This window comes from Thermosynechococcus sp. HN-54, assembly GCF_023650955.1.
In the GTDB taxonomy this organism is placed as follows: domain Bacteria; phylum Cyanobacteriota; class Cyanobacteriia; order Thermosynechococcales; family Thermosynechococcaceae; genus Thermosynechococcus.
Map to the genome: position 1 here is coordinate 2,291,578 of NZ_CP098039.1, position 414,386 is coordinate 2,705,963.

Here is a 414,386-nt window from a genome sequence, read left to right on the forward strand (position 1 = left end):
TCATGACTTTGGCTCATTGCTGGCGATTGGTCTATTTGCCATGATCCTGTTTCAAGTGGTGGTGAATATTGGCATGACCATTGGTTTGCTCCCCGTGACAGGAATGCCGTTACCGCTGGTGAGTTATGGCCGCTCAGCCATGCTGGCGACCTATCTTGGCTTAGGTATGGTCCTCTCCGTGGCGAATCATCGCCCGCGATCGCGCTACTAACTAGGTGCTAGCGTCCTAGCTTGTTAGGAATTCCCTCACAGCCACCGGGAATTGTTTCACGGGAACGGCTGCCACTCCAAGCACAGCAATAGTAGCGCTGTTCTTCAGAAAGATTTTTCACATTTGTAAAGTTGACATCCTCAACCACCGCACCCGTCTGCGCCCCAGTGCGAAAGTTGGGGGGATTGAGGCGATCGCGGGGACTGGCCTGCTCGGCGGTGCCATAAAAGAAGCGAACACGACTGAGATCGGCATTGGTGAAATCTGCCCCTTGCAAAATCGCACCAGCCAGATTGGCTCGTGTCAAATTACAGTTGCGAAAGAGCGTTCCTGTGAGATTGGCCTCACTCAACTCGGTCCAGCGTAAGTCGGTACCACTGAGATCAGCACCGGCTAGCATACTGCCAAGGTTAATCACGCGCACGCCATACTCAACATCTTCCTCATAGCCACCTAGCCCATCAAAAATCGCCCGTCCCAGCCGGCGATCGCGCTTTAGCGGCGATAGTAACTTTGCTCCTGACAAAAAGCGAATGATTTTGGCCTTGCCTTCGGCATCCAGTCCCCCCAAGATGGCGGCAGTGCGTCCCTCCGCGATCGCGCGCTCCGGCGGCCAATCCTCCAATAACCCCTCATCGTCAAGGATGAGATCGGCAATCCCTTGGAAATAACTGTCAATGGTTTGCTGTTGGGTAATGCGGTTTTGTTGAGTGGTCAAGTCCCGTGAGATGACGTACTGCCGCCAAGCCACATAGGCTGCCAACAGCGCCACCAAAATTTGCCCCAAGGCACCGAAGCCCTCAGCCAGTGCCCCCACCGCATCCCAGTTCGTGCCTTGAAACCGTGACCGAATCCAGTCCATAGCCCCGGTCATGGCAATGAGCGCCACCACCGTCAAACTCAGGCCCAGTGAGGCCAAAATGAACTGCCGTTGCTGTTCCGTTAGATCTTCCGTAAACCAGTGGTAGGTCGAAGTCCAGACCAAGGGAAAACTCAGTCCCCCCAGCACTAGAGCAGCCACCACACCCACCGCATCCCAATCCAGCCCCCAAGCCACCAAGACAGTGACCATGGCGATCGGCATCAACACCGAACGTAGGGACTGCCAACCCGTGCGCCAACGATTACGAGCTGCTAACACTTTACTGAGACGCAGAGCAGCCGCCGTTTGGTTTTCACGGAGGGTCATTTTGTCTTCGCCCATCAGGATTTGGCCTTAAAGGAGTTAAACCAATCATACAGACCTTTTCCCAAGGGGAGAACACACTTAAAACTCTGAAAGTCAGCATTAGGGAGGGATAGCCTGTCAATGGTTTAGAAAAGGTCTGGCCTCAGAATCTTTCTTTGTTGCATCGCGTCCCCCTTTCTCTCCTTAGAGAAGCCTGTACAATAATTCATAAAGTTTTCAGAAAACATTTTGGGAGGTTATGGGTATGGATTGGCGTGTCCTGATTGTCCTGTTACCTGTCCTACTGGCTGCGGGCTGGGCAGCTCGCAATATTCTGCCCTATGCAGTGAAGCAGGTTCAAAAGCTCCTGCAAAAAGCAAAAGCAGCCTAGGACTTGGATCTTAGATATTTGTTGGGCAAGTTCTCCCCAAGAGATCAGCAGGAGTCTTTCCACTGGTTTTACTTTGGGGAGACTTTACTTATAATGGGGGATATATTGTTAATTTTTGTAAATTAGTTTTCAGGTTACTGCCATGCCCTCCCTCGAACAGCTTGCCCATCAACTGGAAAGTCCCAATTCCCGCGATCGCCTGCTGGCGCTAGCGGCGCTACGGGATGTCCCCTCTGCGGATGCCGTACCCCTGATTAAAAAAGTCCTTTGGGACGAAAATCTACAGATTCGCTCAATGGCTGTGTTTGCCCTTGGTGTCAAATCCACACCGGAGTGTTTTGAAATTCTGGTGCAGTTGCTTGAGAGTGAACCTGATTATGGTATTCGTGCCGATGCTGCAGGCGCCTTGGGCTATCTCGAAGATGGGCGTGCCTTTGAACCTCTGGTGCGCGCCTTTTATGAAGACACCGATTGGTTAGTGCGCTTTAGTGCGGCTGTAGCGCTGGGGAATCTCAAGGATCCCCGCGCGGTGGATGTGTTGCGATCGGCGCTGAAAAGTCAGGAAGTCGTGATGCTCCAAGGGGCGATCGCCGCTCTGGGGGAAATTGGCGATCCCAGTGTTGTCGAAGATATTTTGCCCTTTGTGACTGCAGAGGATTGGTTGGTGCGGCAACGGCTCGCTGAAGCTCTAGGCAACCTGCCTAGCCCGAAAACCCAAGCCGCTCTGGAATACCTCGCCAAAGATGAGCATCCCCATGTGGCGACGGCAGCCCAGATTTCTTTGCAACGCTTGCAAGAACGACTTTTCTCTGAAGTTCAGGGCACTGGCAATTGAGATCAAACTTTTTTGCCCACTGCGGTTTCTGCCACAACTCTCTAAACTGGAAAGAAAGGCGCGGCATCCGCAGTAACCTAATCTCTATGTCTATCCGAATTAAATTTCTTCCCTACCTCGTGGCAGTGCTGATCGGGGTAATTGGTGCGATTATTCTTTCGCAACTGCACTTTACGCTCTGGTGGGAGCCAGACCTGCTGACCCAACCGCCACCCATTGTCGAAGTAGAACCAGAAACAGCTCCTGTTCAGCCGTTACCCACTCCCCAAGCGCCAGCCAACCCGCAGCCGAATGGGCTACGCATCAGTAATCAAACGGCCTTTCCAGTGCGCGTGGTGTTGCTCGCTGCCCGCGATCGCGCCCATCCTGATCAAGGCGCAGTTCACTGGGATTTTGCTCCTATGGAAGGCAATATTAAGGGATTACTATTAACGCTGCCCGAAGGTAAGCTCACCCTCCAGTCGGGGGATATTGTCTTGGCTTTTACCCTCGATGGTTCCAAACGCTATTGGGGACCCTATGTCATTGGTGAAAATAGCGAACTTCAGCGCGATCGCCAAACGCAGGAATGGCAGTTGATCCTGCGTCCCTAGGAGCCCTCTGAAGAAAGACCCGAACGGATAGTTTCCACCAGTTCCTCGCTGTGCCAAGGCTTGTACAAACAGCGATGCAAATTGGCCGCCTCATCCGCTTGGCCAGTGAGCATGACTTTCAACCCCTTGGGAAACCGCTGATGCACTTGAACCAGAAACTCATCCCCTCGTACCCGTGGCATCAGCCAATCGGAGACAATGACGATGATTTCGGTGCTGTCCTGCTGAAATTCATCAATAATTTCTAGCGCTTCCTCGGCACTTTCTGCGGTTTCATAGAGGTAGCGATCGCCAAAAGCCGTTCGCAGCTGGGTTCGCAGGCTCTCAAGGATGACTCGTTCATCATCCACACATAAGATGACTGGCTTAGACATGGGGGGCATCATCTATCGGTAAACCAACCCGAAACTGCGTGCAACCGGGGCGGGAGGTTACCTCGATCTTGCCTTGATGCTTGTCAATCATTTGGCGGACAATATCGAGTCCGAGACCGTTGCCTTCACCCGCAGGCTTGGTGGTAAAAAATGGCTCAAAAATGCGGGGCAACACCGCCGCTGGAATCCCGCAGCCACTATCAATAATCTCTACCCAGAGATGAGACTGTGCTTGACGTACCACAATTTCCAAGCGCCCGCGCTCTTCCATTGCTTGCAAGGCATTGTGAATCAAAGTTTGGCCATACCTGCGTAGTTCATCGGCATAGCAAGGAATCGGCGGCACTGGCTCATAGCGTCGCACCACCTCAACCCCATGCTTGAGCTTGTTGTGATAAAGGGTCAACACTGTTTCTATCCCATTCACTACTTGGGCTGAGACCTTCTCGCTATTTTGATTCATGCGGGCATAGGTTTTGAGGGCAAACACCACCTTGGCCGCTCGCTCAATCGCCGTCGTAATGGTGTGGGTACTGCGATCCAACAATGCCAATTGATGGGCAAGTTCGACAACCTGTTGGCCTTGGGGCGTCTGCAACAGGGTCAAGAGTTCGGGTGCAGGGCTGAGCACCCCTAGATCAATCAACGTTTCTGCCCAACCATCGGTATTGCTGATTCCTTGGGCGTCTAACTGTGCCATGATCTGGCGCTTGTACTGCCGCCGTTCCCGACTGGAGAGGGCAAGGGATTCACTGCGACTCTGACCACACAGAGCAGCAAATTGCTCAAAGACAGGATCAGAGAGTTGGCGAACCACTGTGGGTAGGAGCGGCAGCGATCGCTCAGTGCAGAGATTAATCGTCTCAATGGAAGAGCGAATGGCTCCTAAAGGGGTATTGATTTCATGAGCAACCCCGGCCACCAGTTGTCCCAAGGCCGCCATTTTCTCCGCATGAATCAGTTCCTGTTGGGCTTTTTGCAGTTGATGGAGAGTGGCCTCTAACTCTTGATTTTTTTGCTGTAGGTCCTGTTCTGCGGCTTGCAGGCGGGCTAGGGCAATGTGTTGAGCCGTGACATCTTGGACAAACCCTTCAAAATAGAGCATTTGGCCATTGGTATCCCGCACCACGCGGCAGGTTTCCGAAATCCAGCAGCGACTGCCATCGCGGCGGTAGATCTCCGATTCAAAGTTGGTCAGTGTATCCTGCTGCGCCATCAGGTCAATAAATCGCTGCCGCTGCTCGGGGTCAACATACAGCCGCGCATGGGCATTGGGCTGTGCCGCCAGCAAATCAGCAACGGAGTCATAGCCGTAAATGTGGGCAAGGGCAGGATTGGCACACAGATAGTTTCCCGCGAGATCCGTTTGGAAAATTCCCACAACTGCGTTTTCAAAGATGCTCTGAAAGTTCAAGTCACCACCATTGGTCAAGGGGGTCGTGGAGCCCATGGATTGCCCTCACATTCATCTCACTACCACCCTACCGTCCTTTTCTAAAATCAGGGATACCTCAGATATGAGCCTCTCCTCTAATTGCTTGGACACTTTTGAGGGTGCGCCCTCCCTGTGAAAAGGACGATCAACAGTTGCGGGAATTTTCACAACACCCCTGCTAGTGGCTGGTTTTCACCATGGATTTCGCCGTAGCGTGATGATTGTCTTGGGAAGTGGGGCGGGGTTGAATCACCCCATAGCCCCCATGATTGCGTTCATAGACGACGTTAATTTCTCCCGTATCGCGGTTGCGAAAGACATAGAAGTCGTGATCCACCATTTCCAAGTGCTCAAGGGCTTCTTGGATACTCATGGGGGGCATGGCAAAGTATTTCATGCGCACCACTTGTTCGGGCAGTTGCGGTGTGCGATCGCCCAGCAAATCCGTCACCACTGCGGGTTCCACTACACTATTAGTGTCTTTAGCGCGGGACTTGTCTTGGCGTTTTTCTTTGAGTTTGCGGAGTTTGCGGGCAATTTTGTCAGCAACGAGATCAATACTGGCGTAGAGATTTTCACTGCTTTCTTCGGCGCGAATCACTGAGCCATTAACAAATAGGGTCACTTCAGCGGTTTGTTTAGGGGCTGTACTACGGTTACGAGCCACGGAAAGATGCACATCAACTTCGTTAATCACATTCTGGAAATGACTGGTGGCTCGCTCAATTTTTTGGTTCACATAGCTGCGAATGCCATCCGTAATATCAATGTTTTTACCGTGAATCACTAGCCTCATAGGGTTGCCTCCCCTGAGCAAAAAACAGATAAATCTAAGGCTGATCTACTTCCACCCTAACATCTTCGTATCGGGGATTACAGGGCATCCTGAGGCTCTTCACCTTTATTCGTGTTCTGTGATAATTCTTATCCTCTAGACCTTGACAATCTGGCACCCCCTATGAAAACTACCCTCGGTTGGCATTGTGCCTTGGGGATCATCCCCTATCGCGACGCTTGGCGCTGGCAACAGCAGCTTGTGGCTGAGCGCTGTCAGAATCCCGCCGCTCTCGATGTCCTCCTTACCCTTGAGCATCCCCCCATCTATACCCTTGGCCAAGGGGCAACCACAGCTCACCTTCACTTTGATCCCGTGGCTACGGGCATTGAGGTATTGCGCATTGAGCGGGGAGGCGATGTCACCTACCACTGCCCCGGCCAATTGGTGGCCTACCCAATTTTGAATTTACGCCGCCACCGCTGCGATTTGCATTGGTATCTCCACCAGTTGGAGGAAGTCATGATTCAAACCCTAGGGCACTATGGCATTAAAGGGGAACGCGTTGCTGGCCTCACCGGTGTTTGGGTGGAGGGGTACAAGGTGGCGGCGATCGGGATCAAGGTGACCCGCTGGATTACCTTCCACGGCATTGCCCTCAATGTGGTGAACGATTTGAAGGGCTTTGGTCGCATTGTCCCCTGTGGCATTGGCGATCGCCCCGTCGGGAACCTGCGGCAGTTTTGTGCCGACATTACCTTAGAGGAGGTGCGCCAGCGGTTTGTGACTGCCTTCGGCCATGTTTTTGCCCTCGAATTTGCCCCCAAAGCTCTTGCGGATCTCCTGATCCCCGTCTCTACTTGACAAAATTTAATCTTTATTTCAGGAATCGGCTGTTATGAATTGGCAACTTTCGGGGCACAATTTAAGTCTAAGTAGATTAGGATACAGGCCAACTCCCTCTCACCTGCTAGGCTAACGCTATACAAACCTCAGCTTTATCAGTGCGAGTCGTCATCTTCATCTCGATAAATCTTTTATCTACATTCTTCCTTGCCAAATACTGTTTAGAATCTGTGCTGCTATGATGAACTCCGCTTCCAAAACTCCATCCCCTACACCCACTGTTAGCACCGATATGGTGCGCACATACCTACAGGAAATTGGGCGCGTGCCGCTGCTGACCCATGAACAGGAAATTATTCTGGGTAAACAGGTGCAGCAAATGATGGCACTGCGGGAAAAACGCGAGGCTCTCACCAAAGAACTGGGACGTGAACCCACCTTTGAAGAATGGGCGGCTGCCTCTAATCTCACGCCAACGGAATTGCGCAATATCCTTAAGCGCGGCGAACGAGCCAAGCAAAAAATGATTGAAGCCAACCTACGGCTGGTGGTTTCAGTGGCCAAGAAGTATCAAAAACGCAACCTAGAATTGCTGGACTTAGTGCAAGAGGGCACCCTTGGCCTCGAACGCGGTGTGGAGAAGTTTGATCCCACGCGAGGTTACAAGTTCTCTACCTATGCCTACTGGTGGATTCGTCAGGCAATTACGCGGGCGATCGCCCAACAGGCGCGCACGATTCGGCTGCCCATCCACATTACCGAGAAGCTGAACAAGATCAAACGCACTCAACGGGAACTGGCGCAAAAACTGGGACGGAGTGCCACCCCTGCTGAGGTGGCAGCAGCCCTAGAACTCGAACCGGAGCAAATCCGTGAATACCTGACCCTTGCGCGCCAACCCGTTTCCCTTGATCTGCGCGTCGGGGACAATCAGGACACTGAACTCGGTGAACTGCTCGAGGATGACAGTCTTTCGCCAGAGCAATTTACCACGGTGGAGGCTCTACGGGACGATGTCAACCTGTGGCTGGCGGAACTCACCCCGCAACAACGGCAAGTACTCACCCTGCGCTATGGGTTGGGGAATGGTCAGGAACTGTCCCTTGCCAAGGTGGGTGAGCAACTCAACCTGAGTCGGGAGCGAGTACGGCAACTGGAGCGGCAAGCCCTCGATCACCTGCGGCGGCGGCGCCAGCAAATGTATGAATACTTGGCCAGCTAAGGCGTGGATTGAGGCACTTGACCTGCAACCCCATCCAGAGGGGGGCTATTTCCGCGAGGTCTATCGCTCAGCAGGGAGCATTCCCGCAGCTGTTTTGCCTTCAGGCTTTCAGGGGGACGATCGCCCCTACTGCACAAGTATCTACTTTTTGCTCCCCGCCACGGCCTGTTCGCGGCTGCACCGTATTACCAGTGATGAACTGTGGCACTTTTATACGGGTAGTTGCCTGACCATTCACGTGATTTTACCCACAGGAGAGTATCAGCCCCTGCGCTTGGGGATCAATATCGCAGAGGGGGAGCAATTACAACAGGTGGTACCGGCGGGGGCCTGGTTTGGGGCAACAGTGGATGCGCCGGACAGTTTTAGTCTGGTGGGTTGTACCGTGGCACCGGGGTTTGACTTTCGCGATTTTGAATTGGGCGATCGCCAGCAGTTGCAGCAGCAGTTTCCCCAACACTGCACTTTGATTGAACGTCTAACCCCCTAAACACTAAAAAGCGTTTGTAAACGGCGGCGAATCCAATGCAGGGGGGGCAGGCTCTTCGTTTCTTGGGAATCGACTAGGCCCAGTTCTTGAAGCACCTGTTGTCGCGCTGCCAGTTCGTGGGCAATTTCCTCCGCCAATTGGGGCTGGGCTTGCAGTAGTCGCTGTACCGCTGAGCGATGTACCACAAATAGAACTGTTTCTTCCAAGGCTCGCACCGTCGCCGATCGCGGCATGCCCGTTAGCACTGAAATTTCGCCAAAGAAATCCCCCTCATAGAGCGTGGCTAAAATTTGATCCAACTGCTCAGAGCGCACTTCCACGGATCCCTCAAGGACAATGTAAAAGGCATCTCCCGGATCCCCTTCACAACAGATAATTTCCCCCACACCGTAAAACTGGCGATTGCCTAGCTCAATGAGCATTTGCAACTGGGCATTGGAACAGCGGGAAAAACAACTGATATTGCGCAGCATGTCAGCAAGGGAGGGTTCAGCTTTGGTTACTTCTCCAGTAGCCGGCTCAGCAACCGTGGAGGTTTCGGGTGCCCTTGCCACTGAACGCTGGTAATACTGCACCAAAGAGCGCAGTTCCCCCAAATCTCGCAACCGCAAATCCAACTGGGGAAAGGGAACTTCAATGTGCCGCTGCCGTAACTCCTGCTCAATGAGAAAATTGAGGGCACTTTTAATGGGTTCAGAATCCTGGGGACGGTTAATCCACACCAGCAGTTCAAAGAGGTAGGCATTTTCACCAAAGCTGCGAAACCAAACACTGGGGGGTGGGGTCAGTAAGACACGAGGATCTTGGCGGGCAGCGCTCAGGAGCGCTTCGGTCACAAGGACGGTATCACTGCCATAGGCGACATTCACAGGGATATGGATACGGCTATCGGGGCTACCGTAACTCCAGTTAACGACGTTCTTTTCAATAAAGCGGTTGTTGGGGACAATCACGTATTGGCTATCATTGGTGCGGATAATCGTGGCGCGAATGGAGATTTTCTCAACGGTGCCCAGCAGGCCATCCACTTCAATAAAATCCCCGACTTTGATCGGATGTTCCAGCAAAATCGCTAAACCGCTAATAAAGTTACTGGCGAGGGCTTGTAAACCAAAACCAAAACCAATCCCCAAAACCCCCGCCAATACAGTGAGGGAACTGAGATCAATGCCTGCGGTTTGCAGAACAATAATAAAGCCAATAAAGCTCAGGCTATAGCTAACCACGCGGGTGATGGTTTCTTGGCTGCCGCGATCCACCCGCAACTGCATGAGAATTCGGTTTTTGAGCCACTCGCTGACCCAGCGGGAGGTAAAAATCACTGCGAGGGAGAGAAAGAGAATTAAAAAGAGAAAGTTTAGGGTGATTTGCGTTCGCCCTAACTCCATGAAGGGGGTGTTAAACACGACGCCGACCCGCTGCAGGAGAAACTGAATCGTCCTGTCAATGCGTTCGTGCCAAGGCGCTAAACTCTCTACGGATTGCAGCACCCAAGATAAAACCAATGACCAAAGTAGGATTCGCAACGCTAGGCGCAATAGAGCCGTCCCTAAGGAAATCCAAGGTTGGGAGGGGTGGCTGACTTTCTGATCAAGCCGCTGTTGCAGTTGATCAATGCCCTTTTGCAGTAGCCAGTCAGTGACAATCGCGATCGCCACAATGGCAACAATTTGAGCGGCTTCAATCAAGGCGATTCGTAAGCGTTGTGTCCGCGCCAGTTGAGCAATGAGAATACTTGAGGGGGCTGCTGCTAGAAATAGGCTCAGATACTTCATCATGGTGCCAAAGATTGTGCGCGAGCGGCTTTAATGACTGCCACCACGTCGGTATGTTTCCCATCCAGCGCCCACACCAGAGCGGTCCAAGAATTTTGATCCTTGGCGTTTAGATCAGCACCTGCGGCAATGAGTTGCTTAACCGTAGCCGTTTGTCCCTTGGCCGCTGCCGCCATCAAAGGGGTGAGACCAAAGGCTGTTTGGGCATTGACATTGGCTCCTGCTGTAAGAAGTGTCTCAACAATTGCTGTGTGCCCGCCCCCTGCGGCGGCCATCAAGGGCGTCCAACCCTCACTATCCCCTTGGTTGACATCTACGCCCGCGGCAATCAGTGCATTGACAATCTCGGTGTGACCCAGTTCAGCGGCTAGGGCTAGTGCCTCTGCTGTGATCTCGATACCGTTGGCGATCGCCTCCTGGACAGCGGTTAGGTCTCCTTGCTCAATGGCGGTTTCAATTGCTGTCATCCCCTGCGTCATTGCCTGTGGCCTGCCTCTAATAACTCTAATAAAGAAAAGATAATCTATCTGAGTTAAAATGAGGTCTGCATTGAGTTCAGGATCGCATGCCATGGATATTATCACGCTCGGTTGGGTGGGTGTTCTCAGTGTCTTTACGCTCTCGATCGCCTTTGTGGTCTGGGGTCGCCACGGCATGTAGCGACGTAGGGCTGAGGGTATGACCGTTTCACTAGCCGATCTGTTGGTTCTTGTTGCTTTATTGCTGCTCATTCTCGTGACGGGCGGCATTGGTTATCTCACCTTTGCGGAGTGGCGCGATCGCCGGCGTCTGCAAGCGGAGCAAAAAGAACAACGACGGGGGCGCAAACGTTAATGGTGGCTCCTTTACGGCTTTTGGGCGATCGCCTCCTCAGTGCCCTACAATCAGTACTTCCCCTAGACAGCTATCCCCAGCTGCTGCTACTGCCGGCCAGCCAAGCCAAGTTTGGCGACTATCAATCTAATGTTTGCCTTAGCCTCGCCAAGCAGGTGGGCAAAGCCCCCCGTGAACTAGCCCAAGCGGTGGTGGCACATCTTAACGTTGAAGATATCTGTCAGCCCGTTGAAATCGCCGGTTCCGGCTTCCTTAATTTTCGTCTCAAGCCAGACTTTTTGGCACGCACCCTGCAAGCGGCTTTAGGGAGCGATCGCTTGGGCATTGCCCCTGTATCAAAGCCGCGCCGAGTGGTGGTTGATTTTTCCAGCCCCAACATTGCCAAGGAAATGCACGTCGGTCACCTGCGCTCCACCATTATTGGTGACTGCATTGCCCGCATTCTTGAATTTCAAGGACACGATGTGCTGCGGCTCAACCATGTGGGGGACTGGGGCACACAATTTGGCATGCTGATTGCCTACCTTGATGAGGTTTATCCTGACGCCCTGACTACGGCCAATGCCCTTGATTTGGGGGACTTAGTCAGCTTTTATAAAAAAGCCAAGCAGCGTTTTGACAGCGATCCTGAGTTCCAGCAAAAAGCGCGGCAGCAGGTGGTGGCGCTTCAGCAGGGGGAAGAACGGAGTCGCCGCGCGTGGCAGCTTCTATGTGAGCAATCGCGCCGCGAGTTTCAAAAGATCTACGATTTGCTGGATATTCAGCTCACGGAGCGAGGAGAGTCCTTCTACAATCCCTTTTTGCCGGCGGTGATTGAGGACTTAGCAGCTCTCGGCCTACTGGTGGAAGATCAAGGTGCCAAGGTGGTCTTTTTAGAGGGTTTCACCAATAAAGAGGGTCAACCCCAACCCTTGATTATTCAGAAGTCCGATGGGGGCTACAACTACGCAACCACGGATTTAGCCGCCCTGCGCTATCGCATTGACAAAGACCAAGCAGATTGGATTATCTATGTTACCGATGTTGGCCAGTCCACCCACTTTGCCCAAGTGTTTCAAGTGGCGCAGCGCGCAGGTTGGGTGCCTCCCCATGTCACGTTGACCCATGTCCCCTTTGGTTTGGTGCTGGGGGAAGATGGCAAACGCTTGAAAACGCGGTCTGGGGAAACGATTCGCCTCATGGATTTGCTGACGGAGGCGATCGCCCGCAGTCGAGCGGATTTAGAGCAACGCCTTGCCGCCGAAGGTCGCAGGGAATCTCCTGAATTCATTGACACGGTGGCGCGAGCGATCGGTATTGGTGCTGTCAAGTACGCGGATCTCAGCCAAAACCGCAACAGTAACTATGTCTTTAGCTATGACAAGATGCTCTCCTTGCAGGGCAACACTGCCCCCTACCTGCTCTATGCCTATGTGCGCGTCCAAGGACTGACGCGGCGCGGCGACATTGATTGGCGTACCCTCTCACCAGACACCCCCTTACACCTAGAGGATGAAACTGAGCAGAAGCTGGCCAAGCATCTTGTGCAACTGGAGGAAACCCTTGACCTTGTCAGTACCGAGCTACTGCCCAACCGCCTCTGCCAATACCTATTTGAACTGAGTCAGCTTTTTAACCAGTTCTACGATCGCTGCCCGATCCTCGCCGCCCCTGAGCCAACAAAACAATCCCGCTTGATCCTCGCCTATCTCACTGCCCAGACCCTTAAACTGGGACTCTCCCTACTGGGGATTCGAGTGTTGGATCGGATTTAGAGTGCCTAGCTATACTGGGGCGCAAGGCTGCTTCTGATTTTCCGAGTGTGGGAAGCCTGTGCTCTAAGCTTTTGCTGGCGGTCATCTTCCTGCTGATATGGCCGCATCTCTATCTCATGCAGTTTTATTTTCGGCTATTTCGCCGAGAATTACCCAATAGCCTAGAACTGGGCGGTTTGTTCATCATGTTCGTCATAGCAGGGGGAACGGGTATCGGTTTGCTAGTGGGTATAGCCATTGGGTTTGGTCTATTACCATGGCTTTGGCCTGAGTTGGGTCAACTATGGCAAGGGTTAACCGTGGTCGCTATCTATTTTGTCAATTCGCTCATCTGGTTTGAATTCGGCTATTGCTGGGGTCAGCGGGAAGCAAAGCGTTAATTCTCTTCTCTAGTGGCGTTCAGAGTGTTGAGCGTGTTCTATTGATGTGAAAAGGGCTGTAAGATACATTGGTTGTTTGTGCGGTTGCGGCAGCGCAATGATTAAAAATGATATTTGGATTCGGGCGATGGCTGCCCAAGGCATGATTCAGCCCTTTGAACCCACACTGGTGCGGCGAGTGGCCGAGCAGCCTGTGATTAGCTTTGGTCTTTCTTCCTACGGTTACGATATTCGCCTCAGCCCCAAGGAGTTTCGCATCTTTCGCCATGTGCCGGGAACAGTGGTCGATCCCAAAAACTTTAATCCTGCGAATCTGGAATCTGCGCCCCTCCATGAGGATGCCAATGGCGCCTTTTTTATTTTGCCCGCCCATTCCTACGGCCTTGGGGTGGCGCTAGAACGGCTACAGGTCCCCGAAAATGTGACGGTTTTGTGTATCGGCAAGAGTTCCTATGCCCGTGCGGGGATTATTGCCAACCTGACACCGGCAGAAGCGGGCTGGCGAGGCCATCTGACCTTAGAATTCTCGAATTCATCTAGTGCAGACTGCCGCATCTATGCCAATGAAGGAGTAGTGCAATTGCTCTTTTTTGAGGGTGAACCCTGCGATGTCAGTTATGAAAGGCGGCGAGGCAAATACCAAGATCAGCCGGAGGCGGTGACATTGGCGCGGGTTTGATGGAGTTGCTGCAACAGTCGCTGGGGACCATAGGCTCCCCATTGATAGCCCTGCTGAAGATAGGGATCAAGGCGGCGGCGAATCTGTTGGTAGCCCCAGAAGATCACTCCCCCCTGTAGGACAACATTGGTATTTACTCCCCAGAGTTCACTGCCGAAGGTCAGACCTTGCCAACTGGAGAGATAAATCGCCGCATACCATAGCAAGACAAACTGACTCAAGCTCCCAAAGGCAGGTAGGGGAAACGGCACGGCATAGGCTTGGCAGGCTTTGCGGATATAGGCGAGGGTACTGATCATCGCCAGCACGACATCGAAAAAGCCCCCCGGCAGCAGCAGGCTACCCATCATCTGTGCGGTTAACCAAAACCATGCCGACGTGTCTTGAGTGCCAAGCGCTGCCCCTAGGCTCTGTTCAACTTGACTGGCTTGGTGAAGAATTCGCAGGGCACGGGCACGGGGAGCCTCCTGTTGTAGCCACTGCTGAAGAAGCTGTCGCAGTTCGGGAATGCCTTGCCCCGTTGTGCTGCTCACAGCAATACCTTCAGCCATTGGCGGGTAGAGATCCGCCTTGGTGAGAATGAGCTTGTGGGGAATTCCAAGGCTGTTCAGGCGATCGCGCGCTCGGCATTCAACAGGTGTGAGGCTGTCTTGGGTCACAAAAAGGACGAGATCGGCTGTCTCCACTGCGGCCCACGTCATGGCTTCCCGTTCACTCCCCGCGACTTCATCAAGACCAGAGGTGTCCGTCAGATCAACAATTTGATCCTGACAGTGCCAGCGAACCGTTCGCGGCCATTGAGTCGTGCCATGAATGGCGCCCACGGGAAAAATCGCTTCGCCGTAGAGGGCATTCAAAAGGGCAGACTTGCCCCGACTGACTTGACCGAGGACAACGATGTGCCATGCGCTCTGGTGCAGGCGATCGCGCAAGTTATAAAGGGTCTGCCATTGAGCACTGAGTTGAGGATGGTGCGCCTGATGCCACGCGAGGAGTTCCTCTAGACATTTAGCTGTTATGTCTAGGATGGGTAGGCTACTCACGGCGAAACAGCGACCAATTGGAGGCCACCACCAAACCAACCGCAGCAATTAAGACGACCGGTAAGGGAATCACCCACTGCCGCAGGTGCAATACGGCTTCGCTGAGCAAGAACAAAATAATAAAGCTGGCGATCGCAATCCCCATAGGCTAGCGACGGCGGGTGGGTTCTTCTAAAAAGGAGGCCTTTTGACCATTGGGCAAGGTGGCATCACGGACTGTCCGTACTCGCGCTAGGAGATCGCGCCCCCCTAGAATCGCCTCCACCAACTGTGCCCCCACGAGAATGGCTCGATCTAAACGGGTCATGAGTAGGCTTGCTCCAGTGAGGTTGGCATTGGTGAGATTGGCTTTCGTTAAATCAGCGTTATTGAGGACAGCACCACTGAGGTTAGCGCGGCTGAGGTTGGCTCCGCGCAAGTTGGCAGCATTGAGGTTGGCTCCCCGCAGATCGGCTCCCTGAAGATGCCGCCCCCGTAACCGAGCATAGCTGAGATCGCAGTTGGGGCAATTGCCCGTGCGCCGCAGCTGTTCCAAATGGGCTGGATTGGCGGCCCAAGCAGGGGTACTGACTAGGAGCAGGCAAAGGGCAGGCGCAACCTTGACAATCATCGCACTCTCTCAACGGTGTCTATACTGGACATCCTAACCTACGCCGGTTGTACCAGATTTTCAAGGCCATCCACCACCTTAGCGGAGAGAATCTTATCCCCTTGGCGCAGTTGTCGCAGGGTTTCTTCTCCCTCTACGACATAGCCAAAGACGGCATAGCGACCATCCAAGAGGTTCAGTCCTGCGGGGGTCAATTCAGGTTCAAAGAGCAAAAAGAAAAATTGTGATGAGCCACCATTGGGATCATCGTTGGGACGCGCCAAGGCGACAGTACCATAGGCGGAAAAGGGGAGCACAGGATGTTCTAAGTAACGCCCTGCATCCTCAAGGGTGATGCCATAGAGAGGATACTTGTCGCCCTCCACCAGAATTTCAAGGGGAATGGCACGGTATTGGTTGGTTTTTGGGTCAATGAAGCCCACCTCTGGCCCCGGTGGATCCCCTGCTTGCAGCACATAGGATTCCTCAGCACGAGTAAAGGGCAGGCCATCGTAGAAGTGGCGTTGGATTAAGTCCACAAAGTTGCCAGCGGTCAGGGGGGCACTGTAGCCATCGACAACAATCGTGAGATTCCCCTTGGTGGTTTCCATTTCCACGGTGGCACGACCCAGCAATCGCGGCAGATGCTCGTAGCCCTTGGGAGGCGTATAGCTAAAGTTTTGTACCATCATGGCCTCCAAGTCCCCCACTTTATCGAGGGCGGCGGCTTTAGCGGGCAAGAGTTGGCTGCGATCTTTGGCTTTGGCGGCTTCCTGTAGCCTGTCGAGGGAGGTCTCTAACTCTGTCAACAGGGTTTTGGCTGCCTCCTGTTTCTCGGCAGGGAGACTTTTGAGCAGTTCATCGGCGCGATCGCGAACTATTACTTTGGCTTTACTAACGTTGCTGGCAATTTTTGACCACTGTTTGCCGCGCACCCAAAAAGAGATTTGTTCTAGATCCCTTTGCAGTTCTCGTACGGTTGGATTGTCAATCGGTAAGGCCCAACGGAGCAGCGCTTTGGGATCAGTAATGGCATTCCCTTGGGGCAAAGCAGCAATTAACGGATGTTCAACAGGCAGCGCGATCGCCAGCGGCGGCAGCAGGAATGTCCCCAACCAGAGGAGCAGTATCACCAGAAGAGCAAGCCAGCGTTTGCGTCGTTTCACCGTTTCTTCCCATGACTTCGTCTCCCCTCAGTGTATCGGACGGGGCGATCGCCCTCCAAGGGGGAGGTTTTCATTTTTCTTTCATTTTCTTGGGCATCCTGTGTTAGGCTGAGAATTATGAAAGGATTATGAAATATAATGCGCGGTTTGAGTTGGTTACTGGTGGGAATTCTCTTGGTGGGTGGGTGTGCAGCCCCTGCGCCACAACAACCTGAGGAAACTCGCCAAACCCGAACCAATCAAAATGAACGCCCCTTAGTGCTGACCACGTTTACAGTCCTTGCCGATATGGCACAACAGGTGGCGGGCGATCGCCTGCGGGTGGAATCCCTGATTAAACCGGGAGCTGAAGTCCACGGCTACGAATTTACCCCCAGTGACTTGGTGCGGGGGCAGGAAGCCGCTCTCATTTTAGAAAATGGCCTTGGCCTCGAACGTTGGGGCGATCGCTTCTACAACAGCCTACCAAATGTGCCCCGTGTCACACTCACAGAGGGGATTACCCCTATTCCCATTCAAGAGGATGCCTATCAAGGCAAACCCAATCCCCATGCGTGGATGTCACCCCAAAATGCCTTAGTATACGTTGAGAACATTCGCAAGGCGCTAACAGAACTTGATCCCGCTGGCGCAGACCTCTATGCCGCCAACGCCGAAGCCTACAAAGCCCAAATTCGCGCCCTTGATCAAGAGCTACGTCAAGCCCTAGCAGCTCTCCCTGCCAACAAACGCTACATCGTCACCTGTGAAGGTGCCTTCTCCTACCTTGCGCGGGATTATGACCTTGAGGAAGTGTATCTCTGGCCGGTGAATGCCGATCAGGAGGGGACGCCCCAACAAATGACACGGGTGATTGACATTGTGCGGCGTCAACAAATCCCCGCTGTGTTCTGTGAAAGTACGGTCAATGCTGGTCCCCAAAAACAGGTGGCACGGGAGTCTGGGGCCACATTTGCCGGCATTTTTTATGTGGATTCCCTATCGCCCCCTGACGGCAATGCACCGACATACCTTGACTTGCTGCGGTACAACATCAACACCCTGATTCGCGGTCTTATTGGGAGGACACCACCATGATTTCTAGCCCTGCCGTTGATTTACAAGATGTGACGGTCGCCTATCACCGTCACCTTGCTCTCCATGGAGCAACGTTGCAATTGCCCGCAGGCACCATCTGTGGGGTAGTGGGCATGAATGGGGCTGGCAAGTCAACCCTTTTCAAGGCGATCATGGGGTTTGTTAAACCCATTCGAGGTCAGGTGCGCATCCATGGCTTACCCCTCCGGCACGTGCAACGGCAGTCCCTTGTGGCCTATGTCCCCCAGAGCGAAGATGTGGACTGGCAGTTCCCTCTACGGGTCTGGGATGTCGTGATGATGGGGCGCTATGGCAAAATGAACTGGCTGCGCCAACCGAGAGCGGTCGATCGCCAGCGGGTACGGGAAAGTCTAGAGCAGGTGGAACTATGGCCCTTGCGGTACCGCCAAATTGGTGAACTCTCAGGAGGCCAAAAGAAACGCATGTTCCTTGCCCGCGCCTTTGCCCAAGAAGCACAGGTGTTGCTCTTGGATGAACCCTTTGCGGGTGTGGATGTGAAAACGGAGAAACTGATTATTGATCTCCTCATGGCAGAGCGGGAGAAGGGGCACACGATTCTCATCTCCACCCACGATCTCTCCTCAATTACCACCTTTTGTGATCAGGTGGTGCTGGTGAACCGCAGTATCTTGGCCTATGGCCGCACCAGTGAGGTGTTTACCCCAGAAAATCTGGCGCGAGCCTTCGAGGGATCCCTGAGGATCCCCCGGCGCTGTGACTAGCTGCGACGAATCGGCGTGCCACAGGGATAGGTGGCTACAGACGCTTCAGTGGGCAGGTCTTTCACCTTTTGCTGAAGTTGTGCTTGTAGGTAGAGCTGCTGGAGGCGTTCGACCATTTCGCCGCGGCGATCGTAGAGGCGTTTGAGAGGACGGGGTTGACAGCGACTCAGGCAGTAGGCAGTGAGGATGGGGAGGGCGATCGTGCTATCGGTGTAGCAGACCACCGTATCCCGCAACCCTTGGGGATCCACCTTGCCCCAACTGACGGCTTCACTGGGCACAGCGCCCGAGAGGCCACCTGTATCCGGACGCGCATCGGTAATCTGAATAAAGTAATCGTGTCCCCGTTCCTCTAGCCCCAAGACCTCATGGATTTGCGGCTGGGTTTGCAGCAGGAAGTTTTTCGGACTACCACCGCCAATAATTAACGCTGCACTCTTGCCCTTGCCCTCAGCCGCTTCACGGGCAAAGTAAGCAATGGCTGCGGTTTCATTGACATCAATGGCAGGGTCAATGACCAGTTTCGAGCCTTCGAGGGCGATCGCCGCCACATTCATACCAATGGAGCTATCACCGGGAGAGGAGGTGTAAATAGGCACACCACACTCATAGGCTGTGGCCAGCAAGCAGGAATGGGTTTGTCCCCGCTGCACTTCCAGTTCCCGCACATAGCGCCCTAAGTGGTAGTGAAACTCCGCTGTACCCATACGGCGCTGGAAAATTTCACTACGCAGCACTTGCCGCAAAAAGGCATCGGTTTCAAGGAGGACATCGTAGTCAAAGATAATGTCATAAATGCGGATTTTGCTTTCCTTGCGCAGTTGCACATCATCCACAAAAGGATGCGCCGCATAGAGATCCATGCCGAGGGCATAGTGAATGTCGTGGTAGAGATTAGCCCCAGTACTGATGATGTAATCAATAAACCCAGCGCGCACCAAAGGCGCAAGGGCAGAGATCCCCAAACCCGTCGGCGTCATGGCGCCTGAGAGGCTCAGACCAACCGTCACTTCTGGCTGAAACACCCGTTGGCTCAACAGTTGGCAAATTTCCCGCAAGCGTGCTGAGTTATAGGCAGTGAAGTATTTATCAATGAGTTCTGTCAAACTGATATTTTCGGGAATGGGAGCAGGGGTAATGGGGGTAGCAAATGCAGACATCGGTCGTTCCTCGCAAGCTAATTCCACAGCAGGCGCAGCCGCTCAGGCGGGAACTACCCCAACCACAGCATTGCTTAACCCGCTGAGGGGTTTTCATGGTTTCTAATAGCTAAAAACTTGAAGTGCCGTAACAGTGCTCAACGTGATCAACACTTCTGATCGACCCAGTTCACAACGGTGTGAACCTCCAGTTGCAGGCCGATCAGCTCATACTCGGTCCTTCGCAATGATCCACGACTGAGAGTGCAGGGATGGCTGCTCGCCGTTGGCGCAACCCCATTTCGAGATACCAAGGTGTGATGTTGGGATAGCCCATCAACGTCAATTGTTTCACTGTTGACAAGTCCCATACCCTTACATTACGAGATCACTATAACACTTCATTACCCAATTTGCCGTGCACATCGCCTATTATGCTTTTGCTGCTTGTTTCACCGTCTTCCTCATTCTCTACGTTTTGCGAGGAATCGCTTGGCTGACAATGCTACCGGGCGGCATTTTCTTGGCCCTTGCCATGGCCAGTTGGTTGACGGGACTGTGGTCAATTCTTGCCTTCTTAAGGCAGCGCTATTAAAGGCTGGATGAGCCACAATTAGGCCACAACCAGTTGGGGGGACTCTGGGTACAACGGTTGCAGTTGCAGGGGTACAGGCCTTGGTGAGGTCGGCAATAGCTCTGTGCGAAACTGGGGTGCGTTGCCCTGCCAAAACTCGGCCATAAAGGCAGTGGCGTTGTTGGTGACGACATTCACCACCGGATGCAGGCCGAAAAACATCCCACCAAAGGTGACAGCCAAGTTGGGTAGGGCAATTAAGGCCACATTTTGATAGGTTCGCTCTAGGGCATCGCGGGCAATGGCAATGCCACGGCCAAGGGCAGACCAATCCCCATCCAACAGGATCACCACTTTGGCATTGGGAGCAAAGGTGGGGGGCTGCCAGCGAATCGGCAAGCACGTGGATTCAGGACAGGAGCACGTTTCACCAAAACTCAGCCATCCGCCCCGTCGACCGTTGCTCCTGAGGTAGGTCTGAAGATCGGCGAGGCGATCGCTCGTGAGATCGGTGGTGCCCTCAAGGGGCATGCCGTGATCCTGCAGAAGATAGGTATGAATGCCAAGCTGTCGCAATTGGTGAATTAGCAGTTGTGCCTCTTGGGGCTGGGGGAGACCCTGCCGCGCATCAATCACCAAGCAGTCCAGTTGCGCCAGTTGTTCTAGAGTACCTGCTGTGGGTAAATAGACCCCCTGTTGCACGGCAAATACCTGTGCTGAAAGCATCACCGTCCGTAGGGACAGTTGCACACCACTACCAAAGTCAAATTGCAACGGGGCGATCGCCGGCCCGTAGGCACCCGTAGCCAGCCAGAGGGCACCACTGAGGGCAAGGGTTGGCAGCACGGCATGGCGGGCAAATTCCCCCTGTTGGTGGGCAAGGGCACTGTCATAGACCGGTTCAGTGTGTAGCAGATCCGTAATCAGACCAAGGCGTGTTTGCCAACCGGTGCGCACCACCCGCAGCTGGAGTTGTCCCGTGAGAATTTGACAGCCGGCATAGAGAGCCTCGCCGGGACGACACACCCACACCTGTCGGGAAGCTTCAAAATGAGCAGGCTCAACTTCCGCTAACCCGGCAACAACGCAGCCATCCGCTGGCACAACATCCCCCGGTCGTAGCCACAGGAGATCACCGGCTTGCAACTCCTGACTTTCGATCATCAGCGACTGCCCTTGACGTTCCACTGTGAGCTGTTCATAGTGAGCCATCAAAACACTGGGATATAGATGCAACTGTTGTCGTCGCTGGCGATCGCGCAGATCTGCCCGTGCCCCGACTAACGTGGTCTTCAATGCAGGCGCCAACAACTGACCATTGGCCGTGTGCACAGCCATCCAGAGGCTATCGAGCAAATCCACATTGGGGGGATGCCCCTGACTGATTTGATGCCCTACCCGTTGAAACCACGGCCAAGCACTGGCCAAGACTGTTGCCCCGACAACCACCAAGGGCAATTCCAAGGGCACACTCAGCAGTGAAACCCCCAAGGCCACCAAGGGCAGTCCCAAGCGTTCCCAATCGGTTTCAAGGCGAGCATCAGCCTCCACTTGTGCTTCGTAGTCTTCGAGGGCAATCGCATCCGCAGGAGCCGCACTGGCAGGAAGGGGCTGGGGCATGGCCACCATGGCCTGCTGAAAACAGTGATTCAAGCGTTCATAGACCGCTGCTTCATCAAGCGAATGGGGTTGATACTCCACCACCACGGTTGCCGCTTGGGGATTGAGCCGTACCCGCTCGACAATGGCCAAAGATTCTAGCAACTGCACCAATAACTCTCCGTAGGCGGGGTCCCGCTGCACACGCGGCACGCGAAAGCGCACTCGCCCTGTTGTGGCATGAACAATTTGCTGTTCCATGACGACTTGACAAATTAAAGTCATGACGACTACGCTTTAGAAAGCAACGTTATGTAGAGGACTCCACCATGCTACCCAACCGTGAAGGGCAACGTGTTCCCGAAGTCACCTTTCGCACCCGTGAAGGCGATCAATGGGTCAATGTGACCACCAATGATTTGTTCAATGGCAAAACTATTGTCGTGTTTGCTTTGCCGGGTGCTTTCACCCCTACCTGTTCCTCGACCCATCTCCCCGGCTACAACGAATTGGCACCTCTGTTACGCGAATGTGGCGTGGATGACATCCTCTGCATTTCCGTGAATGATGCCTTTGTCATGAATGAGTGGGGTAAAACCCAGCAGGCGGAGAAGGTGCGCCTCATTCCCGATGGTAATGGTGAATTTACCGCCGGCATGGGCATGCTTGTCGATAAGGAAGACCTTGGTTTTGGCAAGCGCTCTTGGCGCTATTCAATGCTGGTGAAGGATGGGATCATCGAAAAAATGTTCATTGAACCCGAAGAACCCGGCGACCCCTTCAAGGTCTCGGATGCGGAAACGATGCTCTGCTACCTCAACCCCCGCTACAAGCGGCAATGTGTGTCGCTCTTTACGAAGCGGGGCTGCCCCTACTGTGCCAAGGCAAAAACCCTGCTGGCGGAAAAGGGCATTCACTACGATGAGATTGTTGTCGGTGAGGGGGCTAGCCTGCGATCGCTCCAAGCGGTTACCGGGGCAACGACAGTTCCCCAAGTCTTTATTGACGGCAAATACATTGGCGGTTCCGAGGCACTGGCGGAATACTTGGCCACCCATTGTTAAGTATCTTCGCTAAAGCAGCGGCAGGCAAGAATTTCACCCAAAAATGGAGTAATGAACTGCCTGCATCCCCGCCATCTATGACAAAGCCACACTTTTGGACACGCTTTTTCCTGTGCCTGTTGTTCGCTTTTTTACTGGTAGGGGGGCAGGCACGGGTGCCCTCAATGGCTCAAACTGCTGCAACGCCACCACCGCCCCCTGAGATTCAGGAATACCCAGTCACCCTCGATGGCGAAGTTTTGTTTGAGGTGCGCCAAGGCATTGGCTCCTTTACCCCTGAGGAGCGGGCAGCAGCAATTCAACATCGTATCCTACAAGTGGCAGAGGATGAAGACATTCCCGTTGAGAGCATCACCATTAAACGTGTTGGCGATCGCGAGAATGTCAGTGTTGTGCAGGGGAACCGCCCGCTCGTCACCATTACAAGAGCGGATGTGGGCGATCGCTTGGAAAGTCAAGAAGAAGTCGCCGTTGAACTGACCCAGCGCATTCGCGCAGCAATCAGCCGTTATCGTCAAGATCGCGTGCCCCAAACTCTTCTCAAAAATACCATCTTGGCGATTTTAACAACTGTTCTCACCCTGATTCTCTGTTCTGTTATTCTTCGCATCTCCGCCAAGGTTTTTCCCCCTGTGAGTCGCTGGGGTGGGGAGCGGATTCCCCCTTTACGCCTGCAAAATTTTGAGATTATTTCTCAGGAAACAGTGGAGCATTGGCTATTGCGGATATTCCAGTTTACCCGCCTGATACTGCTGCTGTTTGTTCTCTATCTGTACCTAACGTTTGTTTTCAATCTCTTTCCTTGGACACGCACCTTTGGCAAGAATTTCCTCAACCACTTCTTGGGTTCCCTTGAATTTATTCTCACGAGTATTGGCAACTATCTTCCCAATTTGGTGGCGATCGCCCTCATTAGCGCTATCACCTACTACATCCTAAAGGGGATGCGGGCTATTTTTAGCGCCATTGAAAGTGAGCGCCTGCTGATTCCCGGCTTTTATACCGACTGGGCAAAACCGACCTACAACCTACTGCAAATTCTAATTATTGCTTTAGCGGCAGTCGTGGTTTTTCCCTACTTACCCGGCTTTGATTCACCGGCCTTTCGGGGCATTTCTGTGTTTTTGGGGATTCTCTTTTCCTTGGGTTCCACCTCGGCGATCGCCAACGTCGTCGGTGGTGTCATTCTCATTTATACTCGTTCCTTTCAACAGGGGGATCTCATTCAAATTGGTGATGTTCAGGGAATCGTTGTTCAAAAAACCTTACTGGTCACCCGCATCTGTCGTCCCAACAACCAAATCGTCACTATTCCCAACTCCTCACTCCTCAACAGCAATGTCACCAACCTGTCCGTTGCTATCCGCGAACTAGACCGCCCCTTAATTTTGCAAACCACGATTACCCTTGGCTATGATGTACCCTGGCGGGAGGTCTATGCCGCCATGATTGAAGCGGGTCGCCGCACTGAGGGGGTTTTAGCGGAACCGTCTCCTTTTGTTTGGCAAACCGCACTGAACGATTTTCATATTAGCTATCAACTGAATGTCTATACCCGTGATTGGCCTCGCGTCCCTTGCATTATGTCGGAACTTCACGAAAACTTGCAGGATGCTTGTAACGAAGCAGGGATCGAAATCATGTCACCCAGTTACTTGGCCCTGCGGGATGGTAACACTAGTACCATTCCCAACAATTACCTAGGGGATGACTATTTCCCGCCGGGATTCCGCATTATCTTACCCAAATAGCACTAGGCTGGCATCAGCAAGATCAGACTCGCTCCGCAGGTTCTTCGAGTGCAAGGGCTTATTGACTGGAGGCTTGCTAGGCTAGAGGCAGGCAATGTTTGAAGGAGTGGCTGATGAGTCTTCTGGGCAATCTCATTTGGCTAATTTTTGGTGGCTTCCTGACGGGCATTGGCTATATGATTGGTGGCTTGACCCTCTGCCTCACGATCATTGGCATTCCTTTTGGGATTAAAGCCATAGAACTTGGCTGGAGCGCTCTATTTCCTTTTGGCAAGCAGATTGTTGAGGCGCCCAATGCCAACAGTACCTTAACAATGATCTTTAATATTCTGTGGCTATTGGTTGTGGGTTGGGGCATTGCCCTCAATCATTTAATTTGGGGAGTGATCTTAGCGGTTACAATTATCGGCCTGCCCTTTGCCCAACAGCACTTCAAGCTAATGATTTTGGCACTCCTGCCCTTTGGCCGCGCGCTGAAGTGATTTTCAATGATTGGGGGCCAAGACGCCCCCTCAGTCCGTTCCTCTCAATTCCTACTTGAGGATGCCAAAGTAGTAGGCAGCAACCAAGAAGTTAATGGCCAACAGCAGTACAGCCCAAAAGGTACGGAAAGCGTAGGTGGGTTTTGCAGATTTTGTTGCCATAGTTGACATCCTCTTGATGGGAAACGGCAACCCTATTATACGCCACCGAGAGAGTCTCCTGTATGCTTGAGGTGACGTGATATACTTCAAATGAATTCTAGCTAAAACTGCCTAGGGTCTGGAGAATCAAAAAATAATCCAAAGCCCAAGGTCGGCCTCAAGGTTGCTAGAGTATATTCTTAAGGCTGCTAATTCGTTATAAGGGTTCTGATTTATGTCCAGTGCATTGTCCGTCACGGATGCCACCTTTGAAGAAGAAGTATTAAATAGCGATATTCCTGTATTGGTGGACTTTTGGGCGCCTTGGTGTGGACCCTGCCGCATGGTAGCGCCCGTTGTTGACGAAATTGCCAATGAGTATCAGGGTAGAGTCAAGGTCGTCAAGGTGAACACCGATGAAAACTCTAAGGTAGCGACCGACTACGGCATTCGCAGCATCCCGACGCTGATGATCTTCAAGGGAGGACAAAAGGTCGATATTTTGGTCGGTGCCGTACCCAAAACCAAAATTGAAGCAACCCTTGCGCAGTTTCTCTAGGTTAGATACGCCCTTACGGCTATGGTTCCTGTTGAGCCAGCGATCGTCGTTCATGTCAATGGCACTCCTCACACCTTGAGGCGATCGCTCTCAATTCCAGAACTTTGTGACCTGCTCAATATTCACCCCCGCCTTGTTGCCATTGAATACAATGGTGAGATTTTGCATCGGCAGTTTTGGGAAACCACCTATGTGCAGGCGGGCGATCGCTTGGAAATTGTCACGATTGTTGGTGGCGGCTGATGCGCGGGTGGCAATGGCCTCTGATTGCGCTACTGGTGTGTCTGTGCACCCTTAGCCTCGGAAGCTGTGCTGGCTTAATTACTCCGCGGGCAAACCAGTTAGTTACCGCCATCACCTCAGACCCGAAAACGTTTAACTATGCCCTAAGTCAAGAATCGCCCAATGTTTTTGGCTACCTCTACACCGGCTTGATTCAAGAAAATGGCCTGACTGGTGAACTGGAGCCTGCCCTTGCTGAATTTTGGGACATCAAGCCAGACACTTTAGAGATTGTCTTTCAACTCAAACCCAATCTAAAGTGGTCGGACGGGGTTCCCCTCACCAGTGAGGATGTCGTCTTCACCTACAACGAGATCTATTTCAATCCGGAAATTCCCACGAGTAGCCGCGATATTCTCCGCATTGGCCAGAAGGGGTTGCTACCTGAAGTGACAGCCCAAGGCGATCGCCAAGTGACGTTTAAGCTGCCTGAACCCTTTGCCCCGTTTCTACGCAATACTGGATTGCCGATTTTGCCTGCCCATCTGTTGCGGGAAGCGGTACGAGAACGGGATAGCCAAGGGCGGTTGAAGTTCCTGTCTATGTGGGGAACGGATACGGATCCGCGGCAGATTGTGGGGAATGGTCCCTTTGTCATGGATCGCTATGTGAATAGCCAGCGGTTGATCTTTCGGCGTAATCCTTTTTACTGGCGATCGCCCCTGCCCCATCTTGAACGGTTTATTTGGCAAATTGTTGAATCCACCGACACCGCCATGCTGCAATTTCGCTCCGGCGGTCTGGATTTATTTGCCGTTACCCCTGAGATGTTTTCCCTCCTAAAGCGGGAAGAAAAGCGGGGTCAGTTTCGCATCTACAACAGCGGGCCAAGTCCCAACACCCTTTTTCTGTGTTTTAATCTGAATCGCGGGCGGCGCAATGGAAAGCCCCTCGTGGATCCCGTGAAATCGGAGTGGTTTAACGATGTCCGCTTCCGGCAGGCGGTGGCCTATGCCCTCGATCGCCAGCGGATGATTAACAACATTTACCAAGGCCTAGGGGCACCCCAGCATTCCACCATTCCCGTCCAAAGTCTTTTTTACTTCTCGCCGGAGGAGGGACTGCCCACCTACAGTTACGACGTTGCCAAAGCTAAGGAATTATTGAAAGAAGCGGGCTTTCGCTACGATGACCAAGGGCGACTCTTTGATGCGCAGGGAAACCGCGTTCGCTTTTCCTTGGTGACCAACGCTGGCAACAAAATCCGCGAGGCCATTGCCACCCAAATTCAGCAGGACTTGGGGGCGATCGGCATGCAGGTAGATCTGCAATTTTTGGCCTTTAGTACACTGGTGGATCGCCTGTCCAATTCCCTAGAGTGGGAAGCCCATATCCTTGGTTTTACGGGCGGTGGCAATGAACCCAATAGTGGTGCCAATATCTGGCGGGTGGATGGCCTTTTGCATACGTTCAATCAGCAACCGGCACCCAATCAACCGCCCATTACAGGTCGGGTCGTGGCTGACTGGGAACAACGCATTAGCGATCTCTATGTGCAGGGGGCACAGGAACTCAATCTGGAACGGCGCAAGCAAATCTATGCTGAAGCGCAGCGACTGGCTCAGGAATATCTCCCTTTTATCTACTTGGTGAATCCCCTCTCCCTCACGGCTTTTCGCAATCATGTGGTCGGTGCCAATCCCACGGCGCTGGGGGGTGCCCTGTGGAATCTGGATGAACTGAAGGTGGCAATGGCAGCAATGGATTAGGTCTCTTCGGGTTTCGTCTCTAAGGGTGCTTCAGTGGGATTTTCTGCGGCCAACTGTACCTTAGCCCGCTGCCAGAGGGCTTCGAGTTCCTCTAGCGTGTAAGTTTCAAGGGGGCGATCAATGGCCGCCTCAATGCATTCGAGGCGTTGGATAAAGCGTTGGTAGGTTTGTTGCAGCGCATTCACGGGATCCAGTTGGCACCAGCGGGCTAGGTTAATCACACTAAAGAGCAGATCCCCTAATTCGGCAGTCTGCTGTTCGGCATTCCCTTGGAGCAGTGCCTCCTGAAATTCCGCCAGTTCCTCGTAAAATTTCTCCCAAGCCCCGCTAATGGTTGGCCAATCCAAACCGGCACGGCTTGCCCGCTCGCCAATTTTCATCCCCGCCATTAGGGGCGGAAGGGTGCGAGCATAGCGTTGCAGTTTTTGACTCAGGGGGATGGGTTCCTCGGTACCCTTTTCAGTGGCCTTGATCTGCTCCCATTGGTCGCGCACCTCTTGAGCGGTTGTCAGGGCTACTTCGCCAAAGACATGGGGATGGCGGCGGATCAATTTGTCAGTAATCCCTTGAATGACTTGGGCAAGGGTAAATTGGTTGGCTTCTTGGGCCAGTTGACTCTGGAGCACAACTTGCAGCAACAGGTCTCCCAATTCTTCGGCGATCGCCCCCGTATCGCCCTCTTGCAAGGCATGCACCACTTCATAGGCCTCCTCAAGGACATAGGGAATCAGGCTGGTTGGCGTTTGCTGCAAATCCCAAGGGCAGCCCCGCTCTGGATGGCGCAATTCACGGACGACATCAATCAAGCGTTGAAATTGGGTCAAGGCCTCTGGTAGGGGGGGCGGAACATAAAGTTGTAAAGGACAGTTGGCCTCAGTTAGCTCTGCCAATTCCCCAAGGGTGAGGGGAAGACTGTGGTGTTGGGCATCAATCAGCGTTAACAGCGTATCTAAAGGCCAATGGCGGCGGAAATGTTGAGCCAAGCGGTGGGCGATCGCCAGCGTCGGAATCTCAGTAATCAAGCCGCCCTGAGGCAATTCAGTCGCCTCTGCCAAGACAGTTGCAGCCGACAAAACAGTGAGGGGCATGGCCATAGGAGACATCACTGGACGCTGAATCACTATTGCTTGCCTATCATCGCCAATTTTCTAACGTTAATGCTAGGGGTCTCCTCGATGTTGGCCATCCACCCCCTGATTGAGCTTTTTCTGCCTGACCTTGCAGTAGTCAACAGTGGGAGTGTGTCACACTAAATGTAACAAAACATTTCTTAGGTTGATCATGGCAGATTTTCTGTTGCGAGCGACTGCTGCGGCTGAAGGCATCCGTGCCGTGGGTGTCATTACCACTCAACTCACCGATGAAGCCCGCAAACGCCACCAACTCTCCTATGTGGCGACGGCTGCTTTGGGACGAACCATGGCTGCTGGCTTAATTCTTGCCTCCAGTTTCAAACAGCCCCAAGCACGGGTGAATGTGCGCATTCAGGGCAACGGTCCTTTAGGCACCATTTTTGCCGATGCGGGAGCCGATGGCACAGTTCGTGGCTATGTGCAGTACCCCCGTGTCGAACTGCCCCCCAATGCCAAGGGCAAGCTGGATGTGGGTGCAGCGGTGGGTCATCAGGGGTATCTCTATGTCATTCACGATCTTGGCTATGGTTATCCCTATTCCAGTACCGTAGAGTTGATCTCGGGGGAAATTGCCGAAGATATTACCTACTATCTCGCCACCTCAGAGCAAACCCCCTCCGCCCTGATGTTGGGTGTGTTTGTCGAAGAGGCGGGGGTAACCGCCGCGGGTGGGTTAATGTTACAGGTGCTGCCCAAGGCGGCCAATGATGAACACCTGATCGCCACCCTTGAAGAACGGGTTGCCAATCTTAAGGGCTTTACACCGCTGCTACAGGCGGGGCGGACACTGCCGGATATCTTTCAGGAACTCCTTGGGGATATGGATTTGCAAATCTTGCCCCAACGGCAAATGGTGCGCTTCCACTGTGGCTGTTCCCATGAACGGATGCTAGCGGCACTCAAGCTCCTAGGAGAAGCAGAATTAAAGGATATTCTAGCCACAGAGGCGAAGGCAGAAGCCACCTGTCAGTTCTGTAATGCTGTCTATTGGGCCGATCAGCCGATGTTAGAGCAATTGATTGCGGAGTTGGCCACTGCCTCAGTCTAGCCGTTGCATCTGAGGAGTCTGCGTCATGTCCAGTGTGGTTGCTAGTGCCCAGCCCCCGTTGCATTTTCTACCTCAGCGGTTTAGCTACCCCGTCTGGTGGATCGTGGCGCGACTCCTGCCCCTCTACATCCGCTATGGTTTGGGTCTGAAGCATGTCGCAGGGATCAATGTTGAAACCCTTGCCCGTTATTATGAACAGTTTCAACAGGGGCAGGTACGGCTGCTGATTGCTTTTCGGCATCCCTGCACGGATGATCCCTTGGTGATGGGCTACTTAATGTGGCATCTATTGCCGCAGACGGCACGGCGACTGGGTATTCGGCTGCAACCACCAACAAATGGGTATTTTCTCTACGATCGCGGGATTCCCCTCTGGGCAGGGGAGCAAATTGGTTGGCTTTTCTCACGCCTAGGGGGGATTTCAATTATGCGCGGCAAGCTCGATAGCCAAGCCCTGCGATCGGCACGGGAGCTACTCTTGGAGGGACGATTTCCCCTCGCCGCTGCCCCAGAGGGAGCAACCAATGAACACAACGAACTAGTGGCACCTTTAGAGCCGGGCGTGGCACAACTGGGATTTTGGTGCCTAGAAGACTTGGCCAAGGCGGGGCGATCGCTCCCTGTGGTCATTCTCCCCGTTGGCATTCAGTACACCCTCAGTCAGCCCTCTTGGGAACGCATGGCAATACTGATGGCACAACTAGAGAACCGCCTTGGCTGCCCCACAAATTCTCAGAGTACCCAACCAGAAGACCTCTACCGCCGCCTGCTAAATTTAGCGATGCACCTGCTGGATCGCTTAGAAACCTTTTATGCGACGTCCTATCGCCAAGATTTTCCCGAACTGCCCCCCTTTGACTCTCCCAATGCCGAATTGGCAGCACGAATTCAGCGACTCCTCAATAGTGCCCTTGTGGTGGCAGAGTCTTATTTTGGTCTCAAGCCCAGTGAAGACTTTGTGAGTCGGTGTCGGCGGATTGAGCAGGCCGCATGGGAGCGCATGTTTCGGGGGGATTTAGACCAGCTTTCGTCCGTCGAGCGCTGCTTAGCGAATTGGCTGGCCGAAGAAGCCAATGTCCGATTGCGCCATATGCGTCTCGCGGAGCGATTTACCTCGATTACAGGTAGCTATATCCGTGAAAAATTCACGATTAATCGCTTTGCTGATGTGGCACTGATTCTCTGGCGAACGTTTGATTGGCTAGAGGGAAAAAGCCCAAACGTGAATCGCTTGGTAGGACTGCGCCAAGTGCGAGTTAGTGTCGGTGAACCACTGAATTTAGACACCTATTGGCCTCTGTATCGTCGCGATCGCCAAGGGGCACGGCAGGCCGTCAAGGAAGTCACTGATCAGATTCGCCAACAATTTGAAGCGCTAATTGTACCTACGGATGCTTATTGAAGGTCTAAGCGAAACACAGGAGCGATCGCCCCTCCTGAAGCTGCTGAAGTGCCCTCAACAGATCACGGGTCAGCTGCGGAGCAGCCTGTTTGGGGCGGCTCAAATCGTAATGGTGTGTACTCAAGGGGGCGCCAATGACGACCTTGACATCACTCCGCCAGCGGGGGTAGGGCTGAGCATACTCCAGTAAAATCGGCACAATTTTAATCGCTTCTTCACAGCGCTGGGCAGCCTGAAGAGCTAAGCGAGCTAGGCCCGGCTTTAGAGGATGAATCTGGCGATCGCGAAAGATATTCCCCTCCGGAAAGACCACTAAGGCTTGTCCTTGGCGCAGGAGTTCCACACCCGTGCGCAGTGCACTCACAGATGGTGCCTTGGTATTCACAGGAAAGCCACCACAGCGACCAATGATCCAGCCCTGTACCCCCAGCATCTCATCATGGGAGACCATATAATAGAGGTCGCGCCCACTCACCCGCCGCCCTGTGACATAGGGAATAATCAGGGCATCCCAACGGGAACGATGGGTCGGTGCCAAGATCACTGGTCCCGTTTTAGGGAGATGATCCTGCCCTGTAACTTCAAGGGTGCGAAAATAGCCGCGGAGAACCCCATCTCCTGCCAAGCGGTACATCAATGGAGTCAGCAGCGGGGAAATCTGCGGCAGTGGCGATTGGATGGACTTCAACATCAGTTACGAGGAGTAAACTTCCCACCGACTAAAGTCGGGGGCTTTCAGTCGCCCTAGGCAATTTGGCAAGCCAAACCGCCTGAACTTCTAGCAAGCGTTACGCACTTGCCCAATGAGGAAATGACGAGCGCGCCATTCAAATCAGCGTCACCTTGCCATCCACAATGACCACAAGCAAACTCTTTGCCCTTTCGATAGGACTGCAAAGGTTCGGGATGAATCTGCAGGCAGCGATGACAAGTTTGGCTAGTATACGCTGGATTGACGGCAACCCACCTCACCCCCTCTCGCAGACATTTGTACTCAATCAACTGCCGTAACTGATAGAACGACCAGCAATTTGAGCGTCTGCGTTCGGTTTTACTTCGCGGTTGTTGATTCAAGCGCTCGCGAATTCCCGTCAAGTCCTCAATCGCGATCACCGCATTGAGCGCTTTTGCTTCACGGACAATCGCGGCACTGATGGAATGGTTGAGCCATTCTTGAAAGCGTCGTTCTTGACCCGCCAGCCGTTTCAAGAGTTTTCGGCAAGCTCGCCTTGAACTTCTTGTGCCCTGCGAGGCTCGTTTTTGAATTGACGCTCTCACTCGATGAAATCGGTCTCGAAGTTCGTTTAACGGATTCCCATCCCAACCTCTCCCTGTACTGGTTTTAGCAATCTCTCGTCGCCCCAAGTCCACACCAATGACAGTGGTCCGTTCAGAAGGTTGAGGAACCTCTTCGGTTATTTGAATGTGGATATAGTAGAAGCCATCCCGATGTTTGCACAACTGAGCAGCGGTTGGCCTTCGCCCTCTCAATTTCTCCCTTTGGTATTCACCAATATCGAGTTGGAGGGTCTCTCGACGACCCAAAAGGGTCAGGCGAACCAACTCGTCTTTTTCCCGAAAGGCAAAGATGCGGGCGTCAAAATCAGCCGAAGTTGAGTTAAACGCTTTGACAACTTTACCTTTCAGTTTGGCGGTCTGGCGGTTGGCTCCTACTCTGGCACAAACCCGAACAGCTTGATTAGCGCTCAACCCAAACCGAGAACGCAGTTCACGATAAACCATGTTTTGAATGGTTATCTTATTCGTTACCGTCGGTTGAACGGTTTTGTTGGTAAAGTTGCACGCATCGGCAAACGCCTTCAAGAATCTCTCGATTTCGAGGGACTGTTCCGGAGTCGGTCGAAGCTTGCAAACGACTGTTAGGGTTTGTTCCATAGATAAAATGGTATCAACTCTAGCACCGACTAAAGTCGTCTCTGTCTTTCCTCCCCGTACTAAAGTAACGGGGCTTCCAGACATAAATTCGGTGAACACGGGCTAGCACACCAAAACTAGCTTAGGGCGATCGCTCCACTCTTGCTAGGGATGGCGAACCAGTTCGCAAATTGGCAAATTGAGTCCCAGTGAGTTATTGGCTTAGTTATTGGCAATGCTGAGAATCCAAGTGCCCACATAGCGCATCAGGGGAATATCCCCAGGGGAACCAATGCGCGCATTGAAATAGTACATGCCGCCATTATTGGGGTTGCGGACATTGTTGAGAACGACTTGCACCGGGGTTCCCGCCGGAATCACCTCAGCGGGCACAATGTCAATGACGCGGTTATCGCGATCAAGGGAGACCTCGGCTAGCTCAATTTTTTTGCCGGGATCGCGGCGAAATTGGAAGAAGCTATTACCACGATTCCCCCCTACTCGCACTTCAATGCCTTTAGGATCAATGATGCCGTTGTAGTAGTCGGGGTAGGTGATGTTGATGCGATTGATGGCCACCTTCTGCTGACCAAGGCGCAGCCAATAGCGATCGCCCATAAACCCCGGCGTACCGTTCTCCAAGTGATACTGCAACTGCTGTCGGCCACTGGGGCCTTCCCCCCACGTAAACGTAAACCCCTGATTGGCTTGGGCACGGACAAGGGCAGGACTCATGAGGCCAAGACCACACCCCAAGAGAACCAGAACCGGTAGGAAACGCTTCACCATAAATAACCCTACTGACGACACACCACAGACACCTGACTTTTTGACGGGGAGGATTCGCTCAACGTTCCCCTACGGATCAGTCTGCTTAGTATCCTAGCGGCAAAGACTCACCATTGCGAAGAAAAACTAAACTTTATTGAGAGATTTTCCCTTAGTTGCTGGTTTGCTGCACCAACTGAGCAAAGAAGCCACCCCGACTAGTGACACTGGAGGGAGCATCCTTATCGGCCATTTGCACCGCCACAATTTCTGAGGTGAGGACAGTTAACTTCTTGCCCACTTGGCGATCGCAGGTGAGTTCAAGGACAGCCGGCGTGCCACTGGCCATGGCCTGCTGAATTTGCTGATAGACTGCGGTTGCTGCTGCGCTTTCTTTGCGCTCAATGCTGACGGGCATGGGGACATGACGCAGAATTAAATCAATCGTGTACATTGTGTTCTTTACGCATCAGGAGGGGTAAGTATCTCTAATGTAAAACGCTGTAGCGAGAAAATCACCGATGAGTCAGCGTGCTTGTCCACTGCTGGTGGAGCGATCGCAACAGCAGCACATCCACATAGGTTGTCCAGCCCACCTCACCGCGAATCACTTGAAAGGGGTAGTCCGGTTCCCCTAGACAATCCAGCACAAGAGCCGCATCGCGAAAATCGTGATCCTTGGTGTAGTCGGTAATTGTAATAATCGTCGTCAAGCCACTGGCAGTGGCCGCCTGAATGCCGTTGGCGGAATCCTCAAAGGCAAGGCACTCCTGCGGCGAGAGGCGCATTTTTTCAAGGGTATAGAAGTAAATGTCAGGCGCCGGTTTTTTGGCTGGCACCACATCCCCAGCGGCAATGATCTCAAACCAACTGACGCCATCAGCAGCAAGGGCATTTTCCAAAAGGGCAGTCACGTTGGCAGGCGTCGTCGTGGTGGCGATCGCTAGACGTAACCCCGCTGCACGGGCTTCAGTGAGGAGCCGCTTAACGCCTGGTCGCAGGGGAATTGCACCTTCCGCCAATAGTTCCGTATAGTAGCGGGTCTTCGCTTTGTGGAGATCGGCAATCAAGGCATCCAGGTTTTGGGGACGCGGCCAATCCGGACGAAAGCGATCAAGGTAATACTTCATGCGCTCTTTACCCCCCGCCACCGCCAGCAGCTGACCATAGAGGGGAACGTCCCACTCCCAATCTAGACCCGCCGCAGCAAAGGCCTTGTTGAAAGCAACGCGATGGCCATCCCGCTCGGTGTCCGCTAAGGTGCCATCCACATCAAAAATCAGGGCTTTAAGGTGAGCCATAGAATTTTAACTAAACCCCTTTTGGGGGAAGACTTAATTGAATGACTGTAATTTTACCAGTCGTGCTCGCACTGCCTGATCATTGCCCACTGGTTCCCGGAATTGCCATGTTTCCTCAGGGCCAAGGCCATAGACCTGTACCGAGACTGCCCCAACTCGCTGCCCGCCCTTATCAAAGAGTTCAAAATCCGCTTGGATCAGGCGAAAGTGGTCTTCACTGTAATTTTTCAGAACACCCACAATAAACGGTGTGCCCCCCTCAATGTGCCACTTAAAGTCCGTCATCGCGACCCCTTTTTGAGCAAGGGTACCCTCGATCAACTGCTGCATTCGTTGCTGTTGCTGCCACTGACCGAGATGATAGCTAAAGATCACAAGTAAACTGACAACCCCGGCAGCGATCGCCACCACCCACGGAGCCGAGGAGGCATAAACTGGAGCCGCCAGCGCTGGATTGGGGGGACGCAGATCAATCACCTCTTCCCAGTCGGGCTTGGGGGAGCCTTGAATGCGACCGATAATTTTAATGCGGGCAATATCGTCAAGGTGAAACTGTCCCAAGCGAGACTTGAGCAGATCGACTAGGGCAGAATAATGGGCAACGGTGCCGGGGGGCTTGTTCAAAACAATGTTTAATTGGTTGCGAAACTGATTGACTTGAACCACAACGGCATGTTCTGAAAGCACGTCCTGAAGTATTTCACGAATTTGTTCAACTTGTAGTAGCCCCATGCCCGCAACCCCTACCTTGTGGTAACAGAATGACCGTTGGGCAACCTTTGCCGACCAATGACAAACTAACCGTTCTATGTGCCAGTGTACACAAAGTCCCAGTCTTACAAATCTGGGAATTCACGGTATTTTACAGCTGCGGCGGGGGAGCCGACAGCGATCGCAATGGCCACAACGCAACCCCCTTGCCTCAGTAGCAAAACCAAAGGCTTGGAGAAGAAACTGCCAGCGGCAGCCGCGGTGATAGAGAAACTCTTGCATCAACTGTTCTTGCGTATTTTGGGGTGGGGGTGGCACCTGTGCCAAGGGTTGACGGCAATAGTGAAAGGGGTCTTGCCAGCGGAGTCTCCCCTGTTGATGCAGTAGTGCCAGCGTCAGTTCCACCTCAGGAAAGTGTTGCCGCAGTTCCTGAAGATTACCCTTGAGAGGCAGACGCGCCTGAAGTGCCATCGCCCGCGCGTAAATTTCCTTACTTTGGCGTTGAAAAAATTGCCAACGCTGTTGATCTTCGCGATCCAAGCCCCAGCGATCGCTCACCAAGGCCAGTGCCTGTGCCGGTTGACCATCTCGCCCCGCACGGCCCACCTCTTGGAGATATTCACTGAGTTGCAGCGGCGGCTGATAGTGGCAGATCCAGCGCACATTGGCTTTATTGACTCCCATGCCAAAGGCATTGGTGCAGACCACAAAGGGAATGTGTCCCTCTAACCAAGCGGCTTCAATCGAACGTCGCTGTGCTGCCGGTAGTCCACCATGGTAAGCAGTGGTGCAGTATCCTTGCTGGCTTAGCCACATAGCGAGGCTCTCACAGTCGCGGCGGGTGCGGGCATAGATGAGTCCCGAGGCTCCCTGCTGCTCGTTGAGAAATTGCTGGAGACAATGGCGGCGATACCCCCGACTCCAGACAGAACGCACCGCTAAGTGGAGATTGGCACGATAGGGGCTGTGAATCACCTGCACGGGCTGCTTTAACCCCAAGACCTCAATGAGCGTGCGCTGGGTACGGGGATCGGCGGTGGCAGTAAAGGCAGCGATCGCTAGGGGTGGGTGCTGAGGTTTACATTGGCGAAGGGTCGGTCGCACTGTTCCCAAGCGCCGATACACCGGTCGAAAGCGATCGCCCCATTGAACGAGGCAGTGGGCTTCATCCACAATCAAGCCATTGAGGTGCACCTGCGCTGAACAGAGGCGCTGCCAAAGAGGGCTAGAAAATAGCGACTCCGGCGAAAGATACAGCAAACGGTAGTCTCTTAGGTGCGAGAGAATCTGGCGGCGTTGGCTGCTGGGCAGTTCACTATGATAGGCTGCGGCCGCAAGACCCCGTTGCCGCAATTCAGTGATCTGATTTTCCATGAGGGCAAGCAGCGGCGAGATCACCAGCGTCAATCCCCCCTGAAGCAGCGCTGGCAATTGAAAACAGAGACTTTTGCCCGCTCCTGTAGGAAGAACAATTAAGGCATCCTGTCGTTGTAACAAGGCCGCCATGACCTCTGCTTGGGGCGATCGCAGCTCAGAATAGCCCCAGTAGTCTTGTAGGGCAGCCTGAATTCGCTCTAACTGGGCATCCGACATTTTAAGGGGATTGGATTGCGGAAAAACTCAATGCTGCAAAAAGCGGCACAGTCGTCTGCAGGGGGCTAAGGGAGTCAATTTAGAATTAATTTTAAGCAAGACCTGTAAGGATGCCTAAGCCCCTTTCGGCCTATCACTGTTGCCGAAGTGTAAAACACCTATGGAGATCAACCTATGGGCATGAAATTTGCGCCACTGGTAGGCGTGGTAATGTTGGCAGCGGTGGTCGCTCCAGCAACTGCCCAAAGTCGCCGCCAACCCATCAATCCCCAGCAATTTCCCATTAGCCAACCCACCCTACCCCAAGCCATAGATCGCATTGATGGTACCCAAGGGTACTGGCAGGATGACTCGATTGCAGGCGATGCTGCGTTTATGTTTGGAGCCCCCACCTATCGCGACAATGACATCATCAATCGAGCACGGCGGGTCAACTACGTTTCTACGGATGCATGGTACCAGCAAAGCAATACCCCCCCCATTCGCACCCGTGATCTCGACAGCCCCTTCTGCACCTCAATGTACGGCACCCCCTTCCCTTGCAATTTGATGGTCGAGTCCCCCCTGCCTCCGCCCCAACAGCCCTTCTTTGCCCCCCCACCACCGCCAGCGGTCATGCCGGCTCCCCCCGTGCGTGCTCTCTATTAGATTCAGCGGCAAAGTTAACCCGTGGGGGCACTGCCCCCTTTTTTGGTTTTTAAGGGGCGATCGCTAATACTCCCTTTTAGCTCAGGGGCTATGGCATCTGCCATGCAGTTCTATTAGAATAAATTTCAGTGATTAAACAATCGTTAATAAGTGTTTTATTTTTCTTAAAAGTGTTCCCGTTGAACAACCACCTAACTTTTGTTTTTCTTATCACGAGCGATCGCAAGACTGATCACTAGATTGATTTCTATTTCCTTGCTTAGGGTATGATTAGGTCTTTCTGACTTGAATGATGCCAAACTCCCCCCTATAAAATGTATAAAATCCAGCTGCTATTCAAGCTGCTATCAACTGTTGTCCTATTACACAACTGAGCTATAGGTTCTTCCTAATGATGCTTCCCCATCAAGAACGCCTCTCAATTTTTATCGATGGGAATAACATGTTCTATGCCCAGCAAAAAAATGGCTGGTTTTTCGATCCCCGTCGTGTTCTCGAATTCTTTACCCGCGATCCCAACATTGTATTAGTCAACGCTTTTTGGTACACCGGCCTCAAGGACACGCAAGATCAGCGTTCATTTCGCGATGCCCTCATTAACTTGGGCTACACGGTGCGCACAAAACTCTTAAAAGAGTACTACGATGAAACCCTTGGCAAGTATTACCAAAAAGCCAATTTAGACATTGAAATTGTGATTGATATGTTCAATACGGTTGGTCAGTACGATCGCGTGGTTCTTTTTAGTGGCGATGGCGATTTTGAGCGGGCAATCGAGTTGCTGCGTTCCAAAAATACCCACATCACGGTTGTTTCCACTGAAGGCATGATTGCCCGTGAACTGCGCAATGCCACCGATCGCTACATTGACTTAAATGAAATTCGCCCCTTTATTGAAAAAATTGACCCGCAAAATGCCAACTAAAAAGCGCACCCAGCGATCGCCAGATGCGCAGCGAATCAGGTGTGTTCTGCTCTTCCTAGAACAGGCCGAGGGTCAGTGACTTATCCAAGGGGAAAGCAGCACCAATCCCTAGCCACAGCGTCACCAAGGTACCAAAGAGGAAGACCGTCATGGCCACTGGACGACGGAAGGGATTTTGGAACTTGTTGACACTTTCGATGAAAGGAATCAGCATCAAGCCCAAGGGAATCGAAGCATTCATGAGGACGCCCAGCAGCTTGTTGGGCACCACGCGGAAAATTTGGAATGTCGGGTAGAGGTACCACTCTGGCAAAATTTCCAAGGGCGTGGCAAAGGGATCCGCGGGTTCACCAACCATCGCCGGATCCATGACCGCTAGGCCGACCACAAGGGCGATCGTGCCCATAATCACCACAGGGAAGATATAGAGCAGGTCATTGGGCCAAGCGGGTTCGCCATAGTAGTTGTGGCCCATGCCTTTTTTCAGTTTTGCCCGCAGTGCCGGATTCGTTAAATCAGGCTTTTTCAAAACTTTTGCCATAAATCAATCGTTCTCCTAGAGGGTCAGCAAGGGGGAGATTACTTGGAGCATAACAAGGGGAACCGCCATGCATGGCAGTCTTTGTTACATTTCTTGATGCAGGGCTTACAGGGGACCGGAAATACCCTGTTTGCGAATCATCAGGAAATGCATCAGCATAAAGACGGCGATCGACCACGGCAGCACAAAGGTGTGCAAGCTGTAGAAGCGCGTAAGCGTGGCTTGACCGACACTTTCACCACCGCGCATGAGTTCCACCAGTTGGTCACCCACCACTGGGATAGCAGCGGGAATACCGGACACGATCTTGACTGCCCAATAGCCCACTTGATCCCAAGGGAGGGAGTAACCCGTCACCCCAAAGCTGACGGTAATCACCGCCAAAACCACACCCGTTACCCACGTCAGTTCACGGGGTTTCTTGAAGCCACCGGTGAGGTAAACCCGAAAGACGTGCAAAATCATCATCAGCACCATCATGCTGGCCGACCACTTGTGAATGGAGCGGATCAGCCAGCCAAAGTTGACCTCATTCATGATGTACTGCACAGAGGCAAAGGCTTCCGCCACCGTCGGTTTGTAGTAAAACGTCATGGCAAAGCCCGTGGCAAATTGAATCAAAAAACAGGTGAGGGTAATGCCACCAAGACAGTAAAAAATGTTTACGTGGGGCGGCACATACTTGCTGGTGATGTCATCAGCGATCGCCTGAATTTCGAGGCGTTCCTCAAACCAGTCGTAAACTTTGTTCATAACAGTGATTAGTCCTGCGAAACCGCTGCTTTACTTTGAAAAATGTAACATATGCCCTCTCAGACTTTCCATATTCAGTTACAGGCTTCTCAGGTTGATTGGCGCTACCGAGCGTCCGATAATAAAGTCTCAACAGCTTCAGGATGCCTTGGGGCTGTGTCCTCTGCTATCTTCACTCACAACGACCACTTGGGAGGCTTTTAGATGAATCTGTTGAAGAAACTCTTTGGTGCGATCTTTGGCCTATTTGGGGCGATCGCCAAACTTTTTGGATTTGGCAAAAAGAGCGAATTTTACATTGAACTAGAGGAAAGCAAGGCTGCCCCTGCTGCACCGCCAGCCCCTACTAAAGCGGCAGAACCTGCCCCCACCCCTGAACCTGCTCCTGCTCCTCAACCCGTTGCCGCAGCACCCACCCCCATTACCACAGCTTCGGCAGAACCCACACCTACCCCTGTCACCCCCAGTGTTCCCTACACCCGTTTTGCTCGTCGTCGTCCGGGTGCCAATATGGCGGCATTCTTAAATATGGCGCGGCAAGTTCGTCCTTCTACCTAGGTATGTAGAAGTCAACCATTCCTTATCTCAAAGGGGCGACTGATGTCGAAGGGTGCATTGGTGTGCCCTTTTTTCATGCTGCAACTGGTGCTGCAACTGGCACGCTCGTTTATTGCAAGATGCCCCTAGGTGCAGTAGGATGCTGGCAAATTGTGAGGGTGTACAGCTATGGGTCAACAGCCGTCAAGCGGATGGGCAGCCGCAAAAATCTGCGCAGGGTTACTCCTCCTCTTGACCATTGGAGCCTGCGAGGCCGACACAACCACCTCAACGGGCGAAGGACTGCGCATTGGCTCACTATTGCCCTCCACCGGTGACTTGGCCTCGGTGGGAACCCCCATTGCTGAGGTGGTACCGCTGCTGGTGGAAACCGTCAATGCCTGTGGTGGCGTCAATGGGCAGCCCGTGACGCTCATTGCTGCCGATGATCAATCCAATCCCGCCTCCGGCGCCGAAGCCATGACCAAATTAGTCGAGATTGACCGGGTCGCAGGGGTGGTTGGTTCCTTTGGCAGTAGTGTCTCCAATGCCGCCGCCGATATTGCCACGCGGGGTCGGGTCATGCTGATTTCCCCCGGCAGTACCAGTACCCTCCTCACCGAACGCGCCAAGAAAGGAGACTTTAACGGCTACTGGGCACGCACCGCTCCCCCCGATAACTACCAAGCCCAAGCCCTTGCCCAACTGGCCAAAGAACAGGGGTATCAACGAGTCGCCACTGTGGTGATCAACAATGATTATGGCCGCAGCTTTGAGCAGGAATTTACCCGCGCCTTCAAAGCTCTAGGGGGAACTGTGATCAACGAAGATCGCCCCACCCGTTATGATGAACGGGCAACCACCTTTACCACAGAAGCCGCTGCCGCCTTTGGCGGAAACCCTGATGCAGTCGTCGCTATTTTGTATCCTGAAACGGGCAGCTTGCTCCTAAAATCAGCTTTCGAGCAAGGCTTAACCAAAGATGTCGCTATCTTGCTCACAGACGGTGTCAAATCGGATAGTTTCCCTGAGCAAGTGGGACGTACCCCCGATGGCAAATACATTATTGCCGGTGCCAAGGGGACGGTTCCCGGTGCTGATGGTCAAGCCCTGAGTCGCCTGCGAGAACTGTGGCGTACCAAAAAAGGAAGCGATCTTCCCGCCTTCGGTGCTCAAGCTTGGGATGCGGCGGCTCTTCTGGTTCTCGCTGCCCAAGCCGCAGGCGAAAATACCGGTGAAGGGATTCGCAGCAAAGTGCGAGAAGTGGCCAACCCTCCGGGCGAGGCAGTGGATGATGTGTGCGCCGCCCTAGCTCTATTGCGGGAAGGCAAAGAAATTAACTACCAAGGTGCCAGTGGCAATGTGGACATTGATGAAAATGGCGATGTTGTCGGGGTCTATGACATTTGGCAGGTCACCGATGACGGTAAATTAAAGGTTATTGGTCAAGTGAATCCCCAAAAACCTTAGGCATGGCAAGCACATTTTCCTTTGATATTGTGAGTGACTTTGACTGGCAGGAGCTGGTCAATGCAGTGGATCAAACGGAGCGCGAGATCAAAGCCCGCTATGACCTCAAGGATACCCAGACCACCCTTGAGTTAACCAAAGAGGGACTGACGATTCACACGGATAGTGAATTTACATTGAATTCAGTGCAAACGATTTTGCAGCAGAAAGTGGCAAAGCGGCAGTTGTCGCTGAAAATTTTTGACTATGGCCCTGTGGAGACGGCGGCAGGTCAACGGGTGAAACAACTGATCAAGTTGCGCCGTGGGATTAATTCTGAATTGGCCAAGGAGATTAGCAAACTGATCCGCAATGAATTTAAGAAGGTGCAGGCCTCGATCCAAGGGGATGTGGTGCGGGTCAGTGCCAAGTCCAAGGATGATTTACAAGCGGTGATCCAACGCCTGAAAACGGAGGATTACCCCGTGCCGTTACAATTTACGAATTACCGCTAGGGGTTTGAGGATCATGTTGGGGTCGGTTTCGCTGGGGACACTGGGGTTAATTGTGGGGTCATTGCTGACGGTGGTAGGGGTAGCGGCCTATGCCACAGGAAATGCCACGTTGAATCTTGCTGGTTTTTTTTACGGTGTGCCCCTGCTGTTGGGAGGACTTGCTCTTAAGGCGGCGGAACTCAAGCCAGTGCCCTATCGGGAAGCGCCAACTCCAGAGGTAATTGCTGCCCGTGCCCAAGCGACGCCAACCCAAACGCAAATCCGTAAGGATGTCACCCGCTATCGCTATGGCCAAGAAGCACATCTGGACAGTACATTGACGAGTCTGGGACTCAGCCCTTCAGATGCAGAGCGTCCTGTTTTGGTGGCGATCGCCGAAACCTTAACGGAGGGTGCTTACACATTAGTTTTGGAATTTGACTCTCCTGCAGTACCCCTAGAGGTATGGCAGTCTAAGCAAGCGAAAATGCAGCGGTTTTTTGGGCCAAATATCAATGTTGCCATTATCGATCGGGGAGATAACCGCATTGCTGTGGCGCTGATTCGTGAAACAGTGGCCAACCCTGTTCCAATTCACTAGGATTGTTACTAAACAGGCGTTCTTCTGAATTCCGGTGTTACCATAACATCATTATTGCGGCACTCTAAGCAAAGAGTAAGACTTCCTACGAACAGTCTTCTCCTGAAAACGCATCTTTGGAATTAGTAATTACGGCTATGGGTAAAGTCATTGGCATTGACCTTGGAACCACCAATAGTTGTGTGGCAGTCTTAGAGGGGGGGAATCCCGTCGTAATTCCCAGTGCAGAGGGCGGGCGCACCACCCCCAGTATTGTCGCCTTTGGCAAATCGGGCGAACGGTTGGTGGGTCAACTAGCCAAGCGGCAAGCCGTCACTAATGCTGAAAACACCGTTTTTAGTATCAAGCGGTTTATTGGTCGCCGCTGGGAGGAAACGGATCAAGAACGTGCCCGGGTGCCCTATACCTGTGTGCCGGGTCGCGATGGCATGGTGGATGTGCAAATTCGCGATCGCACCTATACCCCCCAAGAAATTTCCGCCATGATCCTGCAAAAGCTGAAGCAGGATGCGGAAGCCTATCTGGGGGAACCCGTGACCCAAGCTGTAATTACCGTGCCTGCTTATTTTAGTGATGCGCAGCGCCAAGCCACTAAAGATGCGGGGGCGATCGCTGGCCTTGAGGTAATGCGCATTATCAACGAGCCAACGGCCGCCTCCTTGGCCTACGGCATTGACAAGCAGGATCAAGATCAAACCATTTTGGTTTTTGACCTTGGCGGCGGCACCTTTGATGTCTCGATTCTGCAACTGGGGGATGGCGTCTTTGAGGTGCGCTCCACGGCCGGTAACAATCACCTTGGCGGCGATAACTTTGACGAGTGTATCCTCGATTGGTTGCTGGCCTCCTTCAAGGAACAGGAGGGAATTGATCTCTCGAAAGACAAAATGGCCCTGCAACGCCTGCGGGAGGCCGCCGAAAAAGCCAAAGTTGAGCTATCGGGAACCCTGAGCACCTCAATTAACTTGCCCTTCATTACGGCTGATGAAACCGGTCCGAAGCACCTTGAGATCGAACTCACCCGCAGTAAGTTTGAGGAACTCTGCGCCCACTTGGTTCAGGCCACCCTCGAACCCATGCAGCAGGCGATCGCCGATGCGGGTCTGACCGTTCAGGATATTGACCGCGTCTTACTCGTCGGTGGTTCCACCCGTATTCCTGCGATTCAGGAGTTAGTGAAGCAATTCTGTGGTAGAAATCCCGATCGCTCCGTTAATCCTGATGAAGCAGTTGCCGTAGGGGCGGCCATTCAAGGGGGAATTCTTGGCAAGGAAACGACGGTCAAAGATCTTCTCCTCCTCGATGTCACTCCCCTTTCGCTGGGTTTGGAAACCCTTGGGGGTGTATTTACCAAAATCATTGAACGCAACACTACCCTCCCTACCAGTAAAACGCAGACCTTTTCCACGGCTACCGATGGTCAAACGGTCGTGGAAATTGCTGTCTATCAAGGGGAGCGTCCAATGGCAAAAGATAATAAACAACTGGCCTGCTTTGAGCTTACCGGCATTGCCCCTGCCCCTCGTGGTGTACCGCAAATTGATGTCACGTTTGATATTGATGCCAACGGTATCCTGAGTGTGTCTGCCGTCGATCGCGCCACCGGTCGCCAACAAAGTGTGCGCATTACCAATCGCGGTGGCCTCAGCAGCATGGAAATCGAGCGCATGCGCCAAGAAGCAACGATTTATGCCCAAGCCGACCAAATCAAGAAAGAGATTGCCGAATTGCGCAACCAAGCTGATGCCCTGCTGTACAGCTATGAATCAACGATCAAAAACCATGGCATTACCTTGACCCCGGATCTGCGAGCACGGATTGAGCCAGTGGTTCAGAGTATGCAGGCAGCAATGGTGGATGACAACATTACCCCCGATGAAATTCGCAAGCGAATGGAAGCCCTGCAGCAAGCCTTGGTCACCTTGGGATCTGTGGTGTATCAACAGACCGCAGGCGGTTCAATGATGACCTCAACCCCGACAATGGGGGGGGCTACGATTAGTTCCCAAGCCACTCAAGTTTTAGATAGTGATGCCACAATGATCAGCGATAATGAAGAAACAGTTGTTTCAGATTATGAAGCGGTTGATTAATTTAGGTAACGGTGGCTATGGCTCGTGATTTCTATGAGATCTTGGGTGTCTCACGCTCTGCGGATGCTGAAGAATTAAAACGAGCCTATCGGCGCTTGGCTCGCAAGTATCACCCCGATGTCAACAAAGAACCGGGCGCTGAAGAAAAGTTCAAGGAAATCAACCGCGCCTACGAGGTGCTCTCGGATCCCCAAGCGCGAGCCAACTACGATCGCTTTGGTGAAACCGGGGTCAGTGGTGTCGGCGCTGCTGGCTTCAGTGACTTTGGCATTGGTGACATGGGTGGCTTCGCCGATATTTTTGAAACCTTCTTTGGGGGTGGATTTGGTGGATTTACCACCAGTGGGCGGCGACAGCAGGGGCCAACCCGCGGTGAAGATCTGCGCTATGACCTCAAACTGGAATTTCGCGAAGCCGTTTTTGGGGGCGAGAAGGAAATTCGTGTTAATCATTTGGAAACTTGCAAGACCTGTCAAGGGAGTGGGGCAAAGCCCGGTACGCGGCCAGTGACCTGTAGTACTTGCGGGGGAATGGGTCAAGTGCGGCGATCGGCACGGACCCCCTTCGGCAGTTTTACGCAATTGACCACTTGTCCGACCTGTGGTGGCGCTGGGGTGGTGATTGAGGATCGCTGCGAGTCCTGCGGCGGTCAGGGCCATGTCCAAGTGAGCAAAAAGTTGAAAATTACGATTCCTGCTGGAGTTGATAATGGCACGCGGCTACGGGTCTCTGGTGAAGGGGATGCCGGTCTACGGGGAGGCCCACCCGGGGATCTCTACGTTTATCTTTTTGTTGAACCAGATCCGGAGTTTCAGCGCGAAGGTAACAATATCCTGTCGCGGATTAAAATTAGCTACCTGCAAGCGATTCTCGGCTGTCGGATTGCGGTGAATACGGTGGATGGGGAAGCCGAACTGAAGATTCCCGCCGGGACTCAACCCGGCACTGTGTTGGTTTTAGAGGGTCGAGGTGTCCCTCGGGTGGGCAATCCTGTGGCGCGGGGCGATCACCTCATTACCGTTGATGTGGAAATTCCCACCCATATCAGTCATGAGGAGCGAGAACTCTTGGAGAAATTGGCGAAAATTCGCGGCGAGCGCATGGGCAAAGGCGGATTAGAAGGCTTCCTCGGCAGCTTATTTGGTGGCTAGGGAGCGTTGCCTAGAATAGAGAAAAACGTTGGGGGCTGGCTGCCATGCTGACTGAGGTCTTGACCGCACTGGAGCAAGGAAATTTCCAACAGGCGGAACAATTGCTCGCAGCCTTGTCTCCTGAGGATCCCCGTGTGCTGTTGTGCCGAGGTCAACTCTATCTCAAGAAAGAGCGACTAGAGGAGGCTGAGGCAGACTTTCGCCAATTACTGCGGCTGAACTGTGGCCCCAAGCTGACGCAAATGGCTCGGTGTGGCCTCGAAAAAATCGAGCAAATTCGCCAACAGCAGCGGCAACAGGCCATTTTAGAAACCCATGCCGTGGTGGGAGTCGAGCAGCAGGGCGTTCTGATCCTTGAAGGGGTGGCTGCTGTTGAGCAGCGGACGATCCTTGCTCGTCTTTTGGCCACCATGTTTAAGATTGACCCCTACACGGCGCGACTGTTGATTCCGTCGCGGGGCTGGCGGTTGATCCGCACGGGCAACTTTGCGGAACTCACGGTCTATTGCCAAGAGCTGAAACGACAGGGCTTTGCCCTCTTTTGTGTTCCGTTTGAAGCGCTGACAGCAATACCGGTCTTGCAGGTACGTTATTTTGCGGCCTTAGACCCACAGCCTCGTGTGGTCTGTACCAGTTCCCTATCGCCGGAGCCAGTGGAGCTGACATTTGCGTGGTCGCAGGTGAGCCAGCGGGTGGAAGGATTACTGCCCATTTTTGAGCAGGTGTTTGATCGCGATCGCCAAGGTAAGGTGACTCGCAAAGAACAAATTCAGGATCATGCTCAATGCTGTGATCTCCACCTCTTTGAGGAAAATCAAATTCTACGTTTTTATCGCGGGGGCTACCAGTTTCACCAAGGCATTCCCTTGAACCAAGTGGCAACAGTTATCTCTAGTGATTTGGATTTGGATCAAAACACCTCATGGGTGAAGTGGCGGCAGTTGTCGAGCCTCTGGCAGCAGCACTGTGGCGATCGCCCCGTATGGCAAGACTTCACCAGCTTTGCAGAAACCGCCTTGGACTTTACAGAACTCCTGAGTAAAATTCCCCCCCACATTAACCTCTTTCGCCGTGAGGACAGTCCTTGGGATGCCGCCTTCATGCTCTACAGCAGTTTGGCCTTTCACCGTGCCCGCAGTGGCAGCAACCGCTAAGCTAGAAACAGAAGTCTGCTCGTGCGAGTATCTGTGCTGCACCGACTCCAACAAGCAATTAAAAATGATCTCATCGCTGGTCTGCTGGTGGTGATCCCGCTGGCAACAACGATTTGGCTATCGATTTCTGTTTCTAGTTGGGTGTTGGATCTCCTCACCCGTATTCCCAAGCAAGTGAATCCCTTCAAAACATGGCACCCCCTGCTGGTGGATCTGCTCAATGTGGCAGTGGGCATTGCTGTGCCCTTAACAGGGATCTTGCTCATTGGCTTGATGGCACGCAATATCTTTGGCCAGTGGCTCTTGAACACAGGTGAGAGCATTCTCAAGCGCATTCCCTTGGCAGGCACCATTTATAAAGTGCTGCAACAACTCCTAGAGACGATTCTGCGGGACTCGCGCGATCGCTTTCGGCGGGTGGTGCTCGTAGAATATCCGCGTCCGGGTCTGTGGGCCGTGGCCTTTGTCACTGGCACAATTAATGGTTCATTGCAAACGGTCTTTTCCGAGCCGATGTTAAGTCTATTTATCCCCTCATCCCCTAACCCCACCACCGGTTGGTATGTGATTGCCAGTGAGCGGGATGTGCGAGATCTGGATATTTCGATCGAGGATGCCTTTAAGCTGATTATTTCCGGGGGGATTGTGACACCGGGATCGGCTCCGACCTCGACCCTGTCCCCCGCCCCTGCTTCGTTGCGTTAAGAACTTGTTTTTGAGGATTTACCCATGATTACTGCTCGTCGTGTTGCCCGTGAATTGGCGTTGCTGAGTGCCGCTCAGGTGTTACGCCAACCGAAACTGCTCGATGAAAGTGACTGCCGCAGCTTGATCCTGACAGCCGTACGTACGCTGGCGAGTGATGTGCGCGATACCCTCGAACAGGCCGGCACTGAACTTAGTGAAAGTCAGCGACTGCTCCACCACAGTGAGTTTCAGTTGCCCCACCTCGAAAAGGCACAGATGGTGCTTCAAGATGCCCTCAAGCGGGCGGAAAAGGGCTTGAACAAAATAGGCGCTGCTCTCGATTTACCCGAAATTCTCTACTTTGCCCATCAAGAGGAAGTTCAAACCTACGCGATCGCCCTACTGCGCTGTTTGCAGCGACACCAAACGGAGATTCAAGAACTGGTGAATCGCTCAATGGTGGATTGGCAACTGGAGCGACTGACGCACTTAGATCGCGCCATTATTGAAATTGCCGTCGCAGAGATGCGCTATCTTGACGTGGCGAAGCAAGTGGCGATCAACGAGGCCATTGAACTGGCCAAACGCTACAGCGATCAGGGCAGCCACCGCTTTATCAATGGCGTGCTGCGGCGGATCAGTGAAGCCCTTGACACGGCTCAGGCGGCCACTGGTAACTGAAACGACTGCCATAGTTGCTGCCGCCCCAATTCCACATCCTCAGGCCGACATTGCCAGTGGGGATGGGCACTCATCACCAAACTTTCGAGGGTTTCGCGATCAAAGAGATGCCAAACGGGAGCACCGTCAACATGGTGGGCGATCGCCAGCAGATTTTCAGCCACACAGTGAATTTCTAAACAGGTGGCTGCCCGCTGAATTTGCAACTGCTGCCCCGGTAGGAGCGATCGCACGGACTCCATGATCTCCCGCAGTTCCGAGATGCTCTGGACACAGACCCCCGGAACGGCCACCCGTTGTCGGGAATCCCCATTGACTTGCAGCCAATAATGACGGCTGGGATCAATTCCCAAGAGCCAAGGATCAACATCATCTAAGCGATAACGGGGAGCCAAAGAGAGTCCGTGCATCATCTATCCATTTCCTAAATCAGAGCATTGATATCTGGCGATCGCTAGGGATCACTCTCGTATATGTAGTGTGATAAGTCTCCTTTATTTGATCAATCAAAGTTAATAATGCTTAATCTTTTGCCCATAATTGTTAACAAAGCTCCGTTTGCCCACCGGTGAGAGCACGTTTTTGTTACAGCAGCTACGGTTATCCGAGGGGAATTGGTTAAAATGAAGTTAAGAATAGGTTAACCCCTGAGGGAAAAGGATAGGTAAGCAATGAATAAATACGAATTTTTACATCCCCACAGCCGTTACTACGGTGAGTTTACACCCGAAAACTTTTTATTTGATGCCAACTTGCAGGAGTTTGCCACCCGAGTGAGCTACATTTCTGGCCTCGAAAACAGTGGCAAGCTCTCCCCTCAGGAAGCCTATGAGCAAATTAAAAACCTTTGGAAAGAGCTGAAAGCGAGCAAAAAAGCGTTGCTAGATACGGCACCCCCTAGCTAGGCTTGGAGCCGATGGAGCGTCTCTCGAATCAGTTCGGTCGGCACCTGATCAAAAATTTCCACATGGCCAATGGCAGTGGGGAGAATAAACCGCACCTTTTGCGCCTGAACCTTCTTGTCATGCTGAAGGAGTGCCAGCAGTCCCTCGACATCAAAGTGAGCCGGGATCGTTGTCGGTAGTTTTGCTTTGAGAATCAGTGCCCGTTGGGCGGCGGCTTCCGCTGACCAATACCCCAAGGCCACCGCCAGTTCGCCAGCGGCAATCATACCAATGGCCACCGCCTCGCCGTGATTCAAAAGACGATAGTTGCCCATACTTTCCAAGGCATGGCCAATGGTGTGCCCGTAATTCAAAATGGCGCGCAGACCCGCTTCCCGCTCATCCTTGCTCACCACATCCACCTTCGCTTGGCAGGAACGCTGCAGGATTTGGAGCAACTGCTCAGCAGGCAAAGCAGCCATGCGATCCAAGCGCGGCAACTGACTCAACAAATCGAATAGCTTAGCATCCCAAATCACGCCGTACTTAATTACCTCTGCCATGCCAGCCCGGAATTCTCTGGGGGGCAGGGTTGCCAAAACATCGGGATCAATGACCACAAGACGGGGTTGATGAAAGGCACCAATGAGATTTTTGCCTTGGGGATGGTTCACCCCTGTTTTCCCGCCAATCGCTGCATCCACCATTGCCAAGAGACTCGTGGGAATCTGCACCACCGCAATGCCCCGCAACCAAGTAGCCGCTGCAAAGCCAGTCATGTCCCCAATCACACCACCTCCTAGGGCAAAGAGGGTGGAACCCCGCTCTAAACGCTGAGTCAGGGCAGCATCATAAATCTTTTCAACAGTTCTGAGGGTTTTGTAGCGTTCCCCTGCTGGGAGAATACAGGGGGTGACCTGCCAGCCCGCTTGCGTTAATGCCTCTTGCACATCCGTGCCGTAGTGCCGCCAAATTTGTGGATTGGAAACGATGAGGGCAGGGGCTTTCGGTGTCAAGGGCGTATGTTCGGCCAAAAGTGCGGGCAACTGTCGCCGTGTGTTGGCACCAATGGCAATTCGGTAGGAGTGTTCACCAAGGGGAACGGGAATCAGCGTCGTCATTGTCGGATTTGCTGAGGACATCTACATTTAAGTATTTTCAGTCATCACTGCCGGGGCGGGGAAAGGCTGGCTTCGCTTGCCAAGGGGCAAAAAACGGCAAAAGCAGCAGGGCTGGTAATGCAGCGCCAATCGTAAAGAGAAAAAAGAGCGGCCACCCCATGATCTCTGCCGCTTTGCCCGCAGGGGCTGCTAGTATATCCCGACTAAAGGCAAACAGACTGGAGAGCAGCGCATACTGCGTTGCACTAAACTGGGGGTTGCAGAGGCTCATTAAGAGAGCCGTCAGAGCAGCGATCGCCAGCCCCGCACAGAAGTTATCAATACTGATCGCGGCCACCATCACCGTTGGATTGGTACCGGCATTGGCCAAAACAAAGTAGGAGATATTGCTGGAGGCTTGCAATCCCCCCATGATCCACAGAGCACGGTGAATACCGATTTGACTGATGGCTGCCCCGCCGGCAAGGGCACCAACAATGGTGGCAATCAACCCCACACCCCCTTGCACCGCGCCAATTTGGGTTTGGCTAAAGCCCTGCTGCAACAGAAAAGGGGTCATCATGTTCCCTGTGAGGGCATCCCCCAAGCGGTAGAGGCAGATAAAGAGCAGAATAATCAGCCCCGTTCCCCAGCCGTAGCGCTGGAAAAAGTCAAGGAAGGGGCGAATCACTGCTTGCGCCAATGAAGGAGGAGCCGGGGGATGGACTTCGGGTTCCGGTGCCCAAAGGGTAGTGACCATGCCCACTAGCATCAGCAGCGCCATTAGGACGTAAACCACGGGCCAGGGCAGTTGATCCGCAAGGATTAGGGCTAGGGAACCCGTGACCAAGAGCGCAATGCGATAGCCAAGGACGTAAATACCCGCACCCGCCCCCATTTCAAGGGGTTCTAGGACATCGGCACGGTAGGCATCCACGGCAATATCTTGGCTGGCGCTCAAGAAGGCAATGGCGAAGGCATTCACCGCCAACAGCCGCAGGCTCGTACTGGGATCCTGTACCGCCATGAGGGCGATCGCCCCCAAGAGGAGCACCTGAATCAGCAGTAACCAGCCCCGCCGCCGTCCCAAAAAGGGAATCGTATAGCGATCTAGCAAGGGGGACCAGAGAAATTTCAGTGAGTAGGGCAACCCCACTAGGCTAAAGAGGCCAATGGCGGTCAAGTCAATGCCCTCAACAGTCATCCATGCTTGCAGTGTTCGGCTGGTGAGAAACAGGGGCAACCCTGACGAGAACCCCAACAAGAGCAGTGCCGCCATTTTGCGACTTTGAAAAACCCGTAGGGCTGCGCCGATTCCTGCCATTCATTTTGTTCCACTGCTTGAGACTTGCCCTAGTGTAGAGCAAAAGGGGCAGGAACCTAAAGACTACTGGCTTGACTGATGCGGCTGGGGCGAAAAGCAGGCCGACACGTGTCCAAGGAAACAGGAACGGGTTCAACGTGCCAGATGTCTTTGCAGTACTCGGCAATCGTGCGATCGCTGGAGAATTTGCCCATGCGTGCCACATTAAGAATTGACATTTGTGTCCAGTGGGTCTTGTCGCGGAAGGCTTGGGCGGCCCGTTGCTGACAGTCCACATAGGATTGGTAGTCCGCTAGGAGCATGTATTGATCCTCGTTGAGTAGGGAACTGACAATCGGTTCAAATAGCCTCGGCTCACGCGGATTGAAGTAGTCGGAAATCAGGCTGTCAATCACCTTCTTGAGCATTGGGTTGCTGTTGTAGTACTCACGGGGATTGTAGCCCTCCGCTTTCAAGCTCATCACTTCCTGAGCCGTCAGACCAAAGAGGAAGAAGTTTTCTGGCCCCACCTCTTGGCGAATTTCCACATTTGCCCCATCGAGGGTGCCAATCGTCAGCGCCCCATTGAGGGCAAACTTCATATTCCCGGTTCCGGAGGCCTCCTTACCAGCAGTGGAAATTTGCTCCGACAGATCCGCAGCAGGGTAAACCATTTCCCCAAGGGAGACGGAATAATTACTCAGGAACACTACTTTGAGGCGGCCATTGACATCACTGTCGTGGTTGACCATGTCCCCTACAGAATTGATCAGTTTGATAATCATCTTGGCCATGAAGTAGCCAGGAGCCGCCTTGCCGCCAAAAATAAACGTGCGCGGCTGAATGTCAATGTTGGGATTGGCCTTGATGTGTTCGTAGAGCGTAATGATGTGGAGCACCGCCAAGTGCTGCCGCTTGTACTCGTGGATGCGCTTAATTTGGATATCAAAGAGGGAATAGGGATCCACTTCAATTTGGTTGTTGCGCCAGATGTACTCCGCTAGGCGCTCTTTATTCGCCTGTTTAATTTGCTGCCACTTGGCCTGAAAGGCGGGATCCGTGGCGTAGGGTTCTAGACCCCGCAGGTCTTCAAGGTGGGTAATCCAGCGATCGCTCTTCAGCGTTTCGGTAATCAGACTGGCCAAGCGGGGATTACTCATCAATAGCCAACGGCGGGGGGTAATGCCATTGGTTTTGTTCTGGAACTTGTTGGGGTACATCTCGTAGAAGTCCCGCATCAGCTCCTGCTTGATCAGTTCTGTGTGCAGTTCGGCTACCCCGTTTACCGTATGGCTGCCGACACAGGCCAAATGCGCCATGCGCACCTGCTTGGGATGACCTTCCTCAATGAGGGACATCCGTGCCAACCGTGCTGTATTACCGGGGTAGCGCAGGCGAATCTCATTCAGGAAGCGGTAGTTAATCTCGTAAATGATTTCCAAGTGGCGCGGTAGCAGTTGACCAAAGAGATCCACCGACCAGCGTTCGAGGGCTTCCGCCAGCAGCGTGTGGTTGGTATAGGCAAAGGTGCGCTGCGTAATGTCCCACGCTTTTTCCCATGTCAATTGATACTCATCCACCAGTAGGCGCATCAGTTCAGCCACACCAATAGCGGGGTGGGTATCGTTGAGCTGAATGGCCACTTTATCGGGGAAAGCATCAAAGCTGGTGTGCCGCCGCAAGTAGAGACGAATAATGTCCTGCAACGAACAGGAGACAAAGAAATACTGTTGCTGCAGCCGCAATTCTTTGCCTTGGGGGGTGTTGTCGTTGGGGTAGAGAACTTTCGAGATATTCTCACTAAAGGTTTTTTCCGAAACCGCTTGGGTGTAGTCACCAGCGTTGAACACTTGGAGGTTAAAGTCCTGAGCGGCACGCGCACTCCAGAGGCGCAGGGTGTTCACCGTATTTTTGCCATAGCCAGGGATTGGCGTGTCGTAGGGCGTGCCAAAAACGGTAGTGCTAGGAACCCACCGCACTCGGTAGTGCCCTTGGGCATCGGTGTAGGCTTCAGTATGACCGCCAAACTTAACTTCAACGTTGTAATCGGGACGGGCAATCTCCCAAGGGTTACCAAAGCGCAACCAGTTGTCGGGCACTTCGTGCTGCCAGCCATTGGTAATGATTTGCTCGAAAATACCAAACTCGTAGCGAATGCCGTAGCCGACAGCAGGAATTTCAAGAGTCGCGAGAGAGTCGAGGAAACAAGCTGCCAAGCGTCCCAAACCGCCATTGCCTAGCCCCGGCTCGGGTTCACGATCCATGAGTTCATTGAGGTCAAGGCCAAAGTCAGCCATGGCCTGTTTGGTTTGCTCGTAGAGGCCGACGTTCATCAGGTTGTTCAGGAGCAGACGACCAATGAGAAACTCTGCCGACAGGTAATAGACCACCTTGGCATCCTGCTCAAAATAGGTTTGGGCGGTTTTAATCCGCCGATGCAGCAGGCGATCGCGCACCGTGTAGGCCAGCGCCATGAAGTAATCGTAGGGCGTAGCAAACATGGCATCCTTGCCCTGGATGTAGTGCAAGTTATCAACAAAAGCGCGCTTCAGGGTTTGCACTGTCATCCCTGTGCGATCGCTCTCGATATACAAATCGCAGTGTTCATCGTTGGTAGGGGTCGTGGAGGGAGAAACTGAATTAACAGCGTGACCGTTAGGAGTGGCGGAGTTATTCATGCAAACTGTGGCTCTGAAGGAATCGGAAATAACTTAACTTAAGGCTAATACAGATCTAGGAAATGTACATTAGATTACCGCTCTGGGAATTTTAATAATTCATTTACCTGTCTTTACATTTTTTTTAATCTTCTCAAAGAGTCCCTAGATGGCCAACGGAATTCCTAGTCAAACCAGCCAATTTCAGCATCGCCTAGGTGGGAGGCATTGGGATTGGGCGTGGGAATCTCATTGACCAAGGGCTTAAATCCTACGTCCTCAAAACGGTAGGGCTGAGGTGCTGTGAGTTGGCGAATCACAGCTTTGGCCTCTTCAAATTCGGCGTGTAGTTCTTGCTGGCGAGTCTGAAGTTCCTGAAAGTCTGTTTCAAGAGCTTGGGCGCGATCGCGCCACATTTGCACGTCCTGTTGCAGTTGTTCTATTTGAATGCGTTGGGCGTTTTTCTCAGCTTCTACTGCGGCTAATGTTGCTTTGAGGGTCGCCAATTCTTGCTCAAGTTCTGCCTTGGTGGGCTGATGGCGACTCCGCTTGCTGGGGGCTTGACGCTGTTTGGCTGCCTCTTGCCGCAGTAAATCACTGAGATTTTGGTGTTCCATCAATTCACTCAATCATTGACCCAAATTACAGCTCTCTTTGAGATCCAGTGAGCACACTAGACAAGCTGACAAATTGGCTTTACCGCAGGAGCAGAACCTATGGCTGCACTCACCTTCTCTAGAACCACCTGAATGTTCACTGTCAGTATTGATCTTTGCATAAAATTCCCCCTGATCCGCTATAATCGCTTGGAATTCTTTTGGCTGTGAGAGTGAAATATGCTAACCTCGACCGTGACGCCGCTGACAACAGAACAGGCACACCTAAGAATTCAGGGGGGCTATCGGTTATCGGGTGAGGTGAGGATTAGCGGAGCCAAGAATTCCGCACTGGTACTAATGGCAGGGGCACTCTTGGCAGCAGACACGACAGTTCTTCATGCCGTTCCAGATTTAGCAGATATTCGCCGTCTTGCAGAGATTCTACAGGCCTTGGGAGTAAAGGTACAACGCCTCGGCATTGAGACAATTGCCATTGATGCCACAGACTTGAATACCAATGACCCCCCCTACAGTTTGGTCAGTCAACTGCGGGCGAGTTTCTTTGCCATTGGCCCTCTGGTGGCACGGTTGGGAATTGCTCGCGTCCCCTTGCCGGGGGGGTGCGCCATTGGTGCTCGCCCAGTGGAACTGCATGTGCGTGGTCTGCAAGCGATGGGTGCCGAAGTCACGATTGATCACGGTGTGGTTACCGCCAGTGCCCCCAAACTGAAGGGAACGCGGATCTATTTGGACTATCCTAGTGTCGGCGCCACCGAAACCCTGATGATGGCCGCCACCCTTGCTGAGGGGGAAACCACGATCGAAAATGCCGCCCAAGAACCCGAAGTGGTGGATTTAGCCAACTTCTGTATCGCAATGGGGGCAAAAATCTATGGCGCAGGTACCAACTCGATCACCATTGTCGGGGTCGATCGTCTCCACGGCACTGAATACGAAATTATCCCCGATCGCATCGAAGCGGGCACATTTCTCTTGGGCGCTGCTGTCACTCGCTCAGCCATTACCCTCGCACCCGTGATTCCCAGCCACCTGACTCCAGTTATCGCCAAACTTGCAGAAATGGGAGCAACGGTTGAATTTCCCGATCCCACCCGTGTCCGCTTTACCCCTGCCCAGCGCTATCGTGCCACCGACATTGAAACACTCCCCTACCCTGGCTTTCCCACGGATATGCAGGCCTTGATGATGACGTTGCTGGCCATCAGTGAGGGGAATAGTTTAGTTAGCGAAACGGTGTTTGAAAATCGCTTTGGCCATGTGGCTGAACTGAATCGCATGGGTGCCGATATTCGCGTCAAAGGGAATCACGCCGCCATCCGAGGGGTGCCTCATCTTTCCGGTGCACCCGTAACAGGTACGGATTTACGTGCCACAGCGGCTTTAGTTGTTGCTGGACTGGCTGCCCACGGCGAAACCCACGTCTATGGCTTGCAGCACTTAGATCGGGGCTACTGGCAAATTGAAGCCAAGCTGCGGGGTTTGGGCGCACAGTTAGAGCGCTATATTCCGAATGCAGCCCCCTCTCCAGTTTTTTAGTCCGGCCTTGGGGGCAACTGCAATCTCGGTTCCTATGCCCCCTGTCCATTGCGCCATCACATTCGCCAGCACTTCAGCTACGGTGGGTGTCCAATGCTCCCATGCACTGAGGGGGAGAGCTAAGGCGCCCCAATAGGCACCAAAAAGACAGCTTAAGAGAAGACCAGCGCTGGGTTGCTGCTTGATAACAATTTCATGGGCTAATTCTAAGTCCCAAGGGGCGATCGCGAGGGCATAGCGGACAATGTCCTCTCTGGTGGAGGGTAGCGGTAAAGGCTCAGGTGCCCAAGCCGCCTCTAGGTATTCATGTAGGAGGGTCTGGATCTCTTGCAACTCTGCTGGTACTGAGATCAGGGGTTGATCCCATGCCGCGAGCAACTGTGGCAGCTGGCTCCACCAATCTCCTTGGCTGTGGGTCAACCATTGGTGCGGCAGTGTCTGGGCGAGATTGAGATCTTCTTTGGCTATGCCCCATAGGAGTCCAAGGAGGGCACCACGAAACTGCTCATAGACGCCTCCTCTGACCATTGCGGCTACTGCTTTTGACCCACAACAGCATAGAAAGGATCAGTAAATCCTAGCCAAGACCAGCGACGGGGCAGATGGGTTTCGATCACCTTGAGGGAGGGAATGCTGTGGATATAGGTTTGCACTAGCTGCACGCGATCGCCCTCTGTACCCTCACGCCACGCCTGAATCGCTTTTTCAAAAAACATGCGATTTGAGAAGCTGACAATGACAACCCCTTGAGGCTTGAGGATACGGGCAATTTCTGTAAAGGTTGCCTCAGGATACTGGAGGTACTGCACCGACACCGCCATCAGTACGGCATCAAAACTGGCGTCCTCTAAGGGCAAGGCCAACTCTTCATTGAGGTTCTGGACAAAGTAGCGATCCAGCCGCGGGTTGTGAGCCAACTCCGCCGCATTCATGCCATGGCCGACCACTTCCTGAAAGGATAGTTCCGGCGGCAGATGCGACACCCAACTACTCATTAAGTCCAAGACCCGCATCTGCGGCTGCAGGTATTGGCGGTAGAGATCCGTGAGGCGCGCCAGAAAGAAATCATCCACATGGGTGACAAAGCGCGGTGCCGCGTAGAAAAGAGCATCACTGCGGCTATCCAATTTCGTGCGCTGTTGGGGATTGAGAATCATGGGGCTAACTGCTGAGCAATCTCCTTTTGAAGATAACGAACAACTTCAGTTAAGGGGAGGGTGGATTTGGCACCGCTTGCCCGAATCACGAGTTCCACTTCACCGTTGGCGATCGCGCGCCCAGTCACTAGTCGATAGGGAATGCCAATCAAATCCGCATCTTTGAATTTCACCCCTGCCCGCTCATCGCGATCGTCGAGGAGTACCTCAATCCCTGCCGCCTGAAACTGCTTGTACAGGTCATTGGCCACCTGCATTTGCTGCTGATCCTCGATGTTGGGCACGACAATGATTACTTGATAAGGGGCGATCGCCAGCGGCCAAATGATGCCATGTTGATCGTGGTGCTGCTCTACTGCTGCCTGAGCCAAGCGGGAAACGCCAATACCATAGCAGCCCATCACCAACGGTACCTCCGCGCCCTGTTCATTGGTGTAGGTGGCCTTCATCGCCTCAGAGTACTTTGTCCCCAACTGGAAAATATGGCCAATTTCAATGCCCCTTGCTGTTTCTAAGTGCTGCGTTGGATCATGGCAGGCGCGATCACCCGCTTGGGCTTTGCGAACATCGGCCACAATGGCCGGTAATGGACAGGATTTGCCCCAATTGACACCCACCCGATGCTGTTGATCGCGATTGGCTCCTGTAATAAACTGCTTCAACTCAGTGACGGTGTGATCGGCAATGCGAATCCAGTGGGGAATGATCTGAGGATCGGCTTTAATAACCCGATCTTCTATGTCAGGGCCAATGTAACCAAAGGGAATCGGTGTTGCTGCCCACTCTTGGGCTGTATTGGCCTCCACTATTCGCAGATCCAACAATTTGGTTGCCCCATAGTTGGGAGCTAGGGAGGTCAAGGTGTTGTGTAGCTTAACGGTATTGACCTCTTGATCACCCCGAATACTCACCAACACCAATCCAACCCGCCCATTATCGAAGACAGCTCGATAGAGGACATTTTTAACAATCTGGGTGGGATGGCACTGCAAATACTCAACAAGGGCATCAATCGTCGCTGTATTCGGGGTATCCAGCGTTGCCGTCTTTTTGTAGGTGGTCGGTACAGGGTCAGGGGGCAAGGAAACCGCCTTTTCCACATTGGCAGCGTATTGGCCATCAGCGGTATAGAGTACTTCATCTTCACCAGCAGCCGCCAAGACCATAAATTCGTGGGATCCGGATCCGCCAATGGCACCGGAATCCGCCTCCACGGCTCGAAAGGTCAAACCACAGCGCTGCAGAATGCGGTTGTAGGTATCGTACATCACCTGATAGGTTTCTTTGAGGCTCGCCACATCCGCGTGAAACGAGTAGCCGTCCTTCATGATGAATTCGCGTCCGCGCATCAGGCCAAATCGGGGACGAATCTCATCGCGGAATTTTGTTTGAATTTGGTACAGGTGAACCGGCAGCTGACGATAGGAGCGAATCAAGTCCTTGGCGAGGGTGGTGATCACCTCTTCATGGGTGGGGCCTAGTCCCAACTGCCGCTCAGCACGATCGGTGAGGGAAAACATGATCCCTTCGGCTTTGGTGTAGGTATCCCAGCGTCCTGACTCTTGCCACAGTTCAGCGGGTTGCAGTTGCGGCAGCAAACACTCCAAGGCACCACTGCGATTCATTTCCTCACGGACAATGGCGCTTACTTTTTGCAACACTCGCCACATCAAGGGCAGATAGCTATAAATGCCACTGGCAATCCGCCGAATGTACCCCGCCCGCAGGAGCAATTTGTGGCTAGGAATTTCTGCTTCCGCTGGATCATCGCGAAGCGTGACAAAGAGCATTTGCGATAGGCGCATGGCTGGGCTACTGATACTGCACAGAGCCTCTATTTTACGATGGCAGGCGATCGCTAGGGGGTAGCGGTTGGTTCGGGTTCCGCTGGTGGCGGTTGAACCGGTGTCGGCGTAGGGGCAGCCGTGGCTTCAGGGATTGGTGAAGGACTGGCAGGGGCAGCCGTGGTTTCAGGGGTAGGCGTGGGAGATGCCTCAGGGGTTGGCGAGGGCGTCACTGCTTCTGGCGTGGGTGTTGCTGGGGGAGCGGATTCTGGCTTGATTACTGGTTCAGAGGGACTTTCCGAGGGACTAGGGGGGCTTTCCCACCAAGTGGGAGTTGGCGCTGCCTGTTGACGTTGGCGCACCGCTAGTTCGTAATCCCACTGCCAAATTTTGTTTAGGGCTTCACGGTAGAGGGCGCGATCAGGCCCAATTTGCTCAGCCGTGCGAATGGCCTCCTCCAACTTGCCTTCCCGTGCTAGGCGAATCGCCCGATCCAGAATAGGACGATCCTCAATTGCCTCCAGTTTTTCCTGCCACTCATTGCGGTAGTTGGCCACCACTGGAGCGAGCACTGCATTGTCAGGAAAGTGTTTGAGCACCCCTAGGGCGGCTTGATACTGCTTCCGTTCTGCAAGGGCGATCGCTGCATGGAGCAGGGGCTGCTCATCAATCGTGCCGAGATCCCGTTGCCAAAGGGCAATCAAACCTTGAGCTTGACCCCGTTTCGGCTGACCAAGGGGTACCTGCTGGGCTTGAGCAATGGCCAAGGCATACCCCCAGCGCAAACGGGAGTTGGCGAGCCATGTGGCCCACTGAAGATGCTGCTGGTTGCGCAACTGCTGCTGCCATGTCTTGAGGTAGGCTTGAGCCGATTCATAGAAGGGATCCGTGGTGGGAATCTGCTGCACGCGGGCGATCGCCTCCCAGTAGCCCAAAACCGTTCCCTTAGCCGCAAGGGCTTTGGCCTGCCCCAAGATCACAATCGGGCGATCATGGTAGGAGACATCGAGGGCTGGGGCAATTTTTTCAATCAGTGCCAAGGCACCCTCGCGATCGCCGGCCGCTAGGCGTTCTTCAGCGTACACAAACACTTCGGGAATCCAACGACGAATATCCGCCTGAGCTTGGGAATAGACAACCGCCTCTGGGGGAATTTTCAGAGCCAGCATGACCGCCTCCGCCAGTTCATTGGCCGTTAACCACGCCGCCAAATCCCGTGCCTGTACCAGTTGTACCCACGCATCCTGTTCTTGGGAGATGCGCACCGAGAGCTTTTGTGCCTGTTCGCGCCAGTAGTCGGTGCCCAACTGATTCATCAATTTCACTTGTAGTAATGCCAATCCCCAATCTTGCTGGCGCAGCGCCGCCTCAGCCGTGGCCAACAAGTTTCCACCTTCTCCCACATTCGTTGCCGTCAGTAGCTCTTGGGCTTGGGAGTAGCTCGCTGCGGTGGTGGGGATTTTTTTGAGGAGCAGCGTTGCCAGTTCGATATTGCCTTGGCTCAACTGTTGGCGGGCAATCACGAGTAGGGCGGCTGACCATTCATCCATGCGCCGCTTAGCTTGGGGAAAAAGGGGGTGATCTTCTGGCCACTGACTGACGGTTTCAATGGCTTGAGCGAGAGAGGGTAAGTTGCCGTGGAGGGCTGCTTGATCGGCACAGTAGAGGCGATCGCCATCACTCATGACGAGGCCGGGGTGACGACAATCGGGCAAGGGGGGTAAAACCAATAGCCAAGCACTGGCGGTCATCAGGGTTGCCCCAGAGATTAAAAAAGGGAGCAGCCAAGGCCAGCCCTCGTAGGCCATGAGTCGTTGGCGATAGGCTTGCCAGCGGGAGGGAATAGATTCAGTAGCTGTTGTCATCACGGGGGCGATCGCTAGCTCCGCTGACTTAGGAACCCGCCGGAACCACCGTTGCCAAACCTCTAGTGCTTTCATTTCCTGCTGCGGCTCCTCACCCACTGCCTGAAGCTTCCCTAGGATGCTAGGGAGGTCGTTAGAACTTGTTATAGCAAATCAACTTGGCAATTCCCTCCTGAAGTTGCCGTTTCCCACGGCAGGATTATAATTTAAGGATACGAATCGCAATAATCCTTAACATTTCTCCTGATTTTGCAACGCCTGTGACCGCACTCTGGCAACGCTTGATTTTAATCTCCCCCTTTTTCTTTTGGGGAACTGCCATGGTGGCCATGAAGGAGGTCATGCCCCATACCTCACCGCTGTGGGTTGCCGGCGTGCGCCTAGTGCCCGCAGGGCTGCTTGTTTTAGCGGTGGCGATCGCCCTCGGTAAACCCCAACCCAATAGCTTGCGGGCGTGGGGATGGATTAGTCTGTTTGCCCTTGTGGATGGCCTTTTATTTCAGGGGTTTCTTGCCACCGGCTTATCCAAAACCGGGGCAGGTCTGGGGTCAGTGATGATTGATTCGCAACCCCTTGCGGTGGCATTGCTGTCGCGCTGGCTGTATCAAGAGCGGGTTGGCGGCTGGGGCTGGCTGGGGCTATTCCTTGGGTTACTGGGCATTAGCGGCATCGGTCTAGGAGATGATCTCATCACCCTGCTCCATCAACCCACCGCATGGCAAGGCATTCCTTGGGGACAGTGGTGGCAGCGAGGCGAACTGTGGATGCTGTTGGCAGCCCTTTCGATGGCGGTGGGGACAATTCTCATGCGTCCCTTGGCACGCTATGCGGATCCCGTTGTGGCTACAGGCTGGCACATGGTCTTGGGTGGGTTGCCGCTATTGCTCTTGCCGAGCCTGAATACGCCTGCGCCTTGGGCAGACCTACACTGGTCAGATGTCCTCAACCTTGGCTATGCCACTCTCTTTGGCAGTGCTCTGTCCTACGGTGTCTTTTTCTATTTCGCTGCTCAGGGGAATCTCACCAGTCTTAGTGCCCTGACATTTCTCACCCCTGTCTTTGCCCTTACCTTTGGTCATTGGATCTTGGGGGAAACGCTGAGTCAAGTTCAGTTGGTGGGGGTGGGTCTGACGCTCATGAGCATTTACATCATCAATCAGCGCCAAGTCCTAGGACGTTGGTGGCAACAACTTCCCTTGCCCACACGCTTGCGTGAATCGGCAACCTCGGTCAGCGTTAAAGTAGTCGATCAAAAGTAGTCGATCAACCTCAGTCAAATAGGTCAGTTTCCTGCCCAGCGTCCCCACACCCCAGCGAGTCTATGAATGATCCCTTTCACCTGATCCAGTTATCAGATCTCCATTTATTTGCCACCGATGAAGGCAGACTCCTTGGCTTGCCCACAGCACAATCCTTAGCAGCGGTTCTAGCAGCCATCCGCAATCGTTTTCCTGCTGACGCCTTGCTACTCACAGGAGACTTAGCCCAAGAACCCGTCGCTGCTACCTACGAACGGTTGGCCACCGCCTTTGGGGACTTTACCTGCCCCGTATATTGGATTCCCGGCAACCATGATGAGCCAAGGGTAATGCTGCCGGCGCTTGAGCATCCGCCGTTGAGGGGCGATCGCCAGATACCACTTGGCGCTTGGCAGGGCATTTTGCTGAATTCTCAAGTTGATGGCAAAGTCCATGGTGAATTCAGCACCGAGACCCTCAATTGGCTGGATGAACAGTTAGGGGCTGCGAGCGATCGCCCCACCTTAATTGCACTACATCATCCCCCCTTTGAAACGGGCGCCCCATGGCTCGACAGTAGCCGGCTGCAAAACCCTGAACAATTCTTTGCTGTATTGGATCGCCACCCTCAAGTCAAACTCGTCCTCTTTGGCCATATCCATCAGGAATTTGCCACGGAGCGGCAAGGGGTGACGTATTTGGGCTGCCCCTCCACCTGTATCCAGTTTTTGCCCCTTGCCCCTGAATTTTCCCTTGAACCCATTGGCCCTGGATTTCGTCAGCTGTGGTTGCATCCCGATGGCACATTTAGAACCCAGATTGAGCGCGTAGAGATACCGCTAACACTGGACTTCAGTGCCAAAGGCTACTAAAACCTAGGCGATAGCTGCATTTGTAGGCTATACCTAATTAGAAGTTTGCGTAGGTAGGAGTGGTAGGTCATGAACCTGAGTCGGAACACTGAGGAGCTGAAAACGGTTCCCGAAATGACCGGCGGTCGAGTCCCCTATACCCCCCGCAACCATCGCCGCATTCTCTGCATTTTTCCCCGCTACAGTCGCTCCTTTGGTACGTTTCACCACGCCTACCCCCTCATGGGCACTGTCCGGGCGTTTATGCCCCCCCAAGGGATTCTTCTCGTGGCTGCCTACCTACCGCAATCTTGGGACGTGCACTTTATTGATGAAAATGTCCAGCCGGCAACCGAGGAGGACTACGCTTGGGCGGATATTGTGATCACCAGTGGCATGCACATTCAGCGGCCACAAATTTTAGAAATTAACGAAATTGCCCATCGTCACGGTAAACTCACTGCCCTTGGCGGACCTTCTGTATCGAGTTGTCCAGAATATTACCCTGATGTGGATATTCTCCACCTAGGAGAATTGGGGGATGCCACCGACAAGATGATTGCCTACTTTGATGAATATGGCAGCCAGCGTCCACCCCAGCAACTCATCTTTGAAACCACTGCCCGCTTGCCCCTGAGTGAATTTCCGGTGCCCGCCTATCAGCATGTGCGCATGGAAAACTATTTCCTCGGCAGTGTTCAATTTTCCAGTGGTTGTCCCTTTCGCTGTGAGTTTTGCGATATTCCTGAACTCTATGGCCGCAATCCCCGCCTGAAAACGCCGCAGCAGATTCTCAAGGAATTGGACACCATGCTAGCCTCAGGCAATCCGGGGGCGGTCTACTTTGTGGATGACAACTTCATTGGCAATCGTCGCGCCGTCATGGAACTGCTGCCCCACCTCATTGACTGGCAAAAAGCCAATGGCTACCCGCTGCAATTTGCCTGTGAAGCCACACTGAACATTGCCCAAAGCCCAAAACTTTTGGAAATGATGCGGGAAGCCTATTTCTGCACGATTTTCTGTGGCATTGAAACCCCAGAACCCGAAGCCCTCCATGCCATTCACAAGGATCAAAACCTAAGTATGCCGATTTTAGAGGCCGTGCAAACCCTCAATAGTTACGGCATGGAAGTGGTCTCTGGCATCATTATTGGTTTTGATACGGATACCCCAGAAACGGGCGATCGCATCCTTGAGTTTATTCGCGCCTCCCACATCCCCACCTTGACGATTAACCTGCTGCACGCCCTACCCCGTACACCTCTCTGGCGCCGCCTTGAAGCAGAAGGTCGCCTCAACCATGATGAAAATCGCGAGTCCAATGTCGAGTTCCTCATGCCCTACGAAGAGGTAGTGGAAATGTGGCGCCGCACCATCACAACCGCCTATGAACCGGAGTTTCTCTACGAGCGGTTTGCCTATCAAATGGAACACACCTATCCCAACCGCATTGCGGTGCCCAATAGCCCAGCTCGCCTCAGCCGCGAAAATATCCTGCGGGGACTGCGGATCATGAAAAATCTGCTCTGGCACGTGGGGCTTTGGGGCAGCTACCGCAAGACCTTCTGGAAACTAGCATGGCCCGCCTTGAAAAAAGGCCAAATTGAACAGGTGATCCACGTGGGTGTGGTCGGGCATCATCTGATTAACTTTGCCCAAGAATGTGCACGAGGGGATGAAGCGGCCTCCTTCTATGCCCAACGCCTGCGGCAAAAAAACACAACGGCCACCTCGCCCAAATCTGCCATCAAGTTACCAGTGAAACTGCGCTAACGCTCCTCACGGCATTCACCCTCCCTAGGGTGGGGTGATTTATTTACTTTACAGTCATATAATAGAATTACTAAGTTAAGTTATCTTGATCTGTGTCTCTAGTGTGCGATACCCCCTATGGTTGACCTCCCCTCCCCTGACTTGCTCACCCACGTTGCCGAGTATTTCAAAGTGCTGTCGGAACCGAGTCGCCTGCAAGTGCTCTGTGCCTTAAAACAGGGACGACGCAATGTCTCGGAGATTATTCAAGAGACGGGGTTGGGGCAGGCCAATGTCTCAAAGCACTTGAAAACTCTTGCTCAGGCTGGTCTGGTGCGGCGACAACCCCAAGGGGTTACCGTCTATTATGAAATTGCTGACCCGACGATCTTTCCGCTGTGTGATCTGGTGTGCCAGCGGCTGAGGCAGCGCATTGAGGAGCAATCCCAAGTCGTTAAGGAATTGGTGAATAATTTCTCCTAGGCGCCATGCCCCAATATGCGAGAATAGTTGCGTAGGTTTTGATGAGTATGCCCTCTGCGGCTTAGCACTAGCATTCAGCAATGACGAAATATGTTTTTGTGACTGGCGGTGTGGTCTCCAGTATTGGGAAAGGAATTGTCGCCGCTAGTCTGGGGCGCCTATTGAAATCGCGGCAGTATTCCGTGTCGATTCTCAAGCTGGATCCCTACATCAATGTGGATCCGGGCACGATGAGTCCCTTCCAGCACGGGGAAGTGTTTGTGACCGATGATGGTGCCGAAACGGATTTGGACTTGGGGCACTACGAACGCTTTACGGATACACCCATGTCCCGCCTCAATAGCGTCACGACGGGCTCCATTTACCAAGCCGTGATTAACAAAGAGCGCCGCGGCGACTATATGGGGGGAACAGTGCAGGTCATCCCCCACATTACGAATGAGATTAAAGAACGCATTCTGCGGGTGGCGAAGGACAAAAACCCCGATGTGGTGATTATTGAAATTGGGGGAACCGTTGGCGATATTGAGTCGCTGCCCTTTCTAGAGGCAATCCGCCAGTTTCGCACGGAGGTGGGGCGGCACCATGTGCTGTTTATGCACGTGACCTTGGTGCCTTGGATACCCTCAGCGGGGGAAATGAAAACCAAACCCACCCAGCACTCAGTGAAGGAATTGCGCTCCATTGGCATTCAACCGGATATTCTCATTTGCCGTTGCGATCGCCCCCTTGTCCCTGGCATCAAGGAAAAGCTCTCCCAATTTTGTGATGTGCCTGTGGAATGCGTCATTCCCTCTCCGGATGCCAAAAGTATCTATGAAGTGCCCCTGCTGCTTGAGCGCGAAGGCCTTGCCACTCAGGTCTTGAGTCTCTTGAACCTTGAACAGCGGCAGCCAGATCTCAGTCAATGGCAAGCCCTCGTGGAGCGGCTGTATCGCTCCCATACGCCCTTGGAGGTGGCCATTGTTGGCAAATATGTCCGCCTTAGCGATGCCTATCTTTCAGTGGTGGAAGCCCTGCGGCACTCAGCGATCGCCCTTGATCAAGAACTGCGTATCCGCTGGGTCAACTCGGAGGAAGTGGTTGAAAACGGGGTGGAAAATGCCCTCAGCAATGTGGCGGCCATCGTTGTGCCGGGAGGTTTTGGCATTCGCGGGGTCGAAGGGAAAATTGCCGCCATTCAATATGCCCGTGAGCAGGGGATTCCCTTTTTGGGGCTGTGCTTGGGAATGCAGTGCGCGGTGATTGAGTGGGCACGCCATATTGCGGGTTTAGAAAATGCCAACAGTGCTGAATTTGATGCCAATACCCCCCATCCCGTCATTCACCTGTTGCCCGAACAGCAGGACATTGTGGATTTGGGGGGAACCATGCGCTTGGGGTTGTATGCCTGCCGCTTAGCCCCCAATTCCCTAGCAGAAAAGCTCTACGGCGAAACGGTTATCTACGAGCGGCACCGCCACCGCTATGAATTTAACAATGCCTATCGCAGCCTCTTTTTGGAGACCGGCTACCAAATCACAGGCACGTCGCCCGATGGCCGTCTAGTGGAAATTATCGAGTATCCAGCGCATCCCTTCTTTATCGCAGTGCAGTTTCACCCGGAGTTCCGCTCCCGTCCCAATGCTCCCCATCCCCTCTTTTATGGATTGCTGGCGGCGGCAGCTAGGGGTTCCAACCGCGAGAATCCGCAGTTAGTCCCCAGTCTCTAGGCACTGAGCATCGTTCAGCGGTTCCACACGGATGGTGCTGGCATCGGTTGCCCGGATAGCGACATCAGTTAAGGTTCCCACGCGCACTGCCAATGTTTGACTCATGGGAGCACGCCCCATCAGGGTGACGGTTTGGCCAACGGTAAACCCCACTGCTGCAAGGCGCCGTTTCCAAGCGGCTGTCCCCTCAATGGCACTGATGCGTGCCGGCGTACCAAGGGGCAGTTCAGACAGCAACACAGGATGTCTCATGAAACAGAGGCAGCAGGAGTTCCTAAGCGTCGCATGTCCTGAAGGGCTTCCTTGGCAGAGGGATAGCGATCGCTAAAGTTAAATTTCACCATTTTATTCAGCACTGCCGCTAGAGCCTCACTGACTGTAACACACTGTTGCCAATCCACTTCACCCGTGCGCGGATCTCGTGGTAGATCACGAGGTTTAATGCCCGTCAAGGCTTGCAGCACAATCATGCCCACCGCGTAAATATCGCTGCTGAGGGTGGGCTGTCCAGAGAGTTGTTCGGGGGGAGCGTAGCCCATTGTGCCAATAACCACGGTGCTGCCTTGGGTTTTCTCCACTTCTTGGGGTTGAATTTGTTTCACCGCTCCAAAGTCAATCAGCACCAGCTTGCGATCGCTAGCACGGCGAATAATATTATCGGGCTTAATATCGCGGTGAATGACATAGTGACTGTGGACAAAACTCAGCACCTCCAAGATTTCCCGTAGGAGTTGAATGGCCTCAGCTTCCGTGTGTTTGCGTTTCAGTTCCTCACTTAGGGAAGCACCCTCAATAAACTCCTGTACGAGGTAGAATTCCTGATTTTCCTCAACGTAGGCGAGCAAGAGGGGAATTTGATCGTGGCGTCCTAGCTTCTCAAGAATTTCTGCCTCAGTATTAAACAGCCGCCGCGCCACCTGCATAAAGCGCTCGTCGGTGCGTCCCGGTCGCAAATGCTTGACCACACAGAGGGGATTTCCGGGTCGTTGGGTATCCTGAGCCAGATAGGTGCGACCAAAGCCCCCCGACCCCAATACTTTTTGGATTTTGTAGCGACCGCTGAGGAGAGAGCGGGGTTTGCCTGTAATTTCTGTGGGTTGCTGGAGCGCGGCATTGAGGGCTGCCGTGTCTTCGGCCATCAGCGATCGCAACAGCGCAAGGGCTTTTTCCTGCTCCTGCACTTTTTCTTTGAAGGATTTTTGCTCCTGCTGGGCTTGATAACTCACATAGCCAACCATGCCCACACTGCTGAGCACCAGAGCGATCGCCGGCGGCACCACTGGAATCCAGCCACTCCCCATCACAAAAATGCCAAACCCACCGCCAAAGAGGACAATGAGTCCCCCACCTACGGCTACACCCAACCACAGCGGTTGCCGCAACCACCAGCCAAGGACACTCCCCACCCCCGCCCACAGCAGGATCCACCCCAGCACCAGCGGCAGCGGCCAGTACCAAATGGGGTCTTCTCCGTCTAGCGCCGCACTCAAAAATTGACTCACCATTTGCCCATGGACAACCACCCCCGGCATTTGCTGGGTCACCGCATCACTGCCACTATAGGGAGTGAGAAAAATATCCTTGATACTCGGGGCAGACACACCAATCAAAACCACGCGATCGCGAATGAGGTCTTCGCTCACCCGCCCGGTCAGTACATCCGTCAGGGAAACCGTTGGTCCCACCGCTGTCCGCGAGCGGTACTTGAGCAGGGTTTGCATGCCGCGATCGTCGACCCCCACATAGCCACCGGCATCACTGGTGAGCAGGGGAAAATGGACATCATTGAGGGTCAAACCATTGTCATCCAGTTTGATGGTGTGTGTTGGATCCTGATCGAGGTAGCGCAGTGCCAGCATCAGGGCAAATGAAAAGGGCGTTGTACACCGCTGTGCCTTGGGATTGCTGATCACAAACAGATTGCGGCGAATAACGCCATCATTATCGAGGGGAATATCGGCAAAGCCCACCCGTTCCGGCACCTGTGCTGTGGCAATACTCGGTGGCGGTGGCACTTCCGGTTGCTCGGCGGTTTCACCCGTTGATTTGCACACCGGGATAATACGGGGATTGATGCGAATCATGTTTTGCAGCGCCTCGTGGCCAGGAGGATGGGGCAAATCGCGGAAAATATCAAGGCCAATGGCACGAGGGCTAGCCGCATTGAGACGGGTGAGTAGATCGGCCACCGTGGCATCCGGCAGCGGCCACGTTTTTTGCGCTTGAATATCCTGCTCAGTGATCAGCACGGTCAGGATGCGTGGATCAGGATCGCGGGCGGGTTGCGATCGCACATAAAAATCATAAAGACCGAGTTCTGATGGCTGTAGCAGTCCCAGTTGGCGAACGCCAATTACCACAGCAGCCACTCCCAGCGTGGTTGCAACTATAGGCATCGGCAGCCACTTTGGCCAGACGTAGGGCACGATTTCAACTCCTCGGGCAAGGGGGCAGCAGCGCTCTTAGCGCATCGCTAGACCGATTTTAGCGAAGGCAAATCCGCCTTGTTCCCAGCTATTGCGGCTCCGTAACAATGCGTGGGTTTATCCTAGGGCTGGACGATGAACGACTGGGCAGGCGTCTGGCGAACAGCGAATCCAACGGTGTGGCTTCAGGGGTTGGCAGGGGCTGGCATAGTGCAATAATGTAATAAATTGCAACAAAATTCAGCGATCGTGAGGAGGAAACCCAACCCTTACAATGAGGTTTAGATGTGCTGTTTTAGTTCACTGGCACACCAAACTCAACTTTCTTTTGCGGGGATAGATATCAATTTGGGCATGATTCCTGATAAGTTCAGAAAAACGCCTCTTAGTGGCACGCCTACGGCCTCAATGCCTATGTCCGAACTGCCCTTTTCCCTTGATCAATTGCGCATCCTAAAGGCGATCGCCCTCGAAGGAAGCTTTAAGCGAGCCGCTGACAGCCTCTACGTCTCCCAACCCGCAGTCAGTTTACAGGTGCAAAACCTTGAGCGCCAACTGGATGTTCCCCTCTTTGATCGCGGGGGACGCCGCGCCCAACTCACCGAAGCCGGACAACTCCTACTGGCCTACGGCGATCAAATTCTCTCCCTCTGTCATGAAGCCTGCCGTGCCATCGAAGACCTGCAAAAATTGCAGGGAGGGACATTGATCATTGGGGCAAGCCAAACCACCGGCACCTACCTGATGCCTCGCATGATTGGTCTGTTTCGCAGCAAATATCCCGAAGTTGCTGTTCAACTTCATGTGCATTCCACCCGCCGCACCTGCTGGAGCTTGGTCAACGGCCAAATTGATCTGGCGATTATTGGTGGTGAAGTCCCCTCAGAACTCAGCGAGCAAATTACCGTCACCCCCTATGCCGAGGATGAACTGGCACTAGTATTGCCGGTGGATCATCCCCTAGCGGCCGCGGAAACCCTCACCAAAGAGGATCTGTACAAACTGAGTTTTATTGCCCTAGATGCCCAATCCACCATTCGCAAGGTCATTGATCAGGTGCTCCAGCGAGCCAACATTGACCCCCGCCGCCTCAAGGTGGAGATGGAGTTGAATTCCATTGAGGCGATTAAAAACGCCGTGCAGTCAGGCTTGGGAGCTGCCTTTGTCTCCATTTCTGCCATTGATAAGGAGTTACAACTGGGTAGCCTGCGGCGGATGCCGATCGAAAATGTCGTGGTGAAGCGCACCCTGTCGCTGATTACCAATCCCAACCGTTACCGATCGCGAGCGGCGGAGGTCTTTTGCCGTGAAATTCTCACCCAATTTGCCACCTTTAACATTGATACCGAACTGACAACGGCCAAAGCTCCCGTCTCCGATAGCGAAAAACCCCTTAAGGAACTGCTGACGATCGCCCCCATTGAGGAAAACAGCACTAATGTCAGTAATTCTTAGGACGGTGCAGTGGCAGCCAACGGGCAGAATGGTTGCGCTCAAAGGAGTTTATTATTTCAAAAGATCGGAGTATGATAATAGATCGCGCTGTTCATAACTGATGACCATGGCCCTGCAACACGACGTCAAACAAGAAATCATCAACACCTACCAGATCCACGGTACCGATACTGGCTCTGCGGATGTCCAAGTTGCCATCCTCACAGAGCGAATCAAGCAGCTTTCCGAGCATCTCAAGGCAAATAAAAAAGATCATGCCTCTCGCCGAGGGCTGCTGAAAATTATTGGCCGTCGCAAGCGGCTATTGGCCTATATCCATCGCCACGATGCCCAACGCTATCGCCAACTCATTGAACGTCTAGGAATTCGGGGTTAAAGACAATGGCAAAACGGTCGGATCTGCCTTTTGAGCCTAAAAAGAAAAAAGGAGCAACCAAGTCTGCCAAAGCTCTTGCCGCCGCAGCCGTCCGTTCTAATACCTCAAAATCCCCAGCCAAGCCAGCCAAAAGTACAGGCATTCCAGAAATTGTCAGCCAACGGATGGTTACCCGGATGGCCATCTTCTGCGGTACCCCCACTCTTTTGGGATTGATGACGTTTCCCCTCAGCTATTTCATTGTCCATGAGGGCTGGTTTAAGTTGCCCAATGTGGCCGTTGTCATCGCTAGTCTCGGTCTCTTTGGCCTTGGTGCGCTGGGTCTGAGCTATGGGATTCTTTCTGCCTCCTGGGATGAGCACGAGCAGGGAAGTTGGCTCGGTTGGCGAGAATTCCGTACCAATTTTGGTCGCGTTGTCGAGAGTTGGCAAGTCTATCAAGCCCAGCGATCGCAAAACGCCGAATAAGCGTGATCGTTGACTCGCGCATGCTCCTCTAATCAAGAAGATGTAAAGAATTCTTTACGGATTCTTATCATTCCCCGTGGCTTATTTACCATAGATTCATATAGTTACACCCTTTCGGTAACAACTGAGCACGGTTAGCAACACCTCAAAAGGGCTTCATGGCAACATCAAGTGCTCTAGGCATGACCAACGGAAAAGAGTGCTAAAGTCGCTTAAACCCTGTTCCCTTAGGACAACTCCTATGACAGCAACGGAAATGTTCCCAGTTGAGGCTCACATAAATGTGGGAAATCTGCCCATTGGCCTACAGTCCGCTAGCTTTCTGCAAAATTTGCTAGGATTAGTGGCAGAAACCCTTGAAGATGTTGTCGGGCTAGATGATGCCTCTGGGTTTATCGCCCTCGTGGGGCAGCAAATGGGCAATCAAATCAACGCTCTCTACACTCAAGCCCTTGGCGATCGCCCCCTTGATGCCAAGACGGTTGCTCAAATTCTTATTGACCTCAAAAATCGCATTGAAGGGGGATTTTTCCTGATTGAGCAGGATGAGGAACGCATTATTTTAGGGAATCAGCGTTGCCCCCTAGGCAGTGGTGTCGTTGGTCACCCCTCCCTGTGCATGATGACCTCGAATGTGTTTGGCGTGATTGTGGCGCACCATTTGGGCTATGCCAAGGTCTGTATTGAAGAGGCGATCGCTAATGGGGATCAAGGGTGCCGCGTGGTGATCTATACCCAACCTACTGCCGCTGCCTCAGCCGCCAAGGGGCGAGAATACTATCGCATTGAGCCAGTCTAAGCCAGTCAAGTACTTCATTCCAGCGGGGTCAAGATGAGCGACTTTACACTCGATATTGGCGCATGGATTGATCTGTTGCCAGAGCCAACGCTGGTCATGAATGCCCAGGGCAACATTGTGGCCATTAACCGAAGTGGCCGTGAATTTTTTGGTGGCAGTGTGCTCGATCGCAACCTCAGGGAACTTGTGGCCACTCCCCCAGAGAAACTGAATAAATGGCTGCCCCTCTGGCAACAGGCGACGCAAATGGTGCCCGGCACTCTCCGAGGCCAGCAAGGCCAAAAAATTGAAGTGGAAGCCGTGGGTATCCACCGTTGCCAGCCCCCCTTGATTCTGCTGCGCCTCTTTCGCCAACCTCGGTTTCTAAGGCAGTTTATCGTCCAACGGGAACAGTTTCAGCAGTTGCAACAGCAGATGGCGCGGCAAACAGCTTTGATTGTGGAGCTACAGCAGCGGCAAAAACAACTAGAGGCGGAAAATCGCCACCTACAGGGGGTCTCACAGCAAGACAGCCTGACCAAACTAGCGAATCGGCGTGCCTTTGAGGCCTGTCTGCGGTCGGCTTGGCGAGAATCGGCCATCACCCATACCCCCTTTGCCATTGCCCTGCTGGATATTGATCACTTCAAGCGCTACAACGACACCTATGGCCATCTGGCGGGCGATCGCGCCCTGCAACGGGTTGCCCATGCCATTAAGTCCCAAGTGCGGGAAGCAGATCTAGTGGCTCGCTATGGCGGTGAAGAGTTTATTCTCTTGCTGCGCCAGACTCACCATGATGTTGCTATTTGCGTTTTAGAGCGGATTTTTAACTACATTCGCAGCCTTGAGATTCCCCATGCTAGTTCCCCAGTGCAACCCTACCTCACCGTCAGTGCCGGCATTTGCATTGTGACCGCAACCCTTAGAGACTGTCCAATGGCGGAACTGGTGGCCACTGCGGATGCAGCTTTGTATGAGGCCAAACGCTCAGGGCGCGATCGCTATGTGTTGCAAACCTATGCTTGGATAAGTGAGCCAGTGTATTCCAGCCAAGAAATTCAGCCCTACCCCTAGGGAAATCCCCCTTTTGCTATCCCTGCTAGATATAATGTGGGTGGCCAAAGCACGGCAATCCCGTAGCCAAAACGTGACAGTTGATCGCGGTTGGGACGTTGTGTTGCAGAATGTAAAGCTGAGTTAATTTTTGGAGATTGTGTAGCCCATGTACAATGCGACCAGTTCTGGCAGTCGGATGTTTCGCTATGAAGTGGTGGGACTGCGACAAAATGCTGAAACCAATAAAACCGACTACGCCATCCGCAACAGTGGCAGTCAATTCTTCAACGTTCCCTATGACCGCATGAGTCAGTTTATGCAGCAGATTGCCCGTTGGGGGGGCAAAATTGTTAGCATTCAATCCCTCGATGGTGCGGCTGCGCCCTTGGCTGCCACCACGGAACCCGCATCCAATAATGGTGCTGTCCCTGTTAAAGAAAAGAAAGTTGATATTCCCGTCAATATCTATCGTCCTAACAATCCGTGCATTGGTAAGGTGATCTCCAACCAAGAGCTAGTGCGTGAAGGGGGCGAGGGAACCGTCAAGCATATCATCTTTGACATTGCTGGTACCGAGTTGCGCTATCTCGAAGGCCAAAGTATTGGCATTATCCCTGCGGGTACTGACGCCAATGGCAAGCCCCACAAGCTGCGCCTGTACTCCATTGCTTCGACTCGCCATGGCGACTTTCAAGATGACAAAACCGTCTCCCTGTGTGTGCGCCGTCTAGAGTACAAAGACAAAGAAACTGGCGAAACCATCTATGGGGTCTGTTCTTCTTACCTGAACCAACTGCAACCCGGCGACGAAGTGAAAATCACCGGGCCTGTGGGTAAGGAAATGCTTCTGCCCGATGACCCCGAAGCAACGATCATTATGTTGGCGACGGGCACTGGCATTGCTCCTTTCCGTGCCTTTTTGTGGCGCATGTTCAAAGAAAATAATCCGGATTATCAATTCAAAGGTCTGACATGGCTCTTCTTTGGTGTTGCCTATACCGCGAATATCCTCTACAAGGATGAGTTAGAGGAACTTCAGGCGAAGCATCCGGATCAGTTCCGCCTCACCTATGCCATCAGCCGTGAGCAGAAAACCCCCGACGGGGGCAAAATGTACATCCAAGGCCGCATTGCTGAGCATGCGGATGAAATCTGGCAACTCCTCCAGAAGAAAAACACCCATGTCTATATGTGTGGCCTCAAGGGGATGGAGCCAGGCATTGATGAAGCGATGGCCGCTGCTGCTGCCAAAAATGGTGCCGATTGGCAAGAGTTCCTCAAGGGCACACTCAAAAAAGAAGGCCGTTGGCACGTGGAAACCTACTAGGAGATCATTTGGGGGCGATCGCCCCCTTTTTTCCTCAATGCCAATTGACCTTTGGATCTGTCAGGATAGAAGTAAGTCGCTTGATGGAATTGTTACTGAGAGATAAATGTTTTGTTTGGCGTACGGTCGCTAAAATGTAACCTATTTAACGCCAAGTCGTGAGCATTCTCGTATTCTTCTAATGGTGAGTACCCAGCGATCGCCTATGATTTATCCTCGCTTTCTGCGCAGAGCTTACCGCAAAGAACCCATCTCCGCCTTCCTCCTGCTGATGGGAGGGGTGGATTCGACCATTGGCGGCTTAGGTGGCTACAATGGATTGCTCTTGTTGGGTTTAGGTCTGATGGGGAGTGCCCTACTGTACCGCCTGCTCCAGCGATCGCCCGAACGTTCTCTCCCTGAGAAAGTTCCCCAATATGCGTTGCCGCCGCAATCGTCCCAACCCTTGCCCATGTTGACGATGAGCAAAAAGCAGCCCCCCCTGCGCTAAGCCAAAGCAGAGATCATCGTCTGAAATTTCCAGAGGATTTCCTGCCATTCCCGTTCAGGATGGGAGCCTTTAACAATCCCTGCGCCAGCAAAGAGATGGGCATGGTTGCCCTGAAGGTGGGCAGAGCGAATACCAACAATGAATTCTCCTTCACCGCTGGGTGTGATCCAGCCAAGGGGCGCGGCATAGCCCTTGCGATCGAAGGGTTCCAGTTGCCGAAGCCAGTGTTGTGCCCGTGAAGCAGGATACCCCGCCACTGCTGGCGTAGGATGTAAGGCCGCCACCACTTGGAGAATATGAATTGGTTGAGGCAGCGGTGCCTGAATCAGCGTTTGCAGATGTTGGATATGACTTAGCTCAAGGATGCGCGGTTTGGCAGGCACCTCACAGGTCATGCCCAACTGTTGGAGGGTTTGGCAGAGAAATTCAACAATGACCTGATGCTCGTAGCGTTCCTTGGGGCTGTGGTAAAGGCCATTGCGCAGGCTTTGATCCTCCTGTTGGGTTTGCCCCCGGGGACGGGAACCCGCCAAGGCATCGGCACAGAGGACGCCATTGGCAATCTTGACCAAGCGTTCGGGACTGGCTCCCAAAAAGACCTGCTGCCGCTCTTGGCCAACACTGAAGAGGTAGCAATTGGCGTACTGCTGGCGTAGGTTTTGCAACGTTCCCAACCAGTTAAACCCCTGAGGCTGCTTTAGGGTGAGGGCGGCGGCCAAAACCAATTTTTCGAGGTCTCCCTCCTCTAGGAGCTTGAGCGCACGCTTGACACTGGTAATAAATTGGTCATATTGCTCAGGCAGGGGGGGTAGGGCGATCGCCAGCGGCGGTGGACAGGGGGACGGATCAGCGAGAATGTGTGCCAGTGCCCGCTGCACTAGTTGCCAGTCTTGCCAAAGGCGATGGGGTGTACTGGTCTCTAAGGGACAACTGAGGGTGAGCCAAACATGATCCAGACGCTGAATCACCTGCCAGCGGGGTAAGACCCCCCGGTTAGAGCCTGTGTGATCCCAAAAACTAAATTGACAGAATATACGCGGTTCGGCTGGAGCGATCGCCCACACTCGGCTGAGGGTTTGTTCACTAAAATGCTGGAGTTCCACAAACCGTTGATGTCCCTGAACACTGCTGGTCGCCACTGCACCACAGGCAGCAACGATCTCCCCCGCTTGCTCAAGGTAAAAATGCTCACTTTCGCCACTGACCTGCATCAGGCCAGCCAACAGCATTAGGGGATCAACTGTTGGTAAGGAGATGCCTAAACTGAAGAACTGACAATTGGCCTGCTGTGCTGCCTGAATTCCAGCGCTGACCTGAGTATAAAACTCGGACTCAGAGGACAAATCAAAAGTAAGGGGCAGCGAAACCGGCATAACCAAACAAGGTCAAGATTGCCCTTACATTTTCCCCTTGGCAGGGAACCTTTGGCAAAAAGACTGGAACTTCCCGATGTCCCTGATTATGCTGAGGAGTAGGATGACTGTCTATTTCTGAGGCAAGCATGGCTAAGGTTGTGAAAACAGATGCGGAATGGCAAGCTCAACTTACCCCTGAGCAGTACTATGTCACCCGCAAGAAGGGAACGGAGCGCGCCTTCACGGGCTGCTACTGGAATAACAAAAAGCCCGGACTCTATCGCTGTGTCTGCTGTGGCACGCCGCTCTTTCGCTCCGAGACAAAGTATGACTCTGGCAGTGGCTGGCCGAGTTTTTGGCAACCCCTTGACCCCAAAAATATCCGCATGGAGCGGGATCTTTCCCATGGCATGGTGCGCACGGAGGTTCTCTGTGATGTCTGTGATGCCCACCTAGGCCATGTCTTTGAGGATGGCCCGCCACCCACAGGACTACGTTACTGCATTAACTCAGCGGCACTGGAATTTATCCCTGAATCTGCCGCCTCTTCATGACCCCCGTGATTGAACAACTGCAAAGTCTCAACCGCATTTTGGTAGAACTGGCGCGGCGGCAGCCGTTCCACGGGGCAAACTTTGAGGAGATTTTGCAGGACATTCTCTGTACGAGTGCCCGCAGTCTCAATGTGGCACGGGTAAGTCTTTGGTTTTATTCGGGCGATCGCCAGCACATTGAATGTGTGCACTTGTTTCAACACTCGCCGCAAGAGTTTACGGCAGGGATGAGGCTGACGGCCAGCGACTATCCTCGCTATTTTGCGGCTTTGCAAGAGGAGCGGACGATTACCGCCCATGACGCTTGGGTTGATCCACGTACCCAAGAGTTTCGCCAAAGTTACCTCGAACCTCTTGGCATTACCTCACTGCTGGATGTACCCATTTGGGTCGAAGGGGTGATGATTGGCATCCTCTGCTACGAGCACGTGGGGCCGCCTCGCCAGTGGACCATTGCCGAAGAGCAGTTTGCTGCTTCCCTAGCGGATCTGGTGTCCCTTGCGGTGGAGAGTCGCGATCGCCACCGCGCCCTCAAAGCTCTAGAGGAAAGCGAAGACCGCTTAGCCACCTTCTTTCAAGCCACCTCTGAGGCAGTGATTATCCATGAGCAAGGGCAAATTCTCGATGTGAATGCCGCCGCCGAACGCCTCTTTGGCTACACTGCTTCAGAGCTAGTGGGTCAGTCGGTGTTGTTGCTGACACATCCAGAGTCGCGATCGCTGATTTTAGAGCGGATTGAGCAGCCCCTTGATGTCCCCTTTGAAGCCCTTGCCCGCACCAAAAGGGGTGAAACACTGATTGTCGAAGTCCAAGGAAAATCGATTCTTTATCGGGGGCGCTGGGCGCGGGTGTTGGGAGTTCGCGATATTACGCAGCGCAAAGCAGCAGAACAAAATGCCCAATTGGCTGCTCAACGCCAGCAGTTGTTAGCGGAGATTGCCCTGCGAATCCGTCAAACACTTGAACTGCCAGACATCCTCAGTACGACAGTCGTAGAAGTCCGCCGCTACCTTCTTAGCGATCGCGTGTTTATTGTCTCGTTTGAACCTAGGACAGAGGAAATTCAAATCGTCGCCGCCGATATGGCTCCGCAGTGGCACACTAACCTAGAGGCTCTGCTGCACAATGTGCATTATCGTTCACGATTGCTCACCACCCCAGCCACCCTCTCCTGTGATCAGTCTGAAATTGCTGATCCCCAACTGCAAGAGGTGTACGAAGCTTACCACATTCAATCTTGCCTATTGATTCCTATCCAACATCAGCCTGACGGCAAATGCTTTTTATTGGGAGTCCACCAATGTGACAGGAAACGGGAGTGGCAACCCTACGAGCGAGCCTTTTTGGAGCAGTTGGCCATTCAGGTGGCGATCGCCCTCCAGCAAGCGGCGCTATACCAACAACTGGCTGCCTTAAATGCCAATTTGGAACACCAAGTAGCAGAGCGCACCGAGCAGTTGCAGCAAAAAATGCGGGAACTGGAGGAATTAAACCACCTCAAGGATGTCTTTTTGCACGCCGTCTCCCACGATCTGCGCACCCCCGTCTTGGGGACGCTGATGGTCATTAACCATCTCTTGCAAACCCACAGCAGTGAGACAATTCCTGTCCCTCGCAGTACACTCACCTGCATTCAACAGAGTCAGCAGCGTCAACTGCATTTGATTGAAACACTCCTGCACATCCACGTTGATCAGCAGTCTCTACCGTCGTTGGCGATCGCCCCCACTGCCTTAGCTGCCCTTGTGAATGAAACTTTGACGGATCTGCAACCGCTGCTCCAGAAAAATAAGGCCACCGTGAAACTCGACATCCCCCCCACCTTGCCCCTTGTGCCTGTTGATCCCATGCAACTGCGGCGAGTCTATGAGAATTTGATCACCAACGCCCTAAAACACAATCGCCCCGGCCTGAGGATCACCCTCACAGCGGAGGCTCAGGGGGACATGGTTTACTGCACCGTTCAGGATAATGGGGTCGGTATCCGCTCTGACCAGCGATCGCGCCTCTTTGATCTGTATTACCGTGGCAGTGAAAGTCACCATCGCACCGGTATTGGTTTAGGGCTATACCTATGTCGGCAAATTATTACGGCCCATGGTGGTGAGATCGGCATTGAAGACAACCACCCACGGGGGGCGATCTTTTGGTTTCGCATTCCCATAGCCAGACCAACATAGGGCATCGTTACCCTTGACAAACCCAAGGCAAAAGCGAGACACTTAAGGCCAACTTCATCTTTTTCTCTCAGTTTCCTGTAAAATGGCCAGTTGAACCCTCCTGTTTTAACTCAACTCTCGTGGACGTTTGTGCATAGGTTCCCTTTTAGCCACGAAACTAGGATTGTTAAGACATGAAACATATCATCTGGCTTTTATCCCTCTGACCTGTCGCGGTGACTCAGCTACGGCATGTCAGAAAATTCCTACAACTCATACATTTATTAGGAGCAATAGTGAGTCGTTATGTTGGGCAAACTCCGTGACCTCATGGGTCTAACCCCAGAGACTGACATCTACGATGAGGAATACCCTCAAGGAACGGCACGAACACTAACCACGGAATCTGACGTGGAACCGCTGCCCGCATCGCGGCCAACCCTCAGCCATGAGTTTGACACCAATTCACAGCCCTCAGTTACTCCTAGCTCAGTACCTCCAGGATCCTCTCCTTCTAATGTGATTGGCATGCCCAATGCCGGCCGTTGGTGGGGTGCGGTGGCGGAAGTGCTGGTGATGCAACCCCGCAGTTTTAGTGAAATGCCTGAGGTGATCAAAGCCCTCAAGGAACGCAAGTCAGTGGTGCTGAATCTCACCTTGATGGAGCCAGAGCAAGCCCAACGCTCAGTGGATTTTGTTGCCGGTGCCACCTTCACCATTGATGGTCACCAAGAACGCATTGGTGAGAGCATTTTTCTATTTACCCCTAGCTGTGTGCAAGTGAGTACGCAAGTGGGTGGAGTTCGTCCAGCTACCACACCGGTTGCCCCACCGCCCGCTTGGGGGATGGATGCCCAGAAACAGCGTAGTGCCTAGGGTGCCGACCTTTGGGATCATTGGCTGTGGCCGTATGGCGGAAGCCATGCTTGCGCGCTTGCTGGCGGATGGTCTCTTGCCAGAGCAGGTGTGGGTTTCGGCGCGATCGCCCCAGCGGCAGCAGTATCTAGCCCACACCTACGGCGTGAGGGTAACGACCAACCTAGAGGTGGCCACAGCCGAAACGCTGCTACTGGCGGTCAAGCCCCAAGTCTTTGCTGATATTGAGTCAGAGCTGGCGGATTCTCCAGTCGCTCAGGGCACGGGGATTGCCCTCTCAATTATGGCAGGGATCAATAGTGGGCGGCTGCGGCGGCTGTTTCCCCAGCGGTTGATCTTCCGAGCGATGCCAAATACACCGGCACAGGTAGGGGCAGGCATGATTGCCCTCGCTAGCGATAGCGCGGCCACTGAACCAGAGATTACAAAAATTAAGAATTTGCTAGGTGTGCTAGGCCAAGTGGTGGCCGTCAGTGAAGGGCAAATGGACGCGGTCACAGCGCTTTCTGGCTCAGGGCCTGCCTTTGTTGCCCTGATTGTGGAGGCTCTGTGCGATGCGGGGGTGGCGGTGGGCTTGTCGCGATCGCTGACACAGGAACTCGTTTATGGCACAATAGCAGGCACAGTACAATTACTTAATGAGCGCGGTATGCATCCAGCGCAACTCAAGGATGCCGTCACCAGTCCTGCGGGGACAACCATTGCGGGTCTTGAAGTACTGGAAGCTGCCGGTGTGCGTGGAACCCTCCTGCAAACGATAAAAGCGGCCTACGAGCGTGCTCAAGCCCTCAACTAAGTGCCTATGCCCAACCCTCCGACAACTGCCGACCCCCCCGCCATCGAAGGCTTAGATGTAAAGGTGGTCTTCATTTACTACTTTGCCTGTGTCACCGCCATCACTGCCTTGAGTTTGAGCCAAATTTGCCATTGGAGTCTGTTGTCTCCCCTGCCCTATCGTTGGGGGTTAGTTATAGGCGGGGTAGTGGGGGCGATCGCCGCCTATTTGAATCACACGAAAGTTCTTGCTGTCGCACTCCCTCAGGTTCCCCAATTACAGGCATGGCTCAAGGAGAATGCCTATCAAGCTGTTGAGACCAATGCTAATTTAACGATTTACCGATCGCCCCAAAGCTGGCGACGCGGCGCCATTATTCTAGAAACCTTGGGCGATCGCCGGCGGGTGTATAGCCGCGCGGTCACCATTCGGCAACTACAACGGGACTTGGCTGAGGGTGGACTGTGACTGACTTTGGACGTGTGATTACCGCCATGATTACGCCATTTACAGCCGATGGCGCGATCGCCTACGAGGTAGCGGCGGATTTAGCACAGTACCTTGTGGCCAATGGCTCCGATGGCATTGTGGTTTGTGGCACCACCGGCGAATCGCCCACCCTAACTTGGGAAGAAGAATTCCAACTCTTTCAAACCGTACAGCAGGCTGTTGCAGGCAAAGCCAAGGTGATTGCCGGTACGGGTTCCAACTCCACCCGTGAAGCCATTCATGCCACTGCCAAAGCCGCAGAATTGGGACTCGATGGTGCCCTTTTGGTTGTCCCCTACTACAACAAACCCCCTCAAGAAGGACTCTACGCCCATTTTCAGGCGATCGCCAAGGCCGTTCCTGACTTTCCGCTGATGCTTTACAATATCCCCGGCCGCACGGGGCAAAACCTGCTCCCTGAAACCGTCATCCGTCTTGCTGAATACCCCAACATTATTGCCATCAAAGAGGCCAGCGGCAGCCTTGATCAAGCCAGTGACCTACGTGCTGCCCTACCGCCGACCTTTCGCATTTACTCCGGCGATGATTCCCTAACGTTGCCATTACTGGCCGTTGGTGGTTATGGTGTAGTCAGTGTGGCCAGTCACCTTGTTGGCTCGCGCATTCAAGAGATGATCCAAGCCTTTGTCCAAGGAGAGACGGCCACAGCCACTGCTATTCATTGTCAACTGCTGCCACTGTTCAAGGTTTTATTTGTGACGACGAATCCGATTCCAATTAAAGCTGCCCTCCGTCTCCAAGGTTGGGCGGTGGGTGAACCCCGACTGCCCCTCACGTCTGCGAGTGACGCTGTGATTAGCCAATTGAAGCCTGTTTTAGATCACCTTGGCCTACTGAAGTCTTAAGACAACGCTGGGCATTTCCCAAGCTGCACTTTGTTTTGCTCGTTTCATCGTAAGGAGACCTATGAGTCAATCCGCTGCAACTGCTGCCCTAAAAATTATTCCCCTCGGTGGGCTGCACGAAATTGGCAAGAACACCTGCGTTTTTGAATTTCAAGATGAAATTATTTTGCTGGATGCGGGGCTGGCCTTTCCCACCGATGGCATGCATGGGGTCAATATCGTCCTGCCCGATATGACGTACCTGCGGCAAAACCGCGAGAAAATCAAGGGGATGATTGTCACCCACGGCCACGAGGATCACATTGGTGGCATTGCCTTTCATCTCAAGCAGTTTGATATTCCCGTCATCTATGGCCCTCGCCTTGCTATGGCGTTGCTCCAAGGCAAACTTGAAGAGGCCGGTGTTGCCGATCGCACGGAAATCCGCACGGTGCAGCCTCGGGAGATGGTGCGCTTGGGCAAAAACTTCCTTGTGGAGTATATTCGCAATACCCACTCCATTGCCGATAGCTTCTCAGTGGCGATTCATACCCCCATTGGCGTGATTATCCACACGGGGGATTTCAAGTTTGACTTTACACCCGTGGATGGTGAGTGCTTTGACATTCAGCGGCTAGCGGAACATGGTGAAAAGGGCGTTCTTTGCCTGATTAGCGATTCCACCAACTCGGAAGTGCTTGGCTACACCCCCTCAGAGCGATCGGTCTTCCCCAACTTAGATCGGGCTTTTAGCCAAGCGGAGGGGCGAATTATCTTTACCACGTTTGCCTCCTCAGTCCATCGTCTGAGCATGGCCTTGGAACTGGCTCAAAAATACGGCCGCGTCGTCTCCGTCTTGGGTCGCTCGATGCTCAATGTCATTGCCCATGCACGGCAGTTGGGCTACATTCGCTGCCCCGATGATCTCTTTGTGCCGCTGCACATGATGCACAAGTACCCGGATCATCAGGTGATGTACCTAACCACTGGCTCCCAAGGAGAACCCCTGTCTGCCCTGACGCGGATTGCCAAGGGAGAACACAACAAAATTAAAATCCGCCTAGGGGATACTGTCATCCTCTCTGCCCACCCCATTCCGGGGAACACGATTGCGGTGGTGAACATGATTGATCGCCTGATGATGCAGGGAGCAAAAGTCATCTATGGCCGCGAACAGGGCATCCACGTCTCTGGCCATGCCTGCCAAGAGGATCAAAAACTGATGCTGGCGTTGACGAAGCCCAAGTTCTTTTTACCCGTGCATGGCGAGCACCGCATGTTGGTAAAACACGCCCAAACAGCGCAGAGCATGGGCATTCCCCCTGAGAATATGGTGATTATTGACAATGGCGATGTTGTAGAACTCACCCGTGACTCGATTCGTGTTGTAGATAAGGTGCCTGCTGGCATTGAGCTACTGGATCGCGGGGGTATTGTCAAGGCCCATGTGCTGCAAGAGCGGCAACAACTGGCTGAGGAAGGGATTATCACCGTGGCAGTGGCGGTGGGCAGTGATGGGACACTCAAAGCGACTCCTGAAGTTCACCTGCGAGGTGTGGTCACCGCTATTGAGGCACAGGCCTGGCAGGCTTGGGTGCATGCCACCGTTGAAACGGCCTTGAGCGATCGCTGGAGTGAATATGCCCGCAATGGCGATATAGATTGGCCAGGGGTCAAAGCTCACCTTGAGCGCGAACTGGTACGACTGGTGCGCCGTGAACTTCAGGGCAATGCGTCCGTGCTATTGCTCCTGCAACCGATTGACGTTACCCCCACTGCTACGACAGGTATTCGGCGACGCCGTAGCACTGCTTCTGTAGTTGGCTAGCCTCAAGCTTCTTGGGCAGGAGATTATGCCTATTTTATAGGGGATTCCTGCCCATTTATTTTTGCTGCCGCTGACTTTGTGCTAGGCAATAGCCCTTCAACTCGATGAAAGCTTGAATTCGAGTTAAGGTGTTTCATCAGTAAGAGCGATTACAGCCTGAGTGACTCGCTTTTCAAAGTCGTTGTCCATTGTCTCCAAAAGGAATTTGCAAACAAGCTTACAAATGTCGATTTTTCGACATGACAATTCCGAAGAATGGGCTGCAATTTTGCCATGGGCAAAGACATGGCGTATATTTTTGGCAATATAAGTTACATTGATTTGTTGACCCTTTTGCAACCATCTAACTGCTGTCGCAGCTCTGAAGTTTTGATTAGGATAGCAGATAGTCAATTAGCTTGTTCTTAGGGTTGATTTCTCTGATCTTGCTGATGACTTGCTGCTGCTCGATCCTATCCAGTAATAAGTCAATTTGTGATTCATGACTTGCTTTCAATCCAAACGCTGCGCAATAGACTTCAAAAGCTGTGTAGGCAAAAAATACCCGGCTAAGGGATGAATAGATTTGTGTGGTCTCTTGCCCGTAGCTATCACCGAGATTTAATCCTTGAAAACTCTTAGCAAGGCGAAAGCGTGAGTGCCACTTAGCTAAATGTTGGTCATCTCCCACTAAGTTTCTGTAGTTTCCTCTGGAGATACGATTCGCTTTAATAAATGCTGCCCATGCGCGGGGAGAGGTTTGATGAGTTGAATTCTGTAGCTCTTGGGGCAGGGTGGTTAGGTAAGGCTAGAAATGTTGATTTTTGCGTATTTTGTCAGCTAGTTACAGCCAATTACTCTCAGGAAAACCTCAAAGCGCCTCTTTGATTGAAGACAATCGCACTTTTCCTTGGGGGGTACGGGGAATTTGGGGCACAGAAATCCATTGCTTAGGGCATTTGTAGGCGCTGCACTGCTGTTTGAGCCATCGGCTGAGTTCCTCAGGGGAGGAGTCTCCCACATAGAGGGCAACGACTTGTTCGCCCCAAAGGGGGTGGAGGGCACCGTAAACATAGATGTCTTGAACAAGGCCACTGTTCAGTAGTAAGGCTTCGAGTTCTTCGGGGTAGATATTCTCGCCGCCACTGATGATTTTGCGGCTGCTGCGTCCCAAAATGTAGAGGCGATCGCCCCGCCATTGAGCGCGATCGTCCGTTTGGAATATCGTTTCATGGAATAACTGAGGGTAATAGCCAAGGGCAAGGGAGGCCGCTTGGATCTGAATCTCGCCCGTAGCGGTTAAATCCATCTGGGCATGGGGTAAGACTTGACCACAGGAGCGATCGCCCGCCAAAAATTCACCGCGCCGTTGGGCACAGATCATGCCTGCGGTTTCTGTCATGCCATAACTCAAACACAGGGGGAGCTTCTCGGCTGCTGCTTGCTCTAACAGTTGCGACCAAGTGGGGCCACCGCCAACAAAAATGCCCCTTAAATCGGCTAGCCACGGTAGGGGGTCTGTGAGCACCTGTTGCAGTTGCCGCGGCACCAGCGATAACCACAGATCTACACTGGCAGGAGGTGCTGTTTGCCGTAAGTCCCGTAGATGGGTACCGAGATAGAGTTGTCCACCTGTCCAGAGCGATCGCACCACGGGCATCAGGCCACTGACATGGTACAAGGGCAAAATACTGAGACAGTGAATCGCCCCTTGTTGTAAATGGCTTTGCAGCCCCATTACTGCCGCCTGAAGGGTCGCCACTGTGTGAATCGCCCAACGCAACCGCCCTTGAGTGCCGCCAGTGGGAATCAGAATCCAGCCCTGGGGCAATGGTTCTCCAGAGCCTTGGGGGTCGAGGGGGGGCACCGTTCCCCAAGCCATAAAATTCTGGGGTAGGATTGCTGCCACCTGCTGCCACTCTTGGGACTGCCATTGGGGATTGGCCAGCAATAGGGGCGTCCCTGTGGAGAGCGCTGCGAGAAAACCACTGAGAAAGGAGAGGGGATCGGGTTCTGCCAATACGAGGAGAGTGGGCTGCTGCTGTTGGAGTTGCTCTTGATAGTTGGCTAATTGCTGGAGGAGTCTAGCGGTAGCAGTGTACCATTGTCCGTTGCGGGGATACCACAGCCAGTGGGGGACAACGCTTGTAAGGTTTTGTAACAAATTTGTCCTGCGCCTCCCTAAACCAATAGGTAAAATCAAAGGATAAAGGAGTGCGTTTAGGAGAGAGCAGCCTGACTATTCAACAGATGCAACGGGTGGCCGCAATTACTGACCCTAGCCTTAAACTAGCATGGACCGCAGCCTATGCCGCCGACGATCGCAAGGGCGTGGATATCTGCCTTTTGGATGTAAGTGGCGTGTCCTACTTAACCGATTACTTTGTGATCATTACGGGACTCTCAAAAACCCAAGTGCGCGCCATTTACCAAGGAATTGAGGAGGCGGCTCTCGAACATTGCCAACGCCAACCCCAACATATTGAAGGCCAAGCGGAATGTTCGTGGGTGCTGATGGACTACGGCGATGTCATTGTCCACGTGCAGTTGCCCAAGGAACGTCAATACTATAACCTTGAGGCCTTTTGGGGGCACGCCCAGCGCATTGCTTTTGAGTCACTGGTGACCACCTAGTCCATGGGACTCTCTGGGTGGCAGTGGATTCTTTTTGTCCTACCCCTAGGGGCGATCGCCACCTTTATCCTCACCGCCGCCTCAATCCAAATTCATAATTGGGGACTGAGTTGGGTCTGGGCAGTAGTCGTGGTGATTCTGCTGCTGTGGCGGTGGGGAGTTGCCCATTGGCTCAAGGGTCAGCCGACAGAGATTGACCCCCGTCCCTTTGATCTGCCGAGGAGCAGTGATTCAGAAACGGATCAACGCGCCCTCAAGATTCTCCAACACACCCTTGAGCAGAGCCGCCAAGACCCACCCCCTTGGGAAAATTGGCCGCTCTTTTGGCAGCGGGCACAAACCCTCGTCAGTGAGATTGCCAAGGTCTATTATCCCAATGCCCAACGTCCACTGTTGCAAATCTATGTGCCCCAAGCCTATCGCCTGCTGCGGGACACGATTGATGATGTGGATCGCTGGCTCGAAACCCTCAACCCGATTTTGTCGCGGGTGACCGTGGGGCAGGCAGTGCGCGCCTATGAACTCTCGCGGCAGGTGGCTCCCGTTGCCCGCTGGGGCTTTACCGCTTGGAACTGGGCACAGTGGCTCCTCAATCCCAGTGTGGCGATCGCCAAAACGTTTACTCAAGAGCAGCAGCAGAAGGCGAATCAAGCCCTGATTGCTAACTTGGGATTGACGCTGCGGGAGCAGGTGCTCAAGGCCTTGGGACTGCGGGCGATCGCCCTCTATAGCGGTAGCCTCACCCAACTGGAATTGCCCACTCCCACCTCGCACACAGATACAGGGACATTACAGGACATTTTAGAGCAGAGTCTGCCCCTTGCCCGTGCCGAAACGGAGCCAGTTAACGTTGTTCTGGTGGGTCGCACTGGCGCAGGCAAAAGCAGCCTGATCAATAGTTTATTTGCAGCACCCACCACCGCGGTTTCCCCTCTGCCCAACACCAACGACATCCAGCACTACCGTTGGCAAGAGGATTTAACGCTCTGGGATACCCCCGGCTACGAGGATATTCGCGGTGCTGATATTCAAGCTCGCCTGCGGGAATTACTGCCGCGCATGGATCTGGTGCTGTTGCTCACTCCTGCCCTCGATCCGGCCCTTGCCCCCGACCTTACCGCTCTGGAACTGATTCGCCAACAGGTGAGGGACTTGCCGATTGTGGTTGCGGTGACCCAAGTGGATCGCCTACGCCCCCTGCGGGAATGGCAGCCCCCCTATGATTGGCAACGGGGCACCCGTCCCAAAGAAGTGAGTATTCGCGAGGCCGTGGCCTATCGTCAAGAACAGTTGGCGGTCTATACGCCCCATCTTCTGCCCATTGTCAATGCCACGGAAGGACGAGCCGCTTGGGGACTCGATGCCCTGAGTGAAACCCTTGTGAAGTTCATTGCCCCCGCCAAGCAGATCCGCATGGCTCGCTGGTTGAGCGATCGCCAGACCCGGCTCCAAACTGCTGCCCGGCTCATTGACACCTATTGCCACCGCATCACCACCAGTCAGGGTATTACCGATTTGCTCAAGCGACCAGTACTCCAGTTTCTTTCGACAATGCTCACGGGGTCTCCCGCCGCCGCATGGCTCCTCGCTGAACAACTGCCCCTAGAACACCTGCCGGTGATTCTTTGTAAATTGCAACTGGCCTATGAACTCTACACGCTGTTGCAAAATGCCAGCGATCGCATAGAGGTACCAACGCGCCCCTTTGATCTGAAAACCTTGGCACCCTTGCTGCTACAACGTCGTAGCCCTTTAGATCAAGATACTTGGGCAACGGGACACACCCTCGTAGAGTTTTGGACACAGCCTGAGCCACCTCTGACGCTGATGGCGCGCTATGAGGACTATTGGCAGCGGTTTGGTATGGTTCCAGCAAAATAGACGAAGATAAAGAAAGGATAAAAACAGTTCATTTCCTCACCTGCCATGACCCCCGCCAACATTGAGCCTGAATTCCTGTGGCACGCTCTCAGTGCTGATGAAGTCATTGACCGCCTTGGTAGCGATCGCCAACAAGGGCTGAGCCTTACCGACGTCCAACGGCGACAGGCAACGTATGGTCGCAATGAACTGATTGACAATGGCCGCCGACCCCGCTGGCAAATTTTCATCGATCAGTTTCGCAATGTGATGCTGATCATGCTGCTGGTGGTGGCCTTTGTCTCAGGTACGTTGGACATCCTTGAGGCAATTGGCGAGAATTCAGTTCCTTTTCCCAAGGACGCCATTGCCATCCTGCTGGTGGTGATTCTGAATGCCATTTTAGGCTACGTTCAAGAAGCCCGTGCGGAAGAAGCCCTCGCTGCCCTAAAAAGCATGGCGGCGCCCAAGGTGCGCGTCCTGCGCGAGGGGAAAGTCATGGAAATTGATTCCCCGGAACTGGTGGTTGGCGACATTTTCTTTTTAGAAGCAGGGGTCAAAGTGGCAGCCGATGGTCGCCTTCTAGAAGCGGTCAATCTGCAAATCCGCGAAGCGGCACTCACGGGTGAAGCCGAAGCGGCCAGTAAAAATGCCGAGAAAATTTTGCCAAATGATACAGAAGTAGGCGATCGCGTCAATCTGGTGTTTGCGGGGACAGAGGTCAACCAAGGCCGAGGCGTGGCGGTGGTGACAGCAATCGGCATGGATACGGAACTCGGAAAAATAGCTGTTGCTCTCCAAGGGGTTGAGCAAGAACCCACTCCTCTGCAAAAACGGATGACCGAACTGGGAAATCACCTAGTCGCGATTGCCTTAGTGCTTGTGGGCATTGTGGTCATTGCCGGTGGTCTTTATGATCCTTCCCTGTTGGGGCATCTGATTGAAGTTGCTCTCAGTATGGCCGTAGCAGTGGTGCCCGAAGGCTTGCCCGCCGTGATTACCGTCACCCTTGCATTGGGAACGCAACGGATGGTGAAACGCCATGCCCTGATTCGTCGGCTGCCGGCAGTGGAGACCCTTGGGAGTGTTACGACCATTTGCTCGGATAAAACAGGTACCCTCACCCAAAACAAAATGGTGGTGCAGGCAGTGGCTACCACCTCCTATCAGGCCAAGGTGAGCGGCACTGGCTATGAACCGAGGGGGGAATTTTACGACGCGAATACCAATGACCCCTCAGCCCTGTACGAACGGCAACTGCTCCTTTTGGCAGGCGCGCTGTGCAATGATGCCCTTCTCAAACAACACGCAGCAGAGTGGGTGATTCTGGGGGATCCAACAGAAGGCTCCCTCTTGCCCTTGGCCGCTAAAGGCGGGATTGACCTCAAAGCATTGCAGGAAAAGGCTGAGCGGGTGGCGGAGTTTCCCTTTGATGCCGATCGCAAGCGGATGAGTACGTTCTACCGCAGCGAGTCCATTCCTGACATTCCACTACGGGAACCCTACTGGATGGTGACCAAGGGATCACCGGAACTGACCTTGGAATGCTGTCAATGGCGCCAAGTGGGGCAGGAGATTCAACCCCTGACGCTGGAGGATCGCCAAGCGATTCTGGCTGCAAACGATCGCTTTGCCGCTCAGGGTCTGCGGGTCTTGGGCATTGCCCATCGCTACTGGTCAGAGCTGCCACCAGCCGAGAGTGTGGATACTAGTGAGCGGGAGTTAATCTGGTTGGGGCTAGTGGGCATTCTTGATCCACCCCGCCCGGAGGTGCTGGAGGCCGTCGCCACTTGTCGCACTGCGGGGATTCGCCCGATTATGATTACGGGAGATCATCAACTGACTGCACAGGCGATCGCCAGTCAAATTGGCATTTGTCAGTGGGGCGATCGCGCCCTTACAGGTCAAGACATCGAAAAACTAAGCCGCGAAGAATTGGATGCAGCGACGCTAACCGTGAATGTCTATGCACGGGTGTCCCCAGAGCACAAACTGCGGATTGTGAAATCCTTGCAACGCCACGGTGAAATTGTGGCCATGACCGGTGATGGCGTCAATGATGCCCCGGCCCTCAAACAAGCAGATATTGGCGTGGCCATGGGAATCACAGGCACCGATGTCACCAAAGAAGCCAGCGATATGGTGCTTTTGGATGATAACTTTGCCACCATCGTTGCTGCCACCGAGGAAGGGCGCGTCATTTATAGCAACATTCGTCGCTTTATTAAATACATTCTTGGCTCCAATATCGGTGAAGTGATTACGATCGCCTGTTCACCCTTGCTGGGACTAGGAGGCGTGCCCCTGACTCCGCTACAAATCCTGTGGATGAACCTAGTCACTGACGGCTTACCAGCCCTAGCACTTGCTGTGGAACCCGGCGACCCAGATGTGATGAAGCGCCCGCCGATTCAACCCAATGAAAGCATTTTTGGCCGCGGCCTCGGTTCCTATATGATCCGTGTGGGCTTGATCTTGGCCATGACTGGCATTGCCCTGATGGTATGGGCCTATGGCTACACCGCCGAGCACTTAGAGGAGGGTCTCGATCCGCGCCGTTGGACAACGATGGTCTTTACAACCCTCTGCTTAGCGCAAATGGGTCATGCCCTTGCCGCCCGCTCCAGTAGTCGGCTGACCATTGAAATGAATCTCAGCTCCAACCTCTATGTTTGGGGATCGGTCATCCTAACAACAATCTTGCAACTGCTTCTAATTTATGCGGCACCCCTGCGGCGGTTCTTTGGCACCTATTTGCTTTCTAGTACTGAGCTAGCGGTGTGCATCGGCTTTAGCACGCTGGTATTTGTGTGGGTGGAGTTAGAGAAACTGGTGTTGCGGCTATTCAACAAAGGCCAAGAACTGAAGTTATTGGAGTAATTTTCTTTTTTCTTGAAGCGACTGAGGTACGGTTGGTTCCATGCGTATCTTATTCGTGGAAGATGATCCAGAGCAATTAGAGCCACTGAGTGTTGCCCTTTCTCACGTGGGGCATCTGGTGGATGCGGTTCAGGAGGGAGAAACAGCCCAATGGCTGATGCAGGAAAAAACCTATGACCTGCTGATCTTGGACTGGATGTTACCGCAAGTCAGTGGCCTCGAACTCTGTACCCAGTACCGCCAACTGGGAAAGAGCACGCCAATTTTGCTGCTCACCGCCAAGGATACCACTGCCGACAAAGTAATGGGGCTAGATGCCGGTGCCGATGATTATTTGATCAAGCCAGTCGATGTGATGGAACTGTTGGCACGGGTGCGTGCCCTTGGCCGGCGATCGCCCCAATGGCTAGGCGATCAATTACATCTGCAAAATTTAGTCTTAGATTTGCCCTCAATGACACTCCAACGGGGCGATCGCGCGATCGTGCTCTCCACACGGGAATACCAGTTTTTGGAGTTTTTTCTGCGCCATCCGGGGCAAGTGATTAGTCGCGAACAACTGGAACTGAACCTTTGGGAGTGGGACAACCAACCAGAAAGTAACGCCGTCAGTACCCAAATTCGCCGCTTGCGCCTGCGCCTAGGGGAGCTGGGGTGTGCTGACTGGCTAGAGACCATCTACGGCATGGGCTACCGCCTACAAGCCAGTTCCTAAAGCGATGCTGAAGGGATTATGTCTAAAGGTTCAAGCATGGCAGCGACTGCCCCCCACCCAGCGGGGCATTGTCATCATTGCCCTACCTGTGTGCTGTCTCTTGAGTACTGTGGGGGTGTTGATTTGGCTCAGTGCTAGCATTGCGGACTACGAAGGCTGGGTGCGCCATACGCAACGGGTGCAGCTTGAGGGACGGGAGCTATTGAATCACCTCATTGATGCTGAAACAGGTGTGCGCGGCTATCATCTCACGCAACAGGTGGGCTTTCTTGAGCCTTACTACACTGCCGCCGCCCAATTGCCCTTAACCCTTGAGAATTTAGAGGTACTGATCAGCGATAACCCACACCAGTTAGATCACTTTCGGCACCTCAAATCCTTAGTAGAAGAGACCTTTCACTTGTTAGCACAGCAACTGGAGGACGCCCCCAACCTTTCTCTGGCAGAGACGGAGCAACGACTCTACTTTTATCGGCAATTGGAGCAAGCAAAACAGGCAATGGATCGTTCCCGTGCTGCCATTAACGCCTTCATGAGCGAAGAAGATCGCCTTTTGGCCGATCGCCAACAACATTTAGAGGCGCTGCGGCAGATCAATACCGTTGTGCTCCTATTGGCCGTGGTGGTGGGGTTGGGCAGTAGTGGCTTAGCGATTCATTGGTTTCGCCAACTCTATCAGGAAGTGGATCTGCGAGGACAGCGTCTTGAGGCCGCCTGCGATCGCTTGGCTCGATTTACCGCCAATGCTTCCCACGAACTGCGAGCACCCATTGCAGCGATTCTCAGCCATGCCCAAGTGGGACTCCTGCTGGCTCGACAAGCCCCTGAGCAATCCTTACCCCGGCTAGAAAAAGTGGCCGCACTGGCGAGGGCCATGGGACAACTGGTGAATGATTTGCTCTTTCTGGCTCGCTATGAGGGGGTGTCTCCCCCAGACTTTGCCACATCCTTTGATTTAGTGCCCTTTCTCGAGCAAGTCGCCCAAGAATGGCAGGAAACAAGCACAGCCAGTCATCCCTTTCATCTCGAAGTGCCATCGGTTCCTCTACTCATTCAGGGCGATCGCGAGATGCTCAAGCAAGTAGTGCTCAATTTGCTCACCAATGCCGATCGCTATACGCCCAAGGGAGGCACGATTACTCTTCAGTTAGAATCGCAGGGAAGCTCAGCAGTGATTCACGTCAGCGATACAGGCATGGGAATTAGTGAGGCGGCTCTGCCCCATATTTTTGATTATTTCTATCGTGACGAGCGGGTGCGGCAACAGGGCATTAGCGGTTCAGGGCTAGGACTAGCGATTGTGCGCCAAATCGTCCATCTCCACCGGGGCAGCATCACAGTTCACAGCCAAGAGAATCAAGGTTCTACCTTTACCGTCAGATTGCCCCTTGCTCCTTAGGATCGGCTGTCACTTTTACGTCACTTTCACTTGATATTCTCAACCTATATCTGGCACAGACCACTGCTCCAAGCGCCAGATCTGCTTACTCAAGTTGAATTGGAGGATAGGATATGACTCTACGATGGCAACCTCTTTTGGCAACCACTGTTGCAGCGATTCTCCTACCGCTGGCGATCGTGCCAGCGGCAATGGCCCGTCCCGGCTCTCCTTCACCTAGCTCTGTGGAACAGGAGGCGCGGAGTACGTTTCGAGACCTCGCCAAGGCGCAATATGAGGGGATGCGGGCAAAGTCCATGAGTGGGGTAGATGCCAGTCTCTTGAGCTTGGGCGATCGCCTACTGGCCTCAGCCCAGCAACTTCAGCAAAGCGGCAACTATTTCCAAGCGAAGGAAACTGCCAAAGCCGCCACCCGTATTTATGAAGCCGCTCGCAACCTCGGTGAGGCTCGCATGGGTCAAGCGGATCTCTCCCGCAGTTACTTTGATGCGCCTTTTGAAGTGAGTCGTGAGTTGACCCGCACTGAAGCAGAAATGGCCTACTTTCGTGGGGGCAACCCCACCGTGCGCGATCTGTTTAGCCGTGCTCAGCAGTTAGCCCAACCTGCCAGCTTGACAGCACCGGCACCCACCACCGCCAATGTTGCCAACTTAGCCACCAATCGAGCGGCAGTACAACTCTTGAAGGCGAGTCGCCACCTGATGCGAGCGGAGCGCGGCTTCTAAAAGCCCATTACCTTGGCCACAGTTTGCTCAGTGGGTTCGATGTGGCGGTGGAAGCGATCGCTCTCCTGCTTGAGCGCCGTTTCTGGATCCTTGAGACCATTGCCCGTCAGCACACAAACCACCGTGGCACCACTGGGCACCTGATCGGCCAATCTCAAGAGGCCCGCCACAGAAGCCGCACTAGCCGGTTCGCAGAAGATACCTTCCTCAGAGGCCAGCAGACAGTAGGCGTTGAGAATTTCCTCATCGGTAACGGCATTAAAGGCACCTTGGCTGGCTTCTTTGACGGCGATCGCCCGTTGCCAGTTGGCAGGATTGCCAATACGAATGGCCGTCGCAATCGTTTCCGGATGCGTGACAACCTCACCCTTGACAAGGGGAGCAGAACCCGCTGCTTGAAAGCCCATCATGCGTGGTAGGCGATCGCAACGATTTTGCTCACGATACTGGCAAAAGCCCATCCAATAGGCAGTAATGTTTCCCGCATTACCCATGGGGATACACAGCCAATCGGGGGCATTACCCAAGCTATCCACCACCTCAAAGGCGGCTGTTTTCTGTCCTTCCAACCGATAGGGATTGACGGAATTGACCAGCGTCACGGGGTAGGTTTCCGCCATTAGGCGCACAATCTCTAGGGCTTTATCAAAGTTGCCCTCAATGGCAATGACTTCGGCGCCGTAGAGGAGGGCTTGGGCGAGTTTCCCTTGGGCAACATAACCTTCGGGCACCAAGACATAGGCGCGCAGTCCAGCTCGTCGGGCATAGGCGGCAGCAGCGGCTGAGGTATTGCCTGTGCTGGCACAGATCACGGCTTCGGCTCCCGCTTCCTTCGCCTTGGAAATGGCCATCGTCATGCCGCGATCTTTGAAGCTCCCCGTCGGGTTGAGGCCATCGTACTTGACATAAACCGAGACATTGCGGCCAATCCGTGCAGCAATTTGAGGCACGGGAATCAGTGGTGTATTGCCTTCATAGAGCGTGACCACCGGAGTGCGATCGCTCACGGGCAAAAAGTCGCCGTAGGCGTGAATCAGGCCATGCCAAGCAGGACGGATGGGGGGAGCAGAGAGTGTTACAGGCACAGGTACGCAGTCAAGAAATATGAATAAATTTGAGGCTGAGGATAGAGTGCAGCCACACAGTACGATAATTTTAGCGATCAGGGGTTGCACTTGCCAATTGCCGCCCTAGGAGAGAGCTACACAATGCGCTTAATTTTGATCCGCCACGGTGAGGCTGTGGGTAATGCCTCAGGTGTCATGTTAGGACGGCAAGATGTGCCCCTCACAGAACGGGGACGGCAACAAGCCCTTGCCCTGCGAGAAAAACTCCCGCCGCCGAATGCCATTTACACAAGTCCACTGCAACGCTGCCACGATACGGCTACGCTCATCAATCCCTGTCCCGACTTAAAGATTCAAGAGCTAGCGGAGTTGATTGAAATTGATCAGGGGATTTTCACAGGACTGACATGGGCGCAGGCACAGGCGCAACATCCCGAGCTTTGTGAAGAGCTAGAAGAAAGTGACTACCTGATTCCAGTCCCCGAAGCAGAGTCAATGGCCATGGCTTGGCAGCGGGCAAAACAGGCTTGGAAACAACTCCGACGCCACAGCGATGAGGACTGCGTTTGGTGTATTAGTCATGGCGGCTTTTTGCAGTGCCTGATTAGCGTTGTTCTGGGGAGCGATCGCCTGTGGGGGATGGAAATTCCGCCGGCTGCTTGGTTTGACTTCTCAGTACGAGTGGATTTGGATGGCCGCTTTGAAGCAGAAAATATCCGCTGGTGGCGCATCAATGTCTTCAATCAGAACCTCTAGGCTGAAAACGCCACTGTCCGTTTGCAAACCAACCCGACCTTTGGGAGGGAAGTCATCGTGGTCACCGCGATCGCTCAGGCAATCATCAGCTTCCGAGATTTATCCTTCTTTAGTCACTTTAGGCAAATGAAAAGATACGTTGCTGGTTCCATTGATGCAAAAGTGGACAAATAAAGGCATTCATCTGATGAATGAGTTGGGCAAAGCCAAACTGTAACGATGGAATCGGAAAGACCCCTAACCAGCGCTTCAGCCCATTGAAGCAAATCAGGGGTTGGATAATCAGTCGCAGGTTGTTTAATAAGTTCTTCCACCTCCGTTGGTTATTCCACCTAAGATGCTGCGCAAACTGCTGCTGGGTGAGCGGACACGACTCGTTGAAATTGCTCAGCAAATAAACTGGCCATCAGAAACGCCCTCATGACTAACTCCCACCATTGCTCGATTTGCCCATAACGGGTCATGCGAAAGTCCGCCAAGGCATCTTTGGCTTACTTGAGGCCATACTCAATCCATGTTCTAAAGCCATAAGGGTTGCCACGCTCTGGCAGTTTGACCGCAGGAGCACACACCTTCACAAAGACGGTGGTGAGTAACCAGTACTGTTGGCCACGGCGCTGGCCATAAATGACTTCTGCCCTGTAACGCACTTCGGTGGTGCCATTGCTAAAAGTGTGCTGAAACGGTTGCCACGGGGTTTGGGACACTGGTTGGTTTTGAGGTAGCCACAGGCCATGGTTACTGCGGATAGCCAAGATGTAGGGCAGGTGTAACGCCTCCAAGACCGACACAAAGTTCCCTTGACTTTCGCCATATAAGCTATCAGCGAGCACCAATCCAAAAACAAAGCCTAGCTCTTGGAGTTCACGAATCATCCTTGCCCGCTTTCATCCGTTCTCTCGGTTTATACACCTCAAAGCTTCAGGGAAGAATCATCCCCGCAACTCATCCATAGGCTGTGACTGCCACGATCCCATTTTCTTTTGTGCCCACATTGCCGATGTACTGACGCTTAACGTAAAGGGATATCGTCTTGAAAAGATGTGCTTTGCCCAAAAAGGGCAGCAAGTGGATAAGACCACGATTATCTACAACCGCCATGTCACCCTAACGGGGATTCCCCTTGAGGCCTATGACTATGGGGTAAACGGCAAGCCTGCCCCTGAGTGGGTGATGAATCGCTATCAAGTCACTGTGGACAAAGACAGTCAAATTCGCAATGACCCCAACGACTGGTCAAATGGCCCGCGCTACATCATTGATTTGCTGAAGTGAGTGGTGCGGCTGAGCGTCGAAACGGCTCAGATTGTCAAACGGCTTCCAAAGTTCAAGCTCCTCAGCAAAAAGGCAACTGCCCCCTAATTAGCCCCTAGGCAAACACTGCCGTGCGATTGTCATACACCAGAATCCGATTTTGCAAATGCAGCCGCACCGCCCGTGCCAAGACCACCCGTTCTAAATCTTTGCCCTTACGAATCAAATCCGCCACTGTATCCCGATGGCTCACGTGCACAACTGCCTGCTCAATAATCGGCCCTTCGTCTAAATCCGCTGTGGCATAGTGAGCCGTAGCACCAATGATTTTCACCCCCCGCTCATAGGCACGGTGGTAGGGATTGGCACCCGCAAAGGCAGGCAAAAAGGAATGGTGAATGTTGATCACTTGGGGAAAGGCCTCAATAAATTCAGGACTAAGCACCTGCATATACTTGGCCAGTATCACCAGATCAATGTTGTAGTCCTTGAGCAGTTGCAGTTGCTTGGCTTCAGCAAGGGGCTTGGTCTCTGGCGTCACAGGGATATAGTGAAAGTCAATGCCAAACTGTTCAGCAATCGGGCGTAAATGCTCATGGTTACTGATGATCAGGGGAATTTCCGCAAAGAGATCTCCCGCCCGCTGCCGCAGCAGCAAATCCCACAGGCAATGATCTTGGCGGCTCACCCAAATGGCCAAGCGATAGGGAATATCTGATGCCCGCAGTTGCCAGCGCACCCCCTCCCAACTGGCAAAGACTTTTTCCTGATGCGCATAGTTAATAAATGTGGCGGCAATCTGATTGCGAGGAATCTCAAAGCCATCCAGTTCCCACTCTAGGCGAGAGAGAAAAATGCCCGCGACGGCATCGGTGTGGTGGTCGGCATGGACAATGTTTCCGTTGTAGCGATAGACAAACTGCGCCAACTTAGCCACTAACCCCCGCTGATCGGGACAGGAAATGCAGAGGGTCATGGTGAGCATGGGCATAGGCACAAAGCAACGCAGAGCAACCTGTATTCTACTACTGCGGATGGCTAGCGGCGCGATTGAACACCTTGGCAAGGTACTGCCCTGTGTAGGATTGGGGCATCAGTGCCACCGCTTCAGGAGTACCGACAGCAACCACTTCTCCCCCGCGATCGCCCCCCTCTGGTCCAAGGTCAATAATCCAATCGGCACAGCGAATCACATCCAAATTGTGCTCAATCACCAGAATCGAGTTGCCTTTGTCCACGAGGCGCTGCAATACATCGAGGAGTTTATGCACATCGTAAAAGGACAGACCCGTGGTGGGTTCATCAATCAGATAGAGGGTTTTGCCCGTGGCACGCCGCGACAGTTCAGCCGCCAATTTGAGGCGTTGGGCTTCGCCCCCAGAGAGGGTGGGGGCAGTTTGCCCCAGTTTCAGATAGCCCAAGCCCACATCTACCAACGTTTGCAGCTTGCTCACCGCCTTGGGGATATTTTCAAAAAAGGCCAGTGCCGTCTCGGCGGTCATATCCAAAACATCGGCGATCGAGCAGCCCTTGTACTTTACTTGCAGCGTATCGCGGTTGTAGCGTGCCCCCTTGCAGACCTCACACTGCACATAGACATCGGGCAAAAAGTTCATCTCAATCACATTCACCCCTTGGCCACCGCAGGCTTCACAGCGTCCGCCCTTGATATTGAAGGAAAACTGCCCTGGCTTATAGCCCCGTGCCTTGGCCTCAACGGTTTGGCTAAAGACCTCACGGATGACATCAAAAACGCCAATGTAGGTGGCAGGGTTCGAGCGGGGCGTCCGGCCAATGGGGGACTGGTCAATGACAATTACTTTGTCAATGGCGTCTAAGCCTTCGATCTGACCGAGTTCCTTGGGCAGTGGTACATTGTGACCGAGATGGTGCTGCAGGGCAGGATAGAGGACTTCGTGCATGAGGGTTGACTTGCCTGACCCCGATACCCCCGTTAGACACACCAGCTTGCCAAGGGGAATTTCTACGGTGATGTCCTTGAGGTTGTTGCGAGACACCTTTTTGAGAATCAGGGATTGGCCATTTCCCGGCCGGCGATCGCTGGGGGTTTCAATGCGCTTGCGCCCCGACAAATAAGCCCCCGTTAGCGAGTCGGGATGGTTGAGGATCGCCTCTAGGCTGCCTTGAGCCACAATCTGGCCGCCGTGGATTCCCGCTCCTGGGCCAATATCGACAATGTGATCGGCAGCGCGGATCGTGTCTTCATCGTGCTCCACCACAATTAGGGTGTTCCCCAAGTCCCGCAGGTGAAACAGCGTTTGCAGCAGGCGATCGTTATCCCGTTGATGCAGGCCAATACTGGGTTCATCGAGGACATAGAGCACCCCCGTTAGACCAGAGCCAATTTGAGTCGCCAAGCGAATGCGTTGGGCTTCGCCTCCAGAAAGAGTTGCCGCACTGCGATCCAGCGTCAGGTAATCTAGCCCCACATCCATGAGAAACTGTAACCGTGCTGTCACTTCCCGCAAGGCCAGTTCGGCAATCTGCTGTTGGCGGGAACTCAGTTGCAGGGATTGAATCCGTGCCAAACACTCACGAATCGAGACACTGGTGAGATCCGTAAGGCGGTATTGCCCCAAGCGCACAGCCAAAGCAGCCGGTTTAAGGCGTTGCCCCTGACAGGCAGGGCAGGTTTGATTGACTTGGTACTCTTCCAGTTTTTGTTTGTAGGCATCGGAGGTGGCCTCGCGGTACTGCCGCTCGAGAATTGGAATCACTCCTTGAAATTGGCGGTAGTAATCCCGTTTGCGGTAGCGAGAATCAGCGGGGATAAGAATTGGTGTGTCGGTGCCGTAGAGAATTACCTCCCGCTGCAACTCCGTTAGGCGGTACCACGGTGTATTGATGTCAAAGCCAAAGGCCTCAGCAATGCCACAGAGGAGAGCCAAGTAGTAGTCGTGCTCTTTCTCCGCCCAGGGCGCGATCGCCAGATAGACGGGTAGTTCAGGATTGGGGACAATCAACTCTGGGCTAAATTTGCGCAAATAGCCCAAGCCATGACACTCTGGACAGGCACCATAGGGGGAGTTAAAGGAAAAAAGCCGAGGAGATAGCTCATCCATTACCGCCCCATGCTCAGGACAAGCAAAGTTCTCCGAAAACAGCAGGGGTTGCTCCAATTCCCCAGACTCACGGGGTACCACACTGACCATTACTGTGCCCTTGGCATGGTGCAACGCAGTTCGCAGTGAATCGGCTAAGCGTTCTTCAATGCCGGCTTTGAGCACAAGGCGATCCACAACAATTTCAATCGTGTGGACATGGTTTTTATCTAGTTCGATAGCATCACTGAGTTCCCGTACCTCGCCATTAATACGAACCCGCACAAAACCTTCACTGGCGAGACTTGACAGCAGTTTCTTATGCGTCCCCTTTTTCCCCTTGACAATGGGAGCAAGGACTTGAAAGCGCGTCTGAGGCGGCAACTGCATCACCTGATCCACCATTTCATCAATGGTTTGGGGGCGAATCGAGCGATCGCAGTGAGGGCAATGGGGTTCACCGGCTCGGCCATAGAGCAGCCGCAGATAGTCATAGATTTCTGTGACCGTGCCTACCGTTGAACGGGGATTGTGGGAGGTGGACTTCTGATCAATGGAAATCGCTGGACTCAGCCCCTCAATGGCATCCACATCGGGCTTATCCAACTGACCAAGGAATTGCCGCGCATAGGCACTCAGGGACTCCACATAGCGGCGTTGGCCTTCAGCAAAAATTGTGTCAAAGGCAAGCGAGGATTTGCCTGAACCGGAGACCCCCGTCATCACAATCAGGCGATCGCGGGGCAGATCGAGGTCAATGTTTTTCAGATTATGCTGCCGTGCACCCCGAACCCGAATTTCACCCGTAGGCACTGGATCGCCCATGCTGCAAACTGCGAATGTTAAAAAACGTTACGTTGAGGGCTATTATAGCAACGCTGCCAGACCCGTTTGGCGCCACGCAATAAAAAAGCGGGGTGTGGTTTCCCCGCTCTGAGTGTGACTTAGGTTACTTGTGGTGAACCCAGTGAGTTTGAGGGATTCACCGATGAGTTGGGCTTAGTAGTCGAAGTCACCGCCCATGCCGCCACCGCTGCCCGCAGGATTATTTTCCTTTGGTTCGGGCTTGTCAACGATGATGCACTCGGTGGTCAGCACCATACCGGCAATAGAGGCCGCATTTTGCAGAGCCGAGCGAGTGACTTTGGCAGGGTCAACGATACCCGCATCGAACATGTTGACATATTCATCTTTGGCGGCATCATAACCCACATCGAAGGGTTTTTCTTTGACCCGTTCGACAATGATAGAACCATTTTGACCCGCGTTCTCAGCAATGCGACGCAGGGGTGCGCTGAGGGCACGCTCGACAATGTTGGCACCAATCAGTTCTTCACCCGTCAGGTGCTCAGCGGCCCAATTGCTCAGCTGGGGAGCCAAGTGCACCAAGGTGGTTCCACCACCGGGCACAATGCCTTCTTCGACGGCGGCTTTGGTGGCGTTGATCGCATCTTCCAGACGGAGTTTGCGATCTTTCATTTCGGTTTCGGTGGCAGCACCGACTTTAATTACCGCCACACCACCCGCCAGTTTGGCCAACCGCTCTTGCAGTTTTTCTTTGTCGTAGCTGGAGTCAGTTTCTTCGATTTGACGACGGATTTGCTCGCAGCGAGCTTTGACGGCTTTTTCATTGCCTTCCGCCACAATCGTGGTGTGATCTTTGGTGATCGTGATGCGGCGGGCTTTACCGAGCATATCCAGCTTGGTGTTTTCCAGCTTCAGACCGGCATCTTCGGTAATCACTTGACCGCCTGTGAGGACAGCAATATCTTCGAGCATCGCTTTGCGGCGATCGCCAAAGCCGGGAGCCTTCACCGCAGCCACATTCAAGACACCGCGCAGACGGTTGACCACAAGGGTCGCCAGCGCTTCTTTCTCGATGTCCTCAGCAATGATCACCAAGGGCTTACCGGCGCGAGCCACTTGTTCGAGGATCGGCACCAGATCTTGCACCAAGGTAATTTTCTTGTCGGTGATCAGTACGAAGGGTTCATCGAGCACGGCTTCCATGCGCTCGGTGTCGGTGGCAAAGTAGGGGGAGATGTAGCCCTTGTCAAAGCGCATCCCCTCGGTGACCTCCAGTTCGGTGGTCATGGATTTGCCTTCTTCGAGGGAGATCACGCCTTCTTTGCCCACTTTGTCCATGGCGTCGGCAATCATCCGACCCACTTCTTCATCGTTACCTGCAGAGATCGCCGCCACTTGGGCAATGGCTTTGGAATCTTCCACTGGACGGGCGTGTTCAGCAATTTTTTCAACGAGGAAGTGAGTGGCTTTGTCAATCCCGCGTTTCAGGGCAATGGGGTTAGCACCCGCAGCAACGTTGCGCAGCCCCTCTTTCACCATGGCATGGGCGAGAACCGTTGCCGTAGTCGTACCGTCACCGGCAGCATCATTGGTTTTCGAGGCGGCTTGGCGGATGAGAGCCACACCGGTATTTTCAATGTGATCTTCGAGTTCGATTTCTTTAGCAATGGTGACACCGTCATTGACAATTTGCGGCGCCCCAAATTTTTTCTCCAGAACTACGTTCCGCCCTTTAGGACCAAGGGTCACGGCCACAGATTCAGCCAAGATGTCCATCCCTTTTTCGAGGGCACGACGAGCATTTTCGTTGTAGATAATGCGCTTCGCCATATGTGTTTCCTACCTCAATCGTTCAACAGTGATGAAAAATCGCACAGAGATGAAGGAGTGTCAGCGACTTAGCCAACAATGGCCAAGATGTCTTTTTCTGAGAGGAGAACGTAGTCTTCACCCGCCAGTTTCACTTCGGTACCGGCATATTTGGAGTACAGCACTTTGTCCCCCACTTTCACATCCATGGGCTGACGCTTGCCGTCTTCAGTGAGTTTGCCGGGACCGACGGCGGTCACTTCGCCCACTTGGGGTTTTTCACGGGCGTTGTCGGGCAGGAGGATGCCCCCTGCGGTACGTTCTTCACTTTCGCTGACTTTGACAAAAATGCGATCGCCCAAAGGCTTCACAGTTGAAACGCTTAGAGATATGGCTGCCATAGCGTACTGTTCTCCCAATTGTAAGAGTATGGATTGATAGCACTCACTGCACGGCTCATCGCGCAGTTTCTGAGGGGCAAGAGCATCACTTGCAATTGTTTAGCACTCTCACCCTTCGAGTGCTAATGTAGCGACAGACAGTTAGCGATCGCAACTCGTGTTGCAGTACGGTTTTCCGAACGGAACAGTTAGTTTTTTAACCCTGTGGTGGCAATCCCGCGAATCAATTGCCGTTGCCCAAACACAAACACCACCATCACCGGTACAGTGGCAATCACCGCCGCCGCCATCATCAACGGCCAATCATTGGTGAACTGCTCCTGAAAGTTGGCCAAGGACAGCTGCACCGTGATCAGTTCTGGCTTAGTGGTAAAGACCAAGGGCTTAAAGAGATCATTCCACTCCCCAATGAAGGTGAAGATAAAGAGCGTGACCAAGGCCGGTCGGCTCAGGGGCAAGAGAATATGCCAGAGCACTTGCCAGCGATTTGCCCCATCCAAGAGAGCTGCCTCCTCAAGCGCAACAGGCAATGTGAGAAAAAACTGCCGCATCAAAAAGACGCCAAAGCCATTGGCCGCCGTCGGCAAGATCAAGGCGCCATAGGTATTGATCAGATGACCCGCCTTCAGAATCAAGAACACCGGGATCACTAGGAGTTGAAACGGGATCACCAGCGTCGCCAGCATCAGCAGCAAAATTGTCTGCTGCCCCGGAAAGGAAAGCCGCGCCAACGCATAACCTGCCAAGGCGGAGGTCACCAACTGGAGCGCCGTCACCGCTAAGGCCACAACAGTTGAGTTCGCAAAAGCCAAGATAAAGTTTCCCTGCTGCCACGCTGCTTGGTAGCTTTGCCATGTCCAACCTTGGGGCGGCAGCAATTGAGTCGGTAAGGTTCCCGGTGGCCAGCCGGAGGTGCAGAGCACCACCAGGAGGGGGCTAAGAACCAGCAACGCCCCCAGTGTCAATAGGAGCGTTAAGCCTACCCTAGGAGCGACCACTGCCGGACATCCGCTTTAGGAGATCCACAAATCCTTTGACTTCCTCACGGAAGAGGAAGCCCGCATAGGCCTCCATACCATGCTCGCCAATATCCAATCCCTCGATTTCCTCTTCTGGCGAAACGCGGATGCCAATGGTGGCATTGAGGAGTAGCCACACTGCGGTACTAAAGGCAACGGTAAACCCGCCCACCGCCATCACCCCCACTAATTGGTGCCCCAACTGGGTAAAGTCACCACTCCAGAGCAATCCCTTGAGAGGCCCTGCCCCAGCTTCGTAAAAGCGCCCCGGTCCATCGGCAAAAAGACCCACAGCCAAAGTCCCCCAGATGCCATTGACCAAGTGTACGGAAATGGCACCCACTGGATCATCAATTTTCAGGCGGTCAATTGTCACCACCGAAAAGACAATAATGATCCCGGCAATAATGCCGATTAACGTCGCACTCTCAATGGTGACAAAGGCACAGGGGGCTGTGATGGCCACTAGTCCCGCCAGAATCCCGTTGATGATCATCGAAAGGTCGGGCTTACCAAAGTAAAGCGTGGAAACCACTGTTGCGGTGACGCCCCCAAAAGCTGCCGCCATATTCGTGGTCACAACAATGTGGGCGATCGCCCCCGGATCTGCGGCCATCGTTGACCCCGGATTAAAGCCAAACCAACCCAGCCAGAGGATCAGACAACCCAAGGTGGCAATGGCAAAATTGTGCCCCGGAATCGCCATCACTGAGCCATCCGGTAAAAAACGTCCCAGCCGCGGTCCCAAGAGGGCTGCTCCTATCAACGCTGCCCATCCACCTACGGAGTGCACGACTGTCGAACCGGCAAAATCCCACATGCCCAACTTTTGCAGCCAACCGCCACCCCAGATCCAGTGGCCAGTGATTGGATAGGCGATGCCCACCAAGAGCAAACTGAAAATAAAGAAGGCATAGAACTTGATCCGCTCCGCCACAGCACCAGAAACAATGGTTGCGGATGTTCCGGCAAACACCAGTTGGAAAAAGAACTTGGCATAGAGAGGAACAGCTGCCCAACTCAGGGAGTCATACACGCCTTGATAGGCGTCACCTGTTGCCGGGCTATTATCAGCCCCTAGTAAAAAAAAGCCACTGCCGCCAACAATGCCGTTGCCATCGCCAAACATGAGAGCAAAACCAATTGCCCAGAAGGAAATCGTAGAGAGGGCAAAAACAATCAAGTTCTTTGAAAGCAGATTCACCGCATTCTTGGCACGACAAAATCCAGTCTCCAACATGCCAAAGCCGGCATTCATGAAAAACACCAACACGCCGGCAAAAATCACCCAGAGCGTATTGAGTGCCACCTGCACCTTTTCGGGAACTTCTGGGGAGGCGGCGGTGTCTTGCCCCAATGCTGCCGTCGCACTCAGCAAGCCAATCATCAGCGCAAAGGTGAATAGCGTACGGCGAGTGGGCAGGTAGAGAATTCGAGTCAGAGGATGCTGAAGACGAAGCCCCCGTCGCAAGACAGAACGCAGTTTCATAGGTGCAGATGTCCAATCCACAAAGAAAACAGTTGAAACTTGCGAAACCCTCGCCAAGATTTCCAAGAAAGTCTTAGGGCTGGGTTCCAAAGTCTGGCACAAATACGATCATCATCTCTGAAGCAGTCACTAGCTAAATGTATTCCACAATACAAAAATCTTGGGTCTCCGCCTCAATTCTGCATAGGAGCCAAGCTGTGCCAGTTAGAGAAGTTGCTATTGTCCACCCTTGTGGAGTGTCCAGTATGACTCATCCGCATCACTCCAATCCTGCTGTTGTCCACCGCCGGGTGACCTATTCTTTGCTGGTTGGATTGGGACTTGTCATTTTAGAAGTGGCACCGGTTACTGCTCAAATTGCCGTCTATGAAGGGCGGCGGGTCACTGGGGACGTCACCATGACACTTCCCGACGGCAGCACCTACAAAGGGGAATTGCTGAATGGTCGCTTTAATGGCCAAGGGATTCTCACAATGGCCAACGGCAACCGCTACGAAGGGGAATTTCGCAATGGCCGCTACTACGGTCAGGGGGTGCTCACCTATGCTGATGGCGGACGCTACGAAGGGGGCTTTGTGGATGGCATCTTCAATGGCAAGGGCACTCTCCAACTGGCCAACGGTCAACGCTACGAGGGCACGTTTCTCAATGGTCAATACCATGGGGAGGGGGTGCTCACCTTTCCCGACGGTACCCGCTATGAGGGGCAGTTTCTGGCGGGCAAGTATCATGGAACAGGAACACTCTCCTTTGGGGATGGCACGAGCTATGCTGGACAGTTTCGCAATGGCTTATTTGAAGGACAGGGGGTCTTTACGCTGCCGGATGGCTCCCGCATTGTGGCCACATGGCGCAATGGTCGTCGCGAACCCCGCTAATCCGCTTCAATCAGGCTGTGAGTGATCCGCTGACGGCGGCGCTAAGTCCCTATGCCCGCTTTGGGGTGCGCCTTGGGCTTGAACCCATTCAAGCGCTGCTGAGTGTTTTGGGATCTCCCCAGTTACAGGTGCCCTTGATCCACGTTGCGGGGACCAATGGCAAAGGCTCGGTGTGTGCCTACTTGGATAGTGTTTTGCGGGCGGCGGGCTATCGAACGGGGCGTTATACGTCGCCCCATCTGTTGAGTTGGTGTGAGCGCATCTGTGTGCAGGGCGAACCCATTGCTCCTGAAACGTTCTTGGCGCTGATCCAGAAAATTGAGTCGGTCTTGCCACAGCTTGCCTATCCTCCCAGTCAGTTTGAGGTGGTGACGGCGGCAGCATGGCTGTATTTTGCCCAGCAGCAGGTGGAGGTGGCGGTAATCGAAGTGGGCTTAGGCGGACGCTTGGATGCCACGAATGTGTGTCAGCCCCCTTTGGTGAGTGTGATTACCTCTATTGGTTGGGATCATTGGCAGCGGTTGGGCAATACCTTGGGGGCGATCGCGGGCGAAAAAGCGGGTATTCTCAAGCCGGGAGTGCCAGCCGTCATTGGCCCTGTTCCCGCGGAGGCAAAGGGAGTGATTGCCCAGCGTCTAGAAGCCTTGGCGTGCCCAGCGATCTGGCCAGAACCGGCACAGTGGTCTGCTGATCGGTCTGGGTGGGCGACTTGGGGTGGCATCGAGTACCCCTTGCCTTTGGCGGGAGAGATGCAGTTAACCAATTCAGCGATCGCGATCGCCACGCTACAACAGTTACAATCTCAAGGCTGGCAGATTTCCCGAGAAGCGATTCAACAGGGAATGGCACAAACCCGCTGGCCGGGACGACTGCAATGGTTACAGTGGCAAGGGCGCAAACTGCTCATTGATGGTGCCCACAATGCTCCTGCGGCCGCCTACCTACGGCAATACGTGGATCAACTGGGCTGGACAGAGGTGACTTGGGTAGTGGGGATGCTAGCCAATAAGGATCATGAAGGGATTCTCAAACATCTCCTGCGAGGGGGCGATCGCCTGTGGTTGGTGCCTGTACCGGATCACGCTAGCGCTGACTTAGAGGAATTGAAGGCACTTGCCTACACCTGTTGCCCTGAGTTAGGGGAATGCCGCTTTTTTAAGGATGTGACTGAGGCACTCGATAGGGCGGGCGATCGCTGTGTGGTCTGTGGCTCCCTTTACTTAATTGCTCGCGTTTTGGGGGCGATTGCAAGTAAAGATTCGCAAGCAACTAGACTGTAGAAAACTGGAGGTGCTCAGTGAGACAAGTCATCATCTATATGAACTACTCGGATAGCGAATTCCGCTAGGTTGGTTAAGGACAACCTTACAAAGAACTCATAATTTATGTGGGACACTCGCTTTCAAGGAGACACTTATTTCTACGGCACGGAGCCAAACGACTTCCTCAAAGCCCATGCCCATGACTTTGTACCCCAAGGGCAAATTCTCTCCCTCGCTGAAGGAGAAGGCCGCAATGCCGTCTATCTTGCTCAACAGGGCTATGTCGTCACGGCTGTGGATGCCTCCCAAGTGGGACTGGCCAAAGCCCAGCGCCTTGCTCAAGAACGGGGAGTTACCATTACTACCCATCACTGCAATCTGCGGGATTTTGACCTTGGTGAAAATGCTTGGGATGGGATTATTGCTATTTTTTGCCATCTGCCGCCAGAGCTGCGCACATTAGTCAACCAGCGCATTGTCAAAGCCCTCAAGCCCCAAGGCCTCTATCTGAGCGAAACCTACAGCAAGAAACAACTAGGGATGGGCACAGGGGGACCCCCCACCCTAGAACTGCTGCACGATTTAGAGGAAATGAAGAGAGAACTGACGGGTCTAGAGTGGCTCCACGCTATTGAAATCCAGCGGGACATCCATGAGGGTCAAGGCCATCGTGGGCGAGGCTGGGTGATCCAACTGATTGGCCGCCAGTTCCCATCTTTCACCTAATTGCAGCTGCAAGCGGAACGGTAAAATCAAGGTAATGTTGTCCTATTGCTATGCCGCCGCGACGCACCCGTAGCCAAGTCATTATTCTCGATGCCCTTAGAGCCAGTGGCCGATCGCTCTCGGCACAAGAGCTTTTTTTAGAACTGCGGCAACGGCAAACGCCCCTAGGTCTGGCAACAGTTTATCGCACCCTAGATCATCTACGCATCAATGGTGAGGTGCAAGCCCGCCCCTTGCCGAGCGGCGAACTGGTCTATAGCTTGGTGCAGCAAGATCAGCACTATCTCACCTGTTTGCAGTGTGGCACGTCAGTGACCATTGATCACTGTCCAGTACAGCATTTAGAAACTGAGCTACGGCAGTCCCATCACTTTGAGATTTTCTACCATACCCTTGAGTTTTTTGGCCTCTGTGCTAAGTGCCAAGTGATGGCGCAGCGCTGAAGCGGTATTCTGGATTAGGCGCATCTTCGGAAAGTGGTGTGATTGAATTTGCCAACTGTGCCTGGACACGGGCGATCGCCCAAGGCTGGGAGAATCCCTACCGCGTTCGCTATGCCAGCAATTTAGATGATGGCCCTTGGCATGGCATGCCTCTTGGCGGCTTTGGGGCGGGTTGCATTGGCCGTTCGTCTGCTGGGGATTTTAATCTCTGGCATATTGACGGGGGAGAGCACATTTTTCGTACCCTACCGGCCTGTCAATTTAGTCTCTTTGAGCAGGGAGCGCAGACCCAAGCCTACGCCCTAGGGAGTGCACCCAAGGATGGCAGCCTCAGCAGTTGGCAATGGTATCCTGCCGGCAAAGGAACCTATGCAGCTCGCTATCCGCGCAGCTGGTTTGTTTATGAGGGGGTCTTTAGTGCCCAGATGACCTGCGAACAGTTTTCCCCGATTCTGCCCCACAATTACCAAGAAACCAGTTATCCTGTGGCGGTGTTTCTATGGACGTTCCGCAATCCCACGGATCAGTCCCTCACCCTAAGCTTGATGTTCTCGTGGCAAAATACCGTCGGTTGGTTTCGCAACAGCACACCCTCCTCGGCCATTGAAATCCGTGACGATGGTAGCCCTGTCTATACCTACACTCCCCCTTGGCGTCAAAGTGAAGGCAATTTTAATGAACTGATTCAAACGGAGTCCTATCAAGGTTGGCGACTGCGCCGTACGCCCCACCCGAACCCACCCCAAGAAGGCGATGGTGAATGGGCAGCACTGATCCCCGCCGGCCTCGGTGAATTCTTTGGTTGCAGCCGTTGGCATCCAGAGGGAGATGGTGCAGAGCTGTGGCAGCAGTTTGCTGTGGAGGGTTCCCTACCGGTCGTCAATGATCCAACCCCAGCGGCAGCGGGAGAACAGGTGGCCGCCGCCTTTGCTGTGCGCTTTTCCTTAGCACCTAGGGAAACAAAACAAATTCCCGTGGTCTTGGCGTGGGACTTCCCGGTGACTGAGTTTGGCAAGGGTGTGATCGATTACCGCCGCTACACGGATTTTTGCGATCGCAGTGGCACAAATGCTATCCCCCTTGCCGCCCGTGGCCTAGACCATTACCAAGAATGGCAACAGCAAATTCGCACTTGGCAAGAGCCAATCCTCACCCACCCCGACTGGCCCGACTGGTTCAAGATGGCACTGTGCAATGAGCTTTATGTCCTCAGTAGTGGTGGAACCCTTTGGAGTACCGCGAGCGATCGCGCCCCTGTGGGACAGTTTGCTGTTCTAGAATGCCTTGACTACCGCTGGTATGAAAGCCTCGATGTGCGGCTCTATGGCTCCTTTGCCCTGCTGCAACTGTGGCCAGAACTGGAAAAATCTGTCATGCGTGCCTTTGCGCGGGCTATTCCCACCGCTGATCCCACGTTGAGAATTATTGGCTACTTTTATCGCGGTGACCCCGAAACCGCCTACAAAGCACCTCGGAAGCTGGCCAATGCCGTGCCCCACGATCTTGGTGCGCCCAATGAGCACCCTTGGGAAAAGACCAACTACACGGCCTACCAAGACTGTAATCTCTGGAAAGACTTGGCCTCGGACTTTGTGCTCTTGGTCTATCGCGACTTTTTGTTCACTGGGGGCACGGATCTCGATTTTGCGCGCGAGTGCTGGCCGGCGGTGGTGGCAGCCTTGGACTACTTGAAACAATTTGATCGCGATGGCGATGGCCTGCCAGAAAATGGCGGTGCCCCAGATCAAACCTACGATGACTGGAAACTCCAAGGGGTGAGTGCCTACTGTGGTGGCTTGTGGTTGGCAGCCCTAGAGGCAGCGATCGCCCTCGGTACCCGCCTCCAACAACCGCAGGTGACCACCTACCGTCAGTGGCTCCAGCAAGCTCGCCCCCGCTACCATCAACTGCTGTGGAATGGCGAGTACTACCGTCTTGATACGGGCAGTGGTTCTGACGTGATCATGGCGGATCAGCTCTGTGGCCAGTTCTACGCCCAGTTGTTAGGGCTGGGGGATATTGTGCCTCCTGACTGTTGCGATCGCGCCCTACGGAAGATCTACGACATCTGTTTCCTCGAATTTCACAACGGCCAGTTGGGTGCCGCCAACGGTTTATTGCCCAACGGTCAGCCAGAAAATCCCCATGCCACCCATCCCCTCGAAGTATGGATTGGAATTAACTTTGGCTTGGCCGCCTTTTTGTGGCTGCGGGGAATGAAGCGGGAGGCTTGGCACTTAGCCGAAGTTGTTGTCCGCCAAATCTACGAAAATGGTCTGCAATTTCGTACGCCGGAGGCCATTACGGCCAAGGGTACCTTTCGTGCCTGCATGTATTTGCGACCCATGGCCATCTGGGCACTGGCGCTTGTGAGTCGGGGATCACGATTAAACTAAAATTTTTGTAACTTACTTTACATTGCCGTAATTTGTTCAGCCGCCACAATGGTGAGCAATGGGTTGCCCGTCTATGATAGAGGGTAGCTTGTCAACAGCTAAACTTTTAGATCTCACCTATGAATAACCTCAGCCAACGTTACCTACGTCTGTGCCAAGCCTATAGCCAACTGGCAGAACGCTATACCAAACTCGATATTGACCACATGACGCTGCGGGAAAAGCTCGTCCCCTTTCTGATGGCGTTCAAATATTACAAGCAGATGAGTGAGCAACTCGTTGCTGAAAAAGAAGCGCTGCAGCGAGAACTCAATGACCTGCGCGATCGCTACCAATTGCTCGTGAGTCAAAATGGCGGTGCCCCTGTCAATGAGGAACTCCTCAATGCCCTTGCGGAAGCAGAGGAGCAAATGGGACTGATCGAAGAAACCCTCAAGGAACAGGAGACTGACCCGGATCCCAACCTGCTTCCCATTGAAAAGCAATTGCTGGAAGAATATACAAAGGGGAGTGGTGATTTTCAGGCGCTGCTTCCCCAATCGTTGAGTCACTCCGGGATTACTGCCTAGATGCTCTGGCCAGCCAGTGAAGAATTTGCTGCCCTCTGTCGTACACAATTAGAACTTGTTGTCAACAACTTGGGTGCCTCTTCACTGGCGGTCTATCTTAGTGAAACCCTCAATGACTCCCCCTCATGGTCTCCCGTTGCTGTCTATCCAGAGGCGGCACCCCCCCTGAGCTTACCGCTTCCCCCGACACTACCACCGCCAACACAAGCAGCAGAGACGCCTTTAAGCCATTACCCTCAACAGGTCGTCTCGTCCTTGGCCAATCAACTGATCCTGCCCCTAATGTACCAAAATTGGGTGCTGGGGGTACTGGTGGCACAGCGGCAACACCGTCCTTGGTTGGCAGCAGAGCAGGCGCAGTTGCAACAGGTGGCACAAACGCTGGCGATCGCCTGCGTCCTTGATCAACGGCAACAGTGGCTCAGCCATGCCTCCTCTGCCCAGACCCTAGAGCAACAGCAGCAACGCTTTGATGATCTGCTCCACCAACTGCGCAATCCCGTGGCCGCCATTCGCACCTTTGTCAAGCTCTTGCTCAAACGGTTGGAACCTGATCACCAGGGGCGCCCCCTCGCGGAGGGTATTGCCAAGGAAACAGAACGGCTCATGGCATTGTTGGAGGACTATCGCCAACAGCGCAATGATATTCCCGCCCTCACGGGCAGCCAGCCCCTATCCCTTGTGGGTAAACCCCTCGATCTAGCTGAAACCCTCTCCCCCTTGATCACCGCCGCCAAAGCTCGTGCGGAAATGGAGGACAAAACCTTTGTGGTCGAAATGTCACCTCAACTCCCCCCGATCTGGCTAGAGGAACGGATGCTTCAGGAAGTGGTGGGGAATCTGTTAGACAATGCCTTCAAGTACACCCCCAAAGGCGGCACAATTGGTTTACGCTTGACCCTCATGCCCGCAGTCTTAGAATTAACCGTTTGGGATACCGGCTGTGGCATTCCTCTGGACGTGCAGTCACGGCTCTTTGAACGGGGCTACCGCGGGATTCAAGCCGACAGTGGGATTGAGGGCAGTGGTCTAGGCTTGGCGATCGCTCAGGATCTGCTGCGTCCCTATGGGTTGAGTTTACAGGTCACCAGTCCCTATGCGGGCGATCGCGGTACGGCTTTTACCTTGGCGATTCCCTTACCAATGAAGGTGGAACGATGAGTGCTCTGAAACAGCGTCTTACCAAGATCATCAGTCAGGGGCATCAATTCCTTGTCCTAGTCTTTGCCCTACCCCTATTGATCTCGGCCACAACGGGAATCGCCCATCGTCTTGGGCGCAGTTGGTTTGGGCTATCTAAAGACTTTGGGCGGGCGATGATGACCCTCCATGAAGGCCGCTATCTGGGGGAATGGGGCGTACCCCTATACGTTTTAGTCCTTGGTCTGGGATTGCTGGGCATTATTGCCACGGGTCTGGGTCTATTGTGGGGGCGATCGCTCCCTGCGAAGTGGTCGGCACGGCGGGTGCATCATCTCTTGGCGGCTATTGCCGCGTTGCCCTTGCTGGTAAGCGCCACCACAGGAATTGCCTATCGCCTTGGGCGCAATTGGTTTGGCCTCTCCAAGGAACAAGCGGCAATTTTTCTGCGCCTACATCAGGGAACCTATTGGGGGGAGGCGGGGCGTCCCTTTTATGTTCTCCTGGTGGGGCTGAGTGTGCTGACACTGCTAGCTACTGGGCTTTCAATGCTGACAATCCTGCGACAGTTGCCTCTCTGGCGTCCTAGGGTGACCCCGGAGACCTAGCTGCGAAATGTTACAAACTATGAGCAAGCGTTGCCAAAGGTAAGCGCCTATGGAGTAATAAATACAGCACTTGATCGCGACTGTTATCCCATAAAAGGAGTTGTTCATGGCGCTGACCGATACCCAAGTTTATGTTGCCCTTGTGATTGCTCTACTGCCTGCGGTGTTGGCATTTCGGCTCTCGACGGAGTTGTACAAGTAGTCACAGCTGTTTTTCCCAACTGGCTGCATAACTTCATTTCTCCAAACTAAAATTTATCAGGCGGTTCCCGATGTTGTTCCTAAGAGAGGGGAGCTGCTTTTTTCTTTTTATACTGATAGACACATCACCGCTCACAGTTTAGCCATGGTTCATCCTGCTCGAAAAATTCCTGCGATCGCGTGGGAAGCCAGTGCCAAAATTGCAGTGAATCTATTGCTGCTCGCCTTTGCCCTTGGGGCGATCGCCAAGCTAGTGCCCTATCAACTCAGTCAACTGCAAAAGCTCCATGCCCTTGAGGCGGAAGTAACCAAGCTAGAGGAGCGGGTCAAGGCATTGCAACGGGAACAGGAGCGCGATCGCCAACCCCAAGCACGGCAGCGTATTGCCCAAGAGGAAGCCAATTTAATTGCCGCCAATCAACGGCGGATCATCTGGGTACAACCTCAAAACCCGAAGCAAGAACCGGACTAAGCCCCGCCTAAAACAAGGCAAAGACTAAACCACAGACACCACAGAGGGCGGCACTCAGGGAAGCATAGGTCATTTTCCGTTTTTGCCGCTTGTACTCTTGGCTAAGCTGATCTTCAACACTCAGGGAAATAATAAATTTTTGTCCTCGGTTTTGTGGCTTTTGCAGGCGGAGAACACCCCCCTGATCCGAGACCATGCCCACCACCGAAACAGGTTGCCCCAAGGGCAGCACCCACTCCTGATAGCGATAACCCAGCGTCGTCGTGCTACCAAAGCGCCAATTCAATGACAGAAACCCCAAGGAGAAGGCAAAGGAATGGGGTTTATCCGCTGGTCGCAGTTCGTCTAAGACCTGCATTGCTTCAATCTCAGCACCGAGGGGGTTCACCTCAATTTCCCCCTGATGATCTTGCAGAACAAATAGGGTTGATTGCTCATGGCGGCCAATGACTTCCGACTGGCATTCTCGACGATTGCGGCGATCTCTCCCATCTTTTTCATACTCGCGGCTGATAATCGTTTTGTAATAGACACAGGGAATGCGCTTCACTTCCGAGAGCAAGGGTTGAGATGTGGTGACTTGGCCAACCACCTGCACGTACTCGCGCCAACTGCCGCTACCGATTTCCTGAGCCACCTGTTGCTGGCATTGCTGTAACTCACGAATAGAGCTAGGGTTGGCCACCTTCATTCCCTTTAACTTCAGCCGATAATAGCCCTCAAGGGCAAAGAGAAAGGCCGAACTCGTTAAGCAAAGGTGAGCAAAAAGCCCCATAGCTGCCGTTAAATCCCTCTGTGCTGATTTTAGTCATTTGCGCTGACAGAGGTTAACTCTTTTAACTCATTGATATTAGGCCAATAGTGAGGCCAAAGAGACCATCAACAACGAGTGTACTCAAGACAGCGCCCATAAATCCCCACACGGGCAAAACAGCAGTATAGCCACGACGAATCTGGGATTGAAAGAGGGGAAGTAGGCCAATGAGCAGTAAGCTGAGGCTGAGGAGCACTCCCCATAGTTGGCCACCAAAGGTCTGGGCTTGGGCGATCGCCTGACCTAGTATTTCCTGAACGGAGATCACATCCCCTTCGAGGTACATGATGGCGCGCCAATGGGGAATCACATCAATGAGGTAAAAGTAGGCATCAGTGATGGCAGTGCCCAGAAAGGATCCCCAAAAAAAGAACACCCCCACCAGTTGCTGCCGCTGTCGTAGGTGCCATACCATCAGGGGGATTGGCAGTGCCTCAACAGGCAAATGCCACAGGGGTTCCCAGCGCAACCACCCCCAGTACAGAGAGCCAGCTCCCCAGCACCAGCTAAATCCGTAGAGCATCTCGCCCCAATAACGGTAGCGGGGTTGGCGTTGGAGGTAAAGACTGAGACCCAGCAGCAGCGGCATCAGAGCCAAACTCAGCCAAGGCTGTGTCCGCACGAGGGGCGCCTCAATAAAGACGGGAACCGACACCAAGAAGGCAGCAAAGCCAAAGAGAAACCAAGCCAGCCGTGAGCCAAGGCGCAGCGCAGGAAAAACCGAGGGGGACGTAAGAGCAGTCAAAGGAATATCGAAGATTGTTAACTTTTATTTCTTTCCTTTAAGGTATCACAGGCTGGAACGTCGTGGTTGGGGCGATCGCCGCGGGGTTTTAGAACGCGCCTTGCGCCGCAGCGTTTCCGATAGATCGATAAAGGCATCCCGCTGCAAGATCGGGTAGGTGCCAATCCAAAGGCGATGGCGGGGCAGGAAGACTTCAGAAATCAGTTCAATCTCTGCAAGATCAGGACGACGGGAGAGAACCAGCATTTCCGCTACATCACCGGGGCGAATCCCGCGGTGTTGGCGCAACAACTTGGCCCGTACTCTGGTTTCAAAGCCGGTTTTATCACCAATCTCTAGATTCAAACACCGTTCACGGTTTTCAATAATCACCAATTGCCCTTTGTCGTCAACGGTTTCCTCTTTGCCAATTAACTCTTCCGTAACATAGACATCCAAGACGCGCCCGCGCCAAAAGCCCCCATAGGGAAACCGCCGGTGGCGACGATTGCGCAATGTAGCCAAGACAGCCGGTGCCCAGAGCCAATAGAGACCGGCAATGAGTCCCAAGACAAGCTGTGTGCTATCCCCCAGAAAATTCAAACCAAAGGCGACAATCGCCACCGCCACCACGGAGAAAGTGAGGCGTCGCAGAAAGTCCTGAAGTTTGCCCCAGACGTAGCGATACTGGGAACCCGTGGCCACCAGCGGCACCAATTGACGGACTTTTTCTTGGGTGAGGGGAATCAGCACAACCAGCTAGGGCGTAGGCGTTGTCTCCAGTGTATTCGCAGCGGGACGGGGCGGCTGGCGATCGCGCCACCACGCAAGGAGGGTACTGGCAATGAAAATACTGGAGTAAGCTCCCGTCGTGAAACCAATGATCAACGCTAGGGCAAAGTAGCGCAACGTATCACCGCCAAAGATGAAGATCGTAATCAGGGGCAGTAGGGTCGTTAAGGTGGTATTAATCGAGCGACCAAGGGTTTGCACCACCGCCTGATCTACCACCTCTTTAATGCCGAGATTTGGGTTAAGCTTCAGGGTTTCCCGCACGCGATCGTAGATGACCACCGTATCGTTCACCGAAAAGCCAATGATGGTGAGCAGCGCGACAATGAAGAGGCTATCAATTTCCACCCCTGCCCCTAGCCCCAAAATGGCAAACACTCCCGTGGTCACCAACACATCGTGAACCAGCGCCACTAAAGCAAAACAGGCATAGTCAAACTGAAAACGCAGGGTTAGGTAAATCGTAATGCCAATAAACGACACCAAGAGCGCCAGCAGCCCCGATCGCAGGATTTCTTCGCCAAGGGTAGGGCCTACAGTCTCAATTTGGGTTTTCTGGGGGTCAAAGTCCCCTATTTTTTGGCTAAGGGCAGCACTGAGGCGCGTGCGCTGATCAACATCGAGGGGCACTGTCCGAATGCTCACCCCATACTGATCCACAATTTGCAGGCTACTGTTGCCCAATCCCTCTTGGTTGAGGACTTGACGCACCGCATCAATATCAATGGGCTGGGAACAATTGGCGGTGGCGCTACAGGCTAGTTCAAATTGCAATCGCGTGCCACCAATAAAATCCAAGCCCAACCGCAGGGGACTGCCAAGGGATATCCAAGAGAGGGCCATGGCCACCAAGCCACTGAGAATAACGACAAGGGACAACCCCCACCAGAGCGATCGCTGGCGATTGACACTAAAGCTCATCGGAAGCTCTCCAGTTTGGGACAGAACCAGTTGGGCTTACGCAGACTGGGAATGCTAATGGCGTAGAACAGGAACGTGCGACTACAGGTGAGAGCCGTAAACATACTAATGCCAATACCGATGGCCAAGGTCACGGCAAAACCGCGCACAAACCCTGTTCCCAAGGCAAAGAGAGCAGCACAGGCAATCAAGGTGGTAACATTGCTATCGAGAATACTGGCAAAGGCGCGATCAAACCCTGCCTCAACGGCACGGTACAGCGTTTTCCCCGCCCGCAACTCCTCACGGGTGCGCTCAAAAATCAGCACGTTGGCATCTACGGCCATACCAATACTGAGAATAAAACCGGCAATCCCTGGTAGGGTTAGGGTGACGCCGAAAAGCAGAAACGCGGCGTAGGTCAAAATGGCGTAGAGAATCAGGGCAATGTCGGCAATCAGTCCCGGCAGGCGGTAGTAGGCCACCATAAAGATCAGCACTAACACCAAGCCCGCTAAACCGGCATAGAGGCTATCGCGAATGCTATCTTGACCCAGCGAAGCGCCCACAGTGCGGTTTTCCACCACCTCGAGGGGAACGGGCAGTGCCCCCCCTTGCAACTGAATTGCTAAATCATTAGCCGTTTGGGCAGTAAAGCCACCGGAAATCTCTGCACTTCCTCCGACAATCCCCGTTTCTGCATATTCCACCGCCACCGTTGGCGCACTAATCAGGCGATCGTCAAGAAAAATCCCCAGACTTCGACCTGTACCCGCAATTTCCTTCGTGAGCTTGGCAAATAACTCCGCCCCTTCACTGTCAAAGCGGACAATCACACTCCAGTTGGGGGAGCCGGGAGCCACGGGACTGGCAAAGGCTTCCCTGAGCATCGCTCCCGTTAAATCTGAGGGCGTAAAGAGGCTAGCGATCGCCTGCTGGCTTTTTTCAAGGGATTTACGATTTTTTTCTAGCTTCGCCGCAATCTCCTTGAGAGCTTCGGGATTGTTGGCATTTTCGGCCTGCTGCGCCAAGAGTTGGGCTTGCTCCAAGAGCAATTGCGACTGAAGTTGCCGCTCAATTTGCAGTTGAGCTTCTGTGCCCGGTTTCTGCGCAGCAAAGAGCAGTTGCGCTGTCCCCTTGAGGATTCGCTCCGCCTGCTGCGGATCCGTCACCCCCGGCAATTGCACCAAGAGCTTATCATCTCCTGCGGTTTGCACCACGGCTTCGGCAACACCCAAGCCATCAATCCGCCGTTGCACCACCCCTTGAACTGCCGTCAACACTTGGGGGGTAATTTGCGACACCTTGTCCGTTGTTTGCACCTGCAACGTCAGTTGGGCGCCCCCCCGCAGATCTAAGCCCAGTCGAGCCGGTGTGCGCACAATCACCCACGTGGCGGCCATCAGCAACACCAAAATAGCAATTAGCCAGCCGCGATATTTCCCCATGGTTAGACCTGTCCCTGCACCAGCTTCTGCACAGCCGCTACAATTTGGGGCGGTTGCACAATTGTGAGATTCTCTAGCGTGCCGTTGTAGGGCGTCGGGATGTCTTGGGAGGAAAGGCGGATCACTGGCGCATCCAGTTCGTCAAAGTAGCGTTCCATAATCAAGGCTGAGAGTTCAGCGCCAATTCCCCCCGTCTTCATGCACTCTTCGACAATCACCACCCGATGGGTTTTGCGAATCGAAGCACCAATGGTTTCAAAGTCCAAGGGCTTGAGGGAGATGAGGTCAATCACTTCGGGGTCGTAGCCCTCTTTTTCAAGGGTTTTGACCGCTTGCAGCACATGGTGGCGCATCCGCGAGTAGGTTAAAATCGTTACGTCTTCACCAGTGCGGACAATTTCGGCTTTATTCAGGGGCAGCAGGTATTCCTCCTCCGGGATATCCTCCTTGAGGTTGTAGAGGAGCACATGCTCAAAGAACATCACTGGATTCGGGTCACGGATGGCAGACTTGAGCAAGCCTTTGGCATTGTAGGGTGTTGAGCAGGCAACAATTTTTAAGCCCGGCACCGCTTGAAAGTAGGCTTCGAGCCGTTGGGAGTGCTCTGCCCCCAGTTGACGCCCCACACCACCAGGACCACGAATGACAATCGGAATTTTGAAGTTGCCGCCAGAGGTGTAGCGCAGCATGCCCGCATTGTTGGCAATTTGATTGAAGGCCAAGAGCAAAAAGCCCATATTCATGCCCTCGACAATGGGACGCAAGCCCGTCATCGCTGCGCCAATGGCCATGCCGGTAAAGCTGTTTTCGGCAATGGGGGTATCTAATAGGCGCAATTCACCGTACTTTTTGTAGAGGTCTTTGGTGACTTTATAGGAGCCGCCATAATGTCCCACGTCTTCCCCCAGCACAAATACCGTGGGGTCACGCTCCATCTCTTCATCAATGGCAGCACGAAGGGCATTAAACATTAAGGTTTCGGCCATGGTTGCGCGGCATACATTTCATTAAGGACTATTTCCTAGGGTAGTTGAAACTGCACCGCTTGCGATCATGCTTATCAGACTCATCATTAAACGCAATCTATTCTCAATTCTCCCTAAAACCTATTGACTATAGGCTAGAGATCAAGGACAAATTTACCTTCTACTATTTTCGGAGTATCCAACATGACCACCTTGGCGCGATCGCTACCCGCTGATACCCGCAGCTTTCAAGTGATTCAAACCCACTTGCAGCAGGATCAGGTCATTATTCTGCCGATGGCCACGGTCTATAGCTTTGTCGCCAATGGCACGAGTCCAAAGGCGATTGCGCGTCTGCGCCGTCTCAAGCACTTTAGTACAGAACAGCCCTTAGCCATTCTCACTTGGGGCGATCGCGCGGCTGAAGTGGCAGACCTCTCCCAAGAGGCAAAAACAATGCTGGCTCACTTCCCCTACCCCGTCACTATGATTGTCAAGGGCAAGCCCCACCTAGACCCACAAATTATGCAGGGTTTTGATTGTGTCTATCTAGCTTGTCCCGATCGCTTTATCTACGATCTCGTGGCTGCCTTGCCCTTCTTTTTGGTGGCAGCAACGGTGAAAGTGGGGACGGAACTCATTGTCAGTTTTGAGGATGCCCAAAAATACTATGGTGAGCAGGTGCCGTTAATTGTGGATGGGGGGCGCTGTTCCTATGGACGGCGGGGAACCCTCGTGGACTTCACCCTTGAATATCCAACGATTATGAACTTTGGCCCTGTCTCTGTGGATGATTTGCGACCGATATTGCCGAACATTATTTTGCCGTCACATTTAATGAAATAGATATAATATATTGAGCATTTTCACGTTAGGGGAGAGTCACTATTTCTCAGCATTGCCAGTCCCTACTGATTACGGGGGTGGATACTGGTGTGGGCAAGACAATGATCACACGGGCACTGTGGTTCTATGCCCATCAATATCGTCCCCAACAACGGTGGGGCATTCTCAAGCCGATGCAAAGTGGGACTGCGGTCGAAATCGGAGACGGGGACTACTACTGTCAAACGCTGCCCCTCGACCAAACGGCCAGTGAAGTCTGTCCTCTGAGTTTTGCGGCACCCCTAGCGCCTCCGATCGCTGCCGAATTGGAAAATCGCACGATTGATTTAGCCCCTGTGTGGCAGACCTATCAGCAGCTTCAACAGCGATTTGATTACCTTTTGGTCGAAGGGATTGGGGGTCTAGGGTCGCCCATTACTTGGGAGTGGACGGTGGCGGATTTGGCAGCCGCTTGGAAGTTGCCCCTTGTCTTGGTGGCAACGGTGCGCTTGGGGGCGATCGCCCAAATTGTTGCCAATGTTGCCCTTGCACGGCAGTATCAGCTGGACATTCGCGGTCTGATTCTCAACTGTGTCACCCCCTGTAGCGACACGGAGATTGAACAGTGGACACCTCCAGAATTTCTCAGCCGCTTCACCCAAGTGCCGGTGCTGGGAGTACTGCCTTGGGGTCAATACACCAATGCGCAGTTAGCCACCCTGGTTGCTGAATGGCCTCTAGAACTGCTGTTTAGAAAAGGGCGGTAGAGACGGCTTCCTTGAGAAATCAAATTGAGACTGATCAGGGAGCATAATTGATTTAGATTTAACTGACGTAATTCATTGCTGCAACTGACCTATGCTAAAGCTCTATGGCGGTGCCAAATCCCGCGCCAGTATTGTCCGTTGGTATTTAGAGGAATTGGGAATTCCCTATGAATTTGTGCTGATGGATCTACAGGCTGGGGAACAACATCAGCCTGAATTTCTCAAACTCAACCCTATGGGTAAGGTGCCTGTGATTGTTGATGGGGACGTTGTCCTGTGGGAATCAGGGGCGATTCTGCTCTATTTGGCGCAAGTGCATGATGAATTACCGAAGGACGCGGCTGCTGCTGCCCAAGTCTATCAGTGGGTGCTGTTTGCCAACTCTACCCTGACACAGGCGATGTTTCCCCCCGAAACGCGCGATCGCCAGCTGCCACGCCTTCTCAAGGGCATTGAGACAGCCCTCATGGGGCAACCCTACATCCTTGGCAATGACTTTTCGGTGGCTGATGTTGCCCTCGGATCAGTACTCGCCTATCTCCAGATGCTCTTTCAGGTGGACTTAAGTCCCTATCCTGCTGTGGCAGATTATGTGGCACGCCTCCAGCAACGACCTGCATTCCAGAAGGGTTTAATGGGAGTTGGCGCATGAATGTGATCTTTCGCGAAGTCGATCCCTTTGATTTGTGGATTTGGGTGGAATTTGCCGCACCACCCTCTTCTATTGAGCAACAGTACCTTGAGGAAGTCTTTAACTCGTGGTTTTTCTTGGGGAAACTGGGGGGCTTTAATGCCGAAAACCTTCAAGTCCAAGAAACTGGCTTAGATCTCAGTCACTTGGAGTACGATCACGCCCAAGCCGACAGTTCTATGATGGCGGTGATGCACAATATGGGCGAGTTTGAATACAACGACTGCTGGGCACGCTGCTGGTTTGATCTTGGCACCAGTGATGCTTTGGCCTTGGATGTTCTCATTAATGCCCTCAATCAGTTTAGTGAGGACTATGTGCCCTTAAAAACGCTCGTGATTGGCGGTGACAACCCCGAATGGCCGATCGCCACCAGTGAACAGCGGGAAATGATTGAACAATCGGCGTGGAACTAAGTGCGCGGCGTCTTGCCCTTGATGCCCTAGAACGGGTGGCCAAAGGTGCCTATGCCGATGTGGCGCTCCATCAGGTCTTGCAGCAGCGATCTCTCAAGGAGGGCGATCGCGCCCTCGTGACTGAACTGGTCTATGGGACTATCCGCCAACAGCGCACCTTAGATACCCTGATTCAGGGGTTTTGTCAGCAACTGCCGCCCTTGAAAGTACAGTTAGTGCTGCGTTTAGGTCTTTACCAACTGCGCTATCTGGATCGCATCCCTCCCCATGCCGCCGTGGACACCAGTGTTGAACTCGTCAAAGAGACTGGCTTAGGTGGCTTTGCCAAACTAGTCAATGGGGTGTTGCGCCGTTACACCCGCTCCACGACCGATCCGCTTGAGGCTCTCATTGCTCACCTACCCTTGGTCTCCCAGCTGGGATGCCGCTATAGCTTTCCCGATGAACTAATGGCATCTTGGTTGGAGCGTTTGGACATCAAGGAATGCATTGCCCTCTGTGAGTGGTTCAATCAGCCCCCCCGCCTCGATCTCCGCCTCAATCCGCTGCGGACAACCGCTAGCCAGCTGATTGCCGACTTTGAGGCAGCCGGTTATACTCTGCAACCGATTCCCGACTTGCCCCAAGGACTCCTCCTCCCCCACTGTGGCCAACCCATGCAGGAACTCCCCGGCTATCGCGCAGGTTACTGGTCGGTTCAGGATCGGGCGGCGCAATGGGTGAGTCATCTGTTGGCTCCCCAACCGGGTGAGGTTGTCATTGATGCCTGTGCGGCACCGGGGGGCAAAACCACTCATATTGCTGAGCTGATGGCAGATCAAGGCCGTGTCATTGCCTGCGATCGCACCCCCAGTCGCCTGCGGAAATTAGAGCAAAATCGCGATCGCCTCGGCCTTAAGAGCATTGAAATTCACCCCCTTGATAGTGCCACCGCCCAAGATTTTGCAGCAACTGGCGATCGCGTGCTTTTAGATGTACCCTGCTCTGGAACGGGAACGCTGCACCGCCATGCCGACGCCCGTTGGCAACCCCTACAGACACGGTTGGCCGAACTCTTGCCCCTGCAAGCTCAACTCTTGGCCAATGTTTGCCAGTGGGTGAAACCCCACGGTTTACTTGTCTATGCCACCTGTAGCCTAGAACCTGCCGAAAATGAAGCCCAGATTCAACACTTTCTGGCTCACCATCCGCAGTGGCACATTGAACCGCCGCCCCCAGACTTTCCCCTCAAAGCAACTGCGGAAGGCTGGATCACCGTTTGGCCACAACGGGAGGATATGGATGGCTTTTTTATGGTGCGGTTGCGACGCGGTAGCTAAGTCCTAAGGCCACTACGATTAAAATACCAACCCCCATTAGGCCAGCGATCGGGTTGCCATTGATGCCCGTCAGCCACTCTGGCGCTGTTCCTGTATAGCTGATTAACTTGCCCACATTCACACCAAAATAGGCCCAGACCAAGCCACCGTGGAGTCCCATGGGAAAGCCCAATCGCCCGCCAAAGACCCACTTGCCCAACCCCAAAATCCAACCCAGCAGTGCCAAACCAAAAAACTGCGGCCATGTGGCCAAAATCACTTCCAAGGGATGCAGATAGTGCAGCGCCGCAAAAATCAGCCCATTGAGCACTAGGGCAAACCATGGTTGGTACTCTAGCTCTAGCTCCTGCAATAGCCAGCCGCGAAACAGCAATTCCTCAGCAAAGCCCACCGCCACACCGGTTAGGACGCCATCCAACAGCAGCAGACCAAAGCGATCGGGTAGTCCCTGCCACGTTACCCAGCCAAGGAGAGCCTCGATGGCAAACAAGAGGGCAACCAAAAATACCCCCCCTAGCCATCCCAGCAAGGCATCGCGACCAAATTTCCAGCCGCCCTTCAGTCCGTAAAACACGAGGGGCGATCGCTGCTGGTGTACCCGCCGTCCCCAGACTCGCAGCAAGAGAATAAAGATGAGATATAACAGCCCCATATTGACAAAGCTGGCAGCTCCCCCCTTCCCCCAGAGAAAATAGATACTCAAGCCAAAGGGGAGCCACAGCAGTACCAGCGTCAGGGCAAAACTAAAGATGCGAAGCCAAAAGGGGCGGCGGATCATCTGCCGCCACACCTGGGACAAAAACGGCTTATTCAGTGGGTTCAATGGTACTTGTCAGTCCTGCCATTTTCAGGCCTTCACAGTAAAACTCGGCGTGCTCAAGGGCACAGGTAATCACCAAGGCCACCCCCGTTAGGTGCGCCTCCATCATAATATCCACGGCTTGGGGCTGGGTGAGGCTCGGCACAGTCTTCAGCAATACCTCCACCACATACTCCATGGAGTTGACATTGTCATTGTGAAGGAGCACCCGATAGCGGGGAGCCAACTTGCGAACGGTTGCTGGTTTTTCAATGGTTTGCACTGACATTGTTGGCCATGCCTCCATTCAGCGTAAGTCATTTAGCAAAAGCAAATCAGTCATTCGGCAAATTATGCTTAAGATTTTAGCAAACAGCTCAAAGTTGACCACCCCAATCGCTTATTCGGGACGCAACAGTGGAAAAGCAATCACATCGCGAATACTAGGCGAATCGGTTAGTAACATGACCAAGCGATCAATGCCAATGCCTAAGCCGCCGGTCGGTGGCATTCCGTATTCGAGGGCTGTGAGAAAATCTTCATCGACACTATGGGCTTCCAAATCCCCAGCCGCTTTGCGCCGTGCCTGTTCTTCCAAACGCTGCCGTTGATCCAGCGGATCCGTTAACTCCGAAAAACTATTGGCATGTTCGCGACCAACAATAAATAATTCAAATCGCTCCACCAGTCCGGGTTGGCTGCGGTGGGGCTTAGCCAAGGGCGAAATTTCCACAGGGTAGTCGAGCACAAATGTGGGTTGAATCAATGTGGGTTCAACGGTTTGCTCAAAGACTTCGTTGAGCACGCGGCCAATCGTATCACAGGTGTCTAAGTCTTTTACCCCTGCTTTTTGGGCTGCTTTCTTCGCCGCTGCTAGATCGCTCAATTGGCGAAAATCAATCCCAGTGGCTTGCAACACTGCATCGTGCATGGTCACCCGTCGCCACGGGGGCGTCAGATCAATCGTTTCCCCCTGGTAGGTGATCTTGAGCGTGCCCAACACCTCCATTGCCGCTGTGGTGATGATTGCCTCCGTCAGCGTCATCATATCGTTGTAGTCGGCGTAGGCCTGATAGACCTCAATGGAGGTAAATTCAGGGTTGTGCTTGGTTGAGATGCCCTCATTACGAAAGATGCGCCCCAGTTCATAGACCTTCTCAAAACCACCGACAATCAGGCGCTTCAGGTGCAGTTCTGTGGCAATGCGCAAGTAAAGCTGCATTTCCAAGGTGTTGTGGTAGGTGATGAAAGGACGCGCCTCCGCCCCCCCAGCTTCCGCCTGCAACACCGGCGTTTCAATTTCAATAAAGCCCTGCTCATTGAGGTAGCGACGAATGGCGGCAGTAATCAGCGCCCGTTTGCGGAAGGTATCGCGGACTTGGGGGTTGACGATGAGATCCACGTAGCGCTGGCGATAACGTTTTTCCACATCGGTGAGGCCATGCCATTTATCCGGCAGGGGCAGCAATGATTTCGTCAGCAGGCTGTAGGTTTCGACCACGACGGAGAGTTCACCCTTTTCCGTGCGTTTGAGGGTGCCCACAGCGCCAAGGATATCGCCGACATCGGTGAGGTGCTTCAAATCGGCAAAGGCAGCTTCTCCCATCGCTTGGGTAATGGTTTGCTTATCGAGGTAAAGCTGAATCGTGCCACTCTCATCTTGAAGCATAAAAAAGGCGAGCTTGCCAAAGACGCGCCGCGCCATAATGCGACCAGCAACACTCACGCGATCGCCCACCGCTTCGCCCGCAGCTAAGTGGGCATATTTCTCTTGCAAAACAGCAGCCGTATGCGTCCGTTCCCAGCGATAGGCATAGGGAGTCATGCCCCGCTCTTGCAGGGTTTTGGCTTTCTCAATGCGTGTTGCCCGAATCTCAGCGCCCGTCGCCCCCACGTCGGCCATATTCGCAAAACATCTCCACGATTAGCAAACGTTAACCTTCTCATTGTACGCTCTGGAATCGGTACCAACGCTGCTAAAGGGGAATCGAGTACAGTGGATGCTAGTGCAACTGACAACGTAGAACAAACGGCTATGACCCCTGCGAAGTCCCCTCGCCGTAAAGTCTCTAACCCCATTGACCTCCAGAATCCCCAGTACTACTTCAACCGCTCCCTCAGCTGGCTGGAATTCAATAAGCGGGTTCTTCACGAGGCCTACGACCCCCGCACACCGCTACTAGAGCGGCTCAAATTTATGGCCATTTTTAGTTCCAACTTGGATGAGTTCTTTATGGTGCGGGTGGCGGGTTTGAAGCAGCAAGTCGAAAGTGGCATTGTCCAAGGCGGGGCTGACGGGATGCCCCCTGCAGAGCAATTGCAAGCTGTACGCCAATATCTGCTGCCGATTGTTACTGAGCAACACCGCTATTTCGAGCAGGAACTGCGTGCTCTTTTGGCCAAGGAAGCCATTTTTCTCACCCGCTTTAATGAACTGGCGCCCGAACAGCAGGCTTACTTGAATGACTACTTCCAGGCCCAGGTTTTCCCTGTCCTCACCCCCCTAGCGGTGGATCCAGCGCACCCGTTTCCCTACATTTCCAGCCTCAGCTTGAATCTAGCGGTTCTGATTCGAGACCCAGAATCTGGCCAAGAGCGATTGGCACGGGTTAAAGTCCCGAATCGCTTTCCGCGGTTTGTTGCCCTGCCTCAGCATTTGCACTCGCCCCAAGGCGCCCATTGGGTTGGGGTTCCCCTTGAAGAAATTATTGCCCACAACCTTGGTGCCCTCTTTCCGGGCATGGAGATTCAAGCCTACTTTGCCTTTCGCATTACCCGTAGTGCCGACCTCGAACTAGAAACGGACAAGGCGGATGATTTACTGATTGCGATTGAACAGGAAATTCGCAAGCGTCGCTTTGGCTCGGTGGTGCGTCTAGAGGTGCAGCGCGGTCTGCCACCACTGTTGAGGCAAACTCTCATGGAGGAGATGGATCTCGAGGAAATTGATGTCTATGAACTCGATGGTCTGTTGTGCCTCAATGATCTTTTCGCTTTTATGAGCTTGCCCTTGCCCCACTTGAAGGATCCAGAATGGCACCCCCAAGTGCCACCCCGTTTCCAGCGGGTGGAGGAGCGGGAGTCAATGTTTGACACCACCAGTGAAATCACAACTCTCGGCACCGACTACTGGGAAGCCGTGGCTAATGAACTATTTAGCCTGATTCGTGAGGGGGATGTTCTTGTGCACCACCCCTACCATTCCTTTGCAGCAACGGTGCAGCGATTTATTACCTTGGCTGCCCACGATCCACAGGTGCTAGCGATTAAGATGACGCTTTATCGCACCTCAGGAGACTCGCCGATTGTCAGTGCCCTAATCAAGGCGGCAGAAAATGGCAAACAAGTGGCGGTCTTGGTGGAATTGAAGGCGCGCTTTGACGAAGAGAATAATATCCTCTGGGCACGGAAGCTAGAAAAAGTGGGTGTGCATGTGGTCTATGGCGTCCCCGGCTTGAAAACCCACACCAAAACAGTTCTGGTGGTGCGCCAAGAGGCGGGGCAAATTCGCCGTTATGTCCACATTGGTACGGGCAATTACAATCCCAAAACAGCGGGACTCTACGAGGACTTGGGGCTGTTTTCTTGCCGTGAGGAATTGGGCGCAGATCTCTCAGAATTGTTTAACGTCCTCACGGGCTATTCCCGCCAACGGGATTATCGCAAGCTCCTCGTTGCACCGGTTACCATGCGCGATCGCACCCTGCAACTGATTTACCGTGAGATTGAACACGCCCGCAATGGTCACCCCGGCCGAATTATTGCCAAGATGAATGCAATCACAGATACGCAGGTGATTCGTGCCCTCTATGAAGCCTCTCAAGCTGGTGTGGAAATTGATCTCATTATTCGTGGCATGTGCTGTCTGCGACCAGGGGTACCGGGGGTGAGCGATCGCATTCGCGTGATCAGTATCATTGGTCGCTTCTTGGAGCACTCACGGATTTTCTATTTTGGCAACAATGGGGAGCCAGAGTATTACATTGGCAGTGCGGACTGGCGATCGCGAAACTTGGATCGCCGTGTTGAAGCCATTACCCCCATTCAAGATCCAACCATTCAAACGGAACTCAAAGCACTGCTGGAAATTATGTTGGCCGACAATCGCCAAGCGTGGGAGCTGCAACCCGATGGCACCTACCGTCAACGGCAGCCAGCGCCAGACGAGCCAGAGCGCGGTACCCATAGTGTCCTCATGGCACGCACCCTTAAGGAAATACAAGGTGGTTGCTAGGTTGCTCCCTGATACCCTTGCGCCATCGCTCGGAATTCCGGACTGATGTGCAGCAGTTCTTGATAGTTGCCCACAGCCGCCACTTGGCCATTGGCCATGAGGTACAGGCGATCGCACTCCATAACCGTGCTGAGACGGTGAGCAATCATGATAATCGTTTTCTCCCCACTCAGGGCTTGGATTGCATCCATGACCCCTGCTTCCGTTTGGTTGTCGAGAGCCGCTGTGGCTTCATCCATAATCAGCACGGAGGGGTTGTGATAAAGGGCACGGGCAATACCAATTCGCTGCCGCTGTCCTCCCGAAAGGCGCACCCCCCGTTCGCCAACAACAGTATCCAAGCCATCAGGCAAGCTACGCACAAAGGTGGCTAGCTGAGCCGCTTCTACCGCCGCCCACACAGCCGTTTCATCAATGGCCTCATCCGCCAAGCCAAAGGCAATGTTGCGCCGCAGCGTGTCATCGGAAAGATAAATGGTTTGGGGAATATAGCCAATCTGTCGTTGCCACTGGGGCAGGTTCTGATAAATACTCTCACCATCCACACGAATATCCCCTTGGCTAGGTTCTAGGAGTCCCAGAATCAAATCGACAATCGTCGTTTTCCCTGCTCCTGAGGATCCGACAAAGCCAACCATTTCCCCCTGTTTGATGGTTAGGGAAACGCCTTGGAGCGCTGGCCTTGCTGCATTCGGATAGGTGTAGTGAACATCAATCAGTTCGAGGCGATCGCGAAAGGGCTTGATAGCGACAGGTTCTGCCTTGTGAATTTCTAGAGAACGCGCCTCCAAAATGTCATCGTAAATAATATCCACAGAAGCCGAGTAAAAAATGACACTATTCAAACTCACCATCAGTCGAGTCGCTGAGGGTAGCAAACGAAAGGCAGCAGCAGCAAACAAAGAGATCAGGGGTAAGACTTGAGTCATTGACCCCCGCTGAATCAAGGTCAGAATGATAATCAGAATAATGGCTATGACTGCAAGGGTTTCAAAATAGGATCGAGGAAGTTGGTTAATAAAATTCAAGAAAAAATTAGCTCTACGATCCTCAATCAAATTTTGCTCATAGACATCAAGAAAAACCTGCTCACGACCGAGTACCTTGACTTCCTTAATACCACCCAGTCCCTGATTAATACTTTGCACCACCTTTTGGGCATAATGAACCCGCTGAGCACCCACTTGTTTTAGCTTCTCACGAAAAAACCTAAAAAATAAAAAGGAGAGAACCCCTAACACTGTAATAACAATAATTGAAACAAAAGGATTACTAAGAATAATGACTGTAAAAATGGCAAAGACAATCATTGATTCTGAAATAATAATCAGTAATGGTAATAAATAGTTATTAAAGATATTTGTAGTTTCACCATTAGCGTTTTGAATCAGCTTTGCCGTATTATTTTGCAGATGAAAGGTATAGGGCTTAAATAAATAACTGCGTAAAAGCATGACTGAAAATTTTCGCTGCTTTTCGTTCAAAAACTTCAACTGAAGATAGTTGCTCCCTGCAATAAACAGGTTCTTGCAGATAAACAGGACAGCAAAGCTAATACTGAGAATGAGCAGCCATTGATACTCTTCTTGTGGGGTTAAGGGGACTGCACTGTGACGCCAAAACAGAAGATCATTGAGGCGACTGGGTTTTTCAATAATGGCAATAAAAGGCAGCACTAAGCCGACCCCCAAGGCTTCCCAAATACTGCCAATGAGCATCAAGACACCAATTCCTGCCAGTTGCCAGCGATCGCCTGCATCCAACAGCCGCCAAATTTTACCAAGGGAGCGCAGTGCAGGGTGCTTTAACATTCTGCTCAACGATGTAACAACGCCTTAATCTTAGGCCACTTATGCCCAAGTCGTGCTTCCTAGGTCTGGGGGAATATCTTGCCAGCGGCCTTGACCAACCGCGCGAATAGCCTCCCGCAAATCCACTGCCTTGGTGTAGAGCGCCTTGCCGACGATCGCCCCCGATAGGCCATGAGGCGTTAGGGCAAAAAGGCTCAGAATATCCGTCAGAGAACTCACGCCACCCGATGCAATGACCGGGCGATCAGTTGCTGCCAATAACTGCCGCAGGGCTGGAATATTCGGGCCTTGGAGGGTGCCATCCCGCTGAATATCGGTGTAAACAAACCCCGCCACCCCCATTGCTGCCATTTTTTGGGCGAGATCTGTTGCCAAGATGGTTGAGGTTTCTAGCCAACCCCGTGTGGCCACATAGCCATCGCGAGCATCCAGCCCTACCCAAATGCGTCCAGGGTATGCTGCAGCCAAACTGGCCACTAGCTCTGGATCTTCAAGAGCCACGGTACCCAAAATGGCGCGATTGACGCCTTGGAGGAAAAGATCAGCAACCGCTTGGCGCGATCGCAAGCCGCCTCCCACCTGTACAGGAATTTCAAGGGAGGCGACAATCTTGGCAATCAGATCATAATTTCGCGGTTCTCCCGTCTTGGCCGCATCGAGGTCAACCACATGTAAGCGGGGAGCACCCAACCGTTGCCAGTAGAGGGCGACTTTTACAGGATCATCATGAAAAACCTTGACCTTACCATAGTCCCCTTGCACTAGGCGCACACATTTGCCGTCAAGTAAATCAATGGCGGGGATAACATCCATTGGCATCAGAAATCCTTATTGAAAAATTGAAAATTTAAGGGTAACTCCCATCCTAGCAGTCACAAAGGGTTATGCGCATGAGAGGATTAGTAAAGAAGGCTGGGGATGAGTGAACCTGTAACCCGTTCGGAGTTGAGCCAAGTGTTGGATGCTATCCAAATGGAGACGCTACCCTTGGAAGCCCGCTTATTTTTGCGGGTAAACAGCTTCATGTTCGTGTGGACACCAAATCGAAACTGAATGTCTACCTACTGTTTACCCACAAAGGGTACCCAAACATACCCGAAAATACCTATCTCATCGTCGCATTTGAGACTATTAAGGGCATCTCAGAATCCCTAAATGCCCGAAATTGCGTAGTTTTGGGGGTTTTAGAGGAAGCGGACGATGGGATTCGAACCCACGGCGTTCAGCTTGGGAAGCTGACATTCTACCACTGAATTACGTCCGCAGTATTGCAACTTATGATTCTAGCATGAACTCTGCGGTTGGCGACGGTGTTCGACCGTAATTACCGTATGCACATTCCCACGGGGGGCAAAGTCCCCTTTGATTTTCATATACAGCGGATCGCAGGCAGCCACGAGATCATCAAGGACTTGATTCACCGCTTCTTCATGGGAAATGTAGCGATCGCGATAACTGTTGATATAAAGCTTAATGGCTTTCAGTTCCACGACCTTCTCATGGGGAATATAGCTGACATAGAGTGTGGCAAAGTCAGGATAGCCTGAAAATGGACACTTGCAGGTAAACTCTGGCAGTGTGATATCAATCGTGTATTCGCGACCGGGACGCGGATTGGGAAATGTGATCAGTTGACCTTCCTGAATGGCGCGTTCACCGTATTTCATTTCTGATGTTTGCATGCCTATTGATCTCAGCGTTAAGAACTGCCCAAAACCATTCTTTTATAAACTTTATCAAGATTTAGACGGCGGTGGCCTCCATCCCAGTGTGCTAGCGTCAGAATAGGGGAGAGAGGTTATGGAGGCGAGATGGCCATGAAACGTTATCAGCCCAATGGCACCCCTCTCTCAGAGGCCGATAAAGCTGAATTGGCGCAACTCAAGCGACTCTTAGAGCGGGCGATCGCTGACGGCATACTGACGGCAGATGAAATGGCACAGATCAAACAACAAATTCGCGCCGATGGCAAAGTCACCTACGAAGAGCTAGAGCTTTACCGCCAGTTGGTCGAGGAGAAAATCTACCAAGGGCTGCTGGTGCGGGAAATCTCCTAGAGGACTAGACTTTGTAGGGAACATCCGTGGCCTGAAATGAGTGCGCTGGATCCAGTCCCATCAGGATCACAGTGTCAATGACATGGATAATACCGTTCTCCGCTTCAATATCAGCGGCAAGGACAGTGGCGTTTTTGACTTCCAAGGGATGATCGCCATGAATCGGAATGGTGGAACCCTCGAGGGACGTGACGATCCCCATCTTTTTCAGATCTGCGGCTTTGTAGGCGCCGGCAACGACGTGATACTTGAGAATCCGCGCCAATTGGGGAGGATTTTGCACCAAGGAGGTAATGGTGCCGTCGGGCAGCTTGGCAAAGGCCTCATCATTGGGAGCAAACACCGTAAAAGGCCCCGGCGACTGCAACGCTTCCACTAGATTCGCGACCTTCACGGCAGTCACCAATGTGGAAAAGCCGGGAGTATTCACTGCAATATCAACGATGGTTGCCATAAAAGCGCGCCCCAAAACTGCGATGAGAATGCACAACGATGGTTTGCGATCGCCCCATTCAGCAAAGCGAGGGGGATTGTAACAAACGCTAGAATTAGCATACTGAACCCGTGTGCAAGACGCTAGCGATCAGTGGCGTCACCCAAATAGGGAAATTTAATTATGGCAATCGCGTCCGTTAATCCCACAACCGCTGAGGTTCTAAAAACCTTTTCGCCCTTGGAACCTGAAGAAGTAGAAAGAGCTGTTGCCCAAGCCACGACGACCTTTGAGACCTATCGCCTCACCTCCTTTGATCAGCGCGCCCAGTGGCTAGAAAACACAGCAAATCTCCTGCAACAGCAGCGGGATACGCTTGCTCGCTTGATGACCCTTGAGATGGGGAAACCAATTACCGAGGCGCGGGCTGAAATTGACAAGTGCGCGTGGGTTTGTCGCTACTATGCCGAGCAGGGGGCGGCTTTCCTGCGGCCTGAACTCATTCCTACAGAGGTTAGCTACAGCGCCATTCACTATCAGCCCCTTGGGATTATTTTGGCAGTGATGCCGTGGAATTTTCCCTTTTGGCAGGTGTTTCGTTTTGCGGCACCGGCATTGATGGCGGGGAATGTGGCCTTGCTCAAGCATGCTTCTAATGTGCCGCAGTGTGCCCTCGCGATCGCCCGGCTCTTGAGTGAAGCGGGCTTTCCTGCGGGGGTCTTTCAAACCCTGCTCATCCCCGGCAGCGCCGTTGCTGATCTGGTGGCGGATCCGCGGATTAAAGCTGCCACCCTCACTGGCAGCGAAGCGGCGGGCAAAAGTTTAGCTCAAGCAGCGGGTCAGCACCTCAAGAAAACGGTTCTGGAACTGGGGGGAAGTGATCCCTTTATTGTCATGCCCAGTGCCAATCTCCCTCAGGCGATCGCCACCGCTGTCCAAGCCCGCATGATTAACAATGGCCAATCCTGCATTGCTGCCAAACGATTTATTATTCATGAGGCTGTTTATGATACGTTTGCCGAGGGCATGAAAGCCGCCTTTGAGAGGTGGGTCATTGGCGATCCCCTAGACCCCACCACCCAACTGGGACCCCTTGCCACTGCCGCCATCCGTGATGAACTCCAGGCCCAAGTTGAACTCGCCCTTGCCCATGGCGCCAAGGCAGTTTACCGCCGCTCTCTCGATCTACCGAGTCATTGTCAGCAGGGATATTTCTTTGCACCAACAATTTTGGCAGAGGTGACTCCAGATAACCCCGTGTTTACCCAAGAGCTATTTGGCCCTGTGGCAATGCTCTTTCGGGTATCGTCCCTGACTGCGGCAATTGAGCTAGCCAATGCCACCCCCTTCGGTTTGGGTGCCAGTGCTTGGACTCAAGAGAGCGATGAAGCAGAGAGGCTTGTGCGGGATCTCGAAGCGGGTGCCGTCTTTATTAATGCCATGGTCAAGTCGGATCCCCGTTTGCCCTTTGGCGGGATTAAGACATCGGGCTATGGTCGCGAACTGGGACGGGCAGGACTCTTGGAGTTTGTTAATATCAAAACAGTTTGTCGCCATGACTAACTAACAGCATAAAATTTCCATTCGCGATCGCCCCTGAGTTCTAAGACATAGGTGTGGTACTGGATGAGGCTCTCGCGGTGACCCACGCTGATGTAGTTGCGGGTGGTGCGCTGAATATGCTCATAGACCCGTTTTTCGTTGGCCAAGTCGAGGGCACTGGTGGCTTCGTCCAAAATAGCGTAGGGACGGTGATTCAGCAGCAGGCGGGCGATCGCCAGTCGTTGTTGTTCCCCAAGCGACAGCACATCATCCCACGCCAATTCCACATCCAGACCGCCCACCCGATCTGGCAAGTGCGCCAAGTTTACCTCTCCAAGGGCGCGTAAAAGGACATCATCGGGGGTCTGGCGATCGCCACTGGGATAAAGCAGTTGGGTGCGCAGGGTACCCAGCACCATGTAGGGACGCTGGGGTAAAAAAAGCACCTCATCCACCGGCGGACGAATAATACGGCCACTGCCCGTTTGCCAGAGTCCGGCGATCGCCCGCAGTAGCGAACTTTTACCGACCCCACTGGGTCCCATGATCACGACACTTTCCCCTGCCTCAAGGGCAAATGTCACATCCGCCACGAGCCGCCGTGCCAAATTCGGCGTATCCACGGTCACATGCTCTAGGGCAATGTAGGGCTGCTCCACCAATTCAATCTGCGATTGGGGTGGTACGGGGGGAGTTGTCAGCGCCTCATCAAACTCCGCCAAACGCTCGATCCCAGCAATAAACCCCGTGAGGTTCGTAAACTGGTTCACAATGATTGAGAGCGCCCCCAGCACCTGAGAGAAGGCAAAACTGGCTTGGCTAATGGCGCCAAAGTCAATGTCACCGGCAAAGTAGCGGGGAGCAACCACCGCCGCCGGCACGATGATGACAAAGTAGTTATAGGCCGTCGTGAAAAAATCAAGATTGCGCTGCCAACCAATCAAGAGGTTAAAGTTCCGCAGTACCTCCAGAAAGCGCTGCCGCACCTGCACCGATTCTTGGCCTTCACCGCGATAAAAGGCGATGGACTCAGCGTTATCCCGCACATGAACCAAGCCATAACGAAAATCGGCTTCGCGCCGCAGTTGGTTAAAGTTCAGCCAAATCAGGCGTTGCCCAATCAAAACGGTCACAATCGTACCAACAATGGCATACCCCACCAAGGTCAGCGTTAGGGTTTGCGAGATACTCCAAAGAATGCCGCTAAAGGCAATCAGATCAATAATTTCGCCAAGAATAATCAGCAAAAACTGGAGCGAGGTTTGGGTAAAGGAGCGGACATCCTCGGTGATCCGTTGGTCAGGGTTATCAATCTCCCCTTGGTTTTCGATGGTGTAGTAGGCTCGATTCTGGAAATAGCGATCCAAAAAATGACGGGTGAGCCAATCCCGCCAGCGCAACCCTAGATATTCGCGCACATAGCGATAAATGACGACAATCGGTGTCCCCACCACAAAAACGCCAGCATAGACCCAGAGGAAGCGCCAGTAGGTTTCAGCATTTTTCTCCGCCAGTGCCGTCTGGAAGAAGCGCCCGACAAAGCTAATGATCACGTTGAGTCCACTCACGGAGAGGGAAAGCATCAGCAGTAACCCCAAGAGTGCCCACGCTTGCCACCGTGGGAGCAGGGCTGGGCGGAGCAGCGCAAAGACGCCCAAGGGAACAATTACTGTCCCCAGCAGGATACTGCGGCTAAGGGGCTGTGCCCACAGGGAGCGAATCATCGCCATGAGACCGCCGGCAATTTGTCCCATCAGCTCGGGCGCAAGGGCATTGAGGCCAAAGGTAATAGCTGCCGTGAGGCCAAAGAGGACGCCAAACATGAGAGCAATGACCAGAAAAAGCAGCAGGATAAAGATGACACTGCTGCCTCGGCGATCGCGGGGAAAGAAATAGGGCTGGGCAATCCGCAGAAACTGCCCCCAAACACGGGCATCAAAGCGATGGGTCGGCTGCGACATTGGCTTGTTCCTCGACAGAGGCAAGGGGCTACAAGCCTACTATTGTAGTGGGGGTGGCTAGGGAGGAGCACGGATGCGTCAGCAAAAAACAGCACCCACCACATCTCATATCTCGCCATGGCTTTACTGGGGACTCTGGCCAATTCACCGTCTCTTTTTGCCCCTCTACTTTTCGCGGCTGACGATTGTGGGTCGCGAGCACTTACCCAAAGAGGGTCGGTTTGTCCTTGCTCCCAAGCACTGTAGCCGTTGGGACCCTGTCATTTTGCCCTTGGTGTGGCCCTATCCCCTTCGCTTCATGACCAATGCCATTGAGTTTAGCGGGGTGCAGGGCTGGTTGATTCGCCGCTTGGGTGCCTTTGCGGTCAACCTCAATCGGCCCCAGCCCAGTAGTTTGCGCCATGTGCTGGAGATTCTCAATGCCGGTCAGCCGTTGGTGATCTTTCCTGAAGGCGGGATTGTCCCAGATCAAGTGGTCCGTCCCCTCAAGCCCGGTCTTGCTCGTCTTGTCTTGCAGGCCGATCGCCCCCTGCCGATTTTTCCCGTTGGTATTGCCTACGATCCGCAGCCGCAGTTTCGTGCCCGTGTCGCACTTTGGATTGGATCGCCCCTGTGGACACCCGCCGAGCGCGAGGGCAACCTCAAACAACAGGCACAAGAATTAACGCAGCAGCTTGAAGCAGCGTTGTACGCAGCCGTGCTTGAGGCTCGCAAATGTGCGCGATCGCAAGGCTAATTTTTTGTTAACAATCGCACAATTGGCCTAGACAAAGGAAATTTTGTAGAATAAAAGCAAGATTCAGAGCGTCAACACAGGCCTCAATCTCTATAGTTTCTGAGGTTTGAGTGAGCGATCGCCCACGGCCATTAACACTCAGAACTTGTCTTAAACACTCTTAAAGAAGTTAGGAAACCTTTAGTATTGGCGTCATAATCCTAAGAGTTAATTAAGAGAGGGTGCAAACCCTTCTTTTCCTGACTATGCTGAGATTACACTGGCTTGAAAAACATTCGGCACAGTAGGGAAGGCTGTAGGGGAAGTTCAAAGAGGTAGATAAGACCGCTCAATGCTTAGGGGGAACGCAAAAGCTGTTAAGAATGCTACACCCATGAGAAAAATATCAACACTGCGTAACCAGAGGGGAAGTCTTTGCAAAGAGGAATTGAAAGAGGAGCAAATTGTGAGGGAGGTTCTTGAGACCTCGTAAGGTTGCCTGTTGCAGGATGAAAGCTCTCTGTTGTCACCGAGGTTCCAATGATGGTTTCCACACTCCCTGAAAAACAACCCGAAAAACAAAAGGTGACAGGTTATATTCATTCCGTTGAAACCTGTGGCACGGTAGATGGCCCCGGTATTCGCTATGTCATTTTTACCCAAGGGTGTCCACTACGCTGTCTGTACTGCCACAATCCCGACTGCCGCGAACCCCATCAGGGCAAACTCGTAACCGTGGATGAACTGATTGCCGATATTCAGCACTACCAATCCTATCTGCGCCAAGGGGGCGTGACAGTGAGCGGTGGTGAACCCCTGATGCAGCCGGAGTTTGTCCGCGAAATTTTTGAGCGTTGCCACGAGTTGGGATTGCACACTGCCCTAGATACCTCAGGTTATGTGGTTTTGGAGGCTGCTAAGCCGGTGGTGGCGGCAACTGATTTAGTCTTGCTGGACATTAAATCCTTCCTACCGGAAACCTATCGGCGGGTTACCAGTGTCACAATTACCCCCACTTTGGAGTTGGCCAAGTACCTTGATCAGATCCATAAGCCCACATGGATCCGCTTCGTCTTGGTACCGGGGCTGACGGATGATCCCGACAATATTCGCGGGTTGGCGCAATTTGTGGCTGGCCTCAGCAATGTTGAGAAGGTAGAGGTGTTGCCTTTTCACAAGATGGGGGAATACAAATGGCAGCAGTTAGGACTGCCCTATGAACTCTTTGATACCCCAGCGGCGAGTCCAGAGGATGTCCAGCGGGCGATCGCCCTGTTCCGTGAATATGATCTCAACGTTCAATAACCCATTGATTTGAGCCAGTTTAGAAAATCCTATTTCTGAAGGAGTCGTCCATGAGTGCCTCAACCTTAACCAGTTACCCACCCGTTCAAAGCATTGCTGATCTTGAAGCACTGATTGAGCGCGTCCAACGGGCACAGACCCAGTACGCCCAATTTACCCAAGAGCAGGTGGATCACATTTTCCACCAAGCAGCCATGGCGGCCAACCAAGCGCGGATTCCCCTTGCCAAACAAGCCGTGGCAGAAACAGGAATGGGGGTCGTGGAAGATAAAGTCATTAAAAATCACTTTGCCTCGGAATACATCTATAACAAGTACAAAAATGAAAAAACCTGCGGGGTCATTGAGGATGATCCCATTTTCGGTATCCAAAAAATTGCTGAACCCGTGGGGGTCATTGCCGGTGTTGTGCCGGTTACTAACCCCACCTCAACCACGATCTTTAAGGCACTGATTGCCCTGAAAACCCGCAATGGCATTATCTTCTCACCCCACCCCCGTGCGAAGGGGTGTACGGTTGCGGCAGCCAAGGTGGTGTTGGATGCAGCGGTTGCTGCCGGGGCGCCGCCGGATATTATTGGCTGGATTGATGAACCCACCATTGAACTCTCCCAAGCCCTGATGCAGCACCCCCAAATTAAATTGATTTTGGCTACGGGGGGGCCGGGGATGGTAAAAGCGGCCTATTCCTCTGGCCATCCGGCGATCGGGGTCGGGGCGGGCAATACACCGGTGCTCATTGATGCCACAGCCGATATTCCCACAGCGGTGAGTTCGATTCTCCTCAGTAAATCCTTTGACAATGGCATGATCTGTGCCTCGGAGCAGGCGGTGATTGTCGTTGATGAGATCTATGACGCGGTTAAGGCGGAGTTCCAACGGCGGGGTGCTTACCTTCTCTCCCCTGAGGAACGGCAACGGGTAGCACAACTGCTGCTCAAGGAAGGTCGCCTGAATCCAGCGATTGTCGGTCAATCGGCAGCCACCATTGCCCAGATGGCGAATATCCAAGTGCCGCCAGAAACGCGGGTACTCATTGGTGAAGTCAGTGAAGTGGGGCCGCAGGAGCCATTTTCCTACGAGAAACTCTGTCCCGTCTTGGCCTTGTATCGGGCACCCCAGTTCCACAAAGGGGTGGAAATTGCGGCACAGTTAGTGAATTTTGGCGGCATGGGGCATACCTCTGTGCTCTACACTGATCCCCGCAATCAAGATGACATTGCCTATTTCAAATACCGCATGCAAACGGCACGGGTTCTGATTAATACGCCTTCTTCCCAAGGGGCGATCGGGGACCTGTACAACTTCAAGTTGGATCCGTCGCTGACCTTGGGTTGTGGTACGTGGGGCGGCAACGTCACGTCGGAAAATGTTGGTCCCCATCACTTGTTGAACATTAAAACGGTGAGCGATCGCCGGGAAAATATGCTCTGGTTCCGCGTGCCGCCGAAAATTTACTTCAAACCCGGCTGTTTGCCTATTGCGTTGCGAGAACTAGAAGGGAAAAAACGTGCCTTTTTGGTTACTGATAAGCCCCTCTTTGACTTGGGGATCACTGACCCGATTGTGCACACCCTCGAAGAACTGGGCATCAAGCACGACATTTTCCATGAGGTAGAGCCAGATCCGACCCTGAGTACGGTGAATCGCGGCCTAGAACTGCTGCGGGAATATCAGCCCGATGTGATTATTGCCGTGGGGGGTGGCTCACCCATGGATGCAGCGAAGGTGATGTGGCTGTTGTACGAGCATCCAGAGGTGGAGTTTGACGGCCTCGCCATGCGCTTCATGGATATCCGCAAGCGGGTGTACCAACTGCCCCCCTTGGGTCAAAAAGCCATCATGGTGGCGATTCCCACGACCTCGGGGACGGGTTCAGAAGTAACGCCCTTTGCGGTGGTTACCGACGATCGCGTGGGGATTAAATACCCCTTAGCAGACTATGCCCTGACGCCTACGATGGCAATTGTCGATCCCGACTTGGTGCTGCACATGCCCAAGAAACTCACAGCCTATGGCGGCATTGATGCCCTCACCCACGCCTTGGAATCCTATGTGTCGGTGCTCTCGACGGAATTTACTGAGGGGCTGGCATTAGAGGCCATCAAACTGCTGTTTACGTACCTACCCCGCGCCTATCGTTTGGGGGCGGCTGACCCAGAGGCTCGCGAAAAGGTTCACTATGCCGCCACGATCGCCGGCATGGCCTTTGCCAATGCGTTCTTGGGGGTCTGCCACTCAATGGCGCACAAACTTGGCTCCACCTTCCATTTGCCCCACGGCTTGGCAAATGCGCTGATGATTTCCCATGTGATTCGCTACAATGCCACCGATGCCCCCCTGAAACAGGCCATCTTTCCGCAGTACAAGTATCCCCGGGCCAAGGAGCGCTATGCTCAAATTGCCGACTTTCTTGAATTGGGCGGTAGCACCCCAGAGGAAAAAGTGGAGCGCCTGATTGCGGCCATTGAGGACTTGAAGGCGCAGTTAGAAATTCCGGCCACGATCAAGGAAGCCCTCAACAGTGAGGATCAGGCTTTCTATGAACAGGTGGAGAGCATGGCCGAATTGGCCTTTGACGATCAGTGCACGGGTGCAAATCCCCGCTATCCGCTGATCCAAGACCTCAAGGAGTTGTATATTCTCGCCTATATGGGTTGTCGGCGGGATGCGGCAGCCTACCATCCGGCAGAAGCAACTTCTGAATGACGTGGCGGTATATTCCCCCCTTTGCGGCGCCGGGAAAGGTGCAAATGGCGGTGGATCGGTGGCTGTGGCAGTGGAGCGATCGCCCCTGTCTGCGGTTTTACACTTGGTCACCGCCGGCGATTTCCCTTGGCTACAGTCAACGGCACATTCCTGAGCATTGGCACCACCTCCACTGGCAGGGAGAAGCGGTTGAACTGGTGCAGCGACCCACAGGGGGACGAGCTGTTTTGCACCAAGGGGATCTCACGTACAGCTTGGTCGTGTGGGGGTTGGGGCAACGGCGGCGGCAGGTCTATGCCGATTTGTGTCAATTCCTGAGGGTGGGGTTTGCGCGCTTGGGGTGGCCACTTCAATTTGGACAAGAACCCTATCCTTCCCACGCTCCCCTCAATTGCTTTGCACGGGCAACAGGGGCCGATTTGGTTTTACCGACCGGTGAGAAAGTCATTGGCAGTGCCCAAGCGTGGCGGGGCGATCGCGTCCTGCAACATGGTTCGATTGTCCTTCACCCCGACCCCGATCTATGGCAGCAGGTATTTGGCAGTGTTCCCCATCGGCAGTCCCTTCCGCCCTTAGAGGTGGTGCAAACGGCTCTCTTGGACGCCTTTGAGGCGCAGTGGCAGGTAAGGCTGACCCCAGAACCCTTGAGCGATCGCGAGTGGCAAGAAATTAAGGTAGAAATTCACAGCGTGTCAAACTGAGCCTGTGGCTTCCCCGTCTAGGCTATGATTGGCTTGTGGTCTTGAGTATTCCCATGGCACGCTGGCTGACGGCACTTGTTTTAGCCCTTACGCTTCTCATTAGCGGTTGCGCCCCCACCCCGCTCTCCCCCTATGAGCAGGTGCAACAGGAAAGCACCCAGCGCAATGCCCCAGCGGCAGTGAGTCGTGAAGCCACCCAAGGAAGTGAATTTAATCGCTTCTTTCCTCCCGAAGAAAATGGCTTTGAGCGTATCTATGTCCAAGAGAAAAAGGGCTTTGCTGAGGCCAAGCTGAAAAAAGATGGCAAAGAACTGGCGATGCTGGCCATTTCCGATACAATTAGCACCCCTGAGGCCGCCGCCAAGTTTCAAAACAGTCCGATGCAGATTGCCGGCTATCCAGCAGTAGAGGTGGGAACCACACAAACGGCCATTCTGGTGGCCAACCGCTATCAGGTGAAGGTACTCTCCCGTGATCCCAGTTTTACCGCCAGCGATCGCCGCGAATGGATTGAAAAATTTGATCTTGCTGGTTTAGCCCAACTTGCCCCCTAAGGAGACCACCGTGAGCGAAGCTATCTATAAAATCGTTGACCAACTCCCCACTGGGGGCATCACCGTTATGGCCCTCAAGTCCTTGGATTTCATCATTCCCGGCCAGTGGCAAAATATCGTTGGTTTTGATAACACGATCCGCCATGTGACGGGGGAAACGGATCCTAACCTGATTCGCCAAATTGGCGATCGCGCCGTGCGGCTCTTTAACGACAAATCCCAAGGCTATCAGCGGGCACTGTGGCTCTATCAAACCGTCGATAACACTGATGCCCTCCTAGGCGCTGCCGCCCTTGCCAATAAAGTGGGCGAGAAGATTTCCTTCCTCGGCTTCCTTGACAAAATTACGCCCAAGCCTGAGCGGGCGCAATCGATTGACCTCAGTATTAAGCTGATTGTGGAAATTCTCGCCTTTTGTCAAATCAATGGCATTCCCGGTGACAGCCTCGGCGACTTTTTGCGTGCCCTTGCCGACTACAGTGGGGAATCGCTGATGCGGATGGCCGCCCTCATCTGCTTTGATGGCTTGATTCCCCTAGGGCCTGATTTTCTCCTGAAATGCTTGGCAACACTGCAAAGCTTGCAACCCAATGACTTGCAGGAAAACCCCACCTTCAAAGCGATTGGCAGTGTCGTGCCGGGCGGCAATCCCAGCGGTCAATTGGGCTTTATTATTCAGAGCTTTAATGCCGTGCAGGGGTGGATGAATCAATTTGTCAGCAGCCACGAGTTAACCCCCCAAAAAGTCATTAATAGCCTGCAAAACTTTATTGAACTCTCCAAGGACAACCTCGACTACTTGGGTGCCTTTTTGGACATGAGTACTAACTACTACTACCATACAGGCGTCCAGACCCTTGCCCGTCGCCTAATTGAGCGAGCCGTGGCTGAGATTTAGTTCGTTGCGTTTCCTAACCGACAGACGAGGGTTCCTAAATCCACAAACAACTCCTGACTGCGGGGAATCGTCACAGTAAAGGTGCACACCTCCCGTTGAAGTCAGAAACCTTCAGGACATCTCCAGCATGCGTCGGATCGGTTTGAGGGCCGCAAGGCGCACGTCCTCTGGTAGTTCAATCTGGGGCTGGCGATCGCGCATACACAAATAGAGCTTTTCTAGCGTGTTCAAGCGCATAAAGGGGCACTCATTGCAATTGCAGGTTTGATCCTGAGGGGGCGCCGGGATAAAGGTTTTCTGGGGGTTGCGCCGTTGCATCTGGTGGAGAATCCCCGGCTCAGTCACGACAATAAATGTATCGTGGTCTTGGGTTTGGCTGTAGTTGAGCAAGGCCGTCGTTGAACCAATGAAATCGGCATGGCGGAGCACCGCCTCTTCGCATTCGGGGTGGGCAATCACCTGCGCTGTTGGGTAGGCGGCTTTGAGTTCGAGAATGCGCCGCTCTGAGAAGGTTTCATGAACAATGCAACTGCCCTGCCACAGCACCATTTGCCGTCCAGTTTGTGCCATCACGTAGCGGCCAAGGTTGCGATCGGGCGCAAAAATCAAAGGTTGATCCGTAGGAAGCTGCTGGACAATTTTCACCGCATTGGAACTGGTGCAAATAATGTCACTCAGGGCTTTGATTTCGGCAGTGCAGTTGATGTAGGAAATCACCAGATGATCGGGATACTGCGCCTTGAAGGCAGCAAAGGCATCGGCGGGGCAACTGTCGGCCAAGGAACAGCCCGCTGCCAAATCCGGCAGGAGTACCAGCTTATCGGGGTTGAGAATCTTGGCCGTTTCTGCCATGAAATGCACCCCGGCAAAGACAATGACATCGGCATCGGTACTGGCGGCCTGCCGCGACAGCCCAAGGGAATCGCCAATGTAATCGGCGACATCTTGAATCGCCGGGTCTTGGTAGTAGTGGGCCAAAATGATTGCATTCAGTTCCCCCTTCAGGTCTTGGATAGCGGCAACCAGATCAAGGGGGAGGGGTGGTTGGGGGGGAGCAAGGGTGGCAAACACAGCGGATCTTTATTCCTTATTAATCAATTGGCTCAGGTGTCTCTCTATTATAGTAACTTTTACCAAAATTTGTATCACTGGCAACGACTTGTTGGACAAGGGCACGGGCACCATAGCTGACACCGGCAGTGCCTTCACCGGGATGTACGGAATCTCCCACTAACCACAGGTGGGGAATCGGGGTGCGAGTGGCCAAGCCAAAGGGGCCAAAGGTACTCAGACGTTGACCAATGCCACCGACAATGCCATCCATGCGCGCCGTATAGCGCCAGAAGGTGCGGGGGGTTGCCGCTTCACAGTGGACAATGTGCTCTGGCCGCAGATCAAAGAAGCGACCAAGGCGTTCGAGAGCCGTTTGGGTGTATTGCGCCTTCGTGGCCGCATAGTCTAAGTCGGGCTGATGCCAAAAATTCGCTTCAGTAAAGCTCGAAGCAATCAGGGTGCGATAACCGGTCGGGGCACGGCCATCCTGCGGCTGACTGACGGAGACAAAGAGGGAGTTATTTTCGCCAATCGGGCCTTCAGGGTCGTAGAGAAATTGCAAGTGGGGCGGACAACCTTTGGGAATGGCGGCCTCTTTAACGCCAAGGTAAATGACAAAGGCACCGGCGGCGGGGGGCAGCGTTTTTAGGCGGCGGGCATAGCCTGCGGGAATGGCATCGCCAAGGAGGTGGGGCAGGTTTTGGGCAGGGACATTGGCCACAATGTGATCTGCTTCGACCCGCTGACGGGTTTTGGTTTTTAAGTTTTCCACCTGGACGGCGACGGCACGCCCCTGCTCCACCTCAATGTGACGCACCAGATGCCGGGTGTAGATTTGGCCGCCATCCCGCCGCAAGGCAGTGGCTAGCCGCTCACTGAGAACCTGCATACTGCCGTGGAGATGGTAGAGGCCGTGGGGGTCTTGGGAAAGACACAGAGCAGTGGCGGCATAGAGCAGGGCGGTTTCACTGGCATCCACTTGGGAGTAAAGCTTGAGTTGCAGATCCAGAAACTGCCGCAGCCGGCGATCGCCCCCGACACCACAGAGAGTCATCCAATCGGTCACCGTCATCAGGCTAAAGGGCACTGTGACAAGGGTATCGGGACGCAGGGCTTGCACCAGTTGCCACAGATCAAAGCCATTGCGAGGGGGCAAAATTGGCTGCCGCTGTTGGAAGCGCCAACTAATGGCAAAGAGGTGTTCAAGGCCTTGCCAAAATCGCTCACTGCCGGGAAAGTGGTCTTGACGTTCCTGTTGCCAGCGATCGCGATCGCGCCAAACGTTAATGGGCGTTGTTTCCTGGGGCAGATAGACAGCACAGGCGGGATCACAGGGCGTAGCTGCGGGTAGGGGAATATCCAATTCAGCAAAAATCTGGGCATGAATCCCCCCCGGCTCCAAACCCGCCACTTGAGTAGCACCGACATCAAAGGTAAACCCCCGCCGCTGAAATGTGGAGGCACAGCCTCCCAATTGGGCTGCCTGCTCAAAAAGCTGAACGCGATAGCCCCGCCGCGCCAACAACGCCGCTGTTGTCAAACCCCCAATGCCGCCGCCAATGACGACAACCTGCTTTGCCATTTGTATAGTTATGTAAATTACCTGTATCTAGCACTGTAGCCACGTTGAGCCAGTGCTGACAAGGAAAACGGCAATCAACTAGCGCCGCCGCAATTGAAGCTGCTCATAGACCTGCCGCAAAGACACCCCATGATAGGCAAGGGCAACTAGCGTATGGTAAAACAAGTCCGCCACCTCACCGGCGATCGCCTCTGGATCATCGTCTTTGCAGGCCATGACAACTTCTACAGTTTCTTCCCCCAGCTTCTTGAGAATTTTGTTATCGCCCGCAGCAAAGAGACTACAGGTATAGGACTGGGCTTGGGGCACATCGCGACGCTGGCAAACCACTTCATACACCTGCGAGAGGGTATCGGCGGGCGGCGGTTCAATCCATTCCCCCTTGGCACCGTGGCGGTGAAAACAACTGCGCTCCCCTGTGTGACAGGCACTGTGCCCCACCTGTTCGACCGTCAGCAACAGAGCATCACTATCGCAGTCGTAGCGGATACTTTTTACCCACTGCACATGGCCAGAGGTTTCACCCTTGGGCCAGAGTTCTTGGCGCGAACGACTCCAAAACCACGTACGACCTGTTTCAAGCGTTTTTTGTAGCGATTCCCGATTCATCCACGCCAGCATCAACACAGTGCCGTCCAAATAGTCTTGGACAATCGCTGGCACTAAACCCCGTTCATCGTAGCGAATCTCATCGATGGGCAGGCTAAGGGCAGTGGCAGGCATGAATCGTTCGCAGTTCTCAGAAGGGTGACCCGGAGATCACGCCTATCACAAGCATCCCGTATTGCTGCTTCCTTCCGGACCTGACAAGGTTTAGGCGTTGCGATCGCATGATTCCGAGCCAAATTGTATCTTAGCACACGCCATCGAGGTGCATAAATCGCCCTATTAGGAATCTTTATCCCTAGTTTCTTAAAGAAAGTTTATATTAAAGAGGTAACAGCGTAAGATTTGGTAATGCCTATGACCCTTGCTGCACTAATGGTGACGCAGGCGGAGATCCTCCGAGGTCTCTTTCGGACGTTGACGGCAACCAGTTGTCCCTATCGCTATAACTTTCACCTGCATACGATTTGCTCGGATGGCCAGCTAACACCGCAGCAAGTGGCACAACAGGCAATGATCCATGGCCTCAAGGGCTTTGCCATTACCGATCACCATGCGCTAGAGGGTTATTTTCAGGCTCGGACGTACATAGAAGCCTATCCGGGAACGGATCGCCCTGAAGTGTACACCGGCATTGAAATTACCGCCCAACTGCTCGATACCGAAGTCCACATCCTTGGCTATGGCTTCGACCCCCACGCGCCGATCCTGCATCTTTATGCAATGGGCACTGCCCCCCAAGGCGAATTGGCACAGGCGGAACGGGTGATTGCGGCGCTCCATGAGGCAGGAGGCTTGGCAATTTTGGCGCATCCAGCACGCTATCGACTACCTGCTGAACAACTGATTCCAGCGGCGGTGGCACGGGGCATTGATGGGGTAGAAACCTACTACTGTTACGGCAACCCCGATCCGTGGGAACCCACGCCAGAAACTACGGCTTTGGTGCATGCTTTGGCCGCAGAGCATCAACTTCTGGAGACCTGTGGAACCGATACCCATGGCCAAAGTATTCTCGTGCGGCGATGACGGGGACTGAAATTCTGATCACCCTAGGGGCGATCGCCATCAGTTGGTTTGTGCTCCGCTGGCTGATCACTGTCCTCAAGGTCACTCTCGGTACGGGGATTAAAATTGCGCTGATTGTTTTCCTATTGCAAATCTTTTTTGGTATTGGTCCCCATCGCCTCTGGGAGCAAGCGCAGCTTCTATGGTCACAAGTGGCGAGTTATTGGCCGACGCCTTCTTTGCCATCCTCGCAATAGGGAAACATGCAGGTTTCTGCGCGTGTTGAGCTTTGGCGGGCGTCTTTTGTCAGATCGGCCAGAATCCAGTACACTGACTGGCATCAAGCCCCTTTTGCGCCAAGGTCATGACTCAAGCAGCGTGGTTAGAACTGGTCAAATCAGTGAGTGAGCAGGGCGTCCAGTTACCCACCAGCGGACTGAAAATTGGCCGTGCCCCCGATAACGATATTGTTCTCAACGATGTCTCCGTTTCCCGCCACCATGCTTACTTTGGCTGGCAAGAGGGACGAGTCCATTTGACTGATCTTGGCAGTAAGTCCGGCACCCATCTCAACGGCCAACCCATCGTGCCCAATACCCCCATTCCCCTCGAAGATGGCGACTTGATTACGCTGGGCAACTCTGCTGTGCGCTTTCGCCTCATCTGGCAGTACCACGACTATCAACCTCGTGCCACCGAGGTCAGCAAAGATACTGAAGTCCCCGTGATTGAAGTGCGCACAAAAACATGGCGACAGTGTTGGGGGCTACAGGAGCAAACGACGCTTTTGGGAACCCATCCCGCCTGTGATGTGGTGGTGGATACGCCTGAACTACTGCCCTGCCACTTGAAATTACGCTTTGTGGATCAGCATCTGCAAGTGGTGGATCTCAGTGATCCGCATTCAACAATGAATGTGCATTTGGGAGTGGGCGAGAGTTATGCGCTGACGGAATTTGTCACCCTCACCTATGTGGGGCAGGAGTTGCCTGATCGCATTGATACCCAGCGCCATGCCGTTGCCTTTAGCCCAGCAACGGAGTTGCGTTTGACCAGCACAGCAACCGTGTTGGCAATTCCTGAATCAGAGCCAACCTCCACCGTCCCTGTGAAAACCATTTCACTGGTGGGTTACAGCACATTCACCATTGGCCGCGATCCAAGTAATGATTTGGTTATTGAGCACCCAACGGTCTCGCGCCACCATGCCAAAATTGAGCGCCGCAACGCTGATTTGATTCTCAGCGATTTGGGATCGAGCAATGGTACGTTTGTCAATGGTCGGGAGGTAGAAGAACCGACATTGCTGCGGGTGGGGGACAGCATTCGCATTGGCAGCGATCGCCTTGTCCTGAATGTAGATGAAACACTGACCCAGTACGCTGAATCGGGTCATATGCGCCTTGATGCCATCAACCTCAGTAAGGTGGTGGGCAAGGGAACGCAAATTCTCCACGATATTTCCCTGTCGATCATGCCCAAGGAGTTTGTGGCCATCTTGGGGCCTAGTGGTAGCGGTAAGTCAACCCTCCTCGATGCCCTAAATGGATTGCGGCCGGCAACAACGGGCACCGTATTGGTGAATGGCACAAATTTTTACCGCAACTATCAAGCTTTTCAGGCGCAATTGGGCTATGTGCCTCAGAAAAATATCATCCACGAGGAGCTGACGATCGCCCAAGCCTTGGAATACGCGGCAAAACTACGGATGCCCCCCGATACAACCCCAGCGGAACGCCAACAGCGGGTGACAGACGTGTTAACAGAATTGGGACTGAACCATCGTCGCGATGTGCCCATTGCCCGTCTCAGTGGCGGCCAGCAGCGGCGGGTGTGTATTGGGGCAGAATTGCTCACGCAACCCAGTCTTTTCTTCCTTGATGAGGCTACCTCTGGCCTAGATCCGGGCACCGAAGCCGACCTGATGTTTTTGCTGCGGCAGTTGGCGGATCAGGGGCGAACGATTCTGATCATTACCCACGCTACCCAAAATATCCGTGAGTGTGATCTGGTGATCTACCTAGCGGAGGGCGGCCGCCTAGCCTACTTTGGGCCTCCTGATCAACTGTTGCCCTATTTCCGTGCTACCTTTGGCGATCGCTTTAGTGGCATCAAGCTAGAGGATTTCTCTGGCATTTACCGCGCCCTCGACAAGGAGAAGAATCCCAATGCCCCCACCTCAGAAGAGCTAGAGCAAGCCTACCGGCGATCGCGCCTCTATCAGGAATATGTCGTGGGACGACAGCAAGTGCTGGCTCACATGCCCGATGAAAGTCAACGGCGCACCAAGGGCAAATCCCGTCGCAGCAGCGAACCCAAATCCAAAATCTCCCCTTGGCAACAATTTCTCATTCTCACCCGCCGCAACCTGACCATTCTCAGCCAAGATCGCACTCACCTGCTGCTGACACTCTTAATTGCGCCTCTGCTCGGTAGTCTAAGTTTTGTCTCTTGGCAGCGGGATCTCTTTAATCCGGAAACAGGGAGTGCCGGTCAAGCGCTGACGATGATCTTTGTCACCAGTCTGATTGCTGTGATGATTGGTGCGATGACAACGATGCGCGAGTTGGTCAAGGAGGTGGAAGTTTATCGGCGGGAGCGGATGATTGGCCTGCGGCTGTTGCCCTACATTGGCTCGAAGGTGGCGATCGCCCTCGGTCTTGCCCTTTACCAAGCGGCCACCTACCTTGCGGTAACAAAGCTGGCGGTGGATTTACCGGGGGATTGGGGTGTCACTTTTGCCATGTACATCACCCTTGCCCTAGCCATCTTTGGCGGTATGGCGATGGGACTGTTGGTGTCTGCCTTTGCCCCTAGTCAGAACATTGTGCCCCTACTCGTGCTGATGTTTTTAGTGCCACAAATCATTTTTAGTGGGGGTATTCAGCCCGTCTCTACCTTTGGGTTGCCGGGGCAGATTATCAATCATCTGACGGTGATTAAGTGGCCCTTTGAGGCGATGGTCAAGCTCACAGGCATGGGGGAGGACATTGCCAATGATCCCTGTTGGCGCGAACCAGAGGAAGAACGGGAAAAAATGACCGAGGAGATGCAGCGGGATTTTTGTCTTTGCTATGGTCCCGGTCTATTTAAGACCTGCAACTTCCCCGGTATCCGCGCCAAGTATGTCCCCGAAGTGGATGAACCCGCCCTGCCGCGACCAGCGTCTCCCGGCGATCCCCCCAATGATCCAGCAGCGCTCCAAGACTATCTGCAACGGCTGCAAGCCTATCAGGCGGCCATGGATGAGTGGGAACTCAAATATTCTGAGTGGAACCGCCAACGCAGTCGTGCCATCAATGAAGCCCAAGGGATTATTAGCCGCTTCCAGCGAGACCAAGGCTACATGTTTACCGTAGATGTGCAACGCCATTGGCGCCATCAAGGAATTCTCATTCTGGCGATGTTAGTGGCTCTACCCTTCTGCCAAAAACGCCGCGACTTTAGCCGTTGAGACTCTACCATTTTCAGGGGTGAGGTATTAGCCCGAATTCTTTAATAATGGAAAAGCTGTCCTCTTCACGCTTCTATGTCTGCCCCCAATCTCTTGCTCATTGATGGCCATTCCTTGGCTTTTCGTGCCTACTACGCCTTTAGTAAGGGGCGGGAGGGGGGGTTGCGCACCTCCACAGGGATTCCCACCAGTGTGTGTTTTGGTTTTCTTAAGACGCTACTGGAGATTTTGGATCAGCAGCAGGCGGATCATGTGGCGATCGCCTTTGACTTGGGGGAACCGACATTTCGCCACACAGCCGATGAAAACTACAAGGCGGGGCGAGCAGAAACGCCAGAGGACTTTATTGCCGATATTGCCAATTTGCAGGCATTGTTGCGGGCTTTGCGTCTGCCCTTGTTGAGTCAGCCGGGCTATGAAGCGGATGATGTGATTGGCACGGTGGTGTATCGCTTACGACCCCAGGGATGGCAGGTGTCCATTGTCAGTGGCGATCGCGACCTCTTTCAATTGATTGATCGCGAGGGTCAGGTACAGGTTTTGTATCTAGGGCATACCCTTGGCCAACGCAAGCAGGGTCTAGAGGCCTTTGATGCCCTCAAGGTAAAGGAAAAAATGGGGGTTTGGCCAGAGCAAATTGTGGACTATAAAGCCCTCTGTGGTGATGCCAGCGATCGCATTCCCGGTATTAAGGGTATTGGCCCGAAAACAGCGGTGCAGTTACTCAATCAATACCCCACCCTTGAGGACATATACGCCCATATCCACGAGATTACGCCCCCAAGCCTGAGAACGAAGCTGATCAATGGGGAGGCCGATGCCCGCCATTCCCGCACACTGGCTCAAATTGTCCTCGATGTCCCCTTGGAACTCCCCCTCGAGGAACTGCATCTGAGTCCCTTTGATTGGCCAACGCTGGATCACCTCTTGGATCACTTGGAGTTTCGTGCCCTGCGGATGCACCTTCAGGACTGGCACCTCCGCTTGGGGGGGACGCTGCCCGATTTAGAGACCGATCCCGATGACACGTGGTTTTTTGCGCCGACGGATACCCCCGCCCCCTTGAATGTGCAACTCATTGAAACGCCAGAGCAACTGCAATGGCTGATTGCCCAGTTAGAAACCTGTACAGATGTGAGCCATCCCGTGGCTTGGGACACGGAAACCACGGCCTTGAACCCCCGTGATGCGGCTCTAGTGGGGTTGGGTTGTTGTTGGGGGTCGGCTGCGGATCAGGTGGCCTATTTACCCTTGGGACACAAAGAGGGTGAAAACCTTCCCTTGCAAGAGACTCTCACCGCTTTACGACCGATTTTAGAGAGCGATCGCTACCCCAAAGTCTTGCAAAATGCCAAATTTGACCGCTTGGTGCTGCGGTTTCAGGGGATTCAATTACAGGGCGTGGTGTTTGACACGATGCTGGCAAGCTATGTGATTAATCCCGAAGCCAGTCACAACCTCAAGGATTTGTGCCAGCGCTATCTGCCCCTCCAAGCCCAAACCTACCGCAGTCTTGTCGGCAAAGACCAAACCCTGGCAGATCTCCCCCCTGCGATGGTGGCGCAGTACTGTGGCCTTGATGTCTATACCACCTATCTTCTCAAGGAAAAATTAGACGCCGACTTGACCCCACGGCTGCGGCAACTGCTCCTAGAGGTGGAACTGCCCCTTGAACCCATTCTGGCGGAAATGGAAGCCACTGGCATTCGCATTGACAGCAACTATTTACAACAGCTCTCCCAAGCCCTTGAGCAGGAACTAGAGGAATTGCAACACCAAGCTTGGGAGATGGTGGGACAGCCTTTTAACTTGGCCTCCCCCAAGCAACTTAGTGAACTCCTCTTTGGCACGTTGGGACTAGATGCCAAAAAGACTCGCAAAACCAAGCTCGGCTATTCTACCGATGCGGCAACCCTCGAAAAGTTGCGGGATGATCATCCGGTGATTGAGGTGATTGAAAAGCATCGTACCCTTGCCAAACTCAAATCCACCTATGTTGACGTATTGCCAACCCTTGTACGCCCAGACACAGGCCGCGTGCATACGGAATTTAACCAAGCGGTGACCGCCACGGGTCGTCTCTCCTCCTCCAACCCCAATCTGCAAAATATCCCCATTCGCACCGAGTTTAGTCGGCAAATTCGCCGGGCTTTTATGCCAGAGCCGGGTTGGTTGCTGGTGGCAGCCGATTATTCCCAAATTGAGCTGCGCATCCTTGCTCACCTCAGTCAAGAAACTGCCCTGCTAGAGGCCTACCAAAAAGGGGAGGATGTCCATCGCCTCACGGCTCAGTTTCTCTTAGAAAAAACGGACATTAGTGCCAGTGAACGCCGCTTGGGCAAAATTATTAACTTTGGCGTCATTTACGGCATGGGGGCGCAGCGGTTTGCCCGCGAGGCCGGAGTGAGTGTGGCCGATGCTAAGGTGTTTATTCAGCGGTTTTACGATCGCTACCCACGGGTCTTTGACTATCTGCGGCAAATGGAACGGCTTGCCCTCAGCCAAGGCTATGTGGAAACCCTTTTGGGGCGGCGGCGCTATTTTCAATTTGAAAGTTCTGAACTGCACGCCCTGCGGGGCAAGCCCTTGGAAGCCCTAGCCGATGTCGATCCCAGTAAACTAAAGATGAGCAACCATGAGCGCGGGCTATTGCGGGCGGCAGCCAATGCCCCGATTCAAGGTTCCAGTGCCGATATTATTAAGTGCGCCATGGTGAAGCTCGCCCCCTTGCTCTCCCCTGAAGAAGCCCGCCTCCTGCTCCAAGTCCACGATGAATTGGTGTTCGAGATGCCCCCTGCCGCTTGGGAACGACTGCAAACAACAATTCCTGAAGTCATGAGTACGGCAGTTCCCCTGAGTGTGCCCCTTGCGGTGGACATTTACGCGGCGGCTAACTGGCTGGAGGCCAACTAAGGTTGTTGATGCGGCAACGGAGCCACGGGCAAGTTTATTTCTGGCAAATTCTCCTCTGCCTCGTTTGGGGGACGATCGCCCTCTGCTGGCCTGCCGATGCCCAAACGATTCGCCCCTACATTGAGCGTGCCATGGATCAAATTAGTGAGTTTTATCTTGACAATGGAATGCACTTCATTGTCATGGAGCAACACCAAGCGCCCATTATCTCCTTTCTCACCTATGTAGATGTGGGGGGTGTGGATGAACTCGAAGGACAAACCGGTGTAGCCCACTATCTAGAACATTTGGCCTTTAAGGGCACTCGCCGCATCGGCACAACGGATTATGCTGCCGAAAAAGAAAAGCTAGTCCGATTGGACGCCCTCTTTGAGCAACTGCAAGCCACCACCGATGAGCGGCAACGGCAGGCGCTTTTAACGAAATTTGCCGCTGTGCAGCAGGCGGCCGATCGCTACGTCATTCGCAATCAATATGGCCAAATTGTCCAACAGTCCGGAGGCGTGGGTCTCAATGCAACCACATCCGCCGATGCCACCCGTTACTTCTACAGTTTTCCCGCCAACAAATTGGAACTGTGGATGTCCCTAGAGTCGGAACGCTTTTTGGAGCCCGTCTTTCGCGACTTTTACCAAGAAAAGGAAGTCATTCTTGAGGAGCGGCGGCTACGCACTGAAAATTCCCCCACGGGGCAACTCTTTGAGGCCTTTTTGGCCACGAGCTTTCGCCAGCATCCCTACCGCCGACCCGTCATTGGCTACCGTGAGGATATTCAAAACCTACGCCGTGCCGATGTGGAACGCTTCTTTCGCCAGTATTACACCCCCGACAAAATGACAGTGGTGATTGTGGGAGATCTTGATCCCCAAAGGGTCAAAACCTTAGCCAAGGTTTATTTTGGTCGCTATCCCAACAGTGCCGCCAAGACCCCAACGATTCCCCCCGAACCGCTGCAAACGGAGCCTCGGCAAATTACCCTTGAATTGGCTAGCCAACCCCTTTACATTGAAGCTTATCCCTGCCCAGCTTTGCGGGACCCAGCGTACCTCACCTATGAAATGTTGGCACGCATTCTCAGTGGCGGCCGCACCTCCCGTCTCTATCGTTCCCTTGTCCTTGAGCAAAAGTTAGCCCTGAATGTCCAAGCCTACGTGGGATTTCCCGGCAATAAATATCCCAACCGCTTTCTCATCTATGGGGCGCCGGCGCCGGGTCAAACAGCCGCTGCCCTTGCCGCTGGTATTGCCCAAGAACTCAAGGGACTGCAAACAACACCCGTGACGGTGGCAGAGCTGGATCGGGTAAAAGCGCAACTGCGGATGGAACTGCTACAAAACCTGATGTCCAATGAGGGGATGGCCAAGCTCTTGGCAGAGTATGCCGTCAAAGGCGGCGGCTGGCAGCAACTCTTTACCCGTTTAGAGGCGATTAACGACATTACCCCTGCTGATATTCAGCGGGTAGCTCAATTGCTGCAACCTGAGCAGCGAACTGTGGCGCAGATTCAAACCCGCCCATGAGGCCCATTTGGATGGAATGGCTGGGGGCGATCGCCTTCTATACCTGCTTGCCCCTTCCCGCCACTTGGCCGATTCGGTTGGCTGGCGTAGCAAAATGGTGTCCTTGGGTGGGGCTACTGTTGGCAACGCTCCTCTGGGGAGCGCAGTGGCTGCTGCAATTCTTGCGGGTTCCCCCCTTGGTTACCAGTGTCTTGGTGGTAGCACTGTGGTTGGCATTGACCGGTGGCTTGCACTTGGATGGTGCCATGGACACGGCCGATGGTTTAGCCGTTAGGGATCAACAACGGCGACTTGAGGTGATGGCGGACAGCCGAGCGGGTGCTTTTGGCGTCATGGCCGCAATTGTGATCCTGCTCTTAAAAGTCACGAGCTTAAGTCGCCTAGAGAAGGGTAGCGTCTTGGTGTGGGTATTGGTGCTGGGGCGCCTTGCTCAGGTGTGGGCGATCGCCCGCTACCCCTATTTGAAACCCCAAGGTACGGGTCACATCCATAAAGCCAGTTGCACCTTTCCCCGTGACTTCTGGCCGAGTGGTCTGCTTGTGCTGTTGCTCACCCTCCTTCTCCCGCTGCCCTTGGGACAATTCCTCTTTGGCTTGCTTTTAATCCTCTTGATCCCGGCATGGTTTCAGTGGCAGTTGCGGGGGCACACGGGAGATACCTACGGTGCAGTGGTTGAGTGGACAGAAGCCTTGATGCTCGTCTCCTTGACGCTGGGATCAGCGAGTTGATCGGGTAGCCCTACTGCCACTGTGATGATCCCTAAAACCTTGTACCCGGCATCCCGTAATAGGGCGGCGGCGGTTCGCGCGGTTGTCCCCGTGGTGTAAATGTCATCGCACAGCAGCAGCCAGCGCTGTTGTTGCAGACCCTGCCCGAGGCGAAAGGCATTTTCAAGATTGGCTTGGCGTTCTGTGAGTGACAGCTGAAACATCGACTGGGTTGCTCGTTGGCGGATTAAGCCGGCTGGCGCAAGGGGCAGCTCAAGGGCACGGCAAAAACCCTCAGCAATGAGCGCCGCTTGGTTAAAACCGCGGCTCTTTAATTTGTCGCGATGGAGAGGAATGGGCACCACCTGCAAGGGGAGACGCTGCGCCACCTTGGCCTCAAACCAACTCAGGGCTAACCATTGGCCAAAGAGGGCACCCAGTTCGGGGTGGTTGTTGTATTTCATGGTGGCGATCGCCCGCTTGAGGTCTTGCTGATAGTATCCCCAAGGAAAAAGGGGGAGACTGCCCCGCCAGTAGCGTTGGCGTTGGCGCACTTCCCATGCCTTGAGGCGCCGTTCACAATCCCTACAGATCGTTTGGGGACTTGCCCGACCACAACAGGAACAGGGCTGCTGCACCCACAAGGAGGTGAGCGATCGCCACACCTGTGCACCCCCTAGGCACTAACAGTAGGCACTAATATCTTCATGGCACTCATCCGCCAAGTAGCAAAGGGCACGGTAGCGCAACACCATCAATTCCTCATAGAGGGGATTCAGGTGGCACAGGGGCGGAATGTGAATGTGCCATTTTGCAACCACAATATCGCGTTCAAAGGGACACTGGGCGGGGATCAAGCGGCATAGACGATGGGCAAGCTGGCGATCGTGTACCTCTAGATGCTCTAACCACTGCCGTAACGGCCACAGGAGCGTGCGGAGCAAGCGCTGCCCGAACGTGAAAATTGTCATCAACTCAACACCTCAACTCAATCATTGAAGTTGGCAGCGAAAAATCTCCTTCCTCACCTTTTTAAGAAGGCAATTGCAATCAGTTAAACGAATGTCCTAAGAAAGGCAAATTTATCGCTGCATTATTATGGCAAAAGGATTGTTCTGATTCACTTTGGATCGCCCTTAGCGAGGCGCGACATCCCAGAAAAATCTCAATGAAAATCGCATCACGATAGACAATCTCCTTGCTTCACAGGGATTTAGTAGTAATGGATACATTATTGAAGTTAATGATGACTCTGTATCCATCCTTATTTTAGTGACTCCTGTTGAAGTTGACGATGGGGTTTTCCGAAAAGTTGCCCTTGGGTTGTCGTCCTGTGCTCTACAGATTGCCTGTATATCATCGCCGAACTGGCGCAAAGACGTTGGGATTTCCCTTGCAATTTGCCAGCAGAGCCTCCTTCTGCTGGGGAGAGGGAACAATTATTTACTAAGATAGAAAATAACTTAGTAGCGTGCCCCCCCCTTCTAAGGTAATCTGCAATTAGAGTCTGGCATCGGGGAGCAACAGCATGTTTAAGAACGTATTGATTCCAACGGATCTCCATGATGGTCTCCCCAAACTTACCCACTACCTTAAGGCACTGAAAACCGCAGGTGCTCGCAAACTGATCTTCTTCCATGCCCGCCCCATTGATGAGGATGGGGACAAACCCCGCCTACGGGAAGAAAAGCTGCAACAGGCGCGTGAACTACTCAAACTTGATCCCGCTAAAGTGCCAGCGGAGCTGAAAGCAGAGGTGATCATCGAAAATCGCCGCCCCGCCGATGCCATTCTGGACACCGTCGAAAAGCATCAAATTGATTTGGTACTGGCGAGCCGTCCGATTCGCAATCTCTTGGACGAGAAGCTCTTCGGCAGTACAACGATTGAGGTGCTGCAACGCATTAAAGTGCCCGTCATGATTATGCGCCCACAACTGTTGTGGGTCATGACAAGTGCAGAACTCAATCTCCGCTGCCAAAATCTCTTTCGCCATCTGCTCGTGCCCTACGACCACAGCCCCTCCGCCCAACACCTTGTCCAAAAACTGCGGGAAGGCGTGAAAAAGCCCGATCAAACGAGCATTGCGTCACTCACGTTTTGCTGGATTATCAGCGATGCGGGCAAAGGGGAACTGGGAGTTGGCGAACAACGTCCAAAGGCTGAAAAAATTCTTGCCGAGCTAAAGCAAGAATTCACGGGCTATGGTCTCAACGTTGAAACCGAGATTCGCTTTGGTAGCCCTGTCGTTGAAGCCCAACTCGCTGCCCACGATCGCGACATCTATGGGATTGTAGTTTCCTCTGGTTCTGTCGGTAAAATTTGGGAGCTATCAATCCCCAGCTTTGCTGGAGAGATTATTCGCCGTTGCGTCTTTCCCGTCATCTATTTTCCACCCGCTGGTCGCTAATTAACCAGAAGATGGGGCAGCAGAACTACCCCAAAGGCATTTCAATTAGGCACCGACAGTAAAACTTAGCTAATCGTCACTTCGCGGGGTTCCTCAGGCGCGGCGGCCTTCGCTGCTTTTTGCTCCATCATTTCTGAGCGGGCTTCGGCAACTAAGTCTTGGAAAGACTCACTGGCTTCGGCGACAGCCGTCTGTGCCTTTTCATAGGCTTCAAACGCCCACATCAAGCCTGATTTTGCCGCATTGCGAGCTTGCTCTGCCAAGTTGTGACCGGTCATTGAGTCAACGGCACCCACAACGGGGGCAACAGCAACAGCACCAACCCCAAGGGCAAGCACGGTGAGTGGTTCTAAACCAAGTAACAGGGCTTCAAACTCCATTCTGCGGCATCCTCCAAAGAAAAAGAAATGATGAGCACATCGCACCCATGATAGCAAAGGTGCAGGGAGAGCAACGTCCCCACTGACCTTAATCGCTGATCAGGCGCCCTTATGCACGGCTGCGGCAAAAACTAACAGAGCTTCAAGGCAGTACTAGGAACCTCATCCCAAGAGGCAACGGTGCGCAGACGCACGTGCCAACCGGCTGCTTTTTGTTCTGTGGTCAAGTTTTTTTCAAAGGATTGCACACACTCTCTTGCCTGAGCTTCATCACGACAGGCAATGCAAGCATAAAGGAGACCGGAGGGATCGATTTGCTCGCTCACCCAAATAGTTACCATAGCTCACTCCTTGGCACAGCTGGCCATCTGGCGGGATGATCTACAGCCCTTTTCACGTCGATCGCACACGCTCACGCTCAACACTGTGAAAGCCAGTCTCGGTGAAGATGGCATCCCCTAGATGTAGCCTGTATTTCAGAAAAGGGCTATATCTCCAGCCTAGGCGAAATACACAGCGATCGTCACCCTTTCTTAACAGGGCTTTAGAAGTGCAGCCAACGCTGCCAGTAATCGATCAATGTGCTCAGGGGTGTGATCGGCTCTTAGGGTGATGCGCAGACGACTAAAGGGCACAGTCGGTGGCCGTACCGCCGCCAGCCAACATCCAGCCTCTTGTAATGTCTGACCCCATTGGACAACAGTGGCTGGATCGGGAGCAGGCAGGCAAAAGATGGGGGTCGGTAGCGGACGGGGCAAAACGGGGCAACCCAATTCTTGCAGTCCTTCTTCTAGTTGTTGAATGCGCTCCTCTAGAGCTTGGCGTAGGGAAGGCTCGGTCTGTAGTTGCTCAAGGGCAGCAAGGGCAGCAGCAGTGTCCGCCGGTGAGAGTCCAGTGCTATAGATCCATGTGCTGGCACGGTGTTGCAGATAGGTGATCAGAGCTTGGGGGCCAGCAAGGTATCCCCCTAAACTGCCAAGGGCTTTGCTGAGGGTACCCATTTGAATGACGGTCGCACTAGATTGCCCCAAGGCGGCTAAGGTACCGGCACCGTTGGTTCCCAATACCCCTGTACCGTGAGCATCGTCCACTAGCACCATGGCTGTGTAGGCCTCGGCTAGCGCCAATATCTCCTCTAGGGGGGCGACATCCCCATCCATACTGAAGACACCATCCGTGAGGATCAGACAACGGCGGTATTGGGAGCGATGGGTTTCTAGGAGTTGGGCAAGGGCAGCGACAGTGTTGTGGGGGTATTCATAGAACGTAGCATGACTGAGGCGGGCGCCTTTTTTGAGACAGGCATGATTGTAGGCATCCCCCAGTACCAAGTCCCGTTGATCCACCAGTGCAGCAATGGTACCGAGATTGGCGGCGGTACCGGAACTAAAGACCAAGGCTGCTTCTGTACCTTTCCACTGGGCGATCGCTCGCTCTAGTTGTTCATGGAGGTGACGCTGACCACTGAGAAGGCGAGACCCGGTCGCCCCGGTGCCCCACTGTTTGATGGCTGCGATAGCGGCTGCTTTTACCTGCGGATGGTTGGCCAGACCCAAGTAGTCATTGCTGCAAAAGTTAATCAATGGGCGGGGCGGCTCGCCAACATTAACCACTGCACCGGGGGAACCACTGAAGGTTGGCTGGCGGTACCAATGGGCACGCTGTAATGTTTTGAGGGCAGGTTCTAACCACGCAAAGGGATCACTCATCGGCGGTGATGCAGACCGATTTAGAGGCTGTTTAGAGGCTATTTAGACCAATACATGGCGGGGCGATCGCGGGGAACGAGACGGCGGTTTATACCCATTCTGAGCATAGCGGCCATTCAATGGTTCAAGGTGTAGCCGATAACCCACATTGCGCACGGTTTGAATTAGGCGCGGCTGCTGTGGATCTACTTCAATTTTCTTACGCAAAGATAAGATATGCGTATCCACGGTGCGGGGATTGTCAATGCTCTCTGGCCAAGCTCGCCGTAGCAGTTCCTGACGACTCAAGGGCGTGCCCCCCATTTGCGTCAGAACATAGAGTAGGCTAAATTCCTGCGGTGTCAAATCCACTAGCACATTGCGTACCACCACTCGCCGCTGCACCAAATCAATTTGTAACTCACCTAAGTTGAGAACACTGGGTAAACAGGGGCGTGCTCGCCGTGCCAAGGCCTCCACGCGAGCCAAGAATTCCTGCATGCCAAAGGGCTTGGCCAAGTAATCATCGGCACCTGCCCGCAACGCCGTCACGACATCCGCCTCCTCCTCATGGGCGGAAAGAACTAAAATCAAAACAGTGTTTTGGTAGTGAAGCCAGCGGCATAATTCCAAACCATTGCCCTCATTCAAGTCCAGATCGAGAACAACCAAATCGGGATGTCGCAATTGAAATACTTCCTGCCCCTGTTGACAACCACTGGCAAGATGAACAATGTGCCCCACTTGCTGTAGGTGCCAGCCAAGCAGGGAACGCAGGTGGGGGTTACTTTCAATAATTTCAACGTGCATCAACATGAATACATCCCCACAACAACAGCGGCGTAACGGGAAAAGAAATCTGTTCTACATTTTTGGGAGACGCTACGAGAACCTGTAACAGGATGGCAATGTCTGGATGAATTGGATGCTAATTTAGCAAATTTAATACCAACGATTTCGTAACGACTAATACTTTAGGGTTTCTTCTTGTTCCCGCGACAGAAAATTTTTATTCCATCCCTTTTTTAGAATAAAGGGTAAGTAGGGGTGATGTGTCCGCCGCCACCACAGCGGAACTGTTCCTTGCCGATAGCGGTTTCAACTGTTTTGAGAGTATTCAATCCCTGTGAAAAGGGCAGTGCTCTTGGAGTGACACAATAGGGTGGGGTTTCTTAACAATCGGTATGGCTGTACCCATTCTTCAACTCGTGGCAGCGGATGGTTCACGACAGCACATTCAATTGGGGCGCGATCGCGTGCTGATTGGTACCGACCCCCAAAGTCAAGTCATTCTTGCGGGCGAAGGGATTTCCCGCCACCATGCGCTGATTCTGGCCACAGAGAGCGGTTACCAAGTGGCGGATTTGGGTAGTGCCAGCGGTACTTTTCTAAATGGAACGAAACTGCGGCCACGCACCCCTGTGGCTCTGAAGGCGGGCGATCGCCTGCAAATGGGTGACTTTGAAGCCATTTTTGATCCAGAGGGCATGGCAACAACGGCACTGCCGGGTACGGTGGTCATGGGGGCTGCGAGTACGCCTATTTTGCAGGTAGCGACGCCCCAATGGTTACAGGAGTTTCCCCTCCTTAAGGAGGAACTGATTCTCGGTCGCGATCCCAAGGCGGACATTACCATTGAGCATCCTTTTGTGTCTTTCCACCATGCCAAGTTGGTGCGATCGGGCGATCACTACAAAATTATTGACTTGGGCAGCAAAAATGGCCTCCACTGGCGCGGAACAACAGTTAGTGAACATGCCTTGGCACCGGGGGATGTGATCCATGTGGGGGAATCCCTGCGGTTGACATATTTGTTGATGCCTGCCACTGAGGTGGTGCAGCAGACTCGACCGCTACAATTGCGCGATCGCCAGCAGGTTCGGATTGGCCGAGATCCCAGCAATGATATGGTGCTGGATCATCCTGTTGTCTCGCGCTTCCATGCTCGCCTCTATCTCCAAGACGGACAGTGGTACGTTGTTGATTTGGACTCCGCCAATGGCACGTTTGTGAACAACCAGCGCCTTGAACCCCGCAAACCTGTGGCCTTGCCAACAGGTGCGTTGCTACGCATTGGGCCTTATAGTTCGCTGTTCACCCCCGATGAAACCATTATTCCCCACAATGACAGTGGCAACCTGCGCCTTGATGCCATTCACCTCAGCAAAACTACTGCTAAGGGAACAAAGCTCCTTCAGGACATTTCCCTGTCAATTTTGCCCCGTGAGTTTGTGGCCATTGTGGGTGGGAGTGGTGCCGGTAAATCAACGCTCGTCGATGCGCTCAACGGCTTTCGCCCCGCCACGGGGGGCACGGTACTAGTCAACGGTTACGACTTATATCGCTACTTTGGGACATACCGCACCCAGATTGGCTATGTACCTCAGGATGACATTATCCACAGTGAGCTAACGGTGGCTCAAGCCTTGGACTATGCCGCACGACTGCGCCTACCCGCTGACTTTAGTGAGAAGGAACGACAAGCTCAAGTGGATCGGGTGCTTGCTGAGTTGGAGTTGACGGCACGCCGAGATGTGCTTGTCAGGCAGCTAAGTGGGGGTCAGCGCAAGCGGGTGTCAATTGGTGTGGAACTGCTCACCCGCCCCAGTTTGTTTTTCCTTGATGAAGCCACCTCAGGGCTAGATCCGGGAACGGAGACCCAAATGATGCGGCTGTTGCGCCAGTTGGCGGATCAAGGGCGGACGATTTTGCTGATTACCCATGCCACCAAAAATGTCATGCTCTGCGATTTGGTGGTGTTTTTGGCACGAGGCGGTCACCTTGCCTACTTTGGACCCCCGGATCAGGCTCTCAGCTATTTTGATGTCCAAGATTTTGATGAAATTTACCTCAAGATTGAGAGCGAACCTAATCCAGCCGTATGGCAGCAGCGCTATCGCCAGTCCCATTTGTATCAAACCTATGTCGTGGAGCGCCAACGCCCCCTCAATGTTGATACAGGGGCAACCCGTCAAGTTCAACCCCAACGCCCCAAAACAACCCTGCCTCAAGTGGCACCGTGGCGGCAGTGGTGGATTCTCACCCAGCGGAATCTTGCCATTTTGCGACAGGATCGGGCGGCACTCATTCTCATGCTCTCCCTGGCGCCGATTTTGGGAGCCTTGGATTTTGTCCTCTGGAAGCCAACGATTCTCGATCCAGATCAGGGGGATGCGGGGCAGGCGTTTACAATGGCCTTCGTCACTGTGCTGATTGCGGTGATGGTGGGGGGCCTAGCGACGATGCGGGAAATTGTCAAGGAGCTGGAGATCTATCGCCGGGAACGGATGGTGGGGTTGGGGCTGTGGCCCTATATCTTCTCGAAGCTTGGATCGGCGGTGGTATTGGCACTGTACCAAGCAGCCGTCTTCTTGGTGATGAAGTTTTTGGCAATAGATCTCAGCCTCGGTGTTGGGGCGATCGCCGGCCTTTACGCAACGCTGTTTCTGGTGACCTTTGGTGGCATGGTAATGGGGCTACTCGTTTCTGCCCTCTCACCCACCCAAACAGTGGCTCCTTTACTCACCATTCTCTTTCTCGTGCCCCAGATTACCTTTGCGGGTGCCATTATTCCCCTGAAGGATCTAGGGGGCGTGGGCAATTTGATCAGTGATGTCACCCTGACCCGCTGGGGCTATGCCAATGTCGTTTCCCTTTTGGGATTTGGTCAGGATGTGGCGCGGGATGCCTGCTGGCAGCAACCGAAATTGGTACGGGAGAAGCTGAGTCCCGAAGCCTTGGAACAGTGTCCCTGCTTTGACGATAACCTCTTTCGACGGTGTCGCTTTCCGGGAGTGCGCAAGGAATACCACCCCGCTGTGGATCAACCAGAACCCCCACAACCCCGCGAACCCGGTGATCCACCGCCACTGCCCAATTCAGTCTTAGAGTTTGATCAGGCCTATCGCGATCGCGTCCAGGAGTACAATCAACGGGTCAAAAACTATCAGGCAGCCATGGAGCGCTGGCAAGATGAATTTGCGCTCTGGAAAGAGCAGCGGGGGCGGGCGATCGCCAGCGGTGAAGCCCTGATTGATCGCTTTTGGAGTCTCCAGGGGCACACGTTCAATGCCAACGTGAGTGCCAACAATCTGCGGCTAGGGGGCATTATTGGGTTGATGCTGGGACTAGTGGGGGTATGTCAGAAGCGCAAGGATATTCTCTAGTCTCTGAAACGCTGCTAGCGCTTGAGTAGCCGATGCGTCAGCAGGCCAGCCCCGATGGGCAAACCAACACCACCGCCGACAAAGACCACCGACCCCATGCTCCCTTTGAGCCATTTCTGAAACGCTGTGTATTTTTGGGACACGGCACAGCCCATTGAACCAAGGGCAAAGGCCAGCCAAGCAGAGATGATCCAGCAGGGCACAAACAAAATGCTTGGAACAAAACAGCCCATTGAGGTGGCGAAGCAGCCCGGATATTTTTCTGGTGTGTTCTCCTCTGCAGCGCTCATGCAGGGGTTAGGCAGCTAACTGCTCCAAGGTGCGGGCAACTGCTGCCAAGGCAGCATCAATCTCCTCGGCACTGACAATCAGGGGCGGGACAAAGCGCACCACCTTGGGGCCAGCGGGCACGAGTAATAGCCCCTCACCAATGGCAGCTTTGACGACATCCGCCGCCGTGAGAGGGATCTCTGGTTTGAGTTCTAAACCATTGATCAGACCCCAGCCGCGCACCTCAGCAATGACATGGGGATAGGCTGCTGCCAGTTCACGTAGTCCTGTCCGCAGTTGCTGCCCGCGATCGCGCGCATTTTCGAGGAGATGCTCTTTTTCAAGGGTTTCACAAACGGTGAGCGCCGCTGCCGTGGCCAAGGGGTTACCACCAAAGGTACTGGCATGATCCCCCGGCTGAAAGACGGCACAAAACTCCTTGGCAATCATCGCACCAATGGGAACGCCGCCGGCAAGGCCTTTGGCGGAGGTGAAAATATCGGGTTCAACACCGAGGGTTTCATAGCCCCACAGGGATCCCGTGCGACCAATGCCCACTTGGACTTCATCGAAAATCAGGAGAATGCCTTTTTCGGTACAGAGTTGGCGTACCTGCTCAAAGTAGGCGCGATCGCCGGGACGGACTCCCCCCTCTCCCTGTAGCGGTTCCAACAGAATAGCGGCCACTTGGGGTTGAGACTGATCTAGTTGCTCAACAAGGCTCTGCAATGCCGCAAAATCGTTGTAGGGCACATAGGCAAAGCCGGGCACCAAGGGGTCAAAGTGTTGTTGGTATTTGGGTTGACCCGTAGCCGTAATTGTGGCTAACGTCCGCCCATGGAAGCTGGCATGAGCCGTAATGATGATCGGGTTGGCAATGTGGCGAACCGTATGGGCATATTTGCGAGCCAGTTTAATGGCCGCTTCATTGGCTTCCGCACCAGAATTGCAGAAAAACACGCGATCGCCACAGGAGTGATCCACAAGCCACTGCGCTAGCGCCCCCTGTTGAGGAATGTAATAGAGATTAGAGACATGGTGCAGGGTTTGGATTTGCCGACTGACCGTCTCCACCAAGGACGGATGGGCATGACCGAGGGTACAAGTAGCAATCCCCGCCACAAAGTCCAGATAGCTGCGGCCTTGATCATCCCAAACGCGGCAGCCTTCGCCGCGCACCAGCGTGATGGGAAAGCGACCATAGGTGGTCATCACCACTTGGTCAAAGGCATCGGTACTAAAGGGGAGTGGGGGAGCAGCAACCATTGACTCTGGACTCACAGCAAAAACTCCCTGCTATCTTAGCATCTCCCTCTCGCCGTAGCAGGGCAGTTGCAGCCATCTCTATAATTAGTGCTTATTGACCCCAAAGAAGGGCTTCGCTACACTACACCTAGTATTTAGCCATTGAGTCCTGCCCCTATGGTGCAAAATCCTCCCCGTCCCCAAACCACTTTCCCCGCCACTGCCCCAACAGCCTATCCCGTGTTTTACCGCACCTACAGTCGCCAAAATGAAGCAGGTGAGCGGGAGAGTTGGCAACAGGTGTGCGATCGCACGCTCCAAGGCCTGCAAGAAGTAGGACACCTCACTGAGGCAGAAGTGGCGTTGCTCCGGGAAATGCAGCAGGAGCTAAAGGCGCTGCCCTCTGGGCGCTGGCTGTGGGTGGGAGGAACTGATTGGGTACGCCAGCCCGAGAACTTTTCCGGTGCCTACAACTGCACTAGCACCAATGTGGTGGATTGGGATTCCTTTGGCCTAATGATGGACTTGGCCATGCAGGGCTGTGGCACAGGGGCAATCCTAGAGCAGAAATACATCTCCCAGTTACCCCCCATCTGCAATCGCCTAGAGGTGACCGTTGTCGGGGAAATTGGCCAAACCCCCAAGGAAGCGCGCCAAGAGCAAACCACCGTAACCCTGACGGGGCAAACCTGCCAAATCAACGTGGGGGATAGCCGCCAAGGGTGGGTGAAGTCCTATCAAACACTTCTTGAACTAGCCAGCAACCCCCAACTCGGTGGTTCAGTTCAGGTGACGATTGACATTAGTGATGTGCGTCCCACGGGTGAGCGGCTCAAGGGCTTTGGGGGGGTTGCCAATCCAGTAAAGCTACCCAACCTCTACCACCGTTGTGCGGCCTTGTTGAATGCGGCGGTGGGCCGCCAGTTGACCTCTGTCGAGTGCTGTCTGCTGATTGATGAAGCCGCTGTGGTGGTCGTTGCTGGCAATGTGAGGCGATCAGCCGGCATGCGTCAGGGGGCAAGTGATGATGAGGCTTTTGCCCAAGCTAAACAAAATCTCTGGCAGCAGGATGAGCAAGGCAATTGGCGCATTGATCCGAAGCGGGATGCCCTGCGCATGGCCAACCATACCCGTGTCTTTCACACTAAGCCAAGCCTTGAAGAATGCATCAATGCGGTGCGCAGTCAGTTCTATTCAGGGGAAGGTGCCATTCAATGGGCAGGGGAGGCGATCGCCCGCGCCAATGTCGATCTTTTGACCACCCCTGAACTGAAGCACGCCTTCCTCCGTGCTTATGAAAACCAACAGGGAGAGGCTTTTTTGCGGCAACTGTTGCCCACCATGGATCAGCGGGAGCTGGCTCACCGCTTGGGTCGTTATGGCCTCAATCCCTGTGGTGAAATTGTCGGCAGTGATTTCCACTGCAACCTTGCAGAAATTCACCTGAATCAAATTGATCCAGCGGATACGATAACCCAAGAAAAAGCCTTCAAAGCCGGTGCGCTCTCAGTGGCAGCGCTGTTGAACCATCGTTTTGTTGTCGATCGCTATCAGTACTCCCGCGCCATTGATCCCATTGTGGGTGTGAGCTTTACGGGGCTATTTGATTTCTTTGTCCATGCCTTTGGTGTACCTTGGTTGGAATGGTGGGCAGCGGGACGATCCGATACCCTCCAAGGGCGCGAATTCAAAGCCCAAGAAGCAGCCTTTCTGCAACGCTGGCGGCAAATTGTCCATGACACGGTCTGGGAGTATTGCGATCGCCACGGCCTCAAGCGTCCCAATCGCTGTACCACCGTCCAACCCTCCGGCACCAAATCCCTACTCACGGGTGCCTCCCCCGGCTGGCATCCCCCCAAAGCCCAACGGTTTATCCGGCGGATCACCTTCCGCAAGGGCGACCCGGTGGCCATGGCCTGCTATGACTATGGCTACAATATCATTCCGTCCCAGTCCGACAAGGATGAGACGGGTAAGCTCCTTGATGATCCCTTTGATCCGCGGTGTAGCGAGTGGCTGGTAGAAATTCCCGTTGCTGTCTCTTGGGCAGATCTGCCGGGGGCAGACACCATTGACATTAGCCAGTTTTCCGCCTTGGCGCAGTTTGACTTCTATATGCAGGTGCAGCAGCACTATACCACCCACAACACCAGTGCCACCATTGAGCTACGCGAGCCTGAAGTAGAACCCCTTGCCACTGCCATTTACACAGCCATTCAGCAGGATCAAGGGTATATCTCTGCTGCTCTCCTAGCCCGCTTTGATGCCCATGAAACCTTCCCCCGCCTCCCCTTTGAACCCATTAGCAAAGAACGGTACGAGCAGGAAGTGGCAGCCGTTGCCCGGCGCAAGCGGGTCAATGATTTCCATGAAGCCCTCTCCCGCTATACCCAGCCTTTGATGGAAGCAGGGCCTGCCGGCTGTGACTCCGACAAGTGTCTTACATCCTAGGAGAGTTAGGGGGATGCCCTCCCCCTTTATTGAGTTCTTAGTATTTAGGCAACTTTGTAAACCAGTTCTTCTTGGCGCGATCGAGTTGGCCTTGAACCATGCCCGAGACCATACTAAAGTCTGCCCCGGAAATATCGGCACCGGTAAAGTTCGCGCCTGAGATCGAGGCATCCTGCAATTTTGCCCCCTTCAAATTCGCCTTCTCAAAGTTGGCTTGCACCAGATAAGCACCACACAGGTTGGCGTCGCTGAGGTTGGCGCCTTGGAGATTGGCTTCCCGCAATACGGCATTGGTGAGGATGCAGCCCTTCAAATCGGCATTGGTAAAATTGGCATTGGCAAAATTAGCACCTGAGAGATCCGCATTGCGCAATACAACATTCGAGAGATCGACATCCACAAAATCCCGTTCTCCCCGTTTATAGGCTGTGATAACCTGTGCTGCCGTCAGCCGTGGGGTAACTTTGGGGCGCAAATGCTGCCCCGGACCTGTGCCTACAACAGGGGGGCCACCCAATTGTGTGCCTGTCATTCGCGATTGTCGCAATCGAGCGGCTTGGGCATTTTGGCTCACCGAGGAGGCATAGCTAGAGGGTTTAGCTGACCTTGGCACCCGCGGTTGGCCTTGACTGGGGGGCGCCGAAAGGGCACTACTAAGGTCATCATCCTCTGCTGCAACGGCAGGGGCAGCCACAGCAGTTGTTTGTTTGGTCTGAAGGCGCTGTAGATCGGCTAAGACATCTGTCGCATTTTGGTAGCGATTTTTGACGGCATCCTCCAGCATTTTGTCGAGGAGGGCAGCAAACTCAGGGGAAATATTTTTCACATACCGCTTCCAATGCCATTCGCCCGTGCGCGGATCCCGCTCAATTTCTTTAGGGGATTTACCCGTCAGGAGATAGACACAGGTAACACCGAGCGCATAGATATCACTGGCGTAGATAGGACGCATGGCCATTTGCTCTGGTGGCGCATACATCGGTGTGCCCACAGCAAAGCTCGTAAATGTGGATAGTTCTGGGGCATTTTCCACCATCGCTTGGGTGACTTTGTCTTTGACTGCACCAAAGTCGATGAGCACCAGCTTGTTGTCAATATCACGGCGGATTAGATTGGCGGGCTTAATGTCGCGGTGGATCACACCATTTTTGTGCAGGTAATCGAGGATGGGTAAGACTTCTTGCAAAACCTGTTTTACCTCTTCCTCGCTTTTGGGGCCAAAGCGTTTGACCTCCTGTTGCAGGGTGAGGCCACCCACATATTCTTGGACGAGATAAAATTCATTGTCATTTTCAAAGTAGCCAAGGAGGCGAGGCAGTTGGGGGTGATTGCCAACTTTGCCAAGGGTGGTTGCTTCCCGCAAAAAGAGTTCTCGTGCCATTGCCATGATATGGGGAGCCGTGGCTGCGGGTCGCAACTGTTTAATCACACAACTAGGATTGCCCGGTAGTTTCGTATCCACGGCCAAAAAGGTCGTGCCAAACCCCCCCCGTCCCAAAACTTTAATGGCCTTGTATTGATCATTCAGCAAAAGTTTGCTGCCACAGGCTTGGCAAACGTCTAAACCATCAGGGTTGTCTGGCTTGACACAGTTCGGATTTAGGCAGTAACTCATAAGCAGCCAAGGGGATGAACAGCATGCTCAACAGGGAGGTGAGGGGGTTCAATACTAGGATTACCTATTTTCCAGTCAAAACTTACAGGAAAATGCCCCACCGCTCGCATGATTCAGTAGTTTCCACAGGACGACTCCGTACTTTTACGATACTCTTTTTTCTTTGCCTCACCCTATCCGTGAAATTACGGAAGTTTGACAAAAAGCTTACAGCCCTTTCCTAAAATATGAGATGCATAGGGAGGAAGCTGATCCTGCCCGACAGTAGCTTTGACTGTTTTGAGGGTTTCCCAACCTTGTGAAAAGAGCCTTCGGTATGATACAAGGGTAGCACTTCATCATCCCTGCTGTGGCTTTGGCTATGACCCCACTTGTGACAACTGATGCTAAAGATTCCCTGTGCGATCGCCAGCAGGTTTTGGCGTGGTTAACGGAAAATGTGCCTGCGCCACGACTCCAACATATCCTGCGGGTAGAAACGATGGCGGCGGAGCTGGCTCTCCACCATGGCTTGGATGTGGATCGGGCGGCGTGGGCGGGGTTATTGCACGATTTGGCAAAGTACTTTCCACCGGAGCGGCTATTGAGCATGGCACGGGAGGCGGGGTTGCCGATTACGGAGGTGGATGAGGCGGATCCCCACTTGCTTCACGCGGATGTGAGTGCCCTTGTGGCGCGGCAGCAATTTGGCATTACCGATGAACAGGTCTTAGCAGCCGTTGCCAACCATACCTTGGGCCAGCCGGGCATGGATGCCTTAAGTTGTGTGGTCTTTTTGGCCGATAGCTTGGAGCCAGGGCGGGGGCAGACGGTCGAACTAGAGGAATTGCGCAAGGTGGCTCACCAAAATTTACAGGAGGCGGTGTGGCGAGTGTGCGATCGCACGCTGTTGTGGTTGGTTGACCAGCATCGTTTAATTCACCCCCGCATGATCCTCACCCGCAACTGGGCAATGCAGGTGGCACCCGCCAAGCCAAAAAAGACTGAGAAGAAAGGCGCCGCCAAGGTTTAGAGCCTGTCCCTTGCTACCCTAGAAAGCAGGTTTGATCTTGGAGTTGCGTTATGACTACTGCTTCAGCAACGGCTGTTCCCGGTATTTTTTCAGGGGAATTTGTCCAAGAAACCCTCGCTCTAACCCGTCGCTTGTTTATTCAACTGCAACGCCGCCCCTCTACACTGGTGGCGGGAGTGGTACAACCCTTAATTTGGCTGATCCTCTTTGGTGCCCTCTTCCAGAATGTGCCGCAGGGTCTCTTTGGCGAGAGTACCAATTATGGCCAGTTTCTCTGCGCCGGCATTATTGTCTTTACCGCCTTTAGTGGTGCCCTCAATGCAGGGTTGCCGGTGATGTTTGACCGTGAGTTTGGTTTTTTGAATCGGCTGTTGGTGGCGCCGTTGGCCTCGCGGTTTTCGATTGTTCTTGCTTCGGCGTTGTTTATTACCAGCCTGAGTTTGATTCAGGTGGTGGCGATCGCCAGCTTGGGGGTACTGCTGGGAACCGGACTACCGAATTTGGCGGGCATTGGTGTGGTTTTGGCCACCGTACTGATCTTGGTCTTTGGTGTGACAGCCTTGAGTCTCGGACTCACCTTTGCCTTGCCCGGACACATTGAACTGTTGGCAGTGATTTTTGTCATCAACCTACCCTTACTTTTTGCCAGTACTGCCTTGGTTCCCCTGTCGTTTATGCCCCGTTGGTTGCAGTGGATTGCTAGCCTCAACCCCCTCAGCTTGGCCATTGAACCGATTCGCTATGTCTATTTGCACCCCGATTGGCAGTTTAGCGATGTGGTCATGGTGGCGCCTTGGGGATCGCTAAGCTTGGGCGCGGCACTGTTGATTCTTTTGGCTGTTGCCGTGGGGATGAGCCTACTCATTCAGCCTCTATTGCGGCGGCGCTTGGCCTAAACGACCCGCAGCGTGAATCCTTGGGTGCACCACTCCCGCACATCTAAGCAAAATTCATTGCCTTCGGGTTCACTGCTGAGATCCGTCAACAGCCCTAGCACTAAGGCCAAACTCTCTTCGCCCGAAAGCAGGAAGGGTTCTGAATGATTAGGGTGACTGCTTAGTTGACTGAAGCGGGTGAAGGGACGGTGGCTGCTAATGATAAAGACCTTGAGCCACTGACAGGGGTGATTCAGTGTCCATGTATAGAGGGGGACGTTTAAGCCGGGGGCAACCACCAACTGCCACGACTGCGGTTGCAGGGGCAACAGCAGAATCCCCTGATTGCTGTCCCAAGCAAAGGCAACGATATTGAGGGGGCGATCGCCATAATTGTAGAGGCTCCAGCGACAGGTCTCTCCCTTGGCCAAGGTGAGGGGTGTTTCTAAGTTCGTGGCTGGTAGCTTCGTGCTCAAAACATCCGGGAAGGGAGTGGGGCTGCGGGGCGGAGATTGGCGGCTCAGGAGTTTTGCCGTAGGCGATAGTTGTTCAAGCGTTGTACACACGGCCACCTGACTAGAGGTGGGATTCAGGGTCAGTGTCAACCATTTCTGAGCAAGCAGGGCACTGAGCAGGGGACTCAGGCGGCGGATGCCTACTTTGGCGGCTTCAGTGGTACCACCGCAACTGGGCTGGAGTAAAGTTCCCACCGGCCATTCCAGCCCATAGCTGCCCACTGTTTCACTTTTGGTGAGAACCACATCTGGCAGGGAGTCACTGCCGTTGAGTACGGCAACTTTCTCTTCGTTGGTCAGGGCATTGATCGCATCTACCCGCTCGATTTTGCTCAGCTTGGTGTCCAGTGCTACCTGTAGGTGCAGATTTTTCCCCAAGCGTCGTTGTTGCTCATAGAGGCGATCGCCCACCTGGAGGGGCTGACTACTGACCCCCTGAGCTAGGATGCCATTAAAACTCATCATGTCAACGACGATGGCACCATCAGCAGTGCTCCAGCGACTGTGGGGATGACAATGAGCCAACAACCAAGGACTGAGGCCGCCACACCAGACTTGAAGGGCGCGATCGTGCCCCGTTGCGTGCACTACCCCATCAAAGCCGCGGGAGAGGGTGAGATTCCCCGGTACGCCATTGCTCACTAGATAAATTTCCGCCCCCGTTTGCCAGCGCAGTTCATCAGCAATGTACATCAAGCTCGTTGCCAAAGAGCGATCGCCCCCCACAGCCGCCAGATAATGACTGCAACTGGCAGTAAACAGTCCCACGGGGAGGCCATTTAAGTGAGTTTCCACCCCCAAATCTGCCCAGAGAACATGATCCTTAGGAATCTGTGCTCTCCCCCGTGCCTCAAGGGATTGCAAAGGCACAAATCGCCAGCGTAGCGTTCCTCCGGCAATGGGTGGTGGGCTAAAACGGGTGTCAAGCCATAGCTGTACGCCTTTGGTACGCAGGAGTTCAGAAAGCGGCAAAATTCCCTGACCCGCGGCAGTGGCATTGGCTAAAACTAGGGCGGGTTGTTGCTGCCAGAGGGTGCCGTAGCCACTAAAGTAAAACAACAGGGGCTGCCCTGAATGTTCCAAAACCCCTAGGGTTTCCCTGACAGCATCGAGTGTGGCTGCTTGTTCCGTCAGGAGGGTAATGTCACTGTCCGTCAGCCCCCATCCCTCGATTAGGAGGGTTCTCACCAGCTCAACATCCGTCAGACAACCCGCCAAGGGCGGTACTCCCGCCAATTGGGGATAGTGGTTAATGCCAATCAGGAGTGCTCGCCAAGGGGGGAGAGCATCTGCAACAGAGCCGCCCGTCGCCCGCCAAAACCACGGCATCAGTGTCAGTGCCGCAGCACCGTACAGAAAAGAACGACGGCTAAAGCGCATGCCTTACCTCCCAACACGCCCATCCTCTGGTTCGAGCACAGGCACGACAACGTTGCTATGAATTAGGACTAGTTCTATTCTCAGAGGTTGTGGACTGAATTCAGCGCCCAGTGGGCATAAAAGGCAAATTTCTCCTAGGTGGGTTCCCCTTGAACAATGAAGGAAACCCGCTGACCCATTGCTGTTGCATGGTCACCCATGCGTTCAAGATTGTGAATCAACAACAGCAGGAGCAAGCGCAACTCCACTGACTCTTGGGGATTGAGGGGGGCACACAGTCGCTGATAAAGACGGTGATAGTCGGCATCTACCGCGTCATCATGATTGGCGAGGGCTAGCCCCAACTCAGGATTAGAATCGGCGATGGCGGATAGCGCTTCCGATAGTAACAGTTGCGATCGCTCGAACATGAAGCGGATGTCTTCAAGGTAGGGGGTGAGTGGATAGCGCAGCAGGGTTTGACTTGCGCGGCCAATTTCAAGGGCATAATCGCCAATCCGCTCCAGATCGCGGCAGAGGTGGGACACCATCATCAAAAATCGTAGATCCTCAGCTACTGGAGCATGTAACGTCATTAGGGCGATCGCCTCACGATCTAATGCTTGGGCACTTCGATTAATTTCCCGTTCCCTTTGGATCAACTGCTCCACACTGAGAAAATCACGCTCCACCAAAGCACGATAGGCCAGCTGACAGGCGCTTTCGACAAGGGTGCCGAGTCGCAGCACATTACTGCGCAGATGTTGGAGTTGTCGCTGAAAATGGGTGGTCACTGCCCTAGACACCCATCCCTTTGAATGAGAATTGTGCTTTTCAGTGTGCCAAAAAAGCGGCTACTTGTTTTGTAGGCACAGGGGCAAAGATTGATGTATAAAATAGAGTCGTTTTGATTCCTCAGGGGCGCGATCGCCCCCATTCAAGCGATCTCAAGGCTCTCAATGGTTGGCTATCTCATTTCCCTTGGTATCTTCACTGCCACCTTCGCCCTCTTTAGTCTAGGGCTAAATTTGCACTGGGGCTATACAGGACTAATTAACTTTGGTCATGTAGGGTTTCTCGCCATTGGTTCCTACACCACCATTTTGTTGGGAATTGCTGGGGTGCCGATGTTTTTTGCTGTCCTTGCTGGGGTGGTGTTGGCAATGGGACTGGGCTTTTTAATGGGGATTGCCACGCTGCGGCTGCGGGAAGATTACCTTGCGATTGTCACGATCGGTATGGCGGAAATTGTCCGCTTGATTGCCCTCAATGAGGATTGGCTAACCCGAGGGGGTCGGGGGGTGTATGGATTTCCGCTGCCCCTTGCAGACTTCAATCCCAATGTGCCAACCAAGTTAGGGATGATTGCTCTTTTTTGGGCTGTGGTGGGGGCGGCTGCATGGCAGTGGTGGCAATGGCTAAAGCGGCAGTATGGGCGATCGCACCCCCAGTGGTTACTCCCTAGCTATGCGGCTTTGCTGATTGCCGGTACCCTCAGCCTTTGGGCGACATTGCTTCCCCTGAGCTTAGGACGGGGAATTGCCATTTTTCCTCTGGTGTTGACACTGGTGACGCTGAGTGGGGCGATCGCCCTCGTGAGCTATGGTTGGCGTCAAGAAAAACGAACCGTGGTTGCCATTGCCCTGAATACCTTGGCCGCTGCCCTTGTCGGCTTGGTGGTCAAAGCCCTGACCCTTGGTCTGTGGGACTTTAGTTACCGCGCGGGGCTGTTGTGGCTGTTGGTCTTGGTCTTGGCCTTGGTGGTGTGGCAGTTGGAGCGTTGGATCCACTCCCCCTGGGGACGGGTACTCAAAGCCATCCGTGAGGATGAAGAAGTGGCCAAGGCCTTGGGTAAAAATGTCTTTGCCTACAAAATGCAATCCCTCCTTTTAGGGGGGGCGATCGCGGCTGTAGCCGGCTCTTTTTATGCCTGGCAGCTCACCTTTATTAACCCCGACGGCTTTGTGTCCCTAATTACCTTTCAGGCGTGGACGATTGTCGTTTTAGGGGGAGCAGGAAACAACATGGGCACCCTCTTGGGAGCTGCCCTCTTTTGGGCCTACACTGCCTTAACCCGCTTTATTCCCCTTGATGGCGGTCGCCTCGAGGCGTTGCGGATGATGCTCATTGGCCTTGTCCTCATTATCTTGATGATGTGGCGACCCCAAGGTATTTTGGGCAAAAAGGAGGAACTCAGCCTTGGTCGATGAACCTTCCTTAGCGCCAGCCTCTAGCGGTATTAGTCCAGTCTTGCCATCCGATCTCCTAGTGGCCACGGGGCTGTGTAAAAGTTTTGGTGGCATTCGTGCGGTGGATCACGTAGAAATCCGCGTTGCCCGCGATAGCATTACCGGTCTCATTGGCCCCAATGGTGCCGGCAAAACCACCCTATTCAATCTGTTGTGCAACTTCCTCATCCCCGATCAAGGCCGCGTGATTTTTGACGGCCTCCCCATCAGTCATCTGCCCCCCCACCAAGTTGCCCTGCAGGGACTCCTGCGCACCTTCCAAGTGCCCCGTGTGCTCTCGCGCCTCTCCGTTCTCGAAAATATGCTCCTAGCCGCGCCACTGCAAACCGGGGAGAAATTCTGGAATAGTTGGCTACAACCGTTGCGCATTCGCCAAGAGGAACAGGAACTGCGACAACGGGCATGGGAGATTTTGGAGTCCGTCGGGTTAGCTGCCAAGGCCAACGACTATGCGGGCGCATTGTCAGGGGGACAACGCAAACTCCTCGAAATGGCACGGGTGATGATGCACCGTCCTCGCATGGTGCTCCTCGATGAGCCAGCCGCAGGTGTCAACCCCACCTTAATTAATCAAATCTGCGATCACATCCTGCGCTGGAATCAAGAGGGCGTGACGTTTTTGATTATTGAACATAATATGGACGTGGTCATGTCCCTGTGTCAGCACATCTGGGTCTTGGCCGAAGGGAAAAACTTGGTTGACGGTCCTCCGAGTGAGATTCAAACCCATCCTCAGGTCTTGAGAGCTTATCTAGGACAATAGTCCTGCGCCCTTACAGGGAGCAAACCTAGGCATAGCCACGAATTGCAGCCAAGGGCGGACAGCGCTGTTGATCCAATTGCTGGAGGTATTGGCGATGCTGGTAGTAGTCATGGCGCAGTTGTTCAAGCACTTGCAGCCGCTCCGGCGCCACACCAGGAATATCGTCAATCTCACTGTCGCTGTCGGTAAGCAGGCGATCCAAATACTGGCGTAGGGCTTCACTGGCGAGGGATTCACTTAAAATCAGCGCAACGGTTTCCTGCCAAGAGTGGAGAATATAGCGACACCGCTTTTCAACAGCAATGCGTTCAAGGGCTGCCGCCGCTGCTTGGATCACGAGTTCGGGACGATCCAGACTGACGGCAGTCGTTTCATCTAAATGCAGCAGAGGAGTAATCAGGGCAGCTTCCTCCGTCTCACCGAGGCGATCAAAAAGGTGCGTGACCAAATCTAAGTCCGTGAGTTGTGTTCCTGTCTCCGTTGGCAAATGCAGTGGCCACTCAGTGGTATAGGGATCATCGGGCGCCGGCAGACCGGCACAGCATTCTTCTTCAATGGCCAAGATCTGCCGCCACAGCCAACGATGGTGGGAGAGGCTAAATTCAATATCCCGCGCTTGTAGGGTTTGGCGAATCAGGGGGCGATAGTCGCCACAGTGGAGGTAGAGGCGCAGCAGCTGTTCTTCCGCCGCTTGACGGAGGTTATAGTCTGCCGGACGTTGCCATTTTTGCGATCGCCCCTGCCAGCGCTGACCCCGCACCTGTTGCCGCAGGGATTCTTCAAGGCGGAGGATAAAGCGACTATCGTGGCGTCCCAATAGCTCAGCACAGTGGTGAATGTAGTGACTACGCAGTGTGGCATTGGGGAGTTTGCCCAAGAGTTGGCTCAGGGCTTGGCTTGCCTGCTGAAATTGATCGCTTTGGTCGAGATCGTACTGCTGCAAGATGGTTTGGATTTGCCAATCGAGCCAGAGGGGGGCTTGATCTAAGAGCGTTTGGTAGCGATCGCGCCGTGCCTCTAAGGACTCGGCAGCATCCGTAAAAAAGTCAGCCGCATCTTTACCCGCCGGTAACGTGAGAATGCGCAGTCGCAGATCCCCCCGATAGGCCAAATCCGCAACCTCGCCAATGGCGCGATCGGCAGCGCGTTGTCCCGCTGGGTCGGCATCAAAGTTGAGAATAATTTGCTTCGACTCGGTGTAGCGCAGTAGCAACTTAATTTGGGCTTGACTGAGGGCAGTCCCTAAACTGGCCACCGCTTGGGGAAACCCCGCTTGGTGCAGAGCCATGACATCAAAGTAGCCCTCAACAACAATCGCCTGATCGGTTTGCACAATCGCTTGGCGTGCCTTATCAAGACCAAAGAGTAATTGCCCCTTGTTAAAAATAGGGGTTTCTGGGGAGTTGAGATACTTCGGCTCTTCGTTGCCTAGGGTACGACCGCCAAACCCCACCACCCGTCCTTGGGCATCCATAATCGGGATCATCAGGCGATCGCGAAAGCGGTCATAGTAGCCGTCCCCGGTTCGCCGAGGCATAATCAAGCCCGCCTGCTCAACTAAGGCAGCAGGGTATCCCTTTTGCTCCACAAGATATGTGTAGAGCACTTGCCAACCCGCAGGGGCATAGCCCAAGCGAAATTGCTGAATCGTGTCCTCTTTCAGATGGCGTTGTCGCTGCAAATAGTCCTGGGCTACTTGACCAATGGGCTGCCGCAGGGCGTGTTCATAGAAACTGGTGGCGATCGCCAGAATCTCGTACAGTTGCTCTTGAAGGGACAGCCGCGCTTGTAGTGCCTGTTTTTGCTCACTATCGAGGGTGCGTACGGGAATCTGATGGCGTTGGGCAAGGTCGAGCACCACCTCGGCAAAGGAGCGCTTTTGCAGTTCCATTAGGAACTTAATGGCATTGCCCCCGGCACCGCAGCCAAAACAGTAGTAAAAGCCCTTGAGGGGGCTGACCGTAAAACTGGGGGTTTTCTCCTCATGAAACGGACAACAGCCAACGTATTCTCGCCCGCGCTTGCGTAGGACAACGTGCTCGGCCACCACATCGACAATGTTGACCGCTTGGCGCACAGCCTCAATCGTATCAGGGTGTAGGCGAGGAATTTCCATAGATTACCAGTCTAATCGATCCTCTCAATCAGATATTCCCCTCTGGAAAATTCAACGATTCCTAAGGATGTTGCAAGCTCTTAACTCAAGCAGTCAAGGGCGATTGACCTTCGCTAGGATGTTGACGGTGCCCTTGTTAGGTGCAGAGGCAGGCTTTGAAGCCACAACCGTTCATATAGGGAGCAAGTATTCATGAGTACCAGCCGCAAACGACTTGGTGTGTTCACCAGTGGCGGAGATTGCCCAGGTCTAAATACGGCCATCCGTGCCATTGTTGCCCATGCCACTTTAAGTTACGGTTGGGAGGTGCTTGGCATTCTCCACGCGACTCAGGGGTTAATTGAGCGGAAGGCGATCCCCCTCAATGCAGAAGGCCTCGGGGGAATGGATGTACTGCTCAACATGGGGGGAACCATTCTCGGAGCAATTAATAAGGGCGATACCCTTGGCCATGCCGATGAAGTGATTGCGGGGTACTATGAATTGGGCTTGGATGCCCTCATTGCCATTTGTGGCGATGGCAGCCTGAAAATTTTGCATCAACTGGCGCAAAAGGGAAACTGGAATTTCCTTGCTGTACCCAAAACCATTGATAACGATGTCGCCTTGACCGATCGCGCCATTGGCTTTGATACCGCTGTCAACATTGTTGTCGAAGCCCTCAGTCGAATTACCTCCACCGCCGCGAGCCATGATCGTGTTTTTGTGGTGGAAGTGATGGGGCGTACTGCGGGTCACTTGGCTCTGTATTCGGGCATTGCTGGGGGCGCTGATATTATTCTGATTCCAGAAATTCCCTACTCCATTGAAGGCATTTGCCAGCACCTCCAGAAGTTGCGCGATCGCTGGGGACGCAAGTTTGCCCTCATTGTCGTTGCCGAAGGCGCCAAAGAACTGGAGCAGGATGCCAATCAGCGCCGCCATTGCAGTATTGGCCAGTACATTGCCGATAAAATTGCCCAGTACAGTCCGATTCCCATTGAGCTACGGGTTTCAGTCCTAGGTCACATTCAACGGGGCGGTGCCCCCATGGCCATGGATCGTCTCCTCGCAGCAGGCATGGGCAATACCGCTGTGGATCTAGCAGCGCAAGGAACATTTGATCGCATGGTGGCGTGGCAGGCCGGCCAAGTGGTGACCGTGCCCATTGCCGATGTGGTTGCTAAATGCCCACGTCATGTGGATCCCAATAGCTTTTTGATTCGCACGGCTCAAGGGCTGGGCATTTATGTCGGCGATAAGCCGATGTTGCCCTATGTGGATCCCACCCTCTGCCGCGATGAAGTCATTTGTGCGATCTAGAACCGACTGAATCAGCAAACTAAGGAGTGATCCGCAAGAGGAACCCCACTGAGGCTAAAGGCTCGCGCCTCGGTAATGCGGACACGCACCAGTCGTCCCCGTAGGGTCTCAATATCGCCGGGCAGGTACGTGAGGCGGTTGCCATCCGTGCGACCATAGACTTGCTGGGGATCCTTAGGATTGACCCCCTCCACCAGCACTACCTCTTCCCGTCCGAGATAGCGTTGGGAGCGATCGCTGGCGATCGTAGCCACCAAATGATTCAGCCGTTGCAGACGGTCTTCTTTAATCTCTTCCGGCACTTGATTCTCCCACCTAGCTGCTGGCGTATTCGGACGCGGGGAATAGGCTGCCGTATTCAGTTGATCAAAGCCCACCTCCGCCACTAGATCCAGCGTGCGTTGGAATTGTGCTTCGGTTTCGCCGGGAAAGCCGACAATGGCATCGGCACTAATGGCGGCATCTGGCATATAGCGGCGAATCGTTTCAATGATCTGCAAATAACGCTCGCGGGTGTAGCCCCGTGCCATTGCCTTGAGAATTTCATTATCTCCCGATTGAAAAGGAATGTGGAAATGCTTACAGACCTTCGGGAGTTCGGCACAGGCGCGAATTAAGCGTTCTGTAAAATAACGGGGGTGACTGGTGGCAAAGCGAATCCGCTCAATACCCGGCACATCATGGATGTAATAGAGCAAGTCCGTAAACGTGTGCTGTCGCCGCCCCTCCGGGGTAATTCCCGGCAAATCCCGACCGTAGGCATCAATGTTTTGGCCGAGAAGCGTCACTTCCTTGTAGCCTTGGGCTGCCAGTTCCTCAATTTCAGCGCGGATTGCCTCGGGTCGTCGCGATTGCTCCTGACCGCGTACGTTGGGTACCACACAGTAGGTGCAGCGTTCATTACAGCCATAGATTACGTTCACCCAAGCGGTAACGGTGCTGTCACGTCGGGGTTTCGTAATGTCCTCAACAATATGCAGTGGCTCTGTAGCCACCACTTGGCTGCCATTCCACACCTGCTCCAGCAGCTCGCCAAGGCGATTGGCATACTGTGGCCCCATGACGAGATCCACTTCGGGAACCCGTCGCAACAGTTGCTCCCCTTCCTGCTGGGCCACACAACCAGCCACAATTAGGGTGAGGTTGGGATCCTGATGCTTGCGCTTGGCTTGCCGCCCTAAGTAGGAGTAGAGCTTTTGCTCAGCATTATCACGAATCGTGCAGGTATTGTAGAGCAACACGTCGGCCTCATCTGGGTCAGCCACAGGTTCTAAGCCCATGGCTTCCAAGACCCCGGCCATGCGCTCGGAGTCGGCTTTGTTCATTTGACAGCCAAAGGTGGTGATGTAGTAGCGGCGTGGCATTCCCTCAAAGTGCCCCTATACGTCCGTCACATCATTGGTGGGATTCGTGTCACTAGCACTACCCTCTTCCGGCGGAGCGGCCACTTTGACCATGGCATGGCGCAACACGCGATCGCCCAGCATGTACCCCCGCTTCAATTCTTCAATTACTGTGCCTTCAGGGTGTTCATTAGTGGCTTCGCGGAGCACCGCCTCGTGGAGATTGGGATCAAAGGGCTTACCTTTGGCCTGCATGGCCGAAACGCCAATGCGCTTGAGGCACTCCACCAGTTGCTTGTAAACCCCTTGATAGCTGCGGTGAATTTTTTCTTCCGCCTCTGTTTCCGTTTGAATGTGGGTACGAGCTAGCTCAAAGCTATCCACCACCGGTAGCAAATCAGCAATGACGCTGCACTTAATCTGTAATTCTAGCTCCTCTTTTTCTCGCTGGGTGCGTTTGCGGAAGTTTTCAAAGTCAGCGGCAAGACGCATATATTGGCTATTGCGCTCCTCCACCACCTGCGAAAGACTAGCCTTGGCAGCTTCAAGGGCAGCAATTTTCTCTAGCAGTTCCGCTGCATCCGCAGGAGTCTCTGGAGAGGCAGGCTCCGGAGCTTGCCCCTCTTCGCTCGTGGTGGCCTCTGCATGATTCTCAACGACATCGGGGGTAATTTCGCTGTCTTGGGCTTCAGCAGCGGGGTTGGTTACGGTTTCATCACTCATAGGTTGACTCAGGTTATGCCCTCTAGACTGTGGATTGCGCACCGCAGTGCGTTTAGATGGTGCAATCGTTTTAGCCTATCATTTTACCCATTGTATCAATAGGGGCGAGGCATCCGTCTATTACAGACTTCTCGACTCCGGCTCTTTTCACCGAATTTATGTCTGGAAGCCCCGTTACTTTAGTACGGCAAGGAAAGACAGAGACGACTTTAGTCGGTGCTAGAGTTGATAGAATTTATCTATGGAACAAACCCTAACAGTCGTTTGCAAGCTTCGACCAACGCCGGAACAGTCCCTCGAAATCGAGAGATTCTTGAAAGCGTTTGCCGATGCTTGCAACTTTACCAACAACACCGTTCAACCAACGATAACGAATAAGATAACCATTCAAAACAGGGTTTATCGTGAACTTCGTTCTCGGTTTGGGTTGAGCGCTAATCAAGCTGTTCGGGTTTCAACCGCAAGACCGCCAAACTGAAAGGTAAAGTGGTCAAAGCGTTTAACTCAACTTCGGCGGATTTTGACGCCCGCATCTTTGCCTTTCAGGAAAAAGACGAGTCGGTTCGCCTGACCCTTTTGGGTCGTCGAGAGACCATCCAACTCGATATGGGTGAATACCAAAGGAACCAATTGAGAGGGCGAAGGCCAACCTCTGCTCAGTTGTGCAAACATCGGGATGGCTTCTACTACATCCACATCCAAGTGACTCAAGAGGTGCCTGCACCCTCTGAACCTTGCACCGTCATTGGTGTGGACTTGGGGCGACGAGAGATTGCTAAAACTAGTACAGGGAGAGGTTGGGATGCGAATCCGTTAAACGAACGTCGAGAACGATTTCATCGCGTGAGAGCGTCCATTCAAAAACGAGCCTCGCAGGGCACCAGAAGTTCAAGGCGGTCTTGCCGAAAACTCTTGAAACGGCTGGCGGGTAAAGAACGACGCTTTCAAGAGTGGCTCAACCATGCCATCAGTGCCGCGATTGTCCGTGAAGCGAAAGCGCTCAATGCGGTGATCGCGATTGAGGACTTGATGGGAATTCGCGAGCGCCTGAATCAACAACCGCGAAGCAAAACCGAACGCAGACGCTCAAATTGCTGGTCGTTCTATCAGTTACGGCAGTTTATTGAGTACAAATGTCTGCGAGAGGGCGTGAGGTGGGTTGCCGTCAATCCAGCGTATACCAGCCAAACTTGCCATCGCTGCCTGCATCTTCATCCCGAACCTTCGCAGTCCTATGGCAAGGGCAAAAAGTTTGCTTGTGGTCATTGTGGTTGGCAAGGTGACGCTGATTTGAATGGCGCGCTCGTCATTTCCTTATTGGGCAAGTGCGTAACGCTTGCTGGAAGTTCAGGCGGTTTGGCTTGCCAAATTGCCTAGGGCTACTGAAAGCCCCCGACTTTAGTCGGTGGGAAGTTTACAAGGCTCATGCGCCCAAAAACCCAAGAGGCACGGTGGGAGAGGATTGCATCCCCTTTATGGATCCCCTATTTTAGGGCAAGGTTCATATTGGGTTTGGAACTGCAAGATTCAGTTGCTCGTCACTTCAGAGGTACATGATTGCCAAAGCAAAGTTTAGGAGTGGGAGTTTTCGTTGATGTCCTTTCGCCCCATGACAGTCAGCCTAATGTTAGCGTCCGCATTGACAGGTGTCAGTCCAGTGCTGGCACAGACAGCAACACCGCCACAGGAAAACTTTAATCCCTTTGGGGTAGACAACCCAGTGCTTCAGCGGGCACGGAACTGGGCACGCCAAGCGGCAGAGCGGGCAAATGGCGGTTTGAGTCAATACCGTGCTGAAGCATCCATGTTTGGACCTGCCAGTCAATCCCCCTATGTGGACAATGGCGACGGGACATTCACCTTTCGTTTCCTCGGCGGGCCACCCGCCCAACCAGCAACGATTGAGAGTATTGTGACGGTCAACCCTGATCCTAGCAACCCGATGATTCGCATTGACTACAATGGTCCGATTCGCTCGGCACCGGCGCCTGCTCAGCCACCTGCAGACCTGCCGGCTCCAGAGAATACGAGCAGTTTCTAGTTCCATGAGTTCATAGAGATTCACCTATTCAGGGACTCGAAAATCTCTGGCACGCTGCCCCTCGCCACGGGATCGCTGGTGCGATATGATAGCCACAGCCCTGCTACACTTCTTTTCGAGAATGTGGGATTGGGATGCGTAAAGGGGGTGCTATCCTGTTCTACAGTGATTTTCACTCTTTTAAGCGTGTTCCACCCTTGTGAAGAGGGTTGTACCTAAGACTTGCGTTTAGGAGAGTTCGCAATGACAACGGCCACCGCCACCCCAGAACTGGACTACCATAGCGATCGCTACAAGGATGCCTACAGCCGCATCAACGCCATTGTCATTGAAGGCGAACAGGAAGCCCACGACAACTACATGAATTTAGTCAAACTGTTGCCTCAGCATCAAGAGGAACTCACCCGCCTCGCCAAAATGGAAGCTCGCCACAGAAAGGGGTTTGAAGCCTGCGGGCGCAACTTGAGTGTAACCCCCGATATGGAATTTGCCAAGGCATTCTTTGAAAAGCTGCACGGTAACTTTCAAGCAGCATTAGCGGAAGGGAAAATTGCCACTTGCCTTCTGATTCAAGCGCTGATCATCGAGTGTTTCGCGATCGCGGCCTACAACATCTATATCCCAATGGCTGATCCCTTTGCCCGCAAAATTACTGAGGGGGTGGTCAAGGATGAGTACACTCACCTGAACTTTGGCGAAGTCTGGCTAAAGGAAAACTTTGAAACCGTCAAAGGGGAAATCGAGGAGGCCAATCGCGCCAACTTGCCCTTGGTTTGGAAAATGCTCAACCAAGTGGAAGCCGATGCCAAGGTGCTTGGTATGGAAAAAGATGCCCTTGTGGAAGACTTCATGATTCAGTACAGCGGTGCCCTAGAAAATATCGGGTTTACCACCCGCGAGATTATGAAAATGTCGGTTTATGGCCTGACTGCGGCATAATGGTGGCTTAATATATCGTTACGTTTTAGTCACCGCACGCTTGTATGTTTGGATTAATTGGTCATCTGACGAATCTGGAGCACGCTCAAGCCGTTGCCCATCAGCTAGGCTATCCTGAATACGCCGATCAAGGCTTGGAATTTTGGTGTATGGCACCGCCGCAGATCGTCGATGAGATTACGGTGACAAGCGTAACCGGCAAAACGATTTATGGAAAATACGTTGAGTCTTGCTTCTTGCCGGAAATGCTGGCGACACAGCGGGTGAAAGCGGCCACCCGCAAAATTATCAATGCCATGGCCCATGCCCAAAAGCACAACATTGACATTACGGCGTTGGGGGGCTTCTCCTCGATCATCTTTGAAAATTTTGATCTGGAGAAAATGTCCCACGTTCGTAATATCGAGCTAGACTTTCGCCGCTTTACAACGGGGAATACCCACACCGCTTACATCATCTGCCAACAAATTGAGCAGGCGGCGCCTCAGGTGGGGATTGATCTGCGCCAAGCCACGGTTGCCGTTTGTGGTGCCACGGGCGATATTGGCAGTGCCGTCTGCCGTTGGTTGAATACCTGTTTGGATGTGCAGGATCTCTTACTGGTAGCACGGAATCGCGATCGCCTGCTGGAGCTACAGGCCGAGCTGGGACGGGGGAAAATCCTAGACCTAATGGATGCGCTGCCCCTTGCAGATATTGTTGTCTGGGTGGCCAGTATGCCCAAAGGAGTCGAGCTGAGCGTTGAGCAGTTAAAACGCCCCTCGTTGATGATTGATGGCGGCTACCCGAAAAATATGGGCACCAAAATTCAGCACCCGGAGATTCATGTTCTCAATGGCGGCATTGTCGAGCACGCCCTCGATATTGACTGGAAAATTATGGAAATTGTGAATATGGATGTGCCCTCACGGCAGATGTTTGCCTGTTTTGCGGAAGCCATGCTTTTAGAGTTTGAGGGCTGGCACACCAATTTCTCTTGGGGGCGCAATCAAATTACGGTGGAAAAGATGCAGCAAATTGGTGAAGTCTCTCGCAAACACGGATTTAAGCCACTACTGTTGAACACTCAGTAACACAAAAGGAATCCAATCGCCTATGGCAAACGAACGTCGCACGCTTCTGTTGGAGTTTGAAAAGCCCCTCGTGGAGCTAGAAGCCCAAATTCAGCAAGTGCGGGATAAGTCTTCGGAGTTTGGCGTTGATGTCTCGGAGCAAATCCGTGAACTGGAAGAGCGCGCCAAGCAACTGCGCTATGAAATTTTCAGTAAGTTGACGCCGGGGCAAACCCTACAGGTGGCTCGCCATCCCCGCCGCCCCAGTACCCTTGATTACATCCAAGCCATTAGTGAAGAGTGGATTGAACTCCATGGCGATCGCCGGGGCAGCGATGATCCAGCCATTGTGGGTGGCGTGGGTCGGCTCAATGGTCAACCCGTTGTGATGTTGGGTCAGCAAAAGGGGCGGGATACCAAGGACAATGTGGCTCGCAATTTTGGTATGGCCTCCCCAGGGGGCTATCGCAAAGCCCTGCGCCTGATGGAGCATGCCAACCGCTTTCAGATGCCCATCCTCACCTTTATTGATACGCCAGCGGCTTGGGCTGGGGTGGAGGCGGAAAAGTTTGGCCAAGGGGAAGCCATTGCCTACAATCTGCGGGAGATGTTTCGCTTTGAGGTGCCGATCATCTGCACCGTAATTGGCGAAGGCGGCTCAGGAGGAGCGTTGGCCATTGGTGTCGGCGATCGCCTGCTGATGTTTGAGCATGCCGTCTATAGTGTGGCGCCCCCGGAGGCCTGTGCCGCCATTCTCTGGCGCGATGCCCAAAAAGCCCCCCAAGCAGCGGAAGCGTTGAAAATCACGGCTCGCGATCTGCTGAAGCTGGGAATCATTGATGAAATTGTGCCCGAACCCGTGGGCGCTGCCCATAGCAACCCTGTGGAAGCAGCGGAAAACCTCAAGGCCGCCCTCTTGCGAAATCTGGCCGAAGTGCAAGCCCTCAGCAGTAGTGAACGGCGGGAGTTGCGCTACCAGAAATTCCGGCGCATGGGGGTCTTTAGTCAAGCAGTATGACCCAACAAGTCCTCATCACAGGAGCCAGTAGTGGCATTGGGGCAGCCACCGCGGTTGCCTTTGCCCGCGCCGGATTTAATGTGGTGCTCTTGGGGCGATCGCCCGCGAAGCTTGCCGCTGTCCATGCCCAAGTGGTGGCCTGTGGGGTTGAAGCTCATACCTTTAGTGTGGATTTTAGCGATCCTGAACCCCTGCGATCGCGCCTCGATCAGATTTTGGCCAGTGTCGGGGATGTCCACGTCTTGGTGAATAATGCGGGGATGGCCAGAACGGCGCCCCTCATTGATCAACCCTTGGCGGACTGGCAGCAGATTCTTAACGTCAACCTCACCAGTGCCCTGATTTGCTCCCAAGCGATTCTGCCGCAACTGCGATCCCGCCAGTGCGGTACGATAGTGAATGTTGTTTCAATTGCTGGGCGACATGTTTTTCCCGACTGGGGCGCCTACTGTGTCTCAAAGTTTGCCCTCATGGCTTTGACCAAAACGATGGCCGCTGAAGAGCGTGCCCATGGTATCCGCGTGATTGCCATCTGTCCTGGCGCTGTTGACACCCCCATTTGGGAGCATGTTGCTGGAGACTTTGACCGCGCGGGGATGTTAACCCCAGAAGACGTTGCCAACACAATTTTGTACACGACGCAATTGCCACAAACGGCCTTTGTTGAAGAGCTAGTGGTCATGCCCCTTGGCGGAACCCTCTAGGCTCCCTTTGTCCTTCACTTGTCACTTTCTCTATGACAACGTTCAATATGCCCGATTCGATCATTAACGGTAAAGCGACGACGCCTGCGATTTTGCCCGATCGCAACACGCACCAAGGTAAAGAAGCCATTCCCCACCCACCCCCCCCTGAGGTTGCCAAGGCAGAAATGATGGCGGCTGTGCGCACGATTCTTCTGAGTGTGGGTGAGGATCCGGATCGCGAGGGGTTGCTGAAAACCCCTAAGCGGGTAGCCGAAGCAATGCAATTTCTCACCAGTGGTTACAGTCAATCCCTTGAGGCCCTCGTCAACGGCGCCATCTTTGATGAAGGCCACGACGAAATGGTCTTAGTGCGCGACATCAACTTCTTTAGCCTCTGTGAGCATCACATGTTGCCCTTTATTGGCAAAGCCCATGTGGCCTACATTCCCAACCAGCGGGTGATTGGCCTCAGTAAACTGGCGCGAATTGTCGAGATGTATGCACGGCGGCTGCAGGTGCAGGAACGGTTGACCCGTCAAGTGGCCGAAGCCATTGAAACAGTTCTTGATCCCAAGGGGGTAGCCGTGGTCATGGAAGCCAGCCACATGTGCATGGTGATGCGCGGTGTCCAAAAACCCGGCTCGTGGACGGTGACCAGTTCAATGCTAGGCGTGTTTCGGGATGACCAAAAAACCCGTGAGGAGTTTCTCAACCTGATTCGCCATCAGCCAAATTTCTAAGGGTCTCTTGTGGGGGGGCGATCGCTAGCCCCCTCAGTGGCTCTCAGAAACTTAGGTTAGGATGAGAATGAGCGACATCCTCCTGAGATCATGCTGCAAACACTCCCCTTGTCTAAACATCGCCAACGCCTCCAGACACCGCCAAAATTCCTCAAGGTGGGGGTAGCCTATCTGCTGTGGTGCTTCAGCCTCGTGGGGTTCTGCGGCCTGCAACGCTTTTATGTAGGGCAGCCGATTATGGGGTTTTTGTACCTGATCACCTTTGGCTTTTGTGGCGTCGGCCAATTGATTGATCTGTTTTTGATTCCGGGGATGGTGGATCATCGCAACACTTACTTGCGGGGACGTTATCTCGCGGCATGGGAGCAACCCGACCTCAGCTCAATGCCCACAACACCGATGCACCGTTTACTGCAAGTGGCCAAGGAACATGGGGGCGTTCTCTCAGCCGCCCAAGCAGCCCTTTATACCCACTTTGATGCCCAAACTGTTGAGGAACTCCTCTTTGAGGCACAGCGGCTGGGGTATGCCACTGTCTTTAATGATCCAGAAACGGGTGCAGTGCGCTATCGCTTTGATGTGTAGTGCATGCCACTGTTAGCGGACTATCAACCGATTGGGGCGATCGCCACCACGGCTCAAGGACTGGCCCAACTCCAGCGCATTGTTGAAACAGGGGTTCCCCTGAGCATTTGGGTGCCTAGCCATTTAGAATCCACCCACCCTAGGGTACAAACCTACAATCGCCCCCTTGCAGCACATCTCGAAAACCACTGGTGCCACTATCGCGCTTGGATCTTTGCCTTGGCCTGCGGCGCGGTGGTGCGATTGATTGCTCCCCTACTAAGCCACAAGAAACAGGATCCCCCCGTCTGCGTGCTTTCTGAGGATGGCCAGTGGATCCTGAGTTTGCTGGGCGGTCATGGCGCCGGGGGCGATCGCCTGTGTCAAGTCCTCGGAGCCACCATTGGTGCAACCCCGATTCTTACGGGAGCCAGTCACGCTCAGGGCTACTTTCCTGTGGATACGTGGGGCAAAGCCTTGGGTTGGCAGCAGGGCAGCGGCGACTGGAACGCGATCGCCAGCCAACAGGCTCAAGGGAAACCGTTGCAAGTGTATCAAACCTGCGGTAGTTCTTTGTGGCGCACTGGCCTCAGTCCCGATCAACCCGTTGAGGTGGTGACCACACCACCAGAGAACAATGCCGTTTGGATCACCGAAAAAGTCTTAGCCGCTTCTCTAACCTCAAGTGTGGCTTGGCATCCACGGGTACTATGGCTAGGCATTGGCTGTGAACGGGGAACACCGGCAGCCCTGATCCAAGAGGCGATTGATCATACTCTTGCTCAAGCCGGGTTAAGTCCGCTAGCGATCGCCGGCATTGCCAGTATTGATCGCAAAGCCGATGAGGTGGGTTTATGTCAGGTGGCTGCGGCGCACCATTGGCCAACTCGCTGGTTTTCCGCTCAAGAATTAGCCGCCGTTACCGTACCCACTCCCTCAGCAATTGTGGCCGCAGAAATGGGAACCCCCAGTGTGGCTGAAGCAGCGGCAGTATTGGCCAGTGATCGAGGGCAATTGATCGTGCCGAAGCAAATCTACCGTTGCCCTAGTGAACGCGGTGCGGTGACGATCGCCCTTGCCCAAGCACAGCGGGAATTCATTCCCCGGCAAGGCTCCCTCAGCCTCATTGGCACCGGTCCGGGGGCATTGGATCAGCTCACCCTCGCAGCACGCTCCGCCCTTTTGGCCGCTGATATGCTTGTGGGCTATGACCTTTACCTAGACCTGCTGACCCCCCTACGGCGACCGGGACAGATGGTGGCAGCTTATGCCATTACCCAAGAGCGGCAACGCGCTCAAGATGCCATTGATCTAGCCCAGTGGGGACTCAATGTCGCCGTGGTCTCTTCTGGCGACTGTGGGATCTATGGCATGGCGGGTCTAGTCCTAGAGCTATTAGCAGAAGCAGGTATCAGCGATTTACCTGTGGAGGTGTTGCCGGGGGTGAGTGCCGTCAATGCTGCGGCGGCTCGTTTGGGGGCACCCCTGATGCATGACTTTTGTACCATTAGCCTCAGCGATCGCCTGACCCCTTGGCCAGTGATTGAGAAGCGCCTACGCGCTGCGGCTGCAGCCGATTTTGTGACCGCCCTTTATAATCCGCGTTCGCGCGATCGCCAGCAGCAATTGGTGGACGCCAAAGCCATTTTCTTAGACTATCGTTCACCGCAAACACCCGTGGCGATCGTCCGTGCCGCCTATCGTGCCGAGGAGCACATTACCTTAACCACCCTTGGCGCCTTGGAACCGGAAACGGTGGATATGTTTAGCTTGGTGCTGATCGGCAATGCCAGTACTCGCCGCTTCCATGATTGGCTGATTACCCCTCGCGGCTATCTCGGAAAGGCATCCTAGAGCAAGCCGGCCTGACCAAGTAGATTAAAGCAAGCCCAGTTGACAATACTGAGGGCGATCGAGCCAAAGAAGGCACTCCAAAAACCATTGCGTAGTCTAAAGCCATCGACAAGGGCTGCCGCAAGGGCAAAAATGGCGGCATTGATAATTAGCGCCACTAGACCAAACGACAGAAAAATAAAGGGGAATGCAAAGAATTTCAGGATAGCCCCCAACGTGGCATTCAGCAAGCCAAAGACAATGGCCGACCACAGCGCAGTTGTGAATTTATCAATTTCCACCCCCAGAAACGAGAGCCGCGACACAATAAACAAGCTAATACCGGTCACCAGCCACGTAATCAGTAAACCCCACATAGGCAACTCCCCAGGACTTAGACCACAATCAAAAAGAAGGGCAACACGGGTACCCCAAAGGCAGCACTCAACCCGTAGCTGATTAGGCTGAGGAGAAGACTGAGCAGAAGCGAGAGACACAGTGACCACATCAGGTGGGAGGCAAACTCCTGTAACCCCTGCCAAAAGGGATCAAAGGACACCTCTAGGACTTGGCCATTGGCAGACACGAGTACGGACGCTTGGGACATTGCACTCTCCTCTAGCAGCGCTGCCTCTATTCTAAGCCAGCGGTGAGAACGTAACGTTTTTAGACATAAATTATTGGTAAACTCGCCGCTCCTGAAATCTGGGGCGATAATAGATAAAGAGCGCGACGCACTGAGGTGGGCATGGGACAAGGTTGGCAAGTGGGGCATGTCTTTGGCATTCCCCTCTACATTGATCGGTCGTGGTTTCTAGTGATTCTGCTGTTTACATTTCTCAATGGCAGTGACTGGCAAGCCACCTACCCTCAGTGGGGAGCACTGGTATGGGTGATGGGATTCCTGGTTTCCCTGCTGCTGTTTGCCTCAGTGCTGCTCCATGAATTGGGGCATAGCTTGGTGGCACGTTCCCAAGGGATTACCGTGCGCTCAATTACTCTCTTTCTCTTTGGCGGCATGGCGGCCATTGAACGGGAATCCAACACCCCCGGTCAAGCCTTTCAGGTGGCGATCGCGGGTCCTTTGGTGAGTTTTGCCCTCTTTGCCCTCTTGCAAGCAGCCGCTGTGATCCTGCCAAGGGAGCATCCTTTCCATGAACTGTTGCTCTATCTGGCCAATATCAACTTTGTCTTGGGGGTCTTTAACCTCTTGCCGGGGCTTCCCCTCGATGGTGGCCAAGTGCTCAAGGCAGCCGTTTGGAAATTGACGGGCAATCGCTTTCAGGGGATGCGTTGGGCAGCGCGATCGGGACAGGTGTTGGGATGGCTAGCCATTAGTTTTGGGCTATTGCTGACACTCCTTGGCAGTGGTAATGGTCTGTGGTTGGGACTGTTGGGTTGGTTTGCCCTGCAAAATGCGATACTTTATCACCGTCTCAGCCAGCTCCAAGAAACACTGCTCACTCTCACGGCTGCCGAGGCCATGACACGGGATTTTCGCGTCATTGAGGGGACGCTCTCCCTGCGGGAGTTTGCCGATCGCTATCTGCTGCTGGCCGATCGCCAGCCCACGGCTTACTTTGTCGCTACTGATGGGCGCTATCGGGGCTATTTGGATGCCCAAGCCCTGAACCATGTGGAACGCAGCCGCTGGGAGGTGACCCCTGTGGAAGAATTAACCATTCCCCTGAGGGCAATTGCCACCGTCAAAGAAACCGATTCTCTCGCCAAGGTTGTCTGCACCCTAGAGGAGCAGCAGCAGCGCTTTGTGACTGTTTTGACTCCTGCCGATGCCGTTGCTGGCGTGATTGATCGCGGCGATGTCCTGCTAGCTCTGGCCAAACGCTTGCATTGGCAACTGGGGAAACAGGACATTCAACGCCTCAAGCAAGAAAGGCGCTATCCCCCTGAACTGCAATTATTGGAACTCGCACGCACTGCGCTGCAATTTCAGGGGAGCGATCGCGGCATACCACTCGTTTCTCAAGTTCGCTAAAAATTTTAACAATGGCTACTGCAACGGCGATCGCTCGCGCAATCATCAACTTTCGGGATTTAGAGACCAAATTAGGCCTCGTTAAATCCACCGACCCTAACTTTTTTCCTGAGTGGCAATCGGAAACAGCACAGCTCAGCGATAGGGAAATAGAGATATTAAACCGCTTATCCCAACGGTATTTACTCTACTTAGAAGAGAGTGAAGTGAGTGAAGGAACACTCAATATTATTTTACTATCTCCCTTACTAGACGCATTAGGCTTGTGTGACCCCCCCTATCGCATTCGCGGCGAAACATGGGTAGAAATCCAAACAACAGTTGATAGTGAAGAGGGCAGAATCAACCTAGAGGGACGGATAGATGCGCTGACCATTCGGGACAACTTCTGGCTAGTTGTGATTGAAGGTAAACGGAGTGGCTTTAGTGTCCTACGGGCTGTGCCCCAAGCCCTTGCCTATATGTCTGCCTGTCCTGACCGCAATATCCCTACTTTTGGCTTGGTGACGAATGGCTATGACTATCTTTTTGTGAAACTCATTGGCAATGAATTTGCGCTATCCCATAACTTTACGTTGCTTGCCGATAGCGATCGCAATCTCATCCGAGTCGCACGGATACTCAAGCATTTAGTCCAGTACATTCCTGTTGCAAAGGATTTTCAGAGGCCAAAACCTTCAGATCAGATTAATTAACGCGCCCTGGAGGACTCGAACCCCCGACATCCGGTTTTGGAGACCGACGTTCTACCAACTGAACTAAGGACGCAAGGCTGTTTACAGAGGGCGATCGAACCGTGCTTTGATGCGCGAGGCTTTACCCACGAGGTTGCGCAGGTAGTAGAGTTTGGCACGGCGGACTTTACCCCGCTGGATTACTTTTATACTATCAATTCGTGGCGAATGTAGCAAAAAGACGCGCTCAACGCCCACGCCTTGAAAGACACGGCGCACGGTAATGGTGCGATTAATGCCCGTGTTGCGCATGGCAATCACATCCCCTTCGTAGGGCTGCACGCGCTCTTTACCGCCTTCTTGAATTTTGACTCCGACCCGAACGCGATCGCCCACATGAATCACGGGCAAGTCAGTCTTCATTTGCTCCGCTTCAATTGAGCGAATAATCTCTTGGGCGTTCATGACAGTTCCTTAACTCGCAATCTCTTAGCATACCCTAAGCACTTGGACTTGTCTAGGCTAGAGGTTTATTTCTTGCCTTGCAGATCGCCAAGGGTATATCCCAAAGTCAACAGCATCCGTCGCAGCAGGGGCAAGCTCAAGCCAATCACATTGCTGGGGGTACCGACAATTTTCTCAACAAAGGCTCCACCGCGACCATCGAGGGCAAAGCAGCCCGCACAGGCAAGGGGTTCACCCGAGGCCACATAGGCAGCAATTTCAGCATCACTGATCTCAGCAAAAACCACTTGGGTGGACTCCACCTCGACACAGGTGCGCCCCTGTGCCAAATCAATCAAGGCATGGCCTGTCAGCAATTCTCCCGTTTGACCGCGCATGTGTTGCCAGCGGGCGATCGCCACCTCAGGTGAGGCAGGTTTACCATAAATTTCTCCCCCCAGAACCAGCACAGAATCACAACCCAAAATGAGGGCGGGGGGTGGGTAGGTTTGAGCCACTGTTTCTGCCTTACACCGTGCCAGTAATCGCACCAGTTCCGTGGGAGTAGTTGCCTGAATCACGGATTCATCAAAGTGGCTGGGTTGAATAATGGGATCAATGCCAACTTGTTGCAGCAATTGGCGGCGCGCCGGCGAGGCAGAGGCAAGAACAAAGGGCACCATAGGACTGCTTGCTAAGTAACTGATTCTTATGATCTCACATTGAAATTGCTAAACCTGCATGAGGTGTCCCATTGAGGGGCTATTATCGAGGTGTTGCGTCTGGAGTCAGATTAATGACCAGTGCGGCCTACACCTACACTCCCCCCGGCGGCCTCCCCCAAGATGCCTCGTTACCCGATCACTTTTTGGCCTACAAAACCCTCCAGTCACTGCCAGAAATTTGGCCTCTATTAGCGCAACGCCATGGGGAGGTGGTTGCCGTTGATGCGCCCTACGAAGAGCCGGCCACTCGCATTACCTACAGTGAACTCTATCAACGCATTCAACGCTTTGCTGCTGGGCTACAGGCGCTGGGTGTCGCTGCTGGCGATCGCGTGGCTCTATTTGCTGACAATAGTCCCCGTTGGCTAATTGCCGATCAAGGAAGCATGATGGCCGGTGCCATTAATGTGGTTCGCAGTGGTACCGCAGACGCCCAAGAACTTCTCTATATTTTGCGCGACAGTGGTTCGACCCTGCTGCTGATTGAAAACTTAGCTACCCTGCGCAAACTCCAAGAGGGTTTAGTAGATACACGGGTGGAAACCGTTGTCCTCCTGAGTGCAGAACCTCCAGAACTTGAGCATTTTCCCCTACGGCTTTTGAACTTTGGTCAAGTCTTTACCGAAGGACAATACGGCGCAGTGCGGGCGGTAGCAATTACCCCCGATGACTTGGCAACGCTGATGTACACCTCCGGTACCACGGGTCAACCCAAGGGCGTAATGGTCACCCATGGGGGGCTACTGAGTCAAATTGTCAATCTTTGGGCGATTGTGCAGCCCCAAGTGGGCGATCGCATCCTTAGTATCTTGCCCATTTGGCATGCCTACGAACGGGTAGCCGAGTACTTTCTCTTTGCCTGTGGCTGTAGCCAAACCTATACTAACCTCCGTCACTTCAAGAATGACTTAAAACGGTGTAAGCCCCACTACCTGATTGCCGTGCCCCGCATCTGGGAAGGGTTTTATGAAGGCGTGCAAAAGCAACTGCGGGATGCGCCGGCCATGAAACGGCATCTTGCCCAGTTTTTCCTCGGTGTGGGTCAGCAATATGTCCTGCAACGGCGACTGCTTAACGGTCTGAGTCTGACCAACCCCCATCCCAGCGGTTGGCAAAAATTTGTTGCCCGTCTGCAAACCTTTTTCCTCAAGCCCCTCTACGAACTGGGGGAGAAGCGTGTCTATAGCAAAATTCGTGAAGCCACGGGCGGTGAGATTAAACAGGTGATTAGTGGTGGCGGTGCCCTTGCCCCCCATTTGGACACATTCTATGAAGTCATCAACCTAGAAGTACTGGTGGGCTACGGCCTCACAGAAACTGCCGTAGTGCTGACCGCTCGCCGCTCTTGGGCCAATTTACGGGGATCTGCTGGCCGCCCGATTCCCGATACCGCCATTAAAATTGTTGACCCGGAAACCAAAGCCCCCCTTGATTTCTGGCAAAAGGGACTAGTAATGGCCAAGGGGCCACAGGTGATGCGCGGCTACTACAACAAACCGGAGGCCACCGCCAAAGTGCTGGATGCCGAAGGCTGGTTTGACACCGGTGACTTAGGCTATCTCACCCCCAATGGCGATCTGGTACTCACCGGGCGGCAGAAGGACACGATTGTTCTCAGCAACGGTGAAAATATCGAACCCCAGCCCATTGAGGATGCCTGTGTCCGCAGCGCCTATATTGACCAGATTATGCTAGTGGGTCAAGATCAAAAAGCCTTGGGTGCCCTAATTGTGCCTAATTTGGAAGCTCTGGAGCAGTGGGTGGTTGCCAAGGGATACCGCTTGGAGTTGCCAAACCGTCCAGCGCCGACGGGCAGCGGTGAAGTGGTTACGCTGGAGAGCAAAGTCATTATTGATCTCTATCGCCAAGAACTGTTGCGAGAAGTGCAAAATCGCCCCGGCTATCGCCCGGATGATCGCATTGCCACATTTCGCTTTGTCCTCGAACCCTTTACGATAGAGAATGGTCTTTTGACCCAAACCCTAAAAATTCGCCGTCATGTCGTGAGCGATCGCTACCGCGATATGATTAACGCCATGTTTGAGTAATCTCCATGACAGACCCTATGGATACTAAACTGCTCCTGCGGCGCCAGATTATGGTGAAAGCAATCGTTACTCCTGAGTGGAAAGACGATGCCCAAAGGCAGCTTCAGGCTCAACTGAATCAAGTGGATGGCCAAATTCAGCAGTTGGATTTTCAATTGCAGCAGGTGATTGAGGAACTGCGCAAAAGTACTGAAGCGCCAGACGTAATCAATGCCCGCATTCAAGACGTTCAAGGGCAAGCCAACAACCAAAAGGCACAACTCCTGCAGCAAAAAAATCTGATTCTCCAGCAACTGGATCAGGTACAACGCCTCCAAATGGGTCAAGAAGTGGATCAAGGTCAGGTGGATAACTTCTTCTATGTCACCAAAGGGGACAACCTGATCCAAAAAATGCAGGTGGAGATTCTCCTGCGCAATGGCGTCATCGAAGAAATTCGTGGCACCCTCTAAGTGCTGCCCCTCGTTTTTCGTGATCTTTAGTGCATTTGACTCCCTATCTATTGCCAACCAAGGATAGCAGCCCCTATGATTCGTGAACTGTTCATGCCCGCCCTCAGCTCCACCATGACCGAAGGGAAAATTGTCTCTTGGCTGAAATCTCCCGGCGATAAGGTGGCCAAAGGCGAAACCGTGCTGATTGTGGAATCCGATAAGGCCGACATGGATGTCGAGTCCTTCTACGATGGCTATTTGGCGGTGATTACCGTGGCGGCTGGAGAAGTGGCACCCGTGGGTTCCACCATTGGCCTTGTGGCAGAAACAGAAGCAGAAATTGCGGAAGCGCAGGCAAAGGCGAAGTCCCTTGGTAGCGGCACAAGTGCTGTGGCTCCGACGACGACAACCGCGGCGGCCACCACTAATGGTTCAGGAACGACACCCGTGGCTGCTCCCCCAAGTACTGCCGCTGTGCCATCTGGGCGAGTGATCGCTTCCCCCCGCGCCCGCAAATTGGCCAAGGAACACAAAATTGATTTGAAGACCCTCAAGGGAACGGGTCCCAATGGTCGAATTACAGCCGCCGATGTGGAAGCCTTGATTGGTGCGCCTGCAACTCCTACCCCATCTGTGGCAACACCCCCTGCACCTGTACCCACCGCAACATCTGCCACTGCCCCGGTTGTGGCCAAGGACGATTTGGTGCCGCTCACAACGCTGCAAAATGCGGTGGTGCGGAATATGGTGGCCAGCCTCGGCATTCCCGACTTCCATGTGGCCTACACGATTACAACGGATGCGCTGGATCGGCTGTACCAGCAGATTAAATCTAAAGGGGTAACGATGACAGCCCTCTTGGCCAAGGCGATCGCCCTGACGCTGCAAAAACACCCGATCATGAATGCCTACTATACGGAGCAAGGGATTCAATACCGCCGCGACATTAACATTGCGGTTGCCGTGGCGATGCCGGGTGGCGGTCTAATTACACCAGTGCTCAAAAACGCTGATCAAATTGACATCTACAGTCTCTCGCGCACTTGGAAAGACTTGGTGGAGCGGGCACGGGCGAAACAACTGCAACCCGATGAATACAGCACCGGCACCTTTAGCCTCTCTAACCTCGGGATGTTTGGCGTTGACTCCTTTGATGCGATTCTCACACCGGGTCAGGGGGCAATTCTGGCAGTGGGTGCCTCGCGTCCGACGGTGGTTGCCACCGAGGATGGCCTTTTGGGGGTGAAGCGGCAGATGAAGGTGAATATCACCTGTGATCATCGCGTGATCTATGGTGCCGATGCTGCTGCCTTTCTCCAAGATTTAGCCAAACTCATTGAAACCAATCCCCAAGCGCTGACGCTCTAAGCGGTGACTGCCCTGCTGGAAATCAGGGATCTCCATTTTGGCTATGGGGCAACGCCCTCACTGCTACAGGGGATCAATCTCACGGTGCAGGGGGGCGATCGCCTTGGCATCATTGGCGACAATGGTTCTGGGAAAACAACCCTGCTGCTTCTCTGTGCGGCTGTCCTTAAGCCACAGCGGGGAACGATTACCTGTTTGGGGCAGTCAGTGGTGGCGGGACAGTTTCAACCGGCAGTGGGGGTTGTGCTGCAACATCCAGCGGATCAGTTAATTGGCGCAACCGTGGCCGAGGATGTCGCCTTTGGCCCAGAAAACTTGGGCTGTTCCCCTCCAGAGGTTCAGCAGCGAGTTCAGCAAGCCTTGGCCAAGACAGGAACCAGCCACTTGGCCGATCGCGTGCCCCATCAACTGTCGGGGGGAGAACAACGCATGGTAGCGATCGCGGGCATTTTGGCCATGCAGCCTATGCTGATCCTTTACGATGAACCCACCGCCTTCTTGGATCAACGGAGTTGTCGCACCTTGATTGAGTTTCTGCAAGCGGATGCGACTCCTGGCATGGTTGTCAGCCATGACCTTGCATTTTTGCGTACCGTCTGTACTCAGATTTGGCTCCTAGAGTCAGGGCATCTCCGTCCCCTAGCGTTGTAACCTATGCTGCGTCGTCGTGTGTGGCTGTTGTTCGTGCTCTTCTGCTGGAGTCTTTGTTGGACGATCTGGCCGGTACAGGCGCAAAACTCAACCCTCATTCGCGGCGTTTGGCTGACCCAGAATGATGTCCCAATTTTGCGCGATCGCCCGCGCTTGGAGGCAGCCCTCAATGATTTACAGCGCCTCAACTTCAACACCCTCTACCCCGTTGTTTGGAACTCTGGCTATGTCAGTTTCCCCAGTGCCACTGCGAGGAATCTGGGAATCCAGCCCTTTGTCCTGCGGGGGATTCAGGATTACGACATTCTCGGAGAACTCACCCAGCAGGCGCACTGCCGTAATCTATTGGTCATTCCGTGGTTTGAATTTGGCTTTATGGTGCCAGAAACCTCAGAACTGGCTCTGGCTCATCCAGACTGGCTTACCCAAGGGGTCAATGGTGAAACGACGCGCTTAACTGCTGCTGGGGAAGTGGCTTGGATGAATCCCTTTCATCCTGAGGTACAAGCTTTTCTCACCAACATTGTCCTTGAGGTGCTGCGGCAGTACCCGGTTGATGGTGTACAGTTTGATGACCACCTCAGTCTGCCGGTGGAGTTTGGCTATGATGCCTACACCCGTGCCCTCTATCAACAGGAAAGGAAAAAAACTGTTCCAGAGAATCCCCGTGATCCGGAATGGATGCGTTGGCGAGCTGATAAATTGACCGCTTTTGTCCAAACCTTACGGCAGCGCGTGAAGCAGGAATTTCCTAATGCTATTTTTTCTGTTTCACCAACAACACTGCCAACGGCCTACCAAAGTTTTCTTCAAGATTGGCCGCAATGGGTGGCTTTAGGACTCCTCGATGAAGTGGTGGTTCAGGTTTATCGCTACAATCTCGCCAGTTTTGTCCAACAATTAACTCAGCCAGAGATCCTCCACGCCCAAACCCAAATTTCCACCGCCGTTGGTGTCCTCACGGGGCTACGTACCAATCCGGTGCCGATTGAACTGGTAGATGCCAAGGTGGAGGCAGCGCTGCGATTGGGGCTAGGCGTGTCCTTTTTCTCCTTTGAGACCCTGTGGGAACGAGCGCCAGATCCCCGCGATCGCCGCCAAAACACCATTCTCTTTCATTTTCGTCAGCCCTTGCCGCGGCGGTTGTTTGCCCAAGCTTGCCCAAGGGTTTAGCAGTCAAGGGTGGTTTCGCGCTCCCAAGGGGTAACCCGATGGCGAAACTGTTGCCATTCGTAGGATTTTAGCTTGAGATAGGCATCCACACAATCACTGCCCAAGCGATCGCGAAAGAGGGGGTCACGATCCAAGGCTTCTAGCGCCAGCATCAGATTTTGCGGCACTTCCTTAACTGTGCCCTTGGGGAGAGGGTCGGTGTAGCTGTTGTTGTCGTAGCGCGGCCCCGGCTCTAGCTTGTTGACAATGCCATCCAAACTGGCGGCAATGACTGCCGCCGTTAGCAAGTAGGGGTTCGCCGCACCATCGGCTAAGCGCAGTTCAAAGCGTCCAGAATCCGGAATCCGCATCACATGGGTGCGGTTATTACGGGTGTAGGTCAGGGTGCTAGGAGACCAAGTGGCACCAGAAAGAGTGACAGGGGCACTGAGACGGCGGTAGGAGTTCACGGTTGGAGAGGTAAAGGCACAGAGGGCTTCCCCATGGGCCAAGACACCAGCAATGAAGTGGTAGGCCAGAGCCGATAGCCCCAACTCCCCCTGATCATCATGAAAGAGATTGGTTTTGCCCTCCATATCCCAAAGGGAAAGGTGCATGGGCAGCCATTGCCCGTCAGGTGATCAAAGGGCTTGGGCATAAATGTGGCGCAGTAGCTGTGGAGTTCAGCAATACTTTTGACCATGTACTTAAAGAAGGCGTGGCGATCGCTGGTTACCAAAGCATCATCAAAGAGCCAATTCATTTCAAATTGGCCGTTGGCGTCTTCATGATCATTCTGGTAGGGTTGCCAGCGGAGGGTCTGCATGCCATCGCAAATATCGCGAATCACCCCAAAGCGGCGCAGTTGGTCATAGCAGGGCTTGACCTGAGTATCAGCTGCATCAGAAAGGCTCTGACCGTCCGCCCTCAGGAGCATAAACTCACACTCAACACCAGTGCGGGGACGAAAGCCCAAGTCTGTCGCCTACTGAAGCACCTGTTGTAGCACCCAACGGGGGGGTTGTTTCAGGGGGGTGTTATCGCCTTGGAGTAAATTGGCCGGCATCCATGCCACCTCCGGCTTCCAAGGCAAGGGAAACACGCGCTGGCGATCGCCCACAGTAAGGACATCAGCATCGGCGGGGGTCATATCTAGCCAAGCCGCAAATCCTGCAAACCCTCCCTGTCCTGAAGTCAAGGGGGAACGCCTCCTAGAGCTTACTGCCGCACTCGGGACAGAAGCGATGGCTAGAGATAGTTTTTGCCCCGCAGTTGGCGCAATAGATCAATTCGGCAGCCTTTTCGAGCACCTTGCGTTCCGGCAGTCCCAGCATTTGGGAGTTGGCCTTGCCGGGGGCAACCATCGGGTAGCAATTTTCATCGCGGGTGACATGGGCATCTAGGAGCACTGGGCCATCGTAGGCCAAGACTTCTTGGACAATGGCATCCAAATTGTGGCGATCGCTCACCCGCAACCCCTTAACTCCGTAAGCCTCCGCCAATTTCACAAAATCGGGCATCCCCTTGGCCATATTGGAATGGGAATAACGCTCCTCGTAAAAGGCCTGCTGCCACTGCCGCACCATTCCCTGCCAAAAATTGTTAATAATGACCGTCTTGACAGCAATACCGTACTGAGCCAATGTGGCCAACTCTTGGGAATTCATCTGGAAACTGGCATCGCCACTAATACAGATCACCTGTTGATCGGGTAATGCCACCTTCACCCCCATTGCTGCGGGCATGCCAAAGCCCATCGTGCCCAAGCCGGCACTGGAGATCCAACGCCGAGGGCCATTTTTCAGGAATTGCGCCGCCCACATTTGGTGCTGACCCACATCAGTCGTGTAGTAGGCATCAGGCGCATGGCGACCAAAGGCAACAATCACCTCTTGGGGCGAGAGTTCACCACTGGGCTGCGGCACGACGAGGGGATAGTCCTCTTTCCAGACCTTGATGCGCTCTAGCCACGTTTGGGTGGCGGGTTCAACGGCTTCACCACTGTCTTCAATGTGCTTGAGGAGTTGCTGAAGCACTGGTTTAACGCTGCCAACAATCGGCACATCAGGCACACGGTTTTTGCCTACTTCGGCAGGATCAATGTCAATGTGAATCACCTTAGCGCGGGAGGCAAATTCATCCAGCTTACCGGTCACGCGATCGTCAAACCGCGCCCCCACGGCAATCAGTAGATCACACTCACTGACGGCAAAGTTGGCATAGGCAGTGCCATGCATCCCCAACATACCCACGGAGAGGGGATGGGACTCAGGAAACGCCCCCTTACCCATGAGTGTTGTTGTCACCGGAATCTGGAATAGCTCGGCTAACCTAAGCACCTCCTCGTGAGCACCCGCTGTAATCGCGCCGCCCCCCACATAGAACAAGGGTCGCTTGGCCTCACGCATCAATTGAACCGCTTGGGCAATTTGACGAGCATTGCCGCGAATCGTGGGACGATAGCCCCGCAGCTTCACTTGACCCGGCTCGACCGGTTCGTATTCACAGACCTCAAGCCCCACGTCCTTGGGAATATCCACCAGTACAGGCCCAGGCCGACCGGTGGTGGCAATGTAAATGGCCTCAGCAATGATCCGTGCCATGTCCTTGGCTGCCCGCACCACATAGGAGTGTTTGACAATGGGCAGTGTAATGCCAAAAATATCTGTTTCCTGAAAGGCATCGGTACCAATGGCTGAACGCGGCACCTGACCCGTGATCACCAGCAGCGGAATCGAATCCATATGGGCTGTGGCAATGCCGGTCACTAAGTTCGTTGCCCCTGGCCCTGACGTACCAAAACACACTCCCACTTGACCTGTGGCACGAGCGTAGCCATCAGCGGCGTGGGCTGCCCCCTGTTCGTGGCGCACCAGAATGTGCTGAATGATTCCCTTGGATTCAGCACGGTAAAGTTCATCATAAATCGGTAAAATCGCTCCACCAGGATAGCCAAAAATATGCTTAACGCCGTGACGGCATAGGGTATCAATAAGGATATACGCTCCAGTTGCTTGCACAGGCCAACCTCGTCAGGCAGTGGTGGTCAATGTTTCTAAATTCTAATTTTTTGATTACCGTCTCGGCAAGAGAGCGCAGACTTGAAAGCATTGAATTATTGGGTTGAAGCGCCTCAATGCTTAATATATTTTTGCAATTAAAAGTTTACCCGCTGCACCGCAAGTGTCATGATCACAAGAGTGAAATGTATTGATCCAGAATTCCAATTAAGATTTGTTAAAAGTTCTAGTTGGGCATAATGCGCATGAGGGTTTGACCATACTCAATTGGCTCAGCATTTTGCACGAGAATTTCCACCACTTGGCCATTGACTTCTGACTCAATCTCATTCATTAACTTCATTGCTTCGATGATGCAGACCACCTGACCCTTTTTCACTGTATCGCCCACTTCTACGAAGGGAGGTTCATCGGGAGCGGGAGCACGATAAAAGGTGCCCACCATAGGCGCAACAATATCGACTGTTTTGCGGCTAGCTGGGGGTGGTGTTGGTTCAGGCTCAGGGCTAAGGGTGGGCGCAGAGGCGGGCACGGAGGGTACGGTTGGGACGGGAGCGGGTGCCACAACCACGGGGGTGCTGCCACTGAATTGCTCACGCTTGCGCAGTTGCAGTTCCAGTTCGCCACTCTTGAGATTGAGTTCGGTGACGCTGGTTTGGTCAAACATTAGTAGCAGTTCGCGTACTTGGTTGAGGTCAAGCTCCACACCCGTTACTCCTATTCGCGGCCAAGATACGTGTCTGAGCGAGTATCAATGCGAATCCGCTCGCCTACAGAGATAAATAACGGTACCATGACTTGGGCACCGGTTTCGACAATGGCGGGTTTCGATCCGCCGGTAGCGGTGTCTCCCTTCACGCCGGGATCCGTTTGCACCACTTCTAGGACGACGGAGTTGGGTAGCTCAACTTCAAGAACTTGATCGCCCCATTTGACAATATTCACTTCCATGCCTTCTTTGAGATACTTGGCGCGATCGCCAATTTGCGCTGGCGTGAGGCGAGCCTCCTCATAGCTTTCCATGTCCATAAAGACATAGTCTTCACCATCTTTGTAGGTATGCTGCATGGTGCGTTTTTCAAGGGTGGCTTGGGGAACAGTCTCCCCAGCCCGAAACGTACGCTCAATGACGTTACCCGTCTGCACATTTTTGAGTTTTGTGCGCACAAAGGCGGAGCCTTTCCCCGGTTTGACGTGCAAAAATTCGACCACTCGCCAGACGGCACCATCAAGCTCAATACTCACACCGGGGCGAAAATCGTTACTGGAAATCATGTCCTACCGTGCAGTTCACCAAGCTACTATTGTATCCTTGAGCGTTGCGCTTCCTCACACCAGTTCAGTAGATTTCCCTAGAGGCAGATCCATTGCCACCCCCTAGAATTGCCAAAGGGCGATCGCCCCAACAAGTGCTAAACTGAGGAGTAATGTGAAGAAAACAACACACCAAGGACAGTAACAATGGCTGCAACCCTTGAACTAAGTCAAGAAAACGTCGAAAAAGTCCTTGATGAACTCCGCCCCTATTTGATGGCCGATGGCGGTAATGTGGAACTCGTAGAAATTGAAGGGCCTGTGGTGCGGCTGCGGCTACAGGGTGCCTGTGGCTCTTGTCCGAGTTCGACGATGACGCTGCGCATGGGCATTGAGCGCAAGTTAAAAGAAGCCATTCCGGAAATTGCCGAAGTCCAGCAGGTGCTCTAACTACTTGACTGCTGGGGAGAGAATGAGTGGTGGCGATCGCAATCCAGTTAACGCCCGATCAGATTGATCGTCTGGATTTATCTCCCCTGCAGCGAGTTCTTGATCCGCTGATTGCAGCGCAGCAACTTTTGGATCATCACCAAGCGCTGCGTTTTATTATTGATTATCCCAGGCCAGCCGATGAGCCTGATCTGGAGCTTTCGGAATTGGCGCCCGTGCGCCTGTGGTTTATTCGTGCCGATGTCTCCTACCCGTGGCTGCCCTATTTACTGGATTGGTCAGCGGGGGAACTCGTGCGTTATGGAGCGATGCTCGTTCCCCATGAATTCCATCCGCAGCAGGGCATTATCTTTAACCCCCAAGCCCTTGATATTTTTGTGATGGCCAAGGTGTTTACCCTTTGGCAATGGCTTCAGGGACAGGGCTATCCTGCTGCTGAAAAAATTAAAGGCATGGCGGCGATGTTTGGCTATGAGCTAGATACGGCTCTTTTTACATTGCTTTACTAAAATTATCATTTTGCAAAAAATAACAGACAGTTCCAAAATTCTGAAGTAGAATTTACTTCAACCTAGGGCTTCTAGCTTATGAAGTGAAACGTGTATGATAACAGACCTACGTTCGGAGTCTAAAGGTGTCTTATCTTGTTATTGATACAGAAGGAAATCCTCTCAAGCAAGTTGCTGTCATTGATGCAAAAGGTCATCTTATTTATGAGGCCTATACTGAATCAGCAAATGATAAGCATGCCAATAAAAAGAAATTTCACGAAATCAGTCATGACTTAAAGTCTCTCTTAAATGGACATATATGTGTTTTTCACAATGCAGGTGCAGACCTACAAACATTAAGATCTAGCTTAGATTTAGACGGTGAACTTAAATATGAGTGTACAGAACAGCTAGCACGGCGACTATTCCCGAGCTTACCCTCTTATGGACTAGCAGAATTGTGCACCTACTTTAAGATTAATCATCAGGGCAGGGGATTCACGTTAAGTAACGCTCATGATGCTCAATATGATGCTAGATTTACTTATGAACTTTATCGATATCTTTGCCGCTACAAGCTCAAACAGGAAAAATATCCTAATGTTTTTAGTAGTGTTCGAGTAGATACACCATTTCAAGATTTTCCTGATGCATTTAAGGTACAAGAGCCACAGTATCGCTATATCTATCAACTAGTTCAAGAAATTCGTGAGGATAATAATCTTCAGAGTCAAGGAGTGGTTATTTTGGGTGAAGCAGGCAGTGGCAAAACCCATATGGCCATGCGAATTGCTCAACAATTGCTTAAATATAACCGCTTATTTTTTATTCTACAACCAGCTCATGAAAACAATGTTCTCTATCACATTTACAGTAGTGTTTTGCAATCTTTAGTGCAACCTGTAGAGAAGGGATATACACAGTTGGAGTATTTTCTTTCCAATATATTCTTCAGTATTCTGAGTAAATATCAAAATAATGAAGATGACCGATGGTTATTAGAAAAACTATCAAAAGATAGATTATATCTGTTTTGTGAAAGTGGAAATAATGAAACTAAGACCCGTGAAGAAAGGATTGAAAGACTTGAAAAATATTTACTACGTTGGCATAATTCTCAGCGATTTAATAACTTATTTTCTGAAATTTTTATTAAAGGATTAATAAAATATTGTCGTTATCGCAGAGAATACTATCGTGATATTATCATTCGATGGTTAGCAGGTAGTGGAATTGAAGAAGATGAAGAGACTAAAATTGGCCTACCTGATTGGGGAGAAACACTAACAAGCAACGATTTTGCATTGCAAGCACTTATTAGTCTTTCAGTTCTATCTACCTTAGATCAGCCACTACTGATTATTTTTGACCAACTTGAAGGATTAGCTAACCCTAATAATAGACCAATTTTGCTAAAACTAGGTGAGGCTTTGCGGGAGTTAATGACAAATCTCCGCAATACATTATTTATTCTCAATTTATTTCCAATTACTTGGCAGTATTTTCAGGATACCCTTGAAAAATCAACAATTGAGCGTCTTAGTGCCAATACTATCTCTATACAAGAGCCAACAGCAGATGAAATTTTGGCTATCTTAAATGAACGCCTTAAGCCTGCAGGTGTTTTTGCAGAAGCTTTTTTCAACTTAGAGGAATTACATCAAATTGTTCATTCTGAGTCAATTCGCAGCTCATTAATTTTGGCTGCAAACCTATATCGTAAGATCGTCAATGAGATTAATTTTTCTGATCTTTCTATTGGACATTACCCAAATGCTATTTCGGAAGTAACACAAGAGGTGCAGAATCTAATTATAAAAATCAATGATCTGGAGCAGCGGATCAAAATTTTAGAAGAAAGAACAATTTCAAAAATATCTTTTGAAGAAGAATTGTATAAATTTTTAAGGGAAAAGAAATATATTCTAGCTAAAGATTATGGAAAAATTGGCTATCAAAATAATTATCATGAGTTAGGAGTACTAAAGTGCGTTTTAAATTATCTTCAAATTGTCAAACCTAATATTAGTCTTACACAGTATGCTATCCAAATGCCAATTAATGATCAAATCATCTACTTAGGGCATTGTAAAAAATATGTAATAATTATGAATAATCCAGAAACAAGTAGAAAACCAACTATTAATGTTAATGCTTGTTTTCGAGCAATTCAAAGCTTTCTTGCTGATAAAAAGGAAGCAACATTATTTATTTATCGAGATAATCGGATTCGTTTTCCTCAATCAAACAATTCTCCTGCCGCTAGAAATTGGAGATCACTCCAACATCGGTTTGGTCATCGGTTAGAGATACGACATATTAATGTGAACGACTATATTTGGTTACATCTTTTCTATGCAATGATAACTGCGATTGAAAATAAGGAATTTGAAGGAGATGTCAGACCTGCTGAAGCCGTTAACTTATTCTTGAAAAAGTATCCGAATGAGTTTTGGAGTTATCTTTTTAGATAGTTATAGATTAGTCCAATAGTATTCGTAAGGGCTTAATTATTAGAGTGACCACTACGGTATTGGGGATTGATTTTGGTACCTCGGGGGCGCGGGCGATCGCCATCGATCCTGAAGGCAAGATTCTCGCCACTGCCCGTCGTCCGTTGCACCAGCCCGATCAACCCCAAGAATGGGCAGCAACCCTGCGGGCGTTGATTTTAGAGATTCCAAACCCTATCCGTCAGCAAATTCAGCGGATTGTCATTGATGCGACTTCTAGCACCGTTTTCCTCTGTGATGCTCAGGGACAGCCCTGCTCACCCGTTCTTCTCTACAACGACGATCGCGCCCACGATCATGTTCAAACGCTGCGGCCGATCTTAGCCACGGATCATGTTGTCCTGAGTGCCACCAGTAGTCTAGTCAAACTGCTCTGGCTCCAGACCCACTACCCAACCGTCAACGCTGTTTTAGTACACCAAGCGGATTGGCTGGCTTTTTTGCTCCACGGTCAACTGGGCATCTCCGACTGGCACAATGCCCTGAAGTTGGGCTACGACCCGGCAAAAGAAACCTACCCTGACTGGTTTAATCATCCCACGCTAGCTCCTTTACAGTCTCTGTTGCCAAAAGTGGTAGCTCCCGGTACAGTCTTGGGAAAAGTTAGGGCGGCTGAGTTGGGGTTATCGCCGCAGTGTGAGGTGTGTGCCGGTACCACCGATAGCATTGCTGCCTTTTTGGCCAGTGGTGCCTCGGAAGTGGGTGAGGCGGTCACCTCTTTGGGGTCAACCCTTGTGCTCAAGCTCTTGAGTGCCTCTAGGGTAGAGGACTTGGCAGCAGGCATCTACAGTCATCGCTTGGGCGATCGCAGTTCGCGCGCCGTAGGCGATCGCTGGCTAGTGGGGGGCGCCTCCAACTGTGGCGCAGCCATTCTAGGGCAATTTTTCACCCCAGCGGAACTAGAGCACCTCAGTGCCCAAATTGATGTGACTCAACCCACAGGGTTGGACTACTACCCCCTGTTGAAGCGGGGCGAACGCTTTCCCATCAATGATCCTGACCTTGAACCTCGCCTAGAACCCCGGCCCGACGACCCTCGCCTCTTTTTGCAGGGACTCCTCGAAAGTCTCAGCCGCATTGAAGCCCAAGGCTATGCACAATTACAGCGTTTGGGTGCCTCCCCCCTGAAACGGGTCTGGACGGCTGGGGGCGGTGCCCGTAATCCCGCCTGGTTAGCCCTCCGCCAACAATACCTAGGGGTTCCCGTTGCCATTTCACCCCAAACAGAGGCCGCCTATGGTGCAGCCCGTCTCGCTCAAGTAGGCCTGAATTTTAGCTAGGGTAGAGCTGCGCTTGAATTTCTGACTTGAGCCGATTGAGAATATGGCGCTGATCCAGTTGACTGAGGATTTGTTGCACCACGGTTTTCGGCCCAGCAGCCCCCCAGCCTGCGCCGTTGGCAAAGTAGGTTTTGGCCACTTGCCCCATCGTATAGGAGGCAAAGCCAGCAATCCCCGCTTGGGTCATGGCCACGGAGAGATAGGGGCCAAGGGCAATTCCCCCGCTCATCGGCGTTGCGAGTCCCAACAGTCCCTTGAGGGAACTCAGTCCCAAGTTGACGGCCAATTCCCCTAAGCTAATGCTGCCCATGGCGAGGGCGATTGTTTGCAGTAGCTCCTTGGCGCCTGCTTCTGTGAGTTCAATGCCGTAGAGGCGCGAGAGCAGTTGAATCGTGGTCAAGTCAATGACGGCACTGCTGACCATATCGAGAACGGTGACGGGGTTGAGGGCGATCGCCAGCGCCTTGGTGACAGCTCCTTTCCAAATCAGTTGGTTCGCCTCTTCCTCTCGCAGTTCCAGCTTGTAGCGGGCTAACTCTTCACTGACTTGATTGGCAAAAAGCATTGAATTGAGGGCAATCAGCGCTTTCCCTTCGCGCTCTAGCACCTCTAAGATTTTCCGTTTCAGGGGTTCCACCTGAGGGGCGCCGATGGTCATGGTCACTTGGACGCGGCCTTGTTTGTCCCGCTTGAGTTGGGGCACAAGGGGGGCTGCCGCTACCATCACGATTTCTTCAGGGGAAAGAAGCTCTTTGACGCGCTCATCACGGATTTTGGCATAGATGGCCTCGCGATCCGCCTCTGGGTACTGATCCACTTTGTTAAAGACCAGAAGCATTGGCTTGCCCGCCTGCCGCAACTCACTGAGGGCTTGGTATTCAAGACGGGTCAAGTCTCCAGCGATAACAAAGAGGATTAAATCCGCTTGAGCCGCTACTTCCCGTGCCAATTGCTCCCGTGCTGCGCCATTGACTTCGTCCAACCCCGGTGTATCAATGAGTCGAATCGGATTACCCCGCTGGGCTTCAGAAATTTGCCAAAGGGCACTGGCTTCCTCTTTGGTCACGCCATGAATGGGTCCAGTGGCAAAGTAGGGTTCCCCTAGCAGCGCATTTAGCAGGGAGGACTTTCCCCGCCCCACCATGCCAAAGACAGCAATGTGCACCACCCCGTAGTGGAGCTTATCGAGCCTGTCCTCTAGTTCAGCGATCGCCCGCGCGAGGGAGGCTTTTTCGGTGCCAGTGGCTTTGCACTCGAACAGCAATTTTTCAAGGGCACTCTTTGCCGCTTCGTAGCTACGGGCGCTTTGGTAGTCCTCAAGGTCATCAATTGCCCCTTGAAGTTCCCTGAGCAGCAAGTCTTTTGGCGATCGCTCTACCACAGATATAAAACCACCCTCACCAAGATTTGTCTTTCATTTTAAGGGTCAAGAACGGGACTGGTGCGATTTGAACGCACGGCCTAGCGCTTAGGAGGCGCTCGCTCTATCCGACTGAGCTACAGCCCCAAAGAGATACCTTCTATCCTAGCGAGTTTCGCGCCCGCCTACGTTGTCGCCACTGCTGGTGCCGTCGTTTCCAAAGCCTCAATTTCCTGAAGCAGTCGCTCTAGGGGGGCATTGGGTTCTAAAAACGAGAAGAGATGCTTGTAGCGGAGCTTGCCCTCGCGATCAATGAGAAATTGTGCGGGTAGCGGTGCCCCCAAGGCTTGGCCCGTGCGGTATTTGCGAAAGACTTGGCAACTGGGGTCATAGAGCAGGGGCATCTTCAAGGCCATATCCGCCTTCACTTTTTCGCTTTGTTGGGCATCGGTACTGGTGACCACGAGAACCGCCACCCCCTTGCCTTGAAAGGTTTCATAGTTTTCATTCAAAGCCTTGAGATAGGGGTAGCACAGTGGGCAGTATTGATGCTCCGTAAAAATACGGGTAAACACCAGCAGGAGTGGCTGCTCTTTCCACACGTTTGCAAGGCGAACAGGCGTATTCAAGCCTACGCCGGGTAGCTCCACATCTGGAACTAGTGCACCCCGCTTCAGTTGATTTTGGGGCGGCAGTGGCCACGCATTTTGCCAAAACCGCTCATTAAAGAGACCACTGAAGTTGGTGGAGGTGAGAAACGGCAATTGAACAGCCATGGCGTCCTCGCTGCTGGCTCAATGAGGTTCCTAGCGATCGACGGATCCCATAATCACATCGATACTGCCAAGGATAGCAACAATATCCGCCACTTTCATCCCCTTGAGCAACTGGGGCAGCACTTGCAGATTATTAAAATCCGGTGGCCGAATCTTCCAGCGCCAAGGGAAGACATTATCATCGCCAATCAGATAAATCCCTAGCTCCCCTTTCCCCGATTCAACACGCACATAGTGTTCCCCCTTCGGGATTTTGAATGTGGGAGCGAGCTTTTTGCCCAAGTACTGATAGTCAAAGCCATTCCACTCTGACTTGGCACCCTCCAACATCCGCTTGGCTTCAAGGTTTTCGTAGGGACCGCCGGGCAGGCCATCCAAAGCTTGGCGAATGATTTTTACCGATTCGCGCATTTCCTGAATGCGAACGATGTAGCGGGCAAGGCAATCGCCCTCTGTGGCGGTGGGCACCTCCCAATCAAAGTCGTCGTAGCACTCGTAATGATCGACCTTGCGCAAATCCCACTTGACACCGCATGCCCGCAACATTGGCCCTGATAGCCCCCAGTTGATCGCCTCCTCGCGGCTAATTTTGCCTACGCCCTGCAAACGACGCACAAAGATGGGGTTGTTGGTGATCAGGCGTTCGTACTCATCGACTTTGGGCAGGAAATAGTCGCAAAAGTCACGGCACTTGGTGACCCAACCATAGGTAAGATCGGCAGCCACTCCGCCGATACGGAAGTAGTTGTTGTTGATGAAGCGCATGCCTGTGGCCGCTTCAAAGAGATCGTAGATGTACTCCCGCTCGCGGAAGATATAGAAAAAGGGCGTCTGGGCACCCACATCCGCCAGAAAGGGACCCAGCCACAGCAGGTGATTGGCAATGCGGTTCAGTTCCAGCATGATCACGCGGATGTAGCTGGCGCGTTTGGGCACGGGAATACCCGCCAATTTTTCCGGCGCATTCACTGTGACCGCTTCGTTAAACATCCCCGCCGCATAGTCCCAACGGCTGACGTAGGGAATGAACATGATATTTGTGCGGTTCTCGGCAATTTTTTCCATGCCGCGATGGAGGTAGCCGATCACCGGCTCACAGTCAATCACATCCTCGCCATCAAGGGTCACCATTAACCGCAAAACCCCGTGCATTGAGGGATGGTGCGGCCCCATATTGATGACCATGGGTTCAGTGCGAGTCTCTATCGTGGGCATAGATGGCAGTTCCGCTAGAGGGTTGGAGGCTTACTGTTGATATGCTACACAGGTTTTCCCCGCTTGCCAATTCAAATTTGCTTATGGCTTAGATAACAGTGCCATCGGGGATCACAGCATTTTTGAGAATCACCACCACGCCACTGCGAATATAGAATCCCTGATCCTCACGGTTGGATTCCTCGACATGGTCTTTGTTGATGATTTTGACATCGCGGCCAATGCAGGCGTTTTTATCCACAATAGCCCCACGGATGACACTGTTGGCACCAATGCCGATGGGAATTTTATGTTGCAATAGAAGTTGGCTGCGCTGCGCCGAGTCTTGGTAGTAGTCTGCCCCCATCAGCAGGGAATGGTCAATGACACAGCCCGATTCCACGCGCGATCGCACCCCTAGAACCGAATGGTGAACTTGGCATTCCTTGAGGATGCAGCCCTCACTAATGATGGACTCCGTGATGGTGCAACTGAGAATCTTGCTGGGGGGCAAGTAGCGGGGACGGGTGTAGATCGGCGCATTTTCATCGTAAAAGCTAAAGGGAGGCTGGGGTTGTTGGGTAAGCGCAAGGTTGGCTTCGTAGAAGGATCCAATCGTGCCAATATCTTCCCAGTAGCCATTAAAGACATAGGTTTGGACAAGGTGGGAACGCGCGGCAGCGGGGATGATTTCTTTGCCAAAGTCAGTGGCGTCGGCCATCTGTTGCAGCAGATCAATGAGGACTTGCCGCTTAAAGACATAAATCCCCATCGAGGCAATGTAGGGTTTGCGATGGGCCTCCTCAGCACTGAGGCCGTAGCGGGTCGTGTCCACACGCATATCTCGTAGGGCATCACCCGTAGGTTTTTCGCGGAAGTCGGTCACCCGCCCTGTACCATCGACTTTAATCAAGCCAAAGCCAGAGGCAGCCTTTTCATCAACGGGCAAGACGGAGAGGGTAATATCGGCACCCGTATCGCGGTGGCGTTGGACAAACAGGCGATAGTCCATGCGGTAGAGGTGATCCCCCGACAAAATCAGGTACTCATCCACATCCCAGTCGGCCAAAAGCCAGAGGTATTGGCGCACCGCATCGGCGGTACCCTGAAACCAATTGGGATTTTCTGGGGTTTGCTGGGCTGCTAACACTTCGACAAAGCCGCCCGTGAGGCCGGGAAAGGTGTAGGTACGGGCAATGTGACGGTTGAGGGAGGCCGAGTTGAACTGGGTGAGAACGTAAATGTTGTTGATTTCGGAGTTGATGCAATTGCTCACAGGAATATCAATGAGGCGATATTTTCCAGCAAGGGGAACCGCAGGCTTGGCGCGACGCTTGGTCAAGGGATAGAGACGTGTTCCGGCACCGCCCCCAAGGATAATCGCCAGGACTCGTTTCATTGAAAACTCCATCTGAACGGCCACATCAACAGTGTACGCTGTGGCGGCACTTCTCTTTGCGAGGGGAACCCTTTTTGGTAAAGAAGCCGCGCAATGGCATGATAATGATACTTGGTCGTTGATCCCAAGCGGAGAGTCGCAGCATGGGATTTGTGGATATTGCGATCGCTGATTTGGCAGCGGACTACGGTGTCTCCGTGGAAACCGTCTGTGGGTTGTGCGATCGCTTGGGTATTCGCTATACCAGTCCGCAAACGCGCCTGCCCCTTGAAGATGCCAAAGCAATTATTTTGGCGTTGACGGACTCCGCGCCACCGCATGATCAACGGGACACATCACCGCACTCGTAAGACCTGCTTATTGGGAGAACTATGTTAAAAAAATGCATTTGGCTTGCGGTTGCCCTTTGCCTTTGCCTCTGGCAACTGACCATGGGTACAGCACTGGCCGCTGAACTGACCCCTGACGTCCTGACCGTTCCCCTCAACAGTGAAGGAAAAACCATTACCCTGACGGAAAAGCAATACTTCGAGGGTAAGCGTCTCTTCCAGTATGCTTGCGCCTCCTGCCATGTGGGGGGAATCACCAAAACCAACCCCAATTTGGATCTGCGCACCGAAACCCTCGCCTTGGCCACACCGCCGCGAGATAATATCGAAGGTTTGGTGGACTACATGAAAAACCCCACCACCTACGATGGCGAGCAGGAAATTGCTGAGGTGCACCCCAGTCTGCGCAGCGCCGACATTTTCCCGAAAATGCGGAATTTGACGGAAAAAGACTTGGTGGCGATTGCCGGTCACATCCTTGTCGAACCCAAGATCTTAGGTGACAAGTGGGGTGGCGGTAAAATTTACTACTAATTACGACTCAAGAAGGATTTTCCCAACTCATGCACCAACCTCACTCGTGGCTACGCCCCATTGCCTTGCTCTGCGGCAGCCTTTTGATTCTATGGCTAGGCTGGGCGATCGCGCCGGCAACGGCACTGGCAGCCGGCGGGGTAGATAACTATGTGATCCAATACCTCAAGGTAACGGACACTGTAGAATTGCCCCTCAATGATCGCGGTGAGACCAAAACCTTCACAGCAGCGGATTTGACCCGTGGCAAGCGGCTCTTTGAGGAAAACTGCAAAAACTGTCATGTCGGTGGCAGCACGTTACCCAATCCTTTGGTGTCACTCTCTCTAAAGGATCTCAAGGGGGCAACCCCCCCACGGGATACAATTGCCAGCCTCGTTGCTTTCCAGCGATCGCCGAGGTCCTACGATGGCAGCGAAGAGAGTTATTCCTGCCGCCGCGTGAGTGAGGACTGGTTGACCACAGAACAGCTGGAGACCTTAGCTGCCTTTATTTTGCGAGCGGCAGCCGTGGCGCCCGGTTGGGGCGTAGAAAGCTTTCCAGACAGTGCCCCCTAGGTTGGGAACTTTGCTACACTGACCTTTGGTGAGTCTTACACCCCTTGATTTTTGGGACTTTATCCATCATTTTGTCCAGACCCTGACGCATTCCATGAAAGGAGAACTCCGTTGAAAAAGCTATTCATTTGCGTTTGCGCGATCGCGATCGCTCTCTTTGTCAGCCTCACCCCTGCGGCCTTGGCAGCAGATTTAGCCAATGGTGCCAAAGTCTTTAGCGGCAACTGCGCAGCCTGTCACATGGGGGGCGGCAATGTGGTGATGGCCAACAAAACCCTGAAAAAAGAAGCCCTTGAGCAATTTGGCATGTACTCCGAGGATGCCATTATTTACCAAGTGCAGCACGGCAAAAATGCCATGCCCGCTTTTGCTGGTCGTCTCACCGATGAACAAATTCAAGATGTGGCTGCCTACGTCCTCGATCAAGCTGCCAAGGGTTGGGCAGGCTAAAATTGCCACAGTCTGAAAATAACGATTGATGAAGGGTGTAGGCCTAGGTTCTACATCCTTTTTTTGTCCTGTGACTGCCCTACAAGTCCTGCACAGAGAGATGTTTTATTCTGCATCCCCTAGGGGATTCTCCCTAGAACCAGTGCAATTCATATAATTGATGAAAGACTTGCTCCTACAAAAAGGCGGTACACTTGGGCTATGCCTGCTGCCCCATTGCCAGCAAATGAACCGGAACGGCAACGTGCCCTTGAGCAGTATCGGATTTTAGATACGCCTCCGGAGCCGATCTTTGATGAAATTACCAATTTAGCAGCGGCAATTTGCGAAACTCCCATTGCCCTGATTAGTCTCATCGATCGCGAGCGGCAGTGGTTTAAGTCTAAGGTGGGGTTAGATGCCTGTGAAACCCCAAGGGATGTCGCCTTTTGCGCTCACGTGATTCTCCAGCCTGAGCCGCTGATTGTACCGGATACCCGCCTTGATCCGCGCTTTGCCGATAATCCCTTTGTCAGTGGCCCACCCTATATCCGCTTTTATGCGGGGATGCCCTTGGTGACGCCGCAGGGTTATGGCATTGGTACCCTCTGTGTGGTGGATTATCAACCGCGGCAGTTGAGTGCTGTTCAACAACAAACCCTACGTACCCTTGCCCGCCAAGTGATTAGTGAACTGGAGATCCGCCACCACCTAGAGGTCACTCAGCAACAACTGGCCTATATTCAGCAGATGAGTAGCCTCCAAGAGGCGGTCTTCAATAGTAGTAATCACGCCATTATTGCCACCCGTACCGATGGCATCATTACGCTGGTGAATCGAGCGGCCCAAGAATGGCTGGGATATAGCGCCTCAGCACTGGTGGGCAAAGCCACTCCCGAACGCTTCCATGATCCCCAAGAGGTGGAGCGCTATGCGCAGATTCTCAGTGCCCAACTGGGAGAGCCAGTTCCTGTGGGGTTTGAGACACTGGTGGCACGGGCACGGCGTGGCCTAGCGGATGAGCAGGAGTGGACATTTGTGCGGCGGGATGGCTCTCGCTTTCCTGTGTCCCTGTCAGTCACCCCGATTCATGATAGCCAAGAGCAACTCATTGGCTTTTTGGAGCTAGCGGTTGATATTACCGACAAGAAAAAAATTGAGGCGGAGCTGCGACTGCGGGAGCGAGCCATTATTGCTAGCACTAATGGCATTGTGATTACCGATTACCGCCAACCAGATAATCCCATTATCTATGTGAATCCTGCCTTTGAGCGGATGACCGGGTATCGGGCGACGGAAGTCATTGGCAAAAATTGCCGCTTTTTGCAGGGGCGCGATCGCCATCAACCGGGGGCAGAGGCTATCCGCAATGCCATTAAAAAAGGCCAATCCTGCCGTGTGGTGCTGCGCAACTACCGTAAAAATGGCCAACCCTTCTGGAATGAACTTGCCATCTCACCAATTTATAACGAGTTTGGCGAAATTACCCACTACATTGGCATTCAAAGCGATATCACAGAACGGCAACGGGCACAACTGTTTTTACAGCAGCAGGTGAAACGCACCCTCCTTCTCAATCGCATTACTGAGGAGATTCGCCAGCAAATTGAACGGGAGCACATTTGCCGCACGGCAGTTCAGCAGGTGGGGACAACCCTGAATGTCAGTCGTTGCCTGTTGTTTGTCTATCAGGAGAATGCCCCTTCCCCGATGGAACTAGTGGCCGAGTACTGTGCGCCGGGGGTACCCTCCGTCAATGAGTGCGACCTTGATTTGGCACAGATACGCAGCTCATTTTTGGAATCGGTCTTTGCCTCTGATGAAGTATTTAGTTGCGATGATGTGACGACTGATAACCGCCTCGTTGCGCTTCATGAGTATTGCGAAGCCCTGAGTGTGAAATCTGCGGTGATTGTGCGCACAGCCTATCGCAATCAACCCAATGGTTTACTCATTTTGCACCAGTGCGATCGCCAGCGGCGGTGGACGGATGCGATTAAAAGTTTGCTCAAGAGTGTGGCGGCACAGGTGGGGATTGGCCTTGCCCAAGTGCAACTCCTTGAACAGGAAACCCGGCAACGTCAGCAACTGCAACAGCAAATGCAGCGGGCACTGCTGCTGAATCAAATTACTGAACAGATTCGTCAGAGCCTCGATACGGAAACGGTCTTTGAAACAACCGTCACCCAAATTGGTCAAGCCTTTGGGGTTAGTCGCTGTTTGATTCACCGCTACGAGCTGGGGCCGCCTCCCCGCATTCCCGATGTGGCCGAATACCTGCAACCGGGCTACGCATCGATGAAGGGGGTCAATGTGCCTGTGGAAAATAACCCCCACGCCCTCCAAGTCTTAGGTAGCGATGCCGCCGTTGTTTCCCACGATGTGACGCAGGATCCTCTCCTTGCCAGTGCAGAGAAACTGTGCCGCCAGTTTGAAATTAAGTCAATGCTAGCCATTCGTACGTCCTATAAGGGAGTGCCCAACGGCATTATTGGCCTGCACCAGTGCGATCGCCAGCGGCAGTGGACCCCTGACGAAATTGAACTCCTTGAAGCAGTAGCGGCGCAAGTGGGAATTGCCATCGCCCAAGCAGAACTCCTGCGCCATGAACAGCAGCAGCGCCAATTATTGGCTCAACAAAACCAAGAACTCGAACAGGCGCGGCTCCAAGCCGAACTCGCCAACCGTGCCAAGAGTGAATTTTTGGCCACCATGAGCCATGAAATCCGCACCCCCATGAATGCAGTTTTGGGCTTTACCAATTTGCTCTTAGATACGCCCCTCAATGAGCAGCAGCGGGACTTTTTGCAGACACTCCACCAAGCCGGCGAGGCACTCCTGACAATTATTAACGACATTCTCGACTTCTCGAAAATTGAATCCGGCAAACTGGTGCTCGAGCGGCAACCCTTTGATGTGCGTGAGTGTGTGGAGGATGTCCTCAGCCTCCTCGCCAGCAAAGCTGAGGAAAAAGACCTAGAGTTGCTCTACACCTGCACCCCCGAAACCCCTGCCCAAATCACAGGGGATGTGACCCGGCTGCGACAAATTCTCGTTAACTTAGTGGGCAATGGCATTAAGTTTACCCACGAAGGTCAAGTGCTGGTTCATGTGAGAGTGGTCAAACGGCAGGAGAAAACGTTTCTGGAATTTCAAGTTCAGGATACGGGCATTGGCATTCCTAGCGATCGCTTGGATCGGCTCTTCAAGCCCTTTAGTCAAGTGGATGCCTCGACGACCCGCGAGTATGGTGGCACCGGCCTAGGGTTAGTGATCAGCAAACGCCTCTGTGAGTTGATGGGCGGCGATATGTCCGTCGAAAGTGTCGAGGGGCAAGGCACCACATTTACGTTTACGATCCTCGCTGAAGGGCAAAAGCCCTACGTGCCGCCGACCGTTCATCCTGCCTTGGCAAACAAGCGGGTTCTTGTCGTGGACGATAATGCCGCCAGCCGCGATAATCTCTGCACATTGCTGCAAAACTGGGGAATGGTTCCCGTCGGATATGGCGATCCGCAACTGATTCTAGAAGCACCGCCCCCATGGGATTTGGCAGTCATTGATTTGAATATGCCCAAAATGTCGGGGCTTCAGCTGGCAGAACGCTTGCAATCACAGGCCTCTTTCAACCAACAACCGATTGTCCTGCTGACTCCCCTGAGTTGGCTGGAAACCGCCAGTCGCAAAGAACTCGTTACGGCTCACGTCCCCAAACCGATTCGCCTCCTCACCCTCCGACAAACCCTGATTAAGGTACTCAGCAGTGATAGCCTCGGTCAGGTCACTCCGGTGAAAACCGGGATCGATCCTAACTTGGGGAGCCGCTTCCCCCTGCGCATCTTGCTGGCTGAGGACAATGCGGTGAACCAGAAGGTGGCGTTGCATATTCTCAAGCGAATGGGCTACCGCGCTGATGTCGCTGCCAATGGCCTAGAGGTGCTTGAAGCACTACAACAACGCCCCTACGATGTCGTGCTCATGGATGTGCAAATGCCGAAGATGGACGGTCTAGAAGCAACCGAACGCATCTGTGCCCAATGGCCTCCTAGTCAACGCCCTTGGATTATTGCCATGACGGCCAATGCCCTTGCGGGCGATCGCGAGCGCTGCTTTGCGGCGGGGATGGATGACTATATCAGTAAACCGATTAAAATTGAAGCCCTTGCCGCTGCCCTCAACCGCTGTCGCTGCCTCAGTCCCAAGACGACCTACCCGCAACTGTGTGAGCAGATCAACTTTGATAGCGATCAGAATATAGCAGAGTCTATGAGTTAGAGATATTTGGCCAAGAGCAGATGAAGTTTCTCCTTGGTGACTGCGGGTACCTTGTCAAGGGGCGTGAGAATGGCATTCTTTAAGGCACGGTGGGCTTTAGAGGCTGGTGGATTGGCATGGAGGCGTTTGATGGTTTCACAGATAATCGCTTGGGCATTTTTGACATTGCGCTGCAAGTTGCCAATAATCATCTCCACTGTGACTGAGTCATGCTCTGGGTGCCAGCAGTCGTAATCCGTAACCAGCGCCAGCGTTGCATAGGCAATCTCCGCTTCACGAGCCAGTTTGGCCTCTGGTAGGTTGGTCATGCCAATCACCGTTCCTCCCCACGAGCGGTACAGGTTGGACTCTGCCAGCGTCGAGAAAGCAGGGCCTTCCATACACACATAGGTACCTTGGCGGTGGAGGGTGACATCGGGCAGGTTGAGATCGGCGATCGCATCCGCAAGAACGCCGGCAAGGGCAGGACACACCGGATCGGCAAAGCCAATGTGCGCCACAATACCCTCCCCAAAGAATGTGGAAATGCGGTTACGGGTACGGTCAATGAATTGATCCGGCACCACCATATCGAGGGGCTTCACTTGTTCCTGCAACGACCCCACAGCAGATGCAGAGAGGAGGTACTCGACCCCAAGGGACTTGAAGCCATAGATGTTGGCACGAAAAGGGATCTCCGTTGGCAGCAGATGGTGATCGCGGCCATGGCGCGCCAAAAAGACGACGGGAATTCCCTCAATCTTGCCGCAAATAAAGGCATCGGAAGGATTACCAAAGGGCGTAGTCAGACGTACCTCTTCAACATCGGTGAGGGCATCCATCTTGTAGAGACCACTCCCGCCAATAATGCCAATTTTTGCAGACATGGAGATTCCTAAAACACCAACGGGCAATAGCTTAGCATTAGTTGCCACCGTTGCGGTGGTTTAGAGGCTACGGAGGGGGTTGAACTGGTAGTTGGAGCCTTTGGGACCATTGGGACCGGGTGCTGCTTGAACCAGGGGAACGCGATCAAAAGTTCCCTTGGCGGTTTGCCCCTGAATTTGCACCCCTTGGCGCAGGAGTTGTTGCGTGCTGGCGCGATCGCCCCCTTGAATCATCGCTTGGGCAAGGGCTTGAGTTGCATCGTAGGCGGTAGTGGTGCGCCAACTAATCTGACCCCGCCACGCTTGTGCTGCCTGCTGAGCAAAGGGATCACTGGGGTTGGTACTCCAAGGCACCGCCAGAATCATGCCATTGATGGCGCTATCCCCCTTGATCAATAAATCAGGGCTGTAGAGTTGATCACTACCAAACAACTGCACGGGGGTGGTTTGGGTTTGATTGGCAATGGCAAGGGCAACGGCATCATTCACCCGTGCGCGACTCATAGCCAAAATTACCACATTGGCTCCCGCTTGCTGTGCTGTGGTCATTGCTGTATTGGCATTAGAGCCGGCAGCAGCCACATCCATCTGTTGCACCACTTGAGCACCAAACCGAGGCAGAGCAGCGACTAATTTAGTTTTCAGTTCATCACTGTAGGGGCTATCGCTGTTGTAGAGAACAGCCACTTTGGCATTAGGGACTTTTTTCGCTGCGGCTTGGGCGAGAGTATTGGCGGCATTGTCAAGGTAGGTATTGAGGAGTTGTTGCCCCTTTTCATTCAGGGATAGCGTCTGTACCTGTACTGTGCCGTTGCCTTGGGGAGTGACAGTCGTGGTTAAGGGAGAAAGAGCGGCAATCCCCGCTTGTTCATAGACCTGTAGAGCGGCACGACTATTGGCATCGGTGCCATGACCTAGTACCCCTTGGATTGAACTGTTGATCAAATCTTCGGCCAAACTGGTCACACCATTGGGGCTGTTTTCATTGACAATGGCGACTTCAAGGGCACGACTGGGGCCACTGGCATTAAAGCGCTCTTGGTACTGAGCTACCCCCCGCAGAATTTCCTTGGCAGTATCGGGGCTAGTACCAATGGGAACAACGGTGGCCATCGTCATCGGGTTGCCAGCTTGGCGGGCACGGGCATTGTTGAGATAAATGCGTGCCTCTGGATCATTGGGATCGAGGGTGACCAGTTCTTGATACTTGGCGATCGCCTGTGCCCAATCTCCCTGATCAAAGGCAAGGGCGGCTTCCTGCTTCAGGGCTGCTCGCTGCGGATTGGGTTCACTGATCAGGATGCGCTCTCCTTGGCTAATGTGTGCTGTGTTGCGGGCGGTGGTTTTGCTCACCAGTTGCTTGCCACTGGCTGTCGCTTCCGTCAGGGGTGAAGTATTGACGTCGCGGCTGGCAATAAAGATTCGATAGCCGAGGAAACCAATACCACCCGCGAGCAATAGAACCACCCCAAGGGCAGCAGCAACTAGCGGTAGTTTCGATTTTCCAGCCCCAGCACTGCTATTACCACTGGCAGGATTCATGGCTTCACGGGGTAGGCCACACACATCACAGTCAGGGCCAAAGTTTTCATAGGGGGAGTGGGCACCACTGGCATTGGGGTAGGATTTACCATTTTTAGGTACGCCATCGCACTTCCAAGAACCGGGAGATGGTGCCATGATGCCCCCCTTTCAAGTGAATTTGGAACAGTGTGCTGTCTTAGGCACGCGCAAGAACAGGATTTTCGTCCTCGGCGTCTTCGGTGTCGGTCTCTTCTTCAAGGACAATCGTCATGAAGCGGAGAATGTTTTCGTTGAGGCGCATGGCGCGTTCCAAGGGGGCGATCGCCGTCCCGGCAGCGGTATAGGTCATCAGAATGTAGTAGCCCTCCCGCAGTTTCTTGATCGGGTAGGCAAAGCGACGCTTACCGCGGTTTTGCACCTTGAGCTTGGTAGCGCCCTGTTCTTCTAAAAAAGTGCGAAATTGGCTAATGGTTTGTTCCAGTTGTTCTTCACCCACGTCGGGACGAACAATATACAGCGTTTCGTAGTTACGAATAATCATCAGGTCAACTCCCTTTGGACAAATGGCCTTTTGACGAATGCAAAAAGCAAGGCTTTATAATTCTAGCACCGCAGTTTGCCATTCTTGGCAAGGAGCAAAGGGGACTAATTCACTATGGTGGAACGGTTTGTGCGGGTGCAGACCACGGGGGGACAGATTCATTACGGCACACTGCAACTCAATCGTGAAGTGATGATTTGGGATGCGGCACCGTGGCTCCACGGCCAGCCCACGAACCAAGTCCTCAGTCCCGATAGCTACCAACTGCTGGCTCCCTGCTCCCCCTCAAAAATTGTTGCTGTGGGACGCAACTATGTGAAGCACGCTGCGGAAATGGGTGATAGTGTCCCCCCTGAGCCGTTGATTTTTCTAAAACCGCCGACAACAGTTCAAGCCCCTGGCTGTCCCATTTGGTATCCCCCTCAAGTGAAGCGCGTGGACTATGAGGGGGAATTGGCGGTGGTCATTGGTCGTCGTACCCGTGCCTGCCCTGAAAATGAAGCTCTTGAGCATATTTGGGGTTACACGATCGCCAACGATGTCACGGCTCGAGATCTTCAACAGCGGGAGCAACAATGGACGCGGGCAAAGGGGTTTGACACATTTTGCCCCCTAGGGCCTTGGATTGTGCGAGAGGTTCCCAGTGATGCGCGGTTGCAAACCTTTATTAATGAGGCAGCACAACCCGTCCAGTCAGCAACGATTGATCAAATGGTTTTCTCACCGGCAAAGTTGGTGAGTTTCATTAGCTATGTGATGACGCTGCTGCCGGGGGATGTGGTATTGACGGGGACACCCGCAGGAATTGGTGCATTACAGGTGGGCGATCGCGTGCGCGTCGAAATTGAAGGCATTGGCAGCCTCGTTTCTGTGGTTACCATACCTGAAACCCCTTGGACACCCCCCTTGGGTCGCACCTACTAGGAATATGCTCAACGCCTTACGGCATCAGTGGTAGAGGCACCCTGGCCAGTTTGATCGGCATCCCACTGGCTTGTGCTCAACGCCTTACGGCATCAGTGGTAGAGGCACATAGTTTCCCCAGTATTGAAAGTTATTTCGGCAATGTGCTCAACGCCTTACGGCATCAGTGGTAGAGGCACATAGTTTCCCCAGTATTGAAAGTTATTTCGGCAATGTGCTCAACGCCTTACGGCATCAGTGGTAGAGGCACGTTCGAGTATTTGCAAAGAGAGCATGGCTTCCGGCGGTGCTCAACGCCTTACGGCATCAGTGGTAGAGGCACAAGTGCACTGGCAGTGCCCATCTGAGCCTGATAAGTGCTCAACGCCTTACGGCATCAGTGGTAGAGGCACTAATTTATAGGATCAAAGAAACCCCGGCCCACGCGTGCTCAACGCCTTACGGCATCAGTGGTAGAGGCACGGCAACTTCTATTTTGAATGCCCTTGGCTGGATTTGTGCTCAACGCCTTACGGCATCAGTGGTAGAGGCACATTGCTGGTATTGGAACCGAAAAGTTTGGCACTGGAGTGCTCAACGCCTTACGGCATCAGTGGTAGAGGCACAAGGTAGATCCTCTTCGATAGATAAATCCTTAAAAGTGCTCAACGCCTTACGGCATCAGTGGTAGAGGCACCCCTTTTTACAGATAGATTTAGATACCCTTTTCGTGCTCAACGCCTTACGGCATCAGTGGTAGAGGCACATCTAGTTTTGAAATTTGCGAGGCTGTCTGGGAGGTGCTCAACGCCTTACGGCATCAGTGGTAGAGGCACCCTACCATGCCAACTTGCCAGACCTGATCGAAGTCCGTGCTCAACGCCTTACGGCATCAGTGGTAGAGGCACTTCCCGGATCTTCTCCTCCTCTACCAACCTGCGGAGTGCTCAACGCCTTACGGCATCAGTGGTAGAGGCACTCGAAATTTTCTTTTTTTTTTTTTTGCGTTTTCTGCCTGTGCTCAACGCCTTACGGCATCAGTGGTAGAGGCACGTATGAGTCGAGTTGGGGGCGCCGCCGACAAGAAGTGCTCAACGCCTTACGGCATCAGTGGTAGAGGCACCGATCGAGCCGCTCCGCGGTGCCAATACCCAAGGGAGTGCTCAACGCCTTACGGCATCAGTGGTAGAGGCACACTCATTCCCGCCGCACGCGCCGTCGGCATGTGCTCAACGCCTTACGGCATCAGTGGTAGAGGCACTACCCTCACCGCGTCTCTGGGGTGTTCCCTTGTGGCCGTGCTCAACGCCTTACGGCATCAGTGGTAGAGGCACAGCGGCACTCTGGAAATGCCTCTATAACTAGGTTAGCACAGTCACTTTTCAAGCACCTCAGGCACTTCGTTTTTTTGTGACTGTAAAATTTTTAGCTTCGGCCAGTATTCAGTTGTCAATCCCGCTCTGGGGAATAGGTTCAGAGATTTTCAAGCACCTCTAAATCTAACAAAAACTCTCAAATTGAGTCAAGAGGCTGTATTTGAATATCAGCCGTGTCGGAGAATATTTGAATCCAGAGGTGCTTGCATGCTCGACAATCCTCCACAAAATTTAGCCGTCATTCTCTCCGTCCTCGTGAATTTGAGTGCTGTTGACGAGTCAGGGTACAGTCCTGCTTAGGGGCTATACAAAGAGGGGCACTTCCTGTTGATAGTGGCTTTTAAGGTTTTGACTGTGTTCCATCCCTGTGAAAAGGGCGGTAAGCTAACAAACAAAGGGTCTTGCTGGGAGTCAACGAAATGGCCATTGCTGCCGCCATTATTCTTTTGTTGTTGAGTGGCTGGGTAAATGACCATCCTTGGGGATGGGTACTCATTCTCAGTTTGGGATTGGGCTATTGGTATTGGCGGCGATCGCCCGCTCCTCCTACAAATGCTGCCCTTGCCCAGCCTACTCTGCATCCTCAATTGCTAGAGAAGCAACTCGCAGACACTCGCATTCTCCTGCAAGAACTGCCAGCAGACCGCCAAGCCTCCCTTCAGGAAACCCACAACCGCCTACAACAGCGCTTAGACCAGTCAATGGTGGAGGTGTGTGTACTGGGGCAATCAGCTCACGCTCTTAAACAGGTGTACTATGTGGTGGCAACCCTACATCTCGATGGCTGTACGCTTCAGCAGCAAACATTGGCAACGGTACCCCAAGCGGACTTGGTGCTGTTGACTGTCACAGGTGCGCTCACCGCTAGTGAGTTTGAAATGCTGCGGGTGTTGCAAGCAGGCCATTATCACGTTCTGGTAGTCTGGTGTTCAGACATGGCGCAGGAGCGCGATCGCGTGGCGTTGCATTTACACCAACAACTGCAACAACTCCAAGTCAAGCCAGATCAAGTCATTGCTTTTACGATCAACAATCCTCAGTCCCTCACCTCACCACTGCTCCACTGCCTCACGCAAGAGCGAGCCAATCTCGTCTTAGCCGGCACCTATCGCCGTGCCCAACAACTGCATCAACAGGCTCAAGCTGCCCTCAACCAGTATCGCCGAGAGGGAGCCACCCTCATCATCGAGCGCTATCAATGGCTGGCAGCAGCAGCAACGGCAGTGAATCCTCTACCCCTTCTCGATCTGGTTATGGCAGGGGGGCTTTTGGTACGCCTCACGTGGGACTTGGGTCAAATCTATCAGCGCTCATTCCGTCTGGCAGATGCTGAACCCCTTGCCAAGGAGTTATTGCGGCTGATGGTACAGTTGGGAGCTGTGGAACTGGGCACGCAATCCCTAGGGCAGTGGCTCAAGGGCAATTCCCTCACCTATCTAGCCGGAAGTTGTTTACAGGGAGCAACAGCTGCCTATGTGTTGCGCTTGAGTGGATTCAGTTTGATTCATTACTTTGAGACCGTTCCCCAAGCCAAATCTCTGCCTTTGGTGGCTCGATTGCAGCAAAGCCTTCAGTGGGCACAGCAACAGGTGGGACGCTCTCCCCTACAAACCCTTGGGGACTCTCTTGGCTTGCCATCGGCCTAGCCAGTGACGCAGGAGTTGAGCCGCAAAAAGCACAACAAATGCGGGATTGTTGATTAGATAGCGTTGCCAGAGGCGGCGGGGTTCTTGTAGGAGTCGAAAGAGCCATTCCAAACCGATCGCCATCATCCAGCGAGGGGCTTGAGCGACAATCCCACTGTGGAAGTTAAAGGCGGCTCCTACGCCCACAAGAACCACCGGCAAGCAGGGGCTTTGCCGCGCCATCCACTCCTCCTGCTTGGGACAACCAAGGCTGACAAAGACGAGGTCAGCACCGCTATCAAGAATGCGCTGGCGATCGCTAGCATCTTCCTCAGGGGTCAAGGGACGAAAGGGGGGGGCGTAGGTACTCACCAGTTGGATACGGGGAAAGCGTTGCTGTAACTTTCCTTGCAGTCGCTCTAGCACCAGCGATTCACTGCCATAGAGGAAAATACGCCAGCCTTCCTCTTGGGCGCGATCGCACAAAGCAAGCATCAAATCAGGCCCATAGACCCGCTCCGCTTGGGGAAAGCCCAAGAGCTGCAATCCCCATACCAAGGGCATGCCGTCAGAGGTCACCAGTTGGGCACCATTCACCACCCGTTGGAAGGGCGATCGCCACACCCCTGTCATTACCACGTGGACATTGGCGGCAACGACATAACCCCCCTTACCTTGGCGAATCCACTCAGCAATTAGATCACAGGCTTGGTGGTACGTTGTTACATCAATGCGTGTTCCTAAAATGTGTGCTGACGCCACGCTAGTGCTACTCCGCATGCTCTGCTTGATTTCAGCGTAAGACATTGGTTGCAGAACCGAAGTGAACATCCGACAATGCAAAGCAGATGTCATGTTGTGCCCTGGGAAATGAATTTAGAAGAGTGCTATCGCATTCTGGAGTTGCCACAAGGGGCGTCCTTAGCGCAAGTGAAATCTGCCTACCGACGACTCGCACGACACTATCATCCTGATGTCAACCCCGGCGATCGCACAGCCCATGAGAAGTTTATTCTCCTTCAACAGGCTTACGAAAAACTCGTGCGGGTACTGCCTACCTTTCGACCCACCCCTGTTAAATCAGAACCCCAATCTCGTCCGTCGCAAACACCGCCGCCTCTTTCCGCCTTTGAAATTCAACTCAAACATACCAGCTATCGCCAACTTCAGGAATTTCTCAAATATCGCTGCTATCAACGTGCCATATCCCTTGTAGAAGGATTGGCCAGTCGGCTGCCCCAAGATGTCGAAGTACGGCAGTGGCAAGCGGTCACCTATCAGTGCTGGGCACGGCAACTTATTCGCGATCGCCAGCCCCAAGCGGCACGGGAATACCTACATCGCGCGCTGAAAGCCGATCCGGATAACCGACTCCTTTGGCAAGAAGCAGAAAAGGACTTTCGTACCCTTGATCGCCTCTATGGCAAAGAAATCTAAGTCCAGTCCTCCCGCTTATTGCTGCCCACCTTGTAAACACCGCCGCGAGCGTGGATGGCACGGGTACGCTCAAAGAGGTCTTCCTCCGTGAGTTGCCATTTTTCCAGCAGCTCTGCCATTAACTTCTTATTGGTTTCGGCACCCGGAAAGCCATCGTAGCGAATGAGCAGGCGTCCTAACTCCGCTAGGTTGTAATCACTGATGCCCTCTTGCCGCAGGCGCTCGAGAACCAACCGATCTTGGGCTTCGCGGGGATGTTGTAGGTTTTGGGAGTTTGTCATTTCAGCCTCCAAGCTAAACGTTTTAACGGCTAGTTTTGCGATAGCGATTCCCCGGCTGCTGCTCTACCCAGCCCGTCAGCTCTAAGTGCATTAGTTCTGCCATCACCACCCCCGTTTCCAGCGGTACACGCTGCACAATGTCATCAAAGGCAACACTGCTGCTACCTTGGCTCAGTTGTTGAATGGCTTCCAGAATCTGTTGCTGGGGGGGCGATAGCGTTGGGGGCGGGGCTGAGAACGGTTTTGGATCAAGGGGGGGTGTATGCCCCAATTGTTCGAGGAGAGCTTCTTCTCCCAAGATAATCTGTGCCCCCTGATTCACCAGACTGAGGGCACCCTTGGCACGGTGGTTATCGAGATGCCCCGGCAGCACATAGACATCACGACCATACTCAGCAGCATAGCGAGCGGTAATAAGAGCACCCGATTTGTAGGGAGCCTCTGCAATAATCACCGCACGGCACAGACCAGCAATGATGCGATTGCGACGGGGAAATTGGGGGCGATCGGCACCGACTCCCCTTGGATACTCACTCAAGAACCCGCCGCGTTCGCGGATTTGGTAGTAAAGCGGGCGATTTTCCGGTGGGTAGATCATATCCACGCCTGTTGCCAAAACGGCCAGTGTCGCACCCCCTGCTTCTAGGCAGCCGCGATGAGCAGCGCCATCAATACCTGCGGCCATTCCTGAAACGACAATAAACCCGGCTTGGGCAAGGGCATACCCTAGCTTGTGCGCCCAACGCTGTGCGTATTCTGAAGGATCACGGGTGCCGACAATGGCAACGGTCGGTGTGGATTGACTCAGGAGTTCTGTAGCACGGGCACCGCCATAGTAGAGCAAGGGCGGCGGATCAGGAATTTCCCGCAGCAGGGGTGGATAGCAAGGGTCACTCAACACCCAATGGTGGGGGTTTTGCTGGCAGTGCTGTGCGTAGAGGGCTTGGGGTTGGCACTGCTGCCGCTGGCGGGCGATCGCCCCCTGAAGTTTTGAGCCAATTCCTTCGACTTCTGCGAGAGCGGCTAGAGGAGCTTCCCAAGCTGTTTTTAAGTCGCCAAAGTGCTGCCACAGGCGTTTGAGCAACACTGGGCCAAGGCCGGGTACCTGTGACCAACTGTACCAATAGGCAGCATCAGCAGGAACCAAGGGAGCTTAGTAGGCTTCCTGCAACTCGTAGAAATCAGGGGTGATGTAGTCCTTGCGCAGTGGCCAGCCCACCCAATCCTCGGGCATGAGGATGCGCTTCAAATTTGGGTGCCCCTCATACACAATGCCAAACATATCGTAGGATTCCCGCTCTTGCCAGTCGGCGGTTTTCCAAATCCAATAGACCGAAGGCACGCGGGCATCATTCCGAGGGACAAAGACTTTAATCCGCACTTCGGGGGGGCGATCGGCATTATCACTGAGCTTGATCAGGTGGTACGTGCTCACCAAGTCTTGGCCGGGACCCGAATCATAGGCGGCCTGGCACTGCAAATAGTTAAAGCCATCGGCATAGAGGGCTTGACACACCGCTAGGAGGCGATCGCGATCAACTTTAATGATTTCTACGCCAGAGGCATCGGTGCCGAGGGATTCCACACTCAGGTTTTGAGACTGTAGAAGGCGGCAGACAGGGCCAGCTTCAACAATGGGGGCTTCGGGGGTGTCACTCATGTTCGCTGCTCCAACCTAAACGGCAATCAACTCACTCACGACCATTCGAGGGCACGCTTGCGCCAGGCGTAAACCAGAGCCACGACCAGAATGGCAATGAAAATCAAGGCTTCAATAAAGGCCAGTAAGCCCAACTGATGGAAGGCTACCGCCCAAGGATATAAAAAGACCGTCTCCACATCAAAAATGACAAAGACAAGGGCAAACATGTAGTAGCGCACATTGAACTGAATCCACGCGCCACCAATGGGTTCCATCCCCGATTCATAGGTGGTCAGGCGAATCATCCGCCCCGATTTCGGACGCAATAGCGCAGAGGCAGCTAAGGCCAATACCGGTACCAGACCACAGATAATCAAAAAGCCAAGAAAATATTCGTAACCAGTGAGAACAAACACGGTTGCGGTGTCCCTCGATGTTGGAATCGCTACCATTTTGACACACTCCCCTAGCGATCGCTAGGCTAGGGATCAATAGAAAAAACTAAATTGCCTTATAGCGAATCATTAGCGATGTCCCAACCTACTGTCCTCTGTGCTGGCGAAGTCCTCTTTGACTGTTTAGAAGTGCCCCCTGATCTCCCCCAGTGTTTTCTTGGGGGTGCCCCCGCTAATGTTGCCTCTGGTTTGGTGAAGTTGGGGGTGAGTGCTGCCTTTTTGGGCGCTGTGGGGGACGATGCCTTGGGAGACCAAGCCTGTGCCGAATTAGCCGCTTTGGGCGTCAATATCGAAGCGGTCGAGCGGGTAGCTGGGGTGCCGACGCGGCAAGTGCGCGTTCAACTGGTGGGGGGCGATCGCCAGTTTGTCGGGTTTGCGCCAGCGGGAACTTCTGTCTTTGCGGATATGCAGTTCTGTGGCCAGCAAGTCTCCCCATCGTTACTGGCTGGGGCACGATTTTTCGTCACAGGGACGCTTGGACTTGCCAGTGAACCCACTGCCACCACCATTGAACATCTCGTGCAGCAACTGCGGCAAAGAGGGGTTTTGATTCTCATTGATGCTAATTGGCGACCGATCTTTTGGGCAAATCCAAATACTGCTCCTGAACGCATTCGCCCTTTTCTAGCACAGGCGCATTTCCTAAAACTGGCCAAGGAGGAAGCAGAGTTATTTTTCTCTGATAGTGATCCCCAAGCAGTCTATCGTGCCCTTTGGGGAACAGCAGCGGATCATGCCGTTGTCATTACCGACGGGGATCAAGCCATTCACTACTGCTGGCAGGGGAATCAAGGAAAATTACAACCTCCCCCTATGCCTGTGGTGGATACTACCGGTGCAGGAGATGGCTTTGTCGCAGGTTGGATTGCCCAATTGGTGCAGGGCACCCCTGAAAACTACCGTGACCCTGAATGGCAGGCCACTTGTTTAGAATTTGCCACTGTGGTAGGTGCCCTCGTGACCACAAAACGGGGAGCGATCGCAGGCCAACCAACCCTTGCGGAAGTGACTAGTTGGCTTCGGGATCATCCTCAAAGAAAAATACGGACGCACTCAACGGGCTAGCAGTGGTTGATGGGGTTGCCGCGATCGCTGGCTCATTTTCACGGGTAGGGATGGCTGTCGCCAAGGGACACGCCCGCCAAAACCCCCGCACCGGCACATTCAGTTTTTCGCAGGTACCACCGCGCCGCCCTTCAGAATAATAGAAGCGGCAAAAGCGGCAAGTTGTGGGAGTGATAATTGGGCTGTCCATCGCGGGGATCAACTCCGAAGTAAAATCTTTAGGCTCTCTACCTTCCATCCTATGAAATTCCCCTCAGCGACTTTTTCAGCGATCACAGGGGCGAAGCAGCCCAAGGAGCAAGTTTTAGCGATCCCCAGTGGTCAAAAGTGCTTTTAGATTCTTTTCATACTCCCGCAACACTCCGTAATAATACGGACATCAATTGTAGGAAAAATGAAAAAAAGGTTACGTCCGCAGACGCAACCCATGGAGATCACTGTATTTCTAGGCCGCGGAGGAAATTAACGCACCGCAGCCGGTGTCGGTTCCTTAGCGGGGATCAAGAATAACTTGATCATTTGCCATACATTCGAGAGATAGAGGGGAAGTTTCTTGAGGAAGCCCCCATTTTGCTTGCTAATTTCTGTGAGCTTGGCGTTGTTTTCGACACACCGCTCTAACCGCTCATAGAATTCTGGATGATCCACATCAAGAATCACCGGGAAAACACGGCCTGCGGTTTCATTGGTTTTGGCAATCACCTCGCGATCGTACTCGCGGGCATCCAAGCCAATAGCGGCATAAAACTTCTCCCGCTGGACATCATTAAGATACATGGTGGCAAAGACCGAGAGCAGGAAGAAGCGGCACCACAGTTTCGGTGGTAGCCAGCAGACCATGAAATAGCGTGCCCATTTCTTACCAGAGAGGGATAGGGGAATTTCCTTAATCTTTTGCCAGAAGGTGCGCGGACGATCCAACATTTGCGGTTGGGCACGCATCACAGCATCAAAGAAGTCACCGTGTCGGTTTTCGTCTTGGCACCAGTTCTCAAAGAAGCGGAAGATGGGGTAAATGCGATGTTCGGGGTGCTTTTCCAGATGGCGATAGATCGTAATGTAGCGCCAGTAGCCAATTTTCTCGGAGAGGTAGGTGGCGTAGAAGATGAATTCGGGTTCAAAGTAGGTGTAACTGCGGTGCTGCGTCAAAAAGCCGAGATCCAACGATAGGTTGAAGTCGGACATGGCTTTGTTCAAGAACCCGGCGTGGCGGGCTTCGTCTCGCGACATGAGGGCAAAGCACTCTGCGAGTAGGGGGTTGCGATCCTTAAGCTTGCGGCTGAGTTCTTTGTAGAGAAGAAAGCCGGAAAACTCGGCTGTGCAGGAGCGCTCCAAAAATTCAATGAACAACTGGCGGGTTTCACCATCAATGTGATCCCAGGACTGTTCAAATTCTTTATCCCGCACAAAGTGGTGGCGGTTGTAGTCGCAGCGGAATTCCTCAAGGATGGCCTCCAGCTCTGCTTTATTTTCCGTAATGTCCATATTGGCCATCGCTTCAAAGTCGGTGGTGTAGAAGCGGGGCGTGAGGATGGTTTCCTTGGCAGGGGCTTTAATGCCCGGCCGCAGTTCTTCAAACTCTGGTTTGGCGACGGTATTGACCATAAAATGCTGCGTCTCGCTCTTGCTAACGGCACTCATAAAGCATGGTAGCGAAAATCACCGATGCGTTACAGGTCGTTACAGAACCGTTACATTCCCCACCAGCGGCTGAGTTGATTGCGCCAGCGATCGCCCCAAGAGGCAGACCACGTGGATTGGCAATAGCGTTGAATTAACTGCTGCCCCAAAGGGGTCAGGCGATAGCGATCCGTCAGACCTTGACCATCCACTTCCCGCCGCAGCAGGCCTACACGGATTAACCAGTCCAACTCTGCCTCCGCAAGGAGTACGGGCAAGGGCGATCGCGTGAAGCCAGACTTTAGACCCGCTTCTCCGGCAATTTCTAGGAGGGCGACACTCCGCTGCTGCATTGTCTGAAACAGTGCGGGCAAAAAAGGACTACAGCGCAGGGCGCGATCGCCCCGTGCCAACATCTTCGGAGAATACGCGATCGCCACAGGGTACGTCCCTAAAAAGAACCTGAATAACCACTATCAATGAAGGTTGCTCGCTCATTCACTGACGTACCACCGGTGGGGGATGTCTGAGGCAATTGAGCCGCTGGAGAGGCTGATGACGAAGAGGAGGTTTCTGCTTCCTGACGGCGGCGATCAGGCAAGACCACCCGCTCCATGATGAACTCAATTGTGCCCTTGCGCAGCCATCCCCGTGCCACCAAAATATCCCCTAGCCGTGCCCCTGTAGCGCGCTGATCCGCTAAGGCCACTTCAATTTGTGCCGGTGTCACCAGCTCAGCCTCAACAAGATAATTCCCCAACCGTTTTGTATAGCTGTCATCATGGGGGCGCTGGATAAAGGGGGGCTTTTTCGCCGCTGCCTCCGCTTCTGGTACGACATCGGGCAGACTGTCAAGGGCACGCTGATCCCCTGCTAGGGCAACCAAGCACTCTTTGATTTTCATCAGAATTTCCGCTGCTCGTCGGGGTTGATGCTGCTGGGCTGCCTGCTCCAACAGCCGCGCTTCCGCCTCAATGAGTGTTTGTCGTGAGGCCACTGCTGCCACTTGTAAAATCCGTGCCTGCTGCTGAAGAGCGGCCATATCACGTTCCAGAAGCGCTTTTTTGCACTGCTTGAGAACAAGGGCTCCCTGCTTCAGCAGGACTTTGTGGGCAGGAGTAGTCATAGACAGCAACAGCGGGGATAAAGAAGATGACTTAAAAGAATGTTAAAGCTTAGCAACTGCCTTTGGTATTGTTGAGGCAATGGGGAACACAAATCTACTTTTACTATAGTCCCTTGCTATGAACCCATTCAGGTGAAACGGGGCCAAATTAAAATTTCTCCAAAATACAGCCCTTTTCTGAAATACAACGGACGTCAAGGAGCTTTGCGCCTCTCTGCCAATGGCTTTCACAGTGTTGAGCATATTGCATCCTTGTGAAAAGGGCTGTCATTGTCACTGTTGCTGCCGTAGGACGGTGTTAAAGAGATTTTTCACCTGTTCCCAAGCATCTCGCGCCGCTGCTGCATCGTAGCTGTCTCTTTGATCACAGAAAAAGCCATGATCTGCTGGATAGACAAAGACATGGTGGCGAATGCCGTGGTGGCGCAAAGCCGTTTCAATTTGCTTAACTTGCTCCATGGGAATACTTTGGTCGCGATCGCCAAAGAAGGCATAGAGCGTGCCGCGAATTTTCGGTGTGATTTCAATGGTGGGTAGTCCACCGCCGGGAGTCATGGTTGTAATCCCAGCGCCGTAGAATGAGGCCGTGGCTTTAATGTCCGGTAACTGAGCCACCAGATAGGCCACATGACCGCCAAAGCAAAAGCCAATTGTACCAATGGCATCCCCATCGACAGTTTCAAGGCCGCGCAGATAGGCAATGGTGGCTTGGGTGTCACTAAGAAGTTCCTCGGCTTTGGTTTGGTTTTTGTACTGCCGCCCCAAATCAATATCAGCGGCGGTGTAGCCCGTTTCAAAGCCGGGGGCAAAGCGTTGGTAAATGGCGGGGGCGATCGCCACATAGCCTTCACGGGCAATGCGTTCCGTCACATCACGGATATGGGCATTGACACCAAAAATTTCCTGAAACACAATCACTGCCGGGTACCGACCGGCAGCCACTGGCTCTGCCAAGTAGGCATCAATGAGCAGATCGCCATTGACGACTTTGACCCAACGGCTCGTAATCTCCACCATTGTCAACCTCCTAAGCGGGAATGTCGAGGTCAGGAAAGGTACGCTTGAAGTCGCTAATTAACTCATCCAGTTCCGTTAGGGCGGATTCAATGTCAATCCTGAGGGTGCCATTATCGGGCAGTTCTAGGAGCTTTTTGAGGCTCTCCCGCTTGGCGACAACAATGGCAAGACGTTCCTGTAGTGTGGACAACTCCATCTTTCTACCTCACTGCAAAACCCACTCCTACTCTACCGCTCCCTTGCCCAGATTCTCCCCTTGGGTGGGCGGGGGGGGCACCAGTTCCACATTGATTTCATTCACAGGGCGCGGCCGCAGTTCCAGAGATTGCGATCTTGGGAGCAAATCAAAGATGTCGCGAAACGTGTCATCGAGCGTTTCAAAGGGCACCACACCGATAAATTCCTGCCGCAATTGCCCTTGGCGATCAAAAATCAGTGTTTGCGGCACTGGGCCTTTGTAGTAGTAGCCCGCTTCATTAGGGGAGAATTGCGCTCCAAAGGGTAAGGCATCGACATCAATGGCAATGAAATCGGTGACGCGACCATAGTACCCCTGCAATTGGGAGATGGTTGAGGCAAACTGCTTGCAGTCGCGGCTATCGTTCACATAAAACAGCAGCAGTGTGGCGCGATCGCTCTGGCGCGATTTCTCCAGGGTAACCTTGGGTGGCACCAACGAGCCATTGCCGGCATAGAGGGCAAAGATATTCCCATCGTAGCGATCGTCTTGTAGCCCTGCCCAACTCGGCGCTGTCCACAATCCCCACAGCAGGAGGACAAGTCCTAACCAGCCCCAAACCCGTTTCATTTTTCGCTCCATCACGTTCTGTAAAGACACTATACCGCCACGCCATCCCCCTCCCGTGCATTGTAGAACCGATGCCGTCCCTTCTAAGGTAGAAAGAGTGTCTTTGTTACTTTTGCGACTGGCTACAGGGGTGCTTTTTCTGTGGCTTTTTTTGGCCTGATCAGTCGTGATCAAAGGAATGAATCTGTACCGACGTTTAGGGATAGTCACGATTTTCAGTACAGTGCTACTGGTCAGTTGTGCCCCCGCCTCGCAAAAGGGCACTCTCCAGCTCTATGCCAATGGTGAAGAGCGCTTGCAAACGGGATGGACAACCAAAGATGGCTGGAAGCTCCAGTTTGACCATGTCTATTTGACGTTGGGCACGGTGACTGCCTATCAAACCAATCCACCTTTTGATCCTGAGACGGGCGATCGCCCCGCAAGTGAAGTGACGGTTGTGTTTAGCGATGCGATGACGGTGGATTTGGTGAGTGATCAGCGTCCCCTTGTGGGCAGTGCTGAGGCGGCGGTGGGTCACTTCAACGCTCTTCAATGGCAGACGGTAGCGCCCAGTTTACAACTGGTGGGAACAGCCCAGCGGGGCAATGTCACTCTCCCCTTTGACATTACATTGAATCAGCCCTTGGAATTTGTCTGTGGCGACTACATTGGTGACGAACGCAAGGGCATTGTCGCAGCCAATAGCGCTGCTGATGTAGAGATCACGCTGCATTTTGACCATCTTTTTGGTGACGGCGCTGAACCGGCAACCGCCGAGATCAATCGAGATGCGGTGGGCTTTGACCCCTTTGCCGCGATTGCCACCCCTGCGGGAGTCACGCTTGATTGGACAGGATTACAGCAAAAACTTAGCCCCAAAGACTTTGAAACCCTGCGCAAAGCCCTCAGTAGTCTGGGGCATGTGGGCGAAGGGCACTGTCGGGAGGTTTCCTCATGAAGACTGTTTTAGCAACTGTCGTCACCCTAGGACTGGTGGTTCCCAAAGCCCTTGCCCATGGCGTGGATTTGCGCTATCAACCCCAACAGGTTATTCGCATCACCGCTCGGTACGATAGTGGTCAACCCATGGCCGACGCGAGGGTGCAGGTCTTTGCCCCCGATCGCCCCCAAACCCCAGCAATGACGGGAACGACCAATGCCCAAGGGGAGTTTCAATTTGTGCCCGATCGCCCCGGTCAGTGGCAGGTACAGGTACGTCAAGCCGGCCATGGTGGATTGCTGACCATTCCGGTAGCCACCTCTGGCCAAGGAACGACTGAAGCAGCAATTGCCGTTGCGCCAAAGACGCCGGCAACGGTTTCCCTAAGTCAATACACCCCTGCTCAAATCACTGTCATGGTCTTGGCGGTGCTCTGGGGTGCCATTGGTACTGCTTGCTTTGCGTGGTCGCGACGGCGAGTCCAGGTGGAGTAATGCACATTCCCGATGGTTTGGTATCCCCCCTGTGGTGTGGACTGGGCTACGCCGGTACGGGCGGTCTGCTGTGGTGGTCTTGCCGACGTTTGCAACGGGCGACCGGAGATACTCTAGCGATCGTCCCCCGTTTGGCTTTGTTAACAGCGGCTTTTTTTACTGCTTCCGCGGTTTATATCCCGGTGCCCCCCGCCAGTGTCCATCTCATGTTCCTTGGCAGTCTGGGGATTCTTTTGGGGGAAGGAGCAATGATAGCCGTGGTGGTGGGATTATTGCTACAGGCAGTGATGTTTGGTCATGGCGGCTTGACCACCCTAGGTCTCAATGCTCTGATCATGGGGATTCCTGCGCTCCTTGCCGCTGCTGTTTTTCGGGGGCTGTGGCATCGCTGTCCACCAAGGGGGCGATCGCTCTTTGGATGGGTCTTGGGGGCTGGGGTTGTGCTGTTGGCCGTGCTCCTATTTAGCGCAATCGTTATCCTAAGCTTGCCAGCAACCATAGGTGAACAGCGGGAGTGGCTAGCGCTGACGGCAATTGTCATTGCCCATCTGCCCCTTGCTATGTTGGAGGGAGTGGTTACGGCCTCACTGCTGGTCTTTTTGGCCAAGGTCAAGCCGGAATTCCTGTTCCAAGGCGTGTCCCTTTCCCGTGAAGAGTCTCCTTACCCTACTGCCGACCCTCACTGAACTCTACGGATTAATCTTTCTGTGCATGGGCATTGGCTATGGCAGTAGTCGCTTTTTGCCACCAACGACGGGGGCTTGGCTAGCGCAAGGGTTGTTCTGGGTGGGGACGCCCCTAACGGCATTTAGTTTTATTGTCACGACCACGATTACGGGTCACAGTCCATTGGCTCCTCTGTTGGCTTGGCTAGGGATGGGGATCGGCGTCAGCTTGGCATGGCTCTGGTTACAGCAATATCCCGCTCACACGCGGCAGGAGCAGGGCACTTTTCTCTTGGCAACCATGGTGGGCAACACGGGTTTTATTGGCTTTCCCATTACTTGGCGACTGCTGGGGCAGGAGCACTTTAGCTGGGGGTTGTTTTTTGATCTGATGGGAACGCTGCTCATTTCCTATAGTGCTGGCATTGGCGTGGCGGCGAGTTTTGGCGATCGCGTTATCTCGCTATCAAAGCTCCTTTGGCACATTGGTCGTAATCCAACGCTTTGGTGTGTGGGCTTAGGACTGCTGCTGCGACAACATCCCCTACCGGCGATCGCCCAACAGGGACTTCTGACCTTGGCATGGTTAATGGTGATTGCTGGCCTCATCTATATGGGGATCTGCCTTGGGGAAGCCCCCCTCAAGCTCCAATGGCAGCGGATGATTCCCTGTCTGACCATTAAGATGCTCTTGGTTCCACTGCTGCTAGGAATAGGGTTAACCCTGATCGGGGTCACAGGGCCGCCGCGCCTAGGAATGGTGCTGCAAGCAGGGATGCCCCCCGCCTTTATGACGCTGATCTTGGCGGATGTTTATCACTTAGACCGCGCCTTTGCCGCCAGCTTAATTTTGACTAGTCTTTTTGCCTTGATTCTTTTGTTGCCCCTGTGGCTGGTGCTCTTTGCCGGCTAGGGGCATTTGGTGGCTTAATCATCCGGGGTCAAGCGCAACAGCAGGTAGCCTGCGCCTAAACCAACCAAAACCAGCGTAAACGTAATTACCGCAGTATTGAAAATCTCTTCTGCCATAGGGCGGCCTCAGCTAACAAGAACCCATTTTAACCAATTTGGCTCATTTGCTTACCACGGCTCCAAAACAGGTTCCCGCAGCAGCTCATGGGTACCACGATTCACGGTCAAGAAGATCCCGCGGGGTGTTTTGGTCAATAGATACGTGTACTCGCCATTGACGGCCTCGAAGTAATAACCTTGGGGACTCCAATCCCGCAGGGGCAGCCGAATCGATAGGCGTGGATCCTGCTTGTGTCGCGCCATGTAATAGGCGGGGCGATCGCCTCCACAGATATTCACCCAATAGCTACGGGTCTCCGTGGCCACAAAGGTACTCTCATAGGAGCGACAGGAGAGGGGACGTGCCAATGCCGCCAGCGGTGTCAGGATCAAAAGAGTCACAGCAGCAATTGTCTGCCCAAGATATTTCATCAGTAGGCTTTCCTATGGGTTTCTAACTCCAGTCTAGCTAAGGAGGCGGGAAAGGGTTTCCACCCTCGGTAAGATAGATGATGACGACTGCTGTTTACCTTTAACAGGGATTCAATGACGCTCGCGATCGCCCCCTTTCCCATCACTGCCATCATTGGCCAAGAGGCTATTAAACTGGCGCTGTTGTTGGCCGCTGTTGATCCCGGTTTGGGCGGGGTGATCATTGCGGGGCGGCGGGGGACTGCCAAATCCGTCCTTGCGCGGGGTATTCATGCCCTATTGCCCCCCATTGAAGTCATTGATCAGGGAGAGATTCCAGTACCGATCATTGCCAACCCCGACCCCGAACGCCCCCAAGACTGGGATAGCCGCTTGCAGGCTTGGCGCCAAAGCCATCCCGATGTCGAGTTGACCACCAAAGTCATTCCAGCCCCCTTTGTGCAAATTCCCCTTGGCGTCACGGAGGATCGCCTCTTGGGAGCTGTGGATGTGAGTCAATCGGTGCAGCGGGGCGAAGCGGTCTTTCAGCCCGGCCTATTGGCGGCAGCCCACCGGGGGGTGCTCTATGTGGATGAAATCAATCTCTTGGATGAGCAATTGGCCAATGTCCTGATGGCGGTACTGAGTGCTGGCCGCAACCAAATTGAACGGGAGGGGATTAGTCTAGATCACCCTTGTCGTCCCTTTTTAATTGCCACATTTAACCCCGACGAGGGGGAAGTGCCACCCCATCTGCTGGATCGGTTTGCGATCGCCCTATCGGCGGATACGGTTCTGGGCTTAGATGAGCGGGTTGCAGCGGTGGATCATGCCACCCAATTTGCTGATTCGCCCCAAGCCTTTTTGCAGCAGTACGATGCTGAGCTAGAGGATCTGCGCACCCAAATTATTCTGGCGCGGGAATGGCTCAAGGAGGTGAAAATTCAACGGCAGCAAATTGCCTATCTCGTCACCGAAGCCCTACGGGGCGGTGTTCAAGGTCATCGAGCAGAACTCTTTGCAGTGCGGGTGGCCAAAGCCCATGCTGCCCTGAATGGCCGCAGCGAAGTCAATGCCGAAGATCTACGCCGCGCTGTTGAACTGGTGATTGTGCCGCGCGCCACCCAACTGGAACCGCCGCCAGATCAACCGCCCCCACCGCCACCCCCCCCAGAGAATCAGCAGTCTGACCCCGAAGAGGAAGCCGATGAGCCAGAGACGCCACCGAAAGAACAGCAGGAGACGCCACCCATTCCTGAGGAATTTGTTTTTGAGGCTGATGGTACAGTCTTGGATGAGTCGGTGCTCTACTTTGCCCAACTAACCCAACGCCAAGGGAAATCGGGGAGTCGCAGCCTGATTTATTCCCAAGATCGCGGTCGCTATATCCGCCCCATTCTGCCCCGTGGCCGAGGGGGTCGAATTGCGGTGGATGCCACCCTGCGCAGCGCTGCTCCCTACCAAAAATCCCGTCGCCTGCGCCAACCCCAACGCCGCGTCATTGTTGAAAACAGGGATCTGCGAATTAAACGTCTGGTACGCAAGGCGGGTGCCTTGATTATTTTTGTGGTCGATGCCTCTGGCTCAATGGCACTAAACCGTATGAACTCCGCCAAGGGGGCAGTTCTCCGCCTATTGACCCAAGCCTATCAAAACCGTGACATGGTGGCCCTCATTCCCTTTCGTGGTGAGCAGGCAGAGGTGCTTCTACCGCCCACTCGATCCATTGAAGCGGCACGGCGGCGCCTTGAAACGCTGCCCTGTGGGGGTGGCTCTCCCCTTGCCCACGGCCTCACCCAAGCGGTGCGAGTAGGCTTGAATGCCCGTCAAAGTGGTGAAATTGGTCAGGTGATGATTGTGGCCATTACCGATGGTCGGGGCAATATCCCCCTGAGCCGCTCCCTTGGGGAAACCATACTGCCAGAGACCAAGCCCGATATCAAAGCAGAGATACTGGAAATTGCCGCTAAAATTCAAGCCTTGGGTCTCAAGCTCTTGGTGATTGATACCGAGAATAAGTTTGTCTCCACAGGCATGGGCAAGGAATTGGCACGGCAAGCCGGTGGCAAGTATTACCATCTGCCCAAAGCCACGGATCAGGCGATCGCCCAAGTAACCCAGAATGCCCTGCAATTTTAGACACCAATAAAAAACTCTCCCCCCAGTTAGAGAGGAGAGAAAATAGCAAACTATTAGGGTAGTGAGCCTACATCATGCCGCCCATGCCCCCCATACCCCCATCCGCAGGGGCTGCGGGTTTCGGTTTCGGTTTTTCGACCACAAGAGCTTCAGTGGTGAGAACCATGCCGGCGATCGAACCGGCATTTTGCAGCGCAGAGCGAACCACTTTGGCGGGGTCAATAATACCAGCACTGACCAAGTCTTCATAGGTGCCGGTTGCGGCATTAAAGCCATAGTTAAAGTCACCGGCACGGACATTCTCCACGACCACGGCTCCTTCGACACCAGCATTGTCAGCAATTTGAGCTACCGGCGCTGCCAAGGCACTAGCAACAATGCGGGCACCGGTCTGTTCCTCAGGACTGAGGCTAGGCAGCAGGGCATCAATTCGACTGGCCAAGTGAAGCAAGGTCACACCACCGCCGGGGACGATCCCTTCAGCCACTGCCGCTTTGGTGGCATTGAGGGCATCTTCAAGGCGGAGTTTGCGATCCTTCAATTCCGTTTCGGTGGCAGCCCCCACTTTGATCACTGCCACACCGCCCACGAGCTTGGCAATGCGCTCTTGCAGCTTTTCTTTATCGTATTCGGAGTCGGTTTCGGCCAACTGCTTCTTGAGCTGTTCGACACGCTTTTGAATATCGGCTTTATTGCCTTTCTCCGACACAAGGGTGGTCGTGTCTTTGGTGACGGTGACGGAGGCGGCTTCTCCTAGCATGGTGATTTCCACATCATCTAGGGTCAGTCCCACTTCCTCAGAAATGACTTGACCGCCCGTGAGAATGGCAATGTCTTGGAGCATCGCTTTACGGCGTTCGCCAAAGGCCGGAGCTTTCACGGCAACAACATTGAGGACGCCCCGCAGTTTATTCACCACCAGTGTGGCCAAGGCTTCGCCTTCCACATCTTCAGCAATGATCACGAGGGGACGACCACTGCGAGCCACTCTTTCTAGGGTGGGAATCAGGTCTTGGATGCTGGTAATTTTTTTGTCCGTCAGGAGCAGATAGGCATTGTTGAGTTGGACAATCATCCGCTCTGGATCAGTGACAAAGTAGGGGGAGATGTAGCCGCGATCAAACTGCATCCCCTCGACAATGTCCATTTCTGTATTCAGGGATTTCGATTCTTCAATGGTGATCACGCCATCTTTGCCCACTTTGGCCATGGCTTCACCAATCATGGCTCCCACTTCGGGGTCATTACCGGCTGAGACACTCGCTACTTGGGCAATCATGTCCCCTTCAACGGGTTTGGCCACTTCGGCAATGCCCTCAACAATGGTTTTGATCGCTTTTTCCATGCCGCGTTTGAGGGCAATGGGGTTGGCGCCGGCAGCCACGTTTTTCATGCCTTCACGGATCAGGGCTTGGGCAAGGAGGGTAGCAGTGGTTGTGCCATCGCCGACGACATCATTGGTTTTGGCGGCCACTTCCCGAATCAGTTGGGCGCCGGTATTTTCGTAGGCATCTTCCAGTTCGATTTCCTTGGCGATCGTTACACCATCGTTGACAATTTGCGGTGCGCCATACTTTTTCTCAAGCACCACGTTGCGCCCTTTGGGGCCAAGGGTAATTTTCACGGCATCGGCAAGGGCATTAATTCCGCGTTCGAGCGATCGCCGGGACTCTTCATGAAATGCGACTAATTTTGCCATGGGTGGCTATCCTTTAGTAACTTGGAGGTAATGATTGAGGGACTGCAAACTTGGCAGACTTCAAGCCATTGTTCACAATACTGTGGAAAACAAGCTGAGGGCAATGGCAGAAAATGTAGGGGATTCCGCACTTGCTCGCGTACACTGACAATAGATGAACAATCTTCTCAGCCATGGCTGGCCGCCACCTCAATCAGCAGCGCCTACAGATCTTCTTGTACGTTACCGTAATGCTCGGCATTGCCCTTGCAGCAGCCAAGGAGTATTCTTACTTGAACAACGGCCAAGGGGGGCAAGACTGGCAAATTGGTGCTCCCCAAGTGGATGTCATTGCTGCTCAGCCGAAACGCTCCCTTGCGGAAATACGGGTCTTTGCCCTGCAATTGGTGAATCGCGATCGCCAGCTCAATAGCCTGCCGCCCCTTGTTGCCGATGAGTTACTTACAGAGGCCGCACAACGACATGCTGAGGATATGCTCAAGCGCCAGTATTTCAGCCATGTCAATCCAGAAGGGGAATCGCCAATGGATCGCTTTATCGCTCTAGGCGGTCGCGGTGGGGTGGGTGAAAATCTCATGGAGCAGAAAGGCACCCCCGGATTGGTGCTCAACTATAAGCTGATTGAGCGCTTCCAAAAAGGCTGGATGTCCAGTGAGGGGCATCGCCAAAATATTCTTCATCCTGAATTTACCCGTTTTGGTTTTGGGATTGCTGTGAACCCAGCACGGGGAAACGTATATGCTGTCCAGATGTTTGCGCTCCCCCCCAGTAAGAGGGGAGCCTTGGTGGAGAAATAGAAGAAATGTCAATCTAGATAGAGGTAACGCTCGCAACACTTAATCATGTTTACAGAAGAGATGTACGTTGTCCTCGAATCCACTGCCAGCGATGAGACATTTCTCACGCCGATGGAGCTACAGGCCAAGCTGGTGGAGTATTTAACAGGAACCGATGTTTCCCTAACGCCGGATCTGCTTGCTTTGCCCGATGTGGAAAGTCGTGCCCACTACCTCATGACAACGGGTTGTGAACTGCAATTACCCAATGGTGGCTACCTTCAGTGGTATGCCGTGCGTTTAGAAAAATAATCGTTACAGAGGGTTACGAAACTCCTGCTCGGAAAATTCCGTTCTAATATAGATAAGGCTCTTGGATCAATAAAGGGTTCAGACGATTATTTATTCTTTCGTGGTATCCAAATCGTCAGGAATAGCAGGGTAACGAGACTGTGGCCGATCGCCGTCGTCAACAAAAGAAAAAACAGCAAATGACCTACAGTTGGCTGTTGGCAGGCACCTATCAAGCCCTTAGCTCTGCATCGGTGGATTTGATCTGGCGCAAAGTGGTGAATTTGGCCGATGTGTCGTGGCATCCTTTGATTTTGCGCACGAATGTGCCCTACGGACTTGTACCCAAGCCAGGGTTTATTTTCCAAGCCATGACCCGTTGGATTCCGTGGCCGATTCAGATTTTTGTCGAACGGGTATCACCGGGGAAACTGTTGAGTATACGCATTTTGGTCTTGCCGGGGGTAGAGGAACGGGTGACCTATCGTTTAGAATCAACGGTCTGTGGGAGTCAGATTTCCTGCTCCGTGATGTTGCGGGGCTGGCTGGCGCCGCTGATTTGGTCGCTGATTCGTGATTATGCGGCAGTGTTGGCTGCCCGTCTGGCGATCGCTGCTGAAAAGGAACCCCCCTCTGCGAAGCCCCCCATTGACCCCTGTTTAGGTTTTTAGCCTGACGAGAGAGACTTCTATGCTCAGCGATAGCGATCGCGTTCGTGTTCTCAGTGAAGCCCTGCCTTATCTCCAGGCCTTTGCCGGACGGACATTTGTGGTCAAATACGGCGGCGCCGCTATGAAGGAGGAACACCTCAAAGATTCCGTGATTCGCGATATTGTCTTTCTCTCCTATGTGGGGATTCGCCCGGTGGTTGTCCACGGCGGTGGCCCTGAAATCAATACGTGGCTGGGCAAACTCAACATCGAGCCACAATTCAAAAATGGGTTGCGTGTCACCGATGCAGCCACGATGGATGTGGTGGAGATGGTTTTGGTGGGTCGGGTCAACAAGGAAATTGTGACGCTGATCAATCGGGCAGGCGGACAAGCGGTCGGGCTGTGTGGCAAAGATGGCAATTTGATTCGCGCTCGTGCCCAAGGGGAAGAGAGCATTGGCTTTGTGGGTGAAGTACAGGGAGTGGATACCCGTGTGATCAGCGCCCTTGTGGACAAAGGGTACATTCCCGTCATCTCCAGTGTGGCTGCTGATGAGAGAGGGCAAGCCTACAACATCAATGCCGATACAGTTGCTGGCGAGATTGCAGCGGCCTTGGGGGCTGAGAAGCTGATTTTACTGACGGATACCGCAGGCATTTTGCGGGATTATCGTGATCCCAGTACCCTCATTTATCGCCTTGATATTGCCGAAGCCCGCCGATTAATTAAAGAGGGGGTTGTCTCTGGCGGGATGATTCCTAAGGTCACCTGTTGCGTGCGATCGCTTGCTCAGGGGGTCAAGGCAGCGCACATTATTGATGGCCGGGTGCCCCACGCCCTATTACTGGAAATTTTTACCGATTCGGGGATTGGCTCAATGCTCGTGGGTTCCAATGCAGCCTACGATCGCGCCTTTACTGATTGAAACTTTTTGCATGAAAAAGGGCGTCCTAGGGTATGACAAGGAGGTTTTAGCGTAAGCGCCTATTACTTATGAAATTATTCTCTTTAATCCTAATTAGTAGCGGCTTAGCCACTAGCCTGACACTGCCAGCAGGTGCCCTTCCCCAACCCTATCCCCAAGTGGCGGTGAGTAGTTTCATGGGGACGTGTATTGAGCGTGGCCGGCGATCGGCGCCCCTTGTCCCCCGTTCAATGATGAATAACATTTGTCAGTGCTCTATTAACTACCTACAACAGCGGGTGAGCTACGCCGACTTTCAGACCCTTGATCCCAATGGTGGTCAACCCCAGTCACCTCGCCAGCAGCAAGCACAGCGGGTTCTGGACGAGAGTGTCAGCTACTGCATTCGCCAGCAACTGGGGATTTAGGCACTTTTTGAGCCTGCTGAGCGTCGGAAAACTTAGCTTGCGATCGCCAACGGCCAAGGCAAGTCTTTGTGCTAGATTGGGCGTAGGCTAAAGGATCGACAATTTAGGACGAATCATATGGGAATCACACACCGCACGCTCGTTGTCAGTACGACAGTCGTCATGACGGCATTGGTGGCTGTCACGGGTGCGGGTCTGCACTGGTCCCGTAGTTTAGCGGGTTTTCGCCAAAGTCCTAAGGAACTGGTGGATGAAGTGTGGCAGGTCATTGACCGTGAGTACGTGGATGCCACCTTCAATGGCAATGACTGGCGTGCCGTGCGGCGGGAATTTCTCTCGCGGAACTACACCAAACCCGAGGATGCTTACAAAGCGGCACGGGAAATGCTCGAGAAGCTCAATGACCCCTACACCCGCTTTATGGATCCGGAGCAGTTTCGCTCCATGCAAATTGAAACCTCTGGTGAACTCACGGGGGTAGGCATCACCATTACCCAAGACGAAAAGACCAAAGAAATCACGGTGGTTTCCCCCATTGAAGGGAGTCCAGCCGCTGAGATGGGTCTAATGGCCAAGGATGTGATCCTAAAAATTGACGGCAAATCCACTAAGGGCATGGATCTCAACCAAGCCGTCAGCATGATCCGTGGCCCTGTGAATACAAAGGTGCGCTTAACCATCCAGCGGGGCGATCAAATCTTGAACTACGAGATCACCCGTGCCCGCATTGAAATTCATCCCGTTCGCCACAGTTTGCGCCAAACCCCCCAGGGCCCTGTTGGCTATATTCGTCTTGTCACCTTTAGCTCCAATGCGGCGGCGGAAATGCGCGCAGCCATTCGCGATCTAGAGAAGCAAGGCGTCGAAGGCTATATTCTAGATTTGCGCTCCAACCCGGGGGGACTGCTCTTTGCCAGTGCCGAAATTGCCCGTATGTTTCTACCACAGGGAGATATTGTCTCCACGGTCAACCGCCAAGGGGAAGCAGAGCGCTTACGCGCGGGTCGTGGTTTCTTGACCAGTAAACCCCTGGTGGTGCTGATTGATGGCGGGTCTGCAAGTGCCAGTGAAATCTTAGCGGGTGCTCTCCAGGATAATAACCGCGCAGTATTGGTGGGAACCCGCACCTTTGGGAAAGGCTTGGTGCAGTCCGTGCAGCCGGTAGGTGAAGGGGCAGGCATTGCGGTGACGATCGCCAAATACTTTACCCCCAGTGGCCGCGATATTAACAAGAAGGGCATTGAACCCGATATTGAAGTTACCCTCACTGAGCAGCAGCGCCAACAACTGACTCGCGATGACATTGCCACCGATCGCGATCCTCAATTTACACGAGCGTTAGCGGTTCTCAATGAACGCATCCTAGCAGAGCGACGCAACACCCAATCAGCGCGTCCCCCCCAGACAGCTAATCCTTAAGTTCACTCAGTTAGGTAATCACCGTGGCCGACCACCGCCGACAAGCCCAATGGGTATTGCTCTTGGTGCTAGGGGTCAATGTTGCCCTGACCGTCATTAAGGCGGTTGTCGGGGTTCTCAGTCATTCCCTCAGTTTGCAGGCTGATGCCCTACATAGTCTGACCGATGCCGGTAGTAGCATCTTGGGCTTAGTGGCCATGCAGTGGGCGAATCCCCATCCCGATCGCGACCATCCCTACGGCCACCAAAAGTTTGAAGCTTTGGGCGCATTGGGGATTGCCGCCTTCTTGGGCATGGTGTGCTTTGAGATATTACAAAGTGCGGTTGAGCGCCTGCTGCATAAAAGCAGTGCGGTGACGATTACAGGGGCAGAACTATGGATTGTGATCCTCGTTCTTGGCATGAATATTGGCCTTACCCTCTATGAGCACCACATGGGGCACAAGCTCAATAATTCGGTTTTGATTGCTGATGCCAAGCATACCCTGAGTGATGTTTGGACCACGATTATTGTTCTCTTGGGGCTGATTGGGGTTTGGACGTTCAACTGGGATTGGTTAGATGTGGTGCTGGCATTTCCAGTTGCGGCTCTCGTCTTTTGGAGTGCTTGGGAAGTCCTCAAGCATAACATTCCTTGGTTGGTGGATGAGGTGGCGATCGCCCCAGAAGCGATTCATGAACTGGTGATGACAGTGCCAGGGGTGGTCAATTGCCACGACATTAGCTCGCGGGGCATAGTGGGACGCCAAGTATTTATTGAGATGCACCTTATCGTCGAGGCCGAAGATATTCCCACTGCCCATGACATTACTGAGCAAATTGAAGCCCTGCTGCAAGACCGCTATGGACCGGCTCGCATTGTCATCCAGGTTGAACCGCCGAACTACGAATCCAGTCAGATCAGCTTCTCGTAGGTGATTTCTGCTATTTTTTGAGCATCTGCGCAGAGCAACTGAGGAGTGACCCTGTGGTGTACGACTGTATTGTTGTTGGTTCAGGCCCTGCGGGCGGGGCAGCTGCCTATCACTTGGCCAAGCGAGGCCATCAGGTGTTGGTTCTGGAAAAGGAAAGCTTGCCCCGCTACAAGCCCTGTGGGGGGGGTGTGTCGCCCCAAGTGCAAGCTTGGTTTGACTTTGACTTTAGTCCGGCTATCTCCCTGAAGCTGACGCAAATGGTCTGTACATGGCAGGGTGGAGAGGCACAAGTACTGGAACTGCCCCCAGAGCAAGCCGTTTGGATGGTGCGCCGAGACGTGTTTGATTATTTTCTGATTCAGCAGGCGCAGCAACAGGGGGCACAAGTAGAGGCTCAAACCCCAGTCACAGGTCTGACCTGGGGGGGCGATCGCTGGCGGGTGCATACGCCCAAGGGGGATTTCACAGCGCAGTATCTCATTGGCTGTGATGGTGCCAAAGGTTCAATGGCCAAGTGGTTGGGATTCGAGCATCGTCAGCAGCGTATAGGAGCAGCCATTGAGGTTGAAGCAGCCATGCCCAATCATTCCCTGAGGGCAGCCCACTTTGACTTTGGTCGCATTCACAATGGCTACATTTGGAACTTTCCTAAACGGGATGGCTACTCGATTGGCGTGGGCACATTTTCCCTAGAGCGCAAACAAAATCTTCGGGCGATCGGGACAGCGTATGCTGAAACCTTTGGGGTTGATTTCAGTCAAGTCAAGGTCTACGGCCACCCCCTCTATTGTTGGCAGCGGCACCAGCGCCTGCATACCCAAAATGCTCTCATTGCCGGGGAAGCCGCCTGTATTGTTGATCCGTTTACTGCCGAAGGCATTCGTCCCTCGCTGTTGACTGGGATGTTGGCCGCCCAAGCCATTGATCGCGCCCTCAATGGAGATTCAGAAGCGTTGGCAAGTTACTCGCGTCAAGTGCAGCAGGAATGGGGAGCCGATATGGTTTGGGCAAAACGTCTTGCCACTCTTTTTTATCAGATGCCCCACACTGCCTATGAAGTGGCCATCAAACGTCCCAGTGCCCTGCGACGCATGGGTCAAATTCTCTGTGGTCAGCTCCGCTATCGCGATGCAGCGGCCAATGGCCTGAAATTGTTGGCGACAGGGTTAAGATTGCCCACCGTTCTCCGCTAAGCAGCGCAAAAACCATCAGAGCCTTGCCTCCTATAATGTTGGTGCAGCCCAACTTTAGGAACACGAGTGGTGAGCAGTCCCATTGAGCAGCGCAAGGCCGAGCACCTCCAGCTTTGTATTGAGGGCGATGTCAGTAATCAGGAAATTACAACCGGTTTCGAGAAGTATCACTTTCGCCATTGTGCCCTGCCCGAACTGGACTTTGCCGAGATTGATCTGACTGTCGAGTTTTTGGGCTGGCGACTTGCCGCTCCCCTGCTGATTTCCTCCATGACGGGTGGTACACCCGAAGCGGGAGACATCAATCGCCGTTTAGCACGGGTGGCGCAGCACAAGGGAATTGCCATGGGCGTCGGTTCCCAACGAGTGCTGTTGGAGCATCCAGAGGTGGCGACAACGTTTGCCATTCGTCAAGAGGCACCCACCATTCCCCTCTTGGCCAATCTTGGCGCAGTGCAGTTGAACTATGGCTGTGGCGTCACTGAATGCCAAAGGATTATCGATCTTCTAGAGGCGAATGCCCTGATTTTGCACCTCAATCCCCTGCAAGAGGCTGTCCAAACGGGGGGCGATCGCAACTTTAAGGGACTGTTAACCAAAATTGGCGTTCTCTGTCGTGCCCTACCGGTGCCTGTGATTGTGAAGGAAGTGGGCAATGGTATCAGTGCCGATGTGGCCAAGCAACTCGTGGAGGTGGGTGTGGCAGCCATTGATGTGGCGGGGGCGGGGGGCACCTCCTGGGCAAAAGTAGAAGCGGCGCGTGCCCAAGATGCCCGTCAACAGTATCTCGGAGAGGCCTTTGCCGAATGGGGTATTCCTACGGCTCAGTCCCTTGAGCAAATTCATACTGCTCTGCCAAATACCCCTCTAATTGCTTCTGGCGGGCTTAAAAATGGTCTTGATGTGGCCAAGGCGATCGCCCTTGGCGCCGGCCTCGCAGGGTTAGCGCGACCCTTTTTGCAGGCAGCCCATCAATCAGAGGATACACTCGCCCAACGCATTAACTTTATCCTTGAGGAATTAAAAACGACGCTGTTTTGTACCGGCAGTGCCACCCCCCAAGCCCTCTATCAGCGCCGTTGTCTCGAAAGGATCTAGCGGGGGTCTTCAAGGATCGTGCGCAGCCACGGGGGCGGATCTGGAATCGGATTGCCCAATCGCTCCAACAGTGTCCATGCCAAAATATGCACCACTAAGGCATAAACCGTGGACTGGAAAAAGACAAGTAGCAGTGCCACAACTTGGATCAGAGTCACCGTTGTCTCCAGCAGCAAATTTAGATTGACCAGTACCCAATCAATAAAATTCGTGACCTGCTGATTGAAGTAAATCCAGAGGTTTTCCCCAAGCAGAATGGATACAAGACTAATCTGAAAGAAAAATCCTGCGGTGCCAATCACTGCGCCACTGAAGATGGAGCGTCCCCAGCCTTCTTTTTTGGCCCAACAGCCGCCAAAAATGACCCCCATAATGCCGTGGGGCAAGAGAAATTGCAGACTGCGGGGTGGCCCCATCAACACAGAAAGGAGCAGCGCACTGACAATGGCCGCTATCCAAGCGGCGCGGCGGTTCCAGCGTAAATAAACCAACGCAATGGGAATAGGAAAAAACAGGCGCAAGACTGGACCAATGGGTAAATAAAAGTTAATCACCCACAGCAGGGCAGCGGTACTGGCAAGGAAGGCCGTTTCCGTAATGACAAGGGTACGCTGAATTTGCGATCGCCCCAAGCTTTGGGACTGCTCAGGGGGCACCATTGCTTCTACATCGGGAAAATCGTCTTCTAGGGAATCCGTCGGGTTCATTCTAGGTCATTGACCCTCAATCTTTCCTAATCACTTTAGCAAGCGTCGCCGCCAGCCCTCAAACTGGACAGAGGTTCCCCGAAACCTCCTTTGATGGAAGCTAGAATCAACGGTACAACCCTTTTCTGATCAACTTTGCATGTTAATCTATGTGTCGTCTCTATGCCTATATGGGGCGCAAAGCGTCCCTTGCCCATGCCTTGGTGGACGCTCCCCACTCGCTACTGGTGCAAAGTTATCAACCGCAGGAAATGACGGCGGGACTCCTGAATGCTGATGGCTTTGGGGTGGGGTGGTATGCGGCTCGCCAAGATATTCCCCCCTTTCTCTATCGGCAAACGATTCCCATGTGGCATGATGTCAACTTTACTGAGCATTTGAGCCGCTATATTGAATCTGCCTGCTTCTTGGCCAATGTCCGTAGTGCCACACCGGGGCAACCGGTGCAGATGACGAATACACAGCCCTTTCGCTGGGGACGCTGGTTGGGGGTGCACAACGGCTTTATCGAAAACTTTCGCCAAACCCTCTACCGCCCCATGCGCGATCGTCTGTCGGATATTTGTTACAACATCATAGAAGGCTCTACAGATTCTGAGCACCTCTTTGCCCTCTTTTGCAATGGATTGGTCTTGAATCCGCAACTGTCACCAGTCATGGTGCTGCGGCAGACGCTGCAAATTGTCTTTTCCTTGGCGCAGGCCGCGCGTACCAGTGTCAGTGTCGCCATGATTCTCACCGATGGCATGTATATCTTGGCCACCCGCTGTTCCCGTGGCACCCCACCGCCGACACTCTACTGGAGTCAGGATGCCGAAAAAATTCAACTCACCTCAGAGCCGGTAGATCGGCAAACGGAGTGGTATCCTTTACCCGAAAATAAACTGCTGTTGATGAGTTTGCAGAGTGAACCAGAGATTTATCCCTTCTGAGACCTCAACCCCCTTGAATCCCTTTGACCGGGAAGCCCTTTGGCAAGCCCTTCAGCACCAGCGGAAATTTACACTCCAGTTAGTTGCTGAGTTGAGCGAGGTGGCTCTTTGTGCACAGCCCCATCCCCTCTATAGCCCTGTGGGCTGGCATTTGGGACACATTGGCTACACAGAAGCCTTTTGGCTATTGCCTGAAGGTTCAGGGCCTAGCGATCGCGATCGCTATTGGTATGCCGCTGATGGCCGCCCCAAGGTAGAACGACAATACTTACCATCGCGCAGCCAATTACTGGACTACCTAGCAGAGATTCGCCAACGCACGGGCGATCGCCTCCACAGCCTCACCGACGAGCAGTGGCAACGGGAAGTCCGTCTCTGGTGGTGGATTTTGCAGCATGAAGCCCAGCACACGGAAACGATGCAAATGGTGCTGGCGATGCAGGGGATTTTCACCACATTACCCCCTAACCTATTACTGCCGCAGGATCACCAACGGATTCCCGCTGGGGGCTATGTCATTGGCAGTGAAGACCTCTTAGCCCTTGATAACGAGCAGCCAGTCCAGAGTGTGGAGCTGCTTCCTTTTACGATTGATGCGGCACCGCTGACGTGGCGGGAATTTCTCACCTTTGTTGAAGCGGGTGGTTATCATCGGCGGGAATGGTGGTCTAGCAGTGGTTGGGAATGGCGAGAAGCAGAGGAAATTACCTCACCGTTTTACCCTATTCCTGAGAACCTAGATTTACCCATGTGGGGACTCAGTTTCTACGAAGCCGAAGCCTACGGCCATTTCCAAGGCAAACGCCTCCCCAGTGAACGGGAGTGGGAAATTGCTGCTCAGCAGGGACTCTTGCATAGGGGCTACGTGTGGGAGTGGACTCAAAGTCCCTTTGCCCCCTATCCGGGGTTCCAGAGCTATCCCTACCGGGGCTATTCTGCGCCCTACTTTGATGGCGAGCATTTTGTCCTCAAGGGCGGTAGTCACTGGACCCGCCCCATTCTCAAGCGACCCTCATTTCGCAATTGGTATAGCCGCACCACCCGTGAGGTATTTGCTGGAGCGCGCTACGTTCACCAAGAAGATTTCATTTCTCAATGAAGAAAGTTTGAAAAGCGGAGTCAAATGATCCGAGGAGTACCCCGAACTTTCTACACTGGGGAAAATAGTTTGGCAATGCGTGACATTCTCCTTCACTAACCTCAAGGTATCGTGAAAGCTTCCAACATCGCTATCGGACTTTCGTGCTTCACAGGCTGGGCAACCCCTAAGCCGCCACAGACTGCCACTGCTGCCAAAATGGTGAGGAACTGACCCAAGGCTGCATCCAAGATCGATTAGCTTGCTCCCGGCCAGCCCTCGGAGGGTCAGGTCTTCCCCCCCGATCAGGTCGTATGTTCGGCATAGTTGCTAGGCCTCCTTGTAGTGAAAATCTTTTCTTTGCTGCTTGATGCGCAAATGCAGTCTGGATACCTTTGCGCGTGACTTCTGAGAGTTGGCAGCCCCTTTCTGCTTGCGGCTCAGTTGCCTTTGTCTTCTGGCTAATACTCGCTGCGACCGCCGATAAAACTTCGGAGGAGAGACTTCTTCTCCTTGAGCGCTCACCAAGAAACTGTTCAACCCCAAGTCAATGCCAGTGGCGCTTTTGATCTCGGATTTATCCTTGGGAACAGGCGTAGGTACAGTCTTGTCTTCTAGCGTGACACACACATAGCAGCCATCCGCTTTCTGGACGACAGTACAGGTTTTGGGCGTAAATCCCTCTGGCAAAGTGATGGTCATCTCGCCTATCTTGCTCAGCTTGATGGTCTGTCCCGTGATGTGCACACCCGTTTTTGGACAGTTGACTCTTGGGAACGTGAATGAGCGGAGTTCCCCTGCTTTCTTAAACTTGGGTGTGCCACCCCGTTTGCCAGTGGCATCAGGAAATAGCCAACGCTGTCATGCCTTCTCTAACCTGAGTCAGTTCTGTTGTTGTACCTCATGATAAATCTCCTTGTATTCAGGAAATAATTCTTTCGTCTGTTTCAGTTGTGCCAATTGAGAATAGTAGTTTGGACATTCAGGAATCTCACCAATGGGTTGAGAGACCAAAGAGCATCGGTCAATGAAGCAGCGAGTGCGATGTAACCAATCGAGTCTTTGTCGCCAGCAGGAGTTCCAGTGTCGCCGCCGCGGCTCTAGCCACTTTAAGAGTAGGGCTTCTTGGTGGTTGTTCGGTTGGATGCGGTACTCGTAGGTGAGAACCATGCTGTCGATTATCGTCTGCGTCTCAAGGACAGAACTGCAATTCCCCGTACCCCTAAGCTACGCTATCGTGGCAGTACCCTTGAGAAGTTTATGATGGATTTGAGCAGGCGATCGGGGTCTTGGGCAGAGCGATAGACCAACACATAGTGCACATTTGCGAGATGGGGTGGGGGGATCGTAGGTAGGTTGCTGAGCCATAATCAAGGTCAACAGTAAACGCGAAAAGGTTGGTGTTGATAACTTTAATTGTTATCCAGCATTTACTACAGCAAACACTATGAACTTAGGGGGCTATGGTTTCAAAGGCGATGCGGACAGGACTACTGGAAGGTAAAAAGTTAGTAGAGTTAGTAGTTCTCCTTCTTTCATTGCACTGGTTCGATAGGCTGTGATGAGAAACCCTTCTCATTTAAGCACCTCGCTACAGTACAGACCCAACGCTTCGCACTATCATCACCTTCATCGAAAAATCCGCGCCCACATCCAAGGGTGGGCGATCGCCACCATGGAAATCATCTTGCATCCTAAAACGGACTATCATGGTGATGCTCACGGCAGTACACCCAAGTGGCTGGTTCATCTAGATAGTATTCTTTCTTCCAAATGGGGAGGCGGTGTTTGATCTCGTCAATGATGTAGGCCGCACCCGCAAAGGCTTGTTGGCGATGAGACGCCGTAACTCCTACCCACACAGCAATCTCCCCTAGGCTCAGTTTGCCGTAACGATGGCTGGCGATCGCCCCCAGCAAGTCAAATTTCTCAATCGCTTCTGTGAGAATCTGCTCCCCTTCCTTGAGAGCCAAAGCGGGATAGACCTCATATTCGAGGCTAGTCACAATCTTGCCGTGGTTGTGATTGCGCACCCAACCCTCAAAGCTAACAAAGGCACCGGCACTCAAGTTGGCAAGGGGCTGCCAGAGTTGGGCTGGCTCCAAGGGAGTGTTGGTTAGGGAAAACTGCTGGAGAACCATCGGTGAATTAACCCCCAGCGACAGGAGGGATAAATACGACGCTATCCCCTGTTTTAATGGGCTGATCTAGGGTCACGAACCTATCATTGGCCGCAACTTTAATGTGGCTGAGATCAAGGGTAAACCCGTACTGCACTTTTAGCTCTTGGTATAGCTCGCTATAGGTTTGGGCGGTGGTCACTCGCTCCTCCTCTTCCCGTTGGCTTTGCTCCCGCAACTGGGCAAAGTAGCGTAGATGAATGGTTTTAGGGGCGTCGGACATGGTGTAGGGCTTCCAGATAGTCTTCAGGGGTGTTGATATTGGCAGTAATCCTTGGCTGTGGCGGCGTAATCCCTTGGCAGGGCGATCGCTGGAGAATTTTCACAGGGCAGTAGATGCCTTCTGCATAGGCAGCTTCAAATACCGGCAGAGCTTGGGGGGTATAAATGGCACACAGCGGCTCTGGGAAACCTTCTTGGGGATGATGATAGCAGGTGGCCACCACATCTTCGCGGTAGTGCTGCAACAGCGGGGCAAGGGTTTCTGGAGTCAAATAGGGTAGGTCACAGGCCACCACCAGCCAGTTCACTTCGGGATAGGCACGCAAGGCGGTTAAGATGCCGGCAATGGGTCCGATCTGGGGAAGGGTATCTGCAAGGGTGGGCAGCTCGGCTAGCGGAGTCCCCTGCCATTGGTTGGGTTGCGCCGAGAGAAAGACCTGTTCGCAGTATTGCCCCAACAAATTGTAGAGGTATTGGGCATGGGGTTGGCCGTAATAGTCGAGAAGGGCTTTGTCCTGTCCCATCCGCTGACTTTGGCCGCCCGTGAGCACCAGGCCGTAGAGGGGATATTGGCCGAGGGTTTTCTTGCCACCACTTTTGGCTAGGAGGCGCACCTCTCGAATCACAATGTGGGGGCTGAGGGCTTTGCACATGTCATAAATTGTCAGGGCTGCAATGGTCACTCCATGCAGGCTTTCCATTTCCACACCGGTGCGATCGCGGGTTTTGACTTCACAGCGCAGGCGAATTCGTAAGCCACTCTCTAGAGACTCAATGTCGGTCTCAAAACGACAACTGGTAATCGGCAGCGAATGACAAAAGGGAATCGCCTCGGCAGTGCGTTTTACCGCCATTGTGCCAGCAATAATCGCCGTTTGTACCACAGGCCCTTTCTTGAGAAAGAGCTCCCCCCCCTGCACATAGGCCTGAAAGACGGGCGGCAATTCAATGAGGGCTTCCGCCACCGCCCGGCGATCGCTCACGGTCTTCTCGCTAATATCCACCATCTGGGGTTGTTGGTTCTCATTGATGTGGGAGAACATTCTCTTAGCCTCCAATCTGGTGCATGGCATGGTGAACTTCTGCCCCACGTAGGCTCGGTTTCATGCCCAAGACTTGTTCATATGCAGCATAGCGTTCAGGTTTGCTCAAACCCCGCAGGGACACCCCCGCCTCCTTAAATAGACACGCCCGTAGAACCCCATCGGCGGACAATCGCCAACGAGAACAGTGCCCACAAAAGGGTTGTGATTCCGAAGCAATGAAGCCAATCTGACCGCCACAGGCGGTCTCAAAGTTAAAGGAGGTGGAATCTTGAGGACGAGGGACAGGACACAAATCATAATGCTGACGCAAGCGCTCAATCATGGTGGCGGCACTGATAAAGCGATCGCTCCCCAAGTGGCAGGCATAGCCAATGCGCATCAGCTCCAAAAAACGCACCTCAACCCCTAAAGCCTTGGCGTACTCCACCATTGGCACCAGCTCGTGATCATTGACACCCGCCATCACAACCATGTTCAGCTTGACTTGAAACCCTTGCTCAACAGCGGTGGCGATCGCCGCCTTCACCGTTTCCAAATGGTGGCCATGACTAATGACGGCAAAGGTTTGGGGGTCTAGGCTATCCAGACTGATATTCAAACGCCATACGCCATAGCAACCTAGCAGGGGCAAAAAGGGGACAAGGCGAATGCCATTGGTGGTTAAGCTCAGTTCCGGCACACCCACTGCTGCCAAAGCTGCCACAATCTCAGGAAACTCCGCTCGCAACAGTGGCTCACCCCCCGTCAGCCGCACGGATTCAATGCCCAGTTCCACCAGTTCGGCCACAATCGTCGCATACTCCGCCGGAGTCAGGTAGGTCTGGGGGGGCATAAAGGCGGCATCTACGGGCATACAGTAGGTACAGCGCAGATTACAGCGATCGGTCACCGACAAGCGCAACTTACGAATTTGGCGCCCTTGGGCATCCAGCAGCCGCTGGCTAGGAATAGCCGTGGTGACAACCATGACTCCTAGCTCCACGGAAAATAGCGATAGCACTCACCGGCGGCAAATACCCCTTGCGAGGCAGGCAGTTCCAAAAATCCATCGCTATCAGCCAAGGCCAAAAAATCACCAGAATTTTGCATCGGACGGGGGTGGGCAATCAGTTCAGCAGTTTTTGTGGTTTCTAGTTTAACGGGTAAAAAGTAGGTTAAGGGCTTCTCAAAAGAGAAGGGACTGGCTAAGCAGGCATAGAGGGGTGGGATGTCCAAGACATAGCGGTGCAAGCACACCAAACTGGAGACAGGGTTCCCCGGCAAACCAAAGACTGCCGTTTGCTGACGGTGATCCACCCCAAACCAGAGGGGTTTTCCGGGACGCTGGGCAACACCGTGGATATACTCCTGCACGCCTTGATCCCGCCACAGTTGGGGTAAGTAGTCAAACTTGCCCTTGGAAACGCCACCGCAATAAATCAGGAGATCGTACTCTTGGCTCGCTTGGCGATAGTGGGTTGCCAGTTGTACTGGATCATCGGGCAAATGGGTGATGCTGACGTGGGGGTACCCTTGGCGCTTGAGGGCGGCCATCAGCGCATAGGCATTGGAGAGGCGCAGTTGATGGGGCTGGGGCACGTGGTCAGGAGGAATCAGTTCATTGCCTGTAGCAATAATTTGGGTGCGCGGGGTGCGCCTAACGCAAACTTCGGTCTGCCCCACAGAGGCAAGAATGCCCCAAGCCGGACTGTGTAGAGGAGTACCAGCGGCCAGAACCGGTTGACCGGCGGCGGCATCACTGCCACAGCGATGGACAAATTGATAGGGCGACCATGCTTCGGGGTGCAGGATATGGGCAATGCCGTCACGAATCTCTAGCGCTTCGTAGGGAATTACTAGATCACAGCCCTGGGGCAAGGCCGCACCCGTCATGACTTCAAAACAGGCTTGGGTATCCGTGAGGATTGGCGGTACCTCACCTGCAGGAACCACCCCTAGAATCGGAAAGGCCCGCTGACCAGACTGATAGGCTGCCCAATTAAGGGCAATGCCATCCATCATGATGCGGTCAATCGGCGGGTAGGGGCGATCGCTAGCAATCGTTACGGCTAGTCTGCCGCACCGCGGATCGGTCAAGGAGAGGGTCTCTGTGCCCCAATCGGGCAAATGCTGCTGAATAAGGTCAAGGGCGGCTTCAACGGAAATCATTTTTTATTCCAAACTGGTTAAGATTAACTGCGAAACAAACGGCAGTAGAGGGTTTCGTGTTGCATGCTGGCGAGGGCTAAGCCCAAGGTACAGCTTTCTAAGTCATCGTCAGTTACGTTTAAGCTCTGCTGCACGGTTTGCTGAATGTGCGGTTGAAGTTGGCGCAGGAGCACTTGACCCGCCGTTTGGCCAAGGGGAATCAGTTTCACCGCTGCATTGATCAGGGTGGTGACCCAACTGTGGAGATAGCCTAGGAGTGCGATTTCTAAGGGAATGTCTGCAAGGGCAGCGGCAATGCAAAAGGCGACACTGACATTCCAAGGGTAGGGCTGGGCATGGGCAGTATGGAGTTCTGGTGGTAAGTCTTCAAGGGTAGTCAAAAGGTTCATCAGCGCCGTTCCCATTTGCCAATTTTGGGCACGCAGTTCGGCGCTTTCGCGGGCAGCCGAGAGCCACGCATTCCACTGGTGAACGGCGTCAAAATCACCCTTAGCGATCGCCCGATAAACCCGCACCATGATTGCTGCTTCCAACTGGGCACTACCAAAGGCCAGTTCAAAGATTAGCCAGTCCTGTACGGCTGCGGCTGAGGTGATCTTGCCTTGGGCAATGAGGGTTTCCAACCCCTCAGAGTAGTTAAAGCCGCCAATGGGTAAGGCCGGACTCACCCACTGCAGCAAGGTTAAAAGTGCTGAATCAGTGAGCATGGTAGGCACCGCGTTCGGGACAGAAGGGAGCGACCTCGAATGTCACCGTCAACCCCCGCTGTTCCAGCATCGTTTGCAACACTGAATCCGCACCCAAGCGGAGATAATCGGTGTGAATTTCCAAGGGGACGTGGCGATTTCCGAGATGGTAGGCAGCCTGTAGAAGGTCAAGGGGTGTTGGAGCCATGACTTTGAGCGTGGGTTCAGGTTTGGCGTGAACCGTAACAACCACCGTGCCCTCCTCGTCCTGAAGGCGATCGCCCGGCTGTAACGTGATTCCCCGCGGTAACTTCAAATAGAGGGATTCCCCCTCCTCGCTGCGGCAATGGAGACGACTGCGACACCGTTCCTCAGCGGTCAACGCGAGGTGTAACTGCCGCGCATTTTCCAGCACAGTGGGACAAAGTTGCGTCAGGGTGAACATCAGACCAGCGTGAGTTCGACAATCTTATCAAAGCGGAATGTTTTCACCAGTTGCTGCAGACCTTCAATCAGAGCGGCTTCCTCAGGGGGGATTTCCGCAATCAGTTCCCGAATCCGCTTGGCGTTGAGTTTTTTGGCGGCTTCTTGGAGTTTGCTAATCCAAGGACGCGGCATCACCATTAGGGCGGCGGGGTCGAGGACAGCGGGCGGGCGGGCGGGCGGAGGTTGGGGCGTAGTCTCGTAGATATACTCTAGGTTTAACTGGGCGGCGAGTCGTTCAAAAATCGTTTGCGGACGGAAGGGCTTGGCAATGTAGTCATCACAGCCGAGATCCAGAAGTTCCTGCTTGTCCTGCTCAAAGCTACTGGCGGTAACCGCAAGAATTTTCGGGGGGCAAACCGCTTCTCCGCGTCGCAGGCGATCGCCCACTTCTTTCTTGATCTGTCGCGTTGCCGTTTTACCATCCATCACGGGCATCCGAATATCCATGAGAATGGCATGGGGCTGCCACGTCCGCCAAATTTCAACTGCTTCTTGACCATTGCAGGCTTCTTGACAACGAAATCCTACGGGTTCTAGGAGTTGGGTTAATAGTTGACGATTTTCGGGAATATCATCCACTACCAGGATGCGGACTTCTGAGGTGGGCGATCGCAGGCCAACAACGGTTTGCGTCTTTTCCTCCTCTAGTTCTTGCGGATCCCCAAGGCCAATTTGAATCTCAAAATAAAAGTGACTTCCCTGCCCTTTCGTGCTACGGACTTGGATATCACCTCCCATCAACTGCACAAACTGGCGACTAATCGCTAAGCCCAAGCCCGTGCCTTCGCTCACTTTTTTACTGCTATCGGTCTGGACAAAGGGCTGAAAGAGCATTTTTAATTCTGCCGGAGTCATGCCAATGCCCGTATCACTCACTTCAAAGGCCAGTCGCGGCGGATCTTGGGCTTTGTAACTGACCTTGAGGGATACGCCTCCCTCGTTTGTGAATTTAATGCCATTGCCCACGAGGTTGACCAATACTTGGCGGAGCTTCATTTCATCGGTGGTTACCGCCACAGGCAGATTAGGGGGCAAATCAAAGACCAGACGCAACCCTTTGGCTTCAGCCCGCACCTTGAGCATATCTTCAAGGGTTTTGAGCATCCGCCGTAGATCAAAGGTGGTTTCCTGAAGGGTGATGCGCCCCGCTTCAATTTTGGCCATGTCAAGGACATCGTTAATCAGCCCCAAGAGGTGTTCGCCACTGCGGTTAATCTTTTCAAGGGTTTGCCGATGCTGCGGCGCAAGGGTGCGATCGCTGAGCAAAATTTGACTAAAGCCAAGAATGGCATTGAGCGGGGTGCGCAGTTCATGGCTCATGTTGGCTAGGAAAATACTTTTGGCTTTGTTAGCGGCTTCTGCGGCTTCCTTGGCCTTGAGCAACTCGCGCTCTGCTTGATGGCGCTGATGGGCCGCAAGGGCGATCGTGACAATATCCGCCACATTGGAAACAAAACTGCGTTCCTCTACCAGCCAAATCCGATGCTCGCCAACGCTTTCGACACAAATCACCCCCAATAATTGGCCATTGAAGATGATAGGGGCATCAATGCGGGAATACACCCTTTGCAGCTTGGCATACTCCCGTAGTTCATGGGTGCGCGGATCCGTGAGTAAATCATTGACGACAAGGGGTTCCCCCGTGCGCAGCAGTTTCAGGTACTCCGGATAGGGCGGTTGGGTGAGGTAGGTGGATTGGCTATGGTTGTTGGCAGCAGGGTCGTACTGGACGACACATTTCAGGCGATCGCCCTGGAGTTCCCACGCCGAAGCTCGCTGGACGCGCAGTGTTGTCGCTGTTACTTGGATAATCTCCTGCAACGCCATGCGAAAGTGCCCCTGTTGCACGTGGGGAGACTGGCTCAGCTGCACCAGAGCCATATTGTGGTCATGGAGCACCCGTTCTTTTTCGAGCAGTTGTTGATTGGCCGCCTCAAGGGCAGCCGTCCGGTGCGTCACTTCCTCTTCAAGGCGTTGATTAAAGCGATGGAGTTCACCAAAACTCTCTTGGAGTTGCCCCGCCATATCGAGAAAGGTTCGCCCTAAGTTCCCCACTTCATCTTGGCTGTGGGTGTCCACATCCCCTTCAATGGCCAAATCACCGGCGGCAATTTTGTGGGCTGCCGCATCTAACTTCTGAATCGGGCGCACCATGTAGCCGGTGACACCCCAAGTCACAAGACTAATCAGACAGAAAGACACAACAAGAATAAGAAGACCGGCTCGCGTTTCTTCGTGGATAAAAACCAAGAGAGTTGCTTCATTGAGACGGATGGCGAGACTCCAGCCGGCTTGGGAAATCGGAGTGTAAAAGACCCATTGCCGCTCATTGGAAGTCCAATCCCGCATCCACAGATGGCCACTTTGACCGCTGACCATTGCTTGGCCCAAGGCCTCAAGATCACTGCGATTTTGTTCTTTGGCAATGTAGAAAATAGACTGGCCAATCAACTGAGCATCGTTGTGAAAAATAATTCGTCCCTTGCGATCCAAAACAAAAAACTGTTCCTCCTCTAGGCCTTGGATATTGATTTCCTGTTGGAGCGTTGCCAACGCCACATCCACAGTGGCCACACCCCGAATTTGTCCCTGACGACGAAAGGGAACGGCATAGGTGACCATCCAGACATTCCCTGCCCCCTCATCAAAGTAGGGATCACTCCAGCGCGGTTGGCCAGTGCGGATCACCTCACCATACCAGTCCCACCTAGGCTGCGTGTAGTCGTAGATTTTCCCTGTGTCTTTTTGTACTACGGTGCCGTTGTCCTTATAAACATAGGGAGCAAACAGTCGTTTGCGAGGGGAGAAGCTATAGGGGGTAAAGGCGATCGCCACCCCATAGGCGAGATTATTCATTTCGACAGTGCGGCGCAGAAACGCATACAGCGCCTGCTCACTGGCCATGGGAAAGGTTTCTAGGGCATGGGCACTGGCCGTTGCCAGCTCTACCATTTGCTCTAGGGTGTCATCAAATTGGGTTGCATAGAGGGACACCATGGCCTGCTGCCACTGCTCATAGTCAGCGGTACTGCGGCGAATCACCCGCCCGCGAATGTAGAGGAATAGACCCGTGTAGATGACAATAACCGGCAGGAGCGTCCCCAGCAAGAGCTTATGGCGAAAGGATAGCTTGCTGAGCATGGCGATCGCTCTCCGTAGGCCTTCCCCTCAATTTTAGGCTGGCCAAGAAAAGCCGATTTTTTAAGACAGGGGACTCAGAACCTTACTGTCGGTCTCCGTGGCTGCCTCGCCAATGACCTCTGGTGTATTGGCTTCTGAGGGCGGCACCACCTGCCAGAAGAGGGGTAAATACCGCTCCCATTGCTCGAGAATCATTGCTGCCTTGGCACTGCCGGTGCGCTCGTGGTGAGCAGTAATCAGTTGCTTGAGTTGAGCGGCGCCAATAGCAGAGGTGACCCGCTGGAGCTTGACAATTTCGGGGTTTACCTTGGCGGGGAAGTCACCCGCTTCATCCAAGATATAGGCCAAGCCACCCGTCATACCGGCACCGACATTGCGACCTGTGGTTCCCAAGACCACCACCACACCGCCGGTCATGTACTCACAGCAGTGATCCCCTGTGCCCTCAACAACGGCATAGGCTTTGGAGTTGCGGACAGCAAATCGTTCACCGGCGCGGCCATTGGCAAAGAGGAACCCACCCGTGGCGCCGTAGAGACAGGTGTTGCCAATAATCACATTCTCCGCAGCCGCGTAGGGGGCATTGGCCGGCGGCTTGATAATGATTTCACCGCCGTGCATCCCTTTGCCGACATAGTCATTGGCTTCCCCTGTGAGGTTGAGGATCATCCCCGGCAGGTTGAAGGCGCCAAAGCTCTGACCCGCACTGCCGCGGAAGTTGAGGGTAATCTGACCTTCAAAGCCGGTGTTACCATACTTTTTGGCAATGACACCCGCAATCCGTGCCCCCACGGTGCGATCAGTGTTGACAATGGGCAGCTCCAGCTCAACGGTTTGTTGTTTTTCAATCGCTGCTTGCACCTCTGGGCGTGCCAAGATGGCATCATCGAGAACAGCCCCGTTACTGTGAACGGTTTCGTGTTGCAGCCACTGGCGATCGTGCCGCGTGTCGGGTAACTTCGTCAGGCAATCCAGATTCAGGGGCGCGGTTTTCGTCAGGGTGACATCCTGCCGCGGTACCAGTAAATCCGCGCGGCCAATGATCTCGTTCAGGCTGCGGTAGCCCAGTTTTGCCAAAATTGAGCGCACCTCTTCGGCAATAAAGAGGAAGAAGTTCACCACATGCTCAGGCATACCGGGGAAGCGCTTGCGCAGTTCTTCTTTTTGGGTGGCCACGCCCACAGGACAATTATTGGTGTGGCAAATCCGCGCCATGATGCAGCCCTCGGCAATCATTGCCACCGAGCCAAAGCCAAATTCCTCGGCACCCATCAGTGCCCCCATGACGACATCCCAGCCACACTTGAGGCCACCATCCACCCGCAGAATCACGCGATCGCGCAGTTGATTTTCGAGGAGAACACGGTGAACCTCCGTCAGACCCAGTTCCCACGGACTGCCGGCATGCTTAATTGAACTCAAGGGTGAAGCACCCGTGCCGCCATCGTGACCGGAAATTTGAATCACATCGGCGTTGGCCTTCGCTACCCCCGCGGCAATCGTACCAATGCCAATTTCTGCCACCAGTTTTACGGAGACTTGGGCTTGGGGATTGATCTGGTGCAGATCAAAGATCAGTTGCGCCAAATCCTCAATGGAGTAAATGTCGTGGTGAGGGGGCGGTGAAATGAGGGAGACTCCCGGCTTGGAGCGCCGCAGCATAGCAATGTAGGGGCTGACTTTGGTGCCCGGCAGTTGACCCCCTTCCCCCGGTTTTGCCCCTTGGGCAATCTTGATTTCAATTTGCTGGGCATTGATCAGGTACTCAGGGGTGACGCCAAAGCGCCCAGAGGCCACCTGTTTAATCGCTGAGCTGGCGGTGTCACCATTGCGCAAGCCCCGCAAATGGGGAAATTGGGGAGAGTGCCCCTCGGCATCCACATCCGTGAGCACTTGGAAGCGAATTGGATCTTCACCGCCCTCACCAGAGTTGGATTTGGCACCGAGGCGGTTCATGGCGATCGCCAGCACCTCATGGGCTTCCCGCGAGAGGGCACCCAAGGACATGCCGCCAGTACAGAAGCGCTTAACAATTTCGCTGGCAGGTTCGACCTCCTCGAGGGGAATACTGGGGCGATCGCTCTGGAAGTCCAGTAGATCCCGCAACGCTGTGGGTACCCGCTCCCGCAATTGGCGGCGATAGACCTCGTAGTGGTCGTAGCGATTGCTGGTCACCGCCTTGTGGAGGGCCTTGGCCATCTCCGGATTGTTCATGTGGTACTCGCCCCCCGGACGGAACTGGACAAAGCCAAAGTTCTCCAGTTTCTTTGCGGTGAGTTCGGGGAAGGCTTTCTGGTGAAAGGCAATGGTTTCTTGCGCGAGATCCTGTAGCGTTAGACCGCCCACGCGAGAAGTAGTACCAATAAAGGCCTTATTAAGCAGGTCATCACCAATGCCAATGGCCTCAAAGATTTGGGCACCGCGATAGCTGGCAATCAAGGAGATGCCCATCTTGGAGAGAATTTTTAGGAGTCCCTCTTCTATGGCTTTGCGATAGTTGGCCTGCACTTGTTGCAGTGTCAGTTGCGGTAGTTTCCCCTTGGCCATCAGGCTTTGGGTGCGATCGCTATACCACCACTGGCGAATCGTTTCCCACGTCAGATAGGGACACACTGCCCCTGCCCCGTAACCAATCAGACAGGCAAAGTGATGGGTACTCCAGCATTGGGCTGTTTCCACCACGAGGGAGACACGACGGCGAATGCCTTGGGCAATCAAATGGTGGTGAACGGCACCCACGGCCAACAGCGGCGGAATATAGGAGGTGTCCGCATCAAGGAGATGGGGTTCGCCAGCAAGATTGTGGCGATCGCTGAGGACAAGGATTTCAGCCCCTCCCCTAACGGCTGCCGCTGCCTGTTCACAGAGCCGATTCACCGCTGCCTCTAAGCCCGCAGGCCCTTGGGCGATCGCAAATTGTGTCGAGAGGCGAGTCGTGCCAAAGGGTACCTTGAGAATTTCCTCTAGCTCTGCTTCGTTGATTAGGGGTGAATTGAGTTGCAATAGGCGCGCATCTTCGGGGCGTTCAACCAGCAGATTCCCTCGGGCGCCAAGGCGAGTCACCAGCGACATCACCAGTTTTTCCCGCAGTGGATCAATGGCGGGATTGGTGACTTGGGCAAAGCGCTGCTTGAAGTAGTCGTAGAACAGGTGGGGTTGCTGCGAGAGCACCGCCAAAGGAATGTCATCCCCCATGCAGAAGGTGGGTTCCTTGCCGTCCTTGGCCATAGCCTCAATGATCATTTCTACATCTTCGGCACTGAAGCCAAAGGCCATTTGCTGTTGTAGACAGGTCTGGCTTTCAAGGGTGGGGGTTTCGCCATAGGGTTGAGGCGTGAGTTCTTGGCGGTAGGTTTTCAGCCATTCACCGTAGGGCTGCTGCTGTGCCACCCGCTGTTTAATTTCCCAGTTGGTAAGCAGTTCTTGGTGCTCTAGATCAACGGCAATCATCTGCCCCGGACCAAGGCGGCCCTTTTCAATCACCGTTGCTTCATCAATTTGAATGCTGCCTGCCTCGGAAGAGACAATCACGAGATCGTCATTGGTGAGGGTATAGCGGGCGGGGCGTAGGCCATTGCGATCGAGGGTGGCGCCAACAATTTTGCCATCGGAAAAGGCCACCAATGCAGGACCATCCCAAGCCTCTTGAATGCCACTGTAGTATTCGTAAAAGTCCACCACCTCTGGGTGATCCGCCAAATCGGGCTGATTTTGATAGGCCTCGGGAACCAGCATCATCATTGCCTGCAAGGGCTGTCGTCCCGATTGCACCAGCAGTTCAAGGACGTTGTCGAGGTTGGCGGAGTCGCTGTTTTCGGCATTAACAATCGGCATCAGATCCGCAAAGGCTTCGCCCCAATAGGGATGGCTCAGTTGAGCTGCCCGTGCCCGCATCCAGTTGATATTCCCCAAGAGGGTATTGATTTCGCCGTTGTGCCCCAGCATGCGCATGGGTTGAGCCAAGGGCCACTTGGGCATGGTGTTGGTACTAAAGCGACGGTGATAGAGGGCAAAGGGGGTGATGTAGTTGGGGTTCCGCAGATCGTCATAAAACTGGGCCAGCACCACCGATCGCACCATGCCCTTATAGACAATTGTGCGGGTGGAGAAAGAACAAATATAGAAGTCCTGTCGCCAGTCCGCTTTGGTTTGAGCGATCGCCCGCTCAATGCGCTTGCGGGTCAAGTAGAGTTGCCGCTCCAGTTCATCGCCACTCGCTTTGCTCGAAGCCACAAAGAGCTGTTCAATCTGAGGCTGATTTTGTTTCGCCTGCACCCCCAAAACACTGGGATTGACAGGTACCGGCCGCCAGCCCAACAGGCGCAGTTCATTTTCACTGAGCACCCGTTCGACAATACCTTTCGCCGCTGCTGTTGCCGCCCCTTGGGGCAAAAAGATCATGGCCACGCCAATCCGCTGCCGCGGGATGCCAAACTCTGGCAACAACTCCCACGGAATCGCTGTCATGATGCCAGCCCCATCCCCAGAGTCGCGATCGGCACTACAGCCCCCCCGATGTTCAAGGCAGGTCAATCCCTCAAGGGCTTGGGTCAAGATGCGGTGACTGGCCACCCCCTTACAATGGGCAACAAAACCCACACCACAGGCATCTCGCTCGGCTACAAGCCAAGGCTGTCCATGGTAACCAACTTGATGCTTGGGGGAAGAAAAGGTGGATTGTTGCATGGGTCTGAGAACGTTCAATCGACTGAGGGATGAAAACGTTGTCTTGGCAACAGCAACCTGCTCTAGGGACTGAAAAACGCCACGACTCGAAAGGGGGAGCCAAGGCGACAGTATAGAGATTAGAGAGTGCTGGTGATGGATCAACGTATAGGGTCTCTCGCTATTATAGGGGTTTCTCTTGGATCCAGAAACGCCAAAGCAAGAGATTGTTAAGGTTTGGCTATAGGAACCGGCAAACTAGCGATCGCTGAGGCTGACTTGAAGGCTAGAACGCCGCAGCAGAGAGGGGTTAAGGTTGGCGTTCAGGCTGGCGTGATATCATTAAATTTTCCAACTAAACAACAAGGCTTCCAGATTAATTGCTTGGTAAAACACGCCCATGAGCTTTGCTGCTGATTCTTCTCGGATCATTCCCACTGAGCTGCGGGATGAGATTTCGCGCTCGTACCTTGAATACGCCATGAGCGTCATTGTGGGGCGTGCTCTCCCCGATGCCCGCGATGGTCTCAAGCCCGTACACCGGCGGATTCTCTATGCCATGCACGAGTTGGGGCTGACCAGCGATCGCCCCTTCCGCAAATGTGCCCGTGTGGTGGGGGAAGTGCTAGGGAAATATCACCCCCACGGCGATTCCGCGGTCTATGATGCCCTCGTGCGGATGGCGCAGGACTTTTCCATGCGTCACCCCCTGATTGATGGCCATGGCAACTTTGGCTCCATTGACAATGATCCGCCAGCAGCGATGCGCTACACCGAGTGTCGGCTGCAAGCCCTAGCCACCGAAGCCCTGTTGCAGGACATCGAGCAAGAAACCGTTGACTTTGTTGATAACTTTGATGGCTCGCAGCAGGAACCACTGGTGTTACCGGCGCGGATTCCCCAGTTGCTGCTCAATGGCACCTCCGGTATTGCTGTGGGTATGGCGACGAATATCCCGCCCCATAACTTGGGAGAACTGGTGGATGGGCTGGTGGCCTTAATTCATAACCCCCAGATCAGCGATCGCGAGCTAATGCGCTACATTCCGGGGCCTGATTTTCCCACCGGGGGGCATATCCTTGGTCAAGGGGGGATTGAAGAGGCCTACACCACTGGTCGCGGCTCGATTACACTGCGGGCAGTGGCCACGATTGAAACCCTTGAAGCACCGGGTCGCCAACCTCGGGAGGCGATTATCGTGACGGAGTTGCCCTACCAAACCAACAAGGCAGCGCTGATGGAAAAAATTGCCGAGTTGGTGAATGAGAAAAAAATTGAGGGCATTGCCGATCTGCGGGACGAAAGCGATCGCGATGGCATTCGGGTGGTGATTGAGCTAAAGCGGGATGCCTACCCCCGTGTGGTGCTCAACAATCTCTACAAGCAAACGCCGCTACAGGTGAATTTTGGCGCCAATATGCTGGCGATCGTCAACGGTGAGCCGCAATTGCTGACCCTCAAACGCAGTTTAGAGGTGTTCCTTAGTTTCCGCGAGGAGGCGATCGCCCGCCGTACCCGCTATGCCCTGCGCAAGGCCGAAGAACGGGATCACCTACTCCAAGGCTTGCTGGTGGCGTTGGCCAATCTCGATGCCGTGATTCAACTGATTCGCAGTGCCAGTGACACCGCCCTTGCGCGCCAGCAATTGATGCAAACCTATGCCCTCAGTGAAGCCCAAGCGGATGCCATTTTGCAGATGCAACTGCGGCGACTCACCGCCCTAGAGGCGGAAAAAATTGAGCGGGAGCACGCAGACCTTCAGCGGCAAATTGCTGATTACCGCGATATTTTGGCCAATCGGCAGCGGGTGCTAGAGATTATTGAAAAAGAAGTCACCGAACTCAAGGCCAAGTTTGCTACCCCGCGGCGATCGCTGATTGTGCAGGCGGATGGGGAGATTAGCGATACCGATTTAATTGCCAATGATAAATCCGTCATTCTCGTTACCCAGCAGGGCTACATCAAGCGGATGCCCGTGGATACCTTTGAAGCCCAAAGTCGGGATGGTCGCGGCCGCAAAGGAGCAGAAATTAAAGAGGATGATGCCGTTGAACACTTCTTTAGTTGCAATGATCACGATCGCATTCTCTTCTTTAGCGATCGCGGTTTAGTGTATGCGTTACCCGCCTACCAAATTCCCAGTGGCTCACGCCAAGCCCGCGGCACCCCTATTGTCCAACTGCTGCCCATTCCCCGCGAGGAAAAAATTACCTCCGTCATTGCCGTCCAAGAGTTTAGTGAAGATGAGTATCTGGTGATGCTCACCCGTAAGGGATTCATTAAGAAAACGGCGCTGGCAGCCTTTAGCAATATCCGCACCAATGGTTTGATTGCCATTTCCCTTGAGGAGGGGGATGAGTTGCGCTGGGTGCGTCGTGCTCGTGAGGAAGATACAATTATCATTGGCTCCCGTCAGGGCATGGCGATTCATTTTCGCGCGAGTCACGATCAACTCCGCCCCTTGGGACGAGCGACGCGGGGGGTCAAGTCCATGAGCTTGCGACCGGGAGATGAGTTGGTGGGGATGGACATTTTGCCGGCAGCGATCGCCAACCGTTTTGCCACCACCCCTGAGGATGACAGTGCAGAGATTGAAGAAACCGAGGAAACCGTGGCTCAAACGGAAGGTCCTTGGGTACTCGTGATCACCACCAATGGCTACGGCAAACGCGTCCCCGTGCAACAATTCCGTCTGCAAAACCGCGCCGGCATGGGCATTACCGCCACCAAGTTCAAAGCCAAAAGTAACGAGGATCAACTGGCCGCTCTGCGAATTGTCAATGCTGAGGATGAATTGATGATTGTCACCAGTCGCGGCATCATTATTCGTCAAAAGGTCATGGATATTTCCTCGCAGTCGCGATCGGCCACGGGCGTCCGTCTACAACGCCTAGATGAGGATGATGTGATTGTCACCGCAGCCGTCTTGCCCCCCGGTAGTATGGAGGCCGAGGAAGATTGAGCACCACCGCCTTTCTCACCGGTGCCAGTGGCTTTGTCGGTACCCATGTGGCACAAGTCCTTGCAGAGAGGGGGTATCGCGTCCGTGCCCTCGTGCGCCAACCGCAGCAGGCTGCCCATCTCAAGGCGTGGGATGTGGATCTGGTGCAGGGGGATCTGCGCACCAGTGACTTAGTGCCCTTGATGCGGGGGTGCCAAGTCCTCTTCCATGTTGCCGCTCATTACAGTCTGTGGCGGCGCGATCGCCCCCTCCTCTACGCCGTTAATGTCGAGGGCACCCGTCGAGTTTTGGCTGCTGCCCGTGAGGCCGGCATTGAGCGCACCGTTTGCACCAGTTCCGTGGCCGCTATTGGCGTGGATCCCAGTGGCCAACCCACAACTGAGGCTTACCAAAGCCCCCCCGACAAGTTGATTAGCGAGTACAAACGCTCCAAGTACTGGGCAGAGCAGGTGGCTCATGAGGCAGTTGCTCAAGGGCAAGATATTGTGATTGTCAATCCCAGCACCCCCATTGGCGCTTGGGATGCGAAGCCCACCCCCACAGGCGAGATCATCCTGCGCTTTCTGCGGCGGCAGATGCCCTTTTACGTCAATACAGGGTTGAACCTGATCCATGTGCGCGATGTGGCGATCGGTCATCTCTTGGCCTTGGAAAAAGGCAAAACCGGTGAACGCTACATCCTTGGCCACCAAAACCTCACGCTGGCAGAAATTCTCGGGCGCCTAGCCGCGATTACTGGATTGCCACGTCCCCTTGGCGAAATTCCCGTCGTCATTCCCTTAGTCGTGGCTTGGTTGGATGAAGTGGTGCTGGGGGCCTTGGGAAAACAACCTGCTATCCCCGTCGATGGAGTGCGCATGGCACAGCAAAAGATGTTTTACGATGCCCACAAAGCAGTCGCTGAATTGGGCTTGCCCCAGACGCCGATTGATGAAGCGCTCCGAGACGCCGTGACTTGGTACCGCGAGCGGGGGTACTGCCCCTAGGGTTTGCGATATAGTGAGGAATGGAAATTATGAAGTTTAGTTAAGAACTATGTTGGTTACGCCCTTTGCTTCTCAGTTACCGTTTGTGGAAGAGATGCTTCACAGTGGCTATCAAGCCCTGCAATGGGGCAAAAATATCTTTGCGATCGCCCACAAAACCTTGAGTGCTCGTCTTCTCAATACCCTCTTCCCCACTGAGGAGCGGACGCAACCTCTTAGCCCTGAGTTGCAAGCGTGGATTAAGGAACGCTACGAGGCGCTGCTCCAGCAAGATTGGCAAGACGCCGCTGCGGGCTTGTATCCGTCTACCCTCTTGTTTGACGCCCCTTGGGAAGAATTTTTGCGCTTTTATCCTGTACTGTGGCTGGATTTGCCGCGGATGTGGCAGCGGGCGCGAGCGCGCCAATTTCAGGAGTTTGCCAAGGACGTGCGTCTAGAAGACTATCCCCAGTACTATCGCCAAAACTTCCACTACCAAACCGACGGCTACCTCAGTGAAACCTCCGCCAATCTTTACGATGTTCAAGTGGAGCTGCTCTTTGGCGGTACGGCAGATGCGATGCGGCGGCGAGTGATTGCTCCCATTGCCCAGCATTTTGCTGCTCATCCTGCCACGCCCCCGCTGCGAATTCTTGATGTGGCCTGTGGTACGGGTCGCACCCTGAAACAACTGCGCTATGGCTTCCCCAAAGCAGCCCTCTTTGGCATTGATTTGTCCCCTACCTACTTGCGCAAAGCCAACTCCCTACTAGCGACCCAGACGGGTGATCTGCCGCAACTCATTCAGGGGAATGCTGAAAGCCTACCCTACGTGGATAACTACTTTAGCGCCGTCACCTGTGTCTTTCTTTTTCATGAACTGCCTGCCCCAGTACGCCAAAATGTGATCAATGAATGCGCCCGCGTTCTCCAGCCGGGGGGCCTCTTTGTGATTTGCGACTCGATTCAAGCCCTTGATTCCCCAGAGCAGCGACCGATGATGGAAAACTTTGCCAACCTTTTCCACGAACCCTTTTACCGCAACTACATCGAAGATGATCTGAACATCCGCTTAGAAAAGGCGGGGCTGGTGGTCAAAGACACTCAACACCACTTTATGAGCAAGTATTGGGTGGCCGTTAAACCTTCTTAGTCCAACAGAGCCAGTCTGCTACGGTTTGTAACAGTGTCTGTCGGCGGCAGTAGGCGCTTGGTAGCCTGAAGGCAGTACCTTAGCCTTTCCCTGTTGCAGTCTGGAGGATAGCTCTATGGATGGGTTGGCATGGCAAGCGGAGTTTGTGTCTGGCTTGGCGGAAATCGATCAGGAGCATCAGGCACTGCTGGAGACGTTGCAGCAGTTACGTTCCGCGATCGCCCAAGGGGCATCATTTACTCAGGTAAAGCCCCAATTATTAGCCTGTGCCACCGAAACTGAACGCCACTTTCAGCACGAAGAAACCCTCATGGCTGCCGCCAACCACCCCCTTTACCTATCGCACCGCGCAGCTCATCAAAACCTCCTGCGGGACTTGAGTTTGGTGCTTGAGGATGTGCAAATTCATCCCGAAAAGCTGACGCCAGAGACGATCGAGGCGATTGGTGCCCTAGTAGTGCGCCATATTCGCGAAGAAGATCTGCCAATGCTCTACCTGCTCACCCATCCCGAGGAGCTAGCGCAGCAACAAGCGGCCGAATTAACGGCGGAAAATGCGTTTTAGATCTCTGTGCTAACTGCTGGTTTTGCGATGTTGGATTGCCGTTAGGCCACTGGTTTGCAGCAATTCCCCACTCTCGACCACGGCATAGATCAGCCAGTGGTTGCCACAGTTCATGCGGGACTCTACCGTACATTCCAAATAGGCGAGGGCATCGAGCAAAATGGGGGCACCACTCTCAGCGCTTTTGAGACCAAGGGTGGCCAATTGTTGCTCACCAAGGCGTTGCGCCTGCTGAAATTGGCGCACGAGGGGACTGCCTTCCTTGAGAATATTCAAGACAAAGCGATCGCCCACTAGGCACAAGCTTTCTGCCCATTCCTGCGGCAAGGACACCGTGATACCGGGGGGATTAAACGAGGCTTGGGAGACCGACGACACCAAAATAGCCGCCGCTTGGGTGAGGTGAAAACAGCCTTCCGGTAGGGTGGTCAGGACACACAGGGAACCCACCACCCGGTTCATGGCTTGTTCGGTGCGATCCACTTGCGCTTCCACGAGACTGGGGGGGCGGACGGTGCGGCTCTTGCGTAGTTTCTTCAGGGCTTGGGCAAACTCGTTGGCAGCAATTTGGCATTTTTCAAGATCGCTAGCCGTGGGGGTAAACTTCACCCGCAGCGTTTCAAAGCCAAGGGTATAACCAGCATCAAGCAACTTTTGCTCAATATCATCAATGGCCTCACCGCTCCAACCATAGGAGCCAAAGACCCCCGCCAGCTTGGTTTGGCTGCCCTCCGCCAAGATAAATCCTAAGGCGGTCTGCACCTGTGTCGGCATGTGTCCCCCTAGGGTGGGCGAGCCAATAATAAAGCCATCACTACTGTGGATCAGGGCTTGCATTTCTGCTGGGGGTGTGGTTTCACAGTTAATGGCCTCCACTTGCACCCCGGCGGCGGTGAGGGCTTGGGCAATCGCATTGGCTAGAATTGCCGTATTGCCATAGGCAGAAGCATAGAAAAGCGCCACCTTCGTGTCCTGTTCCGTTTGGGCTTGGCACCAGTCACGATAGTCCTGAAAAAGGCGGCTACGGCTAAACTTGACAATCGGACCGTGGGCAGGGGCATAGAGGCGCGGTGGCGGGGTCAGTTCTGCGAGCCGATCTAAAATGCTTTCCACTTGGCGGGTTTGCGCCGCATGCAAACATTCAAAGTAGTAGGCGCGATCCTCATCCAGTTTTTTCCACTGCTCGTCGTAGAGACTATCACTACAGACATGGGCACCAAAGAGCTTATCCGTGAACACAATTTGATTCTGAGGGTCAACGGTGATCAGGCCATCGGGCCAGCGGGGTGTGGCGGCAGCAATAAACTCCAGTTGGCGATCGCCCCCTAATTCAAGGGAAGTTTCCGCACGGGGAATCCAGAGATTTACCTGCTCCCCTAGGGTGGAGCGCAAGGTCACTGCCCCTGCCTTAGAGCAGACGATAATGAGCTGGGGCGCTTTTTCCAGCAAGATCTTGACGGTCGCAAGGCGGTTGGAGTTGACATGACTGAGAATGAGATACCGCAGTTGACTGAGATCAATGTGCTGCTGGAGTTCTTGCAAATAAATCTGGGTAAAGGATTCCCCCGGCGGATCTAGAAGTGCGGGCTGGGGTGCTCGGATCAGATAGGAATTGGAAGTGGTTCCCTGCTGACGGCCATACTCCACTTCAAACTTGAGTCGATCCCAAGTGCGCGATCGCAAGACCAAAACGCCGGGCGCAATTTCTGCGACTTGAACATCACGGGGACGAGTTTCCGTGAGCATTTGACACCTCCTAAGAACCTACCGCACCAATCTCCGATGGCCTTGGCACTACCCTCCAAGACTCGGAATAGTCTTTTTGACACTATAACGTAGTTCCTTGGGGTGAAAAATTGCCCTTAATCTTGAGGCTTATACCAGCCTTTGTGACGGCGGCAGAACACTTTTTTCAAATTTACGACCAGATCAGAGGGTGTGACTGGTTCTCTGACGGACTGATTACTCATTACTCAGCCTCTATTAGCGCGGTCTTCGAATTGAATTGGTATTACAGCAAGGCATCGCGAAAGCAGACGAAGCTCGGCGATTTGCACCGGCTAGGATTCAGATGTTGCCCCAAAGCTCGCGCGACCTCAACCTTGCGTAGCCCACTTTTGAAGTACCCATGCATCACGGATTCAAATGTTTCCCAAGCGCCGCCAGCAATTGCGTTGGAATTGCGATATTTGGTTTTTTGCGTCACAGTTCGGGATACTTTTGGATAAGCAGCTCGAACAGCCTCCCAGTCGCCAAAGTACCAAGCCTCCAACTCCTCAATTGCAATCCGATTAACAAGTTGCCAACATAAGGGCGAATTACTTCGAGTTTTCAGTCCTGCCTTGGTCGCGATGTTCTCCAATTGCTGCTTCAGCTTTTTGCAGTCGTCATCGTCGCGATCCACATAAAACGACAATGCGCCAGTCAGTGGGCAGCCATTCCGCATACCCACGCAGTCGGCTTTCCAACTTGTTGAGCAAGTCTTGTTTCCCTTGAAATGGGTGCACCCCAAAGGTTTGGCCTTTTCGCAGCAACCGAGGCAGCAGTCCGTGTGGGAATACTTCCATTGAAGGCTCTTCCACGAGGAACTCGAAGTGTTGTATCACTGTCGTCTCGTTGTTTTGTTTTCTAGATGGCATTCCTTCATTCACGGCACGAGCGGATCACCTACACCGAAATATCCTTCCATCCATAGGTGACCAAGCAACGCTCCATGCTTAACAAAGTCGGACACACGCGGAATATCCGAAACTCGCTTTGATTGTGTGTAGCCTTGCTCGTCTCGCCACAGTACCCAAACCTCATCTGCACGAAGCGCGTTCAGAAAAAAGGGTGAATGCGTCGTCACAAGCATTTGTGTGCGACTGGCTGCCTTGCGGCATTCCTCGGCTAAATCAGACAATAATCGTGGATGCAAAAAGTTTTCGGGTTCCTCAATGCCGATAAAAGGTGGCGGTGTCGGATCGTAATAAGAGCACTAAATAGGCCAGCAGCTTCAATGTGCCATCAGAAGCGAACCGAGCTAATACCGGATGGGAAAAGGGAGCATCCTTGATTTGTAGAAGTAATCTTCCATCTGGCATCGTTTCGGTGATTACTTTTTCAATTCGCGGTACACGCTGACGCAACACGTTAAAAATTCCCTCCAGTCTCGATGGGTGTTGTTCCGCTAGGTATTGAATCACATTGGCGAGGTTGTCACCCGTGCGCGACAAGCGTTCCTGTGGACCGGCCTCAGGTTGGCCGCGCGCTTGTTCCGCTGAAAGGTACGAGACATACCAACCCGTGATAAATTCTCGCAATGCGGCCACGCGCGGGTGCTCCTCAAATTGCCCCAATGCATTCACCGCGAGTAAATCTGCGCTTTTGAGGGATATCTCCACACGCTGGTCTTGGTCATCCGGTAATTCGCCGCTGACAGCTCGACCCTTACCTTCTCGATATTCCAAAAAACGAAACGGCTTGCCGCAACTCCTCCGCCGCCATTGCAACCATTCCTCGACGACTGTTGGACTACCTGCTCTCTCGTCAATACTCAGATGATAGGTGATGATCGGATAATTCAATTCTTTGTATTTGATTTCAATCGTAATCGGCCCCTCGGCATTGCGAGTTCTTAACTCCTTAGCACGCCCGCGCTTATCCCACGCCCGCCTGAGTCCTAACTCAAAGCATTCTGCTAGGAACGCAAACACGTCAAAGACAGTGGATTTACCACTCCCATTCGGTCCAAGCAAAACGGTGAGCGATCCTAAGTCATGAAACTCTACATCGCGCAATGTCCGAAAGTTTTTGACCTTTAAGTACTTAATGCGTGGCGGACTGGTAGTTGGCTGCATTAGTTGACTCATTATTCTTTTTTCTCTAAAAACTCGTCTGCATCCTTCACCCAAAACTTACTGAGGAACTGACTCGACAGTGCTACCATCCAGTTCATTAGGATAGTTCCGATGATATTTTTATGAATCTCGCTTTCATCGGATCGATTCGACAAAATCGAGCCGCACAGTGCATCGGCTATCTTGCAGAGGTGCACCTCGTAACTGACGGTGTCGCTGGTCGCTTCTACAGTTCTTCTAGAACATTATGCGTTCTCTTCGTACTCCAAATCAAATACTTGCTAGGAATTTCCAGTTCTCTGCTACTTGGCACAAATGCTTATTATTACTTCCGCTGGTAAGTACCTACTGCGGTAATATCTGGATGCTTCAACATTCTTCTTCAAAACCAGCAACAGTTCTTTTGACAATATACCCTAATGCTTTAAGGTTAAAAATTACTGTTAACCCGCATGGGAATATGATCGCAAGACTGCAATTGGGCGAGCAGAACCACCATTCGATCCAACCCTGCGCGGAGTTCTCCTGTCGCCTGCCCCCCTTGATTGACAACTATGCTAAAGACAAGGGGGCGATCCTGCAACGGTTCCACATAGCCCGCTAGGGCAACTACCCCCCGCAATGTGCCTGTTTTCGCCCAGACACGATCCTGAGCGGCCGTACCACGAAAGCGCTGCCGTAGGGTACCGGATCTGCCGGCAAGGGGGAGCGATCGCCGCCACAGCGAGGCATCATTGGTTTGCTCTATGTGTTGCAGCAGGGTGACTAAACCATGGGGCGTCAGCCAATTTTGCCGCGAGAGTCCCGAACCATCCACCAAGACTGCTACTGGGACACCGATTCGCTCTAGATAGCGTTGGCGATAGCCGGGTTGTGCTGCCTCCAGAGCGGCAAGGAGCATTTCCGCATAGAAATTGTCACTCTCTTGGAGAATCGGCAAAATTAACTCTGCTAGGGGGGGTGAAGCATGAGGCACTAAAACATCAGGTAAGGGGTCTGCTGTCTCCACTAGGCGAATCTGCCGCACTTGAATGCCCGCTTGGGCAAAGGCACGCTGCACCTGCTGCTGAAGATAAGAGGTGGGCTGAGGGAGAGGAATGCGCATTTCTGCTGGTTCACTGCCGACGTGGAGTTGACCCCGCACAATCATTTGCTGGCCGCGCACCTCACTTTCGAGAAATTCCGCTTCAGCGGTCGATACGGTACGGGTCTCATTCACCACTGGCCAAGGAAGACTGCCCTCCGGCTGCCGCAGCGCCAAAGGTTGAGCCAACTCTTGAGGAATGACCTTGAGATTGAGGGCGTTTTGATTGACACTGAAGCGCGTGACAACTGCTGCATAGCCCATCGTCAGGTCTTCGATCGCCCATGTGGGTTCCATCCTCACAGGGGTTATACCACCGATTTCCAAGACTTGAATCTGGCGAATGCCCTCTTGGGCAAGACGGACCGCCATTTGTTGCAGGTCTTGGCTGCTGAAACTCGGGTCAAAACTGCCCTGAAGACGCAGGGTTGTTCTGTCGGGCGATCGCGCACTGAGGGTGGTGATAAACCGATGATTCGCCCCCCAATAGTCAAGGGCTGCCGCCACCGTGGTCAGCTTCACATTTGAGGCGACCAAAAAGAGCTTTTCCCCTTGGTAGTCGTAGAGAAGGTCACCTGTGGTTAAATCCCGCACCACCATGCCCCACTGACCCCGTTGCCATTGGGGATTTTGGATTTCCTGTTGCAGGGCACGAGCCAAGTCTTGGCGGCAAAGGCTAAAGGCAGCAGGTGAAACCAGCAGGACAAGGATACTAACAGGGGGCAGAAGCCATCGAAGCCATGCCATGGGGCACTAAATCCTTGACATACACGCGATCGCAGCGCTGCGTTTCCACACCAGTGGCAGGTTGATAACCCAACTTTTCGTACAAATAGACTGCCGTGGTCATCGCTGACGCCGTTTCAATCCAGATTTTGCGGTAGCCCGCCGCTGCAATTGCTGCCTCCAAATGGTGCAGCAGGAATGTCCCGAGACCTTGACCGCGCACACGGGGATGAAGGTACATCTTGCGAATTTCCACGGCCGCTTCGCCCCGCTCAATCGGATAGAAGGCGATCGTGCCAACGACTTCAGAGGCTTTCTCCACTACCCAAAATTGTCCGCCACGGCGGTGGTAGTAGTCCTCCACATGCACCACATCGGCATCGGCACCTTCGGGTTGCCAAGAGAGGCCAAATTCTTCTAAAACACTGGCAATGAGTTGCATGACCGCTGCGCGATCGCGATCGCACCAATGCCGTACCCTACAATCCCCATAGTGAAGAAAGAATGCACTCAAGGACGGCTGCCTCCAGCAAGATATTGCCACTCTAACGATTCAGCGTGAGGCTCGCAAGATCATTTTGCTACTGTTTTTATCTTTGTTTAATGTTTCTCGAAATACTGTGGCTGCTACTCTCCCAATGGCCAACCTAGTATAGGAAAAGATGCTGGATTAACGGACAATGCAAGACTTTGCCGTTGTGATTGTCGGTGGTGGCCTAGCAGGCTGTCGTGCTGCTTTGGAAATTTGCCGCCTTGCCCCGGAGACCGCCATTGCCCTTGTGGCCAAAACCCATCCGATTCGTTCCCATTCCGTTGCCGCCCAAGGGGGCATTGCCGCCACGCTGAAAAATGTGGATACAGAAGACTCTTGGGAAAGCCATGCTTTTGATACGGTCAAAGGATCCGACTTCCTAGCGGATCAGGATGCGGTTGCCCTCCTCGCCCAAGAAGCCCCCGATGTCGTCATTGACCTTGAACATTTGGGCGTGCTTTTTTCCCGCTTGCCCGATGGCCGCATTGCCCAACGTCCCTTTGGCGGTCACACTCACCAGCGCACCTGCTATGCAGCCGATAAAACGGGTCACGCCATTCTCCACGAACTCTATTGCAATCTCCTGAAGTACAACGTCACGTTTTTTAGCGAATGGTATGTGCTGCGGCTGATTGTCGAAGATCAGCAGGCCAAGGGGGTCGTCGCTTACCACATTGAAACCGGTCAACTGGAAATCCTGCGGGCGCCCGCAATTCTTTTTGCAACGGGTGGGTATGGGCGCGTCTTTAATACCACGTCCAATGATTTTGCCTCTACGGGGGATGGATTGGCGATGACCGCACGAGCGGGCTTGCCCCTTGAGGATATGGAATTTGTTCAATTTCACCCTACAGGGTTGTACCCTGCTGGAGTCTTGATTTCTGAGGCAGTGCGGGGCGAAGGGGCGTATCTGATCAATGCGGCAGGTGAACGCTTTATGGCGCGCTATGCCCCGACTCGCATGGAATTAGCACCGCGCGATATTACCTCGCGGGCGATCGCCATCGAAATTCGTGAAGGGCGAGGGATTCACAGTGATGGCTCTGCCGGTGGGCCTTTTGTCTATCTCGATGTCCGCCACTTGGGTCGGGAAAAAATCATGAGTCGCATTCCCTTTTGCTGGGAGGAAGCCCATCGCTTGGCGGGGGTGGATGCCGTGGTGGAACCCATTCCTGTCCGTCCGACGGTGCACTATTCAATGGGGGGGATTCCGGTCAATGTCAATGGGCAGGTGCGCGCCAATGCCACGGAACTAGTCACAGGGTTTTATGCCGCTGGCGAATGTGCCTGTGTGTCGGTGCATGGTGCCAATCGGTTGGGGAGTAATTCCCTGTTAGAGTGTGTCGTCTATGGCCGCCGTACGGGTGCCGCGATCGCCAAGGATTTACCGAGCTTGCCCCAACCCCAATTTGACCCCCAGCCCTATCTACAGGCAGCGGAACAACAGATTCAACACCTTTTTGACCAAGCGGGGGATTTGCGTATTGCCCAACTGCGGCAGCAGGTTCAAGATTGCATGACCCAGTACTGTGGCGTGTTTCGCACTGCTGACTTAATGCAGAGGGGGTTGGAAGAATTGCAGCGGCTGAAGGCAGCCTATGCGCGGATTCGTCTCGACGATCGCCAGCGCTATTGGAACACAGAGCTGTTAGAAGCCTTTGAGTTAGCAAATATCCTCGTGGTTGCGGAAGTGATTTTGAGCAGCGCCCTTGCTCGCCAAGAAAGTCGGGGTGCCCATTTCCGTGAGGACTATCCGCAGCGGGATGATGTTAATTTTCTGCGCCACACCTTGGCCACCTACTACAGCGACGGCATTAGGATTGACTATCTGCCGGTAACCATCACCATGTTTCCGCCCCAAGAGCGCAAGTACTAGGTCTATGCGACGGTTACCTGCAACCCCTGCCCTCAACCGCTTTATTATTGGCATCACCCTCTTTGTTCTGATTATGTTGGTGGCGGTGGTGGGCTACACCAGCTTTGGCTGGAACTGGCTCGATGCCCTCTACATGTACGTGATCACCGTCTTTGGCATTGGCTATAGTGAAGTGCGACCGCTGATTACGCCGGCGCAACGCTTCTTCAACATGATGATTATTGTGGCCGGCAGTGCCGCAACCGTCTATACCATTGGTGCGGTGGTGCAACTGTTTACGGAAGGGGAGATCAAACGCCTACTCGATATTCAACGGGCGAGCCGCGACATCAACAAACTCAACCGCCATGTCATTGTCTGTGGCTTTGGCCGTATTGGTCAGGTGATGGCTCAGGAATTATCCGCATTAAAAACCCCCTTTGTGATTTTGGATGTCAATGAACAACGCATTGATTTAGCAATCCAGTTGGGCTATTTGGCCTATTTGGGGAGTGCAGCGGAGGAGGAAACCCTGCGAGTGGTGGGCATTGATCGGGCGATCGCCCTCGCAACTGTGCTGCCCAATGACACGATCAATGTCTTTATTACACTGACGGCGCGATCCATGAATCCGAATCTGCTGATTGTGGCACGGGCAAATTTAGCCACGACGGAATCAAAGCTACGCATGGCAGGGGCAGATCACATCGTCTTGCCGACAAAAATTGGTGCCAGTCAAATGACTAACTTGATTCGGCGGCCGCGCATTGATTTCCTTGAGCAAACGGGCGATCGCGAGACCCTGAATGAACTGTTGAGCCACATTGACGCTCGCCTGGAGGAACTGGAGATTACCCCCGATTACCCTTACGTGGGTACGCGCTTGACAGGACTTGAGGTGCGCGGCCAAGGGGCATTTATTATTGTTGGCTTACGCAAAAGTGACGGCCAATTGTTTCCGACTCGCGCCAATCCCCTTGTCGAAGTGGGCGATACATTGATTCTATTGGGACACGCCCAAGATGCCCCCAAGCTCATTCGCAAATATACTGCCCGCTCTCGCCACTCCCAATGACAACCCCCTCTCATCTCGCTGACCTCAAGGATCACGTCATTATTTGCGGCTACGGCCCCATAGGTCGCACGTTGGCAATGAACCTAGCTGCTGCTCAAATTCCTTTTGTGGTGATTGACAACCAGCGGCAGCGACTCCGGCTCGCCCAGCAGTCCGGCCATCTTTTCTATCGCGGTGACGATCTCATGGATGAAAATGAACTCTTGGCGGTGGGGGTGGATCGCGCGCGCACGGTGGTGGCTGTCTTGCCCGATGATGCCAGCAATGTCTTTATCACGCTGATTGCCCGTCGTCTGAATCCCAACCTACAGATCTTGGCCTATGGCGAGTTGCCGGCCACAGAGTCTAAACTGCGTTTTGCTGGCGCCGATCATGTCGTCTTGCCCTCCAGTATCAGTGCCCAACGCATGGTGCAGCTCATTACTCGCCCCACCGTTTTGGATTTTCTTGAGGAAAAAGAGGAACGCAGTCACCTGATTGAGCTATTGAGTCAGTTAGATCTCCAGATTGAGGAGTTTACGCTGCCCTTGGAGTCCTCCCTTGTGGGGCTGGCGATCGCCGATGTGGAAGCAAAAGGCCGGGGTCGCTTTATTATTGTCGCTGTCCGCCATCAGAACGGTGCCTTGGTGACCCATCCCCCCTTAACCCTGCCCCTAGCGCCGGGGGACACCTTGATTGCCCTTGGCCGAGCAGCGGAAATTAAAACCTTCTTTCGCCAATATGCCCACCGCCAGCCCATTCGCTATCGCGGCCTAGGACGCTAGCCCTTCAGTCCAGCACCGGTTTGTGAGGGAATAATATATCGCTGCAAGAAAATAAACACAATGAACACGGGCACAATTGAAATGACTGAGCCGGCGGCAATGAGTCGCCAATCCAAGGAAAATGTCCCTGCCAAAGTCACCACGCCAATGGGGAGCGTATAAAGCTCTGGCTGATCTATGACCAACAGTGGCCAGAGAAAATCACTCCAGGTGCCAATAAAAACAAAAATGCCAAGGGTAACCAACGCCGGGCGAATGGCAGGCAGCATCACAAACCACCACAGCCCCAATTCCGAGCAGCCGTCGAGGCGAGCCGCTTCCTCCAGTTCCTTGGGCACCGCCATAAAGGCCTGTCGCAGGAGAAAGATACCAAAGGCAGAGGCCAAACTCGGCAGAATCATTCCCAGATAGGTATTCCGCAGACCCAACTGCACCGCCAGAATAAACAGCGGAATCATGATGATTTGAAAGGGAATCATAATCGTGGCCAAAATGGCCGTAAAGATCACCTCACGCCCGCGAAAGGAAAGACGGGCTAAGGGATAGGCCGCCAAGGCAGACGTTAACAGATTGCATCCCACTGTTAAAACCGCGACCAGCGTACTGTTGAACAGGTACTGGCCAAAGGGATGGGTTTGCCAAACAGTGACAAAATTCGCCAAGGTTGGTTCTGCGGGCAGCCAGCGGGGCGGAAAGGCAAAAATATCTTCATTGGCAGACTTGAAAGCGGTACTGGTGAGCCACACCAAAGGGAGCAGCATGGCGATCGCGATCGCCACCAGTAGCAGGTACGTCAAGCCTCGCCGCAGGGTCATCGCCGCGTCCAAAGATTGGTAAACATCATCAACAGGCCACCAATGACAATGGCGATCGCCAGACCACCAGCTAGCCAGTCCAAGGTTGTCGTTTCCATCTGAGATTCCCTAAGGGTACTGCTACACACTGCGCAGGGCGACAATGGGATCGAGCCGTGCTGCTCGCTGGGCGGGCACAACCCCAAAAAAGAGACCAATACTGCCGGACACGCCGACCGCAAGAGCCACAGCAACGGGTGCAACCCCGGCTTCTAAGGGGGTCAGCATGGCCACCAGCATCACACCACCTACGCCCACTCCCGTGCCAATGAGGCCACCGAGAGCCGAGAGGATTATCGCCTCAATCATAAACTGTGCCAGTATATCCTGCTGTGTGGCGCCAATGGCTTTGCGCAGACCAATTTCTTGGGTACGCTCCGTCACGGACACCAGCATAATGTTCATGATGCCAATGCCCCCCACCAGCAGGGAAATGCCGGCGATCGCCGCCAACATCAAGGTCAGGGCATTGCTGATATTGCCGATAATTTGCAGGGCTTCCTTTTGGGTTTGAATCGTAAAATCGTCCTCATCAACAATTTGATGCCGCAGCCGCAGTAGGTTGGTAATCTGAAACTTGGCTGCATCAATGCTTTGCTCATCGCGGGCAGACACCGAGATAAAGGTTAGGGAAATCCCATAGGGGGAGCGCTGCCCCACAATGCGGGAAGACATCGTACTAATGGGGATATAGGCCGCCTCGTCCTGATTGTTGCCAAGGAAGGCGCCCTTTTCGGCCATGACGCCAATCACCTCAAAGGAAAGATTCTTAATCCGCACCTGCTGCCCCACCGGATTTTCGTTGATAAAGAGCTTTTTCGCCAAGTCAGAGCCTAGAATGACGACGCGGCGATGCCGTTCCACATCTTCATTCGAGATAAAACGTCCCTGTGCCACTGTAAAATTGCGCACCGAGGGAAATGTCGGTGTCGTTCCCACAATCAGCACATTTGTATTGCGTCCGCGATAGGTCACCCGTTGCTGCACTTGGATTTGCGGTGCTACCTCTTTAACCGTGGGCACTTGGGTGGCGATCGCCTCGGCATCCTCAAGGACAAGGGTTTGGGGTATATCAAACGTGCGGTTGCGGGCTTGGGGCGTACCGGGGACGATAAAGAGGGTATTCGGACCGAGGGATTCAAACTGACTGGCAGCATAGCGCTGTGCCCCTTGACCCACGCCCACCATGGTAATCACCGCTGCATTGCCAATAATAATCCCCAGCATTGTCAGCCCACTGCGGAGCCGGTTGGCCTTGAGGGTGGCGATCGCCATGCGCACACTTTCGCCAATATCCATGATCACTGCGCCGACAACGACTTTTTTACTCTAACTTGCGACGGCGAGAAGGGTGAGGCGGTTCATGGCTGCGGCAGGGGAATGCTTTTGCCGTTGAAGTGATTCATCGCCGCCTCCACCCCAGACTGAATGCTCAACTCAATGGCATCCACGGCAAGGTCAAGCACAGCGGGTAAAATCGCTAGTTCAGCAGCCGAAAAATGCCCCAAAACAAAGGGCACAGCATTGCGCGGCCCCGCCTGTTGCTTCAGGCGATCGCCAAAGGCAATGCCCACCTTGAGGCGGGGAAACTGTTGGGAATGACAGTGTTGAATAATTGACTTAATGCCGTTGTGTCCGCCTGTCGAGCCACTCAAGCGCAAGCGCACCCGCCCTAGGGGCAAATCGGCATCATCATAGACCACAAGGGTTCGCTCTAGGGGTAGTTTGTAAAAATTCAACAGGGCATGGAGAGACTGCCCAGAGCTATTCATGTAGGTGGTGGGTTTGAGGAGGCGCACCTTCTGACCCTGAATCAACGCTTCCCCCACCTCTCCCAAAAAGCGACGTTGAGGGGTCAGTTGAATATTGTGACGCTGTGCAAGGGCATCGAGGACACGAAAGCCAATATTATGCCGCGTCGTAGCATACTCTGCCCCCGGATTCCCAAGGCCGACAATGACACAGGGCTGGAGAACCATGCCACCTAAGCAGAGGGTTCCCGCGATGATTCGGATTCTGCCTTGGCCTGCTGTTCCTGCTCAAGGGCAGCGGTCTGCCGTCTCATTTCATCTTGGAATTCACGGGAGGCTTCCTCAAAGGCACGCTTGGTTTTGCCAAGGCTGCGACCAATTTCCGGCAGCTTTTTAGGGCCAAAGATTAAAAGCGCCACCACCAGAATCACAATCAGCTCTGGCAGACCGATACCAAAAACGTTCATGGGTTATCCTAGTGCTTTCCAACTCACGTTAACACCATCGAGGATGAGTGTCGAGTTGTAGATTTGCAAAATAATCAGCAAAAAGACAAGGAACAGCCCCATAAAGACCGCCATCAAGGGAGTGGTTCCCCAGCCGGGGGCGACTTTACCGTATTCAGAGTTCAGGGGGCGCAGGAGATCCCCTAGCCAAGTCCGTCGTGCCATAAATCCCTTTTTTGAACGAGATGAACAGAGTTTTAATGTTTCGTAATATTATAGAAGCACATCTTGCTCCCATTTAGAACGCTTCTATGGAACCTGCAACAGTTCTTAGCATTGCTCTCGCTGCCGTCTGCATTGGCGTGACCGGCTATTCCATTTACCTCTCCTTTGGTCCTCCCTCCAAGGAGCTAGCGGATCCCTTTGACGATCACGAAGACTAAAGCTAGAGTCCCTCAACGGGGACACCCAAAAAGCTGGCGATCGTGGCGCCTTGGGTCTCGAGTTCTGCCAAGGGTAGCGGGGCACCTACGCGCGTCAGCGGGACTTCGCCGCGACCTTTAATTTTAAGGTAGAGGGCGCGTTTCGGGTTTAGCCCTTCTTTAATCACAATCCTCACGGATTGGACATCGCTGATGGGGCAGCTGACCTCAATACGGCGATTCTTGCCCGGAAAGCCCCAGCGGAAAATGCGCACCACACCGGTTTCTTTGTTGAACTCATTAAAGCCACCGCCAATATCCCAAGCGATCGCTAGCCATAGATAGGTGGCTAATAGCAGCGCCGCCACCCCATAAAAGCCAATGGCAATGCCTTGGGGAATAAAAACCAAATCAATGGGGTTGCCCACCGGCAAGAGGTTGCGGTGCAAATAGCTCGAGAGGCCAGCGAGAAAGAAGCCGAGTCCCCCAATGGAGACGACCATTGCCCAAAAATAGTTGCTAGGGCGGCGGGATCCCAATACCGAATAGCGCAGAACCGACTCTTGACGGGGGGATGGCTCAGTCACAGGGGAGTTCGTCATAGCTCGCGTTGCCAAAGTTGAAGTGCCTTACATTTTATAGAGAAACAGGTCATCTTCCCAAAGAGACACCCCCGATTTCGCCTCTAGCAGCTACGCTGGAACTAATTGTGGCGAGTTAATCCTACCCTTGAGGTAGGGAAGTCCGAAAAAGTGTTTTTCTTGCCATCCATACAATATAAGTAGTTAAAAACTCTAAAAAGGGGTCAAAGGGTCAGCTATGCAACCATCCAATCCAAATCAATTTACCGAAAAAGCTTGGGCAGCGATCGCCCGCACCCCCGATCTGGCCAAGCAAGCCCAGCATCAGAATCTTGAAAGTGAACACCTGATGAAATCACTGCTAGAGCAAGAGGGTCTAGCCACACAAATTTTTCAAAAAGCAGGCTGCTCGGTGCAGCGATTGCGGGATCTCACCGATGAGTTTATTAGCCGTCAGCCGAAAATCAGTACTCCCAGTGGTGTCTATCTAGGGCAAAGCCTCGATAAGCTCCTCGATCGCGCCGAAGACTTGCGCAAACAGTTTGGCGATGACTTTATCTCCATTGAGCACTTGGTCTTAGCCTTTGCCCAGGACGATCGTTTTGGCAAAAAACTCTTTCAGGACGTTGGTCTCACGGAAAAAGTTCTGCGGGAAACGATTCAGCAAATTCGCGGCTCCCAAAAAGTTACCGATCAAAATCCAGAGGGTAAATATGCGGCGCTAGAAAAATATGGCCGTGATCTGACCCTGCTAGCCCGCCAAGGGAAGCTGGATCCGGTGATTGGCCGTGATGACGAAATTCGCCGCGTCATTCAGATCCTCTCCCGCCGTACCAAAAATAACCCGGTGCTCATTGGTGAGCCGGGGGTGGGTAAAACCGCCATTGCTGAAGGCTTGGCACAGCGGATTGTGGCCGGGGATGTGCCCGATTCCCTGCGCGATCGCCAGCTCATTGCTCTCGACATGGGGGCGCTGATTGCCGGTGCCAAGTATCGCGGTGAATTTGAAGAGCGCCTGAAAGCAGTTCTCAAGGAAGTCACAGACTCCAACGGTCAAATCATCCTCTTTATTGATGAGATCCACACGGTTGTTGGTGCAGGAGCCACCCAAGGCGCCATGGATGCCGGTAACCTACTCAAACCAATGCTGGCACGGGGTGAACTGCGCTGTATTGGTGCCACCACCCTCGATGAATACCGCAAATATATTGAGAAGGATGCAGCCTTGGAGCGGCGCTTCCAACAAGTCTATGTGGATCAACCCAGTATTGAGGACACGATCTCGATTTTGCGGGGTCTCAAGGAGCGCTATGAAATCCACCATGGGGTGAAAATTTCCGATACCGCCTTGGTGGCAGCGGCCACTCTCTCCACCCGCTACATTAGCGATCGCTTCTTGCCCGACAAAGCCATTGATCTTGTGGATGAAGCGGCAGCCAAATTAAAAATGGAAATCACCTCAAAACCTGAGGAACTGGATGAGATTGACCGCAAAATCCTGCAATTGGAGATGGAGCGGCTTTCCCTGCAAAAAGAAACCTCCGCAGCCTCGCGCGATCGCCTTGAGAAACTGGAAAAAGAGCTAGCGGATCTCAAGGAGGAGCAAAGCCGCCTCAATGCCCAGTGGCAAGCAGAAAAAGAAGTCATTGACCGCCTGCAAGCGATCAAAGAAGAAATCGAAAGAGTCAACATCGAGATTCAGCAAGCGGAGCGCAACTACGACCTCAACCGGGCTGCCGAACTCAAATACGGTAAGCTCACCGAGCTGCACAAAAAACTAGCGGAAGCCGAAGCCAAACTGCGGGAAATTCAAGTGGGTGGTCGCTCCTTACTGCGCGATGAAGTGACGGAGGCAGACATTGCCGAAATCATCTCCAAGTGGACGGGCATCCCCGTCAGCAAACTGGTGGAGTCGGAAGCCCAAAAACTGCTGCACCTCGAAGAAGAGTTGCACAAACGGGTCGTCGGTCAAGATGAGGCGGTCACCGCAGTGGCGGAGGCTATTCAACGCTCCCGTGCCGGACTAGCGGATCCCAACCGTCCTATTGCCAGCTTTATCTTCCTTGGCCCGACCGGTGTTGGTAAAACCGAATTGGCCAAAACGTTGGCGGCCTTTATGTTCGACACCGAAGAGGCGATGGTGCGGATTGACATGTCCGAGTACATGGAGAAACATGCCGTGTCCCGTCTGATTGGTGCGCCCCCTGGCTATGTCGGCTATGAGGAAGGGGGGCAACTCACGGAAGCGATTCGCCGTCGTCCCTATGCAGTCGTCCTCTTCGATGAGATCGAAAAAGCCCATCCCGATGTTTTTAACATCTTCCTGCAAATTCTCGATGATGGCCGCGTCACCGATTCCCAAGGGCGCACGGTGGACTTCAAGAACACGATCATCATTATGACCAGCAACATTGGATCCCAGTACATCCTTGATGTTGCCGGTGATGACAGCCGCTACGGGGAAATGTACAACCGCGTCATGGAGGCAATGCGCGCCCACTTCCGACCGGAATTCCTCAACCGCGTGGATGAATTTATCATCTTCCACAGTCTGCGCAAGGATCAATTGCGGCAAATTGTCCAATTGCAGGTGCAACGCTTGCAGGAACGGCTGAGCGATCGCCACATGACCTTGTCTCTCACCGAGAAAGCGATCGACTTCCTAGCCGAAGTAGGGTACGACCCCGTCTATGGTGCCCGCCCGCTGAAACGCGCCATCCAGAAACAACTGGAAACTCCCATTGCCAAAGCCATCCTGCGGGGCGAGTTCTTCGATGGCGATACGATTCTGGTGGATGTGGGTGAGAACGAACGCCTCAGCTTCCGGCGCCAAGCTGAACTGGCAACTGTTTAAGTTCAACTGAAACTGATTCAAGAGGGTTGGGTTGGGACTTTTCCCTCAGCCCTCTTTTTTTTGATCAATCTTTTAGTAGCCGCGGTCAAACAGCGTAATTTTTGCCAAGAGTCCCGGCACCATCAAAAAGAGTGCCCCTAGCAGTGCCCAGAGCCGATTTCCCGTTGAGCCTTGACGCTTTCCTAAGTCCACTAACTGCTCACGGTTGGTTTGCACTTCCAAGCGCACCGCTTCAATTTTGGCTTCTATGGTGTTCAGTTTCTCATTAATCGTGTTAAATTTTTCGTCAAATTTTTCTTCCATTGAGTTCAGTTTCTCTTCAAACTTCGCCTCCAGAGTCTGGAACTTTTGATCAATCGTGTTGAATTTCTCCCGTATTTCCGCATGACCCACTTTCACCTCAAGGGTGAGTTCTGCCACTTGGGACTGCATCGCCTTCATGGTCTCGAGGACTTCTGCAAGTTGCGATTGCGTGACGGGTTCACTCATGGGTGGCGTTCAAGGGGACTTAAGTTTATTCTAGAGTGAACTAACAAGTTCCATTTTCAACATCTCCATAAATGCCGAATAATTTTGGTGGTTGGCTGGGAAGCTGAGTTGTAGCCAAGGCTGGGGTAATGGGTCTTCTATAAACTGACGTGCTTCAGTACAATGATCAGGCTGGCGATCGCCCCCCTTCTGTCAACAGACCGCCTCCTCTGGGCGTTTATTTTCTGTGTTATTGAGGTCTTCCTAGAGCCTGTTGCAGACATTAAGCAATAACCAACAGTGCGGGTTACAACCCTTGGAGAAAGGCGAGGCGCGCCTGTGACCGTTGATCTTGGGGATCATGCTGCAAAATGTATTGGTAGTGAGCGATCGCTCCCTTGCTATTGCCCAGCTGCTCCTCTAGCCAAGCCAGATTACGACGGTAGTTGAGTTCTGCGGGTGCCAAGCTGACCAGTGTCTGGAGAACCTCCCGTGCCGCCGCCAATTGATTTGCCAAATATAATCCTAGAGCCAACTTTGCATAGAGCTTGGGGTTATTGGGGGACTTGGCAATGGCCTGTTTCAGCTTTTCACTCGCTTGAACCAGTTTTTGCCGTTGCTCAGGAGAAAGAATTAAGCGCAGGTGGGCAATCGACCAGAGCAGGGTTCCCTCCTGTAAGGTCACGGCTGCGGGTGTGGGCATGCCTGCATTCAGGAGCTTCTGAATCCGTTTGAGCAACTCTTGGGGCGTGACGGGCTTTGTAATGTAGTCCACGGCACCCACGCCACGGGCACGAATCCGATGCACCGGATCATCCTTGGCTGTGAGCATAACAATTGGCACGCCCTCCAGTTGGGGCGATCGCCGCAGTTGGCGACAAATCTCGTAACCATCCATCCCTGGTAAATTCAAATCCAACAAAATCAGATGCGGAGGATGGGCAATTAGGGAGGGGACTGCTGTAGTGGCATCGACAAACGTCAATACATCATAGCCAGAGCGTTGCAGGATCAGAGAAACTTGCCGTTGTACCGTGTGGCTGTCATCAATACAGGCAATGACGGGGCGGGTGGTACCCGCTGGAGTTTGAGTCATCGTGGCCTCCCCTTCTGAAACACAATAATTTGTTATTCGTAGAAAATTAAATAGAGATTAATCCTAAGATGGTAGGCTGTTATGTGCTATACAGGCAAGGGTAGTTTTTGTATTTTCGCTTCCTCCTAAGTGGTGATTTTTGCTATTGCTACTTACCAGAATGCCCAAAAAGCCAGAAGTGTTGAATTCTGCAACAAAACTTAACATCCTAAGTGACAAGTAGCTCTGGCTGCCAATCAAAGCTCCAATGCACTATCGAGCAGCGGCGACTCAGTTCCAGTTGCAAATATCGCAATTTGTCTAATAGCTTCCTGCCAAAGTATTCAGGTATCTCCATTAGCTCTAAAATTAAGTACCCAATCAAAACCATATAAATCTGATTTATCACCCCATTCAAACTCTTCGTAATCAGCTTGTCTAATGATAAATGCATCTTTAGAAACTTCCATAAGTTCTCAATCCCCCACCGATGCCGATACAGCTCACTCACTTCCTCATCACTTAGATGCATTAGATTCGTCGCAATACGAAACTCTGTTCCATGCTCATCAAAAAATTGAACCACTCGGTATCTCTCATGATTGAGCTTCATTCTCATGTTATTCTTGATACGCACAACAAATAAACACTTCCTCTCACTCAGCCGCTCTAAAAATCTCCAACTCGCAAACCCTCTATCCATGATGGCAACGGCATTCTCAGGGATCATTTCTAAAATCTCGTCTTGAAAGCTTAGGTCATGTCTCTCCCCAAAAGAGACTACTGCCTTACCCAGGATGTTCTCTGTTAAATCAAATCCTGTAATTAACTTCACTTGATGGTATTTGTAGAACCAAAAGAGCTTACTCGTCAGGGTAATGACGGTTGAATCAATAGGAAACAGCATCAGACTTGAACAACGATGTCTCTTGCGAGCTTGAGACATGAGATGAGTGTAAATCCTCTCAAATAAGGTGGTTGTTCGAGTTTTGTTCGCCTTGGAAAACGTGGACATATCCACTGTAATCCCCGAATGATTCAAGCGATAAAATAAGGCTCTCATGCTGGTTAATCCTTGGTCGAGAATGTAGGTCAACCAGATTTTGAAGAACAATTGAGAGTTGAGGACGGGGTAGTCGCAAGGGCTGAGCTGCTTGAGAATAGACTTGACAAGAACTGAAAAAGATGCCATAGTAAGCTGATTACTTTTTCTTCTTTTGAGGGAAGAATACGACATTTCTTCCCTTTTTTCTAGCCTCTTAAACTATCTTTCAACACTTCTGCCAAAAAGCGCCTAAAAGGATCCACACACAGGGCGTGCATTCTAGGCTGTGACGGTATATTGGATTCAGGCTGCCAGCCCCACTGTTTGGTAACAATGAGGAAACCTGTGTTCATAGTCAGTGAGCCACAGCAATGGTGAGTTCTGGATCTAAACCCCGTCCAGAAGGGTTTGCTGCTCTGATGCGGAACAAAAACTTCCTCAAATTGTGGGGCGGTCAAATCATCTCGCAACTGGCGGACAAAATTTTTCTGGTACTGCTGATTACACTGGCTGTGTCCTACGATGCCAGCTACGAGCTGCCCGGCTCCAAAGCCTCGGCAGTAATGATTGCCAATACCCTACCAGCAGTCTTCTTTGGCTCAACGGCAGGCACATTTGTGGATCGCTACCCCAAGCGGGAGCTAATGAGCATTACCAATATTTTGCGGGGGCTACTGGTCTTCACGCTGATTTTTATCCCCAAGCGTTTTACGCTGTTGCTCCTGATTGCTTTTTCAGAGTCGATTCTGACCCAATTCTTTGCCCCTGCGGAACAGGCGGCGATTCCCCTCTTGGTCAAGGAGGAAAACCTGCTCTCGGCCAATGCCCTCTTTATTACAACAATGATGGGGTCGCTGGTGGTGGGGTTTGCGATTGGCGAGCCATTGCTCAGTGGTGCCGTTGCGCTCGGCGGTGTCTATGCCCGTGAAGTGGTGGTGGGCACGTTGTATGTTCTGGCGGGGTTGGTTTTAGCCTCGATTCGCTACCGAGAAGCGGTTCATGAACGTGATGGTCAGCTCAATGTCTGGCAGGACTTGCAGGAGGGGTTTCACTATCTGCGCAAGAATCGCCTCTTGGGCAATGCCATGCTCCAGTTAACGATCCTCTATTGTGTTTTTGCTGCTTTGACGGTGTTGGCAGTTAGCTTAGCTCAAGAAATTGGCCTGCGTCCCAATCAGTTTGGCTTTCTCTTGGCCGCCGCAGGGTTGGGGTTAATTTTAGGGGCGGGTATTTTGGGTCAATGGGGGGAGAAGTTGCATCATCGGCCACTGCCGTTGATTGGCTTTTTAGTGATGGCAGCCGTCTTACTGGTCTTTGCCTTTGTGCATCATCTATGGGTGGGTCTAGGCTTAAGTATTTTGTTGGGGATGGGGGCATCTTTGATTGGTATTCCCATGCAGACCCTCATTCAAATTCGGACGCCGGCGGCAATGCGTGGCAAGGTCTTTGGTTTCCAAAATAACATTGTCAATATTGCCCTCAGTGTGCCCCTAGCGGTGGCGGGGATTCTCTCGGATTTCCTTGGCCTGACAGTTGTCATGGTGGGGATGGGGGGCGTGGTGGCGATCGCGGGCATTTGGGCATGGCGAAATACACGAGCCGTTCTTGAAGACGTGATTTAGAATTCTTGAGGAGACGTGAGGAATGCCCCTACTGCACCTGAAGACTTGGCCAGAGGTTGAGGCCTATCTCAACACCTCCAAAGGGATCATTCTCCCCATTGGTTCTACTGAGCAGCACGGCCCTATGGGCTTAATCGGCACCGATGCCCTCTGTGCGGAGGCGATCGCCAAAGGAGTCGGGGAAACGACCCAAGCCTTGGTTGCACCTACCATTTCAGTGGGTATGGCCTTGCACCATACAGCCTTTCCGGGCACCATGAGTTTGCGCCCCAGTACCTTGATTCTCGTGATTCGCGACTATTTAGTGAGCTTGGTGCGTGCAGGTTTTCAACGCTTCTTTTTCATCAATGGTCATGGCGGCAATATTGCCACGGTTAAGGCGGCCTTTGCTGAAACCTATGCGGTCTTAGCAGATCTGCACATTCCAGAAGCGGATCAGGTACGCTGTGAGTTGGCCAATTGGTTTATGTGTAGTTCAGTGATGCAGCTAGCGCGGGAATTATATGGCGATCGCGAGGGGTCTCATGCGACGCCCAGTGAAGTGGCAGTGACCCAGTTTCTCTACCCAGAGGCCATCAAGCGGGTTCCCCTCAATCCCGATGTTAATACCAGCCATGCTATCTACAGTGCCGCAGATTTTCGCCGCCGCTATCCCGATGGCCGCATGGGGGCAGATTCCAGCTTGGCCACCCCTGAGCATGGACAGCAATTTTATGAGCGAGCCGTCCAAGAGTTGAGCGATCGCTACCGTCAATTTCTTCAAGCCGACTAAATGACCGTCTCTCTGACACCGCAAACTTGGTATTGGCAAGGGTACCCGATTCTCTACCGCCATCAAGGCAGCCAAGGTACCCCCCTGCTCCTTATTCATGGTTTTGGTGCCTCTAGCTTGCATTGGCGCAAAAATATTCCTGCCCTCGCTGCCCACCATCGCGTCTATGCCGTTGATTTATTGGGCTTTGGTGGCTCCGCCAAACCGGCTCCCTCAGCCCTCCGCTACACATTTGAGACTTGGGCAACGTTGGTATTGGACTTTTGCCGCGAGGTCATTGGTCAGCCTACTGTTCTCGTTGGCAACTCCATTGGCTGTGTTGTCGCTTTACAGGCCGCTGTTTTCGATCCAGCGTGGGTCACTCAACTGATCCTACTTAACTGCTCTTTGCGTCAGCTCCACGATCGCAAGCGACAGCAACTCCCTTGGTACCGCCGCTGGGGAACCACACTGCTCCAGCAACTACTGGGGAATCGTACCCTTGGCACCTACTTTTTCCGCCAAATTGCCCAACCGCGTACCGTGCGCCGCATTCTTCAGCAAGCCTATGCCAACACCGCCGCTGTAACCGATGAACTGGTCGAGATTTTGCTCGCTCCTGCCCAAGAGAGGGGGGCTGTCGATGTCTTTTTAGCCTTTGTCCGCTATTCTCAAGGTCCCCTACCCGAAGACCTCCTGCCGCAGGTTACCTGTCCCACCTATTTTCTGTGGGGCGCTGCCGACCCTTGGGAACCCCTCAGCGAAGGCCAGAAGTTTACCCAGTTTCGTTGTGTTCAGGAGTTTGTGCCTTTGCCAGAGGTTGGCCACTGTCCCCAAGATGAAGCGCCAGAGCAGGTGAATGCCTATATCCTGAAGTGGCTGGGCAAGATTTCCGTCACAGACTAGGATGTTCTCTGAACTTATGTTATACTGGTAAAGCTTAACGGGGCGTAGCGCAGCTTGGTAGCGCACCACTTTGGGGTAGTGGGGGTCGTGGGTTCAAATCCCGCCGCTCCGATCTTAGTGTTGGCAAAGTTGATCTACAATGAACAGGGTGTATATTAGCTGCTTTATTTCTGCCGAATTTCTGCCGATCGGGATTAGATCGTGATTCAAGAAGGCATTACAATAGCTGTTGGCTCTAGTGGCTCATCAACGGGGTATACAATAGTTCAATCCCTTAAGGAAACTTGGGGTCAGAAAGGATGTAGGATTATCGCCTGCGATATCAATCCGAAACACTTGGTTGCAGCGGCATCCATTTCCGATTCTTACATACAGCTACCTTCAGCTTCTGAAAATAGCTTTGCAATCCAAACAGTAGAACTGCTTAAATCTAATAATGTTAACTATTTCTATCCAGTTCATGATCAAGAAATATGTGCAACTGCTTCTGCAAGAGACCTTTTTGAAAGTTATGGAATAACTATACTTTGTGCATCAAAAAAGGCTGTAGATTTATGCACCGACAAGCTAGAATCGAGTGAGATGCTATCTTTAATCAACTTAAATATCCCTACAACTTATCCATTATCCGACAATATCAGTTTCTTTGGAAAAGCCATTATTAAAGAAAGATATGGAAATGGTAGCCAATTTATAGAAGTAATCAATGATCAAAATGAACTAGAATATATAGTTAGTAAAATTATCCCAAGTAATCGCCAATACATTATTCAAGAGTGGATAGGTGATCCAGAAATTACTGTTGATGCTTTTGTTATTCCAGAAAAAGGATTTGTTAGGACACTTTGTCGAAAACGTATTGAGATTAAAAGCGGTATTACTACAAAGGGATATATCTTTTATGATGAAATTCATTCACAAATTGCTCTAAGTATTGCAAAAGCTTTTCAACTAGTCGGTTCATTTTGTTTTCAAGTCAGAGGGTATGATAACTACATTATAGATATTAACCCAAGAATTGGGGGAGCTACAGCAATGTCCATTGCCGTTGGTTTGGATTTTCCGTCTGCCCATCTCGCTTATTTCTTAGGCGAGGATCCAGCTCCTTACTTTAAGGACATGCCAAAATCCTGTTTTGTAACTCGATCCTATCGCGAGCATATTTCTTATCAATGAAATAAACTAAAGGTAACCACATGATGAATGATTCAAAAATAATCACGATTGATTTAGATGGAACAATAGTTGATTGTTATCCTCGCCAAGCCGCTGTTACAGAGTACATTCTTAAAGAGTTGGGAATAGGAAATATTGAATTTCAGCTTATCTGGAAGCATAAAAGATCTGGCCTTTCCACAGTTGCAGCTTTGAACTCCTATTTTCCCGAAGTTAATTCAAAAATAATTAACTGTTTTGTTATCAGGTGGCTGGAACTGATAGAACAGCCTTGTTGGATAAAACTTGACAGACTATTTCCATGGTCTAGGTCTAGCCTAGAAACTCTAAAGTCGATGAACTTTAGTTTGGTGCTTTTGACTGCACGACAGCGTCCTGAAAATGTACTTACTTTTTTGAAAATTAATGAAATTGATCACTTATTTTCTTGGCTGCATATTGTCTCACCTCAGAATGCTGCTGAAGAAAAAGCAAGTTTACTGCTTCAAGTAAAGCCACTATATCACTGCGGAGATAGTGAGACAGATGCCCTAGCTGCTGAGAAGGCGAATGTGAGATTTATAGGAGTCTCTTGTGGACAAAGATCAAGAGAGTTCTTAGAACAGTATGATAGTCTAACCATATTAGATGACATTAGGCGATTACCGCAGTCTATACTTCAATTTAGTACTTAAACTTTAAGGAGCCTAGTGATGAGTGACCCAAAAGAAATAGATCGGCAGTCTATACCAGAAATTCAGCGCCTCAATAGTATTGCATCTGATAGTTGGTACACTCTCCCGACTGCTGTAGCCACGATTGAATATTCCTATCAAGTTTTCCGCAGGTATTTCCCTCGATCCTTGAATCGCGTCCTAGAAATAGGACCTGCGGAAGGAACAATGACAAAGTTGCTCATTAACGATGGTATCCGACCTGATATCCTAGAAGGCTCTACCATTTTTGCGGAGAATTTACGTCAGCAGTTTCCTGATTTGCAGATATATAACTCACTCATTGAAAGCTTTCAGCCCACTTGCCTTTACGATCTGATTATTTTGGGACATGTTTTAGAACATGTCGATGATCCAGTTCTAATCTTAAGTACCATTCGAAATTGGATAGTACCTAAAACAGGTCTCATCATGGCTGCTGTCCCCAATGCGCGCTCAATCCACCGTCAGGCAGCAGTGATTATGGGATTAATTCCACATGAGGAAACCATGAGTGAAAAAGACGTTCACCATGGCCACCGTCGAATTTATACTCCCGAAACCTTTCGGCGTGACTTTACTCTTGCTAGATTGACCATCGAATTTTTTGGTGGTTATTGGCTTAAGCCCCTATCTGATCGACAACTAGAGGCGAGCTGGACACCAGAAATGCTACATGCCTTTATGAAGCTAGGTGAAAGATATCCGGATATTGCTGCTGAATTGGTAATTGTTGCCAAGAAGGACTACTAGTTGAGCATGCTGAGTCCTATAGATAAATGTCGTATCATTCAACTCCCAAAAATCACCGATCCAAGGGGTAATCTCACATTCATTGAGGGAGAGCGGCATATTCCCTTCAAAATTGAGCGAGTGTACTACCTCTATGATGTTCCGGGAGGTGCTGATCGCGGTGCCCATGCCCACAAGGCGCTACATCAATTTGTGGTGGCTATGTCTGGGAGTTTTGATGTCGTACTAGATGATGGCGATCGCAGGCAGCGTTATCACCTTAACCGCTCCTACTTTGGTCTGTATATCTGCCCAATGATGTGGCGATACCTCGATAACTTCTCCTCGGGTGCTGTGTGTATGGTCTTAGCCTCTGCTCCCTATGATGAAAGCGATTACATCCGCAACTATGACGAATTCCTAGTCCTTGTTCAGCAACGCTCACGGGAGATGCTATGACTTCTATCCCCTTTCTTGACTTGGCAGCAGCCTACCGTGAACTCAAAACTGAAATTGATGCTGCTGTTGCCTGTGTTCTTGACTCGGGTTGGTACATTCTTGGCGCAGAGGTGGAAGCGTTTGAAGCAGAGTGGGCAGCTTACTGCGGTGCTAGCTATGCCATTGGTGTTGGTAATGGATTGGATGCTCTTGTTCTCTCTCTGCGGGCAATGGGAGTTACCCATGGAGACGAAGTGATTGTTCCCAGCAACACTTACATTGCCACTTGGCTGGCAGTCAGTCAGTGCGGAGCCATTCCTGTGCCAGTAGAGCCTGATCCCCAAACGTACAATATTGATCCCTTGAAAATTGAAGCGGCTATCACTGCCAACACCAAGGTTATTTTGCCTGTTCATCTCTATGGCCAGCCCGCTGACCTTGACCCGATTCTAGAAATCGCTCGCCATTATCAGCTTTGGGTACTCGAAGATGCTGCCCAAGCCCACGGTGCTCGATACAAAGGGAAACGGATTGGTGCTCATGGCGATGCCGTGGCATGGAGCTTTTACCCTGGCAAGAACTTGGGTGCCCTTGGCGATGCGGGGGCTGTGACGACGAACAATCCCGACCTTGCTGATCGCATCCGTGTACTGCGCAACTATGGCTCACGGGTCAAATATGTTAATGAAGTTCAGGGGGTCAACAGTCGCCTCGATCCCCTACAGGCCGCCATCCTACGGGTGAAATTGCAGTACCTTGATGAATGGAACCAACGACGCCAAAAACTGGCTCAACTTTACCTGATGGAACTGAAAGGAACCTCCCTCGTATTACCCTTTGTTCCCCCTTGGGTAGAGCCAGTGTGGCATCTCTTTGTTGTCCGCACGCCCCAGCGCCAGCCCCTTCAAGAAAAACTGCATGCCGCAGGCATTGGTACTCTCATTCACTACCCCATTCCCCCTCACCGTCAGACCGCCTATGCCCATCTAGACTTGAGCCAAAAATCCTTCCCGATCGCGGAGCAATTTGCCCAAGAAGTGTTAAGCTTACCAATAAGTCCTCACCACTGGATTGAGCAAATTAGCAGAATTATAGCTTTACTTAAATCTCTCTGAAGAATATGGAAAACTGTTCTTTAAGCAAGAAGAAGGAATTTGCCTATCGTCTTCGGGAGCGAGCCCTCAAAGAAAAAAATCCCTATCAAAAAGCTCTTCTTGCAGAGGTTTATGCAACTTACAATATAAGAAACTTAGTTCCTATAGCTGAAGATTTGGAGTTAGAAAGGAGTATTTTGCTCTCTCTTCGCCCTAATGATTTTGACCCTGTAATTCTCAATCACGATTTTGTTCATATCATTACAGAGACTTATGAGACAGGAGGACATACTCGTTTATTAACTGCCACTGTAAGGGAGCAGATAAAACAAAACCAAGATGTTGCGGTTTTTGTGACTAGGAGGGTTGATCCTCTAACCCTGAACTTTTTAAACCAGATTAAATGCAAAGTTTATTGCTTAGGAGGCAAAAATAAGTTCTTCGAGTTGGTAACAAAAGGTAAGGTAATGTCTCACATACATCACTTTGATATTTACACAGCAGTTTCGCTATGGTTTTCAAAAGAGAAGTATCACTTTGATATTTATTTTATCAATCACGCTGATCACGTTTTCAATTATGGGCATAGTATTTGCAACAGTATTCTTGAGGTCAGTGGCTACGGTTACTACAGAACAGAAGCCTTGAAACACTATCAAGCACATCATTTAGTCGGAATACCTTTGAATACGGTGCACTTAAAAAAGATCCAATACAGACCTAATTACCGATCTAATGACCAAAAATTCTTTAGTATTCTGACGATAGCTGGAGGAGATAAATTAAGACCTACTCAAGAATGGAATTATCCTTTATTCATCAATCAACTACTCGACAATTTCGATAATAATAGAATATCGATAACAATTATTGGTCAATCTGGAGAAGAACCTTGGTGGAAGAAAGGTTACGTTTCGCAAAAAAAACTAGAAAAGGTTAAGTTTATAAAATCTTTACCCTATGAAAAGTTATACAAAGATATAAATTTATACGATGCATATCTAGATAGCTTTCCTTTTACAGGTGGTACTGTTATCTCAGAAATTGCTGCTATCGGTGTTCCAATATATGCACCAAAGCTGCCCTGTCAGGGATATTCAATTGCGGATAAGGTAAGGTCTGATTCCTTAGATATAGTTATGCAAGGGATCAAGGATCATATTCTTGATGGAAAGCTTCCCTACGATACTCAATCTCTAGCATTTGAAGTTCAGTCCTTTCATCATCCTTCAAGTTATCTAAATCGATTAATGAACATCATAAATGATCGAGGAATCAAGGTGCCAAGTATTTTGCTGAATTTTAAGCCTGACATACTCTTTTTGGAAAAGGCCTATGCAACAGAATGGATAGAGGGACTACCTAACTTGCCACGTGAAACTTCCCCTGTCAATAGAATAAAGCTTTTAATTTACTCACTCGAAAAGCGAGATTCCTCTCTCACTGTTACAAAATTAATCAAAACAGTTCTATCCGATAATCACCCTATATTAATATTTTTAAAGCGCATTAAAAGTATTTATCAAAAGATGGTAGCTAAATTTAATCAAGTAAGTATAGACAAACCAGTTGGAGGATAGCTTGATATACAAAAAAGCAACGAATGACAGAATTAGAAGAAAGCTGAGCTGCGTGACGCATAACCTAAGTTTTTGAAGAGGAGATTCCGAAGATTCTTCTTGAGGATTGTATAGGAGTCAGACTTAAACATCCCATATTATGTTAGGATATATGCACGTTTATTCTAGCCTCATAAATTGTGCGATGCGCATCTCAATTGCAATGGCAACCTACAATGGTGAGAAGTATCTTCAAGAGCAGCTAGATAGTTTCTTGAAGCAGACTTGCTTACCGGATGAATTGATTGTCTCAGACGACTGCTCAAATGATAACACAGTGCAAATCCTAAAGAACTTTACCAATTATGCACCATTTGAAGTAAAGATCTATAAAAATGAGAGAAACTTGGGCTATGCGGCGAACTTTGAGAATGCCCTAAAACAAACGTCTGGGAACATTATATTCCTCAGCGATCAAGATGATGTATGGTTTCCAAACAAAATAGAATATGTTATTAAGATTGCTCAACAAAATGATCAATATCTTCTTTACACAAATGATGCTGAAATTTGCTTAGCTGATGGAACTTCTACAGGCTTAACTAAATTAGGGCAAACATTATCATTAGGTCTATCAGAAAAAGATTTTACAGCAGGTTGCTGCATGGCTATTAGAAAGGAATTAAAGGACATTGCATTGCCAATACCCACAAAATTTTATGGTCATGATCATTGGTTAGATAAGTTGTCTAATATACTAGAGGCTAAAAAAGTTATTCCTTCCGTTCTGCAACTCTATAGGCGACATGGTGAAAATACCTCTAGTTGGATTGTGAGTTGCACGAAAAAGCAGACACTTGTTGACTTAATTATTTATAAACTGACATACAATGGCAATCCAAGCCTAGAGCTTGATCAACTCAATAGTGAGATAGATGCCTTAAGTGCAATCATAAACTCTCCATTAATTACTGACTCCATGAGAGAGAAAATTAATCGAGAAATACATGAATGTAAAGTAAAGGAGTTAATAAGAAAGAAAAGATTGAAAATTCAAGCAATGCCCCATATTCATAGGATAAGATATGTCCTAAGATTACTTTTGTTAGGAGATTATAAATATTACTCAGGCTGGCAAAGCGCTATCAAGGATTTAGTTTCTAAATCTAGGAGTCTAGGGCAACCAAGAAAAAACTAGTTGAACTTTCTTAACTTGAGCTGTATCAATATCAATGCTAATGATAATAATTCGTTAGCATGTAAGGCAAATCAAAATCTGAATCTATGAGCTTAATTACTTTACTATTGCCAGATCTACGTTGTGGCGGTGCTGAGCAAGTGTGCATTCAGCTAGCCAAAGAGTTTACTAACAAAGGATACTCAGTTGAATTTTTACTGTGTTCATTAAGGGGGGAGCTGCTCGAAACAGCTTCTAGTATCGCCTCAGTCCGATCTCTAAAAGTTTCACGCTTTCGCGAAGTTTTGCTGCCTCTTTCTAGATATATCAGCCTGCATCAACCAGACGTACTGTTGGCAAGTATGTGGCCGCTCACTTGTCTTGCTCCTCTTAGTAAAAGGATTTCACAATCTCGCACCAAGGTCATTATTTCCGAACACGTTACCTTAGAAAATCAATATAAAGACTGGGGTGTATTGACCTACACGGGACTGGGTCTTTCGACTGCCATTGGTTATCGACTTGCTGATCAGTGCATTGCAGTATCCCGTGGAGTGGCTCAAAGTATGAGTCAACTTGCTCATTTCCCTCTAGATCGGATTACCGTCATTTATAATTCTCGCCGTACCTTTCCAGAACCAACAGAGAGTGAGCTAGAACAAATAGAGCAACTATGGAATACTCCCAGAGGACATCGCATTGTAACGGTAGGTACCCTCAAAGAACAAAAGAATCATGCCTTGCTCCTGCAAGCATTTGCCCAATTACCCTTTGTGAATCATCGTTTAATGTTAGTTGGTACAGGTCATCTTGAAGATAATCTGAAAGCTTTAGCACACCAACTAGGCATTGCTGATCGCGTCGTCTTTGCCGGCTTTTACCAGAATCCAGCTGCATTTTACAAAACGGCAGATTTATTTGTTCTCTCCTCGGACTACGAAGGATTGCCTAGTGTTCTTATTGAGGCTTTGTCCTATGGTCTGCCAGTTGTTTCTACTGACTGTCCCAGCGGGCCTCGTGAAATTCTCATAGACGGCAAATATGGTAGGCTTGTTCCTGTAGGTAATTCTAGTGCCCTAGCTCAAGCAATCACTGAAACGCTGATGAATCCACCTGAACCTGAATTCCCTAAACAACGAGCAGCCGATTTTTCAGCTGAGAAGATAGCACAGCAGTACCTAGATTTAATGTTTTCCAATGGTTACTAACGTATTGTATATCACTTATGATGGCTTGCTAGAGCCATTGGGACAGTCCCAAGTACTCCGCTATCTTGAAAAGCTAAGTGATAGCTACAATATTTACGTGCTTAGTTTTGAAAAGAAAAACGATTGGCAAAACTCTACTCAACGGCAGAGAATTCAAGAAAAGGTTGATTCACATCAAATTCATTGGATACCGCTTAGATATCACAAATCGCCTTCTGCTTTAGCAACCACTTATGATTTACTCCAAGGAACCATAGTTAGTCTTTTTATCGTAATTACGAAGCGGGTCAAAATTGTGCATGCCCGTAGCTATGTCCCTTCTGTTATTGCCCTATTCCTTAGGAAGTTGCTAGGAACGAAATTTATCTTTGATATGCGTGGATTTTGGGCTGACGAACGTGTTGATGCAGGAATCTGGCCAGTCGGGAGTAAGCTATATCATGTAGCTAAATGGTTTGAAAGGCAGTTCTTACTCAATGCTGATCATATTGTGTCTTTGACACAAGCTGCTATTAATGAAATCAATCAGTTTGATTATTTGCAAAATTTCAAGCTAAATTTCTCCTGTATTCCAACTTGTACAGATTTAGCTCTTTTTTCACCTCAACCTATCCTTGACTATGAAGGTTCAGGAGATTTAGTTAATAATGGATTGAGTAAATTAACAGTTGGATATGTTGGCTCTATAAGCGGCTTTTACTTATTTCCTGAAGTGCTCAAATTTGTAGAATTATTAAGCCTAACCGGCCAAAATATTTCCAAATTTATAATAGTTACACGAACGAGCTATCAATTGGTTGAACAAACTATTAATCAAAATATTTCTAATTTACAGTCATTTACTATCAAGATTGTTAGTGCTGACTACTTTGATGTTCCAAAGATACTTAGGATACTAAACTTAGCTATCTTTTTTAGAAAGCCCGCCTACTCCAATCTTGCTTGTGCACCGACTAAATTAGGTGAATTTCTCGCTTGTGGTGTTCCGTGTGTATCCAACGATGGCGTTGGTGACATGACGCAGATTATCGAGCAGGAAAGAGTAGGAGTTGTCTTGAGAAGCTTTGATGAAGCTGCTATGTATCAAGCCATTGAGCAAATTCTAGACTTGCTAAAGGATGAAGAATTAAGTCAGCGGTGTCGTGCAACAGCGATGAAATATTTTTCCCTTGAAAAAGGTGTAAAGGCCTATCGCGACATTTACCAGAAACTGTCAAGCCAGTAATCACTATTCTGCCGCAGTATTCAATGCTTCTGTAACTGAGTTAAAATATAAAGCACTAGGAGAGATGGCAGAGTGGTCGAATGCGCTCGACTTGAAATCGAGTGTGGCAGTGATGTCACCGAGGGTTCGAATCCCTCTCTCTCCGTCCAGTTAGCAAAAAGGCAGCCAGAACTTCTCCAGCCGCCTCACTCAACCTTGACTTTTGGAACGACCTACAGACCCAGATCCGCCAAAATGTCGCTGGCGTGGGTGTCGGTTTTCACGTTGGTATAAACATGGGAAATGATGCCATTGCCGTCAATCACATAGGTAACTCGCTTGGCATAGCCGCCCCCATCCACGTCATAGGCTTTGATGATGGATTGATCGACATCTGCCAGTAAGGGGAAGGGGAGGTTGAATCTCTCGGTGAACTTTTGGTGCGAGGTTTCGTCATCGGTGCTTACGCCCAAAACGACAATATCTTTGCCCTGATAGGCGGCATAGTTGTCACGGAAGCTACAGGCCTCTTTGGTGCAGCCGGGGGTGTCATCCTTGGGGTAGAAGTACAGCACCACGGTTTTGCCTACGAAGTCGCTGAGAGAAACGGTATTGCCATGGGTGTCTTTGGCAGTAAAGGGCGGTGCGGGTGTACCAACGGCTAGAGCCATGACGGATAACCTCCTAACGTTAAGATTTGTTACGTCATTTCGTTTTTTATTCTATCGGCAGGTGCCAAAAAGTTAGTAGTGGATGCGAGGGTCAATCCAAGCATTGAGCAGATCAATGAGAATACTGGCGGCGACCACAATCACGGCAAAGAAAACCACAATGCCCTGTACGGTGGGATAGTCCCGCAGAGTAATGGCTTCGTAGAGTCGCTGACCCAACCCCGGCCAAGAAAACGTCACCTCTGTCAACACGGCTCCCCCCAAGAGACTCGCAAGGGTCAGACCTAAAACCGTGATCACTGGAATCAAGGCATTCTTGAGGGCGTGGTGAATGAGAATCCGATGCTCAGGGATACCACGGGCACGGGCGGCTTCCACATAATCTGCCACTAAGGTTTGCTTGAGATTCACCCGCACAATCCGCTCAAAGATGCCACTGAGGACGATGGCCAGCGTGGCCGCAGGCAGGAGCAAGTAGGTAGCGGCCGTTAGGAATTGATCGAGATTGCCGTTCAGAAGGGCATCAACAATGTACAAGCCTGTAGGACCTTGAGGGGGTGTTTCGGTGATGGGGTAGCGGGTGCCCAAGGGAAGCCAGCGTAGATTCACTGCAAAGAGCAGTTGCAAGAGCATCCCCAGCCAAAAGAGGGGCAAGGCATAGGTGATGATGCCAAAGAGACGCCCACCCATATCCCAAGCGGTTCCAGACTTAACCGCAGCCAGAGTGCCAATGAGCACCCCTAAGGCAAGGGCAATCGCCAGACTCGCAAGGCCTAATTCTGCCGTTGCCGGAAAATGCTGAGCAATGATACTCGTGACTGCTTCCCCTTGACTGGTGAGGGAGGTTCCCAGATCAAATCGCAGCAGTTGCCCTAAGTAAGTCAAGTATTGCTGCCACAGCGGTTGAGCTAAACCCAATTGTTCGCGCAAGGCCTCCTTAATGGCAGCCGGTGGGCGAAATGCGCAAGAAATGGATCACCCTGTTAGTGTTGGTGCTGGGCATGATTCCTTTCATTGCCATTTCTGTCATGCCTCTGCTCACCAGTACCTTTACGGCACCCCAAGCCACCCCTAGCCCTGTGGCCAGTCCCCCCGCTGGGGATAAAGTTGCAGAACTCCAAGCCCAAGAAAAGGGCTATCAAATGGTGCTGGAGCGTGAACCCAACAATGCCACGGCACTGGAAGGCTTGGTGCTGGCTCGACTGCAATTGATTCAACTGGGCAAAGGGGAAATTGCCAGCGTCATTGATCCCCTGCGACGCTTAGCTGCTCAGCGACCCGAACAAACAGATTACGCGATCTTGCTGGTACAAGCGCAACAACAAACGGGCGATCGCGAGGGGGCTGCCCAAACCTTTCAGGGAGTTCTTGCCAAATCCTCCGGCAACCTCAATGCTCTGCGGGGTCTGGTGGATCTCTACCTCAAGGAAAATCGTCCCCAAGCGGCCATTGGCCTGATTGAAGAGACCCTCCAAGGGGCAGAGCAAGCCAACAAAGTCCAACCGGGGAGCGTGGATACTACGGCTGTGCAGCTCTCCTTGGCGATGTCTATATGGCTCAAAAACGCTACGATGAGGCGCTGACCCTCTTCCAAAATCTCGGTAAAGAGAACCCCAATGATTTTCGACCCGTTCTTGCCTAGGCAATGGCGCTAACGGAACAGGGGAAAAAGACAGGAGCTGCTCCCCTGTATGCCAAGGCAGTGGAACTTGCACCTGCCAAGTATAAAGATGCGATTCAGCAAGTTGCTCAGAAGATTCAGGAACCTTAACTTACCCTCCTAAAGGAGCTTAGTATTCACACTCTTTCTTAAGGTCAGGGCAACCGTAAAACCAATGATGAGCACTAGGGCTTGAGCAGCAAGTACCGGATAAAAAATCCAGCTTAACCAAAAGAACGGGTATTTTTCCTTCATTTTTAGACTCAACGTAAAAAGGGTCTTGAAAGAAACGGCAGCTTCATCACCAATGTTTTTCATCAGGTCAAACAAAAAACCATTGAACATTCTCAAAACACACTTTCTGCATAGATAGACAGCGAACCATTTGCTGAAGCCCAAATCCCTAGCATAATTAAAAATGCGATCCCAAATCTGTAGGTTTTCAAGAAGTTCATATACATTCAACTGCTTTGAAGCATTAGCACCGTGAATACGCCACACGGCTACAGTTTTTTTTAGGTACCTAACCCTGCCATGTTGAGCTAAGCGGTAGAGAGATTCCCAATCAGAACTAGGACTATCAAAAGAGTAAAAGTTGATTAAGGTTGCTTCTTTTCTTTGATAAAGAGTTGCTGCATGTTTGAAAAAGTAACGGCTATCCGGTAGCTTTTTAAGTAGCTCCTGCCCTAAAATTTCACTTTCTACTGGTAAACGATAACTGACTTTCTCTCCGCTGGGCAACAATTTGAAGATGTTTGCCGCAATAATAACAACCCGTTCATCAATCAGCTCTATAGCATCACTTACGAAATGATCATCAATTAAATAGTCATCTCCATCAAGGCAGAGAACCCATTCCCCAGAGGCATGGTTATAGAGTAGATTCTGATAATTTTTCACTCGACCTAGGTTTTGCTGATTACGAATGTAAATTAATCGAGGATCAGTGATTTGACGAATTAAAAAGGGAGTTTTGTCGGAAGAGTTATCATCACCCACAATAACCTCTAAATTTGGATAAGTTTGACTTAAGGCTGAATAAACTGCCTCAAGAATAAATTGTTCTTGATTATAAGTGGGAATCAAGATGGAAACTTTAGGCAAATTGTCCATTCGCACCCTTGACTATTAGGAAGGGAATCAGCAGTCATACCGGGAAACGACGAAAGTCTCATGATGAATGACGATAAGCTTCCCTTTGTTTCGTTATTTCTCTATTATTTCTCTATATTTGCTCCTGTAGTTTTCTTAAGTGCTCTAACACCTCTTGACTCAGAAGTGTTGAATTCTGCAACAAAACTTAACATCCTAAGTGACAAGTAGCTCTGGCTGCCAATCAAAGCTCCAATGCACTATCGAGCAGCGGCGACTCAGTTCCAGTTGCAAATATCGCAATTTGTCTAATAGCTTCCTGCCAAAGTATTCAGGTATCTCCATTAGCTCTAAAATTAAGTACCCAATCAAAACCATATAAATCTGATTTATCACCCCATTCAAACTCTTCGTAATCAGCTTGTCTAATGATAAATGCATCTTTAGAAACTTCCATAAGTTCTCAATCCCCCACCGATGCCGATACAGCTCACTCACTTCCTCATCACTTAGATGCATTAGATTCGTCGCAATACGAAACTCTGTTCCATGCTCATCAAAAAATTGAACCACTCGGTATCTCTCATGATTGAGCTTCATTCTCATGTTATTCTTGATACGCACAACAAATAAACACTTCCTCTCACTCAGCCGCTCTAAAAATCTCCAACTCGCAAACCCTCTATCCATGATGGCAACGGCATTCTCAGGGATCATTTCTAAAATCTCGTCTTGAAAGCTTAGGTCATGTCTCTCCCCAAAAGAGACTACTGCCTTACCCAGGATGTTCTCTGTTAAATCAAATCCTGTAATTAACTTCACTTGATGGTATTTGTAGAACCAAAAGAGCTTACTCGTCAGGGTAATGACGGTTGAATCAATAGGAAACAGCATCAGACTTGAACAACGATGTCTCTTGCGAGCTTGAGACATGAGATGAGTGTAAATCCTCTCAAATAAGGTGGTTGTTCGAGTTTTGTTCGCCTTGGAAAACGTGGACATATCCACTGTAATCCCCGAATGATTCAAGCGATAAAATAAGGCTCTCATGCTGGTTAATCCTTGGTCGAGAATGTAGGTCAACCAGATTTTGAAGAACAATTGAGAGTTGAGGACGGGGTAGTCGCAAGGGCTGAGCTGCTTGAGAATAGACTTGACAAGAACTGAAAAAGATGCCATAGTAAGCTGATTAATTTTTCTTCTTTTGAGGGAAGAATACGACATTTCTTCCCTTTTTTCTAGCCTCTTAAACTATCTTTCAACACTTCTGCTCTTGACTATGAATCGCGGGATTCACTTTGACAAACCGCTCTCGTAATATCCCCTCAGGATCGATGATAAAGCTGTGGCGCAGTGAGACAAACCCCAACCAAGAGCCATAGGCCTTGCTCACTCGGCCATCGAGGTCAGACAGTAATGGAAATGTCAGGCCTTCACTGTCACAGAAATCTTCATGGGAATCCACAGAGTCGGCACTGACGCCAATCACTTCAGCATTGTGAGCATGGAACTGCTCAATATCCCGCTGAAAGCGTTGGGCTTCGAGGGTACAGCCAGAGGTAAAGTCCTTGGGGTAAAAGTACAGCACCACCCACTTGCCGCGATAATCCTTGAGGGAAATGGGCTGACCATCCACGCTGCTGGGGAGGGAAAAGTCGGGTGCTGGGGCATTGAGGGGCGGCAATTCACCTCCAAGCGCCCAACTGGGAGCTGATGAACCCAGAAACAGAATCAAACTCAAAAGGGCAACAAGTAGGGAGCGCAAGAACATGGCTAAATCGCTAAACTGGCCTTAGGAAAGCATCTAGCTGCACTGTACCGTAGTTTTAGCGCTTTTTCGAGGTTGATGCCGTCGCTCTCCGTTGTACAGTTTATGCCCCGTTGGTTGCGCTGGCTCTCTGGCCTCGTGCTGGCGATCGCCCTTGGGGTGGGGCTGTGTCGCCTGATTGCCGAAAGCCTCTGGTTTGAACAACTGGGGTATCTAGCGGTCGTGTGGCAGCGCTGGAGTGTGCAAGCCCTCCTGTTTATCGTGATTACGGGTTTATCGGGACTATTTTATGGCTGGCAACAACACTGGCTGCGGCGTCAACGCACCGTGACCTTCGATCCCACCCTGACAGCACAGAGTACCTATCGCGGACTAGGTCTATGGCGACTTTTGTTGTGTGCCAGCGGTCTCATTTGGCTACTCATCGTGGCAACTTATCACATTGGGGCGATCGCCCTGCAACTGTGGCAACAGCGCTCAGAAATTACGTTTAACAGCCCTCTGCTGCCACAATTGAGTGTTTGGCGGGTGGCGGAGTTATCACTGCAAATGGTGCAGAATCCTTGGCTACTGGTGCCGAGTTTGGCAGCATTGGTACTGGGGCTGTGGTTGCCCCTGGGCCTCTTTCAGGGAATAGGCATTCTTTTAAGCCTCGCCATGGGGGCGATCGCCAGCCTCAGTTGGTCAGTTGTCCTCAAGGGACTGTTTGCCGCCAGTGATCCTCATACCGAACCGCTATTTCACCATTCCATTAGCTTTTACCTCTTTGAAATCCCCCTGTGGGAACTGTTGCGCCTATGGTTGGTGAACCTCAGTGTTGTTGGCTTAGGGGGAACGGCCTTGGGCTATCTCCTTGCCAATGAAAGTCTCAGTCATGGCAAATTCCTCGGCTTTGTGCGATCGCAACGGCGACATTTGCAGGGCTTGAGTGCCTTTGTTTTTGCCACAGTGGCTTTGAGTTTTTGGCTAGAACGCTACAAACTCCTCTACTCCACAAATGGTGCTGCCTTTGGGGCAGGTTATACCGACATCACGGTGCGCCTACCCCTCTATGGTTGGCTCTCAGCCTCCGCTTTAGGAGTGGCTTGTTTGCTTGCTTGGTCAGCCATGCGACGTGGTGGAGAACGACAGCGGCGGCTCGGCCCCATCGCCCCTGGACTGTTTGGTTTTACATTGGGCTATTTGATCTTGGTTGTTGTGGCAGACTGGCTCTTGCCAATGGCAGTTGAAGCAGCTATTGTTCAGCCTAATCAACTGGAACGGGAACTTCCCTACATTCAACGCACCATTACCCATACCCGTGAAGGCTTTGACCTCGAAAAAATGCGGGTGGAACCCTTCCAGCCGGAAAATAACCTTAATGCTGAGATCATTGCCGCCAATGCAGCCACCACTCGCAATATCCGCCTTTGGGACACGCGCCCCCTTCTGGAAACGAACCGCCAACTGCAACAACTGCGCTCCTACTATCGGTTCCCATCCGCGTTTTTGGATCGCTACTATCTGAAACTGGATCCTGAGCAAGACCAATCAGAAATTCGCCAAGTCCTCATTGCTGCCCGCGAAGTGGACTACAGTGCAGTTCAGCGGTTTGCCCGCAGTTGGATTAACGAGCACCTCGTGTTTACCCACGGTTATGGCTTCACGATGAGTCCTGTCAATACGGCTGAAGCCAATGGTTTGCCCAAATACTTCGTTCGCGATATTGGCGACACGGGTGAGCTACTGGTCAATCCCCCGCAAATCCGTGAGAGTATTCCCTTTTTCTACCCGCGAATTTACTACGGTGAACTGACCAATACCTATATCTTTGCCCCCTCCAATGTCCCCGAACTCGATTTTCCCCGTGGTGCTGAAAATGTCTATAACCACTATGATGGTACGGGGGGGGTTCCCATTGCCAGTTGGTGGCGCCGCTTGGTCTATAGTGTTTATTTCGGTGACTGGCAATTGCTGCTGACCCCTAATTTGCGGCCAGACTCACGGGTACTTTTTCGGCGATTGATTCAAGATCGGGTGCGGGCGATCGCCCCTTTTTTACGTTTTGACAGTGAACCCTATCTTGTGGTGGCAGATCCGCGTTCTGAGCACGACATTGCAGCTAGTCCGAGCACTGCGGGGGTCAGCTATCTGTACTGGATCATTGATGCTTATACTATCAGTCGCTCCTATCCCTATAGCGATCCGGGCGAGCACTCATTTAACTACATTCGCAACTCTGTGAAAGTGGTTGTGGATGCCTATAACGGCAACGTCACCTTCTATGTGGTGGAACCCGACGATGTCATGATTCGCACATGGCAGCGGGTTTTTCCAACGCTCTTTCATCCTCTGAGTACCATGCCCCACCGCCTCTACCGCCACATTCGCTATCCCATAGACCTGATGCAAGTGCAGTCGGAGCAACTCCTGAAATACCACATGACAGATCCCGTGGTCTTTTACAACCGCGAAGACCTCTGGCAAATTCCCAAGGAGATTTATCGCCAAAAACCCCAAGCCGTTGCCCCCTACTACTTGATTACCAAACTGCCCATTGGCTACACCGAGGAGTTTATTCTTCTTGTCCCCTTTACACCGGTGAATCGTCCGAACCTGATTGGTTGGCTAGCGGCTCGCTCCGATGGTCAAAACTACGGCAAGCTCCTGCTCTACCTCTTTCCCAAGCAAGAACTGGTCTTTGGCCCCGAACAAATGGAGGCGCGGATCAATCAAGATCCAGTGATTTCGCAACAAATCTCTCTCTGGAATCGCCAAGGGTCACGATCGGTTCAGGGCAATCTCCTCATTATCCCCATCGAGCGATCGCTCCTCTATGTCGAACCCATTTACCTTGAAGCCGATCAAAACCAGCTGCCTACGTTAGCGCGAGTCATTGTCATGGACAATCAGCGAATCGTCATGGCGCCCACCCTAGAGGAAGCCCTGCAACAACTCTTTCCCAAATAGTCGCAAATAGTGTCTTACGCCGCTACAGTCAATAACAATTTTCGGCAGCATTAGGTTATAAAGAACGCTAGTACACATTTGAAGACCATCGCTTATGTGCGGCTTAGCCGGCTTCATCAATACGTCTTTTCTCCAAGATTGGCCAGCAGTCCTCCGTAAAATGATCACGACCCTTACCTATCGTGGCCCAGATGACGAAGGAATATGGGGGGATGAGGCTGCGGGCATTGCCCTAGGCCACCGTCGCCTAGCAATTCTTGATCTCTCGCCCGCTGGGCATCAGCCGATGCTTTCGGCGTGTGGTCGCTACGTTCTTGTCTTTAATGGTGAGATCTATAACCATCTCGAACTGCGTCAACAACTAACAGCTATTGGGGGAGCACCGTCTTGGCGGGGGCATTCCGATACCGAGACGCTCCTAGCCGCCTTTGCCCATTGGGGTGTTGAAGAGACATTAAAACGTACGGTAGGAATGTTTGCCCTTGCCCTTTGGGATCGCAAGACTCGTACATTAACCTTGGCAAGAGATCGCATAGGTGAAAAACCCCTTTACTATGGTTGGGTGAATGGAGCCTTGGTTTTTGCTTCAGAACTTAAAGCGATTCGAGCGTACCCTGAGTTTACAAACTCCATTAATCGCGATGCTCTAGCGCTTTATTTTCGCTACAGTTGGATTCCTGCTCCCTACAGTATCTATGAAAATATTTGGAAGTTACCAGCAGGTACCTATCTCCAGTGGTCTGCTGAATCTCTCAGAGCCAACATTCAAGGGCGACCTCAAGCTTACTGGTCACTGCAAACCGTTATTGAAGAAGGACTAAGTCACCCCTTTCAGGGGACAGAAGCAGATGCCGCTACCGAATTAGAGTATCTTCTGCGGCAGAGTTTGCAAGGGCAACTATTGGCCGATGTTCCCTTAGGAGCTTTTCTATCGGGGGGATTAGATTCTTCAACCGTTGTAGCCTTAATGCAAAGCCTCTCTTCCCAGCCTGTTAAAACGTTTACCATTGGCTTTTATGAAGATGCCTATAACGAAGCTCAATATGCCAAGGCGATCGCCCAACACTTGGGAACCAATCACACCGAATATTATCTAACGGGTCAAGAGGCGCGCGATGTAATTCCCAAACTCCCCCAGCTTTATGATGAACCCTTTGCTGATTCCTCTCAAATTCCTACCCATCTTGTGTCAGTGATCGCGCGCCGAGAGGTGACCGTTGCTCTTTCTGGAGATGGTGGTGATGAATTATTTGGGGGATACCACCGCTACTTTTTAGCACCCCTAATGTGGTGTCGCGTCCAAGGGATTCCTGAAAGTGGTCGTTGGCTCCTAAGAAATGTTCTGAATGTGCTTACGCCTACGCAATGGAATCAAGTGATGGGTGGCGTCAACCGCCTTTTACCTAGGCATTTACGGTACACAACGGTGGGTGACAGACTTGACAAACTGAGGAAACTCTTAACTGTAAACTCTCGTCAGCTTATGTACCTTTCCTTTTTATCCCAGTTCGATCCGCCCTCACGTTTAGTCATAGGCGCCAGTGAACCCACCTCATTAGCAACCTGTCCACCCGATGGACTCACAAAACTGCCCTTTGAGTCCTATATGATGGCACTTGATCTTTTGACTTATCTTCCTGATGATATTCTTGTCAAGGTCGATCGCGCTGCCATGGGGGTTAGCCTTGAAACTCGTATTCCTTTTCTAGATCATCGAATTGTTGAGTTTGCTTGGACACTCCCACTTCAGATGAAAATCAGACAGGGGCAGGGTAAGCAAGTACTCCGTAAACTTTTGTATCGCTATGTCCCGCCACCTTTGATTGAGCGTCCTAAAATGGGATTTGGAATTCCCCTCTCTCAATGGCTACGCTCTGAACTACGCGACTGGGGATCAACTTTGTTAAATCCAACCCGTCTTAAGCAGGAGGGCTACCTGCAACCCAATCTAGTTTGGCAATACTGGCAAGAGCATCAAACAGGGAAACGCAATTGGGCAGGACACCTATGGGAAATATTAATGTTTCAAGCGTGGTTAGAGCGCAGTTTCTAAGTATCTAGCCTATGCTTCCCTATTTCTTGGTTTTCTTACTCACATTAACACCATCGGTTATAGAAATGCCAAAGTGGTATTGGATATTTCTCTTTGGTATTTATGTTGCTTTTATTGGTCTGAGATTTGAAGTTGGTGGAGACTGGTTTCAGTATATAAATATACTAGAAGCTTCTAGATATGAGCCATGGATAGGCTTTGAAGCATTACTTGGTGACCCTGCATATCACTGGATTAATAAGATTGCTGCTGCTCTTAATCAAGAAATTTATTTTGTAAATTTATGTGTTGCAGTGATTTATACAAGCTGCTTATTTACTTTTTGTCAAAAACTGAAAAATCCTTACTTAGGTTTAACGGTTGCTTTCCCATACTTAACGACTGTTGTAGCAATGGGATATACTCGGCAAGCAGGAGCGATCGCTTTAGAGCTACTAGCACTAATGGCGTTAGAATCCAATAGAAAAATAAGTTCGACTCTATTTTTTATTTTGGCATTACTCTTTCATAAGACAGCAATATTTCTGATATTAGTGCCGATATTAGTGTCTTTATTTGACGCACTAAAAACAGGAAAAATAATTAATATCTTAGTTATATCATTATTATTACTGATAGCTCTAGCTGGTGCAATTGCTATTACTAACATCAGTGACAAATTTTTGGTTTACTATATCGGAGCAGGAATGTCATCTTCGGGCGCTTTAATTCGGCTAACTATGAATCTCTTGCCTGCAACTATTTTTCTGATTGAATACTATACAGGGTGTAACTTCTTTAGAACTTCTTCAAAAGTTTATCTCGCTTTATCTTGGCTAGTGATTTTTTCTTTTGCACTCTTGTTGACAGGTTCTTCAACTGCTGCCGATCGCCTTGCGCTGTACCTAATACCTATTCAGATCTATGTTCTAGGAACTCTGCCCTACCTCTTTCTCACTCAAGGTCGAGAAATATTTTATCGGTGGATGCTTTTAGTGCTTGGTTACAGTTTTTTAGTACTATGGGTATGGCTCCAATTTGCTGATCATGCTTTTGCGTGGTTACCCTATCGCATGTATCCTTTTATTTAAGATGGAAATTAAAGATCGCTATAGAACACCCAAGCTAAATGGATTGTCATTGATATTGATTTGCAATAATGCTCAGATGTTAATTAATTTCAGAAGAGATTTGATTTTAGAATTGATTTATACAGGTACCGAGGTTCATTGCTTGGCTCCAGATTATACAGAAGCAGAAATTTCAAAACTAAGTGAAATGGGTGCGATATGTCATCATTTTTACCTTGTTCGTAATGGTACTAACCCTTGGGAAGATATTAAATCTCTCTTCTCTATCATTGCAATAATGAAACAAATTAATGCCGATAGTCTCTTGGCTATTAGCTCGAAGCCAATTATTTGGGGACTACTAGCCTCGAAATTTGTTGATATGAAATTTCGCTCTGCCTTATTCACGGGCTTAGGCTATGCATTTACTCCTGATCATCAATTTAAATCAAAAAAATTGAAGAATATTCTCGTTTTTTTGTACAAGATATGTTTACCTATTGCAGATAAAATTATCTTTCAAAATAAAGATGACTGTCATGAAATTACTCAAGCATGCAACCTAGCTCCTTGTAAAACCCTAATCATTAAAGGAACAGGTGTTAATCTTAAAGAATGGTCGTATTGCGAGCCTTTTTTTAGTCCACTAACATTTACTTTAGTTGCAAGATTACTCATTGAAAAGGGAGTATTAGAGTTTTTAGAGGCATCTAAATACTTAAAATCTCTGTATCCTCAAGTTAGATTTTGGTTAATTGGTGGATTGGATACCAATCCAGGGAGCTTATCTGAAGCACAAATTAAGGAATTTATCGAGCTTGGTATAGTTGAGTGGTTTGGCTTTGTTAACATCAAAGAGTATCTACCCAGTACTAGTGTGTTTGTCTTACCTTCCTACCGTGAGGGCGTTCCCCGCAGTACGCAAGAAGCAATGGCTATGGGTCGACCGGTGATTACTACAGACGCGCCAGGTTGCCGCGAAACCGTTATTGACGGCTATAATGGTTATGTTATTCCCCCTCGGGATGTCAATGCTTTGATAACTGCGATGCAAAAGTTTATTGAACAGCCTAGCTTGATTCCTTCAATGGGATATCATAGCTATCAAATGGCTGTAGAGTTATTTGATGTCAAAAAAATCAATGCTCAATACCTCAAATTCTTTAGTTCATTTTAGTCTTCTCAGAATATTGCAATTCTTTTCACAAAAGTGAAAGATGCCCAAAGTAGTGAAGGTGAGTGCATCATGCTTGATATTTCTAATGCTTTTAAGATTGCTGTGATTGGCCTAGGTTATGTTGGTCTTCCTTTGGCCGTTGAATTTGGGAAGAAGTATTACACCATCGGTTATGATATTGATGACCAACGTATCGCTGAACTTAAGCAGGGATATGACAGAACAGGAGAAGTTAGCGAGGATGATTTGCAATCATGTTACTTACTAATGTACACAACATGTCTCGAAGATTTAAGAAAATGTAACATTTTTGTTATTTCTGTTCCCACTCCAATAGATTATTACAAGGTTCCAGATCTTGAACCTTTAAGAAAAGCTTCCAAGAGTGTTGGTCAGGTTTTATCACCTCAATCTATAGTCATTTATGAATCTACTGTTTATCCGGGTGTAACAGAAGAAGTTTGTGTTCCGATTCTTGAGCAGGAATCTAAACTAAGATTTAATCAAGATTTCTTTGTTGGTTACAGCCCTGAACGAATAAATCCAGGGGATCATAATCATCGTTTAACCACAATTAAAAAGGTTACCTCTGGTTCAACACCTGAAGTTGCTGATTTGGTTGATCGTCTATATGCATCAATTATTCCAGCGGGAACACACAAGGCAAGTTCAATTAGAGTGGCCGAAGCAGCAAAGGTAATTGAAAATATTCAACGAGACATTAATATTGCTTTTGTGAATGAGCTATCTATTATTTTTCATCTATTAGGAATTGATACTGAAGAAGTGCTAGCCGCCGCAAGTACAAAATGGAACTTTTTGCCTTTTCGTCCTGGCTTAGTGGGTGGCCACTGCATTGGCGTTGATCCTTACTATCTAACCTATAAGGCGATCGCCCATAACTATCATCCCGAATTGATTCTGGCTGGCCGTCGTATAAACGACAATATGGGCTTTTACGTGGCAGCACAGTTTCTTAAGTTGCTTGCTATAAAAGGAATTATTTTATCTAACGCTCGTATTCTAGTAATGGGTTTGACTTTTAAGGAAAATTGTCCTGACTTGCGGAATACACGTGTCATTGACATTATTAAAGAACTTCAAAGTTATGGTTTACAGGTTGATGTTTATGATCCTTTGGTTGATCCCCAGCAGGCCGAGGCAGAGTATGGAATAACTCCTATTCAGCAGCTACAGCCTTCTCATTGGGATGGCATCATTATTGCTGTTGCCCACCAGCAGTTCTACGAAATGGGCTGTGTTGGCATTAAAAAGCTCTTAAAAACGCCGGGAGTTCTCTATGATGTGAAATGGGTATTGCCCAAAGAAGAGGTGGATGGTCGCCTTTAGAAAGTTTTAATGACAAGAGGCACTAGAGATGGATATTTTAGTCACTGGTGTGGCGGGGTTTATCGGCAATGCTGTGGCATTAGAGCTTCTCAAGCGGGGCGATCGCGTGATTGGTCTCGATAATCTGAACGACTACTATGACGTCAATCTCAAGAAAGCTCGCCTTGAGCGACTCAACCCTTTCACAGCAGGTGATCAATTTGTATTCAGAAAAATTGACCTCGTAGATCGCACAGAGGTGAACCAACTCTTTACAGACTTTGCCCCCCAACGGGTCATCCACTTGGCAGCACAAGCCGGTGTACGCTACTCCATTGAAAACCCATTAGCCTATATTGATAGCAATATTGTCGGGTTTATCCATATCCTTGAAGCCTGTCGACACCATCAAGTCGAGCATTTGGTCTATGCCAGTAGCTCCAGTGTCTATGGTGCCAATAAGACACTCCCCTTTTCTGTGCACGACAACGTTGATCATCCCTTGAGTCTCTATGCAGCCACCAAGAAAGCCAATGAATTAATGGCACATACCTACAGCTACCTCTATAGCCTGCCCACCACTGGGCTGCGCTTTTTTACCGTCTATGGTCCATGGGGGCGACCCGACATGGCGCTCTTTAAGTTTACGAAAGCCATCTTGAATAATGAACCATTGCCTGTCTTTAACTATGGCAAGCACCGTCGTGATTTCACCTACATCGATGACATTGTCGAGGGCATTCTTCGGGTGCTGGATCGACCTGCCACATCCAACCCTTCATGGAGTGGCGAAAATCCTGATCCGGCCACCAGTCTCGCACCTTGGCGTGTTTACAACATTGGTGCCCACCGCCCCGTCGAACTACTACGCTATATTGAACTCTTAGAAACCTACCTTGGGAAAAAAGCACAAGTGAATCTTTTACCTCTGCAACCGGGCGATGTCCCCGATACCTATGCGGATGTACTCGACCTTAAGGCAGACACAGGCTACGAACCCACAACTCCTGTTGAGATAGGCGTGCAGCGATTTATTGAGTGGTACTGTGAGTTTTATCAAATTACGATTTAACTATACTGAGGTTTACGTTCATGTCTGCGGATAATTCTTATACGAATGGCAGCTTTGACCAGGAACGCACTTTTCCTAATACTCCTGATGATGATTCAGAAAGCCTTCTACAGCCCATTACTGTTGATAAAATTACCATTGGAGAACTGCTGTCAGGGTTCAAGCGGCGTTGGAAACCAGCAACGATTCTGGGGATTGCCACAGCTGTGCTCTATTTAGGCTACTACTATTTATTTCTAAGAAGCTATCAGCATACTATCTCTTTACAGGTCGAGGCGATTAGGCCGCTCGGAGGGAGGTCGGGCACTAGCTTAGAGTCTATTCGTGGACTTATTCAATCAATTCCAAGTTTGCCACTCCCCTCTGGTGATACAGCCGGGGATACGACTACTCTTGTGCAAATCCTCAGCAGTGATCTCGTCCTGAGGCAACTGTACGAAAAGTTCCTAGAAAGAAATCCTGACTTAAATTCTGAAAATTATAGCTATGAGTCTTTCCGTCGAAGTATTCAAATTGAAGTACCCAGTAATTCTCGTCTTTTTTCTAATAGTGCTAATGCCAAAGTTATTCAAGTAACTTTTACAGCAAACGACAGAAGCAAGGTGAATAGTGCTCTAGATTTAATTTCTGAAGAATTGACGCGATTTAATGAAGCAGAAAAACAAGAAAAAATTTTCCAAAACTTGCGGTACGTTAATCAGGAAATCCAAAAAACTCTTAACCAGATTGATGACTTGGAGGATCAGTTAAACCAATTCCGTACTGAAAATCAAGTTTTGCGCCCTGATTCTATCAGTAGCTCTAGCGCAGGGGGGATGACAGCAGGAGGGGGTGGCAGTGATTCTGACCTCTATCGAATGCAACTGGCTAATATATTGACAGCAAAAAATGAAAATGACTCAAAAATAGAATTTACACGCCAAACGTTCGACGCGCTCAATGCACAGCTACGGATGTCTCCTGCGGAAGCGCTTGTGGCTTCTAACCTCAGTACCTCGACTAATTACACTAACTTACTGACTACCCTTACGGACACAGAAAAGCGTTTAGCGGAAGAATTAGGTCGCTTACAAGCGAATTCACCAACTGTACGGAGTCTTGAGGAAGAAAGACAATTACTGCTTGCTCAAATTAAGCGGGAAGCACAGCAAATTGCTCAGCGCAATCAAGTGGCCAATCCTGAGAACCTAATTGGTTATCAAAGCACTGTTTCAGAAGGGTTGATTGGCAAGTATCTTGAGGCTAAAATCGAGCTGGAATCCTTAGAACGAATGGATGTTGAGCTATCCCGTCAGATCGCAAGAGTTCGAAATGAATTAGCACGAGTCACACGACTGGCTCATCCTTATCGTAAAATTGAACAACGGATGGCAGCGGTGCAGCAGTCTCTACAGCTGCTTCTGCAAACACGACAATCACTCCAATTACAAATTGCTCAGCAGGATTTCACATGGCGTCTATTATCGGATATCGATGATATAGAACAATACAAAGTTACGATCCGACTATCCGTCGCATTGGCTATTGCTTTGATTCTAGGAACCGCAGCTGGGGTAGTGTTAGCGCTTCTTTTAGATTTGATGGATTCACGCTTCTTGGAAGTCAAACAAGTGCAACAAAATACGCGACTGCCGATCGCTGGACAAATCCCCTTCACTCAGGAGTTTGATCAGTATTCTTTTACACGTCTAGAAGCTCCCCTAGCGCTTTGGGGGTTGCAGAATCACCTTGCAGGGGCAGCACCTATATTTAGGGAAAGTTTTTATTTTCTCCTCACTCACTTAAGGCAATTAGGCATGCAGCAAGTACTCGCTGTGACCTCTGCTCAGTCAGGAGAGGGGCGAACGACAATCGCGACTTATTTAGCCCTTGCCGCGGCTACTGTTGGTCAACGGGTTTTGCTTGTGGATGCTAATTTTCGTCAGCCTGGCTTGCATCAAGTGTTGGGAATTGCTAATACCTCAGGTCTTGCTGAGTTGTTGATGGGAGTGCTTCCTCTTCCTAATTGGATGGATCTTTTTGAGACTCATCCTGAAAAACTTTGGGTATTGACCGCAGGGCACTGTCAACAAGAGCCAATTAGTTTACTGAGTTCTCACCAGTGGCATTTGTTTCTTGCGTCTATACGGGAAGCGTTTGATCTAGTGATTATTGACACAGCGCCAACAGGACACTATTCAGAAACTAATTCCTTGCTAGAAAGTGTGGATCAGGCGCTATTTGTTGTCCGCTTGGGTCAAACCAGAAAGGATGCGTTCACTAAGGCACTTAAGGAATATGATTTAGGGCTTAAGGATAAAGTGATCGGTCTAGTAGTGAATGGTGTTCGTGTACCTAAAAGTGCAGAGGTGGCAGTTTTGGCCATACCTTCACCCTCGCTTCCGCAGTCAGTGTCAGTGGGGTAGGCTAAGAAGAACGCTGCCTAAAGGGAATCCGCAAAAAAGGGGTGGGTAACAGCCCAGCAAAAATTCGCAGAATTATCAACAAGTGGGCACAGAAGGTCAGGCCAACCCAAAAGAGGGGAAACCAATGGGCACGCGGTTCGCTACTAAGGGGGGGAAAAATTTGATAACCCAGCCAAATCAGGGCGGGTGGCAAAGTAATCAATAAAATGGCCAAAATCACGGCGGTATAGGTGAGGCTGACAGGCGGTGTGTTTAGCGATCGCCAGTTAGTACCTGTCCATTGCCAGCGAAAGGTCATGGCACTGTCTTCGAGCCGCGCTGTTTGATGGCTAAAATCCAAGCTGAGAATATGACGGCAAAAGTTACAGGCATAGGTATCCATGAGTACCATCGGTGCAATTTGACCGTGGCGACAGACAGGGCATAGATAGACCCCATCGGCTTCCAAGGGCTTAGCAGTGGACTCCGTCATTGCTACCTAGGCTTGGGGGTGTAACGCCCGTTGTTCCAGACTGCGGTAGAGGCGGTTGAGGGCATTCATGTAGGCTTGGGCAGAAGCGACGATGATATCCGTGTTGGCTGCATGGCCGGAATAGATACGGTCTTCGTGCTGGAGCCGAATGGTGACTTCACCCATGGCATCAATTCCCGCGGTGACTGATTGCACCGAGTATTCAATAAGGCGATTGGGAATTTGCACCACTCGGTTAATGGCGCGATAAACGGCATCCACAGGGCCTGTACCAATCGCTGCATCGGTCAATTCTTCGCCACTGGGGGTACGTACGGTAACCGTTGCCGTGGGACGGGCGTGATCGCCACAGGAGACTTGGACAAATTCCAGTTGATAGCCCCGCAAATCAATCCCTTGGGTTTCATCCTTGGCAATCGCCTCTAAATCCCAGTCAGTAATTTCTTTTTTCTTGTCAGCGAGATCCTTAAAGCGCAAAAAGGCTTTATTCAGTTCCGTTTCACTGAGTTCAAAGCCCAATTCCCGCAGACGGGTGGCAAAGGCATTGCGGCCAGAGAGCTTGCCCAACACAATTTGATTATCAGCAAGGCCAATGAGCTGGGCATCCATAATTTCATAGGTTTGCTTGTGCTTGAGGACGCCGTCTTGGTGAATCCCCGATTGATGGGCAAAGGCATTGGCACCGACGATCGCCTTGTTGGGTTGAATCAGCATCCCGGTCAGATTCGAGACTAGGCGGGAGGTTTTGTAGATTTCGCGGGTATTGATATTGGTCAGGGGGGCTTCTGATTCAGGTGGACGGCCTAGGAAGGGATTGAAGTACTGCCGCCGCACATGGAGTGCCATCACTAATTCTTCGAGGGCAGCATTACCAGCCCGCTCACCAATGCCATTAATGGTACACTCCAGTTGGCGCGCGCCATTTTTCACAGCTTCCAGGAAATTGGCTACGGCTAGCCCCAAGTCATTGTGACCATGAACGGAAATCACGGCGCGATCGATGTTGGGGACATTTTCCTTAATGCCTTTGATCAGGGCACCAAACTCGGCAGGGGTGGTGTACCCCACAGTGTCAGGAATGTTAATCGTTGTTGCACCGGCGTCAATGACCCGCTCGATGACTTGGTAAAGAAATTCAGGGTCGGAACGGCCAGCATCCTCCGGGGAAAACTCGACATCATCCACAAAGGACTTGGCATAGGCCACCATTTCGGGGGCAATTTCTAGTACCTCAGCACGGGTTTTCTTGAGCTTGTACTCAAGGTGAATATCCGATGTGGCAATGAAGGTGTGAATGCGGGGATAGTAGGCGGGCTTGAGGGCTTTAGCTGCTGCTTCAATATCTTGGCAAGTGGCGCGGGCAAGGCCACAGATCACAGGTCCCGTTTCGGTGCCGATGGTTTCGGCAATTCGCTGCACCGCTTCAAAGTCACCGGCGCTGGCAAAGGGAAACCCCGCTTCAATAATATCCACCCCTAGTCGAGCCAGTTGGCGGGCGATCGTCAGTTTTTCATCCACATTCAGCGATGCACCCGGAGACTGTTCACCGTCCCGCAGGGTGGTATCGAAAATTAATACCCGATCAACCGTCTGGGGAGGATATTTAATGCGCATAGACAAGCCCCATCCAAGCTTGAGAAAAAGTAGCAATTATCTTTACTCTAGCATTTTCGCTGGGGAGCGATGCTCAGGGAACTTGCCAAATGCGTTGGTGATAACTCGGCAGATGGTCTAAATCAGCACTTGATCCATGGTGGTGGTGATGCCCCCTGTGATCATAGCTGTGGGAGTGGTGCTCATGATCATGATGATGGGGGTGATGATGGCTATGGCCTGCCACCAAACGGAATTTGCAGGCTTCACAGTTCATGGCCACCTGCCCTGTATGGGTTTCAATTTCCCGTTGCCGCGTCAGATAAAACAGTTGCGGATGCAAGCCAATTTCCGGCAAGTTCACGTATTCAACACTGGGATACGCCGCTTGAGCTTCCGCAGTGAGGGTATAAATTTTCTTGACCAATGCCCCTGTAAACATAAAGTGGGGCAGGACAATGACACGGCGGGGCTGGTGAAGATTTGCCCGCACAAATCCTTCGGGTAAGCGGGGATGGGTAATACCAATGAAGCACACCTCAACGGTCTTATAGCCACTGCCCTCCCAGAGCATGCGGGCTAGCTTAAAGACATCGCCATTGGCGTCAGGATCACTAGACCCGCGTCCGACGACCAAGAGCACCGTTTCCTCGCGACCAATGCCTTGGGGGTTAAATTCCGGTGAGTCCAAGAGTTCGAGGCGCGATCGCCAGAGGGTTAAAATTTCGGGGGCAATACCATAGTGGCGGCCATAGTGATAGCGCAATTGTGGAAAAGCACGCCGCGCCCGATCCAACTCATTCGTCACGTCAAACTTATTGTGGCGAGCAGCAAAAAGTAACACTGGCAGCACCGACAACTCTGTAGGGCCTGCGGCAGCACACTGGCTGAGAACCTCAAAAATCGAGGGTTCCGTTAACTCCAGAAAACAGGGAAAAACAGGCCGACAGGGATCCAGTTGATAATAGGCTTGGGCAAAGTCAAGAAATGTTTGACGACCTTCAGGATCGCGCGTACCATGACCCACGAGTAAAAGCGGCCGCGGTTGCGGCAGGGGGGGTAAATCGAGACTAAACCCGAGGGGATTGAGAAGGGAATCGTTGAGTGCAACAACCACGTTGAAACTCCATGCCCGTGCGACGCAGGCAAATAGAGTGAACCACAGCAAGTAGGCATTCTGGCTGAGGGGAGATCCCCATCACAGCTGCGGCACAGCACCAGACTTGCACTGGATTTTCCCTACAGGCTGCTCTTCACAGTGAACGTTGCCAATTGTAACGAGATTCTCAGACCCCTGTCTATGCGGGGGGTGGGCACATTAGGGACTTATAGCGCCGCAGCATCGAGAACGCCAATGGTTTGGTTGTAGATGGCTTGGGCTTCTTCGGGAGTGTTGCCAATACTCACCAGTCCCAGCTTGCCAAATTCCGAGAGTGCCCCCATGAGGTGAAAGACGGTGCCCGTTTCTGTACTGGAGTCAAAGTGAAGATGGTAGCGGGCAATCATATCTAGGAGATCATTGGGCAGGAGGCCGCGATAGTGGGGTTGGCAGAGGTTATCGGAGGCAATGTAATACTTGGGACGGCGGTGCTTGCTGTAAAACAGTCCAGACGCTAACTCATAGTGGCCATCGGTGAGAAATTTTAAGGTCATGAAGGGGTGCGTGGTTCCCCCCTTGCGCAGGTTAATTTCAATCGCATAGAGTTCCCACCCTTCTGTTGTTTGGGTTGCAACAACATCGACGCCAAAACAGCCAATTACCCCCTGCTGGGCTAAATACAGGCCTACCTTTTGCCCTAGCTCTTGGAGGGGTTGGCGATAGTCGGCATGGGCAGGAAATTCACAGCCAATGAAAATTTGACCGCTGGGGGCATTGAGTAACTGTTCATGGGTGGAGACAATTTCAACACTGCCCTTGGGAGTAATACAGCCTTGAACACTAGGCGATCGCTTGACAGCGCCTTCCACAAAGGCTTCGACAATTCCCCCCAGCTCCATAAATCGCTGCCGATAGGAGACCCACGTCTCATTTGGCGCCTGAAAGTCCATGCTCTCTAGGCTATTCTCAATCCGCTGGAGGTGGTCGGGGGCTTCGGGATTGCCTACGGGTTGCAGTGGTCGTAAATCCAATAGAGCATTACCTTCCCCAGAGAAAGCCTCATTGAGTTTGACCACTAACCGCTGGAGGTGGGGAAATTTTGCCTGTAGGTGGGCGATCGCCCGCACCAGATCTGGCACACCCTGTAAAAAACCAGTACCAATCGGATGGGGAATGCCTGCTGCTGCAAAGAGTTCCCGACTGCCAGCCTTGGTTCCCCAGTAGAGGAGATCGGGATCCGTCGAATAGAGGGGAATGCCTAAGCGTACTGCCAGTTCTCGTTCCAAAGGGGTGGAGTTAAAACACACCATGTAAGCTTGGTTGGGACGCAGGGCTTGACGAATGCGCTCCAAGAGGCGAGGCCGTTCTAAAATTTTTGCGGTCAGGGGTTTATCGGAGCGATCGTAGGTAGCCAGCAGGAGCAGGCGATCGCGAGCATGGGAACTTGGTACACCGGGGAGCAAATCCAAATAATAGTCAATAATGCTGGGGTGCAGCGGCTGGGACGTAACGTAGATCATGCGGGTACGCGGATTCCGCAACTGGATCAGCGTATAAAGTTGCCGCTCTTCATAGTGGGTGTAGCCTGTGATCTTTGCCAGCTCCGGTTGGGGAAAACTCAGGGATGGCACCACCACAATATCGCGCTCAATGCCACCGGGGCCTTTGGGCAGTTCAGGAATAAAGGTTTCTGTCCCGTCCCAGCACTCCAAGAGGCGCGTTTGCAGTTGGCGGAACTCCTCAGCGATCGACATCCATCATAAACTTTGCAAGGGTACTGCCACTATAGCGTAACTTAGTGGTGCGGGGAACTGAAGAGGTGATTCCCGGATTGACGTTACCCGTGGTCAACTTGTTCCAAAAACTTTCATTCTAGGTTGCCGCTCCCAAAATGCTGTAATGGCTACCACTTTTTATAGGGCAAGAACTTACCGTTCATGATCACTTTAACCCTTGCACCAGCGGGATCCTCTATCTTTTCAACATCTAGCGTGAAATCAATGGCACTCATGATTCCATCCCCAAATTTCTCTTGAATCACGTCCTTGAGGGGCAGGCCATAGACCTGCATGATTTCGTAAAAACGGTATATCAGGGGATCGGTGGGCACCGTAGGACCTAAACCTTTAACGGGATAAATCATTAGTTCGGTCAATTCGGATTCTGGCAGCTCTAGGGCTGCTGATAATTGCTTGACTTGGTCGGCTGTAGCCGTTGCTTGACGATAAAAAAGCGCTGCTGTGAAGACTTCACTCTGACCAATCAGTTTACCTAATTCAGCAAAAGTGAAACCTTTCTCCTGCTTGGCTTTTAGCAGCTTGACAGTGATCTCTGGAATCATTATTAGCACACACCACTTGCAAAAAGAACATTTTTAAGCCTTTAGGGAAAAGAGACAAGATTTCTGTATCTTTGATAACAATATTCAATCATTGGGATTAATGCTGGAACCAAGCGGGTATGCTGTAGGAAATTTTCAAGAAACTGTATCAATCAACACCCTTTACTATGCGAAAGTAGCATAAGATTGAGAGCCACAATTGCATCAATCGGTATCGACGCAGCGGGAGAACACAGCAGGCACTATGCGACTTGATCAGTTGCAATCTTTTTTGGCCGTTGCTGAAACGGGGAGTTTCCAAGCGGCAGCGCGGCGGTGTGGGGTGACGCAGCCTACGATTAGTCGGCAAATCCAAGCCTTAGAAGAAAGTTTGGGGATTCAACTTTTGCACCGCTCGAATCGCGCCAAATTGACGGTAGCAGGGGATCTCTTTTTGCGCCGTGCCCATCGCATTTGTCAGGAGTGGCAAGCCGCCAATGCTGAACTCAAAGCCATGCAAAATGGCCAGCAGCAGGAACTCTGCATCGCTGCGATTCACTCCATTTGCCGCTACTTTTTGCCTGCGCTGTTGCCGACGTTTTGCCAAGCCTTTCCCCAAATGCAGTTGCGGGTGACGGCCCTAGGGAGCGATCGCGCCCTCAAAGTCTTGCAGGATGGCTTAGTGGATTTAGCCATTGTCATGGGCGATCGCCATCTTCTCAAACAGTCGGAATGGGTGATTGAACCGCTGTATAGTGAACCTGTGCAAGTGGTAATGGCGGCTGAACATCCCCTTGCAGCTAACGAAACCTTGACATGGCCAGCATTGGCCAATTTTCCCCATGTGGTGTTCAAGGATGGCTATGGCATGCGCCGCTTGGTGGCCGAGGAATTTAGCCGCCGAGGCTTGTCTTGGCAACCCGCCCTAGAACTCAACACCCCTGATGCGTTTATTGCCGTCATCCGCGAAAGTGAAATGGTGGCTTTGCTGCCGCGCTCAGCGCTCAAGGAAGCGCTCCACGATCCCACCCTCGTGATTCGTGATTTAACCACGCCACCGCCCCCGCGTCAGGTGTTGGCCACTACCACCCGCGATCGCCTGACCTTACCGCCCGTTGCCCAATTGCTCACCTTGATCCGCCAGCAGGCTACCCATGAGTCCTCTCTTTCGTGATCTCCTGAAAAAAGTTGGCAGTGGTGCCCACACCCATAAGGATTTGACCCGTGCTGAGGCAGCCCTAGCGTTGCGACTGATGCTGGAACAGGTGGCAACTCCAGCCCAAATTGGCGCGTTTCTCATTGCCCATCGGATTAAGCGACCCACGCCGGAAGAGATGGCGGGAATGCTCGATACGTACAACGAGCTAGGTCCGAAAATTCCAGCGCTTGAGACCAGTCACCCAGTCATGATCCTCAGTCAACCCTACGATGGTCGCGATCGCACGTTTCCCCTGAGTCCTCTAACAGCATTGGTTTTGGCGGCTGCTGGACTGCCTGTCCTCCAACATGGGGGCGATCGCATGCCCACCAAGGAAGGCGTTCCCCTTATTGATCTATGGCGCTGCCTAGGGGTGGACTGGTCAACCCTGACCCTAGAACAAATCACCCATTGCCTAGAGCAAACAGGTTTAGGCTTTGTTTATCTGCCGCGGCACTTTCCTGCTGCCCAAGGGCTAGTCCCCTACCGTGAGCAAATTGGTAAACGCCCTCCCATTGCCACATTGGAACTCATCTGGAATCCTTACCAAGGGCGCAGTCACCTCGTAGCAGGGTTTGTTCATCCGCCTACGGAAGGGATCATGCGCGATGCCCTCTATCTCCACGGTGTTCACGAATTTACTACCGTCAAAGGCCTTGAAGGCAGTTGTGATTTGCCCCGCGAACGCACCGCCATTATTGGCCTAGCGCGTAACGGAGATAATCCTTGGCAACGCCTACGTCTGCATCCCCAAGAGTATGGCATGGCGAGCAGTAATGTGCCTTGGCCAGAGGAGACAACGACTGCTACAAAAATGATGGCTGCCGTTCTTGCCGCAGAAGAGCAGCCCCTCACCACCTCCGTGATCTGGAATAGTGGATTTTACCTGTGGCAGGGGGGCAAAGCCGATAGTCTCAATTCCGGACTCGCACTCAGCAGCGAACTCCTCCGCAGTGGTCGGGTGGCTCAACACTTACAGAAATTGCAAACCATACTGGAGAAGGTCTAGCGTGTTGCGGGAGCGGCTGCGCTTTAATTGGCAAGAGCTTAGCGGCAGTTTTGGGGATTTGGGTACGGATTTGCCCCTATTGGTCGGGATTATCATGGCTGCCCAGTTGGATAGTGCTAGCGTCTTCACTTTGTTTGGAGTGGCACAAATTCTCACGGGGGTACTCTATGGCCTTCCTATGCCGATGCAACCCCTCAAGGCCATGGCGGTTATTGTGATGACGGAAAAACTCAGCGGCTCCATCCTTTGGGCAGGAGGATTAATAGTGGGAGCGATGATGCTGGTGTTGACGCTCACAGGGATCCTGACCCGACTGGCTCGCTGGATTCCCCAACCGGTGGTGCGGGGCTGTCAATTGGGCTTGGGACTGTCCTTGGCCGCCGTTGCTCTCAAAACCTATTTACCCACGGGTGATGCCTTTGGTTATCTCCTAGGTGCCATCAGCTTTTTAATCTTGCTACTACTGCCGAAGGAACAGGGGGGACCCGCAGGCCTACTGGTGGTGCTGTTGGGCGTGGGCGTGGCTATGAGCCGGGTGCTGGCTGATCCGGAATTGCACTTAACTGTTGCTTGGCAGCTTCCCCACGTGCAGTCTTTAGAGCCTCAGGCCTTGATTCCCGGACTCCTGATATTGGCACTGCCGCAGTTGCCGCTGTCGATCGCCAATGCAGTGATTGCAACCCAGCAAACTGCCCACGATCTCTTTCCCGATCGCCCCCTCTCGATTCGCCAAATTGGCCTCACGTATAGCCTCACCAACTTGCTCCTGCCCTTCTTTGGTGGTGTCCCCCTCTGCCATGGCTGTAGCGGTTTAGCAGGACACTATGCCCTAGGTGCCCGCACGGGTGGGGCGGTGGTGATCTATGGCAGTCTCTACCTTGTCTTGGGTCTCTTCTTTGGTTCCAGTGTGGATAAACTGCTGAAAATTTTTCCTCTTTCGATTTTGGGGGTAATTCTTTTGTTTGAAGCGTGGGTACTCATGAGCTTTATTAAAGATCAAGCCCCCATGCCCGAAAATTGGATGATTACCCTCTTGGTGGGGGCGATCGCCCTCAGTGTGCCCCAAGGCTTCTTAGTGGGCACCCTCGTTGGTACAACTCTGTACTACCTTGGCAGAAAAATGCCCCTACAACTGTCCTAGCTTTCTAGGCCAGACCAAATTCCTGCAATGCTGGCCAAAAATTGCGATTCTCATGGCCGGGCTGGCTGAGCTTCACAAGGGCAAAGCGTTGTAGGGGAGTCAGAGCCGCCCATTTCTCCACCGTCAGGCTGTGGTGGGATACCTTGGTCAGTTGTTGTTGCACGGTCTCTGGCAGTTCGGTGGTGATGTCCCAAGGATAGGGTTGGGGAATCTCTAAATCACTGGGGGGGGCACCATGATTGTGGGTCACCCAATCTCGCAGTTGTTGGCGATAGTGTGCCTGATCTTCTGGAGTGTCACAGGGAGTCACCACAAGCCATTGCCGCTGCTCTTGGGAGAGTTGATGCCAGTGGAGCAACTTCAGCTTGACCCCACACAGATCCAGCTTGTAGCGAACAATCATTGGAATACAGCGCAATGAAGCCGTGAACTCAGCTTCAAAGTCAAAAAAGTAGGACATTGATAGTCATAACCCTCCACAGGGAATTGGATTCTATCATTGCTTGAGAGCAATACCACTTTCCTGCACGGTGGGGGTATAGGGCGTCTGTCGCAATTTTAAGGGCAGCACCTGCACCGCACAGGCTTTGAGTTCTGGCTGCTGCGACACTGGACAGGCAATGGGGTGGGTCAGTTGGTTTGCCTCACCACTATCGGCAAAGAGAAAGCCCCAGTGCATAGGCACAAAGAGGGTTCCCGGACGAATTGCCTTGGTGAGGATGACCGGCAGGCACACTTGACCGCGGCGCGATCGCACCTCTACCCAATCCCCGTCTTTGAGATGCAAGTTTGCGGCATCGTCGGGGTGCATTTCCACAAAGGGATCGGGGTGCATTTTTTGAATTTTGGCAATGCGACCGGTACGGGTTTGCGTGTGCCAGTGACCGTAGAGGCGACCCGTCGTCAGGGTAAAGCTGTAGATGTCATCGGTCGGTTCAGCCACCCCTTGACTATGAGCAAGGCAAAAACGTGCCCGTTGATCAGGGGTGTGAAATCGCCAATCGGTATAGAGGCGTTTGGGCTTACGGGCTTCTTCATCACTGGTACCCGCCGGGCAGGGCCATTGTAGAGCGCCTAAACGGGCTAATCGCTCGTGACTCAGACCCGATTGATCGCAGGGACGACCGGCAGTGAGTTGCACAAATTCGGCATAGACAGCAGCGGCATCGGCAAAGTTAAAGAGACGCTCATACCCCAAGCGGCGACCCACCTCGGCAAAAATTTCCCAATCGGCACGGGCAACCCCCGGCGGGGAGCGAAAGGCGGGGGCAAGGGTGACACGGCGCTCGGAGTTGGTCATGACACCGGTTTTCTCACTCCATTGAGCTGCCGGCAAAATCAAGTGGGCATAGGCTGCCGTCTCCGTGGGAAAGTAGGCATCCTGATAAACGGTAAAGGGAGATTTGAGAAAGGCCGCCTTGGCACGCTCTAAATGGGGGAAGCTCACCGCAGGATTGGTGGCAGCAATCCACAATAAGCCAACCTCCCCTCGTTCCAAACCTTCGACAATTTGCCAAGCGGTACGACCGGGGCGATCGCTAATTTGCCCTCGCGGCAGCCCCCAAAAGTCCTCCACCTCTTGGCGATGCTGGGGATTCGTCACTTGGCGATAGCCCGGCAGCAAATGGCTTAACCCCCCCGCTTCGCGTCCTCCCATGGCATTGGGTTGCCCTGTCAGTGAAAAGGGGCCACTCCCTGGGCGGCCAATTTGCCCCGTCAATAGGTGGAGGTTAATGAGACAGCGGGCTTTCGCCGTCCCTTCAGCGGATTGGTTAATGCCCATTGACCAGAGGGAGAGTACTGCTTGGGCATGACCCCAATAGCGAGCTGCCTGTTCGAGATCGCCTTGAGCAATGCCACACCGTTCTGCCACCCATTCTGGGGTGTAGGCTGCTAGCAGCTTTACATACTCGGCAAAGCCCTCAGTACACTCCTCAATGAACTCCGCATCGATCTGTCCCCATTGCAGCAGCAGGTGGCCAATGCCGTGGAGCAAGTCAATGTCGGTACCTGGTCGAATCGCAAGGTGGAGATCTGCGACTTCTGCTGTGGGGGTGCGCCGCGGATCCACAACAATCAACTTGACGCGGCGATCGCGCTTGTGGTGGTTGCGCAGACGATTAAAGACAATGGGGTGGCATTCAGCAGTATTGGTGCCAATCAAAAAGGCACAATCGGTGGCCTCTAAATCGTCGTAGCAGCAAGGCGGACCATCGGCACCGAAGCTAGCCATGTAGGCAGACACCGCCGAGGACATGCACAAGCGGGAATTGGCATCAAAGTTGTTTGTACCGAGGCACCCCTTCAGGAGTTTCTGTGCCACGTAGTAGTCTTCGGTTTGAAATTGCCCGGAACCGTACATACAAATGGCGTCAGCCCCCTGCTGACGGCGCACCCATTCGATGCGTTCCACAAGGCGGGTCATGGCCTCGTCCCAAGAAATTACGGTAAAGGGCTGATCCAGTCGCTCTCGCCAGAGGGGATAGGCCAAGCGATCGCGATCAAGGGCTTCCAAAATCGTTGCCCCCTTGACACAGACCATGCCTTGGGAGGAGGGATGCTGGCGATCGCCGCGAATTTTATAGCTCCCCTTACCTTGGGGGACTGCTTCCAAGCCACAACCGACGCCGCAGTAGGGACACAGGGAGGACACAGGCTCAGTTGGTTCAGGCACCGAACGGCCTTTTTCCTCAATCCGTAGGGATTCACAGGGACAGCACCTGACCCCTTGCTCCGAGGAAATGATCAGATCCGCTGTGGCATCACCATGGAACAAAAGCTGCTGCCCCGGAAACACCACCCGTTGCCACGTGGGCTGATTTGACAAGTAAATCTGCTGAATGCTGTCGCTAGTGTTGCGGTAGTAGCAGAGGTAACGACTGGACTGGACGGCCAACGAGCCAACCCGTGGGGTACTCATACTCTCTCTAGTGCCCAAACCGCGTGTACAAAAAGTCAACTACTTGGTTGCGGAGATGGTAGTACTGCGGATCCTCAAGGAGTTGCGATCGCCGCCGTGGCCGCGGAAAAGGAATTTTCAAAATATCGCCAATGCGAGCGGCAGGGCCATTGGTCATCATCACCACTCGATCCGCTAGGTACAGCGCTTCATCAATGTCGTGGGTAATCATCAATACCGTCAGGCGGTGGCTGCGCCAAATTTTCAGGAGTTCATCCTGCAACTCCTCTTTGGTAATGGCATCGAGAGCACCAAAGGGTTCGTCTAAAATCAACACTTCAGGGCGAATCGCAAGGGCACGGGCAATGGCCACCCGCTGTTTCATCCCCCCCGAAAGTTGGGCAGGGCGCTTATGGGCAGCCGCCGTAAGTCCCACCAGTTCCAAATGCTCCTCCACAATTTGGCGGCGCCGTTGCCGAGTCTTCTGCGGATAAACCGCCTTCACTGCCAGCTCGATGTTCTGGTAGGCGGTCAACCAAGGCAGCAGCGCATAGTTTTGAAACACCATCATGCGATCAGGCCCCGGACGACGCACAGGCACGCCATTGAGGGTAATTTCCCCTTGTGTTGGCGCTGTAAAACCCGCAACCATATTCAGGAGGGTGGTTTTGCCACAGCCAGAATGGCCAATGAAACAAACAAATTCCCCACTACTCACCTCAAGGTGAATGTCCTCCAGCACCACATGGGTGCCATTGGCACTAGGGTAAGACTTGCTCACCCCTTCAATACGCAGGTGTTGGGTAGCAGTCAGGCGAGGGTCAAGACGATAGAGGGTTTCCATAGGGTGCGATTCGGTAAAGGACAAAACTTAAACCGCAGCAACTGCGGATGGGTCAACGGTTCGGATGTCAAGGGCACGACGGATAGTCGCCGCTTCAATGTAGGCCAACGGATTGTCGGGGTCAAAGAGGCGTCCATCAAAGAGGGCAAATGTACAGCGGTCTGGCTCGTTATCGAGCACCTTGAGATCCCGTGCTGCTGCCCCAAAGAGATCAGCTCGCCGTACTTGCTCGACAATTTCCAGCCAATTCTTGGGAAAGGGTGTGAGTTGCCAGCGTGCCAACTGGGTCATGATCCACAGCCCCTCCAATCGCCCAGGACAGGGGGAGCGATCCACATAGAACTGGTGAAAACGGGGTTGAAAAGCAGCAGCAATGCCATCTCCCCAATCGAGGGGATCAACAAACCCCGCATAGGCATCCTCAGGGGTGCAGCCGACATACTCTGGGCGACACAACAGTTGGGCAATTTCGGCGCGATGCTTGATGGTGTCACAGTATTCGCAGGCTTCGATCAATGCCTTGACCAGCGCTAAATGCTGCTGCGGGTTGGCCTCAACCCAATCGGGACGCATACCCAAGACTTTTTCTGGATGCCCCGGCCAAATGTCCAGATCCGTTGCCACAACCACCCCAATACCTTCGCGCACTGCATGGGAATTCCAAGGTTGACCGACGCAAAAGCCACTGATGTGGCCGGCCTTGAGGTGATAGACCATTTGGGGCGGTGGAATCACCAACAACTCGACATCGTAATCGGGGTCAATGCCGGCGGCTGCCAGCCAGTACCGCAGGAGTAAGTTGTGCATTGATGCGGCATGAACCACACCAAAGCGGGGGCGATCGCCCGTGCGCTGAATATAGGCGCGCAGATCTTCAGCCGTTTTCACCCCCTGCTGCCACAACTGGCGACTAAAGGTGATGGCATTGCCATTGCGACTCAGCACCAAGGAAGTCATGAGGGGTTGGGGGGGTTGACCATTTAGCCCCAACGTCATCGCCAAGGGCATAGCCGCCAACAGTTGAGCGCCCGTCAAGCGACCCGTGATCACCCCCATCACCAAGTCCTGCCAGCTTTCTTCGCGATGCAGCGTCACCGGCTCCAAGCCATACTTCGCAAAGAAGCCCATTTCCTTGGCAACAATCAGCGGCGCACTGTCCATCAGGGGCATAAAGCCAAGGGTCAGGCCTGCTGGCACTGTTGGCGCAGCCGTGGGCACCTCCAAAGGCGGGCGGCGGCGTTTCTGTTGATTGAGAAACGCAATCATCTCATTGCGCAGGCCATAGTAGCTGGGATGGTTGAGCACATCGTGGCGATTGCGGGGGCGGGCAAAGGGAATTTTGAGAATTTGGCCAATGTGGGCTTCAGGGCCATTGGTGAGCAGCACCACCCGATCCGAGAGCAGCAGCGCTTCATCCACATCGTGGGTCACCATAATGCAAGTGGTTTCGCTGCTTTGGCACACCTGCATTAATTCGTCCTGGAGCGATCCGCGGGTCAGGGCATCGAGGGCACCAAAGGGTTCATCCAGCAAAAGGACTTGAGGATCAATGGCAAGCGCGCGGGCGATCGCCACCCGTTGCTTCATCCCCCCCGACAATTGGGCAGGGAATTTATCTCTGGCTTGACTGAGATGGACTTGTTGCAGGGCTGCCTCCACCCGTGCCCGCTGTTCACTTTTACTGAGGTGGGGCAACACTGACGCCACCGCCAAGGCCACATTCTGGTACACCGTTTTCCAAGGCAGCAGTGAATAGTTTTGGAACACCACCATGCGATCGGGCCCTGGCTGAGTCACCTGCCGTCCTGCCATTACCACACCGCCACTGGTAGGCCGCTGAAACCCGGCAATGATATTCAACAGGGTGGACTTGCCACAACCGGAGTGACCCACAAGGGAAATAAACTCCCCTTTTTGGATTTCGAGGTGAATATTCTTCAGGGCAATGTAGCGATCGCCCCCCGGCAGATCAAAGACCTGATCCACATGGTCAATTTCAATGAAAGGCAAAGACTTGGCCATAGGGCTAATCAACCTAACGTTCAAGACAATCAAGACAATTGAGGAAAATTGGCGCTCAAGGGAATTAAGAGTGCACCTCTTCGCCGTGGCTAAGCAAGCGACCTACAAAGGCCACCGAGCGATCCAAGACCAAGCCGACAATGCCCACGTAGATCACGGCAACGATAATTTCACTGACTAGGGAGCTGTTCCAAGCATCCCAAATAAAGAAGCCAATGCCGACACCGCCAATGAGCATCTCCGCCGCCACAATCGCCAACCACGACAGACCAATACCAATCCGCAGCCCCGTAAACACATAGGGCACCGTTGCTGGCACGAGAATATTCAGGAAATAATCCTTGCGAGAGAGCCGCAACACCCGTGCCACATTTTTGTAATCCTTGGGAATTTGCTGTACACCGACAATCGTGTTGATGATAATCGGCCAAATTGCCGTAATAAAAATCACAAAAATCGCTGCTGGTTCATTGTCCCGCAGAGCCGCAAGGGAAATGGGCAACCAAGCAAGGGGCGGCACTGGACGCAATACCTGCAGAATAGGATCCACTGCATCGTAGAGCACCCGGCTAGAGCCAATCAGCATTCCTAGCCCTACCCCAATAACTGCTGCCAAGGAAAAGCCAATAGCCACCCGCCGCAGACTGGTGAGAATTTGCCACCCCAATCCCACATCGGTACCACTCCCTTGATAAAAGGGATCAATGATCAACTCCCAAGTGTCAGTAATAACAGTCAGGGGCGCTGGTAAGCGGAGCAAACCTGCCATGCAGACAAATTGCCAAATCACCAAAAAGCACAGTACCCCCACACCGCCCAATATCACCTTGCGGAATACCTGCGAACGTTTTAAGCCCTTTAGCCAGCGGTGCCACCGCGGACGACTCAAACCAAGAGAACGACTTGCCATTGTTTTCTTCCTTCTGAGTTACGGTGGAAATCTACACTTTCTTGAGTTCCAACTTGCTCAAGTAAGCTTGGGGATTTTGGGGATCAAAGGCCACACCATCAAAGAACGTTTCCACTCCTCGTGACGTGGTTGTGGGGATTTCTGCGGCGGGCACCCCCATGGCTTTAGCCGCTTCGCGCCACAGATCTTCGCGGTTCACTTTTTGAATGAGGGCTTTGGTGTCTGTATCCGCAGGCAAATACCCCCAGCGAATATCCTCCGTCAGGAACCACAGCTCATGGCTTTGGTAAGGGTAGGAGGCATTGTCTCGCCAGAACTTCATCGCTAGATTAGGGTTATCAAAGGTGCGGCCATTGCCAAAGTCAAACTTGCCGAGGGAGCGATCCAGAATATCCTGCTCAGGTACCTTGAGCCATTGCCGCTGAGCAATCAGTTTCACCATTTCTGGTATATTTTCAGGCTGGTCGCACCACTGTTGGGCTTCCATTACAGCCATCAACAGAGCTTTAGTGGCCTTCGGATGCTGATCAACCCAATCCGCCCGCAAAGCCAAGGATTTCTCTGGGTGATCCTGCCAAAATTCACCTGTGGTAATCGCACCAACCCCCACCTTTTGATTCACCGTTTGTTGGGGCCATGGCTCACCCACACAGAAGGCTTCCATGGTTCCCGTTTTCATATTGGCCACCATTTGCGGCGGAGGCACAACAATCACAGAAACGTCCTTCTCAGGATCAATGCCGCCGGCCGCCAGCCAGTAGCGCATCCACAGATCGTGGGTACCGCCCGGAAATGTCACTGCCACTTTGATCTGCTCTTCCTGATTCTGGGCACGCCGTTCAGCTCGCGTCTTTGCAAAAGCCTCCTTCAGGGGGCTACTGTCCGTGCTGATATTCAAATCTTTGTAAGCATTGGCCAAGACAATGCCCTGACCGTTTGTGTTCAACCGTGCCAAAATATACATCGGCACTTTTTTGCCACCCGTAATGGTTCCCGCCGTCATCAGGTAGGGCATGGGTGTCAGGATGTGGGCACCGTCAATCCCGCCGCCGGCTGAACCCAGTACCAAGTTGTCACGGGTAACGCCCCAAGAAGCTTGCTTTACGACTTCCACATCCGGCATGCCGTATTTGGCAAATAAGCCTTTTTCCTTAGCAATAATCAGAGGCGCCGCATCCGTCAGAGCAATAAAGCCGAGTTTTGCAGTGGTTACCTCCGGGGTTTCTGCGATTGTTGTGGGCTGCGCAACTTGACCCGTTTGTTGCTGGTTACTACAGCCATGGGCAATAAGAGTAGCAGCGGTGGTGGCAGCAGCGGTAACGAGAAAACGACGACGAGAAAGATTAGCCATAGGTTGAGAGTTCCTGAATTAACTAAATCAACAACAGAAAGCAAGACTAGGAAACCACCATGACCACGGATGGCGTGGTTGGAGGTGGTGATGTTTCCTGAATGGGTTGTGCCCCAAAGTGGTCGATCAATAGTTGCCGCAGCAACTCTGGCAGCTCGTCACAGGGAATGCCTTTCTTGACACAAGTCCCTAGCTTCGCATCCTTGCCCACTTTGCCGCCCATGTATAAATCCACAGCATCCACCGTTTCGCCATTGCGACGAGTTTTGGTGCCCATGAGGCCAATATCGGCCACTTGCGGTTGACCACAGGAATTGGGGCAGCCGGTCCAGTGAATGCGTACTGGTTGAGGTACCACCAGTTGCTGATCGAGCCAGCGGGCAAGGGCGAGGGCACGATTCTTGGTTTCAATGAGGGCAAAGTTGCAAAATTGTGCTCCTGTACAGGAAACAAGGGCACGCTCTAGGGGCGGGGGTTCAGGCCGAAACTTACTGAGGAGAGGTTCGCGCAGCAGACTTGGTAAAACAGCGTCAGGTACATGGGGAATGATCACATTTTGCTCCACGGTGAGCCGCACTTCCGACTGCCCATAGACTTGAGCTAGGCGAGCCAACTCATAGAAATCAGCGGCATAGAGTCGCCCCACGGGTACATGCAGTCCCACATAGTTCAACCCCCGCTGTTTTTGGCGATGCACCCCTAGATGATCTCGCTTGTCCCAGTCAATTTCATCCTTGGGTGCCGCACTGAGGAGTTCAAAGGGGAGCTTAGCTGCTACGGCTGCTCGGAATTTCTCGATCCCCCACTCATCAATCAGCCACATCAGACGCGCTTTTTGGCGATTCCCCCGCAGGCCATGATCCCGGAAAATTTCAAGGATTGCCCGCGACAGTTGAATCACGGCGTCGTCAGGGGGAACCCACGCATCAAGGGGAATAGCGGCAGCGCAGCGACGAGCCGAGAAGAACCCTCCCACCAAAACATTGAAGCCCAAGCGCTGGTCTCGATAGGCAGGTACGAAGGCCACATCGTTGATTTCGGCATGGACAGAGTTATCCCGCCCCCCTTCAATGGCAATGTTGAATTTGCGGGGAAGGTTGCTAAATTCGGGGTTCCCTTGACCATTGTTGGTGATCATCGCCTGCAATTTCATAATCAGGGGGCGAGTATCAATGAGTTCAGCCGCATCAATGCCCGCCACAGGAGAGCCGGTGAGATTGCGCACATTGTCCATGCCAGATTGCACCGAGGTGAGGCCACAGGCTTGCAGCCGCCCTATGATTTCGGGAATATCCTCAATGAGCAGACCCCGAATCTGAATGTTTTGACGGGTGGTGATGTCACCATTGCCGTTCTCGCCATAGCGATTCACAATTTCGCCAAGGGTTCGCAGTTGTTGACTGGTGAGAATGCCATTGGGTACCCGCAGCCGCATCATGAACCTGCCGGGGGTGACGGGACGAAAGAAAATCCCAAGCCACTTGAGGCGGACATCGCGGTCGGCTTCAGGAATGTTTTCCCAGCCCATGGCTGCGAATTTCTCTAGCTCTTGTTTAACCGCTAAGCCATCTTTTTCTTTTTTAATGGCTTCAATTTTGTTGCTCACGGTTGTTGCCCTTGTCTTTAACGGGTTCCTTGAAACCCCAATTTAGGCACCTGAACCATGAACATTTGTAAATTTTGCTACATTTTTCTTGGTTCTATACAGTTTTTGTATTAAAAGTATGCTGAAACCGTATCTAATGGTAGTGCCGGTGCAGGGTATTGAACTTGACTAAACAACCCAAACAGTTAAAACTGCTCCATAACAAGATGACATCCCGTTGAGGTAGCTAACACTTTTAGAGAAAAGTTGCCGTTGACAATGAATTAAGCAATAAATAAAAAGCTGCACCCTGAGATTAGCCCTAGTTAGGATGCAGCACGAAATGCTCTATGGTCGGTAATTTTCCAGAGGGAGGCGCCTAAGTGCCAGAAGTCCAAGAGTTCATGTACTCCACTTGTTCCGGAGTGAGGGTGTCAATGGCAATGCCCATGGCTTGGAGTTTCAAACGGGCAATTTCTTGATCCACTGCTGCGGGAATGGGGTGGATACCGGCAGCCAATTGACCTTTATTTTTGACGAGATATTCACAGCCAAGGGCTTGGTTGGCAAAGCTCATGTCCATGACACTGGCGGGGTGGCCTTCAGCAGCCGCAAGGTTAATCAGTCGCCCTTCGCCCAAAACAATGATGGACTTGCCACTGGGAAGAATATACTCTTCGGTGAAGTTGCGCACAACGCGGACTTCTTTGGCAAGGTTTTTTAGGGTGGCGAGGTCAATTTCAATGTCAAAGTGACCGGAGTTGGCTACCATGGCACCGTCTTTCATGACGGCAAAGTGCTCGGCGCGAATCACATGCTTATTGCCGGTGACGGTAATAAAGATATCGCCAAGGGGGGCAGCTTCCAGCATGGGCATGACACGGAAGCCATCCATGACCGCTTCAATCGCCCGCACGGGATCAATTTCTGTCACAATCACATTGGCACCCATGCCCCGTGCCCGTAGGGCTGTCCCTTTACCGCACCAGCCGTAGCCAGCAACAACAACTGTTTTACCCGCAAGGAGAATGTTCGTGGCGCGGATGATGCCATCGAGGGTGGATTGACCGGTGCCATAGCGGTTGTCAAAGAAGTGTTTGGTGTCGGCATCGTTGACGTTAATGGCGGGGAAGGTGAGAACGCCCTCGCGGAACATGGCTTTGAGGCGAACAATACCAGTGGTGGTTTCTTCGGTGGTGCCAATAATGTCGCTGAGTTGGTGTTGGCGTTCTTTGACAAGGGTGGCGACCACATCACAGCCGTCATCAATGATGATGTTAGGACGGTGATCAAGGGCAATGTTGACATGGCGCATGTAGGTGGTGGTGTCTTCCCCTTTTTTGGCAAAGACGGGAATGCCGTAGTTCACCACTAGGCTAGCGGCCACATCGTCTTGGGTGGAGAGGGGATTACTGGCAATGAGAACTGCGTCAGCACCGCCGGCTTTGAGGGCGATCGCCAGATTGGCGGTTTCTGTGGTCACATGGCAGCAGGCAGCCAAGCGAATACCGGCAAGGGGCTTTTCTTTTTCAAAGCGATCGCGAATTTGCCGCAGGACTGGCATCTCCCGACTAGCCCATTCAATCCGCTGCTGTCCTAAGGGGGCAAGACTCAAGTCTTTGACATCGTGACGAACAGGGGCTTCAGGCTTAATCGGAGAAGACACCATACTGCGGTTCCTTGAAAAAGGTTACGGCTCCCCATTATACGCAAGAATTGCCTAGGGAGAATTTTTCCGCAGTGCCCAACTGGTAACCGTGCCGCCGGGGAGTACGGGCAAATTTACGGTAGCAATTTCCAAGAGATGCCCCTTGCGATTGCGAAACTGAAAGGCACAAATATCTACCCCCACAGGTTGACAGCCCATCAGTTCGCTGTAGCCTTGGCTGAGGAGATAGGCCACAATCGGCGTTGTTGTTGTGGCGTTCAGCATGGCAGGATTAACGACCGGTTGCCAACCACGATCAATCAGGCGTTGGCGGGCATCGGCATAACTCATCCCTTGACGTAAACGGGGCAATCGCTGCGCAAGGGCACCCGGCGCAACCCCTACCCCTGCTGCAATCAAGCCGAGAGCAACCAAGCGTTTCAGCAGCACCATAGCAATTGCTAATTAAGAGCTAGAGCTAGCTCCTATACCTTGCAAAGATAACCTTTATGCAGGTTTGGCACTGCCGATGCAGCTTAGGCACCCACCGCTTCCTTGGCGGCGTAGAGTACTTCCACTGTGATCTCAGTAATGCCCTGTTCACGGGCAAATTTCTCAGTGTTGCGTTTCACCTTGCCGCGCACAAAGCCCGGAATCTTGTTCAATTCTGCCAAGCCCTCGGCTGTCCAAGTCAGGTCTGAGTCGGCAGAGAGGGTTTTGTGAATGACTTCCTTGGTGTCGTGGCCGCCAAAAATCTCTAGCAGGTGGTCTTCCATACCCAAGGTAAAGGAGTTGTAAATTAAATCCACCAGTTGATTGGTGCCTTCGTAGCCCAAGAAGGGGCGATAACCCACGGGAAAGTCTTGGATGTGGATGGGGGCAGCAATGACGCCACAGGGAATGTTGAGACGTTTGCCGACATGGCGTTCCATTTGGGTGCCAAAGATGGCAGCAGGTTCTACGCGGGCGATCGCGTCCCCAACCACCGTGTGGTCATCGGTAATCAGCACCTCATCACAAAAGCCAGCGACCTCAGCGCGGAACCAGTCGGCATCGTATTTACAGTAGGTGCCTGCCCAAACCACGTGGATGCCCATTTCCCGGCTGAGGATTTTCGTCATGGCTGCGGCATGGGTATTGTCACCGAAGACAACAGCTTTTTTGCCAGTGAGGTTTTGGCAGTCGATCGAGCGAGCGAACCAAGCGGCTTGGGACACTTCCCGTGTTTGGTGTTCGATAAAGGCTTCATAGTCAACGTTGGCGCCTTGAGCATTCAGAACCGCTTGAATGGCACGAATACAGCGAGCCGTTTCTACCACGCCCATCGGGGTAATGCTGACGCTAGGCAGGCCAAATTCGGTTTCTAGGTAGCGGGCGGTGAGACCGCCAATTTCTCGATAGGGGACAAGGTTAAACCACGCTTGGGGCAGTCGGGCAAGGTCGTGGACGCTGGCACCGGCAGGAATGACAAGATTCACCTGAATGCCAAGATCGGCCATGAGTTGCTTCAGTTCGCGGCAGTCGTGCTGGTTGTGGAAGCCAAGGGTGGTGATGCCGATGATGTTGACACTGGGCGTCGGGGTTTTAGTTGTCACCAATGTGCCTTGGCGGCGGGCTTTGTCAATGTAGAATTGCACAATTTGCTCAAGGGTGCGATCGGCGGCTTGCAATTCATTGACCCGATAGTGATTCACGTCTGCCAAAAGGACATCGGCCGTGGTGCTGAGGCTGGCGCGTTGGACAAAATTTTGTAAGTCTTCTTGGAGGATGCTGGAGGTGCAGGTGGGGGTGAGCACAATTAAATCAGGGTGCTCTTCAGTGTCCTTGCGAGTGATATTGTCCACCACTTTTTCTTGGGAGCCGCGGGCGAGGACATGGCGATCGACAATACTGGCGGTCACAGGGGTAAAGTCGCGCTCTCGCTCGAGCATTGATCGCATGACGTTGAAGTAGTCATCCCCAAGGGGCGCGTGCATAATGCCATGAACATTCTTGAAGGAACTGGCAATGCGCAGGGTACCAATGTGAGCCGGTCCTGCATACATCCAGTAGGCAAGTTTCATCGCGTCAACTCCTTGGGCGAAGGCATTTTGATGTCCGATCGCGATCGTAGCGAGGCCGTTCCCTTCCCTCGACAAAACGTTGCAAAACTTGAAGGAAGGGAGAATGCAGCTTAACATACCAACATCTTTCCCCTCTCCCCTAAAATTGATAGATACTGCAATTGCGATTCAGTTTGCCCCTTTTTAAGGACACGCGCGCATGGTTGCTTGCGAATTTAGCCCTGGTCTTGACGGTATTCCTGTTGCTCAATCGGCCATTAGTTATGTGGATGGCCAAGCCGGTATTCTTGAGTACCGCGGTGTCCCGATTCAGGAGCTAGCGGAAAAAAGCACGTTTTTGGAAACTGCGTTTTTGTTGATTTGGGGCTACTGGCCGACCAAGGAAGAATTGGAGGCGTTTGAACACGACATTACCTACCATCGCCGCGTTAAATACCGCATTCGCGACATGATGAAATGCTTTCCTGACAGTGGCCACCCCATGGATGCCCTTCAGGCCTCAGCGGGAGCCTTGGGACTGTTTTATTCGCGGCGGGCACTCGACGATCCAGAGTACATTCGGGCAGCGGTGATCCGCCTTTTGGCCAAAATCCCAACCATGGTGGCGGCGTTTCAACTGATCCGCAAGGGGAATGATCCGGTCATGCCCTGTGATGAGCTGGACTATGCGGCCAACTTTCTCTACATGCTCAATGAGCGACGTCCTGATCCCTTTGCAGCACGGGTGTTTGATATTTGCCTGATTCTGCATGCCGAGCACACGATGAATGCCTCCACCTTCTCGGCACGGGTGACGGCCTCCACATTGACGGATCCCTACGCCGTGGTTGCTTCGGCGGTGGGTACCCTTGCCGGCCCCCTTCATGGCGGCGCCAATGAAGATGTGATCAATATGCTCGAAGAAATCGGCAGTGTCGAGAATGTGCGTCCCTATGTAGAAAAGTGCGTTCGCAATAAGACAAAAATTGCTGGGTTTGGTCACCGCGTGTATAAGGTCAAAGATCCCCGCGCCACAATTTTGCAGAAGCTGGCAGAACAGTTGTTTGATAAATTTGGGGGCGATCGCTACTATGACATTGCCCTGAAACTGGAGGAGGTGGTGGGCGAGTACCTGAGCTACAAGGGGATTTATCCCAATGTGGATTTTTACTCGGGTCTGGTCTATCGGCGCTTGGGGATTCCCAGTGATCTGTTTACGCCGGTGTTTGCGATCGCCCGCGTTGCCGGTTGGCTAGCCCACTGGAAGGAACAATTAGAGGCCAATCGCATCTACCGTCCCACTCAGGTCTATACGGGTGCCCACAATCAACCCTATGTGCCCATTGAAGAGCGCGGCCGTCGCACCTAAATTCCCCCCCCCTGAAGACAGCCCTTTTCTGAAAATGGATATAGATCTAAGAAATCAAATGCTCTCCTGCACTTGCTCTCACAGCCTTGAGCCTGTTCCATCCTTGGGAAAAGGGCTGTAAGCTGCTTTATAGTGGCGGTATCCTTGTGGAGTTTCTGATGGCAAAGGCAAAATCAAGCAAACGGCAAGCAGCAAAAACGTCAAAAACATCAAAAGCGTCGAAATCCACTCCATCAACCTCGACGCAGCAGGTAGCAACCGTTGCGCCTGAACCCACCCCTGTGGATCCCGCCAGTCTTACCTACGAGGCGGTGATTGGCCTAGAGATTCACTGCCAACTGAGTACCGAAACAAAAATTTTCTCGTCTAGCTCGACCCAGTTTGGCGCACCCCCGAATACCAACATTGATCCAGTGTGTTTAGGCTTGCCGGGGACACTCCCCGTGTTGAATGAAAAGGTTCTCGAGTATGCCGTAAAGGCGGGCTTAGCCCTGAATTGTCAGATCGCCCCCTACAGCAAATTCGATCGCAAGCAGTATTTTTATCCTGACTTGCCGAAAAACTATCAAATCTCCCAGTACGACCTGCCCATTGCCCAGCATGGCTATCTAGAGATTGAATTGGTGGATGAAAACGGCACCGCCCGTCGCAAAAAAATTGGTATTACTCGGTTGCACATGGAAGAAGATGCGGGCAAGCTGGTGCATGCGGGGAGCGATCGCCTGTCTGGCTCCACCTACTCCCTTGTGGATTTGAACCGCGCCGGTGTACCGCTTGTTGAGATTGTCTCCGAGCCAGATTTGCGCACGGGTCAAGAGGCTGCCGAATATGCCCAAGAACTGCGACGCATCCTCCGCTACTTGGGGGTTTGCGATGGCAATATGCAGGAGGGATCACTACGCTGCGACGTCAATATCTCGGTGCGGCCGGTGGGCAGCAACACCTTTGGCACCAAGGTCGAGATTAAGAACATGAACTCCTTTAGTGCCATCCAACGCGCCATTGACTATGAAATTGAGCGGCAAGTGGCGGCCGTCAAAGCCGGTGAACCGATTGTTCAGGAAACCCGCCTCTGGGATGAGGCCACTCAGCAAACGCGAACCATGCGGGTCAAGGAAGGCTCCAGTGACTACCGCTACTTTCCTGAACCCGATCTCGGCCCGATTGAAGTCAGTGCTGAGCAACTGGCGGCATGGCGTGCGGATCTACCTGAACTGCCGGCGCAAAAGCGTCACCGCTACGAAACCGAGTGGGGCTTACCACCGCAGGATGCTCGTGTGCTCACCGATGAGCGAGCCGTTGCCGAATACTTTGAAGCCACCGTTGCCGCCGGGGCACCCCCGAAATTGGCGGCCAACTGGATCATGGGGGATATTACTGCCTATCTCAAGGAACAAAAGCTGGCGATCGAGACCCTGCCCCTGAAGCCCGCCGAATTGGCAGAACTGATCCAACTCATTGAGGCGGGCACCATCAGTAGCAAAATGGCCAAGGATCTGCTGCCGGAATTACTGGCTCAAGGCGGCTCCCCAAAAGCCTTGGTGGAGAAAAAAGGCCTCAGCCAAATTTCTGATGTTGCCACCTTAGAGGCAATGATTGATGAAGTGCTAGCGGCCCACCCCAATGAACTGGAGCAATACCGCGCTGGCAAGACAAAACTTCAGGGCTTCTTTGTTGGCCAAATCATGAAGAAAACAGGAGGGCGAGCCGATCCGAAGTTAACCAATCAACTCTTGGCCAAAAAGCTAAACGCTAGCGGTTAGGGCACGGCGCAGCGTCGGTAAGAGGTGGGCAATGAGCTGTTCGGGATAGACCCCCAAGGAAGTGGCTTCTCGTTCGGCTTCAAGGCCAGCTTGGGCATGCCACCAAACCCCACAATAGGTGGCGCTGAGGGCCTCCTGCTGTGCCAAAAGACCGCCCATGAGACCTGTAAGGACATCGCCACTGCCCCCTCGGGCAAGGGCCGGCGTACTGTGGGGGTTGATCCAGAGGTCACCACTGGGAGAAGCAATGGCTGTGCGTGCGCCCTTGAGAAGAACAATGGCGTTGCTACGGGCGGCAGCGGTGGTCACTTGATCGAGGCGATCGCCCCCTGCTGTCACCAGATCTGGAAAGAGCCGCCGAAATTCGCCATAGTGGGGGGTCAAAATTGTGGCACTGGGCAGCGGCCACGGCGAGAGTGTCGCTAGGATATTCAAAGCATCGGCATCTAAGACAAGGGGTTGCCCTGTCCTGAGAACGGTTTCCACAACCGCCACTGCCTCAGGGGTTAGCCCCGGCCCACAGGCAATGGCTGAGAACTTGCTCAAGTCTAGGGTTTCCGGTAAGCGCGCGATCGCCCCCCTCGGTGTTTCGGGGCAGCCAACAACAATCGCATCGGGGACTCGTGAGAGTACAAGGGACTTCAGGGACTGGGGTACTGCCACCACCAACATTCCCACACCCGTACAGCGGGCGGCTAGGGTACTGAGGAGAATACTGCCGCCAAACTGGGCAGAGCCGCCAATGAGTAAAAGCTGTCCCTGTTGATACTTGTGGGTAATGGGCGATCGCGACAGGGGTAATTCTTGCCAACAGGAAGCATCTAAGCAATGTCGCCGAGACACAGTGGCCAACGCCGCTTCAATCACCGCCGAGGGAATATCAAAGGGGATGAGCACCCCCTGCCCCACCCAAGGCTGTGCCTCCTCCACCAGTAGCCCTCGCTTCCACAGTCCTAAACAGAGGGTGCGATCGGCCTGAATTGCTGTACCTAAAATTGCTCCCGTATCACTGTGTAGCCCCGAAGGCACATCAATGCTCACCCGTGGTTGTCGCCAAGTGTTGATCTGATCAATGGCAGCGGCAAGTTCACCCGTCAGTTGTCGCTCTAGGCCAAAGCCGAAAAGGCCATCCACGATTAGGTCAACCCCCTGCAACGCCTCCACCGTCTCCATAAAGGGAATACTGAGAAAGCGAGCGTAGCGGGCATGATCCGCCGTCAGGGGCTTCAGTCGCTCAAAGGGCTGCCAGACCTTCACCCCATAGCCCCGGTGCCATAGTTCCCGTGCCACCACCAAAGCATCGCCGCCATTGTGGCCGGGGCCTGCCAAGACACCCACATAGGAATACTTCAGCCTAGGAAAATGCTTCTGGAGAAAGTCACTGAGGCGTTGCCCCACCTTTTCCATGAGGGCAGGAACGGGGAGGCCGGCCTCGAATATCGCCGCCTCAATCGCTTGCATTTCAGCAGTGGTGACAATGACTGGAAATGGGGTTTTCATGGCTGTCCCACCCAACGCTGACCCAAGGGAACCGCTTGGCGAGCACCTGTGACTTGGGGCAGATTTCCCGGCAATCCCAACACATGCCAGTAGGCAAGAATGGCGAAGGCGATCGCCTCTTTTGCATCCACTGGTACCCCAGCAGCAGCAGTGGTTTCCACGGGGATTTCTCCTAAATGCACCTGAAGGCGCTCCCTGAGGAATCCATTGTGGGCACCGCCGCCACAGAGGAAGACCCGCTGTGGTTTTTGGGGCAAAAATTGGCGATAGCCCTCAACCATACTGCGAGCTGTAAATTCCGTTAGCGTCGCTAGGAGATCCGCAGGGGCTAAACCCGCTGCATCAGTGTGGCATCGCTGCCAAAACGGCACACCAAAGTATTCTCGCCCGGTGGACTTTGGCGGCGGCTGGTGAAAGAAGGGGTCTTGCAGCCAGCGATCCACCAATGGTTCGATAATTTTGCCCTGCCGTGCCCATGCGCCATCGGCATCATAGGTCAATTCACCCCCTGATAACTCTGTTACCGCCAGATCAAGCAAGACATTGCCCGGCCCTGTATCCCAACCCATGACCCCTTTGCCGTCGGGATCCTCTCGTTGAGGCGGTAGGTAGGTGACATTGCCGATGCCACCGATGTTTTGCACACAGCGAACTTCCGTAGGATGACTCAAAAGACACCAATCCACCCGTGGCACAAGGGGTGCCCCTTGACCACCCAAGGCAATATCCTGAGCACGAAAGTTAGCAATGGTGGTAATGCCCGTGCGCCAAGCAATCCAATCTCCTCGTCCCAGTTGCAGACTGTACCCCAAGCGATCGCCAGCAGGGGGGCGATGAAAAACCGTTTGGCCATGGGAGCCAATGAGATCTGCCCGTGGATAGCCCTGTTGAACAGTTTCCGCCGCAAGGGCAAAGGCCTCGGCGATCGCCTCATCCAACTCTGCCAATTCAGCAAGGGTCAAGGGGGTGTCACCACAGACCTCAAGAATCCGCTGCCGTAGGCTGTCTGGATAAGGCACCGTACAAAAATTCAGCACCTCTACTTGAAGGTCGCGATCGCCCCCCTGTAGCTCCACTAAAGCCGCATCAATGCCATCCACAGAGGTACCGCTCATCAGGCCAATGACTCGCATCGTCACCGCCTACAGCAGTTGATACTTGGTTTCCGCCAAGCGGTAGAGGGGGCGCCAAACAAGGCGGTTCGTCAGGACAACTAGTAACGACATCACTGCGGTTGCCGCCATTAGCAAAGGAAAATCACCTTGGACACTGGCTGCCGAGATGGTTGCCCCCAAGCCAAGGGTTTGCTCCGTGCGATTTTGAAATTCCACATACTCGCTGACAATGCTGGAGTTCCATGCTCCGCCTACCGCCGTAATAATGCCCGTAATCAAATAGGGAAAAATCCCTGGCAAAATCAGGGTACGCCAGCGTTGCCACCAAGGCAGTTGATATACGATGGCCGCTTCAAATAGCTCTGTGGGAATCGCTTGGGCACCGGCAATGACATTGAAGAGAATATACCACATCGTCCCCAGCATCATCAGCGCCACAGAACCAATTTCCAGCCCCCCGCCCACGCGAGTAAGGGTTAACAGCAGCACGGGAAACAAAGCCGTCGCCGGCACGGACGCCGCAATTTGAACAACCGGTTGGAGAATTTGAGCAGCACGGGGATTGCGACCGATCGCCACCCCGACAGGCACCGTCCACAGGAGGGATAGGGTCAAAGCCACAGCCACCCGCGTCGTCGTCAGCACAGCTCCTAGGCCAATCCGCTGCCAATCTTGCCAATTGACCGCAAACATTTGACGGAAAAAGGCAATCGCCCCCCAACCAACGAGCGCTGCAAAGATAAACAGGATGATGGCCGTGATCGGCCAACTGCGTTGGGCTTTCTCAGGTGCAAAGAATTGACGTGGCTGTTTTGGACGCAACTGCTCATCGAGGCCTTCCCAGAGGGGCGAAAAAACGTTCTGATGAAACGCTCGCAACGTGGGCGATCGCCGCAGGAAATCGAGGACAAAGGATTTAGGAACATTCTCCGCCTCGACTATTTCCATCTTGAATTTCTCGCCCCACGCAATCAGGGGACGCCACACCAAAACATCAACAATGATGATCACACTAATCAGTACCGCCAGACCGTAGGCCAAAGCGGCATAGTCCTGCTGGTTTGCTGCCTCCGCGAGGTAAGAACCCAATCCCGGCAAGGTAAACGTTTTCTCGCCAATGGTGAAGGACTCAATCGCCATCAGGAAAAACCAGCCCCCCGCCACTGACATCACACTATTCCAGATCAGGCCAATGGCACCCGCCGGCAAATCCAGCGTCCACACCTGCTGCCACCACCCTAGCCGATAAATTTTTGCCACCTCCCGCAGCTCCCGAGGCACGCTAATCAAAGACTGATAAAAGCTAAACGTCATATTCCAAGCCATCCCCGTGTAGATGAGAATGATGGCTGCCAGCTCCACCCCAAGACGGCTCCCCGGAAAGAGGGCAATCAGTGCCAGCACCACCCCCGGCAAAAAGGACAGCACGGGAATCGATTGCAGAATATCCAGCAGAGGCAGCAGGATTTTTTCGGCCGTGCGATTGTAGTAGGCAATGTAGGAATAGAGGATGCTAAACATCAAGGAGATGATGTAGGCAATCAGCATCCGCAAGAGGGTTTGAGCGGTGTAACTCGGCAGTACCCTTGGACTGAGCTGAATGGTAATCGTGGAATCGTACTTTCCTGTAAACTGAGCAGCAGTGTTGACAATCCAAAAGATCAGGGCAATCAAGGCCAGAATGATCAGCCCATCTTGCCATGTCCATGGACGACTCAGGGTCTGATTGTCGGGGGTTAGGGGACGTGCCATCGCGACCTCCAGAGGTCATCTCCACGAGGCAAATTATAGCCATCTCCGTTCCCCTAACTCAAAGTCAGTGTTGCCACAAAACTTAACTCCGAATGCAAGCTAGGACACCGCAGGATGCCTTAAAGGATGCCTATAGTGAGGGAAGGGTTGATTGCGCCTGCCCTCATGTCCTTCTCCTTTCGTCGTACGAAAATTGTCGCCACCATTGGCCCTGCCAGTCGCTCGCGGGACGTGATTCAGCAGATGTTGGCAGCGGGAATGAATGTGGCACGGTTAAATTTCTCCCACGGCGACTACAAGGATCACGCCGAAACCATTGCCCTGCTGCGACAAGTGGCCAATGAGGCAGCCACCCCCCTGACACTGCTGCAAGACTTGCAAGGCCCGAAGATTCGTGTTGGCCAGCTTCCTAAGGGGAGTATTGAGTTGGTGGAGGGGGAGCAAGTCAACCTCGTGCCGCTCGCTGAGGAAGAGACGCAAGGCATTGGCATTGATTATCCTTATCTCGCCGAAGAGGCGCAGCCGGGGATGCAGGTGCTCTTGGATGATGGTCTGTTGGAATTGGTGGTAGAAGCCGTTACGGGGCAAACGGTGACTTGCCGTGTCGTTCAGGGGGGCATGCTTAAAAGTCGCAAGGGGGTAAACCTGCCCGATCTAAATCTGCGGTTGCCGTCCCTAACCGATAAAGACAAACAGGATATTCAATTTGGTATTGAACAAGGAGTGGATATTATTTCCCTGAGTTTTGTGCGACGGGCTGAGGATCTCTGGGAATTACGAGAGTACTTAGCGGCTCACGGCGCCAGTGATATGCCCGTACTGGCCAAAATTGAGAAACCCCAAGCCGTGGAAAATCTCTCAGCGATTTTGGGGGTAGCCGATGCAATTATGGTTGCCCGCGGCGATCTTGGCGTGGAAATGCGGGTGGAGAAGGTGCCGCTGCTACAAAAGCAAATTATTCGCGAGTGCAACTACCGCAGTATTCCCGTCATTACGGCGACCCAAATGCTAGAGAGCATGATCCACAATCCCCGGCCGACGCGGGCAGAGGCCAGTGATGTTGCTAACGCCATTCTTGATGGTACGGATGCGGTGATGTTGTCGGGCGAATCTGCTGTGGGGGCTTTTCCTGTACAGGCGGTGAAGATGTTGGCGCGGATTGCAGCGGATGTGGAGCCGCACCTTGAGTTTGACAATATGCCCGCCTACCGCAACGATGAAACCCATGCCCTCGGCGAAGCCCTGACCACGATTACCCAAATCCTCGATCTGCGGGCGATCGCCTGCTTTACAGAAACCGGCTATACTGCCACGATTGCCTCTGGGGAGCGGGTCAAGCCCATGATTGTTGCCTTTACCGATCGCCCCCGTATTTATCACTGGATGAATTTGCTGTGGGGTGTGAAGCCGATTCTCTTGGAAACCCTGCCCCTGACCTTTGAAGGGATGATTTCAGTGGCTGAAAACCAACTGCGCGAGCGGGGCATTGTGACCGAGGGGGATAAAATTTTGATTTTGGGAGGCATTCCTGCCCAAACCCCCCAGGGAACGAACTTTATTAAGATTCATGGGATTGGGGCCTAGATGGGAACAGACAACCAAGCCTCCACGATCTAAGGACAAACGACATGTCATGATTCTCTTAGGTGGTGAGTAGGACTGTGAAACATCCGCTGAGGCCTTTTTATCCCCTTGGTCTGGCTGCTGTCCTTTTAGGGGGGGCTGTCGTTATTGCTGAGCGACCCGCCATGAGCCAAGAAGTCCAGCGTACCCTGACAGTGACCGGTCGAGGCACAGAAACCCTTGCAGCGACGCTTGCCCAAGTCAGCCTTGGGGTTGAGGTTCAAGGGCGTACGGCGCAGGAGGTACAGCAAGAGGTGGCGCAACGAGCCAATGCGGTTTTGGCGGTTCTGCGGGGACGCGAGGTGACGCAATTGCAAACCACGGGACTGAGTCTGGCGCCCGACTACCAGTACACCAATAATCGACGGATACTGGTGGGCTACATCGGTCGCAATACCGTAAGCTTCCGCGTTGCCAGCGATCGCGTGGGACCACTACTCGATGCTGCTGTGCAAGCCGGTGCAACGACAATTGATAGCATTAGCTTTACGGCACCCGAAGCAACCATTGCTGCTGCCCAACGCACTGCCCTGCAGCGAGCGACCCAAGATGCCCAAAGTCAAGCCCAAGCGGTGCTCAGTGCCCTCAATCTCCAACCGCGCCAAGTGGTGAGTATTCAAATTAATCAGGCGGCACCCCCTCCAAGACCCCTTGCCGTTCGGGCAGCAACCATGGCCGATAACACGCCTGTGGTGTCTGGGGAATTACAGGTAGAGGCAAGTGTAACGCTGCAAATTAGCTACTAGGTCTGGGTAATGTCTGTTGATTTCCCTTGGTTTTTGGGGAGCTGTGCGGCGCTCGTTGCCCTCTCCCCCGTCATGGCTCAGGCGCCGGCAACGATTGAAAAACCACAAAAAGTGCTCCCTTTACCGGGTGCCCTTGATCAGGTGCCTGTGTTTAATAGCAATAGCCCAGAGGTGGTGCAGCGACCGGGCATTCTCCTGTCGACATTTCCGCCAGAGGGCAAAGCCACCCCCAAGGCTCACTTGAACTTTGCCTTTCGCGATCGCTTTGATATTTTTGCCCACCATATTGCAAAGCCCCTTGACCCACAGGATGTCACGACCCTCTACCTAGGGATTCTCGCCTACAACCCCAGTTCTGAACCGGTAACGGTGAATTTGATCCATGCCGCCAGTTACTTGAGTCAACCCGACGCTCCCTTTCGCCCCCTGCCCAGTCAGCAGGCCAATGATCTCGGCCAAGTTTTTGCCGGTCCGGGCGATCGCGTCATGCTCGATATTCTGCGGCAACGGCGACAATCGGGCTGGCCTGCACAAGTCGTGATTCCCCCTCGCCGTTATGCCCTGATCGCCAACTTACCGATTCCCGTCAAGGGGCTAGATCCACCTATTAATGGCCGTTCGCTGCTGATTCGTGCCCGTAGCAGTGGCCAAATTTACTTGGCCAGTTTAGCCCGCTTTGGTGAGGAGCCGCCCACCCTAGAGCAATGGCAGCAGACACTCCTACAAGGGGAACTGGTCACCCCCCGCGATCGCGCCCCCACGCCCCCCGATCAAGGGGGGAGCATGATCTATGGCCGAGTCGCCGGTGTCGCCCTTGGCTCCCGCTGGCATAATCCCCAACAGCAACCGATTCCGATTCCCGCCGCGGGGACTGCCTTTTCCTATCCCATTAGTTCCCTAGTGGCGGGGCGCTTGGGTACTGGACAAATTCAAACCGCGCCCTTGGTGGTGCGCTACCCCGATACCGCCTATGCTGCCCATGGTAACTATGCCGTTGAATATGATCTAGTGCTGCCCCTGCAAAACACCAGCGATCGCCCCCAGACAGTGCGCCTTGCCCTGCAAACTCCCATCAAGTTCGACGCCCCTGCCACCGGATTACGCTTCTTTGCTGAGCCACCCAACCGCATCTTTTTCCGAGGCAGTGTCCGCTTGCGCTTCCGCGATGATCAAGGCACCCCCCAAAGTCGGATCATTCACCTTGTCCAACGCCAAGGCCAACAGGGGGAGGATCTAGTGCGGCTAACGCTACAACCCCAAGAAATCCGCTGGGTACAGTTCACCCTGCTCTATCCCCCAGATGCCACCCCGCCCCAAGTGTTGACAATTGAAACCTTGGCAGATCCCCTGTCCCGCCCCTCAGTAAAATGAAGATTATCCCCTCACCTTTGCTGATCGGGTTAGATCAGCCGCATTTTTTATGAAGGGCTACCATGCTAAATCCAGACCTTTCTACGATTGAACTAACGAAAGACGACTATGAACGCTATTCCCGCCATCTGATTTTGCCGGAGGTGGGTATTGAGGGTCAAAAACGCCTCAAAGCGGCCAGCGTGCTTTGCATTGGCACCGGTGGGCTAGGGTCGCCCCTGCTGTTGTACCTCGCCGCTGCTGGCATTGGTCGCCTTGGTATTGTGGACTTTGATGTCGTCGATAGTTCCAATTTGCAACGGCAAATCATCCACGGTACCTCTTGGGTGGGCAAGCCAAAGATCCAATCAGCGAAGCAACGCATCCTTGAGATCAATCCCTACTGCCAAGTGGATCTCTACGAAACTCGCTTGAGCGCCGCCAATGCCCTTGAGATTATGGCGGACTACGACATTGTGGTGGATGGCACCGATAACTTCCCCACCCGCTACTTGGTGAATGATGCCTGTGTGCTTCTCAATAAACCCAATGTCTATGGCTCCATCTTCCGCTTTGAGGGTCAAGCCACGGTCTTTAACTATGAGGGCGGTCCCAACTACCGTGATCTCTATCCCGAACCACCGCCACCGGGTTTGGTACCCTCCTGTGCTGAAGGGGGCGTTCTAGGCATTCTACCGGGGATTATTGGCGTCATCCAAGCCACGGAGACCATCAAAATCATTCTTGGCAAAGGCACAACCCTCAGTGGCCGCCTCTTGCTCTTCAATGCCCTCGACATGAAATTCCGCGAACTCAAACTGCGCCCGAACCCCGAACGGCCAGTCATTGACAAGCTCATTGACTACGAAGAATTCTGTGGTATTCGCCAAGCCAAAGCACAGGAGGCCGCACAAATGGCAGACATTCCCGAAATGACCGTCCAAGAACTCAAAGCCCTCATGGACAGTGGCGCCCAAGATTACGTCCTTGTGGATGTGCGCAACCCCAATGAGTATGAAATTGCCCGAATTCCCGGCGCTGTACTCGTTCCCCTATCAGAAATTGAAAATGGCCCCGGTGTGGAGAAAATCCGCAGTCTAGTGAATGGCCATCGCCTCTTGGTGCACTGCAAGATGGGGGGTCGCTCTGCCAAAGCCTTGGGTATCCTCAAGCAAGCGGGCATTGAGGGCATCAATATCAAAGGGGGTATTAACGCTTGGAGTCAGGAAGTCGATCCCAGCGTGCCCACCTACTAACTGCCACCTGAGGGCGGGGCTGCGTAAGGGGATGTTGCGATACATGAACTTTCTTGAAGAGATGAACGCTGTCTCTCGCGCGATCGCCCGCCCTTGCCTAGAATAACCACTTAGGTCTGTGCCTGTGCGCGGACATGACGGAATGCTAGGGAAATAAAAATCATGGCAGAAGAACTGGTTAAGCCATACAATGGCGATCCCTTTGTGGGGCACCTATCAACGCCCATTTCTGACTCTGGCCTAGTGAAGACGTTTATTGGCAATCTACCCGCCTATCGTCAAGGCCTCTCGCCCATTCTACGAGGCTTGGAAGTGGGAATGGCCCATGGCTATTTCCTCATTGGCCCTTGGGTCAAGCTGGGTCCCCTGCGGGACTCCGATGTGGCCAACTTGGGCGGTTTAATCTCTGGTATCGCCCTAATTTTGATTGCCACGGCTTGCTTGGCAGCCTATGGTCTAGTCAGTTTTCAAAAGGGTGGCAGCAGCAGCGATCCCCTGAAAACCAGTGAAGGTTGGAGTCAGTTTACGGCTGGCTTCTTTGTGGGTGCCATGGGTGGTGCCTTTGTTGCTTTCTTCCTCCTTGAAAACTTTTCTGTTGTCGATGGCATCATGACGGGTCTCTTTAACTAGAGCCTTTGTCACACTTTGCTTTTGATCACCCAGAAGGAGAACCACTGATTATGATGGGATCTTACGCTGCATCCTTTTTGCCTTGGATTTTTATTCCCGTGGTTTGCTGGTTGATGCCCACGGTGGTGATGGGGCTGCTGTTCCTTTACATCGAAGGAGATGCTTAAGCCAAGGGCTAGCTCATCCAGCTAAATGATTGATGGGAACTGGTTGGGGAACATCCTAGCCAGTTTTTTGTTAACTAGGTTGACGGTTGCCTAGGCTGCTGCGCCACTGAGCCGTTTTTTCAGGGAATTGACTCGGCGTTGGGCGATCGCATTGTTGGGGTCGTATTTTAGGGTGTGCTGATAGGCCTCAAGGGCTGGCTGGGGTAAATTTTTCTTCTCATAGGCATGACCGAGGTTATTGGCCGCCGTCACATACGCCGGTTGATTTTTTAGGGCTTCTTTGTACTGGCGAATGGCCAAGTCATACTGCTCCTGCATGAAGTAGGCATAGCCAAGGGCATTGTAGATGGGGGCGAGGTAGGTTTCGCCTTCGTTTTCAGCCGCCTTCAGAGCCTTTTGAAACAGGGGAATTGCTTGACTGGCGAGCTTCTTGGTGAGGTAGATGCTGCCGAGTTCAAAGTATTCTTGGGTGGTACCCGGTTCCTGCTGAAGTTTCCGTTGGAGGCGTGCCAAGGTCGATTCAATACGGCGGGTTTTGAGAATTTGTTTGACCACAAACCAAGCTGAGACGCCCAGTAAAATAATCAACACACTGAGATAAATAGCGGGTAAGGCATTCTCCATGGTCAGTTTTATCCTCAACGGATTCCTTGCAAATTTAGGCTTTACGCACTTATTCCTAGGTCTATGATAAACAGAGGTGACCCGCTTCCTCCTAGGAATCTTCGCATTTAGGCCAGCGACTATGAATCCACCTGTGGTTCCCGGCAATCGTCCCCTCACTCCCCAGCAAAAGGACGGGCTGGCATGGGTTGGGCGTTGGGGGGGGCGGGATGTGGTGCTGGCGATCGATCTCACAGAAAGTGTCGGACTCAATGATCCAGGTCGGCTTCACCTGCGGCAAATTATCGAAAAGACTTTAACCAAAGGAGACACCGTTCATATTCTGCCCTTTGCCATGACGGTGCGATCGTCCGTCGTCTTTGACTACCAAGGGTCTGCGGATATTCCCAAAATTTTAGAAGCAGTGCCCATGAATGCTGGCACCGAGCAGGGCACCGATATTATGTGTGCCGAACTCTTTGTCTATCGCTATTTGGCACAACTCAACCAAGACCGCCTCCAGAATCAGCAACCGATCAAAAACCAGTCGGTGATTTGGATTACGGATGCTCCCCTCAACCTGCCCCAAGGGCAAGCGGATCAGTGGATAGAAGTCCCCAACAGTGTCTGTGGCCTAGCCGATACCCCAGAAGCCCAAGAGCGCAGCCAATGGTTTGCGGCTCTACCAATGCAGCAGCGCAGTATTCAGCCCGGCAAATTTCAGTTAACGGTTGTGGATGTGCCGGCCACAGTACAGGAATTTTGTACCCCTAGACCCGGTGGAGGTGAGGTCTGTCTCGTCAACGCCTACCTCTGGGAACAACTGTGGTGGCAAATCCTACTGGTCGGTGTCTTAGGGATGTTGAGCCTAGGGGGTGGCCTTTGGTTGACTGCTCGCTGGGTCAGACAGCAAATTCCTTGGTCGGTGACTGTCCAAGTGGGTGATCAAGAGTATCGCTTTGCCCTCAAGCATGGCCAGAAAATTGGTGTCGGTGGGAGTGTCGCTGGTACGTTCTTGGTGGTGCCCTTGCCCAGTATGGTGGCGATCGCCACCCTTGAACGACGAGATCAAACCCTTGTCATTCATGCCTTAGAATCAGGAGTTCTAACCTGTGATGGTCAACCCATCTTCGGCTCAATCACCATTCCCAAACACCGTGGCTTTGTCTTACTTGCATACAAGGATGAAATCATCAGGATAACCCTGTAAGGTGATTTCTTAAGTTTTCTTTCGTTTAACAGCAGACTCATAGGGGGCTGGATGTTTACCACAGATGCCGCAGAAAACAATCATTTGACCGTTATGCCCGTTATCTGTGTGGGGCTAGGGGGCACTGGGCGAGATGTTCTGGTACGTATTCGCCAAAATATCATTGAAGAATTTGGTTCCTTGGCGGAGCTACCGATCATTAGCTTTGTCCAGATTGATACCGATCGCGGGGGTCCCATTCCCAGTTACCGAGGCCAAAGCATTGAATTTACTCCCGCCGAGGAAGTGCATATCCGCGTTTCCCTCAACGAAGTCAATGAATTTAAGCAGAACTACGAACGGCGCAAAAAAAATACTTATGTGCAAAATCCCGACGACCATATCCTTGAATGGTTTCCCGATCAACTGATTCGCAACCTCAGCGCCATTGAGCAGGGAGCAGGCGCCGTGCGGGCGGTGGGTCGCTTTGCCCTCTTCAAAAACTACAATCAGGTGGTCACAGCCTTGAACTTAGCCCATGGCCGTGTGGCCGGTGCCAATACGAGTGCCCTGATTGCCCGTGGCATCGAAGTCATGCCGGGGTTACGGGTCTTTGTAGCGGGATCCCTGTGCGGCGGTACGGGTAGCGGCATGTTTCTCGACATCGGCTACATTTTGCGACGACTCTTTGCTGCAACTGTGCCCAACTTTGAAACCTACGGCTACTTTGTCGTCAGCCCTGATCTCTACGGTGGCAACGATGTCGTCAAGGCCAACTGCTACGCTGCCCTTAAGGAACTGGACTATTACACCCGCAAGGGCACCATTTTTGATGCCCAATACCCCGGCGAACGCCGTCTAGAGGAATCGCGCTCGCCCTACGACTACACCTACTTGATGTCCAACGCCACCCCCGGCGGCACATTCATCATTCCACCAACGGATGCCAACGCCAAGGGGAAAATTACCAACACCATTGCTCAGAAAATTTGCCTCTTTTTAAGTAGCAGTGCCACCGCTGCCGCCGCCATTTCTGCCCGTGACAATTTACGTGCTATTGACGCCACCGAAGAATACGACAGACACCCGCGTCCGAATCGCCAGCGCTACATGACCACTGGGCTGGCGAGCATTTACTTCCCCCAAGACAAGATTAATTTGCTGGCCGGCAACCAAATTAAAATTCAAGTGTTACAGTTCTGGAAAAATGGTCTTGGTCAAGCCCCCAGTAATAGCCAAATGCAACAGTTCTATACCAGTCAATTTGACTGGGGGACGGATGATCTAGGGCAACTGCTGAAACAACGGTTAGAAAAAGTCCCCGTGCAGGGGGGAACAGTGAGTAGCAATTTAGAGGGCTGGCGCAACAGCCAATACAGCCAGATTGGTGCAGCCCAATCCCGTGGGCAACAAGATATGTTGAAAACGCAGTTTCCCCAGAATGCAATGGCATTGCTGAACTATGTGCGCCCTGCGGACAACAGCAAAGAACGGGGAGTTTGGCTCACACCAATTGTTGAGCAGACGTCAGACGTAACCAATGACATCAAAGCCAGAAGTGTTGAAAGATAGTTTAAGAGGCTAGAAAAAAGGGAAGAAATGTCGTATTCTTCCCTCAAAAGAAGAAAAATTAATCAGCTTACTATGGCATCTTTTTCAGTTCTTGTCAAGTCTATTCTCAAGCAGCTCAGCCCTTGCGACTACCCCGTCCTCAACTCTCAATTGTTCTTCAAAATCTGGTTGACCTACATTCTCGACCAAGGATTAACCAGCATGAGAGCCTTATTTTATCGCTTGAATCATTCGGGGATTACAGTGGATATGTCCACGTTTTCCAAGGCGAACAAAACTCGAACAACCACCTTATTTGAGAGGATTTACACTCATCTCATGTCTCAAGCTCGCAAGAGACATCGTTGTTCAAGTCTGATGCTGTTTCCTATTGATTCAACCGTCATTACCCTGACGAGTAAGCTCTTTTGGTTCTACAAATACCATCAAGTGAAGTTAATTACAGGATTTGATTTAACAGAGAACATCCTGGGTAAGGCAGTAGTCTCTTTTGGGGAGAGACATGACCTAAGCTTTCAAGACGAGATTTTAGAAATGATCCCTGAGAATGCCGTTGCCATCATGGATAGAGGGTTTGCGAGTTGGAGATTTTTAGAGCGGCTGAGTGAGAGGAAGTGTTTATTTGTTGTGCGTATCAAGAATAACATGAGAATGAAGCTCAATCATGAGAGATACCGAGTGGTTCAATTTTTTGATGAGCATGGAACAGAGTTTCGTATTGCGACGAATCTAATGCATCTAAGTGATGAGGAAGTGAGTGAGCTGTATCGGCATCGGTGGGGGATTGAGAACTTATGGAAGTTTCTAAAGATGCATTTATCATTAGACAAGCTGATTACGAAGAGTTTGAATGGGGTGATAAATCAGATTTATATGGTTTTGATTGGGTACTTAATTTTAGAGCTAATGGAGATACCTGAATACTTTGGCAGGAAGCTATTAGACAAATTGCGATATTTGCAACTGGAACTGAGTCGCCGCTGCTCGATAGTGCATTGGAGCTTTGATTGGCAGCCAGAGCTACTTGTCACTTAGGATGTTAAGTTTTGTTGCAGAATTCAACACTTCTGCATCAAAGCCAGTATTGAAAAATTTCTAGAGCAAATCCTGCAACCAGATCACCAATTCTTTGGCCTCGATAATGCCATTAACTGGCTACAGGAACTCAAGACCAACTTCGAGCGCGTCCGTGCTCAATACGAGGCGAATCGTCCCCAAAATGCGGATGCAGAACTGCGCAATATCACCACCCAACTGCAAAATGAGGTGCAGGCCATTCAGGGGCAATTTCTTCCCTTTGGCAAAACGACAAAAATTCAAACTGCGTTTCGGGTGGCTGTAGATCAGGTGCTGACCCTTGCTCGCCAAAACTACCAATCGCAGGTGAGTCGTCAAGTGCGGGTGGCTACAGAAGACCTGATTGCTTTTACGAATCAAAAAATTGCCCAGTTGGTGCAGTTACGCAACTTTATCCAAGAAAATATCCTCGTATTGCAACGGCGGGGTGAAAAGCTGTCGGAAGTCAACGTCCAAGAGCGGATTGGCTTGCCCATTGTCAATCCCCAAGACACCGAAAATGCGATTAATGCGGTGTTGCCCCCCAAGGAAGGAGAGCGGCGCTTGGCTCTCGAACAGCTGTCTACTGAGGTGATTCAAAAGGCAGTGGTGGTGAGCACAGACATGCCACCGAGTTTAGAACGCTTCCTAAAACCCCAGTTTGCACCGGCGGAAATTCCCCCCGCCCTTGATCAAGTGGTGGATAGACGAATTTCGACACTGATGCTGGCACTGCGGGGATCGGCAATTCAACGTTTTATGGAAATGGGCAGCCGTGAGCAGTTAATTGCCTACTTAACGTCACTGAAAAACCAGTCGGATATTCTCCTGCCTTTGAATCTCAATGACGGCTATTTTAACAATGCTCCCCATAAGCGAACGTTCTTCATTGCCTACCACCAACCCCCCATAGAAGATCCCTATGTTCAAGCCTTTACCCAACTGCTCACGGAAACAGGACTACTGGGAAAGGCTCAACGGGTGCAATTGCCGGCGTCGGAACAGCATCAAGTGATTTTCATGACGGAGTATGCTGGCTTTCCCCTGCGGTTGATCAATGATTTGACGGCGAAAAATTTTCAGTATGCCTACGAAAACCGAGGCGAAGCGGGCAATTTTGACGCCCTGCATACCAATAAAACCATTACGCTCACAGATATTTTGCCGCCACCGCCAGAAGTAGTGCGGGAAGTGCAGGAGTTGTTCTTCAAGTGCCTTGGCTTGAAAATGTTTGCCCTAGAGGGCGATAACCTTGTCTTTGATCCTAAAAACAAGGGCAAGAAAATTACCTTTGGTAATGATTGGTCAGCCGTTATTGATCAACTGACTTGGGTACAAATCCGCAACCAAGATCAGCGCACCACAACATTAACGGATGTTCTTCGCCAACAACTGGATGGGGTAATTGAGTTTCTAGTGAGTAATCAAGCCGAGTGGGGCAGCAGCTATCGCCCACATGTGATGGCACTCATTGAGGAAATTCGCGTTTATCCACCCGATCACATTAACTTTGCCATGGTGCCGATCGTGGCGGGGACAGAGATTCAAGGCCTCACTGGGATTGCCCAAAAGGGAATTCTTGAAGAGTTAATTGAGGAACTGGACAAACGTATTAAGGAGCGCTGGGGCAAATCTAACTCAGGCACAACCAAGGCGGATGCCACGATAAAGACGGATCATTTACTGAATCAGTCGCCCCCGCGGGATAACGAAGAGGTTGACTCAACAGCGGGCAAGGATCAACCCCAGTAACTTATTTCTAAGGTAAAAACAATGGAGCTGTTGAATTTGTTTTTGGCAGAGCTGGAGGGATCGCGGATCCTTCAAGTATTTGTTGGCTTTCCGATTGCGATCGCCCTCCTAAGTGCTGTCCTGCGGTGGTCCCTTTTTTCTCGGTTAATGTACTTTATCCGCTGGGATTGGGCTGTTGCCAGTCAAACCTCCCAAGCGCCGATTCTCATTCAGAATCTACGGCAGCGGATGACGCGCTGTTTAGAAAGGTACGACGAGATCAACACGGTTGCCTTGGTGGACTACACGCTTGCCCAAGAACGCTTGTGGGGCATGTCCCTGGAGCAAGTCGAGTACCTGACGCGAGTGACCCCCAATTTCCTGATTTCGATTGGGTTGTTGGGGACGTTCTTGGGAATTACAGTCAACGTTTACAGCATCATGAACAATCTATCAACGGTCACTAGCCTGCCAGTGGCGAATGTTAGCTCCTCGGCAGACCTGATGCAGCAATTGGTCACTCAGTTCCGTGATCCGCTGCGGGGGATGGCGTTGGCCTTTGTGTCCAGTTTGGTCAGCTTGGCGTTGGGAATTGTCTTGACATTTATCAATTCTGTTTGGAATACAACACTGGTACGGCGGCACTTTTTTACGGCAGTGGAACTGTATTTGGAGCATGAACTCGCTAGCGAACAGCGTAATCCCACGGGGCGGTTGATTCAATCCATTGATCGCAACTTTACTGTTTTTTTAGAGAATTTTCATGAGACCGTCACTAAGGCAATTGAAGAACCCCTAGAGCGGGAATTGGCCAATCTTAGGCAAATGCACAGCAGGAGTATTGAGCTAGCAGAGAGAGTCTTTGCCAAAATTGACAACGCCGCGGGCAATCTTGTTGCTGGGGCAAATATCTTTCAGACAGCAGTGCGGACACTGGAAAATAGCCAGTTTATGGAGAAGTTTAGTACGGCAACACAGCAACTAGCGCAGTTTATTGACCAGTTCACGGAAGCGGGGGCGCGATCGCAAGAACTGAATAGTCAAGTGATTGCCCTGACCAGCAAAGTTTCAGAAACCCTAGAGCGGGTCAATCGCACTTACGTGAATTTTGAGGAAATTGCCAGCAATCTAAGCACAACCACGAACACCTTTAGACATATTCACGACATCGTTCTCGGCTTGGTCAACCAAATTGAGCAGGTGAATCGCCAAGTGGCACAGAAGTCCACGGAACTGGCACAAGTCACGGATCAACTGACGGAATTGCTGGCGATCGCCGAAGAGTCACAGGACACCCTCAGCCAAAACCAACAGGAACTCATAACGATGCTGCGCTCCATGGAACGGCTCAGCAGCGATGTTGGCCAACACCTCCTCCAAGGGAACGAAGAACTGCGGCAGGTGCGTTTTGGGGTCAGCAAGTTTTGCACAGAAGTGTCCAATATTATTGAGCAGAACGAAACCAATCAAGAGCAGTTACTGAGTATTTTGAAAAAGAGTACCTCCTATGTCGAAGAACTGAGTACAGCCGCGACCCAAATTGCCCGTGTCACAGAGCAGTTGGATCGGCAATACAAATCCCTCACAGACCAGTTAACAACTCTCAGAAATAGCTTTGAAAATTATCGCAAGCAACGCTCCACAAGCGATGGCGATCGCCAGAGTCAGATCAAAGCCCTTGAGAAGCGTCTAGAGCAAGTCACGAATCAAATTACCCAAGTGGTCAACGAGCAGTTAAGTCAATTGAAGAAACAAAGCCAAGACTCTAGCCAATCAATGACCAAAGCCGTTCAATCCCTTGAGCAGATCAATCGTAACTTAGTGACTCTCTCCCAAAAAATCGCACCCGTCCCCACTCAAACTTAGGTCATCGTTTATGCGTCGACTCCGTCGCCCTTGGCCACAGGACTCAGAGGACTTCAACCCTTGGATGTCCTATACGGATCTGATGTCCAGTAGCCTCCTAATTTTGAGCTTGATCACATTTTTTATGTTAATTTTTATCATTTTTAACCAAAAACAGATCAATGAATTAAGAAAACAAAAGAGTGTACAGGGTCCCCCTCCCATTCTCTTTATTCCAGATAATGACAAATTTCGATTCCCTGCGGGTAGTGCCCAACTCTCAGACCCCTTTCGCAAATACATTTGGGTAGAGTTAACCTCGATGGTTATAGATACTCGCCAAAAGTATGGTATTGACACGGTGGAAATCATTGGCCATACGGACGGGCAACCCAATCAAGGGGGTGGCAGTAATCTGGATATTCTCCTAGAGGAAGCGGCAGCCACCAATACATTGTATCGTTTGACGCCCGGTTCCAATGCCGATCTTGGACTCATGCGGGCACTGGCGATCGCTAATGAACTGCGCAAAGCTCAAGCCAAGGAACCCAAACTCGCAGGTCTGCGGTTTCGTGCCTACTCTGCGGGTCAACTCTACCTTGCCAATGGCCAATTAGCACCTCCCAACCGCAATCCGGATGTTTCCCGTCGTCGGATCGAAGTGCGCTTTACACGGACAGGCAAGACTGAAACAGCCCGCTAAACCAATTCCAACCTAAGGATCACTGGTCACGGCAGCTTCCTCTTCTTTGGGGGGCGTTGCAGCCACACTTGGACTGGGGGCGGTGCTGGGGGGGAGTGGCTGAGTTTCTCCTAGGGAAGTGGCATGGAGGGCCAATAATTGCTGCTCCAGCTCTTGGCTCGAAGCCAGCAGGCGCCTGAGGATTTGAATTAAGCGCCGTAAATCGGACTGAAAGGATTGATCGCTCGTCAGTTTCAGTAGGTCATTGGTGAGTTTTTGGGCGTTGATGAATGTCGCGCGTGCGGCATCTAGGGTTTGGGCGATCGACAGCATAATGATAGGACTACTCAGCGTCCCAGAGACTTTATTGAGATTGGCCGCTGCTTCGGCACCATTTTTAATGAGGGCATCCAAATTGGCCAGCAATTCCCCCTGCTCCAGTTGATTTGTCAGGGGGCGCAGTGCCTTGAGCGTGGTTCTCAGATCTCGGGCAGCACCATCAATGTTGCGCAAGGCAGAGTTAATCGTGTTGCGGTTGACCTCAACCATTTCACTGATCTGGTTGGCCGCACGGGTCACTGCTTGCGAGGCCGTGCCAAAATTCCGTAGTTCAGCACGGGCTTCATTACTGAGGGCGTTGAAGCTATCGAGGGCAGTGGTCACCTTCGTCAACGATTGGTCAGCACGGTTAACGGTGCGGGTTGCGCCCAAAATAAGGGTATTGGCGTTATTGATAATCCCCGATTCCTCAAGGGCGGTGGTAAAACGAGTGGCCGCTCGCACCAAATCCTCTAAGCTGGCAGTGCGTACCCCAGTCACGCGATCGCCATTACAGTAGATGAGATTCGGCTGACACTTAGGAGCAAAGGCTGTCACCCCTTCTGGAATCTCTGGCACCTGCTCCTTCGGCGTAAAGTCCAAGAAGGCTTGGCCGATAAACCCTGAGTGGCGAATCTCTGGCACTGCACTGCGCGGAATCAGCACATTATTGATGCGCACACTCACCTGCACCCCATTGGCATCAAAACCGATGGCCGTAACTCGTCCCACTTGGACACCGCGATAGCGCACCTGTGTCCCCACCGCTAAGCCGGGGGCTGTGTCCAATTCCACTTCAAGGGTATAGCTATTGGCACCCGCAAGGTTGCCCCGCAACCAGAGTAGGCCGACCCCCAATGTGGCCAAGCCGGCAAGGATCACCAGACCCACCAAACTTTCCTGCACACGCCGTGACTGCATCATAGGGATAGATCGCCGCAAAAAATTTTTGGAATCTATAGCAACTATAGTTTACTCTGGACGCCTTGAATCGCCGCTTTTTGCCAGTGCTCTCCCCAAATGAGGGTGTGCATTTGCCAATTGGGATCGGGCTGGGGGTAGTCTTGGCGATAGTGGCCACCGCGGCTTTCCTCACGAAAAAGCGCACTTTTGAGAATTAAATAGGCAATGTCCAAGAGATTGCGTAGCTCACCCCATTCCCAAAGGGTTGCTTGGGTGGCTTCATTGCTGAGGGTGTAGCAGTGATTGGGGTACAGTTGACCAAAGGCGATCGCGATCGGATGAGCCAGCAATTCTTGGCGCCATTCCTTTACTTGGGAAAGAGCGGCCATCAGGGTGGGAGCATCGCGACAAATGCCAGCACTTTGCCACAGGAGTTCCCGCAGATCTTGGCGCCACTGCCGAAAGCTCACTGGCTCAATTTCAAGGGCTTGCTGACCAACAGGGGACACCGCCAAAGGAAGGGACTGAGGGTACAGATGTGCGAGTTGAGCTGAAAAGACAAAGCATTCCAAAAGGGAGTTACTAGCAAGGCGATTGGCACCGTGGACACCAGTACTGGCAACTTCGCCAACGGCATAGAGGCCGGGAAGACTGGTTTTAGCCTGCAAATCGGTGACGACTCCCCCCATCCAGTAATGGGCTGCCGGGGACACGGGAATGGGTTGCTGCTCAACGTCAATGCCCCACTGCCGACAGACAGCAATGATTTTCGGAAAACGGTAGTGCAGGCGATCGCGAGGAATCGGTCGTAAGTCCAACCAGACATGGGGGGCATGGCTCTGCTGGAGGTGACGGTAAATGGCACGACTGACAATATCCCGTGGTGCAAGCTCGCCAGCAGGATGGTAATCCACCACAAAGCGATGACCTGTGTTGTCGATTAAATGCGCTCCTTCACCGCGCACTGCTTCACTGATCAGAAATCGCGGTGCTCCTTCAACGGCGAGAGCGGTGGGATGAAACTGGAAAAACTCGACATCGCGAATATGGGCACCCGCTCGCCATGCCATTGCCACACCATCGCCGGTACTTAAGGGCGGATTCGTTGTCTGCGCAAAAACTTGACCGCCGCCCCCCGTGGCGAGAACGACTGCACCCGAGCGCAGCCACTGAAGCTGTCCCTGACGCAACAGACACACCCCACAGCATTGCCCCGACTCTAGCCACAAATCAAAGACAAAGCTATTGGGAAGGAGGGTGATATGGGAGGCGGCAGTGACTTGTCGTAGCAGTGTAGTAATCAGCGCTTGCCCGGTGGTATCAGCCGCATGGAGGACACGCGGACGAGAATGGGCGGCTTCGAGGGTTAGCGCCGGGCGATCGCCCGCCCGATCAAAGGCCACCCCCATCGCCAAGAGACGCTCAACTTGGGCAGGTGCCTGCTCGACCAGAAACTGAACACTGACCGGATCGCAAAGTCCTGCTCCGGCGGCGAGGGTATCTTGGGCATGAAGCAGGGGAGAGTCCGTTGGATCGATGGCCGCAGCCATCCCTCCTTGGGCCCAGCCGCTCGCCGATTGCTGGAGGTCAGTTTTTGTGATCAGGCCAATACGATAGGTAGAGGGAAGGGCAAGGGCAGCACTGAGACCCGCAGCACCACTGCCAATGATTAAGACATCAAATTCAGAAGTTGCGGGAGTCAACGCTAACCCAACAGACCTTTATAGTTGACGAGGGTGATTACTTGTATAGCCCATTATTATAGCGATCGCCACCCTCAACGAGAGCCGTTTCCACCTCAGTCACCGTAAAGTGATCCAAGTTTTGCCGCAGAATTTCCTTTTGCCGCTCCGTCAAACCGGGAATGTTCAGGACATCTTCAACGGCTTGATAGGGGGCATTTTTAACGATTAATTTAGCTAGGGTTGGGTACAAACCGCGGTATTGAATAAAGGCAGCAATGTTGGTATTGTTGAGGTCAATTTTTTCACCAAAGGCAGTGCCGAGTTTCTCATCTACCACATTGACCAGTTCTTCCTCGGTGGATGTAGTTGCCGCCAAGGTTGGGGCACTCCAGTTAATCCAGCCCAACAGGCTAACGCCCACGAAGTAAGCCAGTGCTAGCCAGCGGCCCAAACGTTGCATAATTCCTTTACCTCCCAAATCTCACAGGTCATTACAAAAAACAGCGGTTCATTAAGAGTCAAAGCAAAGAACTGACCACATCGCACAGCGAGCGCAGGCGGCGGTAGCCGATCGCCAGCAGGGTGACAGAGGAAACTGAGGCATCACGCCCACAATAGACTGATGTCTAGGCTGCCCCCTACAGGTGATTCAATAATATCAGAGGGAGGCCGTCCCTTAATCCCTTTTTTGAGGTGTTTAGTGTAGGGTGTCCCTACCTTTGATGGCTTGGGCAAGGAACCTATGAAGGTCATCAAAGCTGCCTACGTAGGCGGGTACAGGGGCATCATAGCCCTTGAGGTTCAGCACTTGGGGGCGAAAGGAAACAACGGTTGGACAAGACTGCACAAGGTAGTGGTAGGTGGTTGCCCCCATGGCCAGATCAGCGGCAATGGTTTTAGTGGCACTCTCAAGGCGAAAGGCAGCGTTAACGGTATCTCCCAGAGCAGTATAGTCGGGGCGATCGCCACTCCCCGTATTGCCCACCATGGCATAGCCTGTATTCAAGCCAGAACCAATGCGCAGTGGCCAGGGCAAGGGGTACTGCTGGTGCAGCTCTCCGGTCATCAGCCGTAAATCCTCCAAAGCAGAGAGGGTGTGGCAAATTTCTTGATAGCCAATCTCCTCACTTTCGTGGATCCAAACCGCCATCACAGCATCCCCGATATACTTATCCACCCAACTGCCGTATTGACGGATAATCTCACCCGCGCGATGAAACCATGTACCAATCAGCTCCGATAGTAGCTCCTCTTCGAGTTGCCGGGTCAGCTTGGTAAAGTCACGAATATCCACAACCAAGACCGTCAACAGGCGGCGGACGTGGAGAAGTGCTGTCGAGGAGCCTTCGGATTGGGGCAAAGACAGAGTGGCATTTTCCACAAACAGGGGGGCAAAGGGTTCGTTAAAAAAGTCCAGTTCCGTTTGGCCAAAGGTAATGCGATCGCCATTGTGCAGGGCAACGGGAATACTGACGCGGCGACCGTTGACGAACGTACCATTGCGACTGCCAAGATCAATGAGATAAAACTCCCCCTGTCCCATGCGCTGAATCATGGCATGGTTCCGTGACATCCAGCGATCGCTGAGGACAATTGAATTGTCTTCACTGCGGCCAATCGTCCAGCAGTTCCCCCCCGTCAAGGGAAAATAGCAAACGGTGTCCTCACTCACGAGTGCTAGATGGGGTTCTGAAGGGGGTGGGGTCTCAGGATGAACGACCTCAGGGGCGCCGGGAATTTGCGAGAGGGTATGGCGCAGTTGGTTAATAACTTGCTGCTGACGCAAAATAATCGCCACTAATTGTTGGGGAGGTAAGGTCTCGAGGATCTTTTGATCGGGCAAATTAAACGTCAGGTCAGCATCCATGGGGGGCAAAATAGGAGAAACACTTTTCATAGTTGAGAAATCACCGTGGGTCAGCTCTCCCCCTAGCGCCACCGATGCGTAAATGTTTGAAAGTGAAGTCCACCAATAGATGCTAGTCTAGCAAAGGAACTTTGTCTGGCTCAATAGATGCAGTCTGTGCGGTAGACCCAATCAACCATAGAGCGATCGCCAGAGGAAGCATTAGTCCCTATTTGCCCTCGTAAAAATTATTAACCTTTCCCCTAGGGTTGGGTTGAAGCCCATCCGCTAAAATGATGGCAGCTTTGGGAGGGACTGCTCTCTCCGTGAATGCACTTTGACCTATCTGCATTTGAGGACAACACTCCATGCGTCGATTGTTAGCCCTACTCCTTGTCTTGACCCTGTGGCTAGGTTTTACCCCTCTAGCCTCCGCTGATGTGGCAGGACTCGTCCCCTGTAAAGATTCTCCTGCCTTTCAAAAACGCGCTGCCGCTGCTGTGAATACCACTGCTGATCCCGCCTCCGGTCAAAAACGGTTTGAGCGCTACAGCCAAGCTCTCTGTGGCCAAGATGGTCTGCCCCACCTCGTTGTGGATGGTCGCCTCAGCCGTGCCGGTGATTTTCTCATTCCCAGTGTGCTCTTCCTGTACATTGCCGGCTGGATTGGCTGGGTGGGTCGCGCCTACTTGATTGCCGTGCGCAATAGCGGTGAAGCCAACGAAAAAGAAATCATTATTGATGTGCCCCTTGCCATCAAATGCATGCTCACGGGGTTTGCTTGGCCATTGGCTGCCCTCAAAGAGCTGGCAGCGGGTGAACTCACCGCCAAAGATAACGAAATTACCGTTTCTCCGCGCTAGCTTCACTGTTTGTTGTATTGTCATAAGGACGACGTACCATGAAACACTTTTTGACCTATCTTTCCACCGCGCCCGTGCTGGCCGCCATTTGGATGACGATTACCGCTGGGATTTTGATTGAGTTTAATCGCTTCTATCCCGACTTGCTCTTCCATCCCCTCTAAGGGAGTGGGGGAGCCTCTCAACTGTTGAACAAACTCGGTACAAGGGTGGAACAGCGTTCTGCCCTTTTTTTGTCGCAATTGCTCCCCAGAGGCTATAGAATAGATATTTGTCCTAAAATAGCAGCCGTAGCCACCAGCGCTGACGCTTGCTGTTAACCCATCCAGTTCAATGAAAGAGGATCCCCATGGCAAAGCGGGTGCAAGTTGTCTTGAATGAAACCGTCAATAAACTCGGGCGAATGGGTCAAGTCGTCGAAGTCGCCCCCGGCTATGCCCGTAATTACCTATTTCCAAGAGGGATTGCCGAGCCAGCAACCCCCAGTGCCCTGCGGCGCGTAGAGCGGCTCCAAGAAAGAGAACGGCAGCGGCTCGCCGAACTTAAGGTCGTTGCTGAAAAACAGAAAGCCACCCTCGAAAAGCTGGCCACCATTACCATCTCGATGCCCGCGGGTGAAAAAGATATGCTTTTTGGGAGCGTCACTCCCCAAGATGTGGCCGATGCCATTCAAGCCATTACGGGTGAAACCATTGATCGTCGGGCAATGACGCTGCCCGAAATTCGCAAATTGGGCACCTACACGGCTGAAATCAAGCTCCACCCCGAAGTGAGTGTCAAACTCAATATCCAAGTCGTTGCCGATTAGGGCTAGCCTCCCTGATGGTTCAGGAGCCAAGTTTTCAGCCCGATAGCCAACTGATTCCCCCCCAGAACCTCGAAGCGGAAGAGTGGATCTTGGGGGGTATTCTCTTAGACCCGGAAGCCATTAACCGTGTGGTGGATATTTTGCCCGTTGAGGCCTTTTACCTCAGTGCCCACCGCGAGATCTATCGGGCAGCAGTTTCTCTCCACAGTCGCGGCAGCCCAACGGATCTGCTGTGCGTTACCGCTTGGTTACAGGATCAGGGACTATTGGACAAAGTTGGCGGGCACACCAAATTGGCAGAATTGGTCGAGCGTACGGTGAGTGCGATTAACATTGATCGGTACGCCCTTTTGGTCAAGGAAAAGTACCTACGCCGCAAGCTCATTGAAGCGGGTACCCACGTAGTGAAGCTGGGTTACGATAACAGCCTTTCGTTGAACACCATTTTGGATCAGGCCGAGCAGCAAATCTTTAGCGTCACCCAAGATCGCATCCAGCAGGGGCTGACCCGCACCGATGAAATTCTTACCCGCACGTTTACGGAATTGGAGCAGCGGGCGATCGGCAACATTAAGCCCGGACTCTGCTGCAACTTCTACGATCTGGACAACCTGACCCAAGGCTTCCAGCGATCGGACTTGATTATCATTGCCGGTCGTCCTTCAATGGGCAAGACGGCGATCGCCCTGCAAATTGCTCGTCGCATTGCCGAAATTCACAACTTGGGGGTGGCGATCTACAGCCTTGAGATGTCCAAGGAGCAACTAGTGCAACGTCTTCTTGCCAGTGAAGCTCGCATTGACAGCAACTATTTACGGGCAGGTCGCATTAGCCAACACCAGTGGGAACCCCTAAGTCGGGCGATCGGGATTCTCTCGCAACTGCCCATCTACATTGACGACACCCCCAATCCCACCCTTGGGGAGATTCGCTCCACTGCCCGTCGTCTGCATGCCGAGCATCCCAACGGCTTAGGCTTGATTTTGATTGACTACCTGCAACTGATGGGCGGTGAAGAAACCACAGAAGGTCGGGTGCAAGAACTCTCGAAAATTACTCGCTCCCTCAAGGGACTGGCGCGGGAACTCAATGTCCCTGTCATTGCCCTTTCTCAACTCAGCCGCAGCGTTGAATCGCGGCAAAATAAACGTCCGCTGATGTCGGACTTGCGCGAATCGGGATCCATTGAACAGGATGCGGACTTAGTGATTCTGCTGTACCGCGATGAATACTACAACCCCGACACCCCCGATCGCGGGATTTGTGAACTCCTGATTGCCAAACACCGCAATGGTCCCGTGGGCACGGTCAAGCTGCTTTTTGATCCCCAATACACTCGCTTTGAAAATCTTGCCCGCGATTAGTCAAGGGGGAACAGCGTTCTGTTTTTTCGCCTCAGAGGTTCGGTGTCAATGATAATTGCTCCTATTTATACTGGGGTCATGTCCTGATGAGGAAACCCATCAATGAGTACGACTTTTGCTCAACCAGCAACGAAATGTGTTTCAGCCACCTTCAAGGAAGAGGCGAAGGTTAAAGAAGCAATCGAACGGCTCTTAAATCGCGGTGTGCCCAAGGAAAATATCTCAATCATTGGCCGCAATTTCCAGTCTGAAGCCCGTATCAGCGGATTTATTACCAAGAAAGATATTATTCTCGATGGCGTTACCACTGGTGCCCTCTACGGCTCTATCTTTGGTTCGCTGCTGAGTCTGCTGACGGGGGTCGGCGTTCTTTTCATTCCTTTTATTGGCGTTGTGGCTGCTGCTGGCCCTTTGGCGGCTGCCCTTTTGGGGGCGACAAGTGGTGCCCTCTATGGTGCTTTGGGCGCCGGGCTAGGATCCGCACTGATCTCTTTGGGGATGCCGCAGGACAAAGCCGCCATTTATCAAACGCGGGTACAGGCGGGGGAATTTTTGCTAGTCGTTGAAGTACCGGAGGACAAAGCAGGGGAGATTTTTCTCCTCTTGCAATCCGCTGGCGGTCAAGAGGCGGCCATTACCGAGATGCAAATTCCGCGTCAGCCTGAGGGGCAGTTGTCTAGGCCAGAGGATATTTCCCCAGAGGTGCGCGCAGAGCTCTCGGAGGCTGCTCAGTCTAAATTTGTCGAAGCCTACAACGAGGTACTGAAGGAGTCCAACGATGAAAACAATGCCCTCATTAAGGCGTGGGAGCACATCAAGCGCGTCTTCCAACGGGATGATAAAGGCATCTACGGCAGTTAGGCGTTAGCCCCTTCTCCTCCTTCATTGCGCTTGAGGGGGGACTAGCAACTATTGAGTTTGTGAGTTTGCTTGACTTTAATTCTCCTGTGGCCGCGATCCGCCAAACAGCCAATGGAGGTTGACCCCCACCCCCGGCGACCCCTGACCGACAAGACCTGCATTGGGAATACTGCTGCCGACTGCCGTTGATCCATAGAGATCAATGCCTAGCCCCCACTGGGGTACGACATAGCGCAAGCCAGCACTATAGACCCCCGTTTGACCAAAGACAGGAGTGGCTTCGGCAATAAATTGGAGGTTGCGGACTACCTCAACATTGAGGCCGACCCCGACGCCACCCACTACTTTTTGATCGGGAGTAAAAATCCCTAACTTGGGATTCAGCAGCAGTGCCACATTCTTAGTCGGCTCATACATAAAGGCCAGTTCCAAGCCGCCTAGGGAACGACTGCCACCCCCTCCTTGCTTAATGCCACGATTAAATGAGCCTTGAAAGGCCAAAGAAAAGGGATCCCCTTGGGTCTGATCGAGAAAACGCAACTTAGCTGCTAGCCCCAACTGCAAGTTACCGCTGTAGTTGATGTTTTCGATCAGGGTTTCGCCGCGTTCCCACTGTTCAATAGCAATAGTAAATTGGGCATCGTAGGCAAGACCAAAGCCCACTTGAAAACCGGTTCCTGTGGTGCCGCTATTGCCCTGCAGGTGCAGCATCCCCGGATCAAGGGTGCTGGGGGAAGTAAGGGTGAGGCCATTGAGCAAAAGCTGGCGATCGCGATCTGTGAGGGGTTGCCGCGGCCCACTGCGAAAACTGGGCAAAAAGGGTGGCGCAAAATCAGGTCCCATATTGGGGGTATAGCTTAATCCCGCCATGACACCTACTTGATCGGCACCGGGCAAAAAAGCCAAGGTACGAGTTGCAGGTGTAATGCCAAAGGCGTTGGTGGCGGCCAGATCAATACTCACTGAAGGGTTTACTAGGAAGCGCACACCGGCACTCCACACGGGCAGGTTGACGATCGCGCCATCGCTACTGCGCACCGCACTGCCCCCCGGCCCCACGGGCATATTCACATCGGCAAAGAGGTTAAAGCGAGGATGGGGCTGCCAACTAATGCCGCTGCCAAAGTTGAAGTTCGTGCCGTAAAAGTCTCCTCCCTTGTTCACTGTGTCGGGAAAGTAGGTGAGGTTTGGCGTAAAGTGCCACTGCAACTGAGGATTAAAAGAATAGGTAATCGGCGCTTGCAATGAAGCAGCCACAGTCCACGTCCCCGCTCGCGCGGCACTCGGCACAAAGAGGAAATTGTCCGATCGCACCCGCACTGCCTCTAGGGAGCCTGCCACAGCCACAGATAGATGCTCGCCGCGATGCACTTGATATTTAAGACCAGCAGCGATCGCCCCAAACTGAAGGTCGGGTTGTAGTCCATTTACCAAGCGCCCCAAGGGGTCATCATAGTAGTTGCCACTAAAGCTCACTTGCAAGCGATTATTGATCGCATAGTCAATGGAGCCATAGAAAATTTGCAGGCCACCGCCGCCCCCAGCCACTTGGGGATCATAGTTGCGGATTCCCCCCCGTAGTTCAAGGGTTTGCTCCGGCAGGATATTGGCGGTCTCCAAGTTAAAGAGGCGGGTGGGCGGACGCATTAAGGGGGGAATGCGATACTGGGGTTCTTCGGCAATGACCGGTGTGGGTGCCTGCTCAGCCACAGGGGGGAGAATGGGTTGTGCCAATTCTTCTGGCGTCGCTGGCTGCCACGGGCGATCGCCCCTAGGTTCGGGAACGGCTTGCCATTGGGGCGGTGCTTCCGCCGTTGGTGCCACTTCAAAGGTTGGGTTAGTTGTTGGCCGAGCTTCAATTTGCCATTGGGGTGGGCTAGATTGCGCCGTTGCCGCTAGGGGCAGCCACACACCTGCACTGAAGCCAAGGGCCAGCGTCCATTTGCCGTTCATGCCACATCACTCACACCACCATCTCTCCCAGTTAAACCGATCGCTCGCCCTTCTGGCAAATTTACTCCCACTCAATGGTTCCCGGTGGCTTGGAGGTAATGTCATAGACCACGCGATTTACACCCGGCACCTCGTTGACAATGCGGTTAGAAATTCGCTCGAGGAGGTCGTAGGGAACCCGTGCCCAGTCCGCCGTCATCCCATCTTCACTGGTGACAAAGCGCAGTACCACCGGATAGGCATAGGTGCGCTGATCGCCCATCACGCCGACTGTCCGAATCGGCAGCAGCACCGCAAAGGCTTGCCAAAAGTCGTGGTACATCTCGGCGCGGTTAATTTCCTGCCGCACGATGAAATCGGCATCCCGCAGAATCTCTAGGCGTTCCGGGGTCACTTCCCCAAGAATCCGAATTGCTAAACCGGGGCCAGGAAAGGGATGCCGCCGCACAATTTCTTCGGGCAGACCCAGCGATCGCCCCACTTGGCGCACTTCATCCTTAAAGAGCTTACGCAGGGGTTCCACCAGCTTAAAGCGCAGGTTCTCTGGCAGGCCGCCAACATTGTGATGGCTCTTGATTTTCACCGCCACGCGCTCGCCGGTTTGAGGGTCAATGTTGGTGTTCGCCGATTCAATGACATCGGGATAGAGTGTTCCTTGGGCGAGGTAGTCAAAAGGCCCCAGCCGCTGCGACTCTTCTTCAAAAACTCGGATAAATTCATGGCCAATGCGTTTGCGCTTTTCTTCAGGGTCGGTGACACCTACCAGTTGGGCAAGGAAGCGATCGCGGGCGTTGACGTACTCGACTTTAATGTGAAACTGCTCCTGAAAGAGCTTGAGGAGTCGCTCGGGTTCCCCTTTGCGCATGAACCCTTGGTCAATGAACATGCAGGTGAGTTGATCGCCAATGGCCCGATGGAGCAAAAAGGCCAGCGTCGAGGAATCCACCCCCCCCGATAGGGCAAGGAGCACCCGTTTGTCGCCGACTTTGGCTCGCACTTCACGGATGGCTTCTTCGACAAAGGCAGCGGTTGTCCAAGTGGGTTCACAATCGCAAATGTGATAGACAAAGTTGCGGATCAGGGCAATACCGCCCACGGAATGCACTACCTCTGGATGGAACTGAACGCCATAGAGTTTCCGCTCTGGATGGGCGATCGCGGCTATTGGGGTATTGTGGGTATGCGCCAAGATACGAAAACCGGGAGGCAGCTCGGTAACGCTATCGCCATGACTCATCCACATAATCGTTTCCTGCTCAACATTGGTGAGCAGATCCGTGGGGTCGTCAATAAAGAGCGCCGCCTTACCATACTCCCCAGCGGTGGCTCGCTCCACAGTGCCCCCCAACTGTTGCACCATCAGTTGCATGCCATAGCACACGCCAAGGATGGGAATCCCGAGGTTCCAAATTTCTGGATCGCAGTGGGGAGCGTTCTCGTCATAGACGGAGTTGGGGCCACCGGAGAGAATAATGCCCTTAGGTGCCAACTGGGCAAGTTGCTCAGCACTAGTGCGGTAGGAAATAACCTCGGAATAGACTTGGGTCTCCCGGATGCGGCGGGCAATGAGTTCGGAGTATTGCGACCCAAAATCAAGAATGACAATAAGTTGGCGTTGTAGGCCTTGGCCGGCGGCTGTGGCGGGTTGGTGGAGGGTGGAGTGAGTCAACGTTGCAATCCTTCTGATCCCAAATAGCTCATACTTTCCAGAATACCGTCCTTTTCTGAAATATGGGTGATGTAATCCCGTCTGAGAGCGCTCTTGACTCTTTTGGGCCTATTGCATCCTTGGCTGTATCGCTGCTGTGGCTGGCGGGGGAATCTGCCCAACAGTGGTACGATCGCTATCTAAGTAGCGAATGTAACGAATCACCTACATGAGTGCCCCCCTTACTGTTGAGTCTGTGTTGGCCGTTCTCCGCCCTGTGGAAGATCCCGAATTACGGCGATCGCTAGTGGAACTCAACATGATCCGCGATGTCGCCATTGAGGATGGCACGGTTCGCTTTACCCTTGTTCTGACGACGCCCGCCTGCCCGCTGCGGGAATTTATTGTCGAAGATTGCAAAAAGGCGGTATTTACCCTACCGGGGGTGATGGATGTGCAAGTGGCAGTTACCGCAGAAACACCACAGCAAAAAAGCCTGCCGGATCGCACCGATGTACCAGGCGTTAAAAATATCATCGCCGTCTCCAGTGGTAAGGGGGGTGTGGGTAAAAGTACCGTTGCGGTCAACTTGGCGCTTGCCCTTGCCCAAGCCGGTGCTGCCGTGGGCATTATTGATGCCGATATCTATGGCCCCAATGTACCAACAATGCTGGGGCTAGAGGATGCGATTGTCGAAGTGCGCAAGGAGCCAAGAGGGGATGTGCTGTTACCTCCTACGGCCTACGACTTGAAAGTGGTGTCCATGGCCTTCCTGATTGATCGAGATCAGCCGGTCATTTGGCGGGGGCCGATGCTCAATGGCATCATTCGCCAATTTCTCTACCAAAGTGATTGGGGAACGTTGGACTATTTAATTGTGGATTTGCCCCCCGGCACGGGGGATGCCCAACTGACCCTCGCGCAGGCGGTGCCAATGGCAGGGGTTGTGATCGTGACAACACCACAACCGGTTGCTCTAGGGGATGCGCGGCGGGGTCTGCGGATGTTTCAGCAGTTGGGAGTCACCGTCTTGGGGCTAGTGGAAAATATGAGCTACTTTATTCCCCCGGATCTGCCCAATCGTCGCTATGACATTTTTGGCAGCGGCGGCGGTGAAGCCTTGGCAGCGGAAATGGGGGTGCCGCTTCTAGGACAAGTGCCCTTGGAATTGCCTGTGCGGGAAGGGGGAGATTTGGGTCAACCCATTCTCATTGCGCATCCACAGTCTGCTTCGGCTCAATCCCTGCGGGCGATCGCCCAACAGGTGGCAGCACGGGTCTCTGTAGCGGCCCTCAGCCCTGTGGGATGAGTAGTAAGCGGCTCAAGATCAAGAACCCCCTTTTTTGGTGGGCTGCTGGCCTCGCCTTAATCAGCGATCGCCTGACCAAAGCATGGATTGTGGCCACCTATGCCCTAACAATTCCGCCACAAACAACACCAATTCTCCCCGGTGTCTTTCACATTACCTATGTCACCAATACAGGCGCTGCCTTCAGTCTCTTTGCCAACGGCAGTGTTTGGTTGCGCTGGCTGTCTCTTATCGTTAGCTTGGGTCTGATCACTTGGGCGATGCTAGGTCCGAGATTAGATCGCTGGCAGCAGGTGGGCTATGGCTGTTTACTAGGTGGCGCCTTGGGGAATGGGATTGATCGCTTTCTCACGGGCGAAGTGGTTGATTTTTTAGATTTTCGCTTGATTCAATTTCCCGTCTTCAACGTGGCAGACGTTGCCATTAATATCGGCATTGCGTGTCTTTTGTGGTCGGCGTGGCGCCAGCGCTAGCTGATACTGTAGGAAAAATCTCCTAAATCAGCCAAAAACTGAGTCAGTTCCCCTTGGCGGGTACCACCGTAGAGGACATTCACTTGATACACCCATTGATTCGTCCAATCGAGCGCCGTCAACCAGCCACTGCGGCGATGATAAGCACCGGTTTCAATGTCTATCCAGCCAGCCCCGCGCACAATTTTCCCTGCCTCCACACCGGGAAATGTAAATGTAATTGTGTGACCCACCACAATTGTTTTATCGGCAAAGTAGGGCGTGGGATGGCCTAAAAACTGTTCGCGGATCCAGCAGCACTGTTGGCTGCTTTGCTGTTCTAGGGGAAGACAGGGATCAAGACCCGCATGCACAACAAACACATCCCCTAAATCTTGATAGAAGGGAACTGCATGCAGCCAGTCAAGGTGTTCCCAAAGCAAATCGGTGGAAGTGTAGCTGGCAAGGGTCTCATCCCCACCACTATTACACCAAACAAAGAGCCGAGCGGCATTGATTTGTTTGCCCTCGAAGGTGAGGAGCATCATGTCTTCGTGGTTGCCGCGCACAGCACCATAGCCACACTGGCGCACTAATTCCACGACAGAGGCGCTACTCGGTCCTCGATCCACGAGGTCACCAAGGAAGTACAGGCGATCGCCCGCTCTCGGTGACATGAGATCAAGTAAACGGCACAGGCCTTCGTAGTGACCATGGACATCTCCAATCAGGAGAAGGCGACTGTCCTCTGGACACGCTCCGCGATCGCCCACCGTGGTGACTCCTAGGGTGTAGTGACAGGTGTGAGGGACAGAGAATTGGGAGCAGCTGGCACTTGAGTGGTGTTCTCATAGCTAGGGCTAAGCAATGTCGCCACTGTTAGCACTTGGGGTGGGGTTGCATCGGGGGGGTAGAGTAAATCCACAGTGACGTCCCGTTTTTCACTTGGACGCATATTTAATGTAACTAAAGGTTCTCCGCGCTGACCACGCCGCTGCACCAAGTGGAGATAGCGCTCTTGAGCCTGTCCCAAATCATCGGTAAAGCGGACGCGCACCGTTCCTCGGAAAAACACTTGGGGAGGCGGTGGTTCCAAAAATTGCAGCGTCACACTGCGATGATCCTGCTTGACAGGGGTTTGCAGCGTCAGCACCACCGACTGAAACTGGCGGGTATTGTTGACCAAGGGCAAGGTCAAGCTATAGTGGACGCCGTAATTGCCATGGGCGTAGTAGGCCGTGTCTGGATAGCGTACCAACATGGGTGCACTTTGAATTTGGCCAGTGCCAAGGGTGCCGCGGTACAGCGTACTAATCCCATAGGAGATGGCTCGCCCCGGTGCCGGAATCGTTAAAGCTTGTCCATGGGTTTGGCCATCGGTCAGCGTGGCTTGCCAGCGAGAGCCTTGACTGACACCAGCAACACGGCCATAGAAGAAGCGACCAAAATGGTTAGCGTTGGGGGGAGTGGGTGGAATGTCGCGGGGCGTCACCAATTGACCGCGATGCAGCATTGCCCACCATTCCTCTAGGGTGGGCGCCCGTTCGGTGCCCTGCTCGTTCAGGCGGGCAAACATGGACATTTGCGCCAGATAAATCGGGCCATTGCTCTCTAGATACATTAAAGTAGAGCGGCCATTGGAGGAAGAGACCTCACCAAAGGGACTGGTATCTGGGATTAAGGGCAACTTGGGGCCGACGGTGCCATCGGCATTGAGCATGAACTCTGCGCGGACGCGGTTCAGCACCGCATTGGGAAATTGAGTGGGCAACGGCAGGGGGAGATTAGCCAGCATCCGAGCTTCGCGAGGGGGAATCGTCACTTGCGAGGGAAAGAACGTCTGCCGCACGCCCCGTAGCACTTGGTTGGTGACACGACTCCCCGGCCCTGAGAAGACAAAGCCCGTGGGGTTATCGAGGATTGCGGGTAAATTGCGGAAAGGGGCATCAGGGGTGCTTAAAAAACTGGCGGCTTGATGAAATCTCACCGTGACATAGCGATCCGTTGGGTTATAGGCCAGCAGCCCCAAATAGAGGGTTGGCGTACTCACCGCCCGATTGGATTGGGTAATGTGGTGGGCAAAGACATCAAAGCGTCCCTCTAGGGGATAGTTGAGGTGAGCCGCCGGTTGCCATTTGCCGTGGGGTGGAAAGGTGGAGAGGAGAATCCCCTCAGAGCGCACCATCTCTGGACTGTTGCTGTTAAAGACCGGCACATCATCTAATTGGCCGGGAAGTGGACGAATGTCTTGGGGAAAATAGGCGAAATTGGTGGGTGTGACGTAGGCCGTTGCAGCGGGTGGGGAAGGGACTTCAGGGGGTCTTACGTTAACGGGTACGGCATTGGCCTGAACAACAACATTCGAGCGAGGCGAATATTCCTGTACAACGGTGAATGAATGTTGAGGTGGAGTTGCTAGAGCGGCTTGTGCCACAAAAATGGGAGCAAGCATATTCGATCCAAACCACAGCATTGCATGAGTGAGCAGTTCGCAAAGTGAGGACAGGATAATCGTTTCTGCCCAAAAGTTGCATTTCCAAAGTATAGCCTAGGTTTGTGGAAAATCCGCTGAAGACCGCATAAAGCTCGCGGCATGAACGTACTTCCAGTTTAGGTTGTTCCGCGTAATGCTAGCCTAGAATTGGGTTTCAGACTGCGCCAAGTGCTGATTAGAAAGTGGCCTAGGCCAATTTTAGCTCGTTAAGTGTTCCATAGACTGAACAGGCTTAACACTGTACAAGCTGATGTAGGACAGTATCTTAGCTGCTGGATACACCCCATATTTTAGAAAGGGTCTGTATCCGTAGATTGGCGTCAAATATTGAGGAAATCTAAAGAAACTCAACAAAGTCTTAAGGTTTTTGCCGCCATGTTTATAATTCTCTCAGAAGCGGTAGTTGGCCGCCCGTGAGGATTGAGTACCGTCAACTTTATGAAGCCCCGCATCTTAATCATTGATGATGACCCTGCGATCGCTGACGTTTTGGCAATTAACCTGCAAATGGCGGGCTACGAGGTCACAAAGTCCTTAGATGGGATGCAAGGGCAAGCCCTCGCTGTGCAACTCTCTCCCGATCTCATTCTCCTTGACCTAATGTTGCCCCAAGTGGATGGCTTCACCATTTGCCAACGCCTGCGGCGCGATCCGCGTACCCAAGATATTCCGATTTTGATGCTGACGGCTCTGAGCCAAACCCACAACAAGGTGGAGGGGTTTAATGCGGGTGCCGATGACTATCTCACCAAGCCCTTTGAATTGGAGGAAATGCTGGCACGGGTACGTGCCCTCTTGCGCCGGGCCGATCGCATTCCCGCCACGGCAGGCCATCGCGAAATCCTCAGCTATGGGCCATTAACGCTGGTACCAGAGCGGTTTGAGGTCTCTTGGTTTGGCAAAATTATTAAGCTGACGCGCTTGGAATTTGAGCTGCTGCACTGTCTGCTGCAACGCCACGGCCAAACGGTCTCTCCCAGTGAAATTCTTAAGGAAGTCTGGGGCTATGATCCCGACGATGACATTGAAACAATTCGCGTCCACGTTCGCCACCTGCGGACAAAATTGGAACCGGATCCGCGGAATCCCCGCTATATCAAAACCGTCTATGGAGCTGGCTACTGTCTCGAATTGCCCAGTCAGATTGAGCCACCATCTGCATCTTAGGTTGGGTTGTTCGGGTTCGGCAGTTTTAGAGGCCTGAGGGGAACCGCTTGGGCAAAGACCTGCTCATTGATGGTTTCGCCAATCTTGCTGAGACGCGCTTCCACAGCTTGGCGAAAACGAGTTTGTAGCTCGATCACCAAAGTAGCAAAATCCTTGATGGCAGGGTTGAGGGTGAGGGTGTTCGCTGTTCGTATGAGAATACCCGCTCTGACATAGTTGGCGATCGCCCGCTTGATTCCAAGCTTACTAATGGGCTGCTCTTGGCTGCGGATCTGCTCAAAGATCGTATGGATGATTTTTTTCGAGGCCATATTGCGGGGGCGATGGGCAACCAACCAACGACCCACCTCAGCCAAAAGGGGATCCCCTGCCACTTCGTGGGCAAAAATGCTGCGATAAATCGAGATGGTGTGAATATTCTGTGGCTCGTAGGTACGGACTGTGCAGTGTTCGGGCAGCTGGTCTCGCCAGCAGAGAACGGCCTTGCGCAATTGACTATTTACAGCAATGCAAACCGGTAATTGCTGCTGATCTGCTAGGTAACCCACCCACTCTGAGGGCTTGAAGAAACCAAACCGTAGTGGCTCCAGTTGGGGAATGACCGCTTTAATATCTAAAAAGACGGTATCAAAGGTGATTCCCTCTACTAATTCTTGGCGTTTTGCGGCATTGCTCGTGTAATAGGACAACAGTTCCAGCAGCTTTTCTGTTTCCCGTTGGGAGATCGCACCCAGCGGAATTTGATCATAGTTTAGCGGCTCAACGGGCAAGGGAGGCGCCAATGCGGGTGCAACGGCTGACCCATGATTCTTGCCATTGGCTGGATGAGACGGCTGGGGTGAAGGTGTGCCATTTCTGCCATTGGTTGCTGGGGCAATGAAAGGATTCTCAAGGCAGATAAATTGGTGGCACACTCGCTGAAAGCTATCACTGGCGGCATTCCGATAGGCACAACCAATCACGGTTTTACCGTAGTCCCGTAGGCGCAGGGCAATGGAGCCAAAGCCACCATCACCGGAGATGAGCACAAAAGTATTGATGTCGGGATACTCGTAGATGAGGGCAATGGCGTCAATGGCAAGTTGAATGTCCGCTGCATTCCGCTGGTCACGATTGCGACCATAGACCCCTACCCGCTCGATTTGTGATTGCTCTAGTTGTTCGTTGAGAGCTTGGAGAATTTGATTTTGCCAGTTGCCATAGGCTCGCTGGATTGCGATTTCCCCTAGATCAACGACTTCTTTAATGGCTTGGAGAATCTTGTTGAGGGAAATCAGCTCATTGACTTTGGCCGGATCGAGTCGCTGACCCTGATTAAAGACTAGGTTCTCGATGTCGTAGAGGACGGCAGTTTTTAGGGTTGTGGCGGGAGGTTGAGGTTTCTGGAGCAATGTCTGAATGTTTTGGAGAAGAGCGCCCTGAGCGTTAATGGTTTCCAAGAGGGGGTCAAGCTGCTGCCCTAGATCAGGATTGGGGGAGCAACGTGCCAATTCCTGCCTCAGAGTTTGTAAGGTTTGTGATACTTCCTCCTGCATGGGGCACAGGGCTTTCGGAAGCGTTTGGTGCAGTTGTTCTTCCAGATCACTGAGCTGTTGGCCTTGTTGCTCTAGTGTTTGGAGGAGAAGTGTCTTGAGTTCCGTAGTCGCTGGGGAGGATGAGAGAAATGTGTGAATATCTCGAATGAGGCGATCGCTACGACGTTGGTTCTTTTCAATGAGCGGAGCACCCGCAAGGGCACCGATACCACTCCCTAAAAGGGTCGCTAAGGGTTGTTGGGGTTGAATTAGTGTGGCAATACCACCAAGGGCGATCGCGCTAACAGGAGCAACAAACCAAAGCTCTGGCTTCATTCAAAAGGGAAATGTAATGGAAATAACACGAGTTAGAAAATTATGATAGCAAAAAACGTTTAGGCACTGAGTTGGGCTTGACGCAGTTGACCACAGGCGGCCTGACGATCTAAGCCTCGCGATCGCCGAATGCTCGCAGTGACCCCTAGGGCGTGCAGTTGAGTCAAAAATTGCCGTAATCGCTGATCACTAGGACGCTGGTAGGTTGCTTCCGCAATAGGGTTGTAGGGAATCAGGTTCACATGGCTTTGGAAGCCGCGCAAGAGCTGTGCCAACTCCTCGGCGTGCTGGGGGCGATCGTTGACCCCCGCCAGAACCGTATATTCAAAGGTGACGCGGCGACCGGTGTGCTCGACATAGGCACGGCAATCGGCAATCAGTTGGCCGAGAGGGTAGTGCTTGGCACTGGGAATGAGCTGCTCCCGTAGGCTTTGGTTAGGCGCATGGAGGCTGACAGCAAGGGTGGTTTGCAACTGATATTGGGCAAGTCGCTGAATTTGTTGGGGAATGCCGACCGTCGAGATCGTAATGTGCCGCTGACCAATACCAATATCGCGATTCAAACAGGTGACCGCTTGGATAACGGCAGGTAAGTTTAAGAGTGGCTCTCCCATGCCCATAAACACCACATGGCTGACTCGGTGCCCCATTTCACTTTGAATGGTCAATACCTGATCGATGATTTCATGGCTAGCCAGATTGCGGCGATAGCCCCCCTTCCCCGTGGCACAAAAATCACAGGCCATGGGGCAGCCCACTTGGGAAGACACACAGACCGTCAGGCGATCGCCACTGGGAATGCCCACGGTTTCAATGGTTTCGCCATCGGCTAAGGCCAACAAAAGCTTCACGGTGCCATCTTGGGCATCATGGCGATAGCGAATATCTGAGCGGCCAATCTCTACGTCGGCGAGGGCATCCCGCCACTGTTGGGGAAAGACAGTAATGTCTTTGAGCGATCGCACTCCCTTTTGATAGAGCCACTGATGCAATTGCTGTGCCCGATAGCTCGGCTGCCCTTGGGCTTCGACCCATGCTTTGAGTTCTGCTGCGGACTGTCCCAGCAGTGCCATAGTGTTCAACCGCTTCACGTCCCCTTGATCCTAACAAACTGCCAACCCGCCCTTTTCTAAAACAGGGGGCACCAGAAGAACGCTGAGGCGCTGGGACAATTGCTTGGCAGTTTTGCTAAGAGGATTTAACCTTTCTCTTTCTGAAAAGGGTTGACCGCGAAAATTTGTCCTAGGCTAAAGAAAGCCCCCGTCGAAAACTGTATTGATAACCTTAAGAAAAATCACGAAAAGGGTTGGTTTGAAATGAATACGCAATCCTGTTGCCCTGTGGAGATAGAAATTACTGAGGCTCCCCCCCTTTCAACCCAACAGGAAACCCTTTTGGACATGCACAGTGTCCTGAATACCCTTAACATTTTGCTGGGGGAACTGCAATTTTTGGAACTGGAACTCGATGATTGGGAAGTCTTGCAGCCCAGTCTCAAAAGCCTTGAGCAACTTGTGAATGTCTTGGGCGATCGCCCAACCATTTTGGCCTATCTACAGCAAATCAGTGATCTACGGGCAGCAATCACCGGCAACATTGAAACTGCACTGGCTCAACATCCCGACAGAGCCACAACCCCCGATGTGCAGGAGGCGGTAGCCAATATCCAATCGGTCTTTAATGTGGTGGAGGTGCGAGTGCAACAACTCCTCGCACGGGAAAAAGCCCCTGAGGCTTGGGTAGAGGTTCCTATTGAGCAATTGCAGGCTCAGTTTGAGCAGGTCTTCCAAGCCATTGAGAAAAATAGCAAGGGGCGCTACCGGATTCTGCACAATATTGCCGCTCAAGGCGCCTCAGATTATTTTCTCACCTTTGATATTCAGACCCCCAATGGTCGCACCGTTTTGATGCCCCCCATTTTTGAAGATGTGATGCGAGATTTGATTGCCAATGCCCGTAAATACACCCCTCAAGGGGGCAAAATTATTGCTGGACTCGTGCAAACCCCTGATCATCTCAAGTTTGTGGTCGAGGATACCGGCTGGGGGATTCCGGTTGAGGAAATTCCCAAGGTGGTTGGCTTTGGCTACCGCGGATCCAATGTGCAACATCGCCGCACCATGGGGGGCGGCTTCGGGCTGACAAAGGCATTTTTTGTAACGAAGCGCTTTCAAGGACGGATGTGGATTCGCTCGGCAGCCGGGGCGGGCACTCGCATTACCCTTGATTTGCCGATGCCGTCAACAGTTGTTGCAGGTACCTCTGAGCGGGGGGATAGTCAGGGTTAAATTCAAGGGTTTTTTGAAAATAGGCAATGGCGCGATTGCGGAGCACGCCCTTTGGGCGATCGCACTCCTGAAGCGTCATATAGGTAAAGCCGAGACTATAGGCAGGTTGGGTGGTCATCCACTGGCGATCAAAGGGTTCAGCGCGATCGTAGGTTCCCTGCTCAAAGAGATCCAAACAGCGGTGAAAGTAGGGCAAGGCTCCCCGATGTAAGCCCAATTCAAAGATGAGTAACCCCGCCACATACAGCAGGGGCGGATAGCGATCAAAGAAACGTAGGCCATAGCTGAGGTAATACTGAGCCGTTTCGTAGTCCTTGGCCTCAAAGGCGCGGTAGCTCACCCAAAAGAGGAGATGACGCAGCCATGTGGTGTCCTTCGGCAAAACTCCCTGTTCGACGGCAGGGGCAATCTGCTCAAGGGCTTGTTCGTACCATGCTTGGGCGCGCTCGCCATCGCCACAGGCGGCATAGTGATCCCCAAGGCACACCAAGTTTTGCAGTCGGCGATCGCCCTGCTGCACCATTTTTTCGAGAATCGGGATATTGCGATCCCGAATCTTTGCCAGAAACTGCTCCGGAGTCTGTTGGTTGTGGTGGATGAGATAGACCCCCTGCAATTGACCGACCACGGCTGGGCGTTCGCGGTAATAGAGTTGTTCATGGAGTGCGCCCGCAAAATGGAGATCGGGAAAGCGACGGCCAAAGCGGACATTCCAAAACTCACTCCAGTTGAGATTCGCCGCCTGTTCACGACGCAGCAGACTCCACTGATTGATGGTATTGGCACTTTCAGCCGTCAATTGGTCTCGCCATTGGGGATCCGTAACTACCAATTCTTCATCGGCATCAATGTAAAAGACCCACTCCCCGCTTGCATGGGCTAGGGAGGCATTGCGGGCGGCAGCAAAATCCGCTGGCCAGACAATGGCATGGACATGGGGGGTAAATTCGCGGGCAATGGCGATCGTCTCATCTGTCGAACCCGTGTCCACAATAATGAGTTCATCCACCCAAGGCTGAACCGACTGCAAGCAGCGCCGTAATTGATGGGCTTCGTTTTTGACAATCATGCACAGGGACAGCAGTGGAGCCATGGCAGCGAAGGCACTACAGCCGCTTGAGATACTTGGCTTCCAGTAAAAAGGCACCCCGCTCTAGCCGTACGACCCAATAGTTCCTTGGTTGCTGGCCGAGGATCACCCCTTCTTCACCGAGGGTGAGGATACTAGCCGGGCGTAGCATTGGCATCGGTTCTGCTGTTTTGACGTAAGGGGGGAGTTCCACAAGGCGAACGCGATCGCCCACCGCAAAGGCTTCTTCCATTCCCACCAAAGGATCTCGAAATTGGTAATGCTGATAACACAATTTTCAATTTAATATACTGGCTTCCCCTGTGAGATTTTTGTCAAAAGTTTTAGAGTGTCTTCAAGTAGCTTAATAGGTCGGCCATGTCTTGGGGCTGAGCCTGAAATTTGGGCATGGGAGGGGTGTTGCCGCTAATAATTTGCTGAATGAGTTGCGCTTGCGATCGGCGGTGGCTAATCTGCACGAGGCTAGGGCCGACTTCTCCTTTACCATCGATGCCATGGCAGCCGGCACAGTTGAGGATAAAAATTTGTTCGCCTCGCGTGGGATCACCGACGGCAGCTCGCACCGATTGAATGTAGGGATCCTGCAGGGGCAACAGCAGTGACACGCCCCACCCCCCGGCCACCACCAGCACTGTCAAGACGGGCAACAGCCACCGCCATACCGTTGATCCAGTCCCCACTGTGTTGACTAAACTCATTCACTTATCGGGAAAGATTAAAAATTGTTTATTATTGTTACAACAGCATTCTAAACCCTGAACCCAGCCAGATTCAAGCGAGTGGGTAATAATTCCTAAACTGCGGTGCCACTGCCCTGAAAGCGATGGTAGACCGTGCGCAGTGCCTCGCGATCGCCAACATTGCCGGGGAACAGCACCACTGGTAACTCTGGAAAACGAGGATGATCAGCACCTGTGCGGACAACGGAGCAGCCCGGAATCACTTGCCCCAAGAGGCGAACCGTCGCTAGGTTTAAGCCCTTACTCAGCACATCGTTAGAGGTTATGCCCCCCTTGCTGATCAGATAGCGCAAATCAGCGGGCAATTGTTGGAGAATCCCCATGAGCACCTCGGAAACCCTCTGCCCAAAGGCTAACCGTGTCGCCGCATCCGCAAAGGTGAGTTCCTCACGACTGGTAAAGATGACGGGGGTTTTCCCACTGGCGATCGCCTGATCCACCGCCGCCAAGACTTCCTTGATGATGTCAGGTTCAGCCGCCGCACTGTCGCGCAATCGTGCTACCGGCACTTCAATAGCAAAGACCGTCGGTTCTGTCAGTAATGCTGATAATTGTTCAGTGGTTTTGCGCACGTGGGAACCCACTAAAACCGCACCATAGCGGCCGGGGCGGCAATAGGTAGCCATTGCTTCTGGGGGGGTGGGCTGGGGGGGAAGCTGCGCCAAGGCTGTGAGCAAACTGGCAGCACTGCGGAACAAAAAGCGTTTCCCTTGACCAGCCAGCTGGAGCACAGCCGCAGCAAATTGATCCAAATCCCCTTGAGTTTCAGCATCCACGACAGCACAGACATTTCCCTGCAATTGAGCCAAACGATCGCGCAGAGCTGCTGGGTTTTGCAGATCCGCCAGTAAAAACCGTTCCACAGCGGTCGCTGGAATTCGCCCTTGAGTCTTTTCGGCCACATAGTCGGGCAAATAGCTGTGGTGGTAGCCAAAGACGGAATCGCGGGCAAACTCGGTTTCATGGACGGGTATGGGCTGACCATCCACAATGAGATAGTGCTGGCTATCGCGGGTAATGCGGCCGCCTTCTAGAAAGGCTGGCACCAGAAAATGGGCATCAAAGGGACCGAGTTCAGCAGCAATTACGTCAGTTTCCAGAGGATAGTGGCCGCGTAGGGTGGAGTCAGAGCGGCTGACAACAATGTAATCGGTTGTACCGGTTTGGGCGATCGCCTCCTTCAAATGACAGCAGACGGTGCGCGCGACCTCCGCTGCGATTTCTGGCGGCAAGGCACGGGTATTGGTAAGAATAAAGAAAATCGACACAGGATCGGTGAGGCCGCGACAGAGGGTATCCACATCCCAGCGGGTCAACAGCAGGCAACTGTGCACCGTTTGCGAACCGGTGGGGTCATCATCGAGGACAATAATTTTTGGGCGCGTCACCGCGGGCATCTCCGACACTCTATTCGTTTGCAGTTTATCATTGGGGCGATCGCCCCTCCGATTTTTTATCTCGACAGAGTAGCAGGTGCGGGCTAGAACGCCTCCTCCTTTAGAAGGAGGATTGGTTACAATTGCAGTTGCCAAAAAGACTCATTTCCTGCTACCACTAGAAACAACCCCCTAGGCTTCATAACCGATGAATCCCTCAGAGTACTCTCTTCTCATAGATCAGCGGTTGGAAGCACCTTTTTGGCCAGAACCCGTCAAGGTCATCCGTATCGAGGCCTTGGGAGACGCCTATGAAGTGTATGCCCTTGGTCTGGAGACCGAGCAATTACATCCCAGGGTATTGGAGCTGTCACAAGTACAGGAACTCTTGGTTCAATGCTTACCCCAACAACGGTTTGATGGTGACGCGGAGCTATTTGCCCTTGGTATCGAAGCCTATCGCATCCGTTTGGGATACACCTTTGATCCTTTCTTTGCCGTTTGGTCAAGTCGGGTAGATCCCTTGCCCCATCAACTAGAAGCGGTCTATGGGGTGCTGCTGAAGCGATCGCGGGTGCGCTGTCTCTTGGCTGACGATCCGGGGGCAGGAAAAACCATTATGGCTGGGTTATTTCTCAAGGAACTGAAATATCGCGGAGTGGCTCAGCGCATTCTCATCGTTACCCCCGCCAACCTGACGGATCAATGGCGCCGCGAGCTAGCAGAAAAATTCAATGAAAAGTTCACCGTCGTCGATCGCCACACCAGTAGTGCCCACTACCAAGAGAATGTCTGGCAGAAATACCCCCATATTGTTACCAGTCTTGACTTTGCCAAGCAGGAAACCTATCGCAGCGAACTTCAACAGAGTCAATGGGATGTCGTGATCGTGGATGAAGCCCACAAGCTCTCGGCCACTCGCTATGGCACCGAAGTGAGAAAATCCTTGCGCTATCGTCTAGGGGAAGTCCTGAGTCAAATCAGCAGCCACCTCTTGTTTCTAACGGCCACCCCCCACCCCGGCAATGACGATCGTTTTCGCCTGCTCTTGAATCTTTTAGACCCTGATCTTTTTGCCACCAACAGTCTTTTGCAGGAAGCGGTAGAAGCGGGCGAGAATCCCCTCTTTTTGCGTCGTCTCAAGGAGGACATGGTGGATTTTCAGGGCAAGCCGCTATTTCCACCGCGCTATGTCCACACGCCAGCCTTTGAGCTATCTGCTCCTGAGCAGCAGCTTTACAACGCTGTCACCACCTACGTGCGGGAGCACTTCAAGCGAGCGTGGGAAGAAAAACAGTGCACCATCGGCCTTGCCATGGCAGTGCTTCAGCGGCGCTTGGCCAGCAGCACCTATGCCATTAGTCGTTCCTTGGAAAATCGCTGGAAACGACTGCGGGAACTGCAGGAAGTCGTGATGCGCGACCCTGTGGCGATTGATGTGGAGGAACTGGAGGACATCCCAGAGAGCGATCGCTGGCAGCTTGAAGCCGAACTCAGCGAAAAAGTCACCCTCGCCCGTAATATCCACGAGTTGAAAACAGAAATCCGTGCCCTAGAGCAGCTTGTGCAGATGGCGCGTGGCCTTGCCCAGCGGGAACAGGATACCAAGTTTCAGGAGTTGCTGAAGCTTCTTGTCAAACTCAAGGGCGAAAAGCTCTTGGTCTTTACCGAGCACAAGGACACCCTTGATTTTTTAGTTGAGGCCCTCAGGAAACGGGGCTACCCAGTCACTTCTATTGATGGCTCAATGCGTCTTGAGGAGCGGGTGGAGCGCGAGCGGAAATTTCGGGATAACGCCCAGGTCATGGTGGCCACAGAAGCTGCCGGGGAGGGCATTAACCTGCAATTTTGTGCCGTGATGGTAAATTATGACCTGCCTTGGAACCCCACCCGTTTGGAGCAGCGCATGGGGCGGGTTCATCGTTATGGCCAGCGCTATGAAGTCAATATTTACAACCTCGTTGCCGCCAATACCCGTGAGGGGGAGGTGCTGAAGCTGCTGTTGGCCAAACTGGAGGCAATGCGCCAAGAATTGGGGTCTGACCGTGTCTATGATGTGGTTGGCGATCTCCTACAGGATATTTCCCTTGAGCAACTGCTCCTTGAGCATCTGCTGGGGCGGCGCCGCCTTGAGGAGATTCAAGCGATGGTGGAATCGCGGTTGCACCCCAGCCGCCTCAACTACATTCGCGAAATTACCCTAGAAGCCTTGGCCAAACGGGAAGTGGACTTAAGGCACCTGCGCCAAGATCTCAGCCAAAGCCAAACCCAACGCTTGGAGCCTGAATATACGGAACGCTTTTTCCGCCGTGCCATGGGGCGTTTAGGGGGAGAGGTGCGCCAGCGAGCGGAGGGCTTATTCAGCGTACGGCTACCCTATGAGCTGCGCAAGGATCGCAATCTCCCTTCGGAATATCCACGAGTCACCTTCGATCCGCAGGTGCAACCCGCTAAGGCCTACCTTGATGTGGAACTGTTGACGCCCGGACATCCCCTCTTTGACCCGGTGGTGACGGAAGTCTTGCGGTTGGCGGAACCTCACTTCCAGCGGGGGGCAATTTTTGCCGCGCCGAATGTCCATCGCCCTTTTTACCTGGGCTATTTGGTGTTGGGGATTCGCAATGGCTTGGGTCAGATGGTTTCGCAGCGGCTAGTGGCCTTGGCTGATCAAGGAGACGGTCAGGTTCACTCGATTCCCCTTGCCTTTTTGGTGGACGCCGTGCCTGCCCAAGTGCCTTCCCTACCCTCAGCCCCACAGATGGGTCAACAATTGCGACGCTGGGCTTCTGAGCGCCTACTTCCCAGTTACAAAACGGAGGTTGCTAATGAGCAGCAGCGGGACATTGAGATTCGCCGCAAGTATGGATTGCGCAGCCTCGACCATTTGATTCATGAGTCCAGCAGAAAGCTAGCAGAACTGAAGGTGCGGGCGATGACGAAGGGAGAGGATGTGCGCTTGCCAATTCAGAATGAGGAGCGTCGCGTACAGGAACTGCAACACCGCCGCCAAGCCCTAGAGACCGAGTTGGCGCGATCGCAACATCTCACTGCGGATGGCATCACCCTTTTGGCTCAGGCCTATGTGATTCCTTTACCAGCTACCGTGGATGAGGACGACCCCCAAATACGTCAACAGGTGGAACAGGCGGCTATGCAAGTGGCGATCGCCTTTGAGCAGCAACAGGGACGCCACCCCCATGATGTAAGTCAGCAAAATTTGGGCTATGACATTGAGTCCAGTGGCCGCTGCATTGAGGTCAAAGGGCGAGCCGGTGTCGGGGCGGTGGTGCTCACGGCTAATGAGTGGATTACGGCAGGGCGACTGGGGGCAGATTATTGGCTCTATGTGGTGACGGAAGCGCTCAGCCAACCCCAACTGCACCTTATCCAGAATCCAGCCGCAAAGCTTAAGCCTGGTGAAGAGGTAGATGTCGTGCGCTACGTGATTCCGACAACAGACTGGCAGTCTTGGTCACAATCAGCAGCATTTGATGCAAATAATAGTAAAAATTCTTGAGAAGTTTAGATGAGACGTTTAGAGACTCTCGATCGCCCCCTATGAATACTGAATACGTCGTCAATGGATTATTGGGTGCCTGTTTAGGGGATGCCCTTGGTGTACCTGTGGAATTTAGCACTCGCTCGGAGCGCGATCGCGACCCGGTGGTGGATATGCGCAGTTACGGTACCTATTACCAGCCGCCGGGAACATGGTCGGATGATAGTTCGCTGATGCTCTCTGTGGGGGATTTGACCTAGAGCAGATTGCCGCTAAGTTTCTCGCATGGTACGCCGAGAATCTCTGGACCCCCTATGGCACCGTCTTTGATGTCGGTATTGCCACCCGTCGCGCCCTGATGAAGTTAGAGGCAGGGAATTCGCCCCTCACCTCCGGTGGCACTGACGAACACAGCAATGGCAATGGCGGTTTGATGCGCACGCGCCCCCTAGAGGAAGTGCATCAGGTGTGTGGCATCACCCACGCGCACCCGCGATCGCAACTGGCCTGTGGAGTCTATGTTTTCTTTGCCATTCAACTTCAACAGGGAATGACCTCCATGCGTGCCTACGAGGCAACGATTGACTGGGCAAATACGTGACCCCTTTGCTGCCGAACTGCCGCACTTTCAACGCATCCTCAGCGGCAAGCTGCCCCACCTTTTAGCCCCCACGGTTGTCCCCCGTCGTCCTTGGAAACTGGATTGGGCGGCCTTAGCAGCGGATGTTGCGACCCATCCCGATGACCGTTTAATCGACCGTGCCCAGCGATTTGGCGTACAAGTTTCCACCATTAGTTACGCCCTCGATCAGATGGGCATCACCCAAAAAAAAACAGATGCGTTACCAAGAACGGTGTATATCGATGAGACGGGGTTTGGCTCTCGGGTGGAGTGTGAGTATGGGTGGTCAGCGCGAGGGCAACGGATTGATGGAGAGCGAGCGGGGAAGCGTAAGAGAAGAGAGAGTTTAGTGGCGGGACGGTATAGACACCAGAAAGACTTCATAGCGCTGATGCTGTTTTCAGGATATTTGAATGCGTTAGGGTTTGTGAGCTGGCTAAGTCAGTACTGTTTGCCGGAGTTAAAGAGACCTCCGCTGTTGATTATGGATAATGCACCGGTTCATCCGAAAGGGGCGATTCAGGAAGCGGTCAAAGCGGCGGGTCACGAGGTGTTATTTTTACCGAAATACTCTCCTGATTTGAATGTGATTGGGCACGACTTTAGTGCGTTGAAGCGAGTGCGGATGTATGCAGGCTCAAACTGTTCGATTGATGAAGTGATTCGCAATTATTGTGCTGGATAATGTCTCATTCTTTATTGGAATAACTATAATTTTAGAGCTAGTGGATATACCTGAATACTTTGGGAGGAAGCTGTTAGATAAATTGCGATATGTGCAACTAAAACTGAGTCGGCAGTGTATGGCTAGCGCTATGCAAGCTACGATAGTGCACTGGAGCTTTGATTGGCAGCCAGAGCTACGTGTGGCTTGGAATGTTAAGTTTTGCTGCAGGATTTAACACTTCTGAGAGTCTCTATATCCTTAGAGAACTGTTACCGAGTGAACGTGCACCCTGTGATCCACAGGGGGTTTATATTGGGAGTGAACATCTCATTAGAGAGAAGCCAACAGGGCACTACGCAGGTTTTTTATGCTTTCTATTGATACAGTCGCCGAACCCGCCAAGGCTCCTTTTGCCACACCACCTGCCCTTGCCAACATTTTAGTGGTTGAAGATGAAGACTTGATTCGGGAAACTCTTGTCCTTGCTTTGCAGGAGGAAGGCTACCATACCCTTGTGGCCAGCGATGGTTATGAAGCCCTCAATCTCATTAATACCTATCTCCTGATCGATACTAGTCCTGAAAATACAGAGGTGCATTTGATCATCCTAGATGTCATGCTCCCGGGCATCAATGGATTAGATCTGTGCCGCTTAATTCGCCGTGAAGGGTGCACAGTTCCCATTCTCATGATCAGTGCCAAAGGCAGTGAAATTGATCGCGTGGTTGGCCTTGAAATTGGTGCCGATGACTACTTGGCTAAGCCCTTTGGTATGCGGGAGATGCTGGCGCGCTGTCGTGCCCTATTGCGGCGGACGCAAATTCAACAGGCCACAGTGCCAACGGTTCTGCGCTTTCGTGATCTCTGTCTCTATCCCCAAGAATGCCGCGTAACCCTGCGGGGCGAGGAGATCAATCTATCCCCCAAAGAATATAAACTGCTTGAACTGTTTATGCGTCACCCTCGCCGCGTTTGGCCACGGGAGCAGTTACTCGATCAAGTGTGGGGGCACGACTTTATTGGCGACAGCAAAACCGTCGATGTCCACATCCGCTGGCTACGGGAGAAAATTGAAACCGATCCCAGTCATCCCCAGTACATTCTTACGGTGCGGGGTTTTGGCTATCGTTTTGGTTGAGCCTCAGTAGGACAATCGCCATCAAAGCTGCCGGTAAAAGGAGCAGTAAAGCAATTATGCCGAAACTTGGCGGCAAGGGATAGAGGGGAGCCGCAAATTTAATCCCTAGGGAAATCAACAGCGACACAAGGAAAACCACGGATAACCACGTTAGTTCTGACAGCCATGGTGTCATGTTATTTCTCCATCCCTAGGGCAGTTTCAAGGGCAGTGGCCATGATGGCAGTGGGTGCGGGTTGGCCAATCCAGTACTCCAAGGCTGCGGCTCCCTGATGGAGAAGCATGGCAAGGCCGTCGAAGGTTTGCAGTCCCCGTGCCATCGCTAATTGCAGGAGGAGGGTGGGGCGAGGCTTGTAGATCAGGTCATAGACAATGGCGGTGGTGGGCAATCGTGCCAAGTCCTCGGCTGTTAGGGGGGTGGTGCCAGTATGGGGACTCATGCCAATGGGGGTGGTATTGACCACAAGGCTGACTTTCTCCAAACAACTGGCTCGCTCTGACCATGAAAGGGGATGGAGAGTGATCTGTGGCCAACTGGCAACAAAGGCCTCTAGCCGTTCCTCTTGGCGACCACTGATATAAATCTGCCGACAGCCCAAGTCATAACAGGCAGTGACCACGGCTCGTGCCGCACCGCCATAGCCCAAGACTAAAACGGCAATCTCTGACCACGGGTAGGATTGTTGCCGCAGTGGTGCTAAGAAGCCATGCACATCAGTATTGGTACCGACCCATCCCTTTTCACTGCGATAGACGGTGTTAACTGCCCCCACCTGCTGTGCGAGGTCGCTGACATCCGCCAAATAGGAAAGGATGGTTTCCTTGTGGGGAATGGTGACATTAAAGCCGACGACGTTCAGGGCATCTAGGCCAGCGATCGCTACCCCCAACTGCTGTGGTTTGACCCAAAAGGGCACATAGACATAGTCTAGACCAAGATGTTCCAGCGCTGCATTGTGCATTGCCGGTGAGAGGGTGTGCGCAATCGGGTCACCAATGACTCCCAGAAGTTGGGTTTGGCCAGAGATCTTCGGCATCCGCCCCTAGACAGCCTCGTGATCTTTTTCGCTGGTACGAATGCGAATGACCTGCTCTACGGGGGTGACGAAGATCTTACCGTCGCCAATTTCGCCGGTGCGGGCAGCTTCAATAATTTTCGCCACGACCATATCCACCTGATCGTCTTCGACCACAATCTCAACTTTTAACTTTTGTAAAAATTCCACCGTGTATTCTGAACCACGGTACCGTTCCGTTTGCCCCTTTTGCCGCCCAAAGCCGCGTACTTCGGAGACGGTCATGCCGACAATACCCGCATTGACAAGGGCAATCTTGACTTCATCCAGTTTGAAGGGACGAATAATGGCTTCTACCTTTTTCAATGTCAAACTCCTTACTTTATGGCAACGGGCTAATCTTTATTTAGCATTGGCAAAAGAGTATAGCGTGTAGCAATAACTACATTATCTCCAATCGTCGGGCGATCGCCCAATGGGAAGGTCTCGCGCTGGCTCCAGAAAATAAGCTCTAATAGGGAAGGTGATTGAGAGGGAGTCAAGCATGGGGTGGCAGCGACCCGATGGCCGTCAACCACAGGAATTGCGATCGCACCGCTTTCAGCGACATTTCACTCAATTTGCCTTGGGATCAGTCCTTGCCCAAGCAGGGCACACTCAAGTCCTGTGTACCGTCAGTCTCACCGAAGGTGTACCCAAGTTCCTAGAAGGCACGGGTCAAGGCTGGCTGACCGCCGAGTACCGCATGCTGCCCAGTGCGACACGACCCCGACAAGAGCGGGAATTTCTCAAACTCTCTGGGCGCACCCAAGAAATCCAGCGCCTCATTGGTCGCAGTTTACGCTCTGCCTTGGACTTATCCTTACTGGGGGAGCGCACGCTAATTGTGGATGCGGATGTCCTCCAAGCCGATGCTGGCACGCGATCGCTGGCGATTACTGGCGGATACATTGCCTTGGTGGATGCCCTTAGTTCTCTGCTTCAGCAAGGGGTGCTCAGAGAATCCCCCCTGCGCCATCAGGTGGCGGCAGTCTCTGTGGGTTTAATTGACGGTGACCCCTATCTCGATTTGAGCTACGCTGAGGATGTCGCTGCCAGTGTGGACTTCAATGTTGTGATGACAGCCAATGGTCAATTCATTGAGGTTCAAGGAACAGCCGAGATGAGTTCCTTTGATCGGGCAACCCTTGATCGGCTTCTCGATGTGGCGACCCAAGGTATCCAAGAGCTAATTGAGATCCAACAGCGCGTCCTAGCGGCAAGCCATGAGTGAGCCGGCCATTTACCTCGGACACATCGTCAAGTCCAACTCCCACTGCGATTATGTAGCACAACTGGTGGATCGATTGGATGTGTCCCACCCCCCCACCCCAGAAGACTACAGCTTTGGTCGCTTTGTCAAGCTAGAGGATGAGCAGCGCCATTGGGCGGTCGGCGTCATTTACAATTCGCAACTGTTGAATCCCCAGTTCCATCAGATTAGCCCTCGCCTCACCACTCATGCTGACACCTTTCTCAGTCCGGATTTGGTCAGTGAAACCCGCACCCTGCTGTGGATTGCCCTCATTGGTCATTTGGTGACTGCCGAGGATCGCCTCTATGGCCAGCAGGGGATGCCGAAGCTGGTGGTGCCAGTCAATACCCCTGTTTGGCAGCTAACAACCGCAGAGGTACTCGCCTTTCATCGCAGTGCCCAAGGCCAAGCCCAGTTTCGCTACTATGCCCATTTGTTGCGCTCAACGGGAAACTATGCCGCACCCTTGTTGGGGCAAATTCTGGAAACCATTACGCCCCTCTTCAGTGGGACTGAACAGCGATCGCTAGCAATTCTCAGCAAAGAGCTGGCCTGGCGGCACACATTGGGGAGCTTACGCTAGGACTAGATACAGAAATTGGGGTTTGGCAAACAAACTTCATGAAAAATTCTATGCAATGGTGACAAATCTAGGATCTTTCTGCTAAGGTCATTAAGTGTGTGAGGAGCGAACCAGTTAAGGGCACCGAGACGAAACACGGCCAGTCGTCGGTGCTCTTTCTGATTTTTGAGACTATGCTGGCACGAGTTTGGAGTGCAGCCGTTCTAGGAATTGACGCGATTCCCGTTGGCGTGGAGGTAGATGTTTCCGGCGGGTTACCGGGGATTGTCGTCGTTGGTTTGCCCGATGCGGGGGTTCAAGAGGCACGGGAGCGAGTGAAGGCGGCCATTCGCAATGCGGGGTTTAGCGTTCCAATGCGGCGAATTGTCGTGAATCTCACCCCTGCCGATTTACGCAAAGAAGGTCCTAGTTTCGATCTCCCTATTAGCGTTGGTATCCTAGCGGCCTCAGGACAGGTTGCAACCGACTTACTCGGTGATCATCTTTTTCTGGGGGAAGTGTCCCTCGATGGCACATTGCAAGCGGTGGCAGGGGTGCTGGCGATCGCCGTTGCCGCGCAAGCCCAAGGAATGACCGGTCTCGTGGTGCCGATGGCCAATGTCACGGAAGCAACGGTGGTGCGGGGACTGAAGGTCTATGGTTGCCACACCCTTGCCGAAGTCGCGGCTTTCTTGAATGACCCTAGCTCGCGATCGCCCGCCACGCATCCCTTGAATTCCCAGTTCTTACCCTCTCCCGAATTTACCCTTGACCTCAAAGACGTAAAGGGGCAGTATCAGGCACGGCGCGCCTTGGAAATTGCCGCTGCTGGCGGCCACAATCTCATCTTTGTCGGGCCACCGGGAAGTGGCAAAACAATGTTGGCGCGGCGTTTACCCACGATCTTGCCGCCCTTGACATTTGAAGAAGCCCTTGAAGTCACGAAAATTCATTCCGTTGCTGGCTTGCTCAAAGAACGCGGGCAGCTGCTGCAAACCCCTCCCTTTCGTAGCCCTCACCACTCTGCCTCTGGCCCTGCCCTTGTCGGGGGTGGCAGCTATCCACGACCGGGGGAAATCTCCCTTGCCCATCGCGGGGTGCTCTTTCTCGATGAATTGACGGAATTCAAGCGGGATGTGTTGGAGTTTTTGCGTCAGCCCCTTGAGGATGGCCAAGTCACAATTGCCCGCACCCGCCAATCCGTCGTTTTTCCAGCGCAATTTACCTTGGTGGCCAGCACGAATCCCTGTCCCTGTGGCTACTATGGCGATCCCGTGCAACCCTGTACCTGCTCCCCTCGCCAGCGAGAACAGTATTGGGCAAAACTCTCTGGTCCGCTGTTGGATCGCATTGATTTGCAAGTGAGTGTCAGCCGCCTCAAGCCAGAGGAAATCACCCGCCAAGCGCCGGGAGAAGATTCAGCCACCGTACGGCAGCGGGTCTTGGCGGCGCGATCGCGAGCGCAACGGCGGTTTGCCCAAGAACCCAGTCTCCACTGCAATGCCCAAATGCAAAGTCGCCATCTGCGCCAGTGGTGTCGTCTAGATGAGCCTTCCACGAAGCTTCTAGAGGGGGCGATCGCCAAATTAGGGCTATCGGCACGAGCCACAGACCGTATCCTAAAAGTAGCCCGTACAATTGCCGATTTGGCCGACTGTGAAACGATTGCCGCTGCCCATGTGGCCGAAGCCATTCAATACCGCACGATTGATCGTCTGCAATAGACGTGGCTGGTGCGCGCTGCTGCTGGGTTTCTTAGCTCTACTGCTTATTGGCTGTACAACGGCGACCCAATCCGAGAAGCCAATTGAACTCGTGTTTTGGCATGGGGTCAACCCACCCCCCAACCGCGTGGTACTCCAGCGGCTTGTGGATCGCTTCAATGCTCGGCATCCCCAGATTCACGTTCAAGCCCTCTATGTCGGACAGCCGGATCAACAGTTGCCCAAAATTCTAGCGGCGGTGGTGGGCAATGCCGCACCGGATCTGCTCTGGTATAACCCCACGATCACGGGTCAATTTGTTGATCTGGGGGCCCTGCGTCCCCTCGATGACTGGTGGCAAGCCTCCCCCTACCGTGACCACGTCAGTCCTGCCCTGATTCCAACGATGCGCTACGGCGGCCATTACTGGTCAATTCCCTTTGCCACGAACAATGTTGGAATCTTTTATCGTCCGAGCTTATTTGCTGCCGCTGGCATACAAACCCTGCCCACCACATGGCAGGAGTTGGAGCAGGTGAGCCAAACCCTCAAGGCACAGGGCATCACCCCGCTGCTCCTTGCCCTTGGCCAAGGGGAATTTGCCGTTTTCACATGGTTGCCCTTCTTTTGGAGCGCCGGTGGCAGTCTCGGAGAAACGCCAGAAACCGCCCACATTGACACACCGCCAGCGATCGCGGCTCTTGACTTTTGGCAACGCCTACGACAAAAGGGTCTCGCCATCCTCTCTGCCCCTGAACGTGGCTATGAACTGGATCAATTTATCCGTGGCGAAGTGGCGATGCAGATTACTGGCCCTTGGACATTAGCTCAACTGCAACAGTCGGGGATAGATTTTGGCGTCCTCCCCATGCCCGCCCTCCAGACCCCTGCAACAGCCCTAGGGGGAGAAAACCTCTTTGTCTTTCGCTCAACACCCCAGCGGGAACAGGCGGCTTTGGCATTCCTAGACTATGTCCTCAGTGAAGAATTCCAAACAGAGTGGGCTTTGGGGACAGGATACTTGCCAGTGAACGAAACGGTGCGTGCCAACGATCGCTACCAAGCCTTTGTGTCGCAACAGCCGGCGCTCCGTGTCTTTTTGGATCAGATGGCCGCTGCTAGGGCTAGGCCTAACTTCCGTGGTTATGCCCGCTTTTCCCAAACCCTTGGGCGAGCGATCGAAAGCGTTCTCCTTGGAACATCAACCCCGAAAACCGCAGTGGAAACCGCAGAGCAACGTTGGCAACTGATGCGTCCGCGTTAGAAGAGACTACCCGCTGCCTTGACCATATTGGCTGGGTTAAAGGCATCCATGGCAGCGGTCGCCTCATAACCACAGTGCACCATGCAGTCACGGCACTTGGGATTGCCACTTTTGTGGCCGTATTTGTCCCAATCCGTGTTTTCAATCAGCTCCTTCCACGTCTTGTAGTGGCCTTCGTTCAGCAGATAGCAGGGCTTTTGCCAGCCCAATACGCTATAGCTAGGCATTCCCCAAGGGGTACACTCATAGTCCTTTTCACCCACAAGGAAATCAAGGAACAGGGGATTGTGGTTGAAATTCCACTTCTTCTGACCCGCACGGTAGGGGGCGAGAATTTCACGGAAGAGGGCACGGGTTTGCTCCCGCTTGAGGAAGTGCTCCTGATCCGGTGCCCACTCATAGGCATAGCCCGGCGAAATCATCATGCCATCCACCCCTAGGGAACTGACAAAATCAAAGAACTCTTGCATTTCCTTGGGATCCACCCCTTCAAAAATGGTCGTATTGGTGGTGACACGGAAGCCCTTTGCTTTGGCCGCTTTAATGGCTTTTACAGCCGTGTCAAAGACCCCTTTACGATCCACACATTTGTCGTGCCATTCCCGCAGACCATCGAGGTGAACGCTGAAGCTAAAGTAGGGGGAGGGCTTGAACTTGTGGAGATTTTCCTCTAGAAGAATTCCGTTGGTGCACAGATAAACAAACTTCCGCCGTGCCACCAAGCCACTGACAATTTCATCAATTTGTGGGTGCAGCAGGGGTTCCCCACCGGGAATGGCGACAATCGGCGCACCACATTCCTCGACGGCCCGGAAGCACTCCTCCGGCGTGAGATACTTGCGCAAGACTTCAAGGGGATGCTGAATTTTACCGCAGCCCGAACAGGCCAGATTACAGCGAAAGAGAGGCTCAAGCATCAAGGTGAGGGGAAAGCGCTTTTTGCCCTGTAGGCGTTGTGAGATGATATAGGTTGCGACTTCCACTGCCTGCTTGATGTGGACTCCCATGGGCAATTCTCCTCAATGTGGCTAATTTTCTAGCCAAGACGCTTAATAGATGCTTATAGTTGTAGCAGCTTTGTGGGCGATCGCCAAAGTGTCCTATCAGGTTTGCAAAGTGGCACACTATGCTCGTGCTCAAGAGGGTAGCGGCACCGACGGTGAAAATTTTTGCAAAATCCCCTAGCCAATCTTGACAGAGATACATATAATCAGAGACCATTAGAGGTACTGTAGAAAAATCCCTTTTGCTTAACCTCTATAGCCTAAGAGACCAAAGGTTAAGCATAGACTTTCATCAAGGCTGGCATGGGGTGACATCTTTCCCTTCTGCAAATCGTGCAGGGCTTTTTAGGTATCACCAGAGTTGCGTTCCGCGTTCCAATGCCAACCCACCTCTACAGGAACCCTTTTCCCAACCATCTTAAAGCCAAACTTGCATGCGTCCCTTACAGGGGCAAGAGTGGCTAAACACTGTGCTAGATGCCTTTAGCCAATTCATGCTGACGTTTATTTTGTTAAGAAATTCTAAGGATAATGAATGCCTAAGCAAATTATTATTGCCGAGGAACATCGGCTAGCGGCGGTCTTTGCCGAGGATCAAATTCAAGAATTGATTGTGGCCACGGGAACCCATCAGGTGGGGGACATCTACCTTGGCGTTGTTGAAAATGTCCTGCCGGGCATTGATGCGGCCTTTGTCAATTTAGGGGATGCCTCCCGTAATGGCTTTATCCATGTGACTGACCTAGGACCATTACGCCTGAAGCGAACTGCTGGGGCAATCACGGAATTGCTCGCACCGCAGCAAAAAGTGCTGGTTCAGGTGATGAAGGAACCCACGGGCAATAAAGGGCCACGGCTGACAGGAAATATTTCGTTGCCTGGGCGCTATCTCGTGCTGATGCCCTATGGTCGGGGGGTGAATCTATCGCGACGGATTACCAATGAAGCGGAACGGCATCGGCTACGTGCCTTGGGTATTTTGGTCAAACCCGCTGGCATGGGGCTACTGGTGCGTACAGAGGCTGAGGGTGTCTCCGAAGAGGCCATACTTGAGGATCTGGAACTCCTGCAACGGCAGTGGGAAACGATTCAACAGCAGGCGGCCTCCAGCCGTCCTCCCCAGCTTCTGGGGCGCGATGATGACTTTATCCAAAAAGTGCTGCGGGATGTCTATAGCAGTGATGTCAACCGCATTGTGGTGGATACTCCGGATGGCGTCAAACGGGTAAAACAGCACCTAAAAAACTGGAATGTCAATAAGCCCGTGGGGGTTCTCATTGACTATCACCAAGAACCCATCCCCATCTTGGATTACTTTCGGGTGAATGCTGCCATTCGTGAAGCCCTTAAACCCCGTGTGGATTTGCCCTCCGGCGGCTATATCATCATTCAACCGACAGAGGCATTGACGGTCATTGATGTTAACTCCGGTTCATTCACCAGTTCAGCTACCTCGCGGGAAACAGTGCTGTGGACGAACTGCGAAGCGGCTACGGAGATTGCTCGCCAACTGCGACTACGCAATATTGCTGGGGTGATCATTGTTGATTTTATTGACATGGATTCCCGCCGCGACCAGTTGCAACTGCTGGAGCACTTTAGTAAAGCCCTGCGTGCTGATAAAGCTCGCCCCCAAATTGCTCAACTCTCAGAACTGGGGCTGGTGGAACTGACCCGCAAACGCCAAGGGCAAAATATTTACGAACTCTTTGGCCGTCCCTGCAGTGCCTGCGGTGGCTTGGGTCACTTGGTGCATTTACCCGGTGAACCGGAGGATAGCCCCGGTGAAATTGTCGAGCGATCGCCCATGCCCCGTCCACCGGAGCCACGCCGCAGTTTAGAATCCCGCACTGAACCCAATGGCTTTCCCAGTAGCAGTCTAGAGACCCAACTCATTAACCACCCTGACTATCAAGCGGTGGGGGGTCTTCGCCCGCGTTCTTCCCGCAGTAGTCATCCACCAACCCCGCGCAGTCCTCGCCGTACCCCCGAAAATGGCAATGGCCGCAAGGTAATTACCACGCCTACAGAAACGGCGCCGCCGCCAGTGGTTAAAGTGGAGAGCCGTCCGCCGCGCCCTGCCCGTCCTAGCCGCTCTGAACCAGCGGAAGTGATTACCGTAACAATGACGGATCAAGAGCAGGCGGTCTATGCGGAAATGGGAATTTCTCCCCTTGTCCTCCACCCTGAGGAAGTGAAAAATCCGCGGGGAACGATTGTTATGGTGGCACGCCCTGGCCAAGACCCCCTACCCCTGCCCCAGAAAACAGCCCGACCCGTCAGTGAGGGAATGCCTGAGGATATCCCAGAGACTGCTGATGAGCCGCCTTCCCCTGTGGTCAGCACGATTAATGTCGAGCCGATTCCTGCCACCGCGCTGCTCAATACCAGTGGGCCAGAAGTCACTCCTGAGACTGAATCCGTCGGGGAAGCATCAACCACAGAGGCCGCTGTGCCCGCAGGTCGGCGGCGGCGGCGACGGGTCACCACTAGCGAGCAACTCTCCCTCGATGCCAATACTTAGGCTCAGCAATGCTGGGGGATCTAGACCCTGCCCTCATCCAAGAGTGGCTCAAGGCTGCACCAGGAGAAGTTGCCAAGGGGGAACCCCTGCAGCGGCTACCGAGGGTGGGGTCTGAAGCCTTTGCGTTTGCTGTTGTAACCCCAGAACATCAATTCACCCTTGGGCGCTCCACGCTACGCTTTCCCTTAATGAGCGCGATTAAGCCCTTTTTACTGCTGTATGCCTTGACGCTGTGGCAGGAGCAGGTGTGGACGTGGGTAGGGCAGCGACCCTCAGATTACCCCTATAACTCTGTGTTGCAGTTAACCCTCGATCAGGGGTGGCCCCGCAATCCGATGATCAATAGTGGGGCGATCGCCCTCGCGAGCCAGTTGTCCCAAGTGGGGGGGGTAGCCGCCTTTCAAACATGGCTGAATGAGTGTGCCGGTACCGAGTTGCGAGTGGATGAGGCGGTCTTAGCTGCGGTTCATCGCCATCCCAACTGGCAAAATCGCACCCTTGCTCACTTTTTGGTTGAGTCTGGACGGATTGCCGATGCGGGGGTTGCCCTTGAAATCTACAATCAGGTGTGCTGTTTCCAAGGAACGATTGAGGAGGTGGCGCGCCTAGGTCTGCTGTTGGCGTTGCCCCATGAAAAGGTGAGCGATCGCCACCGCCAGCAGGTGAATGTGCTCATGCTCACCTGTGGTCTTTACGAAGACTCCCCCCGCTATGCCCTAGAGATTGGCTTGCCCGTGAAATCGGGTGTCAGCGGTGTGATTTTGGCCATCGTGCCGCGACAGGGGGCGATCGCCTGCTACAGTCCACCCCTTGATCCCAGTGGCAACTCGATTTTAGGTCTATACCTGCTCCAGCGCATCAGCCGCCACTTCGGCCTCAGTCCCTTGGGCTAACTGCACCACCAAGCGGCGATCAGGTTCCTCGCCGTGGCTAAAGGTTTCAAGGCAATCGCTCTCTACCTTAATGAGACTGTGAACGACACGCCGCTCTGCCGCTGACAGCGAGCGAATTTCAACCGGTTTACCGGTGTCGAGGACTTGGGCAGCCACCTGATGGGCAATCTCCTGCAACTGCCGGTAGCGGGCACGCCGGTAGCCCGCCAATTCTAGGGTAAAAGCCGTTTGCTCCTCCCGTGATCGCCCCAAATTCAACGTGGCATTGAGCAGATATTGCAACGCATCGAGGGCTTGGGCATTGTTGGCCAGCAGTGATTCAATTTGCGCAGCACTCAGCGACTGGCGATCGATCTCTAGCCAGTGCCCCGGCACCACACCTGCTAAAGGGGACTCCACCACGGAAACGGTTGTCTTAAAGCCTGCTAAAGCAAGCGCCTGTTCCAGCCACGCACACCCCGCAGCAATTGGATCAGCGGTCATGCCTCCCCTCAACTTGATGGATTACGCTTGGCTTTGGTGGCCTTGGCACTTTTGGCACCCTTGCCCTCAAAGGGAAGAGCAGCACGATTTTTAATGGCTTCAGCCCGTTCCTGCTCCTCCACCAGTTTTTGCAGGTTCTCTGGCAGCGGCTCCTGTTGAAGAATAAAGGTCTGCACCGTCTGGAAGATGTTGGCTATTAGCATATAGAGCAGCACCCCTGCCGGCAATGGGAAAAAGAGAAACATGCCAGAGAAGATGATCGGTGTCAATTGATTCACGGTTTGCTGCTGCGGGTTATTGCTGCTGCCTTGGCCAGAGAGCAACTGGTTGATGTAGAGACTGACGCCAAAGCCAAGGATCATGATCAGGATATCCCAGTGGATTGCCCCCCAATTAAACTGGCGTGTACCATCGGGCAGCGTGATGAACAGTTCCCCTTGATCAATGGCACCCACATGGCCAAGGGCAGAGATAAAGAGGAAACCTTGATCCGCGGCAATTCCCGGAATGGTTCCCTGAACGGTCAGGTCACCGGGTTGGAGAGCTTGGAGGTGACCTTCACTATCAATAGTTGCCCGCTCCTGACCGCGGATAATTTGCCACTTCGGTTGGAGATGATTATTGGGATAGGCAGCCGCCAGTTCACTAAAGGGCTTGCCTTCCTTAGTTTGGAACTGGAGATCCACCGTTTGACCCACTGGAATCTTGGTACCTGTGGAGACTACCGCTTGAATAGGGAAGTGTACCCCCTCATCCACGTAGATATTTTGTGGCTTGGTTGCAAAGGGTTGGACCAAGACCGTTGGATCGGCAGGGACAATTTGCAGGTTGAGCTGGTAATTCACATCAGCAAAGGGTGATCCGCGCAGTGTGGCAAAGAGGGCAAAGAGAATTGGCAACTGCAACAGCAGGGGGAAACACCCCGCCAAGGGATTGCCAAACTCCTTGTACACCTCTGCCATTGCCTTTTGCTGTTCGGCAGGATTGTCCTTGTATTTCTGTTGGATTTCCTGCATCCGTTTTTGCATGATCGGCTGCACCACTTTCATGCGCCGCATATTGCGAATTGATCCCGCACTGAGGGGATAGACGGCAAAGCGCACCACCAGTGTCAGCGCCACAATCGCAAGGCCATAGCTAGGCACAATCCCATAGAAAAAATCAAGGATTGGCAGCATGACATTGTTGGAGAGGAAACCGATACCAAAATCCATGGAATCCTGCAATTAGGGGTGAACAGTTAACAGAACTATCTTAGGTCTTAAGAACCAATCGCGCCACTGACACTTTTGGCAGCGGGACTTAATTTGGCAGAAATGTAGTCATAAATTTCACGGAAGCGAGGGACAGCGCGCATTTCTAAGCGACTACCATCTTTGAGGGTGACGACCATATCGCCGTAGGCGCCCCAACCACGAGGAACGGTAACGACTTTGGTGATTTCGCTATAAATGACATCGGAGCGATCGCGCCCCATCCAGCCGCCTATCACCGTAATCCGCCGATTGGTAATGCGGTAGCGCAGCCAGAGGGCACGCACAATGGCACCAACTGTAAGGGGCAAGCAGATGATCGTTAGCCCCAAGAGCAAGTTGATCATCAAGTCACCCCAATGGGGACCACCTTCATAAAAAACGTCTTCGGAAATTCCCGGCATTGTCACTACCCCTGCTTTGGCCATTAACTGCGTCAATTCAGCGCGACAGTCCTCGTCACTGACTTGCAGTGCCGCCTGACGCACTACCACAATCATATCCCACCCTGCGGCTATCTGCGGTAAGAGTGGTCGGATTACCCGTCGCCATTGCCGCTTCAAACGGTTGCGATCAACGGCTTGCTTACTGACCTTTTTGCTGACCACAATACCCAGCCGTGGCGCTCCCTTATGGGCTTGGGGCGCCAGCCAAAGAACCGCCAGTTTGCCGTGGTGGGCCGTTTTGTGCTGATAGACGCGGTCAAAGTCATGGCGATCGCGCAGGCGATGTTGACGAGGGAGCACTAGACGGTCAGCCGTGCCCGTCCTTTACGCCGCCGTGCCTTAATCACGTTCTGACCCGATTTGGTACGCATGCGCGCGCGGAACCCAGAGGTGCGTTTACGTTTGCGGACAGTGCCGCCCAGTGTACGTTGCGTCATGGCTGTTGCAGTTATGATGGTTAATCAGAAAAAACACTGCCCCAAGGGGCACGCCCTAGTCAGTCGTTAGAGCGATCTACAATCGTATCACTTCCCGTGAGGCAGCGGTAGCCCTGCAAGGCTATTGCCGTCTTGGTCGTGTTGCCTATCATTGCTCACAATCCTACGGACGAGGTTTGC

The 414,386-nt window shown here is 52.8% G+C and carries 389 protein-coding genes, 5 tRNA genes, 1 other RNA gene, 7 pseudogenes, 1 CRISPR repeat array and 1 riboswitch (1 of these 404 running past the window's edge); of the genes and pseudogenes, 215 read left to right on the top strand and 187 right to left on the bottom strand.

Annotated features, from left to right (window positions below; translation table 11 throughout):
• Window positions 1-211: the final stretch of a rod shape-determining protein RodA gene (gene rodA / locus NBE99_RS11210; RefSeq protein WP_250682144.1), read on the top strand. It extends 1,058 nt beyond the left edge of the window; only the last 211 of its 1,269 coding nucleotides appear in the window; its start codon lies beyond the left edge, outside the window; it ends in the stop codon at window positions 209-211.
• A 7-nt stretch (window positions 212-218) separates the two neighbouring features.
• Here rodA and NBE99_RS11215 read toward each other — a convergent pair whose 3' ends face one another.
• A complete protein-coding gene (locus tag NBE99_RS11215) occupies window positions 219-1,415 on the bottom strand; it encodes a pentapeptide repeat-containing protein (protein ID WP_250682145.1) in 1,197 nt (398 codons plus the stop codon).
• A 229-nt stretch (window positions 1,416-1,644) separates the two neighbouring features.
• On the opposite strand from NBE99_RS11215, the gene NBE99_RS11220 reads away from it, so the two are divergent.
• From NBE99_RS11220 to NBE99_RS11230, 3 genes are all read left to right on the top strand, one after another.
• Entirely contained in the window at window positions 1,645-1,770 is a 126-nt protein-coding gene (locus NBE99_RS11220) for a photosystem II protein Y (protein ID WP_250682146.1), read from the top strand.
• Window positions 1,771-1,912: 142 nt separating this feature from the next.
• Window positions 1,913-2,605 (top strand): HEAT repeat domain-containing protein, encoded by a 693-nt coding sequence (locus NBE99_RS11225; protein ID WP_250682147.1) that lies wholly within the window; start codon window positions 1,913-1,915, stop codon window positions 2,603-2,605.
• Between the two features lie 86 nt (window positions 2,606-2,691).
• Complete coding sequence (locus NBE99_RS11230) at window positions 2,692-3,198, top strand: hypothetical protein (RefSeq protein ID WP_250682148.1); 507 nt, start codon at window positions 2,692-2,694, stop codon at window positions 3,196-3,198.
• Here NBE99_RS11230 and NBE99_RS11235 read toward each other — a convergent pair.
• From NBE99_RS11235 to hpf, 3 genes are all read right to left on the bottom strand, one after another.
• Window positions 3,195-3,572 (bottom strand): response regulator, encoded by a 378-nt coding sequence (locus NBE99_RS11235; RefSeq protein WP_250682149.1) that lies wholly within the window; start codon window positions 3,570-3,572, stop codon window positions 3,195-3,197. The genes NBE99_RS11230 and NBE99_RS11235 overlap by 4 nt on opposite strands.
• A complete protein-coding gene (locus NBE99_RS11240) occupies window positions 3,565-5,022 on the bottom strand; it encodes an ATP-binding protein (protein WP_250682150.1) in 1,458 nt (485 codons plus the stop codon). Before NBE99_RS11240 ends, NBE99_RS11235 begins: the two co-directional genes overlap by 8 nt.
• Before the next feature lie 163 nt (window positions 5,023-5,185).
• The gene (hpf, locus tag NBE99_RS11245) at window positions 5,186-5,803 is read right to left on the bottom strand and encodes a ribosome hibernation-promoting factor, HPF/YfiA family (protein ID WP_250682151.1); all 618 of its coding nucleotides are present in this window, start codon (window positions 5,801-5,803) and stop codon (window positions 5,186-5,188) included.
• A gap of 162 nt (window positions 5,804-5,965) precedes the next feature.
• On the opposite strand from hpf, the gene lipB reads away from it, so the two are divergent.
• The 3 genes from lipB to NBE99_RS11260 all read left to right on the top strand — a co-directional run bounded on the left by lipB (window position 5,966) and on the right by NBE99_RS11260 (window position 8,340).
• Window positions 5,966-6,646 (top strand): lipoyl(octanoyl) transferase LipB, encoded by a 681-nt coding sequence (lipB, locus tag NBE99_RS11250; RefSeq protein ID WP_250682152.1) that lies wholly within the window; start codon window positions 5,966-5,968, stop codon window positions 6,644-6,646.
• Window positions 6,647-6,866: 220 nt separating this feature from the next.
• Window positions 6,867-7,850, top strand: coding sequence for an RNA polymerase sigma factor, RpoD/SigA family (locus NBE99_RS11255; RefSeq protein ID WP_315897267.1), 984 nt, complete (start codon window positions 6,867-6,869; stop codon window positions 7,848-7,850).
• Entirely contained in the window at window positions 7,831-8,340 is a 510-nt protein-coding gene (locus NBE99_RS11260) for a cupin domain-containing protein (RefSeq protein WP_250682153.1), read from the top strand. Before NBE99_RS11255 ends, NBE99_RS11260 begins: the two co-directional genes overlap by 20 nt.
• Here the strand turns inward: NBE99_RS11260 and NBE99_RS11265 are convergent.
• On the bottom strand, window positions 8,337-10,118 hold the full coding sequence (locus NBE99_RS11265) for a mechanosensitive ion channel domain-containing protein (protein ID WP_250682154.1): 1,782 nt from the start codon (window positions 10,116-10,118) through the stop codon (window positions 8,337-8,339). The genes NBE99_RS11260 and NBE99_RS11265 overlap by 4 nt on opposite strands.
• Window positions 10,115-10,582 carry an ankyrin repeat domain-containing protein gene (locus NBE99_RS11270; protein ID WP_250682155.1) on the bottom strand — a complete coding sequence of 156 codons (468 nt, stop codon included), beginning with the start codon at window positions 10,580-10,582 and terminating at the stop codon, window positions 10,115-10,117. The genes NBE99_RS11265 and NBE99_RS11270 overlap by 4 nt, the downstream gene beginning before the upstream one ends.
• 103 nt (window positions 10,583-10,685) lie before the next feature.
• Here NBE99_RS11270 and petN point away from each other — a divergent pair, with 103 nt between their 5' ends.
• From petN to dcd, 5 genes are all read left to right on the top strand, one after another.
• Window positions 10,686-10,775 carry a cytochrome b6-f complex subunit PetN gene (gene petN, locus NBE99_RS11275; RefSeq protein ID WP_011056671.1) on the top strand — a complete coding sequence of 30 codons (90 nt, stop codon included), beginning with the start codon at window positions 10,686-10,688 and terminating at the stop codon, window positions 10,773-10,775.
• Between the two features lie 18 nt (window positions 10,776-10,793).
• Window positions 10,794-10,949, top strand: coding sequence for a hypothetical protein (locus tag NBE99_RS11280; RefSeq protein WP_250682156.1), 156 nt, complete (start codon window positions 10,794-10,796; stop codon window positions 10,947-10,949).
• Window positions 10,949-12,703, top strand: a complete 1,755-nt coding sequence (gene argS / locus NBE99_RS11285; RefSeq protein WP_250682157.1) for an arginine--tRNA ligase — start codon at window positions 10,949-10,951, stop codon at window positions 12,701-12,703. Before NBE99_RS11280 ends, argS begins: the two co-directional genes overlap by 1 nt.
• Window positions 12,704-12,819: 116 nt before the next feature.
• Window positions 12,820-13,083: a hypothetical protein gene (locus tag NBE99_RS11290; protein ID WP_250682158.1), complete on the top strand. Its 264-nt coding sequence runs from the start codon at window positions 12,820-12,822 to the stop codon at window positions 13,081-13,083.
• A gap of 97 nt (window positions 13,084-13,180) precedes the next feature.
• Window positions 13,181-13,762 (top strand): dCTP deaminase, encoded by a 582-nt coding sequence (gene dcd / locus NBE99_RS11295; protein ID WP_250682159.1) that lies wholly within the window; start codon window positions 13,181-13,183, stop codon window positions 13,760-13,762.
• On the opposite strand, the gene NBE99_RS11300 is transcribed toward dcd, so the two are convergent.
• Genes NBE99_RS11300 through NBE99_RS11315 form a run of 4 tightly spaced genes read right to left on the bottom strand, consistent with a single transcriptional unit; the run spans window position 13,729 to window position 16,509 of the window.
• Entirely contained in the window at window positions 13,729-14,805 is a 1,077-nt protein-coding gene (locus NBE99_RS11300) for an Era-like GTP-binding protein (RefSeq protein WP_250682160.1), read from the bottom strand. The two genes, dcd and NBE99_RS11300, sit on opposite strands and share 34 nt — an antisense overlap.
• Complete coding sequence (locus NBE99_RS11305; protein ID WP_250682161.1) at window positions 14,798-14,950, bottom strand: hypothetical protein; 153 nt, start codon at window positions 14,948-14,950, stop codon at window positions 14,798-14,800. Before NBE99_RS11305 ends, NBE99_RS11300 begins: the two co-directional genes overlap by 8 nt.
• 3 nt (window positions 14,951-14,953) lie before the next feature.
• A complete protein-coding gene (locus NBE99_RS11310) occupies window positions 14,954-15,415 on the bottom strand; it encodes a pentapeptide repeat-containing protein (protein ID WP_250682162.1) in 462 nt (153 codons plus the stop codon).
• Between the two features lie 38 nt (window positions 15,416-15,453).
• On the bottom strand, window positions 15,454-16,509 hold the full coding sequence (locus NBE99_RS11315) for a peptidylprolyl isomerase (protein WP_399371079.1): 1,056 nt from the start codon (window positions 16,507-16,509) through the stop codon (window positions 15,454-15,456).
• 189 nt (window positions 16,510-16,698) lie between these two features.
• On the opposite strand from NBE99_RS11315, the gene NBE99_RS11320 reads away from it, so the two are divergent.
• Together NBE99_RS11320 and NBE99_RS11325 are read left to right on the top strand one after the other, a co-directional pair.
• Window positions 16,699-17,637 (top strand): metal ABC transporter substrate-binding protein, encoded by a 939-nt coding sequence (locus NBE99_RS11320; protein ID WP_250682164.1) that lies wholly within the window; start codon window positions 16,699-16,701, stop codon window positions 17,635-17,637.
• Window positions 17,634-18,380, top strand: a complete 747-nt coding sequence (locus tag NBE99_RS11325; protein ID WP_250682165.1) for a metal ABC transporter ATP-binding protein — start codon at window positions 17,634-17,636, stop codon at window positions 18,378-18,380. Before NBE99_RS11320 ends, NBE99_RS11325 begins: the two co-directional genes overlap by 4 nt.
• Here the strand turns inward: NBE99_RS11325 and speY are convergent.
• Both speY and NBE99_RS13245 read right to left on the bottom strand, forming a co-directional pair.
• Entirely contained in the window at window positions 18,377-19,540 is a 1,164-nt protein-coding gene (gene speY / locus NBE99_RS11330; protein WP_250682166.1) for a homospermidine biosynthesis protein, read from the bottom strand. The two genes, NBE99_RS11325 and speY, sit on opposite strands and share 4 nt — an antisense overlap.
• Before the next feature lie 202 nt (window positions 19,541-19,742).
• Window positions 19,743-19,874, bottom strand: a complete 132-nt coding sequence (locus NBE99_RS13245; protein WP_256468046.1) for a hypothetical protein — start codon at window positions 19,872-19,874, stop codon at window positions 19,743-19,745.
• 63 nt (window positions 19,875-19,937) lie between these two features.
• Here NBE99_RS13245 and NBE99_RS11335 point away from each other — a divergent pair, with 63 nt between their 5' ends.
• Window positions 19,938-20,114 (top strand): hypothetical protein, encoded by a 177-nt coding sequence (locus NBE99_RS11335; protein WP_250682167.1) that lies wholly within the window; start codon window positions 19,938-19,940, stop codon window positions 20,112-20,114.
• An 18-nt stretch (window positions 20,115-20,132) separates the two neighbouring features.
• Here NBE99_RS11335 and NBE99_RS11340 read toward each other — a convergent pair whose 3' ends face one another.
• Window positions 20,133-21,977, bottom strand: a complete 1,845-nt coding sequence (locus tag NBE99_RS11340; RefSeq protein ID WP_250682168.1) for an HMA2 domain-containing protein — start codon at window positions 21,975-21,977, stop codon at window positions 20,133-20,135.
• A gap of 44 nt (window positions 21,978-22,021) precedes the next feature.
• Between NBE99_RS11340 and NBE99_RS11345 the strand changes: the two genes are divergently transcribed.
• The 3 genes from NBE99_RS11345 (at window position 22,022) to NBE99_RS11360 (ending at window position 24,989) form a co-directional block, all read left to right on the top strand.
• Entirely contained in the window at window positions 22,022-22,756 is a 735-nt protein-coding gene (locus NBE99_RS11345; RefSeq protein WP_305879875.1) for a glutathione peroxidase, read from the top strand.
• A gap of 77 nt (window positions 22,757-22,833) precedes the next feature.
• On the top strand, window positions 22,834-24,507 hold the full coding sequence (locus tag NBE99_RS11355; RefSeq protein ID WP_250682169.1) for a mechanosensitive ion channel family protein: 1,674 nt from the start codon (window positions 22,834-22,836) through the stop codon (window positions 24,505-24,507).
• A 113-nt stretch (window positions 24,508-24,620) separates the two neighbouring features.
• The gene (locus NBE99_RS11360; protein WP_250682170.1) at window positions 24,621-24,989 is read left to right on the top strand and encodes a YccF domain-containing protein; all 369 of its coding nucleotides are present in this window, start codon (window positions 24,621-24,623) and stop codon (window positions 24,987-24,989) included.
• A 51-nt stretch (window positions 24,990-25,040) separates the two neighbouring features.
• Here NBE99_RS11360 and psaX read toward each other — a convergent pair whose 3' ends face one another.
• On the bottom strand, window positions 25,041-25,151 hold the full coding sequence (gene psaX / locus NBE99_RS11365; RefSeq protein ID WP_081711791.1) for a photosystem I protein PsaX: 111 nt from the start codon (window positions 25,149-25,151) through the stop codon (window positions 25,041-25,043).
• Between the two features lie 214 nt (window positions 25,152-25,365).
• On the opposite strand from psaX, the gene trxA reads away from it, so the two are divergent.
• The 3 genes from trxA to NBE99_RS11380 are packed head-to-tail and all read left to right on the top strand — an operon-like array spanning window position 25,366 to window position 27,680.
• A complete protein-coding gene (gene trxA, locus NBE99_RS11370) occupies window positions 25,366-25,689 on the top strand; it encodes a thioredoxin (protein WP_149817697.1) in 324 nt (107 codons plus the stop codon).
• Window positions 25,690-25,710: 21 nt separating this feature from the next.
• Window positions 25,711-25,932, top strand: a complete 222-nt coding sequence (thiS, locus tag NBE99_RS11375; protein ID WP_250682171.1) for a sulfur carrier protein ThiS — start codon at window positions 25,711-25,713, stop codon at window positions 25,930-25,932.
• Window positions 25,932-27,680 (top strand): ABC transporter substrate-binding protein, encoded by a 1,749-nt coding sequence (locus NBE99_RS11380; protein ID WP_250682172.1) that lies wholly within the window; start codon window positions 25,932-25,934, stop codon window positions 27,678-27,680. The genes thiS and NBE99_RS11380 overlap by 1 nt, the downstream gene beginning before the upstream one ends.
• Here NBE99_RS11380 and mazG read toward each other — a convergent pair.
• Window positions 27,677-28,801 carry a nucleoside triphosphate pyrophosphohydrolase gene (gene mazG, locus NBE99_RS11385; protein ID WP_315897268.1) on the bottom strand — a complete coding sequence of 375 codons (1,125 nt, stop codon included), beginning with the start codon at window positions 28,799-28,801 and terminating at the stop codon, window positions 27,677-27,679. The genes NBE99_RS11380 and mazG overlap by 4 nt on opposite strands.
• A 160-nt stretch (window positions 28,802-28,961) precedes the next feature.
• Here mazG and hslO point away from each other — a divergent pair, with 160 nt between their 5' ends.
• Window positions 28,962-29,861, top strand: coding sequence for an Hsp33 family molecular chaperone HslO (gene hslO, locus NBE99_RS11390; RefSeq protein ID WP_250682173.1), 900 nt, complete (start codon window positions 28,962-28,964; stop codon window positions 29,859-29,861).
• Between the two features lie 25 nt (window positions 29,862-29,886).
• A complete protein-coding gene (locus NBE99_RS11395) occupies window positions 29,887-31,263 on the top strand; it encodes a 1-acyl-sn-glycerol-3-phosphate acyltransferase (RefSeq protein WP_250682174.1) in 1,377 nt (458 codons plus the stop codon).
• A gap of 4 nt (window positions 31,264-31,267) precedes the next feature.
• On the opposite strand, the gene NBE99_RS11400 is transcribed toward NBE99_RS11395, so the two are convergent.
• The 7 genes from NBE99_RS11400 to NBE99_RS11430 form a co-directional block, all read right to left on the bottom strand.
• A complete protein-coding gene (locus NBE99_RS11400) occupies window positions 31,268-31,954 on the bottom strand; it encodes a 1-acyl-sn-glycerol-3-phosphate acyltransferase (RefSeq protein WP_250682175.1) in 687 nt (228 codons plus the stop codon).
• Between the two features lie 53 nt (window positions 31,955-32,007).
• Window positions 32,008-33,159 (bottom strand): transposase, encoded by a 1,152-nt coding sequence (locus NBE99_RS11405; RefSeq protein ID WP_250682176.1) that lies wholly within the window; start codon window positions 33,157-33,159, stop codon window positions 32,008-32,010.
• 201 nt (window positions 33,160-33,360) lie between these two features.
• Window positions 33,361-33,927 carry a DUF2808 domain-containing protein gene (locus NBE99_RS11410; protein WP_250682177.1) on the bottom strand — a complete coding sequence of 189 codons (567 nt, stop codon included), beginning with the start codon at window positions 33,925-33,927 and terminating at the stop codon, window positions 33,361-33,363.
• Between the two features lie 151 nt (window positions 33,928-34,078).
• The gene (locus NBE99_RS11415) at window positions 34,079-34,360 is read right to left on the bottom strand and encodes a hypothetical protein (RefSeq protein WP_250682178.1); all 282 of its coding nucleotides are present in this window, start codon (window positions 34,358-34,360) and stop codon (window positions 34,079-34,081) included.
• 61 nt (window positions 34,361-34,421) lie between these two features.
• Window positions 34,422-35,207 carry an HAD family hydrolase gene (locus tag NBE99_RS11420; RefSeq protein WP_250682179.1) on the bottom strand — a complete coding sequence of 262 codons (786 nt, stop codon included), beginning with the start codon at window positions 35,205-35,207 and terminating at the stop codon, window positions 34,422-34,424.
• A 33-nt stretch (window positions 35,208-35,240) separates the two neighbouring features.
• Window positions 35,241-35,939 (bottom strand): FxLYD domain-containing protein, encoded by a 699-nt coding sequence (locus NBE99_RS11425; RefSeq protein WP_250682180.1) that lies wholly within the window; start codon window positions 35,937-35,939, stop codon window positions 35,241-35,243.
• Window positions 35,940-36,059: 120 nt separating this feature from the next.
• Entirely contained in the window at window positions 36,060-37,511 is a 1,452-nt protein-coding gene (locus NBE99_RS11430; RefSeq protein WP_250682181.1) for an ATP-dependent DNA helicase RecQ, read from the bottom strand.
• A 174-nt stretch (window positions 37,512-37,685) separates the two neighbouring features.
• Here NBE99_RS11430 and NBE99_RS11435 point away from each other — a divergent pair, with 174 nt between their 5' ends.
• Both NBE99_RS11435 and NBE99_RS11440 read left to right on the top strand, forming a co-directional pair.
• Window positions 37,686-38,159 carry a hypothetical protein gene (locus NBE99_RS11435; RefSeq protein WP_250682182.1) on the top strand — a complete coding sequence of 158 codons (474 nt, stop codon included), beginning with the start codon at window positions 37,686-37,688 and terminating at the stop codon, window positions 38,157-38,159.
• Between the two features lie 394 nt (window positions 38,160-38,553).
• Window positions 38,554-39,084, top strand: a complete 531-nt coding sequence (locus tag NBE99_RS11440; RefSeq protein WP_250683730.1) for an NYN domain-containing protein — start codon at window positions 38,554-38,556, stop codon at window positions 39,082-39,084.
• 55 nt (window positions 39,085-39,139) lie between these two features.
• Here the strand turns inward: NBE99_RS11440 and petD are convergent, their stop codons facing one another.
• A complete protein-coding gene (gene petD, locus NBE99_RS11445; RefSeq protein WP_250682183.1) occupies window positions 39,140-39,625 on the bottom strand; it encodes a cytochrome b6-f complex subunit IV in 486 nt (161 codons plus the stop codon).
• Window positions 39,626-39,730: 105 nt separating this feature from the next.
• Window positions 39,731-40,378 carry a cytochrome b6 gene (gene petB, locus NBE99_RS11450; protein ID WP_011056639.1) on the bottom strand — a complete coding sequence of 216 codons (648 nt, stop codon included), beginning with the start codon at window positions 40,376-40,378 and terminating at the stop codon, window positions 39,731-39,733.
• A 204-nt stretch (window positions 40,379-40,582) separates the two neighbouring features.
• Here petB and NBE99_RS11455 point away from each other — a divergent pair, with 204 nt between their 5' ends.
• From NBE99_RS11455 to nusB, 9 genes are all read left to right on the top strand, one after another.
• Entirely contained in the window at window positions 40,583-40,936 is a 354-nt protein-coding gene (locus tag NBE99_RS11455; protein WP_250682184.1) for a hypothetical protein, read from the top strand.
• A gap of 168 nt (window positions 40,937-41,104) precedes the next feature.
• On the top strand, window positions 41,105-42,385 hold the full coding sequence (locus NBE99_RS11460; protein ID WP_250682185.1) for an ABC transporter substrate-binding protein: 1,281 nt from the start codon (window positions 41,105-41,107) through the stop codon (window positions 42,383-42,385).
• Between the two features lie 2 nt (window positions 42,386-42,387).
• The gene (locus tag NBE99_RS11465) at window positions 42,388-42,879 is read left to right on the top strand and encodes a YajQ family cyclic di-GMP-binding protein (RefSeq protein WP_250682186.1); all 492 of its coding nucleotides are present in this window, start codon (window positions 42,388-42,390) and stop codon (window positions 42,877-42,879) included.
• A 13-nt stretch (window positions 42,880-42,892) separates the two neighbouring features.
• Window positions 42,893-43,459, top strand: coding sequence for a DUF2854 domain-containing protein (locus tag NBE99_RS11470; protein ID WP_250682187.1), 567 nt, complete (start codon window positions 42,893-42,895; stop codon window positions 43,457-43,459).
• Window positions 43,460-43,596: 137 nt separating this feature from the next.
• Window positions 43,597-45,552, top strand: coding sequence for a molecular chaperone DnaK (dnaK, locus tag NBE99_RS11475; protein ID WP_250683731.1), 1,956 nt, complete (start codon window positions 43,597-43,599; stop codon window positions 45,550-45,552).
• A 17-nt stretch (window positions 45,553-45,569) separates the two neighbouring features.
• A complete protein-coding gene (dnaJ, locus tag NBE99_RS11480; protein WP_250682188.1) occupies window positions 45,570-46,703 on the top strand; it encodes a molecular chaperone DnaJ in 1,134 nt (377 codons plus the stop codon).
• 44 nt (window positions 46,704-46,747) lie between these two features.
• A complete protein-coding gene (locus NBE99_RS11485) occupies window positions 46,748-47,857 on the top strand; it encodes a M48 family metallopeptidase (RefSeq protein WP_250682189.1) in 1,110 nt (369 codons plus the stop codon).
• Window positions 47,858-47,890: 33 nt separating this feature from the next.
• On the top strand, window positions 47,891-48,562 hold the full coding sequence (locus NBE99_RS11490; RefSeq protein WP_250682190.1) for a DUF502 domain-containing protein: 672 nt from the start codon (window positions 47,891-47,893) through the stop codon (window positions 48,560-48,562).
• Window positions 48,563-48,586: 24 nt separating this feature from the next.
• Entirely contained in the window at window positions 48,587-49,225 is a 639-nt protein-coding gene (gene nusB, locus NBE99_RS11495; RefSeq protein WP_250682191.1) for a transcription antitermination factor NusB, read from the top strand.
• Here nusB and NBE99_RS11500 read toward each other — a convergent pair.
• Complete coding sequence (locus NBE99_RS11500) at window positions 49,204-49,638, bottom strand: hypothetical protein (protein WP_250682192.1); 435 nt, start codon at window positions 49,636-49,638, stop codon at window positions 49,204-49,206. The genes nusB and NBE99_RS11500 overlap by 22 nt on opposite strands.
• Window positions 49,639-49,896: 258 nt before the next feature.
• On the opposite strand from NBE99_RS11500, the gene NBE99_RS11505 reads away from it, so the two are divergent.
• A complete protein-coding gene (locus NBE99_RS11505; protein WP_250682193.1) occupies window positions 49,897-50,130 on the top strand; it encodes a hypothetical protein in 234 nt (77 codons plus the stop codon).
• Here the strand turns inward: NBE99_RS11505 and aroB are convergent.
• The 4 genes from aroB to NBE99_RS11525 form a co-directional block, all read right to left on the bottom strand.
• A complete protein-coding gene (gene aroB, locus NBE99_RS11510; RefSeq protein ID WP_250682194.1) occupies window positions 50,127-51,230 on the bottom strand; it encodes a 3-dehydroquinate synthase in 1,104 nt (367 codons plus the stop codon). The genes NBE99_RS11505 and aroB overlap by 4 nt on opposite strands.
• A 37-nt stretch (window positions 51,231-51,267) precedes the next feature.
• Window positions 51,268-52,533 (bottom strand): AmpG family muropeptide MFS transporter, encoded by a 1,266-nt coding sequence (locus NBE99_RS11515; RefSeq protein WP_250682195.1) that lies wholly within the window; start codon window positions 52,531-52,533, stop codon window positions 51,268-51,270.
• 56 nt (window positions 52,534-52,589) lie between these two features.
• Window positions 52,590-55,190, bottom strand: coding sequence for a glycogen/starch/alpha-glucan phosphorylase (locus NBE99_RS11520; RefSeq protein WP_250682196.1), 2,601 nt, complete (start codon window positions 55,188-55,190; stop codon window positions 52,590-52,592).
• A gap of 164 nt (window positions 55,191-55,354) precedes the next feature.
• Window positions 55,355-55,786, bottom strand: coding sequence for a hypothetical protein (locus NBE99_RS11525; protein WP_250682197.1), 432 nt, complete (start codon window positions 55,784-55,786; stop codon window positions 55,355-55,357).
• Window positions 55,787-56,005: 219 nt separating this feature from the next.
• On the opposite strand from NBE99_RS11525, the gene murA reads away from it, so the two are divergent.
• Window positions 56,006-57,325 carry a UDP-N-acetylglucosamine 1-carboxyvinyltransferase gene (murA, locus tag NBE99_RS11530; protein ID WP_250682198.1) on the top strand — a complete coding sequence of 440 codons (1,320 nt, stop codon included), beginning with the start codon at window positions 56,006-56,008 and terminating at the stop codon, window positions 57,323-57,325.
• On the opposite strand, the gene NBE99_RS11535 is transcribed toward murA, so the two are convergent.
• The 4 genes from NBE99_RS11535 to NBE99_RS11550 are packed head-to-tail and all read right to left on the bottom strand — an operon-like array spanning window position 57,281 to window position 62,230.
• Window positions 57,281-57,853, bottom strand: coding sequence for a hypothetical protein (locus NBE99_RS11535; protein ID WP_250682199.1), 573 nt, complete (start codon window positions 57,851-57,853; stop codon window positions 57,281-57,283). The genes murA and NBE99_RS11535 overlap by 45 nt on opposite strands.
• A 5-nt stretch (window positions 57,854-57,858) precedes the next feature.
• Window positions 57,859-58,482 (bottom strand): class I SAM-dependent methyltransferase, encoded by a 624-nt coding sequence (locus tag NBE99_RS11540; protein WP_250682200.1) that lies wholly within the window; start codon window positions 58,480-58,482, stop codon window positions 57,859-57,861.
• Window positions 58,479-60,287, bottom strand: coding sequence for a proline--tRNA ligase (locus tag NBE99_RS11545; RefSeq protein ID WP_250682201.1), 1,809 nt, complete (start codon window positions 60,285-60,287; stop codon window positions 58,479-58,481). Before NBE99_RS11545 ends, NBE99_RS11540 begins: the two co-directional genes overlap by 4 nt.
• Before the next feature lie 53 nt (window positions 60,288-60,340).
• Window positions 60,341-62,230 carry a hypothetical protein gene (locus NBE99_RS11550; protein WP_250682202.1) on the bottom strand — a complete coding sequence of 630 codons (1,890 nt, stop codon included), beginning with the start codon at window positions 62,228-62,230 and terminating at the stop codon, window positions 60,341-60,343.
• A gap of 221 nt (window positions 62,231-62,451) precedes the next feature.
• Between NBE99_RS11550 and NBE99_RS11555 the strand changes: the two genes are divergently transcribed.
• From NBE99_RS11555 to NBE99_RS11575, 5 genes are all read left to right on the top strand, one after another.
• Window positions 62,452-63,390, top strand: a complete 939-nt coding sequence (locus NBE99_RS11555; protein WP_399371082.1) for a DMT family transporter — start codon at window positions 62,452-62,454, stop codon at window positions 63,388-63,390.
• Between the two features lie 62 nt (window positions 63,391-63,452).
• On the top strand, window positions 63,453-64,241 hold the full coding sequence (cpdA, locus tag NBE99_RS11560; protein WP_250682204.1) for a 3',5'-cyclic-AMP phosphodiesterase: 789 nt from the start codon (window positions 63,453-63,455) through the stop codon (window positions 64,239-64,241).
• A gap of 69 nt (window positions 64,242-64,310) precedes the next feature.
• A complete protein-coding gene (locus NBE99_RS11565) occupies window positions 64,311-65,996 on the top strand; it encodes a B12-binding domain-containing radical SAM protein (protein WP_250682205.1) in 1,686 nt (561 codons plus the stop codon).
• 117 nt (window positions 65,997-66,113) lie between these two features.
• Window positions 66,114-66,458: a helix-turn-helix transcriptional regulator gene (locus NBE99_RS11570; protein ID WP_250682206.1), complete on the top strand. Its 345-nt coding sequence runs from the start codon at window positions 66,114-66,116 to the stop codon at window positions 66,456-66,458.
• Between the two features lie 80 nt (window positions 66,459-66,538).
• On the top strand, window positions 66,539-68,170 hold the full coding sequence (locus NBE99_RS11575; protein ID WP_250682207.1) for a CTP synthase: 1,632 nt from the start codon (window positions 66,539-66,541) through the stop codon (window positions 68,168-68,170).
• On the opposite strand, the gene NBE99_RS11580 is transcribed toward NBE99_RS11575, so the two are convergent.
• Both NBE99_RS11580 and NBE99_RS11585 read right to left on the bottom strand, forming a co-directional pair.
• Window positions 68,153-68,410, bottom strand: a complete 258-nt coding sequence (locus NBE99_RS11580) for a FeoA family protein (RefSeq protein ID WP_250682208.1) — start codon at window positions 68,408-68,410, stop codon at window positions 68,153-68,155. The two genes, NBE99_RS11575 and NBE99_RS11580, sit on opposite strands and share 18 nt — an antisense overlap.
• A gap of 8 nt (window positions 68,411-68,418) precedes the next feature.
• Window positions 68,419-70,596 (bottom strand): CHASE2 domain-containing protein, encoded by a 2,178-nt coding sequence (locus NBE99_RS11585; RefSeq protein WP_250682209.1) that lies wholly within the window; start codon window positions 70,594-70,596, stop codon window positions 68,419-68,421.
• A gap of 414 nt (window positions 70,597-71,010) precedes the next feature.
• Here NBE99_RS11585 and NBE99_RS11590 point away from each other — a divergent pair, with 414 nt between their 5' ends.
• The 7 genes from NBE99_RS11590 (at window position 71,011) to NBE99_RS11620 (ending at window position 76,548) form a co-directional block, all read left to right on the top strand.
• Window positions 71,011-72,051, top strand: a complete 1,041-nt coding sequence (locus NBE99_RS11590) for a LysR family transcriptional regulator (RefSeq protein ID WP_250682210.1) — start codon at window positions 71,011-71,013, stop codon at window positions 72,049-72,051.
• A gap of 106 nt (window positions 72,052-72,157) precedes the next feature.
• Window positions 72,158-72,427, top strand: a complete 270-nt coding sequence (gene rpsO, locus NBE99_RS11595; RefSeq protein ID WP_149821602.1) for a 30S ribosomal protein S15 — start codon at window positions 72,158-72,160, stop codon at window positions 72,425-72,427.
• Between the two features lie 5 nt (window positions 72,428-72,432).
• Window positions 72,433-72,894 (top strand): PAM68 family protein, encoded by a 462-nt coding sequence (locus tag NBE99_RS11600; RefSeq protein ID WP_250682211.1) that lies wholly within the window; start codon window positions 72,433-72,435, stop codon window positions 72,892-72,894.
• 241 nt (window positions 72,895-73,135) lie between these two features.
• Entirely contained in the window at window positions 73,136-73,693 is a 558-nt protein-coding gene (locus NBE99_RS11605; RefSeq protein WP_250682212.1) for a methanogen output domain 1-containing protein, read from the top strand.
• Window positions 73,694-73,726: 33 nt separating this feature from the next.
• Window positions 73,727-74,749, top strand: coding sequence for a sensor domain-containing diguanylate cyclase (locus tag NBE99_RS11610; protein WP_250682213.1), 1,023 nt, complete (start codon window positions 73,727-73,729; stop codon window positions 74,747-74,749).
• Between the two features lie 148 nt (window positions 74,750-74,897).
• Window positions 74,898-76,058 carry a ferredoxin--NADP reductase gene (gene petH, locus NBE99_RS11615; protein WP_250682214.1) on the top strand — a complete coding sequence of 387 codons (1,161 nt, stop codon included), beginning with the start codon at window positions 74,898-74,900 and terminating at the stop codon, window positions 76,056-76,058.
• Window positions 76,059-76,239: 181 nt separating this feature from the next.
• Complete coding sequence (locus tag NBE99_RS11620; protein ID WP_250682215.1) at window positions 76,240-76,548, top strand: hypothetical protein; 309 nt, start codon at window positions 76,240-76,242, stop codon at window positions 76,546-76,548.
• Here the strand turns inward: NBE99_RS11620 and NBE99_RS11625 are convergent.
• Window positions 76,545-77,921, bottom strand: coding sequence for an isochorismate synthase MenF (locus NBE99_RS11625; RefSeq protein ID WP_250682216.1), 1,377 nt, complete (start codon window positions 77,919-77,921; stop codon window positions 76,545-76,547). The genes NBE99_RS11620 and NBE99_RS11625 overlap by 4 nt on opposite strands.
• A 128-nt stretch (window positions 77,922-78,049) precedes the next feature.
• Between NBE99_RS11625 and msrB the strand changes: the two genes are divergently transcribed.
• The 7 genes from msrB (at window position 78,050) to NBE99_RS11660 (ending at window position 85,429) form a co-directional block, all read left to right on the top strand.
• A complete protein-coding gene (msrB, locus tag NBE99_RS11630; protein ID WP_250682217.1) occupies window positions 78,050-78,457 on the top strand; it encodes a peptide-methionine (R)-S-oxide reductase MsrB in 408 nt (135 codons plus the stop codon).
• Window positions 78,454-80,637, top strand: a complete 2,184-nt coding sequence (locus NBE99_RS11635) for a GAF domain-containing protein (protein ID WP_250682218.1) — start codon at window positions 78,454-78,456, stop codon at window positions 80,635-80,637. Before msrB ends, NBE99_RS11635 begins: the two co-directional genes overlap by 4 nt.
• 285 nt (window positions 80,638-80,922) lie before the next feature.
• Window positions 80,923-81,492: a cell division protein SepF gene (locus tag NBE99_RS11640; RefSeq protein WP_250682219.1), complete on the top strand. Its 570-nt coding sequence runs from the start codon at window positions 80,923-80,925 to the stop codon at window positions 81,490-81,492.
• Entirely contained in the window at window positions 81,467-82,288 is an 822-nt protein-coding gene (gene proC / locus NBE99_RS11645) for a pyrroline-5-carboxylate reductase (protein ID WP_250682220.1), read from the top strand. The genes NBE99_RS11640 and proC overlap by 26 nt, the downstream gene beginning before the upstream one ends.
• Before the next feature lie 6 nt (window positions 82,289-82,294).
• Entirely contained in the window at window positions 82,295-82,735 is a 441-nt protein-coding gene (locus NBE99_RS11650) for a hypothetical protein (protein ID WP_250682221.1), read from the top strand.
• Window positions 82,732-83,622 carry a 4-hydroxy-tetrahydrodipicolinate synthase gene (gene dapA / locus NBE99_RS11655; RefSeq protein ID WP_250682222.1) on the top strand — a complete coding sequence of 297 codons (891 nt, stop codon included), beginning with the start codon at window positions 82,732-82,734 and terminating at the stop codon, window positions 83,620-83,622. Before NBE99_RS11650 ends, dapA begins: the two co-directional genes overlap by 4 nt.
• A gap of 61 nt (window positions 83,623-83,683) precedes the next feature.
• Window positions 83,684-85,429: a ribonuclease J gene (locus NBE99_RS11660; RefSeq protein WP_250682223.1), complete on the top strand. Its 1,746-nt coding sequence runs from the start codon at window positions 83,684-83,686 to the stop codon at window positions 85,427-85,429.
• Between the two features lie 373 nt (window positions 85,430-85,802).
• Here the strand turns inward: NBE99_RS11660 and NBE99_RS11665 are convergent, their stop codons facing one another.
• Together NBE99_RS11665 and NBE99_RS11670 are read right to left on the bottom strand one after the other, a co-directional pair.
• Window positions 85,803-86,099 carry a hypothetical protein gene (locus tag NBE99_RS11665; RefSeq protein ID WP_250682224.1) on the bottom strand — a complete coding sequence of 99 codons (297 nt, stop codon included), beginning with the start codon at window positions 86,097-86,099 and terminating at the stop codon, window positions 85,803-85,805.
• A 180-nt stretch (window positions 86,100-86,279) separates the two neighbouring features.
• Window positions 86,280-87,572, bottom strand: a complete 1,293-nt coding sequence (locus NBE99_RS11670) for an AMP-binding protein (protein ID WP_250682225.1) — start codon at window positions 87,570-87,572, stop codon at window positions 86,280-86,282.
• Between the two features lie 50 nt (window positions 87,573-87,622).
• On the opposite strand from NBE99_RS11670, the gene rsfS reads away from it, so the two are divergent.
• The 6 genes from rsfS (at window position 87,623) to NBE99_RS11700 (ending at window position 95,621) form a co-directional block, all read left to right on the top strand.
• Window positions 87,623-88,042, top strand: a complete 420-nt coding sequence (gene rsfS / locus NBE99_RS11675) for a ribosome silencing factor (protein WP_250682226.1) — start codon at window positions 87,623-87,625, stop codon at window positions 88,040-88,042.
• A 3-nt stretch (window positions 88,043-88,045) separates the two neighbouring features.
• Window positions 88,046-89,923: a GTPase family protein gene (locus tag NBE99_RS11680; protein WP_250682227.1), complete on the top strand. Its 1,878-nt coding sequence runs from the start codon at window positions 88,046-88,048 to the stop codon at window positions 89,921-89,923.
• 45 nt (window positions 89,924-89,968) lie between these two features.
• Window positions 89,969-92,782, top strand: coding sequence for a cation-translocating P-type ATPase (locus NBE99_RS11685; RefSeq protein WP_250682228.1), 2,814 nt, complete (start codon window positions 89,969-89,971; stop codon window positions 92,780-92,782).
• Window positions 92,783-92,822: 40 nt separating this feature from the next.
• Window positions 92,823-93,497 (top strand): two-component system response regulator RppA, encoded by a 675-nt coding sequence (gene rppA / locus NBE99_RS11690; RefSeq protein ID WP_250682229.1) that lies wholly within the window; start codon window positions 92,823-92,825, stop codon window positions 93,495-93,497.
• Between the two features lie 4 nt (window positions 93,498-93,501).
• Window positions 93,502-94,896, top strand: a complete 1,395-nt coding sequence (locus NBE99_RS11695) for a cell wall metabolism sensor histidine kinase WalK (RefSeq protein ID WP_250682230.1) — start codon at window positions 93,502-93,504, stop codon at window positions 94,894-94,896.
• 113 nt (window positions 94,897-95,009) lie between these two features.
• Window positions 95,010-95,621: a hypothetical protein gene (locus tag NBE99_RS11700; RefSeq protein ID WP_250682231.1), complete on the top strand. Its 612-nt coding sequence runs from the start codon at window positions 95,010-95,012 to the stop codon at window positions 95,619-95,621.
• Here NBE99_RS11700 and thrC read toward each other — a convergent pair.
• Window positions 95,618-96,706: a threonine synthase gene (gene thrC, locus NBE99_RS11705; RefSeq protein WP_250682232.1), complete on the bottom strand. Its 1,089-nt coding sequence runs from the start codon at window positions 96,704-96,706 to the stop codon at window positions 95,618-95,620. The two genes, NBE99_RS11700 and thrC, sit on opposite strands and share 4 nt — an antisense overlap.
• Window positions 96,707-96,829: 123 nt before the next feature.
• Here thrC and NBE99_RS11710 point away from each other — a divergent pair, with 123 nt between their 5' ends.
• Window positions 96,830-97,444: a histidine phosphatase family protein gene (locus NBE99_RS11710; protein WP_250682233.1), complete on the top strand. Its 615-nt coding sequence runs from the start codon at window positions 96,830-96,832 to the stop codon at window positions 97,442-97,444.
• A gap of 118 nt (window positions 97,445-97,562) precedes the next feature.
• Here the strand turns inward: NBE99_RS11710 and NBE99_RS11715 are convergent.
• A pseudogene (locus NBE99_RS11715) lies at window positions 97,563-98,545 on the bottom strand (transposase); the annotation flags it as partial.
• On the opposite strand from NBE99_RS11715, the gene NBE99_RS11720 reads away from it, so the two are divergent.
• A complete protein-coding gene (locus NBE99_RS11720) occupies window positions 98,486-98,719 on the top strand; it encodes a type ISP restriction/modification enzyme (RefSeq protein ID WP_250682234.1) in 234 nt (77 codons plus the stop codon). The pseudogene NBE99_RS11715 and the gene NBE99_RS11720 sit on opposite strands and share 60 nt — an antisense overlap.
• A 94-nt stretch (window positions 98,720-98,813) precedes the next feature.
• Here the strand turns inward: NBE99_RS11720 and purU are convergent, their stop codons facing one another.
• The 6 genes from purU to NBE99_RS11750 all read right to left on the bottom strand — a co-directional run bounded on the left by purU (window position 98,814) and on the right by NBE99_RS11750 (window position 107,285).
• Window positions 98,814-99,689 carry a formyltetrahydrofolate deformylase gene (gene purU / locus NBE99_RS11725; protein WP_250682235.1) on the bottom strand — a complete coding sequence of 292 codons (876 nt, stop codon included), beginning with the start codon at window positions 99,687-99,689 and terminating at the stop codon, window positions 98,814-98,816.
• 34 nt (window positions 99,690-99,723) lie between these two features.
• The gene (uvrA, locus tag NBE99_RS11730) at window positions 99,724-102,585 is read right to left on the bottom strand and encodes an excinuclease ABC subunit UvrA (protein WP_250682236.1); all 2,862 of its coding nucleotides are present in this window, start codon (window positions 102,583-102,585) and stop codon (window positions 99,724-99,726) included.
• 174 nt (window positions 102,586-102,759) lie between these two features.
• Window positions 102,760-104,397, bottom strand: a complete 1,638-nt coding sequence (gene groL, locus NBE99_RS11735; protein WP_250682237.1) for a chaperonin GroEL — start codon at window positions 104,395-104,397, stop codon at window positions 102,760-102,762.
• A gap of 68 nt (window positions 104,398-104,465) precedes the next feature.
• Window positions 104,466-104,777: a co-chaperone GroES gene (gene groES, locus NBE99_RS11740; RefSeq protein WP_250682238.1), complete on the bottom strand. Its 312-nt coding sequence runs from the start codon at window positions 104,775-104,777 to the stop codon at window positions 104,466-104,468.
• Between the two features lie 188 nt (window positions 104,778-104,965).
• Complete coding sequence (locus NBE99_RS11745; protein WP_250682239.1) at window positions 104,966-105,742, bottom strand: carbohydrate ABC transporter permease; 777 nt, start codon at window positions 105,740-105,742, stop codon at window positions 104,966-104,968.
• A gap of 19 nt (window positions 105,743-105,761) precedes the next feature.
• Complete coding sequence (locus NBE99_RS11750) at window positions 105,762-107,285, bottom strand: ammonium transporter (protein WP_250682240.1); 1,524 nt, start codon at window positions 107,283-107,285, stop codon at window positions 105,762-105,764.
• Between the two features lie 245 nt (window positions 107,286-107,530).
• On the opposite strand from NBE99_RS11750, the gene NBE99_RS11755 reads away from it, so the two are divergent.
• The 10 genes from NBE99_RS11755 to NBE99_RS11800 all read left to right on the top strand — a co-directional run bounded on the left by NBE99_RS11755 (window position 107,531) and on the right by NBE99_RS11800 (window position 115,980).
• Entirely contained in the window at window positions 107,531-108,163 is a 633-nt protein-coding gene (locus NBE99_RS11755) for an MORN repeat-containing protein (RefSeq protein WP_250682241.1), read from the top strand.
• Entirely contained in the window at window positions 108,133-109,443 is a 1,311-nt protein-coding gene (locus NBE99_RS11760) for a folylpolyglutamate synthase/dihydrofolate synthase family protein (RefSeq protein ID WP_250682242.1), read from the top strand. Before NBE99_RS11755 ends, NBE99_RS11760 begins: the two co-directional genes overlap by 31 nt.
• A 105-nt stretch (window positions 109,444-109,548) precedes the next feature.
• Complete coding sequence (locus NBE99_RS11765; protein WP_250682243.1) at window positions 109,549-110,151, top strand: bifunctional 2-polyprenyl-6-hydroxyphenol methylase/3-demethylubiquinol 3-O-methyltransferase UbiG; 603 nt, start codon at window positions 109,549-109,551, stop codon at window positions 110,149-110,151.
• 50 nt (window positions 110,152-110,201) lie between these two features.
• Window positions 110,202-110,594: a Fur family transcriptional regulator gene (locus tag NBE99_RS11770; protein ID WP_250682244.1), complete on the top strand. Its 393-nt coding sequence runs from the start codon at window positions 110,202-110,204 to the stop codon at window positions 110,592-110,594.
• The gene (locus NBE99_RS11775) at window positions 110,570-112,990 is read left to right on the top strand and encodes a GH116 family glycosyl hydrolase (protein ID WP_250682245.1); all 2,421 of its coding nucleotides are present in this window, start codon (window positions 110,570-110,572) and stop codon (window positions 112,988-112,990) included. Before NBE99_RS11770 ends, NBE99_RS11775 begins: the two co-directional genes overlap by 25 nt.
• Window positions 112,991-113,109: 119 nt before the next feature.
• Window positions 113,110-113,559: a hypothetical protein gene (locus tag NBE99_RS11780; protein ID WP_250682246.1), complete on the top strand. Its 450-nt coding sequence runs from the start codon at window positions 113,110-113,112 to the stop codon at window positions 113,557-113,559.
• Window positions 113,560-114,720 (top strand): HAMP domain-containing sensor histidine kinase, encoded by a 1,161-nt coding sequence (locus NBE99_RS11785; RefSeq protein ID WP_250682247.1) that lies wholly within the window; start codon window positions 113,560-113,562, stop codon window positions 114,718-114,720.
• Window positions 114,717-115,307 (top strand): PepSY domain-containing protein, encoded by a 591-nt coding sequence (locus tag NBE99_RS11790; protein WP_250682248.1) that lies wholly within the window; start codon window positions 114,717-114,719, stop codon window positions 115,305-115,307. Before NBE99_RS11785 ends, NBE99_RS11790 begins: the two co-directional genes overlap by 4 nt.
• A 106-nt stretch (window positions 115,308-115,413) precedes the next feature.
• Entirely contained in the window at window positions 115,414-115,509 is a 96-nt protein-coding gene (gene psaM, locus NBE99_RS11795; RefSeq protein ID WP_011056052.1) for a photosystem I reaction center subunit XII, read from the top strand.
• Window positions 115,510-115,653: 144 nt separating this feature from the next.
• Complete coding sequence (locus tag NBE99_RS11800) at window positions 115,654-115,980, top strand: hypothetical protein (RefSeq protein ID WP_250682249.1); 327 nt, start codon at window positions 115,654-115,656, stop codon at window positions 115,978-115,980.
• A 7-nt stretch (window positions 115,981-115,987) separates the two neighbouring features.
• On the opposite strand, the gene NBE99_RS11805 is transcribed toward NBE99_RS11800, so the two are convergent.
• From NBE99_RS11805 to NBE99_RS11830, 6 genes are all read right to left on the bottom strand, one after another.
• Window positions 115,988-116,755: an E3 ubiquitin ligase family protein gene (locus NBE99_RS11805; RefSeq protein ID WP_250682250.1), complete on the bottom strand. Its 768-nt coding sequence runs from the start codon at window positions 116,753-116,755 to the stop codon at window positions 115,988-115,990.
• 61 nt (window positions 116,756-116,816) lie between these two features.
• Window positions 116,817-117,539 (bottom strand): DUF3120 domain-containing protein, encoded by a 723-nt coding sequence (locus tag NBE99_RS11810; protein ID WP_250682251.1) that lies wholly within the window; start codon window positions 117,537-117,539, stop codon window positions 116,817-116,819.
• A gap of 45 nt (window positions 117,540-117,584) precedes the next feature.
• Entirely contained in the window at window positions 117,585-118,271 is a 687-nt protein-coding gene (locus NBE99_RS11815; protein ID WP_250682252.1) for a phosphate ABC transporter permease, read from the bottom strand.
• A 6-nt stretch (window positions 118,272-118,277) separates the two neighbouring features.
• Window positions 118,278-119,231 (bottom strand): protein translocase subunit SecF, encoded by a 954-nt coding sequence (gene secF, locus NBE99_RS11820; RefSeq protein ID WP_250682253.1) that lies wholly within the window; start codon window positions 119,229-119,231, stop codon window positions 118,278-118,280.
• Complete coding sequence (gene secD / locus NBE99_RS11825; protein ID WP_250682254.1) at window positions 119,228-120,658, bottom strand: protein translocase subunit SecD; 1,431 nt, start codon at window positions 120,656-120,658, stop codon at window positions 119,228-119,230. The genes secF and secD overlap by 4 nt, the downstream gene beginning before the upstream one ends.
• 2 nt (window positions 120,659-120,660) lie before the next feature.
• A complete protein-coding gene (locus tag NBE99_RS11830) occupies window positions 120,661-121,644 on the bottom strand; it encodes an alpha-ketoacid dehydrogenase subunit beta (RefSeq protein WP_250682255.1) in 984 nt (327 codons plus the stop codon).
• A gap of 183 nt (window positions 121,645-121,827) precedes the next feature.
• On the opposite strand from NBE99_RS11830, the gene NBE99_RS11835 reads away from it, so the two are divergent.
• From NBE99_RS11835 to NBE99_RS11855, 5 genes are all read left to right on the top strand, one after another.
• A complete protein-coding gene (locus tag NBE99_RS11835) occupies window positions 121,828-122,469 on the top strand; it encodes an L-threonylcarbamoyladenylate synthase (protein WP_250682256.1) in 642 nt (213 codons plus the stop codon).
• 101 nt (window positions 122,470-122,570) lie between these two features.
• Window positions 122,571-123,215: a dethiobiotin synthase gene (gene bioD, locus NBE99_RS11840; protein WP_250682257.1), complete on the top strand. Its 645-nt coding sequence runs from the start codon at window positions 122,571-122,573 to the stop codon at window positions 123,213-123,215.
• Window positions 123,216-123,306: 91 nt separating this feature from the next.
• On the top strand, window positions 123,307-123,867 hold the full coding sequence (locus NBE99_RS11845) for a glutathione S-transferase family protein (RefSeq protein ID WP_250682258.1): 561 nt from the start codon (window positions 123,307-123,309) through the stop codon (window positions 123,865-123,867).
• The gene (locus tag NBE99_RS11850) at window positions 123,864-124,322 is read left to right on the top strand and encodes a DUF3531 family protein (RefSeq protein ID WP_250682259.1); all 459 of its coding nucleotides are present in this window, start codon (window positions 123,864-123,866) and stop codon (window positions 124,320-124,322) included. Before NBE99_RS11845 ends, NBE99_RS11850 begins: the two co-directional genes overlap by 4 nt.
• The gene (locus NBE99_RS11855; RefSeq protein WP_250682260.1) at window positions 124,313-125,641 is read left to right on the top strand and encodes a 16S rRNA (cytosine(967)-C(5))-methyltransferase; all 1,329 of its coding nucleotides are present in this window, start codon (window positions 124,313-124,315) and stop codon (window positions 125,639-125,641) included. The genes NBE99_RS11850 and NBE99_RS11855 overlap by 10 nt, the downstream gene beginning before the upstream one ends.
• Here the strand turns inward: NBE99_RS11855 and NBE99_RS11860 are convergent.
• The 3 genes from NBE99_RS11860 to lysS form a co-directional block, all read right to left on the bottom strand.
• Window positions 125,613-126,431, bottom strand: a complete 819-nt coding sequence (locus NBE99_RS11860) for a CPBP family intramembrane glutamic endopeptidase (RefSeq protein WP_250683732.1) — start codon at window positions 126,429-126,431, stop codon at window positions 125,613-125,615. The genes NBE99_RS11855 and NBE99_RS11860 overlap by 29 nt on opposite strands.
• Window positions 126,432-126,447: 16 nt before the next feature.
• Window positions 126,448-126,729, bottom strand: coding sequence for an ATP-dependent Clp protease adapter ClpS (gene clpS, locus NBE99_RS11865; protein ID WP_024123996.1), 282 nt, complete (start codon window positions 126,727-126,729; stop codon window positions 126,448-126,450).
• Between the two features lie 111 nt (window positions 126,730-126,840).
• Window positions 126,841-128,343 carry a lysine--tRNA ligase gene (gene lysS / locus NBE99_RS11870; RefSeq protein WP_250682261.1) on the bottom strand — a complete coding sequence of 501 codons (1,503 nt, stop codon included), beginning with the start codon at window positions 128,341-128,343 and terminating at the stop codon, window positions 126,841-126,843.
• Window positions 128,344-128,475: 132 nt separating this feature from the next.
• On the opposite strand from lysS, the gene ppk1 reads away from it, so the two are divergent.
• Window positions 128,476-130,674 carry a polyphosphate kinase 1 gene (ppk1, locus tag NBE99_RS11875; RefSeq protein WP_250682262.1) on the top strand — a complete coding sequence of 733 codons (2,199 nt, stop codon included), beginning with the start codon at window positions 128,476-128,478 and terminating at the stop codon, window positions 130,672-130,674.
• On the opposite strand, the gene NBE99_RS11880 is transcribed toward ppk1, so the two are convergent.
• The 4 genes from NBE99_RS11880 to queF all read right to left on the bottom strand — a co-directional run bounded on the left by NBE99_RS11880 (window position 130,671) and on the right by queF (window position 134,167).
• Complete coding sequence (locus NBE99_RS11880; protein WP_250682263.1) at window positions 130,671-132,485, bottom strand: ABC transporter ATP-binding protein; 1,815 nt, start codon at window positions 132,483-132,485, stop codon at window positions 130,671-130,673. The two genes, ppk1 and NBE99_RS11880, sit on opposite strands and share 4 nt — an antisense overlap.
• A 39-nt stretch (window positions 132,486-132,524) precedes the next feature.
• The gene (hisA, locus tag NBE99_RS11885) at window positions 132,525-133,298 is read right to left on the bottom strand and encodes a 1-(5-phosphoribosyl)-5-[(5-phosphoribosylamino)methylideneamino]imidazole-4-carboxamide isomerase (RefSeq protein ID WP_250682264.1); all 774 of its coding nucleotides are present in this window, start codon (window positions 133,296-133,298) and stop codon (window positions 132,525-132,527) included.
• Window positions 133,299-133,677: 379 nt separating this feature from the next.
• A tRNA-Gly gene (locus NBE99_RS11890) sits at window positions 133,678-133,749 on the bottom strand.
• 19 nt (window positions 133,750-133,768) lie between these two features.
• A complete protein-coding gene (queF, locus tag NBE99_RS11895) occupies window positions 133,769-134,167 on the bottom strand; it encodes a preQ(1) synthase (protein ID WP_250682265.1) in 399 nt (132 codons plus the stop codon).
• A gap of 129 nt (window positions 134,168-134,296) precedes the next feature.
• Between queF and NBE99_RS11900 the strand changes: the two genes are divergently transcribed.
• Window positions 134,297-134,542 carry a hypothetical protein gene (locus tag NBE99_RS11900; protein WP_250682266.1) on the top strand — a complete coding sequence of 82 codons (246 nt, stop codon included), beginning with the start codon at window positions 134,297-134,299 and terminating at the stop codon, window positions 134,540-134,542.
• Window positions 134,543-134,546: 4 nt separating this feature from the next.
• Here NBE99_RS11900 and NBE99_RS11905 read toward each other — a convergent pair whose 3' ends face one another.
• Window positions 134,547-134,996, bottom strand: a complete 450-nt coding sequence (locus NBE99_RS11905; RefSeq protein ID WP_250682267.1) for a fasciclin domain-containing protein — start codon at window positions 134,994-134,996, stop codon at window positions 134,547-134,549.
• 162 nt (window positions 134,997-135,158) lie between these two features.
• Here NBE99_RS11905 and NBE99_RS11910 point away from each other — a divergent pair, with 162 nt between their 5' ends.
• Window positions 135,159-136,538: an NAD-dependent succinate-semialdehyde dehydrogenase gene (locus NBE99_RS11910; RefSeq protein ID WP_250682268.1), complete on the top strand. Its 1,380-nt coding sequence runs from the start codon at window positions 135,159-135,161 to the stop codon at window positions 136,536-136,538.
• Here NBE99_RS11910 and NBE99_RS11915 read toward each other — a convergent pair.
• A complete protein-coding gene (locus tag NBE99_RS11915) occupies window positions 136,535-138,478 on the bottom strand; it encodes an ABC transporter ATP-binding protein/permease (protein WP_250682269.1) in 1,944 nt (647 codons plus the stop codon). The two genes, NBE99_RS11910 and NBE99_RS11915, sit on opposite strands and share 4 nt — an antisense overlap.
• Window positions 138,479-138,551: 73 nt before the next feature.
• On the opposite strand from NBE99_RS11915, the gene NBE99_RS11920 reads away from it, so the two are divergent.
• From NBE99_RS11920 to NBE99_RS11945, 6 genes are all read left to right on the top strand, one after another.
• Window positions 138,552-139,214 (top strand): 1-acyl-sn-glycerol-3-phosphate acyltransferase, encoded by a 663-nt coding sequence (locus NBE99_RS11920; protein ID WP_250682270.1) that lies wholly within the window; start codon window positions 138,552-138,554, stop codon window positions 139,212-139,214.
• A 519-nt stretch (window positions 139,215-139,733) separates the two neighbouring features.
• The gene (gene pflA / locus NBE99_RS11925) at window positions 139,734-140,498 is read left to right on the top strand and encodes a pyruvate formate-lyase-activating protein (protein ID WP_250682271.1); all 765 of its coding nucleotides are present in this window, start codon (window positions 139,734-139,736) and stop codon (window positions 140,496-140,498) included.
• Window positions 140,499-140,548: 50 nt separating this feature from the next.
• Complete coding sequence (adhE, locus tag NBE99_RS11930; RefSeq protein ID WP_250682272.1) at window positions 140,549-143,206, top strand: bifunctional acetaldehyde-CoA/alcohol dehydrogenase; 2,658 nt, start codon at window positions 140,549-140,551, stop codon at window positions 143,204-143,206.
• Window positions 143,203-143,907, top strand: a complete 705-nt coding sequence (locus NBE99_RS11935) for a lipoate--protein ligase family protein (RefSeq protein WP_250682273.1) — start codon at window positions 143,203-143,205, stop codon at window positions 143,905-143,907. Before adhE ends, NBE99_RS11935 begins: the two co-directional genes overlap by 4 nt.
• 53 nt (window positions 143,908-143,960) lie before the next feature.
• Window positions 143,961-144,461: a hypothetical protein gene (locus NBE99_RS11940; protein WP_250682274.1), complete on the top strand. Its 501-nt coding sequence runs from the start codon at window positions 143,961-143,963 to the stop codon at window positions 144,459-144,461.
• Between the two features lie 10 nt (window positions 144,462-144,471).
• Entirely contained in the window at window positions 144,472-145,359 is an 888-nt protein-coding gene (locus tag NBE99_RS11945) for a hypothetical protein (RefSeq protein ID WP_250682275.1), read from the top strand.
• Between the two features lie 111 nt (window positions 145,360-145,470).
• Here NBE99_RS11945 and nadA read toward each other — a convergent pair whose 3' ends face one another.
• The 4 genes from nadA to ffs all read right to left on the bottom strand — a co-directional run bounded on the left by nadA (window position 145,471) and on the right by ffs (window position 148,837).
• A complete protein-coding gene (gene nadA / locus NBE99_RS11950) occupies window positions 145,471-146,430 on the bottom strand; it encodes a quinolinate synthase NadA (protein ID WP_250682276.1) in 960 nt (319 codons plus the stop codon).
• A 19-nt stretch (window positions 146,431-146,449) separates the two neighbouring features.
• Window positions 146,450-147,994: a C-3',4' desaturase CrtD gene (gene crtD / locus NBE99_RS11955; RefSeq protein WP_250682277.1), complete on the bottom strand. Its 1,545-nt coding sequence runs from the start codon at window positions 147,992-147,994 to the stop codon at window positions 146,450-146,452.
• 78 nt (window positions 147,995-148,072) lie between these two features.
• Complete coding sequence (gene hisIE / locus NBE99_RS11960; RefSeq protein WP_250682278.1) at window positions 148,073-148,717, bottom strand: bifunctional phosphoribosyl-AMP cyclohydrolase/phosphoribosyl-ATP diphosphatase HisIE; 645 nt, start codon at window positions 148,715-148,717, stop codon at window positions 148,073-148,075.
• Window positions 148,718-148,740: 23 nt separating this feature from the next.
• Window positions 148,741-148,837, bottom strand: an RNA gene (gene ffs / locus NBE99_RS11965) — signal recognition particle sRNA small type.
• A 120-nt stretch (window positions 148,838-148,957) separates the two neighbouring features.
• Between ffs and NBE99_RS11970 the strand changes: the two genes are divergently transcribed.
• The 6 genes from NBE99_RS11970 to cobS all read left to right on the top strand — a co-directional run bounded on the left by NBE99_RS11970 (window position 148,958) and on the right by cobS (window position 158,223).
• Window positions 148,958-149,629: a PHP domain-containing protein gene (locus NBE99_RS11970; RefSeq protein ID WP_250682279.1), complete on the top strand. Its 672-nt coding sequence runs from the start codon at window positions 148,958-148,960 to the stop codon at window positions 149,627-149,629.
• Window positions 149,626-149,865: a hypothetical protein gene (locus NBE99_RS11975; protein WP_250682280.1), complete on the top strand. Its 240-nt coding sequence runs from the start codon at window positions 149,626-149,628 to the stop codon at window positions 149,863-149,865. The genes NBE99_RS11970 and NBE99_RS11975 overlap by 4 nt, the downstream gene beginning before the upstream one ends.
• 107 nt (window positions 149,866-149,972) lie before the next feature.
• Window positions 149,973-153,062 carry an FHA domain-containing protein gene (locus NBE99_RS11980; RefSeq protein ID WP_250682281.1) on the top strand — a complete coding sequence of 1,030 codons (3,090 nt, stop codon included), beginning with the start codon at window positions 149,973-149,975 and terminating at the stop codon, window positions 153,060-153,062.
• A gap of 75 nt (window positions 153,063-153,137) precedes the next feature.
• On the top strand, window positions 153,138-155,975 hold the full coding sequence (polA, locus tag NBE99_RS11985; RefSeq protein ID WP_250682282.1) for a DNA polymerase I: 2,838 nt from the start codon (window positions 153,138-153,140) through the stop codon (window positions 155,973-155,975).
• 8 nt (window positions 155,976-155,983) lie between these two features.
• Window positions 155,984-157,495 (top strand): pitrilysin family protein, encoded by a 1,512-nt coding sequence (locus NBE99_RS11990; RefSeq protein WP_250683733.1) that lies wholly within the window; start codon window positions 155,984-155,986, stop codon window positions 157,493-157,495.
• The gene (cobS, locus tag NBE99_RS11995; protein WP_250682283.1) at window positions 157,492-158,223 is read left to right on the top strand and encodes an adenosylcobinamide-GDP ribazoletransferase; all 732 of its coding nucleotides are present in this window, start codon (window positions 157,492-157,494) and stop codon (window positions 158,221-158,223) included. Before NBE99_RS11990 ends, cobS begins: the two co-directional genes overlap by 4 nt.
• On the opposite strand, the gene NBE99_RS12000 is transcribed toward cobS, so the two are convergent.
• Both NBE99_RS12000 and NBE99_RS12005 read right to left on the bottom strand, forming a co-directional pair.
• Complete coding sequence (locus NBE99_RS12000) at window positions 158,154-158,867, bottom strand: ComF family protein (protein ID WP_250682284.1); 714 nt, start codon at window positions 158,865-158,867, stop codon at window positions 158,154-158,156. The two genes, cobS and NBE99_RS12000, sit on opposite strands and share 70 nt — an antisense overlap.
• An 18-nt stretch (window positions 158,868-158,885) precedes the next feature.
• Window positions 158,886-159,173 (bottom strand): Mo-dependent nitrogenase C-terminal domain-containing protein, encoded by a 288-nt coding sequence (locus NBE99_RS12005; protein WP_250682285.1) that lies wholly within the window; start codon window positions 159,171-159,173, stop codon window positions 158,886-158,888.
• A gap of 557 nt (window positions 159,174-159,730) precedes the next feature.
• Between NBE99_RS12005 and NBE99_RS12010 the strand changes: the two genes are divergently transcribed.
• Window positions 159,731-160,612: a universal stress protein gene (locus NBE99_RS12010; protein WP_250682286.1), complete on the top strand. Its 882-nt coding sequence runs from the start codon at window positions 159,731-159,733 to the stop codon at window positions 160,610-160,612.
• A gap of 65 nt (window positions 160,613-160,677) precedes the next feature.
• On the opposite strand, the gene NBE99_RS12015 is transcribed toward NBE99_RS12010, so the two are convergent.
• From NBE99_RS12015 to NBE99_RS12030, 4 genes are all read right to left on the bottom strand, one after another.
• On the bottom strand, window positions 160,678-160,992 hold the full coding sequence (locus NBE99_RS12015) for a DUF5132 domain-containing protein (RefSeq protein ID WP_250682287.1): 315 nt from the start codon (window positions 160,990-160,992) through the stop codon (window positions 160,678-160,680).
• Window positions 160,993-161,123: 131 nt separating this feature from the next.
• Entirely contained in the window at window positions 161,124-161,333 is a 210-nt protein-coding gene (locus NBE99_RS12020) for a glycogen debranching protein (RefSeq protein ID WP_250682288.1), read from the bottom strand.
• Window positions 161,334-161,525: 192 nt separating this feature from the next.
• Complete coding sequence (bioF, locus tag NBE99_RS12025) at window positions 161,526-162,701, bottom strand: 8-amino-7-oxononanoate synthase (protein ID WP_250682289.1); 1,176 nt, start codon at window positions 162,699-162,701, stop codon at window positions 161,526-161,528.
• Between the two features lie 42 nt (window positions 162,702-162,743).
• Window positions 162,744-163,496 carry a response regulator transcription factor gene (locus NBE99_RS12030; RefSeq protein WP_250682290.1) on the bottom strand — a complete coding sequence of 251 codons (753 nt, stop codon included), beginning with the start codon at window positions 163,494-163,496 and terminating at the stop codon, window positions 162,744-162,746.
• A gap of 368 nt (window positions 163,497-163,864) precedes the next feature.
• Between NBE99_RS12030 and NBE99_RS12035 the strand changes: the two genes are divergently transcribed.
• Window positions 163,865-166,846, top strand: a complete 2,982-nt coding sequence (locus NBE99_RS12035; protein ID WP_250682291.1) for an FHA domain-containing protein — start codon at window positions 163,865-163,867, stop codon at window positions 166,844-166,846.
• 14 nt (window positions 166,847-166,860) lie between these two features.
• On the opposite strand, the gene NBE99_RS12040 is transcribed toward NBE99_RS12035, so the two are convergent.
• The gene (locus tag NBE99_RS12040) at window positions 166,861-167,136 is read right to left on the bottom strand and encodes a hypothetical protein (protein WP_250682292.1); all 276 of its coding nucleotides are present in this window, start codon (window positions 167,134-167,136) and stop codon (window positions 166,861-166,863) included.
• 7 nt (window positions 167,137-167,143) lie between these two features.
• Entirely contained in the window at window positions 167,144-168,382 is a 1,239-nt protein-coding gene (locus tag NBE99_RS12045) for an aspartate aminotransferase family protein (protein WP_250683734.1), read from the bottom strand.
• A gap of 156 nt (window positions 168,383-168,538) precedes the next feature.
• On the opposite strand from NBE99_RS12045, the gene nrdJ reads away from it, so the two are divergent.
• Window positions 168,539-170,812 (top strand): ribonucleoside-triphosphate reductase, adenosylcobalamin-dependent, encoded by a 2,274-nt coding sequence (gene nrdJ / locus NBE99_RS12050; protein ID WP_250682293.1) that lies wholly within the window; start codon window positions 168,539-168,541, stop codon window positions 170,810-170,812.
• A 37-nt stretch (window positions 170,813-170,849) separates the two neighbouring features.
• Here nrdJ and NBE99_RS12055 read toward each other — a convergent pair whose 3' ends face one another.
• Window positions 170,850-172,427, bottom strand: a complete 1,578-nt coding sequence (locus NBE99_RS12055) for a serine/threonine-protein kinase (protein ID WP_250682294.1) — start codon at window positions 172,425-172,427, stop codon at window positions 170,850-170,852.
• A gap of 361 nt (window positions 172,428-172,788) precedes the next feature.
• Here NBE99_RS12055 and yqeK point away from each other — a divergent pair, with 361 nt between their 5' ends.
• Both yqeK and NBE99_RS12065 read left to right on the top strand, forming a co-directional pair.
• Entirely contained in the window at window positions 172,789-173,439 is a 651-nt protein-coding gene (gene yqeK, locus NBE99_RS12060) for a bis(5'-nucleosyl)-tetraphosphatase (symmetrical) YqeK (protein WP_315897271.1), read from the top strand.
• Window positions 173,440-173,489: 50 nt separating this feature from the next.
• Window positions 173,490-174,335, top strand: a complete 846-nt coding sequence (locus tag NBE99_RS12065) for an ABC transporter permease (protein WP_250682296.1) — start codon at window positions 173,490-173,492, stop codon at window positions 174,333-174,335.
• Here NBE99_RS12065 and NBE99_RS12070 read toward each other — a convergent pair.
• Window positions 174,332-176,209 (bottom strand): caspase family protein, encoded by a 1,878-nt coding sequence (locus NBE99_RS12070; protein WP_250682297.1) that lies wholly within the window; start codon window positions 176,207-176,209, stop codon window positions 174,332-174,334. The genes NBE99_RS12065 and NBE99_RS12070 overlap by 4 nt on opposite strands.
• Before the next feature lie 134 nt (window positions 176,210-176,343).
• Window positions 176,344-176,982 (bottom strand): phosphate signaling complex protein PhoU, encoded by a 639-nt coding sequence (gene phoU / locus NBE99_RS12075; protein ID WP_250682298.1) that lies wholly within the window; start codon window positions 176,980-176,982, stop codon window positions 176,344-176,346.
• 165 nt (window positions 176,983-177,147) lie between these two features.
• On the opposite strand from phoU, the gene NBE99_RS12080 reads away from it, so the two are divergent.
• The gene (locus NBE99_RS12080; protein ID WP_250682299.1) at window positions 177,148-178,398 is read left to right on the top strand and encodes a branched-chain amino acid ABC transporter permease; all 1,251 of its coding nucleotides are present in this window, start codon (window positions 177,148-177,150) and stop codon (window positions 178,396-178,398) included.
• Window positions 178,388-179,200 (top strand): ABC transporter ATP-binding protein, encoded by an 813-nt coding sequence (locus NBE99_RS12085; protein ID WP_399370580.1) that lies wholly within the window; start codon window positions 178,388-178,390, stop codon window positions 179,198-179,200. The genes NBE99_RS12080 and NBE99_RS12085 overlap by 11 nt, the downstream gene beginning before the upstream one ends.
• A gap of 25 nt (window positions 179,201-179,225) precedes the next feature.
• Here NBE99_RS12085 and dnaG read toward each other — a convergent pair whose 3' ends face one another.
• Window positions 179,226-181,316, bottom strand: a complete 2,091-nt coding sequence (gene dnaG / locus NBE99_RS12090; protein WP_250682300.1) for a DNA primase — start codon at window positions 181,314-181,316, stop codon at window positions 179,226-179,228.
• A gap of 192 nt (window positions 181,317-181,508) precedes the next feature.
• Here dnaG and NBE99_RS12095 point away from each other — a divergent pair, with 192 nt between their 5' ends.
• Window positions 181,509-182,618: an ATP-dependent 6-phosphofructokinase gene (locus NBE99_RS12095; RefSeq protein WP_250682301.1), complete on the top strand. Its 1,110-nt coding sequence runs from the start codon at window positions 181,509-181,511 to the stop codon at window positions 182,616-182,618.
• Window positions 182,619-182,629: 11 nt separating this feature from the next.
• On the opposite strand, the gene miaB is transcribed toward NBE99_RS12095, so the two are convergent.
• Both miaB and grpE read right to left on the bottom strand, forming a co-directional pair.
• The gene (gene miaB / locus NBE99_RS12100; protein ID WP_250682302.1) at window positions 182,630-183,982 is read right to left on the bottom strand and encodes a tRNA (N6-isopentenyl adenosine(37)-C2)-methylthiotransferase MiaB; all 1,353 of its coding nucleotides are present in this window, start codon (window positions 183,980-183,982) and stop codon (window positions 182,630-182,632) included.
• A gap of 15 nt (window positions 183,983-183,997) precedes the next feature.
• Window positions 183,998-184,726 (bottom strand): nucleotide exchange factor GrpE, encoded by a 729-nt coding sequence (grpE, locus tag NBE99_RS12105; RefSeq protein WP_399370583.1) that lies wholly within the window; start codon window positions 184,724-184,726, stop codon window positions 183,998-184,000.
• Between the two features lie 444 nt (window positions 184,727-185,170).
• On the opposite strand from grpE, the gene NBE99_RS12110 reads away from it, so the two are divergent.
• The 9 genes from NBE99_RS12110 (at window position 185,171) to cobJ (ending at window position 193,578) form a co-directional block, all read left to right on the top strand.
• Complete coding sequence (locus NBE99_RS12110; protein ID WP_250682304.1) at window positions 185,171-186,061, top strand: transposase; 891 nt, start codon at window positions 185,171-185,173, stop codon at window positions 186,059-186,061.
• 247 nt (window positions 186,062-186,308) lie between these two features.
• On the top strand, window positions 186,309-186,725 hold the full coding sequence (locus tag NBE99_RS12115; RefSeq protein ID WP_250682305.1) for a hypothetical protein: 417 nt from the start codon (window positions 186,309-186,311) through the stop codon (window positions 186,723-186,725).
• Window positions 186,726-186,968: 243 nt separating this feature from the next.
• Window positions 186,969-187,664, top strand: a complete 696-nt coding sequence (locus NBE99_RS12120; protein WP_250682306.1) for an aldehyde oxygenase (deformylating) — start codon at window positions 186,969-186,971, stop codon at window positions 187,662-187,664.
• 44 nt (window positions 187,665-187,708) lie between these two features.
• Window positions 187,709-188,737: a long-chain acyl-[acyl-carrier-protein] reductase gene (locus tag NBE99_RS12125; RefSeq protein ID WP_250682307.1), complete on the top strand. Its 1,029-nt coding sequence runs from the start codon at window positions 187,709-187,711 to the stop codon at window positions 188,735-188,737.
• 22 nt (window positions 188,738-188,759) lie between these two features.
• Window positions 188,760-189,734 carry an acetyl-CoA carboxylase carboxyltransferase subunit alpha gene (locus NBE99_RS12130; protein ID WP_250682308.1) on the top strand — a complete coding sequence of 325 codons (975 nt, stop codon included), beginning with the start codon at window positions 188,760-188,762 and terminating at the stop codon, window positions 189,732-189,734.
• Complete coding sequence (locus tag NBE99_RS12135) at window positions 189,731-190,438, top strand: SDR family oxidoreductase (RefSeq protein ID WP_250682309.1); 708 nt, start codon at window positions 189,731-189,733, stop codon at window positions 190,436-190,438. The genes NBE99_RS12130 and NBE99_RS12135 overlap by 4 nt, the downstream gene beginning before the upstream one ends.
• Window positions 190,439-190,485: 47 nt before the next feature.
• The gene (folE, locus tag NBE99_RS12140; RefSeq protein WP_399370587.1) at window positions 190,486-191,160 is read left to right on the top strand and encodes a GTP cyclohydrolase I FolE; all 675 of its coding nucleotides are present in this window, start codon (window positions 190,486-190,488) and stop codon (window positions 191,158-191,160) included.
• A 90-nt stretch (window positions 191,161-191,250) separates the two neighbouring features.
• Window positions 191,251-191,745 (top strand): TM2 domain-containing protein, encoded by a 495-nt coding sequence (locus NBE99_RS12145; protein WP_250682311.1) that lies wholly within the window; start codon window positions 191,251-191,253, stop codon window positions 191,743-191,745.
• Between the two features lie 3 nt (window positions 191,746-191,748).
• Window positions 191,749-193,578, top strand: coding sequence for a precorrin-3B C(17)-methyltransferase (gene cobJ / locus NBE99_RS12150; protein ID WP_250682312.1), 1,830 nt, complete (start codon window positions 191,749-191,751; stop codon window positions 193,576-193,578).
• Here the strand turns inward: cobJ and NBE99_RS12155 are convergent.
• Together NBE99_RS12155 and NBE99_RS12160 are read right to left on the bottom strand one after the other, a co-directional pair.
• Window positions 193,575-193,934, bottom strand: a complete 360-nt coding sequence (locus NBE99_RS12155) for a phage holin family protein (protein ID WP_250682313.1) — start codon at window positions 193,932-193,934, stop codon at window positions 193,575-193,577. The genes cobJ and NBE99_RS12155 overlap by 4 nt on opposite strands.
• Before the next feature lie 17 nt (window positions 193,935-193,951).
• Entirely contained in the window at window positions 193,952-194,164 is a 213-nt protein-coding gene (locus NBE99_RS12160) for a hypothetical protein (RefSeq protein WP_250682314.1), read from the bottom strand.
• Window positions 194,165-194,305: 141 nt separating this feature from the next.
• On the opposite strand from NBE99_RS12160, the gene NBE99_RS12165 reads away from it, so the two are divergent.
• Both NBE99_RS12165 and NBE99_RS12170 read left to right on the top strand, forming a co-directional pair.
• Window positions 194,306-195,553, top strand: coding sequence for a site-2 protease family protein (locus NBE99_RS12165; protein WP_250682315.1), 1,248 nt, complete (start codon window positions 194,306-194,308; stop codon window positions 195,551-195,553).
• 11 nt (window positions 195,554-195,564) lie between these two features.
• On the top strand, window positions 195,565-196,248 hold the full coding sequence (locus tag NBE99_RS12170) for a type I restriction endonuclease subunit R (protein ID WP_250682316.1): 684 nt from the start codon (window positions 195,565-195,567) through the stop codon (window positions 196,246-196,248).
• Here NBE99_RS12170 and NBE99_RS12175 read toward each other — a convergent pair.
• From NBE99_RS12175 to NBE99_RS12185, 3 genes are all read right to left on the bottom strand, one after another.
• Window positions 196,249-196,321, bottom strand: a tRNA-Trp gene (locus NBE99_RS12175).
• An 8-nt stretch (window positions 196,322-196,329) separates the two neighbouring features.
• Entirely contained in the window at window positions 196,330-196,692 is a 363-nt protein-coding gene (gene rplS, locus NBE99_RS12180; RefSeq protein WP_149820398.1) for a 50S ribosomal protein L19, read from the bottom strand.
• 65 nt (window positions 196,693-196,757) lie between these two features.
• Window positions 196,758-197,354, bottom strand: coding sequence for a nucleoside triphosphate pyrophosphatase (locus tag NBE99_RS12185; RefSeq protein WP_250682317.1), 597 nt, complete (start codon window positions 197,352-197,354; stop codon window positions 196,758-196,760).
• Between the two features lie 113 nt (window positions 197,355-197,467).
• Between NBE99_RS12185 and NBE99_RS12190 the strand changes: the two genes are divergently transcribed.
• From NBE99_RS12190 to NBE99_RS12210, 5 genes are all read left to right on the top strand, one after another.
• Window positions 197,468-199,444, top strand: coding sequence for a long-chain fatty acid--CoA ligase (locus NBE99_RS12190; protein WP_250682318.1), 1,977 nt, complete (start codon window positions 197,468-197,470; stop codon window positions 199,442-199,444).
• Between the two features lie 5 nt (window positions 199,445-199,449).
• Window positions 199,450-199,896, top strand: a complete 447-nt coding sequence (locus NBE99_RS12195; RefSeq protein ID WP_399370592.1) for a YlqD family protein — start codon at window positions 199,450-199,452, stop codon at window positions 199,894-199,896.
• A gap of 75 nt (window positions 199,897-199,971) precedes the next feature.
• Complete coding sequence (locus NBE99_RS12200) at window positions 199,972-201,246, top strand: dihydrolipoamide acetyltransferase family protein (RefSeq protein ID WP_250682320.1); 1,275 nt, start codon at window positions 199,972-199,974, stop codon at window positions 201,244-201,246.
• A gap of 3 nt (window positions 201,247-201,249) precedes the next feature.
• Window positions 201,250-201,897: an energy-coupling factor ABC transporter ATP-binding protein gene (locus NBE99_RS12205; RefSeq protein ID WP_250682321.1), complete on the top strand. Its 648-nt coding sequence runs from the start codon at window positions 201,250-201,252 to the stop codon at window positions 201,895-201,897.
• Between the two features lie 3 nt (window positions 201,898-201,900).
• Window positions 201,901-203,070: a glycoside hydrolase family 10 protein gene (locus NBE99_RS12210; protein ID WP_250682322.1), complete on the top strand. Its 1,170-nt coding sequence runs from the start codon at window positions 201,901-201,903 to the stop codon at window positions 203,068-203,070.
• Here the strand turns inward: NBE99_RS12210 and NBE99_RS13490 are convergent.
• The 6 genes and pseudogenes from NBE99_RS13490 to efp all read right to left on the bottom strand — a co-directional run bounded on the left by NBE99_RS13490 (window position 203,067) and on the right by efp (window position 207,344).
• Window positions 203,067-203,666 carry a hypothetical protein gene (locus NBE99_RS13490; protein WP_250682323.1) on the bottom strand — a complete coding sequence of 200 codons (600 nt, stop codon included), beginning with the start codon at window positions 203,664-203,666 and terminating at the stop codon, window positions 203,067-203,069. The genes NBE99_RS12210 and NBE99_RS13490 overlap by 4 nt on opposite strands.
• 62 nt (window positions 203,667-203,728) lie before the next feature.
• Window positions 203,729-203,986, bottom strand: a pseudogene (locus NBE99_RS13495) (type III glutamate--ammonia ligase); the annotation flags it as partial.
• A 48-nt stretch (window positions 203,987-204,034) separates the two neighbouring features.
• Window positions 204,035-204,247, bottom strand: a complete 213-nt coding sequence (locus NBE99_RS13500) for a hypothetical protein (RefSeq protein ID WP_250682324.1) — start codon at window positions 204,245-204,247, stop codon at window positions 204,035-204,037.
• A gap of 13 nt (window positions 204,248-204,260) precedes the next feature.
• Complete coding sequence (ilvB, locus tag NBE99_RS12230) at window positions 204,261-206,069, bottom strand: biosynthetic-type acetolactate synthase large subunit (protein WP_250682325.1); 1,809 nt, start codon at window positions 206,067-206,069, stop codon at window positions 204,261-204,263.
• A gap of 226 nt (window positions 206,070-206,295) precedes the next feature.
• Entirely contained in the window at window positions 206,296-206,775 is a 480-nt protein-coding gene (gene accB / locus NBE99_RS12235) for an acetyl-CoA carboxylase biotin carboxyl carrier protein (protein ID WP_250682326.1), read from the bottom strand.
• An 11-nt stretch (window positions 206,776-206,786) separates the two neighbouring features.
• Window positions 206,787-207,344: an elongation factor P gene (efp, locus tag NBE99_RS12240; protein WP_250682327.1), complete on the bottom strand. Its 558-nt coding sequence runs from the start codon at window positions 207,342-207,344 to the stop codon at window positions 206,787-206,789.
• A 186-nt stretch (window positions 207,345-207,530) separates the two neighbouring features.
• Between efp and NBE99_RS12245 the strand changes: the two genes are divergently transcribed.
• The 4 genes from NBE99_RS12245 (at window position 207,531) to NBE99_RS12260 (ending at window position 212,057) form a co-directional block, all read left to right on the top strand.
• Window positions 207,531-207,773, top strand: coding sequence for a NifU family protein (locus tag NBE99_RS12245; RefSeq protein ID WP_181495240.1), 243 nt, complete (start codon window positions 207,531-207,533; stop codon window positions 207,771-207,773).
• Window positions 207,774-207,802: 29 nt separating this feature from the next.
• Complete coding sequence (locus tag NBE99_RS12250; RefSeq protein ID WP_250682328.1) at window positions 207,803-208,282, top strand: CRR6 family NdhI maturation factor; 480 nt, start codon at window positions 207,803-207,805, stop codon at window positions 208,280-208,282.
• A 125-nt stretch (window positions 208,283-208,407) separates the two neighbouring features.
• Window positions 208,408-210,738, top strand: coding sequence for an exonuclease domain-containing protein (locus NBE99_RS12255; protein ID WP_250682329.1), 2,331 nt, complete (start codon window positions 208,408-208,410; stop codon window positions 210,736-210,738).
• Between the two features lie 44 nt (window positions 210,739-210,782).
• On the top strand, window positions 210,783-212,057 hold the full coding sequence (locus tag NBE99_RS12260) for an FGGY-family carbohydrate kinase (RefSeq protein WP_250682330.1): 1,275 nt from the start codon (window positions 210,783-210,785) through the stop codon (window positions 212,055-212,057).
• On the opposite strand, the gene NBE99_RS12265 is transcribed toward NBE99_RS12260, so the two are convergent.
• The 5 genes from NBE99_RS12265 to NBE99_RS12285 form a co-directional block, all read right to left on the bottom strand.
• A complete protein-coding gene (locus NBE99_RS12265; RefSeq protein WP_250682331.1) occupies window positions 212,050-213,438 on the bottom strand; it encodes a GTP-binding protein in 1,389 nt (462 codons plus the stop codon). The two genes, NBE99_RS12260 and NBE99_RS12265, sit on opposite strands and share 8 nt — an antisense overlap.
• Before the next feature lie 52 nt (window positions 213,439-213,490).
• A tRNA-Arg gene (locus NBE99_RS12270) sits at window positions 213,491-213,564 on the bottom strand.
• A gap of 38 nt (window positions 213,565-213,602) precedes the next feature.
• Complete coding sequence (locus NBE99_RS12275) at window positions 213,603-214,193, bottom strand: peroxiredoxin (protein ID WP_250682332.1); 591 nt, start codon at window positions 214,191-214,193, stop codon at window positions 213,603-213,605.
• 30 nt (window positions 214,194-214,223) lie between these two features.
• The gene (locus NBE99_RS12280; RefSeq protein ID WP_250682333.1) at window positions 214,224-215,408 is read right to left on the bottom strand and encodes an NAD(P)H-quinone oxidoreductase subunit H; all 1,185 of its coding nucleotides are present in this window, start codon (window positions 215,406-215,408) and stop codon (window positions 214,224-214,226) included.
• A gap of 88 nt (window positions 215,409-215,496) precedes the next feature.
• Window positions 215,497-216,786 carry a glucose-1-phosphate adenylyltransferase gene (locus tag NBE99_RS12285; RefSeq protein ID WP_250682334.1) on the bottom strand — a complete coding sequence of 430 codons (1,290 nt, stop codon included), beginning with the start codon at window positions 216,784-216,786 and terminating at the stop codon, window positions 215,497-215,499.
• A gap of 143 nt (window positions 216,787-216,929) precedes the next feature.
• Here NBE99_RS12285 and NBE99_RS12290 point away from each other — a divergent pair, with 143 nt between their 5' ends.
• The 5 genes from NBE99_RS12290 to NBE99_RS12310 all read left to right on the top strand — a co-directional run bounded on the left by NBE99_RS12290 (window position 216,930) and on the right by NBE99_RS12310 (window position 222,910).
• Window positions 216,930-217,136, top strand: a complete 207-nt coding sequence (locus NBE99_RS12290) for a translation initiation factor IF-2 (protein WP_250682335.1) — start codon at window positions 216,930-216,932, stop codon at window positions 217,134-217,136.
• Window positions 217,137-217,157: 21 nt separating this feature from the next.
• The gene (psbV, locus tag NBE99_RS12295; RefSeq protein WP_250682336.1) at window positions 217,158-217,649 is read left to right on the top strand and encodes a photosystem II cytochrome c-550; all 492 of its coding nucleotides are present in this window, start codon (window positions 217,158-217,160) and stop codon (window positions 217,647-217,649) included.
• A 29-nt stretch (window positions 217,650-217,678) separates the two neighbouring features.
• Window positions 217,679-218,206 carry a photosystem II cytochrome PsbV2 gene (gene psbV2, locus NBE99_RS12300; RefSeq protein WP_250682337.1) on the top strand — a complete coding sequence of 176 codons (528 nt, stop codon included), beginning with the start codon at window positions 217,679-217,681 and terminating at the stop codon, window positions 218,204-218,206.
• A 111-nt stretch (window positions 218,207-218,317) separates the two neighbouring features.
• Complete coding sequence (petJ, locus tag NBE99_RS12305) at window positions 218,318-218,656, top strand: cytochrome c6 PetJ (protein WP_250682338.1); 339 nt, start codon at window positions 218,318-218,320, stop codon at window positions 218,654-218,656.
• Window positions 218,657-218,857: 201 nt separating this feature from the next.
• The gene (locus tag NBE99_RS12310; RefSeq protein WP_250682339.1) at window positions 218,858-222,910 is read left to right on the top strand and encodes a GAF domain-containing protein; all 4,053 of its coding nucleotides are present in this window, start codon (window positions 218,858-218,860) and stop codon (window positions 222,908-222,910) included.
• Here NBE99_RS12310 and NBE99_RS12315 read toward each other — a convergent pair.
• Genes NBE99_RS12315 through rpsF form a run of 3 tightly spaced genes read right to left on the bottom strand, consistent with a single transcriptional unit; the run spans window position 222,907 to window position 225,841 of the window.
• Window positions 222,907-223,776 (bottom strand): S-methyl-5'-thioadenosine phosphorylase, encoded by an 870-nt coding sequence (locus NBE99_RS12315; protein ID WP_250682340.1) that lies wholly within the window; start codon window positions 223,774-223,776, stop codon window positions 222,907-222,909. The two genes, NBE99_RS12310 and NBE99_RS12315, sit on opposite strands and share 4 nt — an antisense overlap.
• Window positions 223,777-223,836: 60 nt before the next feature.
• Complete coding sequence (locus NBE99_RS12320; protein WP_250682341.1) at window positions 223,837-225,456, bottom strand: ABC transporter substrate-binding protein; 1,620 nt, start codon at window positions 225,454-225,456, stop codon at window positions 223,837-223,839.
• 40 nt (window positions 225,457-225,496) lie between these two features.
• A complete protein-coding gene (gene rpsF, locus NBE99_RS12325) occupies window positions 225,497-225,841 on the bottom strand; it encodes a 30S ribosomal protein S6 (RefSeq protein ID WP_250682342.1) in 345 nt (114 codons plus the stop codon).
• Window positions 225,842-225,955: 114 nt separating this feature from the next.
• Here rpsF and NBE99_RS12330 point away from each other — a divergent pair, with 114 nt between their 5' ends.
• The gene (locus tag NBE99_RS12330; RefSeq protein WP_250682343.1) at window positions 225,956-226,765 is read left to right on the top strand and encodes a fumarylacetoacetate hydrolase family protein; all 810 of its coding nucleotides are present in this window, start codon (window positions 225,956-225,958) and stop codon (window positions 226,763-226,765) included.
• A 4-nt stretch (window positions 226,766-226,769) separates the two neighbouring features.
• A CRISPR array of direct repeats spans window positions 226,770-228,078; the repeat unit is 36 nt; unit sequence GTGCTCAACGCCTTACGGCATCAGTGGTAGAGGCAC.
• Between the two features lie 461 nt (window positions 228,079-228,539).
• On the top strand, window positions 228,540-229,766 hold the full coding sequence (locus NBE99_RS12335) for a YcjF family protein (RefSeq protein WP_250682344.1): 1,227 nt from the start codon (window positions 228,540-228,542) through the stop codon (window positions 229,764-229,766).
• On the opposite strand, the gene NBE99_RS12340 is transcribed toward NBE99_RS12335, so the two are convergent.
• Window positions 229,725-230,507 carry a WecB/TagA/CpsF family glycosyltransferase gene (locus tag NBE99_RS12340; RefSeq protein ID WP_399370601.1) on the bottom strand — a complete coding sequence of 261 codons (783 nt, stop codon included), beginning with the start codon at window positions 230,505-230,507 and terminating at the stop codon, window positions 229,725-229,727. The two genes, NBE99_RS12335 and NBE99_RS12340, sit on opposite strands and share 42 nt — an antisense overlap.
• A 108-nt stretch (window positions 230,508-230,615) precedes the next feature.
• Here NBE99_RS12340 and NBE99_RS12345 point away from each other — a divergent pair, with 108 nt between their 5' ends.
• On the top strand, window positions 230,616-231,182 hold the full coding sequence (locus NBE99_RS12345; RefSeq protein ID WP_250682346.1) for a J domain-containing protein: 567 nt from the start codon (window positions 230,616-230,618) through the stop codon (window positions 231,180-231,182).
• Here the strand turns inward: NBE99_RS12345 and NBE99_RS12350 are convergent.
• The 4 genes from NBE99_RS12350 to ndhC are packed head-to-tail and all read right to left on the bottom strand — an operon-like array spanning window position 231,179 to window position 233,521.
• Window positions 231,179-231,463 carry a DUF3288 family protein gene (locus NBE99_RS12350; protein WP_250682347.1) on the bottom strand — a complete coding sequence of 95 codons (285 nt, stop codon included), beginning with the start codon at window positions 231,461-231,463 and terminating at the stop codon, window positions 231,179-231,181. The two genes, NBE99_RS12345 and NBE99_RS12350, sit on opposite strands and share 4 nt — an antisense overlap.
• A gap of 22 nt (window positions 231,464-231,485) precedes the next feature.
• Window positions 231,486-232,610: a DNA-processing protein DprA gene (gene dprA, locus NBE99_RS12355; protein WP_250682348.1), complete on the bottom strand. Its 1,125-nt coding sequence runs from the start codon at window positions 232,608-232,610 to the stop codon at window positions 231,486-231,488.
• 6 nt (window positions 232,611-232,616) lie between these two features.
• Window positions 232,617-233,123, bottom strand: a complete 507-nt coding sequence (locus NBE99_RS12360; protein ID WP_250682349.1) for an NAD(P)H-quinone oxidoreductase subunit J — start codon at window positions 233,121-233,123, stop codon at window positions 232,617-232,619.
• 35 nt (window positions 233,124-233,158) lie between these two features.
• Window positions 233,159-233,521 (bottom strand): photosynthetic/respiratory NAD(P)H-quinone oxidoreductase subunit C, encoded by a 363-nt coding sequence (gene ndhC / locus NBE99_RS12365; RefSeq protein WP_250683736.1) that lies wholly within the window; start codon window positions 233,519-233,521, stop codon window positions 233,159-233,161.
• A gap of 114 nt (window positions 233,522-233,635) precedes the next feature.
• On the opposite strand from ndhC, the gene NBE99_RS12370 reads away from it, so the two are divergent.
• Window positions 233,636-234,625: a carbohydrate kinase gene (locus NBE99_RS12370; RefSeq protein WP_250682350.1), complete on the top strand. Its 990-nt coding sequence runs from the start codon at window positions 233,636-233,638 to the stop codon at window positions 234,623-234,625.
• Here NBE99_RS12370 and NBE99_RS12375 read toward each other — a convergent pair.
• The 7 genes from NBE99_RS12375 to NBE99_RS12405 form a co-directional block, all read right to left on the bottom strand.
• On the bottom strand, window positions 234,570-234,815 hold the full coding sequence (locus NBE99_RS12375) for a hypothetical protein (RefSeq protein WP_250682351.1): 246 nt from the start codon (window positions 234,813-234,815) through the stop codon (window positions 234,570-234,572). The genes NBE99_RS12370 and NBE99_RS12375 overlap by 56 nt on opposite strands.
• Before the next feature lie 272 nt (window positions 234,816-235,087).
• Window positions 235,088-236,230, bottom strand: coding sequence for a magnesium-protoporphyrin IX monomethyl ester (oxidative) cyclase (acsF, locus tag NBE99_RS12380; RefSeq protein ID WP_250682352.1), 1,143 nt, complete (start codon window positions 236,228-236,230; stop codon window positions 235,088-235,090).
• 86 nt (window positions 236,231-236,316) lie between these two features.
• On the bottom strand, window positions 236,317-236,685 hold the full coding sequence (locus tag NBE99_RS12385) for an Npun_F0494 family protein (protein ID WP_250682353.1): 369 nt from the start codon (window positions 236,683-236,685) through the stop codon (window positions 236,317-236,319).
• An 11-nt stretch (window positions 236,686-236,696) separates the two neighbouring features.
• A complete protein-coding gene (locus NBE99_RS12390; protein WP_250682354.1) occupies window positions 236,697-237,371 on the bottom strand; it encodes a hypothetical protein in 675 nt (224 codons plus the stop codon).
• A 273-nt stretch (window positions 237,372-237,644) separates the two neighbouring features.
• Entirely contained in the window at window positions 237,645-238,388 is a 744-nt protein-coding gene (locus NBE99_RS12395) for a dienelactone hydrolase family protein (protein ID WP_250682355.1), read from the bottom strand.
• 10 nt (window positions 238,389-238,398) lie between these two features.
• Complete coding sequence (locus tag NBE99_RS12400) at window positions 238,399-238,584, bottom strand: hypothetical protein (protein WP_250682356.1); 186 nt, start codon at window positions 238,582-238,584, stop codon at window positions 238,399-238,401.
• 27 nt (window positions 238,585-238,611) lie between these two features.
• Window positions 238,612-239,196, bottom strand: coding sequence for a thylakoid membrane photosystem I accumulation factor (locus NBE99_RS12405; RefSeq protein ID WP_250682357.1), 585 nt, complete (start codon window positions 239,194-239,196; stop codon window positions 238,612-238,614).
• Window positions 239,197-239,374: 178 nt separating this feature from the next.
• Here NBE99_RS12405 and NBE99_RS12410 point away from each other — a divergent pair, with 178 nt between their 5' ends.
• Genes NBE99_RS12410 through NBE99_RS12425 form a run of 4 tightly spaced genes read left to right on the top strand, consistent with a single transcriptional unit; the run spans window position 239,375 to window position 242,190 of the window.
• Window positions 239,375-240,136, top strand: coding sequence for a DUF4382 domain-containing protein (locus tag NBE99_RS12410; RefSeq protein WP_250682358.1), 762 nt, complete (start codon window positions 239,375-239,377; stop codon window positions 240,134-240,136).
• Window positions 240,133-240,612: a DUF4198 domain-containing protein gene (locus NBE99_RS12415; RefSeq protein WP_250682359.1), complete on the top strand. Its 480-nt coding sequence runs from the start codon at window positions 240,133-240,135 to the stop codon at window positions 240,610-240,612. Before NBE99_RS12410 ends, NBE99_RS12415 begins: the two co-directional genes overlap by 4 nt.
• Window positions 240,612-241,298 (top strand): cobalt transporter CbiM, encoded by a 687-nt coding sequence (gene cbiM / locus NBE99_RS12420; protein ID WP_250682360.1) that lies wholly within the window; start codon window positions 240,612-240,614, stop codon window positions 241,296-241,298. Before NBE99_RS12415 ends, cbiM begins: the two co-directional genes overlap by 1 nt.
• Entirely contained in the window at window positions 241,261-242,190 is a 930-nt protein-coding gene (locus tag NBE99_RS12425; protein WP_250682361.1) for an AEC family transporter, read from the top strand. Before cbiM ends, NBE99_RS12425 begins: the two co-directional genes overlap by 38 nt.
• Window positions 242,191-242,204: 14 nt before the next feature.
• Here NBE99_RS12425 and petM read toward each other — a convergent pair whose 3' ends face one another.
• Together petM and NBE99_RS12435 are read right to left on the bottom strand one after the other, a co-directional pair.
• Window positions 242,205-242,306 carry a cytochrome b6-f complex subunit PetM gene (gene petM / locus NBE99_RS12430; RefSeq protein WP_011057256.1) on the bottom strand — a complete coding sequence of 34 codons (102 nt, stop codon included), beginning with the start codon at window positions 242,304-242,306 and terminating at the stop codon, window positions 242,205-242,207.
• Between the two features lie 51 nt (window positions 242,307-242,357).
• Window positions 242,358-242,720 (bottom strand): hypothetical protein, encoded by a 363-nt coding sequence (locus tag NBE99_RS12435; protein WP_250682362.1) that lies wholly within the window; start codon window positions 242,718-242,720, stop codon window positions 242,358-242,360.
• A gap of 114 nt (window positions 242,721-242,834) precedes the next feature.
• Here NBE99_RS12435 and bchD point away from each other — a divergent pair, with 114 nt between their 5' ends.
• Window positions 242,835-244,838, top strand: a complete 2,004-nt coding sequence (bchD, locus tag NBE99_RS12440; protein WP_250682363.1) for a magnesium chelatase ATPase subunit D — start codon at window positions 242,835-242,837, stop codon at window positions 244,836-244,838.
• A gap of 67 nt (window positions 244,839-244,905) precedes the next feature.
• Here bchD and groL (NBE99_RS12445) read toward each other — a convergent pair whose 3' ends face one another.
• Window positions 244,906-246,537 (bottom strand): chaperonin GroEL, encoded by a 1,632-nt coding sequence (gene groL / locus NBE99_RS12445; protein ID WP_250682364.1) that lies wholly within the window; start codon window positions 246,535-246,537, stop codon window positions 244,906-244,908.
• A gap of 173 nt (window positions 246,538-246,710) precedes the next feature.
• Here groL (NBE99_RS12445) and NBE99_RS12450 point away from each other — a divergent pair, with 173 nt between their 5' ends.
• The 9 genes from NBE99_RS12450 to fni all read left to right on the top strand — a co-directional run bounded on the left by NBE99_RS12450 (window position 246,711) and on the right by fni (window position 254,213).
• The gene (locus tag NBE99_RS12450) at window positions 246,711-247,334 is read left to right on the top strand and encodes a CAP domain-containing protein (protein WP_250682365.1); all 624 of its coding nucleotides are present in this window, start codon (window positions 246,711-246,713) and stop codon (window positions 247,332-247,334) included.
• Window positions 247,335-247,379: 45 nt separating this feature from the next.
• Entirely contained in the window at window positions 247,380-247,625 is a 246-nt protein-coding gene (locus NBE99_RS12455; RefSeq protein ID WP_250682366.1) for a chlororespiratory reduction protein 7, read from the top strand.
• A gap of 179 nt (window positions 247,626-247,804) precedes the next feature.
• Complete coding sequence (locus tag NBE99_RS12460; RefSeq protein WP_315897344.1) at window positions 247,805-248,275, top strand: SRPBCC family protein; 471 nt, start codon at window positions 247,805-247,807, stop codon at window positions 248,273-248,275.
• A 19-nt stretch (window positions 248,276-248,294) separates the two neighbouring features.
• Entirely contained in the window at window positions 248,295-249,182 is an 888-nt protein-coding gene (gene argB, locus NBE99_RS12465; RefSeq protein ID WP_250682368.1) for an acetylglutamate kinase, read from the top strand.
• A 68-nt stretch (window positions 249,183-249,250) separates the two neighbouring features.
• On the top strand, window positions 249,251-249,589 hold the full coding sequence (locus NBE99_RS12470; RefSeq protein WP_250682369.1) for a hypothetical protein: 339 nt from the start codon (window positions 249,251-249,253) through the stop codon (window positions 249,587-249,589).
• A 117-nt stretch (window positions 249,590-249,706) separates the two neighbouring features.
• Complete coding sequence (gene ctpC, locus NBE99_RS12475) at window positions 249,707-251,008, top strand: carboxyl-terminal processing protease CtpC (RefSeq protein WP_250682370.1); 1,302 nt, start codon at window positions 249,707-249,709, stop codon at window positions 251,006-251,008.
• Between the two features lie 23 nt (window positions 251,009-251,031).
• Window positions 251,032-251,922 (top strand): cation diffusion facilitator family transporter, encoded by an 891-nt coding sequence (locus NBE99_RS12480; RefSeq protein ID WP_250682371.1) that lies wholly within the window; start codon window positions 251,032-251,034, stop codon window positions 251,920-251,922.
• A 56-nt stretch (window positions 251,923-251,978) separates the two neighbouring features.
• Complete coding sequence (locus NBE99_RS12485; RefSeq protein WP_250683737.1) at window positions 251,979-253,115, top strand: geranylgeranyl reductase family protein; 1,137 nt, start codon at window positions 251,979-251,981, stop codon at window positions 253,113-253,115.
• A 69-nt stretch (window positions 253,116-253,184) separates the two neighbouring features.
• A complete protein-coding gene (fni, locus tag NBE99_RS12490) occupies window positions 253,185-254,213 on the top strand; it encodes a type 2 isopentenyl-diphosphate Delta-isomerase (protein WP_250682372.1) in 1,029 nt (342 codons plus the stop codon).
• Here the strand turns inward: fni and NBE99_RS12495 are convergent.
• On the bottom strand, window positions 254,210-254,920 hold the full coding sequence (locus tag NBE99_RS12495) for a DUF2232 domain-containing protein (RefSeq protein WP_250682373.1): 711 nt from the start codon (window positions 254,918-254,920) through the stop codon (window positions 254,210-254,212). The two genes, fni and NBE99_RS12495, sit on opposite strands and share 4 nt — an antisense overlap.
• A gap of 149 nt (window positions 254,921-255,069) precedes the next feature.
• Here NBE99_RS12495 and egtC point away from each other — a divergent pair, with 149 nt between their 5' ends.
• Together egtC and NBE99_RS12505 are read left to right on the top strand one after the other, a co-directional pair.
• Complete coding sequence (gene egtC / locus NBE99_RS12500) at window positions 255,070-255,852, top strand: ergothioneine biosynthesis protein EgtC (RefSeq protein ID WP_250682374.1); 783 nt, start codon at window positions 255,070-255,072, stop codon at window positions 255,850-255,852.
• A complete protein-coding gene (locus NBE99_RS12505) occupies window positions 255,827-256,951 on the top strand; it encodes an SUMF1/EgtB/PvdO family nonheme iron enzyme (protein ID WP_250682375.1) in 1,125 nt (374 codons plus the stop codon). Before egtC ends, NBE99_RS12505 begins: the two co-directional genes overlap by 26 nt.
• A 101-nt stretch (window positions 256,952-257,052) precedes the next feature.
• On the opposite strand, the gene NBE99_RS13250 is transcribed toward NBE99_RS12505, so the two are convergent.
• The 3 genes and pseudogenes from NBE99_RS13250 to NBE99_RS13375 all read right to left on the bottom strand — a co-directional run bounded on the left by NBE99_RS13250 (window position 257,053) and on the right by NBE99_RS13375 (window position 258,100).
• Entirely contained in the window at window positions 257,053-257,181 is a 129-nt protein-coding gene (locus tag NBE99_RS13250) for a hypothetical protein (protein ID WP_256468053.1), read from the bottom strand.
• 79 nt (window positions 257,182-257,260) lie between these two features.
• Window positions 257,261-257,695 (bottom strand): annotated as a pseudogene (locus tag NBE99_RS12510) (RNA-guided endonuclease InsQ/TnpB family protein); the annotation flags it as partial.
• Between the two features lie 117 nt (window positions 257,696-257,812).
• Entirely contained in the window at window positions 257,813-258,100 is a 288-nt protein-coding gene (locus tag NBE99_RS13375; RefSeq protein ID WP_315897265.1) for a helix-turn-helix domain-containing protein, read from the bottom strand.
• On the opposite strand from NBE99_RS13375, the gene NBE99_RS12515 reads away from it, so the two are divergent.
• Window positions 258,059-258,235, top strand: coding sequence for a hypothetical protein (locus tag NBE99_RS12515; RefSeq protein ID WP_250682376.1), 177 nt, complete (start codon window positions 258,059-258,061; stop codon window positions 258,233-258,235). The two genes, NBE99_RS13375 and NBE99_RS12515, sit on opposite strands and share 42 nt — an antisense overlap.
• Before the next feature lie 389 nt (window positions 258,236-258,624).
• Here the strand turns inward: NBE99_RS12515 and NBE99_RS12520 are convergent, their stop codons facing one another.
• From NBE99_RS12520 to NBE99_RS12560, 9 genes are read right to left on the bottom strand one after another with little or no spacing between them, the layout of a single operon-like run.
• Window positions 258,625-259,071: a molybdenum cofactor biosynthesis protein MoaE gene (locus tag NBE99_RS12520; protein ID WP_250682377.1), complete on the bottom strand. Its 447-nt coding sequence runs from the start codon at window positions 259,069-259,071 to the stop codon at window positions 258,625-258,627.
• Window positions 259,072-259,078: 7 nt separating this feature from the next.
• Window positions 259,079-259,333 carry a MoaD/ThiS family protein gene (locus tag NBE99_RS12525; protein WP_250682378.1) on the bottom strand — a complete coding sequence of 85 codons (255 nt, stop codon included), beginning with the start codon at window positions 259,331-259,333 and terminating at the stop codon, window positions 259,079-259,081.
• On the bottom strand, window positions 259,317-260,375 hold the full coding sequence (gene moaC, locus NBE99_RS12530) for a cyclic pyranopterin monophosphate synthase MoaC (RefSeq protein WP_250682379.1): 1,059 nt from the start codon (window positions 260,373-260,375) through the stop codon (window positions 259,317-259,319). Before moaC ends, NBE99_RS12525 begins: the two co-directional genes overlap by 17 nt.
• A gap of 4 nt (window positions 260,376-260,379) precedes the next feature.
• Window positions 260,380-261,345 (bottom strand): GTP 3',8-cyclase MoaA, encoded by a 966-nt coding sequence (gene moaA, locus NBE99_RS12535; protein WP_250682380.1) that lies wholly within the window; start codon window positions 261,343-261,345, stop codon window positions 260,380-260,382.
• A gap of 5 nt (window positions 261,346-261,350) precedes the next feature.
• Complete coding sequence (locus NBE99_RS12540; RefSeq protein WP_250682381.1) at window positions 261,351-262,526, bottom strand: molybdopterin molybdotransferase MoeA; 1,176 nt, start codon at window positions 262,524-262,526, stop codon at window positions 261,351-261,353.
• 23 nt (window positions 262,527-262,549) lie between these two features.
• Window positions 262,550-263,233, bottom strand: coding sequence for an urease accessory protein UreF (locus NBE99_RS12545; protein ID WP_315897272.1), 684 nt, complete (start codon window positions 263,231-263,233; stop codon window positions 262,550-262,552).
• Window positions 263,223-263,657 carry an urease accessory protein UreE gene (ureE, locus tag NBE99_RS12550; RefSeq protein ID WP_250682383.1) on the bottom strand — a complete coding sequence of 145 codons (435 nt, stop codon included), beginning with the start codon at window positions 263,655-263,657 and terminating at the stop codon, window positions 263,223-263,225. Before ureE ends, NBE99_RS12545 begins: the two co-directional genes overlap by 11 nt.
• Entirely contained in the window at window positions 263,657-266,839 is a 3,183-nt protein-coding gene (locus NBE99_RS12555) for an ATP-binding protein (RefSeq protein ID WP_250682384.1), read from the bottom strand. The genes ureE and NBE99_RS12555 overlap by 1 nt, the downstream gene beginning before the upstream one ends.
• Window positions 266,840-266,899: 60 nt before the next feature.
• Window positions 266,900-271,525 carry a glutamate synthase-related protein gene (locus NBE99_RS12560; RefSeq protein WP_250682385.1) on the bottom strand — a complete coding sequence of 1,542 codons (4,626 nt, stop codon included), beginning with the start codon at window positions 271,523-271,525 and terminating at the stop codon, window positions 266,900-266,902.
• 379 nt (window positions 271,526-271,904) lie between these two features.
• On the opposite strand from NBE99_RS12560, the gene gyrA reads away from it, so the two are divergent.
• The 4 genes from gyrA (at window position 271,905) to NBE99_RS12580 (ending at window position 277,149) form a co-directional block, all read left to right on the top strand.
• Window positions 271,905-274,466: a DNA gyrase subunit A gene (gene gyrA / locus NBE99_RS12565; protein WP_305879876.1), complete on the top strand. Its 2,562-nt coding sequence runs from the start codon at window positions 271,905-271,907 to the stop codon at window positions 274,464-274,466.
• Window positions 274,463-275,452, top strand: coding sequence for a hopanoid-associated sugar epimerase (gene hpnA, locus NBE99_RS12570; protein WP_250682386.1), 990 nt, complete (start codon window positions 274,463-274,465; stop codon window positions 275,450-275,452). Before gyrA ends, hpnA begins: the two co-directional genes overlap by 4 nt.
• A 49-nt stretch (window positions 275,453-275,501) precedes the next feature.
• Window positions 275,502-276,584: a class I SAM-dependent methyltransferase gene (locus tag NBE99_RS12575; protein WP_250682387.1), complete on the top strand. Its 1,083-nt coding sequence runs from the start codon at window positions 275,502-275,504 to the stop codon at window positions 276,582-276,584.
• Between the two features lie 115 nt (window positions 276,585-276,699).
• On the top strand, window positions 276,700-277,149 hold the full coding sequence (locus tag NBE99_RS12580; RefSeq protein ID WP_250682388.1) for a hemerythrin family protein: 450 nt from the start codon (window positions 276,700-276,702) through the stop codon (window positions 277,147-277,149).
• A 9-nt stretch (window positions 277,150-277,158) separates the two neighbouring features.
• Here NBE99_RS12580 and NBE99_RS12585 read toward each other — a convergent pair whose 3' ends face one another.
• From NBE99_RS12585 to NBE99_RS12605, 5 genes and pseudogenes are all read right to left on the bottom strand, one after another.
• Complete coding sequence (locus tag NBE99_RS12585; protein WP_250682389.1) at window positions 277,159-278,895, bottom strand: diflavin flavoprotein; 1,737 nt, start codon at window positions 278,893-278,895, stop codon at window positions 277,159-277,161.
• A 265-nt stretch (window positions 278,896-279,160) separates the two neighbouring features.
• A complete protein-coding gene (locus NBE99_RS12590) occupies window positions 279,161-279,595 on the bottom strand; it encodes a DUF4276 family protein (RefSeq protein WP_250683739.1) in 435 nt (144 codons plus the stop codon).
• 201 nt (window positions 279,596-279,796) lie between these two features.
• Window positions 279,797-280,988 (bottom strand): annotated as a pseudogene (locus NBE99_RS12595) (AAA family ATPase).
• A 430-nt stretch (window positions 280,989-281,418) separates the two neighbouring features.
• A complete protein-coding gene (dacB, locus tag NBE99_RS12600; protein WP_250682391.1) occupies window positions 281,419-282,819 on the bottom strand; it encodes a D-alanyl-D-alanine carboxypeptidase/D-alanyl-D-alanine-endopeptidase in 1,401 nt (466 codons plus the stop codon).
• Entirely contained in the window at window positions 282,785-283,240 is a 456-nt protein-coding gene (locus tag NBE99_RS12605; RefSeq protein ID WP_399371085.1) for a GNAT family N-acetyltransferase, read from the bottom strand. The genes dacB and NBE99_RS12605 overlap by 35 nt, the downstream gene beginning before the upstream one ends.
• Window positions 283,241-283,478: 238 nt before the next feature.
• Between NBE99_RS12605 and NBE99_RS12610 the strand changes: the two genes are divergently transcribed.
• The 3 genes from NBE99_RS12610 to NBE99_RS12620 are packed head-to-tail and all read left to right on the top strand — an operon-like array spanning window position 283,479 to window position 287,024.
• Entirely contained in the window at window positions 283,479-285,206 is a 1,728-nt protein-coding gene (locus tag NBE99_RS12610; protein ID WP_250682393.1) for a succinate dehydrogenase/fumarate reductase flavoprotein subunit, read from the top strand.
• A 4-nt stretch (window positions 285,207-285,210) separates the two neighbouring features.
• The gene (locus NBE99_RS12615) at window positions 285,211-286,260 is read left to right on the top strand and encodes a TrkA family potassium uptake protein (protein ID WP_250682394.1); all 1,050 of its coding nucleotides are present in this window, start codon (window positions 285,211-285,213) and stop codon (window positions 286,258-286,260) included.
• On the top strand, window positions 286,257-287,024 hold the full coding sequence (locus tag NBE99_RS12620) for a TrkA family potassium uptake protein (RefSeq protein WP_250682395.1): 768 nt from the start codon (window positions 286,257-286,259) through the stop codon (window positions 287,022-287,024). The genes NBE99_RS12615 and NBE99_RS12620 overlap by 4 nt, the downstream gene beginning before the upstream one ends.
• Here the strand turns inward: NBE99_RS12620 and NBE99_RS12625 are convergent.
• The 5 genes from NBE99_RS12625 to psbH form a co-directional block, all read right to left on the bottom strand.
• On the bottom strand, window positions 287,021-287,839 hold the full coding sequence (locus tag NBE99_RS12625) for a carbohydrate ABC transporter permease (RefSeq protein ID WP_250682396.1): 819 nt from the start codon (window positions 287,837-287,839) through the stop codon (window positions 287,021-287,023). The two genes, NBE99_RS12620 and NBE99_RS12625, sit on opposite strands and share 4 nt — an antisense overlap.
• 120 nt (window positions 287,840-287,959) lie before the next feature.
• Window positions 287,960-289,177: an ABC transporter permease gene (locus tag NBE99_RS12630; protein WP_250682397.1), complete on the bottom strand. Its 1,218-nt coding sequence runs from the start codon at window positions 289,175-289,177 to the stop codon at window positions 287,960-287,962.
• Window positions 289,178-289,239: 62 nt separating this feature from the next.
• Window positions 289,240-289,857, bottom strand: a complete 618-nt coding sequence (gene pth / locus NBE99_RS12635; RefSeq protein WP_250682398.1) for an aminoacyl-tRNA hydrolase — start codon at window positions 289,855-289,857, stop codon at window positions 289,240-289,242.
• A gap of 5 nt (window positions 289,858-289,862) precedes the next feature.
• Window positions 289,863-290,096: a TatA/E family twin arginine-targeting protein translocase gene (locus NBE99_RS12640; protein WP_250682399.1), complete on the bottom strand. Its 234-nt coding sequence runs from the start codon at window positions 290,094-290,096 to the stop codon at window positions 289,863-289,865.
• A 3-nt stretch (window positions 290,097-290,099) separates the two neighbouring features.
• On the bottom strand, window positions 290,100-290,300 hold the full coding sequence (gene psbH, locus NBE99_RS12645; RefSeq protein ID WP_149820192.1) for a photosystem II reaction center phosphoprotein PsbH: 201 nt from the start codon (window positions 290,298-290,300) through the stop codon (window positions 290,100-290,102).
• An 86-nt stretch (window positions 290,301-290,386) separates the two neighbouring features.
• Between psbH and psbN the strand changes: the two genes are divergently transcribed.
• The gene (gene psbN / locus NBE99_RS12650; RefSeq protein WP_011057227.1) at window positions 290,387-290,518 is read left to right on the top strand and encodes a photosystem II reaction center protein PsbN; all 132 of its coding nucleotides are present in this window, start codon (window positions 290,387-290,389) and stop codon (window positions 290,516-290,518) included.
• 2 nt (window positions 290,519-290,520) lie between these two features.
• Here psbN and NBE99_RS12655 read toward each other — a convergent pair whose 3' ends face one another.
• Window positions 290,521-291,099, bottom strand: a complete 579-nt coding sequence (locus tag NBE99_RS12655; protein WP_250682400.1) for a photosystem I assembly protein Ycf4 — start codon at window positions 291,097-291,099, stop codon at window positions 290,521-290,523.
• 217 nt (window positions 291,100-291,316) lie between these two features.
• On the opposite strand from NBE99_RS12655, the gene clpB reads away from it, so the two are divergent.
• Window positions 291,317-293,932 carry an ATP-dependent chaperone ClpB gene (gene clpB / locus NBE99_RS12660; RefSeq protein WP_250682401.1) on the top strand — a complete coding sequence of 872 codons (2,616 nt, stop codon included), beginning with the start codon at window positions 291,317-291,319 and terminating at the stop codon, window positions 293,930-293,932.
• Window positions 293,933-294,004: 72 nt separating this feature from the next.
• On the opposite strand, the gene NBE99_RS12665 is transcribed toward clpB, so the two are convergent.
• From NBE99_RS12665 to NBE99_RS12675, 3 genes are all read right to left on the bottom strand, one after another.
• Window positions 294,005-294,421 carry a hypothetical protein gene (locus NBE99_RS12665; RefSeq protein ID WP_250682402.1) on the bottom strand — a complete coding sequence of 139 codons (417 nt, stop codon included), beginning with the start codon at window positions 294,419-294,421 and terminating at the stop codon, window positions 294,005-294,007.
• Between the two features lie 286 nt (window positions 294,422-294,707).
• A complete protein-coding gene (locus NBE99_RS12670) occupies window positions 294,708-295,496 on the bottom strand; it encodes a response regulator (protein WP_250682403.1) in 789 nt (262 codons plus the stop codon).
• Window positions 295,497-295,704: 208 nt separating this feature from the next.
• The gene (locus NBE99_RS12675) at window positions 295,705-296,667 is read right to left on the bottom strand and encodes a transposase (protein WP_399371026.1); all 963 of its coding nucleotides are present in this window, start codon (window positions 296,665-296,667) and stop codon (window positions 295,705-295,707) included.
• 224 nt (window positions 296,668-296,891) lie between these two features.
• Between NBE99_RS12675 and NBE99_RS12680 the strand changes: the two genes are divergently transcribed.
• From NBE99_RS12680 to NBE99_RS12745, 14 genes are all read left to right on the top strand, one after another.
• Window positions 296,892-298,142: an MFS transporter gene (locus NBE99_RS12680; RefSeq protein WP_250682404.1), complete on the top strand. Its 1,251-nt coding sequence runs from the start codon at window positions 296,892-296,894 to the stop codon at window positions 298,140-298,142.
• Between the two features lie 22 nt (window positions 298,143-298,164).
• Window positions 298,165-298,914 carry a creatininase family protein gene (locus NBE99_RS12685; RefSeq protein ID WP_250682405.1) on the top strand — a complete coding sequence of 250 codons (750 nt, stop codon included), beginning with the start codon at window positions 298,165-298,167 and terminating at the stop codon, window positions 298,912-298,914.
• Window positions 298,915-299,799, top strand: coding sequence for an alpha/beta fold hydrolase (locus NBE99_RS12690; RefSeq protein WP_250682406.1), 885 nt, complete (start codon window positions 298,915-298,917; stop codon window positions 299,797-299,799).
• Between the two features lie 38 nt (window positions 299,800-299,837).
• Window positions 299,838-299,911 (top strand) — tRNA-Pro (locus tag NBE99_RS12695).
• An 89-nt stretch (window positions 299,912-300,000) separates the two neighbouring features.
• Window positions 300,001-300,975 (top strand): ATP-grasp domain-containing protein, encoded by a 975-nt coding sequence (locus NBE99_RS12700; RefSeq protein WP_250682407.1) that lies wholly within the window; start codon window positions 300,001-300,003, stop codon window positions 300,973-300,975.
• A gap of 20 nt (window positions 300,976-300,995) precedes the next feature.
• Complete coding sequence (locus NBE99_RS12705; RefSeq protein ID WP_250682408.1) at window positions 300,996-301,649, top strand: HAD family hydrolase; 654 nt, start codon at window positions 300,996-300,998, stop codon at window positions 301,647-301,649.
• Between the two features lie 18 nt (window positions 301,650-301,667).
• Window positions 301,668-302,420: a bifunctional 2-polyprenyl-6-hydroxyphenol methylase/3-demethylubiquinol 3-O-methyltransferase UbiG gene (locus NBE99_RS12710; protein ID WP_250682409.1), complete on the top strand. Its 753-nt coding sequence runs from the start codon at window positions 301,668-301,670 to the stop codon at window positions 302,418-302,420.
• 6 nt (window positions 302,421-302,426) lie between these two features.
• Window positions 302,427-302,858, top strand: a complete 432-nt coding sequence (locus tag NBE99_RS12715; protein WP_250682410.1) for an FdtA/QdtA family cupin domain-containing protein — start codon at window positions 302,427-302,429, stop codon at window positions 302,856-302,858.
• A complete protein-coding gene (locus tag NBE99_RS12720) occupies window positions 302,855-303,952 on the top strand; it encodes a DegT/DnrJ/EryC1/StrS aminotransferase family protein (RefSeq protein WP_250682411.1) in 1,098 nt (365 codons plus the stop codon). Before NBE99_RS12715 ends, NBE99_RS12720 begins: the two co-directional genes overlap by 4 nt.
• Window positions 303,953-303,957: 5 nt before the next feature.
• The gene (locus NBE99_RS12725; RefSeq protein WP_250682412.1) at window positions 303,958-305,511 is read left to right on the top strand and encodes a hypothetical protein; all 1,554 of its coding nucleotides are present in this window, start codon (window positions 303,958-303,960) and stop codon (window positions 305,509-305,511) included.
• A 184-nt stretch (window positions 305,512-305,695) separates the two neighbouring features.
• A complete protein-coding gene (locus tag NBE99_RS12730; RefSeq protein ID WP_250682413.1) occupies window positions 305,696-306,688 on the top strand; it encodes a glycosyltransferase family 2 protein in 993 nt (330 codons plus the stop codon).
• Window positions 306,689-306,774: 86 nt separating this feature from the next.
• A complete protein-coding gene (locus NBE99_RS12735) occupies window positions 306,775-307,875 on the top strand; it encodes a glycosyltransferase (protein ID WP_250682414.1) in 1,101 nt (366 codons plus the stop codon).
• Window positions 307,865-309,100, top strand: a complete 1,236-nt coding sequence (locus tag NBE99_RS12740) for a glycosyltransferase (RefSeq protein WP_250682415.1) — start codon at window positions 307,865-307,867, stop codon at window positions 309,098-309,100. The genes NBE99_RS12735 and NBE99_RS12740 overlap by 11 nt, the downstream gene beginning before the upstream one ends.
• Before the next feature lie 58 nt (window positions 309,101-309,158).
• Window positions 309,159-309,245 (top strand) — tRNA-Ser (locus tag NBE99_RS12745).
• A 67-nt stretch (window positions 309,246-309,312) separates the two neighbouring features.
• Here NBE99_RS12745 and NBE99_RS12750 read toward each other — a convergent pair.
• A complete protein-coding gene (locus tag NBE99_RS12750) occupies window positions 309,313-309,750 on the bottom strand; it encodes a peroxiredoxin (protein ID WP_250682416.1) in 438 nt (145 codons plus the stop codon).
• 72 nt (window positions 309,751-309,822) lie between these two features.
• A pseudogene (locus tag NBE99_RS12755) lies at window positions 309,823-310,707 on the bottom strand (ABC transporter permease); the annotation flags it as partial.
• 2 nt (window positions 310,708-310,709) lie between these two features.
• Here NBE99_RS12755 and NBE99_RS12760 point away from each other — a divergent pair.
• Window positions 310,710-311,333, top strand: a complete 624-nt coding sequence (locus NBE99_RS12760; protein WP_250682417.1) for a lipopolysaccharide assembly protein LapB — start codon at window positions 310,710-310,712, stop codon at window positions 311,331-311,333.
• Entirely contained in the window at window positions 311,303-311,392 is a 90-nt protein-coding gene (locus NBE99_RS13380; protein WP_399370624.1) for a hypothetical protein, read from the top strand. The genes NBE99_RS12760 and NBE99_RS13380 overlap by 31 nt, the downstream gene beginning before the upstream one ends.
• Window positions 311,393-311,530: 138 nt before the next feature.
• On the opposite strand, the gene NBE99_RS12765 is transcribed toward NBE99_RS13380, so the two are convergent.
• From NBE99_RS12765 to NBE99_RS12775, 3 genes are all read right to left on the bottom strand, one after another.
• Window positions 311,531-312,523 carry a glycosyltransferase family 2 protein gene (locus NBE99_RS12765; protein WP_250682418.1) on the bottom strand — a complete coding sequence of 331 codons (993 nt, stop codon included), beginning with the start codon at window positions 312,521-312,523 and terminating at the stop codon, window positions 311,531-311,533.
• A 195-nt stretch (window positions 312,524-312,718) separates the two neighbouring features.
• Complete coding sequence (locus tag NBE99_RS12770; RefSeq protein ID WP_399371026.1) at window positions 312,719-313,681, bottom strand: transposase; 963 nt, start codon at window positions 313,679-313,681, stop codon at window positions 312,719-312,721.
• 79 nt (window positions 313,682-313,760) lie between these two features.
• Window positions 313,761-314,273: a peroxiredoxin gene (locus NBE99_RS12775; RefSeq protein WP_250682419.1), complete on the bottom strand. Its 513-nt coding sequence runs from the start codon at window positions 314,271-314,273 to the stop codon at window positions 313,761-313,763.
• Between the two features lie 75 nt (window positions 314,274-314,348).
• Here NBE99_RS12775 and NBE99_RS12780 point away from each other — a divergent pair, with 75 nt between their 5' ends.
• The 7 genes from NBE99_RS12780 (at window position 314,349) to NBE99_RS12810 (ending at window position 326,304) form a co-directional block, all read left to right on the top strand.
• On the top strand, window positions 314,349-317,219 hold the full coding sequence (locus NBE99_RS12780) for a UPF0182 family protein (protein ID WP_250682420.1): 2,871 nt from the start codon (window positions 314,349-314,351) through the stop codon (window positions 317,217-317,219).
• Window positions 317,220-317,313: 94 nt separating this feature from the next.
• Window positions 317,314-319,272: an asparagine synthase (glutamine-hydrolyzing) gene (asnB, locus tag NBE99_RS12785; protein WP_250682421.1), complete on the top strand. Its 1,959-nt coding sequence runs from the start codon at window positions 317,314-317,316 to the stop codon at window positions 319,270-319,272.
• Between the two features lie 65 nt (window positions 319,273-319,337).
• Window positions 319,338-320,342, top strand: coding sequence for an EpsG family protein (locus NBE99_RS12790; RefSeq protein ID WP_250682422.1), 1,005 nt, complete (start codon window positions 319,338-319,340; stop codon window positions 320,340-320,342).
• Between the two features lies 1 nt (window position 320,343).
• A complete protein-coding gene (locus NBE99_RS12795; RefSeq protein WP_250682423.1) occupies window positions 320,344-321,498 on the top strand; it encodes a glycosyltransferase family 4 protein in 1,155 nt (384 codons plus the stop codon).
• 69 nt (window positions 321,499-321,567) lie between these two features.
• The gene (gene tviB, locus NBE99_RS12800) at window positions 321,568-322,848 is read left to right on the top strand and encodes a Vi polysaccharide biosynthesis UDP-N-acetylglucosamine C-6 dehydrogenase TviB (protein WP_250683741.1); all 1,281 of its coding nucleotides are present in this window, start codon (window positions 321,568-321,570) and stop codon (window positions 322,846-322,848) included.
• A 28-nt stretch (window positions 322,849-322,876) separates the two neighbouring features.
• Window positions 322,877-323,899: an NAD-dependent epimerase gene (locus tag NBE99_RS12805; RefSeq protein ID WP_250682424.1), complete on the top strand. Its 1,023-nt coding sequence runs from the start codon at window positions 322,877-322,879 to the stop codon at window positions 323,897-323,899.
• 20 nt (window positions 323,900-323,919) lie between these two features.
• Window positions 323,920-326,304, top strand: a complete 2,385-nt coding sequence (locus NBE99_RS12810; RefSeq protein ID WP_250682425.1) for a polysaccharide biosynthesis tyrosine autokinase — start codon at window positions 323,920-323,922, stop codon at window positions 326,302-326,304.
• Between the two features lies 1 nt (window position 326,305).
• On the opposite strand, the gene NBE99_RS12815 is transcribed toward NBE99_RS12810, so the two are convergent.
• The 5 genes from NBE99_RS12815 to cynS form a co-directional block, all read right to left on the bottom strand.
• On the bottom strand, window positions 326,306-326,776 hold the full coding sequence (locus NBE99_RS12815; protein ID WP_250682426.1) for a hypothetical protein: 471 nt from the start codon (window positions 326,774-326,776) through the stop codon (window positions 326,306-326,308).
• 6 nt (window positions 326,777-326,782) lie between these two features.
• Window positions 326,783-328,390, bottom strand: coding sequence for a 2-isopropylmalate synthase (locus tag NBE99_RS12820; RefSeq protein WP_250682427.1), 1,608 nt, complete (start codon window positions 328,388-328,390; stop codon window positions 326,783-326,785).
• Between the two features lie 73 nt (window positions 328,391-328,463).
• Window positions 328,464-329,486: a sirohydrochlorin chelatase gene (locus tag NBE99_RS12825; protein ID WP_250682428.1), complete on the bottom strand. Its 1,023-nt coding sequence runs from the start codon at window positions 329,484-329,486 to the stop codon at window positions 328,464-328,466.
• 32 nt (window positions 329,487-329,518) lie between these two features.
• Window positions 329,519-329,660: riboswitch (cobalamin riboswitch) on the bottom strand.
• A gap of 35 nt (window positions 329,661-329,695) precedes the next feature.
• Entirely contained in the window at window positions 329,696-331,222 is a 1,527-nt protein-coding gene (locus NBE99_RS12830) for a peptide ligase PGM1-related protein (protein ID WP_250682429.1), read from the bottom strand.
• Window positions 331,223-331,371: 149 nt separating this feature from the next.
• The gene (cynS, locus tag NBE99_RS12835) at window positions 331,372-331,809 is read right to left on the bottom strand and encodes a cyanase (RefSeq protein WP_250682430.1); all 438 of its coding nucleotides are present in this window, start codon (window positions 331,807-331,809) and stop codon (window positions 331,372-331,374) included.
• A gap of 244 nt (window positions 331,810-332,053) precedes the next feature.
• On the opposite strand from cynS, the gene NBE99_RS12840 reads away from it, so the two are divergent.
• From NBE99_RS12840 to NBE99_RS12850, 3 genes are read left to right on the top strand one after another with little or no spacing between them, the layout of a single operon-like run.
• A complete protein-coding gene (locus NBE99_RS12840; RefSeq protein ID WP_250682431.1) occupies window positions 332,054-332,962 on the top strand; it encodes a LysR family transcriptional regulator in 909 nt (302 codons plus the stop codon).
• A complete protein-coding gene (locus NBE99_RS12845; protein WP_250682432.1) occupies window positions 332,943-333,995 on the top strand; it encodes an anthranilate phosphoribosyltransferase family protein in 1,053 nt (350 codons plus the stop codon). The genes NBE99_RS12840 and NBE99_RS12845 overlap by 20 nt, the downstream gene beginning before the upstream one ends.
• A gap of 1 nt (window position 333,996) precedes the next feature.
• Complete coding sequence (locus tag NBE99_RS12850; RefSeq protein ID WP_250682433.1) at window positions 333,997-335,136, top strand: putative sulfate/molybdate transporter; 1,140 nt, start codon at window positions 333,997-333,999, stop codon at window positions 335,134-335,136.
• Window positions 335,137-335,140: 4 nt separating this feature from the next.
• On the opposite strand, the gene NBE99_RS12855 is transcribed toward NBE99_RS12850, so the two are convergent.
• The 10 genes from NBE99_RS12855 to bchB all read right to left on the bottom strand — a co-directional run bounded on the left by NBE99_RS12855 (window position 335,141) and on the right by bchB (window position 348,458).
• The gene (locus tag NBE99_RS12855) at window positions 335,141-335,596 is read right to left on the bottom strand and encodes a nitrate reductase associated protein (RefSeq protein WP_250682434.1); all 456 of its coding nucleotides are present in this window, start codon (window positions 335,594-335,596) and stop codon (window positions 335,141-335,143) included.
• A 36-nt stretch (window positions 335,597-335,632) separates the two neighbouring features.
• Window positions 335,633-338,056 (bottom strand): molybdopterin-dependent oxidoreductase, encoded by a 2,424-nt coding sequence (locus NBE99_RS12860; protein WP_250682435.1) that lies wholly within the window; start codon window positions 338,054-338,056, stop codon window positions 335,633-335,635.
• 7 nt (window positions 338,057-338,063) lie between these two features.
• Window positions 338,064-338,879 carry an ABC transporter ATP-binding protein gene (locus NBE99_RS12865; protein WP_250683742.1) on the bottom strand — a complete coding sequence of 272 codons (816 nt, stop codon included), beginning with the start codon at window positions 338,877-338,879 and terminating at the stop codon, window positions 338,064-338,066.
• A 27-nt stretch (window positions 338,880-338,906) separates the two neighbouring features.
• Entirely contained in the window at window positions 338,907-340,901 is a 1,995-nt protein-coding gene (locus NBE99_RS12870) for a nitrate ABC transporter ATP-binding protein (RefSeq protein WP_250682436.1), read from the bottom strand.
• Window positions 340,902-340,965: 64 nt separating this feature from the next.
• Window positions 340,966-341,811 (bottom strand): nitrate ABC transporter permease, encoded by an 846-nt coding sequence (gene ntrB / locus NBE99_RS12875; RefSeq protein WP_250682437.1) that lies wholly within the window; start codon window positions 341,809-341,811, stop codon window positions 340,966-340,968.
• Between the two features lie 31 nt (window positions 341,812-341,842).
• A complete protein-coding gene (locus NBE99_RS12880; protein WP_250682438.1) occupies window positions 341,843-343,162 on the bottom strand; it encodes a CmpA/NrtA family ABC transporter substrate-binding protein in 1,320 nt (439 codons plus the stop codon).
• A gap of 46 nt (window positions 343,163-343,208) precedes the next feature.
• Window positions 343,209-344,768 carry a ferredoxin--nitrite reductase gene (locus tag NBE99_RS12885; protein WP_250682439.1) on the bottom strand — a complete coding sequence of 520 codons (1,560 nt, stop codon included), beginning with the start codon at window positions 344,766-344,768 and terminating at the stop codon, window positions 343,209-343,211.
• A 358-nt stretch (window positions 344,769-345,126) separates the two neighbouring features.
• Window positions 345,127-346,416, bottom strand: a complete 1,290-nt coding sequence (ahcY, locus tag NBE99_RS12890; protein ID WP_250682440.1) for an adenosylhomocysteinase — start codon at window positions 346,414-346,416, stop codon at window positions 345,127-345,129.
• Window positions 346,417-346,467: 51 nt separating this feature from the next.
• Window positions 346,468-346,848, bottom strand: a complete 381-nt coding sequence (locus tag NBE99_RS12895) for a hypothetical protein (protein WP_250682441.1) — start codon at window positions 346,846-346,848, stop codon at window positions 346,468-346,470.
• An 83-nt stretch (window positions 346,849-346,931) separates the two neighbouring features.
• Window positions 346,932-348,458: a ferredoxin:protochlorophyllide reductase (ATP-dependent) subunit B gene (bchB, locus tag NBE99_RS12900; protein ID WP_250682442.1), complete on the bottom strand. Its 1,527-nt coding sequence runs from the start codon at window positions 348,456-348,458 to the stop codon at window positions 346,932-346,934.
• Between the two features lie 199 nt (window positions 348,459-348,657).
• Here bchB and NBE99_RS12905 point away from each other — a divergent pair, with 199 nt between their 5' ends.
• On the top strand, window positions 348,658-349,806 hold the full coding sequence (locus tag NBE99_RS12905; RefSeq protein ID WP_250682443.1) for a citrate synthase: 1,149 nt from the start codon (window positions 348,658-348,660) through the stop codon (window positions 349,804-349,806).
• Window positions 349,807-349,964: 158 nt separating this feature from the next.
• Window positions 349,965-351,569, top strand: a complete 1,605-nt coding sequence (gene gatB / locus NBE99_RS12910) for an Asp-tRNA(Asn)/Glu-tRNA(Gln) amidotransferase subunit GatB (RefSeq protein WP_250682444.1) — start codon at window positions 349,965-349,967, stop codon at window positions 351,567-351,569.
• Here the strand turns inward: gatB and NBE99_RS12915 are convergent.
• From NBE99_RS12915 to NBE99_RS12925, 3 genes are read right to left on the bottom strand one after another with little or no spacing between them, the layout of a single operon-like run.
• The gene (locus NBE99_RS12915) at window positions 351,552-353,069 is read right to left on the bottom strand and encodes an NAD(P)H-hydrate dehydratase (protein WP_250682445.1); all 1,518 of its coding nucleotides are present in this window, start codon (window positions 353,067-353,069) and stop codon (window positions 351,552-351,554) included. The two genes, gatB and NBE99_RS12915, sit on opposite strands and share 18 nt — an antisense overlap.
• A complete protein-coding gene (locus NBE99_RS12920; protein WP_250682446.1) occupies window positions 353,066-354,202 on the bottom strand; it encodes an anhydro-N-acetylmuramic acid kinase in 1,137 nt (378 codons plus the stop codon). The genes NBE99_RS12915 and NBE99_RS12920 overlap by 4 nt, the downstream gene beginning before the upstream one ends.
• 9 nt (window positions 354,203-354,211) lie before the next feature.
• Complete coding sequence (locus NBE99_RS12925) at window positions 354,212-355,936, bottom strand: ABC transporter permease subunit (protein ID WP_250682447.1); 1,725 nt, start codon at window positions 355,934-355,936, stop codon at window positions 354,212-354,214.
• Between the two features lie 165 nt (window positions 355,937-356,101).
• Here NBE99_RS12925 and pyk point away from each other — a divergent pair, with 165 nt between their 5' ends.
• The 6 genes from pyk (at window position 356,102) to NBE99_RS12955 (ending at window position 361,708) form a co-directional block, all read left to right on the top strand.
• Complete coding sequence (gene pyk / locus NBE99_RS12930) at window positions 356,102-357,520, top strand: pyruvate kinase (RefSeq protein WP_250683743.1); 1,419 nt, start codon at window positions 356,102-356,104, stop codon at window positions 357,518-357,520.
• A gap of 77 nt (window positions 357,521-357,597) precedes the next feature.
• Complete coding sequence (locus NBE99_RS12935) at window positions 357,598-358,305, top strand: SIMPL domain-containing protein (protein ID WP_250682448.1); 708 nt, start codon at window positions 357,598-357,600, stop codon at window positions 358,303-358,305.
• Window positions 358,306-358,314: 9 nt separating this feature from the next.
• Window positions 358,315-359,676, top strand: coding sequence for a DUF3370 domain-containing protein (locus tag NBE99_RS12940; protein WP_250682449.1), 1,362 nt, complete (start codon window positions 358,315-358,317; stop codon window positions 359,674-359,676).
• 62 nt (window positions 359,677-359,738) lie between these two features.
• A complete protein-coding gene (gene moeB, locus NBE99_RS12945) occupies window positions 359,739-360,911 on the top strand; it encodes a molybdopterin-synthase adenylyltransferase MoeB (protein WP_250682450.1) in 1,173 nt (390 codons plus the stop codon).
• Between the two features lie 162 nt (window positions 360,912-361,073).
• Window positions 361,074-361,541, top strand: coding sequence for a photosystem I reaction center protein subunit XI (locus NBE99_RS12950; RefSeq protein WP_250682451.1), 468 nt, complete (start codon window positions 361,074-361,076; stop codon window positions 361,539-361,541).
• Between the two features lie 50 nt (window positions 361,542-361,591).
• Window positions 361,592-361,708 (top strand): photosystem I reaction center subunit VIII, encoded by a 117-nt coding sequence (locus NBE99_RS12955; protein ID WP_149820283.1) that lies wholly within the window; start codon window positions 361,592-361,594, stop codon window positions 361,706-361,708.
• A 90-nt stretch (window positions 361,709-361,798) separates the two neighbouring features.
• On the opposite strand, the gene NBE99_RS12960 is transcribed toward NBE99_RS12955, so the two are convergent.
• Window positions 361,799-362,332: a tetratricopeptide repeat protein gene (locus NBE99_RS12960; RefSeq protein ID WP_250682452.1), complete on the bottom strand. Its 534-nt coding sequence runs from the start codon at window positions 362,330-362,332 to the stop codon at window positions 361,799-361,801.
• 121 nt (window positions 362,333-362,453) lie between these two features.
• Between NBE99_RS12960 and NBE99_RS12965 the strand changes: the two genes are divergently transcribed.
• From NBE99_RS12965 to NBE99_RS12990, 6 genes are all read left to right on the top strand, one after another.
• On the top strand, window positions 362,454-363,521 hold the full coding sequence (locus NBE99_RS12965; RefSeq protein ID WP_250682453.1) for a hypothetical protein: 1,068 nt from the start codon (window positions 362,454-362,456) through the stop codon (window positions 363,519-363,521).
• A gap of 51 nt (window positions 363,522-363,572) precedes the next feature.
• The gene (locus NBE99_RS12970; protein ID WP_250682454.1) at window positions 363,573-365,072 is read left to right on the top strand and encodes a tubulin-like doman-containing protein; all 1,500 of its coding nucleotides are present in this window, start codon (window positions 363,573-363,575) and stop codon (window positions 365,070-365,072) included.
• A 72-nt stretch (window positions 365,073-365,144) separates the two neighbouring features.
• Window positions 365,145-366,107, top strand: a complete 963-nt coding sequence (locus NBE99_RS12975) for a transposase (protein ID WP_399371026.1) — start codon at window positions 365,145-365,147, stop codon at window positions 366,105-366,107.
• Window positions 366,108-366,338: 231 nt separating this feature from the next.
• Complete coding sequence (locus tag NBE99_RS12980) at window positions 366,339-367,880, top strand: hypothetical protein (RefSeq protein WP_250682455.1); 1,542 nt, start codon at window positions 366,339-366,341, stop codon at window positions 367,878-367,880.
• A 21-nt stretch (window positions 367,881-367,901) separates the two neighbouring features.
• Window positions 367,902-369,725, top strand: a complete 1,824-nt coding sequence (locus tag NBE99_RS12985) for a hypothetical protein (protein ID WP_250682456.1) — start codon at window positions 367,902-367,904, stop codon at window positions 369,723-369,725.
• A 10-nt stretch (window positions 369,726-369,735) separates the two neighbouring features.
• The gene (locus NBE99_RS12990; RefSeq protein WP_250682457.1) at window positions 369,736-370,407 is read left to right on the top strand and encodes a hypothetical protein; all 672 of its coding nucleotides are present in this window, start codon (window positions 369,736-369,738) and stop codon (window positions 370,405-370,407) included.
• Between the two features lie 12 nt (window positions 370,408-370,419).
• On the opposite strand, the gene NBE99_RS12995 is transcribed toward NBE99_RS12990, so the two are convergent.
• The 4 genes from NBE99_RS12995 to NBE99_RS13010 form a co-directional block, all read right to left on the bottom strand.
• Window positions 370,420-371,628, bottom strand: coding sequence for an MlaD family protein (locus tag NBE99_RS12995; RefSeq protein WP_250682458.1), 1,209 nt, complete (start codon window positions 371,626-371,628; stop codon window positions 370,420-370,422).
• A gap of 41 nt (window positions 371,629-371,669) precedes the next feature.
• Window positions 371,670-373,310 carry an L-aspartate oxidase gene (gene nadB / locus NBE99_RS13000; RefSeq protein WP_250682459.1) on the bottom strand — a complete coding sequence of 547 codons (1,641 nt, stop codon included), beginning with the start codon at window positions 373,308-373,310 and terminating at the stop codon, window positions 371,670-371,672.
• Between the two features lie 37 nt (window positions 373,311-373,347).
• Window positions 373,348-373,752: a photosystem II complex extrinsic protein PsbU gene (psbU, locus tag NBE99_RS13005; protein WP_250682460.1), complete on the bottom strand. Its 405-nt coding sequence runs from the start codon at window positions 373,750-373,752 to the stop codon at window positions 373,348-373,350.
• A gap of 237 nt (window positions 373,753-373,989) precedes the next feature.
• Window positions 373,990-375,189 (bottom strand): adenylate/guanylate cyclase domain-containing protein, encoded by a 1,200-nt coding sequence (locus tag NBE99_RS13010; protein ID WP_250682461.1) that lies wholly within the window; start codon window positions 375,187-375,189, stop codon window positions 373,990-373,992.
• 317 nt (window positions 375,190-375,506) lie between these two features.
• Here NBE99_RS13010 and NBE99_RS13015 point away from each other — a divergent pair, with 317 nt between their 5' ends.
• From NBE99_RS13015 to NBE99_RS13035, 5 genes are all read left to right on the top strand, one after another.
• Window positions 375,507-376,001, top strand: coding sequence for a Photosystem I reaction center subunit III (locus NBE99_RS13015; protein WP_250682462.1), 495 nt, complete (start codon window positions 375,507-375,509; stop codon window positions 375,999-376,001).
• 38 nt (window positions 376,002-376,039) lie between these two features.
• Window positions 376,040-376,165, top strand: coding sequence for a photosystem I reaction center subunit IX (gene psaJ, locus NBE99_RS13020; protein ID WP_011058244.1), 126 nt, complete (start codon window positions 376,040-376,042; stop codon window positions 376,163-376,165).
• Window positions 376,166-376,350: 185 nt separating this feature from the next.
• Window positions 376,351-376,809 carry a 50S ribosomal protein L9 gene (rplI, locus tag NBE99_RS13025; RefSeq protein ID WP_250682463.1) on the top strand — a complete coding sequence of 153 codons (459 nt, stop codon included), beginning with the start codon at window positions 376,351-376,353 and terminating at the stop codon, window positions 376,807-376,809.
• 14 nt (window positions 376,810-376,823) lie between these two features.
• Window positions 376,824-378,173 carry a replicative DNA helicase gene (gene dnaB, locus NBE99_RS13030; RefSeq protein ID WP_250682464.1) on the top strand — a complete coding sequence of 450 codons (1,350 nt, stop codon included), beginning with the start codon at window positions 376,824-376,826 and terminating at the stop codon, window positions 378,171-378,173.
• Window positions 378,174-378,275: 102 nt separating this feature from the next.
• Complete coding sequence (locus NBE99_RS13035; protein ID WP_250682465.1) at window positions 378,276-379,034, top strand: ChaB family protein; 759 nt, start codon at window positions 378,276-378,278, stop codon at window positions 379,032-379,034.
• 75 nt (window positions 379,035-379,109) lie between these two features.
• Here NBE99_RS13035 and NBE99_RS13040 read toward each other — a convergent pair whose 3' ends face one another.
• Both NBE99_RS13040 and guaA read right to left on the bottom strand, forming a co-directional pair.
• Complete coding sequence (locus NBE99_RS13040; protein ID WP_250682466.1) at window positions 379,110-380,987, bottom strand: hypothetical protein; 1,878 nt, start codon at window positions 380,985-380,987, stop codon at window positions 379,110-379,112.
• Between the two features lie 61 nt (window positions 380,988-381,048).
• Complete coding sequence (gene guaA, locus NBE99_RS13045) at window positions 381,049-382,656, bottom strand: glutamine-hydrolyzing GMP synthase (RefSeq protein ID WP_305879879.1); 1,608 nt, start codon at window positions 382,654-382,656, stop codon at window positions 381,049-381,051.
• Between the two features lie 208 nt (window positions 382,657-382,864).
• Between guaA and NBE99_RS13050 the strand changes: the two genes are divergently transcribed.
• Both NBE99_RS13050 and lspA read left to right on the top strand, forming a co-directional pair.
• Entirely contained in the window at window positions 382,865-383,944 is a 1,080-nt protein-coding gene (locus NBE99_RS13050) for an Mrp/NBP35 family ATP-binding protein (RefSeq protein WP_250682467.1), read from the top strand.
• On the top strand, window positions 383,941-384,417 hold the full coding sequence (gene lspA / locus NBE99_RS13055; protein ID WP_250682468.1) for a signal peptidase II: 477 nt from the start codon (window positions 383,941-383,943) through the stop codon (window positions 384,415-384,417). Before NBE99_RS13050 ends, lspA begins: the two co-directional genes overlap by 4 nt.
• Here the strand turns inward: lspA and NBE99_RS13060 are convergent.
• Together NBE99_RS13060 and NBE99_RS13065 are read right to left on the bottom strand one after the other, a co-directional pair.
• Entirely contained in the window at window positions 384,414-385,169 is a 756-nt protein-coding gene (locus NBE99_RS13060) for a metallophosphoesterase (protein WP_250682469.1), read from the bottom strand. The genes lspA and NBE99_RS13060 overlap by 4 nt on opposite strands.
• A gap of 11 nt (window positions 385,170-385,180) precedes the next feature.
• On the bottom strand, window positions 385,181-386,848 hold the full coding sequence (locus NBE99_RS13065) for a DUF3370 domain-containing protein (protein ID WP_250682470.1): 1,668 nt from the start codon (window positions 386,846-386,848) through the stop codon (window positions 385,181-385,183).
• Window positions 386,849-387,328: 480 nt separating this feature from the next.
• On the opposite strand from NBE99_RS13065, the gene NBE99_RS13070 reads away from it, so the two are divergent.
• The gene (locus NBE99_RS13070; protein WP_206200901.1) at window positions 387,329-388,057 is read left to right on the top strand and encodes a response regulator transcription factor; all 729 of its coding nucleotides are present in this window, start codon (window positions 387,329-387,331) and stop codon (window positions 388,055-388,057) included.
• On the opposite strand, the gene NBE99_RS13075 is transcribed toward NBE99_RS13070, so the two are convergent.
• A complete protein-coding gene (locus NBE99_RS13075; protein WP_250682471.1) occupies window positions 388,054-389,907 on the bottom strand; it encodes an NYN domain-containing protein in 1,854 nt (617 codons plus the stop codon). The two genes, NBE99_RS13070 and NBE99_RS13075, sit on opposite strands and share 4 nt — an antisense overlap.
• A 59-nt stretch (window positions 389,908-389,966) precedes the next feature.
• Window positions 389,967-390,980, bottom strand: coding sequence for a 23S rRNA (adenine(2503)-C(2))-methyltransferase RlmN (gene rlmN / locus NBE99_RS13080; protein WP_250683745.1), 1,014 nt, complete (start codon window positions 390,978-390,980; stop codon window positions 389,967-389,969).
• A 243-nt stretch (window positions 390,981-391,223) separates the two neighbouring features.
• Between rlmN and NBE99_RS13085 the strand changes: the two genes are divergently transcribed.
• Window positions 391,224-392,195, top strand: a complete 972-nt coding sequence (locus NBE99_RS13085) for a sensor histidine kinase (protein ID WP_250682472.1) — start codon at window positions 391,224-391,226, stop codon at window positions 392,193-392,195.
• Here NBE99_RS13085 and NBE99_RS13090 read toward each other — a convergent pair.
• The 4 genes from NBE99_RS13090 to NBE99_RS13105 form a co-directional block, all read right to left on the bottom strand.
• Complete coding sequence (locus NBE99_RS13090; protein ID WP_250682473.1) at window positions 392,125-393,288, bottom strand: glycosyltransferase family 2 protein; 1,164 nt, start codon at window positions 393,286-393,288, stop codon at window positions 392,125-392,127. The two genes, NBE99_RS13085 and NBE99_RS13090, sit on opposite strands and share 71 nt — an antisense overlap.
• 13 nt (window positions 393,289-393,301) lie before the next feature.
• The gene (sipA, locus tag NBE99_RS13095) at window positions 393,302-393,517 is read right to left on the bottom strand and encodes a regulatory protein SipA (protein WP_250682474.1); all 216 of its coding nucleotides are present in this window, start codon (window positions 393,515-393,517) and stop codon (window positions 393,302-393,304) included.
• A 91-nt stretch (window positions 393,518-393,608) separates the two neighbouring features.
• Entirely contained in the window at window positions 393,609-393,983 is a 375-nt protein-coding gene (locus tag NBE99_RS13100) for a cytochrome c (protein WP_250682475.1), read from the bottom strand.
• A 95-nt stretch (window positions 393,984-394,078) separates the two neighbouring features.
• Window positions 394,079-395,422: a four-carbon acid sugar kinase family protein gene (locus NBE99_RS13105; protein WP_250682476.1), complete on the bottom strand. Its 1,344-nt coding sequence runs from the start codon at window positions 395,420-395,422 to the stop codon at window positions 394,079-394,081.
• A gap of 226 nt (window positions 395,423-395,648) precedes the next feature.
• On the opposite strand from NBE99_RS13105, the gene NBE99_RS13110 reads away from it, so the two are divergent.
• From NBE99_RS13110 to NBE99_RS13125, 4 genes and pseudogenes are all read left to right on the top strand, one after another.
• On the top strand, window positions 395,649-398,918 hold the full coding sequence (locus NBE99_RS13110; RefSeq protein WP_250682477.1) for a helicase-related protein: 3,270 nt from the start codon (window positions 395,649-395,651) through the stop codon (window positions 398,916-398,918).
• Between the two features lie 41 nt (window positions 398,919-398,959).
• Window positions 398,960-399,501 (top strand): annotated as a pseudogene (locus NBE99_RS13115) (ADP-ribosylglycohydrolase family protein).
• Window positions 399,482-400,207, top strand: a complete 726-nt coding sequence (locus NBE99_RS13120) for a transposase (protein ID WP_250682478.1) — start codon at window positions 399,482-399,484, stop codon at window positions 400,205-400,207. Before NBE99_RS13115 ends, NBE99_RS13120 begins: the two are co-directional and overlap by 20 nt.
• A 349-nt stretch (window positions 400,208-400,556) precedes the next feature.
• Window positions 400,557-401,327, top strand: coding sequence for a winged helix-turn-helix domain-containing protein (locus NBE99_RS13125; RefSeq protein WP_250682479.1), 771 nt, complete (start codon window positions 400,557-400,559; stop codon window positions 401,325-401,327).
• Here the strand turns inward: NBE99_RS13125 and NBE99_RS13130 are convergent.
• Genes NBE99_RS13130 through NBE99_RS13140 form a run of 3 tightly spaced genes read right to left on the bottom strand, consistent with a single transcriptional unit; the run spans window position 401,293 to window position 402,709 of the window.
• Complete coding sequence (locus tag NBE99_RS13130; RefSeq protein WP_250682480.1) at window positions 401,293-401,502, bottom strand: hypothetical protein; 210 nt, start codon at window positions 401,500-401,502, stop codon at window positions 401,293-401,295. The two genes, NBE99_RS13125 and NBE99_RS13130, sit on opposite strands and share 35 nt — an antisense overlap.
• Window position 401,503: 1 nt before the next feature.
• Window positions 401,504-402,364, bottom strand: coding sequence for a shikimate dehydrogenase (locus NBE99_RS13135; protein ID WP_250682481.1), 861 nt, complete (start codon window positions 402,362-402,364; stop codon window positions 401,504-401,506).
• Window positions 402,365-402,370: 6 nt separating this feature from the next.
• Complete coding sequence (locus tag NBE99_RS13140) at window positions 402,371-402,709, bottom strand: P-II family nitrogen regulator (protein ID WP_250682482.1); 339 nt, start codon at window positions 402,707-402,709, stop codon at window positions 402,371-402,373.
• A 178-nt stretch (window positions 402,710-402,887) separates the two neighbouring features.
• Here NBE99_RS13140 and rph point away from each other — a divergent pair, with 178 nt between their 5' ends.
• From rph to NBE99_RS13160, 4 genes are all read left to right on the top strand, one after another.
• Window positions 402,888-403,616 carry a ribonuclease PH gene (gene rph / locus NBE99_RS13145; RefSeq protein WP_250682483.1) on the top strand — a complete coding sequence of 243 codons (729 nt, stop codon included), beginning with the start codon at window positions 402,888-402,890 and terminating at the stop codon, window positions 403,614-403,616.
• Window positions 403,609-404,220: a hypothetical protein gene (locus NBE99_RS13150; protein WP_250682484.1), complete on the top strand. Its 612-nt coding sequence runs from the start codon at window positions 403,609-403,611 to the stop codon at window positions 404,218-404,220. The genes rph and NBE99_RS13150 overlap by 8 nt, the downstream gene beginning before the upstream one ends.
• A 173-nt stretch (window positions 404,221-404,393) precedes the next feature.
• Window positions 404,394-405,923 carry a YifB family Mg chelatase-like AAA ATPase gene (locus tag NBE99_RS13155; RefSeq protein ID WP_250682485.1) on the top strand — a complete coding sequence of 510 codons (1,530 nt, stop codon included), beginning with the start codon at window positions 404,394-404,396 and terminating at the stop codon, window positions 405,921-405,923.
• Complete coding sequence (locus NBE99_RS13160) at window positions 405,877-407,166, top strand: ABC transporter substrate-binding protein (RefSeq protein WP_399370647.1); 1,290 nt, start codon at window positions 405,877-405,879, stop codon at window positions 407,164-407,166. The genes NBE99_RS13155 and NBE99_RS13160 overlap by 47 nt, the downstream gene beginning before the upstream one ends.
• Here NBE99_RS13160 and hpnH read toward each other — a convergent pair.
• Window positions 407,163-408,173, bottom strand: a complete 1,011-nt coding sequence (gene hpnH, locus NBE99_RS13165) for an adenosyl-hopene transferase HpnH (protein ID WP_250682487.1) — start codon at window positions 408,171-408,173, stop codon at window positions 407,163-407,165. The two genes, NBE99_RS13160 and hpnH, sit on opposite strands and share 4 nt — an antisense overlap.
• A 532-nt stretch (window positions 408,174-408,705) precedes the next feature.
• Here hpnH and NBE99_RS13170 point away from each other — a divergent pair.
• Both NBE99_RS13170 and NBE99_RS13175 read left to right on the top strand, forming a co-directional pair.
• On the top strand, window positions 408,706-410,694 hold the full coding sequence (locus tag NBE99_RS13170) for an Rne/Rng family ribonuclease (RefSeq protein WP_250682488.1): 1,989 nt from the start codon (window positions 408,706-408,708) through the stop codon (window positions 410,692-410,694).
• A gap of 8 nt (window positions 410,695-410,702) precedes the next feature.
• A complete protein-coding gene (locus NBE99_RS13175) occupies window positions 410,703-411,587 on the top strand; it encodes a glutaminase (protein WP_250682489.1) in 885 nt (294 codons plus the stop codon).
• Here NBE99_RS13175 and NBE99_RS13180 read toward each other — a convergent pair.
• From NBE99_RS13180 to rpmH, 5 genes and pseudogenes are all read right to left on the bottom strand, one after another.
• Window positions 411,534-412,070: a R3H domain-containing nucleic acid-binding protein gene (locus tag NBE99_RS13180; RefSeq protein ID WP_250682490.1), complete on the bottom strand. Its 537-nt coding sequence runs from the start codon at window positions 412,068-412,070 to the stop codon at window positions 411,534-411,536. The genes NBE99_RS13175 and NBE99_RS13180 overlap by 54 nt on opposite strands.
• Window positions 412,071-412,078: 8 nt before the next feature.
• Window positions 412,079-413,284 carry a membrane protein insertase YidC gene (yidC, locus tag NBE99_RS13185; protein ID WP_250682491.1) on the bottom strand — a complete coding sequence of 402 codons (1,206 nt, stop codon included), beginning with the start codon at window positions 413,282-413,284 and terminating at the stop codon, window positions 412,079-412,081.
• Window positions 413,285-413,331: 47 nt separating this feature from the next.
• Window positions 413,332-413,727: a PH domain-containing protein gene (locus NBE99_RS13190; protein WP_250683746.1), complete on the bottom strand. Its 396-nt coding sequence runs from the start codon at window positions 413,725-413,727 to the stop codon at window positions 413,332-413,334.
• A gap of 72 nt (window positions 413,728-413,799) precedes the next feature.
• Window positions 413,800-414,069: pseudogene (gene rnpA / locus NBE99_RS13195) on the bottom strand (ribonuclease P protein component); the annotation flags it as partial.
• Window positions 414,069-414,206, bottom strand: coding sequence for a 50S ribosomal protein L34 (gene rpmH, locus NBE99_RS13200; protein ID WP_011056450.1), 138 nt, complete (start codon window positions 414,204-414,206; stop codon window positions 414,069-414,071). The pseudogene rnpA and the gene rpmH, both read right to left, overlap by 1 nt.
• Window positions 414,207-414,386: the final 180 nt, after the last annotated feature.

Excerpts from the sequence above, each read along its gene's own strand:
- bioD (WP_250682257.1), top strand. The coding sequence starts at position 122,571 with ATGATCACACGGGCACTGTGGTTCTATGCCCATCAATATCGTCCCCAA.
- hpf (WP_250682151.1), bottom strand. The coding sequence starts at position 5,803 with ATGAGGCTAGTGATTCACGGTAAAAACATTGATATTACGGATGGCATT.
- NBE99_RS11970 (WP_250682279.1), top strand. The coding sequence starts at position 148,958 with ATGACCCTTGCTGCACTAATGGTGACGCAGGCGGAGATCCTCCGAGGT.
- NBE99_RS12335 (WP_250682344.1), top strand. The coding sequence starts at position 228,540 with ATGGCCATTGCTGCCGCCATTATTCTTTTGTTGTTGAGTGGCTGGGTA.
- NBE99_RS11590 (WP_250682210.1), top strand. The coding sequence starts at position 71,011 with ATGTCCGAACTGCCCTTTTCCCTTGATCAATTGCGCATCCTAAAGGCG.
- NBE99_RS12820 (WP_250682427.1), bottom strand. The coding sequence starts at position 328,390 with ATGCGCATTAAATATCCTCCCCAGACGGTTGATCGGGTATTAATTTTC.
- NBE99_RS12620 (WP_250682395.1), top strand. The coding sequence starts at position 286,257 with ATGACAACCCCCTCTCATCTCGCTGACCTCAAGGATCACGTCATTATT.
- rph (WP_250682483.1), top strand. The coding sequence starts at position 402,888 with ATGGGGTGGCAGCGACCCGATGGCCGTCAACCACAGGAATTGCGATCG.
- NBE99_RS11405 (WP_250682176.1), bottom strand. The coding sequence starts at position 33,159 with ATGGAACAAACCCTAACAGTCGTTTGCAAGCTTCGACCGACTCCGGAA.
- groL (WP_250682364.1), bottom strand. The coding sequence starts at position 246,537 with ATGGCAAAATTAGTCGCATTTCATGAAGAGTCCCGGCGATCGCTCGAA.
- NBE99_RS12975 (WP_399371026.1), top strand. The coding sequence starts at position 365,145 with ATGGCATCTTTTTCAGTTCTTGTCAAGTCTATTCTCAAGCAGCTCAGC.
- NBE99_RS13490 (WP_250682323.1), bottom strand. The coding sequence starts at position 203,666 with ATGCACCTTTCCCTTTGGGATATGGAGGGCAAAACCAATCTCTTTCAT.
- NBE99_RS12610 (WP_250682393.1), top strand. The coding sequence starts at position 283,479 with ATGCAAGACTTTGCCGTTGTGATTGTCGGTGGTGGCCTAGCAGGCTGT.
- NBE99_RS12990 (WP_250682457.1), top strand. The coding sequence starts at position 369,736 with ATGCGTCGACTCCGTCGCCCTTGGCCACAGGACTCAGAGGACTTCAAC.
- NBE99_RS13090 (WP_250682473.1), bottom strand. The coding sequence starts at position 393,288 with ATGGCTCCACTGCTGTCCCTGTGCATGATTGTCAAAAACGAAGCCCAT.
- NBE99_RS12720 (WP_250682411.1), top strand. The coding sequence starts at position 302,855 with ATGACTTCTATCCCCTTTCTTGACTTGGCAGCAGCCTACCGTGAACTC.
- NBE99_RS11325 (WP_250682165.1), top strand. The coding sequence starts at position 17,634 with ATGATTTCTAGCCCTGCCGTTGATTTACAAGATGTGACGGTCGCCTAT.
- NBE99_RS12605 (WP_399371085.1), bottom strand. The coding sequence starts at position 283,240 with ATGCAACTCATTGCCAGTGTTTTAGAAGAATTTGGCCTCTCTTGGCAA.
- NBE99_RS11500 (WP_250682192.1), bottom strand. The coding sequence starts at position 49,638 with ATGATGCACGGACTCTCTTTGGCTCCCCGTTATCGCTTAGATGATGTT.
- NBE99_RS11845 (WP_250682258.1), top strand. The coding sequence starts at position 123,307 with ATGCTAAAGCTCTATGGCGGTGCCAAATCCCGCGCCAGTATTGTCCGT.
- uvrA (WP_250682236.1), bottom strand. The coding sequence starts at position 102,585 with ATGGGCGATCCAGTGCCTACGGGTGAAATTCGGGTTCGGGGTGCACGG.
- NBE99_RS11910 (WP_250682268.1), top strand. The coding sequence starts at position 135,159 with ATGGCAATCGCGTCCGTTAATCCCACAACCGCTGAGGTTCTAAAAACC.
- NBE99_RS12590 (WP_250683739.1), bottom strand. The coding sequence starts at position 279,595 with ATGCGGAATGGCTGCCCACTGACTGGCGCATTGTCGTTTTATGTGGAT.
- NBE99_RS12495 (WP_250682373.1), bottom strand. The coding sequence starts at position 254,920 with ATGAACCCGACGGATTCCCTAGAAGACGATTTTCCCGATGTAGAAGCA.
- NBE99_RS11635 (WP_250682218.1), top strand. The coding sequence starts at position 78,454 with ATGACCCCCGTGATTGAACAACTGCAAAGTCTCAACCGCATTTTGGTA.
- dcd (WP_250682159.1), top strand. The coding sequence starts at position 13,181 with ATGATTAAAAATGATATTTGGATTCGGGCGATGGCTGCCCAAGGCATG.
- speY (WP_250682166.1), bottom strand. The coding sequence starts at position 19,540 with ATGTCTGCATTTGCTACCCCCATTACCCCTGCTCCCATTCCCGAAAAT.
- hisA (WP_250682264.1), bottom strand. The coding sequence starts at position 133,298 with ATGGATGTTATCCCCGCCATTGATTTACTTGACGGCAAATGTGTGCGC.
- egtC (WP_250682374.1), top strand. The coding sequence starts at position 255,070 with ATGTGTCGTCTCTATGCCTATATGGGGCGCAAAGCGTCCCTTGCCCAT.
- NBE99_RS11770 (WP_250682244.1), top strand. The coding sequence starts at position 110,202 with ATGCCGCCGCGACGCACCCGTAGCCAAGTCATTATTCTCGATGCCCTT.
- petN (WP_011056671.1), top strand. The coding sequence starts at position 10,686 with ATGGATATTATCACGCTCGGTTGGGTGGGTGTTCTCAGTGTCTTTACG.
- NBE99_RS13150 (WP_250682484.1), top strand. The coding sequence starts at position 403,609 with ATGAGTGAGCCGGCCATTTACCTCGGACACATCGTCAAGTCCAACTCC.
- cynS (WP_250682430.1), bottom strand. The coding sequence starts at position 331,809 with ATGATTCCAGAGATCACTGTCAAGCTGCTAAAAGCCAAGCAGGAGAAA.
- NBE99_RS11280 (WP_250682156.1), top strand. The coding sequence starts at position 10,794 with ATGACCGTTTCACTAGCCGATCTGTTGGTTCTTGTTGCTTTATTGCTG.
- NBE99_RS12705 (WP_250682408.1), top strand. The coding sequence starts at position 300,996 with ATGATGAATGATTCAAAAATAATCACGATTGATTTAGATGGAACAATA.
- NBE99_RS11605 (WP_250682212.1), top strand. The coding sequence starts at position 73,136 with ATGACAGCAACGGAAATGTTCCCAGTTGAGGCTCACATAAATGTGGGA.
- NBE99_RS11720 (WP_250682234.1), top strand. The coding sequence starts at position 98,486 with ATGTGCTTTGCCCAAAAAGGGCAGCAAGTGGATAAGACCACGATTATC.
- NBE99_RS11805 (WP_250682250.1), bottom strand. The coding sequence starts at position 116,755 with ATGGGGCTTTTTGCTCACCTTTGCTTAACGAGTTCGGCCTTTCTCTTT.
- yidC (WP_250682491.1), bottom strand. The coding sequence starts at position 413,284 with ATGGATTTTGGTATCGGTTTCCTCTCCAACAATGTCATGCTGCCAATC.
- NBE99_RS12375 (WP_250682351.1), bottom strand. The coding sequence starts at position 234,815 with ATGGACAGCCCAATTATCACTCCCACAACTTGCCGCTTTTGCCGCTTC.
- thiS (WP_250682171.1), top strand. The coding sequence starts at position 25,711 with ATGGTTCCTGTTGAGCCAGCGATCGTCGTTCATGTCAATGGCACTCCT.
- NBE99_RS12135 (WP_250682309.1), top strand. The coding sequence starts at position 189,731 with ATGACCCAACAAGTCCTCATCACAGGAGCCAGTAGTGGCATTGGGGCA.
- NBE99_RS12955 (WP_149820283.1), top strand. The coding sequence starts at position 361,592 with ATGATGGGATCTTACGCTGCATCCTTTTTGCCTTGGATTTTTATTCCC.
- NBE99_RS11570 (WP_250682206.1), top strand. The coding sequence starts at position 66,114 with ATGGTTGACCTCCCCTCCCCTGACTTGCTCACCCACGTTGCCGAGTAT.
- NBE99_RS11515 (WP_250682195.1), bottom strand. The coding sequence starts at position 52,533 with ATGGCAGGAATCGGCGCAGCCCTACGGGTTTTTCAAAGTCGCAAAATG.
- NBE99_RS11760 (WP_250682242.1), top strand. The coding sequence starts at position 108,133 with ATGGCGCAATGGTCGTCGCGAACCCCGCTAATCCGCTTCAATCAGGCT.
- NBE99_RS12995 (WP_250682458.1), bottom strand. The coding sequence starts at position 371,628 with ATGATGCAGTCACGGCGTGTGCAGGAAAGTTTGGTGGGTCTGGTGATC.
- adhE (WP_250682272.1), top strand. The coding sequence starts at position 140,549 with ATGAGTGCCTCAACCTTAACCAGTTACCCACCCGTTCAAAGCATTGCT.
- NBE99_RS12780 (WP_250682420.1), top strand. The coding sequence starts at position 314,349 with ATGCCGTCGCTCTCCGTTGTACAGTTTATGCCCCGTTGGTTGCGCTGG.
- NBE99_RS13040 (WP_250682466.1), bottom strand. The coding sequence starts at position 380,987 with ATGAACGGCAAATGGACGCTGGCCCTTGGCTTCAGTGCAGGTGTGTGG.
- NBE99_RS11220 (WP_250682146.1), top strand. The coding sequence starts at position 1,645 with ATGGATTGGCGTGTCCTGATTGTCCTGTTACCTGTCCTACTGGCTGCG.
- NBE99_RS12045 (WP_250683734.1), bottom strand. The coding sequence starts at position 168,382 with ATGGTTGCTGCTCCCCCACTCCCCTTTAGTACCGATGCCTTTGACCAA.
- nrdJ (WP_250682293.1), top strand. The coding sequence starts at position 168,539 with ATGGTGCAAAATCCTCCCCGTCCCCAAACCACTTTCCCCGCCACTGCC.
- NBE99_RS12795 (WP_250682423.1), top strand. The coding sequence starts at position 320,344 with ATGGAAATTAAAGATCGCTATAGAACACCCAAGCTAAATGGATTGTCA.
- NBE99_RS12905 (WP_250682443.1), top strand. The coding sequence starts at position 348,658 with ATGGTTGCTTGCGAATTTAGCCCTGGTCTTGACGGTATTCCTGTTGCT.
- acsF (WP_250682352.1), bottom strand. The coding sequence starts at position 236,230 with ATGGTCAATACCGTCGCCAAACCAGAGTTTGAAGAACTGCGGCCGGGC.
- NBE99_RS11455 (WP_250682184.1), top strand. The coding sequence starts at position 40,583 with ATGAATCTGTTGAAGAAACTCTTTGGTGCGATCTTTGGCCTATTTGGG.
- hslO (WP_250682173.1), top strand. The coding sequence starts at position 28,962 with ATGGCAGATTTTCTGTTGCGAGCGACTGCTGCGGCTGAAGGCATCCGT.
- NBE99_RS11765 (WP_250682243.1), top strand. The coding sequence starts at position 109,549 with ATGTGGGACACTCGCTTTCAAGGAGACACTTATTTCTACGGCACGGAG.
- NBE99_RS12810 (WP_250682425.1), top strand. The coding sequence starts at position 323,920 with ATGTCTGCGGATAATTCTTATACGAATGGCAGCTTTGACCAGGAACGC.
- NBE99_RS13380 (WP_399370624.1), top strand. The coding sequence starts at position 311,303 with ATGGCTCAAAAACGCTACGATGAGGCGCTGACCCTCTTCCAAAATCTC.
- NBE99_RS12350 (WP_250682347.1), bottom strand. The coding sequence starts at position 231,463 with ATGACAAACTCCCAAAACCTACAACATCCCCGCGAAGCCCAAGATCGG.
- gyrA (WP_305879876.1), top strand. The coding sequence starts at position 271,905 with ATGAGCTTTGCTGCTGATTCTTCTCGGATCATTCCCACTGAGCTGCGG.
- NBE99_RS11565 (WP_250682205.1), top strand. The coding sequence starts at position 64,311 with ATGAACCTGAGTCGGAACACTGAGGAGCTGAAAACGGTTCCCGAAATG.
- NBE99_RS13155 (WP_250682485.1), top strand. The coding sequence starts at position 404,394 with ATGCTGGCACGAGTTTGGAGTGCAGCCGTTCTAGGAATTGACGCGATT.
- NBE99_RS11750 (WP_250682240.1), bottom strand. The coding sequence starts at position 107,285 with ATGAAACTGCGTTCTGTCTTGCGACGGGGGCTTCGTCTTCAGCATCCT.
- NBE99_RS11410 (WP_250682177.1), bottom strand. The coding sequence starts at position 33,927 with ATGGTGAAGCGTTTCCTACCGGTTCTGGTTCTCTTGGGGTGTGGTCTT.
- NBE99_RS11790 (WP_250682248.1), top strand. The coding sequence starts at position 114,717 with ATGAGTGCTCTGAAACAGCGTCTTACCAAGATCATCAGTCAGGGGCAT.
- rplS (WP_149820398.1), bottom strand. The coding sequence starts at position 196,692 with ATGAACGCCCAAGAGATTATTCGCTCAATTGAAGCGGAGCAAATGAAG.
- NBE99_RS12290 (WP_250682335.1), top strand. The coding sequence starts at position 216,930 with ATGGGATTTGTGGATATTGCGATCGCTGATTTGGCAGCGGACTACGGT.
- NBE99_RS12005 (WP_250682285.1), bottom strand. The coding sequence starts at position 159,173 with ATGACAATTTTCACGTTCGGGCAGCGCTTGCTCCGCACGCTCCTGTGG.
- NBE99_RS11270 (WP_250682155.1), bottom strand. The coding sequence starts at position 10,582 with ATGACAGCAATTGAAACCGCCATTGAGCAAGGAGACCTAACCGCTGTC.
- NBE99_RS12625 (WP_250682396.1), bottom strand. The coding sequence starts at position 287,839 with ATGACCCTGCGGCGAGGCTTGACGTACCTGCTACTGGTGGCGATCGCG.
- argB (WP_250682368.1), top strand. The coding sequence starts at position 248,295 with ATGCTCAGCGATAGCGATCGCGTTCGTGTTCTCAGTGAAGCCCTGCCT.
- NBE99_RS12985 (WP_250682456.1), top strand. The coding sequence starts at position 367,902 with ATGGAGCTGTTGAATTTGTTTTTGGCAGAGCTGGAGGGATCGCGGATC.
- sipA (WP_250682474.1), bottom strand. The coding sequence starts at position 393,517 with ATGGAAGAAGCCTTTGCGGTGGGCGATCGCGTTCGCCTTGTGGAACTC.
- NBE99_RS12120 (WP_250682306.1), top strand. The coding sequence starts at position 186,969 with ATGACAACGGCCACCGCCACCCCAGAACTGGACTACCATAGCGATCGC.
- NBE99_RS12395 (WP_250682355.1), bottom strand. The coding sequence starts at position 238,388 with ATGGTGGAGATTACGAGCCGTTGGGTCAAAGTCGTCAATGGCGATCTG.
- NBE99_RS11235 (WP_250682149.1), bottom strand. The coding sequence starts at position 3,572 with ATGTCTAAGCCAGTCATCTTATGTGTGGATGATGAACGAGTCATCCTT.
- NBE99_RS11360 (WP_250682170.1), top strand. The coding sequence starts at position 24,621 with ATGAGTCTTCTGGGCAATCTCATTTGGCTAATTTTTGGTGGCTTCCTG.
- NBE99_RS11420 (WP_250682179.1), bottom strand. The coding sequence starts at position 35,207 with ATGGCTCACCTTAAAGCCCTGATTTTTGATGTGGATGGCACCTTAGCG.
- miaB (WP_250682302.1), bottom strand. The coding sequence starts at position 183,982 with ATGCCACGCCGCTACTACATCACCACCTTTGGCTGTCAAATGAACAAA.
- NBE99_RS12775 (WP_250682419.1), bottom strand. The coding sequence starts at position 314,273 with ATGTTCTTGCGCTCCCTACTTGTTGCCCTTTTGAGTTTGATTCTGTTT.
- NBE99_RS13175 (WP_250682489.1), top strand. The coding sequence starts at position 410,703 with ATGCTGGGGGATCTAGACCCTGCCCTCATCCAAGAGTGGCTCAAGGCT.
- NBE99_RS11260 (WP_250682153.1), top strand. The coding sequence starts at position 7,831 with ATGAATACTTGGCCAGCTAAGGCGTGGATTGAGGCACTTGACCTGCAA.
- NBE99_RS12145 (WP_250682311.1), top strand. The coding sequence starts at position 191,251 with ATGCTGCAAACACTCCCCTTGTCTAAACATCGCCAACGCCTCCAGACA.
- NBE99_RS12095 (WP_250682301.1), top strand. The coding sequence starts at position 181,509 with ATGAGTACCAGCCGCAAACGACTTGGTGTGTTCACCAGTGGCGGAGAT.
- NBE99_RS12030 (WP_250682290.1), bottom strand. The coding sequence starts at position 163,496 with ATGTTGATGCACGTTGAAATTATTGAAAGTAACCCCCACCTGCGTTCC.
- NBE99_RS12400 (WP_250682356.1), bottom strand. The coding sequence starts at position 238,584 with ATGGAGTTGTCCACACTACAGGAACGTCTTGCCATTGTTGTCGCCAAG.
- NBE99_RS11440 (WP_250683730.1), top strand. The coding sequence starts at position 38,554 with ATGCTTCCCCATCAAGAACGCCTCTCAATTTTTATCGATGGGAATAAC.
- NBE99_RS12245 (WP_181495240.1), top strand. The coding sequence starts at position 207,531 with ATGGCTGCAACCCTTGAACTAAGTCAAGAAAACGTCGAAAAAGTCCTT.
- bchB (WP_250682442.1), bottom strand. The coding sequence starts at position 348,458 with ATGAAACTTGCCTACTGGATGTATGCAGGACCGGCTCACATTGGTACC.
- dnaK (WP_250683731.1), top strand. The coding sequence starts at position 43,597 with ATGGGTAAAGTCATTGGCATTGACCTTGGAACCACCAATAGTTGTGTG.
- NBE99_RS11400 (WP_250682175.1), bottom strand. The coding sequence starts at position 31,954 with ATGTTGAAGTCCATCCAATCGCCACTGCCGCAGATTTCCCCGCTGCTG.
- bchD (WP_250682363.1), top strand. The coding sequence starts at position 242,835 with ATGACGCTCGCGATCGCCCCCTTTCCCATCACTGCCATCATTGGCCAA.
- NBE99_RS12735 (WP_250682414.1), top strand. The coding sequence starts at position 306,775 with ATGAGCTTAATTACTTTACTATTGCCAGATCTACGTTGTGGCGGTGCT.
- gatB (WP_250682444.1), top strand. The coding sequence starts at position 349,965 with ATGGCAAAGGCAAAATCAAGCAAACGGCAAGCAGCAAAAACGTCAAAA.
- NBE99_RS13160 (WP_399370647.1), top strand. The coding sequence starts at position 405,877 with ATGTGGCCGAAGCCATTCAATACCGCACGATTGATCGTCTGCAATAGA.
- NBE99_RS12790 (WP_250682422.1), top strand. The coding sequence starts at position 319,338 with ATGCCAAAGTGGTATTGGATATTTCTCTTTGGTATTTATGTTGCTTTT.
- NBE99_RS12710 (WP_250682409.1), top strand. The coding sequence starts at position 301,668 with ATGAGTGACCCAAAAGAAATAGATCGGCAGTCTATACCAGAAATTCAG.
- NBE99_RS12330 (WP_250682343.1), top strand. The coding sequence starts at position 225,956 with ATGGTGGAACGGTTTGTGCGGGTGCAGACCACGGGGGGACAGATTCAT.
- NBE99_RS12560 (WP_250682385.1), bottom strand. The coding sequence starts at position 271,525 with ATGCAACAATCCACCTTTTCTTCCCCCAAGCATCAAGTTGGTTACCAT.
- tviB (WP_250683741.1), top strand. The coding sequence starts at position 321,568 with ATGCTTGATATTTCTAATGCTTTTAAGATTGCTGTGATTGGCCTAGGT.
- NBE99_RS13180 (WP_250682490.1), bottom strand. The coding sequence starts at position 412,070 with ATGACCGCTGATCCAATTGCTGCGGGGTGTGCGTGGCTGGAACAGGCG.
- NBE99_RS11380 (WP_250682172.1), top strand. The coding sequence starts at position 25,932 with ATGCGCGGGTGGCAATGGCCTCTGATTGCGCTACTGGTGTGTCTGTGC.
- NBE99_RS12880 (WP_250682438.1), bottom strand. The coding sequence starts at position 343,162 with ATGGCTAATCTTTCTCGTCGTCGTTTTCTCGTTACCGCTGCTGCCACC.
- NBE99_RS13130 (WP_250682480.1), bottom strand. The coding sequence starts at position 401,502 with ATGACACCATGGCTGTCAGAACTAACGTGGTTATCCGTGGTTTTCCTT.
- lysS (WP_250682261.1), bottom strand. The coding sequence starts at position 128,343 with ATGGCCGACGTGGGGGCGACGGGCGCTGAGATTCGGGCAACACGCATT.
- NBE99_RS11505 (WP_250682193.1), top strand. The coding sequence starts at position 49,897 with ATGAATAAATACGAATTTTTACATCCCCACAGCCGTTACTACGGTGAG.
- NBE99_RS11800 (WP_250682249.1), top strand. The coding sequence starts at position 115,654 with ATGGTTCATCCTGCTCGAAAAATTCCTGCGATCGCGTGGGAAGCCAGT.
- moaA (WP_250682380.1), bottom strand. The coding sequence starts at position 261,345 with ATGGTTGTCACCACGGCTATTCCTAGCCAGCGGCTGCTGGATGCCCAA.
- petH (WP_250682214.1), top strand. The coding sequence starts at position 74,898 with ATGTACAATGCGACCAGTTCTGGCAGTCGGATGTTTCGCTATGAAGTG.
- cbiM (WP_250682360.1), top strand. The coding sequence starts at position 240,612 with ATGCACATTCCCGATGGTTTGGTATCCCCCCTGTGGTGTGGACTGGGC.
- NBE99_RS11980 (WP_250682281.1), top strand. The coding sequence starts at position 149,973 with ATGACTCAAGCAGCGTGGTTAGAACTGGTCAAATCAGTGAGTGAGCAG.
- NBE99_RS12815 (WP_250682426.1), bottom strand. The coding sequence starts at position 326,776 with ATGACGGAGTCCACTGCTAAGCCCTTGGAAGCCGATGGGGTCTATCTA.
- NBE99_RS13100 (WP_250682475.1), bottom strand. The coding sequence starts at position 393,983 with ATGAGTTTAGTCAACACAGTGGGGACTGGATCAACGGTATGGCGGTGG.
- NBE99_RS13070 (WP_206200901.1), top strand. The coding sequence starts at position 387,329 with ATGAAGCCCCGCATCTTAATCATTGATGATGACCCTGCGATCGCTGAC.
- NBE99_RS12310 (WP_250682339.1), top strand. The coding sequence starts at position 218,858 with ATGCCTGCTGCCCCATTGCCAGCAAATGAACCGGAACGGCAACGTGCC.
- dnaB (WP_250682464.1), top strand. The coding sequence starts at position 376,824 with ATGGTTCAGGAGCCAAGTTTTCAGCCCGATAGCCAACTGATTCCCCCC.
- NBE99_RS11215 (WP_250682145.1), bottom strand. The coding sequence starts at position 1,415 with ATGGGCGAAGACAAAATGACCCTCCGTGAAAACCAAACGGCGGCTGCT.
- NBE99_RS11900 (WP_250682266.1), top strand. The coding sequence starts at position 134,297 with ATGGCCATGAAACGTTATCAGCCCAATGGCACCCCTCTCTCAGAGGCC.
- trxA (WP_149817697.1), top strand. The coding sequence starts at position 25,366 with ATGTCCAGTGCATTGTCCGTCACGGATGCCACCTTTGAAGAAGAAGTA.
- psbH (WP_149820192.1), bottom strand. The coding sequence starts at position 290,300 with ATGGCACGACGGACTTGGCTAGGGGATCTCCTGCGCCCCCTGAACTCT.
- psaM (WP_011056052.1), top strand. The coding sequence starts at position 115,414 with ATGGCGCTGACCGATACCCAAGTTTATGTTGCCCTTGTGATTGCTCTA.
- crtD (WP_250682277.1), bottom strand. The coding sequence starts at position 147,994 with ATGGCAAAGCAGGTTGTCGTCATTGGCGGCGGCATTGGGGGTTTGACA.
- NBE99_RS12680 (WP_250682404.1), top strand. The coding sequence starts at position 296,892 with ATGGTGAGTTCTGGATCTAAACCCCGTCCAGAAGGGTTTGCTGCTCTG.
- NBE99_RS11835 (WP_250682256.1), top strand. The coding sequence starts at position 121,828 with ATGACCACCTTGGCGCGATCGCTACCCGCTGATACCCGCAGCTTTCAA.
- dnaJ (WP_250682188.1), top strand. The coding sequence starts at position 45,570 with ATGGCTCGTGATTTCTATGAGATCTTGGGTGTCTCACGCTCTGCGGAT.
- NBE99_RS11435 (WP_250682182.1), top strand. The coding sequence starts at position 37,686 with ATGGGCATGAAATTTGCGCCACTGGTAGGCGTGGTAATGTTGGCAGCG.
- NBE99_RS11240 (WP_250682150.1), bottom strand. The coding sequence starts at position 5,022 with ATGGGCTCCACGACCCCCTTGACCAATGGTGGTGACTTGAACTTTCAG.
- NBE99_RS11920 (WP_250682270.1), top strand. The coding sequence starts at position 138,552 with ATGCGTCAGCAAAAAACAGCACCCACCACATCTCATATCTCGCCATGG.
- NBE99_RS11600 (WP_250682211.1), top strand. The coding sequence starts at position 72,433 with ATGGCAAAACGGTCGGATCTGCCTTTTGAGCCTAAAAAGAAAAAAGGA.
- clpB (WP_250682401.1), top strand. The coding sequence starts at position 291,317 with ATGCAACCATCCAATCCAAATCAATTTACCGAAAAAGCTTGGGCAGCG.
- NBE99_RS11255 (WP_315897267.1), top strand. The coding sequence starts at position 6,867 with ATGATGAACTCCGCTTCCAAAACTCCATCCCCTACACCCACTGTTAGC.
- NBE99_RS12920 (WP_250682446.1), bottom strand. The coding sequence starts at position 354,202 with ATGCGAGTCATTGGCCTGATGAGCGGTACCTCTGTGGATGGCATTGAT.
- NBE99_RS12585 (WP_250682389.1), bottom strand. The coding sequence starts at position 278,895 with ATGCTCACGGAAACTCGTCCCCGTGATGTTCAAGTCGCAGAAATTGCG.
- NBE99_RS12830 (WP_250682429.1), bottom strand. The coding sequence starts at position 331,222 with ATGTCGATCGCTGAGGAGTTCCGCCAACTGCAAACGCGCCTCTTGGAG.
- NBE99_RS11225 (WP_250682147.1), top strand. The coding sequence starts at position 1,913 with ATGCCCTCCCTCGAACAGCTTGCCCATCAACTGGAAAGTCCCAATTCC.
- NBE99_RS13135 (WP_250682481.1), bottom strand. The coding sequence starts at position 402,364 with ATGCCGAAGATCTCTGGCCAAACCCAACTTCTGGGAGTCATTGGTGAC.
- ahcY (WP_250682440.1), bottom strand. The coding sequence starts at position 346,416 with ATGGTGTCTTCTCCGATTAAGCCTGAAGCCCCTGTTCGTCACGATGTC.
- NBE99_RS11710 (WP_250682233.1), top strand. The coding sequence starts at position 96,830 with ATGCGCTTAATTTTGATCCGCCACGGTGAGGCTGTGGGTAATGCCTCA.
- NBE99_RS12580 (WP_250682388.1), top strand. The coding sequence starts at position 276,700 with ATGGATGGGTTGGCATGGCAAGCGGAGTTTGTGTCTGGCTTGGCGGAA.
- NBE99_RS12280 (WP_250682333.1), bottom strand. The coding sequence starts at position 215,408 with ATGCCCACGATAGAGACTCGCACTGAACCCATGGTCATCAATATGGGG.
- NBE99_RS12840 (WP_250682431.1), top strand. The coding sequence starts at position 332,054 with ATGCGACTTGATCAGTTGCAATCTTTTTTGGCCGTTGCTGAAACGGGG.
- NBE99_RS12540 (WP_250682381.1), bottom strand. The coding sequence starts at position 262,526 with ATGATTTCCGTTGAAGCCGCCCTTGACCTTATTCAGCAGCATTTGCCC.
- lipB (WP_250682152.1), top strand. The coding sequence starts at position 5,966 with ATGAAAACTACCCTCGGTTGGCATTGTGCCTTGGGGATCATCCCCTAT.
- NBE99_RS11395 (WP_250682174.1), top strand. The coding sequence starts at position 29,887 with ATGTCCAGTGTGGTTGCTAGTGCCCAGCCCCCGTTGCATTTTCTACCT.
- NBE99_RS12970 (WP_250682454.1), top strand. The coding sequence starts at position 363,573 with ATGTTTACCACAGATGCCGCAGAAAACAATCATTTGACCGTTATGCCC.
- NBE99_RS11425 (WP_250682180.1), bottom strand. The coding sequence starts at position 35,939 with ATGGGGCTACTACAAGTTGAACAAATTCGTGAAATACTTCAGGACGTG.
- NBE99_RS13190 (WP_250683746.1), bottom strand. The coding sequence starts at position 413,727 with ATGCCGGGAATTTCCGAAGACGTTTTTTATGAAGGTGGTCCCCATTGG.
- NBE99_RS12895 (WP_250682441.1), bottom strand. The coding sequence starts at position 346,848 with ATGGTGCTGCTGAAACGCTTGGTTGCTCTCGGCTTGATTGCAGCAGGG.
- NBE99_RS12070 (WP_250682297.1), bottom strand. The coding sequence starts at position 176,209 with ATGCGCTTTAGCCGTCGTTCTTTTCTGTACGGTGCTGCGGCACTGACA.
- NBE99_RS12065 (WP_250682296.1), top strand. The coding sequence starts at position 173,490 with ATGACTACTGCTTCAGCAACGGCTGTTCCCGGTATTTTTTCAGGGGAA.
- NBE99_RS11340 (WP_250682168.1), bottom strand. The coding sequence starts at position 21,977 with ATGACTTTAATTTGTCAAGTCGTCATGGAACAGCAAATTGTTCATGCC.
- NBE99_RS12770 (WP_399371026.1), bottom strand. The coding sequence starts at position 313,681 with ATGGCATCTTTTTCAGTTCTTGTCAAGTCTATTCTCAAGCAGCTCAGC.
- efp (WP_250682327.1), bottom strand. The coding sequence starts at position 207,344 with ATGATTTCCAGTAACGATTTTCGCCCCGGTGTGAGTATTGAGCTTGAT.
- NBE99_RS13050 (WP_250682467.1), top strand. The coding sequence starts at position 382,865 with ATGAGTGCCCCCCTTACTGTTGAGTCTGTGTTGGCCGTTCTCCGCCCT.
- NBE99_RS12805 (WP_250682424.1), top strand. The coding sequence starts at position 322,877 with ATGGATATTTTAGTCACTGGTGTGGCGGGGTTTATCGGCAATGCTGTG.
- NBE99_RS12665 (WP_250682402.1), bottom strand. The coding sequence starts at position 294,421 with ATGAGTGAACCCGTCACGCAATCGCAACTTGCAGAAGTCCTCGAGACC.
- psbU (WP_250682460.1), bottom strand. The coding sequence starts at position 373,752 with ATGCAACGTTTGGGCCGCTGGCTAGCACTGGCTTACTTCGTGGGCGTT.
- proC (WP_250682220.1), top strand. The coding sequence starts at position 81,467 with ATGCCCAGAAACAGCGTAGTGCCTAGGGTGCCGACCTTTGGGATCATT.
- petD (WP_250682183.1), bottom strand. The coding sequence starts at position 39,625 with ATGGCAAAAGTTTTGAAAAAGCCTGATTTAACGAATCCGGCACTGCGG.
- NBE99_RS12390 (WP_250682354.1), bottom strand. The coding sequence starts at position 237,371 with ATGACTACTCCTGCCCACAAAGTCCTGCTGAAGCAGGGAGCCCTTGTT.
- psbV (WP_250682336.1), top strand. The coding sequence starts at position 217,158 with ATGTTAAAAAAATGCATTTGGCTTGCGGTTGCCCTTTGCCTTTGCCTC.
- NBE99_RS12520 (WP_250682377.1), bottom strand. The coding sequence starts at position 259,071 with ATGGTTCTCCAGCAGTTTTCCCTAACCAACACTCCCTTGGAGCCAGCC.
- NBE99_RS12015 (WP_250682287.1), bottom strand. The coding sequence starts at position 160,992 with ATGGAGTTTGAAGCCCTGTTACTTGGTTTAGAACCACTCACCGTGCTT.
- NBE99_RS13125 (WP_250682479.1), top strand. The coding sequence starts at position 400,557 with ATGCTTTCTATTGATACAGTCGCCGAACCCGCCAAGGCTCCTTTTGCC.
- NBE99_RS12190 (WP_250682318.1), top strand. The coding sequence starts at position 197,468 with ATGACCAGTGCGGCCTACACCTACACTCCCCCCGGCGGCCTCCCCCAA.
- NBE99_RS12405 (WP_250682357.1), bottom strand. The coding sequence starts at position 239,196 with ATGAAACGGGTTTGGGGCTGGTTAGGACTTGTCCTCCTGCTGTGGGGA.
- asnB (WP_250682421.1), top strand. The coding sequence starts at position 317,314 with ATGTGCGGCTTAGCCGGCTTCATCAATACGTCTTTTCTCCAAGATTGG.
- murA (WP_250682198.1), top strand. The coding sequence starts at position 56,006 with ATGCTAACCTCGACCGTGACGCCGCTGACAACAGAACAGGCACACCTA.
- NBE99_RS12155 (WP_250682313.1), bottom strand. The coding sequence starts at position 193,934 with ATGTGGGGTTTACTGATTACGTGGCTGGTGACCGGTATTAGCTTGTTT.
- psaX (WP_081711791.1), bottom strand. The coding sequence starts at position 25,151 with ATGGCAACAAAATCTGCAAAACCCACCTACGCTTTCCGTACCTTTTGG.
- NBE99_RS11940 (WP_250682274.1), top strand. The coding sequence starts at position 143,961 with ATGGCACGCTGGCTGACGGCACTTGTTTTAGCCCTTACGCTTCTCATT.
- petB (WP_011056639.1), bottom strand. The coding sequence starts at position 40,378 with ATGAACAAAGTTTACGACTGGTTTGAGGAACGCCTCGAAATTCAGGCG.
- rpsF (WP_250682342.1), bottom strand. The coding sequence starts at position 225,841 with ATGATTATTCGTAACTACGAAACGCTGTATATTGTTCGTCCCGACGTG.
- pflA (WP_250682271.1), top strand. The coding sequence starts at position 139,734 with ATGATGGTTTCCACACTCCCTGAAAAACAACCCGAAAAACAAAAGGTG.
- NBE99_RS11520 (WP_250682196.1), bottom strand. The coding sequence starts at position 55,190 with ATGAATAACTCCGCCACTCCTAACGGTCACGCTGTTAATTCAGTTTCT.
- clpS (WP_024123996.1), bottom strand. The coding sequence starts at position 126,729 with ATGTCAGTGCAAACCATTGAAAAACCAGCAACCGTTCGCAAGTTGGCT.
- NBE99_RS11545 (WP_250682201.1), bottom strand. The coding sequence starts at position 60,287 with ATGCGCCTATCGCAAATGCTCTTTGTCACGCTTCGCGATGATCCAGCG.
- NBE99_RS11460 (WP_250682185.1), top strand. The coding sequence starts at position 41,105 with ATGGGTCAACAGCCGTCAAGCGGATGGGCAGCCGCAAAAATCTGCGCA.
- NBE99_RS12615 (WP_250682394.1), top strand. The coding sequence starts at position 285,211 with ATGCGACGGTTACCTGCAACCCCTGCCCTCAACCGCTTTATTATTGGC.
- NBE99_RS12320 (WP_250682341.1), bottom strand. The coding sequence starts at position 225,456 with ATGGCACCATCTCCCGGTTCTTGGAAGTGCGATGGCGTACCTAAAAAT.
- NBE99_RS12525 (WP_250682378.1), bottom strand. The coding sequence starts at position 259,333 with ATGTCCGACGCCCCTAAAACCATTCATCTACGCTACTTTGCCCAGTTG.
- rpmH (WP_011056450.1), bottom strand. The coding sequence starts at position 414,206 with ATGACGCAACGTACACTGGGCGGCACTGTCCGCAAACGTAAACGCACC.
- NBE99_RS11485 (WP_250682189.1), top strand. The coding sequence starts at position 46,748 with ATGCTGACTGAGGTCTTGACCGCACTGGAGCAAGGAAATTTCCAACAG.
- dnaG (WP_250682300.1), bottom strand. The coding sequence starts at position 181,316 with ATGGAAATTCCTCGCCTACACCCTGATACGATTGAGGCTGTGCGCCAA.
- NBE99_RS12415 (WP_250682359.1), top strand. The coding sequence starts at position 240,133 with ATGAAGACTGTTTTAGCAACTGTCGTCACCCTAGGACTGGTGGTTCCC.
- NBE99_RS11830 (WP_250682255.1), bottom strand. The coding sequence starts at position 121,644 with ATGGCCGAAACCTTAATGTTTAATGCCCTTCGTGCTGCCATTGATGAA.
- moeB (WP_250682450.1), top strand. The coding sequence starts at position 359,739 with ATGCTAAATCCAGACCTTTCTACGATTGAACTAACGAAAGACGACTAT.
- NBE99_RS13010 (WP_250682461.1), bottom strand. The coding sequence starts at position 375,189 with ATGAAAAGTGTTTCTCCTATTTTGCCCCCCATGGATGCTGACCTGACG.
- NBE99_RS13075 (WP_250682471.1), bottom strand. The coding sequence starts at position 389,907 with ATGAAGCCAGAGCTTTGGTTTGTTGCTCCTGTTAGCGCGATCGCCCTT.
- NBE99_RS11320 (WP_250682164.1), top strand. The coding sequence starts at position 16,699 with ATGCGCGGTTTGAGTTGGTTACTGGTGGGAATTCTCTTGGTGGGTGGG.
- yqeK (WP_315897271.1), top strand. The coding sequence starts at position 172,789 with ATGACCCCACTTGTGACAACTGATGCTAAAGATTCCCTGTGCGATCGC.
- NBE99_RS11660 (WP_250682223.1), top strand. The coding sequence starts at position 83,684 with ATGAGTCAATCCGCTGCAACTGCTGCCCTAAAAATTATTCCCCTCGGT.
- NBE99_RS11430 (WP_250682181.1), bottom strand. The coding sequence starts at position 37,511 with ATGTCGGATGCCCAGTTAGAGCGAATTCAGGCTGCCCTACAAGACTAC.
- NBE99_RS13375 (WP_315897265.1), bottom strand. The coding sequence starts at position 258,100 with ATGGTTCTCACCTACGAGTACCGCATCCAACCGAACAACCACCAAGAA.
- NBE99_RS12455 (WP_250682366.1), top strand. The coding sequence starts at position 247,380 with ATGTTTACAGAAGAGATGTACGTTGTCCTCGAATCCACTGCCAGCGAT.
- NBE99_RS12010 (WP_250682286.1), top strand. The coding sequence starts at position 159,731 with ATGTTTAAGAACGTATTGATTCCAACGGATCTCCATGATGGTCTCCCC.
- groES (WP_250682238.1), bottom strand. The coding sequence starts at position 104,777 with ATGGCAGCCATATCTCTAAGCGTTTCAACTGTGAAGCCTTTGGGCGAT.
- NBE99_RS12555 (WP_250682384.1), bottom strand. The coding sequence starts at position 266,839 with ATGCTCAGCAAGCTATCCTTTCGCCATAAGCTCTTGCTGGGGACGCTC.
- ctpC (WP_250682370.1), top strand. The coding sequence starts at position 249,707 with ATGGGAATCACACACCGCACGCTCGTTGTCAGTACGACAGTCGTCATG.
- polA (WP_250682282.1), top strand. The coding sequence starts at position 153,138 with ATGTCTGCCCCCAATCTCTTGCTCATTGATGGCCATTCCTTGGCTTTT.
- NBE99_RS11755 (WP_250682241.1), top strand. The coding sequence starts at position 107,531 with ATGACTCATCCGCATCACTCCAATCCTGCTGTTGTCCACCGCCGGGTG.
- NBE99_RS12125 (WP_250682307.1), top strand. The coding sequence starts at position 187,709 with ATGTTTGGATTAATTGGTCATCTGACGAATCTGGAGCACGCTCAAGCC.
- NBE99_RS12470 (WP_250682369.1), top strand. The coding sequence starts at position 249,251 with ATGAAATTATTCTCTTTAATCCTAATTAGTAGCGGCTTAGCCACTAGC.
- ntrB (WP_250682437.1), bottom strand. The coding sequence starts at position 341,811 with ATGGCAAGTCGTTCTCTTGGTTTGAGTCGTCCGCGGTGGCACCGCTGG.
- NBE99_RS11685 (WP_250682228.1), top strand. The coding sequence starts at position 89,969 with ATGACCCCCGCCAACATTGAGCCTGAATTCCTGTGGCACGCTCTCAGT.
- NBE99_RS12115 (WP_250682305.1), top strand. The coding sequence starts at position 186,309 with ATGTTAGCGTCCGCATTGACAGGTGTCAGTCCAGTGCTGGCACAGACA.
- NBE99_RS11700 (WP_250682231.1), top strand. The coding sequence starts at position 95,010 with ATGACTCTACGATGGCAACCTCTTTTGGCAACCACTGTTGCAGCGATT.
- NBE99_RS13105 (WP_250682476.1), bottom strand. The coding sequence starts at position 395,422 with ATGCCCGCGGTGACGCGCCCAAAAATTATTGTCCTCGATGATGACCCC.
- NBE99_RS12860 (WP_250682435.1), bottom strand. The coding sequence starts at position 338,056 with ATGAGTACCCCACGGGTTGGCTCGTTGGCCGTCCAGTCCAGTCGTTAC.
- NBE99_RS11305 (WP_250682161.1), bottom strand. The coding sequence starts at position 14,950 with ATGGGGATTGCGATCGCCAGCTTTATTATTTTGTTCTTGCTCAGCGAA.
- NBE99_RS12450 (WP_250682365.1), top strand. The coding sequence starts at position 246,711 with ATGGCTGGCCGCCACCTCAATCAGCAGCGCCTACAGATCTTCTTGTAC.
- NBE99_RS12545 (WP_315897272.1), bottom strand. The coding sequence starts at position 263,233 with ATGCTCACTGATTCAGCACTTTTAACCTTGCTGCAGTGGGTGAGTCCG.
- NBE99_RS11465 (WP_250682186.1), top strand. The coding sequence starts at position 42,388 with ATGGCAAGCACATTTTCCTTTGATATTGTGAGTGACTTTGACTGGCAG.
- NBE99_RS12275 (WP_250682332.1), bottom strand. The coding sequence starts at position 214,193 with ATGGCTGTTCAATTGCCGTTTCTCACCTCCACCAACTTCAGTGGTCTC.
- NBE99_RS11625 (WP_250682216.1), bottom strand. The coding sequence starts at position 77,921 with ATGCCGGTTTCGCTGCCCCTTACTTTTGATTTGTCCTCTGAGTCCGAG.
- NBE99_RS11525 (WP_250682197.1), bottom strand. The coding sequence starts at position 55,786 with ATGGAACACCAAAATCTCAGTGATTTACTGCGGCAAGAGGCAGCCAAA.
- NBE99_RS12765 (WP_250682418.1), bottom strand. The coding sequence starts at position 312,523 with ATGGACAATTTGCCTAAAGTTTCCATCTTGATTCCCACTTATAATCAA.
- NBE99_RS12675 (WP_399371026.1), bottom strand. The coding sequence starts at position 296,667 with ATGGCATCTTTTTCAGTTCTTGTCAAGTCTATTCTCAAGCAGCTCAGC.
- aroB (WP_250682194.1), bottom strand. The coding sequence starts at position 51,230 with ATGACGACGCTGATTCCCGTTCCCCTTGGTGAACACTCCTACCGAATT.
- NBE99_RS11265 (WP_250682154.1), bottom strand. The coding sequence starts at position 10,118 with ATGATGAAGTATCTGAGCCTATTTCTAGCAGCAGCCCCCTCAAGTATT.
- NBE99_RS12165 (WP_250682315.1), top strand. The coding sequence starts at position 194,306 with ATGGGACAAGGTTGGCAAGTGGGGCATGTCTTTGGCATTCCCCTCTAC.
- rlmN (WP_250683745.1), bottom strand. The coding sequence starts at position 390,980 with ATGGCACTGCTGGGACAGTCCGCAGCAGAACTCAAAGCATGGGTCGAA.
- NBE99_RS12080 (WP_250682299.1), top strand. The coding sequence starts at position 177,148 with ATGGTTGGCTATCTCATTTCCCTTGGTATCTTCACTGCCACCTTCGCC.
- NBE99_RS12130 (WP_250682308.1), top strand. The coding sequence starts at position 188,760 with ATGGCAAACGAACGTCGCACGCTTCTGTTGGAGTTTGAAAAGCCCCTC.
- NBE99_RS12965 (WP_250682453.1), top strand. The coding sequence starts at position 362,454 with ATGAATCCACCTGTGGTTCCCGGCAATCGTCCCCTCACTCCCCAGCAA.
- NBE99_RS12925 (WP_250682447.1), bottom strand. The coding sequence starts at position 355,936 with ATGGCACGTCCCCTAACCCCCGACAATCAGACCCTGAGTCGTCCATGG.
- NBE99_RS12685 (WP_250682405.1), top strand. The coding sequence starts at position 298,165 with ATGCCCCTACTGCACCTGAAGACTTGGCCAGAGGTTGAGGCCTATCTC.
- NBE99_RS12435 (WP_250682362.1), bottom strand. The coding sequence starts at position 242,720 with ATGAAATATCTTGGGCAGACAATTGCTGCTGTGACTCTTTTGATCCTG.
- NBE99_RS12725 (WP_250682412.1), top strand. The coding sequence starts at position 303,958 with ATGGAAAACTGTTCTTTAAGCAAGAAGAAGGAATTTGCCTATCGTCTT.
- NBE99_RS12210 (WP_250682322.1), top strand. The coding sequence starts at position 201,901 with ATGCTGCGTCGTCGTGTGTGGCTGTTGTTCGTGCTCTTCTGCTGGAGT.
- NBE99_RS12940 (WP_250682449.1), top strand. The coding sequence starts at position 358,315 with ATGTCTGTTGATTTCCCTTGGTTTTTGGGGAGCTGTGCGGCGCTCGTT.
- NBE99_RS11470 (WP_250682187.1), top strand. The coding sequence starts at position 42,893 with ATGTTGGGGTCGGTTTCGCTGGGGACACTGGGGTTAATTGTGGGGTCA.
- hpnH (WP_250682487.1), bottom strand. The coding sequence starts at position 408,173 with ATGGGAGTCCACATCAAGCAGGCAGTGGAAGTCGCAACCTATATCATC.
- bioF (WP_250682289.1), bottom strand. The coding sequence starts at position 162,701 with ATGAGTGATCCCTTTGCGTGGTTAGAACCTGCCCTCAAAACATTACAG.
- rpsO (WP_149821602.1), top strand. The coding sequence starts at position 72,158 with ATGGCCCTGCAACACGACGTCAAACAAGAAATCATCAACACCTACCAG.
- NBE99_RS12040 (WP_250682292.1), bottom strand. The coding sequence starts at position 167,136 with ATGAGCGCTGCAGAGGAGAACACACCAGAAAAATATCCGGGCTGCTTC.
- NBE99_RS12575 (WP_250682387.1), top strand. The coding sequence starts at position 275,502 with ATGTTGGTTACGCCCTTTGCTTCTCAGTTACCGTTTGTGGAAGAGATG.
- NBE99_RS11535 (WP_250682199.1), bottom strand. The coding sequence starts at position 57,853 with ATGGTCAGAGGAGGCGTCTATGAGCAGTTTCGTGGTGCCCTCCTTGGA.
- lspA (WP_250682468.1), top strand. The coding sequence starts at position 383,941 with ATGAGTAGTAAGCGGCTCAAGATCAAGAACCCCCTTTTTTGGTGGGCT.
- NBE99_RS12035 (WP_250682291.1), top strand. The coding sequence starts at position 163,865 with ATGGCTGTACCCATTCTTCAACTCGTGGCAGCGGATGGTTCACGACAG.
- NBE99_RS12315 (WP_250682340.1), bottom strand. The coding sequence starts at position 223,776 with ATGTCTGCAAAAATTGGCATTATTGGCGGGAGTGGTCTCTACAAGATG.
- NBE99_RS12865 (WP_250683742.1), bottom strand. The coding sequence starts at position 338,879 with ATGGAAACCCTCTATCGTCTTGACCCTCGCCTGACTGCTACCCAACAC.
- NBE99_RS13015 (WP_250682462.1), top strand. The coding sequence starts at position 375,507 with ATGCGTCGATTGTTAGCCCTACTCCTTGTCTTGACCCTGTGGCTAGGT.
- groL (WP_250682237.1), bottom strand. The coding sequence starts at position 104,397 with ATGGCGAAGCGCATTATCTACAACGAAAATGCTCGTCGTGCCCTCGAA.
- NBE99_RS13085 (WP_250682472.1), top strand. The coding sequence starts at position 391,224 with ATGAATACGCAATCCTGTTGCCCTGTGGAGATAGAAATTACTGAGGCT.
- NBE99_RS11650 (WP_250682221.1), top strand. The coding sequence starts at position 82,295 with ATGCCCAACCCTCCGACAACTGCCGACCCCCCCGCCATCGAAGGCTTA.
- NBE99_RS12055 (WP_250682294.1), bottom strand. The coding sequence starts at position 172,427 with ATGAGTTACTGCCTAAATCCGAACTGTGTCAAGCCAGACAACCCTGAT.
- folE (WP_399370587.1), top strand. The coding sequence starts at position 190,486 with ATGCCCGATTCGATCATTAACGGTAAAGCGACGACGCCTGCGATTTTG.
- NBE99_RS11695 (WP_250682230.1), top strand. The coding sequence starts at position 93,502 with ATGCTGAAGGGATTATGTCTAAAGGTTCAAGCATGGCAGCGACTGCCC.
- NBE99_RS12760 (WP_250682417.1), top strand. The coding sequence starts at position 310,710 with ATGCGCAAGAAATGGATCACCCTGTTAGTGTTGGTGCTGGGCATGATT.
- pth (WP_250682398.1), bottom strand. The coding sequence starts at position 289,857 with ATGGTTCTCCAGCCCTGTGTCATTGTCGGCCTTGGGAATCCGGGGGCA.
- NBE99_RS11555 (WP_399371082.1), top strand. The coding sequence starts at position 62,452 with ATGGTGGCCATGAAGGAGGTCATGCCCCATACCTCACCGCTGTGGGTT.
- NBE99_RS12855 (WP_250682434.1), bottom strand. The coding sequence starts at position 335,596 with ATGTCCTACTTTTTTGACTTTGAAGCTGAGTTCACGGCTTCATTGCGC.
- msrB (WP_250682217.1), top strand. The coding sequence starts at position 78,050 with ATGGCTAAGGTTGTGAAAACAGATGCGGAATGGCAAGCTCAACTTACC.
- NBE99_RS11640 (WP_250682219.1), top strand. The coding sequence starts at position 80,923 with ATGTTGGGCAAACTCCGTGACCTCATGGGTCTAACCCCAGAGACTGAC.
- NBE99_RS11850 (WP_250682259.1), top strand. The coding sequence starts at position 123,864 with ATGAATGTGATCTTTCGCGAAGTCGATCCCTTTGATTTGTGGATTTGG.
- NBE99_RS12195 (WP_399370592.1), top strand. The coding sequence starts at position 199,450 with ATGACAGACCCTATGGATACTAAACTGCTCCTGCGGCGCCAGATTATG.
- NBE99_RS11355 (WP_250682169.1), top strand. The coding sequence starts at position 22,834 with ATGACAAAGCCACACTTTTGGACACGCTTTTTCCTGTGCCTGTTGTTC.
- NBE99_RS11990 (WP_250683733.1), top strand. The coding sequence starts at position 155,984 with ATGCGGCAACGGAGCCACGGGCAAGTTTATTTCTGGCAAATTCTCCTC.
- NBE99_RS12630 (WP_250682397.1), bottom strand. The coding sequence starts at position 289,177 with ATGGATATTGGCGAAAGTGTGCGCATGGCGATCGCCACCCTCAAGGCC.
- NBE99_RS11915 (WP_250682269.1), bottom strand. The coding sequence starts at position 138,478 with ATGTCGCAGCCGACCCATCGCTTTGATGCCCGTGTTTGGGGGCAGTTT.
- NBE99_RS11415 (WP_250682178.1), bottom strand. The coding sequence starts at position 34,360 with ATGTACACGATTGATTTAATTCTGCGTCATGTCCCCATGCCCGTCAGC.
- NBE99_RS12185 (WP_250682317.1), bottom strand. The coding sequence starts at position 197,354 with ATGGTGCCCTTTGTTCTTGCCTCTGCCTCGCCGGCGCGCCGCCAATTG.
- rppA (WP_250682229.1), top strand. The coding sequence starts at position 92,823 with ATGCGTATCTTATTCGTGGAAGATGATCCAGAGCAATTAGAGCCACTG.
- NBE99_RS12640 (WP_250682399.1), bottom strand. The coding sequence starts at position 290,096 with ATGAACGTTTTTGGTATCGGTCTGCCAGAGCTGATTGTGATTCTGGTG.
- NBE99_RS12715 (WP_250682410.1), top strand. The coding sequence starts at position 302,427 with ATGCTGAGTCCTATAGATAAATGTCGTATCATTCAACTCCCAAAAATC.
- NBE99_RS11610 (WP_250682213.1), top strand. The coding sequence starts at position 73,727 with ATGAGCGACTTTACACTCGATATTGGCGCATGGATTGATCTGTTGCCA.
- NBE99_RS11540 (WP_250682200.1), bottom strand. The coding sequence starts at position 58,482 with ATGATTCTCAATCCCCAACAGCGCACGAAATTGGATAGCCGCAGTGAT.
- NBE99_RS12740 (WP_250682415.1), top strand. The coding sequence starts at position 307,865 with ATGGTTACTAACGTATTGTATATCACTTATGATGGCTTGCTAGAGCCA.
- NBE99_RS12410 (WP_250682358.1), top strand. The coding sequence starts at position 239,375 with ATGAATCTGTACCGACGTTTAGGGATAGTCACGATTTTCAGTACAGTG.
- NBE99_RS12460 (WP_315897344.1), top strand. The coding sequence starts at position 247,805 with ATGACCTACAGTTGGCTGTTGGCAGGCACCTATCAAGCCCTTAGCTCT.
- NBE99_RS12020 (WP_250682288.1), bottom strand. The coding sequence starts at position 161,333 with ATGGTAACTATTTGGGTGAGCGAGCAAATCGATCCCTCCGGTCTCCTT.
- NBE99_RS11310 (WP_250682162.1), bottom strand. The coding sequence starts at position 15,415 with ATGATTGTCAAGGTTGCGCCTGCCCTTTGCCTGCTCCTAGTCAGTACC.
- NBE99_RS12655 (WP_250682400.1), bottom strand. The coding sequence starts at position 291,099 with ATGACGAACTCCCCTGTGACTGAGCCATCCCCCCGTCAAGAGTCGGTT.
- psaJ (WP_011058244.1), top strand. The coding sequence starts at position 376,040 with ATGAAACACTTTTTGACCTATCTTTCCACCGCGCCCGTGCTGGCCGCC.
- NBE99_RS11935 (WP_250682273.1), top strand. The coding sequence starts at position 143,203 with ATGACGTGGCGGTATATTCCCCCCTTTGCGGCGCCGGGAAAGGTGCAA.
- nusB (WP_250682191.1), top strand. The coding sequence starts at position 48,587 with ATGATTACTGCTCGTCGTGTTGCCCGTGAATTGGCGTTGCTGAGTGCC.
- NBE99_RS13035 (WP_250682465.1), top strand. The coding sequence starts at position 378,276 with ATGAGTACGACTTTTGCTCAACCAGCAACGAAATGTGTTTCAGCCACC.
- NBE99_RS12750 (WP_250682416.1), bottom strand. The coding sequence starts at position 309,750 with ATGGCTCTAGCCGTTGGTACACCCGCACCGCCCTTTACTGCCAAAGAC.
- petM (WP_011057256.1), bottom strand. The coding sequence starts at position 242,306 with ATGGCAGAAGAGATTTTCAATACTGCGGTAATTACGTTTACGCTGGTT.
- NBE99_RS11575 (WP_250682207.1), top strand. The coding sequence starts at position 66,539 with ATGACGAAATATGTTTTTGTGACTGGCGGTGTGGTCTCCAGTATTGGG.
- NBE99_RS11680 (WP_250682227.1), top strand. The coding sequence starts at position 88,046 with ATGGGACTCTCTGGGTGGCAGTGGATTCTTTTTGTCCTACCCCTAGGG.
- cobJ (WP_250682312.1), top strand. The coding sequence starts at position 191,749 with ATGCCACTGTTAGCGGACTATCAACCGATTGGGGCGATCGCCACCACG.
- secF (WP_250682253.1), bottom strand. The coding sequence starts at position 119,231 with ATGAGCTTTAGTGTCAATCGCCAGCGATCGCTCTGGTGGGGGTTGTCC.
- cpdA (WP_250682204.1), top strand. The coding sequence starts at position 63,453 with ATGAATGATCCCTTTCACCTGATCCAGTTATCAGATCTCCATTTATTT.
- NBE99_RS13065 (WP_250682470.1), bottom strand. The coding sequence starts at position 386,848 with ATGCTTGCTCCCATTTTTGTGGCACAAGCCGCTCTAGCAACTCCACCT.
- NBE99_RS12960 (WP_250682452.1), bottom strand. The coding sequence starts at position 362,332 with ATGGAGAATGCCTTACCCGCTATTTATCTCAGTGTGTTGATTATTTTA.
- dacB (WP_250682391.1), bottom strand. The coding sequence starts at position 282,819 with ATGGCATGGCTTCGATGGCTTCTGCCCCCTGTTAGTATCCTTGTCCTG.
- NBE99_RS11905 (WP_250682267.1), bottom strand. The coding sequence starts at position 134,996 with ATGGCAACCATCGTTGATATTGCAGTGAATACTCCCGGCTTTTCCACA.
- NBE99_RS12370 (WP_250682350.1), top strand. The coding sequence starts at position 233,636 with ATGTCCCAACCTACTGTCCTCTGTGCTGGCGAAGTCCTCTTTGACTGT.
- cobS (WP_250682283.1), top strand. The coding sequence starts at position 157,492 with ATGAGGCCCATTTGGATGGAATGGCTGGGGGCGATCGCCTTCTATACC.
- NBE99_RS12345 (WP_250682346.1), top strand. The coding sequence starts at position 230,616 with ATGAATTTAGAAGAGTGCTATCGCATTCTGGAGTTGCCACAAGGGGCG.
- secD (WP_250682254.1), bottom strand. The coding sequence starts at position 120,658 with ATGGGGAAATATCGCGGCTGGCTAATTGCTATTTTGGTGTTGCTGATG.
- ureE (WP_250682383.1), bottom strand. The coding sequence starts at position 263,657 with ATGTTCACCCTGACGCAACTTTGTCCCACTGTGCTGGAAAATGCGCGG.
- NBE99_RS12360 (WP_250682349.1), bottom strand. The coding sequence starts at position 233,123 with ATGAGTGACACCCCCGAAGCCCCCATTGTTGAAGCTGGCCCTGTCTGC.
- NBE99_RS11620 (WP_250682215.1), top strand. The coding sequence starts at position 76,240 with ATGGTGAGTACCCAGCGATCGCCTATGATTTATCCTCGCTTTCTGCGC.
- moaC (WP_250682379.1), bottom strand. The coding sequence starts at position 260,375 with ATGTTCTCCCACATCAATGAGAACCAACAACCCCAGATGGTGGATATT.
- NBE99_RS12845 (WP_250682432.1), top strand. The coding sequence starts at position 332,943 with ATGAGTCCTCTCTTTCGTGATCTCCTGAAAAAAGTTGGCAGTGGTGCC.
- NBE99_RS13170 (WP_250682488.1), top strand. The coding sequence starts at position 408,706 with ATGCCTAAGCAAATTATTATTGCCGAGGAACATCGGCTAGCGGCGGTC.
- NBE99_RS11230 (WP_250682148.1), top strand. The coding sequence starts at position 2,692 with ATGTCTATCCGAATTAAATTTCTTCCCTACCTCGTGGCAGTGCTGATC.
- NBE99_RS11880 (WP_250682263.1), bottom strand. The coding sequence starts at position 132,485 with ATGTTAAAGCACCCTGCACTGCGCTCCCTTGGTAAAATTTGGCGGCTG.
- purU (WP_250682235.1), bottom strand. The coding sequence starts at position 99,689 with ATGCCCATGCTCACCATGACCCTCTGCATTTCCTGTCCCGATCAGCGG.
- NBE99_RS12670 (WP_250682403.1), bottom strand. The coding sequence starts at position 295,496 with ATGACTCAAACTCCAGCGGGTACCACCCGCCCCGTCATTGCCTGTATT.
- NBE99_RS12200 (WP_250682320.1), top strand. The coding sequence starts at position 199,972 with ATGATTCGTGAACTGTTCATGCCCGCCCTCAGCTCCACCATGACCGAA.
- NBE99_RS11975 (WP_250682280.1), top strand. The coding sequence starts at position 149,626 with ATGACGGGGACTGAAATTCTGATCACCCTAGGGGCGATCGCCATCAGT.
- ppk1 (WP_250682262.1), top strand. The coding sequence starts at position 128,476 with ATGACCCCTGCGAAGTCCCCTCGCCGTAAAGTCTCTAACCCCATTGAC.
- queF (WP_250682265.1), bottom strand. The coding sequence starts at position 134,167 with ATGCAAACATCAGAAATGAAATACGGTGAACGCGCCATTCAGGAAGGT.
- psbN (WP_011057227.1), top strand. The coding sequence starts at position 290,387 with ATGGAACCTGCAACAGTTCTTAGCATTGCTCTCGCTGCCGTCTGCATT.
- NBE99_RS11290 (WP_250682158.1), top strand. The coding sequence starts at position 12,820 with ATGCAGTTTTATTTTCGGCTATTTCGCCGAGAATTACCCAATAGCCTA.
- NBE99_RS12690 (WP_250682406.1), top strand. The coding sequence starts at position 298,915 with ATGACCGTCTCTCTGACACCGCAAACTTGGTATTGGCAAGGGTACCCG.
- NBE99_RS12870 (WP_250682436.1), bottom strand. The coding sequence starts at position 340,901 with ATGGCCAAGTCTTTGCCTTTCATTGAAATTGACCATGTGGATCAGGTC.
- pyk (WP_250683743.1), top strand. The coding sequence starts at position 356,102 with ATGTCCTTCTCCTTTCGTCGTACGAAAATTGTCGCCACCATTGGCCCT.
- NBE99_RS12915 (WP_250682445.1), bottom strand. The coding sequence starts at position 353,069 with ATGAAAACCCCATTTCCAGTCATTGTCACCACTGCTGAAATGCAAGCG.
- NBE99_RS11785 (WP_250682247.1), top strand. The coding sequence starts at position 113,560 with ATGCTCTGGCCAGCCAGTGAAGAATTTGCTGCCCTCTGTCGTACACAA.
- NBE99_RS12170 (WP_250682316.1), top strand. The coding sequence starts at position 195,565 with ATGGCTACTGCAACGGCGATCGCTCGCGCAATCATCAACTTTCGGGAT.
- NBE99_RS12950 (WP_250682451.1), top strand. The coding sequence starts at position 361,074 with ATGGCAGAAGAACTGGTTAAGCCATACAATGGCGATCCCTTTGTGGGG.
- NBE99_RS11345 (WP_305879875.1), top strand. The coding sequence starts at position 22,022 with ATGCTACCCAACCGTGAAGGGCAACGTGTTCCCGAAGTCACCTTTCGC.
- argS (WP_250682157.1), top strand. The coding sequence starts at position 10,949 with ATGGTGGCTCCTTTACGGCTTTTGGGCGATCGCCTCCTCAGTGCCCTA.
- psbV2 (WP_250682337.1), top strand. The coding sequence starts at position 217,679 with ATGCACCAACCTCACTCGTGGCTACGCCCCATTGCCTTGCTCTGCGGC.
- rplI (WP_250682463.1), top strand. The coding sequence starts at position 376,351 with ATGGCAAAGCGGGTGCAAGTTGTCTTGAATGAAACCGTCAATAAACTC.
- NBE99_RS12160 (WP_250682314.1), bottom strand. The coding sequence starts at position 194,164 with ATGTCCCAAGCGTCCGTACTCGTGTCTGCCAATGGCCAAGTCCTAGAG.
- NBE99_RS11780 (WP_250682246.1), top strand. The coding sequence starts at position 113,110 with ATGAATAACCTCAGCCAACGTTACCTACGTCTGTGCCAAGCCTATAGC.
- hisIE (WP_250682278.1), bottom strand. The coding sequence starts at position 148,717 with ATGCCTGCCACTGCCCTTAGCCTGCCCATCGATGAGATTCGCTACGAT.
- NBE99_RS12285 (WP_250682334.1), bottom strand. The coding sequence starts at position 216,786 with ATGAAACGAGTCCTGGCGATTATCCTTGGGGGCGGTGCCGGAACACGT.
- NBE99_RS12730 (WP_250682413.1), top strand. The coding sequence starts at position 305,696 with ATGCGCATCTCAATTGCAATGGCAACCTACAATGGTGAGAAGTATCTT.